Origin of the sequence: Streptomyces sp. NPDC096323, from assembly GCF_040302845.1 — a bacterium.
Taxonomy (GTDB): Bacteria; Actinomycetota; Actinomycetes; order Streptomycetales; family Streptomycetaceae; genus Streptomyces.
In genome coordinates this window covers 1-458,094 of the sequence record NZ_JBEOSI010000003.1, presented here as the reverse complement: position 1 = coordinate 458,094, position 458,094 = coordinate 1, and the positions used below count along the sequence as shown (strand labels likewise).

The window sequence follows — 458,094 nt, the reverse complement described above, 5'->3', positions numbered from 1 at the left end:
CGAGTGGCAGGCCATCGAGAACGGCGTCGGCAACACCGAGTACAGCGGCCAGGTCACGCTCGGCACCTCGGGGTCGTACAACCTGACCGACACCGCCCGCGGCAACCACAAGACGTACAACCTGAACCACGGCACGTCCGGTACGGGCACCCTCTTCTCCGGGTCCGACGACGTCTGGGGCAACGGCCTGGCCTCGAACGCGGAGACCGCTGCGGCGGACGCCCACTACGGTGCGGCCGAGACCTGGGACTACTACAAGAACGTCCACGGCCGGACCGGCATCAAGGGCGACGGCGTCGGCGCGTACTCCCGCGTCCACTACGGCAACAGCTACGTCAACGCCTTCTGGGACGACAGCTGCTTCTGCATGACCTACGGCGACGGCAGCGGCAACGCCTCACCGCTGACCTCGCTGGACGTCGCCGCGCACGAGATGACGCACGGCGTCACCTCCAACACGGCCGACCTGAACTACAGCGGTGAGTCCGGTGGCCTCAACGAGGCGACCAGCGACATCTTCGCCACGGCCGTCGAGTTCTACGCGAACAACACCACCGACAAGGGCGACTACCTCATCGGTGAGAAGATCGACATCAACGGCGACGGCACCCCGCTGCGCTACCAGGACAAGCCGAGCAAGGACGGCGGCTCGAAGGACTCCTGGTACTCGGGCATCGGGAACATCGACGTGCACTACTCGTCGGGCCCGGCCAACCACTTCTTCTACCTTCTCTCCGAAGGCAGCGGCGCCAAGGTGATCAACGGCGTCTCGTACAACTCCCCCACCTCCGACGGTCTGCCGGTGACCGGCATCGGCCGCGACAAGGCCGCGCTGATCTGGTTCAAGGCGCTCACCACCAAGTTCACCTCCACGACCAACTACGCGTCGGCCCGCACCGGGACGCTCGCGGCGGCCGGTGAGCTGTACGGCACGACCAGCGCCGAGTACAAGTCCGTCGCCGACGCCTGGGCCGGCATCAACGTCGGTTCGCGCCCCGGCGGCGGCACCGACCCCGGCGGCACGGTCTTCCAGAACAACACCGTGGTGGCCATCCCGGACGCCGGTGCGGCCGTCACCACCTCCGTCAACGTCACCGGCCGCACCGGCAACGCCCCCAGCACCCTCAAGGTCGGCGTGGACATCACCCACACCTACCGCGGTGACCTGGTCATCGACCTCGTGGCCCCGGACGGCACCGCCTACCGGCTGAAGAACTCCTCGTCGAGCGACTCGGCGGACAACGTGCAGACGACGTACACCGTCAACGCCTCCTCGGAGGTGGCGAACGGCACCTGGAAGCTGAAGGTCCAGGACGTCTACTCGAGCGACACCGGGAAGATCAACAGCTTCAAGCTGACCTTCTGATCCGGCACCGCCGCCCGACGCACGACTGATACGGCAGCCGCCCGGGAGGAGATGACTCCTCCCGGGCGGCTGCGTGCGATTCGGCGCCGTTCAGCGCCGGTTCAGCGCATCAGCACGCCCGCGCCCTCGCCCGTCGCCTCCGTCGGCTGGGCGACCAGGCCGAGTTCGGCGCCGGTGGCCAGCAGCCGGTGGGACGGCAGCACCCGCACGGTGTAGCCGTACGGTCCGGTGCGGTCCAGGGCGAGCGGACCGTCGTACAGCCAGCGGCCCTCCAGATCCTGGCCACCCGCCGGCTTCATCGGGAACACCTGGGCGTCCGAGATAGCGTCGGCGGAGTCGACGCGCCCGGCCACCGCCTGCACCTCCACGTCGTCCGGGTCCAGCGCCCCGAGGGTGATCCGGACCCGCAGCGCCAGGGTGGAGCCGAGTTCGGCCGAGCCGCCGGCCGCGGTGGGCGCCACCGCCTCGACGTGGTCGACGGCCACCCGCGGCCAGGCCGCCCGCACCCTGGCCTTCCAGCCGGCGAGCTCCCGTGCCGCGGCGGGCTCCAGCGTGCGCCCGGCCTGCGCGGCGGGGGCGTACAGCCGCTCCACGTACTCACGGACCATCCGGTCGGCGAGGACCTTGGGGCCCAGGGTGCCCAGGGTGCGGCGGACCATCTCGATCCAGCGCCCGGGGAGCCCCTCCTCCCCCTCGTCGTAGAAGCGCGGGGCGACCCGGTCCTCGATCAGCTCGTAGAGGGCGCCCGCCTCCAGGTCGTCGCGCCGGTCCTCGTCCAGCGCGGAACCCTCGGCCGTGGGGATGGCCCAGCCGAAGTCCGGCTCGAACCACTCGTCCCACCAGCCGTCCAGGACGGACAGGTTGAGGCAGCCGTTGAGCGCCGCCTTCATTCCGCTCGTACCGCAGGCCTCCAGCGGGCGCAGCGGGTTGTTCAGCCAGACGTCGCAGCCCGGGTAGAGCTTCTGGGCCATCGCCATCCCGTAGTCGGGCAGGAAGACGATGCGGTGGCGCACCCTGGGGTCGTCGGCGAACCGGACCAGCTCCTGGACCAGCCGCTTCCCCCCGTCGTCGGCCGGGTGTGCCTTCCCCGCGACGACGATCTGGATCGGCCGCTCCGGGTGCAGGAGCAGCCGCCGCAGCCGGTCCCGGTCGCGCAGCATGAGGGTCAGGCGCTTGTACGAGGGCACCCTGCGGGCGAAGCCGATGGTGAGCACGCCGGGGTCGAGCACCCCGTCGATCCAGCCGAGTTCGGCGGGGTCGGCGCCGCGGGTGCGCCAGGAGTCGTGCAGCCGCCGGCGCACCTCGGTGACCAGCTGTTCGCGCAGGGTGCGGCGCAGGTCCCACAGCTGCCGGTCGGGGATCTGCGTGACGGAGTCCCACCGGCCCGGCGCGGCGCCGGACTCGGCGCGCAGCCGGAAGACCTCGGGGGCGACCCAGGTGGGTGCGTGGACCCCGTTGGTCACGGAGGTGATCGGCACCTCGGGGGCGTCGAAGCCCGGCCAGAGGCCCGCGAACATCTCCCGGCTGACGGCGCCGTGCAGGGTGGAGACCCCGTTGGCGCGCTGGGCGAGCCGGAGGCCCATGACCGCCATGTTGAAGACGCCGGGGTCGCCGCCCGCGTAGGTCTCCATGCCCAGGTGCAGGATGCGGTCGGCCGGTACGCCGGGCAGTTCGCCTTCGTCGCCGAAGTGGCGGGCGACCAGGTCGCGGTCGAAGCGGTCGATGCCGGCGGGGACGGGTGTGTGGGTGGTGAAGACGGTGCCGGCGCGGACGGACTCCACCGCGGAGTCGAAGTCGAGGCCCTTTCCGGAGAGCTCGCGGATGCGTTCGAGTCCGAGGAAGCCGGCGTGGCCCTCGTTGGTGTGGAACACCTCGGGGGCCGGATGGCCGGTGAGCCGGCAGTAGGTCCGCACCGCCCGTACCCCGCCGATGCCCAGCAGCATCTCCTGGAGCAGGCGGTGTTCGCTGCCGCCGCCGTAGAGCCGGTCGGTGACCTCGCGTTCGAGGGGGGCGTTGTCCTCGACGTCGGAGTCGAGCATCAGCAGCGGGACCCGGCCGACCTGCGCCTGCCAGATCTGGGCGTGCAGCGAGCGTCCGCCGGGGAGGGCCAGGACCACCTGGCTGGGTGTTCCGTCGGCCTCGCACAGGAGCGTGAGCGGGAGTTCGTTCGGGTCGAGGATGGGGTAGCGCTCCTGCTGCCAGCCGTCGCGCGAGAGGCTCTGGCGGAAGTAGCCGTGGCGGTAGAGCAGGCCGACGCCGACGAGGGGGACGCCCAGGTCGCTGGCGGCCTTCAGATGGTCTCCGGCAAGGATGCCGAGCCCGCCGGAATACTGCGGCAGGGCCGCCGTCACTCCGAACTCGGGCGAGAAGTAGGCGATGGCGGCGGGGAGCCCGTCGCCCTGGGCGCGCTGCTCCTGGTACCACCGGGGGCCCTCCAGATACTCCCGGAGGTCGGCGGACACCTCGGTGAGCCGGCGCAGGAACTGCTCGTCCCCGGCCAGTTCGGCGAGGCGTCCGGCGGACACGGCGCCGAGCATGCGCACGGGGTCGCACTCCGCCGTCCGGCCGGCCACCGGGTCGACGGCCTGGAAGAGCTCTCGGGTCTCGGTGTGCCAGGACCAGCGCAGGTTGCGCGCGAGGTCGCTGAGCGGTTGAAGGGGATCGGGGAGGACGGGACGCACGGTGAACCGACGAATGGCCTTCACGTATTCCACCTTTACAGGGGACGTACGAATCCGGGCGGACGCACCGCTGTGTGCGCCGCCGCATCACCCTCGACGGTAGTGGTACGCGGCCCGCCGGAACCACGGCGCACGACCGGCCGGGGTGTGCGACCCCTGAGGGCCGGCCGCTCCCGGCGCCGCCATCGCTCGCGTCCGTCCCGCACCACCCGCAGATCCAGACACATCCGTCACAGGCGTTATGGCCGATTCCCTCCCCTCATGCGGCCTTGTGGGGCTTCGCGTCACAAGGAAAGCTGCCGTGTGGCGCCCGTACCGCCCCGCGTGCGCCGGCTCCGCGCAATCCCGCGCACGCGCGGCGGAGCCCGGCGCATTCGGAACGTCACAGATACGCCCGAGTAGTTAACACACCACCGGATTGGCCCACCGAGATCCGTGGGAAGGCTTCTCCGGTACCGGAACGAATGCATTCGGATGAGAGCTGAAGGCGATCCGTAACCGCCCCGCGCACGATTCATCCCCTGTCCACCGGCGATCCGCTCCCGGTTCGTATGCAATCGCTGCGGACGATGTACGCATTCGGTCCACACCCGTGCACCCGACCGTCCACCTCCTCCATTCGAGTGCCATTCGAGTGAACGCGGACAGGAGCGGCCATGCCCACACCCCATCAGTCACCGACCGAGCAGCTAGAAAGGACCGAACCCCACCATCGCGGCGCGCGCGTTCCGCCCTCCCCGCCCCCTTCGCGCCCTGCCGAGTCCGAGCTCCAGTCCCCAGGTGATTTCATGATCGGTCGCATTCCCGTCCTCGACGTCCGTCCGCTCGTCGACTGCGGCAGAAGGCCCGCCAAGGCCGTCGCCGGTGAAACCTTCCAGGTCTCCGCGACCGTCTTCCGCGAGGGCCATGACGCGGTCGCGGCCAACGTCGTCCTGCGCGGCCCGAGCGGCCGCCCCGGCCCCTGGACGCCGATGCGCGAACTCGCCCCGGGCACCGACCGCTGGGGCGCCGACGTGACTCCGGACGCCGAGGGCCGCTGGACGTACAAGGTCGAGGCCTGGAGCGACCCGGTCGCCACCTGGCTCCACGCGGCGCAGATCAAGATCCCGGCGGGGATCGACACCGCCCTCGTCCTGGCGGAGGGTGCCGAGCTGTACGAGCGGGCCGCCGGGGGCGTGCCCAAGCGCGACGGGCGCGAGGCGGTGCTGGCCGCGGTCGACGCCCTGCGCGACGAGTCCCGGCCGGCCGCCGCCCGGCTGGCCGGGGCGCTCACCCCGGAGGCGGACGCCGCGCTGGCCCGTCACCCCTTGCGTGAACTGGTCACCGCGTCCCGCCCGCAACCGCTCGTCGTCGAGCGCCGGCGCGCGCTCTTCGGCTCCTGGTACGAGCTGTTCCCCCGCTCCGAGGGGGCCAGGACCGAACCGGCGAAGGCACCCCGCAAGGGCCGTACGGCCAAGGCCGCCGAGGCCCCGCAGCCGCCCCGGATCATCAGCGGCACGTTCCGCACGGCGGCCGAACGGCTGCCCGCGGTCGCCGCCATGGGGTTCGACGTGGTCTACCTCCCGCCCATCCACCCCATCGGCACCACCCACCGCAAGGGCCGCAACAACTCGCTCTCCCCCTCCCCGCACGACGTGGGCGTGCCGTGGGCGATCGGTTCCCCCGAGGGCGGTCATGACGCGGTCCATCCGGATCTCGGCACGCTGGAGGACTTCGGCCATTTCGTCGAGACGGCCCGCAACCTGCGCATGGAGATCGCGCTGGACTTCGCCCTCCAGTGCTCGCCCGACCATCCCTGGGTGGAGAAGCACCCCGAGTGGTTCCACCACCGGGTGGACGGCACCATCGCCTATGCGGAGAATCCTCCGAAGAAATACCAGGACATCTACCCGATCGCCTTCGACAAGGATCTCCGGGGCCTGGTCACGGAGACCGTACGCATCCTGCGTTTCTGGATGGACCGCGGTGTACGCATCTTCCGGGTCGACAATCCGCACACCAAGCCGGTGATCTTCTGGGAAAAGGTGATCGCCGACATCAACGGCACCGACCCCGACGTGATCTTCCTGGCCGAGGCATTCACCCGCCCCGCGATGATGCGCGCCCTCGCGACGGTCGGATTCCAGCAGTCGTACACCTACTTCACCTGGCGCAACACCCGGCAGGAAATCACGGAGTACGTGACCGAGCTGGCCGGTGAATCGGCCTCCGTCATGAGGCCCAATTTCTTCGTGAACACCCCCGACATCCTTCCGGGTTATCTCCAGGAGGGCGGCAGGCCGGCCTTCGAGGCACGGGCGGTGCTCGCGGCGACCCTCTCCCCGTCCTGGGGGGTGTACGCGGGGTTCGAGCTGTGCGAGAACACCCCGGTCAGCAACGGCAGTGAGGAGTACCTCGACTCGGAGAAGTACGAGATCCGGCCCAGGGACTGGGAAGCCGCCGAGCGCGAGGGCCGGTCGCTGGCCCCGCTCATCACCACGCTCAACCGGATCAGGCGCCGTCACCCGGCGCTGCAGCAGCTGCGTGACGTGCACTTCCACTCGTCCGACAACGACGCCCTGATCGTGTACAGCAAGCGCTCCGGTTCGAACATCGTTCTGACGGTCGTCAACCTCGACCCGCACCACACCCAGGAGGCGACCGTCTCGTTGGACATGCCGCAACTCGGCCTCGACCGGCACGAGAGCGTGCCGGTGCGCGACGAGCTCACCGGCCATTCCTATCACTGGGGCAGGACCTTCTATGTGCGTCTTGAGCCGGGCGTCACGCCCGCGCACATCGCGGTCCTGCGACCGTCCCCGCCGACCGGAGGGTCACCCACACCATGATCGTCAATGAGCCCGTCCACGACACGTTCGAGGACACCCCGGCAAAGGACCGCGATCCCGACTGGTTCAAGCGTGCCGTCTTCTACGAGGTCCTCGTCCGGTCCTTCCAGGACTCCAACGGCGACGGCATCGGAGATCTGAAGGGGATCACCGCCAAGCTGGACTACCTGCAGTGGCTGGGCGTCGACTGCCTCTGGCTGCCGCCGTTCTTCAAGTCGCCGCTGCGCGACGGCGGCTACGACGTGTCCGACTACACCGCCGTGCTGCCCGAATTCGGGGACCTCGCCGACTTCGTCGAGTTCGTCGACGCCGCGCACCAGCGCGGCATGCGCGTGATCATCGACTTCGTCATGAATCACACCAGCGACCAGCACGACTGGTTCCAGCAGTCCCGTACCGACCCCGACGGGCCCTACGGCGACTACTACGTCTGGGCCGACGACGACAAGCAGTTCCAGGACGCCCGGATCATCTTCGTCGACACGGAGACGTCCAACTGGACCTTCGACCCGGTGCGCAAGCAGTACTACTGGCACCGGTTCTTCTCGCACCAGCCCGATCTCAACTACGAGAACCCGGCGGTGCAGGAGGAGATCATCTCCGCGCTGCGCTTCTGGCTGGACCTCGGCATCGACGGCTTCCGCGTCGACGCCGTGCCCTACCTCTACCAGCGCGAGGGCACCAACTGCGAGAACCTCCCGGAGACCCACGGCTTCCTCAAGCGGGTCCGCAAGGAGATCGACGCCAACTACCCCGACACCGTGTTGCTCGCCGAGGCCAACCAGTGGCCCGAGGACGTCGTCGACTACTTCGGCGACTACCAGTCCGGCGGCGACGAGTGCCACATGGCGTTCCACTTCCCGGTGATGCCACGGATCTTCATGGCCGTACGGCGCGAGAGCCGCTACCCGGTCTCGGAAATCCTGGCCAAGACACCGGCGATCCCGTCGGGCTGCCAGTGGGGCATCTTCCTGCGCAACCACGACGAGCTGACGCTCGAGATGGTCACGGACGAAGAACGCGACTACATGTACGCGGAGTACGCCAAGGACCCGCGGATGCGGGCCAACATCGGCATCCGCCGCCGGCTGGCGCCGCTGCTGGACAACGACCGCAACCAGATCGAGCTGTTCACCGCCCTGCTGCTGTCGCTGCCCGGCTCTCCGATCCTCTACTACGGGGACGAGATCGGGATGGGCGACAACATCTGGCTGGGCGACCGGGACGCCGTACGCACCCCCATGCAGTGGACGCCCGACCGCAACGCCGGCTTCTCCTCCAGCGATCCGGGACGGCTGTACCTCCCCACGATCATGGATCCGGTCTACGGCTACCAGGTCACCAACGTCGAGGCGTCGATGGCCTCGCCGTCGTCGCTGCTGCACTGGACGCGGCGGATGATCGAGATCCGCAAACAGAACCCGGCGTTCGGCCTCGGCTCGTACAACGAGCTGCCGTCCTCCAACCCCGCCGTGCTCGCCTTCACCCGTGAGCACGGGGACGATCTCGTGCTGTGCGTGCACAACTTCTCGCGGTTCGCACAGCCGACGGAACTCGATCTGAGGTCCTTCAACGGGCGTCATCCCGTGGAACTGATCGGCGGGGTGCGCTTCCCCGCCATCGGTCAGTGGCCCTACCTGCTGACTCTCGCGGGACACGGCTTCTACTGGTTCCGGCTGCGCAAGGACGCGCCCCCGAGCTGATGCGGGGACGGCTAAGGGCTGTCCCGCAATTCCTGGTGGATCAGCGCGCGGCGTCAGATGCGGTGCATCGCAAGGCGGAGAGGCGCCCGCATACTGGATGTATTCGGGCGTTTCGACAACGCGGCGAGGTGCCGTAGCTGTCGTCGCGCGCCCGCCAGGAATTGCGGGACAGCCCTTAGGGCCTTTCGTTTGTATCAGGCCGGATCAGGGAGCGGGGTCCGGTGCGTGCAGCTGCAAGGCGGAGGAGGGAGTCATGGCGATCGGCGCCTCCCCTGCTCGAGCGCAGCCGAGAGCTCGGGGAACCTGGCGACCGACGACAACGCGGGAGGGGGTCCCCCCGGGTCGAGCGAAGCCGAGACCTCGGGGGAGTGCGTGCCGGACCTCCCGAGCCCGGCATGATCCGGACGAGAGGCCCTGGCGGCACTGCCGGCGGGGCGGTTTCCACCGCCCCGCACGGGGCACCCTTCCCCTCATATCGAGTGCTTCCGTGCCCTTCTTGGATCTTCCTGGCGTTTCGATCACCCGAGTCGAGTCCGTACGGACCATCCTGACCCGACACGTCCCGCACAGCCGGACAGCTAAAGCCGCAATCCGGGACACTCTTCGCATCCTGTGGTGTGCCCGGGGAAAGGACGCGATGCCATGTCGGAGACTGCATCCGCTCAGGTCACCCTGGCGAACAGCACAGCCCTGCTCCCGTCTCTCGGACCGCTGCTACATGAATGGCTGCCCCGGCAGCGGTGGTTCGCGGGCAAGGGGAGGCCCATCGCCGCCTTCTCGCTCGTGTCGGCGACCGAGATACTGCCCGTGGACTCCGGCGCGGCCGATACCGGCCCGGGGCTCCTGCACCTCCTGGTGAGGGCCCATCAGCCCACGATGGCGGACCAGCCGCCGCCGGACTGCTACCAGCTGCTGCTCGGCGTACGCCCCACCCTGCCCCCGCACCTGGCGCCCGCCCTCATCGGTCATGTGGCGGACGGGCCGCTGGCCGGCCGCACCGTCTACGACGGCCTGCACGACCCCCGCCTCGCCGCGCTGCTGCTGGAGCGGCTGCGCACGCCGGGCCGTCTCGGCGGTCTGCGCTTCGGCCGGGGTTCGGAGCCGGTCGCCGCCCACCTCACCCCCCGGGTGCTGGACACCGAGCAGTCCAACTCCTCGCTCGTGTACGGCGACTCCTACATCCTGAAGATCTTCCGCCGGGTGTTCCCGGGGACCAACCCCGATCTGGAGCTGCCGCTCGCGCTCTCCCGCGAGGGGTGCGGGCGCGTGCCCGCGCCGGTCGCGTGGTTCGAGGCCGCCTCGCCGGAACACCTCACGCTCGGCGTTCTCCAGCCGTTCCTGCGCGGCGCCCAGGACGGCTGGCAGCTCGCCCTGCGCGCGCTGGCGGCCGGGCACGACTTCACCCAGGAGGCCCATGCGCTGGGCCGGGCCACCGCCGAGGTGCACACCGCGCTCGCCGCCGCACTGCCCACGCCGCCCCTGCACCGCTCGCAGACCGAGGAGCTGGCCGCCGCCATGGTGCGGCGGCTGGAGGCGGCCGCTCACGCGGTGCCAGAGCTGGTGCCGTACGTCCCCGGACTGCGCGCGGCCTTCGACGCCGTGACGGTCATGGGCCGGCGGGGTCTCGGCTGGGCCGCCCAGCGCGTGCACGGCGACCTCCACCTCGGCCAGACGCTGCGCGACACCGACGGTTTCTGGTCACTGATCGACTTCGAGGGCGAACCGGCCCGCCCGCTCCCGGAGCGCCGCAGCCCGCAGTCACCGGTTCGCGACATCGCCGGAATGCTCCGCTCCTTCGACTACGCGGCCCGCTCGCACCGGCCCTGGAACGCCGCATGGGCGGCGCGCTGCCGGACCGCCTACTGCGACGGCTACGCGCAGGCCGCGGGCATCGACCCCCGCGGCGAGCCGGAACTGCTCCGCGCCCACGAGACCGACAAGGCGGTCTACGAGGTGCTGTACGAGGCCCGGCACCGGCCCGACTGGCTGCCGGTCCCCATGGCCGCGATCCACCGTCTGGCGGCCGACGCCGACCGATCCGGCCCGGCCCTCCCGTAGCCGCGGCCCGCGCCCCACCCGCCCCGCTCCGGCCCGTCCCACCCGGCCCCACCCACCCACACCCTCCGAGGAGGCTGTCCCTGTGACCGCCCGCAAGCCGTCCCGCAACAGGTCCGAGCCCGCTCCGACCACCACCGACGCCACCCTCTCCGCGTCCCCCGCCGACCATACGGAAGCCGCCGGCCCGGCCACCGGAACCCTCGCACCGGCCGCGGCGGACGCACCACCCGCAGCCGTGGCTCCCCCGGCCAAGCGGGCCAGGAAAGCGGCGGCCCCGCCACGTCCGCGCAGCGCCGGCGGGCAGGGGGTCCGCCCCGCCGCCCCGCTCGACGACGCGGACCGGGGGCGCCTCCTGGCGGGCGAGCACCACGCCCCGCACGACCTGCTCGGCGCGCACCAGGTCCGCGGCGGGGTCGTCTTCCGGACACTGCGTCCGTTCGCCCGCTCGGTCACGGTGCTCGCCAAGGGGCTGCGGGCCCAGCTGCTCGACGACGGCGACGGGTTCTTCTCCGGGCTCCTGCCGATGCCCGCGGTCCCCGAGTACCGGCTCCTGGTGGCCTACGACGACAACGAGACCGAGATCCACGATCCGTACCGCTTCCTGCCCGCCCTCGGCGAACTCGATCTGCATCTGATCAGCGAGGGCCGGCACGAGGAACTGTGGACTGCGCTCGGCGCCCGGACGATGGAGCACCAGGGCGTCACCGGCACCCGGTTCACCGTGTGGGCGCCCAACGCGCGCGGCGTGCGGGTCAGCGGGGACTTCAACTACTGGGACGGCACCGGGTTCCCGATGCGTTCGCTCGGCTCCTCCGGCGTGTGGGAGCTGTTCCTGCCGGCGATCGGGGAGGGCGCGCTGTACAAGTTCGACATCTGCCGCCCCGACGGCTCGCACACGATGCGCGCCGACCCGATGGCCCGCCATGCCGAGGTCCCGCCGTCCACCGCATCGGTCGTGACGGCCTCGCACCACGTCTGGCAGGACGAGGAGTGGATGACGCGCCGCGGGGACGTCCCCGTGCACGAGGCACCCTTCTCCGTCTACGAGGTGCACCTGCCGTCCTGGCGGCCGGGGCTGACCTATCGCCAGCTCGCCGAGCAGCTCCCCGCGTACGTGAGCGACCTGGGGTTCACCCATGTGGAGATGATGCCGGTCTCCGAGCACCCCTTCGGCGGCTCCTGGGGCTACCAGGTCACGGGTTTCTACGCTCCGACGTCCCGCCTGGGCTCCCCCGACGACTTCCGCTTCCTCGTCGACGCGCTGCACCGCGCGGGGATCGGCGTCATCGTCGACTGGGTGCCGGCGCACTTCCCGCGGGACGACTGGGCACTCGCCGAGTTCGACGGCCGCCCGCTGTACGAGCACGCGGACCCGCGGCGGGCCGCGCACCCGGACTGGGGCACCCTCGAATTCGACTACGGCCGGACCGAGGTGCGCAACTTCCTGGTCGCCAACGCGACTTATTGGTGCGAGGAGTTCCACATCGACGGGCTGCGGGTCGACGCGGTCGCCTCGATGCTCTACCTCGACTACTCGCGCGAGGACGGTCAGTGGTCGCCGAACGAATTCGGCGGCCGGGACAATCCGGACGCCGTGGCCTTCCTCCAGGAGATGAACGCCACCGTCTACCGGCGAAACCGCGGTGTCGTCACCATCGCGGAGGAGTCCACGGCCTGGGACGGCGTCACCCGTGCCACGCATCATGTGGGCCCCGGCGGCTTCGGCGGTCTCGGCTTCGGGCTGAAGTGGAACATGGGCTGGATGCACGACTCGCTGGAGTACGTGTCGAAGGAGCCGGTGCACCGCAAGTACCACCACAACGAGATGACCTTCTCGATGGTGTACGCGTACAGCGAGAACTACGTCCTGCCGATCTCGCACGACGAGGTCGTGCACGGCAAGCAGGCGCTGGTCAGCAAGATGCCCGGCGACTGGTGGCAGCAGCGCGCCAACCACCGCGCCTATCTCGGCTTCATGTGGGCCCACCCCGGCAAGCAACTGCTCTTCATGGGGCAGGAGTTCGCCCAGGGCGCCGAGTGGTCGGAGGGGCACGGCCCGGACTGGTGGCTGCTCGACCCGTCGTACTCGGCGGAGAGCGACCACCGGGGCGTGCGGGACCTGGTGAGCGATCTGAACGCGGTGTACGGGGCGACGCCCGCGCTCTGGCAGCGGGACACGGTCCCGGAGGGCTTCAGCTGGATCGACGGCGGCGCCGCGGAGGACAACGCCTTCTCGTTCGTACGGTACGACGCGCAGGGCTCACCGCTGATCGCCGTCTCCCACTTCTCCCCGGTGGTGCGGCACGACTACCGCATCGGGGTGCCGGATGGGCCCGAGGCATGGGTGGAGGTCCTGAACACGGACGAGCTGCGCTACGGCGGCAGCGACGTACGCAACGAGGAACCGCTGAAGCCCGAGGCGGTGGCGGCGCACGGCAGGGACACCAGCATCACGCTGACCCTCCCGCCGCTGGCGACGGTCTGGCTGCGGCCGGCCTGAGCGGACGGCGTCGGACCGGGACCGGCGGGGGCGGGGTTCGCCCCGCCGGTCCCGGCGGTGAAACGGCTTTGCGCTCCGGGCGACCGGCGTAGATGCTGGCTCGCCGGAGGTGGGGAAGATGACCGATGTCGTGCTGAGGCTGTCGGCCCGCGATCTGGTGCACGCGGACCTGGCGTCGTGCGGATGGTCGGGGTCCGCGCACCATCTGGCCAACGTCGCCCGGCAGTTGGAACGGGCGCGGACCGGTGACGTCGACTACCTCGCGGTCTGCCCGCCGACGGACATCCCCGTGGCGAAGGGTGGCGTCGACTACCGGGCCAGGGAGGGCACCGGCATCCTGTGGCAGCTGGCGGTCCACCCCGCGCTGCAGTCGTGCGGGATCGGCGCGTTCCTGGTCCGGGCCGCGGAGCAGCGGATCAGGGACCGCGGGCTGCGCCACGCCGGACTGGCCGTGGAGGAGAGCAACCCGCGGGCACGTGCGCTGTACGAACGGCTGGGTTACACCGCGTACGACCGGCAGCCGGACGCGTGGGACGAACAGGGCCCCGACGGGTCGTTGCGCCGGTACGAGACGGTGTGCGTGCTGATGCGGAAGGAACTCTCCTAGACCGCGGACGCTCTCAGACCGCCGCCGGGAGCACGTCCTCCAGCTCCTGGAGCAGCCGGCGCTTGGGGCGGGCGCCCACCATCGACTTCACGGGTTCGCCGTCCTGGAAGACCATCAGGGTGGGCATCGACAGCACCGTGTAGCGGCCGGTGATCTCCGGGTTGTGGTCCACGTCGATCTGCACCACCTTGAGCCGGCCGGCCTCCTCCTGGGCGATCGCGCTGAGCACCGGGGCCAGCTGGCGGCAGGGGCCGCACCAATCGGCGGTGAATTCGACCAGGACCGGCACTCCGGCTGCCAGGACCTCCGCGTCGAACGTCGTGTCGGTGACTTCGGCGACACCTTCTGCGTGGATCATTCGTCGTCCTCCCAGTTCAGTTCACAACGTGGTTCGGGACCGCCGGGCACACCGGCGGAGGCCTCGAGTTCGGCGCGGGCCAGCTGGGCGCCCACCTCCGTGCGCACGGCCTGCAGCTGGCCGATGAGGGCGTCCAGCTCGCCGAGCTTGCGCCGGTAGACGGCCAGCGAGGCCGGGCAGGAGTCGCCCGCCGGATGGCCGGCGCGCAGGCAGTCGACGAAGGGGCGGGTCTCCTCCAGGTCGAACCCGAAGTCCTGAAGGGTCCGGATCTGCTGGATCAGCCGCAGGTCGCCCTCGTCGTACGTGCGGTAGCCGTTCTCCGCGCGGCGTGCCGGCAGCAGGCCCCGTGATTCGTAGTACCGCAGCGTCCGTGTCGTCGTCCCGGCGCGTTCGGCCAGCTCCCCGATTCGCATGCCCTGACGGTAATCCTTGACGTCGGCGTCAAGGCAAGCAGAACCGAGGCAAGGCAGGGACCATTCGAGACGCAAACCGTCCGAAATCATTGACGGCCGCCTGAGAGGGTAACTACTGGAACTGACCGGGCATGGGCATCGGCGAATTCGACATCGTGACTCCTCCCCGCCCCGAGGGGCGGAGCTTCTCGCTGCGCCGTGGTGGCGTCGCGACGGACCAGCCCGGCCCGTAGAACGTTGAGTGCCCCGACCTCGTCGGCATGGGCCTGGTGGCCGCAGTCGACGCAGTGGAACTTCTCCTGCGTGAGCCGGTTCTCCTTCGAAGTGTGCCCGCATGCGGGACACGTGCGGGAGGTGTTGCGGGGGTCCACGGCCATCACTTCCCGCCCGGCACTCTCAGCCTTCGCGTTCAGGATCGTCAGGAACACCCCCCAACCGGCATCAGCGATCGAACGGTTCAGCCCGGCCTTGGCCGCAGCCCCGTTGGACAGGAACACGCCCGGCCTATCGGGATCGGGCTTCGGTGCGGGGGCCTTGCTCATGTTGCGGATCTTGAGGTCTTCGTGCGCGATGAAGTCATGCTCACGGACCAGCGTGAGCGCGGTCTTGTGCGCGTGGTCAAGTCGCCGACGCCGCACCTTGCCATGCAGGGCGCCCACCTTCTCCACCGCCCGCTGATGGTTGCGGGTGCGGTTCTTGGCCCTGCAGCGGGGGAACCGGGACAGTGCCCGCTGCGCGGCCTCCAGCTTGCAGGCGGCCTTGCGGGCGTGGCGGGGGTTGGGGATGTGGGTGCCGTTGGAGTCGGTGAGAAACGAGGCGATGCCGAGGTCGATGCCGATGTCGGAGCCGGTTGGGGGAAGTGGTTCGGGCAGGGACTGTTCCGTGGTGAGTACGACGAACCATTTGCGGCCCTCGCGCTTCACACTGACGGTCCTGACCGTGCCGACCACTGGGCGGTGTTGGTTGACCTTGATGTGCCCGACGCCCTGGAAGCGGACTCGGGTGACCTGGTCGTGCGGGGTGGAGTCCCAGCGGCAGCCGTCCCCGTCCCGGGGGAAGTCCACCGTGTCGAACCAGGTCACCCCGCGAAAGCGGGGGTAGCCGGGCTTGTCCCCTGCCTTGACCCGGCGGAAGAACGCCGCAAACGCCTTGTCCAGCCTTCGCAACGTTGCCTGCTGGGAGCTGAACGACCAGCGACCCTGCCCCTCGGGGTCGAAAGCTCGGATGTCCTTGAGCTGCCCGGGCTGCATCCCGTACTTGATACTCACCCTCGACGGGTGCCGGTAGGCGTCACGGCGTTCCTGCAACGCACCGTTGTAGAGCGAGCAATGATCACGCAGCATCTCACCGAGCGCAATTGCCTGGCCCACGGTAGGCCGCAAGAGAAACTTGTATGCACGGATCACGAGCCCACCCCCTTCACCTGGCCCTACGAACGAACGTACCGTCGGCAAACATCAACGCGACTGGGAACCGCGCCTCTTCACTCTCAGGAGTGAGTGCGTCACGCAGTACATCGAGAGGCAGAAACGTCCACTCCGACCATCACCAGTCCGTCGTCCACATCCCGTACGGCTGAGGCGCGGGCCCGCCCGGGCAGACGGATGCGGCCGGTACGGGAGCCCCGTACCGGCCGCATCGGCGCATCGGCGCATCGGCGCCGCGTTACACCTTCGTGAGCGAGGGCTGCTCCTCGCCGCCGTCCCTGGCGCCGGGGACGTACGGCTCGGCGGGGCCCTCGTCCGCGAGCATCGACTCGTCGAACGGGAGGGATCCGGACAGGACCTGCTCCACCCGCTCCTTGTCGATCTCCTTGGTCCAGGTGCCGACGAGCACCGTGGCCACCGCGTTGCCCGCGAAGTTCGTCAGGGCGCGGGCCTCGCTCATGAAGCGGTCGATGCCGACGATCAGGCCGACGCCGTCCACCAGCTCGGGGCGGTGCGACTGGAGGCCGCCGGCGAGGGTGGCGAGGCCCGCGCCGGTGACGCCCGCCGCGCCCTTGGAGGCGATCACCATGAAGACCAGCAGCGAGATCTGCTCGCCGATGCTCAGCGGGTCACCCGTCGCGTTGGCGATGAAGAGCGAGGCCATCGTGAGGTAGATGGCCGTGCCGTCGAGGTTGAAGGAGTAGCCGGTCGGCACGGTGATGCCGACGACGGGCTTGCTGACGCCCATATGCTCCATCTTCGCGATCAGCCGCGGCAGGGCCGACTCGGACGAGGAGGTCGAGAGGATGAGCAGGAACTCGCGGCCCAGGTACTTCAGCAGCGCGAAGATGTTGACCCCGGCCACCAGGCGCAGGATCGTGCCCAGGATCAGGAACACGAAGAGCGCGCAGGTGATGTAGAAGCCGATCATGATGACCGCGAGGGACTTCAGGGCGTCCACACCGGTCTCGCCGACCACGGCCGCCATCGCGCCGAACGCGCCGACCGGGGCCATCCACATGATCATGGCGAGGATGCGGAAGACGAGCCGCTGGATGTGGCCGATGCCGCGCAGCACCGGCTCGCCGGCCGAGCCCAGCGCCTGGAGCGCGAAGCCCGCGAGCAGGGCGATGAGCAGGGTCTGCAGGACCTCGCCCTCGGTGAAGGCCGACACCATGGTGGTGGGGATGATGCCGAGCAGGAAGTCCGCGGTGGACTCGCTGGCACCCGAAGCCTGCTTCTCGCCCGCGGCGCGGGCCGCCTCGGTGAGGTGGAGGCTGGACCCGGGCTCCAGGATGTTCCCGACGACCAGGCCGATGGCCAGGGCGACGGTCGACATCACCAGGAAGTAGCCGAGGGCCAGACCGCCGACGGCGCCGACCTTGGCGGCCTTGCGTACGGAGCCGACGCCCAGCACGATCGTGCAGAAGATGATCGGCGAGATCATCATCTTGATGAGGTTGACGAAGCCGGTTCCGATCGGCTTGAGCTCGACGGCGGCATCCGGGGCGACGAGGCCGACCAGGATGCCGAGGCCCACCGCCGCGATCACGGCGAGATACAGATATTTCGTACGGTCCCGCTTGGCGGCGGCCACTGGCACGGGGGTCTCCTCGGCTCTGTCCTTGTCCCTCCCCCGTCCCTGGGGGCCCCGGCGACTATTCCGCTCCCTGTGACGGCGGTCACCCTTACGTGCATTTCGTTCATACGATTTCGGCCAGGCATGCTGTGAGGATGCGTTTCCCCCGTACCCGCCCGCGCAGCCTCGCGGGCCAGCTCTTCGCCATGCAGGTGGTGCTGGTCGCGGCCGTGGTGGCGGGGTGTGCCTTCTTCGCGTACGTCTCCGGCAGCGGCCAGGCCGAGGAGACCGCGACGCGGCAGGTGCGGACGGCCGCGCTGGCGATCGCGGGTTCGCCTTCGGTAGGGGAGGCGATCCGCACCCCGGACCCGTCGGCGGTGCTCCAGCCGTACGCGGAGCGGGTCCGCAAGAAGACCGGGATCGCCTTCGTCACCATCATGGATCCGCAGGGGGTCCGCTGGACGCACCCGCACACCGAGCAGATCGGCGAGAGCTTCCTGGGGCACACCGCCCGCGCCCTGCAGGGTGAGACCTTCTCGGAGACGTACACCGGCACGCTCGGCCCCTCGATCCGGGTCGTGACCCCGGTCCGGGACGGCGGCCGGATCGTGGGCCTCGTCAGTGCGGGCATCACGGTCGAACGCGTCTCCTCGCAGGTGCGGGCGCAGCTGGGCGCCCTGGGGCTCGCGGCGGGCGCGGCGCTGGCGCTGGGCGGCCTCGGCACGTACGTGATCAACGCCCGGCTGCGGCGGCACACCCATGGGATGAACGCCGCCGAGCTGAGCCGGCTGCACGACTACCACGAGGCCACGCTGCACGCGGTGCACGAGGGGCTGCTGATGCTCGACGGGCAGCGCAGGATCGCGCTGATCAACGACGCGGGCCGCGAGCTGCTGGGGCTGGCGCCCGGCACGGTCGGCCGACGGGTCACCGAACTCGATCTGCCCGCGCCGCTGACGGGGGCCCTGCTCGCGTCCGAGGAGCGGGTCGACGAGGTGCACCTGACGGCGGACCGGGTGATCGTGGTCAACACCCGCCCCGTGGTGGGCGGGGAGCGGCGCGGCACCGTCATCACCCTGCGCGACCACACGGAACTCCAGGCGCTGTCCGGCGAGCTGGACTCGGAGCGCGGGTTCACCCAGGCCCTGCGCTCGCAGGCGCACGAGGCGGCGAACCGGCTGCACACGGTGGTCTCGCTGATCGAGCTGGGCCGGCAGGACGAGGCGGTCGGCTTCGCGACGGCGGAGCTGGAGCTGGCCCAGGCACTGACCGACCGGGTCGTCGGCGCCGTCGGCGAACCGGTGCTGGCGGCCCTGCTGCTCGGCAAGGCCGCGCAGGCGAACGAGCGCGGGGTGGAGCTGGTGCTGGCGGACGACAGCCTGATCGACGACGGGGCCCTGCCGGCGACGTTGCCGCAGCGCGACCTGGTGACCATTGTCGGCAACCTGATCGACAACGCGGTGGAGGCGGCGTCCGAGGCGGTGACCGGCGCCCCCGACGGCGTCCCCGTCCAGCGCACGGGCCCGCGGCCGCCCCGCGCCCGGGTCACGGTCACCGCGCTCGCCGGCGACGGAGAACTCCTGCTGCGCGTCGCCGACAACGGGGCGGGCGTCGGACCGGCCGACGCCGACGAGGTCTTCCGCCGCGGCTGGTCGACGCACGGCACGGGCCGCGGGCTCGGCCTGGCGCTCGTCCGGCAGGCCGCGCACCGCAACGGCGGGTCCGTGGTGCTGGAGGACGGCCCGGAGGGCGGCGCGGAGTTCACCGTACGGCTGCCCCTGGCGCAAAGCAGCGGCAGCGACGCGCGGAAGGAGGCGGCCCTGTGACCCCCCTGATCCGGGTGCTGGTCGTCGAGGACGACCCCGTGGCCGCCGACGCCCATCAGCTGTACGTGAACCGCGTCCCGGGATTCTCCGTGGCGGCCGTCGCGCACACCCGGGCCGAGGCGGTCCGGGCGCTGGACCGCGTCCCGGTCGATCTGCTGCTCCTGGATCTGTATCTGCCCGACGGGCACGGGCTGCAGCTCCTGCGTGCGCTGCGCGCGGCCGGGCACGGGGCCGATGTGATCGCGGTGACCTCGGCCCGCGATCTGGCCGTGGTCCGCGAGGGGGTCTCGCTCGGCGTCGTGCAGTACGTGCTGAAGCCCTTCACCTTCGCCACGTTGCGCGACCGGCTCGTGCGCTACGCCGAGTTCCGTGCCACGGCCGGTGAGGCGAGCGGCCAGGACGAGGTGGACCGGGCGCTGGCCACCCTGCGCACCCCGCAGCCCGCCCGCCTGCCCAAGGGCCTCAGCCGCCCGACCCTGGACGCGGTGACCCGGGTGCTGCGCGCGGCCCCGGACGGCGTGACGGCGGCGGCGGCCGGCCTGGAGCTCGGAATCTCCCGCATCACGGCGCGCCGCTACCTGGAACACCTGGTGACGGCCGGGCGGGCGGTGCGCAGTCCACAGTACGGACAGATCGGGCGCCCCGAGCTGCACTACCGATGGCTGGCCGAGGGGCGCTGACCGGGAAGCAGCGCCCAAAGGAGCCGTCTGGACGTTCCTACGAGGCGTGACCACGGTATGAACACACCGTAGTCATACCGCCTCCGACCTCCTACGGTGGGCCCGTGCACCCCACTCCGCCTTTCAACGCCCCCGCCGCGCGAAGACTTCGCGAGGCCCTGGGCATGGCTCCCGGTCATGTCGCCTATGGCCTCGGCGCCCAGTACGGCCTCCGGATCACCGCCGAGACGGTCGCGGCCTGGGAGCGCGGACTCGCCTCACCGACCGATTACGAACTCACCGCGCTGGCAGGGGTGTTGTGGTGCGCCCCCGGCGAACTCCTCACCGCCGCCCGTACGCTGCGCGAGCACCGGATCGCCCGGGAGGTGAGCCCGGAGGAGCTGGCGGGCGTGCTCGGGATGTCCGCCTCCGCGTATCTGCGGATGGAGGAGTCGGGCAAGTGGCGCGGCAACGAACGCCAGTCCGCCGCGCTCAGCGAGGCACTCGGGCTCAGCGCCGCCGCGTTCGTGACGGTCTGCGGGCGGGACGAGGAGCTGGCGGAACTGCTGCGCAGCGCGGTGACGACCCGCTGGCAGGGGTACGTCAAGCCGGTGTCGAAGCTCGCACCAGTGGACCGGCCGCTGGTCCACGGGATGCTCGACCGGCTGCACGCCGACTACCAGGCGCTCATGGTGTCCACGCTCAGCTGGAGCAGCACGGGAACGGAGCGGTCGGGCACGAGCGGGGACGCCGGCCGGGCATTCCTCGCGGGGATCGTGGAGCGGTTCTGGGACACGGCGGACGCGTAGGACGCACCGGTCTCGCCGGGCGTCGGCTCAGAAGACCGACTCCGCCTCGTGCATCCGGTCCAGGGGCACGGTCTTGAGCTGGGTGACCGCCTGGGCCAGCGGCACCATCCGGATGTCGTTGCCGCGCAGGGCCGTCATGTTCCCGAAGTCGCCCCGGTGCGCCGCCTCCACCGCGTGCCAGCCGAAGCGGGTGGCGAGCACCCTGTCGTACGCGGTCGGCGTGCCGCCGCGCTGGACGTGACCGAGGATGACCGGACGGGCCTCCTTGCCCAGCCGGGTCTCCAGCTCGACGGCGAGGCGGTTGCCGATCCCCTGGAAGCGCTCGTGGCCGAACTGGTCGATCGCGCCCTTGGCGTACGGCATGGAGCCCTCGGCCGGGTGCGCGCCCTCGGCGACGCAGATGACCGCGAACTTCTTACCGCGCGCGAAGCGTTCCTCGACCATCTTGACGAGGTCTTCGACCTGGAACTTGCGCTCGGGCAGGCAGATGCCGTGCGCGCCGCCGGCCATGCCCGACTCCAGCGCGATCCAGCCGGCGTGGCGTCCCATCACCTCGACGACCATGACGCGCTGGTGGGACTCGGCGGTGGTCTTCAGCCGATCTATGGCCTCGGTGGCGACGCCCACGGCGGTGTCGAAGCCGAAGGTGCGGTCGGTGCCGGAGATGTCGTTGTCGATGGTCTTCGGGACGCCGACGACGGGCATGCCCGCGTCGGACAGCATCCGGGCCGCCGTGAGGGTGCCCTCACCGCCGATGGGGATCAGCGCGTCCATGCCGTAACGGCGGCTCAGCTCGGCGCAGTGCTCCGCGGCTTCGCGCAGCCGGGCGCGCTCCAGGCGGGTGGAGCCGAGGATGGTGCCGCCGCGGGCGAGGATGCCGCTCACCGCGTTCAGGTCCAGGGGGCGGAAGTGGCCGTCGAGGAGGCCCTTGAACCCGTCCTCGAAGCCGATGACCTCGTCGCCGTGGCCCACCACGGCACGGTGCACGACCGAGCGGATCACTGCGTTCAGGCCTGGGCAGTCGCCGCCTGCGGTGAGAACTCCGATGCGCATCGTGCTGTATCTCCTGCTCGCTGGGGCCCGTCGTGTGCCGTGCGGGCCGGGGGCAACGGCATCATCCCCCGTACCGTGAGTCACGACGATTGTCCCACGCCGGGTCCGCACCTCGCGCTTCCGGCTGCTCCGGGGGCGCCCGGAACGGCCGCCGGAGCGTTGCGGCGGCCGCGCCCGGGGGCTTTCGTCCGGGGGCTTTCGTCCGGCGGGCGGCCCTTTGGTCCCCGCAGGTATCGTCAAACAGGCGATATCACCTGAACCGGACAATGTACCGGACATGAGACGACGGGAGAGCACGCGTGACGCGCAGCGTGTACGTGACCGGGATCGACCGGGGGGACGGCCGCCAGGTCGTCGATCTGGGAGTCATGGAACTCCTGACGCGCCAGGTGGACCGGGTCGGGGTCTTCCGGCCCCTGGTCCACGACGACCCCGACCGGCTCTTCGAACTGCTGCGGGCGCGCTACCGCCTGTCCCAGGACCCGGGGACCGTCTACGGCCTCGACTACCACGAGGCCTCCGCCATCCAGGCCGAACGGGGTACGGACGAACTGGTCTCGCGGCTCGTCGAGCGCTTCCACCGGGTGGCCGCCGCCTACGAGGTGGTGCTGGTCCTCGGCACGGACTTCGCCGCCACGCAGCTCCCGGACGAGCTGGCCCTGAACGCCCGCCTCGCCAACGAGTTCGGCGCCTCGGTGATCGCGGTGGTCGGCGGCCAGAAGCAGGACGCGGAGTCCGTGCGGGCCGAGACCCGCAACGCGTACCGCGCGTACGCGGGCCTCGGCTGCGACGTGCTGGCGATGATCGTGAACCGGGTGGCGTCCGCCGACCGCGAGGGCATCGCGGAGCGGCTCTCGGCCACGCTGCCGGTGCCCTGCTCGGTGCTGCCCGACGACCCGGCCCTGTCGGCGCCGACGGTCGCGCAGATCACCGCGGCACTGGACGGCACGGTGCTCCTCGGCGACGACTCGGGCCTGGCCAGGGACGCGCTGGACTTCGTGTTCGGCGGGGCGATGCTGCCGAACCTGCTGAAGGCGCTGACGCCGGGGTGCCTCGTGGTGACCCCCGGGGACCGGTCCGATCTGGTGGTCGGCTCGCTGGCCGCGCACAGCGCCGGGACGCCGCCCATCGCGGGCGTGCTGCTGACGCTGAACGAGCGGCCGGGCGAGGAGATACTCAAGCTGGCCGCGCGCCTCGCGCCCGGCACCCCGGTCGTCTCGGTGGCCGGCGGCTCCTTCCCGACGGCCGGGGAGCTGTTCGCGCTGGAGGGCAAGCTGAACGCGGCGACCCCGCGCAAGGCGGAGACCGCGCTCGGGCTCTTCGAGCGACATGTCGACACGGCCGCGCTCCTGGACCGGATCTCGGTGGCCCGCAGCGGCCGGGTCACGCCGATGATGTTCGAGCACGAGCTGCTGGAGCAGGCCCGCGCGGACCGGCGCCGGGTGGTGCTGCCGGAGGGCGGCGAGGAACGGGTGCTCCGCGCCGCCGACGTACTGCTGCGGCGCGACGTCTGCGAGCTCACGCTGCTCGGCGACCCCGACGTCATCCGCAAGAAGGCCGCCGACCTCGGGATCGACCTGGCCGGCACCCAGCTCATCGACCCACAGACCTCCGAACTGCGCCAGGCCTTCGCGGAGCGGTACGCACAGCTGCGCGCCCACCGCGGGGTGACGGTCGAGCTCGCGTACGACGTCGTCTCCGACGTCAACTACTTCGGCACCCTGATGGTCCAGGAGGGGCTCGCCGACGGCATGGTCTCGGGAGCCGTGCACTCGACGGCGGCGACGATCCGGCCCGCGTTCGAGATCATTAGAACGAAGGGGGCCGAGCGCAGCTCGTCAGGCAGGGTGGCGGCGGGCGCTGGGCGGACGAAGCCGGACGCCTCGATCGTCTCGTCCGTCTTCTTCATGTGCCTCGCCGACAAGGTCCTGGTGTACGGCGACTGCGCGGTCAACCCGGACCCGGACGCGGAGCAGCTCGCGGACATCGCCGTGCAGTCCGCGGTGACCGCCGCCCGCTTCGGCGTGGAGCCCCGGATCGCGATGCTCTCGTACTCGACCGGGACCTCCGGCACGGGCGCCGACGTCGACAAGGTCCGCGAGGCGACGGACCGGGTTCGCGCGAGCCGCCCGGACCTGATGATCGAGGGCCCGATCCAGTACGACGCCGCCGTGGAGCCGAGCGTCGCCGCGACGAAGCTGCCCGGCTCCGAGGTGGCGGGCCAGGCGACGGTCCTGATCTTCCCGGACCTGAACACCGGCAACAACACCTACAAGGCCGTGCAGCGCTCGGCGGGGGCCGTGGCCGTCGGCCCGGTCCTCCAGGGGCTGCGCAAGCCCGTCAACGACCTGTCCAGGGGCGCACTCGTCCAGGACATCGTCAATACCGTGGCCATCACGGCGATCCAGGCACAGGGCGAGGAGCGACCCGCATGACCACCCCGAAGACCGAAGACACCGCCACCACCCCCGGAGCGACCCGGGTGCTCGTCCTCAACTCCGGCTCCTCCTCGGTGAAGTACCAGCTCCTCGACATGCGCGACCGCAGCCGCCTCGCGTCGGGCCTGGTCGAGCGCATCGGCGAGGAGACCTCCCGGCTCGTCCACACCCCGCTGGCCGGCGGCGGCGAGAGCCGGGAGCGCCACGGCCGGATCCCCGACCACGACGCGGCGCTCAAGGCGGCCGCCGAGGAGCTCGCGGCCGACGGGCTCGGGCTGGACTCCCCCGAGCTTGCCGCGATCGGCCACCGGGTGGTGCACGGCGGGCTGCGGTTCACCGAGCCGACCGTGATCACCGACGAGGTGCTGAAGGAGATCGAGCGCCTGGTGCCGGTCGCGCCGCTGCACAACCCGGCGAACATCACCGGCATCCGCACCGCCCGGGCGCTGCGCCCCGACCTGCCGCAGGTGGCGGTCTTCGACACGGCGTTCCACACGACGATGCCGGAGTACGCGGCGCGGTACGCGATCGACGTGGAGACGGCCGACGCCCACCGGATCCGCCGCTACGGATTCCACGGCACCTCGCACGCGTACGTCTCCCGCAAGGCGGCCGAGCTGCTGGAGAAGGCCCCCGAGGACGTCAACGTCGTCGTGCTGCACCTGGGCAACGGCGCGTCGGCCTCGGCGGTGGCGGGCGGCCGGTGCGTGGAGACCTCGATGGGGCTGACCCCCTTGGAGGGGCTGGTCATGGGTACGCGTTCGGGAGACATCGATCCGGCGGTCACGTTCCACCTCAAGCGGGTGGCGGGAATGTCGGCCGACGAGATCGATGAACTTCTCAACAAGAAGAGCGGTCTGGTCGGCCTCTGCGGCGACAACGACATGCGGGAGATCAGGCGCCGGGTCGACGAGGGCGACGAGCGGGCCGCGCTCGCCTTCGACATCTACATCCACCGGCTGAAGAAGTACATCGGCGCCTATTCGGCCGTCCTCGGCCGGGTGGACGCCGTGGTCTTCACGGCGGGGGTCGGCGAGAACTCGGCTCCCGTACGCCAGGCTGCCATCGCGGGTCTGGAGGAACTCGGCCTCGTGGTGGACGCGGATCTCAACGCCGTACGATCCGGCGAAGCCCGTCTGATCTCGCCGAATTACGCCCGCGTCGCCGTCGCCGTGGTGCCGACCGACGAAGAGCTGGAGATCGCCGGCCAGACCTTCGCACTGGTCGACAACTGAGCGCCCCCGCGCCCCTTTGTATCTTCCACCAGACGGAATATTCCGCAGCGAAACAAACCGATAGGATCCGCCTCATGCGCCGTTCCAAAATCGTCTGCACCCTCGGTCCCGCCGTCGACTCCCATGAGCAGCTCGTCGCTCTGATCGAGGCCGGCATGAGCGTGGCCCGATTCAACTTCAGTCACGGTTCCCACGCGGAGCACCAGGGTCGTTACGACCGGGTCCGCAAGGCCGCCGCCGAGACCGGGCGGGCGGTCGGCGTGCTCGCCGACCTCCAGGGCCCGAAGATCCGCCTCGCGAAGTTCGCCGAGGGCCCGGTCGAGCTGGTCCGAGGGGACGAGTTCGTCATCACCTCCGAGGACGTCCGCGGCGACAAGTCGATCTGCGGTACGACCTACAAGGGCCTGCCCGGCGACGTCGTCAAGGGCGACCCGATCCTGATCAACGACGGCAACGTCGAGCTGAAGGTCGTCTCCGTGGACGGCCCCCGCGTCCACACCATCGTCATCGAGGGCGGGGTGATCTCCGACCACAAGGGGATCAACCTGCCGGGTGCGGCGGTCAATGTCCCGGCCCTGTCCGAGAAGGACATCGACGACCTGCGCTTCGCCCTGAAGATGGGCTGCGACCTGGTCGCGCTCTCCTTCGTGCGGGACGCGAGCGACGTCAAGGACGTCCACAAGATCATGGACGAGGAGGGCCGCCGGGTCCCCGTCATCGCCAAGGTCGAGAAGCCGCAGGCCGTCGAGAACATGGAGGGCGTCGTCGCGGCGTTCGACGGTGTGATGGTCGCCCGTGGCGACCTCGCGGTCGAATACCCGCTGGAGAAGGTCCCGATGGTGCAGAAGCGCCTGGTGGAGCTCTGCCGGCGGAACGCGAAGCCGGTGATCGTGGCGACCCAGATGATGGAGTCGATGATCACCAACTCGCGGCCGACCCGCGCCGAGGCATCCGACGTCGCCAACGCGATCCTGGACGGTGCGGACGCGGTCATGCTCTCCGCGGAGTCCTCGGTGGGCGCGTACCCGATCGAGACGGTCAAGACGATGTCGAAGATCGTCGTCGCCGCCGAGGAGGAGCTCCTCTCCAAGGGCCTCCAGCCCCTGGTCCCGGGCAAGAAGCCCCGCACCCAGGGCGGTTCGGTCGCCCGCGCCGCCGCCGAGATCGCGGACTTCCTGAACGGCAAGGCCCTGGTCGCCTTCACCAAGTCCGGCGACACCGCCCGCCGCCTCTCCCGCTACCGCGCCGCCCAGCCCATCCTGGCCTTCACCACGGACGAGTCGACCCGCAACCAGCTGGCCCTCAGCTGGGGCGTCGAGGCCTATGTGGTCCCGCACGTGGACACCACGGACGCGATGGTGGACCTGGTCGACGGCGAACTGCGGAAGCTGAACCGCTACAGCAACGGCGACACGATGGTCATCACGGCCGGCTCGCCCCCCGGCATCCCCGGCACCACCAACATGGTCCGCGTCCACCAGGTGGGCGGCCAGACCCGCGACTGACGGATTCCGCCGCAGACATGACTGTGGGCCGCACCCCTTGGGGGGTGCGGCCCACAGCCGTTGTGCGGCTCCCGAACAGGGCCGGGCCGTGTCAGCCGGTGTCCTCGGCGGTGAAGTAGTTCTGCAGACCGGGCACCTTCAGCGTCCCGCCGAACTGGCCCGCCTGCTTCAGCTTCACATTGGTGAAGAACGCGAACGGCACGTTCAGCGGCGGCGGGGTCGCCGGGCTGAAGGTGATCGGGATGAGGCCGAAGAGGTTGCCCTTCAGCTCGTCCGTGTACATCGTCACCTCGCCGTCGCGGATGGTCGACGTGGAGCCCTTGCGCGCCTTCACATGGCCCGTCACGCCCGGCATCGGGCCGACGGTCAGCTGGTGGAGGTCCTTGATGTCGATGGAGGAGGCGGTGAACTTCAGCACCTTCTTCGTGCTGCCGTCACCCTTCTCCACCTCGACGATGCCCTTGTAGTCGAGCCCGACGAGGGTGAGCAGCGAGCTCTCCAGGATCCACGGGTCGTTCGGGAGGCGGGGGATGCCCGGCTCCAGCTTGGCGTTGGCCAGGGCCTCCGGGTCGGCGGTCGGGCACGGGAAGGGCTGCTTGGCCCCGTCCGGTATGTCCTCGTCCGCCTTCGGGTCGAGTCCCTTGACGTCCTCGGCGAGCTCCTCGACCGGCTTGCCGGCCTTGTCCGCCGCGTCGCGGATGGCGTCGGCGGTCTTGTCGACCGTGTCCTTCGCCGCGTCCGTGACCTTCTCGACGGGCTTGTCGGCCGCCTTCTCCGTGGGCTCCACGGTGGCGGACTCCGAGGGCTTCGAGGGCTCCGGCGCCGCCGTGGTGGCGCTGGGGGACGGGCTCGCCGTCTCCTCGTCCGGTCCGTCGAACAGGTCCTTGAGCGCGTCGCCGACTCCCAGCGGGTCGAGCGGGTTCGTCGACGTCGTGGCGGTGGGACTCGGACTGGCCGTCGCGGCAGGGGCGTCGGCGCTCTTCTTGGCCGTCTCGGAGGTGCCGGCCGTCGCTTCGTCCGTCGCGCTCGCCGATGCCGACGGGGTGGCCGTGGGCTCCGGACTCGCCGTCTCGCTCGTCTCCGGCGTCGGCTTGCTGCTCGCGGAGGCCGACGGGGACGGCGTCTTCGACGCCGAGGGCGACGGGTCCGCCGACTCGCTCGGCTCGTCGGACCGGGTCACGCAGGGGCCGGGCGCGAAGGGGATGTCGGTGGAGTCGTCGGCCATCGCGAGCTTGGGCGTGAGCCCCATCCCGACGAAGACGGCCGTCGGCATCGCCGCGAGCGCGAACGCCTTCTTGCCGGAGGGCATGTGCAGCTTCGTCAGCAGCGACTTCTTGGGGGCTGCGTGGCGCGGCCCCCGCTGCTCCTGGAGGCCGCCCTCGCCGAGGGCGTTCAGCTGCCTGTCGTCACCCCGCACGATGCCTCCTGCCGTCGGCCTCGACTGTCGTGTCGTACCGCGCCGGCTGCTGCTCCGGAACACCCATCCCGTGGAGCGCACCCTCGGAGTGGACCGGGGCCTGCGTGTCCTTCATGATCGAGAAGCCGTCCGACGCCTCGGCACCGAGGAGTTCCGGCTCCTCCTCCTCACCGAGAAGGCGCTGCTCGGGACCGGCTTCGTCCGCGTTCGGGTCGCCCGGGACCCAGGACACGGAGAGCGCGCCACCGATGAGGGCGAGAAGGAAGCCGATGAGGAAGCCGCCGATGTTGGCGACGGGTATGGAGATCAGCGCCAGCAGAATCGACGCGACACCGGCGAAGACCCGGACAATGCTGTGGAACCACATCGTCAGGCCCAGCGTGATCAGCAGGACCCCGATGATGAGCGATCCGGCGCCCGCGGTGGTGGACATGGCCAGCGTCATGTTGCCGAGGTGCATGTTCGCGTACGGGAAGTACGCGATGGGTACACCACCCAGCATGGTGAACAGGCCCGCCCAGAACGGCCGGTTACCCCGCCAGGTGCGGAACGCCCGCCGCGAGACGCTGAGTTGGTGCTCGTTCTGCCCTTGGGATTCGGGGCTCATGGAAAACAGCTCCCTGGAACCGGTACTGCTGTGAGAAAGAGAAGGGTGGGTGGCCGGAGGTCCGCTGCGAGGCGCACCCCGGCCACCCGGGCGAGTGCTTAGTAGCACTCCTTGACGCCCTTGTGCAGCTTCAGCGACAGGTCGGGAAGCTTGAACGTTCCTGCCGTGGTGGCCCATGCCTGCTGGCGCACGTTCGACAGCTTGGCGACCTCGGCGCGCTGCGAGAACCCGTACGGGTTGGCCTGCGTGCCGGGCTGGATGCCCGGGTTCTTCAGCGAACCGGCGGCGACGCCGATGTCGATGTTCGTGAACTCGGCGTCCGCGTTGAGCTGCGAGACATCGAGGTACAGGTCCTTGGCGTAGACCTTGTCCTTGCCGGTGCCGGCGTTCAGCTGCAGCGTGATGCTGCCAAGACCGAACGGCAGGTCGGGCGTGACGACCGACTGGCACATGTTGGTGATGGTGGCCTCGCTGAACCCGGACACGGCGACCGGAGCGGCCATGTCCTTGCCCTTGAGGTCCTTGCCCGTCGCCACACTGCCGTACTGGACGAAGTCCTGGCCGACCAGCTCATCCGCGCTGACCTTGAACTCCTGGCCGGACACGCTGAACGACGCGGCGAGCGCGCCCTGTGCCAGACCGACACCCACCGCGGCGGTGGCTATGACGCTCGGCACCATGACGACAGCGAAACGCTTCCATCTCGTGCCACCGCGAACCTGGGAACTCATACTTTTCCTCCTTCTCGGACGTACATCTCCGGCCTGGCATCCTGCCCGGCCTGGGAGGGGAGAAGTGCTACGTCCTCGGAAAGGAGAGCGCCTGCGGACGGGGCGTGAACCGTGCCCGAATCACCGGCGATCACCCCCGAGCGACAACCACTGGCCACGCGTTCGCGCAACCTGTTTCGGACAGGCCCTGCGGTCAGCAGGAACCCCCCTGTCCGGAATCGGCGCCACTGCCGCCGATCCACTCGGTGGGGACCCAACAGAGCCGCCGCACCGGCTGGCAGCCGGACTGGCGTTATTGGACCGAGCGTGGCCGATCGTGGTCCATTCGCGGCCGTGACACAAGGGGGTTCGTTACTCGCTAGTAACGGCCCGATAACCGACCCACGACCCCGCGGCATCGAGCGGCCACAGAGGGTTGCCCCCACCCGGCAGACGAAAGCCAACATTGAGGAGCGAAGCCGGACAGATCCCGAAGATCGATTTACTGCGAGTAACAGGCCGTCGTTTTATCAAGATTTGGTAAAGCGGAGGGCTCTCTTATCGCCGGAACGCGAAAACGGCCGTGACCCCCACCCGGGGCCACGGCCGTGTTGTCAGATCAGAACAAGACGCGCGCGAGCGCGGTGCGCGCGGCCCCGACGCGCGGGTCGTCGGGGCCGATCACCTCGAAGAGCTCCAGCAGACGGACCCGCACCCGGTCCCGGTCGTCGCCGAACGTCCGGCGGACCGTCTCGACGAGACGCCCGAACGCGTCCTCGACATGACCGCCGACCAGATCGAGGTCGGCCGCGGCGATCTGCGCCTGCGCGTCGCCCGGGTTCTCGGCGGCGTCCTTGCGGACCTGCTGCGGGTCCATCTTCTGGACGCGGGCCAGGAGTTCCGCCTGGGCCAGGCCGAGCTTGGCCTCGCTGTTGGCCGGGTCGTCCGAGAGGACGTTCCGGTACGCCTGGGCGGCGCCGGCGAAGTCATTGGCGTCCAGCGCCTGCGCGGCCGCCTCCAGCAGCGAGTCGTACGGTCCCGCGGGAGCCTCGGGGGCCTGCGCGGCCGCGTCCGGGCCCGCCGCGTCCTGGTCGACCGCGATGCCTGTGAGGCCGAACCGCTCCTCGCCGACCTGGATCAGCTGGTCCAGCGTCTCCCGGATCTGGGCCTCGGGGGCCGCGCCCTGGAAGAGGGGGAGCGCCTGTCCGGCGACGACGGCGAAGACGGCCGGGATGCCCTGGATCCCGAACTGCTGCATCAGCATCTGATTGGCGTCGACATCGACCTTGGCCAGCACGAAGCGGCCGTTGTACTCACGGGCCAGGCGCTCCAGGAGCGGGCCCAGCTGCTTGCACGGCTCGCACCACTCGGCCCAGAAGTCGATGACGACCGGGACTTCGGCGGAGCGCTGGAGGACGTCGCTCTCGAAGCCCGCCTCATCGACGTCGATCACGAGGGAGGACGGGGGCACGGCTGCGGGGCCGCCCTGCCGGGCGGACTCGGCGCGTGCCTGCTCCGCCTTCACCTTGGCCTCACCGGCCGCCTTCACCGCGGCGAGGTCGACGACGCCGCTCATGGACATGTTCCTAGGCTGCATACGTACATCCTCCCCCCTCGGCGCACTGTTCCGGAAAGCGATAACGGGAACCGCACCCGTCCGCGGTCCCCGCCGGCGTGCGGGGTGCGCGTACGGACACGGCCCGAGGGCCCCTGAAAGACCCGGTTCGGCGCCCGGTCCCCACCCGGCGCCTGTGGCTGCAGCTCGTTCGCAGCGCCTCGACGGCAGGGCCATCGTTCTTACGCTACGACCCGTAGCGTAACTGGCCACCGCCCCCGGTGCACAAGAGTGTTCGGTGATCTGTCTCACGGCAGACCGGGTCGGCCGAAACTAGCTACCGGCGGGTATGGTCGCGGGATGCTGAGCCGCAGCCACCCCAAACCCTCACGAACGGGACGTCCCCGCAGTGCCGCCGCCGATGAGGCGATCCTCGAGGCCACCAGAGCCTCGCTGGTCGACCTTGGCTGGTCGAAGCTGACGATGGGCGATGTGGCGACGCGCGCGGGGGTCGCCAAGACGACTCTGTACCGGCGATGGGCGGGCAAGAACGAGCTGGTCGTGGACGCCGTGGCGGTGCTCTTCGACGAGCTGGAACTTCCGGACCTGGGCAGCCTGTCCGCCGATGTACAGGCGATGGTGCTGCAGTTCGCCGCGCTGCTGGAGCGGCCGGAGACCCAGACCGCGCTCATGGCGGTGGTCGCGGAGTCGACGCGCGACGAGGCGTTGCGCACCCGGATCCGCGACTCGATCGTGAACCGGCAGAAGCGCCTCGTCCTCCAGGGGCGGCGACGGGCGCAGGAGCGCGGGGAGTTGCCCGTGGAAGCGGACGAGGCCACGGCGGCGCTGACCGCCGACCTCGTCTTCGATGTGATCGCCGGCGCGGTGGTGCACCGGGCACTGGTCAGCGCCGAGCCCGTCGACGCGGAATGGGCCCGCCGCTTCACGCTGTTGCTGCTGGCAGGGCTGGGCGCCGCCGCCGCGGCCTGACACGGCCCGGCAGCGGCTTCCGCGGCCCGCAGGAGGTCAGAAGCCGGGCGGCTCCGTGTAGGTGCCCCACTCCTCGCGCAGCACCCCGCAGATCTCGCCCAGCGTCGCCTCCGCGCGGACCGCGTCGAGCATCGGCGCGATCATGTTGGAGCCGTCGCGTGCGGCGGCCAGCATCGCGTCCAGCGCCGCGGTCACCCGGGCGTCGTCGCGGCCCTCCTTGCGGCCGGCCAGTTCTCGGACCTGCTCGCGCTCGACCTCGTGACTGACCCGCAGGATCTCCAGGTCGCCGGTGACCGAGCCGTGCGCCACGTTGACGCCGACGACCCGCTTGTCGCCCTTTTCCAGCGACTGCTGGTACCGGAAGGCCGACTCGGCGATCTCGCCGGTGAACCAGCCGTCCTCGATACCGCGCAGGATGCCGGACGTCATCGGGCCGATCGGGTGCTTGCCGTCCGGGTGGGCGCGGGTACCGCGCTCCCTGATCTGGTCGAAGATCTTCTCGGCCTCGGCCTCGATCCGGTCGGTGAGCTGTTCCACGTACCACGAACCGCCCAGAGGGTCGGCCACGTTGGCGACGCCGGTCTCCTCCATCAGCACCTGCTGGGTGCGCAGCGCGATCTCGGCAGCCTGTTCGGAGGGGAGCGCGAGGGTCTCGTCGAGGGCGTTGGTGTGCAGGGAGTTGGTGCCGCCGAGGACCGCGGAGAGCGCCTCGACCGCGGTCCGTACGACGTTGTTGTACGGCTGCTGCGCGGTGAGTGAGACCCCGGCGGTCTGGGTGTGGAAGCGCAGCCACTGCGCCTTGTCGGTCTTCGCGCCGTACGTCTCCTTCATCCAGCGGGCCCAGATCCGGCGGGCCGCGCGGAACTTGGCGATCTCCTCGAAGAAGTCGAGGTGCGCGTCGAAGAAGAAGGAGAGGCCGGGGGCGAAGGTGTCGACGTCGAGGCCGCGGGACAGGCCCAGCTCCACGTAGCCGAAGCCGTCGGCGAGGGTGTACGCGAGCTCCTGCGCGGCCGTGGCTCCGGCCTCGCGGATGTGGTAGCCGGAGACGGAGAGCGGCTTGTAGGCGGGGATGTCGCGGGCGCAGTGCTCCATCAGGTCGCCGATGAGGCGCAGATGGGGCTCGGGCTGGAAGAGCCACTCCTTCTGCGCGATGTACTCCTTGAAGATGTCCGTCTGCAGCGTGCCGTTGAGCACGGCCGGGTCGACGCCCTGGCGCTCGGCGGCGACCAGGTACATGCAGAAGACGGGGACGGCGGGGCCGCTGATCGTCATCGAGGTGGTGACGTCGCCGAGGGGGATGTCCCTGAAGAGGACCTCCATGTCGGCGGCGGAGTCGATGGCGACACCGCAGTGGCCGACCTCGCCGAGCGCGCGGGCATCGTCGGAGTCCCGGCCCATCAGCGTCGGCATGTCGAAGGCGACGCTCAGCCCGCCGCCGCCCGCGGCGAGGATCATCTTGTAGCGCTCGTTGGTCTGCTCGGCGTTGCCGAAGCCGGCGAACTGGCGGATGGTCCACGTGCGGCCCCGGTAGCCGGTCGGGTGCAGGCCCCGGGTGAAGGGGTACTCACCGGGCCAGCCGATCCGTTCGAAGCCCTCGTACGCGTCCCCGGGGCGGGGGCCGTACACGGGGTCCACCGGGTCCCCGGAGAGCGTGGTGAAGTCCGCGTCACGCTTGCGGGCCTTGTCGTAACGGGCCTGCCAGCGTTGGCGGCCTTCCTCGATCGCGTCAGCGTCCATGCCACCAATTTACTAGGACGTCCTAGTAAATGTCGATGACAAACCGCCCGGCGCTTCGCGCGGGGCGGTTCGGGTCAGGCTTTCGCGGTCGCGGCCGGGGTGGCGTCCGCGATCAGCGGCTCCACCTCGCGGACGACCTTGCGCTCGACGAAGAACGCGGCCGTCGGGATCGTGCCGGAGAGCAGCACCCAGGCCAGCTTGCCCATAGGCCACTTCGCCTTGGAACCCAGGTCGAAGGCGAAGATCAGGTAGATGATGTACAGCACGCCGTGGATCTGGGAGACGACGAGGGTCAGGCCCTCGCCCTTCTCGAAGCCGTATTTGAAGATCATGCAGACGCAGAGGATCAGCAACATGACGGCGGTGACGTAAGCCATCACCCGATAGCGGGTCAGCACACTGCGTTTCATGCCATCGAGACTAACCGGCCGCCCGGGGCGATCTTGCAGCGGGCCGGGGCCCCTCCTACATCTCCTCGAAGTCCTGCGCCGCGATGCGCAGCGGACGCAGCAGCGCGAAGATCTCCGCGCACTCCTCGGCGTCGTACACCCCGAGTCCGAACTCCATCGCGACCAGGTCCCGGGTCGCGGACTCCACGACCTCGCGGCCCTTGTCGGTGATGGAGGCGAGCGTTCCGCGGCCGTCGTTGGGGTTGGGACGCTTGGCGACGAGGCCGGAGCGCACCAGCCGGTCCACGGTGTTCGTCACGGAGGTGGGGTGGACCATCAGCCGCTCGCCGATCTTGGACATCGGCAGCTCGCCGGCCTTGGAGAAGGTGAGCAGCACCAGCGCCTCGTACCGCGCGAAGGTCAGTCCGTACGGTTTGACGACCGCGTCCACCTCGGCCAGCAGGATCTGCTGCGCCCGCATAATCGAGGTGATCGCCCCCATCGAGGGCACCGGGCCCCATCGCTGCTGCCAGAGTTCGTCGGCGCGGGCGATGGGATCGAAGGGGAGACTGAGGGGCTTCGGCACGGCCACGACCTTACCCATGAGGAACTTTCCGCTCCTCCCCGTCTCGAACTTCGGTCCGAATCCGGTGCACGGGTACGGAAGCAGGCGCCGTCCTGCGGACCTCGGCAAGGAGCAGCGCAGGCACAGGGTGCCCAGGACCCCGGCTCCGGCAACCACCCGGTTCACGGGGAAGAACTCCGCGGCCAGGCCGGCCAAGGCCATGCCGACGCCCTGGAGCGTCATCAGTCCGGCCGTGAGCAGGGTCATGGCCCGGCCGCGCAGCTCGTGGGGACGGCCTCGACGAACCACTGGTCGAGGCCGATGACGTACGCCGATCCCGCACCCGCCAGCACCAGCGCGACGGCTGCCAGTGCGACGCGGCATCGGCGGACTGAGGACGGAGCCGGGCGACAACACCCCGGACGTGCTCGCCCGGCTGCTCGGCCGGGCCAGAGCCGACGTCCTGTGTGCGCTGGACGAGTCGGCGGGCACCACGGCACTCGTCCACCGGCTCGGCCTCGCACCGTCCTCCGTGTCGGAGCATCTGTCGATGCTGCGGGCGGCCGGGCTGCTGACGTCACGCCGCTACGGCCACCAGGTGCTGTACGAACGGACGCCGCTCGGCATCGCGCTGGTCGTGCCGCCGTGGCCGAAGCCCCCGGCCGGGGATCGACAGGGGGCTTCGTACGCACGGGGGCGGACGGCGTCAGTCCGCGAGGTAGCGCTCCACCGTCTCGACCTTGGAGGTCAGGCCGTCGGTGACGCCCGGGCGGATATCGGCCTTCAGTACGAGGGAGACCCGTCCGGCGCGCGCCTCGACGGCCGCGACGGCGCGCTTGACGACGTCCATGACCTCGTCCCACTCACCTTCCACGGAGGTGAACATGGCATCCGTGCGATTGGGCAGCCCCGACTCGCGGACGACCCGGACGGCGTCGGCCACGTACTCGCCGACGTCCTCGCCGACACCCAGCGGGCTGACGGAGAAGGCGACGATCATGCGCTGACCGTGCCTTCCCGGCGGGCCCGGGCGGCGATGACGCCGTCGGCCTCGTAGCGCTTGAGCACCTTGTCGCCGTACAGGCCGCCGAACGGCAGCACGCAGAGCAGGAAGAAGAACGCGACCCGCTTGAGCGGCCACTTGGTCTTGTTCCAGACGTCCAGCAGCAGGACGACGTAGATCACGAACAGCACGCCGTGCAGCATGCCGAGCGGCATCATCAGGAAGTCGATGTCGGAGACCCGGCTCAGGACCGAGCCGAAGATGATCAGCGCGGGGAAGGACAGCGCCTCGGGAATCGAGATGAGGCGCAGCCGGTGCAGTGCGGTAGCGGTCTTGATGTCCACGGGGGCACCTTCGGTGGGAGGACGGTGACAGCTTGTGAACGCAGGCACAAGCGGCCCCCATTGTGGCATCGCCGCGGGCCGTGCCCGGCGGCGGGGGCGGCCCCGCACTGCTCCCTTCGCACGGCGTACGTCCCGATTGCGTCCGCATCGGGTACCGGATGCGTATCAGGGGCGGTTCGGGGGACCTGATCGCGCCCCGTGCCCTGTTCCGGCGGTGGTCCTTACCGTTACCTTCGCGGGGTGGCAATGTTCCGACTCCAAGGCAGCAAGACGCTCGCCGTCGACCTGGCCGGCGACGCCGTGAAGGCGAAGAACGGCTCGATGGTCGCGTACGACGGCCGGATGACCTTCAAGAAGATGACCGGCGGCGGTGAGGGGCTGCGCGGCATGGTGACCCGCCGGCTGACCGGTGAGCAGATGTCCGTGATGGAGGTGTCCGGGCAGGGCACGTGCTATTTCGCCGACCGCGCGACGGAGATCAACCTGGTCTCGCTGCGCGGCGAGAAGCTGTACGTCGAGGCGAGCAACCTGCTCTGCACCGACGCCGGTCTGCGCACCGGCACCACCTTCACCGGGCTGCGCGGCGGCGGGTCGGGCAACGGCCTGTTCACCACCACGGTCGAGGGCACCGGCCAGGCGGCGATCATGTCGGACGGCTCGGCGGTGGCCCTGCGGGTCTCCGCCCAGTACCCGCTCTCCGTCGACCCGGGCGCCTACATCGCCCACCAGGGCAACCTCCAGCAGCACTTCCAGTCCGGGGTGAACTTCCGGACGCTGATGGGCGAGGGATCGGGCGAGTCCTTCCAGATCCGGTTCGAGGGCGAGGGGCTCGTCTACGTCCAGCCCAGCGAGCGGAACACGATCGGGGGCGACGTCTGATGCCGTTCCGCGAGATCAACTCGAAGATGGTCGAGGCGACGGTGATCCCCGGCCAGAAGATGTTCAGCCAGCGCGGCGCGATGCTCGCCTACCGCGGCGAGGTGTCCTTCACACCGAACATCCAGGGCGGCCAGGGCGGTGTGATGTCGATGATCGGCCGCCGGATGGCCAACGAGGCGACCCCCTTGATGACGGTCGAGGGGAGCGGCACGGTGATGTTCGGCCACGGCGGCCATCACATCCAGGTCATCAATCTGACCGGGGACACGCTGTACGTGGAGGCCGACCGGCTGCTCGCCTTCGACGGAACGCTCCAGCAGGGCACCATGTTCATGGGCTCGCAGGGCGGGGTGATGGGCATGGTGCGCGGCCAGGTGACCGGGCAGGGCCTGTTCACCACCACGCTCAAGGGCCACGGCGCGGTCGCGGTGATGGCGCACGGCGGGGTCATCGAGCTGCCGATCGCCCCGGGCCGCGCGGTGCATGTGGATCCGCAGGCGTACGTCGCGCACCACGGCGACGTGACCAACAAGCTGTCCACCGCGCTCGGCTGGCGGGAGATGGTGGGACGCGGTTCCGGCGAGGGGTTCCAGCTGGAGCTCAGCGGCAGTGGTGCGGTGTACGTCCAGGCATCGGAGGAGAAGCTGTGAGCGGGCCCGTGGTCTTCGACCCGATGACGCTGCCGTCGGACGACAACGTCAACGCGTACACCTTCTGTGTGGAGCTCAAGGGGAGCCAGTGGTTCCTGCAGAAGGGCAAGATGATCGCCTACTACGGGCGGATCGACTTCAACGGCATCGGTCACGGCCGCTTCCAGGGCCTGGTCCGTACGAGCTTCCACTCGCCGCTGCACGCGAGCGACTGGGTGGTGGCCGAGGGCAGCGGCAAGATGCTGCTCGCGGACCGGGCCTTCGATGTGAACTCGTACGACCTGGACGACGGGAATCTGACGATCCGGTCCGGCAACCTGCTCGCCTACCAGCCGACGCTGGCGCTGAAGCAGTCGATCGTGCCGGGGTTCCTGACGCTGATCGGCACCGGGAAGTTCGTCGCCGCGTCGAACGGTCCTGTGGTCTTCATGGAGCCGCCGCTACGGGTCGACCCTCAGGCGCTGGTCGGCTGGGCGGACTGCCCCTCGCCGTGCCACCACTACGACCACGGTTACATGGCGGGCGTGCTGGGCGGGCTGCGGGCGTTCACGGGGATCGGGGGCGCCTCGGGCGAGGAGCACCAGTTCGAGTTCGTGGGCGCCGGTACGGTTCTGCTCCAGTCCACCGAGGTGCTGATGGCTCAGCGGGCCGTGGGTGTCGTTGCGCAGCACTAGGGCCTTGGAGTGGGGCCGGGTCAACCTGGGTCCACGCCCGGATGCCGGGTCGGCCGGGGGACCTTTGGCATCGCTTCACTCGGTGAGCGGTAGTCTGCGGAGTGTGATGTCGAACGTGTGCGCCCAGCGTGCGAGCGCGTGCCGGGTGTCACACTCTCCCACTTCGTCCGGCTTTCAACTTCTTAGGTAGAATCCATATATGGAGACCGAGACGGCCACCCGCTGGCTGAGCGACGCGGAGCAGTGCGCCTGGCGCACCCACCTGGACGTCAGCAGGCTGCTGATGCACCAACTGGAGAAGGACCTCCAGCCGTTCGGCCTGACCATGAACGACTACGAGATTCTCGTCAACCTCTCGGAGTCGGACGACCAGCGCATGCGGATGAGCGACCTCGCCGGTGCCACGCTGCAGTCCAAGAGCAGGCTCTCGCACCAGATCACCCGCATGGAGAGCGCGGGCCTGGTCCGCCGGGAGAACTGCGAGTCCGACCGCCGGGGGCTGTACGCGGTCCTCACCGAGGCCGGTGCCGAGACGATGCGCAAGGTCGCGCCGCACCACGTGGCGTCGGTCCGCAAGCACTTCATGGACCTGCTGACCCCGGAGGCCCTGGAGCAGCTGCACACGGCCCTGACCCCGATCGCCGACCACCTGCGCGGGCGACGCGGCAAGCTCTGACCGTACGGGCCGTGCCGGCTCGCGGGGCGCCCTCGGCGCCCCGGTCCCCGGCGCGGCCGCACGCCGCACCGGGGACACGGAACAGTCCGGTCAGGCCTCGCCGGTGAGTCCCGCCACCAGTTCGTCCGCCGCCGCGTACGGATCGAGGCGGCCGGCCACGATGCGTGCGGCGAGGGCGTCCAGGCGGCGGTCGCCGTGCAGGTCGCCGATGCGTTCGCGCAGGCGGGTGACGGCGATCGTCTCGACCTCGCGGGCGGCGCGGGCGGCGCGCCGCTCGGCGAGGACGCCGTGCTCCTCCATCCACGCCCGGTGCTTCTCCAGGGCCTCGACGACCTCGTCGATGCCCTCGCCCCGGGCGGCGACCGTCTTCACGATCGGCGGGCGCCAGTCGCCGGGTCCCCGGGACTCCCCGAGGCCCAGCATGTGGTTGAGCTCGCGGGCGGTGGCGTCGGCGCCGTCCCGGTCGGCCTTGTTCACGACGTACACATCGCCGATCTCCAGGATTCCGGCCTTCGCCGCCTGGATGCCGTCGCCCATGCCCGGGGCGAGGAGGACGACGGAGGTGTCGGCCTGGGAGGCGATCTCCACCTCCGACTGGCCGACGCCGACCGTCTCCACCAGGATCACGTCGAATCCCGCCGCGTCCAGCACCCGGATCGCCTGCGGAGCCGACCAGGCGAGACCGCCCAGATGGCCGCGGGTGGCCATCGAGCGGATGTAGACGCCCGGGTCGGAGGCGTGGTCCGACATCCGGACCCGGTCACCGAGGAGCGCGCCGCCGGAGAACGGCGACGACGGGTCGACGGCGAGCACGGCGACCCGCTTGCCCTGTCGGCGGTAGGCGGAGACGAGCGCCGACGTCGATGTCGACTTGCCGACACCCGGGGATCCGGTCAGGCCGACGACGCAGGCGTTGCCCGCCAGGGGCGCCAGCGCCGCCATCACCTCGCGCAGCTGCGGCGACGCCCCCTCCACCAGGGAGATGAGCCGGGCCACGGCCCGCGGCCTGCCCTCCCGTGCCTGCTCGACCAGGGTGGGGACGTCCAGCTTCACGTTCGGCCTCCTCGCTCGCCCGTACCGACTACTTGCCCGGTACGCGGATGATCAACGCATCGCCCTGACCGCCGCCGCCGCAGAGCGCCGCCGCACCGGTGCCGCCGCCGCGCCGCTTGAGCTCCAGCGCCAGGTGCAGCACCACGCGGGCGCCGGACATGCCGATCGGGTGGCCGAGCGCGATGGCGCCGCCGTTGACGTTGACCTTGTCCGGGGTGACGCCGAGGTCCTTCATGGACTGGACGGCGACGGCCGCGAACGCCTCGTTGATCTCGATCAGGTCGAGGTCCTCGACGCCGATGCCCTCCTTCTTGAGCGCGTGGCGGATGGCGCCCGACGGCTGCGACTGGAGCGAGTTGTCCGGGCCGGCCACGTTGCCGTGGGCGCCGATCTCGGCGATCCAGTCCAGGCCCAGCGCCTCGGCCTTGGCCTTGCTCATGACGACGACGGCGGCCGCACCGTCGGAGATCTGCGAGGAGGTGCCGGCCGTGATCGTGCCGTCCTTGGCGAAGGCCGGGCGCAGCTTGCCGAGGGACTCGGTGGTCGTCTCGGGGCGGATGCCCTCGTCCTTGGAGAAGAGGACCGGGTCGCCCTTGCGCTGCGGAATCTCGACGGGGGTGATCTCGGCCTCGAAGAGGCCGTTCTTCTGCGCCGCGGCCGCCCGCTGGTGGGACAGGGCGCCGATCTCGTCCTGGGCCGCACGCGCCAGGCCGAGACGGGTGTTGTGCTTCTCGGTGGACTCACCCATCGGGATGTTCTCGTAGGCGTCGGTCAGGCCGTCGTACGCCATCGAGTCGAGCATCTCGATCGCGCCGTACTTGTAGCCCTCGCGGGACTTCGGGAGCAGGTGCGGGGCGTTCGTCATCGACTCCTGGCCGCCGGCCACGACCACGTCGAACTCACCGGCGCGGATCAGCTGGTCCGCCAGGGCGATGGCGTCGAGCCCGGAGAGGCACACCTTGTTGACGGTGAGCGCCGGGACGTTCATGGGGATGCCGGCCTTGACGGCTGCCTGGCGTGCCGGGATCTGCCCTGCCCCGGCCTGCAGCACCTGGCCCATGATCACGTACTCGACCTGGTCGCCGCCGATTCCGGCCCGGTCCAGCGCCGCCTTGATGGCGAAGCCGCCGAGGTCGGCTCCGGAGAAGCTCTTCAGGGAGCCGAGGAGCCGGCCCATGGGCGTACGGGCGCCCGCGACGATCACTGAGGTGGTTCCGGTCGTTCCTGACATGAGGCGCAGCCCCTTGGGATCGATTGTGAACGAGGGTTTACATGAATGTACTGAGCAGTACCGCGCCCGTCATCCGGCGGCGGGTGTGATCGCGCGCACGTTGCGTAACCATCCGCCGGGCGCTGCACTGGTTCCATGCTGACGCGAATCGACCACATCGGGATCGCCTGTTTCGACCTCGACAAGACCGTCGAGTTCTACCGCTCGACCTACGGGTTCGAGGTGTTCCACTCCGAGATCAACGAGGAGCAGGGCGTACGGGAGGCCATGCTCAAGATCAATGAGACGTCCGACGGCGGCGCCTCGTACCTCCAGCTGCTGGAACCGACCCGCGAGGACTCCGCCGTGGGCAAATGGCTGGCCAAGAATGGCGAGGGCGTGCACCACATCGCCTTCGGCACGGCGGACGTGGACGCGGACGCCGCGGACATCCGGGAGAAGGGCGTCCGGGTGCTCTACGACGAGCCCAGGACGGGTTCGATGGGGTCCCGGATCACCTTCCTCCACCCCAAGGACTGCCACGGTGTGCTGACCGAACTGGTCACCTCCCGGACGGAGCACTGACCGCCCGGGGCGGTGGGAGCCGGACAACCGCTTCTCAGGGATACCCGGCCCGGTAGAGTGGGCGGTTCCGGGCCGGGGCCGGGTCGGGGCCGCGCCGCGTCCTCAGCCGTTGATCTGTCACCATTCCCCGGAGGACCGTTCGCCGGCGGACGGTTCTCGTTTGGAGTTCGCGATCAGGGTTGGGGTCTCCCCTGCTCGAACGACGTTGAGAGCTCGGGGAAGGATGGGACCGCGCAGTGCGGGGCTACGAACGCCAGGAGAGCCACCGAGCTGAAGACGACCATCTCTCGCGGTTCGAAGCCGAGATGGACCGGCTGAAGACCGACCGGGAGAAGGCCGTCCAGCACGCCGAGGACCTCGGTTACCAGGTCGAGGTCTTGCGTGCCAAGCTGCACGAGGCCCGGCGCAGTCTGGCGACCCGTCCCGCCTACGACAGCGCGGACATCGGTTACCAGGCGGAGCAGTTGCTCCGTAATGCCCAGATCCAGGCCGACCAGCTGCGCAACGACGCCGAGCGCGAACTGCGCGACGCCCGTGCGCAGACGCAGCGGATCCTCCAGGAGCACGCCGAGCACCAGGCGCGGCTCCAGGCCGAACTGCACAACGAGGCCGTGCAGCGCCGCCAGCAGCTCGACCAGGAGCTGGCCGAGCGCCGCCAGACCGTCGAGTCCCACGTCAACGAGAACGTGGCGTGGGCCGAGCAGTTGCGCGCCCGGACCGAGGCCCAGGCCCGCCGGCTGCTGGACGAGTCCCGGGCCGAGGCCGAGCAGGCGCTGAGCGCCGCCCGCGCCGAGGCCGCCCGGCTGGCCGACGAGACGCGCCAACGCCTGGGCTCCGAGGCCGAGTCCGCCCGCTCGGAGGCCGAGTCGATCCTGCTGCGCGCCCGCAAGGACGCGGAGCGGCTGCTGAACGCCGCCTCGAGTCAGGCGCAGGAGGCCACCGCCCACGCCGAGCAGCTGCGCACCTCGACGACGGCCGAGACCGAGCAGACCCGCCAGCAGACCACCGAGCTGAACCGGGCCGCCGAGCAGCGCATGCAGGAGGCCGAGACGCAGCTGCGCGAGGCCCGCGTCGAGGCCGAGAAGGTCCTGTCCGAGGCGAAGGAGGCCGCCGTCAAGCGGCTGGCCGGCGCCGAGTCGCAGAACGAGCAGCGCACCCGTACCGCCAAGTCGGAGATCGCCCGGCTGGTCGGCGAGGCCACCAAGGACGCCGAGGCCCTCAAGGCGGAGGCCGAGCAGGCGCTCGCCGACGCCCGTGCCGAGGCGGACCGGCTCCGCTCGGAGGCGGCCGACAGCGCGCGCACCGCCGCGGCGGAGGACGCCGCGGCCCAGCTCGCCAAGGCGGCCCGTGCCGCCGAGGAGGTGCTGACCAAGGCATCCGAGGACGCGAAGTCGACCACCCGGGCGGCGAGCGAGGAGGCCGACCGGATCCGCCGTGAGGCGGAGGCCGAGGCGGACCGGCTGCGCGGCGAGGCCGCCGAGCAGGCCGACCAGCTCAAGGGCGCGGCCAAGGACGACACCAAGGAGTACCGGGCCAAGACGGTCGAGCTCCAGGAGGAGGCGCGCCGGCTGCGCGGCGAGGCCGAGCAGCTGCGCTCCGAAGCGGTCGCCGAGGGCGAGCGGATCCGTGGCGAGGCCCGCCGCGAGGCCCTCCAGCAGATCGAGGAGGGTGCGAAGACCGCCGAGGAGCTGCTGGCCAAGGCCAAGGCGGACGCGGAGGAGCTGCGGGGCGCCGCGGGGACCGAGAGCGAGCGGGTCCGCAGCGAGGCGACCGAGCGGGCGGCGGCGCTGCGCAAGCAGGCGGAGGAGGCCCTGGAGCGGGCCCGCGCCGAGGCCGAGCAGCTGCGGACCGAGTCCGAGGAGCAGGCCGAGTCGGTGACGGCCGCGGCCGAGCAGGCCGCGGCCGCGCTGCGCGAGGAGACCGAGCGCGCGATCGCGGCCCGGCAGGCGGAGGCGGCCGATGAACTGACCCGGCTGCACAGCGAGGCCGAGACGCGGGTCACCACCGCCGAGCAGACGCTCGGCGAGGCGCGTGCCGACGCGGAGCGCATCCGGCGCGAGACGAACGAGGAGTCCGAGCGGCTGCGCGCGGAGGCAGCCGAGCGGCTGCGCACCCTGCGGGAGCAGTCCGAGGCCGAGGCCCAGCGGCTGCGCGACGAGGCGGCGGCCGATGCCGCGCAGTCGCGTGCGGAGGGCGAGTCCGTCGCCGTACGGCTGCGCAGCGAGGCGGCCGCCGAGGCCGAGCGGCTGAAGACCGAGGCGCAGGAGAGTGCCGACCGGGTGCGGTCGGAGGCCGCGGCCGCCGCCGAGCGGGTGGGCGCGGAGGCCGCCGAGGCGCTCGCCGCCGCGCAGGAGGAGGCCAACCGGCGCCGCCGCGAGGCCGAGGAGACCCTCGACGCGGCGCGTACCGAGGCCAACCAGGAACGTGAGCGGGCCCGCGAGCAGAGCGAGGAGCTGCTGGCCTCCGCCCGCAAGCGGGTCGAGGAGGCGCAGGCCGAGGCCCAGCGCCTGGTCGAGGAGGCGGACGCGCGGGCGACCGAGATGGTCTCCGCCGCCGAGCAGACCGCCCAGCAGGTCCGGGATTCGGTCAACGGGCTCCAGGAGCAGGCCGAGGCGGAGATCGCCGGGCTGCGCTCCGCCGCCGAGCATGTCGCGGAGCGGACGAGGTCCGAGGCGCAGGAGGAGGCGGACCGGGTCCGCTCGGATGCCTACGCGGAGCGGGAGCGGGCCGGGGAGGACGCGGCCCGGGTCCGCCGGGTGGCGCAGGAGGAGACGGACGCCGCGAAGGCGATGGCCGAGCGGACGGTCTCCGAGGCGATCGCGGAGTCGGAGCGGCTGCGCGCCGACACCGCGGAGTACAGCCAGCGGATGCGTACGGAGGCGTCCGACGCCCTGGCCTCGGCCGAGCAGGACGCGGCACGCAGCCGGGCGGAGGCCCGCGAGGACGCCAACCGGATGCGGTCCCAGGCGGCGGAGCAGGCCGACAGCCTGATGTCCAAGGCCACAACGGAGGCCGAGCGGCTGACGTCCGAGACCACGGGCGAGGCCGAGCGGCTGTTGTCGCAGGCCACGGCGGAGGCCGAGCGGCTCCGTACCGAGGCGGCGCAGCAGGCGGCCCGGCTCGGTGACGAGGCGGCGACCGAGGCGGAGCGGCTGCGGGCGGAGGCGGCGGCGACCGTCGGTTCCGCGCAGGAGCACGCGGCCCGCACCCGCGAGGAGTCGGAGCGGCTGCGGAGCGACGCCGAGGCGGCGGCCGAGCAGATGCGTGCCGAGGCGCGCCAGGAGGCGGACCGGCTGCTGGACGAGGCGCGCGAATCGGCCTCGAAGCGGCGTGCCGACGCCGCCGAGCAGGCGGACCAGCTGATCAACAAGGCCCAGGAGGAGGCGCTGCGCGCCGCCACCGAGGCCGAGGAGCAGGCCGACACGATGGTCGGGGTGGCCCGCAAGGAGGCCCAGCGGATCACTTCCGAGGCGACCGTCGAGGGCAACACCCTGGTGGAGCGGGCCCGGGCGGACGCGGACGAGCTGCTGGTCGGTGCCCGCCGGGACGCCACGCAGATCCGGGAGCGGGCCGAGGAGCTCAGGGCACGCCTGGAGAGCGAGATCCAGGAGCTGCACGACCGCGCCCGGCGGGAGACGTCCGAGCAGATGAAGACGGCCGGCGAGCGCGTCGACAAGCTGATGAAGGCGGCGACCGAGCAGCGCGAGGAAGCCGCCGCGAAGGCCAAGGAGCTCCTGTCCGACGCCAACTCCGAGGCGAGCAAGGTCCGGATCGCCGCGGTGAAGCGGGCCGAGTCGCTCCTCAAGGAGGCGGAGCAGAAGAAGGCCAGCCTGGTGCGCGAGGCCGAGAAGCTGCGGGCCGACGCCGAGGCCGAGGCCGAGCGGATCGTGGACGAGGGCCGGCACGAGCTCGATGTCCTGGTACGCCGGCGCGCGGACATCAACACGGAGATCTCCCGTGTCCAGGACGTCCTGGAGGCGTTGGAGTCTTTCGAGACCCCGGGCGCGGGCGGTAAGGGCGCGGGCGCCGGTCCGCCCGGCGGCGTCAAGGCCACGGCGGCGGCGGGCACGCGTACGGGTGGCAAGCAGTCGGACGGGTAGCCGCCCGGTGCTCTCCCGTAGTCCGGCAGGTTTGTCGGGCAGCCACCAGGTGCTCCCCCGCGGTCCGGCGGGTGGCCACCCGGTGCTCTGTCGTGGTCCGGCAACGACGTTCAGCCCTCCGAGTGGCAAGGGTTACGGGGGTTAGCCACTCAAAAGGGGTGTCATTCTCCAGATCAAACGGGCATCTGCTCGATGACACGCCGTTCTGGCCCCTAGGATTCCCTCTATCACCTCACCGGTCTCACTTCGACAGGAACCCCATGAGTGACCCTTCCTCCCCCTTCGGCTTCGAGCTCGTGCGGCGTGGTTACGACCGCGGTCAGGTGGATGACCGCATTACCAAGCTCGTCGCCGACCGTGATAGTGCTCTCGCCCGCATCACGTCTCTGGAAAAGCGCATCGAGGAACTCCACCTCGAAACGCAGAACGCCCAGGCCCAGGTGAACGACGCGGAGCCGTCGTACGCGGGTCTCGGCGCGCGTGTGGAGAAGATTCTCCGCCTTGCCGAGGAGGAGGCGAAGGACCTGCGTGAGGAGGCCCGTCGCGCCGCCGAGCAGCACCGCGAGCTCGCCGAGTCCGCCGCCCAGCAGGTGCGCAACGACGCCGAGACCTTCGCCGCCGAGCGCAAGGCCAAGGCCGAGGACGACGGCGTCCGCATCGTCGAGAAGGCCAAGGGTGAGGCCACCACGCTGCGCACGGACGCGCAGAAGGACGCGGCCCAGAAGCGTGAGGAGGCCGACGCCCTCTTCGAGGAGACCCGCGCCAAGGCCGCCCAGGCCGCCGCGGACTTCGAGACCAACCTGGCCAAGCGCCGCGACCAGTCGGAGCGCGACCTCGCGTCCCGTCAGGCCAAGGCCGAGAAGCGTCTGGCCGAGATCGAGCACCGCGCCGAGCAGCTCCGTCTGGAGGCCGAGAAGCTCCGTACGGACGCCGAGCGCCGCGCCCGCCAGACGGTGGAGACCGCTCAGCGCCAGGCCGAGGACATCGTGGCCGACGCCAACGCGAAGGCCGACCGGATCCGCAGCGAATCGGAGCGCGAGCTGGCGGCGCTCACCAACCGCCGCGACTCGATCAACGCCCAGCTGACCAACGTCCGCGAGATGCTGGCGACGCTGACGGGTGCCGCGGTCGCCGCCGCGAGCTCCCCCGCCGACGAGGAGCCCGCCACCCGCGGCGTTCCGGCCCAGCAGACCCGCTGACCCCTGGGTTCACCGCAGTACCCCTTGCGCGCCCGGTTCCGCCTTTGTGGTGGCGCCGGGCGCGCGGCCGTTCTAGCGTGTGCGCATGATCGAGCTCGAGGGCCTCACCAAACGCTTCGGTTCCAAGGTCGCCGTCGACGGATTGTCGTGCCGGATCAGACCGGGGATGGTGACGGGTTTTCTGGGACCCAACGGGGCGGGCAAGTCCACCACGATGCGGATGATGCTCGATCTCGACAACCCCACCAGCGGATCGGTGCGCATCGACGGCAAGCACTACCGCGACCTGTCGGAGCCCCTCAAGCACATCGGCGCGCTCCTGGACGCCAAGTCGATGCACGGGGGCCGCAGCGCGTACAACAACCTGCTCTGCCTCGCCCAGAGCAATCGCATCCCGGAGAGCCGGGTGGCGGAGGTTCTCGACACCGTGGGCCTGACCGCGGTGGCGAAGAAGAAATCCAAGGGATTCTCCCTCGGTATGGGTCAGCGCCTGGGAATCGCGTCGGCACTGCTCGGTGATCCCGAGATCCTGATGTTCGACGAACCCGTCAATGGTCTGGACCCCGAGGGAATTCACTGGATCCGCAATCTGATGAAGGCACTCGCCGCGGAAGGCCGGACGATCTTCGTCTCCTCCCATCTGATGAGCGAAATGGCCCTGACGGCGGATCATTTGATCGTGATCGGGCAGGGCCGGCTGCTCGCCGACACCACGATGGCCGACTTCATCCATCAGAACTCCCGCAGTTATGTGCGGCTGCGCTCCCCGCAGCAGGAGCGGCTGCGGGACGTCCTGCACGCGGAGGGCATCGTGGCGGTCGAGTCGGGCAACGGCACGTTGGAGATCGACGGCGCCACCACCGAGGACCTGGGCGAGCTCGCCGCCCGGCACGCGATCGTGCTGCACGAGCTGAGCTCGCAGCGGGCCTCTCTGGAGGAGGCGTTCATGCAGATGACGGCGGACTCGGTGGAGTACCACGCGCATTCGGAGAGCGGGGCCGCGCCGCCCCCGGTGGGACCGCACTGGGGCGACCAGCCCGGCGGCGCCGGCACCGGAACGGGGGTGTGACGACGATGGCATCGGTACCCGCGGTCCTGACCTCCGAATGGACCAAGATCCGTACGGTCTCCTCGACGACCTGGACGCTGATCTCCGCGTTCCTGGTCACCGTCGCGATGAGCGCCGCGCTCTGCGCGGTGATGAACTCCCAGTTCGACGACCTCTCCGATGCGGAGCGGGCCACGTTCGACCCCACGTTCATCAGCTTCTCCGGGATGATTCTCGGCCAGCTGGCGATGGTCGTCTTCGGTGTCCTGGTGGTCGGTACGGAGTACAGCTCCGGCATGATCCGCACCTCCCTGGCGGCCGTGCCGCAACGCGCCACCTTCCTCTTCAGCAAGATGGTGGTCGCCGGCGTGCTGGCCCTGGTGGTCGGGATGGTCACCAGTTTCGTGTCGTTCTTCCTCGGCCAGGCCCTGCTCGGTGACCACAGCATCGGCATCGGCGAGGACAACGTGCTGCGGGCGGTGTTCGGAGCCGGTCTCTACATGGGGCTCATCGCGCTCTTCTCCATGGGCGTGGCGGCGATGCTGCGCAGCTCCATGCTGTCGCTCGGCATCCTGATGCCGTTCTTCTTCCTGGTCTCGCAGATCCTGTCGGCGGTCCCGGGGGCCAAGAGCGTCGCCCAGTACTTCCCCGACCAGGCAGGTTCCAAGATCATGCAGGTGGTGCCCGACGCGATGGACAGCGATCCGGCTCCGTACGGGCCGTGGGCCGGGCTGCTGATCATGGTGGCGTGGGTGGCGGCCGCGGTGATCGGCGGTTTCCTCGTACTCAAGAAGCGCGACGCCTGAGGGGTGACCCGAAGGGGGCCGGGGAAGGGACTCGCCCCGTGACGACTTGGCCGGAACCGTCAAGGCCTGGATATCCTCCTCACTCATACGGGGGGCGTGCGGCCGACGGCCTGGGCCCCGACGACAGATAAGTCGATGGGGCTGGAGCATGATCGAGGCAGTCGGCCTGACCAAGCGCTATGGCGCGAAGACGGCCGTGTACAACCTTTCCTTCCAGGTGCGGCCCGGTGCCGTCACCGGGTTCCTCGGTCCCAACGGGTCGGGGAAGTCGACCACGATGCGGATGATTCTCGGCCTGGACCGGCCGACGGCCGGCCGGGTGACCATCGGCGGCCACGAATTCCGCAATCTGCCGAACGCACCCCGCCAGGTGGGCGCCCTGCTCGACGCCAAGGCCGTGCACGGCGGGCGCAGTGCCCGCAACCATCTGCTCTCGCTCGCCCAGCTGGCCGGCATCCCGGCCGCCCGGGTCGACGAGGTGCTGGGCGTCGTCGGCCTCCAGCAGGTGGCCTCGAAGCGGTCCAAGGGCTACTCGCTGGGCATGGGGCAGCGCCTGGGCATCGCGGCCGCGCTGCTGGGCGACCCGCAGGTGCTGCTCTTCGACGAGCCGGTCAACGGTCTCGACCCGGAGGGCATCCTCTGGGTCCGTAACCTGATGAAGATGCTGGCGTCCGAGGGCCGTACGGTCTTCGTCTCCAGCCATCTGATGAGTGAGATGGCCCTCACCGCCGACCATCTGATCGTGATCGGCCGCGGTCAGCTGATGGCCGATATGAGCATCACGGACTTCATCTCGGCCAACTCGGCCGATTTCGCCCGGGTCCGGGTGCCGGACGACGGACCCGAGCAGCGCGAGAAGCTCACCGCCACCCTCACCGAGGCCGGCGGCCAGGTCATGTCGGAGCCGGACGGAGCCCTGCGGATCACCGGGCTCCGGCTGCCGCGGATCAGCGATCTGGCCCATGAGGCCGACGTCCGGCTGTGGGAGCTCTCGCCGCACCAGGCCTCGCTGGAGGAGGCGTACATGCGGATGACTCAGGGTGCCGTGGACTATCGCTCGACGGCCGACCAGGTGGCCCATCTGCAGGCGCCGACGCCCGGCGGATACGGACCGCAGCAGGGGTACGCCCCGCCGCAGAGTGCCCCCGAGGTGCCGCAGCAGGGCTGGTACGCCCCGCCGCCGCCCGGACAGAACCCGTACGCGCCCGCGCAGGCGCCCGTAGCGGTACCTGCCGCTCCCCCGGTGTCCCCGGTGGCCCCCGCCGCCGCTCCCGCCCCGGCAGTGCCCGCCGGGCCCCCCGCAGACCTGACCAAGCGCGAGACCAGCGAGGACTCCCGATGACAACGCCGTCCACGCCGCCGGTGCCGCAGGCGCCGTACCAGCAGCAGGCGTATCAGCAGCCCCATGCCCCCCAGCAGTACGGGCAGGGCCAGCAGGCCGGCTTCTACACCTCGCCGATCCCGGTGCGTCCCGCGACGCTCGGCGACGCGATCGCCTCGGAGTGGACCAAGATCCGTTCCGTACGCTCCACGATGTGGACGCTCGGCGTCATGATCGTGCTGCTGCTCGGCATCGGCCTGCTCGCGGCGGTGGCGGTCAGCACCTCCGACGCCGACCTCGACGGCACCCCGGTGCTCAGCCTCGGCTTCTTCGGCGTGCTTCTGGGGACGATCTGCGTGATCACGCTGGGCGTGATGACCATCGCGTCGGAGTACGGCACCGGCATGATCCGTACGACGCTGACGGCATGCCCGAGCCGGGCCCGGGTGCTCAGCGCGAAGGCGATCGTCTTCTTCCTGCTCACGTTCGTCCTGACGACCGTGATGACCACGATCGTCGCGCTGCTCCAGACCTCGATCCTGGACGCCGAGGCGCCCAGCGGCGACGAGTGGCTGCGCGGCACGGTCGGGGTGGGGCTCTACATCGCGTCGCTGGGGCTGCTCTCGCTGGCGGTCGGCGCGCTCATCCGGCACTCGGCCGGGGCCATCACCATCATGATCGGGGTGGTGCTGCTGCCGCTCGTGCTGGCCATCTTCATGTTCGCCGAGTCCCTGTCGTCCCTCCAGGAGTGGCTCCTGGAGTACTCGATCCCCAACCAGCTCAGCATCTTCTACGACAACTCGGTGTCCTCGTCCGGCGGGCCGTCCGGCTGGGATCCGCTGTGGATCATGCTCGGCGTGACCGCCGTGGCCCTGGGCGGCGCCTACCTGTCGATGAACAACCGGGACGTCTGACGCCGGCGGCCTCCCGCACGGCCGCTCAGTACCGAGGCGCGTTCCTGGACCGCTGCACCCGCGTGGTGCGGCGGTCCTTCGCGTTCCAGCAGGCCTTGTGCCAGTGTCTGCGGTCGTCGATCCCGCCGTACTGGGACCAGGCCACCAGGTGCGGGACGCCCGAGGGGATCTCCTGGTCGCAGCCGGGGCACCGGTAGCGCTTGCCCTGTGCGCTCGCCCCGTTCACCGGGCGGACCGACCACTCCTCGCCCTGCCACTCCTCCGAGCGCCCTCCGCCGCCGTACCGGTCCCCCGCCGCGCTCGCGCGGTCGGTGGGACTCTCTCCGCCTCGGGGGCGGTTGCGGCGCGGGGACACGTGACACCTCACAGGCGGGCCGGGCAGTTCCCGTCAAGCCTAGGGCCATTCGGAGGGGGCGGACGTCCCGCACCGCCCGGGGCGGGACGGGTTACCGGAAAATCGCAACAACTTCCCCGTGGACCGTGCCTTTGGCACGTGTCAGACGTTGTTGCCAGTAGGGGAGAGCCGCGTCGGCCGCAAGGAGGTATCTGGCGATGCGTGTGGGAACGTTCGTACTGGCAGCCCAGTTTCCGGGCCAGGGACCCGGGGAGGCGCTGCATCGCGCGATCCGGTCCGCCGAGGTCGCGGAGGAGTCGGGCCTCGACTCGGTCTGGCTGGCCGAACATCATTTCGTGCCGTACGGGGTCTGCCCGTCGGCCGTGACGCTGGCCGCGCTGCTGCTCGGCCGCACGCGCAGAATCCGCGTCGGCACGGCGGTGAGCGTGCTGCCGACCCAGCATCCGGTCGCGCTCGGCGAGCAGGCCGCGCTGCTGCACCTCACGAGCGGCGGCCGGTTCACCCTCGGCGTGGGCCGGGGCGGGCCGTGGATCGACCTGGAGGTGTTCGGCGGCGGCCTGGAGGCGTACGAGAACGGCTTCCCGGAGTCCCTGGGGCTGCTGCTCGACTGGCTGCGCGAGGCGCGGGTGGCGGGCCGCGGGGAGCGTTACGGCTTTCGCGAGGTGGCGGTGGTCCCCAGGGCCGACGAGCTGTTCTACGAGGAGAGCGGGGAGAGCCCCGGCGGCCCCGAGGTGATCGTCGCGTGCACGTCTCCGAAGAGCGTGAGGCTCGCCGCCGAGAACGGCCTGCCGATGCTGCTGGGCATGCACTGCGGTGACGAGGAGAAGGCCGAGATGGTCGCCCTCTGGCGCTCCTGCGCACTCGCCGCCGGCCGTTCGCCGCAGAGCGTACGGGAGGCGGGGCACGTGTCCGCGGGGGTGGCCCAGATCGCGGACCGGGCCGACGACGCCCGGGAGACCCTCGTGAAGACGATGCCCGGCTGGCTGCGCCAGGGGCTCGACGCCCATGTGACGGTGGACGGCCGGCACCGCGTGATGCGCGACCCGGTCGGATACACGGAGCTGTTGTGCGGGCTTCATCCGGTGGGCCCGCCCCGGCTCGCGGCGGACCGCCTCGCGGCCACGGCGGAGCGCACGGGCATCACCCGCTTCGCGCTCCTGGTGGAGGGTTCCGGAGATCTCGTGGCCACGGAGGAGAACGTAGCGCGGCTGGGCACCGAGGTGCTGCCGCTCCTCGAATGACCCACACGGACGGGTCTCACGGTGTACGTGCGGGAGCTGCCGCCCCGGACCAGTTGCACCTCCCGCGGCCCGGGGCGGCAGCGGAAGCGTTCAGCAGTCCCGTAGTTCGGGCGACTGGTTGAGCAACTGGCCCCTCACCGAGGTGAATCGGGCCAGCCGGTCGTCGACCGAGGCGTCCAGCGGGAATACCGCGACGCGGTGGCAGTTCTGGAATGCCAGCCGCACCCCGAAGTGCCGCTGCAGCGCGCCGCGTATCGCATCACTCGCGAGCGCACGCAGCAGCTGACCACGTGCCTGCTCGTTGGGCGGCGGCGTCTGGTTGTCGGCGAACTCCCCGCCGTCGACCTTCAGCTGAGCGACCAGCGAGCTGATCATCTCCCATGCGTAGGGCAGGGAGGTCCGGACGCAGTCGACGAAGTCGGCTTCGTCGACCTCGCCTCGCTCGGCCTGTTCCAACAGCGCCGGTGAGACGTCGAGCGACATGGGTTCTCCTCTCGCGACCCCGACGGAGGGCCGGGGCCTTACGGGCAGGGAAGAAGGACGGCGACGCAGCGTGCACGCACGGCGACCTCCTGCTTCCACGGTAAGGGCGCAGTCCGGGCCGCACCAGGAGATTGGGAACACAACCGGCCAATAACGAAGGGGTTCAAAGAGGGGCAAGACAGAATGCGTCACTCCGCGGCGGGCAGGGAGTGACGGGTGGGTGAATCGCGTCGAGTGCCCGTCGTCGAGTAGCGTTGCCGACCATGCGTCTCGTCATCGCCCGCTGCTCCGTGGACTACGCGGGCCGGCTCACGGCCCACCTGCCCTCCGCTCCCCGTCTCATCCTGGTGAAGGCGGACGGGAGCGTGTCGATTCACGCCGACGACCGGGCTTACAAACCGCTCAACTGGATGTCGCCGCCCTGCACCCTGAAAGAGGGCGCCGACGACACCGCGGGCGTCTGGACCGTGGTGAACAAGGCGGGCGAAAAACTGATCATCACGATGGAGGAAATCCTCCACGACTCGTCCCACGAGCTGGGTGTCGACCCCGGCCTGATCAAGGACGGCGTGGAAGCGCACCTCCAGGAACTGCTCGCCGACCGGATCGAGACGCTCGGCGAGGGCTACACGCTCATCCGCCGCGAGTACTTCACCGCCATCGGCCCCGTCGACATCCTGTGCCGCGACGCCGACGGGCAGACGGTGGCGGTCGAACTGAAGCGCCGCGGCGACATCGACGGCGTGGAGCAGCTGACCCGCTACCTGGAGCTCCTCAACCGCGATCCCCACCTGGCACCGGTGAAGGGCATCTTCGCCGCCCAGGAGATCAAGCCCCAGGCCCGCGTCCTGGCGACGGACCGGGGCATCGGCTGCGTGGTCCTCGACTACGACGCGATGCGCGGCATCGAGGACGACAAGCTCAGGCTCTTCTGACCTCGGCGGCTTTCCGGCCCGTCCGGCCCTCTCCAGCCCGCCCGGCGCTTGAAGGCGGAACCCTCGGGCCGGAGGCCGGCCACCTCACCGGACCGGGCGCACACACCAAGCCCGTCCGGCGCTTGGGGACGGAACCCTCGGGCCGGAGCCCGGCAAACCCACCGGACGGGGCCCACGTATCAAGCCCGTCCGGCGCTTGAGGACGGAACCCTCGGGCCGGAGCCCGGCAAACCCACCGGACGGGGCCCACGTATCAAGCCCGTCCGGCGCCTGAGGACGGAACCCTCGGGCCGGAGCCCGGCGACATCACCGGACGGGGCCACTCACCGGACCCCCGCCGGGACACCCCCGCTCAGGTCACCGACGGACTCGCATCCGTGACCCGCGAGGACCCACTCGCCGAGTCGGACGTATCCGGCACGGACGGCGCCGGTGCCGTGGACGTCGACCCACTGGGATCCGGCGACGGCGACGGCGGCGGACTGACCGACGACGGGCCGGTCCTCGTCGGCGTCGGCTTCGTCGTCGGCTTCGTCGACTCCGACGCCGTCCCCGTCGGCGACGGCCTGTCCGGAGTCTCCTCACCCGTCGGCGACGGGGCCGAGGAGGAAGAAGCCGTCGCCCCCGCGGACGACGCCCCGCCCCCGCCCGCCGGCACAGCGGACCCGCTCCCCGACGGCCCAGGCGTCACCGACGCCGACGCCGACGCGGAACCGGACGCCTTGGCGGACGGGCTCGCGCCGGACGCCGGCTCCTCCGCCGGCAGCTCGTCCTCCGTACCCCCGCCCTCGGTCACCGACTGCTCGGTCGAGGCCCCGGGGTCACCCTGCGGGTCGGCGTTCGAGGTGAGCCCGAGGGTCACCACCGTGCCGAGCACTCCCGCCAGCAGGACCCCCGCACCGGCCGCGACCAGATTGCGCCGGGCCCCGCCCAGCATCGCGAAGCGGCCGCCGTCCTCGCCGGCGCTCTTCGGCGCGCTCTGCCGGGACACGACGGCGGTCTCGTCGGAGTAGGGCCGAGGCACCGAGACGGGGATGACGGCCGGCAGACCGCGGGGCGGCGACGCCTCGAAGCGGTAGGCCGGTATCACGTCGGTCCCCGGCACACCGCTCGCCGGAACACCGCTCAGGGCCGGTCCGCCGGAGCGGTCCTCGACCAGGGCGAGAGCCCGGCGCCCGGCCACCGCGCCGGACTTGTCGGCGAGCGCCCCGCGCATGCTGATGGATGTCTCGAGCTCGGCCCTCGCCCGGTCGAGGTTGTCGGTGCAGAGGGCGAGCACGCCCAACTCATGGTGGAAGTAGGCCTCTTCGGCGACCTCACCGGCGATCCGGCCGGCCTCCTGGCCGATCCGCAGGGCCCTCTCCCAGGCGCTCCAGTGCAGCCCGGCGGCGAAGGCGGGCGAGGCGCTGCGGGCCAGCAGCACGGCGACGCTGGTCTGCCCGGCCCCGTCCCCCGGCACCAGCTGCGCCATCGCCGCGACGATCGCGTCGGCCTCGGCCACCACCCGTGCGGGCGTGACGGAGGGGTGCCCGGCCCACCAGGCGTAGTGCTGGGCCACCGTCCGGGCCCGGTCCGTGGCGTCCTCGCCGTATCCGGCGGCCTCGAGCTGGGCGAGGACACCGGCGGCCAGGCGGTAGCGGGAGCCGGCCGGGGACAGGAGTCCGCAGCCGGCCAGCTCGCCGAGGGCCGCGTCGGCGTGGGTGTCGCCCACGAGCGCCGGCAGATGCGCCTGGTGCGGCACCTCGCCGCCGAGCGCGACCGCGAAGCGCAGGGTGTCCCGCGCTGCCCCGCTGAGCCGTGAGGCGAGCAGCGCGGCGGGGGCGGCGCCTTCCCCCAGACTGGGCAGCGCCACCTCGGCCGCCTCCGCCTCGACAGCCCCGACGGCCTCATCGGCCACCGGTGGCTCCTGGGCCGGCTGGAGGGGCGCAACAGGAGCGACGGGCGCGACAGGCCGGTTCTCCAGGTACCCGTACTCGTCGTACGCGGTCGGGTCCGTGGTCAGCATGTCGCGCTGGCGCAGCAACGCGCCCGCCTGGACGAAGCGCAGCGGAAGGCCCTCGGACTCGAACCAGAGGTCCCCCGCCCAGTTGGCCTCCTCCTCGGTGAGCGTGCGCTCCACCACCCGTTCCATCAGGCCGACCGAGGCGCCGCGGTCGAGACCTGCGAGGAAGACCTCTTCGAGGTGGGACTCGGGACCGGGCGCGGCGACGTCGGGCGTCGCGGCCAGCAGGAAGGCGCATTCGGGCGTCGCGCCCAGCAGTTCGTCGAGCGCGGCGCCCCCGAACTCCAGGTCGTCGAGGACGACGACGGCGCCGGTCGTCCGCAGCTTCTCCCGCAGCAGTTCCCGGTCCGGGCGGTGCAGCGGCGCGTCGTGCACGGCCTCGAAGAGCCCGTGGAGGAGGTCGCTGACGGTGCGCTTGTGGCCGTTGAGCCGGACGACTCCGTCCGGGGCAAGTTCCGCGCAGTCGGCGGCCACCGCGTCCAGCAGCGCGGTACGGCCGGAACCGGCCGGTCCCGTGAGCCGTACGGAGCGGCCGCGGGCCAGCAGGCGCGTCAGCCGTTCGTGCACGTCCTCGCGCTGCAGCAGGGGAAGCTGGGGCACGGGCGGGCCGGGCGGGACCGGGGGCGCGGCGGCCCGCTCACGGTCGGCCCGCTCCGCGGGGATGCGCCGGACGGGTGCGGCGGGCTGCTCCCCGGGCGGGCACGGTTCGACCTCGCTGCCGTCGACGGGGTTGACGGTGAGCAGGAGGTCGCCGGATATGAGGGGGACGATGCGTGCCTGTTGCGGTGTTTGCTGACTGAAATCGGGCGTCAGCGGATCGCGGGAAGGACGGCGCCGGCCGGCTTCCTCGGTGAAGCCGTCGCTGTCGTGGCCGTACTCTTCCGGCCCCCGGTGTGTCGGGTCCATCGCCAAAGCCCCCAAGACGCGTCGAGCGCGGTAGTCCCTCCCGGCCTCGCACGCCCAGCTGTCGCTTCCGGTCCGGTGTCCGCCAGGTGGGTCCGTCAATCGGCAGACGGCCGAACCCTAAACCTTCGCACAGTATCTACGAACATCCGGGGTGGCGCGCCGCCCCGCAGATCACGGTCTCGTGAGGATTATGTGGCTTCGGCCGGCGCCCGGGACGCCGCGGCCGGGCCCCGGGAGGGAGCCCGCGGCAGGCCGCCGGGACGGGTCCGCAGCCGGACACCCTCAGACGCGCGGGAGCGATTCCGCGGCGATTCCGCCTTCGATGGCCAGGATGCGGTGCAGCCGGGTAGCCACCAGCAGGCGTTGCATCTGCGGCGGTACGCCGCGGAGCACCAGCCGCCGCCCGGCGCGCCCGGCCCGGCGGTGCGCCCCCATGATGACGCCCAGCCCGGTGGCGTCCCACGAATCCAGCTCGGTCAGGTCGAGCACCAGATCGCCGGCTCCGTCGTCGAGAGCCGAGTGCAGGACCGTACGGGCGTCCGCCGCGCTTCGGACATCGAGGCGGCCCCCGACGACCAGCTCGGCGTGGTCGCCCCTGATGTGCATATGCGCTCCCCTGGAAGGCTCCGTGGCGTGGTTCGGTCTGTCTGAAACTGTCTCTGCCCCAACTGACTGCGGCAACGACAGGGAAGTTGCCGTCTGTAAGCGAACCGATACCGAATTCACTCCGTGGAGTGACCGAGGCCCGCCATGGATCCCCTGCGGACCCTTTGGTTCCGGAAGACGGCCCCCGGAACCCCGGCCCTGATCGACGGCAGATCAGGCGGCCCGGGGACCAAAACGATCAGTAGGTGTAGAAGCCCTGCCCGCTCTTGCGGCCGATGTCACCTGCATCGACCATCCGGCGCATCAGCTCCGGGGCGGCGAACTTCTCGTCCTGGGACTCGGTGTAGATGTTGCCGGTGGCGTGCAGCAGGATGTCGACGCCGGTCAGGTCGGCGGTGGCGAGGGGGCCCATGGCGTGGCCGAAGCCGAGCTTGCAGGCGATGTCGATGTCCTCGGCCGAGGCGACGCCCGACTCGTAGAGCTTCGCGGCCTCGACGACGAGCGCCGAGATCAGCCGGGTGGTGACGAAGCCGGCCACGTCACGGTTGACCACGATGCAGGTCTTGCCGACCGACTCCGCGAACTCCCGTGCGGCGGCCAGCGTTTCGTCGCTGGTCTTGTAGCCGCGTACGAGTTCGCAGAGCTGCATCATCGGAACCGGCGAGAAGAAGTGCACGCCGACGACGCGCTCGGGGCGCTCCGTCACGGCCGCGATCTTGGTGATCGGGATGGCGGAGGTGTTGGAGGCGAGCACGGCGTCGTCCCGGACGATCTTGTCGAGGGCCCGGAAGATCTCGTGCTTCACCTCCAGCTTCTCGAAGACGGCCTCGACGACGACGTCCGCGTCGGCGACCGCGTCGAGATCGGTGGTCGTGGTGATGCGGGCGAGCGCCGCCTCGGCGTCGGACTCGGCGAGCTTGCCCTTGGCGACGAACCTCTCGTAGGAGGCCTTGATGCCGTCACGGCCACGGGTCAGCGCCGCGTCGGTGACATCACGCAGCACGACGTCCCAGCCCGCCTGGGCGGAGACCTGCGCGATACCGGACCCCATGAGTCCGGCGCCGATGACGGCGAGCTTCCTGGCCACGTTGGCACCCCTATGCATTCTCGGCGGTTCTTGTTCCGTGCTCTCCGGCGGAGGTTAGTACCCGTGAGGGGCGCTGGGGCAGCGAAGAGATGCGCGTCACGTCTCAAATGACGGACATCACACCGAGATGCGTCATTCGGCGGGGAGCCGGGCGTAGTTGAGTACCTTTTCGCCCAGCAGGTCCTCGATGTCGTCGAGCAGGATCAGGGCGTCGCGGGACACCTCGGCGGCTCCGCGGCCCGCCACCATCTCGCCGCCGATGTACGCCATCAGCGTCGCGTGCACCCAGGAGAGCTGACCGGCCACCAGGTTGGCGGTCCGGTCCCCGGGCCCGTTCCCGCACTCCTCCTGGAGCGTCCCCTCCAGATGCTGGAGGGCCTCCTGCTGGATGTGCCAGAGGCGGGCCTTGAGGCTGTCGGCGCCCTCGATGACCCGCATGAACTGCTCGTACCCCTCCATCAGGCCGACGGTGGGGGACACGCCCTCGACCTGGATGCGCAGTTCGCGCAGGACGGCGTCGGCCGCGGACTCCCCCTTGTCCCGGCCCCGGACGTACCTCGAGAGGCGGTCGACGATGCCCCGGCTGCGGTCGAGGAAGAGGTCCTCCTTGGTCGGGAAGTAGTTGTAGACGGTGTTCACCGAGACGTCGGCGGCCCGGGCGATCTCGGCGATCGTGACCGCGTCGAATCCCCGCTCCAGGAAGAGACCGGTGGCCACGTCCGAGAGGTACTGCCTGGTCTGGCGCTTCTTGCGCTCCCTGAGTCCCTCAGCCATGGCCCCATCGTAGGACGCTCTGGGGTTCCTGAATATTTGGCGTCATTGCAATTTTTCACCGACTCTGTTTTTGTAGTCGTTATGCCAATCATCAGCACCGCGGGCCTCGCCCGGACGTTCGACACCAAGGCCGGCCCGGTGGAGGCCGTCCGTTCGATCGATCTGACCGTCGCGACCGGCGAGATCGTCGCCCTCCTCGGCCCCAACGGCGCGGGCAAGACCACCACCCTGCGCATGCTCACCACCCTGCTCGCCCCCACGGGCGGCGTCGCCACCGTCGCGGGCTGCGACCTGATCGCGGATCCGGCGGGCGTACGGAGGAAGTGCGGGTACGTCGCCCAGTCCGGCGGCGTTGACCCCCACATCACCGTGCGGGAAGAGCTCGTCACCCAGGGCCGGATGTACCGGCTCAGCAAGGCCGAAGCGGTCACCCGGGCCGTGGAGCTGGCCGGGGACCTGGGCCTGTCGGACCTGCTGGACCGCAAGACGCTCACGCTCTCCGGAGGACAGCGGCGGCGGCTCGACATCGCGATGGGGCTCACCCACCGCCCGGCCGTGCTCTTCCTCGACGAGCCGACCACGGGGCTCGACCCGGGCAGCCGCACCGATCTGTGGCGACTGGTGCGCCGGCTGCGCGACACGTACGGCACGACCGTCGTGCTCACCACCCACTACCTCGACGAGGCCGACGCGCTCGCCGACCGGCTCGTCGTGGTCGACGGCGGCCTGGTCGTGGCCGAGGGCACGCCGGCCGCGCTGAAGACCCGCTACGCGGGCTCGCCCGCCGCCCCTCTCCAGGACGCCTTCCTGGCGATCACCGGGCGTTCCCCCGCCTCCGCCGATGCGAATCCCGTCGCCGTCTAGGAACGAGTCCCATGCTTCTCCACGACACCAAAATCATCTTCGGGCGGTACGTCCGGCAGACCCTGCGCTCGAAGTTCCAGATCCTCTTCGGCGTCCTCATGCCGCTGCTCTACCTGCTCTTCTTCGGCCCGCTGCTCACCGGGCTCCCGCTCGGCCCGTCCGGTGATTCCTGGCAGATCCTGGTCCCCGGACTGCTGCTCCAGCTCGGCCTGTTCGGCGCCTCGTTCGCCGGTTTCGCCCTCATCATCGACAAGTCGACCGGTGTCGTGGAACGGATGCGGGTGACGCCGGTCAGCCGTCTGGCGCTGCTCCTGGGCCGGGTGCTGCGCGATGCGTTGCTGTTCATGTTCCAGGCGGTGCTGCTGGTGCTGGCCGCCCTCCTCATGGGGTTGCGCGCCCCGCTGCCCGGTGTCCTGATCGGCTTCGCGTTCGTGGGTCTGCTGACCCTCTCGCTGGCCTCGCTGTCGTACGCCCTGGCCATGAAGGTCAGTACGCCGCAGGGATTCGGCCCTCTGATCAACGCGGTCACCATGCCGGCCATGCTGCTCTCCGGGCTGATGCTGCCGATGAGTCTGGGCCCGGGATGGCTGGACGTGCTGTCGCACCTCACGCCGTTCCGCTACCTCGTGGACGCGGTCCGGGACGCGTACGTGGGCTCGTACGCCACCGCGCACATGCTGTACGGCGTGCTGGTCGCCCTCGGATTCGCGGCACTCGCCGTGACAGTGGGCACACGCGTCTTCAAGAAGGCGGGCGCCTAACTAGGCTGACCGCATGGTCAATCTGACACGTATCTACACCCGTACCGGCGACAAGGGCACCACCGCCCTCGGCGACATGAGCCGGACCGCCAAGACCGATCTGCGGATCTCCGCGTACGCCGACGCCAACGAGGCCAACGCGGTCATCGGCACGGCGATCGCGCTCGGGCAGCTGAGCGAGGACGTCGTCAAGGTCCTCGTCCGGGTGCAGAACGACCTGTTCGACGTGGGAGCCGACCTGTCGACGCCGGTCGTCGAGGCGCCGAAGTACCCGCCGCTGCGGGTCGAGCAGAGTTACGTCGACAAGCTGGAGGCGGACTGCGACCACTTCCTGGAGCAGACCGAGAAGCTCCGCAGCTTCATCCTGCCGGGCGGCACCCCTGGCGCGGCGCTGCTGCACCAGGCGTGCACGGTGGTCCGGCGCGCGGAGCGGTCCACCTGGGCGGCGCTCGAGGTCCACGGCGACGTGATGAACGCGCTGACGGCGACCTATCTCAACCGGCTCTCGGACCTTCTCTTCATCCTCGCCCGAGTGGCGAACAAGGAGGTCGGCGACGTGCTGTGGGTGCCGGGCGGCGAACGCTGACCGGGCACGCACAGGGCCGCCCGCGCGCACTCATCGCGCGGGCGGGCCGGGCACGTGCTTCGTATCGCTCCCCGGGTCCCGCTTGGGGAACAGCGTGTAGCTCCCCGCGATCACCAGGTTGATCCCGATCAGGAACAGCATCTTCTCCTGCCACGCCCGCAGCGACGCCGTGTCCCCGTCTCCCCCCACGTACCAGACCGCCGCCTGCAGCAGGGCCAGCGCCGTCACCGAGGCCACCGTCCACCGCCCGGCCACCCGCCACTCGTGCGCGGCCCGCGCCATCCCGTACTTCGGCGGCTTCACCGGCGGCGGACCGCCCGCGAAGCGGTGCGCGACCCGGGCGTCGATCCACTTGGTGGTGGAGTGACCGAGGCCCAGCGTGAAGCCGATGTAGACGGCGGCCAGCCCGTGCTTCCAGTCCGGGTCGGCGCCGTTCTTCAGGTCGACGGCCCCCGCCACCAGCAGGACGAACTCCAGCAGCGGCTCGCACAGCAGCACGGCGGCGCCGAGGCGCGGCTTCTTCGCCGCGTAGCGCAGCGCGAGCCCGGCGGCCAGCAGCACCCAGAAGCCGATCTCGCAGAGAACGATCAGTGTGACGATCACGGTCCGTTTCCTTTCCCTCCCTGCCAGCGTCGCGGCCCGGCCGTCCCGGATCATCGGCCCCGGTGACGAAAGACCACTGCATCCTTCGATGTAGTGGCGGCTCGCTCCCTGTACGGACGTGGGCCGTGGGCCGGACGTGTTGGATGGGAGGGTGTTCTCCCCGGCCACCCGCCTTCGCCGCCCCGCCCCTCCGCACCGCGGCGACGTCCTCATCGCGGTCGTCGGGCTGCTCGGCGGAGCGGTCCTGGCGCTCCTCGGCCTGCACATGCAGAACGGCCGGCTCCTCGGCTCACCCTGGGTCGCGCTCATCCCCCTCGCCGTGATCTCGGGGGCCGGGCTGCTGCGCCGGAGCGCCCCGCAGACGGCGCTGGTCATCGGCACCTTCGCCCTGGTCGCGGACCAGTTCACCCCCGGGAACCTGGCGACCGTGCTGATGTACACGGACCTCATGTACGCGGCCGTGCTGTACGGGACCCCGGCGGCCGCCCGCCGCATCCCGGTGACCACGTTCCTGATCACGGTCGGCGTCACGATCGGCTTCCTGGCCTGGCTCCGCGATCCCCAGGCCCTGCTCATCGGCATCGTCACCGGTCTGGTCTCGTTCGCGCCCGCGCTCACCGGCGTCAGCGTGCGCAACCACCGCGACGCCGCGGAGACCGCCCGACTGCGCGCGGATCAGACCGCGCTGCTGGCCGAGATGGACCGCGTGCAGGCGGTGACCGCCGAACGCGCCCGGATGGCACGCGAACTGCACGACATGGTCGCCAACCACCTCTCGGCGATCGCCATCCACTCCACCGCCGCGCTCTCGCTCGACGACCCGGCGACCTCCCGCGACGCCCTCGGCGTCATCCGCGAGAACAGCGTCGACGGTCTGGCCGAAATGCGCCGTCTGATCGGGCTGTTGCGCACCGGCGCGGCCGATCCGGAGCCGAGCAGCTCGCCGACTCTCGCGTCGCTGGACGCCCTCGTCGAGCAGCATCGGACGAACGCCACCTCCAGCGGACTGACCTGCACCCTGGTCGATGCCCGCACCGATCACGGCCGGCTGCCCGCCCCCGTCGAGCTGGCCGCGTACCGCATCGTCCAGGAGTCGCTCACCAACGCGCTCAAGCACGCCGCGCCCGGTCCGGTCACGGTACGGCTGGGACAGACGGGAGAGCGGCTGACGGTGGAGGTGGTCAGCGTCCTCGGGGACCGGCCCGGGCCGCGCGCCCCGGGGTCGGGGGCCGGGCTGATCGGGATGCGGGAGCGCGTCGCGCTGCTCGGCGGGGAGTTCGAGGCGGGCCCGGCGTCCACCGGCGACGGGCCGAGGATCTGGCGGGTACGGGCGCGCCTGCCCGTGACGGAAGGAAGCGTGAGGGAATGACGATCCGGGTTCTGGTGGCCGAGGACCAGTCGGCCGTACGGGCGGGGCTGGTGCTCATCCTGGGCAGCGCACCGGACATCGAGGTCGTCGCGGAGGCCGGCGACGGCGAGGAGGCCGTCCGCCTGGCCCGCGAACTGCGCCCCGACCTGGTGCTGATGGACATCCAGATGCCCCGCCTCGACGGGGTGTCGGCGACGAAGCAGGTGGTCGCGGAGGGGCTGGCGGATGTGCTGGTGCTGACGACCTTCGACCTGGACGCGTACGTGTTCGGCGCGCTGCGGGCCGGGGCGTCGGGCTTTCTGCTGAAGGACACCGAGGCGCGCGGGCTGATCGACGCGGTCCGTACGGTGGCGCGCGGCGAGGGCCTGATCGCCCCGTCGGTGACGCGCCGGCTGATCGCGGAGTTCGCCGGAACCGCGCCGGGACCGCAGTCGGGCGGACCCGACCGGGCGGTGCTGGACGCGCTGACCCGGCGTGAGCGCGAGGTGCTCGGCTGTCTCGGGGACGGACTGTCGAACGCGGAGATCGCGGTGCGGTTGTCGATGGCCGAGGCGACGGTGAAGACGCACGTCAGCCGGTTGCTGGGGAAGCTGGAGCTGCGGAGCCGGGTCCAGGCGGCCGTGCTCGCACAGGAGTTGGGCGTCTGAGGTTTATCCACACGCCCATCCGAACTTTGGTCTGGACCTCTTGACGATTGGTCCAGACCTTCCTAATCTCACCGAGCACACTGCGGTGAGCCCGCCATGACAAGTCGGGCTCAGGGCGGCGCAGGGTTTGCAGTCCACGGACCACCCCCCATATCTGGCCGGACCTCACCCGAGGAGCACCGTTGAGCACTGAGACCCCCCGCCGTACCCGATTCAGAATCGGGGCCGGACGAGCCACCCGATCCCGAGCAGTCGCGGGCCTCACCGCACTGCTCCTTCCGCTCGCCGCGCTGGTCGGCCTGGCCTCCCCCGCCGAGGCAGCCACCTCCGCCACCGCCACGTACGTCAAGAAGTCCGACTGGGGCAGCGGCTTCGAGGGCCAGTGGACGGTGAAGAACACCGGCACCACCTCCCTGTCCTCCTGGACCATCGAGTGGGACTTCCCCTCCGGCACCGCGGTCGGCTCCGCCTGGGACGCCACCGTCACCAGCTCCGGAACCCACTGGACGGCCAAGAACGTCGGCTGGAACGGCACCGTCGCCCCCGGAGCCAGCGTCAGCTTCGGCTTCAACGGCACCGGCTCCGGCTCCCCCACCGGCTGCAAGCTGAACGGCGCCTCCTGCGACGGCGGCAGCGTCCCCGGTGACAACGCCCCCTCGGCGCCGGGCACCCCCACCGCGAGCGGCATCACCGACACCTCCGCGAAGCTCACCTGGAGCGCCGCCACCGACGACCACGGCATCAAGAACTACGACGTCCTGCGGGACGGCGCCGTCGTCGCCACGGTCACCGGCACCACGTACACCAACACCGGCCTCACCGCGGGCACCGACTACTCGTACACGGTCAAAGCCCGGGACACCGCCGACCAGACCGGGCCGGCCAGCGGCGCGGTCAAGGTGCACACCACCGGCGGCGGCACCGACCCCGGCACCGGCAGCAAGGTCAACCTCGGCTACTTCGCCGAGTGGGGCGTCTACGGCCGGAACTACCACGTCAAGAACCTGGACACCTCCGGTTCCGCCGCGAAGATCACGCACATCAACTACGCCTTCGGCAACGTCCAGAACGGCAAGTGCACCATCGGCGACTCCTACGCCGACTACGACAAGGCGTACACCGCCGACCAGTCCGTCGACGGCGTCGCCGACACCTGGGACCAGCCGCTGCGCGGAAGCTTCAACCAGCTGCGCAAGCTGAAGGCGAAGTACCCGCACATCAAGGTCCTGTGGTCCTTCGGCGGCTGGACCTGGTCCGGCGGCTTCGGCCAGGCCGCGCAGAACCCGGCCGCCTTCGCCCAGTCCTGCTACGACCTGGTCGAGGACCCCCGTTGGGCCGATGTCTTCGACGGCATCGACATCGACTGGGAGTACCCCAACGCCTGCGGTCTGACCTGTGACACCAGCGGCCCGGCCTCGCTGAAGGCCCTCACCTCCGCACTGCGTACCAAGTTCGGCAGCAGCAACCTGGTGACCGCGGCCATCACGGCCGACGGCTCGGCGGGCGGCAAGATCGACCTCGCGGACTACGCGGGCGCCGCGCAGTCGCTGAACTGGTACAACGTGATGACGTACGACTTCTTCGGCGCCTGGGACGCGAAGGGCCCGACCGCCCCGCACTCCCCGCTCACCTCGTACAGCGGCATCCCGAAGGCCGGCTTCACCGCGGCCGAGGCCATCGCCAAGCTGAAGGCCCAGGGCGTCCCCGCCTCGAAGCTGCTGCTCGGCATCGGCTTCTACGGCCGCGGCTGGACCGGCGTCACCCAGGACGCACCCGGCGGCACCGCCACCGGCGCGGCCCCGGGCACGTACGAGGCCGGGATCGAGGACTACAAGGTCCTCAAGAACAGCTGCCCCTCCACCGGCACGATCGCGGGCACGGCATACGCGCACTGCGGCACCAACTGGTGGAGCTACGACACCCCGGCCACCATCACGTCCAAGATGACGTGGGCGAAGAACCAGGGCCTGGGAGGCGCGTTCTTCTGGGAGTTCAGCGGGGACACGAGCAATGGTGAGCTCGTGAGCGCGATGAACAGCGGTCTCAAGTAGTCCCCACCGCAGCACCGCACATCGCATAACCCCCGAAAAAGCGCCGGGGAGACGGGTCCGCCCCCTGTCTCCCCGGTTTTCGTCTGTCCTGTGGCCTCAGGCCACGTTCACTCTCTGGCCGGGCGGTGCCGCCTCCAGCCAGGCGAGGAAGCCGGTGAGAGCGTCCTCGGTCATCGCCAGTTCCAGGCGGGTATCCCGGTGGAGACAGCCGAGGATCACTGCGTCGGAGAGCAACGCGAGCTCCTCCTCGCCCTCGGGCAGCCGGCGGGCGACCACCTCGATCGAGGCGCGCTCCAGCACCCGGCGCGGACGCGGGGAGTAGCTGAAGACCCGGAACCAGTTCAGCTTGTCGCCGCTGTACCGGGCGACTCCGTACACCCAGCCCTTGCCCGAGAGATCGGGCTCCGCGGGCACGTCCCATCGCAGACTGCAGTCGAAGGTCCCGCCGGAGCGCTGAATCAGCCGCCGGCGCAGACCGAAGACGAAGAGCCCCAACAGCACCAGTGCGACGACGAGCCCGCCCACCCACAGCGCGAGGACCATCTCCACCGACCTCCTCGCGTCATCGAGTAAACGGATACCGCCCGAACTTCACCTGCACCTGCATCGCCTCAGCCGCGACACGGTCTGGAGAGGTCTCCAGCTCGGGCCGCGGCTGAGGGTAAAGCCGTTTCGCGGGTGGCTAGTGAACCGCCACCGCACGCAGTCGCACATCGGCGCGGCGCTCGGCGGCGCTGTCCGTGTCCGACTTCGCACGCTCGAACGCACGCTCCGCGCGCTCGACGTCGATCTCGTCCGCCAGTTCGGCGATCTCCGCCAGCAGCGACAGCTTGTCGTCGGCGAAGGAGATGAAACCGCCGTGCACCGCGGCGACGACAGTGGAACCGTCGCTCGTACGGATCGTCACCGGGCCCGATTCCAGCACACCCAGGAGCGGCTGGTGACCGGGCATGACGCCGATGTCGCCGGACGTGGTACGTGCGACAACGAGGGTGGCCTCGCCGGACCAGACACTGCGGTCCGCGGCGACCAGCTCGACATGCAGCTCAGCAGCCAAGGGTGGCTCCTCGGGTCACCACCCGGCGGTCGTGCCGGGTGTTGGGTCAATTCTACGGGGCGTGGTGAGGGGGGCGGGACACACCCACCCCCCTCGGTGAGCCGGAGGCTCAGGAGACGCCGAGCTCCTTGGCGTTGGCCTTGAGGTCCTCGATGCCACCGCACATGAAGAACGCCTGCTCGGGGAAGTGGTCGTACTCCCCGTCGCAGATCGCGTTGAACGCGGCGATCGACTCGTCGAGCGGAACGTCCGAACCGTCCAGGCCGGTGAACTGCTTGGCGGCGTGGGTGTTCTGCGACAGGAAGCGCTCGACGCGACGGGCACGGTGGACAACGAGCTTGTCCTCCTCGCCCAGCTCGTCGATACCGAGGATCGCGATGATGTCCTGGAGGTCCTTGTACTTCTGCAGAATCCCCTTGACACGGCTGGCCGTGTCGTAGTGGTCCTGCGCGATGTAGCGCGGGTCCAGGATGCGGGACGTGGAGTCCAGCGGGTCCACGGCCGGGTAGATGCCCTTCTCGGAGATCGGACGGGACAGAACCGTCGTCGCGTCGAGGTGGGCGAACGTGGTGGCCGGGGCCGGGTCGGTCAGGTCGTCCGCGGGGACGTAGATCGCCTGCATCGAGGTGATCGAGTGACCACGCGTCGAGGTGATGCGCTCCTGGAGCACACCCATCTCGTCGGCCAGGGTCGGCTGGTAACCCACCGCGGACGGCATGCGGCCGAGCAGCGTGGAGACCTCGGAACCGGCCTGCGTGAAGCGGAAGATGTTGTCGATGAAGAGAAGCACGTCCTGCTTCTGCACATCGCGGAAGTACTCCGCCATGGTCAGGGCGGACAGGGCCACGCGAAGACGCGTGCCCGGCGGCTCGTCCATCTGGCCGAAGACCAGCGCGGTCTTCTCCAGGACGCCCGAGTCCGTCATCTCGTCGATGAGGTCGTTGCCCTCACGGGTGCGCTCACCGACGCCGGCGAACACCGACACACCGTCGTGCAGCTTCGCCACACGCATGATCATTTCCTGGATGAGGACCGTCTTGCCGACGCCCGCACCACCGAACAGACCGATCTTGCCGCCCTTGACGTACGGGGTCAGCAGGTCGACGACCTTCAGGCCGGTCTCGAACATCTCGGTCTTCGACTCGAGCTGGTCGAAGGCCGGGGCCTTGCGGTGGATCGGCCAGCGCTCGGTGATCTGCGCCTCGGCCTCCGGCTCGTTCAGGATCTGACCGAGGGTGTTGAACACCTTGCCCTTGGTGATGTCACCGACGGGGACGGTGATGCCCGCGCCCGTGTCGGTCACCGGGGCCTGGCGGACCAGGCCGTCGGTGGGCTGCATCGAGATCGCGCGGACCACGCCGTCACCCAGGTGCTGGGCGACTTCGAGGGTCAGCAGCTTACGAGCGCCGGCCTCGGCCGGGTCGTCGACCTCGACGTGCAGGGCGTTGTAGATCTCCGGCATCGCGTCGACGGGGAACTCCACGTCGACGACCGGGCCGATGACCCGGGCGACGCGGCCCGTGGCAGCGGCCGTCTCAACTGTCGTCGTCATTACTTGTCACTCCCCGCGGACGCGTCGGCCAGCGCACCTGCACCGCCGACGATCTCGCTGATTTCCTGGGTGATTTCGGCCTGGCGGGCCGCGTTGGCAAGCCGGGAGAGGCTCTTGATCAGATCCCCGGCGTTGTCGGTCGCCGACTTCATCGCGCGGCGGCGGGCGGCGTGCTCGGAAGCGGCCGCCTGCAGCAGTGCGTTGTAGATACGGCTCTCGACGTAGCGCGGCAGGAGGGCGTCGAGGACGTCCTCCGCCGACGGCTCGAAGTCGAACAGCGGAAGGATCTCGTCCTTCGCGTCGTTCTCCTTCGCTACCTCGTCGAGCGAGAGCGGCAGCATCCGGCCGTCGACCGCGTTCTGCGTCATCATCGACACGAACTCCGTGAAGACGATGTGCAGCTCGTCGACGCCGCCCTCGGCCGTGTCCTTGGTGATGGACTCGATCAGGGGCGCCGCGATCTTCTTGGCGTGCGCGTACTCCGGGCTGTCGGTGAAGCCGGTCCACGACTCCGCGACCTTGCGCTCACGGAAGCCGTAGTAGGCGACACCCTTGCGGCCGACGATGTACGTGTCGACCTCCTTGCCCTCGGCCGCCAGCCGCTCCCGCAGCCGCTCCGCCGCCTTGATGGCGTTGGAGGAGTAGCCGCCGGCCAGACCGCGGTCGCTCGTGAGGAGCAGGACCGCGGCCCGCACCGGGGCGTCGGCCTCGGTGGTGAGCGGGTGCTTGGTGTTCGAGCCGGTCGCCACCGCGGTCACCGCACGGGTGAGCTCGGTCGCGTACGGCATCGACGCCGTCACCTTGCGCTGCGCCTTGACGATGCGCGACGCGGCGATCATTTCCATCGCCTTGGTGATCTTCTTGGTCGCGGTGACGGCTTGGATGCGGCGCTTGTAAACGCGAAGCTGAGCGCCCATCGATCAGCCCTCGCCCAGGAGCTTGCCGTCCGAGGTCTCGAACTGCTGCTTGAAGGCGGCGATCGCGTCGGCGATCGACTGCAGCGTGTCGTCGGACATCTTGCCGCCCTCGGCGATGCTGGTCAGGAGGTCCTTGCGCTCACGGCGCAGGTACTCCAGCAGCTCGCTCTCGAAGCGGCGGATGTCCTCGACCGGGACGTCGTCCATCTTGCCCGTGGTGCCGGCCCAGACGGAGACGACCTGCTCCTCCATCGGGAACGGGGCGTACTGCGGCTGCTTCAGCAGCTCGACCATGCGCTTACCGCGCTCCAGCGACGCCTTGGAGGCCGCGTCCAGGTCGGAACCGAAGGCGGCGAACGCCTCCAGCTCACGGAACTGGGCGAGGTCCACGCGCAGACGGCCGGAGACCTGCTTCATGGCCTTGTGCTGGGCGGAGCCACCGACTCGGGAGACCGAGATACCGACGTTGAGCGCCGGACGCTGACCCGCGTTGAACAGGTCGGACTCCAGGAAGCACTGGCCGTCGGTGATGGAGATGACGTTGGTCGGGATGAACGCCGACACGTCGTTCGCCTTGGTCTCGACGATCGGGAGGCCCGTCATCGAACCGGCGCCCATCTCGTCGGAGAGCTTGGCGCAGCGCTCCAGCAGACGCGAGTGCAGGTAGAAGACGTCGCCCGGGTAGGCCTCGCGGCCCGGCGGACGGCGCAGCAGAAGCGACACGGCGCGGTAGGCGTCGGCCTGCTTCGAGAGGTCGTCGAAGATGATGAGGACGTGCTTGCCGTCGTACATCCAGTGCTGGCCGATGGCCGAGCCGGTGTACGGCGCCAGGTACTTGAAGCCGGCCGGGTCGGACGCCGGGGCGGCGACGATGGTCGTGTACTCGAGCGCGCCGGCCTCTTCCAGGGCACCTCGCACGGAGGCGATGGTGGAACCCTTCTGACCGATGGCGACGTAGATGCAGCGGACCTGCTTGTTCACGTCGCCCGAGCGCCAGTTGTCGCGCTGGTTGATGATCGTGTCGACGGCCAGCGCGGTCTTACCCGTCTGACGGTCGCCGATGATCAGCTGACGCTGGCCGCGGCCGATCGGCACCATGGCGTCGACGGCCTTGTAGCCGGTCTGCATCGGCTCGTGCACCGACTTGCGGACCATGACGCCAGGGGCCTGCAGTTCGAGGGCGCGACGGCCTTCGGTCGCGATCTCGCCGAGGCCGTCGATCGGGTTGCCGAGCGGGTCGACGACGCGGCCGAGGTAGCCCTCGCCGACGCCGACGGAGAGCACCTCACCGGTGCGCTGCACCGGCTGGCCCTCCTCGATTCCGCTGAACTCGCCGAGGACGATCGCACCGATCTCGCGCTCTTCGAGGTTGAGGGCGAGACCGAGGGTCCCGTCCTCGAACTTCAGCAGTTCGTTCGCCATGGCGGAGGGCAGGCCCTCCACCTTTGCGATGCCGTCGCCGGCAACGCTGACCGTTCCGACCTCCTCGCGCGAGGCCGCGTCCGGCTGGTACGACTGGACAAAGTTCTCCAGTGCGTCCCGGATCTCCTCCGGCCGGATCGTGAGCTCCGCCATCTGGGTTCCCTGCTCTCCTTGTTGGGCCCGAAGTTTCTTAAGGGGGTCTGGGGGCCGACCCCCAGGAATCTTCTGCAATTTCTGCACGGCCCAACCGGGCCGCTGGTCTTGCTTCTGTTCTGTTGGGTACGTCGCGCCGCGTCAGCCGGCCATGCGACGGGTCGCCTCGTCGAGGCGCTCCGCGATGGTGCCGTTGATGACCTCGTCGCCGACCCGCACCGCGATCCCGCCGAGGACCTCGGGGTCCACGTCCAGGCTCAGGTGCATCTGCCGGCCGTAGATCTTCGCCAGGGCGGCGCCGAGACGCTGCTTCTGCCGGTCACTGAGCGGCACGGCCGAGGTGACGACCGCGACCACGCGGTCCCGGCGGTCCGCGGCGAGCTTGGAGAGGGACTCGAGTCCCGCTTCCAGGCTACGTCCCCGGGGCTGGGTGACGAGCCGCACGACGAGGCGCTCGGTGGTGGGCCGCGCCTTTCCGCCGAGCAGGCTGCGGAGCAGCTCGCCCTTGGCGGCGGAGGTCGCGGTCCGGCTGGTCAGCGCGGAGCGCAGCTCGGTGTCCGAGGCCACGATCCGGCCGAACCGGAACAGCTCGTCCTCGACGTCGTCGAGGTCTCCGCTGCGCTGGGCGGCGGTGAGGTCGGCGATGTTCGCCAGCTCCTCGACCGAGTCGACCAGGTCACGCGACTGCGACCAGCGCGAGCGGACCATGCCGGAGACCAGGTCGACGGCTTCGCCGCCCACCTGACCGCGCAGCAGCCGCCCGGCCAGCTCGGCCCTGGCCTCGCCGGCCTGCGCCGGGTCGGTCAGGACCCGGCGCAGCGACACCTCGCGGTGCAGCAGCGCCGTGACGCCGGCCAGATCCTCGGCGAGCTTCGCCGCGTCGACCGACGTGTGGTCGGTCAGTGCGTCGAGGCGCTCGCGTGCGGCAGCCAGTGCCTCGCGGCTCGCGCTGTTCATCGGACTGCCTCGGCCTTCGCCTCGAGCTCGTCGAGGAACCGGTCGACGGTGCCGCTCTGCCGGGCGTGGTCCTCGAGGGACTCGCCGACGAGCTTGCCGGCCAGGGCGGTGGCGAGCTTGCCCACGTCCTGGCGCAGCGCGGACGCCGCGGCCTTGCGGTCGGCCTCGATCTGGGCGTGGCCGGCAGCGACGATCTCCTCGCGCTGCCGCTGGCCTTCGGCCCTCATCTCCTGCAGGATCACGGCGCCCTGCTCCTGCGCCTCCTGGCGCAGACGAGCGGCTTCGTGGCGGGCCTCGGCGAGCTGAGCCTTGTACTGCTCAAGAACGCTCTGGGCCTCGGTCTGGGCCGCATCGGCCTTTTCGATACCGCCTTCGATGGCCTCGCGGCGCTCTTCCAGAACCTTGTTGATGTTCGGGAGGAGCTTCTTGGCGAGGAAGCCGAAGACGATGACGAAAGCGATGAGGCCAATGACGAGCTCAGGGATCGGCGGGATGAGCGGGTTTTCCGCTTCCTCCGCCGCGAGCTGAACCAGGGGGTTCACGTCAGTGCCTTCCGTCGAATGGGCTGTTCGCGACCGGTCAGGAGGTCGGGTAGACGAACGGCATGACCAGACCGATCAGGGCGAGCGCCTCACAGAAGGCGAAGCCGAGAATCTGGTTGGCGCGGATGAGACCGGCAGCCTCGGGCTGACGGGCGAGCGCCTGGGTGCCGTTACCGAAGATGATGCCGATGCCGACGCCGGGGCCGATCGCGGCGAGGCCGTAACCGATCGAGCCGAGGTTGCCCTTGATTTCGACGCCGGCGGCGAGGGTCTGGAGAGCGGACATGCCGGTTCTTCCTTCTCTTTCAATGTCCGGTGGGGGTTGGCCACCGGGTGCTTCAGGAGGTGGGTGCTCAGTGGCCCTTGGCGAGAGCGCCCTGGACGTAGCTGCAGGCCAGCAGCACGAACACGTAGGCCTGGACAGCCTGGATGAAGAGCTCGAAGGCGGTCATCACGATGACCATCACGAACGACACGCCTGCGTAGGCGAAGCCGATGCCGTTGAGCAGGTACCAGCTGGCGATCGTGAAGAGCAGCAGGAGCGTGTGCCCCGCGAACATGTTCGCGAACAGTCGGACCGCGTGCGTGAACGGCCGGACCAGCAGGTTCGAGAAGAACTCGATGGTCATCGAGAGCGGCAGGACCCCGCCGAGGCTCTTGTCGTAGCCCGTGAAGTTCTTGAACGCTCCGACGAAACCGTGCTTCTTGAAGGTCAGGACGACCCACAGGATGTAGACGATCCCGGCGAGAGCCGCCGGATACGAAATGATCGCCGTCACGGGGAACTGGGCAACCGGAATGATGGACCAGAGGTTCATCATCCAGATGACGAAGAACAGCGTGACCATCAGCGGGACGTACTTCTCGCCGTCCTTCTTGCCGATCGTCTCGTAGACGATGCCGCGGCGGACGAAGTCGTAGCCGGCCTCGGCCACCATCTGGAGCTTGCCCGGCACCAACTTCGGCTTACGGAAGGCGGCCCAGAAGAAGCCGACGATGATGACCGAGCCGAGCAGGGCCAGCAGCATCGTCTTGTTGAAGTACACGTTGCTGTCCGCATCGCCCCAGAGGGGCTCGAACAGGAACGAGTGCAGGCCGGGTGCCGGGAAACCACAACCGTCGAAGATGTGGCAATCGGTCTCGAAGGCGAGCACCTGTGTCGGGTCAGCACTCACCGCGGGCTCCTTCAGCGTGGCGCATAGGTACGGCAACCTCGTTGTGTCGGCGCGGCGCGCAGCCGCGGTTCGGCACTGGACTGGTGTTTCGGATGTGTGGGCGGCAGTCAGGCATGTGAGCCTCGCGATCGAGCAGGCGTCAGCTCACATGCCCGCGCCCGCAGTGCCGCAGTTGGAACCGGACGATAGCAGGGTCTCGAACCTGCACTTATCCCGCCCCTACCCTTCACGCTGCGGACCCCGGCTTCTTGGGCTTTTCGTCCTTGTCGGACTCGGGTTCCACGTAAAGGATCTTGGCCTTCATGTGCGCACGCGCCTGTGCGCCGATCCACACGAGGGTCGTCGCGACCAGGGTGATCGCGAAGGCCTTCGGGTTGAACAGCGAGGTGTTCTTGAATACGGCGACGAAGATGAACAGCAGCAGGAGTTGCGCCGTGTACAGCGCGAGTCCCATCGCCTGGAAAAGGTGGGGCATGGACCGGGCGGTCCGTTGCAGGACCATCAGTCCGATCCCCATGAAGAGGATGACCACGATCGTCGCAACGATCGCGCCCAGGGCTCCCTTGCCTCCGGCGACGCCGCCACTGATCGCGGCGGCGACAGCGCCGGCGACAGCGGTGGGTACGGCGGCCTGGAGGAGAGTCCGGACGTCGTTGGACGGCATGGCGGCAGCTCCGCTTGCTGGGGGGTGGGCAGTGTGTCGTCATGGACGAGCGTAGGCCCGGTCCGAGTCGATGCCTCGGGGCCAAGGGACCGCGCTACTCAGGTCCTTCGGCTCTGTCACCGGGTTCGTGAACGGTATCACAAACTATTTGATGAGGTCTTTACCTAGAAAGTGTGGTCGCTGTCACACGTGAGAGCTAATCAGCGCGTGTGAGCAAGACAACTCAACGACTTGTCTGGTATTGCCCCGCGATGACCGAATCACCGACGCGTCGAATCGGCCTTGCGCCGGTCCGCGAAGCGCGAACGGTGGCCGATCGCGGTCGCTCCGTTGACGCCGGACACTCCCGCGGCGATCGGGGCCTGCGGCGCGGGGTCGTGACCATTGTGCCCCATCTGATCATCCAGGGGCCCCTGTTGGCTCTCCAGCGCCTGCGACGGCTCCATCCGGGGCTCGGCCCCCCGGCGCCGCCGGCGGCGATAGCGCGGCGGCACGAAGCGCTCCGCCCAGCGCGGGGCGCGCGGGGTGAACCGGGGCATCAGCAACAGGATCAGGCCGAGTGCGCTCAGCCCCACGATCAGGAGCACGATCCACATCGACGTCGAGTGCACCGAGTAGCCGACGGCTCCGAAGGCGATCAGGGCCGACCAGAAGTACATGATCAGCACCGACCGGCTGTGCGAATGGCCGATCTCCAGCAGTCGGTGGTGCAGATGGCCGCGGTCCGCGGCGAACGGCGACTGGCCGTTCCAGGTGCGCCGCACGATCGCCAGCACCAGGTCGGCTGCCGGGATGGCGATGATCGTCAGGGGCAGGAGCAGCGGGATGAAGACCGGCAGCATCGCGTGCGTCGCCTGCCGTTCGCTTCCCGCGAAGAGCTTCATCGCGTCCGGGTCGACCTGTCCGGTGACGGAGATCGCGCCGGCCGCGAGGACCAGACCGATCAGCATCGACCCGGAGTCCCCCATGAAGATCCGCGCGGGATGCATGTTGTGCGGGAGGAAGCCGAGGCACATGCCCATCAGGATCGCCGTGAAGAGCGTCGCGGGTGCCGCCGCCTCGATCCCGTACCCGTACCAGAGCCGGTAGGTGTAGAGGAACAGCGCGGCCGCGGCGATGCACACCATGCCCGCCGCCAGGCCGTCCAGACCGTCGACGAAGTTCACCGCGTTGATGGTGATGACGACGAGCGCGACCGTCAGCAGCGTGCCCTGCCACTGGGTGAGCGGGACCGTGCCGACCCCCGGGATCGGCAGCCACAGGATCGTGAGGCCCTGGAGCACCATGACGGCGGCGGCGATCATCTGCCCGCCGAGCTTGATCAGGGCGTCGATCTCGAACTTGTCGTCCAGGACGCCGATCAGCCAGATCAGGGCCGCTCCGGAAAGCAGCGCCCGCGGTTCGCTGGACAGCTCGAAGACGCCGTCGAGGTTCGCCAGGTGATCGGCGACGATCAGCCCGGCGCACAGCCCGCCGAACATGGCGATGCCACCGAGCCTCGGTGTCGGTTCCCGGTGGACGTCGCGTGCACGGATCGCGGGCATCGCCCCGACCGCGATGGCGAACTTACGCACCGGGCCGGTGAGCAGATACGTCACCGCAGCCGTGACACAGAGCGTCAGCAAGTAATCACGCACGGGCTGCCCCACAAATGTCGCCGGCCATCTCAGCCCACACCTTAGCCCGACCGGCACATGGGGGGTGGAAGCAGGAGCGGGGCTGGGTGCGTGCAGCTGCAAGGCGGAGGATTGAGCCATGGCGGAGCCATGGTGATTGACGACAACGCCGCAGATGCGCGTGCCCAGCCCCGCGACGCCGCCCCCCATGTGCCGGTCGGGCTCAACTACGTCGGCCTCGTGGTTGAGGACACGCAGGTCTGCGCGATGGTTGCACAGGTGGCCGCGATTACGGACATAGCGACCATGTCACCCCGGGTACGGGGGGTGCTTCGCCGCCATCTCCCGCACCTCCGCGAGCACGTCGCCCTCGCCCTCCTCACGTACCGCCGCCCCGAACAGCGCCGCCAGGCGGGCCATGTCGGACTCGTCCAGGCCCTGGGTGGTGACGGCCGCGGTGCCGAGCCTGATGCCGCGGGCATCTCCGTACGGAAGCGCACAGGTGTCCAGGACCAGACCGGCGGCGGCCAGCCGGGCCCGGGCGGTGCGGCCGTCGACGCCGAGCGGGGCCGGGTCCGCGACGATCAGGTGGGTGTCCGTGCCCCCGGTGGTGACGTCGAAGCCCTCGTCCTCCAGACCGGCCGCCAGCGCCCGGGCGTGGGCCACCACCTGGTGGGCGTACGCGGCGAAGGCGGGCGCGGCGGCCTCGCCGAACGCGACGGCCTTCGCCGCCACGGTGTGCATCTGGGCGCCGCCCTGCGTGAAGGGGAAGACCGCCCGGTCGATGCGCTCCGCCAGCTCGGCGCCGCACAGGATCATGCCGCCGCGCGGCCCGCGCAGCACCTTGTGCGTGGTGGCGCAGACCACGTCCGCGTACGGCACCGGGCTGGGCGCCGCTCCCCCGGCGATCAGGCCCATCGGGTGGGCGGCGTCGGCGATGAGGTAGGCGCCGACCTCGTCGCAGATCTCCCGGAACAGCTCGTGGTCGGGGTGGCGCGGGTAGGAGATCGAGCCGCTGACGATGGCCTTGGGCCGGTGCGTGCGGGCCAGGGTGCGGACCTGGTGGTAGTCGATCAGTCCGCTCTCGGAGTCCACCCCGTAGCCGATGAACTCGAACCAGCGGCCGGAGAAGTTGGCGGGCGAGCCGTGCGTGAGGTGGCCGCCGTACGGGAGTCCCATCGCGAGCACCGTGTCACCGGGCCGCAGCAGCGCCGCGTACGCCGCGAGGACGGCCGAGGACCCGGAGTGGGGCTGCACGTTGGCGTGCTCGGCGCCGAAGAGCGAGGTGGCGCGGGCGATCGCGATGCGTTCGGCAGCGTCCGCCTGTTCACAGCCGCCGTGGTGGCGGGCGCCGGGATAGCCCTCGGCGTACTTGTTGGCGAGCGGGGAGCCGAGTGCGGCCAGGACGGCCGGCGAGGTGAAGTTCTCCGCCGCGGTCAGCTGCAGGGTGCCGGACTGCCGGCGGAGCTCCTCCACCAGCACACCGGCGATCTCCGGATCCTCCCGGAGCAGGGCGCCGAAGTCCTGGGGCAGGGTGGTGACGGCGGAGGGTGCGGCTGTTGTCGTGACCGGCATCGGGGGCTCCGGGCCTGGGGAGGGGCGACGCCTGGGGGTGACGTCAGCTCCAATGTAGGCCCGTGGCGGGTCCGCTGCGCGCTCTCGTGAGCCGTGGCGCACCCGACCGGCCCAGGGCCTGTCCGGCCCCGGCCGAACGGCCGTCAGCGCGGCGCGGAGACGCCGGTCAGTGCGGTGACCACCGGGTCCAGGGCCTGGTTGATCTCGTCGCCGATGGACCGGAAGAAGGTGATGGGGGCGCCGTACGGGTCGTAGACCTCGTCGGCCTCGGCGGTCGGGGCCAGCAGCCAGCCGCGCAGCGCGGCGGCCGCGCGGACCAGGGCGCGGGCGCGCTCGACCACGCCCTCGTCGAGCGCGTCGGGCAGCGTGGCGGGGTCTATCGCCCGGACCAGCCGGGTGAACTCCTTGAGCGTGAAGGTGCGCAGTCCGGCCGAGTGACCCATCGAGATCACCTGGGCCCGGTGGTCGCGGGTTGCGGTGAGCACCAGATCGGCGCGGATCACGTGCTCGTCGAGCAGTTCCCGGCCGGTGAACCCGGTGGCGTCGGCGCCGAAGTCGGCGAGGACCACCTCCGCGTTGGCCTCCATCGGGGCACCCTCGTGCCCCCAGGTCCCGGCGCTCTCCACGATCAGCCCGCCCAGGAGCGGGTCGCCCAGGCGGTCCACGAGGGCATGCCGGGTCAGCCGCTCGGTGATCGGTGAGCGGCAGACGTTGCCGGTGCTGACGTGGAGGATGCGGAAGGTGTCGGGCCGCCCCGCTATGCCACGCCCCTCAGGGGCGGTCAATTGGCCACCTCGAGGTCGGGTACCACCTTGCGCAGCTCCTCCGCGGAGAGCGCGCCGGCGCGCAGCAGGACCGGCACCTTGCCGGTGACGTCGACGATCGAGGACGGGACGATGCCCGGGGTCGGGCCGCCGTCGAGGTACACGGACACGGAGTCGCCCAGCATCTCCTGGGCGGCGTCGCAGTCCTCCGGCGACGGGTGTCCGGTGAGGTTGGCACTGGAGACGGCCATCGGGCCGACCTCCGTGAGCAGTTCGATGGCGACCGGGTGCAGCGGCATCCGGACGGCGACGGTGCCTCGGGTGTCACCGAGGTCCCACTGGAGCGAGGGCTGGTGCTTGGCGACGAGCGTGAGCGCGCCCGGCCAGAACGCGTCCACCAGCTCCCAGGCCTGCTCCGAGAAGTCGGTGACCAGGCCGTGGAGGGTGTTGGGCGAGCCGATGAGGACGGGCGTCGGCATGTTGCGGCCGCGGCCCTTGGCGGCCAGGAGGTCGACGACGCCCTCGGAACTGAAGGCGTCCGCACCGATCCCGTACACGGTGTCGGTGGGCAGCACGACCAGTTCGCCGCGGCGGACGGCGGACGCGGCCTCGCGCAGACCCGTCGTACGGTCCGTGGCGTCGTTGCAGTCGTATCGCCGTGCCATCAGCCGGCCTCCTCAAGCGTGTACGGGTAGGGCTGGTACGGGTCGTCGTTGCCGGTCACGGCATGGCCTTGCGGGCCGTGGCGAACCGGGGGCGCCGGTTCAGGTCGGGGTGGTCGGCCGCGTCGGCCCAGCCCCGCTCCTCGGTGAAGATCCACGGCACCTGGCCGCCCTGGGTGTCGGCGTGCTCGATCACGACGAGGCCGCCGGGGCGCAGCAGACGGTGGGCGGTGCGCTCGATGCCGCGGATGGTGTCGAGGCCGTCCTCACCGGAGAAGAGGGCCATCTCGGGGTCGTGGTCGCGGGCCTCCGGCGCCACGTACTCCCATTCGGTGAGTGGGATGTACGGCGGGTTGGAGATGACCAGGTCGACCTGGCCGTCGAGCTCCGGAAGGGCCGTCAGGGCGTCTCCGCGGTGCACGGTGACCCGAGACCCCTCGGCGTTCTTCCTGGTCCATTTGAGGGCGTCCTCGGACAGCTCCACGGCGTGCACGCGTGAGCGCGGCACCTCCTGGGCCATGGCGAGGGCGATGGCGCCCGATCCGGTGCACAGGTCGACGATCAGCGGCTCGACGACGTCCATCGCTCGGACGGCGTCTATCGCCCAGCCGACGACCGACTCGGTCTCCGGCCGGGGCACGAAGACGCCGGGGCCCACCTGGAGCTCCAGGTAGCGGAAGAAGGCGCGGCCGGTGATGTGCTGGAGCGGTTCGCGGGCCTCGCGCCGGGCGATGGTCTCCCAGTAGCGGGCGTCGAAGTCGGTGTCCGGCACGTTGTGCAGCTCGCCCCGCTTGACGCCGTGCACGAACGCGGCGAGTTCCTCGGCGTCGAATCGCGGTGAAGGGACACCGGCGTCGGCCAGCCGCTGGGTGGCCTGGGCCACCTCGGCGAGCAGCAGGTTCATCGCGGTTCTCCGTACGGGTTCACGAGCGGGGCGGGGCGGTGGCTCTTATGCGGCGGCGAGCTTGGCCGCCGAGTCGGCGTCGACACAGGCCTGGATCACAGCGTCCAGTTCCCCGTCGAGCACCTGGTCCAAGTTGTACGCCTTGAAGCCGACGCGGTGGTCCGAGATCCGGTTTTCCGGGAAGTTGTACGTACGGATCTTCTCGGACCGGTCGACCGTCCGCACCTGGCTGCGGCGTACGTCCGACGCTTCCTGCTCGGCGGCCTCCTGCGCCGCGGCGAGAAGCCTCGACCGCAGGATACGCATGGCCTGCTCCTTGTTCTGGAGCTGGCTCTTCTCGTTCTGGCAGGAGGCGACGACACCGGTGGGCAGGTGCGTGATGCGGACCGCGGAGTCGGTGGTGTTGACGGACTGGCCGCCGGGGCCGGAGGAGCGGTACACGTCGATACGGAGATCGTTGGCGTGGATCTCGACCTCGACCTCCTCGGCCTCGGGCGTGACGAGCACACCGGCGGCGGAGGTGTGGATGCGGCCCTGGGACTCGGTGGAGGGCACGCGCTGCACACGGTGCACGCCGCCCTCGTACTTCATCCGGGCCCAGACACCCTGGCCGGGTTCGGTGGCCCCGTTGCCGCCCTTGGTCTTCACGGCGACCTGGACGTCCTTGTAGCCGCCGAGCTCGGACTCGGTGGAGTCGATGATCTCGGTCTTCCAGCCGACGCGCTCGGCGTAGCGCAGGTACATGCGCAGCAGATCACCGGCGAACAGGGCGGACTCGTCGCCGCCCGCGCCCGCCTTGATCTCCAGGAGCACGTCCTTGTCGTCACTGGGGTCACGGGGTACGAGCAGGAGGCGAAGCTTCTCGGTGAGCTCCTCGCGCTCCTTCTCCAGCTCCTTGACCTCGGCGGCGAAGTCGGGGTCGTCGGCGGCGAACTCGCGGGCGGTCTCGATGTCGTCGCCGGTCTGCTTCCAGGAGCGGTACGTCGCGACGATCGGAGTCAGCTCGGCGTAGCGCTTGTTGAGCTTGCGCGCGTTCGCCTGGTCGGCGTGGACCGACGGGTCCGCGAGCTTCTTCTCGAGATCGGACTGTTCGCCGATCAGTTCCTCGACCGCCTCGAACATCTACGGGCTCCTGGTTTCTTCGCTCATCGTGCCTGCCGGCCGGCGGGTGCCTGCCGGGCGGGAGTACGGGGGTCGCCGTCGTCCCGGCCGGAAAAAAACGCCGGTCCCGGCGCCCCCGGGAAGAGGGCGCCAAGGACCGGCGCAGTGGCTCGCTACTTGGCGGAGCCGGCGGCCTTGCCGAAGCGGGCCTCGAAGCGGGCCACGCGGCCACCGGTGTCGAGGATCTTCTGCTTGCCCGTGTAGAACGGGTGGCACTCGGAGCAGACGTCGGCACGGATGGCGCCGCTGTCCAGGGTGGACCGAGTGGTGAACGACGCGCCACAGGTGCAGCTGACCTGCGTCTCGACGTACTGGGGGTGAATGTCGCGCTTCAAGGGTTTCTCCTAGGTTCGGGAGGGCGCCGGGTCGTACGCGCGGATTGCGCGTCCGTGAACCGGGGCCGACGTACCAGTCTGCCAGGACTGGCCGTATCTCCCAAAACGAGGGCCGGGCGCCGGCTATTCCCGGGAGCCCGGACGACTGCCGCGGGGGCGGTCGTCACTGCACGATCTGCCCGGCGTCGCCCTTGTCGCCCGCCGACTTCTCGGTGGCGGAGGCGGGGATCGGCCGGTCGCCGAGGAGCGCCTGCCAGACCTGCCGGCCGGCCTTCTCCTGCGGGATGACGCGGTTCGGGTCGGCCGGGTCGTACTCGACGGGCAGGGTCACCATCTGGACGTCGTCGGAGCCGAGCCCCTTGAGGCCGCTCGCGAATCCCGCGAGCTTCTTGACCGAGCCGAGGTCGGAGTCGGTGGTGATGGCCTTGGTGGCGGTGTCCGCGATGCCGTACAGCTTGGTGCCATTGAGCACGCCCACGCTCTTGGCCTGCTTCATCAGCGCCTTGATGAAAGCCTGCTGGAGCTGGATGCGACCGAGGTCGCTGCCGTCGCCGACGCTCTTGCGGGTGCGGACGAGGCCGAGCGACTGCTCACCGTCGAGGGTGTGGGTGCCGGGTTCGAGGTTCAGATGGCTCTTGGAGTCGTTGATCGCCTGCCTGGTGGTGATCTCGACCCCGCCGAGCTTGTCGATCAGATGCTTGAAGCCGGTGAAGTCGACCTCGATGTAGTGGTCCATGCGGATCCCGGACATCGACTCGACGGTCTTGACCGCGCAGGCCGGTCCGCCGACCTCGTACGCCGTGTTGAACATCGCGCGCTGCTCCCCGGCGACCGGCTGTCCGCTCTCGTCGCCGGTGCACCCGGGCCGGCTGACGAGGGTGTCGCGGGGGATGGAGACGACACTGGCCGTCCTGTGGCCCTTGTTGACGTGCACGACCATGGCGGTGTCCGAGCGGGCGCCGCCCTGGTCCTCGCCGTACTCGCCGTTCGCGCCTGAGCGGGAGTCCGAGCCGAGCACGAGGATGTCCTCGGAGCCGTTGTCGACGTTGTCGGGGCGGTCCTTGCCCAGCGCGTTGTTGATGTCGACGGCCTTGAGATTGCCGTTGAGGTGGACGTACGCGTAACCGAGTCCGGCCCCGCCCACGACGATCACACCGGCGAGGCTCCACGCGGCCACTGCGGTTGCCCTGCGGCGGCGGGACGGCTTCCTCCGGCGTTTGCCGGTGGCCCGTATTCGGCTGGTGCTCCCGCTCTGCTCGCTCATCCGTCTCCCTCGTTCCTCGGCTGCTCCCGGCTACCCCCTGCAGTGGTGTGCGGGCCTGTGTGCCGCTTTGTCGCTCCTGGGTGGTGACGCAGCGGCGACAAGAAGGGTTGCACAGAGGGCTGGGGCCTCCGGGTAAGCCAGGGGGCCGTTCCGGGCGATGCGGAGACGGCCGGTGACCCGGCGCTCACCTGCGGTTTCGTGCCCATTGCAGACAAGGTGACGGGACCGGGGGACCGGCCGGCCGTGTGGCGAAGGTCTCGGGTCCGGGGGCGTACGACACAGGGCCGCCCCCGGCACCGAAGTGGCGGGGGCGGCCCTGTGTGCGGCCGGAGCGACTGCGACTAGTCGTTGTTGCCCGGGGCCGGCGTCGTCTTCTGGATCTGGAGCAGGAACTCCGCGTTGGACTGGGTCTTCTTCATCCGGTCCAGGAGGAGCTCGATCGCCTGCTGCTGGTCCAGCGCGTGAAGCACCCGGCGCAGCTTCCAGACAATCGCCAACTCGTCGCTGCCGAGCAGGATTTCTTCCTTACGGGTGCTGGACGCGTCGACGTCCACCGCCGGGAAGATGCGCTTGTCGGAGAGCTTGCGGTCGAGCTTGAGCTCCATGTTGCCGGTGCCCTTGAACTCCTCGAAGATCACCTCGTCCATGCGCGAGCCGGTCTCGACGAGCGCGGTGGCCAGGATGGTCAGCGAACCGCCGTCCTCGATGTTGCGCGCCGCACCGAAGAAGCGCTTCGGCGGGTAGAGCGCGGTCGAGTCGACACCACCGGACAGGATGCGTCCGGAGGCCGGGGCGGCGAGGTTGTACGCGCGTCCCAGACGGGTGATCGAGTCCAGCAGGACGACGACGTCGTGACCCAGCTCCACGAGACGCTTGGCGCGCTCGATGGCCAGTTCGGCGACGGTCGTGTGGTCCTCGGCGGGACGGTCGAAGGTCGAGGAGATGACCTCGCCCTTCACCGACCGCTGCATGTCGGTGACCTCTTCCGGACGCTCGTCGACCAGGACGACCATCAGGTGGCACTCGGGGCTGTTGACCGTGATGGCGTTGGCGATCGCCTGCAGGATCATGGTCTTGCCGGTCTTCGGCGGGGCCACGATCAGGCCTCGCTGGCCCTTGCCGATGGGCGCGACCATGTCGATGATCCGCGTCGTCAGGACGTTGGAGTCGGTCTCCAGACGGAGCCTGTCCTGCGGGTACAGCGGGGTCAGCTTCTGGAACTCGGGCCGTCCCCGGCCGGACTCCATGCCGTTGACCGAGTCGAGGCGGACCAGCGCGTTGAACTTCTCGCGGCGCTCACCGTCCTTGGGCTGGCGGACGGCGCCCGTGACGTGGTCACCCTTGCGCAGACCGCTCTTGCGGACCTGGGCGAGGGAGACGTACACGTCGTTCGGGCCCGGCAGGTAGCCGGAGGTCCGGATGAACGCGTAGTTGTCGAGGATGTCCAGGATGCCCGCGACGGGGATCAGGACGTCGTCGTCGGTGACCGGCGGTGCGTCGCTCGCGAAGTCGTCGCGGCCGCGACGGCCTCGGCGGTCGCGGTAGCGGCCCCTGCGGCCACGACGGCCGCCCTCGTCGTCGAAGTCGTCCTGCGGTCCGCCGCCGCCCTGCTGGCCCTGGTTCTGCCCCTGGCCACCCTGGCCGCCGCCCTGGCCGCCCTGACGCCGGCTCTGGCCGCCGCCCTGACCACCCTGGCCGCCCTGGCCGCCGCCCTGACCACCCTGGCCGCCCTGGCCGCCGCCCTGCTCGTCGCCCTTGCCGCGACGGTCGCGCTGGCGCTCACGGCGCTCGCCGCGTTCACCCCGCTGGCCGCGGTCCTGACGGTCGCCACGACGCCCCTCGGCGTTGTCGGCGGCGGCTTCGGCCCTGGACTCGGAACGGTCCTCGGCAGGAGCCTCTTGCTTCGGCTCGTCCTGCACGCGCTCCTTGACCTGCACCTTGGTGTCGGCCTTGGTGTCCGGGCTGCCCGCCTGCGCGGTAGCGCGGCGCCGACGACGCTCGCCCGCGGGCTGGTCGTCGCTGGCCGGCTGGCCGGGGATGTCGATCTGCTGCTGGGCCGTGGCCTTCTCGGCGGGTGCGGCGGCCGGGGTCTCGTCCCCGGCGCCGGTGCGCGCCTTGGAGGTGGCCCGGCGCTTCGGCTTGGTCTCCGCCTCTTCGGCGGGGGCCGCGGCGGCCTTGGCCTTGGGGGCGGCGGAGCCGCCGGCCTGGGTCTCCTTGATGACCTCGATCAGCTGGCTCTTACGCATCCGCGCAGTGCCCTTGATACCGAGGCCGGACGCGACCTGCTGCAGCTCGGCCAGGACCATGCCGTCAAGGCCGGTGCCGGAGCGGCGGCGCCGTGCGGTGGTGCCAGTGGCAGCACCTTCGGCGGGCGCGGCGCTGTCGACGGTCTTGTCGGCAGTCACGCCCATCAGATCGGTGGTGTCGCTCACGAAGGGTCCTTCCCTGGAGCGGACGTCGGCCTTCTGGCTCGGCGACCGGTTGTGCTGTCCGACTGCGGTCTTCGGTGCGGACCGTGCCGGGGCGGTGGTCCGCCGGATAGGTACGGCGGAGAGATGAAGGTGTGCTGGGGCCCGGCGCGAGCATCCCCCTGCTCGGCCCACTCCTGGACGAGCGAGGGGTGTCGTGCCGGTTCCGGAGCGTGCTCGAAACTGCTCAGGCAGGCTGCTCAGGCAGTTGGGGAGGCTCCCGGAAGAAATGGTGGTCCCGGAAAGGGACACGAAGCAACGCGCCACATAGACGTCGATTGCAGACTTGAGGTTAACACTACCGGCTCCAACAAACATTCCCCCTCTCACTCACCGGCAATCACTTCGCGCCTGGCGCGAAGCCGATCACTTCGCGCTAGGGCGCGAGCGGCAGCACGCTCGCACCCTGGGCGTCGAGAGCGAGCCGGTTGGCCGCCCATCCCTCGCCCGCCAGCCGTGCGACCTTGTCGGCCGCACCGTCCTCGGCCAGCGCCAGCACGGTCGGCCCGGCACCGGAGATGACCGCGGGGACGCCGTCCGCGCGCAGCCTGTTCACGAGTTCCACGCTCTCCGGCATCGCCGGAGCGCGGTACTCCTGGTGGAGCCGGTCCTCGGTGGCCGTGAGCAGCAGCTCGGGGCGCCTGGTCAGAGCCTCGACGAGGAGCGCGGCGCGGCCGGCGTTGAAGGCGGCGTCGACGTGCGGGACGGTACGCGGCAGGAGTCCGCGGGCGGTCTCGGTGAGCACCGGCTTGCCGGGAACGAAAACCACCGGAACGATGGAATCAGCGGGATCCATCCTGAGCGCCCGGGCCGATCCGCCGTCCATCCACGCCAGCGTGAATCCGCCGAGCAGGCAGGCCGCGACGTTGTCCGGGTGGCCCTCGATCTCGGTCGCGAGTTCCAGCAGTGCCGCGTCGTCGAGCCGGGCGTCACCGCCGGTCGTCACCGCGCGGGCGGCGACGATGCCGGCGCAGATGGCGGCGGATGAGGAGCCGAGGCCGCGGCCGTGCGGGATGCGGTTGGCGCAGACGATCTCGAGCCCGCGGGGCTGTCCGCCGAGCAGGTCGAAGGCCGTGCGCAGGGACCGCACGAGCAGGTGCTTCTCGTCGCGGGGCAGCGTGTCCGCGCCCTCACCGGCGATGTCGATGTGCAGGCCGGAGTCGGCGACCCGGACGACGACGTCGTCGTACAGGCCCAGCGACAGGCCGAGGGCGTCGAAACCGGGGCCCAGGTTGGCGCTGGTTGCGGGGACGCGCACCCGGACGGCGGCGGCTCGGAAGGCGGGACCGGCCATCGCTCTGACGACTCTCCTTGTGAGGCGGCGGGGAATGCGAGGAGCTGCGGGGATATTTCGGGGCTCTCGCGGCTCTTCGGTTTCTGCTTCTTCTGTGCGGCTCTGCGGGTGTCTGGGAATTCTTCGGGGCGGTGCGGCGGCGGGTGCTGCCCGACCCAGGAAGGAAGCGACGGCCGCAACGACCCGAGCACCCCGGCATATACGGCGGGGGCGGGTTGGGTACAGCTTATCGAAGGAAGGTTCTCCTCCGACATAGGGCGCACAGGAGGCGCACGATGCGTGTCGCACCCCTCGGGTGCGCTCTCCGCCCCAAAAGGGGCGTTTGAGCTGTCTCTCTGACGAACCCGTTGCCGCGGCCGCACCCGGGGCCCGTCGTCCGGACCGGGGGTGCGGCCGCCCTGCGGCGGGGTGGGGCTACGCGAGGCCCAGCTTCTCGGCGGCGGCGGCCGCGTCGACCGGGACGGTGACCGGCTGGGGTGCACCGGCGACGGCCCAGTCCGGGTCCTTGAGCCCGTTGCCGGTGACCGTGCAGACGATCTTCTGGCCGGGGTCGACCTTGCCCTCTTCGGCGGCCTTGAGCAGACCGGCGACGGACGCGGCCGACGCGGGCTCCACAAAGACGCCCTCCTGGGAGGCCAACAGGCGGTAGGCCGCCAGGATCTGCCGGTCCGTCACCTCGTCGATGAAGCCGCCCGACTCGTCCCGGGCCGCCAGCGCGTACTGCCAGGAGGCCGGGTTGCCGATCCGGATCGCGGTGGCGATGGTCGACGGGTCCTTGACGATCTCGCCGCGCACGATGGGCGCGGAACCGGAGGCCTGGAAGCCCCACATCCGCGGGTTGTGCGTGGAGAGGCCGTCCCGGGCGTACTCCGTGTACCCCTTCCAGTACGCGGTGATGTTGCCCGCGTTGCCGACCGGGAGGACGTGGATGTCCGGGGCGTCACCGAGCGCGTCGACGATCTCGAACGCCGCGGTCTTCTGGCCCTCGATGCGCACCGGGTTGACCGAATTGACCAGCGCCACGGGGTAGTTGTCCGAGAGCGAGCGGGCCAGCGTCAGACAGTCGTCGAAGTTGCCGTCGACCTGGAGGATCCTGGCGCCGTGGATGAGCGCCTGGCCCATCTTGCCGAGTGCGATCTTGCCCTGCGGTACGAGGACGGCGCAGACCATTCCGGCCCGTACCGCGTACGCGGCGGCGGAGGCGGAGGTGTTGCCGGTGGAGGCGCAGATGACGGCCTGCGCGCCTTCCTCCTTGGCCCGGGTGATGGCCATGGTCATGCCGCGGTCCTTGAAGGAACCGGTGGGGTTGGCGCCCTCGACCTTGAGGTGCACCTCGCAGCCCGTGCGCTCGGAGAGGACCTGAGCGGGAACGAGCGGCGTACCGCCCTCACGGAGCGTGACGACAGGCGTCGCGCTCGTCACCGGCAGACGGTCCCGGTACTCCTCGATGATGCCGCGCCACTGGTGGGTGCCCTTGGTGGTCATGGGTCCTTACTCCCCTTCAACACGCATGATGCTGGCGACACCGCGCACGGTGTCGAGCTTGCGCAGCGCCTCGACGGTCCCGGAAAGGGCGGCGTCGGGCGCGCGGTGGGTGACGACGACGAGCGAAGCCTCGCCGTCTCCGTCCTGTCGGCTCTGCTGGCGGACCGTATCGATGGATACGCCCTGTTCGGCGAAGACCGTCGCGACCTGGGCGAGTACGCCAGGCTTGTCGGCCACGTCGAGACTGATGTGGTACCGCGTGACGACGTCGCCCATGGGGCTGACGGGCAGACGCGTGTACGCGGACTCACCGGGACCGGTGGTCTCTCCGATGATGTTGCGGCAGACCGCGACCAGGTCGCCCAGGACCGCGGAGGCGGTCGGTGCGCCACCGGCGCCGGGGCCGTAGAACATCAGCTGCCCGGCGGCCTCGGCCTCGATGAACACCGCGTTGTACGCCTCGCGGACGGAGGCCAGCGGGTGGCTGAGCGGGATCATCGCGGGGTGCACGCGCGCGGTGACGGACTGCCCGTCGGCGGCGCGCTCGCAGATGGCGAGGAGCTTGACGGTGCAGCCCATGCGGCGGGCCGAGGCGATGTCGGCGGCGGTGACCTCGGTGATGCCCTCGCGGTGCACGTCGCCGATCCTCACCCGGGTGTGGAAGGCGATTCCGGCGAGGATCGCGGCCTTGGCCGCGGCGTCGAAGCCCTCGACGTCGGCGGTCGGGTCGGCCTCTGCGTAGCCGAGGGCGGTGGCCTCGTCGAGCGCCTCGGAGTAGCCGGCGCCGCTCGTGTCCATCTTGTCGAGGATGAAGTTCGTGGTGCCGTTGACGATGCCGAGGACCCGGTTGACCTTGTCGCCGGCGAGGGACTCGCGCAGCGGCCGTACGAGCGGGATGGCGCCGGCCACGGCGGCCTCGTAGTAGAGGTCCCGGCCGTACTGCTCGGCGGCTGCGTGCAGCGCGGCGCCGTCCTCGGCGAGCAGTGCCTTGTTGGCGGAGACGACGCTCGCGCCGTGCTCGAAGGCGGTGGTGATAAGGGTACGGGCGGGCTCGATGCCCCCGATGACCTCGATGATCACATCGAGGTCGCCCCGTTTGACCAGGGCGGTCGCGTCGGTGGTGATCAGCGCGGGGTCGATGCCCTCCCGGACCTTGGAGGGCCGGCGCACGGCGACACCGGCGAGCTCCACCGGTGCGCCGATGCGCGCGGCGAGGTCGTCGGCGTGCGTCGTCATGATGCGGGCCACCTCTGAGCCGACGACTCCACAGCCCAGCAGCGCCACCTTCAGCGGACGCGTACGCATCATCCGACCTCGTTTCCTTTACATCTGATGTGTGAACCAGTCTCACTCACCGGACGGGGGTTTCCGCCACCCGTCCGGATCCTGAGATGTTTACCGGGGTCCTGGGGTGTCCCCCGGGAAATAAAGCGTCAGCCGACGTCGAGACGCAGGAGATCTTCCTCCGTTTCGCGCCGGACGATGACCCGGGCCTGTCCGTCGCGCACGGCGACGACGGGCGGGCGCAGGGCGTGGTTGTAGTTGCTCGCCATGGAGCGGCAGTAAGCGCCGGTGGCGGGTACGGCGATCAGGTCGCCCGGCGCCAGGTCGGACGGCAGGAACGCGTCCTTGACCACGATGTCACCGCTCTCGCAGTGCTTGCCGACGACCCGGACGAGCATCGGCTCGGCGTCCGAGGTCCGCGAGACGAGCGCGACGCTGTACTCGGCGTCGTACAGCGCGGTGCGGATGTTGTCCGACATGCCGCCGTCGACGCTGACGTACGTGCGCAGCCCCTCCAGGGGCTTGATGGTGCCGACCTCGTACAGCGTGAAGGCCGTGGGGCCGACGATGGCGCGGCCGGGCTCGACGGAGATCCGGGGGGTGGCGAGACCGGCGGCCTCGCACTCGCGGGTCACGATGTCGCCGAGCGCCTTGGCGATCTCGTGCGGCTCGCGCGGGTCGTCCTCGGAGGTGTACGCGATGCCGAGCCCGCCGCCGAGGTCGATCTCGGGGAGTTCGACGCCGTGCTCGTCGCGCACCTCGGCCAGCAGCTGCACCACGCGCCGGGCGGAGACCTCGAAACCGGCCATGTCGAAGATCTGCGAGCCGATGTGGGAGTGGATGCCGATGAGTTCGAGACCGTCGAGGGTGAGGGCGCGCCGAACGGCTTCGGCGGCCTGCCCGCCGGCCAGCGCGATGCCGAACTTCTGGTCCTCGTGCGCGGTGGCGATGAACTCGTGGGTGTGCGCCTCGACGCCGACGGTCACCCGGATCTGTACGCGCTGGCGCTTGCCGAGCCGCTGCGCGATGTGGGCGACGCGGACGATCTCCTGGAAGGAGTCGAGCACGATCCGGCCGACGCCCACCGCGACGGCCCGCTCGATCTCGTCGACCGACTTGTTGTTCCCGTGGAAGGCGATGCGCTCGGCGGGCATTCCGGCATCCAGCGCGGTGGTCAGTTCGCCGCCGGAGCAGACGTCGAGGTTGAGGCCCTCCTCCGTGAGCCAGCGCACGATCGCGCGGGAGAGGAAGGCCTTGCCTGCGTAGAAGACGTCGGCGCCGGGTCCGAACGCGTCGGACCAGGCGCGGCAGCGGGCCCGGAAGTCGGACTCGTCGAGGAAGTAGGCCGGGGTGCCGAACTCCTCGGCCAGCCGGGCGACTTCGACCCCTCCGACGGTCAGGGCGCCGTGCTCGTCGCGGGTGACGGTGCGGGCCCACACCTTCTCGTCGAGGACGTTGAGGTCTTCGGCGGGGGCGGTGTAGTGGCCCTCCGTCATGACGTCGGCGTGACGGGGCCCGGCGGGGTGTGCGGATCGGCTCATCGGAGTGCTCTGCTCTCTCGGGTCTCTCAGAGGTGAAGGGGTGCGCTGATACCGAGCAGGGACAGGCCGCCGGCCAGCACCGTCCCGGCGGCCTCGGCGAGGGCGAGCCGGGAGCGGTGGGCGGCCGAGGGTTTCTCGTCCCCGACGGGAAGCGGTGAGGCGGCGTCGTGGAAGTCGAAGAACGCATGCGCCACCGCTTCGAGGTGCCGGGCGAGCCGGTCGGGGGCGCGGTGGCGTGCGGCGGCGAGGAGCACGGCGGGGTGGTCGGCGAGGAGCGCGAGGAGGGCGGACGCGTCGGGGCCGGGGGCGTCACCGGGGCCGCTCGTGATGCCGAGGAGGGTCGCACCGCGGGTCAGCGCATGGGTGCGGGCGTGTGCGTAGCGGACCAGGAACAGCGGGTTGCCCTCGCCCTGGACGAGCAGCTCGCCGCCGAGTGACGCGCGGTCGTGACCGGCGGGCCGCAGCAGACCCCAGCGGGCCGCGTCGGGCCCGAGCCGGTCGAGCAGCTCACCGGCGGTGGCGCCTGCGGGCACCGGCCGTATCCCGGTCATGGGTGCGGGGGGCTGTCCGGGGGCGTCGGCGGTGATGCCCAGCCGCGGCCAGTCCGGGTCGGCCGCCCCGTCGCACCGGACGCCCACGTGCGCGCCCTGCGCCCGGGCGAGCGCGCCGACCGCGTGAGCGGTGACCGCGGCCCGGACCTCGGCGGCATGGCGGAGCACCAGCACTTCCCCGTCGAGGGCGTCCCCGTGCCCGTACCGCAGGCCCTGGTCGCGCACCCGGTCCAGGAGCGTGCGGTGTACGTCGGCCGAGGCGTCGAGCGTGAAGTTCAGGAACCCGGGCCCGGTGATGTCGACCCGCCCGATGCCGGGCGCCCCGGCCACCCGCTCCCGCAGGATCTCGGCGACCTCCCGCGCGGTCAGTGCGGCGGGCCCGGCCAGCTGGAGGGCGACGGCGCTGGCGTAGTCGCCGCGTCCGCCGGGCCGCGTCCTCTCCACTCGCACGCGCGCGGGCACGGGCGCGCGCAAGGCGTTCTCGTCGACCGCGCGGCGCACGGCGCGCAGCACGGTCATGGAGAGATCGGCGGGGGTCACGGGACAAGCGTAGGGGAGGAAGGGGGGCCTTTCGCGAACGCGTTTCGCCATCCGGTCAGCCGGCGGCACTCTCCGCCCGGCCGACTCCGTGTCCGCCCTCGAGCACCGGCGGCCGCCCACGCTCCGTCAACTCCCGTACGACCCGCACCAGCTCGCTCGGTTCGAAGGGCTTGGCGAGGAACGCGTCGACCCCTGCGGCGACGCCGTTGTCCACCTCGTACGGCGTGCAGGCGCTGATGATCGCCACGGGCAGATGCCGGGTGCGTGGGTCGGCGCGCAGTCTGGTGGCCGTCTGCAGACCGTCCAGTCGGGGCATCACGACATCGAGGGTGATCACGTCGGGGCTGACGCGATGGACCAGATCCAGACACTCGACACCATCGGCCGCGGTCACGACCTCGAAGCCCTCCAGCTCGAGATTGACCCTGATCAACTGCCGGATGACCTTGTTGTCGTCGACAACAAGCACGCGGCCGCACGCCCCTGACACCCTTCGAGAGTAGGCGCGGCTCAGTGGCTGCGTCCGGGTTTTGCCCACTTCCGGCCTCCGGACGAGTGGCCGGAAGCGCGTGCGAGCACCGGGGCAGGCCGGTGACGCCCTGCGGGACGCGGAAATACCTGTTCACGGGCACCCGGCGGATGCTGGTAGTGTTTCACCCGTCGCAGAGCAACGCAGCGATACGCCCCCGTAGCTCAGGGGATAGAGCATCGGCCTCCGGAGCCGGGTGCGCAGGTTCGAATCCTGCCGGGGGCACCTTGCACAAGGTGCCGAATTGGCCCTCTGATCAGGCATAAAGCCGGTCGGAGGGCCTTTTTCATGTCCTCGGTGACGCGCGCCTCCACACACGAAGAGGGACGAGCAAGTTACTATCATCGATGTTAGTAACTTGAATGTGCGTACGCGGCCCGCTGGAGGCGGCGATGGGCGATTTCGTAGGCCGGCAGGCCGAGCTGGCCACGCTCGAGCGCGAACTGGGCAAGGTCGCGGCCGGAGCGGGCGGGGAGCGCCCCGGCAGATGCGTGATGCTGCGGGGCCGCCGTCGCGTGGGCAAGTCCAGGCTGGTGGAGCGCTTCGCCGAGCGCTCCGGCGCACCGTTCCTCTTCTACGCCGCCACGGGGGCGTCACCGGAGGCGGACCTCCAACGGCTGGCCCGGGACGCCGACAATTCGACCCTGCCGCTGGCCGGGCTGCTGGCCGGAGCCCGGCCGGCGAGCTGGGACGCCGCGTTCGACGTACTGGCAGCCGCCCTTCCGCACGACCGGGCGAGCGTGGTCGTCCTGGACGAGCTGCCGTATCTGATGGACGCGGGCGGCGCCTTCGAGGGAGTGCTGCAACGCGCCTGGGACCGGATACTGGAGACCAAACCGGTCCTTCTCGTCCTCATCGGATCCGATCTGTCGATGATGGAGGCGCTGAACAGCTACGGCCGCCCGTTCCACCAGCGCGGCCGCGAAATGGTCCTCGGCCCGCTGAACCCGGCGGAAGTGGGCCGGATGCTCGGCCTGGACGCCGCGTCGGCGTTCGACGCCGCGCTGGTCACGGGCGGGCTGCCCCTCATCTGCACGGAGTGGACGCACGGAGCAGGCCTGTGGGACTTCCTCACACAGGCCCTCAGCGATCCGGTGTCCGCCCTGCTCGTCTCGGCTGAACGATCACTGGCCGCGGAGTTCCCCAAGGAAGTGCAGGCCCGTGCGGTGCTGTCCGCGATCGGCAGCGGAGAGCGCACGTTCTCCAACATCGCGCGGGCGGCAGGCGGGCTGTCCGGCGCCTCCCTGCAACGGTCCCTCACCACTCTTACCGAGAAGCGGATGGTCGCCGCCGAACTGCCCCTGTCCGTCCGGCCGTCCAAGGACCGCCGTTACCGGGTCGCCGACCCGTACATGCGTTTCTGGCTGAAACTGCTCGGCCCCGCTCTTCCGGAGATCGAGCGAGGCCGAGGCGATCTGACGCTGGCCCGCATCAGGGAGAGCTGGACGAGCTGGCGCGGCCGCGCCGTCGAGCCCTTGGTACGGGAGGCCCTGGCACGTCTCCTGCCCGACGGGAACCTTCCGGCCGCACCGGCGATCGGAGGCTACTGGACGCGGACGAATGACGTGGAGATCGACATCGTGGGGGCGGACAGGGCTCCGATCGCGAAGGAATTGCTGTTCGTCGGCTCGGTCAAGTGGCTGGAGAACTCCCCCTTCGACCGACACGACCTGGCCGCGCTGCACCGCCACCGGGCCGCGCTGACGCCCGAGCCGGTCCCCGTGGTCGCGGTTTCACGCAGTGGGACAGACTGCGGGGCGGTGGAGGCGGCATACGGGCCCGCGGAGTTGCTGCAGGCGTGGGGCGGAGGGCCGGGGGGCGGCTGAGGGCAGCTGCCTGCGCGGCGGTGTGGCCTCGCGGGGCCACACCGCCCCCCGCCAGGGTCAGGCCACCGGCAGCCCCGGTGCCGGATACCCGTCCATCAGGGCCTTCACGTCGGCGCGGACCGCCGTGACGGTGGACTCGTCGCCGGTGCGGGCGGCGTCGACCACGCGCGCGATCCAGCCCGCGACGGTGGCCATCTCCGAGGCGGGTACGCCGCGTGAGGTCAGGGCGGGGGTGCCGATGCGGATGCCCGAGGGGTCGAAGGGCTTGCGGGGGTCGTACGGAACGGTGTTGTAGTTGACGACGATGCCGGCGCGGTCCAGGGCCTTGGCCGCGGTCTTGCCGGGGACGTCCTTGTTCGTCAGGTCGATCAGGAGGAGGTGGTTGTCCGTGCCTCCCGAGACGAGGTCGAAGCCGCGGGCCGCCAGTTCCTCGCCCAGGGTGCGGGCGTTGGTGACCACATCGCGGGCGTAGGCGCGGAAGTCCGGCGTGGCGGCTTCGCGCAGGGCCACGCCGATGGCCGCCGTGGTCTGGTTGTGCGGGCCGCCCTGAAGGCCGGGGAAGACGGCTCGGTCGAGGGCGCGGGCATGCTCGGCGCGGCTCAGGAGCATCGCGCCGCGTGGGCCGCGCAGGGTCTTGTGGGTGGTGGTGGAGACGACGTCCACGTGCGGGGCCGGTGAGGGGTGGGCGCCGCCGGCGATCAGGCCGGCGATGTGGGCGACGTCCGCGACGAGGACCGCGCCGACCTCGCGGGCGATCTCGGCGAACCCGGCGAAGTCGATCTCGCGGGGGACGGCCGTGCCGCCACAGAAGATCAGCTCGGGGCGCTCGCTGAGCGCCAGGTCGCGGACTTCGTCCAGGTCGACGCGGCCGGTGTCGCGCCGGACCCCGTACTGGACGCCGTTGAACCAGGTGCCGGTGGCCGAGACGCCCCAGCCGTGGGTGAGGTGACCGCCCATGGGGAGCGACATGCCGAGCACGGTGGCGCCGGGCTTGAGGAAGGCCAGGTAGACGGCGAGGTTGGCAGGAGAGCCGGAGTAGGGCTGGACGTTGGCGTGGTCCATGCCGAAGAGCGCCTTGGCCCGTTCGATGGTGAGCGTCTCGACCTGGTCGATGATCTGCTGGCCCTCGTAGTACCGCTTGCCGGGGTAGCCCTCGGAGTACTTGTTCTGGAGCACGGTGCCGGATGCCTCGAGCACGGCCGCGGAGACGTAGTTCTCGCTCGGGATCAGGCGGAGGGTGTCGGCCTGGAGCTGCTCCTCGGCGGCCACCAGCGCGGCGAGCTCCGGATCGGCTGCCGCCAGGGCGGGGTGGCGGGGGTGCGAGGGTACGGATGCGGTCACGGGATCCTCCCGGGTCGGTCGCATTGCTGCGGCGTGGACCCGGATGCCCAGGCGGACGGCTCTCCGGCGATGACGCCCCCGGGCAGGCCCGGGGGTGTGCTGCTTCCTCGTGGTCGATTCCACTGAGCACCCCTGAGGGGGGCGCGCGCCAGTCACAGCGATGCGTACCTTACCGGGCGCGGCCGGTCTCCCGCCCGGCGTTGCCGCGAGTGTCAACTTCCGTCCGTGTTTCCGCCCCTTCGCGGGTGCATGGGCGGTGATGAACAGGGGCAGATTCACCGAGGAAGACGTGGGCTCGACGGTTGGGGGACCGATGGAGTCGGGGGATCAGGGGACGGGCGGGGACTCGGCGGCATGGCCTGGTGCGGTGCCACCGGCGCCGGGGTATGCGCCGGGGCCGGCGCCGGACCGGGTGCCGGCGGGGCCGCCGTCCGGGCCGGTGCCGCCGGGCGCGGTCGTGCGGGCGTTGGCTGTCGCGTTGCTCAACCTCACCGGCCTCGGGGCCGGTTATGTGCTGGTGGGGCGGTGGTTGCGGGCCTTCCTGTGCTGGGTGGCGACGGGCTGGCTGCTGCTCGCGGCGCTGCCCGCCGAACCTGACGGGGTGTCCGGGGGCCTGGTCGCCGGGTATCTGCTCGTGCTGGCCGTCGCCGCCCTGGACGGGGCGTGGACGGCACGGCGGGCGGCGGTGGGCGGATCCTGGCGGCCCGTGGTCGCTGCGTGCGTGGGTCTCGTCCTGCTGGCCGTCCCGGCGGGTGGCGCGATGTATTACGGCTCCGCACGGGACGAGGCGGTCGAGCAGATGCTGCTCGACCGGCTGGACGAGGGGGACCGGGCGGTGGAGACCGCGTCGGCGAAGCCCTTTGAGGCGGGGAAGGCGGACTACGGCTCGGCGCTCGCCGTCTACCGCGGGCTCGGTGAGGACCATCCGGGATCGCGGGCCGGGAAGCTCGTCCCCGGACGGCTGGACGCGTTCTACAAGGCCATAGCGGCGCCGTACCGGCAGAAGAAGCACTGCGAAGCCATCGAGCCGCTGACCTATCTGCGCTCCGTGCCCGATTCGATCGACGCCGGGCTGCTGGGCGAGCTGGCCCGCTATGCCGACGAGCCGCTGGCCGATTCGATGTACGCGTGCGGTGTCTCGCAGTTGCGGGACGGGACGGCCGAGGTGAGCGGCGGGGCTCTGGGTGAACTGCTGCGCGTCTTCCCGGGATCCCCGCAGGCCGGAAAGGTCGGACCCGCCGTCTCGAAGGAGATCACGGCGCGGACGGACGCGGTGCGCGGAGGCGATCCCTGCGCGGCGACGGAGGACCTTCGCCAACTGCGGGCCTCGGTCGCCGCGTTGCAGGACAGGGACATCTCGGCGCTGGCGCGGGCGGCGGACGGGGGCATCAGGAACGGTGTGTACGCCTGTGGTCTGGACGAGTTCAGGAGCAAGCAGTTCGAAGAGGCCCGCAAGACGCTGACCGGCTTCGCCGACACCTACAGGAAGGACGAGCGCAGGGTACGGGCCAAGGACATCGCAATTGCCGCAGAGATAGCCGACACCCGCGCGGCAGCCGGAACGCGGCTGCCTCCCGCGCACGCGCCGGGCGGTTCCCGGATGGAGCTCGTCATCTCCAACGACGCCCCGGACGGGGTCGAGGTGCTGTACACCGGACCGGTCACCGGCCGGGTGGACATCAAGGGGTGCGGCAGCTGCACGGCGTACTCCTGGTCGGTGGGCGCCCTGCGGGCCTGCAAGGCAGCGGGGAAGAGCTACCCGCGGGTGACGCTGCGGCTGCCCGCCGGCGAGTACCACTTCCTGTACAAGCACCGGGTCGATTCCGAGGATTCCGGGATCACCGGGGCCGATGTCAGCAGTTACGCGGACGGTTCCACGATCCAGCCCGGCTACCGGTACACCGGCTGCACCTACGTGACCAACTCGACGTCGTTCGGGGGTGGATTGACGGACACCGCCTCCACCGGCTGACACGACCGCAGCCTCCCGCAGGCACTGCGGAGCCGTCGTGAGGTTCCGCCGGGATGCCGCCGGGGCGAACGAGGCCGCTGGGGCCTTCCGGGTACCCACGGCCGCTGGTGCAGGCTCTCCGCAGCCGCCGGGGCCTTCGCGGCTCCCGGGCAGGGCGTCCGGGGTACCCGCGGCCTCCGGGCAAGGCCTCCCTCCGCCTCCGGCGATTCCCCACGAACCGACCGTCGCCTGCGCCCCTTGGCCGAGTCTTGGTGAACGCATGCCCCCTACATGAGGCGTTCCTCGCCAGAGTGGCGCATTACATGTGCACATCATCCGGCACATGCTCCACACGCGAGACCCACATCGCAGGGGGTTGTTTTGATTATCAGCCGCGCCCGACGACGCACCGCGCTGAGCATGGTGGCGACACTGCCGCTGCTCGCCGGTGCGCTCGCCCTCGGGATACCCGACGCCGGCGCGGATTCCGCGCCCGGCGGCCGGGACGCGCTGCAGGGCACCAAGCCGGCCTGGGCCACCGCCTCGGCCGACCAGGGGGCCACGGCCGACGGCGCGAAGGTCACCGTCCGGGTCCACCTGGCCGGACGGGACGCGAAGGGCCTGGCCGCCTACGCGGCCGCCGTCTCCGACCCGCACTCGCCCTCGTACGGGAAGTACCTGAGCGCCGCGCAGGCACAGGCCCGGTTCGGGGCCACACAGAGTCAGATCGACCAGGTCAGCAGATGGCTGGAGACCAGCGGGCTGACCGTCACCGGAGCCGGCCGGCACTACGTCTCGGCCACCGGTGAGGCGGCCCGGGCCGAGAAGGCGTTCAGCACCCAGCTGCGCAACTACCGCAAGGGCGGCCACACCTACCGCGCCCCGTCCACCAACGCCTCGGTGCCGGCCGCGCTGAGCGAGGCCGTACTGGCCGTCTCCGGCCTGGACAACGCACCGCACCAATCGAGCCATGACGAGGTGCTGCCGCCGCCGGACGCGGTGTTCCGCAACTCGGGGCCGTTCTCGACCTACTTCGGGTCGAGGACCGCCTCCGCCCTGCCGAGCGCGTACGGGGCCAAGGTTCCGTACGCGATCAAGGGTTACACCGGCAAGCAGTTGCGGGCCGCGTACGGCGCCGGCGACTTCACCGGCAAGGGGGTGACCGTCGCGATCACCGACGCGTACGCCTCCCCCACCATCGCCAAGGACGCCGCCGAGTACGCGAAGCGCAACGGCGACGCGCCCTACCGGCGCGGGCAGTTCAGCCAGGTGCTGCCGGACGACTACACGAAGACCGAGGAGTGCGGAGCCTCCGGCTGGTACGGCGAGGAGACCCTCGACGTCGAGGCGGTGCACGCGGTAGCGCCGGACGCCGGCATCGTCTACGTGGGCGGCGCGTCCTGTTACGACGACGACCTGCTGGACTCGCTGAACAAGGTCGTCGACTCCCGGCTCGCGGACATCGTCTCCAACTCGTGGGGCGACATCGAGGCCAACCAGACCCCCGACCTGGCGCTCGCCTACGACCAGGTGTTCAAGATGGGCGCCGTCGAGGGCATCGGCTTCTACTTCTCCTCGGGCGACGACGGCGACAACGTGGCGTCCACCGGCACCAAGCAGATCGACGTTCCCTCCAACTCGGCCTGGGTGACCTCGGTCGGCGGTACGTCACTGGCCGTCGGCAGGAACAACGCGTACCAGTGGGAGACCGGCTGGGGCACCCTGAACGCTCCGCTGTCGGCGGACGGCACGAGCTGGACGGGCTTCCCCGGGCCGTACACCTCGGGCGCGGGTGGCGGCACCAGCTCCACCGTGAAGCAGCCGTTCTACCAGCGCGGGGTCGTGCCGGACTCGCTGGCGAAGGCGAACGGGAGGACCCCGATGCGTACGGCCCCGGACATCGCGGCCGTCGCCGACCCGAACACCGGCTTCCTGGTGGGCCAGACCCAGACGCTGCCGGACGGATCGCTGGGCTACGACGAGTACCGCATCGGCGGTACGTCGCTGGCCGCGCCGGTCATCGCCGGTGTCCAGGCCCTGGCGCAGCAGGCGCAGCACGGGCGGCCGATCGGTTTCGCCAACCCGGCGGTCTACGCCCGCTACCACACCAAGGCGTACCACGACGTGACGGACCACCCGCTGGGTGTCGACCGTGATCTCGCGGTAGCCCGGGTGGACTTCGTCAACGGCTACGACGCGACGGACGGCCTGCGGACCTCGGTCCGCAGCCTGGGCAAGGACGCCTCGCTGTCGGCGGTGCGGGGGTACGACGACGTGACGGGTGTCGGTACGCCGGCCTCCGGCTATGTGAACTCCTACCGCGGGCGCTGAGCGTCGGGGACGGGACGGGGGACGACCGGACGGCCGTCACGGGGCTGAGGCTCTGCGGCGGCCGTCCGGTCTCATTACCCGCATGCGGTGCGGTCGCGTGTCAGCGGCCGGCCTGTGCGGTGAGGTAGCGGTCCAGGCCGCCGATCAGGATGGGGGCAGCGCATTCGATTGCGGCGGGAAGGCTGCCAACCCGCCTACGCGGAGGCGCGTTTGCGCGGGGCGGGCTTCTCCCCGCTCTGCTTCTTGGCCGTCTCCGACTTTTTGGCAGGCGCCGTCTTCTTGGACGCGGTCGTCTTCTTGGACGCGGGGCTCTTGGACGGGGCACTCTTGGACGCGCCCGCCGTCGACGCGGTCGCCTTCGCACCGGACCGGCTGCCGGACGCGGCCTTCTTCGCCGTCGTCCTGCTCGTGCCCGCCGTGGACTTCTTCGCCCCCGAGGACTTGGGTGACGAGGCGGACTTCCGGGCGCCGCCGCCGGAGTCCGATCCGGAGGAGGAAGAGGAGGAGCGCGACACCGACTTGCCCGTGGGGGTCCTGCGAGTGGTGGAGCCCGACGGCTTGCGGTCCGCGATCGAGGTCACCTTCGCGACCGGTGCCCCCTGCTCGTCCCCCTCCTCCTCGCCGCGCGCCTCCTTCGCGGCCCGGACGCTGTTCTCCAGGGCCGCGAGCAGGTCGATGACCTTGCCGCCGGAGTCGCCGGGCTCCGGCGGGGGCAGCGTCTCCCCGGATGCCTTGGCGGCGATGAGTTCCTCGACCGCCTCGCGGTAGTCGTCGTGCAGCGAGTCCAGGTCGACCTCCCCGAGCGTGTTCATCAGGGCGTCCGCCAGGTCGAGTTCGGCGTCGCGGACCGAGACGTCGCCCTCCGGAGCGACCCCTTCGGGCGCCCGGATCTCGTCCGGCCAGAGCAGTCCGTGCATCGCGATCACTTCGTCGACGACCCGCAGCATCCCCAGGCGTTCCCGCCCTCGCAGCGCGTACTTGGCCAGGGCGACCTTCCGGCTCCGCTTGAGGGCCTCACGCAGCAGGGTGTACGGCTTGGCGGCCGGCACCCCGTTGGCGGAGAGGTAGTAGGCCGCGTCCATCTGGAGCGGGTCGATGGTGTCGGCCGGCACGAAGGCGACGATCTCGATCGTCTTCGCGGTGGGCAGCGGAAGCGAGCCGAGATCCTCGTCGGTGATCGGGATCATCGAGCCGTCCGCGTCCTCGTACGCCTTGCCGATCTCGCCGGAGGCCACCTCCTCGCCGTCCAGTTCGCACACCTTGCGATAGCGGATGCGGCCGCCGTCGGCGAGGTGGACCTGGCGGAAGGAGACCGAATGGTTCTCGGTGGCGTTGATCAGCTTGATCGGGATGCTGACCAGCCCGAAGGAGATGGCGCCGTTCCATATGGACCTCACCGGTCACCCCTTGCGTGTGCTTTGCCCGTATAGATCACGTTTTCATGTGATTCTTATCGTATGACGCCGATCACAGTGGTGGAGGGGCGGCGGCTGTCGCTCAGCAACCTGGACAAGGTGCTGTATCCGGCCACCGGAACCACCAAGGGCGAGGTCCTGCACTACTACGCGGCCACGGCCACCGAGGTGCTGCTGGCGCATCTGCGGGACCGGCCCCTGTCCTTCCTCCGCTATCCGGACGGGCCGGACGGGCAGCTGTTCTTCACGAAGAGCCCGCCGCCCGGTACGCCGTCCTGGGTACACACCGCCCCCGTGCCGCACCACGAGAAGGAAGAAGCCAGACAGATCGTCGTGCAGGACCTCCCCTCGCTGATGTGGGCGGCCAATCTGGTGGTGGAGTTCCACACGCCGCAGTGGCGGGCCGACGCTCCGGGGCTGGCCGACCGGATGGTGTTCGACCTGGACCCGGGGCCGCCCGCCACCGTCGTGGAGTGCTGCTCGGTCGCGCTCTGGCTGCGCGAGCGCCTGGCCGCGGACGGACTGGAGGCGTACGGGAAGACGTCCGGGTCCAAGGGGCTGCATCTGCTGGTGCCGGTGGAGCCCACCGCGTCCGCGCAGGTGTCGGCGTACGCCAAGCAACTCGCCGTCCGGGCGGAGAAGGAGCTTCCGGAGTTGGTGGTGCACCGGATGAAACGGGCGCTGCGGCCGGGCAAGGTGTTCGTCGATTTCAGCCAGAACGCGGCGGCGAAGACGACCGCCACGCCCTACACCCTGCGCGCACGGGCCGAGCCGGCCGTCTCGGCTCCGGTCACCTGGGCGGAGATCGAGGCCTGCCGCACGCCCGGGGACCTCGTCTTCCTGGCCGGTGACATGGCGGAGCGGCTGCATCGGTACGGCGATCTGCTCGCGCCCCTCACCGATCCGGGCCAGGGGCGGCCGATTCCCGGCACGCAGTAGGGCGACGCCGGTGGCGGCCGATTCCGGACACCCTGTACGGCTCCGGTGGCCGGGACATACCGCATCAGCGGTGATGTTGTCATGTCCAGAGGCAAAAGCGCGATGGGGCGGGTGGATTGTCCGAGCGGTGGTGCACACTCGGCGCAGACACTGCTTCGTGGGAAACCGTGGGGAGGCGATGCCGTGTTCGCGGGGATCGACGAGGTCGACTGGACCTCGATGGAGCACGCGTACGGGCCTGCCGACGACGTGCCGGACCTCCTGCGCGGGCTGGCGTCCGCCGATCCGTCGGAGCGCGAGTCCGCGCTGGACGGAATGTACGGGGCGGTCCACCACCAGGGTGATGTCTACGCCTGCACGCTCGCCTGTATCCCCTTCCTCTTCGAGCTGGTCGTCGATCCGGCGGTCCCGGACCGCGGGGGCATCGTCGAGCTGCTGACCAGCATCGGTGGCATCGACGTCGACGAGGACGACATCGGCGCCGCGGAGGACGAGGCCGAGGCCGAGGGCGCGGCCAACTACGCGATGGCGGCGGCGGCCGTCAGCGCGGGCGCCGGGGTCTTCTTCGCGCTGATGGCCGACGAGGACCCGGGGGTGCGGGTCTCCGCCCCGCTGGCCCTGGCCACGCTCCATGGCAGCCCGGCCCGGGTCCTGGCCCTGCTGCGTGAGCGGCTGCCGGTCGAACGGGACGACGAGGTGCGGCTCGCTCTGATCGAGGCGGCGGGACGGGTCGCGCTGCGCCACGGACCGCTGACGGGCCGGATCGCCGACTGGCTGAGCCGGCTGGCCGCCGAGGCGAATCCGCCCGGGCTGCGGCTGGCCGCCCTGGCCCAGCTGGCGCGGTGCGCGCCCGGGGCCCTGCCGGGCGATGTGGTCCGGATGGTGTCGGGTCTGCTGCGGCAGCTGCGCTCGGTCCCCGGGGCGCCGGAGGTTTCCCCGGCCGGGCCCCGGGCCCTCGGGGTACCCGCGGATCCCGCCGCCGAGGCCGCACCGGTGACCCTGGTCGGGCAGCTGCGGGCCCTGTCGGCCGAGGGCAGGACCGGGCGCACGGCGCCCTGGACGGCCGATCTGCTGCGCACGCTGCATGTCGGTCTCGACGACCGGGTCGCCGACCGGACGGCACTGCTGACCGACCAGCTGTGCAGCCCCGACCCGGGCCAGCGCATCGACGCCGTCCGGATGACCGGCGGACTGATCCGGGCCTGGCGCGGTTCGTACGGCGAGCTCGTCCGGCTCGTGGGCGAGCAGCTCGTCTCGGACGAGCCGAAGCTGGCCGAGGCCGCCTCGCACGTCCTGGAGGAGCTCTTCGGCCTGGCCGCCCCGGCGGGGGACGCGCTGGCGGCCCGGGTGGCGGCCGATCCGGGTGGCTGGGTGAAGGAGTGGGCGAGCGGGCCTCCGGGGCTCGGCAGTGCGGTGAAGGCGCTGTCCCGGCTGGGCGACGCACGGGCGGTGCCCGCCCTGGCGGCGGCGCTGGAGCGGCCCGAGGTGCCGCACGACGTGGGGTACGCCCTCGGCCATCTGGGGCCGGCCGCCGCACCGCTGGCCGGGGTGCTGCGCCGCCGGCTGAGCGAGGTCCGGCTGGACGAGGAGGCGTACGACCGGGCGAGCCCGCTGCTCGCCGGGCTGACCGCGCTGCGGGCGGGCGAGGCGGCGCCGGAGGTGCTGCGGATCCTGCGCGGGGCGCCCGAGTACCGGGGCGAGTGGCTGCGTACGGCGGCGCTGCGGGCGCTCGGCGCGTTCGGGCCGGCGGCGCACTGCGCCCTCCCGGAGCTGCGGGCGCTGGCGCGCCGCCCGGGGACGGCGGGGGCCGTGGAGGCGGCCGAGGCGCTGTGGGCCGTCGGCGGGGACGCCGGGGCGGTGCTGCCGGTCCTGATCGAGGGGCTTCAGGCGGAGCACGCGCGGGAGCGGCGGGCGGCGGCGAGTGCGCTCGGCCGGCTCGGCCCCCACGCGGCGGTGACCGCGCCGCGGCTGCGGGCGTTACTGCTCCATGAGGAGCTGTGGGTGCGGGTGGACGCGGCGATCGCTCTGTGGGAGGTTTCGGGACGGGCCGCGGAGTCCGTTCCGGTTCTCCTCGCGGCCTGGGAGAAGAACCGTCACGTCAGGGTTCGGGTGGCCGAGTGCCTGGCGCGGACGGGGGCTGCCGGCGCGGGGCCGGACGCGGCAAAGGTGCTGCGCGCCGAACTCGCGTCCGTACGCCGTCACCACGCGATGGACGGCGGATACGGCAGCCACGACACGTACGAGGACGAAAAGCTGCTGGCGCTCTGCCGCCGGGCGCTCCTGGGGAATACGGGGAAGGGACCCACGACATGATCATTTTTGGCACGCGAGGCTATCTCTACCAACTGGCCGTCCTGACGCTGGTCTGCGGCTGGTGCGGAAATCCGGCGGCGCACACCCTGCGCAAGCGGGTGACGAAGTTCACGCTCTTCTTCGTGCCGCTGTTCCCCTTCTCGACGAAGTACGCCACCCAGTGCACCTTCTGCGGCGGGGAGCAGCAGATCCCCAAGGAGCAGGCCGATCAGCTGCTGGCGCAGCACGTGGCCTCGCAGGGCGGGAACCCCTTCGGTCAGTCCCCGCAGCAGCCGGGCTACGCTCCGGGCACGCAGGGCCAGGGCCAGAACCCGTATCAGCGTTGAAGCAGCGGTACCGCACGGCGGTGTCGAAGTATCAGCACTAAATACGCATAAGAGACTTCCTTCCGAATAAGGTCTACGGAGCCGGGGCCGTGCACACGCGCGGTCCGGCCGGGCCGTCGGAACGGGAGGAAGACATGCGTCCGCAGCACCGGACGGCGCGCCGCGCCACTGCCGCCGTCATGGCTCTCACGGGCGCCGCGCTGCTGGCCGCCTGTGGAACCGGCGGTGAGCTGAAGAGCGCCGGGCACGCCCCGGACGCCATCGGCCCCGCCCGCCTCTGGCCGGAGCTGCCGCCCGCCTCCGCCGCCCCGTACGACTACGGCGAGGGCGAGACCGCGCATATCCCCGGGATCGCTGTCCCGGGCGGCGATGTGCGCCGGCTGGACCCGGTGGCGGTGGTGCAGGCGGGACTGAACGCCCGCCCCGACCGGGCCAGCGGCACGGCCGCGTTCCCCGCCGAGACGGTACGACGGATCAACGCCTGCCGGACCGCGCCCGCGTCCTGCCCGGTGCTGAAGCCCTACTACCGGGATCTGACCGGCGACGGCCGCGACGAGATGGTGCTCGGCGTCCAGCTGGCCGACCGCCAGCTCTCCGTGCGCGTCTACATGCCGGAGCCGAGCGGACTCACCCGGATCATGTCGACCTCCGACGCGGTGATCAGCGTGGAGCTGGCGGGGCGGGACCTGATCATGCGGGCGCCGTCGGCCATCACCGGGTACGAGTACCGCACGGCCTGGTCCTGGGACGGCCGGCAACGCGCCATGCTGCCCACGCAGGACGAGATCCTGCGGATGGCCCCGGGGGACGGGCCGGGCCTGCGCCGGGCCCCGAGCGCCCGGCCCTTCACCCGGCCCTCCGCCGACGCGAGCCCGACGCCCGGCACCGCCGCGCCCACCGCGGCCCCCTCGGCGCCCGTGACCGCGGAGCGCCGGTGAGGGGCCGGCGGGCGGGCGCGGCCCGGGCCCGCCGGCCCGGGCCGCGGCTGCGCCTGCCCGCCTGGACGGCGACGCTCACCTGGAAGTCCGCGGTCTTCATCACCGTGATGTGCTGCGTGCTCGCCGCGCTGCTCGGCGTACTGGTGCACACCGCGGTCACCCGGCAGACGGTCGGCCACGCCCGGGAGAAAGCGCTCGCCCGGCTGGAGGACGCCACCGCCGCCTACCGGGCGGGCGGGGCGCTGCCGCCGCGTTCCGGGCTCGATCCGCCGGGGCTCCCGGCATCGCTGCGGGCCCTGGCGGTGGGCGGCGAGCGCGGCACGATGGTCGCCGATCACCGCGGCCGCCCGACGATGTGGGCCGCCGCCCCCGCCGACGGGCACGCCCTGGCGACGCAGGTCGACTACAGCCAGAGCGCCCGCACCATCAACGGCCTGGACGGGGCGATCGTCGGCTCCTCGCTGCTGGCGATCGGCGCCACGCTGCTCGTCGGCGCGTTCTCCGTCACCCGGGTCACCCGGCGGCTGCACCAGACCGCGCGGGTGGCCCGCCGGATCGGTGCGGGCGATCTGGACGCCCGCGTCAACGACCCCCGCACGGCCGACCCCTCGCGCCGGCAGGACGAGGTCGCGATCGTCGCCGGAGCGCTGGACACCATGGCCTCGACGCTCCAGCGCAAGCTCGTGGCCGAACAGCGCTTCACCGCCGATGTCGCGCACGAGCTGCGCACCCCGCTGACCGGCCTGTCGGCCGCCGCCGAACTGCTGGCGCCGGGCCGCCCCTCCGAGCTGGTCCAGGACCGGGTCCGGGCGCTGCGCGCGCTGACGGAGGACCTGCTGGAGATCTCCCGCCTCGACGCCCGTACCGAGCAGGTCGATCTCGCCGTGCACGAACTGGCGCCGCTCGCCGAACGGGTGGCACGCACCACGGGCCCCGGCACCGAGGTCAGGCTCGCACCGGGCGGGCCGCCGGCGCGGGTCGAGACGGACAGGCGGCGCCTGGAGCGGGTGCTCGGCAATCTGATCGGCAACGCGCACCGGCACGGCCGCCCGCCGGTCGTGCTGACGGTCGACGGGCCGGTGGTGACCGTACGCGACCACGGCGAGGGCTTCCCCGGCTATCTGCTCGCCGGCGGGCCGCAGCGCTTCCGCACGGAGGGCGGCACGAAGGGGCACGGCCTCGGGCTGACCATCGCCGCGGGGCAGGCGGAGGTGATGGGGGCCGGGCTGACCTTCGAGAACGCCCCGGACGGCGGAGCGGTGGCCCGGCTGACGCTGCCGGAGTACGTACCGCTCGACGAGGGCGACGCGGAGCCACCGCGTTCCTCCGCGATCGCCTGACGGCACGCGGACCCCACGCACCTCTCCATCAGGACATAAGGGAAATACCACCCACCTCTTGCTACGTTGCGTGGCATGACCGCAACGACGGCGGACGCACCCCCGCCCGAGCTGCGCCTGCCCAAGCGGCGCGGCGTAGAACTCTCGCTCCTCATCGGGGCCGTCCTCATCTCCGTCTACGGCTACGCCGCCGTCGGTCTGGCCCACGACGACGCGGTCCCCCCGGACGTCGCCGGATACGGCGGCGGGCTCGGGCTGCTCGCCCTCCTCGCCCATCTCGCCGTCCGCTTCCGCGCCCCGTACGCGGATCCGCTGCTGCTGCCCATCGCCGTGCTGCTCAACGGCGTGGGGCTGGTGCTGATCTACCGGCTCGATCTGGAGACGCCGAGGGACGAGGCCGCGCCCACCCAGCTGATCTGGTCCACGCTCGGCGTGGCCTTCTTCATCGGGGTGGTGGTGTTCCTGCGCGACCACCGGGTCCTCCAGCGCTACGCCTACCTCTCGGTCGCCGCGGCCCTCGTCCTGATGATCGTGCCGATCTTCTTCCCGGCGGTGAACGGCGCGAAGATCTGGATCAGGATCGGAGGATTCTCTTTCCAGCCCGGTGAGTTCGCCAAGATCCTGCTCGCCGTGTTCTTCGCCGCCTACCTCGCGGCGAACCACAACGCCCTCGCTTACACCGGCCGGCGGATCTGGAAGCTCCAGCTCCCCGCCGGCCGGGTGCTCGGCCCGATCGTGGCGATCTGGCTGCTCAGCGTCGGCGTCCTGGTCCTGGAGCGCGATCTGGGCACCTCGCTGCTGTTCTTCGGCCTGTTCGTGATCCTGCTGTACGTGGCGACCGGCCGGACCGGCTGGATCGCGGTCGGGCTGCTGCTGGCCGCCGTCGGGGCGTTCGTCGTCGGCTCCTTCGAACCCCATGTGCACAGCCGGGTGCAGGACTGGCTCGACCCGTTCGCCTCCATCGACGCCGGCCGGGGCCCCGGGCAGCTCGCCCAGTCGCTGTTCGCCTTCGCCGCGGGCGGGATGCTCGGCGCCGGGCTGGGACTCGGCCACTCCATCCTCATCGGCTTCGCCGCCAAGTCCGACTTCATCCTGGCGACGGCAGGCGAGGAGCTCGGCCTGACCGGGCTGACCGCGCTCTTCCTCCTGTACGCGCTGCTGGTGGCGCGGGGCTACCGGGCCGGGCTCGCCCTGCGGGACGCGTTCGGGCGGCTGCTGGCGATCGGTCTCGCCTCGATCCTGGCGCTCCAGGTGTTCGTGATCGCGGGCGGGGTGACGGGGCTGATCCCGCTGACCGGCATGGCGATGCCGTTCCTCGCGCAGGGCGGTTCGTCCGTGGTCACCAACTGGATCATCGTGGCGCTGCTGATCCGGCTCAGCGACGTGGCCCGCAGGCCCCACCCCGAGAGGGCGGAGACCGGAGTCCTCGCACCGGCCCCGGAGGACGAGCTGTGATGCCGCACCCGTCGACCGCCCGGGGGGCCCTGACATGATCCGCCACATCCGCCACGCCGCCGCGTTCTGTCTGCTGCTGCTCGTGGCTCTCCTGGTGAACGCGGCCCGCGTCCAGGTCTTCGAGGCCGGTGAACTCGACGACAACCCCACCAACCGCCGGACCACCATCGCCCGTTACGACCAGCCGCGCGGCAACATCCTGGTCGGCGGCCGGCCCGTCACCGGCTCGAAGGACACCGGCGACCAGTTCGCGTACGAACGCACCTACCGCGACGGGCCGCTCTACGCACCGGTGACGGGATACGCCTCGCAGACGTACGGCACCACCCTGATCGAGCACGCCGAGGACGCGATCCTCTCCGGTACCGACTCGATGCTCGCCCCGCTCCCCTTCTGGAACGACATCACCCGCGGCCGGCAGCCGGGCGGTGATGTCGTGACCACGATCAAGGATTCCATGCAGCGCGCCGCGTACGAGGGGCTCGGCGGCCGGCGGGGTGCGGTCGCGGCCGTCGATCCGACGACGGGCGAGATCCTGGCCCTGGTCTCGACCCCCTCGTACGACCCCGGGCGGCTCTCGGGCACCGGTTCGTCCGTCACCGACGCCTGGCGCGAGCTCAACGCGTCCAAAAGCCAGCCGATGCTCAACCGGGCGATCCGGCAGACGTATCCGCCGGGCTCCACGTTCAAGATCGTGACGGCCGCGGCGGCGCTGGACGCCGAGGTCGTCACCGATCCGGACGCCGGGACCGACACCCCTTCCCCGTACGTCCTGCCGGGCACCTCGACCACGCTGCCCAACGAGGCCCGGGGCTGCGAGCAGGCGTCGCTGGCCGAGGCGATCCGCGTCTCGTGCAACACCGTGATGGCGCACCTCGGGGTGGAGGTCGGACTGGACGGCATGGTGGAGGCGGCCGGCAGGTTCGGCTTCAACGACACGGAGCTGAAGATCCCCTCCGGGGTGGCGAAGAGCAACTTCGACACGGACATGAGCGACGACCAGCTGGCGCTGTCCTCGATCGGCCAGTTCGACACGACGGCGACCCCGCTCCAGATGGCGTTGGTGGCCGCGGCCGTGGCCAACGGCGGCGACCTCATGCGCCCGCACCTGGTGGACCGTACGACCACGCACAGCGGCTCCACCGTCCGGACCACCGGCCCGCGTTCGTACCACCGGGCGATGAATCCGATGACGGCGATGCGACTGCGGCAGATGATGATCGACGTGGTGCGCAACGGCACGGGCACGAACGCGGCCATCGACGGGGTGACGGTCGGGGGCAAGACGGGCACCGCCCAGCACGGCATCGACAACTCCGGTACCCCGTATGCCTGGTTCATCTCCTGGGCGCAGGCGGCGGACACCGGGCGGCCCGCCGTCGCCGTCGCCGTGGTCGTCGAGGACGCCTCCGCCGACCGGGCCGACATCAGCGGCGGGGGAAGTGCCGCTCCGATCGCCCGTTCCGTGATGGAGGCGGCCCTGGAAGACTGAGTGGGTGACGGATTCCAGGGCCGCCTCCGAGACGCTGGCCGCGATCGAGCGGGAGGATCCGCGGCTTGGCGCCTTCACCGGGGTCTGGCGCGAGGAGGCCCTCGCCATGCTGCCGGCGGCGGCCCGGCTTCCCCTGCGCGGTCTGCCGTTCGCGGTGAAGGGCCCCACCGGGATCCGTTCGTACGCCGCCCGCCGGCTGATCGCGGCCGGCGGCGTCCCGGTCGGCTCGACCTCCGTACCGGGCCCCGGGACGTACTGGAAGACCTGGGGGCTGGGCACGCACGGACGCACCGTCAACCCGTGGCGGGCGGACCGTACGCCCGGCGGCTCGTCGGCGGGCTCGGCGGTGGCGGTGGCTGCGGATCTCGTGGACCTGGCCACGGGCAGCGACGGGGCGGGGTCGGTGCGCATCCCGGCCGCCTGGTGCGGGGTGTTCGGCCTGAAGACGACCAACGGACTGCTGCCCTCCCCCGACCGCTCGGGCCTCGCCTCCGCCGGCGTCCTGACCCGGACGGCCGCGCAGGCGCACACCTATCTGCGCTGCGTCCTGGACGACTACGAACCGGCCGCGGCGGAACTTCCCCTGGCCGCCGCCTACAGCCCGGACCTGGGGTTCGCCGACGTCGACCCGGAGGTGGAGGCGGTGGTGCGCGCTGCGGTACGGCGGCTGGTCGCGGCGGAAGTGGTACGGCCGGCGGACGGGGGCTGCGCGCTGCTGGACCCGGGGGCGGCCTGGCAGGCGGTACGGGACGGGGAGGCGCCGCAGCACCTCGGGGAGCTCCGGCGCGAGAACGACCGGAGACTGGATGCCTTCTTCGAGGGCACACCGCTGCTCCTCACACCCGTCACCCCCAACCGCCCGCACGGCCACGACGGTCCGGGCGCACTCTTGTCCACCTCGCTGACCTGGGCGTTCAACCTGAGCGGGCATCCGGCGGCGAGTGTGCCCGCCGGATTCACCCCGGACGGCTGCCCGGTCGGGCTCCAACTCGTGGCACGGCGCGGCGCGGACGCCTCGCTGCTCGCCATGGCCTGCGCGGTGGAGAAGGTGCTGGGGGCCCTGCGGCCGTGACGCGCGGCGCCCGGCGCGGGAGCCCGGTCAGCCTGCTCCCACGCCGGCTATCGGCTTGCGCGACTCGGCCCTGACCCTTGCGGTGTCCAGCGCGGCCTTTTCGAGGTCGACCTTCTCCGGGGCCTGGAGCGCGGTCTCGGCGGTGACCACGGCGACGAAGGACGCGGTGTTCGCGTCGCCCCAGGCGCACATCGGGAGGGTGCTCGTGACGGCTCCCTCCTTCGACCGGACGACCTGGCAGGACACCGTGATGTCGTATCCCTCGGGGGTGAACTCCCTCGCGGGTACGGCGATGGTCATGCCCTCGTTCTGCACCGCCCCCTTCAGGATGCTGTCCCGGGTGAAGGCGGGCCCCTTGATGCGGCCCCACATCCCGGAGATGACCAGGGTGCCGCCGCTCTTGGAGGTGTACTGCGTGACGACGGCCTTCGCGTCACGGATGGACGGGTCGTAGGTCCCCTCGATGTCCTTCCCGTCGGTCGCCGAGGAGTCCTTGAACAGCGTGTACTCGCCGTCCAGCAGCTTCTTCGGCACGGTCAGCCGGTATTCGGCCTCCGGGAAGTCCCCGGCCGACGGGATCCCGCCGGCCTTGTCCACCTCGTCCGCCAGCCGCGAGATCCCGAACGCGAGCGCTCCGGCCACCGCCACGGCGCCGGCGGTGATCCCGACGATCAGCCCGGTCCGCTTCCTCCTCGGCGGCGGCATCCCGGGGAACCCGGGCGCACCGGGCGCCGGAGCGCCCCACGGCTGGGGCGCCTGCGGATACCCGTAGGCCGGCTGCCCGGGCGCCGGCTGCTGTGCGTACGGATACTGCGGGGACTGCTGCTGGGGCGCGTACGGATACTGCTGGGGCTGAGGTTGGGGCTGTGGCGGACCGTACGGGCCCTGCGGCGCTCCGTACGGGCCCTGCGGAGGCGGGGGCGGGGGCGTGGTCATGGCGCCCAAGTTACGTCATGTACACGAACACGGTTTCGATCCCCGGGCTGCCGCGCCTCACGCGGCCGACGGGTCCGCGGCGCCCTCCGCTATCGCCTCCGCGACCTCCGCCACCCGCTCCTGCTCCTCCGCCTCGAAGCGTTCCCGGTCCAACTGCTCGGCTATCTCCTCGTCCTGGGCCATCAGGAGGTCCAGGTTCGAGTCGCCGAGGTCGAAGACGCCCATGTCGACGTACGCCTTCTGCAGGCGCTCGCCCCACAGGCCGATGTCCTTGACGCACGGGACGATGCGGCTGAACAGCAGCTTGCGGAAGAGCTGGAGGAACTCCGAGTGCTCGGAGAGGTCCTTCGCCTCCTGCTTGGCGATGCCGAAGTTCTCCAGCACCTCCACCCCGCTGAGCCGGTCGCGCATCAGGTAGCAGCCCTCGATGACGAACTCCTCGCGTTCGCGCAGTTCGGCGTCGCTCAACTGCTTGTAGTAGTCGCGCAGCGCCATCCGGCCGAAGGCGACGTGGCGGGCCTCGTCCTGCATGACGTACGCGAGGATCTGCTTGGGCAGTGGCTGGGTCGTGGTGTCGCGGATCATGCCGAACGCGGCCAGGGCCAGGCCCTCGATGAGGACCTGCATGCCGAGGTAGGGCATGTCCCAGCGCGAGTCGCGCAGGGTGTCGCCGAGCAGTCCCTGGAGGTTGTCGTTGATCGGGTACAGCATCCCGACCTTCTCGTGCAGGAACCGGCCGTAGATCTCCGCGTGCCGGGCCTCGTCCATGGTCTGGGTCGCGGAGTAGAACTTGGCGTCCAGGTCGGGGACGGACTCCACGATCCGGGCCGCGCAGACCATCGCGCCCTGCTCGCCGTGGAGGAACTGGCTGAACTGCCAGGAGGTGTAGTGCTTGCGCAGCTCCCCCCGGTCCTTCTCCGTCATCTTCGCCCAGTGCGGGGTGCCGTACAGGGTGAGGGCCTCGTCGGGCGTGCCGAGCGGGTCGGCGGGGTCGACCTCGATGCTCCAGTCGATGCGCTTGTTGCCGTCCCACTGCTTGTCCTTGCCCTTCTGGTACAGGGCGAGGAGCCGTTCACGGCCGTCGTCGTAGTCCCAGCTGAAGCGGGCGGCACCGGAAGCGGGCACCGTCCACAGCGGTTGCTCGGGGGCGGTGGTGTAGAGGTCGTGGGTCGACACGGACGGCTCCTTCGCCTCGCAGAGATCCGGTAAGTCACCTGACGCCCGGCTCAGTTGGCAGGTTCACACGTTGGTAGACGCTGGGTCAACAAGTCGTGCGCAAGGGATTGACGGCCTTGCTGACAAGTAGTCTCATAGGGGGTGACCGTCGGTAATACGTGTGGAGAGGTGCGCCCAGCCATGACGACCGTGACCGAACGCGACGTGCGGGTGCTCCGCGACGCACTCGGCCCGCTCCGCGACCGCGAGCAGATCGCCGAACGGCTCCTGGAGGCTTCCGCGAAGCACTCCTTCGACCCTGACAAGGAGCTCGACTGGGACGCGGCGGCCGAGGACGGCAAGTGGTTCTGGCCGCCCGAGCTGGTCTCCCTCTACGACACCCCGATGTGGCGGAGGATGTCCGAGGAGCAGCGGCAGGACCTGGCCCGGCACGAGGCCGCCTCTCTCGCCTCCCTGGGCATCTGGTTCGAGATCATCCTCATGCAGTTGCTGGTCCGCCACATCTACGACAAGCCTGTGGTCAGCAGCCACGTCCGCTACGCGCTCACCGAGATCGCCGACGAGTGCCGCCACTCGATGATGTTCGCCCGGATGATCACCTGGGGCGGGGCGCCCTGTTACCAGGTGCCGCGCAGGTACCACAATCTGGCCCGGGTCCTGAAGACCGTATCCACGACGCCCGGTTCCTTCGCGGCGACGCTGCTCGGCGAGGAGATCCTCGACTGGATGCAGCGGCTGACCTTCCCCGACGAGCGCGTCCAGACCCTGGTGCGCGGGGTGACCCGCATCCATGTGGTCGAGGAGGCGCGGCACGTCCGGTACGCCCGCGAGGAGTTGCGCCGCCAGATGGTGACCGCCCCGCGCTGGGAGCGCGAACTCACCCGGGTGAGCTGCGGGGAGGCGGCCCGCGTCTTCTCCGTCTGCTTCGTCAACCCGCAGGTGTACGAGAACGTCGGCCTGGACCGGCAGGAGGCCGTCGCCCAGGTGAAGGCCAGCGGCCACCGGGCCGAGGTCATGCAGTCGGGTGCCAGGCGGCTGACCGACTTCTTCGACGACATCGGGGTCCTGAACGGGGTGGGACGCAGGCTGTGGAAGAGCTCGGGCCTGCTCGCCTGACGGCGCCAGTCGTTACGCTTGCGGGTATGACCCCTGCCGCAGCCGCGCCGCCCAGCCGTGCGTACCGAAGGCTCAGCGTCGAGGAACGCCGCACCCAGCTCCTCGGCGCGGCGCTCACCCTGTTCGCGCACCGGGCCCCCGACGAGGTTTCGCTGGACGAGGTCGCGACGGTGGCCGGGGTGTCGCGTCCGCTGGTCTACCGCTACTTCCCGGGCGGGCGTCAGCAGTTGTACGAGGCGGCGCTCAGGTCCGCCGCGGAACAGCTGAAACTGTGCTTCACCGAACCGCCGGTGGGCCCGCCCACGGAACGGGTCGGGCGCGTCCTCGACCGCTATCTCGCCTTCGTCGACGAGCACGACGCCGGCTTCAGCGCCCTGCTGCGCGGGGGCAGCGTCGCAGAGACGTCCCGCACGAGCACGATCGTCGACGAGGTGCGGCGGTCCGCGGCCGACCAGATACTCGTGCATCTGGGCCGGGGCGCCGGCAGCGGACCCGCCCCAAGGCTGCGGATGATGGTGCGCACCTGGATCGCCGCGGTCGAGGCGGCCTCGCTGATCTGGCTGGACGAGGGCAAGCAGCCGGCCGCGTCCGAGCTGCGCGACTGGCTCGTCGACCAGTTCATCGGGCTGCTCGCGGTCACGGCGGCCACGGACCGGGAGACGGCGTCCGCGGTGGCGGCGCTGCTGCCGCTGGAGACCGCGGCCGGACCGGCCGGCCGGCTGGCGGACCGGCTGGCGCCACTGATCGGCGCGGCGGCGCATCTGCTGCCACCGGGCTGATCCTGTCCGCGCGGCATCTGCTGCCACCGGGCTGATCCTGTCCGCGCGGTCCCGCATCCGCCGGCCCGGGCCGATCCGGTCCGTCCGGCGCGCATCCGCTGCCGCCGGACCGACCTGCTCCGCGCGGCGGCGCATCCGCTGCCGCCGGACCGATCGGTCAGACTGGGGTGGTGAGAAGCGAGAACGTCCCCTTCACCGGCGGCCCGCTGGACGGGCGGGCCCTGCCCGTCCTCGTCGGCGCGACCGGCCACCCGCCCAAGTGGTACGAGGTCCCGGTCCCGGCCCCCGACGGCGGACCGGCCACCGTGCACGCGTACCGGAGGGTCCCGGCCGGATACACCAGGCGGCTGGGGATCCAGCGGGGCTGGGTGTACGAGTACGCCCCCGACGGCCGCGAACGCCATCGCCCCAAGTGGCCCTGGTCGAAGACGGGGTAGGACCTGATGGGCCCGACGTCCTGTGACGGCCCGTCTAAGATCGGCAGTCCGGTCCGAGGGACGGTCACAAGGGGGTGCGCCATGGAGGCGCTGCGTCAGGACGATCCACGCCGCTTCGGCCCGTACACCGTGCTGGCGCGGTTTCGTGAGACGGCCGCCGCGGTCCACTATCTCGCCCATGGCGCGGCTCCGGACGACCTCGTCGTGATCACCTCGGCCCGCCCGGGGCTGGCCGCGCTGCCCGCGTTCCGGCGGCGGTTCCACGCGGAGGCGCGTACCGCCGACCGGCTGGCCGGCGGCTGGGTGGAGGCGCGGCTGGACAGCCCCGCCGGGGCACCCGAGGACGACGACGCGCTGTGGACGGCCGCGGCCTACGTGCCGGCGCTGACCCTCGCCGAGGCGGTCGACCTCGCCGGACCGCTGCCCGAGCGCGCGGTCCGGATACTGGGCGCGGGCATCGCCGAAACGCTCTCCCGTGTCCACGCGACGGGGGCCGTGCTGCAGGGGCTCGCGCCCAGGACCGTGCTGCTGGCCGAGGACGGGCCGCGGCTCACCGCCTTCGGGCCCCTGGGTGCGGCGGCCGAAGCCGAGGCCCGGCCGGGCGGCCAGCTTTCCGTGAGGCTCGGCTATCTGACCCCGGAGCAGGTCGCGGGCAAGGAGGCCGGGCCCGCCTCCGACCTCTTCGTGCTGGGCCTGCTGCTTGCGTACGCGGCGACGGGCAGTACCCCGCTGGCGGACGGCCCGGCCGCCGAGGCCGCCGAACGGATCGCGCACACCGACCCCCGGCTGGACGCCGTGCCGGACGCGTTGCGGGACCTGATCGCCCGCTGCCTGGCGAAGGACCCGGCCGACCGTCCCGCCGCGGGGGCGGTGGCGGCGGAGCTGGCGCTGGAGGGTGCGGCCGGACTGGCCAGGGGCGGCTGGCTGCCCGAACCCCTGACGGCCGCGGTGGCCGAACAGAACGCCCGGGCCCGCGAGTCGGTGGCCGCGCCGCCCGCCGCTGCCGAGTACGCGGCGGCTGTGGCGGAGGCACCGGACGTACAGGACACCCCGCCCGCTCCCCACCGCGACACCCGCACCGCGCAGTTGGGGGTCATCGACCACCAGGCCCTGCGGCCCGACCGGGTGACGACCCAGCTCGCCATGGAGCCCGAACCGCAGGCGCAGCACGCGGAACCGGTGGGCATCGCCGCCGCGCTTCCGGCCCCGCAGCCCCGGGCGCTCCCCGCCTCCGGGCCCGCGGCGCCCCTCCCCGCTCCTGCTCCCCCGGCCCCCGCCGGGCGGGCCGCCGTCGACCGCCGGACGCTGCTCATCGGGGCCGCCGCCGGAGCCGTCGGCCTCCTGGCGGGCGGCGGCGGGGTGCTCGCGTTCGGCTCCGGAGACGACGCCGAGCCCACGGTCGACCCCAAGCCGGCGCCGAGCCCCAGCAAGCCGGCCGTCGCCGGGCTGCCTCCGCAGCCGCACTGGATCTACACCCACCCGGAGGCCGAACCGGCTCCCCTCACCGCCGCCCTGTGGAACGAACGGCTGCTGGTGCTGACCGGCGACACCCAGGCGTCCGCCGTCGATCTGAACACCGGGCGCCGGGTCTGGGAGAGCCCCGACGCCGCCAAGGGCCAGGCCGCCCTGCCCGCCGGAAGGGAACTCTGCTTCGTCGCCGGGCCCTCCGAGTTCCTGTGGCTGTCCGCGAAGGACGGCCGGGTCGCCCACCGGGTGGCCTACGCCGACGGGTTCGCGGGGGCACCCCACCTGTCGGTGAGCAGGCTCGTCGGGTCGTCGGGCCCGCAGCTCTGGTTCACCGGCGCTCACGAGGTCACTGTGAAGGCCCCCAAGCCCAAGAAGGGCAAGAAGCCCGGCAAGGACAGGAAGGCCGTCAAGTCCTATCTGTTCGGGTACGACATCGAGCAGCGCAAGGAGCTGTGGCGGACGCCCGTGCCCACCGGCCGCGGTCCGGCCGCGCCCGTGTACCGCCTCGTGGCGGTCCGGGAGGATGCCGTCGTCGTACGGCAGGACCGGCTGACGCTCACCCCCGCCGATGTGCGGGCGGCCAAGGGGAAGGCGCTGTTCCGCAGCTTCGACCGGACGACCGGGAAGCAGCAGTGGGCCAGGACCTTCGGCACGGCCCCGGACGCGGCGGTCTCGGGAGACGCGGACGGAATGCTGTACGTGGCGTTCGGCGACGGCCTGCGGGCTCTGGAGACCCCCGGCGGCCGGCCGAAGTGGACGCTGAACGGCACACCGGGCTCCTTCTTCGGGCCCTCCGTCGAGGCCGGTGCGCTGCTCCACACCACCAACAGCAACCAGGAGGTGGGCGTGGCCGACCGGGACACCGGAAAGCTGCGCTGGCGGCGCTCCACGGAGGCGGTGGCGGGCGGATCGGCCCCCGTGGTCACGGTCAGCGGCTCGGGCGCCACGCTGCTCGCGGCCGGTCCCGGGCAGGTCACCGCGTTCGCGGCGGCGGATGGGCGGCGGCTCTGGAAGTTCCAGGACATCGGGGCCCAGGACCCGAAGGGGGCGACGGTCACCGCGCCGTACCAGGTGCTCGCCTACGGGAAGCACGCGATCGTCCGGCGCGAGCGCGTGATCTACGCGTTCCCGGTCGCCTGACCGGACCGGCGGGGCGGTCGGTCGCCTTGGGCGGACCCGGCCGCCCCGCCGCCTTCCGGGGGAATCGGTCCGCCGCCACGCCCGGCGGTCCTTGCGTCACCTGTCGACGAGTGAGCGTATGTGAGGAATTGCGCTCACTCATGGGGTAGTCGCACGATTCGCCCCGTTCCGGAGGTGGTGTCGTGTCGGGCAAACTCTCGCGCTCCCTCGGCACGGCGGCGCTGGCCGCCGTCGTCCTGACCGCGCCGGCCGCAGCCGTCGCGGCCCCCTCGCCGGGCCCCGAGGACCCCGCCGCCCCGGCGGCCGGCCCCGAGGCGGCGCCCGGCGGTGTCCGGGGACTGCTGAAGGAACTCCAGCGGCTGTACCAGCAGACCGAGGAGGCCACCGAGACCTACAACGGGACGGCGGCCGAGCTGAAGAAGCGGACCGCCGAGGCGAGGAAGCTGGACTCCGCGCTCGCCACCGCCCGGCTCACGCTGTCCCGCAGCCGCGACGCGGCCGGGCGGCTGGCCCGTGAGCAGTACCAGGGCCGGTCCGACCTCTCCGCGTACCTGCGGCTGCTGCTGATGCGCGATCCCGAGTACGCCCTGGACCAGGGCCAGGTCGTCCAGCGGCTGGCCGCGGGCCGGGTGGCGACCATGAAGCGGCTGGGCACGGCCGAGAAGCGCGCGGCCGATCTGGCGAAGCAGTCCCGCACGGTGCTGGACAGACAACGGGTCCTGGCGGCACGGCAGAAGAAGGACCGCGACACCGTCCGGACCCGGCTGAAACGGGTCGAGGGGCTGCTCGCCACGCTCTCCACGGATCAGCTCGCCGAGCTCTCCGCTCTGGAACAGGAGGGTACGGACAAGGCGCAGGACGCGCTGGTCGCCTCGGGCGCCCTCTCCTCGTTCCGGCCGGCGACCGCGGAGGGCGCCGACGCGGTCCGGTACGCGATCGAGCAGATCGGCAAGCCGTACGTCTGGGGCGCGGAGGGGCCGGACTCGTTCGACTGCTCCGGACTCACCTCGCAGGCCTGGGCGAGCGCCGGCCGCGTCATTCCGCGCACCTCGCAGGAACAGTGGCGGCAGCTGCGGAAGGTACCGGTGAAGGCCCTGCGCCCGGGCGACCTGGTGATCTACTTCCCGAAGGCCACGCACGTGGCGCTGTACATCGGCAACGGCCTGGTCGTGCAGGCGCCGCGGCCCGGCTCGCGGGTCAAGGTCTCCCCGCTGGCGTCGAACCCGCTGCTGGGCGCTGTCCGTCCCGATCCGGAGAGCGCACCGCTGTCCACGTACAAGCCGCCGGAACTTCCCGAGGGGGCCTCGGATGGCTCCGACGAGGGGTACGGCGACACGTCGGCCCCCGGCGACGAGTAGAGGGCCGGCCCGCCTGCTCGTATCGGCACCGAACGCACCGGCCGGGCAGGAACCGGCCGGTGCGTTTGTGGGTGCGGGACGCTCAGGCGGCCGGACCCGCGACCGAGGCGAGGTACGCGTTCGTCTTCTCGGGCTCGTAGAAGAAGTTCTCGAAGTCCGCCGGATTGTTGAACCCGTTGGCGAAGCGGTCGGCGACCGGCTGGAGCCGGCCGGCGGCGCCGATCAGGTTCAGCACGTGCTCCGGCGGGACGCCGAGCATCGCGTTCGTCCACTTCGTGACGTGCTGGGCGGTCTCCCAGTAGCGGTCGAACGTGGACTGCATCCAGGCCGCGTCGAACTCCCCGTCGCCGTGCTCGATGATCGAGTCCAGGTAGGCGTTGGCGCACTTGGAGGCCGAGTTGGAGCCCTGCCCGGTGATCGGGTCGTTGGCCACGACGACGTCCGCCACGCCGAGCACCAGACCGCCTCCCGGGAGCCGGCCGACCGGCTTGCGCACGGTCGGGGCGTAACGGCCCGCCAGGGTGCCGTTGGCGTCCGTCAGTTCGACCTTGGTGGCGCGCGCGTACTCCCACGGGGTGAACCGCTCCATGAGCTCCAGCGTCGTGGCGAGGTGTTCCGAGGGGTCCTTGATGCCCTGGAACGCGTCGAGCGGTCCGCCCGGGACGCCCTCCCAGAACAGGATGTCGGCGCGGCCCGACGTGGTCAGGGTCGGCATCACGAAGAGCTCGCCGACGCCCGGGACCAGGTTGCAGCGGACCGCGTCGAACTCGGGGTGCTCCGGGCGCGGGCCCATGCCGTGGACGTACGCGACGGCCAGGGCGCGCTGCGGGGCGTCGAACGGCGAACGGGAGGCGTCCCGGCCGAACATGGAGACCAGCTCGCCCTTGCCGGCCGAGACCATCACCAGGTCGTAGGTGCGGGAGAAGTAGTCCAGGTCGGACACGGCCGCACCGTGGATGACGAGCTGCCCGCCGCGCTGGGCGAAGGTGTCCATCCAGCCGGCCATCTTCACGCGCTGGTCCACGGACTGGGCGAAGCCGTCCAGCTTGCCGACCCAGTCGATCGCGCGGGAGGAGTCGGGCGCGGCGACCGAAACGCCGAGCCCCTCGATGCGCGGTGCCTGGGACTCCCAGAAGTTGAGCTGGTAGTCCCGCTCGTGCTGGAGCGCGGTGTGGAACATGCACTGCGTCGACATGACCCGGCCGGAGCGGATCTCGTCGGCCGTGCGGTTGGACATGAGGGTGACTTCGTAGCCTCTGGACTGCAGGCCGAGGGCGAGCTGGAGCCCGGACTGACCGGCTCCGACTATCAGTATCTTCCGCATCGCGGTTTCTCCGTGGTGTGTGACGGCGAGCTATGCCGGGGTGGCGTCGAGAGCATGGCCCACGAGGGCCAGGAGCGACTCGACGACGGTGATCCTGTTACGCGCGTCCATGATCACCACAGGCACGTGCGGCGGGACGGTCAGGGCCTCCCGGACGTCCTCGGCTTCGAACCCGGGTGTTCCCTCGAAGTGGTTGACGGCCACGATGTACGGCAGCCCGCAGCTCTCGAAGTAGTCGAGGGCGGGGAAGCAGTCGGCGAGCCGCCGGGTGTCGGCCATGACGACCGCGCCGATCGCGCCGCGCACGAGGTCGTCCCACATGAACCAGAAGCGCTGCTGGCCCGGTGTGCCGAAGACGTACAGCACGAGGTCGTCGTCGAGCGTGAGGCGGCCGAAGTCCATGGCGACGGTCGTGGTGACCTTGTCGGGCGTGGAGCTGAGGTCGTCGGTCTCCTCGCTGGCCTGCGTCATCATCGCTTCGGTCTTCAGCGGGGTGATCTCGGAGACGGAGCCCACGAAGGTGGTCTTGCCCACGCCGAAGCCGCCCGCGACCACTATCTTCGTGGCGATCGGGGCCCTGGTGCGGTCGAGTTGCCACGCCTGCAGCGTTTCATCGGGCTGGTCCTCCGGCCCCGGCTGACGAGGGGCGAACAGCGGCGGCTCAGAGACGACGGAGTCCATTGAGCACCCTTTCCAGCAGTGCGCGGTCGGGCTGGCCGGTGCCGTGACCGGTTCCGTACACGCGGATCTTTCCCTGGTCGGCCAAGTCGCTGAGCAGCACCCTGACCACGCCCAGCGGCATCCTCAGCAGGGCGGAGATCTCCGCGACGGTACGCATCCGGCGGCAGATCTCGACGATGGCCTGGAGCTCCGGCATGACGCGCGAGGCCAGGTTGCCGTTGGTCAGTTCGCGGCGCTCGTCGGGGGCGTCGAGCGCGGCGACGAACGTCTCGACGAGCAGGACGTGGCCGAAGCGGGTCCGGCCGCCGGTGAGCGAGTACGGGCGCACCCGCGCGGGCCGTTTGTCGGCCCCGCGCACGGGGAGCCTCGGGGCGGGTTCGGCGGCAGCGTGGGTCACTGGGCGCTCTCCATCGATTTGCGCAGCTCACTGCGGAGTTCGGGGGTGAGTACGTGTCCGGCGCGGCCGACGAAGAGCGCCATGTGGTAGGCGATGACGCTCATGTCGCAGTCGGGTGTGGCGTGCACACCGAGCAGCGATCCGTCGCTGATCGACATGACGAAGACGCTGCCTTCCTCCATGGCGACCATGGTCTGCTTGACGCCGCCGCCGTCCATCAGTTTCGCGGCGCCGACGGTGAGGCTGCCGATGCCGGAGACGATGGTCGCCAGGTCCGCGCTGGAGCCGCGGGGGCCGTCCTGCCTGTCCGCGGCCGGGGCGCTCTGGTGGCCGGGATCGGAGGAGAGCAGCATGAGTCCGTCGGACGAGACGACGGTGACCGAGCGGACCCCTGGCACCTCCTCCACCAGATTGCTCAGCAACCAGTGAAGGTTCCGGGCTTCGGTGCTCAACCCGAACGTGCTGGGCGCAGTCAACTGCGTGCCTCCTCGACTGTGTCCCCCGTCTCTCCGGTTCGGCCATCGGTACGGCCGGCCGGCTCAGTGTGCTCGGTACGTGTGGTGCCGGTGGCCGGAGCGGTGGCCTCGGCGATCTCCGCCTCGACGTCCCTGCGGCCGTCCTTCGCGCCCTGGTGGAAGCCGCCGAGCCGGCGGCGCAGGGCCTCCTTGTCGACGCTGCCCGTGCGCTCGGCCGCGGGGGCCGACGCGGGCCGGACGACCTTGGGGGTGCGCTTGGGCAGGCCCTTGTCGGTGATCCGGCCGGGCTGGGTCTGCGGCTCCGGCTCCGGGCGGCGCGGCCCGGGCAGCGCGTCGGCCACGGGGGTCGTGGCGGGGGCGGACGGCGTCGGGGTTTGCTCTGGTTGCGGGCCCTCGTCGGGGGTGCGCTCGTGGCGGTCGGGGCCGATGGCGTACGGGCCGGCGGCGGTCGTGGGCTCCGGGCCGTCCCCGAAGACGGGGGCGTGGGTGAACTCGGGTACGTCCTCGAATTCGGGCACGCGCGGGAGCCGGACCTGCATCGTGGTCTCGGCCTCCGACTCCGCGGGCCGGGCGGGCTCGGGGGCCGGGGCGGCTGCTGAGGGCTGCGGCGCCTGAGCGGTCTCCGGCTCGGGGGCCGTCGGAGGCAGGTGGTCGGGGGCGGCCTGGTCCTCCACAGGGGCCTGCGCGTCCGGCCCGGGAGCGGGAGCGGCCGTCGTGCCGGTCCCCGCGATCGCCTTCTCGGCGGCCGCGATCAGTGGGTCGCCGGGCAGTGGGTCGCCGGGCAGCGCGTGCGTACGGCGGGGCAGAGCGTTGGAGTTGGCCTCGGCGACCGACCCGGGAAGATTCAGCGTGGGCGCGTCCCCGGGGGCCGTGACCGGCGGCGGGGTCGCGGCCGGCGGCGCCTTCGGCAGCAGGGCCTGGGGCAGCACGACGACCGCTGTCACCCCGCTGCCCTTCTGCTCGCGCAGCTGGACCCGTACGCCGTGGCGCGCGGCCAGCAGCGAGGTCACCTGGAGGCCGAGGCCGGCCCCGTCCGCGCTCTGCTCACCCGCCTCGAAGAGCGCCGGGTCGCCGAGGCGGGTGTTGAGCTCGCCCATCCGTACGGACGACATGCCGATGCCCTCGTCCTGCACGGAGAGCATCACCTCGCCGGTCTCCAGCAGCCAGCCCGAGAGCTGCACATGGGAGTCCGGCGGGGAGAACGAGGTGGCGTTCTCCAGGAGTTCGGCGACGAGGTGGCTGAGGTCGTCGGCGGCGAAACCGGCGATCTGGGCGTGCGGCGGCAGGGACTGGATGGTGACCCGCTCGTACCGCTCGATCTCGCTGACCGCGGCGCGCGCCACGTCGACCAGCGGGATCGGCCCCGGGTGCCCGTGTCCGTGATCGGAGCCCGCGAGGACCAGCATGTTCTCGCTGTGGCGGCGCATGACGGTGGCCATGTGGTCGAGCTTGAAGAGCGTCGCGAGCCGCTCCGGGTCCTGCTCGCGCTCCTCCAGGGACTCGATGACGCCGAGCTGGCGTTCGACGAGACCGAGGGTGCGCAGCGAGAGGTTGACGAAGGTGTGGTGGACGGTGTTCTTCACCTTCTCCAGCTGCGCCGTCAGGTCCGCGGTCTGTACCTGGAGTTCGGCGCGCTGAAGGGTGAGTGCCTCGCGGCCGGCGATCAGTTCGCCGCGTTCGCTCTCCAGCTGCTCGAACCGTCCGTTGAACTCGTGGAGCAGTCCGTGCAGCCGGCCGTGCAGGGCGTTGATGGACCGGACGACCTGGGCGAACTCGTCGTTGCGGCCCGTGTAGCGGACCGGTTCGGCCGTCTCGGGTTCCGCGGCGAGGCGGCCCGCGCCGATCCGCAGGACGGCGAGCGGCTGGGTGAGGGTGCGGGCCACCGCGGTGGAGACGCCGACGGCGACGAGCAGACAGCCGCCGAGGAGCGCGATGCTCAGTTCGAGCGCCGTGACGTCGTCGTCGCGCAACTGGCCCAGCCGCTGCACCTGGGCGGTGCCGAGGGCGGACTCGACGCCCCGCATCCGGTCGATCCGGGCGGAGAGCGCCGCCCCGAGCTTCTTCGGGGAGACCTTCTGGTCGGACGCGGACAGCTCGGGACGGTCGGTGAGTCCGGCGAGGTACTTCTCCGCGCTGTTGACCTCGGGGCCGGTGACGGTGGTGGCCAGCTTGTCGCGGGCGGTGGCGCCGGCGGCCTGGTCGAAGTCGGAGAGGGCGGAGAGCTCGCCGACCCGGGACTGCTGTGCGGCGGCGCTCAGCTGGTCGCGGGTGCGGTCCTCCTTGGTCTCGCCCTCGTCCTCGGCCTGGACGGGCAGGCCGGTGAACGGGTCGGTCTGCGGGGCTGCCGGCTCCTTGCGGGGGACGGCGAGCGCGGCGAGCAGCAGCCCGCGGGTGGCGGAGGCCTGTTCGGTGGCCCGGCCGAGCGCGAGCGGGGCACGGACGGCCTCGGCGGCGCGGGGCGGGGTCCTGTCGGCGAGCTCGTCGGAGAGGTCCTGGAGCTTGGAGATGACCTCGGTGTACGCCTGGTGGGCCTCCAGCGCCGTGCCCTTGCCGCCTATGGCGTCGCGGCGCAGCGAGGGGATGGTGGCCAGGTCGCGGCGCAGGACGGCGGAGGCCGCGTCCCGGATCTCGTCGACCTGCTGGTCGACCCGGGCGCTGCGGCTTCCCGCGGAACCGCTCGCCGCACCGGGCTTGCCCTCCCGGCCGGCGGCGATGAAGGCGGTGACCTCGTCGCGTTCGTCGGCCAGGGAGTGCGCGAGCGCGACGGCCTGCTGGTTCAGCTCCGCGAGGGTGACCAGCCGCTGCGACTCGGTCAGGTCGGAGGAGGCGCTCAGGGCCGCCGGCGCTCCCGCGGCGATGACGGTGATCCCGACGACGGCGACGCCCGCGACGAGCCGGCTGCGGACACGGACGGTGCGCCCGCGCTCAGCCGGCGCCGAAGGCGCCACCTCGGAACCACTGTTCATGCTGCCCTTGCTCCGAGGCCGCTTCTTCTGCACCGGTGCTCGCAATCTCGACTCGTCCGCCTTTGAAGCAGAGGTGACGCCCGGTCACGTGAACGAGCGCCCCGACCCCTGGTACGGCTTCCGACCATTCCAGTGCTTTTGAGAGGGGGGCGCGCATCACCCGCTCCGCCACCCGAACGAGTGAACAACACTCCTGAGTTGACGAACAAGTCACTCCCCGGACCGCCGACGGCGCATCTGGACACCCGGCTGGATCTTCGGGTCAGGCTTTGGCAGGATGCCCGCCCGCACACTTCCCGGAGTGATTCCTTCCGTTCCAACCGCCCGCCTGACCTGCTGGTACGGTCCAATCCCCGGCCCGTGCAGGCTCCGTGAAGGCGTCGTGCAGACTGGCCGCATGCGCATCGAACTCGCCACCGCCGCCGGTCTCCCCGGGCGCCCGAACGAGGACTGGGCGGCCACGGTCCTGCCTGCCTCCGGCCAGGGTGGAGGGCTCGTCCTGCTCGACGGCGTGACCCCGCCGCCCGGTGACGACGGTTGTGCGCATTCGGTCCCCTGGTTCACGGCACGGCTGGGCGGCGCGCTGGTGGAACTGTCGGGTTCGCGCCGGGATATGACCTTGCGGGAGATCCTGGCGGAGTCCATCCGGCGCACCGCCGACACACACCGTTCCCTGTGTGACCTTTCTCACGTACGCACGCCACAGGCAACCGTGGTCCTCGTGCGTTGGGACGACGCGGAGATCGAACACCTGGTGCTGTCCGACTCGGTGCTGCTGCTCGAGTCGCCGGACGGCGCCGTCGGCGCCGTGCTGGACGACCGGCTCGACCGGCTGCCGCCGGGCGCGCTGGCCTCCGAGGAGACCGCCGACGCGTACCGGAACGCGGAGGGCGGCTTCTTCACCGCCGCGGCCGACCCGGCCGTGGCGGACCGCGCGGTCACCGGGCGCACCCCACGCGCCGGGGTGCGGGCGGTCGCCGCGCTGACGGACGGGGCGAGCCGCTGGACGGACATGTTCGGCGAGGGCGACTGGGCGGCCTGCCTCGGGGTGCTCCACAAGGAGGGCCCCCAGGGGCTGATCGACCGGGTCCGGACCCTGGAGGACTCGGACACGGACCGTACGCACCTGCGACGGAGCAAGCGGCACGACGACGCGACGGCGGTCTACGCGCAGCTGTGAACAACCCGTGCCGCCACCGGATGCCGCCGGGCGCCCCGCCGCGGCCACCTCAGCCTTCGGCGCGGGCGTTCAGCTGGTGCAGCAGCCGGGCCAACTCCGCGACCTCCGCACGGTCCCAGTCGGCGAGCTTGCGCACATAGCGGTCCCGGCGCGCGTCCCGGACGCTGCGGAAGCGGGCGAGGCCCTCGTCGGTGAGATGGACCAGCGAGGCCCTGCCGTCGGCCGGGTCCGGCTCGCGCGCCACCAGTCCGAGGACCTCCAGGGCGCGCAGCTGACGGCTCATGGTGGCCTTGCCGACACCGAAGTACGAGGCGAGGTCGGTGGCCCGCTGACGTCCGGCCGACTCCAGCCGTACGAAGAGCCCGTAGGCCGCCGCCTCCAGTTCGGGGTGCACCTCGCGGGCCATCTCACCGGAGTTGGCGCGGGCGCGGCGCAGGAAGACCGCCAACTCCCGTTCCAGCGCGAGGAACTCGTGGTCCACACCACTTCCCCCGGCTGCGTCGGGTTCACTGCCGCCTTCGCTCCCGTGCACGTCAACACCCCTCATGAGCTTTCCCGCCGCTGAAAGTTTCTTTCGCCGCCGGTCATCACCGCAGCTCCACCAGTATTTCGCAGGAGTAGACCAACGGCACCGCCCAGGCCCTCTTCCGCCACCCGGGTCTACGTGCGTAGCGTCATGCATGGCATGTTCACACCATGGCATGCCACCAGGGGCGCGTCCGTCGCGCCCCGGGTCAGCAGGTCCCCCCACCGAGGCCTCGGAGGCACGCTCATGCCCGTGCACAGATCCGGCTCCACGACAGTCCGCCGCTCGCGCTTCGCCGCAGCGGGAACCCTGCTCGCAGCTCTCTCCCTCCTCATCGCCCTGCCCGGCGCCGCCGGCGCGTCCGCCGCCTCCGGCGATCCCACCGCGCCCGCCCGGGGCACGGCCACCATGGGCATGGGCGTCATCGCCCACGACGGTCAGGGCGGCCTCCCCACCACCCGCGCCGTCCAGACCGAAGGCGTGGACGTGAGCAGCCACCAGGGGAACGTCGCCTGGTCGACGCTCTGGAACAGCGGTGTGAAGTGGGCCTACACCAAGGCCACGGAGGGCACGTACTACACGAACCCGTACTTCGCCCAGCAGTACAACGGCTCGTACAACGTCGGAATGATCCGCGGGGCGTACCACTTCGCCACCCCGGACACGACGAGCGGCGCCACCCAGGCCAACTACTTCGTGGACCACGGCGGCGGCTGGTCCAGGGACGGCAGGACGCTGCCGGGCGTGCTCGACATCGAGTGGAATCCGTACGGCGCGCAGTGTTACGGCAAGACCGCGGCCGGAATGGTCTCCTGGATCCGTGACTTCGTGAACACCTACAAGGCCCGCACCGGGCGGGACGCGGTCATCTACACCGCGACCAGCTGGTGGCAGACCTGCACGGGCAACAGCGCGAGCTTCGGCACCACCAACCCGCTCTGGGTGGCCCGCTACAACACCACGGTCGGGACGCTCCCGGCCGGCTGGGGCTACTACACGATCTGGCAGTACACCTCGTCCGGTCCGACCGTGGGCGACCACAACCACTTCAACGGCGCCCTCGACCGCGTACAGGCGCTGGCCAACGGCTGAGGCCGCCGGCCGTTTTCCCCGCAGAGCCCGGTGACGTACCCCGTCTCCGGGCTCTGCCCCGTTCGGCGTCTTCGGCCAGGCACGGAATCCCTCGACGGGCCACAGCGGACCCCCCTCTATGCACGAGGTGTATACACCCTATGTATAGTCCTTCTCGTCCGCGGCCGAGCGCGGCATGAGCCCCTAGGGAGTGACCTGCCTTGCGCAGTAGGACGAAGTCGATCGGCACGGGGTTGGCCGTCGCTCTGGTGACGGCCCTCACACTGACACTGAGCGGCTGCTCGATGGAGACCACGGCCCCCGGATCCGCCCGCGGCGACGCCGGCTCGGACGCCAAGGGCTCGTTCGGCCCGGTGGACTGCCGTGAGGCCAAGTGCATAGCCCTCACCTTCGACGCGGGCCCGGGCGAGGACACCCCGCGCCTGCTGGACATCCTCAAGAAGGAGAAGGTCCACGCGACCTTCTTCCTGCTGGGCAAGAACCATGTGAAGAAGCACCCCGGCACCGTCCGCCGGATCGCGGCGGAGGGGCACGAGGTCGCCAACCACACCTGGTCACACGAGATCCTGACGGACAAGAAGCCCGCGGAGATACGCGCCGAGCTGGAGAAGACGCAGGACGCGATCGAGGCGGTCACCGGCAGGAAGCCGCGGCTGATGCGCCCGCCGCAGGGCCGCACCGACGACACCGTCTCCGGGATCAGCAAGGACCTGGGGCTCTCCCAGATCCTGTGGAACGCCACCGCCAAGGACTACTCGACGACGGACTCCGCCCTGATCCAGGAGCGGATACTCGACCAGGCGACCAAGGACGGCATCATCCTGCTGCACGACATCTACAAGGGCACGGTGCCCGCGGTGCCCGGCATCATCCACGAGCTGAAGAAGCGCGGCTACACCTTCGTCACCGTCCCTCAGCTGATGGCACCCGCCGAGCCGGTCCCGGGCACGATCTACCGCCCCTGATCCGGCTGCTGCTCCGTGTGCGCGCGAAACGGCCCGCCTCCCCGCGAGGGGGAGACGGGCCGCCCGTACCGGCCGCGCACGCAGTGCCACGCCCGTCACGCCGTGGCGCCTACGCCGCGGCCGGGATCCTCCGCTCCGCCGGGGCCGTGGCCGGGGCGAGGGCGATCTCCAGCACCTGACGGACGTCCGTGACCGGGTGGACCTCCAGGGTGTCCAGCACCTCGGCGGGAACGTCGTCCAGGTCGGCCTCGTTGCGCTGCGGGATCACCACGGTGGTGATGCCCGCCCGGTGCGCGGCGAGGAGCTTCTGCTTCAGGCCGCCGATCGGCAGGACGCGACCGGTCAGCGACACCTCACCGGTCATCGCCACATCCGTACGGACCAGCCGTCCGGAGAGCAGCGAGGCCAGCGCGGTCGTCAGGGTGATGCCGGCGCTCGGACCGTCCTTCGGCACCGCGCCCGCCGGGAAGTGGATGTGCACGCCCCGGTCCTTGAGGTCGGCGACCGGCAGTTCCAGCTCCGCGCCGTGCGAGCGCAGGAAGCTCAGCGCGATCTGCGCGGACTCCTTCATGACGTCACCGAGCTGACCGGTGAGGGTCAGTCCGGACGCCCCGGTCTCCGGGTCGGCGAGCGACGCCTCCACGAAGAGCACGTCACCGCCCGCCCCGGTCACCGCGAGTCCGGTGGCCACGCCCGGCACCGCGGTCCGGCGCTCGGCCGGGTCCTGGGCGGACTCCGGCACGTGGTGCGGCCGGCCGATGAGGCCGCGCAGGTCATCCTCGGTCACCGTGAACGGCAGCTCGCGGTCGCCCAGTTCGTGCTGGGCCGCGACCTTGCGGAGCAGCCGGGCGACGGACCGTTCCAGATTCCGGACCCCGGCCTCCCGGGTGTACTCGCCGGCCAGCTTGCGCAGCGCGGACTCGTCGAGGGTGACCTCGGCCGGCTCCAGACCGGCCCGCTCCAGCTGGCGCGGGAGCAGGTGGTCGCGGGCGATGACGACCTTCTCGTCCTCGGTGTAGCCGTCGAGCCTGACCAGTTCCATCCGGTCGAGCAGCGCCTCCGGGATGGACTCCAGGACGTTGGCGGTGGCCAGGAAGACGACGTCGCTGAGGTCGAGCTCGACCTCCAGGTAGTGGTCGCGGAAGGTGTGGTTCTGGGCCGGGTCCAGCACCTCGAGGAGGGCCGCGGCGGGGTCGCCGCGGAAGTCGGAGCCGACCTTGTCGATCTCGTCGAGGAGGACGACCGGGTTCATCGAACCGGCCTCCTTGATGGCGCGGACGATGCGTCCGGGCAGCGCGCCGACGTACGTACGCCGGTGGCCTCGGATCTCCGCCTCGTCCCGGACACCGCCGAGGGCGACGCGGACGAACTTGCGGCCCATGGCGTGCGCCACGGATTCGCCGAGCGAGGTCTTGCCCACGCCGGGCGGCCCGACCAGGGCCAGCACGGCGCCGCCGCGCCGGCCTCCGACCACGCCGAGCCCGCGGTCGGCGCGCCGCTTGCGCACCGCGAGGTACTCGGTGATGCGCTCCTTCACGTCCTGCAGGCCCGCGTGTTCGGCGTCCAGGATCTCCTGGGCGCCCTTGATGTCGTACGCGTCCTCGGTGCGCTCGGTCCACGGCAGTTCGAGGACGGTGTCGAGCCAGGTCCTGATCCAGGAGCCCTCGGGGCTCTGGTCGGAGGAGCGCTCCAGCTTGTCGACCTCCTTGAGCGCGGCCTCGCGGACGTGCTCGGGGAGGTCCGCGGCCTCGACGCGCGCCCGGTAGTCGTCGGACTCGTCCTCCGGGTCACCGTTGAGTTCGGAGAGCTCCTTGCGTACGGCGTCGAGCTGGCGCCGCAGCAGGAATTCGCGCTGCTGCTTGTCGACGCCCTCCTGGACGTCCTTGGCGATGGACTCGGCGACGTCCTGCTCGGCGAGGTGCTCACCGAGCCACTGGATGGCGAGCTTCAGCCGGGCGACCGCGTCGGCGGTCTCCAGCAGCTGCACCTTCTGGGCCGTGGTGAGGAAGGGTGAGTACCCGGAGTTGTCGGCGAGCGCGGAGACGTCCTCGATCTGCTGGACCCGGTCCACGACCTGCCAGGCGCCGCGCTTCTTCAGCCAGCTGGTGGCGAGCGCCTTGTACTCCTTGACCAGTTCGGCGACGGCTCCGGGGACGGGGTCGGGGACGGAGGCGTCGACCCGGCTCCCCTCGACCCAGAGCGCGGCGCCCGGCCCGCTGGTCCCGGCCCCGATCCGCACGCGTCCGCGCCCGCGGATGAGGGCGCCCGGGTCACCGTCCGAGAGCCGCCCGACCTGCTCGACGGTCCCGATGACACCGATCCCGGTGTAGGTCCCGTCGATACGCGGAACGAGCAGCACCTCGGGCTTGCCGCCACCCTCGCGGGCCGCGGCCTGCGCGGCCTCCACCGCTGCGCGTACCTCGCGGTCGGACAGGTCCAGAGGCACCACCATTCCGGGCAGTACGACCTCGTCGTCGAGCGGCAGCACAGGCAGGGTGAGCGGAGTGACCGCATTGGACTCAGTAGCCATGATCTCCCCTTCGGCATTCAAGTTGAGCTGTACTGACTCAATGCTTGTGAGCCGCTCTGTGTTCCCGGGGTGGTGTTCGCTGTGAGCGATCACGGTATGACTGCCGCTGTGCACTCTCGGTGCAACGCCCAGCGGGGCGCGCCTACTCCCTCCACCACGGCCGCGTGCCGGAAATGGTCCCGGGCGGTCGCCCGGCCGCAGGCGGAGTGTCCTCACGAACGACGACCGAGGGCTGAACCGTGACACAGCACGATCGCCCGGGAGGGCTCACTGAGCCGCGCGCGGGCGGAGTTCGCGCCCGTCGTCGCGGCGGCCCGTTCCCGGATCGCCGAGGTCTTCGGCCCCACCCGGCTCGACAGCGCCTACGTCTACGGCAGCATTCCGCGCCGCACGGCCACGCCCGGCGTCTCCGGCCTGGACCTGCTGCTCGCGCTGCGCGGCGAACCCACCGCGACGGACCGCGCCGACGCCGACGCCGTCGAGGCCGGACTGGACGCGTCGTACGAGCAGATCGACGGCGCCGGCATCCTGCTCTTCGGCGCGGACACGCAGCTCAGCCCGCTCGAGCGCCATGACATGGGCTTCTTCGTCGCCTGCCTGTGCACCCCGCTGCCCGGGGACGACCTCGCCGCGCGGCTGCCGCACTACCGGCCGGCCTCGCTGCTCGCCCGCGAGACCAACGGGGATCTGTGCCTGGCGCTCCCGCGCCGGCGCAGGCGGGCCGCCGAGGCCACCACCGACGCCGCTCGCCGCTCGCTGAGCCGGGATGTCGCCCGCCGCATCGTGCGCACCGGCTTCACCCTGGTCATGCCGCAGCGGGGCGGCTGGACCAGCGATCTGGCCGAGTCGGCCGAGCCCTTCGCCCGCTACCGCCCGGACCTTCCGGAGCGGGCAGCGCAGATGCGGCTGGCCGCACGGGCCGGCCGCACTCCGACCGCCGACCCGGCAATCCTGTCCATGCTCGTCGACGACCTCGCTCCGTGGCTCGCGGCCGAACACATCGCGCTGCACGGCGAGAAGGCACCATGCCCCTGAGCGCGTCCGGCCCCGCCCTGCGTGAACCGGCCGCAGCCCGGGGCGTGGGTGGTGGCCTCGATGGCGTACGCGGCGGGGGCCGCTCTGTCCGTCGTACGCGGGCCGCGGCGCGAACGCGGGTGAAGCCCGCTCCCGTTCGGGTAAACCGCTGGCCGGGCCGTGGCCGGACCGGCCAGGATGGCGGGAACACCGACCGCCATCACCGGAGATCAGCGCCATGTCCCTCGCCTTCGGCCCCGACGCCCTCGCCCCCGTCACCCTGGACCGCCGTGAGGGACCGTACGGAGAGGTCGTCCTGCGCAGGCGGGGCGACGACTTCGAGATCATCGCCAACGGGTGCTTCCTGATGGACACGTCGGACGGGCGCTCCGAGCGGCTGCTGATCGACGCCGCGCTCGACGCACTGCCCGCCGGCCGGCCCGCCCCGGCCGTACTCATCGGCGGGCTCGGCGTCGGGTTCTCGCTCGCCCGGGCCGCCGCCGAGCCGCGGTGGGGGCGGATCGCGGTCGCCGAGCGGGAGCAGGCCATCGTCGACTGGCACCGTAAGGGGCCGCTGGCCGGGATCTCGGGGGCGGCGCTCGCCGATCCGCGGACCGTGGTCCTCACGACGGACCTGGTCGACCACCTCCGTACGACTACGGACCGTTACGACGCACTGTGTCTGGACATCGACAACGGGCCCGACTGGACCGTCACCGAGGGCAACGGAAATCTGTACTCCCCCGCCGGGCTCGCCGACTGCCGGGCACGCCTCACGCCGGGCGGTGTGCTCGCGGTGTGGTCCGCACAACCGTCCGCGGAATTCGAGCAGGACCTGCGGAATGCCGGATTCCGTGGGGTACGGACCGAAGAAGTGGGCGTTGCCCGAGGTGTGCCCGACGTGGTCCATCTCGCAATTCGAGCAGCCTGAGATCCCCCCGCCGGGTATGTGAGCCCCCGGGACGCCCGGGGGCCAAGCGCCACAACTGCGACACTCCGCCCCCGTTGTTCCCCCGGCGCGCCGCCGCAGCCTTGCACCCTGCGTAGCCGGGAGCCGTCCACTGCCTTTACGCTGCTGACCGATAGCGGGATCACCCACGAAATTCACGAGCGAAAACCGTACGTCCGGGGGAATGGCCTCCGTGAGAACGGGCAGGGGCGGGGCGATGGAACAGACACACACCACCCACACAGGTGTCGCGGCCACCCCGGGCGCGCAGCGCCGCGTGCTGGTGGTCGAGGACGACGCCACGATCGTCGATGCCATTTCCGCCCGGCTGCGGGCCGAGGGCTTCCTGGTGCAGACCGCGCTCGACGGCCCGGCGGCCGTGGACGCGGCCGAGGCCTGGCAGCCGGACCTGATGGTGCTCGACATCATGCTTCCCGGCTTCGACGGCCTGGAGGTCTGCCGGCGCGTGCAGGCCCAGCGCCCGGTGCCGGTCCTTATGCTGACCGCCCGCGACGACGAGACGGACATGCTCGTCGGCCTCGGCGTCGGCGCCGACGACTACATGACCAAGCCGTTCTCCATGCGCGAGCTGGCGGCCCGGGTCCATGTCCTGCTGCGCCGGGTGGAGCGGGCCGCACTGGCCGCCGTGACGCCCCGCAGCGGCATACTGCGCCTCGGCGAGCTGGAGATCGACCACGCGCAGCGCCGGGTGCGGGTCCGCGCCGATGACGTACACCTGACGCCGACCGAGTTCGACCTGCTGGTCTGCCTGGCCAACACCCCGCGCGCGGTGCTCTCCCGGGAGCAGTTGCTGGCCGAGGTCTGGGACTGGGCGGACGCCTCGGGCACCCGGACCGTCGACAGCCACATCAAGGCGCTGCGCCGGAAGATCGGCGCGGAGCGGATCCGTACCGTGCACGGCGTCGGCTACGCGCTGGAGACCCCGGCGCCATGACAGCCCCCGGACCGGGGCTTCGGCCGTTCTCCATCAAGGCCAAGCTGGGCACACTGGTCGTCGTCTCGGTGTTCATCACCACCGGGCTGATCATGGTGGCCGTGCGCACGCGCACCGAGCTGCGGTTCATCACGGTGTTCTCGGTGATCGCGACCCTGCTGATCACCCAGTTCGTGGCGCACGGCCTGACCGCGCCGCTGGACGAGATGAGAGCCGTGGCCCGGTCGATCTCGCACGGCGACTACACCAGACGGGTGAGCGGCGCCGACCGGCGCGACGAGCTCGGCGACCTGGCGCAGACGATCAACCTGATGGCCGACGACCTGGCGGCCGTGGACCGGCACCGCAAGGAACTGGTGGCGAATGTCTCACACGAGCTGCGCACGCCCATCGCGGCACTGAGAGCCGTGCTGGAGAACGTCGTGGACGGGGTGTCCTCGGCCGATCCCGAGACGATGCGCACGGCGCTGAAACAGACGGAGCGGCTCGGCAGGCTGGTGGAGACGCTGCTGGACCTGTCCCGGCTGGACAACGGCGTGGTCACCCTGAAGGCCCGCCGCTTCGAGGTGTGGCCCTATCTGTCGGGGGTGCTGAAGGAGGCGAACCTCGCCGCGGCCCACCGCCGGCTCTCCTCGGGCTCCGGCAACCACTCCCGCAAGGACGTCCATCTGCACCTGGACGTGTCCCCGCCGGAGCTGACCGCGCACGCGGACGCCGAGCGGCTGCACCAGGTCGTGGCCAACCTGATCGACAACGCGGTGAAGCACAGCCCGCCCCACGGCCGGGTCACGGTGCGCGCCCGGCGCGGCAGCCTGCCCGAGTCGCTGCATCTGGAGGTGGTGGACGAGGGCCCCGGCATCCCGGAGGCCGAACGGCACCGGGTCTTCGAGCGTTTCAACCGGGGCGAGGTGCCCTCTCCGCACGGTCCGGGCAGCGACGGCGGTACGGGACTGGGCCTGGCGATCGCCCGCTGGGCAGTGGATCTGCACGGCGGCCGGATCGGTGTGGCCGAATCCGCTCGCGGATGCCGCATACGCGTCACTCTTCCGGGGATCCCTCAGCCGCGAGGTTGACATAGGGTTCGAACCGGAAGGGCGCGTTCTACGTGTTCTGTTCAAGGGGTACGGTCCAAGGGGCCGTAACTGCGGTCTCGCGTACCCGGACTGAAGCGGAACCAAGCTTGTTTCCCGCCATTTCCTGCCCCGAAACCCGACTTTCGATGTGACTTGCACGACGAAGACCGGCCCGGCCTGCATGGAACGGCCGGGGAGGCGTAGCCTTGATTTCCGCTGTCCATCACCTTGTGAAGCGGAAGAGGGCGGTTGCCGCCGTGTCGTCTCAGTCCCCCAGTAACTCGAGCATCTCCACCGACCAAGCCAGCCCGGGTACGAACCCGGCTGCCGCTTTTGGCCCCAATGAGTGGCTCGTCGACGAGATCTACCAGCAGTACCTCCAGGATCCCAATACGGTCGATCGCGCCTGGTGGGACTTCTTCGCCGACTACAAGCCGGGAACGTCCGGCACGGCGGACAAGCCCGTTCCCGGCGCCGCAGCCGCGGGGGCTGCGGTGCCCGCGGCACCGGCCGCCACCGCACCGGCCCCCACCGCCGCGCCTGCCGCACCCGCGGCTCAGGCTCAGGCCGCACCCGCGGCCCCGGCACCCGCTCCGGCCGCGCCCGCACCCGCCGCCCCGGCGGCTCCGGTGAAGGCCGCTCCGGCTCCGGCCGCGAAGGCCGCCCCGGCCGCCGAGGCCCCGGCCGGCCCGGAGTACGTGACGCTGCGCGGCCCCTCGGCCGCTGTCGCGAAGAACATGAACGCCTCGCTGGAACTGCCGACGGCCACGTCCGTCCGCGCCGTCCCGGTGAAGCTTCTCTTCGACAACCGCATCGTCATCAACAACCACCTCAAGCGCGCCCGCGGCGGGAAGATCTCCTTCACGCACCTCATCGGGTACGCGATGGTGCAGGCCCTCAAGGCCATGCCGGCGATGAACTACTCCTTCGCACAGAAGGACGGCAAGCCGACCCTGGTCAAGCCGGAGCACGTCAACCTCGGCCTCGCCATCGACCTGGTGAAGCCGAACGGCGACCGCCAGCTGGTCGTCGCGGCCATCAAGAAGGCCGAGACGCTCAACTTCTTCGAGTTCTGGCAGGCCTACGAGGACATCGTCCGCCGGGCCCGCAACGGCAAGCTCGGCATGGACGACTTCACCGGCGTCACCGCCTCGCTGACCAACCCCGGCGGCATCGGCACCGTTCACTCGGTGCCCCGCCTGATGCCCGGCCAGGGCCTCATCATGGGCGTCGGCGCGATGGACTACCCGGCGGAGTTCCAGGGCACGTCGCAGGACACCCTGAACAAGCTGGGCATCTCCAAGGTCATGACGCTGACCTCGACGTACGACCACCGGGTCATCCAGGGCGCCGCCTCCGGCGAGTTCCTGCGGATCCTCTCCCAGCTGCTGCTCGGCGAGAACGAGTTCTACGACGAGATCTTCAAGGCGCTGCGCATCCCCTACGAGCCGGTCCGCTGGCTCAAGGACATCGACGCCTCGCACGACGACGACGTCACCAAGGCCGCGCGGGTCTTCGAGCTGATCCACTCCTACCGGGTCCGCGGCCACGTCATGGCCGACACCGACCCGCTGGAGTACCACCAGCGCAAGCACCCCGACCTGGACATCACCGAGCACGGCCTCACCCTGTGGGACCTGGAGCGGGACTTCGCGGTCGGCGGTTTCGCCGGCAAGACGATGATGAAGCTCCGCGACATCCTCGGCGTGCTGCGTGAGTCGTACTGCCGCACCACCGGCATCGAGTTCATGCACATCCAGGACCCGAAGCAGCGCAAGTGGCTCCAGGACCGGGTGGAGCGTCCGCGCCCCAAGCCCGAGCGCGAGGAGCAGCTGCGCATCCTGCGCCGGCTGAACGCCGCCGAGGCGTTCGAGACCTTCCTGCAGACGAAGTACGTCGGCCAGAAGCGGTTCTCGCTGGAGGGCGGCGAGTCCGTCATCCCGCTGCTCGACGCGGTCATCGACTCCGCCGCCGAGGCCCGCCTCGACGAGGTCGTCATCGGCATGGCCCACCGCGGCCGGCTGAACGTGCTGGCGAACATCGTCGGCAAGTCGTACGCGCAGATCTTCCGGGAGTTCGAGGGCAACCTCGACCCGAAGTCGATGCACGGCTCCGGCGACGTCAAGTACCACCTGGGCGCCGAGGGCACCTTCACCGGTCTGGACGGCGAGCAGATCAAGGTCTCGCTGGCCGCCAACCCCTCGCACCTGGAGGCGGTCGACCCGGTCCTGGAGGGCATCGCCCGCGCCAAGCAGGACATCATCAACAAGGGCGGCACGGACTTCACGGTCCTGCCCGTCGCGCTCCACGGCGACGCGGCCTTCGCGGGCCAGGGCGTCGTCGCCGAGACACTCAACATGTCGCAGCTGCGCGGCTACCGCACCGGCGGCACCGTGCACGTGGTGATCAACAACCAGGTCGGCTTCACCGCCGCCCCGGAGTCCTCGCGCTCCTCGATGTACGCCACCGACGTGGCGCGCATGATCGAGGCGCCGATCATCCACGTCAACGGTGACGACCCCGAGGCCGTCGTCCGCGTCGCGCGGCTCGCCTTCGAGTTCCGTCAGGCGTTCAACAAGGACGTCGTGATCGACCTCATCTGCTACCGCCGCCGCGGTCACAACGAGGGCGACAACCCGCAGTTCACCAACCCGCAGATGTACACCCTGATCGACAAGAAGCGCTCGGTGCGCAAGCTGTACACCGAGTCCCTCATCGGTCGCGGCGACATCACGCTGGAAGAGGCGGAGCAGGCGCTCCAGGACTTCCAGGGCCAGCTGGAGAAGGTGTTCGCGGAGGTCCGCGAGGCCACCTCGCAGCCGACCCAGCCGCACATCTCGGACCCGCAGGCCGCGTTCCCGGTGGCCGTGACCACCGCGGTCTCGCAGGAGGTCGTGAAGCGGATCGCCGAGTCTCAGGTCAACATCCCGGACGACATCACCGTCCACCCGCGCCTGATGCCGCAGATGCAGCGCCGTGCCGCCTCCGTGGACGACGGCACGATCGACTGGGGCATGGGCGAGACCCTGGCCATCGGTTCGCTGCTGATGGAGGGCACCCCGGTCCGGCTCGCCGGCCAGGACACCCGCCGCGGCACGTTCGGCCAGCGCCACGCGGTGCTGGTCGACCAGGTGACCGGCGAGGACTACACCCCGCTGCTCTACCTGGCAGACGACCAGGCCCGGTACAACGTCTACGACTCGCTGCTCAGCGAGTACGCGGCGATGGGCTTCGAGTACGGCTACTCGCTGGCCCGCCCGGAGTCGCTGGTCATCTGGGAGGCCCAGTTCGGTGACTTCGTCAACGGCGCGCAGACCGTCGTGGACGAGTTCATCTCCTCGGCCGAGCAGAAGTGGGGCCAGACCTCCGGCGTCACGCTGCTGCTGCCGCACGGCTACGAGGGCCAGGGCCCGGACCACTCGTCCGCCCGCCCTGAGCGCTTCCTCCAGATGTGCGCGCAGGACAACATGACGGTCGCGATGCCGACCCTGCCGTCGAACTACTTCCACCTTCTGCGGTGGCAGGTGCACAACCCGCACCACAAGCCGCTGATCGTCTTCACCCCGAAGTCGATGCTCCGCCTCAAGGCGGCGGCGTCGAAGGCGGAGGAGTTCACCACCGGCGGCTTCCGCCCGGTGATCGGCGACGACTCGGTCGACCCGAACGCCGTCCGCAAGGTCGTCTTCTGCGCCGGCAAGGTCTACTACGACCTGGACGCCGAGCGTCAGAAGCGCGGCGACACGGAGACCGCGATCATCCGCGTGGAGCGCCTGTACCCGCTGCCGGGTGCGGAGCTCCAGGCCGAGATCGCCAAGTACCCGAACGCCGCGAAGTACCTGTGGGCCCAGGAGGAGCCGGCCAACCAGGGCGCCTGGCCGTTCATCGCCCTGAACCTGATCGACCACCTGGACCTGGCCGTCGGCGCCGACGTCCCGCACGGTGAGCGCCTGCGCCGCATCTCGCGGCCGCGCGGCTCCTCCCCGGCGGTCGGCTCGGCCAAGCGCCACCAGGCCGAGCAGGCACAGCTGGTCGCGGAGGTCTTCGAGGCCTGACCGGCAGCCGTACGCACGGAAGGGGCCCGGCCCGCGATTCTCTCGCGGGCCGGGCCCCTTCGGTTTCGGCGCGGTGTGCCGGGGCCGTGGTGCCCCGCGCGCTCTCAGATGACCAGGGGCTCGAAGTCCCAGTACGGACGGTTGCGGGAACGGGCCGAGACCGTGTGGACGTGCTGGGGGCCCAGCGTCGAGACGAGGTCTTCGAGCGCCTCGCCCTCGGTCTTCTCGGCCTTCCGCCGTTCCCGCAGGCCGCGCAGGTCGGCGGCGTGGGCGATCCGGGCCGAGAGTGTCAGCGGATGGGTGCGGCCGAGGATCTCGGTGGCCCGGGTGACGACCGAGTCCGTCAGCGCGGCGGCGGACTCCGTGTCCCCCACCAGGTTGCGCAGCGCCGAGGCGTTGATCGCGCAGCCCAGGGTCCAGGGGTGGTTCTCGCCCACGGCCCGGGTCATGGCGGCCAGTGCCTCCTCCACGAGCGCGTGGGCCTGCTCCCGCTCCCCCACGTTGCGCAGGATCAGGGCGTGGTTGCCCCGGGTCCCCGCCGCGAAGGGGTGCTCCTCGCCAAGCATGTCGGCGTAGGCGGCGACGGCCTTCTCGCTTATGGCCCTGGCCTGGTCGATGCTGGCGTGCTCGCGGGCGAAGCAGCTCTGGCCGGCCGCGAACATCATGGTCAGCGGGGCGGCTTCGCCGAGGACCCGTTCGGCCCGTTCCAGGACGCGGGTGAACAGGGTGGCGGCCTTGGTCCGCTCCCCCGAACGGTAGTGGCACAGCGCGAGGTTGAACTCGGCCCGCAGGGTCTGCGGGTTGTCCGGCCCCATGACGTTCCGGTGCACCTGGACGCTCTGGTTCTGGAGCGACATCGCCTCGTCGTAGCGGCCGAGCAGGCGCATGTCGGTGGAGTAGTGGATCTCGGAGTCCAGAGTCCAGGAGTGGCGCCGCGGCAGGAGCGTCCGCCGGGACTCCAGCGTCCGCCCGTCGAGGTCCAGGGCCTCCGGGTACCGGCCCAGCAGCCGCAGGGTGACGGCCAGGTTGTTCTGTGCGGCGAGGGTGCGCGCGTCCTGGTCCCCCAGCAGTTCACGGTAGCCGGAGAGCACCCAGCCGGACATCTCCCAGGCCTCGTCGTAGCGGCCGAGGCCCCGCAGGTCGGCGGCGAGACCGGCGGCGGCGCGCAGGTGCTCCAGGTCCTGGGCGCCGCGCTCCTCGCGCAGATGGTCCACGGCCGCGCGCTCGATGGCCTCCGTGCCGGCGTAGTCACCGACGGCCCTCAGCAGGTTGGCGTAGTGGTAGCTGACGTCCCAGATCCTGGGGTGGTTCTCGCCGAGGAGTTCCTGCCAGGCCTTCACGGCGCGTTCGCCCAGCTTGATGCCGGCCCGGTACTCCCCGGAGACGTACATGTAGCGCAGGCAGTTGAGCACCAGGTTCTGCACCGCCGGGTCGGTGCTCTTGAGCACGTCCGCCCATTTCAGGTGCGGGGTGATCTCGGCGTACGTGGGCCAGTGACTGGGTTCGGTGGGGCGCCCCGGGTCCGCGGCGGCGAGCGCCCGGCGGACGACGCCGATGAACTCCTGGCGGTCCCGTTCCGTCATGTCGTGGCCGACGATCTGGTGGACCATGCGGTGCATGTAGAGCGATTCGCCGGACGACGCCGCGTCGTCGGCCGCCTCGTGGGACTCCAGCCGGACGACGGAGTACTGGCGGAGCTGGCCGATCGCCTTGTTCCAGAGCAGCGGATCGTTCATCAGACCGGACACCTGCTCCGGCAGCTCTCCGGGCGGCATGTCCTTCAACAGCCGTACGGGGATGGATCCGGGCGCGAAGAAGCTGCACAGCCGCAGCAGGTCGACGGACTCGGGGACCGTGTCCTTGAGCTTGTTGAGCAGTATCGACCAGGCCGTCTGAAACGCGAGCGGGAAGTCCGCGGAGACCTTGACGACGTCCTGGTCGATCCCGCCCTCGAGGAGTTCGATGTACTCCTCGACCGACATGTCGGAGTCGTTCAGCCAGCCGGCGGTCTGGTCCAGCAGCAGCGGAAGGTCCTCGAGCGCGTCGGCCAGCTGGTCGGCCTCGGGAAGCGTCAGACGGGCGGCCCGGCGCCGGATGAAGGCCACCGACTCCTCGCGGGTGTAGACGGGCACCTCGACGAGGTGGCTGTTGTGCTCGCTCCACTCCGGGTTGCGGGAGGTGATGAGGACGTGTCCCGGGCCGGTCGGCACCAGGTCCCAGATCTGGTCCGGCTCGTCGGCCCCGTCCAGGATCAGCAGCCAGTGGGCGTGCGGGTCGCCCCGGCGCAGCGAGTCGCGCACCGCACGCAGCCGCTCGCCGTACTCGGCGCCGGTGGACAGGCCCAGTTCCGGGGCGAGTTCGGCGAGCTTCTGGCGGTAGAGCGCACGACGGTCGGCGGGCACCCACCAGACCACGTCGTACTCGGAGCCGAAGCGGTAGACGTACTCGGCGGCCAACTGGGTCTTGCCGACGCCGGACATGCCGTGCAGGGTCACGACGCCGGCGCCCCGGCCGGAGTCCTGGAGGGCGCTGTACGCCTGGCTGAGCAGTTCCTCACGCCCGGTGAACCGGATGTTGCGCCGCGGCACCCCTCCCCACACCTGCGGGGTGTCGGCCGGATAGCGCGGGCCTGGCCGGGCCTCGGCCGCGTCGGGCAGGGGGTCCGCGGGCAGTCCGAGGCGGGCCAGGAGCCGCCGCTCCGCCTCGTCGGCGCCGACATTGGTCAGATCCGCCGCGCCGAACACCGACGTGGCACCCGGCAACGCGGACGTGGTGACGCAGACCGCGGCGAACCGGTCGGGCTCCGGGGCCACCTCCGCGCGCAGCGCCCTGTTCCACTCGTCGTGGCTGCGGGGGCCGAGCTGGAAGTACCAGTCGCTGAGGATCACCATGACGGTGCCGTGCGAGAGCCTCAGATCGCGCAGGGACTCCTCCAGCGGGATCTCCACCGGCGGGTCCCAGCGCTGCTGGTAGACCGTCACACCGCGGCGCTCCAGACGGTCGGCGATCCACGCCGCCCAGGCGCGGTTGTAACCGGCGAAACTGATGGTGACGGTACGCGCCCCGGTTACCCCAACTTGCCTAGCCGTTCCGGGCATTCAACCGTCTCCCTGCCTCGATACGAGCCTTGTCAACATACACCGGAGCATGGTCGCCCCGGCCGGTATCGCAGTGGCCGCTCACTGCCTTCGCGAGCCGTTCCTCTGCTGCCATATCACCTTCACCGTGCTCACGTACGCCTGCGCACGGGCGAGATGACCCGGGGGAGGCGGACAATCGTCCATACGGTGGTAGAGCGTGATCATCTCGTTGACCAGCACTCGGCCTTCGCGGGTCAGCCGCGCCGAACCGGCCAGCGCGGGCAGCACCGCCCCCACCTGTTCGCGGCAGCGGGCGTGCTCCGCCCAGGCCGTGTCGCGCGAGGTGACTCGCTGCGCCCCGAGCGCGTACCGCTGCCAGTAGTCGGCCAGGGCGAGGTGCGAGTAGGCGCCCTGCAGCAGGCCGTCGAAGGGCCGGGGATCGGAGCGCCACGGGGCGAAGTACCGTGGCGCGGGGTCCTCGTGGTGCAGCGGCACGAGGGCGCCGAGCGCGGACAGTTTGGTGTGCTGGAGTTCGTGGACGAGGGTCGAGGCGAAGTACACGGGGGTGGCCGGCCTGCTGCTGAGGACCGCGCCGAACGCCTCCCGCCGGGTGCCGCTGCAGTGGGCCGCGCCACCGGCGTCGGCCCCGGAGCCGGGCGGGTGTCCGAGCGGCACGACACAGCGCAGCAGCACGGCCGCTTCGGTGAGGCGGTGCTTGCCGCCGGCCCGGAGCAGGGGCTCCACTCCCGACCAGCACTCGGCCCATGCCTTGCGTTCGTGGTCGTCCATGCGGACGACCGCGCTCAGCCCGTGGCGCGGGAGCCCACCCCCTTCGGCGCCGTAGGGGTCGAGGTCGTCCAGCGGCACGTTGCCCGTTCCGGGCAGCAGTGCGGGAAGGGTGAGCACGGGCAGCCAGCGGGGATCGGCCGAGGTCACGGTGGCGTCCGGCTGGGTCCGGGCCACCAGCCAGGGCCCGTTGGCCGGCCGGATCGCCGTCTCCCCGTCGATGTGGACGAGTTCGACGGGGCCCAAGTCCACGCGGACCGCCCCCAGCGTGGGCAGGGAGACGAGGCCGCCGCGGGGGTCGAGCCTCGCGGTGCAGCGCACCCCCGCCCGGATCGCGGCCGCCGCGGCGAGCGCGGTCAGGTGGGCGAGGTCCGCGGCGAGGCCGGGTCCGGCGGCTGTCGAGGAGAGGCCGCTCAGCAGCCGCTGCACCCACGGGCCCGCCATGGGGTGGAACAGCACGGTGCGCACGGCTGCCCGGTCGGCGCGTTCGGCCGCTTCGAGCAGCGCCCAGTCGGCGCGCAGCCGGTCGAGCAGACGGGGTGGGCAGATGGTCGTGGGGGCGGCGGCCGCCGCGTCGAGCACGGCCCGCAGGAGGACGAGACGGCGGGTGTCCTGATCACGTACGAGCAGGCCGAGGGCGTCGGTCCCGCCTTCGGTACGGCCGAGTTCGCGCAGGGCGCGGTCGGGGATGGCGGCACTCATGGGGGGTCTCCTGCGGTTGCTTCGGCGAGCCGGGCCGCCACATGGCGGACAAGCCGTTCGAGGTCGGCGCAGTAGACGGAGGGGTTGGTGAAGCCGCTCCCTGCGCGGTAGCGGTGGGCGTAGTGCCCGCCGCCGCAGACGTGCAGCAGCGGACAGGCACGGCAGACGGCGGCCAGCGCACCGACTCCCGCCTGCCGGGCGGCGACCCCGGGGTGGCGCAGGGCGTCGTCGAAGGTGTGACGGAAGATGTCGAGTCCGGTGGCGGCGGCCGTGTCGTAGGCGGACTTGAGGGAGTCGACCTGTTCGATCGATCCGTCGGTCTCGACCACGACCGCGTCCAGGGGGTCGAGACCGAGCAGCTCCGTGGCGCCGGGCAGGCCGAGGAGCAGGGCGACGCACTCCTCGAAGAGGCGGATCCGGGTTTCGCGGCGGGCGGCCGGCCACCACCGGTCGAAGACGGTGCACAGCCAGTCGCCGTACGGTGTGGGGCGGCCCGATCCCGGGCCCGGCGGCGTCCCCGTCAGGTCCGGAAGGCCGGGCGGTGGACGGGTCCAGTTGCCGTGGGGCAGCAGCAGGTCCAGGGCCGGCGGACGCAGGGCGAGCAGCGACTCGTACATCTCCAGGGGGTCGGTGCGCGGGTCCACGACCGTGAGGATGCCCGCGTACGCCCCGGGGTGGCGGTCGGCGAGGAGCCGGGCGCCGCGTGAGGCGGCGGGCCAGGAGGGGCGGCCGGCGTGGTCGACGCGCTGGGTGTTGTGGGCGGCGAGGCCGCCGTCCAGGCTGATCCCGACGCGTATGCCGTGGCGGGCCAGCGTGGCCACCGCGGCATCGGTGAGCAGGGTGGCGTTGGTCTGCACGGTGGTGTGGACGGTGCAGCCGTCGGGGACCTTGTCCCGGACCCGGTCGGCGAGTGCGCCCAGCCGGTCCGGGCCGACGAGCAGGGGTTCGCCGCCGTGGAGGACGAGAGCGACGTGCCGGAGCCGGTGGGCGGCGGCGTGCTCGGCGATGCGGTCGGCGGTGCGCTCCAGGACGGCCGGCGCGGCGGCCGCCGGTCTGCCGCGCCAGGTCCGGTCGGGCCCCTCGTACAGGTAGCAGTACGTGCAGGCCAGATTGCAGCGGCCGTGCACCTTCACGATGAACTGCCCGAACGGTACGGGCGACGACGTGCCGGCGTCATGGCCGGGGACCCCGCGCATTCCTCGCCCCGGCACGCCTTCCGTGTCGTACCGCTCCGTCGTCCGACGCACCACTCCGGCACCCCCGTGCTCTACGTATGCCGGAGCGCCTCCCGGCGCCGTCCGGGGGCGGGAGGCCCGGGCGCACGGCGAGGGAGGGTCCGCCCCGGTCGATGATGTCCTGACCGGTCGCGCCCCCGGCCAAAGCCGGGCGAGCGGTGCCGGATCCGATGCGACGTCGCGTTGCCGCGTCGTCGAGGGCACGGCCTTCAGAAGGCGCTCTGGAACCCCCAGAGCATTTCTCGCGGCTGCTCGGCCCGGCCGCGCAGATCCGTGACCACCTCGGCCAGCACCGGGTGGTCCAGCGTCCGCAGGGTCTCCAGATCGAGCCCCAGCAGGTCCGGCAGTGCGCCGGCACCGTCCTGCGGGCCGCCGGCGGCCTCATCCGGTCCGCCGAACCGGTCGTTCCGTGTCGCCTCGTTCATCACGCCTCCCCGTACCGCAGCACCGGGCCCGCCGTGCGGCGCTCGCCATTGAGCGCTGCCGTCGGTCCCGCGTTTGTGACCTGCCTCGTCCTGCTTGTGTCTCCGACCTGCCCGGTTCGGCCTGCTGTCCTGCGGTGCCGGAGACCGTCGTCCCCCGCGCCGGCTCCGGTCCGGCCCGCTGTCGTGCCGGGGTGCCGAACGCTCCTGGTCGAGCGCTCAGCGCTCCAGCCCGGCCAGCCGCGCGGCGGTCGACTCGCCCGCCGCGCCACCGCCGTCGGGCAGTTTGCGCCACTCCTGAAGGGCGGCCCGGTATGCCGCGCGCGCGGCCCGGGGACGCCCCGCCTCCTCATAGGTCATACCCCGCCAGTGGTTGGCTGTAGCACCCAACTCCACCGCAGACTGGCGCTGTTGTGGAGTATTCAGCTCCGTTTCCGCCTCTCCGGCGGCCTCGGCGGCCGAACGGAAGTCCTCCGCCGCCTCGTCGCGCCTGGCCGGTCTGCCCAGGGCCTCGGCAGCCTCCAGGTGCGCCCTGCCCAGCTCCAGCCAGCAGCGCGCCGCGGTCAGCGGGTCCGCCGCCTCCCGCGCGGCCAGCCCGAAGAGGTACTCGGCCTCCCGCAGGTCGACCCGGTCCGCGGTGGCACGGTGCCTGAGCATCAGGGCCCGGCCGAGCATCAGCAGCCGTTCGGACTGGTGCGCGGCGGCGTCCGGCGTCTCGGCCCGGCAGTCCCGGAGCACCCGCACGGCCGCACCGATGTGCGCGGACCCGTCGGGCAGTTCGGCGCGGCGCAGCAGCGTGGCGCCCCATTCGGCGAGCACGTCGGTGTGGGCCCGGGAGTCGCGGGGGGTGCCCCGTGCCGCCCGGGCGAACCACTCGGCCGCGGCGACGAGCTCGTCCGGGTCGCCGGTGTGCTCGTAGCGGGCCACCCGGACCCGCCCGGCCCGGGTCTGCAGCTGGGCGCGCTGCCGCTGCTCCCGTACGGTCTCCAGCGCCTGGCCGGTCAGGGCCGCGGCCTCGTCCGGCTCCGCGCCGGAGGCCAGCAGCGCGTCCACGAGGTCGAGCACGACGCGGATCCCGGTGGTCGTGGTGTGCGGGCCGCCCTGGGTGAAGGCCGTGCGCAACGAGCGGGCCGCCTGCGCCGCGTACGCCCTGGACTGCTCGTCGTCCTCGGTGGCACCGGCGAGCTTCAGCAGGGTGCGGCCGTGCTGGAGCGGCAGGGTGGCCGGCCGGTTCTCCTGATCCGGCCAGGCGTCCGCGAAGGCCTCCAGCATGCCGCAGGCACTCTGCAGCAAGGCGGTGTCACCGTCGAGCCGCCACTGCGCCTCCAGCGCCCGCACCCGCTCCAGGGTCAGCTGCAGTGCCTCGGCGGGTTCCAGGCCGGGTGCCGCGCAGGCCGCGGTGTACTCGCGGTCGGCGCGCCGCAGCAGCTCCAGGGCGCCCCGCCGGTCGCCGTGCCGCCGCCGGTCGTCGGCGGCCGCGTGCAGCACTTCGGCGAGCACGGCCCGTTCGCGTGCCCCGCCGGGATGTGCGGCGGCCTGTCCGGCGGCGTGCTCGGCCTCGCGCAGCAGCTCCGCGCCGCCCTGGACCTCCCACAGCCGCAGGACGCAGCGCGCGTACTGCGCCCAGAGTTCGGGGTCGGCTGCCGGGTGCGGACCGTTCTCGGCGGCTCCGCGCAGCAGCTGGACGGCGTCGATCAGGCGCTGCACCATCCGGTCCCCCTCGAAGTTCCGCACGAGCGCCCGGGCCCGCTCCACCGTCGGACGGGAATCGGGCGCCGAGGGTCCGGCGGGCGCCTCTTCGGACACGGGGGGCAGGGGCATGAACCGCTCCAGTACGCGGGCCGCGACTTCGGCGAAGGCGTGGGGGGCGCGCCTGGCGGCCCCTCCGTTCTCCTCGCCGTCCTCGGATTCCTCGGCGGCCTCGACGCCGGCCCCGGAAAGCGCCGTGCCGTGGCCGGCCCGGTACGGGGACCCGTGCCACGCCCCGTCGCCGAGCTGGGCGAAGGCGAGGGCGGGGAAGTTGGGTCCGCCCTTGCCGAACCGCTGCTCGATGTACTCCGAACAGTGCTTGAGTACGAGCAGGGCCTCGTCCCGGCTCAGGGGACCGAGCAGCGCCTCCTGGACGCCGGGTTCGAACGCGTACCACTGTCCGCGGCCTCCGCCGCCGTCGATGCGTGAGAGCAGCCCGCTCAGGAGCACCTCGGCGAGTTCCGACGGGCCCGAGTGCGGCAGCATCGTGCGCTGCACGAGCTGCATCACCGGCAGATAGAGCGGGGCCGCCGCGAGGTAGACGGCGAGCTGTCCGGCGGACGGGGAGGCCACCGAGCGGAAGCGGCTGACCAGTTGCAGTGAGGAGAGCGTGCTGCCGGAGCGCTGGGCGGCGGCCGCGGCGTGGTCGCCCCGCACCCACCCGACGGCTCCGGATATCTGTGCCGCGCCGGTGCCGGAGAGCAGCCTGGCCCAGGCGGCGAGCGCGTCCGGGACCGGCGGGAGGACCGGGACCGCCAAGGCCCCGGGGTGCACCGCGGGGCCCTCTCCGCCCTCCTCGGTGACTCTCAGCAGGGCGGCTCCTGCGGGGCCGTCGCCCCGTGAGAGCGAACCGAAGGTGACGGGCAGCCTGGTCCGGTTCCACATGCGCTGGGGCAGCGGCTGCAGCACGGCGACCGGGGCCTGGCGGGCCAGTTGGTGCAGCAGCCGGTGGGCCCGCCCGCTGTGCCAGAGCGGCCCGGCGCAGTCGCTGATCAGGACGGTGACCCGGCGTCCGGTCGGGTCGCTGAGCCGGTCCGTGGAGTGCAGCGGGGCCGCGACCGGGTCGGAACTGCGGCTGACCGTGCAGCCCCCGTCCGGGCCCCGGTGCAGATAGCGCACCTGGACGTCCCTGAAGGCTCCCAACTGGCCGAAGATCTGCTGGAGCTCACCGAACATCCGGTCCCACACGAGCATGGAGGAGGACGCGTCCATGACGCACTGCAGGATGGCGTCGGCCCGCCGGACTCCCCGGAAGACCGGCATGATCATGCCGCCGGCCCGGGCGCTGCGTTCCGCGGTGGCCGTCTCGTCCAGGACGCGGCGCAGCGGGGCGGCGGCCGGGTGGTAGCGCTGTAACGGACGCAGGGCGCGGGCGAGTTCGAGCGGGGCCGGGAGTACGGGGGCGGCCGGGACCCCGAGGGTGACCGCCGTGGCACGGGCGTTGCCGCCGGGTCTCCGGCCGGCCGGGGCCGCGCTCTCGCCCTCACCCCGCCCGCCGCCGTCCCGCCCGGAACGCGGCAAGGGGTAGAGGGAGATCTGGCGGTCGCCCGCCGGTTCCGGCGCCCCGGGCGTCCGGGCTCCCGCGCCGGTCTCCGGGACGCGGCCGTCGCGGGCCGCCGCCGGAGCGGCGGGGCCCTGGGCGGTGTCCTCCCGGGGGCCCGGGGCCTGCGAGGACGCGGGCCCGGCCTCGGCCGGACCGCCCTCGGGTTCGTCGTCGGTACGGGTCCAGCGGGCCAGCCAGAGCGCGTCGCGAAGCTGCCCGACGTCCGGATCGAGCCCGACCTCGCGCAGCCTGGCTATCAGCGTCGGCAGCAACCCGCCGTCGTACGCGTTCGTGCCGTCGGACGCGTTCGTGCCGTCGGACGCCGCCCGGGCGTCACGTGGCCCGGCCCCCGCGGGCCCGTCGGGCGGCCCGCCCGCTCCGGGCGCGCCCGGTGTCCCGTCCACCCCCGGCATCAGCCCCTCACCTCGGCCGGTCGAGTCGCTGGATGAGCAGTTCGGCCAGTCGGTCCCGTCCGGCCGGGGCCGCGGCGTGGGTGAGGTAGATGGCGTTCAGCAGCTGGTCGGTGGCCAGGAGTTCGCTGCGGGAGCGGTCCAGGAAGTAGGCGATGAGATCCTCACTGGAACGGGCCGCCTCCTCGCCCAGGTGGGCCTTCACGAACGCGGCAAGCCGCTGGTGGTCGGGGCGGTCGAGTTCCAGATGGATGCAGCGGCGCATCAGGGGGGCGGGGAAGTCCCGCTCACCGTTGCTGGTGAGCACCACGAACGGGAACGCCCGGCACTGCACCCGGCCGCCCCTGATCCGGACCTTGTTGCCGTCGTGGTCCAGCACGTCCGCCTCACCGTCGGGCAGCCGGTCGGCGATCCGCTCCAGTTCGGGGATCGCGAACTCACCCTCCTCCAGCACGTTGAGGAGGTCGTTGGGCAGATCGATGTCGCTCTTGTCGAGCTCGTCGATGAGCAGCACCCGCGGCCGGTCCGAGGGCAGCAGCGCGGTGCCCAGCGGGCCGAGCCGAATGTAACTCCCCACATTCTGCGCCGCGTCGGAACCGGCGGCGTCCGCCGACGCGGAGGCGTGCGAGGCGATCTGCACATCCTGCAGCCTGGCGATCGCGTCGTAGTGATAGAGCCCGTCCAGCAGGGTGGAGCGGCTGACGATGGGCCAGCGCAGGACCTTGCCCAGCTCCAGCTCACGGGCGACGGAGTGGGCCAGGGTGCTCTTTCCGGCACCGGGGTCCCCGGTGACCAGCAGCGGACGCCGCAGATACAGCGCGGCGTTGATCATTTCTAGCTCCTCGGCCCCCGGCCGGTGCTCCTCGGCTATGCGCCCGGGGATGCCGAGCCGGCGGTCGGCCGAATCGTCCCCGCCCACCGGCGCCGACCGGCCTCCCGCGAAGTCCCGCCAGGGCGGAGGAGGCGGCAACTGCGGTACGCCGTCGTGCGGTTCGCCGATCCCTCGGTAGATGAGCCACTCACTGGGTTCACTCATAGCGTTCCTCGTCGTCATTCATTCGCCAGGGAGCAGCCGTCGAACGTGCCACACCGTATCGACCCGGGGCAACCCTCGAAAGAGGCGGAGCGGCACGGCCCTCGGGGGCCTGGCCGAGGCATCCCGTCACGGCGCCTCCAAGTACCCGGAGCGAGGCAGGGGCCGGTGCGGGTTGTCGTAGTACAGGGCCATTCCGTCGGACCAGTACGTCTCCAGGGCAGACGTGCTCACCCCGCGCCTCAGCTCATGGACCCATCGCGGCAGCCCGTCCCGCACCCGGACGTCCGAGACGCCCTCGGTCACGCGCCGGTGGAAGTCCTTGCAGACGGTGTCGTCCTCCGTCGGCCTCCGCTGGAACAGCGCCACGCCGAAGCCGGCGTCGAGGACCCGTCCCACCCCGGCCCTGATCCCGGGGTCCGGCCGGCTGCCGTAGCGGCAGAGCACCGGAACCGTCTCGCGGGCGAGCCTGCGCAGCTTGGCGGTCTCCGCCACCCGCACCCGTAACTCGTTCTCGCAGTCGACGACTTCGGCGCGCAGCCCGGTGTCCGGCGTGGCGTCCCAGCGCGTCAGCCGCTCGGCGGTGGGGCCGTGTTCCGAACTGCGCAGGACCACGGGGCGTACGGCCCCGAGCGGACGGCCGTCGCAGGGGAGCTCCCAGCGGTCGACCTCCAGACCGAACAGCCGGGGGTCCACCACGACCTGGAGCATCGCGGGGCTGCCCGGCTCGTCGCACTCCCGGAAGGCCTCGGTCAGCGCGGCGGACAGCTGGTCGGGCAGGGACTCGAGCGGGGCCCCCTGGCCGTCCCGGATGCGCGACATCTCTCCGGTGTGCCGGGCGACGGCGATCCGCCAGTCGTACTGCCCAGGCGCCCAGAGCTGCCGTTCCACTTCCAGTACGACGCAGTCCCGTTCCTGCTCCACGGGTGCGGGGGGCTCGCTCAGTGGCGGACGAGCCGGCTGACGGCTCTCCTCCAGAGCCACGTGGACATCCGCCCACTCCACGTCGAACTGGCGGCGCAGGTCGCGGGGCAGTTCGGCCTTCGCCACCTGCCGCACCCACTCCCACAGCGACTCGGCGGTAGCGGCTAAGAGCCCGCCGCCGGTCCGGTCGGCCGCGAGCACCCCCATGCAGTAGCGCAGGACCAGCTCGAACTGGGCCGCCCGCTCACGGGCGCGCGTGTCGTAGAGCGCCGCCAGCCCGTCACGCCAGCCGCGCGGTGCGGGGCGGTGCTCCCGGGAGTGGACGCCGGGCAGGGCGTCCAGCAGGACGAGCAGACTGCGGGTGCTGGCCGGGGGCGGGAGTTCGGCGAGCTGGCCCAGCAGCTCGGCCCGTTGCTTGGGGCCGAGGATCCCGCCGGGCGGCGCCGGCAGTTCGCTCTGCACATCGGCCCAGGTCCGCTCCGTGCCGGCCGAGCTGTTGTGCTGGTCCGCGTGGTAGCGGTCGTGGGCGTGAAAGACGGACTGGTACAGGTCGTCGGCTTCGGTCACCACCGGTCCGGACGGCACGTTCAGGGTGCGCAGGCGCTCGGTCCCCACGGCCGTCCCGCCCTGATGGTGGTCGAGCCGCGACTTGATCACTCCGACCACCTCGCCCCGGACGAGATCCACCACGGGGCCGCCGGACATGCCCGGCTCCAGCCAGTCCCCGTCGAGCCGCACGACCTGTTCGGCGTCGTCCGACGCGCCGTAGGCCCCCTTCACCACGCAGACGCCGCTGCGCTTGAGCAGTCCGCCGCCCTGCGAGGGGGCCCAGCCCACGCAGTGGATCTCACGGCTGCGGAGCATGGCCTCCGAGCGCTCGGAAACGTACACGCAGGTGTGCTTGACGGGGCGCCGGAGCTTGATGAGTGCGAGGTCGGGGGCGGGCCAGCCGGTGGCGCCGGGCGGCCGCGCGCCGGGCATCGCGACGACGACCTCGCCCGGCGCCTCGCTCAGTTCCGTGCTGTAGCGGTCCCCCTTGAACCACACGCTCACCCTGCCCCCCTCCCCCCGCGTCGCGACGTGCGCGCACGTGAGGATCCAGCCGGGTGCGATGAAGAAGCCGCTCCCCAGGAAGTCTCCGCCCCGTCCGCCCTGTCCGTCAGGGGCATACCCGGACCCCGGCCCATGGATGCGCACCGTGGCATCCCGCACGAGGTCCATGAGAGCGGCCTGCGGCCCGCCCAGACCCCCTTCCGCGCCCCCGCCGCCCTCCGAGGTCACGCTCCGCCGCCGTCGGCGCCGTCCGCTGCGTCACGGTGCGCCGGTGCGCCGGGGTCTGCCCCGGCGGGCGTATCGGGGGGCGCGGGCGCCGGTGCGGCCGGGGGCACCCGCGGGGGCGCGAACGGAACCGGCGGCAACGGCACGGAAGGGCCGGGAGGCGCGGGCGCCTGTGCCGGCACGGGCGCGGGCTCCGGGGCGGGCGGGTCGACGGGCGGACCTCCCCCGTTCCAGGTGAGGGTGACCTTGATGGCTCCCTTGGCCTCACCGTCCGCGAGGAGTCCGACGACCTTGCCCGACTTGGCGGTGAGCTCGATCCCGAACTCGACGCTGACCTCGTCCGGTCGCACGGCGCGCAGCGGCACGGCGAGCGAGCGCGCCACGCTGGTCACCACGGAGTGCAGGCTCTCGACCCGCGCCTGCACCCGGTCGGCGATGTCCCCGAACCCGGTGTCCGTGAACGTCAGACCGCCGGGCTCGGGGCGGTCCAGCTCCTCCGCCCCGGAGATCCGTGCCCAGACCGGCGTACCGTCCGGCATCTCGATGCGCGTGATACGGGCCCCACCGTCACCCATGACACCCCCCGTTCCCCAACTCCCCGCAGGTTAACGGCCGTACGCCCCCGGCGCGAGGGACATGGACCATGACGCGGGGGGCCCGCCGCCCGGTTCTCGGCCGTCCGGCACGGCCGCCGCCGGGCCTTCTCCCGGCCGTCGCAGGGCTGTCACCAGGCAGTAAACTCGGGCTATGTACTTCACCGACCGCGGTATCGAGGAGCTGGAGAAGCGGCGTGGCGAGGAAGAGGTCACTTTCGAGTGGCTCGCCGAGCAGCTGCGCACCTTCGTCGATCTGAACCCCGACTTCGAGGTGCCGGTCGAGCGCCTCGCCACCTGGCTGGCCCGGCTGGACGACGACGAGGACGACGAGGACTGATCGGCCCGGGACGGTCGGCGAAGCTCCGGCCGCGACGGTCAGCGAAGCTCCGGCCCCTCGTCCCTGATCCGGTCGTACGCGAGGCCGAGCGCACCGTGCACCATCAGCAACGCCCCGGCGAAGACCCATCCGCCGCTGCGCCGGCCCGCTCCCCACAGGGCGAGCGGGAGACCCGCCGCCAGCTGGGCGCCGGCCAGCGCGCGGGCGCGGGGGCCGCGCATCCAGGGCCCCAGGCGGCTGCTTTCCACCGCGGCGAGTTCGGCCTTGACGGCCTCGCGCCAGCCGGTCCACGCGATCCGTTCGGCCTCCGGCCCCACGTCGGCCCGCGCGGTCAGCCGGGCGGACGGCTCGCCGGGGTCCAGGCCCGGCGGGAGCTCCAGCCCGATGCGGGTGAGGACGGCCAGCAGTCCGCGGAGCCGGGCCCGGGCGTCGGTCTCCGGATCGGGGCGGGTCAGGGCTTCGAGGGCCTGGACGTCCAGCACGGGGTCGAGACCGAGCCGCTCGGCGAACGTACGCATCGCCTCGTCCTCACCGGCCGGGGTTCCGTCGGCGAGCCAGACGTAGCCGACCGGGCGGCGGAACCCCGCGGCGAGCGTGTACCCGGCCCGGTCGCCGTCCCACCACAGCGCGAGGACCGGCCAGGTGGAGCCGACGGCGAGGGCGGCGGCCCAGCCCCCGAGCACCCGGTCGACGGGCTCGGCGGCCTCACCCCCCGCCGGCTGCCCGGCAGGCCCGCCGTGCCACGGCTTCCCCTCCGGTACGAGGACGCTCCAGCTCTCCCCGGCCGGTACGAGCAGCATCCGCTCACGCAGCAGAGGGGCGACCGGCCGGACCGTCTCCGGTTCGACCCGGCACAGCAGCAGTGCTCCCACGCGTGATGTCGCATCCATGCCCCACACCGTAGGACAGAATGCCCGGGTTTGAGGTGCTTTGTACGCCTGATCGCCCCACCACCTTCCCCGCCATCGCCTTGACTTCCCGTAACCGCGATATATCGTGTTGAGCAAGAGACGCGATATGTTGCGTCGCCGCGTTCCCCGGGAGGTCAGACCATGCCTGTGTCGACGTGGGCCATCGCCGAGCCTCGCAAACTCACCTTCGACGAACCCGTGAGCGCGCTGAGCGTGCGCATCGTCAACGGAACGGTCAACGTCGTCGGCACCGACGAGCCGACCGCGAGGCTCGAGGTCTCCGACATCGAGGGGCCGCCCCTCGTCGTCACGCTGCAGGACGGTGTCCTGACCGTCGCGTACGAGGACCTGGCCTGGCAGCACATGCTCAAGTGGCTCGACCGCAAGGGCTGGCACCGCCGCGCGGTGGTCTCCCTCGCGGTCCCGGCCGGGTCGGCGGTAGAGGTCGGCGTGGTCGGCGCGGGCGCCTTCGTCTCCGGGATCCGCGGCCGCACGGACGTACGCGGCGTCACCGGCGACACCACGCTCGTCGGGCTCGCCGGGCCGGTGGGCACGGAGACCGTGTCCGGCAATGTGGAGGCCCAGGCCGTCACCGGCGACCTGCGCTTCCACTCGGTCTCCGGCGACCTGACCGTCGTCGAGGGCGCCGGGGATTCGGTGAAGGCGGAGTCCGTCAGCGGCAACATGGTGCTCGACCTGGACGCGACCGGCCGTCCCACCGACGTCCGGCTGGCCACGGTCTCCGGCGAGCTCGCCATCCGGCTGCCGCACCCGGCCGACGCGAAGGTCGAGGCGAACACCGCGAGCGGCTCCGTCTCCAACGGCTTCGAGGACTTGCGGGTCAGCGGCCAGTGGGGTGCGAAGAAGATCACCGGCACGCTGGGCTCCGGAACCGGGACACTGAGGGCGACGACGGTCTCGGGATCGATCGCCCTGCTGCGCCGCCCACCGGCAAAGGACGATCCGCGCGATGCCGAGCCGACCGGAAAGGTGCTCTGACATGCCCCCCGTATTCGCCCACGGCCGCCTGCGCCTCTACCTGCTGAAGCTGCTCGACGAGGCTCCTCGTCACGGCTACGAGGTGATCAGGATCCTCGAGGAACGCTTCCAGGGCCTGTACGCCCCCTCCGCGGGCACCGTCTACCCGCGGCTCGCCAAGCTCGAGGCCGAGGGCCTGGTCACGCACGCCACCGAGGGCGGCCGCAAGGTCTACTCGATCACCGACGCCGGCCGCGCCGAACTGGCGGGCCGCACCGGTGAGCTCGCCGATCTGGAGCTGGAGATCAGGGACTCGGTCTCCGAGCTGGCCGCCGAGATCCGCGACGACGTCCGGGGCGCCGCGGGCAAGCTGCGCAGCGAGATGCGCGCCGCAGCCGACGAGTCGCGGCACACCGGTCCTTCCCGGCCGGGCGGCAAGGCATCCCCCTTCGGGGGCCTCGGCGACTTCGGCGACCTGGGCGATCTGGGCGACAAGGAAGCCTGGCGCACGGCGAAGGAGGAGCTGCGCAAGGCGAAGCAGGAGTGGAAGGAGCAGGCCCGCCGGGCGAAGGACGAGTCCCGCCGCGCCCGCGAGGAGGCCCAGCAGGCCCGCCGCCAGGCCAAGGAGGCCCAGGACCGGGCGCGCGAACAGATGCAGAACGCCGCCCGCCAGGTCCAGGAGCACTTCGCCCGGGGCGACTGGCCGGCCGGCGTCCGGGAGGGGCTCGCGGAGATCACCGGCCAGCTGGGCGGCTTCGCCCGTACGGGCAACTGGCCGCCGTACGTGAAGCCGGACGCGGCGGACGCCGACCCCGACTGGGGCAAGGACGCCGGCGGCACCGGTGACCCGGCCCGCGATCTGGACCGCCTGCTCGACCGGTTCCGCGACGACATCCGGGACGCCGCCAGGGACCGGGGGGTGACGGAGGGCCAGCTCGCGGAGGCCCGCCGGCACCTCTCGACGGCGGCCGCCCACATCGGGGCGCTGCTGCGGAAGAACGCCGGCGACGAGGCGAAGTAGCAGGACGACGACGGTGGCAGCGGGGCGGCCGGGGAAACAACTACCCGGCCGCCCGGCGGTCCTGGCCCGCGTCGCCGTCCCCGTACAGCGCACGGTTGACCGTCTCGTACGTCGCACCGTGCTCGGCGAGCACGTCGGCGACGATTCCGGGGGACGCGGTGAGAGCGAGCAACAGGTGCTCCTCACCGACGAAGCGGTCACCGCGGCCGACTGCGATCCGCAGCGACTTCCCCAGGATCTTCTTGGCCTCCTTGGTGAACGCACGGTCGCCCGACCAGCGGCGCCGGCCCGTGCGGTCGCCCCGCAGCGCCCCCTCGCCGTGCGCCTCCTCGATGCGGGAGACGATCGCGGTGAGATCGATGCCGATGTCCGCGAGGGCGTCGGCGTCGGCCTTCGTCATGCCGCCGCGCCTGCGCGCGTCGGCGAGCGCGGCCTCCACCGAGGGCCTGCGGGCCTTGAGGCCCAGCGCGGCGACGGCGAACGAGGCCCGGCTGCCCTCCTGGTCCAGCAGCGCGAGCAGCAGATGCTCTTCGGTGACGGAACCGGCGTCGCACCGTTCGGCGTGGGTCACCGCGCCGGTCACCGCGGCGCGGGCGCCCTGGGTGAATCGCTCGAACATCAATGCCTCCCGTACTTCTTGTGCACGGCCTGCCGGCTGACGCCCAGTTCGGCCGCGATCTCCTGCCACGACCAGCCCTGGACACGGGCGCTTCTGACTTGTACGGCTTCGAGCTGCTCCAGCAGCCGCCGCAGCGCGGCCACCGACCGCAGCCCCACCCGGGGGTCGCGGTCGCCGGCGCGCTCGGCGAGATCCGTTGCATCGGTCATGATGTCAACTATGGTTGACACCCGACCGCACGTCAACCCTGGTTGACAGTCAGCACGATTTTTCCGAACTGGCCGCCCGAGGCGAGCCGCTGGAACCCCTCGCGGGCGCGGTCCAGCGGCAGCACCTCGTCGATGACGGGGCGCACCCCCGTGGTCGCGCAGAAGGCGAGGAGGTCCTCGAGTTCGTCCTTGGACCCCATGGTCGAGCCGACGACCTTCAGTTCCAGGAAGAAGATGCGGGTCAGTTCGGCGTGCGAGGGACGGTCGCCGCTGGTGGCGCCGGAGATGACCAGCGTGCCGCCGGGGCGCAGGGACTTGACGGAGTGCGACCAGGTCGCGGCGCCGACCGTCTCGATGACGGCGTCGACCCGATGGGGCAGCCGTGCGCCCGGCTCGTACGCCTCGATCGCCCCGAGTTCGACGGCCCGCGCACGCTTGGCCTCGTCGCGACTGGTGGCGTAGATCCGCAGCCCGGCCGCCCGGCCGAGGACGATCGCGGCGGTCGCGACGCCACCCCCGGCGCCCTGGACCAGGACGGAGTCGCCGGGCCGCACCCCGGCGTTGGTGAAGAGCATGCGGTACGCGGTCAGCCAGGCGGTGGGCAGACAGGCGGCCTGCTCGAAGGTGAGCTCCTTCGGCTTGCGCAGCACGTTCCAGCTGGGGACGGTCACCTGCTCGGCGAAGGTGCCCTGGTAGCGCTCGGTGAGGATGGAGCGCGGCTCGTCGGGGCCGACTCCGTGCCCGGTCTGGCCGATGACGGAGTGCAGGACGACCTCGTTGCCGTCCTGGTCGGTGCCGGCGGCGTCGCAGCCGAGGATCATCGGCAGCTTGTCCTCGGCGAGGCCGACGCCGCGCAGGGACCAGAGGTCGTGGTGGTTGAGGGAGGCGGCCCGGACGTTGACGGTGGTCCACCCGGGACGGGCCTCGGGTGCCGGGCGTTCGCCCAGCTCAAGGCCGTTGAGGGGGTGGTCGCGGTCGAGGCGGGATGCGTAGGCGGCGAACATGGGCCCGACGATAGGCGGGGCCCCGGCCGGCCGTAACCGGCTGCGGGTGTGACACGCGCCGCGTGTGGCAGCGACCGGCCCCGGCCAGTTCCTTCGAGCGCCGGAGGGGCGAAATCAAGCCCCTGGGGGTCCCCGCGGACGAAGTCTTGGGGAGATTGAGGAGCGGGGGTCCGGGGGCAGCGCCCCCGAAAAGGCACCGCGCCCGAACCCCACCCTCACTCACTTCAGCGCCGGGCGACACCCTCCGCCCGAGCCGCGGCGGCCACCGCGGCCGTCACCGCCGGGGCGACCCGCTCGTCGAACGGTGACGGGATCACGTAGTCGGCGGCCAGCTCGTCGCCCACCACATCGGCCAGCGCGTTCGCCGCGGCGATCTTCATGCCCTCGGTGATCCGCGACGCCCGCACCTGGAGCGCGCCCGCGAAGATGCCGGGGAACGCCAGCACGTTGTTGATCTGGTTCGGGTAGTCCGAACGCCCGGTCGCCACGACGGCCGCGTACTTGTGCGCGATGTCGGGGTGCACCTCGGGGTTCGGGTTCGCCATGGCGAAGACGAAGGCGCCGGGCGCCATCGAGGCGACGGCCGGCTCCGGAACCGTACCGCCGGAGACACCGATGAAGAGGTCGGCGCCGGCGAGCGCGTCCGCGAGGGATCCGGAGATCCCGGCCTTGTTGGTGAGCTCGGCCAGCTCCCGCTTGACGTCGGTCAGGTCCTCGCGGTCCCGGCTGACGATGCCCTTGCGGTCGGCGACGGCGACATCGCCGAGCCCCGCCTCCAGCAGGAACTTGGCGATGGCCACGCCGGCCGCGCCCGCGCCCGAGATGACTCCGCGCAGTTCGCCCAGGTCCCGCCCGGACAGCTTCGCGGCGTTGCGCAGGGCCGCCAGGGTGACCACGGCCGTGCCGTGCTGGTCGTCGTGGAAGACGGGAATGTCGAGCCGCTCCTGGAGCTTGCGCTCGATCTCGAAGCAGCGCGGCGCCGAGATGTCCTCCAGATTCACGCCACCGAAGGACGGGGCGAGCCGGACGACGGTCTCGACGATCTCGTCCGCGTCGGTGGTCGCGAGGGCGATCGGAACCGCGTCGACGCCGCCGAACTGCTTGAACAGGATCGCCTTGCCCTCCATCACGGGGAGAGAGGCCTCGGGGCCGATGTCGCCGAGACCGAGCACGGCGGTGCCGTCCGTCACGACGGCCACGACCTGCGACTTCCAGGTGTAGTCGTGGACGAGTTCGGGATTCTCCGCGATCGCGCTGCACACCTTCGCCACACCGGGGGTGTAGGCGAGGGACAGGTCGTCCTTGTCCCGGATCGGGACGGTGGCCTGCACGGCCATCTTCCCGCCCCGGTGGAGCGCGAAGGCCGGATCGAACGGCTCGTCGGTCGCGCTGTCGCTCGTGCTGTCGGTATTGCTGTCGCTGCGAGGATTGACGATCTCCGCTGCCATGGTGTTGACCCCTTAAGTCTTCATCGTTCGAGGGTGGCCACTCCTGGTTGAGGAGGGGTGGGTGGGCACCGCGTACGTCCCCTGCGCCGGGCGACTGGTCCGTCCCGGCAGGGGGAGATTCATACGCGCGGGCGCGCCGCACACGCGCCCTGAGCCCCGGATGAGGGGTGTAAACGTCCTTCTTACCGGACACGCGGTGCCGCGGACGAGTCGGTATCCCCACGGTGACGCGTCTCATAGTGGGGCATACAGACAAGTCGGCCAGGCAACACGAAACCCGCCCAGAGCAGGGCCAAGGCAGGGGATCTTCCGGCAGGAAGACGCGATTCCAGGGAAAGGTCCGGCCTTGATGTGCCGGCCCACTGGGTTCGGGGGTGTCCCGTTACCCGATTTTGACATGCTGCGCCCCCTGTTTGGGCTAGTCCGAATGGCAAGATGCCGAAAACACACAAGGTCGCGAGACTCGAAGAAGAGTTCCGACCTAGCTGGCAATGCCCCTCACCTGCCGGAGGACCCCGATCATGACCGCACGCACCACCCGCCGTACGACCACCGCCAAGTCCCGGATCGCCGCGGTGGGCGCCCTCGCGGTCGCCGGCGCGCTGCTGCTCACCGCCTGCGGTGACCAGACGAGCTCGGGCTCGGGCACCAAGGAGAGCGACACCGCCACGTCGTCCGCGGCCCCGCTCTTCGCGAAGCTGCCGAAGAAGTACCAGGACTCCCGTGTCATCAAGGTCGGCACGGACGCCTCCTACGCTCCGATGGAGTACGAGGAGGGCGGCAAGATCGTGGGCATCGACCCCGACATCGCCGCCGCGCTGGGCAAGGAGCTCGGCGTGAAGTTCGAGTTCACCAGTGGGACCTTCGACGGCCTCATCTCGTCCCTGAACACCGGGCGCCAGGATGTCGTCATGTCCGCCATGAGCGACACCAAGGCCCGCCAGGAGGGTCTGGACGACAAGGGCAAGAAGGTCGGCAAGGGCGTCGACTTCGTCGACTACTTCACCTCCGGCGTCTCGCTCCTCGTGAAGAAGGGCAACCCCGAGAAGATCACCTCCCTGGACGACCTCTGCGGCAAGACGGTCGCCGTTCAGCGCGGCACGATCTACGAGGACACCTTCAAGGCCCAGGCCGAGAAGTGCGGCGACAAGAAGCTGTCCATCGAGCCGTTCGACACCGACGCCGAGGCCCAGAACCGCGTGAAGATCGGTGGCGCGGTCGCCGACCTCAACGACTACCCCGTCGCCGCGCACATCGCGAAGACGGCCGGAGGCGGCAACACCTTCGAGGTCGCGGGCAACCAGACCGACGCCGGCCCCTTCGGCATCGCCGTCAACAAGGACAACGCGCAGCTGCGTGACGCGCTGAAGGAAGCGCTCGCCACCATCATCAAGAACGGCGAGTACGCGAAGGTCCTGGAGAAGTGGGACGTCAAGAACAGCGCCGTCACCGAGGCAGCGATCAACGCCGGCAAGTAGGTCACGGCGTTCTCGCCTCAAGCGTTTCACTGAAGGGCAGTCACCGTGACTGACAAGTTCGACAAGACACCCGCCGACGAACCACCCATGCACTCGGCGGTCTCCAAGGGCGCTACCGTGCCCCCGCCCCAGATCAAGGCCATTCCGGTACGCCACTGGGGCCGCTGGCTCTCCGGTGTGGTCGTGGTGGCCGTGCTCGGCATGCTCGTCTACGCGTTCGCGCAGGGCGACATCAATTGGGACACGGTCGGGGACTTCGTCTTCGACGACCGGATCATCAAGGGCGCCGTCAACACGGTGATCATCAGCGTGCTCTCGATGATCATCGGGCTGGTGCTCGGTGTCGTCTTCGCGGTCATGCGGCTCTCGAAGAACCCGGTGACCGGAGCGGTCGCCTGGCTCTACATCTGGCTCTTCCGCGGCACCCCGGTCTACGTACAGCTGCTGCTGTGGTTCAACCTCGCCCTGATCTTCCCGATCCTGAACATCGGGTTCTACAAGGACGAGATGGTCGACGTCATGACGCCGTTCGCCGTCGCCCTCTTGGGCCTCGGTCTGAACGAGGGCGCCTACATGGCGGAGATCGTCCGGTCCGGGATCCAGTCGGTCGACGAGGGTCAGACCGAGGCCTCGCACGCGCTGGGCATGTCCACCGGCAAGACCATGCGGCGGATCGTTCTTCCGCAGGCGATGCGGGTCATCGTGCCGCCGACCGGGAACGAGTTCATCAACCTGCTGAAGACCTCGTCCCTGGTCTCCGCGGTGCAGTACACCGACCTGCTGCGGGCCGCCACGAACATCGGCGCCACCTCGTTCGCGGTCATGGAGATGCTGCTGGTCGCCTCCATCTGGTATCTGGCGCTGACCAGCGTCTTCAGCATCGGCCAGTACTACGTCGAGCGGTACTACGCCCGCGGGTCACTGCGGCAGCTGCCGCTGACTCCATGGCAGAAGGTCAAGATGAACATGCGCTCCCTCACCAGCCCCAGGGGGGTGTGACATGACCGCCATGGTGAAGGCCGAAGGCGTCCACAAGTCCTTCGGCGCCGCACACATCCTCAAGGGCATCGACCTGGAGGTCGCCCCCCGTGAGGTGTTCTGCCTGGTCGGCCCGTCCGGCTCCGGCAAGTCCACGTTCCTGCGGTGCATCAACCACCTGGAGCAGATCAACAGCGGCCGTCTCTCCGTCGACGGCAAGCTGGTGGGCTACCGCCAGAAGGGCGACAAGCTCTACGAACTGAAGGACAGCGAGGTCGCGGCGCAGCGCCGGGACATCGGCATGGTCTTCCAGCGCTTCAACCTGTTCCCCCACATGACGGCGCTGGCGAACGTCATGGAAGCCCCGATGCAGGTCAAGGGCGAGACGAAGGCCGTCGCCCGCGCGAAGGCCGAACGCCTCCTGGACCGCGTCGGCCTGTCCGACAAGGCGAAGAACTACCCCTCGCAGCTCTCCGGCGGACAGCAGCAGCGGGTGGCCATCGCGCGGGCGCTGGCCATGGAGCCGAAGCTGATGCTCTTCGACGAGCCCACCTCGGCGCTCGACCCGGAGCTGGTGGGCGACGTGCTCGACGTCATGCGCGGGCTCGCCGAGGACGGCATGACGATGATCGTCGTCACCCACGAGATGGGCTTCGCCCGTGAGGTCGGCGACGCGCTGGTCTTCATGGACGACGGCGTGGTGGTCGAGTCGGGCCACCCGCGCGACGTGCTGACCAACCCGCAGCACGACCGGACGAAGTCGTTCCTGTCGAAGGTGCTGTAGGCGCCGAACCCCTACGTGAGGGCGGTACGGACCGACACGGTCCGTACCGCCCTCACGTGCGTACGCGCACCGCCCTCGTGCACGTAGGCGCTTCTACTTCGCCAGCAGCTCCGACCTGAGCATCAGGTCCCGCAGCTGCGCCCGCGTCAGCGGCGGGGTCTTCAGCAGCGGCCCCTGCGCGGTGTCGGCCTCGAAGCCGGTGCTGTCCCGTACGGCGAGCTGCCCGCCGTCCTTGAGCGTGAGCCGGGCGGTCAGTTCCGGCCCCCATTGCGGGGTGCCGTCCCCGTAGTCCATCGCATCGCTCCAGATGGTCAGCACCCGCCCGTCCGGCAGTTCCTCGCGGACGCAGTCCGTACGCTGCGGCTCCCTCGTCGCGGGCTTGCACAGGTTCGTGTCCGCGGATCCACCCCCGAGCTTCTTGTCCAGCGTCTTCGCGTCCATGACGGAGACGGTGAGGTAGCCGACGCCGCCGTCCCTGCGGACCGCGTAGTGCCCGTCCAGCGGCCCGACCGGGTGTTCCTCGGCCTGCTCCGCCGTCGCGTGCTTGATGATCACGGCGAGTGAGACCTGTTCGACGGTTCCCACGTCCGCGGGCAGCAGCTTGACCAGCTGCTGGGCCCGGCCGCTGTTGCCGACCAGCTCGGTGGGGGCCGCCACCGAGGTCTTCTGGGGGGTCTGCGCCGAGAGCCCGGGGACGACGAACGCCCCCGCCGCCACCGCGCACACCGCCGCGGCCGACACCGCGGCCCGGCGGCGGCTGCGGAGCCGGGCCGCCTTCGCGTAGACCACCTCGGTGCTGATGACCGGCTGCCCCGCGTCCTCTGCGGCCCGCCCCAAAAGCTCACGCACGTCGCTCATACCAATTCCTCCGCCATCTCGGCGCGCAGCGCCGCCAAACCCCGAGCCGCATGGCTCTTGACCGTGTTCTCCCGCATCCCGAGCAGCTGGGCCGTGGCCTCGACGCTCAGGTCCTCCCAGTAGCGCAGCACCAGCACGGCCCGTTGCCTGGGCGTCAGCCGGGCGAGTGCCGCCCGTACCGCGAGGCCGGTGTCCGTGTCGGGTGCGTGGGCCGCCCGTTCGGGCAGTTCGCCGTACGACTGCTCGCGCCGCCAGAACCGGCGGCGGCCGGCGATGAAGGTGTTGACCAGCGTCTTGCGCGCGTACGCCTCGATGTTGTCGAGCCGTCCGTGCCGCCGGCCGCCGAGCACTACCTTGACCAGCGTGGCCTGGACCAGGTCCTCGGCCTCGTGCCGGTCGCCGCAGAGCAGATACGCGCTGCGGAACAGTGCGGTGCGTCTGCTCTCGACGAAGGCGTGCAGCGCGTCGCCGTCCTCGCTCCGCATCGTCAGCGCCCCTTCCCCGGTCCGCGGGCGCGGACCGTCTCACCCTTCCAGTGCGGTGGGACGCCAGGCGGGTTGCGGCAGTGGGCCACAAAAAATTGGCGGGGCGGCGCGGACCGTCGTCCGTACCGCCCCGCCCCGCATGGTGCCCCTACTTGACCGCGAGCACCAGACTGTCCGACGGCGAGCACCAGACGGGCCGCGCCTCGGCGAACCCGGCGGCGCGCAGGGTGTCCGCGTGCCAGGCCGCGGACGGCGTGTCGCCGTCGGCGTGATCGCCGTAGATCGCGAACCGCTCGGCGGTCGGCCCGGCGAGCACCGGGTCCGCCGCGGCCAGCGCCCACCACTGCGCCCAGTCCAGGACTCCGGCGCCCTTGGCCCGGTCCATGCCGGCGTGCCGGTGGGCGCGTTCGGCGGCGTTGATCCGGGGAGTCCCCGTCTCGATCATGCGGTCGGCGTTCATGAACACGCCGCCGTCCCGGACGAGGCCGCCGATCTGCCCGTACAGGGCGGTGAGCGGTTCGCTGTGCAGCCAGTGCAGGGCGGTGGCGGTGAGGACGGCGTCGTACGAGTCGTGAGGCAGCCGCTCCGTCCAGCGCGGGTCCTTGAGGTCCGCGGTCACGAAGCTGACGCGCTCGTCGCCGGCGAAGGTGCCGCGGGCGATGGCGAGCAGTGCGGGGTCGAGGTCGACGCCGGTACTGGTGGCGTTCGGGAACCGCCGCAGCAGCCGGTCCGTAATACTTCCCGTACCGCACGCGAGGTCGAGCACCCGCGGTTCCGGGCCCGTGAGGGCCTCGACCATGTCGAGCATGACCCGGAAGCGCTCCTCGCGGTCGGGCAGGTACCACTCCTGCTGCCGGTCCCAGCTCGCCTGCCAGGCCTGCCAGTCGGCGCCCGTCGCTGTCTCCGTCATTCGAAACCTCCCACGTAATAGCCTGGGCCATGTAATACCCTGGACCCACAGAAGCCCATTACTTCATCGCCGCATCGACCTTAGACCGACGCCGTAAGGACTACAAGTGGAACTGGCCTATTACTCGGACTACGCCGTGCGCCTGGTCAACACCGAGGAGCCGGCCCGCAACAAGGACGCCCTCACCTCGGTCGACGCGGTGCGCGAGCTCTTCGGCGCCAACGCACAGGCCGCCCGGCGGGCGACCGACGCGGACGTGACCCGCTTCCGGTCCGTACGGGCCCGGCTGCGCGCGGTCTTCGAGGCGGCCGACGGCGGCGACGAGACGCTTGCCGTCGACCTGCTCAACTCGCTGCTGCTGGAGTTCCCGGTCAGCCCGCAGATCTCGGGGCACGACATCCGGGACGCGGACGGCAAGCCGGACTGGCACATGCATCTGGCCGACCACCCGTCCAACGCCACCGCGGGCTACACCGCGATCGCGGCGATGGGCCTGGCCTTCCACCTCACCTCGTACGGTGTGGACCGGCTCGGCCTGTGCGAGGCGGCGCCGTGCCGCAACGCCTACCTCGACACCTCGACCAACCGCTCCCGCCGCTACTGCTCGGACCGCTGCGCGACCCGCGCCAATGTGGCGGCCTACCGGGCCCGGAAGCGCCTGGAGACGGAACGGGCCGCGGAGACGGGCCGCGGCGCCGAGACCGGCCGCAGCGCGGAGACCGCCCAGACCGCCACACCGCGCACCGAGCGCTGATCCTTCGCCAGGGGCCGGTACCGGGCCCGGACCCTGGCCAGCACGAGCTCCTCGGGCACGGTCCCGTAGTCCGTACTGTCGCCACCGGCGAAGCGGTTGTCACCCAGCACCCACCAGCCGCCGTCCCGCCGCTCCACGGCCCGCTTGACCACCAGCAGGTCCTGCTGGAACGGATGCCGCAGAATCACCACGTCACCGGGGCGCACCGGCGCCCCGTACTGCACGAGCAGCCAGTCCCCGTGGTGGAGCGTGGGCACCATCGACGGCCCCGTCACCTCCACCACCTGGAACGGAACTCTCCCCGCCGGCCCCCGTCCGGGCTGGTCATCGGTCCGTTCCGGCACCTCCGGCACCTCCCGCATCTCTCCGGCACCTCCCCGGTCCGTCCTCACACCATCCCTCACAGGGTTCCGTACATTCGGCCACTGGTCCCGTCCTCACCCTGGACTTTTGGCCTAAGCCCTAGGGGGCACCCGCAAAAACACGCTTCTCACGGAGTAATGTCCCACCTGAGAAGACGATCACGAGGAAGGACAGCTCAATGCTTTCCCGCCTGTTTGCCCCCAAGGTGAAGGTCAGCGCCCACTGCGACCTCCCCTGCGGCGTGTACGACCCGGCCCAGGCCCGCATCGAGGCGGAGTCCGTCAAGGCCGTCCAGGAGAAGTACCAGGCCAACGAGGACCCGCACTTCCGGGCCCGCGCGGTGGTCATCAAGGAGCAGCGCGCCGAGCTCGCCAAGCACCACGTCTCGGTGCTGTGGAGCGACTACTTCAAGCCCCCGCACTTCGAGAAGTACCCCCAGCTGCACCAGCTGGTCAACGACACCCTCAAGGCGCTGTCGGCCGCGAAGGGCTCCACGGACCCGGCCACGGGCCAGAAGGCGCTCGACCTGATCGCCGAGATCGACGCCATCTTCTGGGAGACCAAGAAGGCTTGATCGGCTCGCTGTTCAGCCTCGGGCTGGACTGCAGGTCAGAGCAGGAATGAGAGAGGCCCGACCGCTTTAAGCGGTCGGGCCTCTTCGTCGTTCGTAGATCGTTTGGGAGACGTCCGGCAGACGAGGTCAGGCAGAGCGGCGCTCTCGCCGCTCTGCCCTCTGGTCCACCTCGTCGATGCCCCAAGCCAGCAGACGGATTCTCGTCAAAGTGACATGCTGGACACTTCACTGAAGCAAGGGAGTTGAGCTCATGCAGTGGACCGTCCATGGCGAGCGGCAGATCTACAACAACCCATGGGTGAACCTCTGGCTTGTGGACGTCCAGCAGCCTGACGGCCGGCGGTGGGAACACCATGTGGTCCGGATGCGGCACCTGGCTGTAGCGGCCGTGGTCGACGACCAAAAGCGCGTGCTGATGATGTGGCGGCACCGGTTCATCACCGACACCTGGGGCTGGGAGCTTCCGATGGGCCTCATCGAGGCCGACGAAACCCCGGAGCAGGCTGCTGCCCGCGAGGTCGAGGAGGAGACCGGCTGGCGTGTGAAGGGCGTCAAGCCGCTGGTGTACGCGCAACCGGCGAACGGCATCACGGACTCCGAGCACTTCGTCTTCCGTGCCGAGACAGCCTCGTATGCGGGCCCACCGACCGAGTTGAACGAGTCCGACCGAATCGAGTGGATTCCGATCTCGGAGATCCGGGGCATGATCGACCGCCGCGAGGTCGTCAGCAGTGGCAGCCTGGTCGGTTTGCTGTATCTGCTGCTGGACGAGGCGACCGGCAGCTCGTAAGGGGTCAGCCGAGGGCTTCACGCATGCGTTGCTCGAAGGCGAGGACGGGGGCTTCGCGTGCGTAGGGCAGCATTCGGCGGTGAAGTTCCTGGACGTGGCTGCTCACTCGTGGCGAGTCAATGGCTGCGGCGAGGTCGAGGGCGAGGCTGGCGCTGGTGCATGCCTCGTCGAGTTTGCCCAGCTGGAGCTGGGCGCTGGCCAGCCAGTAAGCGTGGAAGGCCCGGCCTCGCTGTTGGTCGGCATTTTCTCGACGTAAGCCCTCAGTGATGAGGGGTTCGGCGCGGGCTGGTTCGCCGAGGCGCGCGTAGGCGATGCCGGTGTCGACGAGGAGTTTCGTCTCGTCGAAGTACTGGACCCAGTCAGGCGCCTCGAATTCGTGTCCGCGTGAGCGTTCGTACTGGTCACGGGAGCGATCCACGGCCTGGTGGCAAGCCTGGGCGTCTCGAAGGGCGGCATGGGCGAACGCTTCTCGCAAGTACAGCATCGACATGACGAGCGGCTGTTCGCCGGCGACGCGGGCCGCGTCCTGGGCACGGCAGGCAAGGGCCACGGCATCGTTCGGGTTGCCGTCGTAGGTGGCCAGAAGGCTCATGCAGGACAGCACATTGGCCATGAAGAGGCTGTCGCCTTGCGTGTGGGAGAGCTTGAGCGCCTGGGTGAAGTAGGTGCGAGCGGTGCTGTACTGACGGGCGTCGAAGTAGGCCCAGCCGGAAAGCCGTGCCAGCTCGGCCGCAACCCCTTGGAGGTCGTGCCGTAAGCCACCCTCGGCAGAGTCGAGGAGGCGGCCGACATAGCGCAGGTGTCCCACGACGGCCGGCCGCAGGGTCGCACCGCCGTGTGCGTTGTCTCGCCGCCAGTAGTCCTGGACCGAGGAGCGCAGGGCTGTGAGGGTGGAACGGGTGGCACGGCCGTCGACCAGAGCGAGAAGGTCGTCCAATTCCTCTGCCGGTTCGGTGCGCTGAGGTTCGCCCGGTACAGCAGGAGAGGGCTCGGGCGGCCTCTCCTCGGTGCGAGCTGGGGCAGGGATCTCCCAGGGTCGGTGGGCCAGGCCGAGCATCGCACCGGGGATGCGCAGGCCGTCGGCGACGCGCTCGATCACGTCGATGTGCGCCAAGCCGCGCCGCCCCGCCATGATCTCGCCGACTCTGCTCGGCGTCATGCCGCACAGCGCGGCGATTCGCGACGGGTAGATCCCGGCCTTGACTTTGACCAGCCGGAAGATGCGGGCGAAGTCCCTAGCGCGACAGGCTTCCTGCCAGGCCGCGCTAGCCAGCAGATCGGCCGGAAGGGCCCGGGGGGCCTGCGAGCGTGCCACTCATCCCCCTCACTCGCCCGTCCATCCGGACCGGCATGGGACCGGTTGCTGATGAGATTACCCACGTTGGGTAATCACTGTGACCTGATTCTGTGATCGCTGCAGCGGTGAACTTGCGTCTCACAGCCCGCCCGCGACGAGGGGACGCGATGCACGCGATGACAACGCACGACCGACAGACCACCCCGTTGCGGTGGCAGATGCAGTTCAGCCCGGTACGCAGATGCGTGCCCCTGGCCCGCGCCCTCGTCTCCAAGATGCTCGCGAGCTGGGGATACGGCCAGGAGGACATCGACCGGGTGGTCCTCGTCTGCGGAGAGCTCTCAGCCAATGCCGTCGAGCACGGCGGCAGACGAGGGCACCTCTTCGAAGTTCGGCTGACTATTGATGGCTCGCACTGCCTGATCGAAGTCTCCGATGCCAGCCGCACCCCTCCCCGCCCCACCCAAGCCGGGGAGGACGACGAAGGCGGCCGGGGCCTGCTTCTCGTCGCTGCGCTTTCTGAAGAGATCGGCCACCACGCCCGCCACCCGATCGGCAAGACCGTCTGGGCCCGCCTGGTCCTCAACAGCCCGAGCGAGGAGTCCGTATGCACGAGCTGATCGCTGCCCCGTACCTCGACCACCACCTCCTCGTACGGCCGGGCAGCCCGAAGGCAGCACGCCTTCCCGCTCACCGGTACGACAAACTGCACACCGCATCGGGTACCTCAGCAGTGCCCGCGTGGCTGGCCGACGTGGCCCGTCAGGCTTGGAAGATCGATCTCAACGACCGACGCCTCAGTGAATCTGTGCTGGTCCGTCCCCGCTCTCCGTATGCATACGGACGCGCCTCGTACGAGCTGAACCTCGGCTGCAACTACGACTGCGAACACTGCTACCTCGGCCTGAAGCAATTCGCCGGCCTGGAGTGGCCTGAGCGTGAGCGCCTGCTGCACGCCATCCGGGACTCCGGGGTGCTCTGGCTCCAGCTCACAGGCGGTGAGCCGATGATCGACAAGCTGTTCCCTGAGACGTACCGGCTGGCGTACGAGCTGGGCATGATGGTCGAGATCCTCACCAACGGCTCGCGCCTTGCCGCACCGAAGAACCTCACCCTGCTGACTCGGTTGAGGCCGAACCGGATCACACTCAGCCTGTACGGGGTCACCGCAGAGTCCTACGACGGGCTGACCCGGCGCCGGGGCGCGTACCGCATGTTCGTCAAAGGACTGGACGCAGCCCACGAAGCCGGACTACCCCTCGATCTTGCCTTGATCATCACGCGGCACAACGCCCATGAGGCCGACCTAATGCGCGCCTTCGCCGATCGCTACGGGCTGCCGTACCGCGAGTACACCCACATGTCGCCGACCATCTACGGCGGCGCGAAAACTCTCGCCACCCAGGCCCCGGACCACCTCGCAGATCGCGACCCCTTCAACGGCTGCAACGCCGGTCACACCTTTTTCCACGTCGACCCGCACGGCATGGCTTCCATCTGCAAGGTCGGCCGCGACGACGCGATCCCCCTCATGACTACGGGAGTCGAGGGCCTGAGCCGCCTCGGCGGCATCGCCGACTCCCTGATGCTTCGCACCGGTGGCTGCACCGGCTGCCAGCTCTCCGGCACCTGCCGGGTCTGCCGGCCGCTGGCCAAGGTCTATCAGGAGGCGAAGGCACCACTGGACAGGTACTGCCAACACGCGACTACAAGGAGCTGAACCATGACCGCCGTAGCAGTCGAGATCGCCCCCATCCGCCCGCCGTCCGAGCCTGATGCGGAGATCATCCTCATCGACGACGTGGACGCCTTCGCTGCGGCCACCACGCCCGGCTGCGGGGACGACAACCCGTACAACTGACCATCCCTTCAGGGGCTTTCGGCGGCACCTCGCGCCGGAGGCCCCTGTTGGCGCGTAGATCTGGAAACCTGACGGCCATGCCCGCACCCTCCATCACCTTCGCCGGTCTCCCCTCTGGCGCTCGTACCGCCATCGAAGCCGAGATCGGCTCGATTCTCAGAGTCGAAGACGTCAGCACCGGTCTCAACAGCTCCCTCTCCGCGCTCGCACACACCGCCGACGGAGCCGTCTTCCTCAAGGGCCTGCGCTCCGACCACCGCTGGGTCTGGACGCAGCAACGCGAGGCAGACATCAACCCGTACGTGACCCCGCTCGCCCCGCGCCTGCTCTTCCACGTCATCGCCGGCGGCTGGGATCTCCTCGGCTTTGAGGCCATCGACGGACACCATGCCGACTACTCCCCAGGCTCCCCTGACTTGCCCAAAGTGACCGGGGCCCTCAGAGAGCTCGCCACTCTTCCCTGCCCTGACATCGAACTCCGGCTCGCCGAACAACGTCTGGCCAGCTATGTGGCCGACCCCGCAGACGCGGAAGCTTTCGCAGGGAACGCGCTGCTCCACACCGACTGGAACAACCACAACGTTCTCATCACCCACGACCGCGCTCACCTCGTGGACTGGGGCTGGGCCACCCGCGGAGCCGCCTGGTTGGATCCCGCCCACTGGGTCATCTGGCTCATCGCGGCTGGCCATACTCCTTCTGCCGCAGAGGAATCGGTCGCGCTTCTTCCTGCCTGGGCATTGACACCACCCCGAGCGGTGGACGCCTTCGCCCACGCCAGCGCGAACCTTTGGAAAGAGATCGCGGGCGCAGCCCCAGACGACTGGACAGTGAACTTGCTTGACGCCGCACAGCACTGGCAACAGCACCGAATCGATCGCTTCTGAGGAGTTCCACGGTCACCACCGATCAGGTCACTGATACCCACCCTGCTGTCGCACAACGCATCCGGGCCATCGTCAACGAGTACGAGACCGGTGACTCTCTCGAAGTTCTCGTCGCCCACGACGCCGAGAACTGGAATGCATGGCCCAGAGGCAGTGACATTCAGCAGGGCCACTCTGCCGCCCAGGAGTGGGTCGACACTCGACCAGCGTCAAGTTCAAGTCGCCATCGGCGTTCCAGCTCACCGAGGCAGCGCAGACCAGGCCGCCTCGCGGAGTGTGGCAGCGTACCTAGCTCCGGTAGCACTCGCTACTAGACCAAGGAGTGCCTCAGTTCATTTAGCGTGGCGTTTGTAATCCCCCGCGTCGAAAATATTAACCTCATGACTGCCTCGCATACCCAGCCAAGCTGTCACCCTTGCCATGAATATTACAGGCATATCCCGACATCCCTCAAGGGCGACGCAAGATTACATACTGTTCGGCATATCAAAAAACAGACATTTCTCTAACACCTGCCGGACAGGGAGACACCGAAAGACAATCAGATGGCCCAGGGTAGGGATCGAACTACACCAACAGTAAGATGCCGGCAGCGAATTCTCTGGTCTAGCCAATCCGAGACGGTGGCCGAGTCCAGGACTTCCAGCAGTCGTTCACAATCAGCCTCGGTTTCACTCAATGGCGAGGCAGTAATGAGGTGATTGTCCACGGCAATGGGGTCAACACCTGTAATCAATACGCCCGCTGCCCTAGCCTCACCCCCCGCGCGGGCCCCGGGGCGCGAAGTTCGCCGGATGGCAACGAACGGAGGAGTGACGAGGCGTCCCGCAAATTCCCGCGTACGGCCTGGGAGCCCCCTGCCTCCAGACACTGGAAGATCTCGGGCAGTAAGAAAAGGAACATTCGGACCTACATGCGGGTCGCGGTTGTCCACCACCGGACCAACACGCACTTCGAATGCCTCTTCAATTTTCGCGCCCGCTATGGGCGCCGGCCACCAGGACGCAACTGTGGGGCCTGGTCGGCTTTTCCTCTTGCGAGTCCCAGCCAAGAAGAAGACATCGATATCAGTGTGAGAGTCAAACTGACCAAACAGTTCAGCTCGATGCACTTTCAGTACCGACTCTATCCGTGATCTCCACGGCTCATATCGACTTCCACTGCGCAATACATCTGGCAGCACCGCAAACAGCTGCTGTTCTACCTTTAGCGCGCGAGCACCTGCCAAGACGAACACAGCGGCCTGAGACACGGCACCACTCGACCAATCGCAATCAGCATCAACAGGCGTATTCCCGTAGGGCGGATTGAGCAGCAGATGGCCCCGATATCCGGCAGCGGAACGTAGCTCTGCTAGCCCGTCTCCGACCTCCACTCCGCGGAAGGCCCGAAGCCCTGCATCAAGGTTTAGGGTCTGCGGCTGAAGGTCACCCTGATGACGGGCAGCAGCAGCGAGGAACAAACGTAACCGGGCAGCATCCACGAACGGCCGATGAAGGTCGTGCCCACGGAGTTGACGGCCCCACAGGCGGACTGTATCGCTGATGGTCGCAGCAACGGGAAGGCGGTCGGAAGCGGCGATGAGAAGATCACCCGCTCCACATGTGGGGTCCCAGTAACGATCCAGCGTCTCAGACCCGCCCGTGCCGCTGAGCAGCTCAGCGAACCTGGCTCGTACAGGTCCACCTGTGAAGAAGGCCCCCTCGTCACGGCGCACCTGCAGCGGCACCAAGGAGCGCAGCTGTTGAGCTGCTTGACCGTTCAACGCATGGTGAACGTCCTGCTCAACGCGCCCCCACGAGCCACGCACAACGTCCGAGGCAAGCATCCTCAACCGGTCGGCGTACACATCATATTCGGCCGTTCGCACGCAGTCCCCTTCCCTAATGGTGTCAACTGCCCTATATGTAGCTCTCATTGACGACCAGCGTGTCGCCATTCTGCAGCAGGCTGGCCAGCACTCGGAACCCCGGGGCGGTGCCCGGCCCAGAGGGGGACTTTTGACTACTCACCTGCGCTTCGCTCCAGAGATCTTGGTTCGGCTCGGCGAGGAGCTCATCCCGCACCCAGACCTGGGAGTGATCGAACTCGTCCGTAATGCCTATGACGCTGACGCCGCAGTCTGCAACGTCACCCTCACCAACGCATCGCAGCCGGGCGGGACACTGGTTGTCGAGGACGATGGTGACGGCATGAGCGCCGCGGACATCCGAGATGGTTTTCTCCTGATCGGCCGCTCGGCGAAGCCTGGCTCGCCACTAACGCGCAAAGGCCGGCGCAAGGTAGGCGAGAAAGGACTCGGCCGGCTCGCGGCCTTGCGCCTAGGGCGCAGGATAGATTTGATCACTCGTCCACGCAAGGAGCCCGGAACCGAACATGTGCTCCACATCGACTGGGCTGACTACGAATCAGTCAATACCGTGGAGGATGTTCAGTTACACGTTGAGACACGGTCCACGACGAAGGACCCTGGAACAAGTCTGACGATTCACGGCCTCCGACAAGGCTTTGATGATAACGAAATGGAACGGCTCGCACGGGCCATGCGACTTCTCACGGGTTTCTTTGAGGATCAAAAAACTGGATTTCAGGCTACCCTCAGAGCACCACAATTTGAAAAGGTCGCAGCAGCCGTAAACCGTGGCTTTTTTGACGAATATGAATACAGGCTGGTAGCCCATCTGGACGAAGAAGGTCACGCAAGGGCCTCCCTCTTCAACTGGAAGAACGAAGAGGTCGCGCGTGGCGATCATTTTGATGTAGCCCAGGGCCGCGTGCGAGGCCAACTCCAAGCGCCACTTGACTATAAAGCGCCCGCAGCAACATTTGAGCTGTGGATGTTCCTCTTGGATGCTAAATCGTTTACACGCCGAGCTTCTCCGCAGAAACATTCCGATCTCAGGCCGTGGCTCAAGGTGATCGGCGGAGTGCACCTTTTTCACCGTGGATTGCGCGTTCACCCGTATGGCGACCCCGGGTTCGATTGGCTTGAGCTGAATCTTCTACGATCGCGCAGCCCAGAACTGCGTCCGTCCAGCAACACAAGTGTGGGTCGCGTCTCGGTAGATGATCCAAGCGACGCCCTAACACCTAAAACAGACCGTATGGGGTTTCAGGAGAATCTGTCTTTCATCGACTTGCGCGAGTTCGCTCGACGCGCGACTGACTGGGCTGCCCGCGAGCGGCTTCGAATTCGCGAAGAAGGAAGAGTGGGTGGTGCGGCAGCAGCTAAGAAGGAGAAAGAGAAAGCGAAACGATCGATCAACACAGTACTCAACGAGATCCGGCGCTTCAATCCGGCTCAAGCGGCAGAAGTATCCCAGCTAGTCGACACCCAGGAGCGGTACATCCAGGCACTTGAGCGTGACCGCCTCCTGTACAGGTCACTGGCGACAGTCGGCATCAGCACCGCAGTGTTTGCCCATGAGTCACTGACGACATCTGCGGGGCTCGGAGAGGATTTGGAGCTACTAGAGAGCCGAGTGGGAGATCTCATCGACGAAGTCTCATATAAAGCACGAGTAGAAAAGATCCTTAGTCGCGCCAAAGACTGCGCCGCGTCAATCCACTCCTTTGCGAAGGTTCCGCTGCGCATGCTGCGCCGCAGTAAGCGCCGGGCTGCGATAGTAGACGTGAATGATGCCTGCCGCGAATTCGCGGAGATGTTCGGCGGGTACCTTAACGATAGAAATATCTTGCTGGAGCTTGATCTATGCGACGAACCGGCGCAAGTCCTCACGCCCGTAGCGGACATTGAGTCGATCTACACCAATCTGGTAATCAATTCGGCCAACGCATTTTCACACTCAACGGAGCCGTCAGGTGAACAAGTGGTTCTGATTCGCACCCGAACGGATACTCGCCACGTGTTCATTGATGTGGCTGACTCTGGTCCGGGGTTGACTGATGTAGCCGTGGATAGCATGTGGCTGCCAGGCGAGGGAGGTCAGAGATCTGATGGGACGGGCCTCGGGCTGACAATTGTCCGGGATATCGTCGCCGACCTTCACGGGAAAAAGAACGTGCTGGACGACGGGGAACTATCGGCTGACGTCCACGGGGAGCTGGGTGGCGCCACATTCCACATTCTGCTTCCAAAGCAGGCTACACGGTAGAAATAGGGGTCACTTAATCAAATGCCCAGCACGGCTACATATAACTTTCCGCAACTCGACAACATTAAGGTTGCCCTCGTCGATGACCGTATGGATGCCCTGACCAGGACCTGCGATCTCTTGGAGGACCTTCCCCTTAGTGTGGAATCCATGCTACTGCGCGAGACCCAGACGCTCGATAGCGTCTTGGAAGAGATCTTAGACCGCGGCTGCAACGCCTTGATCTCGGATCACCGCCTGCGTCATCAATCGCATGTCGGGTTCGATGGCGCGGAGCTGGTCTATAGGGCTAACGAAAAGAAACTACCAGCAATTCTATACAGCGCATACGTCGAGGACGACGAGGCAACAACTATTCGAGAGTGGCGCTACTTAATTCCTCGCGTTGTAGAAAAGGGTCCCGGCTCCATCAAAGTGATCCCAGGAGCACTGCAAGCCGCAAAGGAAGAATCGGAGGGGACACGCCCGCTCGAGCGGCGTGGATTCCTTACCCCAATTCGGGTTGTCGATATTCATCGAGATTCAGGATATCCAACGGTAGAGGTGACGGTAACCGCATGGAAGCAGGATGCCAGAGTCACGATTCCCGCGACTCGACTGCCAGCCTCGCACCGAAATCTGCACTCGGGACTCATCGGGCAAATTTTCCTTGGCGAGGTCAACTTTTACGCTGAAGAAGAGTCCGAGTTGTTCTTTCATGAACTAAGACCCGCGCCGGAGATTCCCCTCGATTGGAAAATGGAATGACGACGGTTCAATCGGCGCTCCATCCGATGCCACGAACCGCAAATGGCACGACCGAGGCGGTGATTTTGGATGTAGGGCACGGAAATTGCACTGTCCTTCGCGATGGGTCTAGGTGCGTCATCGTAGACGCGAAATCCGATAGGTTACTTTATCAAGAACTCGTAGATGCGGGTGTGCGTCGAATCGAGCATCTGGTGCTTTCACACGCGGACAGTGACCATATTGCCGGCGCACTACGACTACTTCCAAACGAAGATTTTGAAGTCGGAACAGTTTGGGTGAATTCCGACAGTCAGAAGGATAGTCAGAAGTGGCATGAGCTCTTGGTGCTCCTAACATCCCTGGCTCAGGCTGGGCGTTTGAGGCCGAGACTTGCCATCTGCGACCTCGACAGTTCGGATCTCTCGCTCGATAACGTACTAATCGATGTGCTTCATCCAACGCTGACCGACATCGGGCACGGCCCCGGGAAACGAGGAAAAGTTCGCCCAGAGATCACGACCAACGGAATGTCCGTTGTACTCCGCGTCTCGCTCGAAGGGCACCCTGCGCTACTCCTCCCGGGAGATCTCGACTCTGCGGGATTGGAACAACTACTGAGTCGAGATAAGGACGTCTCGGCACACGTTCTCGTCTACCCACACCACGGGGGCCACAGCGGGGCAGGGTCAGAAGACGCATTCACGAAAACTCTGTGTGACGCTGTCTCTCCTGAAGTGGTCCTATTTTCCATGGGGCGCGGGGTATTCAAGAACCCTCTGCCCGAAGTTGTGGCGGAGATAACCCGTTCGTTTCCGGAGATGCGCGTCGCATGCACGCAGCTTTCTGAGAACTGCCATGCTGGCGCTCTCCCCAGTGGCGATCGAGGCTACTTACTGAATCGCCCTGTTGCTGTCAGCGCGGAATCCCGGTCTTGCGTCGGCACCGTTAGGGTCACCGTGGCTGACGATCACCTCCAGGTGGACCCAAGTCACTTGGCCCACAAGCGATGGATCACGCAGCAGGTAAGCGCTGCCATGTGTGAACCCGACAGACAACTCGCTCTGCCCAGGCCCCGGGTTCCCTGACATAGCTACCCCTCAGTCCGCACACAGTCCGCGAAAGACCTGTTCAAGACCGTCGCTGCCCATCGTCTGCCAACACTAAAAGGCCAGGTCAGCAGCCTACAACGGACATCGCTGCAGGCCACCGACCCGACCCATTACTTGGAGACCAAGAAGGCTTGATCTCCGGTCGGGCCGTCTGACTTGCGGTATCGCAGGTCGCGCCGCTCACACCAGACCGCACCCGGTCCACGGGGCGCCGATTACGGCGCTCTTGTCGGACCGGGTGCGGTTTTCTTTTTCGCGGCCACAGGTGTGCGCGGGTCCGCAGGGTGATCGCGGCGGACGCGGGGCCGAGGACCTCGCCGATCGCAGGCCGCGCCGCCCCTGAAGCCGGTGCCCGACACCTTCGGACCGAGCAACTGCCCTGTCGGCAAGCGTGACCCGGAGCCGGTACGACGATCGCCTCTCGGATGTACGGCGGCATGGCCTCGGGCACCGCCTCCACCTGAGCGGTGGCGGGCGGGGCGAGCCCGGCACGCGGGTACAAGCGGCACGCCGACAAGGGACCGTGGGCGTCGGCCGAACGCATCCCCCAGCTCACGCCGCATCCACCACACCGTCCCTGGACGGACCGCGCTTCGGGCGGTGACGAACCTTCCGAAGCCGTCCTGCCCATCACCAGGAGGACGGCGGCTGGTCGACTCGACCGCCTCTGTGGGCTGTGGAGATGTGGTCACGCGCACCGCCGGGGAGGGAGGCGACGCACTCCGACGAGCAGGCATTGACCAGCAGCGGCAGCACGTCTGTGGCCACGCGCAAGGAGATCCACACCTGCTGGAGGCTGCCTTGTGGAATCGGGCCGTCGCAGACGCTGCAGCCATGGCGGGCTGTGGGGCCCCAGCACCCGGGATCCAGACGTTCCGGATCGGGGCCAGTGAGGGAGTCCGGGGACGAGGTCAGCTTCGGGAAGGGCGGGCGGAGCTTGAAGTTGCCGAAGAGGGTTCGCGTGCTCACCGTACTGCGGGCCAGCCGTCGGCAACGGGTGATCTCGTAGGGGAACCAGTGCAACCGGTAGGAGGTGTACGGGGTGAACTCCTCCAGGCCGGCCATTGCCCCGATCTCGGGCGGGAGCCGAACCAGGTTGCTGCCGTAGAGCACGAGGTGCTTGACCGCCGTCAGTTTGGCAATGCTCGGCGGCAGGGTGATGACCTGCCGGCGTTCCTCCGGGCTCAACTCGATCAGCGGCTTGAACTCTTCCCGCCCGTCGGCGGCAGCTTCCTCAACCAGCTCCAGAAGACGCCGCCAGCCCGGTGCGGTGGGATCCTGCCGCTCCGCGTGAAACCCGACGCGGGCTAGCGGATGGGGCCCGGACTGCTCGATGCATGAGCAGAAGTCCCGGAAAACCACGCGCCCTCCCGGCACCGGATCCGAAACATCCGCCCATCGGTCCCCAACGACCGGCGGCTCTCCCCTGTCCGTCATGACGCCACAGTACCGAGGCGGTCGCAGGCCGGCGCGATGAGGCAGCAGACGGCGACAACCTCCTGGCATGTGCGGCCGCACCGCTCACTACGTCGGCAGGCGTGAACCCGCCGTCGCCCCCACGACTGACCCTGCAAGCCGCCCGTGCCCTGCAAGGGATGCTCCGAACCGACACCGGTCCGGGCCTCACCGAGCGTGAGCTCGACGCGGTCGAGGATGCCTTCAGCGCCCTTAGTGGTAGCGGACCTTGAGGGTCGTCACCATCTTGTCGTCGGGCTCGGTAGACCAGCTGATGCTCGTCGTCGATGCGCCGAGACCAGTAGCCGTCTCGTTCCAGCGCCTGAAGCAGCACGTTCATCGACTGCCGTGTCACGAACGCTCCCCGCGCGAGTTCGGAGTCCGACAAGCCCGGGCGTTGGGCCAGCAGTTCGAGGCAGGAGTAGTGCGTCACGCTCATTCCGAGTGGCCGCAGTACCTCCTCCATGGCTGCGCGCAGGGCGCTCGACGCCTCTTTCAGCAGGTAGCCCAGCGATTTGTCCAGGTCGATGCCGCCACCGTTTTGACTCTCAACTTCCATGCCGGCCACGGAGTCGTCCTGGTCCCGGTCACGCTCTCCCGGCGGAACGCCGGACCGTGCGCCACCGCGGAGCCCGGTCATCGGGGACGTCCGGGGAGGCGAAGTGGAACGGCACCCCGAGGCGGTGGGCCAGGGCCCGTCCAGCGTCGGCGGCTGCCGTGGCAGGCCGGGGACCGCCGCGGCGGTGGTAGACGGTCGCCAAGTGGCCCTCTCCCGGCGGGTCGTCCAGGTTCACAAGCAAGCGCACGAACCAGTCATGGACGGTGTCGCCGTCCCAGAGCGCCTCGACCGCGGCCACCCGGCCCGGGTGGCCGGCAGCACGGGCCGCGAGCGTGGGGACGTCCAGCGGATCGGGCGGAGTGCGCTGCACCCGGTCGCCGAGGGCCTCGTAGCGGGCGTGTACCACCCTCTCCGCATCGTGCAGGCTCACGTCCAGCGGGCGCAGAGCCTCCCTCACGACCAAGAGCGCGGCAAGGAAGCGGTCGCGGCGCACGTCCGCGTCGACCTCCTGGCGGGTCCGTTCCTCCAGGTAGGGCCACCAGCCGCTCACCGGTCCTTCCCCGATGCCATGAAGGGCGTCATGGGCCGAACGTACCGCAGCCGCGCCCCACCCGGCCTGCCCCGCCAGGAAGGCCGCCGGCGTCGGCAGGGTGTGGTGTTTCCGGGATCCGCGCAGTAGAACTGGGCCCATGTCCAACCAGCAGCCCGGCCCTCACCGGGCCCAGGTGCCCGGTCCGCGCCCCATGTACACGCCACCGCAGATCCGGGCGGTCGGCGCCGCCTACCGGCGATGGGCCCTGCTTTTCGTCTGGCTCGCCGTCATCATCGCTGTCCTTATGGTGGCCGCGTTCGTGATGAGCCTTGTCCTCCTCGCAGAGGCGGACGCGAACCCGGCGAAAGGCGCCCACGGCTACGGCGCCATCTTCCTGTGGTTCGGGATTGCCGCCGTGACCCCGGTCCTGCTCGCTGTCGCCGTTCCCGGTGTGTTCATGACGCGGCGGGTGCGACAGCAGCGGCGGGCGGGGATCACACCTCCGGCTCCCCTCCCATGGACACAGTGAACCCGGGCCCCGATCAAGGCCTGCGCCACCGCCCCGCCACGGACAACCGCAGACGCGGAGCCGCCGTGGCCCCGCGTCTCCGGTCGGTGGGCTGCGTACAGTGCGCCCTCCCCGCCGTCACCCCCGCGCCCGCCGCGGCCCCAGGAACGCTCCGGCCAGCAGGGCTCCCGCCAGGACCAGGGCGGAGTTGACCAGGATCGCCAGCGAGACTCCGGTCAGGACGCCCTCGGGGCCCGCGTCGCCGAGGGTGGACATGCGGGCCGTGGCGATCGCGCTCATGACCGGGATGCCCAGGGTGATGCCGACCTGCTGGGTCATCGTGGCGAGACCGGTGGCCAGGCCCTGTTCGTCGTCGGGGAGGCCGGAGGTCGCCGTGACCATGAAGCCGACGATCATCAGCATGTTGCCGACGCCCCCGATGAACGTGGCCGCCAGCAGGAGCCAGATCCAGGCCCCGGAAGTACCGAGCGCCACCAGGGAGAGCGTGGCGACGGCCTGGATGATGCCGCCGGTCACGATGGTCGTCCGGTTGCCGAAGCGGCCGACGGCCCGGCCGCCGAGCGTGCCGCCGATCACCGTTCCGATGCCCAGGACACCGAAGGCGAGGCCCGTCGCCAGCGGCGAGTAGCCGAGAACTTCCTGGAGGTAGAGCGTCAGCAGGAAGACCAGCGAGGTCTCGGTGACGAAGGCGATCAGACCGGTGGCGTTGCCCCAGATGACGCTGCGTCGCTTGAGGATGCGTACGGGAACGAGCGGTGCGGCAGCCCTCTTCTCGACGAACCAGAAGGCGATGAGCAGCGCGAGGCCCGCGAGCAGTGCGGCCAAGGTGGTGGGCGTGGTCCATCCGGTCGCGCCGGCCTGGGTCAGTCCGTAGACCAGGAGCAGCAGTCCGCCGGTGACCGTCGCGGCGCCCGGGATGTCGAGCCGGGGGCGGCCCGCGGGGCGCGAGTCGGTGATGACGGACGGGGCGAGGGCGACGACGAGAGCGGCTACGGGGACGTTGACGAAGAAGGCCCAGCGCCAGGAGAGCAGGTCGGTGAGGAGTCCGCCGAGGATGGCACCCGCGGTGAACCCGGCGGACATCAGGGCGCCGTTGAGACCGAGGGCCCGTTCGCGCAGGGGGCCCTCCTTGAACGCGGTGGTCAGCAGGGCGAGTCCGGCCGGGGTGACGGCCGCGGTGGCGAGGCCCTGGAGGACCCGGGCGGTGAGCAGGACCTCGGGTGAGGTCGCCAGTCCGCCGAGCGCCGAGGAGAGTCCGAGGACGATCATGCCGCCCACGAAGAGGCGTTTGCGGCCTACGAGGTCGGCGATGCGGCCGAACAGGAGGGTGAAGCCCGCGGCGGCCAGGGCGAAGGAGGTGGCGATCCACTGAAGGTTCGGGAGGGAGAGGCCGAGCCCCTCGCCGACGACGGGCAGCGCGACGTTCAGGATCGAGAAGTCCACGGCGATCATGAACTGGGCGCCGAGGAGGAGGGTGAGGACGAGCTTCTGCCGTCCGGTCATACGGGAGTCGGCTTGCGGAGCCTCGGCCTGGTGAGTGGTGGTTGTGGTGCGCGGGGAGGTCTGGCTGGGTGCGGACATGGTCGCCCTTCCTCGGACGGAGGCTTTAACGGGTCTTCGGTTCCGTTAAGATGGAGTGACCGTAGCAGAGGAACGCCCATTAATGGAACTGGAGACCCGTTATGACGTCGGAGGGCCCGGAGAACGTGGAGAACGTGGAACCCGGCACGGTCCGGCCCGGCGGGCGTACCGCCCGGGTCCGCGAAGCCGTCCTGCGCGCGGCGGGTGACACTCTGGCCGAGCAGGGCTTCGACCAGCTCGACCTCGCCGATGTCGCACGCCGCGCGGAGGTGGGCAAGACGACCGTCTACCGGCGCTGGTCCACCACCACCGGCCTGATCGCCGACCTCCTCGACGACATGGCCGAGCAGTCCTCGCCGCGCGCCAGGACCGGCTCACTGGCCGAGGACCTCAGAGCCAACGCCCGGCTCGTGCTGTCGACGCTCACCGACCCGCGCCAGGGCGCCCTGTTCCGTTCCGTGATCGCCGCGGCCACCTGTGACGCGCGCACGGCACAGGCGTTGCACCGGTTCTACGCGGTCCGCATCCGCGAGTGGGCGGGCTGCGTCACCGAGGCGGTGGAGCGCGGCGAACTGCCGGCCGGCACCGACGCGCACGAGGTGATTCGCGCCGTCTCCGCCCCCCTCTACTACCGCCTGCTGGCGAGCGGCGACCCGCTCGACGAGGCGGCCGCCGACCGCGCCGCCGAGGCCGCGTTCGTGGCGGCGCAGGCCGGTACGTACGTGAGCTGAGTTCAGCCGGCCCGCAGCCGGGCCGCCCATGGATGGCCCGCGCCCTCGGCCAGGGTGATCGTCTCCGTCAGCCAGGCGCGCCCGTCCTCGCCGAGAACGGGGAGGGCGGCCTCGAAGTCCTGCTCGTCCTTGGACCGCCGGGACCTGGCCTTGTAGAGGAGCTGGACCTGGGGCGCGAGATAGGGGACGCCGTCTCCGGAGACCCTGCCGAGCCGTTCCAGCGGGAGACGGATCCTCGGGTCGCGGCGGAACACCCAGTCACCGTCCTCCGCGTCGTCGAGCATGAACTGCACCCGCCATGGCTCGCCCGCGCCCGGCCGGCACCAGATGTCGTGCACCTGTGGCGGCAGGGTCTCGCCGGGGAGCCACGGCCGCAGGGTGCCGGGCGGATCGGCGGCCCACCACTGGCCGTCCGGCAGGAGCCGCTGGACGGCGAGCTGGTCGCCGCGCAGCAGGAGCACGTCGATGTCACCGTGGTCCCGGTAGGCGCGGCCCACGGCCAGTTCGACCGCGTACCCGCCCGCGATCCACCATGGCGTGCGCAGCGGGGAGAGCATGCGTACGGCTTCGGGGAGCGACATCGGCTCCCAGGGGCCCCAGGGGGTTTCCGTGCGCATGGTTCCCGTCGGATCTCGGGTCGTCGGGCCGGCCGGTCAGCCGCCGGTGAGGAGGTGGCGGTAGCTGTCCGGGTGTTCGTGGAGGTACGTGGCCAGGCTCATCGGCGGCCTGCCCGTCAGGGTGGCCACGGCATCCGAGACGGTGGCCATCTCCCCGGCCGCGATGGCCTCGTACGAGGTCACCCAGCCGGCCACCTCCCAGTCCTGCGCGCCGTAACCGGACCGCGAGGCGTAGGCCTCCTCCCGGGTCTCGGGCACATAGGTGATGGTCCGTCCGGTGACCCGGCTCAGCTCCTCGGCGGCCTCGGCGAGGGTGAACGCCTCGGGCCCGGTCAGGTCGTACGTCTCCCCGTCGTGCGTCGGGCCGGTGGGGTCGGTACCGGCCAGCAGGACGGCGGTCGCCGCGTCGGCGATGTCCTCGTGGGCCACCGCCGCGACCCTGCCGTCACCGGCCGGGCCGCGCAGGACACCGTCGGCGCCGGTCATCGCCGGCAGGCCGGCCAGATACCAGCTGTCGCGCAGGAAGGTGTGCCGGACGCCGGAGACCCGGATGTGGGCCTCGGTGTCCCAGTGGTCCCGGGCGAAGGTGAACGTCGCGTCGGGGGCGGCGCCGAGGAAGGAGACGTACACGATCCGTTCGACGCCCGCCGCGACCGCCGCGTCCACGGCCGTCGTGTGCTCGTGCACCCGGTCCGGACTCTCGTGCGCCGAGACGAGGAAGAGGGTGTGCGCCCCGGCCAGGGCGCGGCGCATGGCCTCCCCGTCCCCGTACGGGGCGGCCGGTGCTGCGTCGGCGCCGGGCAGCTCGGGCAGCCGGGACGGGTCGCGGCCAAGAAGCCGTACGGGAACGCCCGCCCGGGTCAGCCGCTTCGCGACCCGGCCGCCGAGCGCCCCGCTCGCTCCGGTGACGGCGGTGAGGGGACCGTTCGAGACGCCGCCGGAATCCTGTGTGCGGTCGGTGGGGTTCATGCGGGGCTGCCTTCCTTGTTCGGCCAGGGGCGCACTTCCACGACCGCCTCGACCGGAACCGGTCCGTAGATGTGCGGGAACTCCTCGCCGCCGGGCGGGAGCGACTCGTACCGCACGGGTGCGGGAAGCCGTTCGGTGTCGATGACGAGCACCACCAGGTCCTGGTCACCGGCCCCGGCCCGGCTCCCGGCGCCGTACAGGACCTCGGCCACGCCGGCGAGCTGGTGCGGCAGTGAGCAGTGGATGAAGCCCTCCTCGTGCAGGGTGCGGCCACGGGTGGACATCTCGTATGTCCCGGTCCCGCGGGCCGCCTCCCACAACGGGCGTTCCGTCAGGTGCAGCAGTTCGGCCATGGGTCAAAACTAACGAGCTGGTGCCCGGTCAGCCGCGGCGGCGCGTCCTGCGGGCCACCAGCGTGGCGGCCGTTCCAGCGATCAGCAGGGCCGCGCCGATCCCGCCGATCACCCATTCACCGCCGCGCGAGCCCGTGTCCGGGAGCCGCCGGCCGGGGTGGGTCCGTGAGACGCCGTTCTGGTTCGCCGTGTCGGACTTCCCGAGGGTGGTCCTTCCCCCGGCCTCAGCGGCGGGCTCCCTGACCGGATGGCCGATGCCCACGCCGACGAGGGGCAGCGGATCGGCGGCCGCGGTGGGGGCCACCGCTCCCGCCATGGCTGCGGCGGCCGCCACCGTCACCGCCAAGCGGTGCCTTTTACCGCTTTTGCGCTCCTTTGATCCCATACAGCGCAATATGCAGCGTGAGCGGGTACCCGGCCGGCGTGCCACGCCGGGAGGCCGGACCGATCCGTCGACCGCCGCCGTCAGCCCGTGTCCGGCCGGTGGCCGGCCCGTGTTCGGCCGGTGGTCAGCCCGCCAGCAGCTTCGCCTCGGTCGCCGGGTCGATGCCCTTCAGTGGCCGGTCGGGGCGCTGCGGCGCGGTACCGCCGATCTCGCGGAGCCAGGCCCAGGTGTCGGCGACCGTCTCCTCGACCGGCCGGCAGCGCAGCCCCGCTCCGTACGCCCGGCGGACGTCGCCCTGGTGGAGGGAGTCGTACAGCTCCCCCGGCGGCAGCCAGACCGGCAGGTCCGTCCAGGGCTCGACACCTGCCGCGAGAATCCGGTCGACGTCGGTCCAGCGCAGCTCGGCATCGGAACCGGTGGCGCGCACACAGGCGTTCAGGAACTCGCCCATCGTGGTGTGACCGGGGCGGCTGACCAGGTTGTACGGGCCGTGGAGGCCCTTCTCCGACGCGTCGAGCAGCCATGCGGCGAGGTCGCGGACGTCGATGTACTGCAGGTCCACGTCCGGTGCGCCGGGTGCGAGCACCGGGCCGCCGCGGGCGATCCTGGTCAGCCACCACGGCAGCCTGCCGACGTTTTCCCAGGGGCCGATGATCAATCCAGCGCGGCCCAGCAGCGCCCGGTCCCCGAAGGCGTCCAGCGCGGCCAGTTCGCCGCCGCGTTTGGCCTGGGCGTACGGGACGTCGCCGTCGGCGTCCGGCGAGGCACCCTCCACCAGCGGGCCGTCCTCGGGCAGGCCGGCCGGTGTCGGGTAGTCGTACACCGACCGGCTGGAGACGTACGTGTACCGCGCGGCCCTGCCGGAGAGCAGCCGGGCCGCGTCCCGTACGGCCGAAGGCGCGCCGCTCCACGTGTCGACGACCAGGTCCCAGGTGTAAGAACCGTCGCCCGGCTCCGCGACCCCGGCGAGCGCGGCGAGGCCGCCCTCCTGCGTGCGGTCGCCGAGCAGTTCGGCCACTCCGGGCGGCGGTGCGTGACGGCCGCGATGGAACACCGTGGTCTCCCAGCCACGCGCGAGCGCGGCCTCGGTGACGGCCCTGCCGACGAATTCCGTACCACCCAGTATCAGAAGCCTCATGCCCCGACTTTGCCCGCTCGCGCCCCGGTCCGGGATGGTCCTCGCTCTCGGCTGAATCGACGCGACTGAATCGACGGGGCTGCATCAACGCGGCTGCATCAACGCGGCCGTCCGGCAGCAACGACGAACCGGCCCTCGGGACTGATCCATCCGCCGGGCGGCTGAGGGGGTGTCACGCGAGCGGGGGCCCGCCCGCGTGGTGCGATCAGGCCGTTTCGAGCGGGAACGCTCCCCGGTGGCCGGTGCCGGCGCCCGCCTCCGGGCGAGGCTCGAACTCGCGGCAGCTCCAGACCTCCTGGACGAATCCGCTGCGCCGGTCCCACAGGTCGAGGACGTCGTCCTCGCCGGCCGCCCCGCGGTAGGCCTCCTTGGCGCCCCGGAAGCAGGCGAGTCCGCCGGAAAGCCCGCGGCCGGGCGCCGGGAAGTAGTCCGAGAAGGCGCACGCGATGCACGTCCGGAGCCGGATCCCGGGCGGGAGCGATCGCTGGATGGTGGCCAGTGCGGCCCCGAAGTCGCTCTCGGCCCGGTGGGACCTGAAGGCCGCGCCGCCGTACTGCAGCTCCAGGTAGAGGTACGGGTCGGGCCGGCGCAGCGACAACAGGCAGCTCAGCGTGGCCTGATGGACCTCGCCGTCCGCCGTGACGGGGAACGGCAGGTCCCATTCCAGGACGCAGTCGTTGAGCATTCCGTCGGCGAGGGCGAACATCCCGCTCTCCGGCGGCATGCCCGCCACCGGGCACAGACCGTCAAAGCTCTCGCCCTCGAAATCGACGCCCCTGATGCGAAGGCGGAGTTGCTGTCCGTCGGTGGTGAGGATGACGGCATCGGAGCCCTGTCGGTCCCGGTACCACCCTGCCCACGACTCATCTGTCATGGGCAGGGACTGTAGCCCGTGGCTCGGACACTCCCCGTGCCGCCCTCCGCTTAGCCGCCCGACCCCTGTGACCTCGGCCTATCCCCTCCCCTCCCTTCCGTCCCATTGCCTCCGCCCCGTTCCCTTCCGTCCCGTTGCCTTCCCTTCCCTCCGTGCCGGTCCGTTCAGTGCGTCCTGCGGGTGACGAACTCCGCAAGGGCAAGGAGATCGCCCGCCGCCGACAGATCGGGCACTGCCCGCGACAGGTGGTGCACGGCGCGCGCCATCCGGTCCGCGGCACAGACCTGCGCCCAGTCGCGGCCGCCCGCCCGGTCCACGGCGTCGGACGCACGGCTCACCTCGCCGGCGGTGTTCATCGGGCCCCGATAGAGCGCGGCGAGCTCCGCCGCCGCCGGGGTGCCCGAGGTCAGCGCGGCGACCACGGGCAGCGACTTCTTGTGTGCGGCGAGGTCGGCGCCGACCGGCTTGCCGGTCTGGGCCGGGTCACCCCAGATGCCGATCAGGTCGTCGATGAGCTGGAAAGCGAGCCCGGCCTCCCGGCCGAAGCCGTCCATCGCTCCGACGGAACGCTCGTCCACGCCCGCGTAGAGCGCGCCCAGCGCGCAGGCGCAGCCGAGCAGCGCTCCTGTCTTCGCCGTCGCCATGGTGAGGCACTCGTCCAACGAGACCTCGTCCGGCCCTCGTTCCTCGAAGGCGCAGTCCGCCTGCTGGCCCGCGCACAGCTCGATGACGCAGGTGGAGAGGCGGGCCGAGGCACGGGCCGACACCGCGCGTGCGTCCTCGGCGAGGAGCCGCTGGGCGAGCGCGAGCATGGCGTCGCCCGCGATGACGGCGTCGGGGATGCCGAAGACCGTCCAGGCCGTGGCCCGGTGGCGGCGGGTGCGGTCCTCGTCGATGACGTCGTCGTGCAACAGCGTGAAGTTGTGGGCCAGTTCAACGGCGACGGCCGCCCGGACAGCCTCCCTCGGGTCGCCGCCGAGTGCCCGGGTGGCGGCCAGGACGAGCGCGGGTCTGATCGCCTTGCCGGCGCCGCCCGCGGCGGGGCTGCCGTCGGCGTGCTCCCATCCGAAGTGGTACATCGCGACGCGCCGGATCGATCCCGGCAGTGAGGCGACCGCGGCCCGCAGATGCGGATCGACGAGGGTCCGGGTGTACTCCAGGAGCGCCGCGGCCTCGTTGCCCTCGGTGGCGGCGGCGTCGGTACGGGTCATGGTCAATCGGTCACCCCGGTCATTGCCGTCCCGGCCCCTGATGGCTGTCGCCCCGGGGCCGGGACGTGGGTGGTTGCTGTGGTGCGCCGGCTGCGGCCGACGGGGTCCCGGACCCGGCGGGCCCGGGACCCCGTGGTCTCACCGCCAGCGGCTGACCTCGACGTTCTCCAGGACCCCGAGGGCGTCCGGGACCAGTACGGCCGCGGAGTAGTAGGCCGTCACGAGGTAGGAGATGATCGCCTGTTCGTCGATCCCCATGAAACGGACCGACAGGCTGGGTTCGATCTCGTCCGGGATGCCCGTCTGCTGGAGGCCGATGACGCCCTGCTCGGCTTCGCCGGTCCTCATACAGATGATCGACGTGGTCCGGGCGTCCGTGACCGGGATCTTGTTGGACGGGAAGATGGGGACCCCCCGCCAGGCAGGCACATGGTGTCCGCCGATGTCGACGCTCTCCGGCACCAGACCCCGCTTGTTGCACTCACGGCCGAAGGCGGCGATGGCCCGGGGGTGGGCGAGGAAGAGCTTCGATCCGCGACGACGCGACAGCAGTTCGTCCATGTCGTCGGGGCTGGGCGACCCGTCGTGCGGCTGGAGCCGCTGTCCGTAGTCGCAGTTGTTGAGCAGGCCGAACTCCCGGTTGTTGATCAGCTCGTACTCCTGGCGCTCACGCAGCGCCTCGACCGTGAGCCGCAACTGCTGCTCGGTCTGGTTCATCGGCTGGTTGTAGAGATCGGCGACCCTGCTGTGGACCTTCAGGACGGTCTGGGCGACGCTCAGTTCGTACTCGCGGGGCGCGGCGTCGTAGTCCACGAACGTGTGCGGGACGACGGCCTCGCCGACATGGCCGGCGGACAGATCGATCTCCGCCTCGCCGTACCTGTTGGTGCGCTGGTGCGGGATGGCGAGCAGCCCTGCGAGATGGGTGCGCAGAGATTCCGCGCGCTCGGCGAGGTTGAGCACATCGGCCCGCCTCAGCGTCAGGACCGTGCACGCCGTGACCGCGCGGGCCGAGTACTCCCAGAGGGCGTCTCCCTCGATCAGGGAGTGGTCTCCGAAGTAGGCACCGTCCGCGTGGACCCCGAGCACCGTCTCGTCCCCGTAGGGCCCGGTGCCGATCTTCTCGACCTTTCCGTGCGCCAGCAGGAAGACCCGGTCCGCCGCCTCTCCCGCGGTGGCCAGGAGCTGTCCTGCGGGGATGTCGCGCTGCTCGCACCGCCTGGCCAGTTCGGCCAGCACCTCTTCGTCCCCGAAGTCCCTGAGGGCCGGGAGTTCACCGAGCTCGGCGGGGATGACCGAAACCCGGTCCCCGGTCTGTACGAACGTGACCCGGCCGTCCCCGACCGAGTAGCTCAGCCGGCGGTTCACCCGGTACGTGCCGCCCTGCACCTGGACCCACGGCAGCATCTTCAGCAGCCACCGTGAGGTGATCTCCTGCATCTGCGGAGCGGACTTGGTGGTCGTCGCGAGGTTCCGCGCGGCTGCCGTGCCCAGACTCTGCTGCGGCGGCACCTGCGCGTTCTGAACCTCTTCGCCAACGGACATCTGTGGGTCCTCTCGATTCATCGGCTGACCTGCGAGAACAACCTTTCAGCATGGGGACTCGGCGCGCCATTACACAAAAGAGTGTGACTAATCGGGCTTTGGGCTGGGCACAACGCTGCGCGATGCCCGCCCGCCCGGTTAATTTGCATGCGGGATGCGCATTCACCTACCGTGACGGCCATGCGGCTGACGAGGTTCACGGACGTGGCACTGCGCGTGCTGATGCGCCTGGCCGTCGTGGAGCACGAGGATCCGCCGACCACCCGCGAGGTGGCGGCGACCATGCAGGTGCCGTACTCCCACGCCGCGAAGGTCGTGGCCCGCCTCCAGCACCTCGGCCTGGTCGAGGCCCGGCGGGGACGCGGCGGCGGGCTCGCCCTCACCGCGGCCGGCCGTACCGCCTCCGTCGGCGGACTTGTCCGCGAGCTGGAAGGCACGGACGACGTCGTCGAGTGCGAGGGCGCCGCCCCGTGCCCGCTGCGGTCGGACTGCCGGCTGCGCAGCGCCCTGCGTGCGGCGGCTGAGGCCTTCTACGCCTCGCTCGACCCGCTCACCGTCACCGAACTGGTCTCCTCACCGACCGGTCCCCTGCTGCTCAGCATCAGCAACAGGCCGTCGACGCAAGGCTGAACGACCCCCCGCCGCACCGGGTCCACGACCCGGTTCCTACACTGACTTTAAATACTCATCTCAGATGCCAATTCTGAATCAGAGGAGTTACCGATGCTCTCCGAGCCGTCGACCGCCACCGTCCGTGCCACTCTCCCCGCCGTCGGCGCGGCGATCGGAGACATCGCCGATCTCTTCTACCGCAAGCTGTTCGACGCCCATCCCGAGCTGCTGAGCGACCTGTTCAACCGGGGCAACCAGGCCTCGGGAGTCCAGCGTCAGGCGCTCGCCGGCTCCATCGCCGCGTTCGCGACCCAGCTGGTCGAGCACCCCGGCACCCGCCCCGACGTGATGCTCGACCGCATCGCGCACAAGCACGCCTCGCTCGGCGTCACGGCCGCCCAGTACGAGGTCGTGCACACCCATCTGTTCGCGGCCATCGCCGAAGCGCTCGGCGACGCGGTGACCCCCGAGGTCGCAGCCGCCTGGGACGAGGTCTACTGGCTGATGGCCAACGCCCTGATCGCCATCGAAGAGCGGCTGTACGCACAGCACGGCGTCGTCGCCGGCGACGTCTGGCGTGACTGGGAAGTGGTCTCGCGCGTCGAGGAGACCGCGGACGTCGCCACCTTCCAGCTCCGCCCGGCCGACGGCGCCCCGGCCCCCGCCTTCCGCCCCGGCCAGTACGTGTCCGTGCAGGTCGAACTCCCCGACGGCGCCCGCCAGATACGCCAGTACAGCCTCTCCAGCTCCCCCGGTTCGGCGCTGCGCTCGTTCACCGTCAAGCGGGTGCACGGCGGCGGCGCCCCCGACGGCGAGGTCTCGCGGCAGCTGCACGCGCAGGTCCGCGCCGGTGACCGGCTCCGGGTGTCGGCCCCGTACGGTGACCTCGTACTGAAGTCCACCGACGCCCCGCTGCTGCTCGCCTCCGCGGGCATCGGCTGCACCCCGATGCTGTCGATGCTGGAGCACCTCGCGGACTCCGGCCACCGCGCGCCGGTGACCGTGGTGCACGGCGACCGCTCCCCCGCCGATCACCCCCTGCGCGCCGACCACGCCCTGTTCACCGCCAAACTCCCCGAAGCCGCGGCGCACTTCTGGTACGAGATCCCCGAGGAAGGCCACCCGGCGGACCGCACCGGCCTGGTCGACCTGACCGGCGTGGTGATTCCCTCCGGTACGCACGCCTACCTCTGCGGTCCGCTGCCCTTCATGCGGGCCGTGCGCACCCAGCTGCTCGCCAAGGGCGTCCCGGCGGCCGACATCCACTACGAGGTGTTCGGCCCCGACCTGTGGCTCGCCCAGGGCTGAAAGGGCTGAAACGGGGCCCTGCTCGCGGAATTGACCGGATCGGCTCGCACACCGTCCGAACAGGGCCCCGGAATCCGCCGGTAAGTGGTCCGGGACCCGGTGCGTCGGGTACAAGCGCTGTACGGACACACTCCCCCCACGCACGAAGGAGTCGGCCATGTCCTCACCCATGTCCGCGAGCACCTTTCTCGACGCCTTGAAGGACGAGGGGCTCACCGTCGTCCAGGTCGGCGACTGGCGCAGCCACAACCGCAACCACAAGGGCCCCTGGGGGCCCGTCAACGGCGTGATGATCCATCACACCGTCACCCGCGGCACCGCAGCGACGGTCCGCACCTGCCGCGACGGCTACCCGTCACTGCCGGGGCCGCTGTGCCACGGCGTCATCGCCAAGGACGGCCGGGTCCACCTGGTCGGCTACGGACGGACCAACCACGCCGGGCTCGGCGACGACGACGTACTGCGCGCCGTCGTCGCCGAGAAGCGCCTGCCGTCGGACAACGAGGCCAACACCGACGGGAACCGGCACTTCTACGGCTTCGAGTGCGAGAACCTCGGCGACGGCGAGGACCCCTGGCCCGCCGTCCAGCTCGAAGCCATCGAGAAGGCCGCGGCCGCGATCTGCCGCCACCACCACTGGACCTCCCGGTCGGTCATCGGTCACCGCGAGTGGCAGCCCGGCAAGGTCGACCCTCGCGGCTTCTCGATGACCGCGATGCGGGCGCGGATCCACGAGCGCCTGAAGTAGTCCGGGGCCCGCTCCGCCGTGGGCGGCCACAATGGAGGCATGCCCTCCTCGCCCCCCGGCGCGCCCGGCCTCTCCCGGCTGCAACCGGTGCTCCCGTCGCCGCTGCAGCCGGCCGAGGACGAGCGCTTCGCGCGTCACGGCGTGACGCTGCTCCTCAAACGCGACGACCTGATCCATCCCGACCTGCCGGGCAACAAGTGGCGCAAGCTCGCCCCCAACCTCCGTGCCGCGGCCGGCCGGCCCGTGCTGACCTTCGGCGGGGCGTACTCAAACCATCTGCGGGCCACGGCCGCCGCGGGCCGTCTGCTGGGCTTCCCCACCATCGGCGTCGTCCGGGGCGACGAACTCGCGCACCGCCCGCTCAACCCCTCGCTCGCCCGCTGCGCTGCCGACGGCATGCAGCTGCACTTCGTGGACCGCCGGACGTACCGCGACAAGGCCGATCCTCAGGCCCTGGCAGCCCTGCTGAGCGCCCACGGGGAGTGCGAGGTCATCCCGGAGGGCGGCAGCAACGCCCTGGCCGCACAGGGCTGCGCAGAGCTCGGCCGCGAGCTGCGGGGAACGGTGGCCGTCGCGGCGGTGGCCTGCGGCACCGGTGGCACCCTCGCAGGTCTCGCCGCGGGCCTGGCACCGGAACAACGCGCCCTGGGCATCCCGGTCCTGCGCGGCGGCTTCCTGGGGGACGCGGTACGGGGCCTGCAGCGGCAGGCGTTCGGCGGCCCGGCCGGAACGTGGTCCCTGGACGAACGCTTCCACTTCGGCGGGCACGCCCGCACCACGCCCGGGCTGCACGCCTTCGCCGACGACTTCGAGGACCGCCACGGGCTGCCGGTCGAGCGGCTCTATGTGGCCAAACTCCTGTACGCGCTCACCGTGCTGGCAGAAGAGGGCGCGTTCCCCGCCGGAACCGCCGTCGCGGCCGTCATCACGGGGCGCCCGGACGCGCCTGAGGAGGATCAGCCGTCCGACTCCTCCCGGTAGGCCGCGGCCTCTTCCAGGTCGAGGCGCCTGAGCAGGGTCCGCATCATCTCGTCGTCGATCCGGCGCTCGTCCCGCAGCCGTACGAAGACCTCGCGCTCGGCCTCGATCATCTCGCCGGCCAGCCGCCGGTAGGTGTCGTCCGCCGACTCCCCCGTCACCGGATTGGCCGCGCCGAGCCGTTCCCAGACGGCGTTGCGGCGGCGCTCCAGGACGGTCCGGAGGCGGTCGGTGAGCGGCTGGGGCAGGCAGTTGCGCCGGTCGGTGAGCAGTTCCTCCAGACGCGCCTCGGCGGCCGTGGACGCCTCGCTCTGGGCCTGCGCCTCCGCGAGCGTCTCGGCCTGCAGGTCGCGCCCGGGGAGCTTCAGCACCCGTACCAGGACGGGCAGCGTGAGCCCTTGGACGACGAGTGTGCCGATGACCGTGGTGAACGTCAGGAACAGCACCAGGTTGCGCGCCGGAAACGCCTCGCCGTCACTCGCGGCCAGCGGGATGGAGAAGGCGATGGCGAGCGAGACGACGCCGCGCATGCCGGCCCAGCCGACGATCAGCGGCGAGGTCCAGTTGGTCTCGGGTTCCCTCTCCCGGATGCGTTTCGACAGCAGGCGCGGCACATAGGTCGCCGGATAGACCCAGAGGAACCGGACCACGACGACCGCGAGGAACACCGCCACCGCGTACCAGAGGGCCTCGGCGACGGCGTACGTACCGAGCCCCTTCAGTACGAAGGGCAACTGGAGGCCGATCAGGGCGAAAACGGTGGACTCCAGGATGAAGGCGACCATCTTCCAGACGGCGGCCTCCTGGAGCCTGGTGGCGAAGTCGACCTGCCAGGAGCGGTGCCCCAGGTAGAGCGCGACGACGACCACGGCGAGCACCCCGGAGGCGTGCACACGTTCGGCGGCGGCGTACGCCACGAACGGGATCAGGAGCGACAGGGTGTTCTGGAGCAGGGGCTCCTTGAGGTGCGTACGGAGCCAGTGCAGCGGGACCATGAGCACGAGCCCGACGCCGACACCGCCGACCGAGGCCAGCAGGAACTCGCCGATCCCGCCGCCCCAGCTCATGCCCTCGCCCACGGCCGCGGCGAGCGCCACCTTGTAGGCGGTGATCGCGGTGGCGTCGTTCACCAGGGACTCGCCCTGCAGGATCGTCGTGACCCGGGCGGGCAGGCCCACCCGGCGCGCGATCGCCGCGGCGGTGACGGCATCCGGCGGGGCGATGACGGCGCCCAGCACCAGCGCCGCGGTGAGCGGCAGGTCGGGCACCAGCCGGTAGGCCAGCCAGCCCACCGCGACGGTGGCGAACAGCACGTAGCCGACGGAGAGCAGGGCGACGGGGCGGATATTGGCCCGCAGGTCCAGGTACGAGCTGTCCACGGCCGCCGTGTACAGCAGCGGCGGCAGCAGGAGCGGCAGCACGATGTGCGCGTCCAGCGTGTACGCCGGTACTCCCGGCAGGTACGAACCGGCGAGCCCGAGAACCACGAGAAGGAGAGGGGGCGGGACCGGGGTGCGGCGGGCGAGACCCGCCACTGCCGCACTGGCCGCGACCAGTGCCACCAGGGGCAATGCGTCCATCCCATGATCCTCTCATCCGTCGTAACCTGGCCATCATGAGCGAGTGCCCGCATGTACCGGACCTGCCGCGCCCCGAGCCCGCGCCCCTCTCCGAGACGTGTCTCGAATGCCGGGCGGCGGGCACCCACCCCGTGCAGCTGCGGCTGTGCCTGGTCTGTGGCCATGTCGGCTGCTGCGATTCGTCACCCCGGCAGGACGCCACGGCGCACTTCAAGGAGACCGGCCACGCGGTGATGCGGAGCTTCGAGGCCGGCGAAAGCTGGCGCTGGTGCTTCGAGGACGGTTCGATCGTCTGACGTCTGGGTACGTCAAACCGGCGCTTGTTGTTCGTAATTGAGCAGCGCAGACCCCTAGCCACTGTGTGTACTCATGGGCTTACCATGAGTGACAGTCATGGGATGGGGGTCTCGGCGACACGGCATCATGGATCGCGATAGCGTCGCCGGACCAGAACCGAAGACGTACCGCATGGCTCCGGGCGACCCTTCCCGGATCCTCGAAGAGTTTGTGCCACCTTGGAGGTGAGGGTGTCCCAGATCGCAGGCGAGCCCGGGAATCAGGACTTCGTAGAGGTCCGGCTGCCCGCTGCGGGTGCCTACCTGTCGGTGCTGCGTACGGCCACGGCCGGTCTCGCAGCGCGTTTGGACTTCACTCTCGACGAGATCGAGGATCTTCGCATCGCGGTCGACGAGGCCTGCGCGATCCTGCTCCAGCAGGCCGTGCCCGGTTCCGTCCTCAGCTGCGTGTTCCGGCTCGTCGACGATTCTCTCGAGGTGACCGTCTCGGCCCCGACGACCGACGGCCGGGCCCCGGAGCGCGACACGTTCGCATGGACGGTGCTCTCCGCACTGGCCGGAAAGGTCGACTCCTCGGTCGCCGTCGACCGTACGGTCAGCATCAGCCTGTACAAACAGCGCGGCGCGGGACCCGGGCCGGCGTGAGCAACGGGAACGGGGACGGTCCTGTGCGGGACGAGACGATCCGACCAGGGGTGGTGCGCGCAGCAGGCATCCCGGAACAGCAGGCCCTGCCTCATCCGGTGGACGGGGCGGATCTGCCCCGTGCGGTGGACGGGGCCGAGGGGCTCGCCGGCATTACGGTCGCGGTGGAGCAGTCGCAGGCGGAGCGGGCAGGCCAGATGAGCGAGCACGGGCACCACGATCCACACGACCGCAGCGGGGCGCGGGCGTTGTTCATCGAGCTGGGCAAGCTGCCGGACGGATCACCCGAGAAGGCGGAGCTGCGCAACCGGCTGGTGCGGATGCACCTGCCGCTGGTGGAGCACCTGGCGCGGCGCTTCCGTAACCGCGGCGAGCCGCTGGACGATCTGACCCAGGTCGCCACGATCGGTCTGATCAAGTCGGTGGACCGGTTCGATCCGGAGCGCGGTGTCGAGTTCTCGACGTATGCGACGCCCACGGTCGTCGGCGAGATCAAGCGGCACTTCCGTGACAAGGGCTGGGCGGTGCGCGTGCCGCGCCGGCTCCAGGAGCTGCGGCTCTCCCTGACCACGGCGACCGCGGAGCTCTCCCAGCAGCACGGCCGCTCGCCCACGGTGCACGAGCTGGCGGAGCGGCTCGGCATCTCCGAGGAAGAGGTCCTTGAGGGCCTGGAATCGGCCAATGCGTACAGCACGCTCTCGCTGGACGTGCCGGACACGGACGACGAGTCCCCCGCGGTCGCGGACACGCTGGGCTCCGAGGACGAGGCGCTGGAGGGTGTCGAGTACCGGGAGTCGCTCAAGCCGCTGCTGGAGGATCTGCCGCCGCGAGAGAAGCGGATCCTACTGCTCCGCTTCTTCGGGAACATGACCCAGTCGCAGATCGCCCAGGAGGTCGGCATCTCCCAGATGCACGTCTCCCGGCTCCTGGCCCGCACGCTGGCCCAGTTGCGCGAGCGACTGCTCGTCGAGGAGTAGGCGGGCCCTGGGGCGGCCGGACGGCGTCTGTCCGCCCCGAGTCCGCCAGGGCCGCCGGCGCCTCAGGCGTCGGCGCTGTCCGTGTCGGGCGTGCCCGGCCTGCGGATGCCGAGCGCCTCGATGGTCACCGGCCTCACCAGCTGGTACAGCGCGGTCAGCGCCACCACGGCAAGCACGATCCCGGCCGGGATCAGCGCCCCGTGGGAGCGCAGCAGCGTCCAGGCCACCGGGAGCGCGATGATCTGCGTGATGAGCGCCGGGCCGCGGCTCCAGCTGCGCCGCAGGAGCAGTCCGCGGGCGGCGAAGAGCGGGATCAGCCCCAGTGCGATCACCGTCAGGCCGCCCATTTCGGCCTGCTGCGGGCTGTCGGGGCGGCCGAGCAGTCCCATGACCAGCATGGAGACACCGCCGATGACGAGGGCCGCACCTTCGAGGGCGCTGAGCCCGGCCACGAGCGTGAGCCTGGCCGGCTTCGGCGGCTGGGCCGAGGGCATCGACGAGGGCGCGTTCTGCTGAGTACTCACTCATGCAGGTTGGCATCCCGGGCACCCGAAAGCGAAGCCGGGGTCGGAACGCCGCCGGGCGCCCGGAGAAAAGCCCCGCACGGACCGGCGGACCGCGCCCTTCTCGTCACTCAGCGTGAAGGCTTCCGGGCAGGACTTCAGGCCGATACCTCGCGGTAGGTAGTCTGGCGGACATGCGCGCACTTCTTGTGGTCAACCCAGCTGCTACCACCACCAGTGCGCGGACCCGTGACGTGCTGATTCACGCGCTGGCCAGCGAGATGAAGCTGGAGGCCGTCACCACGGAGTACCGCGGCCATGCCCGTGACCTGGGACGACGGGCCGCCGACAGCGACGACATCGATCTCGTGGTGGCGCTCGGCGGTGACGGCACGGTCAACGAGGTCGTGAACGGCCTGCTCCACAAGGGCCCCGACATCGACAACCTGCCGAAACTCGCCGTGGTCCCCGGCGGCTCGACCAATGTCTTCGCGCGCGCCCTCGGCCTCCCGAACGACGCGGTGGAGGCGACCGGCGCGATCCTGGACGCGCTGGCCAACCGCACCGAGCGGACCGTGGGCCTCGGTCTCGCGGCCGGCACCGCCGGGACGGAGGACGAATCGGTCCCGGAGCGCTGGTTCACCTTCTGCGCCGGCCTGGGCTTCGATGCCGGAGTCATCGGCCGCGTCGAACAGCAGCGCGAGCGCGGCAAGCGTTCGACCCATGCCCTGTACGTACGCCAGGTGATGCGCCAGTTCCTGGAGGAGCCGCACCGGCGACAGGGGCTGATCACGCTGCAGGTGCCGGGTCAGGACCCGGTCACGGACCTCGCGCTCTCCATAATCTGCAACACCGCCCCCTGGACCTACCTGGGGAACCGGCCGATGTACGCCTCCCCGAAGGCCTCGTTCGACACCGCCCTGGACGTCCTGGGCCTGCAGCGTCTGTCCACCGCAGCGGTCACCCGGTACGCCACCCAGCTGCTCACCTCGAGTCCGGAAAAGGGTCCACGCGGCAAGCACGCGGTTTCACTGCATGACCTCACGGACTTCACCTTGCATTCAAAGGCCCCACTGCCCTTCCAGATGGACGGTGACCACCTGGGGCTGCGTACCAGTGTGACGTTCACAGGCGTACGCCGTGCACTGCGTGTGATTGTGTGAGTGGAAGGGACCAAAGTCCTTTAACTCGAACGTTTGGACTGGCCTCCACCCTCTAGAAGTACGGCTGTGACCTAGTCGACACCGAGGAATCAAAAAAAACTTTCCAGAAGGGGTTGTATCCGCCGCCGAGGTTTGCGAATCTCTACATGGCGATCGGGACGGCCCGCAACAACGGCCTCCACTGAAAGCCAGAACCCCTCCTCACTGCACAGGACCACAACCAGTTCGTCTGGGCGTCGGCCCGACACTTGCGGGGGGATTCGTGAAAGCGTTCACATTCACAAGCCACCGTACGTAATACCAAGGAGAGGTAGCAGCCATGGACTGGCGTCACAACGCCGTTTGTCGTGAGGAAGACCCGGAGCTGTTCTTCCCCATCGGCAACACCGGTCCTGCGCTGCTGCAGATCGAGGAAGCCAAGGCCGTCTGCCGTCGCTGCCCCGTCATGGAGCAGTGCCTGCAGTGGGCGCTCGAGTCCGGCCAGGACTCCGGCGTCTGGGGTGGCCTCAGCGAGGACGAGCGCCGCGCAATGAAGCGTCGCGCCGCTCGCAACCGGGCGCGTAACGCCAGCGCCTGACCGACGCCACCGCTACGAGCCTCAGCCAGGCGGCGCGTACAGAGCGTACGCATCACCCCGCCCCCCGAGTCGCAGCGCGCAGTACCCCCGAAGCGCATGCTTGACCAGAGAGCCCGGACCGTTCACCCACGGTCCGGGCTCTCTGCCGTGCCCACGCTCCCTGCCGCGCGTACGTACGTGCTACTTGTCGGCGCTGACCGGGACGTCGAGGATCACCTGCGTGCCGCGCCCGGGCGCCGGCACCATGCCGAACGAGCCGCCCAGCTCGCCCTCCACCAGCGTCCGCACGATCTGGAGCCCCAGATTTCCGGCGCGCTGCGGGTCGAACCCCTCGGGCAGACCGCAGCCGTCGTCCTGAACGGTGATCAGCAACCGTCCCTCCGCGGGCGAACCGCCACGCACCGCGGAGACCTCGACCGTGCCGGACTCCGCCACGCCGAACGCGTGCTCCAGGGCGTTCTGCAACACCTCGGTGAGAACCATCGCCAGGGGCGTTGCCACTTCGGCGTCGAGGATGCCGAAGCGGCCCGTGCGGCGGCAGGTGACCTTGCCCGGTGAAATCTCGGAGACCATGGCGATGACCCGGTCGGCGATCTCGTCGAACTCGACCCGCTCGTCCAGATTCTGGGACAGCGTCTCATGCACGATGGCGATCGAACCGACGCGCCGTACCGCCTCGTTGAGCGCCTCGCGGCCCTGCGGGGAGTCCATCCGGCGGGACTGCAGGCGCAACAGGGCGGCAACCGTCTGGAGGTTGTTCTTCACCCGGTGGTGGATCTCCCGGATGGTGGCGTCCTTGGTGATCAACTCGCGCTCCCGACGGCGCAGTTCGGTGACGTCGCGCAGCAGGACCAGGGAGCCGATGCGGACGCCCTTGGGCTTCAGGGGGATCGCGCGGAGCTGGATCACGCCGCCCGCGCACTCGACCTCGAACTCCCGGGGGGCGTAACCGCTGGCCAGTTTGACCAGCGCCTCGTCCACCGGGCCGCGGGAGGGCGCGAGTTCGGCGGTGATTTTGCCGAGGTGCTGCCCGACCAGGTCGGATGCGAGGCCCAGGCGGTGGTAGGCGGAGAGGCCGTTGGGGCTGGCGTACTGGACGACGCCGTCGGCGTCGAGGCGGACCAGCCCGTCGCCCACCCGCGGTGAGGCGTCCATGTCGACCTGCTGGCCGGGGAAGGGGAAGGACCCGGCCGCGATCATCTGGGCGAGGTCGGAGGCCGACTGGAGGTAGGTGAGTTCCAGCCGGGACGGGGTGCGGACCGTGAGCAGGTTGGTGTTCCGGGCGATGACGCCGAGGACGCGGCCCTCCCTGCGTACGGGGATCGACTCGACCCGTACGGGAACCTCCTCGCGCCACTCCGGGTCGCCCTCGCGCACGATCCGGCCCTCGTCGAGCGCCGCGTCGAGCAGCGGACGGCGGCCGCGCGGGACCAGATGGCCGACCATGTCGTCCTGGTAGGAGGTGGGGCCGGTGTTGGGCCGCATCTGGGCGACGGACACGTAACGGGTACCGTCACGGGTGGGGACCCAGAGCACGAGGTCGGCGAAGGACAGGTCGGAGAGCAGTTGCCACTCCGAAACCAGCAGATGGAGCCACTCGAGGTCGGTGTCACTCAGGGCTGTGTGCTGGCGGACGAGGTCGTTCATGGAGGGCACGTGTGCGAGCGTACCTGTGGATGTGCACGGGTTCCGAACCGGACGGCCCGCGCGTACGTGCAAGCAGAAGGACCGGAAATCGTCACACCGCACGGATGGACACGAGTAATGGTCTAGTCCACAATGCTCAAGACACAGCCTCCGCTCTCCCCGCACAGGAGAGCGGAACGAGGTACCCGCGCTCTCTGCCCTGACTGCGCGGGCGCCTCCCCCGGCCGGGGGCACCGCACACCGCCGGCCGGTCCGATCGCCCGTCATGGGCGGTCCTGCTCCGGGCTGCGGTGCTGGTCGGGCTGAGGGTCCCGGCCCGGCGCCGCGGCCCGCGGGTGTTTCCGGGGCTCAGCGGGTTTCCGTCACCTTCGCGAGCGCGCGCGGCGCGTCCGGGTCCTGACCGCGGGCGATCGTCACCTCGTAGGCCAGCATCTGCAACGGCAGGATCTCCAGGATCGGCTGGATCTCCTCGGCGACCCCGGCCGTCGGCAGCACGAAGCCCGCGGAGGCCGCTTCGACCTGGGCCTTCGGGCCCACCACGAAGAGGTCCGCCCCGCGGCCGCGCAGCCGGTCGAGCACCGGCTGGAGAGCCTCGCCGCCCCGGCCGTCGGTGACCACGGCGATCACCGGGGAGATGTTGTCGACCATGGCGAGCGGACCGTGCAGAAGATCGGCGCCCGAGTAGGACAGGGCGGGGATGTAGCTCGTCTCCATCAGCTTCAGGGCGGCTTCCTTGGCCGTGGGGTAGCCGTAGCCGCGTGAGGTGATGACCATGCGCTCGGCGAAGCGGTAACGGGACGCCAGCGTCCTGACCTCGTCCTTGCGTCCCAGGATCGCCTCGGCGAGCTCCGGCAGGATCGCGGCCGCCGCGCCGTCGCCGCCGCGCAGGCCCTCCACGAAGAGGTACAGGGAGAGCAGCGAGGCGGTGTACGTCTTGGTGGCCGGCAGGGCCTTCTCCGGACCCGCCAGGATGTCGATGTGGTATTCGGAGACCGCGGCGAGCGGGGAGTCCGGGTTGTTGGTCACCGCCAGCGTGACCGCGCCGCCCTCGCGGGCCGCCTGCGTCGACGCCACCAGGTCGGGCGATCCGCCGGACTGGCTGACGGTGACGACCAGGACATCCCTGAGATCCGGCTTCGCGCCGTACGCGGTGGTCGTGGACATCGAGGCCAGGCCGCAGGGCAGACCGAGCGTGATCTCCAGCAGGTACTTGGCGTACAGCGCGGCGTTGTCCGACGTCCCGCGTGCGGTCAGCAGGACGAAGCGTGGCTTCCTGGCGGCGATCTCGGCGGCCACTGCCCGGATGGCGGGCGCCCCGCGGTCGAGGATGCGCCGGAACATCCCGGGCTGCTCGGCCATCTCGCCGGACATGATCCGGCCCGGCTGCTCGCCCTCGTCGGCCGGGTGTGTGGCGGACATGTCTGGTGCCTCCCGGGGGTGTCGCGTTGCGTCGGACAAGTCGAACACGGAGCGCCGCGGGGCCGCCAGCGGACGGCCCCGGCGCGGGTGGGGCCTTTCGTTGGAACCCGGCTGGGTTCGCGGGGCCGGGGCGGCTCGGAAACGTCTGCGCGGCGGGGGCCGGGAGCCGTGTCCGGGAGCGCGGGTTCTGCTAGATTGGGACTTAGATTGGTCTATACCACATGTCCTCTTCTTACTCCAGATCGGCAGGCCCCGCGTGGAAGTTGTCATCGTCCCGGACGCCAAGGCAGGCGGCGAACTGATCGCGGGGGCCATCGGCGCCCTGCTGAGCCGTAAGCCCGACGCCCTTCTCGGCGTTGCCACCGGATCGACCCCGCTGCCCATCTATCAGGCGCTGGCACAGAAGGTCCGCTCGGGCGCGGTGGACGCGTCGCGCGCCCGCATCTGCCAGCTCGACGAGTACGTGGGACTGCCGGCGGGCCACCCGGAGTCGTACCGCTCCGTGGTGCTGCGCGAGGTCGTCGAGCCGCTCGGGCTCTCCGAGGCGTCGTTCATGGGCCCGGACGGCTCCGCCGAGGACGTCCAGGCAGCCTGCGAGGCGTACGACAAGGCGCTCGCCGAGGCCGGCGGGGTGGATCTTCAGCTGCTCGGCATCGGTACGGACGGGCACATCGGCTTCAACGAACCGTGCTCCTCGCTCGCCTCGCGCACCCGGATCAAGACGCTGACCGAGCAGACCCGGGTGGACAACGCGCGCTTCTTCGACAACGACATCGAGCAGGTGCCGCACCACGTCATCACCCAGGGCATCGGGACGATCCTGGAGTCCCGCCACCCGATCCTGCTCGCGACGGGCGAGGGCAAGGCGGACGCCGTGGCGCAGACGGTCGAGGGGCCGGTCGCAGCGATCGTGCCCGCGTCGGCGCTGCAGCTGCATCCCCATGCGACGGTCGTGGTCGACGAGGCGGCGGCGTCGAAGCTGAAGCTGGGGGACTACTTCCGCGCCACGTATGCGGCGAAGCCGGTGTGGCAGGGGCTGTAGTTCTGCCGGTACGGTGTGAGGGCCGGGACACCGTGCGGGTGTCCCGGCCCTCACACCGTGCGGGTGCGCCCTCTGTGCGCTTTTGCCCTCAATCGCCGGGCGGGCTTGATTGTGCCGGTGCCGCCCGTCCCGCGGGAGGCTTTGTCCTCAATCGCCGGACGGGCTTGAAAGGGCGGCCTTGGATGCAGCGGCGCCGCCCACCCAGCATGGGCTCCGTCCTCAAGCGCCGGACGGCTGAAGTGGGCGGGCTTGGATGCGCCGGCGCCGCCCACCCAGCGCGGGCTCCGTCCTCTCAAGCGCCGGACGGGCTTGAGTGGACGGGCGGGCTGGGATGGGCGGGCCTGAATGGGCCGGCTCGGTTACACGATCGCTTCCGCCGCCGCTCGGCCGCAGACTCTGGCCGCGCCGTGGGTGGCGATGTGCGGGGCGCCTCTGGGGGGTGCCTGGGGGACGCCCATTTCGATGACGACCGTGTCCGGGCGCGCCGCGAGCACCGTGTCGAGGGCCTCGGTCATCCACGGGTGGCGGTGCTCGTCGCGGACGACCGCGACGATGCGCCGCTCCCCCGCGGCCCGCAGCACACCGGCCGCGGATTCCTCGGTCTCGCTGCTGTACGTGCCGGTCTCCGTACCCGGGAGAAGCCGGGCCAGTTCGGCCGCGACGCCCCACGGGGTCTCGTCACCGACGGCGATGTTCGCGAGCGGGGTGAACGCGGCGACGTACGCCGGTCCGGTGAGCGGCTCGCCCGTGCCGGTCACCTTCACCGCGCGGCGCGCCGCGACCAGGCCGACGTCGGAGCCGATGCCCGTGCTGGGTCCGGTGCCGGGCGCGGTCCCCTCCTGCACTGCCGCGCCCGGCTCCGGGGCAGCCCCCCTAACCCTTCGCGTCCAGGACGCGAGGGACCGTACCCGGGCGGCGGCGTCGGCCAGCCGCTCCTCGGGCAGTTCGCCGGCCCGGACCGCCGCGACCAGCGCGTCACGGAGCCGCAGGACCGTGCTGTCGTCGTCGAGACCGCCGCCGACACAGAGCGCGTCGGCGCCCGCCGCGATCGCGAGGACCGAGCCGCGCTCGATGCCGTACGTCGAGGCGATGGCCTGCATCTCCACGGCGTCGGTGACGATCAGGCCGTCGTAGCCCAGTTCCTCGCGCAGCAGACCGGTAAGGATCTGCGGGCTGAGCGTCGCCGGGCGGCGCGGGTCGAGCGCGGGGAGGAGGATGTGCGCGCTCATCACCGATTTGGAGCCCGCCGCGATGGCCGCACGGAAGGGCACCAGTTCGCGGGCGTGCAGGGTCTCCAGGTCCACGTCGATGCGCGGCAGCGCGTGGTGCGAGTCGACCGCGGTGTCGCCGTGCCCCGGGAAGTGCTTGGTGCAGGCGGCGACGCCGGCCGCCTGGAGGCCCTCGACGTACGCGGCGGTGTGCCGGGCGACGAGGTGGGGGTCGGCGCCGAAGGACCGCACCCCGATGACCGGGTTGCCGGGGTTGGAGTTGACGTCCGCGGAGGGCGCCCAGTTGAGGTTGACGCCGCAGTCGGCGAGCCGGCGGCCCAGCTCCTGGGCGACGGCGCGGGTCAGGGCGACGTCGTCGACGGAGCCGAGCGCCAGGTTGCCGGGGAAGGACGAGCCGTGGCGCACCTCCAGCCGGGTGACGTCGCCGCCCTCCTCGTCGATCGCGACGAGCACGTCGTCCCGCTCGGCGCGGAGCTGCGCGGTGAGCGCGGCGAGCTGCTCGGGTGTGACGATGTTGCGGCCGAACAGGCCGACGGAGGAGAGGCCTTCGCCGACGCGGCGCAGCAGCCAGTCCGGTGCGGTGGTGCCGGTGAAGCCCGGTTGCAGGACGGCGAGGGCGTCGCGGGTGACGGTGTCCGTGGTGGAGATCAGGGTGGTCATGGGAGGCGTTATCCCTTCACTGCGCCGTCGGTAAGACCGCTGACGGCCTTGCGCTGCAAGTAGATGAAGAGGATCAGGATCGGGATCGCGAAGAGCGAGGAGGCGGCCATGGTCGCTCCCCAGTCGTCACCGAACGCGGTCTGGAACTGCGAGAGCCAGAGCGGCAGGGTCTGGGACTCGATGTCCTTGTTGAGGATGAGGACCAGCGGGAACTCGTTCCAGGCGGTGATGAAGCCGAAGAGCGAGGTCGCCATCAGACCGGGCCCGAGCAGGGGCAGGATCACCTTCCTGAACGCCTGGGGGCGGGTGCAGCCGTCGACCATGGCGGACTCCTCCAGCTCCTTGGGCACGGCGGCGACGTAGCCGCGCAGCGTCAGAATGGTGAAGGGCAGGACCATCATCATGTAGAAGGCGGTCAGCGGGACCAGGCTGTTCAGCATGTCGGCGTCGCGGACGAGCATGTAGATCGCGATGACCATGACTTCCCAGGGCGCCATCTGCGCGATCATGAACGTCAGCAGGATGCCGCGCCGGCCCTTGAAGCGCATGCGCGCCATCGCGAAGGACGCCAGCAGCGCGATCACCAGCGAGGCGAGCACGGAGATGACGGTCACCGTGAACGAGTTGCCGACCAGGGTCCAGAAGTGGTCGGCCGCCATGGCCTTCTTGAAGTGCTCGAAGGTGATGTCGGTCGGGAACCACACGGGGGTGTCGGTGATGATGTCGCCGGTCGGCTTGAAGGCCGTGCTGAACATCCAGTAGACGGGGAAGGCGAAGCCTATGAAGAGGACGACAGCCGTCAGGTTGGGCCAGATCCGGCCGAACAGTGAGCGCTTCACAGCTCGTCCTCCTCTTGCTTGAGTACGGTGCGCAGGTAGTAGGCGGTCATCGCCAGCAGGACGATGATCGTCAGGAACGAGATGGCCGCACCCATGCCGAAGTGCTGGTTGCCGACGCCTTCGACGAACGCGTAGACGGGCAGGGTCTCGGTGAGCCGGTCCGGGCCGCCGCCGTTGATCGCGAAGAGCTGGGCGAAGGACTTGAAGACCCAGATGACTTCGAGGAACGTCGTGGCCAGCAGGAACGGCTTGAGGAAGGGGAGCGTCACGAGGGTGAAGCTCTTCCAGGAGTTGGCGCCGTCGAGCGAGGCGGCCTCGTACAGCTCCTTGGGGATCGTCGTCGACGCGGCGTAGAGGTTGATCGCCACGAACGGGATGGACTGCCAGACGATCACCAGGGTGACGAGCGAGAAGGTGGAGAGCTGGCTGCTGGTCCAGTTGAAGTCGGCCATCGAGTGCCAGCCGAGGCTGTCGAGTACGTAGTTGACGACTCCGAACCGCTGGGCGAACAGCCACTGGTAGACGGTCGTCGCCGCGATCATCGGCATGGCCCAGGCGAGCACCAGGCCCAGCATGAGCACCAGGCGCATCTTCTTGCCCAGGCGCGCGAGCAGGAGGCCGACCATCATCCCGAGCACCATGATCAGGACGACGTTGGCGACGGTGAAGACGACCGACCGCTCGACGACCCTCCAGAAGTCCGAGCTGCCGAGGACTTCCTTGTAGTTGTCGACGCCGTTCCACTCGGTGAGGTGGAGGATGAGCTGGCGCGGGTTGAGGTTCTGGAACGACAGCATGCCGTTCTTGACCAGGGGGTAACCCAGGAGCACCGCTGTGACGAGCAGTGCGGGCACGAGGAGGAGGTAGGGGGCGGAGCCGCCGGCCCGCTCCTTGCTCGATGCGGCGGGGCCACCGGAGGGGGCGTCATCCTTGCGGACGCCGGCTGCCGGGACCGAGTCCACTTTTTCGGTCTGCACTGACATGCTCGCCATCTCTGTCTTGGGCCGTACGGTCGAGTCACGCGAGTGCGCCGGGGGGCGGTCGCCCGCCCCCCGGCGCGTGTGATCAGCTCTTCTGCGAGAGACGCTTGTTGATCTCCGACTCGACCGCCTTGGCGGCTTCGGCCGGGGACTTTCCGTTCAGAACCGCGGTCATGTAGCTCTTGATCGGGTTCGGCGCGTTCTCGACAGCGGCCCACTCGGGGATGAGCGGGGTGGTGCCACCGGCGGCGGCGGCCGGGGCGGCGGCCTCGGCGGCGCCGTTTCCGGTCAGGTTGGAGTTGAGCGACTCCTTGTTCGGGATGACGCCGTTCTCCTTGGCCAACTGGCCCTCGAACTGGTCGGACAGCGAGAGCTTCAGGAACTCCTTGGCGAGGTCCTGCTTCTTGCTGCCCGCGGCGATCGCGAAGTTCGAGCCACCGAGGAAGACGCCCTCGGGCTTGTCGGCGGTCTCACCCGGGATGGTGAAGTAGCCGATGTCGCTCTCGATCTTCTTGTTGGCCGCGATGGCCGTGCCGGCCTCCCAGCCCATGCCGATGAAGGCGCCGACGTTGCCCTTGGCGAAGACCTCGGCCTGCTGCGGGGTGGCCTCGTCCTTGTCCTTGGGGGCCTTGGAGTAGGCCTGGTACTTCTTGTAGAGCTCCATGGCCGCGCCGACCTTGGGGTCCGAGAGGTTGGAGACGTACTTGTCGCCTTCCTTCTTCACGAGGTCCGCGCCCTGGCCGATGGTCAGGCCGTCGAAGAAGTACCAGTTCTGGCCGGGCAGGTAGATCGGCTCGGCCTTGCCCTTCTTCTTGATGGCGTCCAGGTCCTTGAAGAACTCGTCCCGCGTCTTCGGGGTGTCCTTGATGCCGGCGTCGGCCCAGACCTTCTTGTTGTAGATGACGACGCGGTTGGCGAAGTACCACGGGGCGGCGTACTGCTTGCCGTCGAAGACCGAGGACTCGTTGAGTGCCTCGACCCAGTCGCCGCCGATCTCCTTCTTGAGGTCGCTCAGGTCGGAGAGACCGCCCGTGGCCGCGTAGGCCGGGGTCTGGGTATTGCCGACCTCGATGACGTCCGGCGGGGTCGACTCGGAGAGCGCCGTCGTGATCTTCTGCTGAATGCCGTCCCACTTCTGGGTCTCGAACTTCAGCTTCGCGCCGGTCTTCTTCTCGAAGGCGGCGGTCAGGTCCTTGGTCCAGCCGGGAGGCGTCGAGCCGTCCATGGCCCAGACCGTCAGCGTCTGGCCCTTGTAGCTGTCGGGGCCGGTCTTCTTGCTGCTGCTGTCGGTCTTGTCGTCCGAGCCGCACGCAGTGGCACCGGCCAACAGAGCCACGACGCCAATGGCCGCGATGAGTCCGCGCTTCACGACACCCTCCTCAGGGATGCAAGAGATTCCCCCCACCACCCGAGAACGCCCACCGTCGCACAATGAGGCGACGGGTACTGCCCGTGGGGCTGGGACCTGGTCTTTAATGGTTTAGACCAGTACCGGGAGCTTGGCCTAGACCTTTAGGGGTGTCAAGGGTGTATAAGAAGTGCACTCGCGTCCGTTACAGGACCGACACCTGAGGGAGGGCGACGAGCCGTGACCGGACCGTGCCACCATGTGAGCCGCGACAGACGGAGGAGCCGGTGACGGCAGCAACGCAGCAGTCGGGAAGGCGGGCCATGGGTGCCGACGGGGGCAGTGCGGGGAACGAGACAGGAGCGGGCACGCGCACCGCACGCGTCCCGAAGTACTACCGGCTCAAGCGCCATCTCCTCGACATGACGGACACGATGCCGCCGGGCACCCCCGTACCCCCGGAGCGGACCCTGGCCGCCGAGTTCGACACCTCGCGCACCACCGTGCGCCAGGCGCTCCAGGAACTGGTCGTCGAGGGCCGGCTGGAGCGCATCCAGGGGAAGGGGACCTTCGTCGCCAAGCCGAAGGTCTCGCAGGCCCTGCAGCTCACCTCGTACACCGAGGACATGAGGGCCCAGGGGCTGGAACCGACGTCCCAGCTCCTGGACATCGGCTACGTGACGGCCGACGACACCCTCGCCGGGCTGCTCGACATCACCACCGGCGGGCGGGTGCTCAGGATCGAGCGGCTGCGCCTGGCGAGCGGTGAACCAATGGCGATCGAGACCACCCACCTCTCGGCCAAACGCTTTCCCGCGCTGCGGCGTTCACTGGTGAAGTACACGTCCCTCTACACGGCCCTGGCCGAGGTGTACGACGTACGGCTGGCCGAGGCGGAGGAGACCATCGAGACCTCCCTCGCCACCCCGCGCGAGGCCGGCCTGCTCGGCACGGACGTGGGGCTGCCGATGCTCATGCTGTCCCGGCACTCGGTGGACGGCCAGGGCGAGCCGGTCGAATGGGTGCGCTCGGTCTACCGGGGCGACCGCTACAAGTTCGTGGCCCGTCTGAAGCGGCCGCTGGACTGAAGTCGCCGGCATCCCGGACAGCCCCCGTGGAAGCGTTCCCACGGGGGCTGTTCACTGCCTGATTAGTCTGGACCAACACCCTGACTTTTACTGTGATTTCGGTCAGGAGTCCGGTCCCACAAGACCGTTGCCGGACCGCAATGCGGACAGGGGGTGACGGTGGCCGGAACCCTCGCCTAGATTTCGTGCCCATTACACGAGGTGATCAGCGAGGGGACGGAGTCGCCGCCATGCCGGAAGAACCAGAAGGAAAACCACCCACCGTCACACCGATGCGGGTGGTCATCGCCCTCTGTCTCGTCGCGCCGTTCGTGGCGATGCTCTGGGTGAGTTCGTACGCCAAGGTCGACCCGACCTTCATCGGGATTCCGTTCTTCTACTGGTACCAGATGCTCTGGGTGCCGATCTCCACCGCGCTCACCATGGTCGCGTACAAGCTGTGGCAGCGTGACCAGCGCTCCCGCAAGGGGGGTGCGTCCGCATGAAGGACGGCGTGAACGGCGTCGCGCTCGGCGTCTTCGTCTTCTTCTTCCTGGCCGTCACCGTCGTCGGCTTCATGGCCGCGCGGTGGCGCAAGGCCGAGAACGAGGCCAGCCTCGACGAATGGGGGCTGGGCGGCAGGTCGTTCGGCACCTGGGTGACCTGGTTCCTGCTCGGCGGCGACCTCTACACCGCGTACACCTTCGTCGCCGTTCCCGCGGCGATCTACGCGGCGGGCGCGGCCGGCTTCTTCGCGGTGCCCTACACCATCCTGGTGTACCCGCTGATCTTCACGTTCCTGCCGCGCCTGTGGTCGGTGTCGCACAAGCACGGCTATGTCACCACCTCGGACTTCGTCCGCGGACGCTTCGGCTCCAAGGGGCTCTCGCTGGCGGTCGCCGTCACCGGCATCCTCGCCACGATGCCGTACATCGCCCTGCAACTCGTCGGCATCCAGGCGGTGCTGGACGTGATGGGCGTCGGCGGCGGCGAGAACACCCACTGGTTCATCAAGGACCTGCCGCTGCTGATCGCGTTCGCGGTGCTCGCCGCGTACACGTACTCCTCCGGGCTGCGCGCGCCCGCGCTGATCGCCTTCGTCAAGGACGGGCTGATCTACCTGGTCATCGCCGTGGCGATCATCTACATCCCGATCAAGCTCGGCGGCTTCGACGACATCTTCGCCAAGGCGGGCGAGGCCTTCTCGGCGAAGAACGAGGCGGCCGGCAAACCGGTGGCCGGACTGGCACCCGGCGAGGCCGGACAGTGGGGATACGCGACGCTGGCCCTGGGTTCGGCGCTGGCGCTCTTCATGTATCCGCACTCGATCACGGCGACGCTTTCCAGCCGCAGCCGTGACGTGATCCGCCGCAACACGACGATCCTGCCGCTGTACTCGCTGATGCTCGGCCTGCTCGCACTGCTGGGATTCATGGCGATCGCCGCCGGAGTCAAGGTGGACAACGGCCAGTTGGCGATCCCGCAGCTGTTCGAGAACATGTTCCCCGACTGGTTCGCGGGGGTGGCCTTCGCCGCCATCGGCATCGGCGCGCTGGTGCCCGCCGCGATCATGTCGATCGCCGCGGCGAACCTGTTCACCCGCAACATCTACAAGGACTTCCTGAAGCCGGACGCCACACCCGCGCAGGAGACCAAGGTCTCCAAGCTGGTGTCGCTGCTGGTCAAGGTCGGCGCGCTCGCCTTCGTCCTCACCATGGACAAGACGGTCGCGATCAACTTCCAGCTGCTCGGCGGGATCTGGATCCTCCAGACGATGCCGGCCCTGGTCGGCGGGCTGTTCACCCGGTGGTTCCACCGCTGGGCGCTGCTCGCGGGCTGGGCGGTCGGCATGCTCTACGGGACGCTCGCCGCGTACGGGGTCGCCAGCCCCACCCAGAAGCACTTCGGCGGGTCCTCCAAGGAGATCCCGGGCATCGGCGAGATCGGCTACATCGGCCTCACGGCCTTCGTGCTGAACGTCGTCGTGGTCGTCGTCCTCACCTTCGTCCTGAACGCCGTGAAGGCGCCCGCCGGGATCGACGAGACCTCTCCGGGCGACTACACCGCTGACGCGGGTGACCCGGGCGTGGTGACGGAGCTCCCGCCGGCCACCGCCGGTGCGCCGGGGCGGCCACTGACCGACGCGTAGGTGAACCGAACGGGCCGCCGTACTCCTCCGCCAGGGGTGCGGCGGCCCGTTCGCGCGCGCGGCGGAAAAGTGCTTGCGGCCACGGCCCGCGCGTGCGGCACACTGCACGTATGGACATGACGATCCGGCCGGCCGAGCCCGCCGAGTACGCGCTCCTCGGCGAGATCACCGCCGAGGCCTATCTCGGCGACGGGCTCCTGGACTTCGGCGCCGACGATGCGTATCTGGTTCAGCTGCGCGACGTCTCCCGCCGCGCCGCCGAGGCCGAGGTGCTGGTGGCCGCCGACGCGCGGGGCCGCGTCCTGGGCGGGGTCACCTACGCCCCGCCGGGCAACGCCTGGGCCGACATAGCCGCGGCGGACGAGGCGGAGTTCCGGATGCTGGCGGTCTCCCGCGAGGCCCGGGGAGCAGGAGCCGGGGAGGCTCTCGTACGGGCCTGTATCGACCGCGCACGGGCCACCACGGGGGTCACGGGGATCGTCCTGTCGACGCAGCCGACGATGCACGGCGCCCATAGGATCTACCGGCGCCTCGGCTTCGTACGGACCCCCGAGAGGGACTGGAGCCCCCTCGACGACCTCAAGCTGCTCACCTACCGGCTGGAGCTGCCTCCCCTCGCCTGACAGCGCGCACGACACAACATGTGGGGGCTGCCGCATCCGGCAGCCCCCACATGTATGCTCATGCTCGCTGTCGCCGCAGGGAAATCCGGTGCGAATCCGGAACTGTCCCGCAACGGTGTGTTCGGTGCGCTTTTGTGCACCCCCGAGTCCGAGGTCCTGCCGACAGCGCATCCGGTTCCACCGATCCGGATGCCCAGACGTCCGGGCCTCGTGGATGGGCCGGTGGACGCCGCACGGAGCGCTGCCCTGCCGGGTCCCGCCCCGCCCGGCCGCCCTCCGCTCCCCGAAGGCCCCGAGCCGAGCGAGGGAGAGCACCGCGTGACCATCGCGCCAGCCGATCCGGTGTCCGTGGCCGAGTCAACGGGAAGCACGAGCGAGGGACCGGGGACCGCACTGCTGCGGACCCTGACCGGCCTCACCGCCGATCTGCCCGACACCGACCCCGGACGCGTCGCCGCCGCCGCGCTGCGCGGCCGCAACGCCCGGTCGGACGAGGCCGAGCTGCGCTCGCTGGCCACCGAGGCCGCCGCGGGCCTGATCTCCGAGGACCCCGCCTACTCCCGGCTCGCCGCCCGCCTCCTCACCCGCACCATCGCGGACGAGGCGGCCGGCCAGGGTGCGACATCCTTCTCCGCCTCGGTCGCCGTCGGGCACCGCGAGGGCCTGATCGCGGACCGCACCGCCGAGTTCGTGGCGCTGCACGCGGGGGCCCTGGACGCGCTGGTCGGGCAGTCGCTCGCCGACGGCGCCGACGACCGCTTCGGCTACTTCGGCCTGCGCACCCTGCACAGCCGGTACCTCCTGCGCCACCCGCACACCCGTCAGGTCATCGAGACCCCGCAGCACTTCATGCTGCGCGTCGCCTCCGGTCTCGCCGAGGACACCTCCGCGCGCGCCCTGGACGAGGTTGCCGCGCTGTACGGTCTGATGAGCCGGCTGGACTACCTGCCCTCCTCGCCCACGCTCTTCAACTCCGGCACCCGGCACCCGCAGATGTCCTCCTGCTACCTGCTGGACTCCCCGCTGGACGAGCTGGACTCGATCTACGACCGCTACCACCAGGTGGCGCGCCTGTCGAAGCACGCGGGCGGCATCGGCCTCTCGTACTCCCGTATCCGCGCCCGGGGTTCGCTGATCCGCGGCACCAACGGCCACTCCAACGGCATCGTGCCGTTCCTGAAGACGCTCGACGCCTCCGTCGCCGCGGTCAACCAGGGCGGCCGGCGCAAGGGCGCCGCGGCCGTCTACCTGGAGACGTGGCACGCGGACATCGAGGAGTTCCTGGAGCTGCGCGACAACACGGGCGAGGACCAGCGGCGCACGCACAACCTCAACCTGGCGCACTGGATCCCCGACGAGTTCATGCGCCGGGTGGACGCGGACGGCACGTGGTCGCTGTTCTCCCCGGCCGACGTGCCCGAGCTCGTCGACCTGTGGGGCGACGCGTTCGACGCCGCCTACCGGGCGGCCGAGGCCAAGGGCCTGGCCCGCAAGACCATGCCGGCCCGTGAGCTGTACGGTCGCATGATGCGGACCCTCGCCCAGACGGGCCAGGGCTGGATGACGTTCAAGGACGCCTCCAACCGCACCGCGAACCAGACCGCCGAGCCCGGCCGCGTCGTGCACTCCTCGAACCTGTGCACCGAGATCCTCGAGGTCACCGACGACGGCGAGACGGCCGTCTGCAACCTGGGTTCGGTCAACCTCGGCGCCTTCGTCGCCGACGGCACCATCGACTGGGAGCGCCTGGACGCCACCGTGCGTACCGCCGTGACCTTCCTCGACCGGGTCGTGGACATCAACTTCTACCCGACCGAGCAGGCCGGCCGGTCCAACGCCCGCTGGCGTCCGGTGGGCCTGGGCGCCATGGGTCTCCAGGACGTCTTCTTCCAGCTGCGGCTGCCGTTCGACTCCCCCGAGGCGCGCGCCCTGTCGACGAAGATCTCCGAGCGCATCATGCTCGCGGCGTACGAGGCGTCCTGCGACCTCGCGGAGCGCTCGGGTCCCCTCCCCGCCTGGTCCGAGACGCGTGCCGCCCGCGGTGTGCTGCACCCGGACCACTACGACACCGAGCTGAACTGGCCGGAGCGCTGGGACGCCCTGCGCGCCCGGGTCGCGAAGACCGGCATGCGCAACTCCCTGCTGCTGGCCATCGCTCCGACCGCGACGATCGCCTCGATCGCGGGCGTGTACGAGTGCATCGAGCCGCAGGTCTCCAACCTCTTCAAGCGCGAGACGCTCAGCGGTGAGTTCCTCCAGGTCAACGCGTATCTGGTGGACGAGCTGAAGAAGCTCGGCGTGTGGGACGCGCGGACCCGTGAGGCACTGCGCGAGGCGAGCGGCTCGGTGCAGGGCTTCGCGTGGATCCCCGAGGAGGTGCGGGCGCTGTACCGCACGGCCTGGGAGATCCCGCAGCGCGGTCTGATCGACATGGCGGCGGCCCGTACGCCGTTCCTCGACCAGAGCCAGTCGCTGAACCTGTTCCTGGAGACTCCGACGATCGGCAAGCTCTCCTCGATGTACGCGTACGCCTGGAAGCAGGGGTTGAAGACGACGTACTACCTGCGCTCGCGCCCGGCGACCCGGATCGCGCGTGCCGCGTCCGCCGCCCCGGTCCCCGCGCAGGCGTCCGCGCCCGACGCGGACGCGATCGCCTGCTCCCTGGAAAACCCCGAGTCCTGCGAGGCCTGTCAGTAATGAGCTCCGACGACAACAAGAACCTGCTGGACCCGGGCTTCGAACTGACCCTGCGGCCGATGCGCTACCCGGACTTCTACGAGCGCTACCGGGACGCGATCAAGAACACCTGGCACGTGGAGGAGGTCGACCTCCACTCCGACGTGGCGGACCTCGCCAAGATGACGCCCGCCGAGCAGCATCTCATCGGCCGGCTGGTCGCGTTCTTCGCGACCGGTGACTCGATCGTCTCGAACAACCTCGTGCTGACGCTGTACAAGCACATCAACTCCCCCGAGGCGCGGCTGTACCTGTCGCGGCAGCTCTTCGAGGAGGCCGTGCACGTCCAGTTCTATCTGACGCTGCTCGACACGTATCTGCCCGATCCCGACGACCGCGCGGCGGCCTTCGACGCGGTCGAGGAGATCCCGTCGATCCGCGAGAAGGCGCAGTTCTGCTTCCGCTGGATGGACTCGGTCGAGAAGATCGACCGGCTGGAGACGAAGGCCGACCGCCGCCGTTTCCTGCTGAACCTGATCTGCTTCGCGGCGTGCATCGAGGGACTTTTCTTCTACGGCGCCTTCGCGTACGTGTACTGGTTCCGCTCGCGCGGGCTGCTGCACGGCCTCGCCACGGGCACCAACTGGGTGTTCCGTGACGAGACGATGCACATGAACTTCGCGTTCGAGGTCGTGGACACCGTCCGCAAGGAGGAGCCGGACCTCTTCGACGACGCACTCCAGCAGCAGGTCACCGACATGCTGAAGGAGGCCGTCGAGGCGGAGCTGCAGTTCGGCCGCGATCTGTGCGGCGAGGGGCTGCCCGGTATGAACACCGAGTCGATGCGCCAGTATCTGGAGTGCGTCGCCGACCAGCGGCTCACCCGGCTGGGTTTCCCGGCGGTGTACGGATCGGAGAACCCGTTCTCGTTCATGGAGCTCCAGGGCGTCCAGGAACTGACGAACTTCTTCGAGCGCCGCCCGTCCGCCTACCAGGTGGCCGTCGAGGGCACGGTCGGCTTCGACGACGACTTCTAGTCTGCTGGGCCGGGGCCCGTCAGACCCTCGCCCAGCTCCTGACGTACGGACGCCGTGCGGCCCCCACCGGCCGCGCGGCGTCCGCCGTTTGCGGGGGTTCGCCGCTCCGGGCCCGTTCCGCCTCCCGCAGCTCGCGGTCGATGCGGCGTTCACGGGCGATGCCAACCAGCACCGGCGCCAGGAAGAGGGCGAAAACGGCTGTTACGACCAGGTAGTTCAGGAATGTGTTCATGCCTCTACTGTCGCCGGTTCCGGCCGATCGCGGCAGTGGCAGGACTGTCGCGGAGCATCGAATTACTGCCACACTGGGGTCATGCTGAAAAATGTCGCCGCTCTGCTGCTCGACGAGGTCCACCCCTTCGAACTCGGCGTCCTGTGCGAGGTGTTCGGCCTGGACCGCAGCGACGAGGGTCTGCCGGTGCACGACTTCGCCGTGGTCTCCGCCGAGGGCCCGACGCTGCGCACGCATGCCGGGTTCACCCTCACCACCCAGCACGGCCTCGACCGCCTGGAGGAGGCCGACCTCATCGCCATCCCGGCCGGCAGCCGCTTCGGTGACCGGGAGTTCCCCGAGGAGGCCCTGGACGCGCTGCGCCGGGCCGTGGACCGCGGGGCCAGGGTGCTGAGCGTCTGCTCGGGGGCGTACATGCTCGGCGCTGCCGGCCTGCTGGACGGCCGGCGCTGCACCACCCACTGGCGGCACGCCGACGAACTGGCCCGCCGTTTCCCGCGGGCGAACGTCGAGCCGGACGTGCTGTACGTGGACGCGGGCTCCGTCATCACCTCGGCGGGGACGGCCGCGGGGATCGACGCCTGTCTGCATCTGGTCCGCCAGGAGTACGGGCCCGCCGCCGCCAACACCATCGCCCGCCGCATGGTGGTACCACCGCACCGCGACGGCGGGCAGGCGCAGTACATCCAGCGCCCGCTGCCGCGGAACCGCTGCGACACGGTCGGCGACACACTGGCCTGGATGGAACGGCACCTCGACCAGGAGATGACGGTCGAGCAACTGGCGGCCCAGGCGCACATGTCACCGCGCACCTTCGCCCGCCGCTTCCAGCAGGAGACGGGCACCACGCCCTACCGCTGGCTGCTGCGCCAGCGGGTGCTGCTGGCGCAGCACCTCCTGGAGACCTCCGACGAGACGATGGACACGGTCGCCGGCCGGACCGGCTTCGGGAACGCGGCCGCGCTCCGGCATCAGTTCGTACGTTCCCTCGGCACCACGCCGAACGCGTACCGCCGGACCTTCCGCGGTCCGGCGGCCGCGCTGACCGAAGTGGCCTGACCGCCGGCCGCCGGGGCGTTTGCCGCCCCTGTCAGATGCCGCAGTTGGGTGCGGACCAGTAGTGGCTGGGGCCCTGGTTCACGTGGACGTGGTCGTTGTGGTCGGGGTAGCCCGGACCGAGGATGCCGTTGAAGCCGTGGTAGCGGGCCTGCTGGGCGAGGGTGCAGAAGGCGATGCCGCCCAGGTCGGCCGCGTCGCCGTACAGATGGCGGCTGTTCGACGCGCCGCCGGCCGCGCTGTTGCAGGAGTAGGAGCGGAAGCCGCTGTTGACGGTGATCGGACGGTCACCGAGGGCGTGGCGCAGCGCCTCCAGCTTCCACATGGTGCTCAGCGCGTTGGCCTTGGCCGTACCGGCAGCGACGGCACCGCCCGCCCAGGTGCTGTTGCAGTGGTTGAGCTCGGCGTACGTGAAGTGGGCGGGCGTGCAGTCGTCGTCCTGGAGGGCGTAGAGCTTGGACTGGGTGGCGGGGCCCGCGATGCCGTCGGCGGCCAGTCCGTAGGCGGCCTGGAAGCGTTTGACGGCGGCGGTGGTGGCGGGCCCGTAGGAGCCGTCGACGGCGAGCACGGAGTTGTAGCCGGGGTATCCCGCCACCCGGAGCTGGAGCTGGACGACATCGCTGCCGGTGGCGCCCGGGGACAGGGTGCGGGTCCAGGTGTAGCAGCCGTCGGCGTGTGCGGTGCCTGCGGTGACCACCGCCCCGCCCAGCGCAAAAGCCATGGTCATGACAAGGCCGAGCAGGAGGCGTGCGAGACGTCCGATCATGGGGGCTCCCTACCGCGGTGAAGGTGTGGGGCTGAGCCTGGCGGACGAGTCGACGCGCGTCAACTACGCGTGGGGCGAACAGAGATCGACGGCGGGGCCCCGCCCCGGCGCACCGGTCCGAGGCCCCTGCCGAAAGCCGCGTCAGTCGTTCGGGACGACCTCGTAGCGCGGGGTGTTCTCCGCCATCTGCCGCAGCGCGTCCTTGCGGTCGCGCTTGGAGAGGCGGTCGATGTACAGGTAGCCGTACAGGTGGTCCGTCTCGTGCTGGAGGCAGCGGGCGAAGTAGCCGTTGCCGCGCACCTTGACCGGGTTGCCCTTGGCGTCCTGGCCGCGCACCACCGCGTAGTCCGGGCGGGCCAGCGAGGCGTACGCCGTGGGGACCGACAGGCAGCCCTCGTTGGAGTCGTCCAGGACGCGCTCCTCCGGCGCCAGCTCGTCGAGCACCGGGTTGCAGATGGCGCCGGTGTGCCGGACGCCGTCGTCGTCCGGGCAGTCGTAGACGAAGACCTTGAGGTCGACCCCGATCTGGTTGGCGGCCAGGCCGACGCCCTCCGCAGTCCGCTGGCTGGCGAACATGTCGTCGATCAGCTGCGCCAGCTCGTCGTCGAACGCGGTGACGTCCTTGCACTCCTTGTGCAGGACCGGGTTGCCCACGACCGTGATCGGGCGGGAGGTGCCGCGCTCGCGGTGGGCCGCCTCACGTGCCTCACAGTCCTCGGTGTCGACGAGGAAACCGTCCTCGTCGACGCTGATCTGCTCGTCCGTCTCCTGCTGCGCCATGTCCGCCGTACGCCTTCCTCACAACGTGAAACCCGGGATCCGCCGCTCACGAGAACCGGGGCGCCCGAGCACCGGAATCGGTGCGCGTACAGCCTACGGGCACCGATCGGCACCGCTCAGCAGACCTCTTCCAGATCCCGCCACTCGCGGCTGTCCGGACTGTCCGCCACCCAGCCGTCGAGCAGCCCCCGCACCAGCCCCGAGGGCGCCGCGAGGCCGCACTCGCGCTCCGGCACCCACAGCTCGCCGGCCGTGCGGTGGCCCAGCGGCCCGGGATGGCCCGGCTCGCTGTGATCGTGCGGGTCCAGGTGCTCTCCGTCGCCCTCGTCGCTCTCCATCCGGCTCTCCGAACAGGCCCGGCACAGCAGCCGGACGGACGAAGACCAGTCCTCGGCGGCGAAGCCTGCGTCGGACGCCAGCTGCTCCAGCGCGTCCCGGTCCGCCTCGGTGGCCGCCTCCAGGAGCACCACCCAGGTGGGGACGGGGGACGGAGCCCACAGCTCGATCTCGTCGAACACCGGGTAGGAGGGCCCGGCCGCGGTGATCCGCTCACCGTGCGGAACCCCGTCGTGCAGGACGACCTCGCCCCAGCGCCGCCCGGAAGACGGCAGGGGGATCGACAGCACTTCGATCCGTGCCGGATCCAGCCTGCGGCCCCAGACGACCTCGGCCTCGCCCTCGGGCGACAGCCGCACGGCCGCGCTGCCCAGCTCCATGCCGACCGGCTCGCTGCCGGACGCCGGGGTCTGCTGGCCGCCGCCGGGCACCTTCAGCCCGTACGCCTGCCAGGCCCGGCGGGCCAGCGGCCAGTCCTGGAGCGCGGTGGCGGCGATCCCGACGTTCCACCAGTCGGGGGCGCCGGACTCCTTGTCGAGCAGCGCGACGGCCCGCAGGCCCGCGGCTCTCGCCTGTTCCCAGTCGTGCCGGAACTTGTGCAGCAGCGCCAGGTTGAACCACGACTCGGAGAGCCAGGGCTCCAGGTCCGCCGCACGCGTCAGCAGTGCGCCCGCGTCCTCGTACCGGCCGTCGCCGATCAGCGTGAACGCGCGGTCCGTGGCCTGCCGCCAAGAGGCGGAGGGCCGATGCCGTACCTTCCCGAAGATCCTCACGATTCCCGCCTGTCCCGACTGGACACCCTCGTATTTCCGCTCTCTTCGCATCCAACCATGCCCGGCCGGACGCCCGCTCATTACCCATGGGTTACCCAGGTGGGACGGGGGTCAGACCGCCCCTGGCCAGAACCCGGGCGAGCGATTCCACGACCTGGGGCTGGTAGTCGCGGCCGGTCCCGAGCCTGAGCTGTTCCAGTGCGCCGAGCGGCCCGCTGAGACCTTCCCCGCACAGGTCGTCGTATGCGTTGACCGCCCGGACGATCCTGGCGGACAGCGGCTGCTCGCGGTAGGGGTCGGCCTGCCGCTCCACGACGACGGCGACCTTCGTGTCCACCCCGGTCTGGCGGACCACCGCGCCGCCCAGCAGGGCGATCCGGCGCTGCTCGGCGGCCGGCAGCAGGGCGGTCGCCCCGTCGGGCACCGGGTCGACGAGCGAGAGCTGGCCGATGTCGTGCATCAGTGCCGCGTACTCCAGGACGGTCAGCTCGGGCCCGGAGAGGCCCATCTCACGCCCGACGGCCGTGCAGAGCGCCGCCACCCGGCGGGCGTGGCCGGGCGGGGTGTACCCGGCGATCTCGGTGGACCGGGCGAGCGAGGCGATGGTCTGCCGGTAGGTGGTGCGTACGGCGGCGAACCGGCGGAAGGACACGTGCGTGAGCAGCAGCGGCACGCACAGCACGGGCAGCGCCCACAGCCCGGCGACGGCGACCCCGAGCGCCATCACGGCACCGGTCGCGCAGACCGCCGACCCGATGCCCCGCAGCGCCCGCAGTTCGTCGCGGAGCAGTGGTCCGTACGGTACGGGGGCGGCGCCGGCCGCACGGAGGCCGCGGGGCAGCGTGCGGGCCCGCAGCAGCAGGGCGCCCAGCACCGCGTCGCACAGGGCGGTGAGGCCGAGCAGGACGAGCAGGAAGGCCGCGTAGTACGGACCGTCGCCGAACCAGCTCTCGGACCGGCCGGAGTTGTACAGCGGCTGGAAGCAGACGGCGGCGAAGGCGACGGTCAGGACGCGCCGGGCCACCTGGTCGGGGCCGGGCCCGCTCCCGCGCGCGACGTGGGGCACGGAGGCGACGAGCTGCGCCGCGACGAGCACGGCGATCACCTGGAGCGCCCCGTGGCTGGTCGGCTCCCCGCCGCTGCGGCCGAGCAGGGCGTACGCGAGCGCCCCGGCGGCACCGAGCGGCGCGGGTTCCCGCTCCCCCGGCCGGGCGCCCCAGCGGGCCAGCTCACCGACGGTGATGAGCACCCCGAAGGCGAGGGCGTGACCCGGTTCGCGGACGCCGTGCCAGAAGGTGTGCCCGAGCGCGAAGGCGGTGAGCGCGAGGGCGGCGCCGCGAACGGCGAGGACGACGGGGGACAGCCGTGCCCACGGGGGGCTCACCGGGGACGGTCCGGCATCCTGGACGGCGAGGACTGCGACGGCGCGGACCGCGGCGGCGACGAGGTGCCGGAATCAAGCCCGTCCGGCGATTGAGGACGCACCAGCCCCCGGACGGACCCGGCGCCCCCGTCCTCGCGCCCGGCCGCCCCGCCCCGCGGCGGCGGCACCCCCGCCTCGTCCGCCGTCACGGCCGTCGCCGCCCCCGACCACCCGTGCCGTTCCAGGCCCCGCGCCAGCGCCCGTACCATCTGCGGATCGAACTGGGTGCCCGCGCACCGTTCGAGCTCCTCCACGGCGACCGGCACCGGGCGTCCCGGCCGGTACGAGCGGGTCGACGTCATCGCGTCGAACGCGTCGGCGACGGCGACGACGCGGGCGAACTCGGGGATCCGGCGGCCGGCCAGCCCGTACGGATACCCGCTGCCGTCGAGCCGTTCGTGGTGGTGGAGGATCGCGGCGCGGGCCTCGCCGAGGAAGCCGATGCCACGGACGATCTCGTGCCCGTACTCCGGGTGCAGCTCGATCACCCGGCGTTCCTCGGGCGTCAGCGGCCCGTCCTTGCGCAGCACCCGCGTCGGCACCCCGAGCTTCCCGACGTCGTGCAGGATCCCGGCGAACCGGAGCACCTCGACGCGCTCCTGTGCCATGCCCAGCTCCTGGGCGATGAGCACGCAGGCGCGCCCCACCCGCTCGCTGTGGCCCCGGGTGTAGGTGTCCTTGATGTCGACGGCCTGCACCAGGGCCCTGATCGTGGCGCGGTGCACGGCGTGCTCGCGGTGGTACTGGGCGAACACCCAGCAGGAGATGTACATCGGCAGCAGGACGAAGAGCGCCGCCAGCGGCCCGTACGAGCTGGTCCACAGGATGGCCATCATCAGCCCGGCGAGACCGTGCACCAGGTGCGGCCCGAGCGCGCGGGGCAGCAGCCCGCTCCAGGCGCGTCGCAGGGGCAGCTGTTCCGCCGCCGCGAGAATGGATCCGTCCAGGGCGGTCAGGACGAGGCTGAAGGCCAGCGCGGCGGCGCAGGCGGGCAGCAACGCGTAGGGGAGGTCGGGCTGCCCGTCCGGTCCGGGGCCGCCGAGCGCGGCGGGACCGCCGAGCAGGGCGTACACGGAGGAGGCCGCCCAGACGGTGACGGGCAGCTGGCCGGCCCGCCAGATCCGCCGGGCGGCGGCGGGCGGCTTCCCGGCACGGCCGACGAGCGAGCCCGGGACCGCGACCAGCGCGGCGGCCGGTGGCGGCAGCAGGAAGGCCGCGGCGAGCAGGAGGGGAAAGAACGATCCGGCACCGATCGGCACGTAGCTGCCGAAGAAGGGGCAGCGGCCGGGCAGTTCACAGACGAGGTAGAGCCCGGCGAGCAGTCCGAGGGTGGTCCACGGGGTCTGCGCGCCCGGACGCAGCGCGGGCAGCACACACAGGGCGGCACCGAGCGCGACGACCAGGATGTGTGCCCGCGCCGCGCCACGTGTCGCTCTCACCCGTTCCGCCCGCCCCCCAGCATCGCCAATGGAGGCGCCAGGCTAGCGAGTTGGGCGTCCCGGCTGAGTGCCGACGACTGCGATTAGCACGTTCGGGTGATGCGTCATTCGTTGGCGGCGGCCGGCAGCTCGGCGTCGGAGACCGTGACGTCCTGTTCCGGCACCGCCTGCCCCGACCGGATCAGGTCGATCCGGCCCATCACCTTCGAGCGCAGGTCGGCCGGGACGTCGTCCTGACCGCAGCAGCGCTTGACCAGCTTCTTCACGGCCTGCTCCAGGCCGTACTTCTCCAGGCAGGGGGAGCACTCACCGAAGTGGACCTCGAACTTGGTGCAGTCGCTGTCCGGCATCTCCCGGTCGAGGAACTCGTAGAGGTGATCGAGTACCTCGGCGCACTCCGTCTCGTGCGGCTCTCCGCAGCTCATGAGCCCGAGCCTTTCCGATCGTCCGACTCACCGGCGCCGGCCGGGACGAGCCCGCGGTCACGGGCGTAGTCCTCGAGCATGCCGCGCAGTTGACGGCGGCCCCGGTGCAGTCGGGACATCACCGTACCGATGGGAGTCCCCATGATGTCCGCGATCTCCTTGTAGGCAAAGCCCTCTACATCGGCGAGATACACCGCGATGCGGAACTCTTCGGGGATCGCCTGCAGCGCAGACTTCACATCGGAGTCGGGCAGGTGGTCGAGGGCCTGTGACTCGGCGGAGCGCAGACCGGTGGACATGTGCGACTCGGCGCGGGCCAGCTGCCAGTCCTCGATCTCCTCGGCCGCGCTGCGCTGGGGTTCGCGCTGCTTCTTGCGGTACGAGTTGATGAAGGTGTTGGTGAGGATGCGGTACATCCACGCCTTGAGGTTGGTTCCCTCACGGAACTGATGGAAGGAGCCGTACGCCTTGGCATACGTCTCCTGGACCAGATCCTCGGCGTCCGCGGGGTTGCGCGTCATGCGCAGCGCGGCCGAGTACATCTGGTCGAGGAAACCGAGGGCGTCGCGCTCGAAGCGCGCGTTGCGCTCGGCCGTCGTCTCCTGCGGGCGGCCGTCGTCGGTCCCTGTGTCGGTCCCAGTGACCGGACCCACCTCCTCCAACGCTGTGGCGGAGCCGAAACCGGACCCGCTCGAATCGGAGAATAGTCGACCTTGGTCCGACGCGGGCTGTCGATCCGATCCGCTCAGCGCCCGCTCGGGAGTGGTCCTGGCCGCATGCAGCACCGTCCACTCCAGGTCAGCGGCGTTCGAGCGACGCGGGCAGATGGTCGAACCCATGCGACGGACTCCCTCTCCACATACGACGTTGGTGTACCGACGTCTGGCACAACAGCGACCCCCCGTCGCGCATTCCCGGGGTGTGCGTCACATGATTCCGGCCAGCCAGCCGGTCACGGATGTGGTGAGGATCTCCATGGCCTGATCCTCGGTCAGCCCGGAACGCTTGGGTACGGCGAAGCCGTGGTCCCCGTGCGGCACCTCGGCGATCCGGTACTCCCCCGGCGGGAATTCCGCCGGCCTGCCGAACGGGTCGTTGCCGCCCTGGACGACGAGCGTGGGGAGGCCGGAGGCCAGCAGCTCGTCGGCCCGGGACTTCTCCGGGCGGCCCGGCGGGTGCAGCGGGAAGCTGAGCGCGAGGACCGCGCGGGCCCCGAGCCCGGCCGCCGTGCGGCAGGCCACCCGGGCCCCTGCGCTGCGCCCGCCGGCGACGACGGGGAGCCCGGGGGCCGCCAGCGCCGGCCACAGGCCGCGCCAGCCCGTGTCCAGGGTCTTGGGGGCGGGGGCCAGCTTCTTGCCGGCGACACGCCAGGGCTGCTCGACCAGGGCGACGCTCAAGCCGTGCGCGGGCAGGGCACCGGCCAGGGCCCGCAGGTCCCGGGCCTCGATGCCGCCGCCCGCGCCGTGTCCGAGCGCGAGCAGGAGGCGCGGTTCCGGTGCCGGGAACCAGGTGATCCGGGCGGTTCCGGTGTCGGTGTCGACCGTCTCGGTGCGCGGCGCTGTCCCGGGGGTTGTCACGTTTGGCTTCTCGGGGGGTTTCGCAGTCGGCTTCTCGGTGGGTTTCACGGCCCCCATCCAACCAATGCGCGGCGGACCGTCCCGGGTCCGGCGCGTGGCTCAGAAGAGCGTGCTCACCTCGGGGGCGGCCAGCTCGTCGAGCAGCTCGGGGCCGTTGTTGCGCACGTTGCTGACGGTGGTGGCCACCGGGTAGGCCCGCATCAGCCCGCCGGGCGGGGGCGCGAGCAGCCCGCGCAGCTCCTCGACGTCGGTGCGGGAGGGGTCCAGCCAGTCGTCCCAGCGGTCCGGGGTCAGCATCAGCGGCATCCGGGGGTGGATGTCGGCGAGGGCGCCCGGGCCCTCGGCGGGGGCGACGGCGAGCGGGCTCGTCTCCGCCTCGGTCGTGATCACCGAGCAGGTCACCCACCAGGCCTGGGGGTGGTCGTCCGGCAGGGTCCGGTCGCGCCAGAACTCGTACAGACCGGCCATGGCGAAGACCGATCCGTCGGCGGGCGTGACGAAGTACGGCTGCTTACGGGGCCGCTTCTTGCGGCCCTTCTCCTCCAGCTGCCGCTCCTCGGCGCCGGTCACCCACTCGTAATAGCCGTCGGCCGGCAGGATGCAGCGCCGGGAGACGAAGGGGCGGCGGAAGGACGGCTTCTCGTGGATCGTCTCGGCGCGGGCGTTGATCATCCGGGCGCCGCCCTCGGGTGACTTGGCCCACGAGGGAACGAGTCCCCACTTCAGGGCGCGCAACTGGCGAACCGGACGCTGGTCGTCGGCGTCCTTCACAGGACGTTCCAGTACGGCGTAGACCTCCTTGGTCGGCGCCACGTTGTAATCGGGTTCCAGCGTCTCGACCGGTTCCCACTTCTCCACCTGGAAGAGTCCGGTCAGATCCTCGGGCCGCCGACTCGCTGCATACCGTCCGCACATAGGTGCCAGACTGCCACGATCGTCAACCCGGCCGGACGCCCCTACCGCAAGGAGCCGCCCACACCATGGACAGCACCGATCTCGGCAATCTGTGGGACCGCGTCTTCGGCACCCAGCCCGCCCCGGAGCAGTGGCTGGTCGTGGTGACGGCCACGGCCGCGCTCATCGCCGTCGTACCGAACTTCATATGGCGGCTGTCGCGCAACACGATCACCATCGCCCACGAGGGCGGGCACGGGCTGGTCGCCCTGCTCACCGGGCGGCAGCTCTCGGGCATCCGGCTGCACTCGGACACCAGCGGGCTGACGGTGAGCCGGGGCAAGCCGACCGGCATCGGTATGGTCCTGACCGCGGCGGCGGGCTACACCGCGCCCTCCCTGCTGGGACTGGGCGGCGCCTGGCTGCTGGTGAACGGCCGGATCACGCTGCTGCTGTGGGTGGCCACGGCGCTGCTCGCGGTGATGCTGGTGATGATCCGCAATGTGTACGGGGCGCTCACGGTCATCCTCACCGGTTCGCTCTTCCTGCTGATGTCATGGCTGGCCTCGCCCGCCTGGCAGTCGCTGTTCGCGTACAGCGCGGTCTGGTTCCTGCTGCTGGGCGGCGTGCGTCCGCCGTTCGAGCTGCAGTCCAAGCGGCGGCACGGCGGGGCGCCCGATTCGGACGCGGACCAGTTGTCCCGGCTGACGGACGTGCCGGCCGCGCTGTGGCTGTTCCTGTTCCACGCGGTGTCGCTCTGCTCGCTCATCGGCGGTGGGCGCTGGCTGCTGGGGCTGTGACCCGACTACCTTCCCCCTCTTGCGTTACATCCCGGTTTCATCCCGTTTGGTCAAAATCCGGACGCGTGAGGAGCCACTAAAGTAGCCCCATGACCGAAAGCTCCGTGCAGCCCGCCCTCTGGCCCGCCCCCACCGCGAGCGGAGCCGTCGACGCGACCGTCACCGTGCCCGGATCGAAGTCGGTCACCAACCGTGCGCTGGTGCTCGCCGCGCTGTCGTCGGAACCCGGCTGGCTGCGCCGGCCGCTACGCTCCCGCGACACCCTGCTGATGGCCGAGGCGCTGCGCGCGATGGGCGTCGGCATCGAGGAGACGGTGTCCTCCAGCTCGTCCGTCGCCGGCGGCCCCGACGGGTCCGGCGAGGCCTGGCGGATCATCCCGGCCGGCCTGCACGGACCCGTGACCATCGACGTGGGCAACGCCGGCACGGTCATGCGCTTCCTGCCCCCGGTGGCGACCCTGGCGAGCGGCCCGGTCCACTTCGACGGCGACCCCCGCTCCTACGAGCGCCCGCTGACCGGGGTGATCGACGCCCTGCGCGTGCTCGGTGCCCGGATCGACGACGACGGCCGCGGCTCCCTGCCGATGACCGTGCACGGCGGCGGCGCGCTGGACGGCGGACCGGTGGCCATCGACGCCTCCTCGTCCTCCCAGTTCGTCTCGGCGCTGCTGCTGTCGGCGCCGCGTTTCAACCAGGGTGTGGAGGTACGTCACACCGGCGCCGTACTCCCCTCGATGCCCCACATCCGGATGACCGTCGACATGCTGCGGGCCGTCGGCGCCCAGGTGGACGAGCCGGAGACGGGCGGCGAGCCCAACGTCTGGCGGGTCTCTCCCTCGGCACTGCTGGGCCGCGACCTGACCGTGGAGCCCGACCTGTCCAACGCCCAGCCGTTCCTGGCCGCGGCGCTGGTCACCGGCGGCCGCGTCACCATCCCGGACTGGCCGCTGCGCACCACGCAGCCCGGTGACGCGCTGCGCGAGATCTTCACCGCGATGGGCGGCAGCTGCGAGCTGACCGAGCAGGGGCTCACCTTCACCGGCTCGGGCCGGATCCACGGCATCGACGTCGACCTCGGCGAGGTCGGCGAGCTGACCCCCGGCATCGCGGCCGTCGCGGCCCTGGCCGACTCCCCCTCGACCCTGATCGGCGTCGCCCACCTGCGGCTGCACGAGACGGACCGGCTGGCCGCGCTCACCAAGGAGATCAACGAGCTGGGCGGTGACGTCACGGAGACCGCCGACGGCCTCCACATCCGGCCGAGGCCGCTGCACGGCGGTACCTTCCATACGTACGACGACCACCGCATGGCCACCGCGGGGTCGATCATCGGCCTTGCCGTCCCCGGAGTGGAGATCGAGAACGTGGCGACGACCGCCAAGACCCTGCCCGACTTCCCGCAGATGTGGACCGGAATGCTCGGGGCCTGAGACATGCGCCGCTACGGCAAGAACCCCGACGAGGACGACATCCGGGTCCGCCCCAACCCCAAGGGCAACCGGCCTCGTACGCATACCCGCCCCAAGCACGAGGACGCCGAGGAGGGCATGGTCCTCACCGTGGACCGCGGCCGCCTCACCTGCCTCGTCGAGGGCCGCACGGTCACCGCGATGAAGGCGCGTGAGCTGGGCCGCAAGGCCGCGGTGGTGGGCGACACCGTCTCCATCGTCGGCGATCTGTCCGGCGAGAAGGACACCCTCGCCCGGATCGTCCGGATCGGTGAGCGCCGTTCGGTGCTGCGCCGGACGGCGGACGACGACGACCCGTTCGAGCGGGTGGTCGTGGCCAACGCCGACCAGCTGGCGATCGTCACCGCGCTGGCCGATCCGGAACCCCGTCCGCGCATGATCGACCGCTGTCTGGTCGCCGCGTACGACGGCGGGCTCTCCCCGCTCCTGGTGCTGACCAAGTCCGATCTGGCCTCCCCGGACAAGCTGCTGGAGGCGTACACCCCGCTGGGCGTGCCGTTCATCGTCACCAGCCGCGATGAGCTGGAGAACGGGGACGCGGCGGAGCGGGTCCGCGAGCAGCTGCACGACCGGGTCACCGCGTTCGTCGGGCACTCCGGCGTCGGCAAGACCACCCTGGTCAACGCCCTCGTCCCCAAGGACAGGCGGCGCACCACCGGGGTCGTCAACGCGGTCACCGGCCGCGGCCGGCACACCACCACCTCGGCGCTGGCGCTCCCGCTGCCGGACTACCGGGGCTGGGTGATCGACACCCCCGGGGTGCGGTCCTTCGGCCTGAACCACATCGACCCGTCACGGGTCATCAACGCCTTCCCGGACCTCCAGCCCGGCACCGAGGACTGCCCGCGCGGCTGCACCCACGACAGCCAGCAGCCGGAATGCGCGCTGGACGCCTGGGTGGCGGCGGGGCACGCCGATCCGGCACGGCTGGATTCGCTTCGGCGGCTGCTGTCGACGCGGGAGCGACGCGAGGGCGACTGACCGCGTGGCCGCCGGGCGTCCGGGCCGGCCGTCCGAGGACCGGCGTCGGGCCCCCGGCGCCCTGGGCCCGACGCGAAGTCGGCTGCCCCGCCACGTTTGCGATCACCCGTCACTGGTAAGTGCATAATCGCACCCAGCGGTACAAGGCGGTCACCTACGCGGGAGGGGCACGGACGATGGCGTGGCTGCTGGTCGTGGTCGCGGGACTTCTGGAGACCGGCTTCGCGGTCTGCCTCAAGCTCTCTCACGGTTTCACCCGGCTCTGGCCGACCATCGCCTTCTGCATCTTCGCCCTCGGCAGTTTCGGACTGCTGACCCTGTCGCTGAAGAAGCTCGACGTCGGCCCCGCCTACGCGGTGTGGACCGGCATCGGCGCGGCGGGCACGGCGATCTACGGCATGGTCTTCCTGGACGACGTGGTCTCCACGCTCAAGCTGGTCTCGATCTCGCTGGTGATCCTCGGCGTGATCGGGCTCCAGCTCTCGGGCTCGTCCCACTGAGCCTCAGGCGGCCATGTCCGGCAGCCGGTCCATGACAGCCCGCACCAGCGGCACCCCGTCCCCCACTCCATCTGCGGGCGACGGCACCAGCGCGTAGGACAGGGCCAGCCGCAGCACCAGCTCGCAGGTCGCGGCCAGGGCCGCCCGGTCGTGCGGCGGCCGCCCCTCGTCGAGAGCGGCCACCGCGCGGTCCCTGACCTGGCCGAGGAGTTCGGCGGGGGAAGGCGCTCCGGCGTCGGCCCGGCGCTGGGCGGGCACGGCGGAGGCGCGGCGTCCTGCCGGGACGAGGGCGCCGGGGTGGGGTAACCGCTCGCTCCAGCAGTCCGTGAGCAACCCCCTGACCAGGGCGTTCGCCCGGGTGGCGCGAACCGTCCAGGCGGCGGTGGCGGCCAGCCGGTCACCTGTACCGCCGGCGGATCCCAGAGCCCGTTCGACACCGGCCAGATAGCTGTCGGCTGCGCGCCGGACCAGGGCCCGGGCCAGCCCGTCCTTGCTGCCGAACTCGTTGTACAGCGTCTGGCGGGACAGCCCGGCGGCCGCCGCCACGTCGACCATCCGCACGACGGGCCAGGGCCGGTCGGCCAGCGCCGTGTGTGCCGCGTCGAGCAGTGCTTCCCGCGCTGTCGGCATCGTCGCCTCCCGCACCGAGGGCTCTGCGTTTCAGAGTTGAGGCGCTCCCCCGCACTGTCAAGGGTTCACGCGGGCTCCGGGGCCCTGTGGCTCCGTTCACCCGCGGTGGATACTGTGACGGCATGCCCGATTACCACGATGATCTGCGCCTCGCCCACGTGCTGGCGGACGCCGCCGACGCGACGACGATGGACCGGTTCAAGGCTCTGGACCTCAAGGTCGAGACGAAGCCGGACATGACGCCGGTGAGCGAGGCCGACAAGGCCGCCGAGGAGCTGATCCGCGGCCACCTCCATCGGGCGCGGCCGCGCGACGCGATCCTGGGCGAGGAGTACGGGATCGAGGGCACGGGTCCGCGCCGCTGGGTGATCGACCCGATCGACGGCACCAAGAACTATGTGCGCGGCGTGCCGGTCTGGGCGACGCTGATCTCGCTGATGGAGGCGGGCGAGGACGGCTTCCAGCCGGTAGTCGGTGTGGTGTCCGCGCCGGCGCTGCAGCGGCGCTGGTGGGCGGCGAAGGGCGCGGGCGCGTTCTCCGGCCGCAGCCTGACCTCCGCGACCCGGCTGAACGTCTCGAAGGTGGAGCGCATCGCCGACGCCTCGTTCGCGTACTCCTCGCTGACGGGCTGGGAGGAGCAGGGCCGGCTGGACGGCCTCATGGATCTGACCCGGGCCTGCTGGCGCACCCGTGGGTACGGGGACTTCTGGCCGTACATGATGGTCGCCGAGGGTGCGGTCGACATCTGCGCCGAGCCGGAGCTCTCGCTCTGGGACATGGCCGCGAACGCGATCATCGTGCAGGAGGCGGGTGGCCGGTTCACCAGCCTGGACGGGGTCAGCGGACCGGGGGGCGGAAACGCGGCGGCCTCGAACGGGATCCTCCACCACGAACTGCTGGGCTATCTGAACCAGCGCTACTGACCGCGCCGCACCGGGGCCCACGGTCCTGAGCAGGCGCAGGGAACCCACGAGGGGCGTGCCGCACCACCGCACGCCCCTCGAACGATCTTCGCTCCCCCTTGTTGCCGCCCCACATCGGTGCAACTCTGAGAGTCCCCCCACTTGTGAACTTGTGAATCGGCTCACGCAGTCGCTTCACCGAGGAGGTGGCTCCTTTCATGCTCGTCCGTGACGCCATGAGCACGGTGGTCCTCACCATCGGCCCGAACCACACGCTCCGCCAGGCGGCCCGGCTGATGTCGGCGCGCCGTATCGGAGCAGCCGTCGTCCACGACCCGGACACCTGCGGGTTCGGCATCATCACTGAGCGCGACATCCTCAACGCGGTCGGATCGGGGCAGGACCCCGACGTGGAGACCGCCTCCACCCACACGACGACCGATGTGGTCTTCGCCGCGCCCGTCTGGACCCTGGAGGAGGCTGCCGAGGCCATGACGCACGGCGGCTTCCGGCATCTGATCGTGCTGGACGGCGACGGGCCGGTCGGCATCGTCTCGGTGCGCGACATCATCCGCTGCTGGACACGGGCCAGGCGTCATCCGGTGGAGCTGGTCGTCTGAGGGGGCCGGACAGCGGACCGGCCGGCCCCCGGACAGGGAACCGGCCGTCTCCGGACTTCAAGCCTGGGCGCTATGACGCGCGCAGCGCCTGGACCGCGGCGTCCAGGCGCTTGCCGAAGTCGCCGTCGGCCTGGCGGAAGTTGTTGATCGCGCGCTCGATGATGTCGTCACGCGAGACCTTCGCGATGAACCCGGCGAGGTTGTCGATCAGCCGGCCCTTCTCGTCCTCGGAGTAGAGGCGGTAGAGGTTCCCCGCCTGTACGAAGTCGTTGTCCTCGGCGTGACTCGGCGCCTCGTGGGTTCCGGTGCCGCCCGTGACCTGGGTGGCCTCCCACAGCGGACGGTCGGTCTGGGCCGGCCCGCCGAAGCTGTTCGGCTCGTAGTTCTTCGCGCCCTTGTGGCGGCCGTCGTACAGATATCCGTCACGGCTGTTGGTGCGCGCCTCGGTGGCGTGCGGGCGGTTGACCGGCAGGTGGTCGGCGTTGATGCCGACGCGGTAGCGGTGCGCGTCGCCGTACGCGAAGAGACGGCCCTGGAGCATCTTGTCCGGGGACGGGCCGATGCCGGGCACGAAGTGCGCGGGGCTGAAGATCGACTGCTCGGTCTCGGCGAAGATGTTCTCCGGGTTCCGGTTGAGCTCCAGCTTGCCGATCTCGATCAGCGGGTAGTCCCCGTGCGGCCACACCTTGGTGAGGTCGAACGGATTGAAGCGGTACGTCGCCGCCTCGGCCGCCGGCATGATCTGGACCTGCACCGTCCAGGACGGGAAGTCGCCGCGCTCGATGGACTCGCGAAGGTCGCGCTGGTGGCTGTCCGGGTCCTCACCGGCGAGCTTGTTGGCCTCCGCCTGCGTGAGGTTCTTGATGCCCTGGTCGGTCTTGAAGTGGTACTTGACCCAGAAGACCTCGCCGGCCTCGTTGTTCCACTGGTAGGTGTGCGAGCCGAACCCGTTCATGTGGCGCAGCGTGGCGGGGATTCCCCGGTCACCGAAGAGCCAGGTCACCTGGTGGGTGGACTCGGGCGACAGCCCCCAGAAGTCCCAGACGTTGTCCGCCTCCTGCGAGCCGGTGTACGGGTCGCGCTTCTGGGTGTGGATGAAGTCGGGGAACTTGATGGCGTCCTTGATGAAGAACACCGGGGTGTTGTTGCCGACGAGGTCGTAGTTGCCGTCCTCGGTGTAGAACTTCAGCGCGAAGCCGCGCGGGTCACGTACCGCGTCGGCGGAGCCGAGGTTGCCCGCGACCGTGGAGAAACGCAGGAAGGTCTCGGTCTGCTTGCCGACCTCGGAGAGGAACTTCGCCCGCGTCCACTTCGATACGTCACGGGTCAGCGTGAAGGTGCCGTAGGCGCCGGCGCCGCGAGCGTGCACGATGCGCTCCGGAATGCGCTCGCGGTTGAAGTGCGCGAGCTTCTCCAGAAGCGACTGGTCCTGCACCAGGACGGGACCGCCGACGCCCGCGGTCTGGCTGTTCTGGTTGTCGGCGACCGGTGCGCCGGCCTCCGTGGTGAGCGGTCCCTGTGTCACGTGCGCCTCCTGCGTCGTTCCTGCATCTACGCCACGTCCGTCGTGCCGTGGCGAGCGCAGCCTGTCCTTGGCCTATGTTGTGATCTGATCCTACAATGGACTAAGTCCAAGTCAAGGTGCCATCCAAAGCCACACCTGTTCAGGACCTGGCCCCTGCCACTGCTAGGCTTGAGCCATGAGTGACCTGCTGGAACGACTCCGAGGACGCGGCTGGCGCATGACTGCGCAGCGGCGCGTCGTGGCCGAGGTCCTCGACGGAGATCACGTCCACCTGACGGCCGACGAGGTCCACGCCCGGGCCGTGGCGAAGCTGCCCGAGATCTCCCGGGCCACCGTCTACAACACGCTGGGCGAGATGGTGACCCTCGGTGAGGTCATCGAGGTCTCCACCGACCGCCGGGCCAAGCGCTACGACCCGAACGCGCACCGCCCCCACCACCACTTGGTCTGTGCGAAGTGCGGCGCCATCCGTGACGTGCACCCGGCGGGCGACCCGCTGGCGGACCTGCCGGCCGGCGAGCGCTTCGGCTTCACGATCTCCGGCGTCGAGATGACGTACCGCGGCATCTGTCCGAACTGCGCCGCGAGCGCCTGACCGGCGCCGTTCGACGCCTGCGCCCCTCGCCCTCACTGGATGTTCCGGTGGGGGCGTTCTGTTGGGGCGTTCATGGGTCCACGGCCCCGGAGGCGGGCTGGGCGGAGGGGCCGACATGCACAGAGGGCCGGATCCTTGAAAGGATCCGGCCCTCTGTCTTCAGTAGCGGGGACAGGATTTGAACCTGCGACCTCTGGGTTATGAGCCCAGCGAGCTACCGAGCTGCTCCACCCCGCGTCGTTGTGATTGCAACTCTACGTCACGCCCTGGACCAGCGCAAATCCATTCCCACGGGCCACCTGGGCCGGGCTCCGGCGGCCCCGGAGCCCGCCGGAGCGGCGCCCGCCGGGGCCCCAGCGGGCCCGCCTTAGCTACGCGGTCAGCTCCTGGTGCAGCGCCTCGCGCAGCCGCCCCGCCCGCTCCGCGACCTCCGCCGGCCCCAGCTCGACAGCCCGCGCACACCACCGCTGCCCCTCGGTGAGCTCACCTCGGCGCGCGGCCAGCAGGGCCAGGCGCAGTGCGGCCCGCCCGTGACCGTCGTTCGCGGCGCGGCTCCACCAGAGCGCGGCCTCACGCTCGCTGCCCTCACGGGCGAGCAGCAGTCCGAGGTTGAACGCGCCGTTGCGGCTGCCCGCCTCGGCGGCCTGCCGGTACCAGTGGCCGGCGCTCTCCACGTCGCCGCGGGCCGCGGCGAGCATGCCGACGCGGACCTGGGCGCGGCGGTGCCCCTGCTCGGCGGCGCGCTCGTACCACTCCTCGCACTCGGTCTTGTCCGGCATGGGCTCGCCGAGCGCGGGAGGTCCGGGCGGCGGCTGCCGGGCGTCCAGCAGCCCTGCCAGCCGGAAGGCCGCCTCCGCGCTGCCGCCGCCCGCCGCGCAGCGCAGATGCCGCTCGGCCTCGCGCTCCTCGCCGTGGTGCAGCAGCGCCATGCCGACCTGGAGCGCGGCCTCGGTGTGGCCGGCCGCCGCCGCACGCTCGTACCAGAGCAGGGCCGTACGGTCCTCGTCCCGGCCGGCGTGCAGGATGCCGAGGTTGAAGGCGGCGTCGACGCTGCCGGCCTCGGCCGCCTTGGAGAACCAGGGCTCCGCGCCGGTCGCGTCGCCCGCCTGGAGCAGGAGAACGGCCAGCGCGTTGGCGGCCTCGCGGTGGCCCGCGTAGGCGGCGCGCCGGTACCACTGCTCGGCCTGGGGCGTGCGGTCCTGGGCGGCGCAGAGCAGCCCGAGGTTGTACGCGCCGTTGACGTCGCCCGCGTCCATCGCCGCGCGGTACCAGCGCTCCGCGGTCTGCTGCTCGCCGCGAGCGGCATGCAGCGCGCCGAGGGCGTTGGCGGCGTTGCCGTCGCCGTCCTGGGCGGCCCGCAGCCACCACACGGCGGCGCTCTCCTGATCGCCCGCGTCGCGCAGCAGGAAGCCGAGCGCGCAGGCGGCCCGCGCCTCGCCCGCCTTGGCGGAGATGAGGTACCAGCGGCCGGCCTCCTTGAGCTCGCCGCGCTGTTCGAGGATGGCGCCGAGGTGCAGGGCGGCACGCCGGTGTCCGCGGGCGGCAGACTGCCGGTACCACTGCTCGGCCTCACCCATGCGTCCCGCGTCCGGGCCCGCGACCGGGCCGTCGTCCTTGCGCAGGACGTCCCCGTGCGGCCCGGCGGCCGCCTCGGACTCGGGTCCCGTGTGCGGACCCAGGCCGGGGCGGCCGAACGCGTCGTGCGCGTCGTCCGTCGCGTTGCGCTCCAGCAGGCGTGCCAGCCGGTACGCCGCCTCGCGGTGTCCCTGCTCGGCCGCGGCGCGCAGCCAGCGCTCGGCGCCCACGTCGCTGCGGTGTTCCAGCAGATCCGCCAGTGCGTACGCGCCCAGCGCGTGGCCCTGTTCGGCGGACTGGCGCAGCCAGTACTCGGCCCCGGGCTCGTCGCCGCGCTCGCGGTAGTGGCGTCCGAGGGCGTGCGCGGCCGCGGCGGAGCCGGCGACGGCGGCGATCCGCCACCAGCCGGCCGCCTCGTCCGCGTAGCCGCGCTGGTGCAGGAGGACGCCCAGGTTGTTGGCCGCCGCCCGGTCGCCGTCGGCGGTGGCCGCGCGCAGATAGCGCTCGGCGCCACTCAGGTCGCCCCGGCGCAGCAGGAGCGCGCCGAGCACACTCATCGACACCGTGTCTCCGGCGTCGGCGGCACGGCGGTGGCGTGCCTCGCTCTCGGCGTTGTCCGCGCTCGCAGCGGTCTCCGCGCTCTCGGCGTTCTCCACGCCGTCGGCGGTCTCTGCGCTCTCTGCACTCTCTACGGTCGCGGCACACCCCGCAGTCTCGGCGGTCTCGATGTGGTCGTTGTACTGCGCGGCCGCAGCAGCAAATGCCACATCCGCTACTTTTTCCGCCGGATGGACGCGCTGCTGCACAAACCGCCCTGTCTCCAACAGAGTTGCCCTGTCCCCCATAAATACCATCGTCGCACCACCCGCAACCCGCGTACACCTGGTATATCGCGGCCAGTGAGGTCACTTCAGCGTTTTGTCGACATGCCCAGGGAGACAAGTCAAACACGCTCGTGCCCAACTCGCGTCCCACAAACCGCACTTCACGCAGACTGCACAAAAACGTCACCATGACATGGCGAAGGCCCGGATCCTCTGGAGGATCCGGGCCTTCGCCTTTCAGTAGCGGGGACAGGATTTGAACCTGCGACCTCTGGGTTATGAGCCCAGCGAGCTACCGAGCTGCTCCACCCCGCGTCGTTGTGTTCAAACCGTACCACGACGCGGGGGTGAAGCTTTACCGGGTTACTCAGCCGCCGCTGTCGGCACTCGCCGACGCCGCCGGCTTCTTCGCCTCACCCGTCGCGCTCGGACTGCCGGGCTTGGACTGGGCGGCCGCTGCCCGCTCCAGCGCGTCCTGCAGCTCGTCCTGGGCCTTGCCGTAGGCGGTCCAGTCCTGTTCCTTCAGGGCCGTCTCACCTGCCGTGTAGGCCTTCTGCGCGTCGGCGATCGCCCTCTTGAGCGCGGCATCACCGGTGGCCGGCGGTTCCGTGGTGTCGCCCGGTGGCCGTGTCGTGTCGGCCGGTGGCTCGGTCGTATCGGAGCCGTCCACCCCGAAGACCGCGTTGAGCGCCTCCCCGAGGCTGTTCTCGAAGACGATCTTCGATCCGTACGAAGCGGCGACCTTGCGCAGCAGCGGATAGTTCTGCGTGCCACCGCGCGTGTACACCGGCTCGATGTACAGGAAGCCCCCTTCGAGCGGCACCGTGAGCAGGTTGCCGTACTCGATGTCGGAGTCGGTGCCCTTGAGGTTCCTCACGAACTCGGCGACGTCGTCGTTGCCGTTGAGCTCGCTCTGGACCTGGCCCGGGCCCTTCACCGTGGTGGTGACTCTCAGAAGTCTTATCGTGCCGTAGTCCTTGCTGGCCGCATCGGCGTCCACCGCCATGAACGCCCCGAGGTCGGGCCGTCCCTTGGGGGTGAAGGTCGTCGTCAGCGAGAACTTCTGAGCCGTCTGGTCCGGCATCTTTATGCTCAGGTAGTACGGCGGAACGGCGCCGGACTCCTTGTTGGTCGGATCGTCCGGGACCTGCCACGCGTCACTGCCGCTGTAGAACTGCGCGGGGCTGGTGACGTGGTAGCGGGTGAGCAGCTCGCGCTGCACCTTGAACAGGTCCTGCGGGTAGCGCAGGTGGTCCATGAGGTCCTGCGGGATGTCCGCCTTGGACTTCACGGTCCCGGGGAACGCCTTGCGCCAGGTCTTGAGGACGGGGTCCTCGGTGTCCCACTCGTACAGCGTGACCTTGCCGTCGTACGCGTCGACGGTCGCCTTCACCGAGTTGCGGATGTAGTTGACCTGGTTCTGCTGGGCGACGACCGCGCGCTGGTTGGTGGTCAGCGAGTCGGCTGTGGTGTCACCGAGCGTCGTGCGCGAGGCGTACGGGTAGCCGTTGGTCGTGGTGTACGCGTCGATGACCCACTGGATGCGGTGGTTCACCACTGCCGGGTAGGCGTCGCCGTCGATGGTCAGCCACGGGGCGACCGCCTCGACGCGTTCCTTGGGCGTGCGGTTGTAGAGGATCCGCGAGCCGTCGCCGATGGCGCCGGAGTACAGGATCTGCGGCTCGCTGAACGCCACCGCGTAGGCGGCGCGGTTGAAGGCGTTGGAGAGACTGACCCCGCTCTTGCCCTGGTAGCTGGTGGTCTTCTCGCCGTCCTCCTCGTAGTCGAGCTCCTTCTGGGGCCCGCCGACGATGGAGTACTGCTCGGTCTTCTCGCCGTAGTAGATCTCCTGCTTGTACTGGCCCAGCTCGCCGGTGGTCGGCAGGCCGGACTCGGTGAAGTCGGGAGATCCCTTCGGGTTCTTGCCGGTGGTGGTGCCCCGGGCGGCGATCGCACCGTAGCCGTGGGTGTAGGTGAAGTGGTCGTTGATCCAGTTGCGCTTCGGGATGCCCTGGAGATTGAGCTCGCGCAGACCGATGACCGTGTCCTGCTCCTTGCCGGCCGCGTCCTCGTAGCGGTCGACGTCCAGCGTCTTGGGGAACTGGTAGTAGTTCCTCTTCTGCTGGAGCTGCTGGAAGGCCGGGGAGACGACGTTGGGGTCCATCACCCGGTAGCTGGCCGCGGCGTCCGCGCTCGCGCGGAGCTTCGCTTCGTCGTCCGTGGTGGACTTGCCCGCGTAGTCGGTGACCTGTGCGTCATCGATGTCGTAGGCGTCCCGCGTGGCCTTGATGTTCTTCTGGATGAACGGGGCTTCCTTGGCCTGCTCGTTCGGCTGGACCTGGAACTTCTGCACGATCGCCGGGTAGAGCCCGCCGATCAGGATCGCGGACAGGACCATCAGCCCGAACCCGATCACCGGAAGCTGCCAGGTGCGGCGCCAGAGCGTCGCGAAGAACAGCACGGCGCAGATCGCGGCGATGCAGAACAGGATGGTCTTCGCCGGCAGGTAGGCGTTGGCGTCGACGTACCGCAGGCCCGTCCAGTTGTCCGTGGCCTTGAAGTCGCTCGACTTCACGGCCAGCCCGTAGCGGTCGAGCCAGTACGCCACGGCCTTCAGCGCGACGAAGATGCCGAGCAGCACGGAGAGATGGCCGGTGGCCGCCCCCGTCGCCCGCGCGCCGGGGCTGGTGATGCGCAGCCCGCCGTACAGGTAATGGGTCAGCGCGGCGGCGATCAGCGAGAGCACCGTCGCCGCGAAGCCGAAGCCCAGCAGGAAGCGGTACCACGGCAGGTCGAAGGCGTAGAAGGACACGTCCAGGTGGAACTGGGGGTCCTTCTGACCGAACGACACCCCGTTCACATACATCAGCCAGGTACGCCACTGGCCGGAAGCGGATGCTCCGGCGATCAGCCCGACGAGCGCGGTGATCGCGAGCAGGACCCACCTCTTGTACGGGGCGAGACTCATCCGGTAGCGGTCCAGGCTCTGCTGCTCCAGCGACATCGCGCTCAGCGGCGGCCGGAGCCGGTGCGCGAGCCAGATGTTCACACCGATGGCGATGGCCATCAGCAGTCCGAAGACGAGGAACAGTCCGATCTTGGTCCACAGGGTGGTGGTGAAGACGGATGAATACGCGACCGACCTGTACCAGAGCCAGTCCGTCCAGAACCCCGCGAACATGACGAACGCCATGGCGAGGATCGCCAGGACGCCCAGTGTCATGAGCAGGGTTCGGGCGCGCCGGGACGGGCGGCCGACTCTGATCCGTGGCCCTGTCGGGCCTCCGCCGCGGTCCGGCATCTGGAAAGCCAACGTGCGCACCTCGAAGTTCGCGGTCGTGTGGAGCGGGCCCAGCGATCGTAGAGCCCACCTATGCAACTTACTGAGGCTTTACCTAGTTCCCGTTCCCGGGGTGGAAGGAGGCAGGATGTCGTCCATGCCCAACGTTTCCCCCTCAGGCCCCCCGATGGCCGCGAGCCCGCTCACCGTCGCCGTGCTCGAAATCGACCAGTACGTCTCCGGCCTCGGCTGGGACCAGCCCGCGCGGCTCTTCGCCCTGGTCGACACCGCGCGGCTGCGGGTCCAGGAGCCCGGACTCGCCGCTCAGCTCGGCCTCGACGACGACGGCTCGAAGGCCGCCGCACTCACCCCTATCGAGCAGGAGGAACTTCCCGCAGGTACCGCACTGGACGAGTTCCTCGCCACGATCGCCTGGCCCGACGCGGTCGTCGGGTGCGCCATGACGGTCGAGCGGCTGATGCTGCCGCCGTCCGCCGAGGCCTCCGTCCCGGAAGGTCTCGATGACGCCCAGCTGACCAAGTGGGTCGCCGGACATCCCGACAGGCAGGAGGTGCGGATGACCGTGGCGGTCCTGCGGGACGGCGCCCGCGAGTCGGCCGTACGCCTGCGGGAGAAGGACTCGCCGAACGAGGTGCTGACGGGCGCCGGCCTGGTGCCGGGGCTGGCCGAGGCACTGGCCGCGACCTTCGAGTCCTGACCCCTCCTCCCGCCCGCCCTGGGGGATGCGGTCAGCCTGCCGAGCAGCTCGGCAGCGCGGCCGCGTCCCCGGTGCGGATCCTGTCCAGCGACTTCTTGGCGTCGTCGATCGTCTTGACCCGCACCAGCGTGAGCCCGTCCGGGGTGTCGGAGGCGGCCGCCTTGCAGTTCTCGTCGGGGGTCAGGAAGTAGCGTGCGCCGGCGTTGCGCGCGCCGACCAGCTTCATGTTGATCCCGCCGATCGGTCCGACCTTGCCCTTGTCGTCGATCGTCCCGGTGCCGGCGATGAACTTGCCGCCCGTCAGCTGCCCCGGTGTCAGTTTGTCGACGATGCCGAGGGAGAACATCAGGCCGGCGCTCGGGCCGCCCACGTCGGCGAGCTTGATGTCGATCTCGAACGGGAAGGTGTGGTCCGTCCCCGCCTGGATGCCGACGATCGCCCGGTTCTCCTTGGGCGCCTTCTCGGTGGCGATGGTGATCTTCTCGGCGCCCTCGGGCTCCTTGCCGGCCTTCTCGGCCGCTGCCGCGGTCTTGGCGGGGATGACCGTGAACGTGACGTCCTCGCCCGGCTCGTGCTTGGTGACGAGCTTCGCCACGTCCTCGGGCTGCTTGACCGCGGTACCGTCGACGGCCTTGATCACGTCGCCCGCGTGCAGCTTGCCCTGGGAGGGGCTGTCCTTGAGGACCGTGGAGACCACGACCCGCGAGGAGACCGGGATGCCCAGCTCCGTAAGGGCCGCGACCTTGGCGCTCTCCTGGGACTGGCTGAATTCCTCGGCGTTCTCCTGCGTCGACTGTTCCTCGGTCTTGCCGTCCGGGTACAGCGTGTCGTGCGGAACGACGACGCTGTCGTGGCCGAGCCAGCCGTAGACGGCCTCGACGAGGTTCATGTTGTAGTCGGCGCCCGTGACCCTGACCGTCGTCATATTGAGATTGCCGGTGGTCTCGTACGTCTTGTGCCCGGTGATCTGCAGGACGGGCGCGCCGTCGACCTTGCCGAGCGTGTTCACGGTCGGCCCGGGGGACATCTCCGAGTACGGCACTTTGATCAGCACGCCTGCGCAGAGCAGCGCGATCAGGATCAGGGTGGAGGCGAGCATCGTCGCGGTGCGGCGTGGCATGGAACGACAGTACGGGAAGGGCCTGTCCGTGCACTGTCGGGGCCGGTCGGTACGAGAGCCGTGGCCTGGCGTGGCGAGGACGCCGGGCGGCGGTTCCGCAGAGGACCGGGCAGCGGATTGGCGAGTGCGTACGACCGAGGCGGCGTCAGACGTTCGATATCTGCTCGACCGGCTCGGAAACGGAGTGCGAGCGCTCCATCGCTTCCCGGAACCGGGCATAGCCGGCGAGTTCCGTGACATCGCCGGTCGTACGATTACGGGCAGCCCAGCTCCCCCATATCGCAGCACCGAGCGCAGCGAAAAGCGGAATCAACAACCAGGCGAGTGCTGCCATGACGACCTCCCTGCCCCATGAGCGTCCGCAACTGAATGATCAGCAGATTAACCATCTGCTGAACCAACGCTCATGGCAGGGGTGGGGTTACGCAAATCGGGGTGGATGTCCGCTCGTACGGTTTGCGCTCAGCAGGCGCCGACCCATTCCTCCGTGCCGTCGGAGAAGCGCTGGTGCTTCCAGATGGGGACCTCGTGCTTGAGGTCGTCGATGAGCTTGCGGCAGGCCTCGAAGGCCTCTGCGCGGTGCGGGCAGGAGACCGCCACGACCACCGCGAGATCGCCGACCTCCAGTTCACCCACCCGGTGGACGGCGGCCAGGGCCCGGACCGGGAACCCTGCGACGACCTTCTCCGCCACCCGGCGCATCTCGTCCTGCGCCGAGGGGTGGCACGAATAGCCCAGCGCCCCGACGTCCTGACCGCTGTCGTGGTTGCGCACGGTGCCGACGAAGAGCGCGGTGCCGCCCGCCGCCGCGTCGCCGACGGCGCGGAAGACCTCGTCCACGGACAGCGGTGTGTCGCGGATCTCCAGCAGCCGGATGGGGTCCTGTGCCGCCTGCTCGCCGGGGTGGTCATACGTGGGTGCCATGCCCACCATCGTGCCGTACCGCTCCGGCATCGCGGAATGCGGCTTTCACCCGGCGGGCCGCGCGCCGCCTTGGAGCCTCCTACAGCCGCCGCCTCGACGGCGAAGGCAGCCCTGTGGCGCCTGTCCCGGCCGGGCGCCCCCTAGAAGCGGCGGCGGGCCTTGCGTGCGCGGCGTACCAGGGCCGCGGTGCCGAGCAGTGCCACGGTCGCGCCGGCGGCCCCCGCCGCGGTCGCGTCCTTGCGGCCGAGCCGGCGCCCGGCGACGGTGTGCCGTCCCTCGACCTCTTCGAGCAGTGCCGCGAGCACCTTCTCGTTCGTCCAGCTCGGGCGCCAGCCCGCGTCGTGCAGGCGGCTCACGCTGACCACCCAGGGATGCATCGTGTACGCCAGGTCGCCGGCCGGGGACGGGGTCAGACCGATCCGGTGCAGCCGGGCGGCGGCGCCGAGCGCGACCGCCGAGGGAAGCTCCATGCGGCGGACGCCGCTCAGCTCCTCGACCTCCGCCTGTTCCAGCCAGCCGTCGCAGCCGACCGCGAACTCTCCGTCGATCTTCTCCAGGGCCGCGTACTCCAGCGCCGTGACCAGGTCCTCGACGTGGCAGAACTGCCAGGTGGGACGCGACCCGGCGACGACCAGGAGGCGCGGCGACTCGAAGTAGCGGGTCAGCGCGGTGTCCGTCCCACCCACGAGCACGGCGGGACGGACCACGGTGACGTGGAGTCCTGGGTGGGCGCGGGGCGCGCGGCGGCCGAGGCGTTCGATCTCGAGCAGGTCGCCGACGCCGGTCGCCTCGGCCGTGGCGCGCAGCTCGGCGTCCTCGGCGAGCGGGACGTCGTTGTCGGGCAGCGCGCCGTAGACCATCGCCGAGGTGCACAGCACGACACGGTGGACACCGACGGCGGCGGCCGCGGTCAGCACGGTCTGGGTGCCGCGCACGTTGTACGCGGAGCGGGCGGCGGGATCGGTCTCCAGGTCGAGATCGAGCGCCAGGTGCACCACCACGTCGGCGCCGCGCAGCTTCTCCGCGATGGCGGGGTCACGCACGTCGAGGATGTGCCACGTCGCGTCGGAGACCTCTCCACGGCGCTCGTCGATGGCGATGACCTGCTTGATCTCCTCGGAGGCCGCCAGACGTGCGGTGAGCAGCTCACCGACACCCGTCGCGGCTCCGGTGACGGCCACGACGGGGCCGCGGTTTCTGGAGCGGCTGCGGGCGGACTTGTTCTCGGTCTCGTTCTCGGGCTCGTGCTCGGAGGAAGAGGCGGCCAGGTTTCGCGCTGCGCGAACCTGAGGATCTGGGGAACTCACCGGGCGTCTCCAGCGGTTGTCTTCAGTACGTACCCGAATGACGCGTACGTACCAGGTGGCGTCCATCCTGCCGCAGGCCGGGAGCAGGCGGAGCACTGAGGCCGTGAGCGGACTTGGTGTCTACGCTGGATGGTGATGTCGGGCAGTCGCCGTCGGTTCGAGCCGGCGGCCCTACGAGCCGAGGAAACCCGTGAGTGACACCCCATTCGGATTCGGCCTTCCGCCGGAGGAGCCGGACGACGGCGACAAGGGCAAGAAGAACGACCCCACCGGAGGTGGGCAGGGTTCGGGCGGTCCGGCGAACCCGTTCGGCTTCGGCCCGGGCGCGGGCGGTGACAACCCCTTCGCCGCCATGTTCGGTTCGATGAATCCGAACGACCTGGGCGCCGCCTTCCAGCAGCTCGGCCAGATGCTGAGCTACGAGGGCGGTCCCGTGAACTGGGACATGGCCAAGCAGATCGCCCGCCAGACGGTCTCCCAGGGCACCCCGGACGGCACGAAGGACGCGAGCGTCGGCCCGTCCGAGCGTGCCGCGGTCGACGAGGCGCTGCGTCTGGCGGACCTCTGGCTGGACGGCGCGACGTCGCTGCCCTCGGGTTCCGTCTCGACCGTGGCGTGGAGCCGGGCCGAGTGGGTCGAGGCCTCCCTCCCCGCCTGGCAGAAGCTGGTCGACCCGGTGGCGGAGCGTGTCGGCCTCGCCATGGGTGAGGTGCTGCCCGAGGAGATGCAGGCGATGGCGGGCCCGCTGATCGGCATGATGCGGTCGATGGGCGGCGCGATGTTCGGTCAGCAGATCGGGCAGGCCGTCGGCGTGCTCGCCGGCGAGGTGGTCGGTTCCACCGACATCGGACTGCCGCTCGGACCGGCCGGCAAGGCCGCTCTGCTTCCGCTGAACGTCGAGCGGTTCGGCAAGGACCTGAGCGTGCCGCAGGACGAGGTGCGGCTGTACCTGGCCCTGCGCGAGTCCGCCCACCAGCGGCTCTTCGCCCATGTCCCGTGGCTGCGCTCGCACCTGTTCGGTGCGGTCGAGGGCTATGCGCGCGGCATCAAGGTCGACACCAGCAAGCTGGAGGACGTGGTCGGCCAGTTCGACCCCTCGCAGCCCGAGCAGCTGCAGGACGCCCTTCAGCAGGGCATGTTCCAGCCGGAGGAGACCCCCGAGCAGAAGGCCGCTCTGGCCCGCCTGGAGACGGCGCTCGCGCTCGTCGAGGGCTGGGTGGACGCCGTGGTTCACGAGGCCGCGAAGTCCCGGCTGACCTCCGCCGACGCGCTGCGCGAGACGATGCGCAGGCGCCGCGCCTCCGGCGGTCCCGCCGAGCAGACCTTCGCCACGCTCATCGGCCTCCAGCTGCGACCGCGGCGGCTGCGTGACGCCTCGCGGCTGTGGGCCTCGCTCACGGACGCGCGGGGCCTCGACGGGCGCGACGCGCTGTGGGAGCACCCCGACATGCTTCCCACCGCCCACGACCTGGACGACCCGGACGGGTTCGTCCACCACGAGCAGCTGGACTTCTCCGAGCTGGACAAAATGCTCGGCGAGGCGGCGAACGGGCCGCAGAAGCCCGCGGCCGGGTCCGCGGACGACGCCGCCGACTCCGGTGACGCAGACGGCAAGGACGACACCGACAAGTGAGCCTGCACGACGACGCCGTCCTCGTACTGAAGGGCTACGCAACCGGGGCGGACGCCGCCCAGGAGGAGCTGCGCCAGGCCTACCTGGACCATCTGGCGCGGCATCCCGACGGCCTGTGGAAGGCCTGCGGCGCCGGGCACCTGACAGCCAGCGCGCTGGTCGTCGACCCGGAGCGCGAAAGGGTTCTGCTCACCCTGCACCGGAAGCTGCGGATGTGGCTGCAGATGGGCGGGCACTGCGAGCCCGGGGACGCCACTCTGGCCGCCGCCGCGCTGCGTGAGGCGACGGAGGAGTCCGGCATCGCCGGCCTGACCCTGCCGGCGGGCGGCCCCGTGCTCCTGGACCGCCATCCGATCCCCGCACCGTGCCACTGGCACCTGGACGTCCAGTACGCGGCGGTGGCGCCGCCGGGGGCGGCGGAGCGGATCAGCGAGGAGTCGCTGGATCTGCGCTGGTTCGCCTACGACGAGGTCGCCGGGGTCGCCGACGCCTCTGTGGTCCGTCTGCTGGAGCGTACGCGCGACGTGCTGGACGGCGGCCGGTAGCACTCCCGCACGGGTAAGGGGCGCTCTCCATGGAGAGCGCCCCTTACCCGTCAACCGCATCGCACCCTTCTCAGCCCTCGTGCACCAGGGCGAGGGTGGCCGCTCTCAGTTCCAGGCGTTGTTCTGGTTCTGCGTGTGGGCACCCTGCTGACCCACGCCGAACTGGGCCCCCAGGCCCTGGCCGATCTGGGCGTTCTGCGGCGGCAGCACCTCGCTCGGCTGCACCAGGGCGAAGCCCTGGCCGAGGAAGCTGAGCTCCCAGCCCTCGCCCGTGTTGCCACGCCGGCGGAAGACACCCGAGGAGTGCGTCTGGGCCTGCATCTGCACCCGCAGGGAGCTGGACCAGGCGACGATCGCGTCGGCGTCGGCGTTGACATACTTGTCGGGCGTGACCTGCATCATCAGCGGCTGCCCGGAGGTCATCAGCGCGACCTTGCCGGTACCGGAGATGTTCAGCTGGTACTTGCCGGTGCCCGAGATGCCGTACTGGCTGTCCACCGCGATGACCTCGGTGTGGAGGGACGAGTCGAGCGCCAGGACGTAGGAGCTGTCGACCGTCAGACCGTCGCGGTCGACATCCACCACGTGAACGTACTGCGCGAGGTTGGCAAGGAAGACCGTGCCCTGCCCGGAGCAGCGCATCAGGTCGAGGCCCTCGCCGGTGGTGGCGCGGGCGCGGCGCTGTCCGTGCGACTGGTACTCGCCGTCGAACTCCATCAGGCCCTGGTACGCGACCATGGCCCCCTTACGGGCGAGGACGTCGTCGTGGCCGGTCAGCGAGACCCTCAGCATCTGCGGGTTCTGGACCGTGTACCGCTCCTGGGACTGCTGTTCCGTGTGACTGAAAAGCGGACTCTGCATGGTGTGTTCTCCCTCCCCGTCAGTTCCGGACCCGCAGGCGGTCGGTACTGTCCTCGCTCGGCTGGACGACGACGATCCCCTGGCCGGAGAAGGCCATCTGGAACGCCTCACCGCTGCCCCGCCCGATGAGCGAGGAGGCCTTGAAGCTGCGCTTGCCCTTCACCTTGAGGTTCGGGGACCACGCGACCAGGGCGTCCGGATCGACGTACGTCTCGTCCTCGCCGCGTCCGCAGTCGACGACGATGGGCGTGCCGCGCGAGGTGATCGCGACCCAGCCGGTGCCGGAGATACAGACGTTCCACAGGCCCTGGCCGGCGAACTTGGCCAGCCCCTTGACCCTTTCGACGCCCCAGGTGAGGTGGCCGTCGAAGGCGAGGACGTTGGTGCCGTTGACCGAGAGGGAGTCGTTGTTGAGATTGATGACGACCACATCGGCGCCGTAGTCGGCGAGGTAGAGCAGTCCGTCGCCGGCGCACTTCATCAGGGGCGCGCCCTCGCCGGTGATCCACTGCGAGGCGATCTGGCGGACGGCCGGCGGGTTGGGCTCGTACTGGATGAAGCCCTCGTACGCCACCATCGAGCCGGTGCGTGCGTACAGGTCCTGGCCGGTCGCCATGGCGACCTTCAGCATCGAATGGCCGTGGTTCTCCATCCGGGCCGTGACGGGGGTCGGGGCGTAGCCCGCGAGTTGCTGGTTCATGACGGGCTCCCTCAGACCTCGTAGGGCTGGACGACGATGAAGTTGCCGGGGGCGCCCCGGAACTGGAGGTTCACGGTCTCGCCACTGTGTCCGGGATAGGCGTTGCGGCGCAGCCGGACCTGGCTGGAGATGATCACCTGGGACGCGGACGACCACGCCACGACGGCGTTGCAGTCGGCGAAGGTGGTGGGGGTGACCGGCAGGACGACAGGGACACCGTGGGTCTTGACGACGATGGTGCCGGTGCCCTGGAACTGCATGGTGAACAGGGCGCCGCCGGGAATGCCGTGGCCCTCGATCCTGCGGACCTCGTACTGCAGTGACTCGTCGAAGGCGAGGACGCTCTCCGCCGAGACGCAGATGCCGTCGCCCTGGAGCTCGATGGCGTGCAGATGGGAGCCGTCCTCGGCGAGGAAGACCTGCCCCCGGCCGGTACAGCGCATCAGCTGCATTTCCTGACCGGTGGCGTTGCCGACCATCCGGCCGGCGAAGCCCGCGCCCTTGTAGCCGAAGTCGACCTTGCCCTGATACATCACCATGCTGCCCTGCCGGGCCAGCACTCCGGTTCCGCCCATGGTGAGGTCGACGCGCATGAGCTGCCGGTTCTGCGGGGTCCAGCGCTGCCCGGTGGCGGTCTCCTTGTACGGCTGGAGTGCGGCCTGCAGCCCGGGACCGGCCTGCGGCACGCCTTGGGGCACACCCTGCGGGACACCCGGCGGCTGCTGTCCGTACGGGGCCGGAGCGGGCTGTCCGTACGGCGCGGGGGCCGGCTGGCCGAAGGAGCCGGGCGCCTGGGCCGGGACCTGTCCGAACTGCGGCTGCTGGGGCGGCTGCCCGTACGGCGCGGGTGCGGGCGGGGGCGGAACGCTGCCGCCCTGCGGAGCCAGCGGCGCCGCTATGGTCGGCGCGGCGTGCATCTGCTGTTGCGGCGTGGGCGCCTGGGCCGCCGGAGCGCCGAAGGACGGCGCGGGCTGCGGGGCCTGCGGTGCGGCCGGGGCGCCGAAGGACGGCGCGGGGGCGGACGCCTGGGCGGGCGGCGCGAACGACGGGGCCGGGGACTGCGGCTGGGGGGCGGCGGGGGCCTCCTCGGCGACCTCGCCGCCGAAGTTCTTCAGCAGCGCGTCGAGCCCGCCGTCGAAGCCCTGGCCGACGGCGGCGAACCGCCAGACGTCCTTGAGGTAGAAGTCACCCAGCATCACGGCGCGCTCGGTGGTGAACTCCGAACCCGTGAAGGCGTACCTGACGACTTCCTCGCCGCCCGCGACGATCCGGATGTACCCGGGGCCGACCTGCGACATCTGCCCGGCGCCGTCCAGCGTCGCGGTGAAGGAGAGCTTGTGGATGCCGGCCGGAATGCGGTCCAGTGTGACGCGGAACGACTCCGTGTCACCGGCCTGTGTGCCGAGGAGCTGAATGGACTCCTCGGGCGATTTCGGCTGATTGAAGAAGATGAAATAACGGTCGTCGGAGAGCTGCTCATTGGCATCGAGGCCGAAGCAACTGATGTCAAAAGTCAGTCCCGGGCCGGCGATCTGCACACCTACGTACAGGTCCGTCCCCGGCGTGAGATCGCTGATCTTGGCCTTGTGGCCGCGTTGGAATTCCCTGGCCATGCGTAACGACCGTCCCCCATCCGGAAGCTGAATGCGTCGCGCCAGGCTAACCGCAAACTCCGGCATTGGGCCAAGCCGGTACAGACCCGGTACAAAATCGCGAACGTCACTCGCCGCGCGCGGCGGGCAGGTGCGGCAGCCGGTCGGCCGCCACCACCCCTTCGAGATAGCCCCGGGCCCTCTCCGTACGGGGGTAGGCGTCGAGCAGCCTCCAGAAGCGCGGTCCGTGCCCGGGCACCAGGAGATGGGCCAGCTCGTGGACGAGCACGTAGTCGACGACGTACTCCGGCATGCCCTGGAGGCGGTGCGAGAGCCGGATACTGCCCTCGGCCGGGGTGCACGACCCCCAGCGGGTGTTCTGGTTGGTCACCCACCGGACCGAGAGGGGCCGGGCCCTGCCCTCGAAATACTGGGCGGACAGCCGCTCCGCCCGCTCCGCGAGTTCGCTGTCGCCGAGGATCCGCTTGCTCTCCTGGGCGGCGAGCTTGTCGAGCATCACACTCACCCAGCGCTGCTCCTCGGCCTCGGACATCCGGGCGGGAATCAGCACGATCGTGCGGTCGCCCTCCCGGTACGCGGAGACCGTTCTGCTGCGGCGGGAGCTCCTGCGGACCTCGACCGCACTCGTCGCCGAGGCACGGGGCGGATGGTCGGCCGCACTGCGCCGGTGGGTTCCGGCGCCGCGCGCGGAAGTCTCCCCGGCGAAGCCGGGTGACGGGTCGGCGGGCACGCCACGACGTTACCCGCTGGCAGTGGGGGAAGTCCCGCCTCCGGGACGGTTCACACATGATCCGCCCCATGGCTTGCACCATTTGAACGACTAATACCCCCCGCCTGTGGATAACTTTTCGCACGGTTCCGCGCCGCACCTCATTCTGGCAATGGATCTCACGCAGCCACACAGACCGGGGGAAGCCGTGCATCCGATGTTGAAGCCCGCACTGCGCCGCGCATGGCGCGGCAGCGGCACCGTGCAATTCGGCGTGACGCCCGCACATGCGGTCAAGGTCGGCCCGATGGATATCGCGACGGGCTGTTTCCTCGAACTGCTCGACGGGACACGCGGGATGTCCCTCCTGCGCGAAGAAGCCAGGGCACTGGACCTGAATGAACATCAAGTGGACACGCTCGTGGCGCGGTTGATGGACGCGGGGCTCATCGACGACGTGCGGGCCGGCGGACCGGAGGCCGACGCGCTGCGGACCCGAGTGGAGACGCTGGAGCGTCACCGGCCCGATCTGGCGTCACTCTCCGTCGTGCATCCCGAACCGGGAGGCGGAATGCGACGGCTGGCGGCCCGCCGCTCCATGCGTGTCCAGGTGCGGGGAGCCGGCCGGGTCGGCGCGGCGATCGCGGCGGTGCTCTCCGGGTCCGGGGTGGGCAGGGTCGAGGTGCTGGACGGCGGATGCGCCGAGCCGTGCGACGTCGCGCCCGGGGGCCTGCCGGCTTCGGCGATGGGTGAACGCCGGGACTCGGCGGCGCGCCAGCTGGTGCGCCGCTCCTCCCCCGGTCCCGCGCCTCGGACCGTGCACCCGGCGGCAGGCTGTGCGAACGGTGAGCCCGGCCTGTCCCTGATCGTCGTCGCCCCTCGCGACGGCTTGTCCGTGTACGTGCCGGATCCGCGCACCGCCGAACCCTGGATCACCTCGGGCACACCCCATCTGTACGCCGGGGTCATCGAGGCCACCGGGGTCGTCGGCCCACTGGTGCTGCCGGGCGGCACTGCGTGTGCGGGCTGCCTCGATCTCAACCGGCGGGACCGGGACCCGCAGTGGCCGCGGATGCTGGCTCAGTGGCAGTCCGGACGGCGCACCGCCGTGCAGGCGTGCGATCTGGGACTCGCGACAGCGGTGGCGGGGCTTGCGGCGTCCCATGCGCTGGCCTTCCTCGACGGCGAGCTGCCGGCCAGTACCGGGGCCCGGTGGGAGGCGGCACTGCCGCTGTTGGACTGGCGATCGGAGCAGATCCGGGCGCACGTCGACTGTTCCTGTGGAGCGGGTGGGCACACTGAGGGGGTGCGCACCTCCGGGGCCGGCACGGCGCACGACACAATGGCCGGGTAACCGCCGCACGCAGCGCGGCAGTCTGGGATTTGGAGGGGCAAATGTCTGATCTTCCCCGGAAGGCGGTCACCCGAACCGCCAAGCTGGCCGCGCTGCCTTTGGGGTTCGCGGGCCGTGCCACGTGGGGGCTGGGAAAGCGCCTCGGCGGGAAGTCCGCGGAGCTGGTGGCCCGTGAGGTCCAGCAGCGCACCGCCGATCAGCTCTTCAAGGTGCTGGGCGAGTTGAAGGGCGGGGCCATGAAGCTCGGACAGGCCCTGTCCGTCTTCGAGTCCGCCCTGCCGGAAGAGGTCGCGGGTCCGTATCGTGCGGCCCTGACGAAACTGCAGGAGGCCGCCCCTCCCCTGCCGAGCGCCACGGTCCACGCGGTGCTGGCGGAGCGGCTCGGCGAGGACTGGCGGGAGCTGTTCCTCGCATTCGATGACAAGCCGTCGGCCGCCGCGTCGATCGGGCAGGTGCACCGGGCGGTGTGGCACGACGGCCGGGAGGTCGCCGTGAAGGTGCAGTACCCGGGCGCGGGTGAGGCACTGCTCTCGGATCTCACACAGCTCAGCCGTTTCGCCCGGCTGCTCGGCCCGCTGATCCCCGGCATGGACATCAAGCCGCTCATCACGGAGCTGCGCGACCGTGTCTCGGAGGAGCTGGACTACGCACAGGAGGCGCGGTCGCAGCGGGAGCACGCCGAGGAGTTCGCGGACGATCCCGATGTCGTGGTCCCCGGGGTGGTCCACCAGGCCGATCAGGTGCTGGTCACCGAATGGATCGACGGAGTGCCGCTGGCCGATGTGATCGCCGACGGGACCCCTGAGCAGCGGGACCGGGCCGGGCAGTTGCTGGCCAGGTTCCTGTTCTCCGGCCCGGCGCGCACCGGACTGCTGCACGCGGACCCGCACCCGGGCAACTTCCGGCTGCTGCCCGCGGACCCCTCCTCCGCGACGGACGGCGACGCCGGTCAGGGCGACGCCGTGCATGCCGGTGCGGCTCAGTGGCGCCTGGGGGTACTGGACTTCGGGACGGTGGACCGGCTGCCGGGAGGGCTGCCTCAGCCCATCGGGGACTCCCTGCGGCTGACCCTCCAGGGCGACGCGGACTCGGTGTACGAACTGCTGCGTGAGGAGGGGTTCGTCAAGGAATCGATCGACCTCGCACCGGACGCGGTCCTGGACTACCTCCTTCCGATCATCGAACCGGCCGAGGTGGAGGAGTTCACCTTCAGCCGGGCCTGGATGCGTCATCAGGCCGCCCGCATAGCGGACCCGCGTTCCCCCGCCCATCAGCTGGGCAAGCAGCTGAATCTGCCGCCCTCCTACCTGCTGATACACCGGGTGACGCTGAGCACGATCGGGGTGCTGTGCCAGCTCGGTGCCACGGTCCGGCTGCGTGAGGAACTGGAGTCCTGGCTCCCGGGGTTCCTGCCGTCGGAGGTGTGCGAGATGGCGTCGGAGGAGGACGTGACGGACGACGCCGCGGCCCCTGCGGTCATCAAGTAGCCGCTGTCCGGCCCGGGCGCTCCGCCGGCGCGTTCCGCCAGGGCGGGGCGGGGCGAGGGCAGAGTCCGACCGCGTGGGCACAGCACGACCGCGGGGCCGGTCCAGTGGACCGGCCCCGCGGTAGGGGTGCTGCTATGGGTGCTGCGGTGGGTACTGCTTGCCGGGAGCAGAGAGCGGCTGCCCCTCGGCGGTTACTGCCGGCATGCGGTCCTGCTGGGGTCAGTGCATGACCGCCATGGCCAGCGCGCGGCGGGCGCGCATCGAGGCGCGCTCGGCCCTGCGCTGCATCCGCCGCGCGGTGATCAGGCGCACGGCCTGACGTTCCGCGTCGGCTTCCCGCAGGCGGTCGTGCATATGCGCACGGGCCATGGCTTCTGGGATGAGTTGCATCTCACGGTTCCTGTTCTGACGCGAGTCGTTCGCGCCGCTGATGGTGACGTCCGGTGTCGCGGAGCCGACGGGCTCCCTCGTGGGGATGGACATGGGTGCCTGGTTTCGTGGGTCGTGGGTCAGGGGACGGTCGATGGTTCCGATGCGATTCATGGGCTTGGGGGCTGTGACTCCCAGGTCGGCGATCACGCGGCGACCGGGTTCTTGCGCGGACGGCCACGCGGCCGCTTGCGAGCGACGACGACGCCCTGGATGAAGAGCTCTCCACCCCAGACGCCCCACGGCTCGCGACGCTCCTTGGCACCGGCGAGGCAGGCCTCGACGAGCGGACAGGTGCGGCAGAGGGACTTGGCGTACTCGACGTCGGCCGGCGACTCGGCGAAGAAGACCTCGGGGTCGTAGGAACGGCAGGGGACGGGCACGCCGAGGTTCTCGATGGCGTCGTCGAGCGCGGTGAGCGCAGTGAGGGGGATCAAGGTGGAGTCCTCCGTGAGGCCGGGCGGGGAGATCGTGTCGGAAGGCGGTACGGACGGGGCGTGCGCTTCGAGTTGCACGGTGGTGGTGTCCTCGTCTGGTCGTTTCCGGCCTGTTGGCCGGGGGGCGGCTGGTACCAGGTCTTGCTGTCCCGAGGCTCCTTCACGCTGTCTCGTCCGTTCGGACAAAACAAAAGGGCCGCGGATCCCGAGTGGGGTTCCGCGGCCCTGAAGGCGCCGGCCTGATCGTCGATCAGGCTGGATCACTCCAGGGTTCAGGCCCACGGAAGGCCCACATCGTGTGGTGGTGCGTCGTCTGCTTCTTGGCTCCGGCTTCCGCTCCCGCACCGACGGCCGCAAAGGCATAGGCCTGAGCCTGTCCCTTCGCTACTGCTGCTGCCGGTGCCTGGGTCGGTCGCTCATTGCGCTCCCGCACGGGCAGGCTGGCCAGGGACAGCGGGCTGACGGCGGAAATGCCGGACATACCGGTGCCACGAAGCGAGGAAGCCGAAGAGCAGGCGAGGCCGAGCGAGCAGGCGGAGACGACCGAAAGATCGGTCATTTTGTCGGTCTTGATGATGCTGATCACTTCAATCGCCTCCTCTCGGCGTCTCTGGGGACCGGCGGGCCGGTCCTGCGTATTCGGATAAGTACAGCACAGGGTCAGGGCTTCAGAGAAGTCGCTGTTCCCGTGGTTAAGAACCTATGGTGATGACTGGGGCGGGCGCAAACTATTTTTTCGACGAGTTTTTCTCACATCTCCTCGTCGGCCGCTGCGGCTCCCTCAGACCCGTCCCCACCTGCACAGATGTCCAGCACGGAAGCGCCGAACCGGCCCAGCTTCCGCGCGCCGACCCCGGAGATCACGGCCAGTTCGCCCTCGGTGGCAGGCACCGCCTCGGCGATGGCCATCAGCGTCTTGTCGGTGAACACGCAGTACGCGGGCTGGCCGATGTCCTGCGCGCGGGCCGCGCGCCAGTCGCGCAGCCGCTCGTACAGCGCCTCGTCCATGTCGGACGGGCAGTCGTCGCAGCGCATCAGCTTCATCTCGCCGGCGTCGGTCAGGGTCTTGCCGCAGACCCGGCAAAGCGCGGGCCCCCGCCGCTTGCGCCGGGCCGCGGCCGGGCGCTCGATCCCGCCGCTTCCGCCTGCCGTCGCCCGCCCGCCGAGCGCCGCCGAGCCGGGGCGCAGCCCGTTCAGGAACCGGCTCGGCCTGCGGCTCGCCCGGCCACCGGGCGAGCGCGCCAGCGACCACGACAGCGAGAGGTGGAAGCGGGCCCGGGTGACACCGACGTAGAGCAGCCGGCGCTCCTCCTCGATCTGCTCATCCGTCTTGGCGTAGGTGATCGGCATCATGCCCTCGGTCAGCCCGACCAGGAACACGGCGTCCCACTCCAGGCCCTTCGCCGAGTGCAGCGAGGCCAGCGTGACCCCTTGGACCGTGGGGGCGTGCTGGGCGGCCGCCCGCTCGTCCAGTTCGGCGACAAGGTCGGAGAGGGTCGCACCCGGCCTGGCGCGTTCGAAGTCCTCGGCCAGCCGGACGATGGCGGCCAGGGACTCCCAGCGGTCGCGCACCGCCCCCGATCCGGCGGGCGGCTCGCTGCTCCAGCCCTTGGTGGAGAGGACGGCCCGCACCTCGGAGGGCAGGCCCTCCGCGTCGTCCAGCAGGGAGTCGTTGCCCCCCGCCCGGGCCGCCCCGCGCAGGGCGACACCCGCCTCCCGCACCTCCGGGCGGTCGAAGAACCGCTCCGCACCCCTGAGCTGGTAGGGCACGCCCGCGTCCGCGAGGGCCTGCTCGTAGACCTCGGACTGGGAGTTGACCCGGTAGAGCACGGCGATCTCACCGGCCGGGACGCCCGCGGCGATCAGATCCCGGATCCGCCGGGCGGTGCCCTCGGCCTCCGCGGGCTCGTCCGCGTACTCCAGGTAGGCGGGCTCGGGGCCGGGCTCGCGCTGCGAGACCAGTTCCAGCCGGTGCTCGGCGGCCCGGCCACGGGCCTGCGAGAGCAGCCCGTTGGCCAGATGGACGACCTGGGGCGTGGAGCGGTAGTCCCGGACGAGCTTGACCACGGTGGCCCGGGGGTGACGGGTGCGGAAGTTCAGCAGATGGTCGGGGGTGGCTCCGGTGAAGGAGTAGATCGTCTGACTGGCGTCGCCGACGACGCAGAGGTTGTCCCGGTCACCGAGCCAGAGGTCGAGGAGCCGCTGCTGGAGCGGGCTGACGTCCTGGTACTCGTCGACGACGAAGTGCTGGTACTGACGGCGGACGTGGTCGGCGATGTCATGGCGGTCCTGCAGGATGCCGACGGTGAGGAGCAGGACGTCCTCGAAGTCGATCACCGTGCGGTCGCGCTTCAGCTGCTCGTACATCGCGTAGACCTGGGAGATCTCGGCCGGGTCGCGCGGGGCGTCCCGCTGGGATTTGGCGACCACGGCCGGATAGTCGGCGGGCACGGTCTGGGTGACCTTGGCCCACTCGATCTCGCTCGTGACATCGCGCAGCTCGTTGCGGTCCAGCCGGAGGTGGCAGCGGGCAGCCGCCTCGGCGACCAGTTGGACCTTGCGCTCCACCAGCCGGGGCAGATCTCCACCGACTGCTTTCGGCCAGAAGTACTGGAGCTGACGCAGCGCCGCGGAGTGGAAGGTCCGCGCCTGCACCCCGCCCGCGCCGAGCTGGCGCAGGCGCCCGCGCATCTCGCCGGCGGCCCGGTTGGTGAACGTGACGGCAAGCACACTCGACGGCTGGAGTATCCCCGCGCGCACCCCGTAAGCGATGCGGTGCGTGATGGCCCGCGTCTTGCCCGTACCGGCTCCGGCCAGCACACAAACCGGGCCCTGCAGGGCCATGGCGACCTCGCGCTGCTCGGGGTCGAGCCCGTCGAGGACGGCGTCGGCGGAGTCGGGGACCTGCGGGAAGAGAGTGGAATGCGTTGCTGATGTCACCCCGCCATGCTGCCAGGTCGAAAGGGGCGGCCGCGGAAGTTGTCCACAGGGGAGGTGCGTCTGTCGTACTAATACGAGGGTGGCCGGTCCGAAGCAGTACGGAGGCGGCCCGGCCGAAACGGGAGCGGTCCGGGAATGGTGGCCAGGTCACGTACGTTCCCCTTCCGTGCGGCGACGCACGTCCCGGCTTCTCGCAGGATCTCGGTCCGGCGCAGAAGTGTGACGGATGAGACCGCGACGGGGCGTGACGGGACTGCCGTGACCGATGAGACAGAGGAGCGCGAAGACATGCCGGGCACTGTGACGATGTACAGCACCACGTGGTGCGGCTACTGCCGTCGGCTCAAGGGCCAGATGGACCGCGAGGGCATCGCGTACACCGAGATCAACATCGAGCAGGACCCGGAGTCGGCGGCGTTCGTCGAGAAGGCGAATGGCGGGAACCAGACGGTCCCGACCGTTCTGGTGGCCCCCTCCGGCGGTGGCGAGAACGTCGTCATGACGAACCCGAGCCTGGCTCAGGTGAAGCAGGCCCTCACCGCCTGACAGCCCGGCGCCCAACCGCCCCCTCCGGTCGAGACCACCGGAGGGGGCGGTGCTGCGTCGAGGCCGACGGGGTGGTGGTGCTGCGTCGAGACCACCGGAGGGGGCGGTGCTGCGCCGAGGCCGACGGGGGGTGGTGGTGCGTGAGAAGCCCGCCCGCTCAGCCCGCCCGCACCGGCTTGGGGAGCGGCTTGCCGTACCAGATCTCGATAAGGCGGGCCGCGATCGAGATGCCGAACGGCGGCAGGATCTCGCCCGACTCGAAGGCCGCCGTCAGCTCCTCGCGGGAGAACCAGCGGGCCTCCTCGATCTCCTCGCCGTCGACGTTGATGTCGAACGTCGTGGCGCGTGCCATGAAGCCGAGCATCAGGCTGGAGGGGAACGGCCAGGGCTGGCTGGCGATGTATTCGACCTCGCCGACCGCGATGCCCGCCTCCTCGAAGACCTCGCGGGCCACGGACTGCTCGATCGACTCGCCCGGCTCGACGAAACCGGCCAGTGTCGAGAACCGGCCCTCCGGCCAGTGGACCTGGCGGCCCAGCAGGGCGCGGTCCTGGTCGTCGGTGACGAGCATGATGACCGCCGGGTCGGTACGCGGGTAGTGCTCGGCGCCGCAGGCCTGGCAGCGGCGGATGTGGCCGGCCGCCGCGATGACCGTACGTTCGCCGCAGCGCGAGCAGAAGCGGTGCAGCCGCTGCCAGTTCTCCAGCGCCACCGCGTGCACCATCAGGCCCGCGTCACGGGCGCCGAGGAGCAGGCCCGCCTCGCGCAGGCCCGCCGGCCGGGCCGACTGGTCCATGCGGCCGGGCAGCGAGTCCTTCTGGAGCGCGAAGTAGCTGACCCCGTCCTCGTCGGTACCGAGGAAGTAGCGGTGGGTCTCGGTGACCGGCGCCTCGAAGGCGGGGGTCATCACGAGTTCGGTGCCGTCGGCCGTGTCGTCGATCAGCACCTGCCCGCCGGAGACGACGAAGACCCGGGTCGTCGGGTGGCTCCACGCGGCGGCCAGCCAGGCCTCGTCGAGGCGGTGGTGCGCCGCGCGGTCGATGCCGCTCGGCGCGGTCAGGCCGATGGGCCGGTCCGTGGTGGCATTGTCGAAGGTGCTCACAGGTGCTTCCTACTCCCCCGGGATGGATCGGGTGTTCAGAGGATTCAGCGGAGTGCGGCTGCCAGTTCGCCCCAGAGATGGGCGGTGGTCTCGACGCCCTTGAGCAGCAGGTCGATTTCGACCTTCTCGTTGGGGGCGTGCCAGCCGTCGGACGGTACGGAGATGCCCAGGAAGAGGACGGGTGCGCCGAGCACGTCCTGCAGGTCGGCGGCGGGTCCCGAGCCTCCTTCGCGGGTGAAGAGGACCTTCTTGCCGAAGGCCCGCCCCATGGCGCGGGCCACGGCCTGCAGCGCGGGATGGTCCAGAGGCGTCAGGCAGGGGCGGGTGGCCGGGAGGAAGGTGATCCGGTGGCGGATCCCCGCCGGGATACGGTCCTCGGCCCAAGCCTGCACGGCCTTCTGGACGTGGTCCGGGTCCTGGCCCGCGACCAGCCGGAAGCTGATCTTGACCAGCGCCGAGGACGGGATGACCGTCTTACTTCCGGCGCCCTGGTAGCCGCCGCCGATGCCGTTGACCTCGGCGGTGGGACGCGCCCAGATCCGCTCAAGCGTGGAGTACCCGGCCTCGCCCGAGGCGGCGCCGGACCTGGCGGTGCGCAGCCAGGTTGCCTCGTCGAAGGGAAGCTCGGCGAAGAGGGCGCGTTCGGTCTCGGTGAGTTCGGCCACGCCGTCGTAGAAGCCGGGGACGGCGACCCGGCCGTCGGTGTCGTGGAGAGCCGCGACGAGGCGGGCGATCTCCGTCGCCGGGTTGGGGACGGCGCCGCCGAACGATCCGGAGTGGATGTCCTGCTCCGGCCCGTGCAGCTCGATCTCGCACTCGGCCAGGCCGCGCATGCCGGTGCACACGGTCGGGGTCGTCTCGTCCCACATGCCGGTGTCGGAGACGATCACGGCGTCCGCGGTGAGGCGGTCGGCCCGCTGCTCGACCAGGGCGCGGAAGTGCGGGGAGCCGGACTCCTCCTCGCCCTCGACGAGGAGTTTGAGGTGGACGGCGGGGGCGGTGCGGCCGGTGGTGGCGAGGTGCGCCCGGACGCCGAGGGTGTGGAAGAACACCTGTCCCTTGTCGTCGGCGGCGCCGCGCCCGTACATGCGGCCGTCGCGGACCACCGGTTCGAAGGGCTCGGTGTCCCAGCCGTCCTCGCGGGCGGCCGGCTGCACGTCGTGGTGCCCGTACACGAGAACCGTGGGGGCGTCCGGGTCGTCGGAGGGCCACTCGGCGAAGACGGCGGGCGCACCGTCCGTCTCCCAGATCTCGGTGACCGGGAAGCCGGTCTCCTTCAGCTTGGCGGACAGCCACGCGGCGCTGCGCCGTACGTCCTCGTCGTGCTCCGGCTGTGCGGATACGGACGGGATGCGCAGCCACTCGGCGAGGTCGTCGAGGAAGGCCGCGCGGTGCTGCTCGGTGTACGTACGGACGGCACTGTCCGGGGTGTCGCTCATGACCTTCAGCTTATCCGCCCACGGGAGGTGGCTCGTCCAGGAGGATGCGCTCCAGTTCCGGGCGGCCGGGGAGGCGGGTGGGGCGGACGCTCTCGCCGCTGCGTACGAAGAGGAAGGTGGCTGTGACGTCGGTGAGCGGCAGCCCGTGCAGTTCGGCCCAGGCGAGGCGGTAGACGGCGAGCTGGAGGGGGTCGGCGGTGTTGGTGCGGCTGGTCTTCCAGTCGACGATCTCGTACGTGTTGCCCGTGCGGTACACCGCGTCGATACGGCCCCGGATCACCCGGCCGGCCAGGGTGATCTGGAAGGGCGTCTCGACGCGGTACGGGGTCCGGCGGGCGTACGGGGTGCGCTCGAAGGCCTCCTTGAGCTCGGCGAGATCGCGCTCGTCGGCGATGTCGGCGTCGCTCTCGTCGCCGCCGGGCAGCTCGTCGGGGCCGAGCATGGGGAGCGGCAGCTCCTCGAAGCGTGACTCGACCCAGGCGTGGAAGCGGGTGCCCCGGCGGGCTGCGGGCTGCGGGGGGCGGGGCATGGGGCGGGCCAGTTCCTGCGCGAAGCCGTCGGGGTCGTCGGCGAGGCGCAGCAGCTGGGTGGCGGAGAGCGAGGCGGGCACGAGGACCTCACGCACGGTGGCGCGGGCGCGGCGCAGCTCCCCGGCGAGGGCGTCGAGGTCGCGGTCCCAGGACGCGAGGGTCCGGGACTCCTCGGGGGTGAGCCGTGCGGGGAGCCGCTCGGGGGCGCGGGCGGCGGGGACGTGCGGGGCGGCGGGGGCCCGGGGCACGCCGTCGTCATCGTCGTCATCGTCGTCGTCGTCGTCGTCGTCGTCGTCGTCGTCGTCGTCGTCGGGGAAGGGTGCGTCGTCGGGGAAGGGTCCGTCGTCCAGGAAGGGGTCGTCCTCGGGGAACGGCGCCTCGTCGGGAAACAGCTCCTCGTCCGGGAAGACCTCGTTGGACTCGTCCGGAAGGGGCGACGGTGCCAGGGCCAGCGCCTCCAGACGGGCCATCACCGTGTCCGCGGCGGCCCGGCGGCGGGCCAGTGCGGTGGCGTCCAGGGGCAGCGGCCAGGCGTGGTCGGCCGTGGCCTCGCCGAGGGCCGGGTTCTCCTCGTCCTCGGCCGGCTCGTCCGCCCACGCCTCGATCTCACCGTGTCCGGCCGCGCAGTGCTCGTACAACGCCTCCAGGAAGGCGGACGGGCCGCGCGGCTTCTTCTGGCTCGGTCCCCACCAGTGGCCGGAGCCGAGCAGCAGGGTGCGGGGCCGGGTGAAGGTGACGTAGCCGAGGCGGAGCTCCTCGGTGTGCTGGTGCTCGCTCAGCTCCTCCTTGAAGCCCTTGAGGCCCTTGGCGTCGAAGGAGTGGAGGACGGGCAGCGTGGCCGCGTCGCCGCGCAGGGCGTGCGGGAGGACCTGGGACTGCGAGGTCCAGGCCTCACGGGACCGGCCGCTGGGGAACTGGCCGGTGACCAGGCCGGGCACGGCGACGACGTCCCACTCCAGGCCCTTGGACTTGTGGGCGGTGAGGACCTTTACGGTGTTCTCGCCGCCGGGCAGCGCGTTGTCCAGGCCCTTCTCGTACTGCGCGGCGGTGCGCAGGAAGCCGAGGAAGGCGAGCAGCGTCGCCTCCGGGTCGACGGCGGCGAACCGGGCGGCGACGTCGAGGAAGTTGGCGAGGGTCTCACGGCGGCGGGCCGCCAGGGCCTGGGGGGAGGCGGACAGCTCGACCTCGAGGCCGGTGGTGGCGAGGACCCGGTGCAGGACGTCCATCAACGGGTCGGAGAGCGAGCGGCGCAGGTCGCGCAGTTCGGTGGCGAGGCGGGCGAAACGGACGCGGGCCTCGGCGGAGAACGGCAGGCGGTCGTCCTGCTCGCCGCCGGAGTCGAGGAACGTGTCCAGGGCGTCCGCGAGGGAGATCACCTCGGCCGGGTCGACACCCTCGACGGCCTCGGCGAGGCGGCGGTCGGGGTCGAAGTCGTCCTCGTCCCCGTGGGCGGCGCGGTGGACGAGGAGGCGGGCGCGGCGGCCGAGCAGCGCCAGGTCGCGGGGGCCGATCCGCCAGCGGGGGCCGGTGAGCAGCCGGACCAGGGCGGCGTTGGCTCCCGGGTCCTGGAGGACCTCGCAGACGGCCACGAGGTCGGCGACCTCGGGGAGGTGGAGCAGCCCGGACAGGCCGACGACCTCGACCGGGATGTCGCGCGCGACGAGCGCGGCCTGGATTCCGGGGAAGTCGCCCGCGGTGCGGCACAGGACGGCGATCTCGCCGGGGGCCTTGCCGGTGCGCACGAGGTGGGCGATCGAGTCGGCGAGCCAGTCGAGCTCCTCGGCGTGGGTGCGCAGCAGGGCGCAGCGGACGAGGCCGTCGCGCTCGGCACCCGGAGCGGGGCGCAGGGCCTCGACACCCTCGTGCATGGCGCGCAGGGGGGCGGCGAGCCCGTTGGCGAGGCGGAGGAGGCGGCCGCCGCTGCGGCGGTTCTCGCTGAGGGAGTAGCGGGCGGCCGGGGTGCCGTCGGCGTGCGGGAAGTGGCTGGGGAAGTCGTCGAGGTTGGCCACGGACGCGCCGCGCCAGCCGTAGATGGCCTGGCAGGGGTCGCCGACCGCGGTGACGGCGTGTCCGGACGCGATGCCGTCGGGGCCGCTGCCGAAGAGGGCGGAGAGCAGGAGGCGCTGGGCGACGGAGGTGTCCTGGTACTCGTCGAGCAGGACGACGCGGTACTCGTCGCGCAGGATGGCGCCGACCTCGGGGCGGGTGAGGGCGAGCCGGGCGGAGAGGGCGATCTGGTCCCCGAAGTCCAGGAGGTCGCGGCTGCGCTTGGCCTCCCGGTAGCGCCGGGTCAGTGAGAGCAGTTCGCGGCGGGCCTCGGCGGCCTCGGGGATCTTGCGCAGTTCCGCGTTGCTGAGCTTGGCGGTCTCCAGGGTGCGGAGCAGCTCGGTGTCGTACTCCGCGAGCTGTTCGGGCTCTACGAGGTGTTCGGCGAGCTCCGCGTCCAGCGCCAGAAGATCGCTGACCAGGGTGGGGAACGACCTCGTCAGGGCCGGGTACGGGCCGGGCGCCTCGCGCAGCACGCGGGCGGCGAGCTGGTAGCGCGTGGCGTCGGCGAGGAGGCGGGTGGTGGGTTCGAGTCCGATCCGCAGCCCGTGATCGGCCAGGAGCCGGCCGGCGAAGGCGTGGTACGTGGAGATGCCGGGCTCGCCCGGGGGGTTGTCCGGGTCGATGACGTCCGGGTCGGTGACCCCGGCGGCGATCAGGGCCTTGCGGACGCGCTCGGCGAGCTCCCCGGCCGCCTTGTTGGTGAAGGTGAGCCCGAGGACCTGCTCGGGGGCGACCTGGCCGGTCCCGACCAGCCACACCACGCGCGCGGCCATCACCGTGGTCTTCCCCGACCCGGCCCCGGCGACGATCACCTGCGGGGCGGGCGGCGCGATGATGCACGCCGTCTGCTCCGGGGTGAAGGGGATCCCGAGGAGCTCCTTGAGCTGCTCGGGATCGGTGAGGCGTGAGGACACTCCACAGAGGCTAACCGGAGAGACTGACAACCCACGAAGCCGTCGGAAGGGGCCGTCCGGGATGTGACGGGCTCCACGCCGGACACCGGCTGCCCGTCCGCCCGTCTGCCTCCTCGCGCCTACGAGTCCCTGCCGCCCCTACGCCGTCGAAGAGTCCGGGAAGTGCCTCCCCAGCCCCCGTGTCCGGTCTAGGTTGAAGGCGATCACTTCGGACCACAGCCCGATCATCATCGAGCGACTCTGAACGCATCAACATACTGACAAGGACGGAGCCATGAGCGCCGACGCCCCCGCCCCTGACGCCGAAGAGCTCAGGAAGCGCATCGACACGACGAAGGCGCACCCCGCACGGGTCTACGACGTCTTCCTCGGCGGCAAGGACAACTACCCGGCCGACCGCGAGGCCGCGGCCATGGCCCTGGCCGCCAACCCCCGCGGGTACCTCACCGTGCGGCACAACCGCGACTTCATGCGGCGGGCGGTCACGCTCGCTGCGAAGGACGGCATCCGGCAGTTCCTCGACATCGGCACCGGCCTGCCGACCCAGCAGAACGTGCACCAGATCGCCCAGGCCATCGCGCCCGACGCCCGCGTGGTGTACGTCGACAATGATCCGGTCGTCCTCGTCCACGCCCGGGCCCTGCTCACCAGCGGACCCGAGGGCCGCACCGACTACATCGAGGCGGACCTCCGCGACCCCGCCAAGATCCTCGAAGCCGCCCGTCACACCCTCGACCTCGACCAGCCGGTCGCCCTCGTCCTCGCCGCCGTCCTCCACTTCATCGAGGACGACGAGGCCTACCCGATCGTCAAGCAGCTCATCGACGCACTGGCACCCGGCAGTTACCTCGTACTGAGCAACGTCAGCTCGGACCTCAACCCCGAGCAGGTCGGCCGGATCACGAAGTCGTTCAAGGAGCGCGGCTTCGCCATGGTCCGCCGCTCGCACGCGCAGGTCGAGCGTTTCGTGACGGACAACGGTCTGGAGATGCTCGACCCGGGCGTCGTTCCCGTGCACCGCTGGCGGCCCGAGCACGTCGTCGATCTGCCCGAGGCGGCGGACCCGGATCCGGAGTTCGTGGCGGGGCTGGACGAGCTGGACCGTACGCGTTACCAGCCGATCGACGACGTCACCGACGCGGACGTCAGCGTGTACGGAGTGATGGCCCGCAAGCGCTGAGCGACCCGGCGGCGGTCCCCGCTCACTCCAGCACGTGGCGCCCCTCCGGCTGCGCGCTGCACGACGCCCTGAAGGAGCAGTGGGTGCAGTGCTGGCCGGTCGACGGGGTGAACCGTTCGTCCAGGACCCGTCCGGCGGCGGTCGCCAGCAGATCGGAGACCCACTCGGTCTCCGGCGGCTGCTGGGCCTGCACCTTGGGCACGGCGTCGCCGCCCTCCTTCTTGAGGGCGGGCTGGCGCAGCTGTACGAGTTCGGCGCCCCCGGATTCCGGGCGCGTGCCGTCGAAGACCTCGTCGACCGCGCCTTCCCTGACCGCCAGCTGGTACACGGCGAGCTGGGGGTGGCGGGCGACCTCGTCCTTCGTCGGGGACTGCTTGCCGGTCTTGAAGTCGACGACGTAGGCCCGGCCGTCGGCGTCGCGTTCGACGCGGTCCATCGAGCCGCGGATGCGCACCTCGTACTCCCCCGCCTCCAGCGTCACGTCGAAATCGTGCTCGCTGGCGACCGGGGTGCGGCCGGTGCGGTCCATGACGTGCCAGCGCAGGAAGCGTTCGAGGGCGATGCGGGCCTGCTCCTTCTCCTGCTGCGACTTCCACGGCGCGTCGAAGACCAGCCCGTCCCAGACCGAGTCGAGCCGCTCCATGAGGACGGCGAGATCGGCGGGCGTCCGGCCGGAAGCCACCTCGTCGGCCAGGACGTGGACGACGTTGCCGAAGCCCTGGGCCGCCGTCGCCGGGGCGTCGGCCTTCACCTCGCGGCCCAGGAACCACTGCAGCGCGCAGGTGTTGGCGAGCTGGTCGAGCGCGCTGCCGGACAGGGCGACGGGCTGGTCCCGGTCGCGCAGCGGGACCGCGGAGCGGGTCGGTTCGTACAGGCCCCACCAGCGGTAGGGGTGGGCCGCCGGTACGAGCGGCCGGCCCTCGTCGTCGCTGAGCGCCGCGAGGCGGGCGAGGCGGTGGGCGGCCTCCTCGCGCAGCGCGTCGGAGGCGGCGGGGTCGACGGTGGTGGCCCGCAGCTCGGCGACGAGGGCGGCGACGGAGAGGGGCCGGCGCGGCCGTCCGGTGACGTCGCGGGGCTCGACGCCGAGCTCCGTGAGGAAGCGGGACGGCTGGTCGCCGTCGTCGGCGGGGGCCTTGACCGCGGTGACGATCAGGCGCTCGCGGGCGCGGGTCGCCGCCACGTAGAAGAGCCTGCGCTCCTCGGCGAGGAGGGCTCCTGGAGTGAGGGGTTCGGCGAGGCCGTCGCGGCCGATCCGGTCCGCCTCGAGCAGCGAGCCGCGGCGGCGCAGGTCGGGCCAGAGGCCCTCCTGCACTCCGGCGACGACGACCAGGCGCCACTCCAGGCCCTTGGAGCGGTGCGCGGTCATCAGCCGTACGGCGTCGGGCCGCGCGGAGCGCCGGGAGAGCGTGTCCGCCGCGATGTCCTGGGCGTCGACCTCCTCCAGGAAGTTGAGCGCGCCCCGGCCACCCGTGCGCTCCTCCGCCCGGGCCGCGGTGTCGAACAGGGCGCAGACGGCATCGAGGTCGCGATCGGCGTTACGGCCGCCCGCGCCCCCGCGCAGCGCGGCGCGCTCCAGCCTGGCCGGCCAGGGTGTGCCGGACCACAGCGCCCACAGGGCCTCCTCGGCGGTGCCGCCGGCTTCGAGGAGCTCGCGCGCCGTGCGCAGCAGCGCGCCCAGGCGCTGGGCGCCGCGGGCGTACGCCGGGTCGTGCGTCACGAGCCGTTCCGGTTCGGCGAGCGCGCGGGCGAGCAGTTCGCCGGAGGGCGCGGGCACGCGGTTGCCGGCGGCGCGCTCCTCGTCGCGCAGGGCCCGGCCGAGCCTGCGCAGGTCGGCGGAGTCCATGGAGCCGAGGGGGGAGGCGAGGAGGGTGAGCGCCGTCTCGGTGTCGAGCCAGGAGACGGACGCGGCGGTCTCCCCCGCGTCCGCCCCCCTGCGGAGCGCCGCCGTGGCCACCGTGCGCAGGGCCGTCAGCAGCGGGGCCACCGCGGGTTCGTGCCGCAGCGGCAGGTCGTCGCCGTCGACCTCCAGCGGAACGCCCGCCGAGGTCAGGGCCCGGCGCACGGCGGGGATGGTGCGCCCACCCGCCCGGACCAGGACCGCCATCTCGTGCCACGGCACCCCGTCCTCCAGATGCGCGCGGCGCAGCAGGTCGGCGATGTTGTCGAGCTCGGTGGAGGCGGTCGGGTAGGTGTACGTCTCGACGCTGCCGCCCTCGCGGACCGCGCCGAGCTCCCGGTGGGCCCGCACCTTCGCCGACGGCAGCCGGGTGAGCGGCATCCGGCGGGTCAGGAGCCGGGTCGCCGCGAGCAGGCCCTCGCCCGAGCGGCGTGAGGTGGTGAGGACGCCGACCGGGGCCGGGTCGCCGTCCGCGCGCCGGAACAGTTCCGGGAAGTCGAGGATGCCGTTCACATCGGCGCCGCGGAAGGCGTAGATCGACTGGTCCGGGTCGCCGAACGCGATCAGGTTCCGGCCACCGCCGCCGCCGCCCGGGGTGCTCCCCCGGTTACCGGCCAGCGCGTGCAGCAGCCGTACCTGCGCCGGGTCGGTGTCCTGGTACTCGTCGACGAACACGGTGTCGTAGCCGCCGGCCAGCAGCGCCGACACCTCGGGCCGCTCCGCGAGCAGCACGGCGCGGTGGACGAGCTCCGCGTAGTCCAGCACCCCCTGGGCGTCCAGCACGTCCAGGTACTCGGCGAGGAACGCGGCGGCCGCACCCCAGTCGGGCCGGCCGGTGCGCCGGGCGAAGTCGGCGAGGGCGTCCGGGCCGAGGCCCAGCTCACGGCTGCGGGCGAGGACGGCGCGCACCTCGTCGGCGAAGCCGCGCGTGGTCAGACAGGCCCGCAGCTCGTCGGGCCACCGGATGTGGGCGTGGCCCTCCTTCTCCAGGTCGAGCTGGCCCGCCAGCAGGTCGCGGACGGTGACGTCCTGCTCGGGTCCGGAAAGCAGGCGCAGCGGGTCCGCGAAGAGGTCGGCGTCCTGATGGGCGCGCACCAGGGCGTAACAGAAGGAGTGGAACGTGGTGGCCTGCGGTCCGCGGGCTGCTCCGAGCCGGGCGGCCATCCGGTCGCGCAGCTCGACGGCGGCCTTGCGGCTGAAGGTGAGGATCAGCATCCGGGCCGGGTCCGCGCCCCGGGCGACCCGGGCGGCGACCGCTTCGACGAGGGTGGTGGTCTTGCCGGTCCCGGGCCCCGCGAGGACCAGCAGCGGGCCGCCGGGGTGGTCAACCACCGCCCGCTGTGCCGCGTCCAGGAGAGGGGGGTCCACGGAGCCCGGCAGGGTACGCACCAGCCGGTACGCGCCCGTGGTCCCCCGCCGTGCCTGACGGTGCGGACTGTTCCGGGTGGTGGAGGAGGAGCTCACGTTGGGGTCGCCGGTCCTGGTGGGTGTGCTGGGAGTACGGGAGGTGGGACCGCGGCGCGTGCCGCGAACCGACGACGGTACTCCGGTGCGCCGGGTGCGCGGGGGTGTACTGCGAACCGACGACGGTACTCCGGTGCGCCGCGGGTGCGGGAGCGTACCGCGAACCGATGACGGTACTCCGGTGCGCCGCGGGTGCGGGAGCGTACCGCGAACCGATGACGGTACTCCGGTGAGGCCGCCGACCGGAGCAGGACGGCTGCGTCGATCGTCACGTCCGGCCGTTCCACGCGGCGGATACGGCCGGGCACGGCCCCCACTCCTCCGCGCTGCCCGTACGTCGTACGGGCCCGGCTCCGCCCGTTGTGCTGCCGGATGGCCGAAGCTGTCAGTTGTGAGCTCCCCCGCCGTCGTCGCCCTCCGGGCCCGGCCCGCCCGTCGGCCCGACGGCCCGGCCGTCCCACCGCGCCCGCCGCATGTCCAGACGCGGCACATGGCCCTCCGCGGACCGCGAGGCCTCGCGCAGCGGCGTGCTCTCCGCCCGGTAGTGATCCAGCGCACGCAGTTCGTGGCCGGGCAGCAGCGCGCCGTCGGCCCGCACCACGCGCCACCACGGCACCGCTCCCCCGTACAACGCCATGACCCGGCCGACCTGGCGCGGGCCGCCCTCCCCCAGCCACTCCGCGATGTCGCCGTAGGTCATGACGCGGCCGGGCGGGATCAGTTCGGCGACGTCGAGCACGCGCTCCGCGTACTCCGGCAACGCGTCGCTCGTCGGGTGTTCGCTCATCCGGCCCATCCTGCCGTACGCCACCGACAGTCAGGCCCCTTGTGTGTCCGGCCGCACACGGACTGTGTGCATGAGGGGAATGGGGCGTATCTTGCCCATCGCGCGCCCCCGCATCGCACCCTGATGCCCCCCTCCGCGCGCCGGCCGTGCCACCATCATCCGGGCGGTGACCGGTGATACGAGAACACGAAGACCAATCAGAGGCGACGAAGGAGCAGGGCGTGCAGCCACGGAAGGCGGCCGACGCCTCTGATGACGAGCCGCGCCCCGAGGGGGGCGCACAGGAGCCCGGCGCCGGCCCGCACACGCCCCCGGACCACCTGGCCGGATCGACCCTCTCGACCTCCGAGGCGGCGCTGTCGGACCGCGTCTCGGGCGACGAGCCCCTGCTCCCCGCCCGGGTGCACCGCCCCTCCGATCTGATGCGGCTCCTCATCGGCGTCCTGGCCGTCGTCGTGCTGTTCGCCGTCGCCGCCTTCGCCCACGGCACGACGGCCGGCCTCGAACAGGACATCAACAAGGGCACCGGACAGGCGCCCGATCTACTCATCAAGATCGCCGGACTGGTCTCCAGCATCGCCGTGCTGCTCGTCCCGGTGGCCTTCGCCATCGAGCGGCTGATCAAACGCGACGGACTGCGGATCGCGGACGGTGTACTGGCCGCCGTGCTCGCGCACGGGGTGACGCTCGCCACGGATCTGTGGGTCGCCCATTCCGCGCCCGGCACCATTCAGGACGCCCTGACCCAGCCGCAGCCCGGTGACGCCCTCACCGACCCCGTACACGGTTATCTCGCCCCCGTGATCGCCTATATGACGGCGGTCGGCATGGCGAGACGGCCGCGGTGGCGGGTCGTGCTGTGGGTAGTGCTGCTGCTCGACGCCTTCGCCATGCTCGTGGGCGGCTACACGACCCCGTTCTCGATCGTCCTCACGGTGCTCATCGGCTGGACGGTCGCGTACGGCACGCTGTACGCGGTCGGTTCGCCGAACGTCCGGCCGACCGGCCAGCACCTGATGGCCGGTCTGCGTCACGTCGGCTTCCGGCCGGTCACCGCGATGCGGGCCGAGGACGCGCCCGACTCGGGCGACCAGAACGACCGCGGGCGCCGCTACATGGTCTCGCTGGAGGACGGGCCACCGCTCGACGTGACGGTCGTGGACCGCGAGCAGCAGGCCCAGGGCTTCTTCTACCGCGTGTGGCGCAGGCTCACCCTGCGCGGCATCACCCAGCGGCGTTCCATCCAGTCGCTGCGCCAGGCACTGGAGCAGGAGGCGCTGCTCGCGTACGCGGCCATCGCCGCGGGCGCCAACGCCCCCAAGCTGATCGCCACGTCCGAGCTCGGCCCGGACGCCGTGATGCTGGTGTACGAGCACATCGGCGGGCGCTCCCTGGACGCGCTGGAGGACTCCGAGATCACCGACGACCTGGTGCGCGGCGCCTGGCGTCAGGTGCGGGCCCTCCAGTCGCGGCGGATCGCGCACCGCAGGCTCACCGGTGACGCCATCCTGGTGGATCGTTCCGGCAAGGTGTTCGTCACGGATCTCCGAGGCGGCGAGATCGCGGCCGGGGACCTGGTCCTGCGCATGGACATCGCCCAGCTGCTCACCACCACGGGTCTGCGGGTGGGCCCCGAGCGGGCCGTCGCAGCCGCGCTGGCGGTGCTGGGGCCGGACGCCGTCGCGGACTGCCTGCCACTGCTCCAGCCGATCGCACTCAGCCGCTCCACCCGGGCCCAGCTGCGCAGGCTCGCCCGGGAACGGTCGCAGCGCGAACGCGAGGCCGTGCTGGACGCCTCCGACGCGGCGAAGCGCGCCCGGACCCAGGAGGCGGAGCACCCCGACGACGCCGGGCGCAAGACCGCCCGCAAGTCGCAGCGCACCGAGAAGCAGGCCGAGAAGCGCGCCATCGACGATGCCCTGGACGGGGCCCGCGAGGAGGACCTGCTCTCCCGGATCCGCCAGGAGGTGCTGCTCATCCGGCCGCAGGCCCCGGTCGAGCCGGTCCGTCTGGAGCGCATCAAGCCGCGCACCCTGTTCAGCTTCATCGCCGGCGCCATCGCCGCCTACTTCCTGATCTCGCAGGTCACCGAGGCCGACTTCGGTGCCGTCGTCGAGGAGGCGGAGTGGGGCTGGGTCGCCGCCGCGCTCGGCTTCTCGGCGCTCAGCTACATCGCCGCGGCCATGAGCCTGCTGGGCTTCGTGCCCGAACGGGTGCCGTTCGGCCGGACGGTGCTGGCCCAGGTCGCCGGCTCGTTCGTGAAGATCGTGGCCCCGGCCGCGGTGGGCGGGGTGGCGCTGAACACCCGGTTCCTCCAGCGGGCCGGCGTGCGTCCAGGGCTCGCGGTCGCGAGTGTCGGCGCCTCGCAGCTGTTCGGGCTCGGCTGCCACATCCTGCTGCTGGCGGCGTTCGGTTATCTGACCGGTACGGAGAAGACGCCGTCCTCGCTCACCCCGTCCAGGACCGTGATCGCCGGGCTGCTGACGGTCGCCGTGCTGGTGCTGGTGGTGACGGCCATCCCGTTCCTGCGCAAGTTCGTCGTGACCCGGGTCCGATCGCTGTTCGCCGGGGTCGTACCCCGCATGCTCGATGTCGTACAGCGGCCGCAGAAGCTGCTCACCGGCATCGGCGGGATGCTGCTGCTGACCGGCCTGTTCGTGATGTGCCTGGACGCGTCGGTCAGGGCGTTCAGCGGTCCGGACACGCCTCACCTCAGCTACGCGAGCATCGCGGTGGTCTTCCTCGCGGGCAACGCGCTGGGCTCGGCGGCGCCGACGCCCGGCGGCATGGGCGCCGTCGAGGGCGCGCTGACCCTCGGCCTGATCGCGGTCGGCCTGCCCAAGGAGGTCGCGGCGCCCGCGGTGCTCCTGTACCGGCTGCTGACGCTGTGGCTGCCGGTGCTTCCCGGCTGGCTCTGCTTCAACCATCTGACGCGCAAGGGCGAGCTGTAGAACGTCGTGTCCACCCGCTTGGACCGGCGCCCCGTGCAGCCCCCGGCACGCCCCCGCACGATGGAGCGATGAGGACCTCCCCCGCCCCGACCTCCCCTGCCCTGCGCGCCGCCGCTCTCGCCGCCACCGCGGCCGTGCTGTTTCCGCTCGCCGGCTGCTCGGACGGGGGTGACGCGGACACGGCCGGCCGCTCGCAGAGCACTCGGCGGGCGGCCGAGGCCGCCGCGGCCACCACCCCCTCCGGCCTCACCTCCCAGCGGCTGAAGTGGTCGCGGTGCCCGGCCCCCTCCCAGGCGCAGGGCGGCGGGGCGTCGCCGACCCCGTTGCCCGGCGGGGCCGTCTGGGAGTGCTCGTTCATGGATGTCCCGCGCGACTACGCGGACCCCGACGGCGACACCATCGAGCTGGCGCTCATCCGCGCGAAGGCCATGGACCAAAAGAAGCGGATCGGTTCGCTCATCTTCAACTTCGGCGGCCCCGGCGCCTCCGGTGTCGCCACCCTGCCCGCGTTCGGCACGGACTACGACAAGCTCCGCACCCGCTACGACCTGGTGAGCTTCGACCCGCGCGGAGTCGGCCGCAGCGCCGGCGTGGAGTGCGAGGACGACGAGCAGCTGGACGCGCGGTACGAGGAGGACGGCACGCCCGACACCGCGGCGGAGGAGAAGCAGTTCACCGAGGACTCCCAGACATACGTGGATGCCTGCGAGAAGAACTCCGGCAAGGACCTCCCCTTCGTGGGGACGACGAACGCGGCCCGGGACATGGACCTCATGCGCCAGGTCCTCGGCGACGACAAGCTGCACTACTTCGGCATCTCGTACGGCACCGAACTGGGAGGCGTCTACGCGCACTTGTTCCCCGGGCACGTCGGCAGGGCGGTCCTGGACGCGGTGGTCGACCCGACGGAGGACGCGGAGCAGTCCTCGCTCGGCCAGGCCAAGGGCTTCCAGCTCGCGCTGGACAACTTCGCCAAGGACTGCGTGAAGCGGGGCGACGCCTGCAAGCTGCCCGGTTCCACCGCCGAGGAGGTCGAGCAGGGGGTGTCCGGGCTCCTGGACCGGCTGGAGAAGAAGCCCGTGCCGGGCATCGGTTCCCGCAAGCTCACCCAGACGCAGGCCACCACCGGCATCGCGGCGGCGCTCTACTCCAAGGAGACCTGGCCCCTGCTGGAGCAGGGCGTGGACGAGGCGGACGGTGGCAACGGCGGACTGCTCCTGGCCCTCGCGGACTCCCTCAACGGGCGCTCCGAGGACGGACATTACGACAACTCCGCCGCCGCCAACACCGCGATCAACTGCGCCGACTCCAAGGAGCGGTTCACCCTCGAGGAGACCAAGGAGAGGCTCCCCGCCTTCCGCGACGCCTCACCGGTCTTCGGCGACTACCTCGGCTGGGGCCTGATGGCGTGCACCGACTGGCCGGTGGCGGGCGCCTGGGACACCCCGGACGTCAGCGCGAAGGGCGCGGCCCCCGTCCTGGTCATCGGCAACACGGGCGACCCGGCGACTCCGTACGCGGGCGCGAAGGCGATGGCCGGGGAGCTGGGCGAGGGCGTCGGCGTGGAGATGACGTACAGGGGCCAGGGTCATGGCGCGTACAACAGCGGCAACGCCTGTGTGCAGAAGGCGGTGGGCGGCTACCTGCTGGACGGCAAGGTCCCGGCCGACGGCACGGTCTGCGGTTAGCCGCCACCGGTGCCCGCCTACCATGGGCGCACTGCCGGACCGGCAGGTACGACGGGGAGGGACGTACACGTGGTCGCATACGTACGGGCCGGGGCGCTGGCCGCTGCCGCGCTGCTGCTGACGGGGGTGCTCGCGGGCTGCGAGGACGGCGCGGACGACAAGCCGGGGAAGGCGGGCAAGTCGCCGGCCGGCACGCCGGCTTCGTCCACCGCGCCGTCGTCCGCCGAGCCGTCGGCCGACGCCGGCGCCAAGCCCCTGCCCGCCGCCCTCACCTCGCAGCGGCTGGACTGGAGGCGCTGCAAGGCCGCCGAGGGCGAAACCGCTCCGGGTTCGGCCTGGCGGTGCGCGACGGTCGAGGTGCCGCTGGACTACGCGAAGCCGGAAGGCGACACGATCGGGATCGCGCTGATCCGCAAGGAGGCCCGCGACAAGAGCCGGCGGCTCGGCTCGATGCTGTTCAACTTCGGCGGGCCGGGCGGGTCGGGCGTCTCCATACTGCCTCGCGCCGCCGCCTCGTACGGGACGCTCAACTCCCGCTACGACCTGGTGGGTTTCGATCCGCGCGGGGTGGCGCAGAGCGCCGGGGTGCGGTGCCGCACGGACGAGGAGCAGGACACCACCAACCGGGACGTCGACATGACGCCGGACACGGCGGCGGAGGAGACGGCGTTCATGAAGGACGGCGCCGGCTTCGGCGCCGGCTGCGAACGCCGCTCGGGCAAGGTCCTGCCTCACGTCGGCACGACGAACGCCGCCCGGGACATGGATCTGATCCGCGAGGTCCTCGGGGACCGGAAGCTGACGTACTTCGGCATGTCGTACGGCACCGAGCTGGGCGGCACCTACGCGCACCTCTTCCCGGCCAAGGTCGGCCGCACCGTCTTCGACGCCGTCGTCGACCCGACCGCGGATTCCACCGGTCACGCGCGCAACCAGACGACCGGCTTCCAGCGGGCACTGGAGAACTACCTCAAGGACCGCGGCCAGGACCCCGAGAAGGGCACCCGGCGCATCGCCGCCCTGCTGAAGCGGATCGACGCCGAGCCACTGCCGACCGGTACGGGACGCAAGCTCAACGAGTCGCTGGCGATCACCGGAATCGTGCTGCCGCTCTACTCCAAGGACAACTGGCCGACGCTCACGCAGGCCCTGGACGAGGCGGAGAGCGGCAACGGCTCCACGCTGCTGCAGCTCGCCGACTCGTACAACGGGCGTGACGAGAACGGCCATTACGACACCCAGAGCCACTCGCAGCGGGCGATCTCCTGCGCGGACAGCAAGGCCAGGCCGACGGCGGCCCAAGCGCGGGCGTTGCTGCCCGAGTTCACCGAGCTCTCCCCGGTCTTCGGCCCGTTCCTGGCCTGGGACACCGCGGGCTGGTGCTCCGACTGGCCGGTGGCCGGCGAGCACGACACCCCGGAGGCCAGCGCGCCCGGCGCCGGTCCCGTCCTGGTCGTGGGGACGACGGGCGACCCGGCGACGCCGTACGAGGGTGCGCGGAAGATGGCGGACGAGCTGGGCAAGGGCGTCGGCGTGCTGCTCACCAACAAGGGCGAGGGGCACGGCGCCTACGGCGGCAGCGGCTGTGTGACGTCGACCGTGAACGCGTACTTCCTGGACGGGAAGGTGCCGGCGGACGGCAAGACCTGCTCGTAACGCGCAGCCTCACACACGCCGAGGGGCCGGCCCGCATGATGCGGACCGGCCCCTTCGAAGCGTTCAGGCTCTAGTACACCGGCTTCTCGGGCTCGATCGTGTTGACCCAGCCGATCACGCCGCCGCCCACGTGCACCGCGTCGGCGAAGCCCGCCGACTTGAGGACCGCGAGGACCTCGGCGCTGCGGACACCGGTCTTGCAGTGCAGCACGATGCGCTTGTCCTGCGGGAGGTCCTGGAGGGCGTTGCCCATCAGGAACTCGTTCTTCGGGATCAGCTTCGCGCCGGGGATCGACACGATCTCGTACTCGTTCGGCTCACGGACGTCGATGATCTCGATCTTCTCGTCCGCGTCGATCCACTCCTTGAGCTGCTTGGGAGTGATCGTGGAGCCGAGCGCCGCCTCCTGGGCCTCCTCGGACACGACGCCGCAGAAGGCCTCGTAGTCGATGAGCTCGGTGACGGTCGGGTTCTCGCCGCAGACCGCGCAGTCGGGGTCCTTGCGGACCTTGACCTGGCGGTACTGCATCTCCAGCGCGTCGTAGATCATCAGACGGCCGACGAGCGGGTCGCCGATGCCGGCGAGCAGCTTGATGGCCTCGTTGACCTGGATGGAGCCGATGGACGCGCAGAGCACGCCCAGGACACCGCCCTCGGCGCAGGAGGGAACCATGCCGGGGGGCGGCGGCTCCGGGTAGAGGCAGCGGTAGCAGGGACCGTGCTCGGACCAGAAGACGGACGCCTGGCCGTCGAACCGGTAGATCGAACCCCAGACGTACGGCTTGTTCAGGAGCACCGCGGCGTCGTTGACGAGATAGCGGGTGGCGAAGTTGTCCGTGCCGTCCACGATCAGGTCGTACTGGGCGAAGATCTCCATCACGTTCTCGGCTTCGAGCCGTTCCTCGTGAAGGATCACGTTGACCAGGGGGTTGATGCCCAGCACCGAGTCCCTGGCGGACTGGGCCTTGGACCGGCCGATGTCGGCCTGGCTGTGGATGATCTGGCGCTGCAGGTTCGACTCGTCGACCTCGTCGAACTCCACGATGCCGAGCGTTCCGACACCGGCGGCGGCCAGGTACATCAGAGCCGGGGAGCCGAGACCGCCGGCGCCCACACAGAGCACCTTCGCGTTCTTCAGCCGCTTCTGCCCGTCCATCCCGACATCCGGGATGATCAGGTGGCGGGAGTACCTGCGGACCTCGTCGACGGTGAGCTCAGCAGCTGGCTCGACCAGGGGTGGCAGCGACACAGGAACCTCAACAATGCAGGTGGTCGGTTTCTACGTACTTCGGCTACGTACGGTTGTTCTTGCCGTAACACTGCCACGCCCCCTCTCATTCCGAGATAGCAGGTCCGATCCGCGAGACGATTTCGTCCCAGTACCTGGGCAGTGTCGCAAATGGATCGCTTTGCCCACGCCCGTTGAAGTGATCGGCCTCGGCGGTGCGGTCCGTGAAGAAGATCGTCCCCGCGCCCTGCCAGCGGGCGATACGCATCGCCTCCTCCAGGTGCGTGCGCGGGACGCCGTGGACGAAGTGGGCGAAACGGCCGGGCGGGTAGGCGGCGGTCCACTCCGCCACCTGCGACCAGCGGTAGTCGGCCCACGTCCCGCGGAAGGTGACGAGCTGGTCGGCTGCCTCCGCGTAGCCGGGATACGGGTGGGTGTCGTGGCCGAGCACGAGATAGCCGCCGTCCTGCTCGCTGTCGCTCCCCGCCAGGAGGGTGCTCAGGGTGCCGGTGAGACGGCGGACGGCCGGGAGATCGGGGCGTCCGGACGGGCAGCGGTCGAGGTAGAAGCCGTCGACGCGGTACCAGTCCTGGTAGGACCGCGCGTCGGCGATCAGCTCGCCGAAGGGCCGCTCCCCGTGGGCCAGATCGAGCCGGCCGAGCAGCCGTCCGGCCGAGGCCCGCACGGAGTCGAGCGGCTCCTCGCCGTGCACGGCCCGTTCGCGGGCGTTGCGGAGCCGGCCCGCGGCTTCCAGGCAGTGCGGGTCGGGACGGGTGCCGGGGCCGTTGTCGATGTCCAGGACGGCCCAGTGCAGCGGGGTGCCGGGGCGGGTGAGTTCGGCCCATTCGACGGGGGCGAGCAGCGGATGCGCGCAGCCGGGGACGCCGAAACCGAGCTGCTCGGCGCCGCTGGTCCGGCGGGCCGTGCCGGTGCTGGTCAGATGCGGCACGCCGCCTCCATCCAGATGTCGGCGAGGGACTCCTCCAGATTGATCCGGGGGCGCCAGCCGAGCCGGTCCCTGGCGGTGCGGACGTCGGCCTGCTGCCAGGCTCCGCAGCCGTCCGGGTAGGGCGACGGGGTGACCGAGAGGTGTTCCATGACCGATTCGGCGGAGGTGCGCGGAGCGCCGATGGGCAGCCGGGCGGGGGGCGTGTCCAGCTCGTGGAGTGCGCCCGCGTAGCCGGCGACCTTGGCGAGGACGGCCGCGGCGTCGCGCAGGCGCACGGCGCGGCCGGTGCCGATGTTGACGACGCCCTGGGCCGCGGAGAGCGAGGCCGCGTGCACGGCGCGCGCGACGTCGCGCACATCGACGAAGTCCCGCTGGACGCCGAGACCGCTGAGCTTCAGCTCGCCGTCACCGGACTGCATGGCGCGGCGCATCGCCTCGGCGAGCCGGCCCAGGGGTGAGCCCGCCGGGGTGCCCGGGCCGACCGGCGAGAAGACCCGCAGCACGACCGCGTCGAGGCCGGAGCCGAGGACGAGTTCGGTCGCGGCGAGCTTGCTGACCCCGTACGGGCCGCCGGGACGCGGGATGGCGTCCTCGGCCGTGGAGGAGCCGGGCTGCGAGGGCCCGTACTCCGAGGAGCAGCCGACCTGGACCAGCCGGGCGGTGCAGCCGCTGCGCCGCATCGCCTCGCAGACGGTGGCGACGGCGACGGTGTTGTGACGGGTCAGGTCGCGGGCCCCGCCCCGGGTGGCGCCGGCGCAGTTGACGACGACTCCGGGGTGCACGGCGTCCAGGAAGCGGGTGAGCGCTCCCGGGCTGCCGCCGGCGAGGTCGAACCGCACGTCGGCGTCGTCGCCGCGGCCGAGCGCCGTGAGGTGGACGGCCGGGTCGGCGAGCAGCCGGTCGGCCACGAACCGGCCGAGGAATCCGTTGGCTCCGAGCAGCAGCACCCTCATCGCGCGCCCCCTCGGTGCCGACGGCGGGTTGCCGGTGCGGGGGATCGGTGGGTCATGTCCGGTGTCTCCTTGGGGCGGTTGGGTTCGGTACGGGAAGGGGCCCGCGGCGTCGGCTCCGCGGGGGTGTGGGGCGTGGGCGCCGGTCAGGCGGCGGTGTGGGCGGATGCCCGGGAGAGGGCAACGGTGGCGGTGGTCAGCAGCCCGAGCGCGGCCGCGCCGCAGGCGAGGGCGGGTACGGCCCCGGTGCCGCCCGCGGCCACGAGCGCCTCGACGGGCCGGGCGAGGGGGTCGAGGCCGGGCAGCCGGCCGGCCAGGACGAGGGCGGGGGCGATGGCCTCGACGGCGCAGGCGGCGGCGAGGCCGGTGGCGGCCGGTTCGGGGAAGCCGTGGACGGTGAGGAGCCGGGCCAGCAGGAGGAGCACGCCGAGCGCCGCCGCCCCGGCGGGGGCGCCGCCCGTGCCGATCCCGAGGCGGGCCAGGTACAGCAGCCCTCCGAGGACGCAGAGGAAGAAGGCGACGGCGGCGAACAGCAGGGGGCGCACGCCAGCGGCGAACTCCTCCAGTGCGTGGCTGCCGTTGAGTTTGCGGTGCGCGTGTACGGCGAAGACGTGGGCGCACCAGGCCGCGGGGGCGACCGCGACGGCGAGCCCGAGGAGCGGCGCCGGGGTGATGTCCCAGGGCCCTTCGGGGCCGCCGCTGAGGACCTGGTGGAGCAGGGCGTCGCCGTACAGGACGTAGCCGAGCAGCCAGCAGGCGGACAGGCCGGCGGCGCCCGACGACCGCCCGTCGGCGCGGAGCGGCCCGGCACGAAGGGCCAGGGCGAGCCCGATGAGCGCGAGGAGACCGCCGCCGGTGCCTAGGGCGAGCCGCGACCCGCTGTCGAGCACGCCCTCGGTGAGCCGCAGCGCGATGAGGGTCGCGAGGCAGGCGGCGCCGGGCAGCAGGGCCCGGAGCGACCACGCGGCGCGTGTCTCGATGTCGCGCGCCGGGGTGCACGCCGCCCTCACGGGCTCCCCCGCGATACCCGGTACCCGTGCGAACAGTTCCTCGGCGAGCGAGAACACGTCGCGGTGCCGGTAGCGGGCGGCGGTGCGGTCGGTGACCCCGTGGGCCTCCAGGCCGGCGGCGATCTCCAGGGGGTCGACGGCACGCTCGCACAGCTCGCGGTGCCGGTGCATGAGGGACTTGACCGGGTCGGCGGGCCCGCGCCGCCCGGTGGCGAGCTTGCGCGCCGGTGCGGTGTGGGCGACCTCGGGGGCCCGTGGAGCGGGGTCCTGCGCGGGGCCGCGCTGGGTCGCCGGGGCCTCGGCGGCGGTCAGCGCCGGGGCCTCGGTGGTGGTCAGCGCCGGGGCCTCGGTGGTGGTCAGCGCGGGGCCCTTGGCCAGGACCGGCGCGAGGCTGCCGGTAGGCGCCGCGTCGTCGGCCGTGATCAGCGCCGAGCCGCCGGAAAGCGCGCCCTCGGCCACGACCGGCGCCGAGCCGCCGGGAGGCGCCGGGGCCTGGGCGGCGGCCGGCGCGGGGTCGTCCCCGGCGGCGGTCGGCGCGGGGCCCTCGGCCACGACCGGCGCGGGGCTGCCGGAAAGCGTTGCGTCCTGCCCCGTCACCAGCGCCGGGCCGCCAGGAGGCGCCGGGCGCTCCGCCGTGACCAGCGTCCGGCCGCCGGGAGGCACCGCGTCGTCCGCCGTGATCAACACCGGGCGGCCGGCGGCCCCCGCGGCCTCGGCCGCGATCGGCGCGTCGTCGGTTTCGGGGCTCATCGTCGTTCCTCCGTGCTCTTCGCCGCATGCGCCGAAGGCGCCGATCGCACCGGGTGGCCCCGGCCGGTCGGGACGGCGCGGCGCGGCCGCCATCCGGTCAGACATCGCCGTCCCCCGCGCCCCGCGCTCCCGCGCCGGCGTGCACGGCCCAGCTGGGCGTCCGCCGCCCGGCCGGCCCCGGCCGGGGATCGCCCTCCGGCTCCGGCCACAGGCCGAGGACGTGGGCCTCCGGCGGAGTGGCGAAGGGGCGGGGCCCCTCGTCGGCGTCCGGCACCGGCTGCCTGCGCACCGGCGCCTGCGCGATCAGCTCCAGGTAAATGCCGCGAAATGCCGCGAGGTTCTGTTCGACGGTGAAGAGTTCGAGTGCGCGGGCGCGCGCCGCGGCTCCCAGGCGCGCACGGCGCTCCGGGTCGCGCAGCAGCGCCAGGCAGGCATCCGCGAGCGCCCGTGGGTTGCGCGGCGGCACCACGAGTCCCGTGCCGCCGATGACCTCGACGACCGCCCCGACGTCCGTGGACACCGTCGCCCGGCCGCAGAACATCGCCTCGACCAGGCTGATCGGGAAGCCCTCGACCACGCTGGAGAGCACCACGACCCCGCCCGCCGCGTACGCCTGGGCGAGATCGGGGACCTCGGCCCCACCGATGTCCTCGAAGGAGACGGGGCTGTCGCCGACGGCGTGGGCGTCCACGGCCTCGTCGGGGAACAGCTGATCGGCGAGCGCCCGGCAGTGGGCGAGATAAGCGGCGCCCTCCGGGCCCTGGGCCGCCGCACCGATGATCCGCAGCCGTGCGTCCGGCTCGGCCCGGCGCACTTCGGCGAAGGCGTGCAGCAGGGCGATCAGGTCCTTGGCGGGCTCGATCCGGCCGACCCAGACCAGCGTGTCCGGGCCGCCGCCGTCCTCGCTCTCACCGAGCGCCGTGAAGCGGCCGGACTCCATGCCGGGGTAGACCGTGCGCACCTTGGCGGGTTCGGCGCCGCAGCGCTCCTGCCAGCGGCGGGCGTGGGTGTTGCCGGGGGTGATGAGCGCGGCCTGCCGGTACACCTCGGTGGCGAGCCGCCCGTGGAAGTTCGCGAGCAGCGCGCGTACCGGCGCACTCACCGGCGTACCGCCGCCCGCGAGGTAGTGGGCGCGCAGTTGCACGGCGTGCTCGGTGACGAGCAGCGGCACCCCGAAGAAGCGCTTGGCCAGCAGTCCCGGGAGCGCGGCGGCGCCGCCGGACGCGGCGTGGCAGAGGTCGACGGCGCCGAGGCCCTCCTCGTCGTACCAGTCGAGGGAGAGCGGACGCAGCACCCGGTCGAGCTCGGCGGCGAAGGCGAGGAGATCGGGGACGGTGGCGGTCTGCACGGTGCGTCCGGTGCCGGGCGCACGGCAGGCGGCCTCCAGGATCCGCACCGCCGTCTCGGAGCGCAGGGCGGCGGGAAGCCCCCCGTGCTCGCAGGCCAGTTCGGCGAGGCCGTAGAGGCCCTCGGTGAACCGTGCGTCCAGGAGCCGCCCGTCCGCGGTGTGCGGCCCGGCGAACTCCTCGTCCGCGCCGCCCCGCTCGCCGCGCGCCGCTCCCGCGACGCACACGGAGGTCGCGAGCGCCGTGAAATGGGTGGTGAAGCGCCGCCGCTCACGCCGCCCGTACGTCCGCGCGCCCCCGCCGGTCAGCAGCCGCGAGAGCAGGCCCCTCGGGGCATGCAGGCCGAGGGTTGCCTCGTCGGCGGTCCACAGGGGCGCGGTCCGCACCCGGCTGACCTGGGGCGGGAGCTGGACCCAGCCCTGGGCCTCCTGCTCGGCGCTGCGGCTGAGCGCGAAGAGATCGAACTCGTGCTGCGCGAGCCCGCGCACCAGACGGTCGCACCAGAGTCTGGACTCACCGGACGCATACGGATAACCACCGTCGGTGAGCAGTCCGATCCGCACGAGCACACCCCCGATCTCCCTTGTGAGCGGCCGCCGTTGAATCGGCGACTCGCAGCGGGACGACCGTAAGCGGATTCGCCGGTGGCGCGACGGACGGTTGTCCGTCGCACCACCGAAAGGGGTGAACCACCGTAACTTTCGCGCTCCGGTAGCGTTCAGTCGCGCTATAGAGGCACTCGGTTACGGACGGTCAGGCTGTGGCCAGCTCCTTGCGGGCCGCGCGGCGCACCGCCGCGAGCGCGGGATCGAGCGCCGGCACGGCCGCAAGCAGCTGCTTCGTGTAGGGATCGCGGGGTTCGGCGTACACCTGCTCCACCGGGCCCTCCTCGACGATGCGGCCCCGCCGCATGACGGCGACCCGGTCGCTGACCTGCCGCACGACGGCGAGGTCATGGGCGATGAAGACCAGGGCGAGTCCCAGTTCCCGCTGCAGCTCCGCCAGCAGGGCGGTCACCTGGGCCTGGGTCGTCACGTCGAGGGCAGAGACGGCCTCGTCGCAGACGATGAGTTCGGGTTCGGCGGCCAGCGCCCGTGCGATGCCGACGCGCTGGCGCTGGCCCCCGCTGAACTCGTGCGGATAGCGGTCGTACTGCTCGGGGTCGAGCCCGACGCGCTCCAGCAGATCCCGTACGCGCGCCCTGATCACACCCTCGTCGCGCTCCCCGCGCGCCCGCAGCGGGTCGGCGACGGACTCGCCGACGGAGCGGCGCGGGTTGAGCGAGGAAACGGGGTCCTGGAAGACCATCTGCACCCGGGCCGACCGGTGGATCCGGCCGGACGTGGGCTCCAGCAGGCCGACGAGCATCCGTCCGAGGGTGGTCTTGCCGCTGCCGCTCTCGCCGACGACACCGAGCGTCTCGCCGCGGCGCACCGTGAGGGAGACGCCGTCGACCGCGGCTCGGGCGGATCCGCCCCGGCCGAAGACCTGCCGCACGTCCTCGGCCTCGATCAGCACCTCACCCTCCGCTGCGCCCCGCTCGGGCGCCGGCGGGTCCACCTGGGGCGCGACCCGCGGCACCGCCGCCGACGCTGCGATCCGCGGGACCGCCGCCAGCAGTGCCTTCGTGTACGGCTCGCGGGGCGCGCCGAGCACCTCGGCCACCGGTCCACGTTCCACGGCGAGGCCCGCGCGCATGACGAGCACCTCGTCCACCGACTCGGCCGCGACGCCCACGTCATGGGTGACCAGGAGCAGTCCCATGCCCGTCTCGCGGCGCAGATCGTGCAGGAGATCGAGGATCTGGGCCTGGACGGTGACGTCGAGCGCGGTCGTCGGCTCGTCGGCGATCAGCAGTTGCGGCTCACAGGCCAGCGCCATCGCGATCAGCGCCCGCTGGCGCATCCCGCCGGAGAACTCGTGCGGCCGGGACCGGGAGCGGCGTACCGCGTCCGGAATCCCGACCCGGTCCAGCACCTCCACGGCCCGGGCCCGCGCCGCCCGGCGGGAGACCCGGTGGTGGACGCGGTACACCTGGGCGATCTGGTCGCCGACCGCGTAGTAGGGGTCGAGCGAGGAGAGTGGGTCCTGGAAGACCATGGCGGCCTTCGCCCCGCGCAGCCCTCGCAGTTCGGCGTCACCGGCGGCCTGGACGTCCACGCCCGCGACCCGGACCGAGCCGCCGACCTTCGCACCGGTCCCCCGGTGCAGGCCGAGCAGGGCGTACGCCGACGCGCTCTTGCCGGAGCCTGACTCGCCGACGACGCCGAGCGCGCCGCCCGCCTCCAGCGAGAACGACAGCCCGCGCACCGCGTGCACGTCGCCGAACGAGATCGAGAGATCGGTAACCTCGACGAGACTCATGACAGCACCACCCGTCGGTCGGCCATCGCCTGAAGGATGTCCGCGACGGCATTGGCGAGGACGACGAAGAACCCGGTCACGAGCACCAGGCCGACGACGACCGGAAGGTCCACCTGCTTGACTGCCTCGACGAGTTCGCGGCCGACGCCGGGGATCCCGAAGAGCGATTCGGTGAGCACGGCGCCGCCGAACATGGACCCGATGTCGAGTGCGCCGAGCGCGATGACCGGGGCGAGGGCGCCCCGCAGCGCGTGCCGCCCGACGATCACGCGCTCACTCACTCCGTACGCCCTGAAGGTGCGGACATGATCCTCGGCCAGTGTCTCCAGCATCGAGGCCCGGGTCATCCGGGCGTACGGGGCGGCGGAGACGAGGGCGAGCGAGATCCAGGGCAGCAGCAGGTTCCAGGCCCACTGCTCGGGGTTCTCGGTGAACGGGACGTAGTCGGGGAACGGCAGGATCTGGAGCGCCGTGACGCAGATGATGATCAGCAGCAGGCCGATCACGAAAACGGGCGTGGCCATGCCGGCGAGAGTGATGCCGGTGAGGATGCGCTCGGTGGCGCGGCCGCGCCGCCACACGGAGAGCAGTCCGGTGCCGACGCCGAGCAGCATCCACAGCACGAACGCGCCGGCGGCGAGCGAGGCGGTGGCGGGCAGCTTGGTGAGGATCAGCTGGGTGACCTGCTGGCCACTCTGGTACGAGAGGCCCAGGCACGGGGCCTGGCAGTGCGTCACACCCGTTCCGGTGGAGTAGTCGCGGCCGGTGACCAGCGCCTGGAGGAAGTGCCCGTACTGCACGTACACCGGGTCGCCGAGGTGCAGTTGGTCGCTGACCTGGGCGACCTGCGCGGGCGAGCAGCGCGGGCCGCACGCGATCTGGGCGACGTCGCCCGGGGCGACGTAGAAGGCGGCGTAGACGACGACGCTGAGGGCGAGGAGGACGAGGAGCGCCCCGCCGAGGCGGCGCAGCAGGAACAGGCTCATGCTCCGGCCTCCTTCTTGCGCCCGGTGCCGATCCGCAGCCGCGAGGCGGCGCGCGGGTCGAGCGCGGTGCGCACGCCCTCGCCGAGGACGGTGAGCGCCAGCACGGTGACGAAGAGCAGCACCGCCGGGATCAGCAGGTAGGTGGGCGCGGCCTGGTACCAGGTGTCGGCGTCGCTGAGCATCTGTCCCCAGGAGGGGGTGGGCGGCTTGATGCCGACGCCGAGGAAGGACAGCGCCGCCTCGACGACGATGTTGCCGGGGAAGAGCAGGACGGCGTAGGTGATGACGGGTGCGGCAAGCGAGGGCAACATCTCGCGACGGGCGATCTGCCAGGATCCCCAGCCGCTCAGCCGGGCGGCCGCGACGTGGTCGCGCGACTTCAGGGAGAGGGTCTGGGCGCGCACGATCTTCGAGATGCCGGACCAGCCGACGAGTCCGACGATCACGGCGATCAGCACCGGGCGGGGGAAGCCGGCCGGGACGACGGCGAGCGCGCCGAGGGCGATCACCATGACGGGCAGGGCGACCACGACATCGGTGACCCGGCTGAGCGCCTGGTCGACGAAGCGGTTACCGAGACCGGCGGAGAGGCCGACGAGGACCCCGATGGCCACTTGGAGCAGGGTGGCGCCGAGGGCCACGCCGAGCGAGACCCTGGCGCCGTAGGCGACGCGGGCGAACAGGTCGCGTCCGGTGAGCGGTTCGACGCCGAGCCAGTGTTCGGCGCTGATGCCGCCGAAGGAGCCGAGCGGGACCCCGCCGGTGGCGGAGTCGACGAGACCGGGGTGGTACGTGGTGGGGTCCTGGCCCTCGATGCCCGTGAGCAGGGGCGCGGCGAGCGCGAGGAGGACCAGCAGGGCGACGACGGCGCCCGCCACGAGGGCGGCGCGGCGGCCGCGCAGCCGCCGCCAGAACGGATGGGCCCCGGGGGCGGGGGCCCGGACGGCCCCCGCCTCCTTGACCAGCAGTGCTTCGGCCATGGTTACTTGACCGCGGCCTGCGAGATGTCGAGCACGCCGGTCCAGTCGCTGATCACGGTGTTCTTGACGGACTCGCCGTACAGGCGCTTGTAGACCGGGTGGAACAGCGGCACGGTCAGCGCCTGCTCACCGACCTTCTTGTCGAGCGCGCCCCAGCGCTCGGCGGCGGCGCTCAGGTCGGTCAGCTTGTTGATCTCGTCGATCTCCTTGTTGACCGCGGGGTCGTTCAGCTGGGCGGTGTTGAAGTTGTACCCGCCCTTGACGATCTGGCGTCCGTCGAAGATCGGCGCGAAGAACGGACCGCCGGAGGGCCAGTCGGCGCCCCAGCCGGTGAGGAAGAAGCCGGGCTCGCTCTTCAGGTTGTGGACGGTGTCCGAGTAGGCGTTGTCCTCCAGTCCCTGGAGCTTGACGGTGATGCCGGCCTTCTTCAGCGCCTCCTGGAGCGCGGTGGCGATCTCCGGGCTGGTCTCGAAGTTCTTGTCGTTGTTGTGCGTGAGGGTGACCGTGAGCCCGTTCGCGTAACCGGCCTCCTTGAGCAGCTCCTTGGCCTTGGCCGCGTTGCCGTTCTTGCCGGCCGGGAAGGCGTCGTACGGCGTGTAGCCGAAGGAGGACTGGTTCGGCAGGAAGGTGGTGGCGGCCTCGGCGAGCGAGGAACCGCCGGCGGCGTTGATCACGGAGGTGCGGTCGACGGCGTACGAGATGGCCTCGCGCACCTTCGGGTTGTCGAACGGCTTCACCTTCGGGTTGAAGGCGATGTAGTTCGTGTAGCCGAAGTGGCCGGTGCCGACGCGGGCGGCGAGCTTCTTGTCGCCGCTGACCTTGGCGAGTTCGGCCGGGCCGAGGTTGGTGTCGGTGGTGACGGCCGCGGCGTCGGCACCCTGGGAGGCGGACAGCCGCTGGTTGATGACGGCGGAGTCGAGGCCGGAGCGGACGTCGATCCGGTCGGGGTAGGCCTTGCGCTCCTCGTCGGTGGCCGCCGACCAGTGCGGGTTGCGCTCCAGGACCAGCCGCTCGCCGTCGCCCTCGTTCCTGACGACCTTGTACGGACCCGAGGAGAGCGGGTGCTCCTCGTACTTGGTGCCGGTGTCCTTGGCCTTCGGCACCGGCGTGGTCTGCGTCTGGGTGGCCAGGTAGGGGAACTCGCCCTCGGGCTTGTTGAGGTGGAAGACGATGGTCTTCGCGTCGGGCGTCTCGATCGAGTCGAGGCCCTTCTCGTCCTTGTACGGGCCCTGGTACGCGGCCCCGCCGATCAGCCAGTCGCGCAGGTAGGGGGCGCCGCCGGAGAGTTCGGCGGCGAAGGAGCGCTCGATGCCGTACTTGATGTCGGCGCTCGTGATCGCGGTGCCGTCCTCGAACTTGAGGCCGTCCTTGAGGGTGTACGTCCAGACGGTGGCGTTCTTGCTGGGCGTGCCCAGGTCGGTCGCCAGGTCGGGGACGACCTTCGCACCCGCCGCGCCGTCCTCCCGGTTGCGCGTCGTGAGCGTACGGAAGACGAGGGAGGGGACGTTGCCGCCGCCGGAGGTGTAGAGCCGCGCGGGGTCGAAGTCCTCCTGCGGGCGGCTGTTGAGGACGGTGAGCGTGCCGCCCTTCTTGGGGGCGCCCGCCGCGCCGGAGGCGCCGTCGCCGCCCTTGCTGCTGCCCTCGGGCCCGCAGGCCGCGGCTCCTGCGGCCACGGCGAGCACTGCGGCGGCCGCTGCTACGCGGCGCGATATGACGGAGGGATGACGCATCGGAAGATGACCTCTCGGAGAACTGCCTGAATGAGGGAAACAGCAAGTGATTCCGCGCAGGCGGCGACGAGAGACATGTGCGTACGACCGGTCAGGACAGGTGAAGGTGACCGGAACACGGGAACTGCCGCGCCTGCGGACGGAGTACGCCCGGGCGCGGCAGTCGGAAGGAGGCGGTCCGGCCCCTCAGGGCTCGAACGGAAAGCCGACGCGCACGCGGGCGGGCGTCAGCAACAGTCGACGTCGGCGACGCAGTGCCCGGTCACGCCGATGAGCGCCAGCTCGATGGCTGCGCGATCGGTGGTGAGAGGGCTGCGTGACATGCCGAGAAATATCGATCACGGCCCGCCCGATGTCAACGCGACATGAGACGGTCGTCTCACCATGCGGACAGCCTGCGGAAGGCGGGTGTCCTGCGGACCAGCCCCGGTTCGGCCGCCGGGACTGCCAAGACGTCCGCCCGGCAGTCCCGCTTCGGGCTCAACCCTTGGGATACACCCACGGGTTGGGGCGGCACTTGATGCCGTCGATGTCGAGCGACTTGGTCTGCTGCTGCATCACCGGGGCGAGGGCGCCCTTCGTGCCGCAGCTCACATGGTTGTGACCCAGCCGGTGGCCGACCTCGTGGTTGATGAGCATCTGCCGATAGGCGAAGAGCTTGTCCGGCCCGAAGGTGGACGAGCCCTGGGCCCAGCGGTAGGCATTGATCATCACGCGCTCGGTGGCGGCGGAGTCGCAGGAGACGTTGTCCTCCAGCGTGTCCAGCCCCGACTTCTTGCACCACTCGCCCGTGGTTCCCGGACTGGCCAGCGTGACCACGAAATCGGGCTTCCCGGTGGAAATCCGTTCGAAGGTCATATCGCCGTCGTGGGCCCAACTCCGTTCATCATTCAGGGTTTCCTGGACCGCCCGGGCGAAGAGTGCCGAGTCGAGCCCGAGCCCGTGCTCGACATCGATCCGGTAGCGGTACTTGTGCCCCTTGCCCGGAGCCTTCGCCGTCCCGGCGACCGTCTCGAATTTCCCCGACGCGGTGAGTTTCGGCGCGAGCGGATAGCCCTTGGCCATTCGCTGCTCGTACGAAAGGGACTTGACGGCCGCGGCCTCGGGGGCGGGCGACGTGCGGACGTCGGAGCGGGAGGCGTCGCTCCCACCGTTCCGGTCGACGCCCGCGGGCTGCGCGGCACTGGACCCGCTGCCGCTGTCATGGGCGACCTGGCCGGCCACGATCACCGCGAGCACGGTGGTCACCGCGGCCGCGGCGATGCCGGTGAAGGTGCGGCCCTTGCCGCCCTTGGCCGCGTCGGCGGCTTCGTCGGAAGGAGCCGCCGCGGGGTCCTTCGCGTCCGGCGGGCCCTCGTCCCACTCGGTGACGGAGCGATACGGATCGGCCGGCCCGGAAGGAGCCGGAGCGGGCGGGCTGTCGAAGGCCGCCACGAACTCGCGCCGCGGGCCCGGTATCAGCGGCCTGGCGGCGGTCGCCTGCGCGTTGCGCGGTGCCTGCGGACTCCGCCGGCCCTGGGGGTTCGGCGGTTCCTGCGTACTCCGCTGCCCCTGCGGGTTCTGCGTTCCCTGCGGACTCTGCAGCCGTCCGCGGGGCCCGGTTCCCCAGCCGCCGCCGGGTTCGCGCTGTTCGGGGTGGCCGCCGCGCACCTGGGGCGTGCCCTGGAACGGGGTGTGCCCGTCCGTGCCCGGAGCCGCGTCGCCCGGCCGTCTGCGCCGGCCGCTGCCGGTTGCGGGCCGGGCGCCCTCGCGCCCCGCTTCCGCGTTCGCCTCGGAGGGCCCGCTCTCGGGCGCCCTGGGCGCAGGGCCCTTTCGGCTGTGTCGTCCCACGCCCCGGATCAGCTCCCGCCGCACTCGTCCAGCAGTTCCCGGAACGCCTGGGCGACCGCCTCCGGGTACTCCATCATCGCCACGTGCCCGGCGTCGGGCAGTGTCAGCAGTCGCGCATCGCGGAAGGCCGCGGACGCCCTGCGTGCCATCCGGAACGAGACCAGCCGGTCCCGTCCGCCGTACACGAGCTGGGTCGGTGCGAGCACCCGCTCGGCCTGACGCCACAGCCCGTGCTGCCCTCCCAGTGTGTACGCGTCGACGATGCCACGTGCCGAGCGCGCCATCGCGTCCCAGAAGTACGGCAGCGCCAGCCGCCGCTCCATCTCGGCCACCGCGTCACGGAGGCCGTCCGCGGAGACACGTGCCGGATCGCCGTAACAGAGTGCCATGACTCCGCGGGTGCGTTGTTCCGCGCTCCAGTCCCGGGTCATCCGGGCGAACAGGGACACGATGCCCGGAACGGCGAGCAGTGCGGTCGGCGCGGCCGACAACTGGACCCGGATCTCGGGAAGCGCGGGCGAGATCAGGGTGAGGGTGCGCACCAGGTCGGGACGGACCGCCGCGACCCGGGTCGCCACCGCACCGCCCAGCGAGTTGCCGATCAGGTGGACGGGACCGCGGCCCCCGGCGTCCAGGAAACGGATCACCGCGCGGGCGTGGCCGGTGACCGAGTAGTTGCCGTCGTCCGGCGGCGGGGAGTCTCCGAAGCCGGGGAGGTCGACCGCCTCGCAGTTCACCAGGTCCTGGAGCAGCGGCATCAGCGCCGTCCAGTTCTGCGAGGAGCCGCCGAGCCCGTGGACGAAGAGCGCGGGCGGCAACCCGGTGCGCTCCGGCGGCCTCGAACGGACGGTCAGCGTCAGCCCGGGCAGCGTGACGGAGCGAAGCTTCTCCCCCTCCGCCACTCTGACGGCGCTCACCGTGGGGGCCACCGCTGCGGCGGCGACGCGGACTCCCGGCAGCTCGGTCGAAGACATGCGGCAATGTTACGAGACGATCACACGGTGGTTCATGTGTTCGCCGTCACAGATCACATGGCGGCTTCGGGGGGTACCTCCTAGGCTCGGAGGCAAGGAAGGGAGTCCCCATGACGGTCGACCCCAGTGACCCGCAGACCTTCGCCGACGTCCAGCCGGACGAGCCCGGCCCCGAGGCGCCCGACGCCGACGCCGCCGAGCAGCAGGCCGATCTGCGTCCGGAGGACGACGAACCGCTGACGGACGTCCCACGGGACCGCGCGAACGAGGCGGACGCGGCGGAGCAGGCCCGCGTTGTCCCTCAGGATGAGGACGATTACCGCTGATACGCCCCGCTATGCACCAGGGGTGCGGAAACTGTGGCTACCGCGGGCGTCCGGTCCGTGAAATTCTGCGTCCGCGCCGCGCATACCCGGGTTACCCAAAAGTACGATGTCGGTATGGCGCAGCGTGCACGAAAACTGCTGGGTCCGATCACGATTTTGGGAGGCGGCGTGACAGCCATCGAGCAGACCGAGGCGGCGCGCCCGCGGGGCACTCGTCTGCCTCGCCGCGCCCGACGCAATCAGCTTCTGGGGGCCGCGCAGGAGGTCTTCGTCGCCCAGGGGTACCACTCAGCGGCGATGGACGACATCGCGGAGCGGGCCGGAGTCAGCAAGCCGGTGCTCTACCAGCACTTCCCGGGCAAGCTGGAGCTTTATCTGGCCCTGCTCGACCAGCACTGCGAGTCGCTGCTCCTCGCGGTGCGCACGGCGCTGGCGTCGACCACCGACAACAAGCTCCGCGTGGCCGCGACGATGGACGCCTACTTCGCGTACGTCGAGGACGAGGGCGGCGCGTTCCGCCTGGTCTTCGAGTCGGACCTGACCAACGAGCCCGCCGTGCGTGAGCGCGTCGACCGGGTGTCGCTCCAGTGCGCCGAGGCGATCTCCGACGTGATCGCGGGTGACACGGGGCTGTCCAAGGACGAGTCCATGCTGCTCGCGGTCGGGCTGGGCGGGGTGTCCCAGGTGGTCGCCCGCTACTGGCTCTCCAGCCGGTCCGCCATCCCGCGCGACACGGCGGTGCAGCTCCTCACCTCGCTGGCCTGGCGGGGCATCGCGGGCTTCCCGCTGCACGGCCCCGATCAGCACTGAGCGGGGCGGCCGGAGCCGGTGTTCGCTGCGGGCGTTGCCCGCGGCGGCCTGCCCGGTCCCCTCAGCGGGCTAATGTGTGCTGCGTACGGCGCGGTTCACCGCGCAGGGACTGACCGTCGGAGGGACATAGCCGTGGAGGTCAAGATCGGGGTGCAGCACACGCCCCGGGAGATCGTTCTGGAGAGCGGGCTTTCCGCCGAAGAGGTCGAGAGCGCGGTTTCCGAGGCTCTCGCCGGCAAGGCGCAGCTGCTCAGCCTCACGGACGAGAAGGGCCGCAAGGTCCTGGTGCCGGCCGACCGGATCGCCTACGTGGAGATCGGCGAGCCCAGCACGCGACGGGTGGGGTTCGGCGCGCTGTAGGCCCGGACACAGAGACCGTGGAAGCGGCCCGGCGGGGATTTTCCCCGCCGGGCCGCTTTCCGTTGCGCGTCGGCATTTCTGTGCGTCGGCTGAGCGAAGCCTGTCCGCGGGAGGGTTGTCCTCCGCTGCCCGGGGGTAGTACGGCCTACGACCGATTTGCCCGCTCCCCGACCTGCGAGGTGATCGTCTGTGATCTTGGAAACCCTGGGCTCCGTCGTGCTGGGACTCGTCCTCGCCTGGGCGGCCCTGCGCACCCTGTCGCCCCGGCTCCCGTCCCGGCGCGCCGTGCTCGGCACCGGTGCGCTGGGGGCCCTGTTCGGCGCCTGGCTCACGCACTCGGTGCTGGGGCCGGGTCATGCGGCGGCCACGCTGGTGGGCTCGGCGCTGATCGCCGCGGTGACGCTGTCCCTGCTGCTGAGGCCGCGCAGCCGCCGGCTCGGCCGGTCGGCGGCGGCCTGACGCCCCGGGAGTGCTAAGCCGCCAGCCCCAGGGCGGCCATCCGCTTGGTGTGCGCCTCGGTGATCCGGGAGAACATCCGGCCGACCTCGGCCAGGTCGAACCCGTCGGCCACTCCGCCCACCAGCATGGTCGACAGCGCGTCGCGGTCGGCCACCACCCGCTGCGCCTGCGAGAGCGCCTCGCCCATCAGCCGGCGCGCCCACAGCGCGAGCCGGCCGCCGAGCCTCGGCTCCGCCTCGATCGCCGCCCGCACCTTCTCGACGGCGAAGTTGCCGTGCCCCGTGTCGTCGAGCACGGCAAGGACGAGGGAGCGGGTGTCGGAGTCGAGCCGGGCCGCGACCTCACGGTAGAAGTCACTGGCGATCGAGTCGCCGACGTAGGCCTTGACCAGGCCCTCCAGCCAGTCCGACGGCGCGGTCTGGCGGTGGAAGTCGTCGAGGGCCTTGGCGAACGGCTCCATGGCGCCCGTCGGCTCCACCTCGATCGCGGTCAGCCGGTCCGTCAGCCGCTCGAAGTGATGGAATTCCGCGGCCGCCATCTTGGCCAGTTCCGCCTTGTCGGCCAGGGTCGGCGCCAGTTTCGCGTCCTCGGCGAGCCGCTCGAAGGCCGCCAGTTCCCCGTAGGCGAGCGCTCCCAGCAGATCGACGACGGCGGCCCGGTACTGCGGCTCGGCGGACGCGGTGGCCCAGTCCTGGTCGGCGATTTTGGTGGATGCGGGGGCTTCAGTGGCGTTGTCAGGCGTCTCCATGAACCGCAGAATAGCCCGCCCGTCGCAGGGTGGCGGGGTCCGGCCGCCGACTGACGTCACACCGTTCCGATGAATTCGCCCAACACAGATGCGCGAATCCGGGGTACAGTGGTATTGCGCTTACTGAGCATTTTGCAACTGCTCGTTGCGCGAAATTGAATGAGGATGCCCGGTCGGAGGCCCGATCGGCTCCGACCCGACAGCCCTCCACGCGGTGCGTACGACACGTACGACCGCAGCTGAGGGGCCCCCTCAGCGGTACGAGCGCTCGAGCGACGGCAGTGGTCCCGCGCCACCCGGCCCATCCACGGCCGGATGACCAACCCCGGCACGGTACGACCCCCTTCGTTCGCCTCGGACCGCGTTTCACAGAAGAGGCAGCACCCTGACTACGTTCCGAGACCTCGGGATCCTTTCCGAGACGGCCGAAGCCCTTGAGGCGGTCGGCATCATGTCCCCCTTCCCCATCCAGGAGATGACGCTCCCCGTAGCGCTCTCCGGCTCCGATGTCATCGGACAGGCCAAGACCGGCACCGGCAAGACGCTCGGTTTCGGCCTGCCGCTGCTGGAGCGCGTCACCGTCCTCGCGGACGTCGAGGCGGGCCGGGCCAAGCCCGAGAAGCTGACCGACGCCCCGCAGGCGCTGATCGTCGTCCCCACCCGCGAGCTCTGCCAGCAGGTCACCAACGACCTGCAGACCGCCGGCAAGGTGCGTAACGTCCGCGTTCTCGCCATCTACGGCGGCCGGGCGTACGAGCCCCAGGTCGAGGCGCTCAAGAAGGGCGTCGACGTGATCGTCGGCACCCCGGGCCGACTGCTCGACCTGGCCGGCCAGCGCAAGCTCGACCTGTCGCACGTCCGCGCCCTCGTCCTCGACGAGGCCGACGAGATGCTCGACCTGGGCTTCCTGCCCGACGTCGAGCGCATCATCACAATGCTGCCCGCGAAGCGGCAGACGATGCTGTTCTCGGCGACCATGCCGGGCGCGGTCATCAGCCTCGCGCGCCGCTACATGTCGCAGCCGACCCACATCAACGCCACGTCGCCCGACGACGAGGGCACGACGGTCAAGAACACCGCGCAGTACGTCTACCGCGCGCACAACATGGACAAGCCCGAGATGGTCTCGCGCATCCTGCAGGCCAACGGCCGCGGGCTCGCGATGATCTTCTGCCGCACCAAGCGCACCGCGGCCGACATCGCCGAGCAGTTGGAGAAGCGCGGTTTCGCCTCCGGCGCCGTGCACGGCGACCTCGGCCAGGGCGCCCGCGAGCAGGCGCTGCGCGCCTTCCGCAACGGCAAGGTCGACGTTCTGGTCTGTACCGACGTCGCGGCCCGCGGTATCGATGTCGAGGGTGTCACCCACGTCATCAACTACCAGTCGCCCGAGGACGAGAAGACCTATCTGCACCGGATCGGCCGCACCGGCCGCGCGGGTGCCAAGGGCATCGCGATCACACTGGTCGACTGGGACGACATCCCGCGCTGGCAGCTGATCAACAAGGCCCTGGACCTGAAGTTCCCGGACCCGCCGGAGACGTACTCCACGTCCCCGCACCTGTACGAGGAGCTGGACATCCCGGCCGGCACCAAGGGTGTCCTGCCGCGCACCGAGCGGACCCGTGCGGGTCTGCGGGCCGAGGAGATCGAGGACCTGGGCGAGACGGGCGGCCGCGGCCGCAAGTCCCCCGCCGCCGCGGCTCCCGCGGTCCGCGAGGAGCGCGCCCCGCGTACGCCGCGCCAGCGTCGTCGCACCCGGGGCGGTTCGGCCGCGGAGGAGGGCGCCGTGACGGTGCCCGCACCGTCCACGGAGATCGTGGAGGCCCCCGAGGCCACCGACGGCCCGTCCGAGCCGCGCACCCCGCGCCGCCGCCGGCGCAGCCGGGTGGGCGCCGCGGAGATCGCCGCCGCTGACGTCGCCGCCGAGGCAGCGGTGGCCGTGGTGGACGCTCCGGCTCCGGTCGTGGTCAGCGAGCCCGAGGCCGAGCCGAAGAAGCGGACGAGGACCAGGGCGACGAAGGCCGTGGCCGAGGTCGTGGCCGATGCCGTGCCCGAGGCCGAGCCGGTGAGCGAGGCCAAGCCGCGCCGTCGCCGTGCCCGGGTCGCCAATCCGGTGACGGAGGAGGCCGGCTTCCAGACCGCTCCCGTGGCCGAGCCCGTGGCCGAGGCGCCGGCGGTCACCAAGCCGCGCCGCCGCACCCGGGTGATCAAGCCCGTCGAGGACGAGGTCGACTTCCAGATCGCGCCGATCGCCGAGCCCGAGTCGGACTCCCGGACGCGCCGTCGCCCGCGTACGGCCGCGAAGCCGAAGACGGAGGCCGCGGTTCAGACCCCGGCCGCCGAGGGCGAGGCCAAGCCGCGCCGTCGTCGGGCCCCGCGCGCCGCCGCCGCGAAGTCCGAGGGCTGAGCGCGGCCCGTGCTGTGACGACTGCCGGACGGGCCCGAGGGATTTCTCCCTCGGGCCCGTCCGGCGTTCCCGGGCGCCCGCCCGGCGTTCCCGGTCCGCCCGGCCAATGGACTCGGTTCGTGTGACGGCCTCGTTCCGTCGCCGGAGTCGTAACCTCGTGCCATGAGCAGGCCACCCACCTTCATCCCGCCCCCCTGCGCCCTCCCCCGCGCGCTGCACACCGAGCGCGGGGACTTCGCCGTGCTGGACGCGGTCCCGCGCACGCCCCCGCGCGGCACCGTCCTCCTGCTGCCCGGGTACACCGGCAGCAAGGAGGACTTCATCGCGCTGCTGCAGCCGCTCGCCGACGCCGGCTACCGGGCCGTCACGGTCGACGGGCGCGGGCAGTACGAGACCGACGGGACGGACCGTCAAGAGGCGTACGCACAGGTCGAGTTGGCCCGGGACGTACTCGCGCAGGCCGCCGCGCTCGGTCTCGGCGACGGCGCGGTCGACCTGCTCGGCCACTCGCTCGGCGGGCAGATCGCGCGCGCCGCCGTGCTCCTGGACCCCGCACCGTTCCGTTCGCTCACCCTGATGTCCTCCGGGCCCGCCGAGGTCGTCGAGGCCCAGCAGGTGAAGCTGAAGATCCTCGGTGACGCCCTCGCGACGATGAGCATGGACGATGTCTGGGCCGCGATGCGCGCCTTCGACCCGCCGGCCGAGGCGGAGACGGACGGCGAGGACCTCCGGCGGCGCTGGCTGCGCCACCGGCCCGCGCAGCTGATCGCCACCGGCCGGCAACTGGCCACCGAACCGGACCGGGTGGCCGAGCTCGCCGCCACGGGACTGCCCGTCCATGTGATCTCCGGCGAGCGCGACGACGTCTGGCCCGTGCCCCTGCTCGACGAGACGGCGGTACGCCTCGGCGCGCGCCGGACCCGGGTCGAGGGTGCCGAGCACTCCCCCAATACGGACCGGCCGGAGCCGACGGCCGCCGCGCTCGTCTCCTTCTGGGACAGCCTGTAGGCGGCTCGGAGAGACGGGCGGCGCCCACGGGGCCGGGCAGCGTCAGTACTGCGCCTGAAGGTGCTGCCAGAAGCCGTCACGGAGCGCCCGGCGCAGGGGGGCGTGGCCGCGCAGCGAGTGCTGGAGCAGCCGCTCGGCCTCGACCAGCAGGTCCTGGTCCACGGAGCCCGGCAGATACGGGTGTCCCGGCAGCAGGTCGGCCAGGGACTCGCGGCCGCGTGCGGAGAGCCAGGTGGCGGCGATCTGCGCACCGACGAAGCGGACGTCCTCTCGCGAGGGCGCGGGGGTGTCGTCCTCGTAGGTGGTGACGGGGCGTCTGGTCACGTACGGGCGGCAGAAGTCGAGATCGAAGGTGCGCTGGCTGTCGACCTCCCAGAGCAGTGGTTCGGCCTGGTTGCGGCCCTCCGCGGCCTCGATGCCCCACAGATGCACCCGGGCCCCGTAGCCCTGCGCGGCCTCGACGGCCGACACCAGGTCCTCGTCGCCGCCGACCAGCGCGGCGTCGCTGATGGCGCGGTGACGGGCGAGGGACTCGAGGTCGGTGCGGATGAGTGAGTCGACGCCCTTCTGCTGGTTGTTGGCGTTGAGGTTGCCCAGTCTGACCTTCACGTCGGGGAGTTCGGCGATGGTCTGCTGCTCGACGGTGTGGATCCGGCGCCTGGCCCCGTCGTACCAGTACACGCGCAGCAGCCGGCTGTCCGCGAAGATGGTGCGGGCCTTGTCGATGAAGGCCTCGATCAGCCCTTCGGCGTCCAGATCGAAGGAGCGCCGGTCCTCGGTACCGGTGACGAGCAGCCCGGCAGCGGCGTACACGTAACCCGCGTCCACGAAGATCGCGTGGGTCGACGGGGTCTTCGACACCTCGGCGAGCATCCGCTGGAGCAGAGCGTTGGTGCGGTCCAGACGATCGACGATATCTGCCTCGCTCATGCGGGCCTCGTCGCGGAAACCGTGGTCCGCGCATGCTCGGTGACCTGCTGATACTTAGACATCCAAAAAATTTCCTTAGCGTAGGGAATGATTGCCGAGGGCAAGCCGTTGTACCCCCTGTGGGGCGCGAGGCAGGGATGCCTGCGTCCTCCATCCTTGCGGACGGGCCACCCGTCCTCCCAGTAGTTCTCCAGCAGGAGGATCAGACGAAGGGAAGCCATATGCGCTTCGAGATCATGCGACTCGACGATGTCGACGGTACCGCCGTGGACAGCACCGTCGTGGACGCCGCCTCCGTCAACCGGATCGTGCAGCAGGCCGCCGCAATCGGCCAGCGCATCTATATCCGCCCGGCCGAGAACTCGGCTTCGTAACGCATTACGGACGTGGACGACGCCGGCGGACGAAGACGCCGGCGTCACAAAGACGAGGCGCCCCCGCACGGAAGATCCGTGCGGGGGCGCTGTGGTGTCCGGGGCCGGTCAGGCGTTCTGGATGACCTGGGTGACGCCGTTGATGATCTGCTGGACGGCGATGGCGGACAGCATCATGCCCGCGAGCCGGGTCACCAGCACGACGCCGCCGTCCTTGATGACCCTGATGATCAGCAGCGAGTAGCGCATGGTCAGCCAGAGCACGACGTGCATGACGATGATGGCCGTCCAGACCGAGACCTGGCTGCCGAAGGTGTCGGCGTGCTGGACCGCGAGGATCACCGAGACGATCGCTCCGGGGCCGGCGAGCAGCGGCATGCCGAGGGGGACGAGCGCGACGTTGACGTCCTTGGTCTGCGTCGGCTCGTCGGTCTTGCCGGTCAGCAGATCGAGCGCGATCAGCAGCAGGAGCAGTCCGCCCGCGATCATCAGCGCGGGGACGGAGACATGCAGGTAGTCCAGGATCTGCTGGCCGAGCAGCCCGAAGACGGCGATCACGCCGAAGGCGACGGCGACCGCCTGCAGGGCCATCCTGCGCTGCATCCTGGCGGGGCGGCCCGCGGTGAGGGCGAGGAAGATCGGGGTGATCCCGGGTGGGTCCATAATCACAAAAAGGGTGAGAAAAAGGGATCCGAAGACAGCGACGTCGAACACAGTGAGCCTTGCGAGGAGAGAGCGGAAATGCGGCGGGGAGGAACGCACCGCGGCCGGGCCGGGCAGGCAGCCGTCGGACGGTCCGACAGCGGCCGCGGGTGACCGGTGCGTGGGGTGGGAAGGGGCCGCCCGAGTGGGGGCGCGCGGCGTTACGGGATGACGGGTCCGCCGGCTCCCGGCACCGGGAAGGCTCCCGTGGCGCGCCGGGTGATCTCGCCGTAGATCTCCGGGTCGGTGGTGTTCGCGCCGAGCTCCACGGCCTTGCGGCTGCCGTGGTAGTCACTGGACCCGGTCGCGAGGAGGCCGAGTTCGCGGGCGAGTCCGCGCAGCCGGGCCCGGGTCGGCTCGTCGTGGTCCATGTGGTCGACCTCGATGCCGTCGAGTCCGGCGGCGGCGAGCTTCGCGATCGACGACTCGGGGACCACCTCGCCGCGTTTGACGGCGGCCGGATGGGCGAAGACGGTGACGCCGCCGGCGGCCTTGACCAGCCGGATCGCGTCGAAGGGATCGAGTTCGTGCTTCCCGGCGTACGCACGCCCGCCGTCGGCGAGCCATTCCGGCGTGAAGGCGTCGGAGACGGTCGCGACGACGCCGAGCTCGACCAGCGCGGTGGCGACGTGCGGCCGCCCGACCGAGCCGTCCCCGGCGATCCGCGCGACCTGTTCCCACGTGACGGGGACGCCCAGCTCCTGGAGCTTGCGCACCATGGCCTGCGCGCGCGGCACCCGGTCGTCGCGCACCAGCTCGCGCTCGCGCGCCAGCTCGGGCTCGTCCGGGTCGAAGAGGTACGCCAGCATGTGCAGCCCCACGCCGTCGATGCGGCAGGAGAGCTCGGCTCCGGTGACGAGGGTGAGGCCCTCGGGGAGCGCGGCCCGCGCCGCGGCGTGACCGCGGACCGTGTCGTGGTCGGTGAGGGCGACGACGTCGAGGCCGGCGGCGGCCGCGTTGCGTACCAGCTCGGCGGGGGTGTCCGTACCGTCCGACGCGGTGGAGTGGGTGTGCAGGTCGATGCGCACGACACGTACTCCAGTGCTCGCAGCCGGGTGGGGGACGCTCAAGGATAACCGGCGCCCGGGCCCGCCCCGGCCGCTCAGGGTCCCGTCAGCAGCCGGGGCGTGAGCGCGCCGCAGGGCACCAGGTCGACCTCTCCCCCGGCGTCGCGGAGATCGGTGAGCACCAGCTCGTCGTACATCAGGAGTCCCGACTGCTCGGGCCAGACGATCGCCCAGAGCCAGAGCCCGCGCGCCTCACCGGCGAAGACCGCACGGTCGGCGGGGGCGTCCTTCACGTGCCAGAGCGGGGTCGGGCGCCCGGCGGCGAGCACCTTGACGTCCGGCGGCCCGTCGACCCGCAGCAGCGGGCCCGGGTCCGGGCCGTCGATTCCGGCGAACCGCGCCCCGAGCCCGACACCGAGCTCCTCGGCGACCAGCAGCAGCTCACCGAGTCCGCCGAGCGGCCCCGGCCCGGAGCAGGCGACGGCGGTGGCCCGGCCCCCGCTGCGGTCGTCCCCGGCGGCGGCGACCCCGGTGAACAGCCAGCCGACCGGCAGCGGCCAGGGCATCCAGACGGGCACCTGGGCCCGGTGCACCACCACCCCGAGCGCCTCGACGCTGGGCGGGATCACCGGCTGCAGCGGGTGCACACTGCCGTGCGCGGCGCACTGCCACGTATCGGCAAAGAGACCGGGCGCTGCGACCCGGCCTCCGCACTTCGGGCAACTGAGTTCGCCCCTCATAAGGACCAACGGTCCTCCCCGGCCGTCGCCGCGTCAAGGACGATCACCCTTCCGCAGCGTGGCTCCCACCAGGAGATTTAGATGTAGTTTGCATTTATTAGACGCTCTAACTTATTCTGTGCACAACACATCGAACTAGTGGAGAGCGAGAAGTCCCATGCAGGGAGAGGATCCGTTCGAACAGGGAACGGCGAGCATCCTGCGCCAGCCGAAGGCCGTCTGGGCCACAGCGGGCGCTTCCGTGGTCGCGTTCATGGGGATCGGCCTGGTGGACCCGATTCTCCCGTCCATCGCCAAGGGGCTGGAGGCGACGCCGAGCCAGGTGTCCCTGCTGTTCACCTCGTACTTCCTGATCACGGCCGTGGCGATGCTCGTCACCGGCTTCGTCTCCAGCCGCATCGGGGGACGCAGGACGCTGCTGGCCGGTCTCGCGCTCGTCGTGGTCTTCGCCGCGCTCTCCGGCACCTCCTCCTCCGTCGCGGAACTCGTCGGCTTCCGGGCCGGCTGGGGCCTGGGCAACGCACTCTTCGTCTCGACGGCACTCGCCGTGATCGTGGGAGCCGCGGCGGGAGGCAGCTCGGCGGCGATCCTGCTGTACGAATCGGCGCTCGGCCTCGGCATGGCCTGCGGGCCGCTGCTCGGGGCGCTGCTCGGTGACGCCAGCTGGCGGTACCCGTTCTTCGGCACCGCCGCACTGATGGCGATCGGCTTCGTCTGCATCACGGCGTTCCTGGGGGAACAGCCGAGGCCGGCCCGGAAGACCTCCCTACTCGACCCGCTCAAGGCACTCGGCCACCGCGGGCTCGCCTCCGTCGCGGCCTCGGCGTTCTTCTACAACTACGCGTTCTTCACGATCCTGGCGTTCACGCCGTTCGTCCTGAACATGACCCCGTACAAGTCCGGTGCCGTCTTCTTCGCCTGGGGTCTGCTGCTGGCGGTCTTCTCGGTGCTCGTGGCGCCGCGGCTGCAGAAGCGCTTCGGCTCGCTCAAGGTCGTCGGCGCCTCACTGGTGCTGCTCGCCGCGGACCTGGTGATCCTCGGGTACGGCAACCACACGACGGCGATCGTCTGCACCATCGTCTCCGGCGCCTTCATCGGCATGAACAACACCGTCTACACGGAACTGGCGCTCGGCGTCTCGGACGCGCCGCGCCCGGTGGCCAGCGCGGGCTACAACTTCGTCCGCTGGTTCGCGGCCGCCGCCGCTCCGTACCTGGCCCCGAAGATCGAGGAGTGGAGCAACATCCACATCCCCTTCGTGGTCGCCGCCGCCGCCGCGCTGATCGGTGCGGTCGTCGTCTGGGGCAGGCGCTCGGCGCTGACGCACGACGCGGAGGAGCTGGAACCGAAGCACGCCACCGAGGACGGCGTCACGGTCTTCGCCAACTGACGGGCCGCCACCCCGCCCCGTACCGCCCCGCCCACGGCTCACCCTCCTGGCCGCGCGGCGGGGCTCTCGCATCCCGTCCGGCTCAGTCCAGGGCGACCGACGACCGCAGCGGGTCCCGCAGATCCGTCCCCTGCGACAGCCACCGCTCCTGGAGTTCCTGCGCACCGCGGACCCGCTTCCAGGCCGCCTCGTTGGGCGTCATCGGCAGCAACGGCAGGAACCGTACGGGCTCCAGGGGCTCGTCCAGCTCCAGATCCTCGACCAGCCCCCCGGACTCGGCCACCAGCACCGAGCTGAACGGCGCGCCGGGCCACAGCGGTTCACCCACGTCCAGCGACGCACCCGGCGCCACGATCACCCCCTCCACCTGCGGCGAGGCCGCCAGCACGGCGAGTTTGCGCAGCACCTGGTCGGTGTCGGCGAGGCCGACGCGTACGGACAGGACCAGTTCGGCGCGCGGGCCCTTGACCGGGTCGGCGAGCGTGGCGGTCGGATCGGCCATCGGCTGGGCGGACATGCCGAGGGTGGCGTACCTCACCACGTCGCCGTCGATGAACCGCAGCACCTCGATCCGGTCCGTCCCGAGAAACGTCACTGCCGCGCGTGCGTCCGGTTCACCCAGGGCCGTCCGCAGACGTGCCTCGACCAGAGCAAGAATTTCTGCCATGCCGCGAGCATAGGACGCGTATGGAACGGGCAAAGTAAGGGATTGGCCCTGCACCGGCTGCTAGCCTGGGGTGCCGGTCGGGACAGCACGCAGAAGCGTCGCTCTCAAGTCCCGACGAAACGTCATCCCCTACGGGGGACCGACCGGAGGAGGTGGGGCTGCAGTGGATCCAAGTCGACCGTGCAGTACAACCGCTCTTCCGCTCGACACCTTTCTTCTGTGATCTGACGCCTTCTCGGTCAAGGCGCATGGCATTTCGCACGACGGAAGAGCACTCCTTTTTTGCCTGTCTGTAGCGAACGCCGTCGTCGTGCCTCCGCGGTGCCGCCCGCTTTGCGGACGTGAGCCCACGTCCCCATTCCGGGCTGTTCCACGCCTGCGCAGACGGCCCTCCGTGAAGGAGCCAGCCATGTCGATGATCCGTGACCTGCGCGCCGTCGTGCGCCCGTCCCTGCGCAAGAGCAACACCCTGCACAGCGGTTACGACACCACCCGCGACCCGTCCGCCTCCAGCGCGGTCGTCGACTGCGCGGTCTACCGCGACGGCCGCCGTATCGCCGAGCAGGACGGCACCTGCCGTACTCCGCACGAGGCGATGCTGCGCGTACGGGAGAAGGGCGGCTTCGCCTGGATCGGCCTCCACGAGCCGACCGAGGAGGAGTTCGCGGGGATCGCCCGCGAGTTCGGGCTGCACCCGCTCGCCGTGGAGGACGCCGTCCACGCCCACCAGCGGCCGAAGCTGGAGCGGTACGACGACACGCTGTTCACCGTCTTCAAGACGATCCACTACGTCGAGCACGCCGAGCTGACCGCGACCAGCGAGGTCGTCGAGACCGGCGAGGTGATGTGCTTCACCGGCCGGGACTTCGTCATCACCGTCCGGCACGGCGGTCACGGCTCGCTGCGTGCGCTGCGCCACAGGCTGCAGGACGACCCCGAGCTGCTCGCCAAGGGCCCGTCCGCGGTCCTGCACTCCATCGCCGACCATGTCGTCGACGGGTACATCGCGGTGGCGGGCGCCGTCCAGGACGACATCGACGAGGTGGAGATCGAGGTCTTCTCCACCCCGGACAAGGGCAGCCCGCGCGGTTCGGACGCCGGCCGGATCTACCAGCTCAAGCGCGAGGTGCTGGAGTTCAAGCGGGCCGTGTCCCCGCTGCTGCGCCCGATGCAGCTGCTCAGCGAGCGGCCGATGCGGCTGATCGACCCGGACATCCAGAAGTACTTCCGGGACGTCGCCGACCACCTGGTCCGGGTCCAGGAAGAGGTCATCGGCTTTGACGAACTGCTGAACTCCATCCTCCAGGCCAACCTGGCCCAGGCGACCGTCGCGCAGAACGAGGACATGCGCAAGATCACGTCCTGGGCGGCCATCATCGCCGTACCGACGATGATCTGCGGCGTCTACGGCATGAACTTCAAGCACATGCCGGAGCTGCGCTGGACGTACGGCTACCCGATGGTGCTGGGCTTCATCGGCGTGGTCTGTTTCTCCATCCACCGCATGCTGAAGCGCAACGGCTGGCTCTGAACCCGCCGGGACAGGGCCCGTCTAAGCTCTGCCCCATGACTGCTGCTGACACGCTGCTCGGGCCGGCCCTCGTCGAGGAGGCCACCAAGAAGTCGGGCCTCATCTGGGTGCGCGGCACCGGCCCCGCGCGGGCGCTGTGGCACGTGTGGCACGAGGGTGCGGCGCATCTCGTCGGGGACGGCCCCGGCGAGCAGCCGCTCCCGGCCGGGCTCGCCGACGGCGCCACCGCGGAGGTGACCGTCCGCAGCAAGGACAACGGCGGCCGGCTCGTCGCCTGGCCGGCCTCGGTGGCGGAGCTCGCCCCGCGCTCCGAGGAGTGGGAGGCCGCGGTCGCCGAGCTCAAGGGCAAGCGGCTCAACGCACCGGATGCCGAGCAGATGCCCGAGCGGTGGGCGCGCGAGTGCCGGATCGTCCGGCTGACGCCGCTCGACTCGCGTACGGATCTGCCCGACACCTCGGGGGCGGCCGCTCCGCTGCCCACCACCGCGACGACACGGCTCCCGGTGCCGGCGGGGCTGCCGCGGCTGCTGAAGCGGTCCCTGCGCCGGTCGTCATGACGACGCCGTCCTGACCGTCAGGACAACGCCGCCCTGACCGTCAGGACGACGTCAGGACGACTTCGGCAGCTGCTGTCCGTAGTCGACCGTCTCGTCCTCGGCCGGGGCCGCCAGCGCGAAGTCCTCGCCCCAGTCGGCGAGCGTGATGACGCCGCCGCCACCGCCGCGGGCGAAGCTCAGCGGATACGGAGTGCCCTCCAGGGACACGTCGAGGGCGCCGCCCTCGCCCTGGCCGCCCAGGATCCGGATGGTGCGCGTCCCGCCGACCTTGTCCCGGTCGCCCTTGCCGACCTTGCCGTGCAGCGTGAGCAACCCGTCGAGCAGCACCTTCTTGTCCGTGAAGCCGCGCAGCTGCTTGTACGTGGGGTCGTCCTCGGGCACCTTCACGTACTTGTCGTCCAGCTTGTCGGCGGCGGTGCCGCCCGCGCCCGACTCCTTGTCGTCGTCGTGGTTCCAGAAGCCGGCGTCGGCCTTGAGGTAGAGCTCGTCGCCGATCCTCAGCAGCTCGAAGGTGCTGTTCCTCGAGGTGACGGAGCCCGCACCGCCCTTGTTCTTGAGCTTCATGTCGATCTTGTACGTGCCGCCCTTGCTGACCAGCGTGCCGGCCAGCCGGACCGCGTCGGCGGAGTCCGCCGCCACCTGGGCCTTCTTCTCGATCTCCGGCCCGGTCAGCTTGCCGACGCCGTTGGTCCCCTGATCCGGATCCTCACCCGCGCACGCGGTCAGGCCCGCGGTCACCCCGGCACAGAGCACGAGAGCGAGGGCTGCGGTCCGGCGGCGGGTTCGGACGGGCGGGACAAAAGAGGTCACAGGCGCACTGCCTCTCATCTGCATGGCGGGGATGGCAGACGGCAGCGTACCCGTGCGGCCTACGTCTTCCGGCAGAGAGCCGTACGGACGGTTCGCCGGGGCGGCACGGAGCGGTACGGGCTAGCCTGATCACGTCATAAGGGTGCAAGAACTGTCGGAAGCGACCGCACGCGTCAACAGACAGCAGCGTCAGCAGACCGCAGCGTCAGCAGGCCGGACGTCAGCCGGCAGCGAACGAGGAGGCGCAGGCATGGCCCCAGGCACGCCCCGTGTCTTTGTCTCGCACCTGTCCGGCGTACCCGTGTTCGATCCCAACGGCGACCAGGTGGGCCGGCTCCGGGACCTGGTCGCCATGCTCCGGGTCGGCGGCCGGCCGCCCCGGCTGCTCGGCATCGTCGTCGAGGTGGTGAGCCGGCGGCGGATCTTCCTTCCGATGACCCGGGTGACGGGCATCGAGTCGGGACAGGTCATCACCACCGGCGTGATCAACATGCGGCGCTTCGAACAGCGGCCCACCGAACGTCTGGTGCTCGGCGAGTTCCTCGACCGGCGGGTCAGCCTGGTCGAGACCGGTGAGGAGGTCACCATCCTGGACGTGGCCATCCAGCAGCTGCCGGCCCGCCGGGACTGGGAGATCGACAAGTACTTCGTCCGCAAGGGCCGGGGCGGGGCCCTGCGCCGCAAGGGCGAGACCCTGACCGTCGAGTGGTCGGCGGTGAAGGGTTTCTCGCTGGAGGAGCACGGCCAGGGCGCGGAGTCGCTCGTGGCCACCTTCGAGAAGCTGCGCCCCACCGATGTGGCCAACGCCCTGCACCACCTCTCCCCGAAGCGCCGCGCGGAGGTCGCCGCCGCTCTGGACGACGACCGGCTCGCCGACGTCCTGGAGGAGCTACCCGAGGACGACCAGGTGGAGATCATCGGCAAGCTCAAGGAGGAGCGCGCGGCCGACGTCCTGGAGGCGATGGACCCGGACGACGCGGCCGACCTGCTCTCCGAGCTGCCCGAGGCGGACAAGGAGCGGCTGCTGACGCTGATGCGCCCCGACGACGCGGCCGACGTGCGGCGCCTGATGTCGTACGAGGAGCGCACCGCGGGCGGTCTGATGACCACCGAGCCGATCATCCTGCGTCCGGACGCGACGGTGGCCGACGCGCTGGCCCGGGTGCGCCAGTCGGACCTGTCCCCGGCGCTCGCCGCGCAGGTGTACGTGTGCCGGTCGCCGGACGAGACGCCCACGGGCAAGTACCTCGGGACGGTGCACTTCCAGCGGCTGCTGCGGGACCCGCCGTTCACCCTGGTCAGCTCTCTGGTCGACAGCGACCTGGTGTCGCTGACGCCCCAGACGCCGCTGTCGGTGGTGACCAGTTATCTGGCGGCGTACAACCTGGTCTCGGTGCCGGTGGTGGACGAGAGCGGCTCGCTGCTGGGCGCGGTGACGGTCGACGACGTCCTGGACCACCTGCTGCCCGAGGACTGGCGGGAGACCGACTTCCAGGGGCGGGAGGGGGTGCTCCGTGACCGGTGAGGACCGCTCCAGGGCGTCGAACGGCTCGACGGCGCTGACGCGCACCGCCCGGTCCCGGCTCGATCTGCCGAAGGCCCCGCGGCGGCGGCTGCTGCCGGAGTACGACCCCGAGGCGTTCGGCCGGTTCTCGGAGCGGATCGCCCGCTTCCTGGGCACCGGGCGGTTCATCGTCTGGATGACCCTGATCATCATCCTGTGGGTGGTGTGGAACATCTTCGCGCCCGAGCCGCTGCGGTTCGACGAGTACCCGTTCATCTTCCTGACCCTGATGCTCTCGCTCCAGGCCTCGTACGCGGCCCCGCTGATCCTTCTCGCGCAGAACCGGCAGGACGACCGCGACCGGGTCACCCACGAACAGGACCGCAAGCAGAACGAGCGCTCCATCGCCGACACCGAGTACCTGTCCAGGGAGATCGCCGCGTTGCGGATGGGCCTCGGAGAGGTCGCCACCCGCGACTGGATCCGCTCCGAACTGGAGGTTCTGGTGAAGGACCTGGACGAGCGGCGGGCGCTGCAGCCCGCCGAGAGTGACGAAGACCGCTGACAGGGCTACCCACGCGTAGCACCGGGCGCCGTACCATCGTCCGTATGGCTACGGAAGACGCGGTGCTTGAGGCACTGGCGACAGTGAACGACCCGGAGATCCACCGCCCGATCACCGAACTCGGCATGGTGAAATCGGTCGAGATCGATCCTGACGGTGTGGTCGCTGTCACGGTGTATCTCACCGTCTCCGGCTGTCCGATGCGCGAGACGATCACCAAGAACGTGACGGACGCGGTCGCCCTCGTCGAGGGGGTGTCACGGGTCGAGGTCACGCTCGACGTGATGAGCGACGAGCAGCGCAAGGACCTCGCGGCCTCCTTGCGCGGCGGCACCGCGGAGCGCGAGGTGCCGTTCGCCCAGCCCGGGTCACTGACCCGGGTGTACGCGGTCGCCTCCGGCAAGGGCGGCGTCGGCAAGTCCTCGGTGACGGTGAACCTCGCGGCGGCGATGGCGGCCGACGGTCTCAAGGTCGGCGTCGTGGACGCGGACATCTACGGTCACAGCGTGCCCCGGATGCTCGGCGCGGACGGCAAGCCGACCCAGGTCGAGAACATGATCATGCCGCCGTCGGCGCACGGCGTGAAGGTCATCTCCATCGGCATGTTCACCCCGGGCAACGCCCCGGTGGTGTGGCGCGGACCGATGCTGCACCGCGCGCTCCAGCAGTTCCTCGCCGATGTGTACTGGGGCGACCTGGACGTCCTGCTCCTCGACCTGCCGCCGGGCACGGGCGACATCGCGATCTCCGTGGCCCAGCTGGTGCCGAACGCGGAGATCCTGGTCGTCACGACCCCGCAGCAGGCCGCGGCCGAGGTGGCCGAGCGCGCCGGTTCGATCGCCGTGCAGACCCACCAGAAGATCGTCGGCGTCGTCGAGAACATGTCGGGCATGCCGTGCCCGCACTGCGACGAGATGGTCGACGTGTTCGGTTCGGGCGGTGGCGCACGGGTGGCCGAGGGGCTGACGAAGACGGTCGGCGCGGAGGTGCCGGTGCTCGGCTCCATCCCGATCGACGTACGGCTGCGCGAGGGCGGCGACGAGGGCAGGCCCGTCGTGCTGTCCGACCCCGACTCCCCGGCCGGCAAGGCCCTGCGCACCATCGCGGACAAGCTGGGCGGCCGTCAGCGCGGCCTGTCCGGCATGTCGCTGGGCATCACCCCGCGCAACAAGTTCTGAGGAATCGGCCTCGCCGGCGTTCGAGGCGCGGGGTCCGGGCAGAGCCCGGTTTCGGGGCTCCGCCCCGTCCCCCCGCGCCTCGGACGCCGGTGAGGCACTAGACCTACGCGTCGTACGAGGTGATGTCCTCGACGACCGAGAAGCCCAGCCCGTACGCGCTCATCCCGCGCCCGTAGGCGCCGATGTGCACGCCGTGCGCCGACCCCGCCAGCACCCAGCCGAATTCGGACTCGCGGTAGTGGAAGGGCACCGGCACCCCGTCGACCGGCAGCGAAAGCGCCGACCAGGCGGGGCCGTCCAGGTCGTCGGCGAGTTCGAACGCCGTCTCCGTCTGCTGGTCCAGCCAGTCGTCGCGCAGGGTGTGGTCCAGCTGCGGCGGCCAGGTGCAGGCGAGCAGGCCCGAGCCCGCCAGCCAGGCCGCGGAGGAGACAGTCGTCGCGTCCAGCACCCCCGTGCCGTCGCCGCTGCGCCGTACCGGGCTGCTGGCCACGGTCACGACCACCGCGAAGCGCAGCTTGTCCGCACCCGAGTCGCCGCCTCCGCGTACCGAAGGCTCGTCACCGTGACCGGTGGAGCCGTGCTGCACCGTGCCGTCCGCCGCGGTGCCCACCTGCATCAGCCAGCGGCGCCCGGTGAAGGCCTCGTCCAGTCCGTACCAGGGGAAAGGGGCCCGCAGATAGCCGTCGACCGTGAGCCGGGCCGCCGGCACCCCCTCCGCCGTGGCTGTGTCCGGCGCACCATCCGCGCCCACCCGACTCGTCGTCTCCATCTGCCCGGCCGCCTCCTCGATCATCAAGGTCCGGGCGGCCAGCCCCCGCGGGCGTACACATCACCGGACAGATGGAGAATAGCCATACCGTCCTGACACGCCGGGATTGACCGGTGTCAGGTGGCGTCTGCGTCGAACGGCGGGTGGTCGGTCTTCGTGGGCTGCTCACTCTTCTTGAGCAGGTCGGGAGCGCCCGCGGAGCCATTGGCCGCGGTGACCGCCGAACCGCCCGACACGCCGCTCTTCGCCTCGACGGCGGAACTCCCGCGCCCGTTCACCACGTCGGTGACCTCGGCGACCTCCTTGCGGAGATCGAAGCTCTCCCGGATCTCCTTCAGCCCCAGATCGTCATTGCCGTCCATGAGCTGCTTGCGGACGAACGTCTTGGGGTTGAGGTCCTCGAAGTCGAAGTCCTTGAACTCCGGTCCGAGCTCCGTGCGGATGTCCGCCTTGGCGCTCTCCGAGAACTCACGGATCTTCCGGATGAAGCGCGAGGCGTCCTGGATGACCTTGGGAAGCTTCTCCGGACCGAAGACGAGTACGCCGATGATGGCCAGCGCCACCAGCTCCAGTGGGCCTATGTCATTGAACACCTTGCGGCTCCTCGTGTTCTCCGCGACCAGGTCGGATGGGGCCCGGGCACGGACCACGGTACCCGCCGGAACTGTCCGGGCGGTAGCTTCTCGTGGCCGTCACGTGCCGGTTGCCGAGCCGAGCGTCAAAGTCATGGACAGGTCTTTACCGCCTCGGGTCAGCGTGAGCTCCAGCTGGTCGCCCGGCCGGTGCGAGCGGATCTTCACTATCAGCTCCTCCCCGCTGTGCACCCGCCTGCCGTCCACTTCGGTGATGATGTCGCCCGGACGGATGCCCGCCCGAGCGCCGGGACCGCCCTCGGTGACGGAGGACTTGCCGTCGGCGCCCTTGGGCCCGACCTTGGCGCCGTCCCCCGTGTACTTCATGTCGAGGCTCACACCGATCACCGGGTGGGTGGCCTTCCCGGTGTTGATGAGCTCCTCGGCGACGCGCTTGCCCTGGTTGATCGGGATGGCGAAGCCGAGACCGATGGAACCGGCCTGGCCGCCCTCCGTCGTCGAGCCCGTGTCGGCGGCGCGGATGGCGCTGTTGATCCCGATGACATGCGCGTCGGTGTCCACCAGCGGGCCGCCGGAGTTGCCCGGGTTGATCGGGGCGTCGGTCTGGAGCGCGTCGACGTAGCTGATGTCGCTGCCGTCGCCCTTCTCACCGCCCGCCGTGATCGGCCGGTCCTTGGCGCTGATGATGCCGGACGTCACGGTGTTGGACAGGTCGAAGGGTGCGCCGATGGCCACCACAGGGTCCCCGACCCGCACGTTGTCGGAGTTGCCCAGGGGCAGGGGCTTCAGCCCGGAGACGCCGCTGACCTTGACGACGGCCAGGTCGTAGCCGCTGTCCTTGCCGACGACCTCGGCGCTCGCGGTCTCACCGCCGCTGAACGTCACGGTGATCTCGCCCGAGGAACCGGCCGGGGCGACCACGTGATTGTTGGTCAGGATGTGGCCCCGGTCGTCCAGGACGAAGCCGGTGCCGGTGCCCGATTCGGCGGTGCCGCTGACGTGCAGGGTGACCACGCTGGGCAGGGCGCTCGCCGCTATGCCGGCGACGCTGTCGGGGGCGCGCCCACCGCCGTTGCGCTCGTCCTGGGGCAGCTCGATGGCGGTGAGGCCCCCGTTGCGCTCCACGTAGGCGCCGATGCCGCCACCGATGCCGCCCGCCACCAGGGCGAGGAGCAGCGCGCCGACGAGGACCGGGCCGCGCCGCTTCTTCCGGCGGCCGTCGGGGCCGAGCGGCGGTCCTGGCTGGGTGATGAGCGGCTGCCGGGGCGCGCTCCAGGGGTCGTACTGGAGCCACTGGGGCGACGGGGGCTGCGGTGAGTGCGGCTGGGGGTGCGGCTGCGGGTGCGCGGCCTGGGCGTGAGGGGCGTGCGCCTGGGCCTGCGGGTGGGCCTGCGGGTGCGGCGGCATCGGGGGCGCGGCCTGGAAGGCGGGCGCGGGGGTATGCGGCACGGTGAGGCCGGCGCCGTTCGTCCCCGCGTGGGGCGGGGGCACGGGGGTGCCGTGTGCCGGGGTCGGCCGCTGCACGGGAGGTGCGGGCGCCCAGGGGCCGGGGCCGCCGTAGGGCGGGGTGCCGTACGGGTCGGGTTCGTGGAGCGGCTGCCCGGGCGTCCGGGGCGCGGGCGCGGCGTCCTCGGGGGCCGGGGTCACGTCGGCCGGCCCCGAGGTCTCGGGCGTCACGGTCACGGCTGTGTGTTCGGCTTCGGCGGCCGGGGGCATCGCGTCCTCGACGGGCAACGGCTCCTCGGGCGCCGTGCGCGTGGCGCGCCCCGGCGCGGGCCGGCTCCACCACTTCGCCTTCGGCTCGGTGGTCTTCCCGTCGTCCATGCTCTCCCCGCAACTGCCGTAAGCCGGCCTCTGCACGCCCCCGACGGGGCGGCCCTCCGGAAATCCTGCCGGAATTCAACCAGGTTTACGGATGCCCTGCGCAGCCCCGTACACCGACCTTCGTCAGCGGCCCTTCATCAGCCGCCGCCCTTCATCAGCGGCGGGGCGAAAGCGGCAGCCCGTGATCGGCGGGGGCCGGCACTCCGGCAGCCGTGGTGGGCGTCCGGGACGGCGCCGGGGTGGACGGGGCGAGTCCGCTGCCGAGTGCCCGGGCGAACAGTGGGTTGCTCGCGTCGGGGCGTATCAGCGAGGGCGCGGACACGGTGTGCTGGACGGGAAGCGCGAACGGGTTGCCGTTGAACCCCCCGGTGCCGAGCAGGGAGGGCGCGGAGGAGAACGCCAACGGCGCGGCGTTCACCGCGTTCACCGCGAGCGAGAACCGGTGGTCGGCGCCGGCCGCGGCGAGCGTGCCGTGGCTGCCGCCTCCTCGGCGGCTGACGGTGCCGCTCTCCGCACGGGCGTCGCCGTCGAGCGGAGCCACGGCACTGCCCGGGCCGCCGGCGCGCGTGGGCGTCTCGGTGCCCGAGTCCGTCGGCAGGGAGCCGCCGAGCGCGATGGCGGCCAGCGAGACGGCGCTGGCCGCAGCGAAGGCGAACCGGCGTCCCCGCCACGGCGAGCGGTCGCCCTCGCGGCCGGCCTCGTGGATCCGGAAGACGGATCCGGCCGGAGCCGCGGGCATCACCGCGGCCGGACCGTGGAGCGTCGGAAGGTAACCGAAGGCGGTCGGCGGGGAGCCGTCCGAGGGCGATTCCGCACGGCTGCCGGAGGGGTGCATCACGGGGAAGACGCCGTCACCGAACAGCCCTGAGCCGCCCATGGGTCTTCCCCGGCCGGCGTCGTCACCACCCGGTCCGCCGGGAAGGCCCTGGAGCCGGGCAAGGAACCCCTCGGAGGGCGAGGGCGGGGCCGACTGTGCGAAGACACTCTTCAGGCGCCGCTGGGCGGCGGCCTCGGCCTTGCACTTGGCGCAGGTCGCGAGGTGGGCGAGGCACCGGTCCCGGGCGTCGTGCTTCAGCTCGCCGTCGACGAGCGCGGCGAGACGGTCCCCCAGGTGCTGTTCCGCGGAGGTCGGACCTGTGCCGCTCACGCCGTTCCGCCCTCCCCCGAGACGAGGGCGCCCGCCAGCGAGCGCTGCCCGGCACGGGCCTCCGGCGAGCGGTGCTGCAGCGCCTTGCGCAGGTGCGAGCGCCCGCGGTGGATACGGCTGCGCACGGTGCCGAGCTTCACGCCGAGTGTCGCGGCGATCTCCTCGTACGAAAGTCCCTCGATGTCGCACAGCACGACCGCGGCCCGGAATTCGGGCGCGAGGGTGTCCAGCGCCTGCTGGACGTCCGCGTCGAAGTGGGTGTCGTTGAAGACCTGCTGGGGCGACGGCTCCCGGCTCGGCAGCCGCTCCGCGGCGTCGTCCCCGAGGGAGTCGAAGCGGATGCGCTGCTTGCGGCGGACCATGTCCAGGAACAGATTGGTCGTGATGCGGTGCAGCCAGCCCTCGAAGGTGCCGGGCGTGTACGTCGACAGCGAACGGAACACCCGGACGAAGACCTCCTGGGTGAGGTCCTCGGCGTCGTGCTGGTTACCCGTCAGCCGGTAGGCAAGGCGGTAGACACGACCGCTGTGCGTGCTGACGATCTCTTCCCATGAGGGCGGCGTCCACGCCTGGGAGTCCGCATCAGAGGCGAAGGTCGCGGTCGGTGCGGAGTCGTTGGAAGAACGGTCAGCAATGTTGGTCACGGATTTCGGCTCACCCGCCGACCTGAGGAAGCGCCACAGCACTCCTCCCCGATCCACAGGCGCAGCCGCACCTCCCCTATCGGCTCTGGTGGTGTCCAGTGGAGCCCCTACCATAGCCACCTCGCCCGTTAGCTCCGGATAAGCCTTTTTCCTGCTGGGGCCGGGGATGTCCCCGGGAACCGGCCGCCCGCCGGTTCCGGGCCCGGTCCGCGGGCCCGATCGGCGTGCTTTCCCCTGCTCTTCCCTAACGCCCGGTCCCATCTGCGGGTTCCCGGGTGCAGCGGATACAGTCACCGTTGCGCCAACTACGGGGACAGGAGAGGGTCATCACCGCCAACCGGCAGACGAGCTGGGCGTTCGCCGACGCCTTTGTCGCCGAGGACGAAGCACTGCGCTGGGCCCGGGACCGGGCACGCGACGCGGGGCTCCGCTCGGTGTCACCAGGCACCGGCGCAGCGCTGCGTCTGCTCGCTGCCACGACGGACGCCAAGGCGGTGGCCGAGATCGGCACGGGAACGGGCGTGTCCGGCCTCTATCTGCTGCACGGCATGCGCCCCGACGGGGTGCTGACCACGGTCGACCCGGAGCCCGAACGCCAGCAGTTCGCCCGTGAGGCGTTCCGCGCGGCCGGCTTCGCCGCCAATCGGGCCCGCTTCATCCCCGGCCGCGCCCTCGACGTACTCCCCCGGCTGGCGGACGGCGGATACGACCTCGTGTTCTGCGACGGCGACCGGCTGGAGAGCCTGGACATCCTCGCTGAATCGTTGCGCCTGCTGCGGCCCGGTGGTCTGGTCTGCTTCGAGGGCGTCTTCGCGGACGGCCGTACGGTCGACTCCGCCGCCCAGCCCGCGGAGGTGCTGCGCCTGCGCGAGCTGCTGCGCGCGGTCCGCGAGAGCCAGGAGCTGATGGCGACACTGCTGCCGGTGGGCGACGGCCTTCTCTGCGCGGTACGACGGGGCTGAGCCCGTCCTGCCCGGACAGCACCCCGTCCGCACACCACCCCGAACGCACCACTGCCCCGGCACGGAGACCGTGCCGGGACAGTGGTGAAGTGTGGGCGTCTCTAGCTCAGCCGACGACCTTCTTGAGGGCATCGCCGAGGGCATCGGCCTCGTCCGGAGTCAGCTCCACGACAAGCCGACCGCCACCTTCGAGCGGAACGCGCATGACGATGCCCCGCCCCTCCTTTGTCACCTCGAGCGGGCCGTCGCCCGTCCGCGGCTTCATGGCCGCCATGCTCGTTCCCCTTCCTGAAACCAGCTCAATCGCAACCGGCGGCCCCATGACAGGCGCTGCCTCACCGGCATCGAACACGTTGCTTCCACGTCATTATCCCGCATCACAGACCCCGATGACCAACATCGCTCTGCATCGCTTGCGCAACGCGCTCTCTCAAAACCACCCAATTCGGCGATCCGACTGCGATACTCCGTCCCTTCGCACCCCCCATCGCGGCGGAATTGTTAGACGCAGGTCACATGTTCGCGTCCGCCGGCGTCGGTCATGCTGGCCTGGACAGGGCATTTCGAAGACGCGTCGAAGACGCACAGAGGGGACCGCACATGGCCGATCACGAGGACGCCGTGCTCTATGAAGTGAGCGACGGGCTCGCGACGATCACGATCAACCGTCCCGACGCGATGAACGCCATGAACACCGCGGCCAAGGTGACCCTGCGTGACGCCCTGCAGGCGGCCGGTGCCGACACCGCCGTGCGGGCGGTCCTGCTGACCGCGGCCGGCGGGCGCGCCTTCTGTGTCGGCCAGGACCTCAAGGAACACCTCTCCAAGCTGTCCGAGGTCCGTGCGTCGGGGGGCGGCAACGCGCTCAGCACGGTCCAGGAGCACTACAACCCCATCGTGCGGGCGCTCACGGAGATGCCGAAGCCGGTCGTCGCCGGGGTCAACGGCGCCGCCGCCGGTGCGGGCTTCGGCTTCGCCCTCGCCTGCGACTACCGGGTCGCCGCCGACACCGCCTCGTTCAACACCTCGTTCGCCGGTGTGGCCCTCACCGCCGACTCGGGCGTCTCCTGGACGCTGCCCCGGCTGATCGGCCACAGCCGTGCCGCCGATCTGCTGCTCTTCCCGCGCTCCATCTCCGCCAAGGACGCCCACGACCTGGGCATCGTGAACAAGCTGGTGCCCGCCGCCGACCTCGCCGCCGAGGCCGCCGCGGTGGCCCGCGCCCTGGCCGACGGCCCGACGGTGGCGTATGCCGCGCTCAAGGAGTCCCTCGCCTACGGCGCAGGTCACACCCTTGCCGAGGCGCTGGAGAAGGAGGACGAACTCCAGACGAGGGCGGGCGCGTCGCAGGACCACGCGATCGCGGTGCAGGCGTTCCTCGACAAGGAGAAGCCGAAGTACCTCGGGCGGTAGTCGGGCTCCGCGCTACGCGGCGCCGCCGCCGCGGGCCACGCAGTCGGCGAGGTGGTCGTCGACGAGGCCGCACGCCTGCATCAGGGCGTAGGCCGTGGTCGGGCCGATGAACCGCAGCCCGCGCTTCTTCAGGTCCTTCGACAGCGCCGTTGACTCAGCGGTGACGGCCGCCACGTCCCCGAGGACGCGGGGGGCGGGGCGGCTCGCCGGATCGGGGGCGTACGACCAGATCAGCTCGTCCAGCTCGCCGTCCTGCCAGCCGGCCAGCACCTGGGCGTTGGCGAGGGTGGCGTCGATCTTCGCCCGGTTGCGGATGATGCCCGCGTCGGCGAGGAGCCGCTCCCGGTCCGCCTCGGTGAACGCCGCGACCTTCGGGATGCTGAACCCGGCGAACGCGCTGCGGAAGCCTTCGCGACGGCGCAGGATCGTCAGCCAGGACAGCCCGGACTGGAACGCCTCCAGGCTCAGCCGTTCGAACAGGGCGTCGTCGCCGCGGACCGGGCGACCCCATTCGGTGTCGTGGTAGATGCGGTAGTCCTCGGTGGCGAGGCCCCAGGGGCAGCGCAGCCCGCCGTCCGCCGCCGGCTGGGCGCCGCCGCTCATCGTCCGGTCTCCTCGTCGGGGCGCGGGGCATTGGGCTGGGGGGCCGCGTCCTGCGGCTCCGGTGACTCCCAGGGCGCGTGTGGCCGTTCCTCGGGCCGCTTCAGCAGATCGGGACGGCCGGCCCGCGTGGCCTGGGCGCCGGCGAGCGCCGACTCCAGCTCCGCGATGCGGGCGTCCCGCTCGGCGAGCTCGGCGCCGAGACGGCCCAGCGCGTCGTCCACATCGGCCATCCGGTAGCCGCGCGCGGTGACGGGCAGCCGGAGCGCCTCGACGTCCGCGCGGCCCACCGGGCGCGTCGCGGGCAGCGGATCCGTCAGCTGCTCGGGCGCCACGTCCTGCAGGATGGCACTCTTCCCTCCGCCGACCACCGCAAGGGTGACCGCGGCTACCACCACCACCATCGCGAGCAGCAAGAACCAGAACACGCGTATCTCCCCGGGAGCGGAATTCGTCCGGGTCCGATCGTGCCATGAGGGACTGACAGTTAGGGTCGGCAGTCGGTCCTGGTGGGGTTTCCGCCGGGGGATTCACAGGGAGAGATGCGGGATGCGAAGCGGTGCGCTCAGGCTGGGGCGGCGCGAATTCGGTGCGCACGAGCCGGTGATCATGGCGATCGTGAACCGCACCCCGGACTCCTTCTACGACCAGGGCGCCACCTTCCACGACGAGCCCGCGCTCACCCGGGTCGAGCAGGCCGTGGCCGACGGCGCGGCGATCATCGACATCGGCGGGGTCAAGGCCGGCCCCGGCGAGGAGGTCACCGCCGAGGAGGAGGCCCGTCGCACCGTCGGGTTCGTCGCCGAGGTCCGCCGCCGCCACCCGGACGTGGTGATCAGCGTCGACACGTGGCGCCACGACGTCGGGGAGGCCGTCTGCGAGGCGGGCGCCGACCTGCTGAACGACGCGTGGGGCGGGGTCGACCCGAAGCTGGCGGAGGTCGCCGCGCGGTACGGGGCGGGGCTGGTCTGCACCCACGCGGGCGGCGCCGAGCCGCGGACCCGGCCGCACCGGGCCGGGTACGAGGACGTGATGGCCGACATCCTGCGGGTGACCGTGGGGCTGGCCGAGCGGGCCGTGGCACTGGGGGTCCGGCCGGACGGGATCATGATCGACCCCGGACATGACTTCGGGAAGAACACCCGGCACTCGCTGGAGGCGACGCGCCGGCTCGGCGAGATGGCGGAGACGGGGTGGCCCGTACTGGTCTCGCTCTCCAACAAGGACTTCGTCGGCGAGACGCTGGACCGGCCGGTGAAGGAGCGGCTGCTCGGGACGCTGGCGACGACCGCGGTGTCCGCGTGGCTGGGGGCGCGGGTGTACCGGGTCCACGAGGTCGCGGAGACGCGGGATGTCCTGGACATGGTGGCGTCCATCGCGGGGCGGCGGGCGCCGGCGGTGGCGCGGCGGGGGCTCGCGTAGCGAGTTTGGGCGGGCGCGTGCGCCTGCGGTGGGCGCGCCTCGGGGGCGGGGCGCTGCTCGGCTCCGCGCCGCCGGGCCCGGCTCGGCGCCTGCCGTGGGCGGGGGGCGTGCGGTGAGCCGGGGCGCCTGCGGCGGGCCTTCTCCCCGCCCCTTCCCGTAACCGGGACTCCGCCCCGGACCCCGCTCCTCAATCGCCGGAGGGGCTGGGCGATACGCGGGCGGTCCCGGTCTCGCGGGAGCGTGTCGCGCTAGCGGCCGACCTCCTTCGTCACCAGGCCCACCGCCTCCTCCACATCGTCCGTGACGTGGAACAGCAGCAGGTCCTTCGACGACGCCTTGCCCTGGGCCACCACCGTGTCGCGGAGCCAGTCCACCAGGCCGCCCCAGTACTCCGTACCGAACAGCACGATCGGGAAGCGGGTGACCTTGCCCGTCTGGACCAGGGTGAGCGCCTCGAAGAGTTCGTCGAGGGTGCCGAGGCCGCCGGGCAGGACGACGAAGCCCTGGGCGTACTTCACGAACATCGTCTTGCGGACGAAGAAGTAGCGGAAGTTGACGCCGATGTCGACGTGCGGGTTGAGGCCCGACTCGAAGGGCAGCTCGATGCCGAGGCCGACCGAGACGCCCTTCGCCTCCCGTGCGCCCCTGTTCGCCGCCTCCATCGCTCCGGGGCCGCCCCCGGTGATCACCGCGAAGCCCGCCTCGACGAGCGCCCGGCCGATGCGCACGCCCGCCTCGTACTCCGGCGTACCGGCCGGTGTGCGGGCGGATCCGAAGACGCTGATCGCGCTCGGCAGTTCGGCGAGTGCGCCGAAGCCCTCGACGAACTCCGACTGGATGCGCATGACCCGCCATGGGTCGGTGTGCACCCACTCGGAGTCGCCCTCGGAGTCCAGCAGCCGCTGATCGGTCGTGCCGGGCTGCACCTGGTCCCTGCGGCGCAGCACCGGGCCGAGCCGCTGTTCCTCGGGCTTGACCGCTCCCTCGGGGACCTCCGCGCCCTCAGGGATCCTTGCGTCCTCCGGGTTGCCCATGACTGCTCCCTACGCCGACGTCAGAGCCGCCCTTCGGCGCTCTGTCTCACGCCAGCGTAGATCCCCGGAGGTTACGGACAGGGGAACACCCGAGGTCAGGTCGTGAGCCAGGAGCGGAGCCGGTCCTCGCAGTGGGTGATCCGGTCGGTCCGCACGTGCTCGTTGCGCTTGTGCGCGAGGATCGGGTCGCCGGGGCCGTAGTTGACGGCGGGGACCCCGAGCGAGCCGAAGCGGGACACGTCGGTCCAGCCGAACTTGGGCCGGGCGGTGCCGCCGACCGCCGCCATGAAGGCCTTGGCCGCCGGGTGCGAGAGGCCGGGCATGGCCGCGCCGGAGTGGTCGTCGACGGTGAATTCGACGACGCCGCAGTCGGCGAAGACCTCGTGCACGTGGGCCAGGGCCTCCTCGGGGCCGAGGTCCGGGGCGTAGCGGTAGTTGACGACGACCGTGCAGGCGTCGGGGATGACGTTGTTGGCGACGCCGCCCTCGATCCGTACGGCGTTGAGGCCCTCGTGGTACTGCAGCCCGTCGATGACCGGCTTGCGCGGTTCGTAGGCGGCGAGACGGGCGAGGATCGGGGCGGCGCCGTGGATGGCGTTGGACCCCATCCAGCTGCGGGCGGAGTGGGCCCGCTCCCCTTCCGTACGGAGGAACACGCGCAGCGTGCCCTGGCAGCCGCCCTCGACCTCGGCGTCGGAGCCCTCCAGGAGGACGGCGAAGTCCGCCTTCAGCCAGTCGGGGTGGGCGGCGGCGATGTGTCCGAGGCCGTTGAGGTGGGCGGCGACCTCCTCGTTGTCGTAGAAGACGAAGGTGAGGTCGCGGTTGGGCTCGGGGACGGTCGCGGCGATCCTCAGCTGGACGGCGACGCCGGACTTCATGTCGGAGCTGCCGCAGCCCCACAGCAGGCCGTCCTCGTCGAGGCGCGAAGGCACGTTGTCGGCGATCGGCACGGTGTCGATGTGACCGGCCAGTACGACGCGCTCGCCGCGGCCGAGGTTCGTCCGGGCCACCACGTTGTTGCCGTGCCGGTCGACGGTCAGGTGCGGAAGGGTCCGCAGCGCCGACTCGATGGCATCGGCGAGGTCCTTCTCCTCCCCGCTGACCGAGGGGAAGTCGACGAGCCACGCGGTGAGCGCGGGCCCGTCCAGAGTGAGGTCAAGCGTGCTTTCGGCCATGGCTACGACCCTAGTGCCTGTCCGGTAGCCCCCCGCCTGCGTCCCGACGCCCGCGCTCCGCGCGAACGACGGGGGACTCCGGACAGGCACCGTGCCTCGCGTACGGTGGCCCCGTGCCCCGGACCGTTGCCCCAGCCCGCCGACACACCGCCCGAAACCGCCGCCTGCGCGTCACGGCGGCCTTTGCCGTGCTCGTGGCGGTGGCCGGGTATCTGACCGTGCAGTACGTGACGGGCGGCAAGGGTTCCGACCAGTGCACCGTTGAGTCGGCCGACGGTTCGGCGGGCGAGGGGCGCACCTACCGGCTGAGCTCGGAGCAGGCGGCGAACGCCGCGGTGATCTCCGCGGTCGGCACCACGCGCGGCATGCCGGAGCGGGCGGTGACGATCGCGCTGGCGACGGCGCTGCAGGAGTCGGGGCTGCGCAACATCGAGCACGGCGACCGGGACTCGCTGGGGCTGTTCCAGCAGCGTCCCTCGCAGGGCTGGGGCACCGAGAAGCAGATCCTGGACCCCGTCTACTCGTCCGGGAAGTTCTACCAGCACCTGGCCGAGGTGCCGGGCTACTCGCGGCTGCCGCTCACCGTGGCCGCGCAGCGGGTCCAGCGCAGCGGCTTCCCCCAGGCTTACGCGAAGCACGAGCCGGATGCCGCGCTGCTGGCCGCCGCGCTGACCGGGCGGACGCCGGCCGCGCTGAACTGCGACCCGCCGCGGACGACGGCCGGGACGGGCGAGATGGCGAAGGTCCGGGCCGAGCTGCTGCGTTCCTTCGGCAAGGACGTCCTGCCTTCCGGGAAGGGGGCGGACGCGCAGGCCCCGGCCGCCGGTGCGGCCGCGGGCACCGGGACGCTGTCGGTACCGGTGCGGGCGGCCCTCAGGGCCGGCCAGGACGGTGCTCCGCAGCGTGGCTGGGAACTCGCGCACTGGGCGGTCGCCCAGTCCGAGGCACTCGGCCTCGACGAGGTCGCGTACGCCGGCCGGACGTGGGACGCCGGGTCGGGCTGGCGGACGGAGCGCAAGGAATCGGGCACCGGCGCGGTCCGTATGCGCCTCGCGCAGTAGTACGAACTGTCACCCGCACAGGGGGCCCGCGTCCTGCCCGTACGGGCTCCCGTACGTGGTCTCCCGCAGGCGTCCATTCCCTTGCGGCGAGGGAGAAGTGACGGTTCGCCGAGTGGGGGCGTCCTGCAGTGTTTGCCCGGGTTCCTCCGTTGCGGATTATGTGACGCATTACCTGATCTTTACGTCGGCACACCGCAACCTCTCCCTCCCCCACGACGGTTGTCATGGCGTCCGGCCCACGGACACCAGCAATTCCCACCCCGTCGAAGGAGCATCATGTCCCTCCCCCTGACCCGTCGGATCGCCCGTACCGCGCTGCTGATCGCGGCGGGCGCGGCCCCCGTGGTCGGTGCGGCCGGTGCCGCCGGTGCCGCGGTGCTCCCGCACGCCCCGGAGCTCGGCGGTCTCACCACAGTCGAGGGCGCCGGACTCGGCAAGGCGGTCGAAGGCGCGGCGCAGCCGGCCACCGACACCGCCGGAAAGGCCGGTGGCAAGGTCGTCGGGACCACGCTGCCGGTGGCGGCCAAGACCCTCAGTGAGACGGGCGGCAAGACCGCGAAGGGCGGCGCGAGCGACGCCCTCGGCGACGCGACCGGCGCCGTGACCAAGGGGCTGCCCACCCAGGGCCTGCCGATCGGCTGATCCGCACCACACGCTGCACGGACGCGCGAGGGCCTCGGGAGTGCGCACTCCCGAGGCCCTCGCGCGTGCCTGTCGTCTCTGCTCAGCCCAGTCGCTTGACCGCGGCCGCCACGCGTTCGTCGGTCGCCGTCAACGCCACGCGCACGAAGCGGTCGCCCGCCGGCCCGTAGAAGTCCCCGGGCGCCACCAGGATGCCCAGCTCCGCCAGGTACGCCACGGTGTCCCAGCAGGGCTCGTCGCGCGTTGCCCAGAGGTAGAGGCTCGCCTCGCTGTGCTCGATCCGGAAGCCGTGGGCCTCAAGCGCCGCACGCAGGGCCGCGCGCCGGTCCGCGTACCGGGTGCGCTGCTCGGCCACGTGGCGGTCGTCGCCGAGCGCCGCGACGGTCGCCGCCTGGACCGGGGCGGGCGTCATCATCCCGCCGTGCTTGCGGATCAGCAGCAGCTCGCTCAGCACGGCCGCGTCGCCCGCGATGAACGCGGCGCGGTATCCGGCGAGGTTGGAGCGCTTGGAGAGCGAGTGGACGGCGACGACGCCCTCGTACGTACCGCCGCAGACGTCCGGGTGGAGCACGGAGACCGGTTCGGCCTCCCAGCCCAGCTCCAGGTAGCACTCGTCGCTGAAGACCAGCACGTCGTGCGCGCGCGCCCAGGCGACGATCCGGGTCAGCTCGTCCTTGGGGAGCACCTTGCCGGTCGGGTTCGACGGCGAGTTGAGCCAGAGCAGCTTCAGTCCGGCCGGGTCCAGCTCCGTCGGGTCGTCGTAGACGACGGGCTCGGCGCCGCAGAGCCGGGCGCCGACCTCGTACGTCGGGTAGGCGAGCCGCGGGTAGGCGACCTTGTCGCCGGGGCCGAGACCCAGCTGGGTCGGCAGCCAGGCCACCAGCTCCTTGGAGCCGACGACGGGCAGCACGTTCCCGTGCGTCACCGACACCGCGCCCAGGCGGCGCTCCACCCAGCCGGTGAGGGCGTCCCGCAGGGCGGCCGTCCCCCACACCGTGGGATAGCCGGGGCTGTCCGCGGCGGCGACGAGCGCCTGCTGGATCAGCTCGGGCACCGGGTCGACGGGCGTGCCGACGGACAGGTCCACGATGCCGTCCGGGTGGCTCTCGGCCGTCGACTTGTAGGGCGCGAGCCTGTCCCAGGGAAAGACCGGGAGGCGGGAGGAGACTGCGGACACGGATCTCTGCTTTCTCGTACGGGATTCACGCGGGCGGCCCGGAAGGGGCGCGGGAAACACCTCGGTCCCGCACGGTGACGAGCCGTACGGGACCGGGGCGACGCACGTGCCGGGACGCTGCTACTGGTTCTGCGGCGGCAGCGCGGCGATGAACGCGTGGTCGCGCTCGATCAGACCCAGCTTGGAGGCACCACCCGGCGACCCGAGGTCGTCGAAGAACTCGACGTTCGCCTTGTAGTAGTCCTTCCACTCCTCCGGGGTGTCGTCCTCGTAGAAGATCGCTTCGACCGGGCAGACCGGCTCGCAGGCTCCACAGTCGACGCACTCGTCCGGGTGGATGTACAAGGACCGCTGGCCCTCATAGATACAGTCGACGGGGCACTCTTCGATGCAGGCCTTGTCCTTTACGTCGACACAAGGCTGCGCGATGACGTAGGTCACGCTGTCGTTCCTCCTCGGTAGGGCGTTGGCTCTCGCGCGGGAGCGCGGCGTCGTCGATGCCCGCACCTAGTATCTCCGTTCCCGGGCACGATCCGAACAGGAGGGGCGGACAGAGCTGTGGAATTCACCATGGGCGGACGGCTGGAGGTCCGAATTGCACCGGCTGACGTGGGTAAACGGGTATCGGTCCGGCGCCTGACCGAGGACGGTCCCCAGGGTCCGAAATTCACCGACACGGTCGGTGTTCTCACATCTTGGAACGAGGGTGTGCTGTCAGTCACACCGAAGAGCGGCGAGTCCGTCCGGATCGTGGAATCGGCGCTGGTGGCGGGCAAGGTCGTCCCCGCCGCACCGGCCCGCCGGCGCGGACCCGCGGCCTCCTTCGCGGAGCTCGCCCCCGTCTGCGCGCGCGCCTGGCAGCCGGTGGAGAGCGAACCCCTGGGCGATTGGCTCCTGCGCGCCGCCGGCGGCTTCACCCGGCGTGCCAACTCCGTACTTCCGCTCGGCGATCCGGGCGTGCCGCTCGACGCCGCGCTCGGGCGGGTCAGGCAGTGGTACGCGGACCGGGGGCTGCCCGCGTACATCCAGACCGCGACCGGCGCCGAAGGCGCGCAGGAGGAGTTGTGCGCGGCGCTGGAGGGTCACGGGTGGCGGCGTGAGGTGACCGCGGAGGTGCGGATCGCGGCGCTTGCCCCGATCGGCGATCTGGCGGCCGAGGTGTCCCGGGTGCGGCTGAGCCGCACGGTGGACGAGGCGTGGTTCGCCCGCTACCAGCGCGTCGGGACGCCGGGCCCGGAGGTGGCGGCGGTGCTGGGCGGCGGCCCCTCGGTATGGTTCGCGACCGTGCCGGGCAAGGCCGGGGACGAGGCGCCCGCCGCGATCGGGCGGTGTGTGGTGGACGGCCGGTGGGCGGGCTTCATGGCCGTCGAGGTGGCTCCCGAGCACCGCAGGCAGGGGCTCGCGACCACCGTGATGACCGCGCTGGCCCGGCAGGCGATGGACGAGGGCGCGTCGGCGGCGTGGCTCCAGGTGGAGGCCGCCAACGACGGCGCCCGGGGGCTGTACGACGGGATGGGCTTCGCGACGCATCACCTGTACCACCACTTCCGGGCGGCGTAGCGCGATGGCCCCCGGGAGGCAGGACAGGGACGAGCTGCGCCGCCGGTTCGCCGAGGAGGCGCGGGCGGAGCGGCCGGATCTGGCGCTGCTGTGCCTGCTGCTGGGCGCGGAGGCCGATCCCGCGCTGGACGCGCACGGCATGGACGCGGCCCAGATCGAACTGGACCGGCTCGCGGGCCTGCTGCCGTACGGAGCGCGCGGCGGCCGCGCCTGGGCCTCGGCGCTGGCCGAACTGCTCGGTGAGCGGTGCGGGTTCGAGGGCACGTCGGCGGACTACCAGCGGCTGGAGTCGTCGCTGCTGCATGAGGTGCTGCGGCGGCGGCGCGGGCTGCCGATCCTGTTGTCGGTGGTGTGGATCGAGGTGGCGCGGCGGGCGGGCGCCCCGGTGTACGGGGTGGCGCTGCCGGGGCATTTCGTGGTCGGTTTCGGGGATCCGGCGGAGCGGGTGCTGGCCGATCCGTTCGCCGGTGGGCTGCCGCTGACGGACCGGGACGCGGAGCTGCTGGTGGTGGGCGCGACCGGGGGGCCGCTGGAGGCGTCGATGCTGGTGCCGGCGCGGCCGCTGGAGATCGTGCTGCGGATCCTGAACAACATCCGGGCGTGGGCGGCGGCCCGCCCGGAGCGCAACGACGTGGCGCTGTGGGCGGTCGAGCTGTCCCTGCTCCTGCCTGCGCACCCGGCCCGGCTGCGCTACGAGCGCGCCCAGCTGCTGGTCCGGAGCGGGGAGTTCCTGCACGGGGCCGCGGAGATGGAGGAGTACGCCCAGGTCATCGCGGACGTCGACCCGGCCGCCGCGGAGGCGGTACGCGGCAGCGCTCGGGCGGCCCGGGCGATGCTGAACTGACGGGGGCGAGGGCGGGGGCAAAGGGCGCAGGGCGGCGGGGCGGCTTCCGCGCGTCCGGCCTGCGCCCTTCGCCCGTCCGGCCTGTGCCCCTCACCCGTCCGGCCTGCGCCCCTCACCCGTCCGGCCTGCGCCCCTCACCCGTCCGGCCTGTGCCCCTCGACCCCTGCCCGCGCGATGAGAAACCGTCAGCGAACGGGTGGTCATCCGCGCCCAAACCTCACCCCCGCGCGCCATGCCGTCCAATGGGTGATTTTCCGCTCTTCGCCACTCGATGAGCCCATGCCGTAGCTCCAATGCGAGGCTCCCCGATGGCGCGCTCCCCGCTCTCGGCTGACGGTGGTTCACGTAGCCACTGCGCCACTCCGGGTCGACAGCCCGTCACCCTTCGCAGTCGCGACGAAAGGAAACGTGTTCAGATGCGCTCTGCCCGCACACTGTTCGCTGCGGCCGCCGTCACGGCGGTCCTCACGATCACCACTCCCTCCGCCTACGCCCTGGCCTCCGGCGACTGGGAGCACGACAACGGTTCGTCCTCCAGCAGCGAGGACGGTGGCTGGACGAAGGACAAGCCCAGCGGCGGCGTCCACACCGGCGGCGGCGCGCTCGCCAAGACGGTCTCCGGCGACGACGAGCACGGCGCGTCGGACGACGAGGGCTGGAAGAAGGACAAGCCTCACGGCGGCGTCCACACCGGCGGCGGCGCGCTGTCGATGACCGTCGCCAAGGAGTGGCAGCCCGGCAACGACGACGAGGGCGGCTCGTCCGACTGGAAGAAGGACAAGCCCAGCGGCGGCGTCCACACGGGTGGCGGCGCGCTGTCGAGCACGGTCACCAAGGAATGGCAGCCCGGCAGCGACGACGAGGGCGGCAAGTACGAGGACGCGGGCAAGCCCAGCGGTGGCATGCACGCCGGTGGCGGTGCCATGTCGATGACGGTCACCAAGGAATGGCAGCCGGGCAGCGACGAGGCCGGCAAGACCGACAAGTCCGAGACGGGCGAGAAGAGCGACAAGACCGAGAAGAGCGACGAGGGCTGGAAGAAGGACAAGCCCAGCGGTGGCGTCCACACCGGGGGTGGCGCGATGGCCATGACGGGCGGCGGCCTGGCGGCCGGTTCGCTGCTGCTCCTCGGCGGTGTCGGCGTCGGCGCGTACAAGGTGCGCCGTCGCCAGGCGACGGGTGGCGCGATGGCCTGACCCGGCCGTACCCGGCCGGTCGCTTCACTGTCGCGGCCGCCGTCCCTCCGGACGGCGGCCGCGGCGCCTTCGTTTTCCCCTCGGGCGGCGCCCGGGCCAGGACCTTCGCTTCCTGCTCGGGCGCCCCCGGGTCAAGCCGTCCGGGCCCTCACCCCCCACCGCACCGCCCGTATCGACCCCGTACGGAAGAAAGGCACGTTCCCATGGCCGCCCCGCAGTCTCCCGGTTCCCCCTCCTCCCGGACTGCCTCCGACACCGTCACGCTCGGCCGCGCCCTGCTCTGGCCCACCGCAGTGGCCGGGCTCGGCATGCTGCTCATCTACAACTCCATCGGGCCCGCGGCCGACGACAAACCACCCGCCGCGGCGGCGCCCGCGGCTCCCTCCTCCTCGCCGGCCGGCGCCGTCCCCCGACAGGCATCCCCGAGCGCCGACCCCGCGCCGCCCCTGTCCCGTGCCATGCCGATCCGGCTCAAGATCCCGGCCATCGCGGTGGACGCGCCCTTCACCCCCTTGTCGATCGGGGCCGACGGACGTCTGAACGCCCCTCCCCTCAACGACAAGAACCTGGTCGGGTGGTTCCAGGGCGGCGCGACACCCGGCGAGCGCGGCGCGTCGATCGTGGCGGGTCACGTCGACACGATGACCGGCCCGGCCGTCTTCCTCCAGCTGCAGTTCCTGCGGCCCGGAGCGACGGTCGACATCACGCGCGCGGACGGCAGGGTGGCCACGTTCAAGGTCGACACCGTGGAGACGTTCAGCAAGGCGAAGTTCCCCGACAAGCGGGTCTACGCCGACACTCCGGACGCCCAGCTGCGCCTGATCACCTGCGGCGGCAACTACGACAGGAAGGTCAAGGACTACGAGGACAACGTGGTCGTGTTCGCGCACCTCGACTCGACGGGGAAGGCATGAGTGCCGTGCTCCCCCGGCGGAAATCCCCGTGCACCGGGCCCCGGGCCGCTGCTAGCGTCGCCGTCATGAAGCGCGCTGCGATGACGACGACGCCGGAGAGTGTCCCGGCGCGCTGACTGCTGACCAGTCCGAAGCCCCGGGGCGAGTGCCCCGGGGCTTCTGCTTGCGGTCACTCGCCCTTCCGTACCTTCCGTACGCGAGGAGACCGCCATGCACGACCACCGCAGACTCGGCCGCGAGCTGGAGCTGTTCGACACCGACCCGCTGATCGGCGCGGGACTCCCGTACTGGCTGCCGGACGGCGCGGCCCTGCGGCACGCCCTGGAGGAGTACATCCGTACCGTTGAGTGGTTGGCGGGCTACCGGCACGTGTGCTCGCCGGTGCTGGGCAAGCGGGAGCTGTACGAGATCTCGGGCCACTGGTCGCACTACAGAGACGACATGTTCCCGCCGATGGACCTGGGCTCCGAGCAGGTCGTCCTGCGGCCGAGCCTGTGCCCGCACCACGCGGTCATCTATCGCTCCCGCTCGCACAGTTACCGTGAGCTGCCGCTGCGGATGGCGGAGCTGGGCGGCATGTACCGCTCCGAGCTCTCCGGGGTGCTCGGCGGACTGACCCGGGTACGGGCCATCCAGCTGAACGATGCCCACATCTTCTGCACCCCGGAGCAGGTCGCCGGAGAGGCGCGGGCCGCGCTGGAGATGATCCGCCGGGCGTACGAGGCACTCGGCATCCGTCCTGCCCGCTTCCGGCTCTCGCTGCCGGGCCCGGGCGGGAAGTACGTCTCCGCTCCCGGGATGTGGCAGCGCTCCACCGCGCTGCTGACCGAGGTCCTCGACGACTCCGGGCTGCCGTACGAGGCGGTCGAGGGCGAGGCGGCGTTCTACGGGCCGAAGATCGACGTCCAGGTGGCCGACGCGGCGGGCCGCGAGTCGACCCTGTCGACCGTCCAGGTCGACTTCCACCAGCCGGAACGGTTCGATCTGCACTACATCGGCGCGGACGGGGCGAAGCACCGGCCGGTCATGGTGCACCGCAGCATCATCGGCAGCGTGGAGCGGGCCGTCGCCCACCTCATCGAGCAGCACGGCGGCGCGTTCCCCGCCTGGCTCTCCCCGGTCCAAGTGGTGGTCCTGCCCGTCTCGGACGCCGAGCTGCCGAACGCCGAGGCGCTCGCCGGGCGTTGCGCGGCACTCGGGCTGCGCGCGGAGGTGAGCGGCCGGGAACGCGGAAGTCTGGGCGCCCGGATCCGGGAAGCCCGACTGGTGCCGTACCAGGCGGTCATCGGCGCCGCGGAGGCCGCGGACGACCGGGTGGCGCTGCGCCTGCGGGACGGCCGCCGTCTCGATCCGCTGCCGGGCGGCGAGGTGCTGGCGCGGATCGGTGCGCTGGTCGCGGCGCAAGGCACCGGGTTGTGGGAGGGGGCTTAAGTCGTTACGGGCTCCGCCTCCGCGTCGGCGTCCCGTCCGGTGCCGAGTGCTCCGGCCAGCGTGGACGCGACGATCAGCAGGGCGAGTACGACGGTCATCGTGAGCCGGAGCCCGACGTGGTCGGCCAGGAAGCCGAGGGCGGGCGGGCCGACGAGGAAGGCGACATAGCCCGCGGTGGAGACCGCGGCGACCCGTGCCGCCGCGTCGCGCGGGTGGTCGCCCGCCGCGGACACGGTGACCGGGAATCCGAGCGAGGCGCCCAGTCCCCACAGCACCGTGGCTGTGCCTGCCATCACCGGGCTCGGCGACACGATCACCACCGCAAGGCCCAGCGCGGCGAGGACCGCGCTGATCCGGACGACCTTGACGGGTCCGAAGCGTTCCAGGAAAGGGCCGCCGGTGAAGCGGCCGAACGTCATCGAGGCGGCGAAGACCAGGAAGGTCAGCGAGCCGGCGGTGGCGCTCACCTCGTAGCCGTCCACCATGAGCAGCGGCAGCCAGTCGTTGGCGGCCCCTTCCGCGAAGGCCATGGCCAGCACGATGACGCCGATGAGGACGAGCCGCCGGTCCCGCCACACCGCGAACTGGCCGCTTCGCCCGCCCGGGCCGGCGGCACCGGCCGCTTCCTTGCCCGTGCCGTGCGGGATCGCGCGCACGGCCACGAGCGCGGCGGTCCCGACGAGCACCGAGACGGCCCCCAGATGCCATCCGACGGGAAACGCGACGGCGGTCAGCGCCATGCCCAGCAGCGCGCCGGCCACGGTGCCCATGCTGAAGCAGCCGTGCAGCACCGGAAGGACGGGCCGGCCGATGACCCGCTCCACGTCCGCGCCCTCGATGTTGAACGCGACTTCGGCCAGTCCCATCCCGCCGCCGAACAGAGCCAGTCCGCAGAAGACCCCGCCCGCCAGCGCGAAGGCCGTGCCCGCCGCGACGACCAGCAGCCCGGCGACGATCAGGGCCGCACCGAAGGCGATGGCGGCCCGGGCCCCGTAACGGCGTACGAGCGGGCCGGAGGCGGTCACACCGGCCATCGAACCGGTGGACAACCCGAAGAGCACCAGCCCCATCGCGCCGGTGGAGACGTCGAGTCCGTCCCTGACGGCCGGGGTGCGCGCCACCCATGAGGCCATGCCGGTTCCGGCGGCGAGCATGAAGAGGAACAGTGCGGCACGCCGACGGCGTGTTGCGGCATCCATGAGAGAGCCTCGGCAGTCCGGAAGAGAATTTCAGCAGGAGCGTACGATCGTACGCCTCGAAGTGTACGATCGTACCCATGACGGATCACTTCGCGGGAGACCCGCGCACGAACCATGAGCGGATGCTCGCCGGGGACCTCTACATCGCCGACGACCCCGCGATCGTGGAGGCCCAGCGGCGCGCCGTGCGCCTCGCCGCCCGGTATCTGGCGGCGTACACCGAGGACCCCGACGCCGCGCAGCCCGTCGTCGCGGAGCTCCTGGGCGGTCTCGGCGCCGGTGCGCACATCCGGCCGCCGCTGTACGTGGACTACGGCTCGTACCTCACGGTCGGCGAGGACACGTTCATCAACTACAACCTCACCGCCCTGGACGTCGCCCCGATCACCATCGGCCGCGACTGCCAGATCGGGCCGAACGTCCAACTGCTCACGCCCACCCACCCGGTGGAGCCGGAGCCGCGCCGGGACAAGCTGGAGGCGGCGAGGCCCATCACGATCGGGGACAATGTCTGGCTGGGCGGCGGCGCGATCGTGCTGGCCGGGGTGACCATCGGGGACAACAGCGTCATCGGCGCGGGAGCCGTCGTCACCAAGGACGTCCCCGCCAATGTGGTGGCCGTCGGCAACCCGGCCCGGGTGATCCGCTCGATCTAGAACATGTCGGCAGAAAGAAGCACCGTGGCGACCGGACAGAACGACCCCGAGCGGCGGGAGCGCATCATCGCCGCCGCGCTCGACCTGATCGCGGAGGAAGGGGTCGCCGGGACCTCGCACCGCAAGGTCGCCGCCCGTGCCGGTGTGCCGCTCGGCTCGATGACGTACCACTTCGGCGGCATGGACGAGCTGCTGCGGGAGGCCTTCATCCGCTTCTCCAGCAGCATCGTCGCCGTCTTCGAGGAGCGTCTCGGCGCCGCGACCACGCGGGACGAGGCCCGGGAAGCGGTCGCCGATCTGGTCCACCACCTGTCCGGCGGCAACCAGCGCGAACTCGTCCTCACCCACGAGCTGTACACCCTGGCCGCCCGCAAGCCCGCCTACCGCGAGCTGACCCGGGAGTGGATGCGGCGCAGCCGCGTCGCCCTCGAGTGGCACTTCGCCCCGGCGACGGCCCGTCAGCTCGACGCGCTGATCGAGGGCCTGTCCATCCACCGCGCCCTGGAGACGGAGCCCCACGACCGGGCGCTGACGGTCGAGGCGATCGCCCGCATCACCCGGGCCGACGACGCGCGACCCTGACGCGCAGCCCCACGACCCTGACGCGCAGCCCCAGGACCCTGGCCGGCACCCCACCTGACCAAGGTGCCGGCCAGGTCACGCTGCGACGCGCCCGTTCACGCGGGGGCCCGGCCCGCCGTCACGCCTCGCCCGCCGCCGTCACGGACTTGAGTTCGTCGAGGGACTCCTGGATGTACGCGCCCATGGCCCGGTCATCCGCCCCGCCGATCCAGCGTTCGAACGCGACCTTGAAGACGGCGACCCCCGCCTCACCAGCCAGGCTCGCGGACGGTTCGGGGACACCGCGGGCGCGCAGGGCTTCGCCGAGTGCCGCGGCCAGCGAGGCGAGTTTGACGAGCTCGCGTTCACGCAGTTCAGCGTTGGCCGAGACGACCTTCTGACGTTGCCGGGACTGCTCGCGCCGCGCGTCGAACACGGCTGCCGCGGCGTGGAGCGCCCCGGCCACGGCGTCTATCGGCGCGGCGGACGCGGGCGCCTCGGCGAGGGTCTTGACGAGGAGATCCTGGAGCAGGACCGAGCCACCGAACAGGACCTCGCGCTTGTCGGCGTAGTGCCGGAAGAAGGTGCGCTCCGTGAGACCGGCGCGCCGGGCTATCTCGGTCACGGTCGTCTGCTCGTAACCGCGCTCGCCGTACAGCTCCATCGCGGCCTGCTCCAGCCGGCCGCGCGCGTTCGGCTCCCATCGACTCATGCCGCTGATTCTATGTGATGACAGCGCCTGCCATCAGTAGTAGGGTGATGACAGTCGCTGACATCGACTGTCCGGCTGCCGACGCCTCTGACGGGCGCAGCAGGACGGCCGACCCCTTCTGGAGGTTTCTCATGCGTGTATTCATGACCGGCGCGTCCGGCTGGATCGGTTCCGCGGTCGTTCCCGAGCTCATCGACGCCGGCCACCAGGTCGTCGGGCTCGCCCGCTCGGACTCCTCGGCCCAGGCGCTCACCGCCGCGGGCGCCGAGGTGGTGCGCGGGGATCTGGACGACCTCGGCGTCCTGCGCGAGGCGGCTTCCGCCGCCGACGGCGTGATCCACCTCGCGTTCAAGCACGACATCGCCTTCTCGGGCGGCTTCGCGGAGGCCGCCGGCGCGGACCGCCGCGCGGTCGAGACGTTCGGCGAGGCACTCGCGGGTTCCGGCAAGCCGTTCGTGCTCGCCTCCGGGACGATCGGCCTCGCACCGGGCCGGGTCGCCACCGAGGAGGACGGGCGGAACGCCGGGCAGCCGGCAGCGTCCGAGGCCGCGCGGGCCCGTCTGGCCACGGCCCAGCTGACCCTCTCCTTCGCCTCGCGCAAGGTCCGCTCGTCCGTTGTGCGCTTCCCGCCGACGGTGCACGGCGAGGGAGATCACGGCTTCATGGCGGCCCTGGTCGGCGTCGCCCGCGCCAAGGGCGTCTCCGGCTACATCGGCGACGGCGCCAACCGCTGGCCGGCCGTCCACCGTGCCGACGCCGCCCACCTCGTCCGCCTGGCGCTGGAGGCCGCACCCGCGGGCTCGATCCTGCACGCGGTCGACGAGGAGGGCGTCCCGATCCGCGAGGTCGCCGACGCCATCGGGCGTAACCTCGGCCTACCCGTCACCTCCGTCCCCCCGGAGGACGCGGACGCGCACTTCGGCTGGCTGGGCCCCCTCCTGGGTATGGACGCCCCGACCTCCAGCGCCGTGACCCGCGCGTCGTACGGGTGGCAGCCGACGCACCCGGGACTGATCGAGGACCTCGACAAGGGTCACTACTTCGTCACCCCGTCCGCGTAGCGGCCTCAGCGGCCGGCCCCGTGAGCGCCCGACCCCTAGGTCGTGTCCGCAAGGTCTCGCCCGGCCTGCGGGCGGACGACGATGCGTTGCGGACACTCCCCAGCAACTCCAGGTGAATCGGGGAAGGGCTCACTGGTCCCGGCGGTGCACCGCGAGCACCGCCACCGCCCCCGCCAGCAGCGCCCAGAAAGCGTAGACGGTCCAGGCTCCGGAGGCCGTCCACGGGTAGAGGACCGTCGCGTGGAGATCCGAGACCGACAGCCGCTCCCACGCGCTGAAGGGCAGCGTGTGCTGGAGCACCGCCGTCAGGTGGCGGCGGTCGCTGAGGACCATCGGCAGCAGGAGCAGCACCACCACGCATCCGACAACGGACCCTCCGGTGTGGCGGATCACCGCGCCTATTGCCAGACCCGCGAGCGCGGCCACCGGCGCCAGCAGTGCGGAGGCCACGACGAGGCGCACTGCGCCGGGGTGGGAGAGGGTGACCGAGGCGTCCCGGCCGGAGAGGATCGCCTGCGTCGAGGCGAATGATGCCAGGGCGACGAGCGTGCCGAAGACCGTGGTGACGGCGGTGAGGACGAGGGCCTTGGCGGCTGTCACCGAGCGGCGGGCCGGGACTGCCGTGAAGGTGGTGCGGATCAGGCCGGTGCCATACTCGCCGGTGATCGATACGGCACCGATCGCGGCGACGGCCAGCACCAGCACCATGGCGGCGTTCCCCGTGAAGGCGTCCATGAGCGGTGAGCCGTTGGCGATGAAGGACGCGCGGCCGCGATCGTCGTACTGGTTCCAGTACTTGTAGTGGTCGTAGGCCGTGCCGGCGTTGAACGCGATGACGGCCAGCGCGGTGATCGCGTACATCCAGGACGTGGAGCGCAGCGACCATGTCTTGAGCCACTCGGCGGCCAGCAGGTCACTGAAGCGGGCTCGGGGCTCGTCGTTCGCCACGCGGGCGGGGGGTGCGGTCGTGGCCGGTGCCGTGGTCATCGGGGGTCTCCTGCGGGGTATTCGACGCTGTCGGCGGTGAGTTCCATGAACGCCTCCTCCAGCGAGGCGCCGAGCGTGGTGAGCTCGTGGAGCAGGACGCGGTGGCGCAGGGCGAGTTCACCGATGCGGGCGGCGGTGAGCCCGGTGACCGTGAGCCGGTCGCCGTCCGGGACCACCTCGGCGCCCTCGTCGGTGAGCAGCGCGGCCAGAGCGGCAGGATCGGGGGTCCCCACGGTCACGCTGAGGCGGGTACTCCGGGCTGCGAACGCGGTCAGGCTCTCGGCGGCGATGAGCTCCCCGCGGCCGATGACGACGAGCCGGTCGGCGGTGTGCTCCATCTCCGTCATCAGGTGGCTGGAGACGAACACCGTCCGGCCTTCGGCGGCGAGCCGTCGGAACAGCCCGCGCACCCACAGCACGCCTTCCGGGTCGAGCCCGTTGAGCGGTTCGTCGAAGAGCAGCACCGGTGGGTCGCCGAGCAGCGCGGTGGCTATGCCGAGGCGCTGGCGCATCCCGAGAGAGAAGCCGCCGATGCGACGGCGGGCCGCTCCCGCGAGGCCCACGTCCTGGAGCAGCTCGTCGACCCGGGCGCGCGGGATGCCGTTGCTGCGGGCCAGCATCGCGAGATGGGCGCGGGCGGTGCGGCCACCGTGGACATCGCCCGCGTCGAGGAGTGCACCGACGTGCCGCAGTCCGCGTGCGTGGTCGCGGAACGGCCGGCCTTGCAGGGTGGCCGTTCCGGCGGTGGGCTCGACCAAGCCCAGCAGCATGCGCAAAGTGGTGGTCTTGCCGGCCCCGTTGGGCCCCAGGAAGCCGGTGACCTCGCCCGGCCGTACGGTGAAGGTGAGGTCCTTGACGGCGGTCGCGGCGCCGTATCGCTTGGTCAGTCCGTTGACTTCGATCACGCCGTCAACTGTCCCGCCCGAGCCCTCGGGCGTCTTCGGACCAGCGGTGACATCTGCCGGGGCGGGTGTCGACCCAGGGTGTACAACCGTGGTCCGATGCCTGTCCGCGAGGCGCTGGCTACGATCGGCGCATGTCTCCGACGCCCTCGCTGCCGCGACTCAAACTCATCCCATCGGGCTGGTGGGTGGGTGCGGGCTGGTACGCGGGCGTGCTGCTCACGTTCCTCGTGCGGGTGCGGCTGCCCGGCCAGTACGAGCCGTCCGTCCGCCCCGGGGCCCTCTTCTACCGGTGGGACGGTCTGCTGACCCAACTGCTCGCCACGGCCCTGGCGGCGGCCGGCTGCCTGGTGCTGGAACGGCGTCCGCTGAGAGGCCTGGCGCTGGTGCTCGGTGCCGCCGCGCTCGCCACCATGTCGCTGAGTGTGGCGGAGATTCCGCTCGCCCAGTACCTCGCCGCCGATGTGGCGCTGTACTTCATCTCGGCGACACGGTCGCGCCGGACGGGGTTCATAGCCCTCCTGATGGCGCTCGGCGTCCTCGCCGGCTTTCTGGCCATGCGGCTGCTGGCCGGGTGGGTCGTCGGCACGTCGGCGGAACTGGTCGTCGCCCTGACCGCGGTCGTCGCCTGGCTGGTGGGCGGCTCGGCGTACGAGGCGCGCCGGCACGGCGAGAGCCTGGCCGCGCGAACAGCCGAACAGGCCGTGGTCCAGGAGCGGTTGCGGATCGCCCGCGAGATGCACGACATGGTCGCGCACAGCGTCGGCATCATCGCCCTCCAGGCCGGTGCCGCGGCCCGTGTGGTGCACACTCAGCCCGATGCCGCCCGCGAGGCGATGAGCGCGGTGGAGACCGCGGGCCGGGAGACCTTGTCGGGGCTGCGCCGGATGCTCGGCGCCCTGAGGGAGACCGACCCCGGATACGAGGGCGCCGGGCGGGACGCTGCCCCGTTGCGTCCGGCGGAGGGCCTCGGCGACGTGGAGCGGCTGGCGCGGGCGACGACTGCGGCTGGGGTCGGAGTCGAGGTGCACTGGGAGGGCGAACGGCGGCCGCTGCCGCCGGACATCGATCTGTCGGCGTTCCGCATCATCCAGGAGTCGGTAACCAATGTGGTCCGTCATGCGGAGACCGGCGCCTGCCGGGTGTCCATCGTGTACGGCGCCGAGGAGCTCGTCATCGAGGTCTGCGACCGCGGCCGGGGGACGGGTCTCGCGAGGGAGCCGGGCTTCGGGCTCGTCGGGATGCGGGAGCGGGTCGCCCTGCTGCACGGCGAGTTCACCGCCGCCCCGCACCCTGAGGGCGGGTTCCGGGTGACGGCCCGGCTGCCGGTGCCCGCACCGGCGGCGCCCGCGGGGAGCACGGCATGAGCGACGGGACGCACCGAACCGCGGAGCCGGTCCGTGTTCTGCTCGCCGACGACCAGCCGCTGGTGCGCACCGCGTTGCGCATGGTCATGGCGGAGACCAGCGACATGGACGTCGTCGGCGAGGCGGGGACGGGCGACGAGGCCGTCCGGCTGACCGCCGAACTCGCCCCCGATGTCGTCGTGATGGACATCCGGATGCCGGGACTGAACGGCATCGAGGCCACCGAGCGGATCGCGGCGGGCCCGACCGCCGCCCATGTGGTGGTCCTGACCACGTTCGATGACGACGACTACGTGTACGGCGCCCTGCGCGCCGGGGCGGCCGGCTTCCTGGTCAAGGACATGGCGTTGGAGGACATTCTGGGTGCGGTCCGGGTGGTGGCGGCCGGCGACGCGCTGCTCGCGCCGGGCGTCACCCGACGGCTGATCAAGGAGTTCGCGGGCAGGCCGAGCTCACCGGTCCCGCAGCGCCCGCTCACCACGATCACCGACCGGGAGCGCGAGGTCCTGGTGCTGGTCGGCAGCGGGCTGTCCAATGCGGAGATCGCGGAGCGGCTGTTCATCAGCGTCGCCACGGCCAAGACGTATCTGACCCGGCTGCTCGCCAAGCTCGACGCCCGGGACCGGGTGCAGCTCGTCATCATCGCGTACGAGGCGGGGCTGGTGACGGCGGCCCGGTGACGGGTGACCGGCGAGGGGGCGGCCTCGGGACGGCTCTACAGCCAGCCCTTCTCCCGGGCCATGCGGACCGCCTCCGCGCGGTTGCGGGCCGCCATCTTCTGGATCGCCATGGAGAGGTAGTTGCGGACCGTGCCCTGGGACAGGTGCAGCGCCGCGGCGATCTCCGCGTTGGTCGCACCGTCCGCGGCCGTGCGCAGCACCTCACGCTCGCGCGCGGTCAGCGGACTCGCGCCCTCGGCGAGGGCGGCGGCTGCGAGGGTGGGGTCGATGACGCGTTCACCGGCGAGCACCTTGCGTACGGCTGCGGCGAGTTGGGACGCGGGCGCGTCCTTCACCAGGAAGGCGTCCGCACCCGACTCCATCGCGCGGCGCAGATACCCGGGGCGGCCGAAGGTGGTGACGACGACGATCTTGATGTCGGGAAGGGCGCGGCGCAGTTCGGCGGCCGCCTCGATGCCCGTCATGCCGGGCATCTCGATGTCGAGGAGAGCCACGTCGATGCCGTGTTCCCTGGCCGCGGCCAGCACCTCGTCGCCGCGGGCGACCTGGGCGACCACCTCGATGTCGGGTTCCAGGCCGAGCAGCGCCGCGAGGGCCTCGCGCACCATGGACTGGTCCTCGGCCAGGAGGAGTCTGATCATGCTCATTCCCGGGATCCTAGGCCGGATTCGAGGGGAACGCTGAGGACGGTGGTGAAGCCCTTGCCCGAACGGGCGTCGGTGGCACGGGTGATGAGCGTGCCGTCGACGGTGGCGAGGCGCTCGGCCATGCCGGTCAGGCCGTTGCCCCGCGTCGTGCCGGGGGCGCCGCGGCCGTCGTCGGCGACGGTGAGTTCGAGGACGCGTCCGCCGAGGGTCTGGCGGGGGACGAGGGTGACCGTGCAGCGGCCGGCGCCACTGTGGCGTACGACGTTGGTGACGGCTTCCCGCAGCGCCCAGGCAAGCACCTCCTCCGCCTTCTCGGGGAGGTCCTCGGGGGCCTCGGCCGGGATGCCGGCGGTGATCCCGGCGGCGGCGAGGGCGGTCCTGGCTCCGGCCAGTTCGCCGGGGAGGGTCGGCCTGCGGTAGCCGGTGACGGCGCTGCGTACGTCCACGAGGGCCTGGCGGCTGACCCGTTCGATGTCGGCGACCTGCTCCGCCGCCTGTTCCGGGTTACCGGGGAGCATCCGTCCGGCCAGTTCGCTCTTGAGGGTGATCAGGGAGAGGGAGTGGCCGAGCAGATCGTGCAGATCCCGGGCGAGGCGGAGCCGTTCCTCGTTGGCGGCGAGCTGGGCGACGGTCGCGCGGGCCTCACGGAGCTGGATCGTGGTGCGGATCATCTGCCGTACGCCGGACATCGCGAAGCCGCCGAGGAGTGCGGGGAAGACCAGGGCCGTGATGATCTCGCGGGGATGGTCGCCGCTCAGGCCGATGGCCACCAGGACGGCGGTGACGGCGGGGATCAGCCAACGGGCGGTGCGCATCGGCAGGGTGGCGCCGACGGAGACCGAGACGTACACGAACAGGACCAGCCAGGGCGTGCCGAACGTCAGGGAGAGCAGGACGGCCAGCGCGCCGAGGAAGGCGAGGGCGGCGCGGACCCGGAAGGGGTCCAGGGCCTTCGAGGTGTGGCGAAAGACCAGGACGAGGTAGCTTCCGACGAAGACCAGCAGCCCGAGGACACCCAGAGCGGTGGCCCACGGGGTGTGGTTGCCGTCGGCGAGGTCCTTGACCGGCGCGCTCATGAAGGCGAGCCAGATACCGATCCACAGGAGCTTGGCCCGTGCCTGCTTCGCGTTGGTGGGCGGCCGACCTATGCTCACGTGCGTCTCGTCCTCGTTCACGCTTTCAGAGTGTCCTTCCGGTAGAGCCAGGCGGCACCGCCCGCGAAGAGCACGAAGTAGGCGCAGAGGATGGCGACGTCCTTGGCGTGGGGTGCGCCGCCCATTTCGACGGCCTGGCCGAGGGCAGCGTACGCGTGGGTGGGCAGCCACTCCGAGATGTTCTGGATCCACTGCGGGAAGGTGGCGCTCGGCATCCACAGTCCGCCGAGGATCGACAGGACGAAGTAGATGATCATGCTGATCGGGCGGACCGCGTCGCCGCTGGCGAGGTAGCCGATGGCGACGCCGAGCGCGGCGAAGACGAGCGAGCCGGCCCAGATGACGCCGGTGAGGGCGAGCCACTGCCAGGCGTCGAACCGTACGTGCTTGACCGAGGCCGCGACGAGGAAGACCACCACGATGCACGGCAGGGTGACCATGGCCGCGCTGGCGATCTTCGCGAGGACGTAGCCGCGGCTCGGCAGTGCGGTCAGCCTCAGCTGGCGGACCCAGCCCTTCTCGCGCTCCTTGGCGATGCGTTCGCTGTTGCCCATCAGGACGGCGGTCAGCGCGCCGAAGGAGGCCATGGAGACCATGAAGAAGGACTGCAGGGTCAGATCGGTGTGCGGCACCTTGTCGGTGGTGTTCTGGGTACCGGAGATCAGCAGATAGATCACCGACGGGTAGATGATCGAGAAGAACATGAACTTCTTGTTCCGCAGGGTGCGGGTGACTTCGAGCCTGATGAGGGCCCACGAGAAGAAATTCGTCATGCGGTCCTGGCCTCCTCGGCCTCGGTGATGGCGACGAAGGCCTGTTCCAGGCCGAGTCCGGCGACTTCCAGCTCGCGCGGGTAGAGGCCCAGCCCGTACACGGCGTGCATGGTCGCGTCGGCGTTGTGCGACTGGATACGGACGCGGTGGCCGGTGATGTCGAGCGTGGAGAGGAACGGCAGGGCGCGCAGGGCATCTTCGTCGATCGCGCCCTCCAGCTCGAAGGAGATCCGGCGGGCTCCGGCCCTCGCCTTGATCTCCGCGGCGGTGCCGTCGGCGAGGATCCGGCCCTTGTGCAGGACCAGGACGCGGTCGGCGATCGCGTCGGCCTCTTCGAGGTAGTGGGTGGCGAACAGCACCGTGCGGCCCTGGTCCGCCTGCTCGCGCATGGTGGCCCAGAAGGCCTGGCGTGCGGTGACGTCCATACCGGTGGTCGGCTCGTCGAGCACGATCAGGTCGTTGGCCCCGGCGGTGGCGAGCGCGAACCGTACGCGCTGTTCCTGACCGCCGGAGAGCTTGTTGACCATGCGGTCGGCGATGGAAGCGATGCCGGCCCGGGCCAGTACCTCGCTCACCGGGTAGGGCTTCGGGTGCAGACCGCTGACGAGCCCGACCAGTTCGCCGACCGTGACGTCCTCCATGAGGCCGCCGGACTGCAGCATGGCGCCGACGCGGCCCGCGGCGATGGCCGCCTGCGGGGTCGTACCGAAGAGGCGGACGGTACCGGAGTCGGCGGTACGCAGGCCGAGGAGGAGGTCGAGGGTGGAGGACTTGCCGGCGCCGTTGGGGCCGAGGAGCGCCACGGTCTCACCGGGGTGCAGGTGGAGGGTGAGCGCGTCGACGGCGCGTACGTCTCCGTAGGCCTTGCTGACCTGGTCGAAGCTGACCACGGCGGTCTTCACCGCGGCGGCTTCGGGGGCTGTCGTTGTCATGCGTCCAGCCTGGCTCAGCAGGGGGCGCGCCCGGCAGGGTCACGGGTCGTGAATCCGGGATGACAGATGTCATGCCGTACGTGTGAGAGCGGCCGCCCGTCCAAAAACCCCGCCCCCGGCCGGGGGTCCGGACGGGGGCGGGAGAGCGGGCGGACAACGGCGTCAGCCGTTGCCGCCGAGGTCGATCGTGACGGTCCGCTCGGCCTCGGTCTTGCCGAGCAGCGCGCCCCGCATGGCGAACGCCACGTCGTCCGGGCCGACCTGGTGCTTCGTACCGTCGCCCTTGGTGACCATGATCCCGTCGAAGACGCCTCCGCAGAGCTCTTCGATGGCCTTCTTGTCGTAGTGGTCGACGAGTTTGCCGTCGATCGGCACCATCGAAAGGATCTTCGGCAGCGACTTGGCCGGGCCGAACGGGATCTGCTTCGATCCCGCTTTGATGACGATCAGGCCGGACATCGCGGGCTCCGCGAACTCCTTCATGGCCCGGTCCAGTTCGGCCTGGCTGATGGTGGGTTCGCGGGTGGTGACCGGCAGTTGGACGGTGTTGACCCTGCCCGTCTCGACCTGGGCACGGTACGCGTCGCGGACCGACACCATCGACTGGTTGACGTCGAGCGCCTTGCCCGCCTTGCCGGGGACGGCGACGGCCTTGCCCGGCACGAACTTGATCTTCCCGTCGGCGGACGAGCCGGAGGCGCCGGCCAGGTCCTTCAGCGCGACACCGAGTTTCTCCTCGTCGACCGGGATCACCGGGTCGACGGTGCGCTCGTTGCCGAAGAGGGAGCCGATCACGGAGACGGGGTTGTAGTCGCTGCCCGCAGCAGCGCGCACGGTCGCCTGGCTGTCCAGGGAGAGCCCGGCCTTGTCGGGGGTGAGCTGCGTCTTCTTGCCGTCCACGGTCAGCTGGAGCGGCGCCTTGGACCGCTTGCCGAGCGCCGTGTCCAGCTTCTGGACGGCGTCGTCCCGGGTCCCGCCGCCGATGTCGACGCCGAGGACGGTGGTGCCCTTGGGTACGTCGGAGTGGTTCATCAGCAGCCCGGCGCCGTAGGCGACCCCGAGCAGGCAGACAGCGGCCACACCGAGCATGACCAGCTTCGAGCGGCCCTTCTTGGCCGGGGCGCTCGCCTTCGCGGACTGCGGGGCGGTACGGGCGGCGGGCTTGGGCGCCTGAGCGGCGAACCCGCCCGGGCCGGCCGGTCCGGTCCCCATCGGGCTGTCCGGCGTGCGCGGCCCGGAATCGGTGCCGGGGAACGGCGACGGTCCACCTGAGCGGTGCTCCGGGGGCACGACGGGGATGCCGCTGGTCAGCGTGTCTCCCGAGACGTTGCCCCCCGGACCGGAGGGGCCCGGTCCGAACTGCGGGGTGAGCACGGCGGTGTCGTCCGACATCCGCGGCGGGCCGCCGCCGGGGGCGCCGGGACCCGCCGGTCCGCCGGGGCCGGGTCCGAAGGGCGCCCGGCCGTCGAGGTCCGGGGTGAGGGCCGAGCTGCCGGTGGCCGGTCCCGTGGTGGGGCCGGAGGGCCCCGGCGTACGGACACCGAGGTTCGGCGTGGACCGAGGACCGCCGGGGCCGTCGTCACCGAAGCCGCCGAAGCCGTCGGACCCGGGCGCGCCCGGGTCGTCGGAGAAGCCCGAATCGTCGGCACGCTGCGGACCGTCGAAGAAGCCCTGGTCACCAGCGCGCGGAGGTCCGTCGAAGAAGCCCTGGTCACCGGGAGGCTGAGGTCCGTCGGGGAACCCCTGGTCACCGGCACGCTGCGAACCGTCGGAGAAGTAGGGCAGATCGGCGCGGGGGACGCCCGCGGGCGGGGTGGCCGGGCCTGATCCCGGTCCGTCCGGCCGGCCGCCGGGGCCACCGGCGGCCGCAAAGCCGGCACCGTTCGTCTCGGCGGGGCCCTCGCCCCTGAATCCGGCGCCATTCGTGCCGGCCGGACCGCCGGCCCGGAAGCCGGCCCCGTCCGTGCCGTCGCCCGACGGGGCGTCCGACGAAGCGCTCGTGCCCGCCGGGGCGGCGGTCGGGGGCTTGCGCGGCGCGAACCAGTCGCTGCCGCTCTTCTCCCTGGCCGGCTTCTCGGCAGCGGGCTCCGCCGCGACCGCGGTCTCCCGCGCCTCGGGCCCCGGCGCGGCCGGAGCCGCCTTGGCACCGTTGGCCGTGGAGGCCGTGGAGGCCGTGGAGGCCGTGGAGGCGCCCGGGCGCGGGATCGAGCCGGTGCGCTCGCCGGCGCCGCCGTCGACGTCGCTCATGGGCGTACGCATGACCACCGGTGGGATGGGGCGCGAGCCCGGAATGTTGATCCGGATACGCGTCGTCAGCGTCGTCTCGGTCCTCGGCTCGTCGGGCTGAGGCGGATCCGCAGGCTCCGGGGACTCCCCCGGGGCGTCCTGCGAAGGATGCAGCGACGGATACTGGCGGGATCCGTACGGCGGCGTGCCCGAGGGGTACGCGGCTCCCCCGCGGCCCTGGGGCCCGGAGGACGAACTGTCAGTTTCACGACTCAAAGCAAGTTCTCCCGATTGGCTCCGCCGCCCGTACTTCCCCCGCGCCGCAGGCCAGGGGACGGCTCGACACGCGGACCACTTTACTGGCCGCGACCGGCACACACCCCGCGACCGGGGGGAACGGCTGCACACCCCCCGGACGGACAGGGGGCATTACGGGATCGGACGTGGCACATTACTTGCCAGGTCGGCCGCTGTCGGCCCCCAGTTGGGCCGCCCGCGACATCGTGGCACAGATCACAGCGATGACCAGGCCGCCCAGCAGGAAGAGGGCGAGGCCCAGTTCGTCCCCGAAGACGTAGTCCCCCTCCGGTCTCCCACCGAGCAGAACAATGACCGAAATCAGCCACCCGGCTGCGGGCGCCAGCACCCCGGACTGCGCGCCCATGAGGATGCGGCCGCCGAGGAAGAGGCCTGCGGACGCGAGCAGGGCCAGCAGCAATCCGCCGGGGAACCAGGCGGATTGGACGAGTGTTCCGGCGATGCCGACGAGCGCGCCGAGGACCGCCAGGCCCAGCAGGGCGGCAATCCGGCGGGGGTTGAGGGGCGCGGCCAGGCCGGTGGCCGGAATGTCCCTCGGAGGGGCGTTGGTCCGCGCGGCCCGCGGCCTTCCGCCGCTCACCTGCCCGCCTCCTTGGCATCCGTGACGTCCGAATCGCCCGTGACGCCTGTGACGCCCGTATCCTCTGCGACTCCCGCGACTCCCGCGAAGAGATCATGTTCCCGGGTTCCCCCGGTGGCACCTGGTGCGCCGCTCACCAACTGGTAGTACTCGGTGGTGAGGACGGGCTGGCCCAGGTTGTTCGACAGGGTGAAGAAGGCGCCGTCCAGCGCGATCTGGGTGGCATGGGCCCGCATCGCCGCGGCCTTCGCCTCGCCGTGTCGGGTGCCATCGATCTCGGTGGTGATCAGAGAGTCGTCCACGACACCCGGTACGTCGTCGATCGCGGCGATGCCGGGGAACGCGCCGGGGGCGGTGGCCCGCAGCCGGGCGAAGCCCTCCTCGACGACCGGACGCGGCACCCGGTTCCAGTAGATCTTGGCGATCGTGTGCGCGGGACCCGAGCCGGGGCGGTACGCGGGGTCGGCGGCCAGCTCGGCGGCGCGGGTCGCGACCCGGTGCGCCTGGATGTGGTCGGGGTGCCCGTAGCCCCCGTCGGGGTCGTACGTCACCAGGACCTGGGGACGCACCTCACGGATCACCTCCACGAGGTGTCCGGCGGCCTCGTCGAGGTCGGCGGACCAGAAGGCGCCGGGGCGCAGGTTCTGCTCGGTGCCCATCATCCCGGAGTCGCGGTACCGGCCCGCGCCGCCGAGGAGGCGGTGGTCGGTGACCCCCAGCTCCTTCATGGCCGCCGCGAGTTCGCCCAGGCGCCAAGGGCCCAGGGAGTCGTCCCGGTCTGCGGCGAGATGGGCGAGTCCGGGCGGGATGATCTCGCCCTCCTCGCCGAGCGTGCAGGTCACCAGCGTGACCAGAGCGCCGTCGGCCGCGTACCTGGCCATGGTGGTGCCGTTGTTGATCGACTCGTCGTCGGGGTGCGCGTGCACCAGGAGCAGACGCCGGGCGGGGAAGTCCGTCATGGGGACCACCCTACGAGCCGACGACCCCCGCGCCCGACGGCGGCCACACCCCCGGACGCCTCCGGATCACCGGCCGCAGCCGTCAGAACTTGATGCCCCCGATCATGCCGGCCACGTTCGTGGTCAGCTCGGAGATGGTGGGCGCCATGGACGAGCTGGCGAGATAGAAACCGAGCAGCATGCAGACGACCGCGTGTCCGCCCTTCAGTCCGGATTTCCGGATCAGCAGGAAGACGACGATCGCCAGCAGCACCACCGCCGAAATCGAGAGCGCCACGGCGGTTCACCTCCATCTGTACGGTCGGGACGGGCAGCACGCATGGAGCCAGCAGGTTCATACCCACCGAGCGCTACGGATCATAACTATCCGTGGCAACGCATTGATCGGGGCACAGCAGCACGAGGGGCGCACGGGCGGTGGGGCCGGCCGATAGGTTCGGCATATGACTTCGTCAGAGATCACCTTTCCGCTGCAGTTGGCCCGGACCATGCGCTTCACCCTCGGTGCACCCCGCGCGTTCACGGTCTCACCCGACGGTGAACGGGTCGTCTTCGTGCGCTCCGGGTCGGGCACCGACCGCTCCGGCCGCCTCTGGGTACTGGACCTGAGCGACGCCGCGGCCCCGCGGGAACGGGTCGTGGCCGATCCGGCACTGCTGCTGGGCGGTTCGGCGGAGCGGCTCTCGGCCCAGGAGCGGGCGCGCCGCGAGCGGAGCCGCGAGGGGTCGTCGGGGATCGTGGGCTACGCGGTGGACGCGGCGGCCGAGTTGGCGGCGTTCGCCCTCTCCGGGAAGGTGTACGTCGCCGAGCTGCGGGCCGGAACGACGCGCGCCCTGCCGGTGCCGGGCCCGGTGATCGACCCGCGACCCTCCCCCGACGGGCGACACATCGCATATGTGTCCAAGGGCGCGTTGCGCGTCGTGGGCGCCGGCGGCGAGGAGGACAGGGCGCTCGCGGAGCCGGAGGACGCGGATGTCTCGTACGGCCTCGCGGAGTTCATCGCGGCCGAGGAGATGCAGCGCTCGCGCGGCTTCTGGTGGTCGCCGGACTCGGACCGGCTGCTCGTGGCCCGGGTCGACGACAGCCCTGTGCGGCGGTGGTGGATCGCCGATCCCGCGCATCCGGACCGCAAGCCCGCGGAGGTCGCGTACCCGGCGGCCGGCACGCCCAACGCCGAGGTGCGGCTGTTCGTCGTGGGGCTGGCCGGCGAACGTACCGAAGTGGTGTGGGACCGGGCCCGGTTCCCGTATCTGGCGCGGGTGCACTGGTCGTCGGACGGGGCGCCGCTGCTGCTGGTGCAGGCCCGTGACCAGCAGAGCCAGCTCTACCTGGCGCTGGACCCGGAGACCGGGGCGACCCGGACGGTGCACGCGGACGAGGACCCGGTGTGGCTGGAGCTGTTCCCCGGGGTGCCCGCGTGGGCGCCGGACGGGCGGCTGGTGCGGATCGCGGACGAGGGCGGGGCGCGGGTGCTCGCGGTCGGCGACCGGCCGCTGACCGGGGCGCAGTTGCAGATCGGGACCGTGCTGGACATCGGGGAGTCCGACCTGCTCGTCACGGCGACGGCGGGCGAGCGTGCCGCCGAGCCGGAGATCGGCGAGAGCCATGTGTACCGGGTCAACGAGCTGGGCGTCGAGCGGGTCTCGGAAGGTGCGGGCGTCCACACGGCGGTCCGCTCCGGCGGGGTGACCGTCATGGTCTCCACCTCACTGGACACGCCCGGATCGACGGTCCGGGTGTTCCGGGACGGGAAGCAGATCGCCACCGTCGCCAGTCACGCGGAGCAGCCGGTCCTGTCCGCCCGGCCGCAGCTCACCGAAGGGGGCGCACGGCGGATTCCGTGCGCCGTGATGCTCCCCACCGGATACAAGGAGTCGGATGGTCCGCTTCCGGTTCTCATGGATCCGTACGGCGGACCGCACGGCCGCCGGGTCCTCGCCGCCCACAATCCCCACCTCACCTCGCAGTGGTTCGCGGACCAGGGCTTCGCCGTGATCGTCGCGGACGGCCGCGGCACGCCCGGCCGCTCGCCCGGCTGGGAGAAAGCCGTCAAGCACCGTCTCGCCCTCACGCTCGACGACCAGGTCGAGGCGTTGCACGCGCTCGCGGAGCGGTTCCCGCTGGACCTGGGCCGGGTGGGCATCAGGGGCTGGTCGTTCGGCGGCTTCCTGGCCGGCATGGCGGTCCTGCGCCGGCCCGACGTCTTCCACGCGGCGGTCGTGGGTGCCCCCGTGACCGACCAGCGGCTGTACGACACCCACTACACGGAGCGCTATCTCGGCGACCCGGCCAAGCAGCCCGAGGTGTACGCGGACAACTCGCTGCTCACCGACGAGGGGCTCTCGCACGCCGCAGACCAGGTCCGGCCAATGATGATCATCCACGGGCTCGCGGACGACAACGTGGTGGTCGCGCACACCCTGCGGCTGTCATCGGCGCTGCTGGCGGCGGGCCGCCCGCACGAGGTGCTGCCGCTGAGCGGGGTGACGCACATGACACCGCAGGAGAAGGTGGCCGAGAACCTGCTGCTGCTCCAGGTGGACTTCCTGAAGCGGTCACTCGGCATGTAGGCCGCTACCAGCCCGGCGGCGGCTGGGAGGGCGGCGGGGGCGGCCCGAACCCGCCGCCGCCCTGCGGGTATCCGTACCCCGGGGCCGGCGGCTGCTGCTGCCCCGGGCCGTACGGGGACGGGTTGTACGGGTTGTCGCCCGGAGGCCCGAATCCCGGGGATCCGTACCCCGGCCCCTGCCCCGGTCCGTACCCCTGCCCCGGCCCGGGCCCGTACGGGTCGGGGACGTCGGCGAGCCCCCTCGGAGCCAGCGCGATCAGCACCGCCAGCGCGGCGAACACCTCGAAGAACCAGCTCAGCACCGTCAGTTGGGTGTCGGTCGGCAGCGAGCCGAAATGATCGAACAGGTCGTAGTGCACGGTCCTGACCACACCCAGCACCCCGCCCGGCAGCAGCAGCGCGGCGGCCGTCAGCCCGAACGGCCGCGCGTGCACGGCGTGGAAGAGGGCGCTCGCCCCCGCGACGAGACACAGCAGCGCGATCGCCGCGGTCGCCCAGCCGGGCGGCGGGTCGGTCACCCCGTGCGGGACCCGGTCGTCACCGCCCACGTACCACGCGGGATAGATCTCGGGGTATCGCACCATCTGGCGGATCTCCCAGGCGATCAGCACCGCCCCGGCCGCACCCAGCATCAGGAACGCGGCGACCGAGGCCCCCGGCCCCGGCCGGGAGGGCAGCGGCTCGTAGGAGCCGGCCGGCGGACGGCGGCCCGCCCCGGCGGTGATGAGCAGCGCGATACCCGCGGCGAGGGCGACGAAGGCGCAGATCAGCGCCCGTGAGCGCAGATCGTCGGAGAACAACGTCTCCATCCGGCGGCTGCCGATGTTCCAGAGCCCCGGCAGCCGTACGGCGAGGGTGATGACGCCAGTGGCGACGAGGGCGGTGGTGGCGACCGAGGAGCGCAGCGCGGCGACGGTGGCGACGGCGTACACCACGAGGAGGGCGACATCCAGGGGCGAGGTCGCGGGCACCGCCTCGGGACGCGCGTCCTGGAAACCGGCCCAGTAGCGCCACAGTTCGTCGGCGTCCACGGCCCTGATGTCCCGTACGAGCCAGCCGGCGACGATCAGGGCGAGCACCGCGCAGAGAGCGGCGCCGGTCACTCTTGCTCCACGGGTGAGTATCACCTCAGCGATACTCCACCGCGCCCGCCCTCCCGACAAGAGGGCCGTCGGCCTGGTCCCGTCGGGCGACCGGCCGGAGGGACGTGACGTCCTTCCGGCCGGTCCACGGCACCCGCACGGCCGTACGCGGTCCATGCTGACGGGTCCGTATATCGGACGTGAGACGCCCGAGTTGCCCTCGCGTTAACGACCCGGCCGCGCGACGCCGCCGGCCCTCGCGGGCGGTCGCGCGGACCGCCGGCTCAGCTGACCCGGGTGCTGCCGGAGGGCGGCGGCGGGCCGTCGTCGCCACCCTCACCCGGCGCGGCCTGCGGTGGCCTCCGCGCCTCCCGGTCCACCGTCTCCACGTCCGGCCCGGCCCCGGCGGCGCCCGTGCCACCCTCGCCGCCTTCTTCGCCCTCCCCCACCTGCTCCAGCGTCCCCTCCGGGGGCACCACCCGCTTCTCCTCCGCGAAGTGACAGGCCGAATCGTGCTTGGCCGGGGTGTCCGTCAGCCGGAAGGCGGCCGGGACCGCCAGCAGCGGCACCTCCAGCTCGCACCGCTCCTGCGCCTTCCAGCAGCGGGTGCGGAAGCGGCAGCCGGACGGCGGGTTGGCGGGCGAGGGCACGTCGCCGTGCAGGATGATCCGCTCGCGGTACTCGCGCGCCATCGGGTCCGGCACCGGCACCGCGGAGAGCAGCGCCTGGGTGTACGGGTGCGTGGGGTGGTCGTAGATCTCCTCGTCCGTGCCGATCTCGATGAACCGGCCGAGGTACATCACGCCGACCCGGTCGGAGATGTGCCGGACGATGGAGAGGTCGTGGGCGATGAACACATAGCTGAGGTTGAACTCCGCCTGGAGCCGGTCCAGCAGGTTGACCACCTGGGCCTGGACGGAGACGTCCAGGGCCGAGACGGGTTCGTCGGCGACGATGATCTCCGGGTTGAGCGCGAGGCCGCGGGCGATGCCGATGCGCTGGCGCTGGCCGCCGGAGAACTGGTGCGGGTAGCGGTTGATGTACTCCGGGTTGAGGCCGACGACGTCCAGCAGGTCCTGGACCTTGCGCCGCCGGTCGCCCTTCGGAGCCACCTCGGGGTGGATCTCGTACGGCTCCCCGATGATGTCGCCGACCGTCATCCGCGGGTTCAGCGAGGTGTACGGGTCCTGGAACACCATCTGGATGTTGCGGCGCACGGCCTTGAGCGCCCGGCCGGACAGCTTGGTGACGTCCTCGCCCTTGTACCGGATCGCACCGGCCGTCGGCCGCTCCAGATGCACCAGCATCCGGGCGACGGTCGACTTCCCGCAGCCGGACTCCCCCACGATGCCCAGGGTCTCGCCGGCCGCCAGGTCGAAGGAGACCCCGTCGACGGCCTTGACGGCACCGATCTGCTTCTTGATCAGGATGCCCTGGGTCAGGGGGTAGTGCTTGACGAGGTCGCGCACCTCCAGGATCGGCTCGCCGCCCGCGTACGCGCTGCCCTGCCGCGACTTGGACAGGAGCGCCCGTGCCACCTCGCCCTCTTCGCGCGCTTCCCTGCGCCCCGTGTGGTCAGCGCTCATCGAGCGTCTCCTTCCAGAAGTGGCAGGCGCTCTGCCGGTGCTCGGCCACGTCGTAGAGCGGCGGCACGTCGGTACGGCAGACGTCCTGCGCCTTCGGGCAGCGCGGGTTGAAGGCGCAGCCGGGCGGGATGTGCAGCAGGTTGGGCGGCAGGCCCTTGATCGCGTAGAGCTCCTGGCCCTTCTGGTCCAGGCGCGGGATGGAGCGGAGCAGGCCCTTGGTGTACGGGTGTGCGGGCGCCTTGTAGATGTCGTGGACGGGTGAGGTCTCGACGATCCGGCCCGCGTACATCACCGCGATCTTGTCGGCGACGTCGGCGACCACGCCCAGGTCGTGGGTGATCAGGATGAGGCCCATGTTCAGCTCGCGCTGGAGCTCGGCGAGGAGGTCCATCACCTGGGCCTGGACGGTGACGTCGAGGGCGGTGGTGGGTTCGTCCGCGATGATCAGCGAGGGTTCCAGGGCCAGCGCCATCGCGATCATGATGCGCTGGCGCATGCCGCCGGAGAACTGGTGCGGGTAGTTGCCGACCCGCTCCTTGGCGGCCGGGATGCGGACCCGGTCCATCAGCTCGACGGCCTTGGCCTTCGCGTCCTTGCGGGACAGCCCGCGGTGCACGACGAACATCTCGCCGAGCTGCTCCCCCACGGTGAGCACGGGGTTGAGGGAGGAGAGCGCGTCCTGGAAGATCATGGCCATCTCCTGGCCTCGGATCTTCCGGCGCTCCTCCTTCTTGAGCTTCAGCAGGTCGCGGTCCTTGAAGAAGATCTCGCCGCCGCTGATCTTTCCGGGCGGCATGTCGAGAATGCCCATGATCGCCTGCGCGGTGACCGATTTGCCGGAGCCGGACTCGCCGAGCACGGCGAGCGTCTCGCCCTCGGCCACCGAGTAGTTGACCCCGTTGACGGCCCTGGCGACCCCGTCCCGGGTGTGGAACTCCACGTGCAGATCGCGCACTTCGAGCAACATGGCAGCGGACTCCTCAGCGCAGCTTGGGATCGAGGGCGTCGCGCACCGCGTCGCCGAGCATGATGAACGCGAGCACGGTGACCGCCAGCGCGCCGGCCGGCCAGAGGAGCATGTGCGGGGCGTTGCGGATGTACTGGGACGCTGCCGAGATGTCGATGCCCCAGGAGACGGCCGGCGGCTTCAGGCCGACGCCGAGGAACGACAGGGTCGCCTCCAGGGAGATGTACGTGCCCAGCGCGATCGTCGCGACGACGATGACCGGTGCGACGGCGTTCGGTGCGATGTGGCGAAGCATCATCCGTCCGTTGGAGGCGCCGAGCGCCCGGGCCGCCTGCACGTAGTCGTTGTGTTTGGCGGTGATCACGGAGCCGCGGGCGATGCGGGCGATCTGCGGCCAGCCCAGCAGCACGATGAAGCCGATGACCGGCCAGACGGTGGAGCTGGTCACCACGGAGAGGAAGACCAGTCCGCCGAGGACGACGGGGATGCCGAAGAAGACGTCGGTGAGGCGGGAGAGGATCGCGTCCCACCAGCCGCCGAAGAAGCCGGCCAGACCGCCGAGGACGCTGCCGATCAGGGAGACGCCGATGGTGGAGCAGATGCCGACGGTCACGGAGTTCCGGGCGCCGTACACGACCCGGGTGTAGACGTCGCAGCCCTGTCCGTCGTACCCGAAGGGGTGGCCGGGCTGGGAGCCCTCCTGGGCCTTGTCCAGGTCGCAGTCGAGGGGGTCGCCGGAGGCGATGAGCTGCGGCCAGATCGAGATGATCACCAGGAACAGGATGATCAGCGCGGAGATGATGAAGACGGGGTTGCGGCGCAGGTCGCGCCAGGCGTCGGACCACAGGCTCTGGGGTTTGGTGTCGGGGCCCGTTCCCCGGGGGCCGCCGGGAGTCTTCTCGAGGGTGTCGCCCTCGTCGAGTGCGAGGTCCATCGTTCCGCCGGCTCCGGCGGACGAGATCGCCTCGTCCGGTGTCTGCTCAGGCATAGCGGATCCTCGGGTCGAGTACGGCGTACAGCAGGTCGACGATCAGGTTCGCCGCCAGGAAGACCAGCACCAGGACGGTGACGAACCCGACGACGGTCTGGGAGTTCTGGCGCAGAATGCCCTGGTAGAGCTGGTAGCCGACGCCGTGGATGTTGAAGATCCGCTCGGTGACGATCGCCCCGCCCATCAGGGCGCCCACGTCCGTACCGATGAAGGTGATGACGGGGATCAGCGAGTTGCGCAGCAGGTGGCGGATGATGACGCGGCGTCTGGGCAGGCCCTTGGCGACCGCGGTGCGCACGTAGTCGGCGCGGGCGTTCTCGGCGATCGAGGTGCGGGTGAGCCGGGTGACGTAGGCCAGCGAGACGGAGGCGACCACGAGGCCGGGGATGAGCAGCTCGTTGAGCGGTGCCTCGCTGGAGACGGAGGGTTTGATGACGCCCCACTCCACGCCGAGCAGGAGTTGCAGGAGCAGACCGGTGACGAAGGTCGGGATGGAGATGACGACCAGGGTCAGGATCAGCACGCCGGTGTCGATGGGGCGGCCGCGGCGCAGGCCGGTGAGGACGCCGAGGGTGATGCCGATGACGATCTCGAAGACGATCGCGATGAGGGTGAGGCGGATGGTGATGGGGAAGGCCGTGGCCATCAGCTCGGTGACCTTCTGCCCGTTGAACGCGGTGCCGAAGTCGCCGGTGAAGACATTGCCCATGTACGTGAGGTATTGCTGCCAGACCGGCTTGTCGAGGCCGAATTCCGAACGGAGTTGGGCGGCGGTCGCCGGGTCGCACTGGCGGTCGCCGCAGAGACCCGCGATGGGGTCACCCATCACGTTAACCATGAGGAAGATCAACAGCGTGGTGCCGAAGAAGACCGGGATCATCTGCAGCAGCCGCCGGATCACATAACGTCCCATGAAGGGCTCCGGGGGTCGCGGGTGGCTGAGGTGTCATCGGGGGCCGGGGACGGGGAAGCCGGGTGGCCGGTGCGTGAGCGCCCCGGCCACCCGGCTGCCTACCGGGTCACTTGACCTCGATCTGCTCGTACACCGGGACGCTGAACTGGTTCAGCGAGACGTTGGTGACGTTCTCCGAGTAGCCGGCACTGCCGTTCTGGTACCAGAGCGGGATGACGGGCATCTGCTGGACCATGACCTTCTCGGCGTCCTGGAAGGTGGAGACGGCCTCGGCCTTGTCCGACTCGGCGTTCGCCTTGTTGACGAGGCTGTCGAACTGCTTGTTGTTCCACTTGCCGTCGTTGGACGAGGCGTTGGTGTAGTAGACGGGCTGCAGGAAGTTCTGGATCAGCGGGTAGTCCATCTGCCAGCCCGCGCGCCAGGCGCCGTGCAGCTTCTGCTGGGAGACCTGGCTGCGGAAGTCGGCGAAGGTGCCGACCGGGGCGCCCACGCACGCCTTGTTGTTGCCCATGACCTTGTTGATGCTGTTGCAGACGGCGTCGACCCACTCCTTGTGGGATCCGGTGTCCGCGTTGTACGAGATCTTGAGCTGGCCGCCGGGGATGCCACCGCCGTCCTGGATCATCTTCTTGGCGTCGGCGGCGTTGTACGTGCACTCCTTGCCGCAGAGGCCCTTCTTGAAGCCGCCGTCGGCGCCGAGGACCGGGGAGGTCCAGTCGGAGGCGGGGGTGCGGGTCTTCTGGAAGATCTGGTTGGTGATCTGCTCCCGGTTGATCGCCATGGAGAGGCCCTGGCGAACCTTGATCGCGCCTGCGGTGTTCCACTGCTTGTCGTAGAACGGGAACGCGAGGGTCTGGATGATGCCGGCCGGGGTGTTGATGTAACGGTCGCCGAGGTCCGCCTTGACGTTCTTGAGCTGGGACGCAGGCACGTCGTCGACGAGGTCGAGGTTGCCGGCCGTCAGGTCGGTGTAGGCGGTGTTGTTGTCGGTGTAGACCTTGAGGTCGATCCCGCCGTTCTTCGCCTTGTCGTCACCGGGGTAGTCGTCCCACTTGCGCAGGCTCATGGACGAGCCCTTGGTGTACTTGTCGATCGTGTACGGGCCGTTGCCGACCGGCTTGGACACCCAGGCGTCGTGGTCGGTGAAGAAGGCCTTGGGCAGCGGCGCGAAGGCGGGATAACCGAGGGTGTCGGGCCACAGGGAGAACTTCTGCGTCAGCTTGACGGTGAAGGTCTTGTCGTTCACGAGCTTCAGCCCGGAGAGCGTGTTGGCGCTCGCCGAGCCGGTCTCGGGGTGGACCTTGTCGTATCCGTCGATATAGCCGAAGAAGTAGGCGTTCTTCTGGTTGTTCTTCAACAGGGCGCCGTAGTTCCAGGCGTCCACGAACGACTTGGCGGTGACCTTCTCGCCGTTGCTGAAGGTCCAGCCGTCCTTCACCGTGATGGTGAAGTTCTGGTTGTCCTTCGACTCGATCTTGTCGGCGAGCATGTTCATCGCCTCGCCGGTCTTCGGGTCGTACTTCTTCAGCCCCCGGAAGATCATGTCGAGCACCTTGCCGCCCTGCACCTCGTTGGTGTTGGCGGGCTCCAGCGGGTTCTGCGGGTCACCCCACGAGGAGCTCACGATCCCATCCGCGCCACCGCCACCACCGCCGCTGTCCCCTCCGCCGCAGGCCGTCGCCGCCAGGGCGACGGCCACCGCGCATGCGGCCCACTTGACCTGTGTGGCTCCGCGCATGGAGTGCCTCCTCGTAGTGCTCCGTCTTACGTGAGGTCAAATATCACCTCATAAGAGGATCACTGCACCCGCACTACGGCCGAATGTGTCACCCCGCCACCTGAAGGGCAGAACGCACGACCAGGAAATCCGGATAACGAAAAGGACACATGCGTGATCGGACGCAAGCGGCCGGGATGACCCGAAAGGTCGCGTCCGCGCGGCAGCCGTCCACCCCGATCTCGCCCCGTGCATGCCAAGTTCCTGTCAAGAAGCTAAAGACCCCGTATGGACTTTCACAGCTGATTGACCGCTGTCAACTCGGTTGATTGGGTCCATCCCAACCTCTTCTTCACACTCCTCCCACCCGGAGGACGCGTTCCGTACGGGGACAGGAGCACGATGACCACGCCATCCCCGGCCCCCAGTCTTTCGGTGGACATGACGCCCACCGAATTGACCGGGGAGTCCCGGCTGCCCGACAGCACCAACAAGGGCGCGGCCGCCAGGAGTCCGGGCCGTCTGGCCTGGATCCGCTTCAAGCGCGACAAGACCGGCGTGGTGTCCGCCTGCATCGTCGTGTTCTTCTTCGTGATCGCGCTGGCGGCGCCGCTGATCGCGAAGCTGTACGGCAAGGATCCGTACACGACCTACGGCCAGGACATACCCGGGCTGCTCAACGGCTTCGCGTATCCGATCAAACCCAACGGCGGCATCAGCAGCGAGTACTGGTTCGGCATCGAGCCACAACTGGGCCGAGACGTCTTCACGTTCCTGCTGTACGGCATCCGCACGTCGCTGCTCATCGCGGCGGCAACCACGATCCTCGTCACCGTCGTCGGCGTGATCGTCGGCATCACGGCCGGCTATCTGGGCGGCCGGACGGACTACTTCATCGGCCGGGTCATCGACATCCTGCTGTCGTTCCCGTCGACGCTGTTCTTCATCGCCTTCATGCCGGTCGTCTACAGCCTGTTCGTCGCACCGGACGACGAGATCCCGACGTCGCTGCGGGCCACCTCCCTGATCCTCGTCCTCACCGCCTTCGGCTGGGCCTCGATGGCCCGCCTGCTGCGCGGTCAGGTACTCGCCCTGCGCGAACGGGAGTTCATCGAGGCCGCCAAGGTGACCGGCGCCTCGCCCACCAGGATCATCTTCAAGGAACTGCTTCCGAATCTCTGGACGCCGATCCTGATCCAGGCGACCCTCGCCCTGCCGGCCTATGTGACGGCGGAGGCGGGCCTGGCCTTCCTCGGCGTCGGCATCATCGACCCGACCCCGGACTGGGGCGTGATGATCCAGCGCGGAGCGTCCTTCTACACGGACGACATCACCTTCATGCTCTTCCCCGGCATCTCCATGATCGTGTTCGTGCTCGCCTTCAATCTGCTCGGCGACTCGGTACGCGACGCCCTGGACCCGAAGTCCAAGGGCTGATCCGACGCCCTATCGGTCCGGCCGCCGTGGTCCGGCCCGTCGTACGTGCCCGTCCCTCGATTCCAAGGACACATAGACATGTCTTTCTCCCGCAGAAACTTCCTGATAGCCACCGGTGTGGCGGCCGCGAGCACCACGGTCCTGAGCGCATGCAGCAGCGGTGACGCGGGCGGCGGCGGCAAGACCGGCGAGAAGGACGCGCCCAAGGTCAGCGGCACCAAGAAGGAGGCGATCCTGGTCGGCACCAAGGCCGACTCCACGGGTCCCGCCCCCGAGGTCCCGAGCGCGGTCAAGGGCGGCACCATCTACACGATGGACCAGATCGACTGCGACCACCTGGACCCGGCGCAGATCTGGTCGTCGTACGAGGGCTACCTCACCCCCCTCTTCATGCGCGGGCTGGTCGGCTACAAGGTCGCCATGGACGGCGGGACCACGCTGGTGGGCGACCTCGCCACCGACGCCGGTACGACCAAGGACGGCGGCAAGACCTGGTCGTTCACGCTCAAGGAGGGCGTGAAGTGGCAGGACGGCTCCGACATCAGCATGGATGACGTCCGGCACACCTTCGAGCGCCTCTTCGCCAAGTTCGTTACCTTCGGGCCGCGTTACCCGCAGCAGTGGCTGGTCGGCGGCGACAAGTACAAGGGCCCTTACGAGGGCAAGCACCTCGACTCGATCGAGATCGAGGGCCGGACCGTCACCTTCCACCTCACCGAGGCCCGCGGTGACTTCAACTTCACCCTGAGCATGCGGGCGTTCTCCATGGTGCCGAAGAAGAAGGACACCAAGGAGGACTACGACAAGCAGCCGTTCTCCTGCGGACCGTACAAAATCGACAACCGCAAGATCGGCAAGTCGATGTCCCTGTCGCGCAACGAGCACTGGGACCCGGCCACCGACCCGATCCGCAACGCGTACCCGGACAAGTTCGAGCTGCAGTTCGGCTTCCAGTCCCTCGCGTCCACCGACCGCTACATCGCCGATCAGGGCAACGACCAGCACACCCTGTCGATGCTCAACGAGGTCGCCCCCGAGCGCATCCAGAAGGTCCTCGGCGACCCGGCCCTGAAGAAGCGCGTCCTGACCCACCTCGACGCCGCGACGTACTACTACGCGATCAACACGACCCGCATCAAGGACGTCAAGGTCCGCCAGGCGCTCAACTACGCCTGGCCGGCGCAGCAGACGCAGCTCATCCGCGGTGGCGCCTCGTCCTCGGAGATCGCGACCACCGTCATCAGCCCCCTCACCCCGGGCCACGCGGACTTCGACCTCTACGGCAAGAAGGCCAAGCCCGCGGGCGACCCGGTCAAGGCCAAGGCGCTCCTGAAGGAGGCCGGCGCGGAGGGCCAGAAGATCGTCATCGCCTTCCAGCAGTCCGACAACGCGGTCAAGCAGGCCGTCGCCATCAAGAGCGCGCTGACGAAGGCGGGCTTCGACGTGGTGACGAAGCAGGTCGACAAGACCTCCTTCTACAGCCAGATCGCCCAGATCGACAACAAGTTCGACATGTTCGCGGCCGGCTGGTCCGCCGACTGGCCGGGCGGCTACACGGCCCTCCAGCCGACCTTCGACGGCCGGGTCATCGCCAACGGCGCCTCCAACTGGCCGCAGCTGAACGACACGGGCGTCAACAAGGCCATCGATGCCGCGGCCAAGATCACCGACGTCGAGGAGGCCAACAAGGCCTGGGGCGCGATCGACCGCCAGATCATGGAACTGGCCGCCTGCGTGCCGGACTACTGGCCGATCCGCAACTGGTTCCACGGCTCCAAGGTCGGCGGCATGGTCTACGACTCGGGTAACACCGGCATCGCCATCACCAAGCTCTTCGCGATGGCGTAACCCGGCCGGGGAGGGCGGCCCGACCGGCCGCCCTCCCCCGTTCCCGGTTCCCTTCCCCGCTCCCCACACCCCGGCGACGGCGCCACACCCGGAAAGTCACGATCCATGCTTCGTTTCCTGCTCCGCCGCGTGACCGGCGCTCTCGTCATTCTGCTGATCATCAGCGCCATCACCTTCTACCTCTTCTACGCCATACCCCGTGACCCCGCGAGGCTCGCCTGCGGCAAGGTCTGCACCCCGGAACTGCTCACCCAGATCAAGCAGAACCTGGGGATCGCCGACCCGCTGCCCGTCCAGTACTGGCACTGGCTCGCCGGCATCTTCACCGGCCGGGACTACGGGAACTACGGCCACTGCCCGGCCCCCTGCCTCGGCTACTCCTTCACCAACCGCCAGCCCGTCTTCGGCACGATCATGGACCGGCTCCCGACGACCCTCTCGATCTCACTGGGCGCTTCCGTCTTCTTCGTGATCTTCGGTGTCGGTGCGGGCATGCTCGCCGCCGTCAAGCACGGCAAGCCCTTGGACAAGATCGCCAGCTCGGCCTCCCTGCTCGGGTCTTCGCTGCAGATCTACTTCGTCGGCTACATCGCCATGTTCCTGCTGGTCCAGCAGATGGGCCTGCTCAGCCAGCCCTCCTACACGCCCTTCACCGAGAACCCGGCGAAGTGGGCCTCGGGGCTGCTGCTCCCATGGCTGGTGCTGTCGATCATCTTCACCGCCAACTACACCCGCATGACCCGCTCCCAGCTGGTCGAACAGCTCAGCGAGGATTACGTCCGCACGGCGCGCGCCAAGGGGCTGTCCCGGAGCTCGGTCTTCTTCCGCTTCGCCTGGCGGGGCGCGATGGGCCCCATCGTCACCATCTTCGGCATCGACCTGGGCACTCTCGTCGGCGGCGCCATCATCACCGAGGCGACCTTCAGCCTCCAGGGCCTCGGCCAGCTCTCCGTCCACTCGGTCGACACGAGCGACCTGCCCATGCTGATGGGGGTCACCGTGGTCGCCGCCGGTGCCATCGTCTTCGCGAACATCATCGTGGACGCGGTCTACGGCCTCATCGACCCACGGATCCGGCTCGCCTGACCCCCGCTCGCCCGTTCCGGTCCCACCCTCTGCCTCCCGCACCGTCCTCCTGGAGCGTCCCCGTGACGAGCACCGATCAGCCTCCTCTTCTGTCCGTCAAGGATCTGCACGTCCACTTCTCGACCGAGGACGGCGTCGTCAAGGCCGTCGACGGCCTCTCCTTCGACGTGCAGAAGGGCAAGACCCTCGGCATCGTCGGCGAGTCCGGTTCGGGCAAGTCGGTCACCAACCTTTCGGTCCTGGGCCTGCACGATCCCGACCACACCGAGGTCGACGGCGAGATCCTGCTCGACGGGCAGGACCTGCTCGCCGCCTCCGAGCGTGAGCTGGAACGGCTCCGCGGCAACAAGATGGCGATGATCTTCCAGGACGCCCTGGCCTCGCTGTCGCCTTACCACACGATCGGCAGGCAGATCGGCGAGACCTTCCGCAAACACACTGGAGCCTCCAGGCACGAGGCTCGGGCGCGGTCCGTGGAGATGCTCACCAAGGTGGGCATCCCGCAGCCCGACCTGCGGGTGGACGACTACCCGCACCAGTTCTCCGGCGGTATGCGCCAGCGCGCGATGATCGCCATGTCGCTGGTCTGCAACCCCGCTCTCCTGATCGCGGACGAGCCCACCACCGCGCTGGACGTCACCGTGCAGGCCCAGATCATGGACTTGCTCAAGGATCTCCAGCAGGAGTTCGGCATGGGGATCGTCTTCATCACGCACGACCTGGGTGTCATCGCCGACATCGCGGACGACGTGCTGGTGATGTATGGCGGCCGGTGCGTGGAGCGTGGCACGAAGAAGGAGGTGCTGCGGGCGCCGCAGCACCCGTACACCTGGGGTCTGCTGGGGTCCATGCCGAGCCTCAAGGGGCCGGTCGATGTGCCGCTGTCGCCGATCCCGGGCACCCCCCCGAGCCTCCTCAACCCGCCGACGGGCTGCCGCTTCCATCCCCGGTGCACCTTCACCGAGCAGGTGGGCGGCGGGCGCTGCTCGGCCGAGCAGCCGCCGCTCGAACTGACCGCCGGGCGTGGAGCCGCCTGCCACCTCACCGCGGAACAGCGCACCGACTTCTTCGCCGACCTCGCCGCCATCCGGCCCAACTGACTTACGAGAGACGGGATTTCCCCACATGAGCAGCACCGATCCCCTCCTGGAAGTCTCCGGGCTCACCAAGCACTTCCCGATCAAGGGGGGATTCCCGATTCGGCGGACGATCGGCGCGGTCCAGGCCGTCGACGGCCTGGACTTCACGATCGGCGCCGGCGAGAGCCTCGGTCTGGTCGGCGAGTCCGGCTGCGGCAAGTCGACGACGGGCCGGCTGATCACCCGCCTCCTGGAACCGACCGAAGGCCGGATCTCGTACCGGGGGCAGGACATCAGTCATGCCTCGCGCAAGGCACTGGCGCCGGTCCGCTCCGAGATCCAGATGATCTTCCAGGACCCGTACGCCTCGCTCAACCCGCGGCAGACCGTCGGCAAGATCGTCGCCGCTCCCATGGAGATCAACGGCATCGACCCGACAGGTGGCCGGGAGGCTCGGGTACGGGAGTTGCTGGAGACCGTCGGCCTCAACCCGGAGCACTACAACCGCTTCCCGCACGAGTTCTCCGGTGGCCAACGCCAGCGCATCGGGGTGGCCCGCGCGCTGGCCCTGGAGCCGAAGCTCATCGTGGCCGACGAGCCGGTCTCGGCCCTGGACGTGTCGATCCAGGCACAGGTGGTGAACCTGCTGCAGAAGCTCCAGAAGGAGCTGGGCATCGCCTTCCTGTTCATCGCCCACGACCTGGCCATCGTGCGTCACTTCTCGCAGCGGGTGGCCGTCATGTACCTCGGCCGGATCGTGGAGATCGCCGACCGCGAGGACCTGTACGGCAGTCCCCGCCACCCCTACACACGAGCGCTGCTCTCGGCCGTGCCGGAGCCCACCGCCGACGACGAGCCGGTCGTCGAGCGCGTGCGGCTGGTCGGCGATGTGCCATCCCCGGTCAATCCGCCCTCCGGCTGCCGCTTCCGTACCCGCTGCTGGAAGGCGACGGAGAAGTGCGCGAGTGAGACTCCGCCGCTGACGCAGGTCCAGGACGGCCGTGACGGTCATCTGACGGCCTGCCACTACCCGGAGGAACCCACCGCCGTCGTGTCGTCCGTCCCGAAGGCGCGTACGGCGTCCGGCGGACCGCAGCTCGGCAAGGGCGACGGGGTGCGTCCCGGCAAGGCCGGCAAGAACCTGGAGGCAGGGGGCTGACACCCCTTCCCCCGCCCCGGGGACCTCCGCGCCAACGGGCCCACCGGCCCGGGACACGCGGAGCTCCCCGGCCCAAGGAACCGCGCACGCCGGCCCATTGACCCGAGCCACCTGCGAGCCCGGTTCCCGGGTACCCGGGCCCGGCGCCCGGAACCGATCGGTTCCGGGCGCCTTCGCGTTCCGCGCCGCCGGAACGGAATCGGCCGGAACTTCTGATTCCTCATAAAGAACCTCAGTAGTCGCTCAAGTCACTTATGGCACACCGACGTTGAGGCCTAACGTATGACGCGTTCAGCACAAGCAGGCCCCAATCAGGAGGACCTACGTGAAGCGTGTCATCAGCACCCTTGTCTCCGCCGCTCTGCTCGGAGCCGGCGTGGTGGCCGGAGCGGCGGCGCCCGCCTCGGCGGGTGCGAGGTGCGACGACAACCCGATCTACTCGATCGGGGACAAGAAGACCGTCTGGCGCGCCACGCAGGTGCACAGCGACTGGGCGCGGCCGGGCGTCACCATCACCTACGCCAAGAACAAGACGGGCTCCTGGACCGCGACCGGCACGGCGACCGTCGGCACCGAGGCGGGCGCGATCTTCGCGAAGGCCTCGGCCTCGTTCAGCGTCTCCGTGGGCAAGACCTGGTCCAAGTCCGACACCTGGACGTACTCGGCCACGGTCAAGAAGAAGAGCGGCAAGAGCCGCGGCCGTCTGATGATGTACCACGAGGCCAAGGGCTTCAGCGTGACGAAGTACCGCATGGTGCCCAAGAACACCGGCGGCTGCAAGAAGAGCAAGGTGTGGAAGAAGAGCAACAACGTGGCGCCGGTGAAGAAGAGCAGCAACCTGTGGGGCATCCAGTACGCGTAGCCGGACCGCGCGGCGCGGACCGTCATGAACAGCGGGGGACGACGGTCCGCCCACCGCCCGTGGGGACATGCGGAAGGCGCCCGGAACCGATCGGTTCCGGGCGCCTTCCGTTGTCGCGGGCGGGTGCGGCTACGAGACCGCGTGCACCACGTCCTTCTCCTCCGCGAAGTGGCACGCCGACTCGTGGGCGGCCGGCGTCGTCGAGGTCTTGAAGCGCTCGGGGATCGCCAGCAGCGGCATCTCCTCGGCGCACTTGGCCTCGGCCTTCCAGCAACGGGTGCGGAAGCGGCAGCCCGACGGCGGGTTGGCCGGGGACGGGACGTCGCCGGAGAGGATGATCCGCTCGCGGCCCTCACGGGCCTCCGGGTCCGGGACCGGGACCGCCGACAGCAGCGCCTGGGTGTAGGGGTGCGTCGGGTGGTCGTAGATCTGCTCGTCCGTACCGATCTCGGCCATCTTGCCGAGGTACATAACCCCGACACGGTCCGAGATGTGCCGGACGATGGACAGGTCGTGCGCGATGAAGAGGTAGGAGAGGTTGAACTCGTCCTGCAGCTTCCCCATCAGGTTGATGACCTGCGCCTGCACCGACACGTCGAGCGCGGAGACCGGCTCGTCGCAGATGATGATCTCCGGGTTGAGCGCGAGGCCGCGGGCGATGCCGATGCGCTGGCGCTGGCCGCCGGAGAACTGGTGCGGATAGCGGTTGATGTACTCCGGGTTGAGGCCGACGACGTCCAGGAGCTCCTGGACCTTGCGCCGCCGGTCGCCCTTCGGAGCCACCTCGGGGTGGATCTCGTACGGCTCCCCGATGATGTCGCCGACCGTCATCCGCGGGTTCAGCGAGGTGTACGGGTCCTGGAACACCATCTGGATGTTGCGGCGCACGGCCTTCAGCGCGCGGCCGGACAGCTTGGTGATGTCCTGGCCCTTGTAGAAGACCTCGCCGGCGGTGGCACGTTCCAGCGTCATCAGGAGCTTGGCGACGGTGGACTTGCCGCAGCCGGACTCGCCCACGATGCCGAGCGTCTCGCCCGCGTAGAGATCGAACGAGATCCCGTCCACGGCCTTGACCGCACCGACCTGCTTCTTGAACAGGACGCCCTGGGTCAGCGGGAAGTGCTTGACCAGGTTGCGGACCTGGAGGATCGGCTCGCCCTGGGACACGGGTGCCTCGATGGCGGCTACGGCGTCCGCCTCGGTGACCGCGTCGACCGTCTCCACCTCGGTGACGTTCGGGGTGGCGTCCACGGGCTCCTTCTTCATGTCAGCCATGGATCGTCTCCTTCCAGAAGTGGCAGGCGCTGCCGCGTCCGACCAGCTCGGCGCCGTCCTGCTCGGTCACCGGGCGCAGCGCCGGGATGTCCGTACGGCAGATGTCCTGCGCCATCGTGCAGCGCGGGTTGAAGGCACAGCCCGACGGCACGTGAAGCAGGTTGGGCGGCAGGCCCTTGATCGCGAAGAGCTCCTGGCCCTTTTGGTCCAGGCGCGGGATCGACTCGAGCAGCCCCTTGGTGTAGGGGTGCGCCGGGCGCTTGTAGATCTCGTGCACCGGAGCGGTCTCGACGATCCGGCCCGCGTACATGACCGCGATCTTGTCGGCGACGTCCGCGACGACGCCGAGGTCGTGCGTGATCAGGATCAGGCCCATGTTGTACTCGCGCTGGAGTTCCGCGAGCAGGTCCATGACCTGCGCCTGAACGGTCACGTCGAGCGCGGTGGTCGGCTCGTCCGCGATGATCAGGTCCGGCTCCAGGGCCAGCGCCATGGCGATCATGATGCGCTGGCGCATACCGCCGGAGAACTGGTGCGGATAGTCCGCGACCCGGGCCGCGGCGGCCGGGATCTTCACCTGGTCCATCAGCTCGATGGCCTTGGCGCGGGCTTCCTTCTTGGACAGGCCCTGGTGGACCCGGAACATCTCGCCGAGCTGGTAGCCGACGCTGAGTACCGGGTTCAGCGAGGAGAGCGCGTCCTGGAAGATCATCGCGATCTTCTGGCCGCGGATCTTCCGCCGCTCCTCGTAGGACATCTTGAGCATGTCCTGGCCGCGGAAGAGGATCTCGCCCTGCGGGATCTTGCCCGGCGGCATGTCGAGGATGCCCATGATGGCCTGCGCCGTCACGGACTTGCCGGAGCCGGACTCACCGAGAACGGCGAGGGTCTCCCCGGCGTCCACGCTGTAGTTGACACCGTTGACCGCCTTGGCCACACCGTCGCGGGTGTGGAACTCCACGTGCAGGTCACGGACTTCGAGCAGCGGGCCGACGTGGTCGTCACCCGAGCGCGGGGACGGGACTTCGGCCGTCTTGTCGATGGTGGTCACGTTCGCCCTCCTATCGCGACTTCGGATCGAGGGCGTTACGGACGGCTTCGCCGAGCATGATGAACGCCAGAACGGTGATGCTGAGCATGATCGACGGGTAGATCAGGATGTGCTGTGCGACGCGGATCTGAGCGGCGCCACCGGAGATGTCCATGCCCCAGGAGATGGTCGGCGAGGCCAGACCGAGACCCAGGTAGGACAGCGTCGCCTCGGCCGAGATGTAGACACCGAGCGAGATGGTGGCGACCACGATCACCGGGGCCATGGCGTTGGGCAGAATGTGCCGGAAAAGGATCCGGTTGGTCCCCGCGCCGAGCGCTCTGGCGGCCTGGACGTAGTCCGACTGCTTGATGACGATCACCGCGCCACGCATGACACGCGCGATCTGCGTCCAGCCGAGGAACGCCAGGGCGAAGATGACCACCCAGATCGTCCGGTCGGTGAAGGCCTGGAGGACCACCATGGCGCCCAGCAGGAAGGGGATGCCCAGGAAGACGTTGGTGAAGAACCCGGAGAGCAGGGAGTCGATCCAGCCGCCGAAGTAGCCGGCGAGCATGCCGATCAGTCCGCCGAACAGCGTCACCAGGAGGGTGACGCAGATGCCGACGGTGACCGAGGCCCGGGTGCCGTAGATGACACGGGCGTAGACGCTGTGACCCTGGCCGTCGTACCCGAGCCAGCCCTCGGAGCCGATCTTGCCGAGCTCCGGCTTGCCCAGGTAGTGGTGCACCAGGTCGGCGGAGGTCGGCGAGGCACTGGTGAACAGGCCCGGGAAGATCGCCATCACGATGAGGATGGCGATCAGTACCGAGGAGATGATGAAGTACCAGTTGGAACGCAGGTCCCGCCAGGCGTCACCCCACAGGCTACGGGCCTTCTCCGCCTTCACCACCGCCGACGGGTCCGCGACGGGCGCCTTGGCGTCCTCGGGCGTGGGGGCGGTCTTGGTCACGTCAGGCATAACGGATCCTCGGGTCCAGGACCGCGTACAGCAGGTCGACGATGAGGCTCATGAGGAGATAGACGAGCACCAGGATGGTGACGAGGCCGACGAGCGTCGTGCCTTCACGCTTGACGATCGACTCGTAGATCGTGCCGCCGACACCCTTGACGTTGAACAGGCCCTCGGTGACGACCGCGCCGCCCATCAGGGCGCCCAGGTCGGTGCCGAGGAAGGTGATGACGGGGATCAGCGAGTTGCGCATCAGGTGCACACCTATGATGCGCCGCTTGGGCAGCCCCTTGGCGATGGCGGTCCGCATGTAGTCCGAGCGCAGGTTCTCGGCCATCGTCGTACGCGTGAGTCTTGCCACGTAGGCGAGTGACAGCGATCCCAGCACGATGGCGGGCGCCAGCAGTTCACTCCACTTGGCGTCGCCGGAGACGTTCGGATCGATCCAGCCGAGCTGAAAGGCGAACACCGTCTTGACGATGAAGCCGAGGACGAACACGGGGATCGAGATGATCAGCAGGGTGAAGACCAGGACCACGTTGTCGGTGAGCCGGCCGGCCCGCAGACCGGCGACCATGCCCAGCCCGATGCCGACGATGATCTCGATGACGAACGCCATGCCGGCCAGCCGGAGGGTGACGGGGAACGCGTCGCCGAGGACGTCCGTGACGGGACGTTCGCTGGCTATCTGCTTACCGAAATCAAAGTGCAGGACGATGCCTGTCATGTAATTCCAGTACTGCTGCAGGATCGGCTGATCGAGTCCGTGCTCATGGCGAAGTCTGGCCAGTGTGGCCGGATCGACGCCCTTGTCCCCGAAGAGCCCGCGCACGGGGTCGCCGGGCAGCGTGTAGACCATCAGGAAGATCAGCAGGGTTGTCCCGAGGAAGACCGGGATCATCTGGAGCAGTCGTCGTGCGACATAGCGCCCCATCATGCCTCCATGTAATAGGCAGGCGGCAGCCGACGGGCCCTCCCCTGCACCTGACTCCCCCTGGGGTCGTCGGTTGCGTGGAAGGGCCCCCCGGCCACTGCCGTGCGGGCAGGGCGGGCCGCTTTTCAGTGCGGTCCCGCGCCTGCGCGCGGACTACGTCGGTGTGGTTACTTCTTGACTTCGACCTGAGTCAGGATCGGGTCGCCGTCCTGGGCGTACTGGACGTTCTGGACCTTCTCCGAGTAACCGGCGTTGACCTTGTAGTACCAGAGCGGAATGGTCGGCATGTACTTGACCAGCTCCTTCTCGACCTCCTGGTACCCCTTGACGGACTCGTCGAGCGTGGCGGCGGAGTCCGCGGCCTTGATCTTCGCGTCGAGGTCCTTGTTGGAGAAGAAGCCGTTGTTGCCGGCCGCACCCGTACGGAACAGGTCGCTGATGAAGTTCGCGTTCACCGGGTAGTCGAGCACCCAGGCGCCGCGGTAGAACGACTTGACCTGCTTGGCGTCACGGGCGTTCAGGTCGGCCTGGAAGTCGGCCTTCGAGTCACCGGCACACGCGACGCCGGTCGCCTGGGTGATGCTGTTGCAGACAGCCTCGACCCATTCCTTGTGGCCGCCGTCGGCGTTGAACTGGATGTAGATCTTGTTACCCGGAACACCGCCGCCCTCCTTGATGAGCGCCTTGGCCTTCGTCGGGTCGTACTTGGTGACGTCACCCGCGACGTTCGGCTGGTAGCCGAGAACGCCCTGGGCCACCCAGCCCGTGGCCGGCTCGCGGGTGCCCTGGAGCACCGTCTTGGTGATGGTGTCGCGGTCGATCGCCATCGAGAGGCCCTGCAGGACCTTCGGGTCGGTGTTCTTCCACTGCTTGGTGTACATGGCGACACCGAGCGTCTGGATCGCGGAGTACGGCTTGTCCACGGCGCGGTCACCGAGGTCGGACCGGTAGACCGGAAGGTCCTTCGGCGCGATCTGGCGCAGCACGTCGACGTTGCCGGACTTCAGGTCCTCGTAGGCGGTCTCGAGGGTGGTGTAGTTCTTGAAGAGCACACCACCGTTCTTCGCCTTGTCGGCACCCTTGTAGTCGTCGTTACGGACGACCTTGATCTGCTTCTTGTGGTCCCAGCTGACGAACTTGTACGCACCGTTGCCGACCGGCTTCTGGCCGGCGGCCTTCGGGTCCGCGTAGAAGGACTCGGGCAGCGGGGAGAAGACCGTGTAACCGAGCTTGTACGAGAAGTACGGCAGCGGGTTGTTGAGCTCCACGGTGAAGGTGGAGTCGTCGACGACCTTCAGACCCGACATGGCGTCGGCCTTGGGCTTCGCCTTCGCGTCCTCGGGGTGAACGTCCGCGAAGCCCTTGATGTCGGCGAACCAGGACGCGTTCGTCTGAGCGTTCTTGATGTTCGCGGCCCAGTTCCACGCCTTGACGTAGGACTCAGCGGTGACGGGCGTGCCGTCGTGGAACTTCCAGTCCTTCTTGAGCTTGATCGTCCAGAGCTTGCTGTCCTTGGTGTCGACAGACTCCGCGTTGATCATCTCGAGCTTGCCGGCCGGGTCGTAGTCCACCAGCTGCGAGAAGATCGCGTCGGTGACGATGCTGCCGTTCGACTCCATCGTGTTAGCCGGCTGCAGCGGGTTCTGCGGCTCACCGACCTCGATGGAGAAGATGCCATCAGGGTTGACAGCGCCCTTGGCGCTGTCCTTGCCCTTGTCGCCGTCGCTGTCGCCGCCGCCACAGGCGGTCGCCGCCAGGGCGATGATGGCCGCTCCCGCGACCCACTTGGCGCTCTTGGCACCACGCATGGGTTCCTCCTCATGAGTCCACTTTTGACTACAAGAAGGGCACTGGGTTGATACACCGACACCCCTGACGGTGATCGTTTCAGTGCCCTGAGTGTGCTCGTGAGTCGGCACCCCCCACAGTGCGTGACCCATTGACCCGAGCTCAATGGAGCCAACTATTAAGTACGACTGGGCTGTAAACCACACCTAAAGGGTCTCGTTTTGACAACATCAACCCTGCGCGTAGACCCGAAATACGGACAAAGCGATACCAGACAGACACCCCCGAAACGGACCGTTCACACACGTTCCGGAGAAGGCTGCCCGATAGTCGGACGCGCGGTCATCGAAAACGACTTTCCTTTTTCGCGGTCTCCTGCAGCACTCCCCGCTGCCGGCCGGCGGAGCCGGGAGCGCCCCGTCGCCCCATGCAAGCAGGTGGACGCCACGCTGAACAGACGGCCTGTCAGCTGATCAGACGGTCTTTGCCAACAGCCGGTCCGCGCTCGTCGCCTTCCGGGATTCGTGATATTTCCCTCAATCCCGCGTTCCGTGTCGCCGAGGGTCACGCAAGGCCGGCGGCACGGGGAAGGCCCGGTTCCGCGGCGAACCGCGGAACCGGGCCTTCTCCGTGCGAGGTGGGATCAGCGCTTGGCGCGCGACGCGGAGCGGCCGCGCTCCTTCTGGTCCAGGACGACCTTGCGGATACGCACGGTCTCCGGGGTGACCTCGATGCACTCGTCGTCGCGGCAGAACTCCAGCGACTGCTCCAGCGACAGCTTGCGGGCGGGCACCACGTTCTCCGTGGTGTCAGCGGAAGCCGCACGCATGTTGGTGAGCTTCTTCTCCTTGGTGATGTTCACGTCCATGTCGTCGGCGCGCGAGTTCTCGCCGATGATCATGCCTTCGTAGACCTCGGTGCCGGCCTCGGTGAAGATGACACCGCGCTCCTGGAGGTTGACCATCGCGAACGGCGTCACGACGCCCGAACGGTCCGCCACCAGCGAGCCGTTGTGACGGGTGCGCAGCTCGCCGAACCACGGCTCGTGGCCCTCGAACAGGGAGTGCGCGATGCCCGTGCCACGGGTCTGGGTCAGGAACTCCGTACGGAAGCCGATGAGGCCGCGGGACGGGACGATCCACTCCATGCGGACCCAGCCCGAACCGTGGTTCGTCATCGTCTCCATACGGCCCTTGCGGGTCGCCATGAGCTGCGTGATGGCGCCGAGGTGCTCCTCCGGCGAGTCGATCGTCATGCGCTCGATCGGCTCGTGGGTCTTGCCGTCGACCTGCTTGGTGACCACCTGCGGCTTGCCGACGGTGAGCTCGAAGCCTTCCCGGCGCATGGTCTCAATGAGGATCGCGAGCGCGAGCTCACCGCGGCCTTGGACCTCCCAGGCGTCGGGACGCTCGGTGTCCAGGACGCGGAGCGAGACGTTACCGACGAGCTCGCGGTCCAGACGGTCCTTGATCTGGCGGGCGGTGACCTTGTGGCCCTTGCCGCCCTTGCCGACGAGCGGCGAGGTGTTCGCACCGATGGTCATCGAGATGGCGGGCTCGTCGACCGTGATCAGCGGCAGCGCGATCGGGTTCTCGGTGTCGGCCAGGGTCTCGCCGATCATGATGTCCGGGATACCGGCGATCGCGCAGATGTCGCCCGGGCCCGCCTTCTCGGCGGGCTTGCGGGTGAGCGCCTCGGTCATCAGCAGCTCGGTGATGCGGACGTTGGACTGCGTGCCGTCACGCTTGATCCAGGTGACGGTCTGGCCCTTGCGCAGCTCGCCCTGCTCGACGCGGCACAGCGCGATACGGCCGAGGAAGTTGTCGGCGTCCAGGTTGGTGACGTGCGCCTGGAGCGGGGCGTCCTCGTCGTACTCCGGGGCCGGGACCGCGGAGAGGATGGTGCTGAAGAACGGCTCCAGGCTGTCGCTGTCCGGCGGGACGCTGCCGTCCTCCGGCTTGGTCAGCGAGGCGACGCCGTCACGGGCGCAGGCGTAGACGATCGGGAACTCGATCTGGTCCTCGTCGGCGTCCAGGTCCAGGAAGAGGTCGTACGTCTCGTCGATGACCTCGGCGATCCGGGAGTCCGGCCGGTCCGTCTTGTTGATGCAGAGGATGACCGGCAGCTTGGCCGTCAGCGCCTTGCGGAGCACGAACCGGGTCTGCGGCAGCGGGCCCTCGGACGCGTCGACCAGCAGCACCACCGCGTCCACCATCGACAGGCCTCGCTCGACCTCACCGCCGAAGTCGGCGTGGCCGGGGGTGTCGATGATGTTGATCGTGATGACGTCGCCGCCATCCTTGGGGTGGTACTTCACGGCCGTGTTCTTGGCCAGGATCGTGATGCCCTTCTCACGCTCCAGGTCGTTCGAGTCCATCATGCGATCGTCGAGGTGCTCGGCGGCGTGCGCGGCGAACGCGCCGGCCTGCTTGAGCATGGCGTCGACCAGCGTGGTCTTGCCGTGGTCGACGTGGGCGACGATGGCTACGTTACGGATGTCGTGGCGCGTGGGCATGGGTGGCTTGCGCTTCTCTCGGATCGGGGATTCAGGCGTCTTAGTCGGTCTTGAGTCCTCGTACGCCCGCCGGGCGGACGCGCCACGGCTACACCCCATGGTACGGGGCGGGCGCGCCTGCGGCTTCCCGGGCAAGTTTTACCGGCCACAGGACAGGCGCACGGCCTCGCGCGCGACCGGGCGCGAGGACGCCTCGGGCAGCGGCTCCTCGCAGTTGATGGCTCCCGACAGGTTCCGGCCCCAGGTCGATACGTGGCCGACGGTCGGCTCACGGTCCTTGCCGCCCTTGCAGGTGTAGCGGAAGTCGGCATCGACCTTCTCGAAGCCGCTGAAACTCACCAGGCGGACGGGGGCCGCGCTGCTGGTCCAGCCGCCGTCCTCGTCGAGAGGTGCGTACGAACCCGGCTCGCCCAGCGTCGACCAGTCATCCAGGTGCCCGGAATCCTCCCCCTCGTCCACGAGACCGAGACGCACGCTCAGCGCGTAGAACACCGCCTTCGAGTCCAGCCTCGGGCCGTCGGACTCCAGGGACGCCTGGTCCGTGCGCAGCCGCCGCATCGGCTTGGTCAGCTCGGCGCCCTTGGCGTTAAGGGTCTGCGCGTCGCTGACCCCGTTCAGCACGTAGTGGCGCTGCAGGTTGAACCAGGTGTACGTGCCGCCCTTGCACGCCCGTTCCTGCGGGGCGGCCACCTGCTCGGCGCCGGTCTGCCCGGTCGCAGGTGAACCGGCCGGCTTCGGCTTCGCCCCCGTGCCCGGGTCGTCCGGCGTCGGACTGCACGCGCTCGTGCCGGTGAGGAGTCCCGCTACGAGTACGCCGACCGCACGGCTGAAAGCCCGCGTCCGCTTCATGTTTCCGCCCCCGTGGTCAGTTCTTCCGGCGGAATTCACCGGTGGTCATGACCAGGGTCCACCGGGCGGAACGCGCGGACGCGGGACTTGAGCAACTTCAGAGGTGGGGGCTCCGAAGCTACGGCTCCGAGGTGGAGCTCGGAGCAGGACTCCGCGGCCGGGTCGTCGGGATTGGGGCCCCTTCGGTCGGGCGGCGGAGCGGTCACCCGGGTCAGCAGGTGGGCACAGCCTTGCCCGCCGGGGGTCCGGCGGGCAAGGGAATTGAGCCAGTTCTGAGCTTTCGATTCCGCTCTGACCTGCTACTTCTTCGGGTTGGCCGGGGCTCCGGCGGACTGCGGCTTCTTGAAACCGATGTCCTGGTAGTGCGGCGCCCCGAAGCCGAACGCGCCGGCGTTCGCGAGCTTCTTGTCCGTCGCGACCAGCTGCGGGCGCTGGTAGAGCGGAATCGATCCCGCGGCGGCCCAGATCCGGGCGTCCGCCTCCTTCATGAGGTCCCGGGCCGCCTTCTCGTCGAGCTCGGAGACCGCCTCGTCGAAGAGCTGGTCGATGTGGTCCGTGCCGACGCGGGTGTAGTTCTGCTCGACGAGCAGCGACCCGTCGGTGGCCGCCACCGGCTTGGCGAAGATCGGGCGGCTGTCCGTGGCCGGGTAGGCGGTGGCGGGCCACGAGTACAGCGCCAGGTCGTAGTCGCCGGAGGCGACGTGGTCACGGAAGTAGCTGTCGTCGGGGACCTTGGTGATCTCCGTACGGATCCCGATCGTGTCCAGCATCGCCGCGATCCTGTCGCCGACGCCACGCAGGGACGCGGAGCCGGGACCCGACGGCAGGACGAACCGCAGCGTCAGCGGCTTGCCGTTCTTGCCCAGGGGGCCGCGCGCGGAGTCGGCGGCCCCCTGGGCGGGGGCCGCGGTGCCGACCGGGGCGTAGGCGCCGGCCGCGCCGCCGGGCTGCCGGTCCTGGGCGGTGATCAGGGCGGGGGCGTCCTCGGAGATGCCCGTCCCGCCCAGGTGGCCGGCCTGGCGCAGGAGCGCGGCGCTCTGCACGGCGGCGGCGGGGGCGGGCGCGATGACGTGGGTGGCCGCGCCCCCGGCCGCGCCGGGCTTGTTGTCGTCGCCCACGATGTAGAGGCCGTCGTTCCTGGAGGGCTCGCGGCCGGCCGCGCCGCTGGTCTTGCCGTCGTCCGTAGCGCTACCGGCCTTCTTCTCCGAGGCCTTGTCCTCCTCCTTCTTCTTCGCGTCCTTCTGCTTCTCGCCCTCGCTGCCCGCCTTGGTCCCGTCGGTCTTCTTCAGGGCCCCCTCACGCGTCCATCCCGCGGCGGCCAGCAGCGCCTGCGCCTCCTTGGTGTCCTGGCGGCCGAGCGCGTCGCTGGAGTCCTTGTACGCGGGCTGTCCGGCGAGGGCCAGGTGGCTGCCCAGCGGCTCGGCGGGCAGGCCGAGCGGCCGCAGCACGGCATCGGCGAGCTGCTTGCGGTCCAGGGCGCGGGCCACCGCCCGGCGTACCCGGTCGTCGGCGAGCGGCCCGCTCTCCCCGTTCAGCGCGAGCTGGGTGTAGGCGGGCTCCAGGGACTTGCGGACTGCGTAACCGCGCAGCTCGCCCTGCTCGGCGGCGTACGCCTTCGCGGCCCTGGCCTTCTCGTCCCGGGCCTCCTGCGCCTCCGCGGCCACTTCGTCGTCGGAGCCGTGCGCCAGGGCCCAGGACCGCAGCGCCTGGGCCGGGGTGATCTCGGAGCCGGGGCCGTGGGCGGGCGGTGCGCCGTTGCCGCCGGTGTCCCTGGCGGCCTGGGCGATGCGGTGGGCGGCCGCCGCGTCGACATCGGCGATGTCGACCTCGCCCTCGGTCAGCGCCTCGGTGCGGTCCTGCGGCTCGACCGCCTTGAAGACCAGCGAGTCGAGCTTGGCGGTCCTCCCCCACCAGCGCGGGTTGCGGGCCAGCGTGACGGATCCCGCCTCCTTGTCGACCGTACGCAGCCGGAACGGTCCCGCGGTCGCCTTGAGCGTGGACCGCGCACCGTCGTTGAAGGCGTCCGGGGAGCCCGTCACCTGCTTCGGGTACAGCGGGGAGAAGAGGGAGCGCCAGTCCGCGTACGGCTTGGCGAACGTGACCTTGACCTCCAGGTCGTCGGCGCCGCGCTCGATGTTCTCGATGCGTTCGTACCCGGCGTTGCGGGCCGTCCAGAACGCGGAGTCCCTGCCGCTCAGCGCGCGCCACTGGGCGACGAAGTCGGGTGCCCCGATCTCCCGGCCGTCGCTCCACACCGCCTGCTGGTTCAGCCGGTAGAGCACGACCTGCTTGGGCTCGCGCTCGACGACCTTCGCGGATTCGAGGTAGTCCGGGTTCAGCCGCGGCCGGCCCTTGGCGTCCAGCGGGAAGAGGGTCGGCAGCAGGGCGCCGGTGATGCGGGCGGTGGCGCTGTCGGCGTCGGCCTGGAAGGCGTTGAGGGTGGCGGGCATCGCGTCGATCGCCCAGTTGACCGTGCCGCCGTCCGCCACCTGGGCCCGGGCCGCCGGAGCGATGTCCTGCGGGACGACGACACCGCTGTCGGCGGCCTTGTCGCTGCCCGAGCTGCAGCCGGCCAGTACGGGGAGGGTGAGCACCCCCGTGGTGAGAAGTGCGAGCGAGCGGCGCTTTCGGGATGTCCCGCGCGGGACGCCGACGTGGGACATGGCTGATACCTCCGGGGACGACCCGGCCCACCCAGATCCGAATGGGCCGAATGATGCGTTTTTGGTGGCATTTGCAGTTGATCACACTGATTCCGCCCGTCCACTGAAAGCGCCCACGCGCGCGGGAGAGCGCAGACACGGCGCGTCGCCTCCGAAACTCACCCGTGCGGCGGAGGGCCGGGACCGGCAGGAAGCGGGCCCCATCGGGGGCGTACGCCGACACACCCGGAGCCGTACACAAGACGGAGCCGCCCGCTCCCACTCCGGTACCGCCGCCGCCCTGGACGTGCCCGGTCTGCACGCGGCGGGCGAGGTCGCGGGCGGCATGCACGGCCCCAACCGGCTCGGCGGGAACTCCTTCTCCGACCTGCTGGTCTTCGGCCGACGGGCGGGGCTGCACGCCGCGCGGTACGCCGCGTCGGCCGACGCCCTGCCCGTCGTAGACGAGGCCCAGATCGACGCGGCCGCCACGGAGGCGCTGCGTCCGCTCAACGCCGAGGAGCGCGCCGACGGCGCACACCGGCGGAGAATCCGTACACCGTTGCTTTGAGTATCAGTAGATCTCAGCAATTCCGGCGTTTCTGCCGGAATGGTCCGTGACGGTGTCACCCGAGCGCGAGTTGCGCCTCGGTGTCCTGCTGACGGTCTCCCGTTTCTGTCCCGGCCCGGGGGCTGGGGATGACGCCACCTGCCCGCCCCGCCCACGCCGTACGGCGTGGGCGGGTGGTGCGGGTCCTACGGTCGGCTCCACGGGGCTTCGACCCCCACCACAGCGGTGGGGTCCAGGTCTCCGGCCACTCCGGTACCTGTACTGCGAATGGTGCTGGTGCAGATCCGGCGGCGGGACGCGACGGGAGGCCGGCGGTCAGCCCAGCAGCTTGATAATCGCGTCCGTGGTGTCCGTCTCGCCGAGGCGGGGGAAGATCCGCTCCACGCTGTTGGCATGGGCCTCGGCGCTCATGTCGGTCACCGCGTCCGTGGCGACCGTGACGTGGTAGCCGTGCTCGTGCGCCGAGCGGGCGGTGGACTCGACGCCGATGCTGGTCGCGATCCCGGCCACCACGACCTGGGTGATGCCGCGGCGGCGCAACTGGAGGTCGAGGTCGGTGCCGTAGTAGGCGCCCCACTGCTGCTTGGTGACGACGATGTCGCCCTCGCGCGGCCCGAGTTCGGGGACGATCTCGGCCCAGTCGGCGGCCGGCTGCCCGGACCGGGCGGGGCCTTCCGTGCGGCCGGGCGCGCCTCCCGTGACGCGGACGAGGAAGACCGGGAGGTCCTTGGCCCGGAAGGCGTCGGCGAGGGTCGCGGCGCGGGCGACGACCTCAGCGGCGGGGTGGGCGGTCGGGAGGCCGACGATGCCCTTCTGGAGGTCGACGACGATCAGGGCGGTCGCCGGGTCGAGGGTGGTGGCGCTCATGGTGGTGGTGCTCCTTGCCTGGTGGTGCTCGGGGAGAGAAATCAGGTACGGCTGCCGCCACGCGCGGCACGCCCGCGATCGGTCATGAACCGATCAGGCGCTCGATGAGGCCGGCGGCCTCGGCGACGGTGCGCCGCTGCGGCCCGTCCAGTTCGGCGGCGACGGCCTCGGCGAGCCAGTCGCGCTTGGCGGCCCGGACCCGGGCGAGGGCGGCGCTGCCGGCGTCCGTCACCGACATGACCGCCTTGCGGCCGTCGGCCGGATCCGGCGCCCGCTCGACGAGCCCCTGCTCCTCCAGGGCGTTCAGGGTCAGCCGCATGGACTGGGGGCGTACGAACTCGGCGCGGGCCAGATCGGCCGTGGTGGCCGGGCCCCCGTCCGCCAGCCGGGCGAGCACCGAACGCTGGGTCGGCGTCAGCAGGCTCTCCGCCGAGGAGGAGCGCAGGCGCCGCAACAGCCTGCCGACGACGGAGGCGAGCTGATGCGCCACCTCCTCCGCGGTCGGGTCGGCGGGCGTGGTTCCGGACGGTCGCGTCATGCGTCCACCGTAAAAGATGTACAGGCCATCTTGCAAGGTTACCTGTCTACCCCACTCTCGCGCCGATGCACCGCACCGCACCGCACCGCACCGCACCAGGTCAGTGCCAGCCCTCCCGGTACGCCGTCCAGTCGTCAGCCCCCTGTATGTCTCGGTGTCTCGATGTACTCCGGGTGTACGAACGGCGGGGCTTGCCCCCTGTCGCGCGACGCCCGTACGCACAGCAGGACGCGCCAGGTGCGGAGACCGTTCCCGGGCCGGTCGCGCCGAGTGCCGGCCGGGTCGCGGGCCGACAGATGCGGACATAGCCTCACGAACGTGATGCCGCCTGTGAGCCGAACCCGGATCCTCATACCGGGCCGGGCCCTGCTCGCCGTGCTGTTGACGGTGTGCTGGCTGGCCCTCTCCCCCGCACCGGCCGCCCGCGCCGACGGCCCGATCACGCTGTCGCGCGACGGGCAGATCACCGACAAGGTGGGAGCACTCGGCGACCGCAAGGGCCAGGTGACCGCCGCGCTCGACCGGCTCTACGACCAGCGCCGTGTCCAGCTCTTCGTGGCGTACGTACGTGACTTCTCCGGGCGGTCCGCGCAGGACTGGGCCGACGAGACGGCCGACCGCAACGGCCTCGGCCGCGAGGACGTGCTGCTGGCCGTCGCCACCCACGACCGGCAGTACGCGTACTCCGTCGACCAGGACTCGCGCCTCACCGACGCACAGCTCCAGGACGTGGCGACCACCGCCATCGAGCCTGCGCTCAAGGAGAACGACTGGGCGGGCGCCGCGATCGGGGCCGCCGACGGGTACTCCGCCGTCCTGGCCGGCTCGCCCGTCCCCACCCCGGCGATCACCCCGGGCGCCGCCGACCCCGGCGCGGGCAGCTCCGGCGGGACGAACACCGGGGACCTGGTCCTGCCGATCGTCCTCGTCGGCGGCGCCGCGGCGGTCGCCGCGTACGCGTTCACCCGGCGCAAGCGGCGCGCCGCCACCCGTACGACGCCCGGCGCGACGGGCTGGGGACCGGCCGGCGGCGGGCAGGGCGAGCGGCCGCAGCCCCCCACCGCGCTCCCCGAGCTCGACGCGCACGCCAAGGAGACGCTCGTCGCCACGGACGACGCGGTCCGCACGAGCGAGGAGGAACTCGGGTTCGCCACCGCCCAGTTCGGCGAGGAGGCCGCCGCTCCGTTCACCGAGGCGGTCGCCTACGCCAAGAGCGAGCTGACAACGGCGTTCCGGCTGCGGCAGCAGCTCGACGACGCCTTCCCCGAGGACGATGCCACGCGCCGGCGGATGCTGGACGAGATCATCAGCCGGTGCGCGGACGCCAACGCCCGGCTGGACGACGTCTCCGAGGACTTCGACCGGCTGCGGGAGCTGGAACGCGACGCCCCGCAGGCGCTGGCCGCGGCCGAGCGCGCGTTCCGTCTCCTCGCCGGCCGGGCCTCAGCGGCCGAGACGGCGCTCGCCGCCCTGCGCGGCCGTTACGCGGAGTCCGCGTCGGCCCCCGTGGCGGGCGACATCGAACAGGCCAAGGACCGCCTTGTCTTCGCGACGTCGTCGCTCAACCAGGCCCGGCAGGCGGTGGACGGCGGCGACCACGCGACGGCGGCGGTGTACGTACGGGCCGCCGAGGGTGCGGTCGGACAGGCGACCACCCTCGTCGACGCGGTCGACCGGCGCGCGCGCGAACTGGACGAGGCGGCGGCCGGGCTGCCGGCCGCGCTCACCGAGACGGAGACGGACCTGGCGGACGCGGGCGGGCTCCTGGAGGGCACGGCCGAGGGCGTGTCCACCGCGGACCTCCGCGGCCGGATCGCCCGCGCGCAGTCGGTGGTCCGCGATGTGCGGGAGGAAATGGGTGCCGGCGCGTACGACCCGATCGACGCCCTGCGCCGGGTGGAGGAGGCGGACGCGGTGCTGGACGAGGCGCTGGCCGGTGCGCGCGAGCAGGAGCAGGGCAACCGGCGGGCCCGCTCGATGCTCGACCAGACGATGCTCACCGCACGGTCGGCCATCGGCGCCGCCGCCGACTACATCAGCACCCACCGTGGTGCGGTCGGCAGCCAGGCCCGCACCCGGCTGGTGGAGTCCCAGCGGCGGCTGGAGCGGGCCGGCGAACTGGCCGGGGCGGACGACCCGCAGGCCGCGCTCGCCGAGGCGCAACGGGCGGACGCGCTGGCCGGTGAGGCGCGGAGCCTCGCGGAGCAGGACGTGCGCGCGTACGCGGGACCCGGCGGCATGGGCGGCGGGATGCCGGGAGGTGGCGGTGCGGGCGGGGCGGTGCTCGGCGGCATCCTTCTCGGCGGACTCCTGGGCGGCGGCGGCCGGGGCGGTGGCTTCGGGGGCGGCTTGGGGGGCGGCGGCTTCGGCGGAGGGTTCGGTGGCGGTGGCGGCTTCGGCGGGGGCGGGCCGGGCAGCTTCGGCGGCGGGGGCACCCGGGGCCGGCGGGGCGGCGGCGGCCGCTTCTGAACGACGCCCCCGGCCGTACCCGTGCCCATCCCCGTACGCGCACACGTCACTTCGGACCAGGACCGGACACACAGGAGAGGTGCCATGAGCAAGCAGACCATTCTCGGACGCGTCACCCAGCTGGCGAAGGCCAACATCAACGCCCTGCTCGACCAGGCCGAGGACCCGCAGAAGATGCTGGACCAGCTGATCCGCGACTACACGTCCAACATCTCGGAGGCCGAACAGGCCGTGGCCGCCACCATCGGCAATCTGCGCCTCATGGAGCAGGACCACCGCGAGGACGTCGCGGCGGCGCAGGAATGGGGCGGGAAGGCGCTCGCCGCCAGCCGCAAGGCCGACGAGCTGCGGGCGGGCGGGGCGGGTCCGGACGCCGACAAGTTCGACAACCTGGCCAAGGTCGCGCTCGGCCGCCAGCTCCAGTCGGAGAAGGAGGCGAAGACCGCGGAGCCCACCATCGCCGCCCAGACCGAGGTGGTGGACAAACTGAAGTCCGGCCTGGACCAGATGAAGGTGAAGCTGTCGGAGCTGAAGGCCAAGCGTGACGAGCTGGTCGCCCGCGCCAAGTCCGCGCAGGCGCAGAACCAGATGATGGACTCGGTCAAGAGCATCAACGTCCTCGACCCCACCAGTGAGCTCAGCCGGTTCGAGGACAAGGTGAGGCGCGAGGAGGCGAGGGCGCTGGGCAAGCAGGAGCTCGCCGCGTCGTCGCTGGACGCCCAGTTCGAGCAGTTGGACACGCTGGGAGACAGCGCCGAGGTGGAGGCCCGCCTCGCCGCGCTGAAGACCGCTTCCTGACGGCCTCTTGGGTGACGGCCGTGACGGCCGCCGGGTCCCCGGTCAGAACATGCTGAGCAGTTCCTCCACCGTCCGCTCGGCGGCCGGTCCGCCGTCGGGCAGCGGGAGTTCGAACCAGACCGTCTTGCCGCGCGGGGTCCGCCGTGACCCCCAGGCCGCGCTCAGCAGCCCGACCAGCTGCAGCCCGCGGCCGCCCTCGTCCGTGTCCCGGGCGCGTCGGCGCCGCGGCTGGACGAGACCCGCGTCCCACACCTCGCACACGAGGGTGCGGTCGCGCAGCAGCCTGAGCCGGATCTCGCCCTCGCCGTACCGCAGGGCGTTCGTGACCAGTTCGCTGACCAGCAGCTCGGTGGTGTCCACCAGGTCGTCGAGGTCCCAGGCGAGCAGCTGGCCGCGGGCCAGTTCGCGGGCACGGCCGACCGAGCGGGGCTCGGGGGGCAGCCGCCAGTCGCCGACGGCGTCGGTCGGCAGCCCCTGGATGCGGGCCATGAGCAGGGCGATGTCGTCCTCGCCGTGCCGGGTGTCGAGCGAGCTCAGCACGTGGTCGCAGACGTCCTCGAGGGGCCGGTCCGGCTCCACGAGGGCTCCGCGCAGGGCCTCCAGGCCCTCGTCCAGCGGATGGTCACGGGACTCGACGAGACCGTCGGTGTAGAGGGCGAGGAGCGCGCCCTCCTTGAGCTCCACCTCGACCTCCTCGAAGGGCTCGCCGCCGACACCGAGCGGCATCCCGGGCGGTACGTCGAGCAGCAGGGCGGCTTCGCCGGGCTCGACGACGACGGGGGGAAGGTGGCCCGCGTTGGCGAAGGTGCAGCGCCGCGTGACCGGGTCGTAGACGGCGTAGACGCAGGTCGCCAGGTAGACCTCGGAGAGGTCCGCGTCCCGTGACTTGTGGGCGGCCCGCGACGGCCACTGGGCGCCGCCGCCCGCATCGGACGAGGTGCCCGCGCCGGGGGTGCCGAGTCCCCGGGCGACCTCGTCGAGCGCGGAGAGCACCTCGGCGGGCTCCAGGTCGAGGAGGGCCAGGGTGCGTACGGCGGTGCGCAGTTCGCCCATGGCCACGGCGGCGCGGAGCCCGCGGCCCATCACGTCGCCGACGACGAGGGCGGTGCGGTGGCCGGGGAGTTCGATCACGTCGAACCAGTCGCCGCCCACCTCGGTGGCCGTGTTGCCGGGGAGGTAGCGGCAGGCGATGTCGAGTCCGGCGGCCTCGGGGTCGCCGGGCGGCAGGAGGCTGCGCTGGAGGATCAGCGCGCGTTCGTGCTCGCGGCGGTAGAGGCGGGCGTTGTCGATGCAGACGGCGGCGCGTGCGGCGAGCTCGGTGGCCAAGGCGCGGTCCCGTTCGCCGAAGGGCTCGCTGCCCTTCGTACGGGAGAACTGCACGAGGCCGACGACGGTGTCGTGGGCGAGCAGCGGCACGGCGAGGGTGGACCGGACGAAACCGCGGTCGTCGCCGGGCACGTCCGCCACGCGGCCGGTGCGCAGGGCCTTGGCGCAGGGGGAGCCGAAGGGGTAGCGGTGTACGGCGCCGAGCGCGGGCGTCCGTGGGCCGGCGGCCCCTGAGTCCGGGCCGGAGCCGGTGTCGGGCGCGGTGTCGGGGAGGGCGTCGGACACGGCGCTGGCGAAGGCGACGCGGCGCAGTTCGGCGGAGCCGCCGACCGCCTCCCGGTGCGGGGAGCCGCCGCTGCCCGGCGGTGTCTCCTCACCGGTGAGGAGGGCCTGGTAGAGGTCGACGGAGGCGAGGTCGCAGAAGCCGGGCACGGCGACGTCGAGGAGTTCGCGGGCGGTCGTCTCCAGGTCGAGGGAGTTGCCGATGCGGGCGCTCGCCTCGTTGAGCAGGGCGAGGTTGCGCCGGGCGCTTGCGGCCTCGCGGGCCGCGATGTGGCGCCGGGTCACATCGGTGGCCAGTCCGGCGATGCCGATGGGGCGGCCGGAGCCGCTGTGCACCCGGTAGAGGTTCATCGACCAGTGGCGGCGCTCGGTGTCGCCGGGGGCGGTGCCGACGAGCTGGAGGTCGGTGACGGAGTCGCCGGTGGCCAGGACGCGTTCCAGCGTGGCCGTCAGGCGGTCCGCCTCCGCACCGGCGAGGTAGTCCTCGACCGTGCGGCCCCGGTGGTCCTCGGCCTGTCCGCCGAAGACCGTGGCGAACCGCTGGTTGGCCCGTACGACAGTGAGGTCGGTGCCGAACAGGACGAAGCCGAAGGGAGATTGGCCGAAAATCGCCTGCGAGGCCGCGAGGTCCGTCTCGATGAGGCGCAGTGCGCGGACGTCCACCACGATGCAGACCGCGGCCCGTTCGCCCGCTGCCGTCTCACTCGGCATCACATAGATCTCGGCGAGCCCGTGCACGGCGTCCTCGCCCGGCATCCGGAAGGGGACGAGGCCCGTCCACTCCTTGCCGTCGAGCACCTCGCCGATCCGGCGGTAGCCGTCCCCGCGCAGTTCGGCGGGCATGAAGGCCTCGACCGGGTCCTTGCCCATGGCCTCGTGAGCGGCAACGCCGAAGAGACCGGCGGCCCGGCGGCTCCACTGCTCGATCAGGCCGTCGGGGCCGATCGAGAAGGAGGCGACCCTGATGTAGTCGTAGATCGAGCCAGGCGGACTGCTCTGCCACACGACGTCGCCCGCTGTCCCAGGTATCTCGCTCACGCGACCGTCCCCTCCAGCTCACACACCGGACCGGTCCTGCCCGCAGTATTCAGCACTACGGCCCCGACCGACACGGCGTTCACGATCACAGCACGGTCTCAGTCCGTTTCGGCCAGATGCGGACCGGCCCTCCGTGATCGCTTTCGTCCCACCTCACTCCTAACCAGGCAGGGCCAGCTCGAACCACACCGTTTTGCCGCTCTTTCCGCGCCGGGTCCCCCAGCGGCGGGCCGAGCAGGCCACGAGCTGCAGCCCTCTGCCGCCCTCGTCGTCCGGACCGGCCGTGCGTTCGGTGGGCGGATCCGGAAGCGGATCGGAGACTTCCACGAGGAGACCGGCGTGCGCCGCGGGCGCTTCCCCGTTCGGGTGGGGGCGCACCAGGCGCACCCCGATGGGGCCAGCCGTGTACTGCATCGAATTGGTCACCAGCTCGCTGACCAGCAGGACCGCCACATCGCCGACGGCCGCGTCCAGCCCCCAGCCGCGCAGCGCCTCGTGGACGGCATGCCGGGCCGTGCGCACGGCGCCGGGTACAGCCGGAAAGCTCCACTCGGCGCAGTCGCCTTCGGTATCGGTCACGCCGATCACTTCCCAAGACCAGCAACGCGAACACCCTGTACGCGGGGACTAAACATCACATACCCGGAATTCAGGATGAAATACCGCCGACGTCGACACGTGGGGCGTACGGGTGTAGGGCCGCGCACGAAACGGCTGCACGCGCGGGGAAGGGGCGCTCGGACCCGGGACCCGGCGCTCCGCTCAGCAGTGTGCGCCGCCGGGCTGCCGGCGTACGACTTCGGCCACCGCGGGCAGGTCCTGTTCCAGCCAGTCCACCGTGCCGGTCTCCCCCGGTCCGAGCCAGCGCAGCTCGTCGTGGTCCTGGAGGGGCGCGGGCACGCCGGACAGCAGCCGGGCCGTCCACACGTGAAGCACATAGCCGGGCTTGAGCGGCCACGCACCAGGAATGCGCTCCAGCGGCTCCGTCTCGATGCCCAGTTCCTCGCGGAGCTCGCGGACGAGCGCCTGCTCGCCGCTTTCTCCCGGTTCGACTTTCCCGCCGGGCAGCTCCCACCGTCCGGCCAGCTCGGGCGGGGCACTGCGGCGCGCGGCCAGCAGCCGCCCCCGGTCGTAGACGGCCCCTGCCACCACTACGCGATCAGTCATGGTGCGGAGCGTAACGCCCCGTCACGGACGCCCGGAGACGACCGCGGGGGGGCGCACTACGGGCGGGCGGTCTGCCCTATGCGCTCGACCCAGTAGAGCTGCTTGTGGCCGTGGCTCTCCAGCTTGTCGGCGGTCTTCTGCGCCTCGTCCTGCGTGGCGTACCGGCCCACGCGGTAGCGGTTGCCGTTGTCGTCCTGCCGTATCACCAGCCAAGGGAGCACGGCACCGCTGTCGCTCATCGTGCCCCTCCCGAGCATTGCGCCCCTCCCCTGTACGGCGTGCACGTCTCTAAGGATCCCCAGGAAACCGCAGTACGCATATGCCCGAGCGTACGCCTGACCTTTACTCAACGCATGCGTAATCACACAAAGAGATACCGATCCGGCCAGGAGCGGACTAACGCCCTGGGGGCGCATCCGGATGAATGCGCCCCCAGGGCGGTTCTGTTCGGTCACGGACCGATATCGGTCCTCAGACTCGTCCCGCTCCCTCGCGCAGCACCGGCTCCGGCATGAGGACCGGGCCGCCCGCGGGGGCCTTGCGGCAGACGTCTTGGCACTCCGCGTCCAGCGAACAGCAGAGCGAGCAGATCGGCCCGGCCTGCACGGGGCAGTCGGCGATGTCCGGGAGCTCGTAGGCCGTGGCACAGACCGAGCAGGTGTGGGTGGCGGTGATGTCGGCGACCTCGACGCCGGGGCCGTTCACGGGGTTGGGCCGCGCCAGGTAGTACTTCCCCTTCGTCACCCAGGCGATCAGCGGACACAGCGTCAGCGAGAGTCCGGCCGCGATGAAGGTCGAGAACGCCTCCGCGTAGGTGCCGAACAGCCCGAAGAAGGCGAGGATCGAGACGGTCGAGGCGATCACCATCGCCCCGAATCCCGCCGGGTTCACCGCGTACAGATAGGCACGCTTGAATTCGATGTACGGAGGGCTCAGGCCGATCCTCTTGTTGATGACCAGATCCGCGGCGACGGCGGCGATCCACGCGATGCCCACGTTGGAGTAGAAACCCAGCAGCTTGTTGAGGGCCGCGAACATGTTCATCTCCATCAGCGTCAGCGCGATGACGAGATTGAGGAAGATGTACCAGACCCGGCCCGGATGACGGTGGGTGATCCGGGAGAAGAAGTTCGACCAGGACAGCGAGCCGCTGTAGGCGTTGGTCACGTTGATCTTGATCTGCGACACGATCACGAACAGGGCGGCCGCAGGCAGCGCGAACGAGCCGAGCCAGGGTTTCAGCGCCTCGATCTGCGGGGCGATCGGCTCCAGCGCGTGCGTCTTGCCGACCGCCTCCAGCGCGACGAAGGCGAGCAGGGCACCGCCGAGTTGCTTGGCGGCGCCGATGATGACCCAGCCCGGCCCGGCAGCGAGGACCGCGAGGTTCCAGCGCCTCTTGTTCGCTTCCGTCCTGGCGGGCATGAAGCGCAGGTAGTCGGCCTGCTCACCGATCTGCGCGATGAGCGAGAGCGCGACACCGGTGCCGAGTCCGAAGCCGACCCAGGAGAAGCCGGACCCCGCCCCTTCCGTACCGCCGAAGGAGCCGAACGCGCCCCAGGCGTCCGGCGCCTCGAAGGCGAGGACGACGAACGGCAGCACCATGCCGATGATCCAGACAGGCTGGGTCCAGGCCTGCACCTTGGCGAGGGCGCCCATGCCGCGGAAGACGATCGGTATGACGATCAGAGTGGTGATCAGATAGCCCGCCTCGACCGGAAGTCCGACGGCCTGATGCATGGCCTGGGCCATGATCGAGCCCTCCAGGGCGAAGAAGATGAAGGTGAAGGACGCATAGATCAGCGAGGTCAGCGTCGAGCCGAAGTACCCGAATCCGGCGCCCCGGGTGACGAGATCCATGTCCAGTCCGTACTTGGCGCAGGCGCGGGCGATGGGAATGCCGGTGAGGAAGATGATCGTCGCCGCCGCCATGATCGAGGCGAATCCGCTGGTGAAGCCATAGGTGAAGACGATCGAGGCGCCGATCGCGAAGTCGGCGAGGTAGGCGATCCCGCCGAGCGCGGTGCCCGCGACCGTGCCGGGCGACCAGCGCCGGAAGGAGTGCGGCGCATAGCGGAGGGAGTAGTCCTCCCTGCTCTCGTCCGCCGCGAGTCCGGCGTAGCTGCGACTGGGGGGCGGGGCGCCGGAGCCGCCTTCGAGGTCTCCCTCGGAGGCGGTCTCCGTCTGCGGTACGGCGGTGTCCGTCATCGGTGACTTCCCGTTCGTCAGTCCGGAGTGCGGGTCCGAACGGGAAGGTACGAGCGGGACATGACAACCCACCACGGTGGACGATTGCCCGGCCGTTACGGGCTCGGGGCCGCCGTTAATTCATGGTGACGGGCGCCGGACGGGCCCCGCCGGATATCGGTCACCCGACAGGAACGCCACGCCGGGAGACCCGTCGTCCGGCGGGGACCGCACGCCCCTTGACCCGCCACCCGATCGCGACCGGGACCGCGGAACCGGAGACCCGCCGCGCGGCCGGGGCCGGGGCCGCAGGGCCGGAGACCCGCCGTCCGGCCGGCGCCAGGTGGCCGGACCGCCCTCACCGGACCGGGAGGTGGTAGGCGACCCGGTAACGGTCGGCCGGCACCACCACGTCGGCCGTCTCGACCGGGCGGCCCGACGCGTAGTACGTCCGCTCGATCACCATCACCACGTGGCCCGGCACCCCGCCGAGCGCCAGGAGCTCCTCCGCCAGCCCCGGGCGCGCGCCGACCTGTTCGGCCACGTTGTCCACGACGACATCGATCGCGGCCATCCGCTCGACCACCCCGCAGCCGCCCAGCGGGCCCTCCTCCGGCAGCATCACCGGCGTGCGCCCCGTGACCGCGAGGGTCTCCCAGGAGGTGGAGAGCATCATCGGCTCCCCGCCGTCCCGGAACACGTAGCGCGTACGCATCACGCGGTCGCCCGGCTCGATCCCGAGCCGCTCGGCGATCTCGGGGCTCGCGCCCTCCTGTTCGCTCCGGGACTCCCAGGTCCCCCGCGCGCCCTCCGCCGTCTGCTCCTGGCGGAACGGGCTGGCACCGGCCTCCGACCGGAAGCCGGAACGGGCGATCCGGCGCGGCACCGGGCGCTCGCGCACATACGTGCCGGAGCCCGAGCGGCCCTCGACGAGGCCCTCGGCCATCAGAACCTTGCGCGCCTCCAGCGCGACGGTGTCCGAGACCCCGTACTCCTCGCGGATACGCGCCTGCGACGGCAGGCGCGTATGCGGCGGCAGCGAACCGTTGACGATCTTCTCTCTCAGATCGCTCGCAACGCGCAGATAGGCGGGCTGCTCACCGAAAGTCACAGGCCACTCCCCAAGAGGTTGACAGACTGCAACAGCCTCGCAACCGTCGGTTCCGGACCGCAAGCACAGGCCAAAGTTTCACTCGAAGTGATGATTCGCCGTGGGCCTGCGCATATCCCGCTGCGGGGCGCCTCGACCCCCACGCCTCCCCGATACCCCACCCCTTGACCCGAGTTGGTCCAGACCAATAGCTTCCTCTCCACACGGCACGGCCAAACAGCACGGCCACACAACACGCCCACACAGCACCGCCACACAGCACGGTCACGCACCTCCCGCACATCACATGCCTCCCCCTCACGCACACGTACAGGAACGGGCCTCATGCGTCGAAGAACCCTGTCCGGACTGGCCATCGCCGCCTGCGCCTTCTCGCTGGCCGCCACCCTCGCGCCCGCCGCCAACGCCACCGGGGGCAACGGCGAGGAGCGCGGAAAGGGCGGCCACCACAGCTCCGCGCCCGCGTACAAGCGCGTCGGCTACTTCACCCAGTGGGGCGTCTACGGACGTGACTTCCAGGTCAAGGACCTGGAGACGAGCGGAACGGCGGCCAAACTCACCCACATCAACTACTCGTTCGGCAATGTCGGCGCCGACGGCAAGTGCTTCACCGGCAACGTGCCCGGCGAGGCCGACGCCTGGGCCGACTACGTCCGCCCGCTGGACGCCGCCGGATCGGTGGACGGCGTCGCCGACACCGACGGCCAGGCCCTCGCGGGCAACTTCAACCAGCTGCGCGAGCTCAAGGCCGAGCACCCCGGCCTCAAGGTGATGATCTCGCTCGGCGGCTGGAGCTGGTCCACGCACTTCTCGGACGCGGCCCGCACCGCCGCCTCTCGCAAGGCCTTCGTCTCCTCGTGCATCGACCTGTACATCAAGGGCAACCTGCCGGTGGACGGAACGCGCGGCGGCGCGGGCGCGGCGGCCGGTCTCTTCGACGGCGTGGACATCGACTGGGAATGGCCGGGATCCGCCGGTGACTCCGACACGGTGTACCGCCCCGAGGACAAGCGGAACTTCACGGCGCTGGTCCACGAGTTCCGTACCCAGCTCGACGCGTACGCGAAGAGCAGCGCGGCCACGCGCCCTGGTCACCACCACGCGAAGCCCAAGCACTACGACCTCTCGGCGTTCGTGCCCACGTCCCCCGAGAAGATCGACGCCGGCTTCGACGTCCCGCGCATCATGCGGGACTTCGACTTCGTGAACCTCCAGGGCTACGACTTCCACGTCTCCGGCGAGAAGACCACCGCGCAGCAGTCCGCGCTGTACGCGAAGGGCGACTTCAGCGTCGACCAGACCGTCCGCGCCTGGCTGCAGCGGGGCGCCCCGGCCCGCAAGCTGGTGATGGGGATGCCGTTCTACGGGCAGGGCTGGACCGGTGTGACCGGCGGCGGTGACGGCCTCGGCCAACCCGCCACGGCCCCCGCCCCCGCGACCTGGGCGGCCGGTTACGAGGACTACAAGGCCCTCAAGAAGCTGGCCGAATCCGGTACGTACAAGGTCCACCGCAACGTCCGCGACGGCAGCGCCTGGCTGTTCGACGGCACCACGCTGTGGACGTACGACGACCCGCAGGTGCTGCGCACCAAGACGGCGTACATCCGCGACCACCGGCTCGGCGGCGCGATGTTCTGGTCGCTGGACGGGGACACGGAGGACGGCGAGCTGATGACAGCCGTCGACCGCGGGCTCTCCCGGCGGTAGGAACGGCCCTTCCGGGGCGGCCGCGACACCGCGGCCGCCCCGGACTCCGCCCTGCCGCCCCGGCTGGCATGCTGGCCGTCATGGCCACCACCTACCGCTGCCCGCAGGACGGCACTCGTGCCGACGTCACCTCGCTCACCTGGTGCTGCCCGGTCTGCCGCGGCCCGTGGGACCTGGACTTCGAGAGCGCGGGCCCGCTGCGGCCCGGCGATCTGCCGGGACGGGTCAACTCCCTGTGGCGTTACGAGGAGGTCCTGCCGCTCTCCTCCCCCGCGACCACCCTCGGCGAAGGCCGCACCCCGCTCGTCCCGCTCACCGGCACGGTCTCGGCCAAGCTCGACTTCCTGATGCCGACGCTCTCCTTCAAGGACCGCGGCGCGGTGATGCTCGCCGAACTGGCCCGCGGCCTCGCCCCCGAGCGCGTCGTCGCGGACAGCAGCGGCAACGCGGGCACGGCCGTCGCCGCCTACTGCGCCCGCGCCGCGCTGCCCTGCACGGTGTACGTCCCCGAGGGCACGTCGCCGAAGAAGACCGAGCAGATCCGGGCCCACGGCGCCCGGCTGGAAATCGTCCCCGGGGACCGCGAGGCGACCGCGCGGGCGGCCCGCACAGCCGCCGACGCGCCGGGCACCTTCTATGCCTCGCACGTCTTCAACCCGTATTTCCTGCACGGCACGAAGACGTACGTGTACGAGCTCTGGGAGGACCTCGGCGGCCGGCTCCCGGACGCCCTCGCCGTCCCCGTCGGCAACGGCACCCTGCTCCTCGGCGCGGCCCTGGCCACCGCGGAACTCCTCGCCCAGGGGCTCATCGACACCCGCCCCGCGCTGATCGCCGTCCAGGCGGAGGCGGTCTCCCCGCTGGCGGCGGCCTTCCACGCGGGGGCCGAGGACCTCCTCGACGTCCCCGCCGCCTCCCCCACCCTCGCCGAAGGCATCGCCATCCCGCGCCCGCCGCGTGCGCGGGCGATCCTGGCGGCGGTACGGGAGTCGGGCGGCACGTTCCTGACGGTGACGGAGGACCAGATCCGCACGGCCCAGCTGGATCTGGCCGCACGCGGCTTCTTCGTGGAGACGACGGGCGTGGCCTGCTGGGCGGCGGTGGGCGGCTGGACGGACCGCAGCGTCGTCGTGCCGCTGTGCGGGGCAGGGCTCAAGACGGGGCTCGCGGCCTGAGCGTCCGCGCGGGGCGCATTCGAGGGCGCGGGGCACGTTCCAGGGCGCGTCAGCCGTTCACCCGCGCGCCGTGCCCCGCCCTGCCGTGCCCGTTTCCCTACGTTCGTACCGTGAGCCTTTCGCGTATCTCTCTCCTCACGTCCCTCGTCGCGTGCGCGCTGATCGCGCCGCTGCCGCCCGTCGTGTACGCCGCTGATCAGCGCCCGCCCGCCCCGGCGGCCGTGCCCTGCGGCCGGGACACCGACCCGGCGTGGGCCCTGACCTCGACCACGTACGACGAGGCCGCGGGTTACGACCCCTACGTCGGCAACGGATACCTCGGGCATCGGGTCCCGGCGGCCGGCGCCGGGTACGCCGCACGCGACGAGAAGACCGGCTGGCCGCTGTTCACCCCGCGCTACGACGGGGCGTTCGTCTCCGGGCTCTTCGGGCGCGAGGAGGACCTGGCGGCGGGCCGCGAGGTGGTCGCCGCGCTGCCGAGCTGGACGAACCTCGATGTGCGCGTGGGCGAGGAGACATACGGCTCCGCCACGCCGGCGGGGCGGATCTCCCGGTACCGCCAGACGGTGTTCCTGCGCTGCGGACTGGTGCGCACGTCGCTGCGCTGGACCACGGCCGACGGCCGCGCGACCGACCTGACGTACGAGGTGCTGGCCGACCGCTCCGACGTGCACACGGGAGCCGTACGGCTGCGGATGACCCCGCACTGGACCGGCACCGCGACGGTCACCGGGCGGCTCGACGCACGCGGCGCACGCCGGATCGACCTGGCGGACGACGGGACGTTCCGCACCCGGGGCACGGGGACGGCGGGCGCGATCGTCCAGACCGTGCGCCCGGCCGGTGCGAACGGGCTTGCCTCCCGGGTGAGTTCCGGGCGTACGTACACGTATCTGAAGTACGTCGGCGTGGACACCGCCCTGACCTCGCGCGCCCCGCGCACCACCGCACGCGAGGCGTCCCGGCGCGCGGCGGAGCGCGGCTGGTCCGCCGTCCTCGCCGGGAACGCGGCCGTATGGCGCCGCGACTGGTCGGCCGATGTGTCCGTGCCGGGCAGCCCGGACCTGCAGAAGTGGCTGCGCGCGGCCCAGTACGGGCTCCTGGCGTCCACCCGGGCCGGCTCCCGGGACAGCATCGCGCCTGCCGGGCTGACCAGCGACAACTACGCGGGCATGGTGTTCTGGGACGCGGAGACCTGGATGTACCCGGGGCTGCTCGCCACCCGTCCCGAACTGGCCCGCTCGGTGGTGGAGTACCGCTACCGCACGCGCGACGAGGCTCGTACGAACGCCGAGAAGCTGGGTTACGAGGGCCTGTTCTACCCGTGGACGAGCGCGAGCAAGGGCAACCTCTGGTCCGAGTGCCAGAGCTGGAACCCGCCGCACTGCGTGACCCAGAACCACCTCCAGGGCGATGTCTCCCTCGCGGTCTGGCAGTACTACCTGGCCACCGGCGACCGCGACTGGCTGGCCGGCCACGGCTGGCAGATGCTCCGGGGCATCGCCGAGTTCTGGGCCTCGCGCGCCACCGCGAACGACGACGGCAGCTACTCGGTGAAGGAGGTGGCGGGCCCCGACGAGTACAGCAACGGCGTCACGGACGGGGTGTTCACCAACGCCGTCGCGGCCACCGCCCTGCGCAACGCCACCCGCGCGGCGCAGCTCCTCGGACACGCGGCCCCGGAGCAGTGGACCAAGGTCGCGGACGGTCTGCGCATCCCGTACGACCCCGAGCGGAAGCTGTACCTCCAGTACGCCGGCTACGACGGTTCGACGATCAAGCAGGCCGACACGGTCCTGCTGATCTATCCGCTGGAGTGGCCGATGGAGCCGGGGGCGGCGGCCGCCACGCTCGACTACTACGCGGCACACACCGATCCGGACGGCCCGGCGATGACGGACTCCGTCCATGCGATCGACGCCGCCGCCATCGGTGAGCCGGGCTGCGCCACGTACACCTACCTCCAGCGTGCGGTGCGACCGTTCATGCGCGGTCCGTACGCCCTCTTCAGTGAGGCGCGCGGCGCGAAGGCGGGCGCGCAGGACCCGCTGTCCGGTTTCCCCGCCGAGGACTTCCTCACCGGCAAGGGCGGCTTCCTCCAGGTGTTCACACACGGGCTGACGGGTCTGCGCCTGCGGGAGGACGGGGTGCGCCTGGACCCGGTGCTGCCGCCGCAGCTGAGCGACGGCGTGCGGGTGACGGGCCTGCGCTACCGGGGGCGTACGTACGACATCGCGATCGGCCCCCGGACGACGGAGGTCCGCCTCACCTCCGGCGCCCCGTTCACCGTCCACACCCCGTCCGGCCCCCGCTCCCTGTCCTCGGCCCTCACCCTCCCCACGCGCCGCCCGGACCTGACCCCGACCACCGACGCGGCCCGCTGCCGCCCGGCGACGGCGACGTCCGAGACGCCCGGCCTGTACGCGGCCGGGGCGGTGGACGGCAGTACGGCGACGGCCTGGTCCCCGGACGGGCAGACGGGCACGCTGACGGTGGACCTCGGGCGGGCGGCCCCGGTGACGGGGATCGCGCCCGAGTGGACGGACGTGGCCCCGGCCTCGTACCGCCTGGAGATCTCGGCCGACGGCAGGCACTGGCGGCCTTACCGGGCGGGGGCGGTGGCCCGCGAGGTGCGGGTGACGGTCCGCTCGACGGACGCGGCCGAGCCGGCGGGCGTACGGGAACTGAGGGTCACGCGGTCGTAGCGCGCGTGCGGCGGACCCGGGCTCGTCCTCGTACTGGCCGGCCGAGCAGAATCCCGGCCAGTACGAGGACGAGCCCGCAGATCTGCCGGAGGGTGAGCGATTCCCCGGCGATCACGGTGCCGAGGAGCACACCGGTCACCGGGTTGAGCAGCCCGACCAGGCCGACGGTCGCGGCCGGCAGATGGCGCAGGCCCGCGAACCAGGCGGCGAAGGCGAGGGCGGTCGCCACGACGGTGACGTAACCGAATCCGAGGACGGCCGGTCCGTCGAGCGCGGGCGGCGCGCCCTCCACGGCCGCGGCGAGGGGCAGCAGGAGCAGGCCACCGGCGATCAGCTGCCAGGAAGCCGAGGCGAGGATGTCGGTCCCGGCTCCCCAGCGCTTGGTGAGGACGTAGCCGAGGGACGACATGAGCAGCGCCGCGACCGAGGCCAGCACCCCGCGGAGGTCGGCGGAGACGGTCCCGGTCATCAGCATGAGGCAGACCCCGCCGATCCCGGCGGCCGCCCCCAGCAGCGGGAACACTCCCGGCCGCTCCGCCACGAGCGCCCAGGCGATCAGCATCATGGCCACCGGCGAGGCGGCCATGATCGTCGAGGCGGTGCTGGTCGGGAGCAGTTGCGCGGCGACGTACACGAGCGCGAAGAACCCGCCCATGTTGAGGACGCCGAGGACGGCGGCCTTCCACCACCAGGAGCCGCGGGGCCGTTGGCGCCGGACGGCCAGGAGCAGCAGCCCGGCGGGCAGGGCCCTGAGGGCGGCGCCGTACAGCGGGGTCCCGGCGGGGAGGTAGGCGTGGGTGACGTAGTAGTTCGTGCCCCAGGCCACCGGGGCGATCGCGGTGATGAGCACCCATCGCAAGGTAGCTTCCATGGAAATTAATATACCTTCCTGGGAAGCTATAGTGGAGTCATGCCGGATTCCACCACCCCGCACCCCCCGCACTCCCTGGACCACGTGGCCCGCATCCAGGCCGAGTGGGCCCGCGAGCGCCCGGATATCGATGTGCGCCCGCAGGGCGTGATCGGCCGCTTGCACCGGCTGGCGGGGCTGCTCACGGAGGAACTCTGCGTGGTCTACCGCCGGTTCGGCCTGAGCGAGGGCGAGTTCGACGTACTGGCCGCGCTGCGCCGGGCCGCGGAGCCGTTCGAGCGTGCGCCCGGCGAACTGGCCACGCACACCATGGTCACCAGCGGCGCGATGACGAAGCGCATCGACCGCCTGGAACGCGCGGGCCTGGTCACCCGCCGCCGGGCCGCCGACGACGGCCGCGCCCGGGTGGTCGCCCTCACTGCCGCCGGCCGCGACCTGATCGACCGGGCCTTCGCCGAGCACATGCGTAACGAACGCCGCCTGCTCGACACCCTGGCCGGGGACGAGGCGGCCGCCCTGGAGTCACTGCTGACGGCGTGGCTGGGGCGGCTGGAACCGCCATGGGAAGGCTGAAACGTACGGGGAGAGCCCCCGGCCGCCACGTGGCGTCGCCCGCGGGGCAGGCATAGCCTCGAACGAGGGGAAACAACGGGGGCGGGGTACGGCACACGAGGTCACGCGTGCACCGATCGATTGCCGGGAGGTCGCGGCATGGCACGGGGTATCCGCAACACCATCGGGCTGATTCTGGCCGTTCTGGGCGCCGCCGCGGCGGTGTGGGCGCCCTTCCGTAACTGGTACAACGGCCGGCTCGGCCATGACTTCCGGTTCTGGGAGCTGTTCACCGGTGCCGGAGTGACCAACTCGGGCGCGGGACTGTTCGCGTCCATGTTCCTGCCCCTCCTCGTCGCCGCCGTGGTCGCCCTCCTCGGAGTGGTACTGCGGTCGCGGCTGCTGGTCCTCCTCGGCGGGATCATCGCCTTCGGCTTCGCTGTCCTCTGGATGGTCCGGCAGGGTCTGTCGCAAGGCAGCCTGACGGTCGCGGGGGACGGCAGGGGCCTGGGCAGCGGCGTGGGGCTCGCCCTCCTCGGCGGCCTCCTCATGCTGATCGCGTCGGCCGTCATGAGCGGGCGCGCGAGCCGCGCGGTGCGCGGTGAGCGCCGTGTGCGGGAGCAGGACGCCGCGTACGACGAGGACCGCGAGCGTCGTGGCGCGGCACCCGAGGCCCCGTACGGCATGGCGGCCCGCGACGACCGCGAACCGGACGCGGCCGGCCGTCAGGACACCGCGGAGCCCCGGCGTACGACCGCCGGCGCCGGTTCCACCGGTCGCGCGCCCGAAGACACCGCGCCGACGCGTTCCGTACGCCGACCGCAGCCGCAGCCCGCCCCGCGCGGGCGCCCGGTGCCGGCCAGGGAAGCCGGGTCCGACAACGCGGGGCGCGGCGATGGTGACCGTACGCAGTACGAGCAGGGCGAGCAGACCGGCGGCTCCCACTCGCCGGACGGCGGACAGGGTTCGGGCCGATGGCATCTGCACCGGGGCGACCGGTCCTGAGCCTTCCGTGACCCTTCACCACTGGGATCTCCCGCAGTCCCTGGAGGATGCCGGCGGCCGGCCGCGTACGAGAGACCGCCGAGCGTTTCGCCGAGTACACGCACCTGGCCGGCACCGCACTCGCCGACCGGGTGCCTCGGTCTGGCCCTCCAGGCGCTGCGCGCGGCAGGCGTCCGCGAGGTGGGCATCGGTGGGCATCACCCTCATCGCCGCACAGGGCGGATTGGTGCGAGGGTCCGAAGGAACCGGGTAACGTCTTTGTCATGTTCTTCCACCCGCCGATGTACGAGTGAACGCGTGAGCGGCCCCCGCCGACGCCGCCCGTCCTCACCGAGGAAGTCCGTAGATCACTCGATCACTTCGCATCAACACCGGGAGAACCCGTGACCGTGAGCAAGAACATCAACAACCCCGTGGGCATGGGCGGCGGCAAGCGCAAGAGGCTGTCCCGCACCGAACGCCAGAACAACGGCCCGCACCGCAACCTCGACCGCCGGGCCGCCGCCGACCAGAAGGCGGAGCTGGTACGCAAGATGCGCGAAAAGGCCGAGGCCTCCGAAGGCCCCGCGCAGACGGACGACGACACCGCCCAGAGCTGACGCACCGCCGCCGCAGGGTGGTCGGTCCTGATACGGCTCGCCCTGCGATCCCAGGCGGAACGAGGTCCGCGCGAGGTAGCCGGCCGCGCACTCACCCGTCGCGTTCTGCAAACACGGGACACATGGGACACCTGGCGCACTAGAGCGCCTGCCGCCCACCCCTTGCCCATAGAGTCCATTCGCGATGTTCGCGACGTACGCGCCCACCTGGCCGAGGTCGTGGAGCGGGCCGACCGGGACGGGAAGAGCGCGAGATCAACCGGATGATCGACGAGCGCATGGCGAATCCGGCGGCGGGCATCCCGATTGAGGAGTCCTCCTCGCCGGACACGCCCTCACTCCTGCGGTCGCGGCGGCTCTCGATCCGGCCGCCCGCGCCGACCCGATCACCGGTTGAACAGGCCCCCGACGGCCCCGCCGACGATGATCCGAGCAGTGCTGGGAAACAGTGCAGCACTCAGTAGTGGTAGCGAGCCGCCAAAACCACGATCTCCTTGTCCGTCACCAGGTAGACGAGACGATGCTCGTCGTCGATCCGCCTCGACCAAGCTCCGGGCAGGTGGTACTTGAGTGGTTCGGGCTTACCGATCCCCGTGAACGATGCGGGCCGCACAGAACCTCAGCGATGTAATAGATCCTGTACTAGTCTGGTGTCATGAAGTCGCCTCGCCCGGGCGGCACGGAGAACATCTCCGTCTCGATGCCCTCGGAACTCCTCGGTGCTCTGCGCGCGCGCACCGGCAAGCGTGGCGTGTCCGCCTACGTGACCGCGGCGGTCCGGCATCAGCTGGCGATGGACGGCCTCGCCGAGATCGTGGCCGCCTACGAAGCCGAGCACGAGCCGTTGAGCGAGGCCGAGATCCAGGCCGCGCAGCGCGAGTTGTTCGGTGACGCACCGGCGCCGTACGCATCCGGCGACAGCGCCGCATGAAGGAGCCCGCGGCCAGGACCCTGGTTCTGGACTCCCAGGCGCTGTCCCTGCTGCTGCGGAACGACCGCCAGATGGTCACCCGGATCGAGGCCGCTCGGCGCATAGGGGTGCCCGTCCTCGTATCGGCCCTGACGGTGGTGGAGGCCGTCTACGGGAAGACGGACACCGCCCGGCTGCACTGGCTGCTCTCCCGCCTCCAGGTCCAGGACATCACCCAGGCGGACAGCCTCACCGCCGTGCAGCTACTGAGCGATACCGGTGGCCTGCACGGCCACAAGTACGCCATCGACGCCCTCGTCGCCGCGATGGCACTCCGCTCCCCGGCGCCCGTCCTCGTACTGACCTCGGACCGCGACGACTGGGCCAGACTGTGCGGCGACCGCGTACAGATCAAGGACGTCTGACCTTGGGATTTACCCCTTCCACCGAAGACGACTCGCGACCCGAGAACGGCTGACGCCGATGTCAGTAACATCGGCGTTAGTCCCATGCGTGGGGAATCCACCTCGCCAACTGTCCCTCACGGTCGCGAGTCGTGGATCCGCACACCTCCGGACCGCGCGGCATCGAATGCGCGGATCGCACGACGACTCATCACCCTTCTGTCGTGTGCGGGCTCTGTCCGCTGCCCATACGTCCACGTCAGCCGCTGCGCCTACGAGCGCGCAAGCCGGTCCAGTGGCGCAGGCGCTCGGATATCTGGGACTCGTAGCCGTTGCGGGTGGGCTGGTAGTAGGTCTCGTGCTCCATGCCGTCGGGGAAGTAGTCGGCGCCGGAGAAGCCGTCGGTGGTGTCGGGGTCGTACTGGTAGTCCTTGCCGTAGCCGATGTCCTTCATCAGCCGGGTCGGGGCGTTGAGGATGTGGGCGGGCGGCATGAGTGAGCCGGTGCGGCGAGCGGATCGGTGGGCCGCATTGAAGCCGCGGTAGACGGCGATGGACTTGGGGGCCGTGGCGAGGTACACGACGGCCTGCGCGATCGCCAACTCGCCCTCGGGGGAGCCGAGTCGCTCGTACACGTCCCAGGCGGCGAGTGCCTGCTGGATGGCGTGCGGGTCGGCGATGCCGATGTCTTCGTTCGCGAAGCGGACCAGGCGGCGGGCCACGAACAGGGGGTCCTCCCCGCCGTCGAGCATGCGGGCGAGCCAGTACAAGGCCGCGTCCGGGTCGGAGCCACGCATCGACTTGTGGAGCGCGGAGATCAGGTTGTAGTGGCCCTCCTGTGCCTTGTCGTACAGCGGGGCGCGCTGCTGGATGTGGTGGGCGAGCGCGGCGGTGTCCAGGGGGGTGCCGAGGTGCGGGAGGGCATGGAGCTGTTCGGCCATGTTGAGCAGGTAGCGGCCGTCGCCGTCGGCCATGGCGATCAGGGCGCGGCGGGCGTCGTCATCCAGGGGCAGCCGGTGGCCGGTGAGGTCCTCGGCGCGGTCGAGGAGTGTGGACAGGGCGGCTTCGTCGAGGCGTTTGAGGACGAGGACCTGGGTGCGGGAGAGGAGGGCGCCGTTGAGTTCGAAGCTGGGGTTTTCCGTGGTGGCGCCGATCAGGGTGATCGTGCCGTCCTCGACGTAGGGCAGGAAACTGTCCTGCTGGGCGCGGTTGAAGCGGTGGATCTCGTCGACGAACAGCAGGGTGCCCCGGCCGATGGTGCGTCGGCTGCGGGCGGCGGCGAAGACCTTGCGCAGCTCCGCCACGCCGGAGAAGGTGGCCGACACCGGTTCGAAGGCCAGGTTGCTGCCGTCCGCGAGGAGGCGGGCGATGGTCGTTTTCCCCACGCCGGGCGGGCCCCACAGGATGGCGGAACCGAGGCGCCGCTGGGCGACCATGCGGCCCAGCGGGGCGTCCGGGGCCAGGAGGTGGTCCTGCCCGACGACGTCTTCCAGTCGGGTGGGACGCAGCCGGTCGGCCAGTGGCCGGGCGGGCTCCTCATCGAAGAGCGGCAGGGTCGCTTCGGTCGGTTCCATCGGTCTCTCAGATTGCGGGCGGAGCTGTGCGGGCGTGGCGAGCCTTGCACGGGGCACTGACAGGCGCGGGCTCAGCGGCTCGTGCGCGCGCTTGCAGTGCTCATCGGATACGGGGGCGGTCGCGTCGCGGCAGCCGCGCGACGGCCAGGTCGTAGGAATCCTCGACTGCGCCGGTGACCAGCCGCTTGGTGATGCCGGGGCCTGGTCCGAGCGAGATCCAGTGCCGTTTGTCGAGGTAGCGGCCCGGTGTGATCGAGGCGTGGGCGTGCATGTGCGCGCGGGCGTGTTCGGGTTCGCACTTGACCGTGATGATCTGCTCGTCCGGGTCGTCTGTGACGATCAGGAACACCTTGCCCGCGACCTTGTAGACGTCCAGGTGCTCGGTGAACGGGTGACCGTGGTCTGTCCCGGGCAGCGCGAGGGCCGTCTGGCGGGCAGTGTCCTGGAGCCGGCTGCCGGCCGCGCTCACCGCGCTGCCCGCGTGCGGCGGCCGTAGGTGTGGGGGTCGACGGGCCGCTCGGCCTGGGGCAGGTGGGCGACGACGAGCCGGTAGGAGTCGGTGACGAGTTCATCGACGAGTTCCCTGTCAACGCCACCCCCGCCCTCCAGGGTGATCCAGTGCCTTTTGTTCATGTGGTAGCCGGGAGTGATGTGGCTGTACTGCTCCCGCAGGGCGTGGGCTTCGCCGGGGTCTGCCTTGAGGATCACGACGGGTCGCCCCGGGACCTCGGTCATCAGCATGAACACCTTGCCGCGGACCTTGAAGACCTCCCAGTCGTCGCCGAAGGGATGCTCCAGCTGGGCTCCGGGAAGCCCCTCGGCGCGGTCGGCGGCGGTCTTGTGCAGGGTCGTTCCGTTCATGGGCGTTGCCTTCCTCACGGGGTGGTCGCGGCGGCACACCCCATTCTTCCTTCGAAGCCGACAAATAGGGCAGTAGGCTGCGGACACATGATGGTCGACAAGCGACACCCCAGCCCGAGCGGACAGGCCGGACCGGCCACGGTCCCGCTGTACGGTTTCCAGCCCCCGGTCGGCACCCCGTACGGCCTTGAGGTGAGCACCGTCGAGGAATTCTTCGCCCAGCACGACGACTGGCCGTGGAACCCGCCCCGCCCGGGCCGCGCCACCTTCCACTACCTCATCGCCGTCACCGAGGGCGAGTTGCGGCACGACGTCGACCACCTCACGCGGACCGTCAGCCCCGGCCAGTGGCTGTGGGTGCGTCCCGGGCACGCGCAGTGCTGGCATCCGCCCGGCGCCGCCCGCGGCCCGTTCATCCTGTTCGAACCGGATGTACTGCGGCCCGACATCGCCCGCCTGCTGGCCCCGCTCACCGCACACGCGGCTCCTGCCGTGCTGAGCCCGCACCCCGACGACACCGCCTGGCTCCAGCAGACGGCACTCCAGCTTCTGGACGAACACCGCGCACTCGGGCGCCGACCCCTCGACGTCCACCACGCCCTGCGGCGCAGCCTGCTCGAATCACTGCTGTTACGCCTCGCAGGCGCCCCCGGGATCACCCCCGCCGACACGAGTGCCGGCACGAGCCGTGGCGACACCTACGGACGGTTCGCGGACGCCCTGCAGCTGCACTTCCGCGAGCTGCATCGGGCCGCGGATTACGCAGAGCTGATCGGCTGCTCGGTCCGCACCCTCAGCCGCGCCGCCCGGGAAACTACCGGTAAGGGGGTACGTGAACTCATCGACGAACGGCGCCTGCTCGAAGCCCGGCGCCTGCTGGGAGGTGCCCGATGGGATGCCCGGTCCGTGGCCGACCACCTCGGCTTCACCGATCCTGCCAACTTCGGCCGCTTCTTCCGCGACCGCACCGGCCTCACCCCGGCCGCCTTCGCGGCCGACGAGACCACGACGCTCCCCCCGCCTCCCGCTGGTTGAGGTTCCCGAGCCCCCGCGTGCCGCCTTGGCCGACGGGCCCAGCCTCGTACGCGCGGGTGCCGGCACGGTCAGTCTGTGGTGAAGCTGGACAGCACCGCGGCCGGGAGGCGGCCGCCCGCCGAGCCGTGGGGGAGGATCTCCGTGATGCGGGCCAGATCGGTGGCGGAGAGCTGGACGTCGGTGGCGCCGGCGTTCTCCTCGATGCGCTTGGTGCTGCGGGTGCCGGGAATGGGCGCGATGTCCTCGCCCTGGGCGAGCAGCCATGCCAGCGCGAGCTGGGCGGTGGTGATGCCCTTGGTGTCGGCCAGATCCTTGAGCTGTTCGGTGGCGTGCAGGTTGTAGGTGTAGTTCTCGCCCTGCCAGCGCTCGTCCCAGCTGCGCATGTCGTCCGCGGGGTACTCGCTGGCGGGCTTGACCTGGCCGGTGAGGAAGCCACGGCCGAGCGGGGAGTAGGGCACCAGGCCGATGCCGAGTTCCCGCAGAACGGGAAGGATCTCCTCCTCGACCTCCCGCTCGAAGAGCGAGTACTCGTACTGGAGCACGGAGACCGGGGTGACGGCGTGGGCGCGGCGGATGTACTGGGGGCCGACGTTGCTCAGGCCGAAGTACTTCACCTTGCCTTCGGTGATCAGTTCGCCGACCACGCCGGCGACCTCCTCGACCGGAATGTCGGGGTCGGAGATGTGCTGGTAGAAGAGGTCGATATGGTCGCTCTGTAGGTAGCGCAGGCTGTTCTCGGCGACCTTGCGGATGTTTTCCGGGCGGCTGTCGAAGGCGGGGCTGATCGCCGGGGCGGTCATGTCGAAGCCGAACTTGGTGGCAAGGACCACCTCGTCGCGGAAGTCTTTGACTGCCTCACCCAGGAGCATCTCGTTGCTGCCGGTACCGGCGCCGTACAGCTCGGCGGTGTCGAAGAAGTCGATCCCGAGTTCGTGGGCGCGGCGGATGGTCGCGATGCCCTCGTCGTCGTTCGAGGCGCCGTAGGCCATGGACATGCCCATGGTCCCCAGGCCGAGCGCCGAGACGCGCAGACCCTGAGAGCCCAGATTGCGGTGCTGCATGAGTTCACTCCCTGAGTAGTTCGCCGGCTTCACCCGCACAGGTCAAACCGAACTGTTCCGTTTGACTCTACGCGCCGATCACCCAGATGCCAAACCAAACGGTTTGGTGCTCTATCCTGGGACCATGTCCCAGTCCCGCGACTCCGGCCAGACCGCAGCGCCCGCAGCCGCCGTCGGCGACACCACGCGCGAGCGCATTCTTACCGCCGCCATGGAGGAGTTCGCCCGCCACGGCATCGCCGGCGCCCGCGTGGACCGCATCGCCAAACTCGCCAAGACCAGCAAAGAACGCGTCTACGCCTACTTCCGCGGCAAAGACGCGCTCTATGCCGCCGTCGCCGCACGGGAGCACGTCGTCATCGCCGAGGCCACCCAGATAGACCCGTGCGACCTCCCCGGCTACGCGGGCCGCCTGTTCGACTACTTCGTCGCCCGTCCAGACCACCACCGCCTGATCACTTGGGGCCGCCTCGAACTGCCGGGCACCACAGCCGTTGCCGACGATCCCGCCCAGGCACTGCTCGCCCGCAAAATCGACCAGCTCCGCCAGGTGCAACAGGCCGGACAGCTCGACCCCGCCTGGGACCCGGCCGACGTCCTCGCCCTGGTCAACCAGATCGCCATGACCTGGGCATCACAACCCGAACTCAGCGAGGCCGCCGCCGCACACGCCGTGGACCCCACCACCGCCGCCCGCCGCGCCGCGGTGGTGACCGCTGTCGAGCGGCTTTTCCCTCGAGTGCGCTGAGGTCCACCCGACCTGGGGCAGCCCTGCCCGCACATCCCCCGAACGGCGCCGGCCGCCATCCGACAGGGCCGGAAAGCAGCGCCCCGCACCTCCTCGACGGGTGCGAGCTCCGGGTCCGACGGGGGCCGGATGGCCGTGGCACCAAAAAAGTCTGCTGCTGTCTGGTCCGCCATCTGTTCTCTCCTTCGGAAACAACGGCCCCCGCCGACGCTCGCCGCCGGCTTGAGGCACCCACTGCGCACGATGTGTGCGATGACCTTGTCGCGTCCCGCGATCAGTTCTCAGTCGTCCAGGACGACGACGTGCTTGCCCGGCGTGGCGCCGGATTCGAGGTCGGCCTGGGCGTCGCGGACCTGTTCCAGGCCGTGGTAGACCTTCGCGACCGGCACGTTGAGACGCCCGGCGGCGATGGCCTGCAGCTGGTGAGCGAAGACGTCGGCCGGGAGGTCGGCGGCCTCACCGCCGTAGGACGTCAGCCGCACCCCACCCGGGAGCATGAACGGGCTGAAGTCGGGGATCGTCCACTGGCCCGCCAGGGCTCCGGTGAAGCAGACCGTGCCGTGGCGGCGGACGGCGTTGAGGGTGTCGGGGAGGACCGAGCAGCCGACCAGTTCCAGGGCGGCGTCGACACCGTCCGGCATCAGCTCGCGCACCTGGTCGGCGAGGGTGCCGTTGTCGACGAGGGGGTGGTCGACGCCTGCGGCCCGCAGTTCCCCGGACCTCGCCGGGGTGCGGGTGGTGGACAACACGGTCGCTCCGAGGTCCTTCGCGATCGTGGCAGCGCTCAGCCCGACCGTGGAGGTGCCGCCGCGGATCAGCAGCGTCTGCCCGGCCTTGAGATCCAGGCCGCGGGTCAGTGATCCGTAGGCGGTCTGGAACATCTCCGGCAGCGCACCGACGACCTCCCACGGCAGGCCGGTCTCGAAGGGGATGACCTGCGCCGCGGGGACGGTCACGTACTGGGCGTAGGCACCGTCGTAACTGCGGCCCATGTCGCCCATCATCGTGGCCACCTGCTGTCCCGGCCGCAGACCGCTGCCCTCGTCGGCCTCGTCGACCACGCCGACGCCCTCGATGCCGGGAACACGCGGGTAGGTGACCACTGCGTCCGACTCTCCCTTGCGGGTGGTGACCTCGGATTCGTTGACGCCGAATGCCTTGACCTCGATCCGCACCCAGCCGGGCTTGCGGACGGGCACCGGGACGTCCTTGATCTCCAGTGCCTCCAGGCCGCCGGGCCGGGTGACAACGACGGCCCTCATCGTCGCCGGTGCGGCGTCGCCGGCTGCTGTCGGTTGGCTCATGTCGAGTTTTCCTTACTCTGTTTCGCCCCCCTTGGCGTGCAGTTCCGTATCGCCCGCCGGCCGTCAGGGGCGGTCGATGCCTTCCCACAGGTCGAGGACCTGCTGGTAGTGGGCGGTGCCGTCGAAGGGAGAGTTGCCGACGGTTTGCGAGGTGGGCTTGTCCGTGACCGCGGGCCACAGACGGGAGTGCTCACCGGTGGCGAAGTCGAGCACGATGTCGCGGATACGGGTGTCCCGCTCGGCCTGTTCGGCGCTGCGACCCGGCTTTTCCTGGCCGACCAGCGCGTACATCTCGGTGCCGTGCACGGCGGGCGCGCCCTCCGCGGGGCCGATCATCAGGAGGTAGGCGTTGCCGCCGACGGCGGCGTGGGCCAGGGCGCCGCGGGCTGCGGGGATCGCGAAGAGGTAGTCCGCCATGACCGCGGCGCGGACCTCGGCCGGGGTACGGCCGCCCTGGTCGTAGGCGTCGACGATCTTCTTGGCGCGGGAGCGGGGAATACGCCACCCCGAGACCTCGTCGACGATGCCGTCGATGGTGCCCGGGTCGAACCGGTCGAGGTCGTTCGCCACCCACCAGCCCATGTCGTCGCTGGCCATGCTCAGCAGGATGTCGACGTCACGGTGCGCGCCCGAGGCGAGCACGTCCATGGGGTGGGCGTGCACCACCGCACCGGGCTGTCCGGTGTCCAGGACGACGCCGGTGGCCTTGTTGTCCACCCCGCCCCGTTCTCCGAGGTCCGTCGGGGCGACCTTGCGCAGGGCGTCCCGCAGGGAGAGCGGGTCGAGGTCCAGCAGCTTCTCCGGGTTGTCCGCGACGCCGAGTTCGGCGACGAACAAGTGCGCGAGTTCCTCGGCCCACCAGGCCGGGATGGAGCGGGCGGGCCCGCCGGAGAACCCGGCCAGGCGCCGGTACAGGCCGTCGGCGGAAGAGGCGCCAAGCAGTCCGAGGGAGGAGTAGGCGCCGCCGCTGTGGCCGTAGACGGTGACGTTGTCCGCATCGCCGCCGAAGTGGGCGATGTTCCGCTGGACCCAGGTGAGCGCGGCGATGATGTCCTGGAGGAAGAGGTTGCTGGCCTCGGCAAGCTTCCCGCCGTACTGCGAGAGCGAGAGCGGGCCCAGCGCGCCGAGCCGGTAGTTGACCGACACGCCCACCACGCGCCCCGACGCGGCGAGACCGGCGGCGTTCGAGGTGATCTGTGTGTTCGCGCCGTACTCGAATCCGCCGCCATGGATGTACACGGCCACCGGCAGCGCCTTCCCGGCCGGCTGCTCGGGGGCCCACACGTTCAGGTTCAGGCAGTCCTCGCCCATCCCGCTGTCCGCTTCGAGCCAGTCGCCGCTGTCGGGCTGGACAGAGACGACGCCCTTGCGGTCATAGGAGCGATCCGGAGCGAAGCCGGCGACCACGGGCCGGCGGTACCGCTCGGCGGTGGCGTACGGAATTCCCCACCAGGACCGCACCCCTGGTGTAGTCGGAGCCTTGGGTGTGGTGGCGGTCATGGCATGTCCTTCCGGCGCGGTTCGGATGCTTCGCGCGGTGTATCGGCGGCTGGTCGCTCATGGTGACGCTCTCCCATCGTTCCCTGGGGTCCAGCAAATCGCCCGCCGGGCAGCGGTCACCTGATGGTCACCAGGTGACAGTCAGCCATTCCTCTTCCTCGTCGTCCGCGGACCCCAGCGCCCTTACGCCCCGGAGGCACCCCGCTGCCCCCTCCGCCGCTGCGGCCCTTCCGAGTAGCCGGACCACGCCTGCGCGCCTGCCTCGCCGGACCGTCGCCGTCCCGTGCGGGCTCGGTGGCGTCGCTGTCTACGACGGCCGTGACCTGCGTAGGGCCGACCTGTCGTCCGCGACCGAGCCGCAGCGTTCGACCGCTGCCGACCAGAGGGTGGCGCCCCGCCCTGTCATGCCGCGCGATAGCTGCCTCCGGGCTCGCTCCGGAGAAGGGGAGAGGCCGTAACCGGGAGAACACGCTTGCCCCGCCACACCTCGGCTTGGTCCCACTGCGACAGGGCATCTATTCCACAGCAGCAATGACTGCACCTTGGGGAAGGGCCGTGCAGCAAGATCTCAACGAACGCCAGCAAGCCGTGCTCGACTGGATCAGCAACGGATGCCCCGACGGAACCTGGAACGACACCACCTACAAGGTCAGCGCGCAAGCCCTGCAAAACCGAGGGCTCGTCAAGATCACCAAACGTCGGCGGTACTGGACCGCCGAACTCACCGACAAGGGGCGGCAGTACAGCGGCAACGACAACAACTCCCCCACAGAAACCAGCAGCCACGCCCCAGAAAACCCCCGTGCAGACGTAAGAAGGCCGCGTCCGAGAACCCCGCCGAAGACCCACGCGATCTACGCCGACCAGCTCCTCGAAGAACTGGCCGCCAACAACGGTTACCTCATCAAGCCCATCGACACCGGCCCTCACGCCGTGAATTGGGCATCACGTGTCAGCATCACCCGCAAGTCCGGCAAGATCCCCAACACTCAAGAGCCCTACGGAAATCACACCCACCGGGGCTACGAGATCAAGCTCGTCGACATTCCCGCCTGGCGTATCGCCGAACTCGCTCCACTCCCCGTACCCGCGCGGCTCAACCGCCCCCACGCCGTGGTGGCCGCACTTCAAAAGCAGCCCCAGCCCATGGGATTGACCAAGACCGTTCAAGGGCGAGCCCTGCGATCATCCACGCACTCATCACCACAGCTCAAGAACAAGGCCACGTCGCGGCACTCGGCCCCACGCAAGGCGCCCCCCACCGCACCGACGCCGTAAAGCCGAGCCGCACTTCACCATTACCGCCCAAGGCGAAACGGTCGGCTTCCTCGTTCTCCAGGAACAGGACCGCAGCCAACACATCCCCACCGCCAAGGAACTCGCCGACGCCAAGAAGCACAGCTGGATGCGCATCCCCCGCTTCGACTACACCCCCTCCGACCGGCTGCGCTTCATCCTCCGCGGCGGCAACCCACACCGCGCACGGAATGGGCCGACACCGCCAATCGGCCCCTCGAAGACCAACTCACCGAGATCGCGCAGGAGATCACGCTGCGCGGAGAGGCCGCCGAACGCCGGCTCCGCGCAGACCAGCGAGCCGCCGAAGACAGACGGCGCCGCTGGGAAGCCGCCATGCAAGAAGCCCGCACTGCCTACGCCCACGCCTACCGCGTCAAACAGCTCGACGAGCAGGCCGAAGCCTGGCATCGAGCCACGCGCCTCGCCGAGTACATGGCCGCCGTGCGCACTCACGCCGCAGCGCTCCCGCCCGCGAGGAGAAGGCGGGGACCGAGGAATGGCTCGCGTTCGCCACCACGCACCTCCAACGTCTCTCCGAGACCGCCTCAGCGCCAAAGCTCCCCACACCACCCAAACCCGACGCCGCCGAGCTTGCACCCTTCCTCCACGGCTGGAGTCCGTACGGGCCCCGCTCGTACTGAGCCAGCGCCGGCCAACGTCCCAGCACGGCGTTCCCATCCCATCCCAGCACGATCCCAGCACGGTAGGGATGAGCAGGGGTGATGACAGGTGACGAGGGGTCAGCTATCCCAGCACCATCCCAGCACGGGAAAAAACCAAGGGCCCGACTCCAAAGAGTCGGGCCCTCTCCAACCTGCATGTTTGCCAGATCGGCGACGTGGTGATAAGTCAGCCGCTACACGTTGAAGCGGAATGTCTGCGGTCTGATCCTGACCTGCGGCGGAGCCCCCTCCAGGGCTCTGACCTGGGACTTCCTGGTTGGCGTGCGTTGGCTCCAGACGGCTGTTTACGGGTGTCCTGCGGACTGTCTGCGGACTGACCGGGCGTACCGAGGCAGAGAAATCCATGGCGCACCGACCGGACCTGCAACGAGACTGCGCAGGTGAACGACCTCTACCCGTGTCCCTGCTGCGGGCACCGCTTGCTGGACACGATGCCCGGCTCGTACGAGGTCTGTCCCGTCTACTTCTGGGAGGACGGCGGGGTCCAGTTCCGCTGGCCGGCCATGAGCGGCGGCGCGAACAAGGTCTCCGTATGTCCGCCCGCCGACCGAGGACGAGCCGCTCGACCCCGCCTGGCGCCCCATCAAACCTGACGCGTGACTCCTTCGAGGACTGGACAGCCGAGGACCGCGCTCCGTGGCCCGCCGACCGCTCGGTGCTCTGCTGGTGGCTCCTCACTTTCTGGCGCCGCGATCACCCATGACCACTCACATCGAGAGACTCATCCATCAGCTCGACGACTCGACCGGACCGTCGTACGACGCCCGCGCGGAACTGATCGGCATCGGCTCCGACGCCATCCACGCCATGATCAACGGACTGCCCTCCCTCGGCGGCTTCGGGCAGCTCACCGCCATCGAGGTCTTCGAAGAGGTGGCGGACCCACGCTGCGGCCCTGCTCTGATCGCCCTCCTGCGCAGCGACGACTCCACCGTCCGGGAATGGGCGACGATGGCCCTGGCCAGCCTGAAGATCGACGGCGCGGTCGAACCCGTGCGCCGCGCCTATCGCGCCTGTCTGGAACGGCGACGCCACCGGACTGGAGCGAGCCGGAAGGCATCCGCTGAGCCCTGACCGAACTCGGCGCACACGCCCCCGTCGTTCCACCGCTCACCGCGCGCCTGCGAGCCACCACTGCGGACGACGGCCCCGGGCTGGCCCTCGTCCCACTTCACCGAGAGCTCTCCTCACCTACGAATACCAGCGAGGTAATGTGCCGAGCACTCGGCACGCTTGCGCCTGAAGCGCGCCTTGGAGTCAGTGCCGCTGTCCGGTCATCTCACCTGTACTGGACGACTATTGCGGCGCTTCCTGCGCCTCGGCCCGTTATCGCCTCGTGCATAGAGCAGGAGATCGCCCGTCGTCAACGCCATGGCATCACCCGGCCGTCAATCGTCAGACTGAGGTCGGGTGATGCCATCATGCATGGCTCTATCCCCGGGCGCCCGTGACCGTCAGCAGGATGCCCCAGCTGTTCGACTGGCTCAGGTGTGCCTCGGTGGCGAACAGGTACTTCCACATCCCGAACTGTCCGAGCTCGGTCACCTCCTTCGCCCACGCTTCGGCAGCGGCCTTCTTCGCAAGGACCGATTCGCTGGACGACTCCGCATCGGACTTACCCTCGACGAGCCAGTGCACGCCCTCCACATCGACGGCGATGAAGTCTGGGAAATACCGGGAACCGTTGTCGAGCTGGATGTAGGTGTCTCCGCGCGATTCGAGCCGAAGCCACCATTTGAGCTTGGGGCTCACATCCATCAGATTGGCGAGCTTGACCTCGGTCGACCGCGCGTCGAAGTACACGACCGGAAGAATCGAGCTATCCCAACCTGTGTATCCCATGCCCCGGATCACCTTCTCAGTGATCTGCATTTTCGGCATGGTCTGTCCAGGCCACGGCTGGATCGGGGGCGGGATGCTCACCGTCACGAACTCGTGCTCGGTCTTGGCGAGCTTCTGCCGGAAACTGGCGACCACCAGCCTCTCCAAGTGGCTCAGCGCAAGCTTTGCCCGCGCCTCCTCCCATGGAGTGTTGTCCTCGTCGTCCGTCTCGATCGCCGCTCCGAGGAACGCTCCCACGATGCGGCCGGCATGCACGACCTCGTCGTGCGTGAGCTTCAACTGCGGCAGGTTGAGAATCCGATCTTCCAGGTCTTCCTTGACCTTCACGATCGGCAAACTGCGCTGCGTCGCGGTGGCGGACTTCTGCTCCTGCGTGAACGTGGTGACGGCATCGTCGATGCCGCGTGTGGCGTCCACCGCCGTACGCCTCAGCTCGACCTCTATCGCATGCTTGAACTTCTTCCCCTCCGCCGCCACGGTTTCTGAGCTGACGAAAGACAGGCTGTACGTGTCAGGCTTCTCCAGCAGACGCCTGCTGGGAAACTTAATGACGGGCGCCCCTTCCTTGGGCTTCATGCTCTGCGGGATCTGCTTCTTCTCCGCCCCAGCTTCGGCGAGCCGGTGCTCCAAATCGGCCATGCCGAGGAAGACCGTCTCGGGCACATCTGCGCCATACCCTCCGTCCCTGACAGGGGCTTCGCCAGTGAAGACGATCATCCCTTGAGTCTCCGTCTCGGTGCGCAAGGGCGTGGGTGCAGCGCCACCAGCCCCCGCAGCCCCGCTTCCCGGCGTCGCCCGTTGCAGAAGAGTGTTCTCCAGAAGGGAGTCCTTCGAGGCCAGCAGCCGCCGGTACGACTCGTGAGCGATGATGTCGACGCTGTCGATCATCGAGAAGCCGACACGCTCCCCGTACGGCAGACGCAGACCGCGGCCGAGGATCTGTTCCGTGAGCGTCTCGGAGGCGAGTGTCCGCAGCGCCACGATGACGCTGATGTTCTTGACGTCCCAGCCTTCCTTGAGCATGTTCACCGAGACCACGGCCCGGACCGGAGAGTCAGGGTTCTCAATGTCGCCGAGAGCTTCGAGGGCGTCCTCCTTGCTACCCGACGTGATCTGCAGGACGGCTCCCGGCTCCTCAATGAATCCCGGACCCGCCAAAATATCGGCAGCCTCTGTCGCCTCTTCGATGCTCTGGCAGACCACGAAGAGAACAGGGTTGACCATTGGACGCCCGTGGATCTCAGCCCAATCCTGAGTGGTCTCCTCTTTCACTTTGCGCAGATGACAGGCGTCAGCGAGCTGAGTCCGAACATCAGTGTGCCCGTCTTCGCGATAGACGATGACCGGCACCTTGACGAGCTGGTCCGCAATGGCCTCAGCAAGGGAGTACTGGAAGACGACCCTGCCGGGGACCTTTCGGTCCGTCTCGTCAGGGGTGGCCGTCAGGCCCACAAGCGCACGGGGTTCGAGGTCCCGGACGGCTTCGTGGAACTTCTTCGCCTCGCTCCGGTAAACGTGATGCTCGTCGGCGATGACGACGAGATCATCAGCCGTGCGCAGGTGGTCGTACAGAGCTGTCCCGATAAACTCGTCGGTCACATGCGCAGTACGGGACGTCTTCGCTGTCGGCTTCGTGAGCAAGTGGACATTGAAGATGAATACCTTCAGCGCATCCGGATCATGCAGCGCATCACCAACACGACCACCCGCATAGTTCTCCGGGGTGATGACGATAGGCTCATAGTTGGCGCCTGGCACGAATTTCGGACTGCCGGGGTCGAAGTTGGCGACCGTCTTCCTCTGGATGGTCCGGCCCGGGGTAACGATCAGGATGTTGCGAACACCCTGCGAAGCGAGGTAATCAATCAGAGCCCGGCAAATGTACGTCTTGCCTACGCCTGTTGCCAGATCACAAACGACCTCTCGGCCGTCCCCCGACTGGATCTCCTCGACGACCTTGGCCATGGCGCGACGGTTGGGATCCCGCAACTCCATGCGGGTAGCCAGGTCCTCGATCGTCGCCTGGTCGTATGTGATCCAGCTCAACGCAGCACACGTCCCTTCATGTCCAACAGGTCCTGAGGAGCCTTCTTGATGCGCGAGCCCGGGCTGAGGTTCTCCAGAAGGGTTGCCGCCTCGCGCAGGTAACTCTTGGCCACGATGAGAACCCTCTCGTCCTCGCTGAGGGCTTCAACGACGGACCGAACTGTGCTCTCGGAGACAAGCCCGTCGACAACGGCAAGCCGCTGCCGCCCCTTCCCCCCGACGAACGGCGCCTGGGCACCCGGCTGCAGCTCGAACCCGGGGATCTGCGCGCAGGCGGCCGCAGCGAAGGCGTCTCCAGCCACCCACGGGGCGAGGAGCAGCCGATTACCCAAGCGCTCATACATGGATGGGGCAACTTCCAGATGACGGAACCCCCCACCCTTCTCCCATCCAACGGAAGCGGTTACTCCACCTGGCTCTTCGCCGTTTACGACCATCTCAAGACGAGGTCGCAAGAATGTTTCAACAGTTGCACGCTCTCGCTCGATAGCAACCCAACGCCTACCCATTTTATGCGCAACAGCAGCCGTGGTCCCCGATCCACCGAAGCAATCAAGAACGATGTCACCCGGATTGGATGCGATAGTAATCACACGCTCCATGAGACCTTCAGGCTTCGGTGTCGCGAATGCCGGAACGTCCGGAAACATCTTTCGGAAATGGTCACGCTTGGCGCCCATATTGCTACCAACCTCTGCGGCCGGCCACCAAGTCCGCGGAACTACACCCGACTGAACTTCCGACAGATACCTCTTGACGATGGGCATCCTGTTGCCATCTTTGCCGAAGTAAACGCGCCCCTCTTCAAGCGCACGCTCGAAGTTCTCCCTGGAGAAACGCCAGTAGACCCCACTCGGAGGGGTAACAATACGCCCCGAAGGGAGCGTGACTGGATAGCGCATAGCCTCTGACCCAGATTTCGCCGTACTGTCCGCTCCCTGAAGCCATGGCCCCCGGTGGTCGCCGTCTGGATTCTTGTACCGCTTTTCTTGATCGGCGGTTCGTGGGAGAAGGTTCCTAGTCGGACGCCACACGTTCCAATTCTTCGCAAAGACTAGAATGTAGTCCTGCACCGTACTGATGGCAGTGTCATTTCTCCTACCGGCGTCGGTCTCCCAGACAATCGTTGCAGCAAAATTCGACCGCCCGAAGATCTCATCCATGAGTACCTTGCAGTACGCCATTTCCGAGTCATCTAGATGCACCCACACGCTTCCGTCTTCTGCAAGGAGATCTCGGATAAGCAGAAGTCGCTCACGCATCATCGTGAGCCAGACGGAGTGCTCCACACCGTCGTCGTAGTGCTCGAAAGCCTGACCCGTGTTGAACGGCGGATCGATATATACGAGCTTTACCTTGCCGCGATACCTGTCCGCGAACTCGGGGAGCCTCGTGAGCGCCCTGAGCGCGTCTCCACTGTCCCCTGCGATGAGCAGATTGTCTTCAGCGCGCTTGAGGTCGCCATGCACCTCACCCACAGTTGCGACATCGCGAAGTAGGCGGGTCTCGGTCACCCGGTAGTCATCCCGGTCGAGCCACTCGTAGCCGCCATCCTGAGTACTGATGAGCGACCTGTCCTTGTTAACCCAAGACAGGCTGAGTCGCCCCGAGGTGCCCATGCCATTTCCTCCAACTGTCGTGACCTTGGGAAGCGTACCGGGGTGGACTGACAACGGAGGCTGCTTCACACGTCACCCCACATAACCGCCCCAACCACGCAGCCTCAACCGCTCTCACTGCCGGGGGCGCTGGAGGTGCCATCCTCCTGCGTTGCGGAAATGACGGCCTCGACCACCTCGCGGATCGCGACCCGTGGAACATCGCCCGTGGCATCCACGGTTTCCGTGTCCATGGGCACCATCACCTCGTCTGTCTGCGGGGCCCGTAACCGTCACGGCGGCCCGTGCAGGGCAGAGCGTCCGGCACTGGGGGGCCTGCGCAGCCCCGCTCGCAGCCGGCGTAGGCGAAAAATGCGGATCCTTGGGTGTGAGGTGGAGCAGCGTGATGCTCACGCTGCCGACCAGCCGTCAAGCGAGACCTCCGAACCGTCATTCAGGTAGTGATGGAGGGCGCTGGCCGTGCTATCTACAAACGCTTCGGGGATGGCGTTGGTGTCGGTCCAACGGACCTGCGAATGCTTGCGGGGTTCGCGGTTTTCGGGTTCGCCGGTCCATTCGTGGGCGGCGAAGACGACCGTGAGGAAACCGTTGGGGGCTTCGACGCCCCAGGCTCCGTGGATGATGTGGGCGACCTTGAGGGACTCGGGCTTCACCGAGAGGCCCGTCTCCTCGTAGAGCTCACGGACCGCGGTCTCGGTGATGGGCTCGCCCGGTTCGCTTTTGCCGACCGGCAGGTCCCACTTGCCCTGGGCGAACTTGGCGTTCTCGCTGCGTTGGAGAAGGACCACGCGGTTGGCGGCCTTGTCGTGGACGATGACAGCCGCGACCAGCAGGGTCATCGATTCGAGCGCAGGCTTGAGGGCCGGGGAGCGGTCGTCGGTCTGCTGAGCCACGGGGTTCCTTTCGTCGGGCGGTTGTTGGGCATGTTAGGCGAGGGCCTCGCGGGCTCGGCGGGCGAGATCTGCGGCTCCGGGGACGCGGCGCTGCTGGTAGATCGCGAGCGTCGAGCGGATCGAGGTGATCGCCTTGCGGGTGCGGTCTGAGGTCATGCCCTCCATGAGGACCAGGGCCTGGGTCCAGGCCGCGACGGCTTCGTCGGCTCGGGCCTGGGCGGCGAGACTGTCGCCGAGGTCGGCGTGGGTGAGTGCGTGGACGCGCTTGTACTTCTCCGGGTCCCAGCGGGTGAGCGCGTCGCGGTGCTGCTGTTCCGTACCGATGTGGTCGGCGAGGTCGGTCAGCGTGCGTGCGGTGTGGCTGGCGACTGTGCCGGCGGCGGGGCCGCTGACGCGGGAGAAGCTGGGCTGGGGGCCATCCTCGCGCAGGAGTGCGTCTTCGGCGGCTAGGAGAGCTCGGGCGGCCAATGGGTTCTCGCCTACGGCTGCGTAGGCGCGGGCGTGCGTGATGTGGAGGAGCGCTTCGGTCTGGCCGTCCACGTGTCCGAGGCCGCGGGTGAGCGCGCCTTTGACGAGGTCCACGCAGTGGTGGGGTTGCTTGAGGCTGAGGGACTGGTGGGCGAGGGCGCGCATCATCCATGCGGCGTGGCCGTGAGGGTTAGCTTCGCAGGCGAGCTGGTAGCCGACCTGGTAATAGCGCTGGGCAGCACCTTCGTGTCCAAGGTCGTGGTGCTTCCACCCTGCGAGGTAGGCGAGTTCGGCAACAGCGCCGAAGGCGGCCTGACGTAAGGCTTCCGAGGAGAACCGTCCGCGCAGCATGGGGGCCGCCGTGTCGGCAAGGTACGCGGTGACCGTGGTCAGGCCGTGCCCGCCGCCGAGCCTCTCGTCGGCGGCGCTGAAGGCTGCCGTGATCTGTCGTACAACGTCGATGTCGTCGCTGCCGACGAGGGAGCGTGCGGTGCGGGCACGGAGCATCCGCGAGGTGGCTTCGTGGTCGTGCAGGAGCGGCATGGCCACGCCGGCCGTGGTGAAGGCGGCGATGGCGAGGAAGCGGCGGCGCTCGACGTCCGCGCGGCCGAGGTCGGTGACCGCGGTGACGGGGTCGGTGTCCGGTGGCGGCTCCGTGTCGGGTGAGTGGAGGCCGAGCTCGGTTCGGGTGACGACGCGGCCCAGCCGCCGGGAGAGGGCTTCGGCGAGGTACTGGCCTGCCTGGCCGGTCGGTGTGCGGGCACCGCCCACCCAGTGGGAGATGGCCGACTTGTTGGTCTGGAGTAGTTCGCCGTTCTCGGCGGCGATGCGGCGTACGTCCTTGGCAAGTGTCTCGTACGTGCACCCGGCGGCGTTGATCGTGTCGCGCAGGCGGGAGTTGGCGCTGGTCGGTGCTGGCACGATCGCCTCCGCTCCGATTCCGTAAACCGTGTATACCGCTTGGCCTCGCCCACACCGTACCCACTCTGCGTAGCGGGCGGTTCACTTATCGACAGTCGCCCCACTCACGGGCATCACGGGCCGGGCGGCTCCCAAGTTCCGTACGCCCCAACGGGCTCGGGCATTCCTGTGCCCCTGCCCGGACGATCAGAGACGGAGACACGGTGACCACCATCGACACCGCGACCATCACGGTCGAGCTGCCCGACGCCTTCGACCCGCGCTGGAATCGCCTGCCCGGCATCCAGGTGGACGGCCGGCGCATCCTCATCGACCCGGCCGAGTACTTCTTCCGCTTCGAGTCCAGCACCTGGCTCGTCGCCGACTGGGACTTGGTGAAGGCCCAGCTCCTCGACGTGGACGAGACCACCGAGAGCGCCGTCGAGCAGCTCGCGCTCGACTTCCTCAAGAACCACGGCGAGTCCACCTCGGACGCGGCCCGCGTGCTGGTGACGGCGGACAGGGTGTACTCGTACCTCTTCCGCGAGGAGCACCTGGCCGGCCTCGGCCTGCCGCAGATCACTGCCGATCATCTGCGCATGCTGCGCGAGGCGGCCACGTTGATGGCGCTCAACAAGGTCGAGCTGGACGGGCACATCTCCAACGTCGGCCCGTGCTGGTTCTTCCCCGCCGCCACCTCCGTCGTCTTCGACCTGGACGACGAGACGGGCGGAATGCTGGACGAGGTCTACCACGGCGGCTGGTTCAACGAGCACCGACGGATCGAGTCCATCAAAGCCCACGCCGCGCTCGGTGGCCGACTCGTGCACGGCTGCCAGTCCGTGCCGGACCAGTCCGGCGGCGTCGTCGCGCCCTACGGTGCCTCGATGGCCAACTTCCGTGACGACCTGGCCGAGTTCAAGGCGGGCTGGATCGAGCAGGTCTACGCCCACCGCGTGACCGCAGCCGAGTAACCCCACCCCAGTACGGCTCCGGGGCGGGCCAGCTCGCGCCCGCCCGCCCCGGAGCCCACCAGCCCCTGGAGACCCCCATGGACCAGAACCTGTCCGCCACACTGCTTAACGACCTGTGCACCCTCGTCGGCAAGCCCCTCCCCGACCGTGCCGAGATTCGCGTCTGGGGCATGTCCGGCGTCGAACGCGTCACCTTCCCCGACGGCACCACAGCCGTTTTCAAGTACGCCAAGGAGCCCTTTGACCGCGAGGCCCAGGCCCTACGGGCGGCATACCAGCGCGGCCTCCCGGTCCCCGCCCTCCACGCCACTGCCACGCAGGACAAGTGGCTCGGGATGCTCATGGACGACCTCGGCACTCCCGTACGGAACGCGGACGACCTCGACGGTGTCGCCGCCGCCGTCATGCTCCATGCCGCCCGCCCTGCGGGCGGTCTGCCCTTCCTCGACGGGGCGGGCCTCGCAGCCCTGCCCGGCCGAGCCCTCGATCACCTCCAGCGGCTGCGGAAAGCCGACCGATGGACGGACTGCGACGACATCGAGACCGCGCTGAGGAAGATCTCCGGCGCAGCCGAGACCCGTGTCCAGAGGGCGACGCTCGACCCGTTCGGCTGGGTCCACTCCGAGTTCCACCCCACGAGCGTCCACATCGGGGAGAACGGCTGGCACCTCCTCGACTTCGCCCGCGCCTTCACCGGACCCGGCCTGATCGACCTCGCCTCGTACCACGGCACCACCGACGTGCCGAGCCCCTTCCGCATGCGGGTGTTCCTGGAGCAGTACGTCACCGCAGGCGGTCATGAGGACGCCCTTGCCGCGCGGGGCGGACTGGCCGCAGAGGCATGGGCCCTGGGCTGGCAACGCATGTGGGCCGTGGAGTGGTTCATGGAGCAGGCCATTCGCTGGATCGACGATCCGGCCAAGGACCCCGCGTACATCCCCGTTGTCCGCCGCCACCTGGGCGATGTGGTCCAACTCCTGGAGGTCTAGGTGCTCGCCCAGGTCTCCCCCTGGTACACCCATGCAGCCCAGCGCACAGCCGCTGCCCCCGCACACGCCCTCACCGCGCCTGCCCGGATGGAATGGAGCACCCACGCCGGCCTCGGTCCCGGCGCCGAGATTTTGGGACGGGACCTCTGCGGCAAACGCGTCCTGGAGCTGGGCTGCGGCCCCGGCCACAACGTGGCCCACCTCGCGAAGCACCACCAGGCCCGCGCCACCGGCGTGGACCTGGTCGGCCTCCAGGTGCGTCGGGCCCGCTCCCACTACGGCCACATCGACGGCGCCACCTTCGCCGCCGGCCACGCACTGCACCACCTGCAAGCCACCGGCCAGACCTTCGACGCGATCTACTCCGTCTTCGGCGCCGTCGGCCTCGTCGCCCCCGAACTCCTCCTCGCCGCCATTTCCCGACGCCTGAAGCCTGGCGGTGTCCTGGCCTTCTCCGTCCCGCACCCGGCACGGGCCGGAAGACATCCATCCACGGACGACCGTTCGCGCGAGGACTACGTCACCATGCCCGACCGCACCCGACTTCCCCTCGCACGATGGGAGTTCGACGCCCGCCGCTGGGGAGCCCACCTCTCCCGGACCGGCCTGCGCATCACCTCGACACAGGAGCTGTGGCACCCGCGCCGCGACCCGTGGCCCACCACCCTCCTGATCACCGCCCGCAAACGCTGACCGACGGAGGCAACGATGCCCCTGCCCTACCTGCTCCTGGACATCGACGGCGTCCTCATCCCGTTCCCAGCCGCCGACGGCAGCACCCCGCCCACCCACGTCCGCCACACCGTCCTGCCCACCGGCCGGCACCCCGACGACCCCGTGCCCATCTGGCTCGACCCGAGCCAGGGCCGCATTCTCGCCGACCTCCTGACCAGCGGACTCGTCACCCCCGTGTGGTGCACAAGCTGGCGCAGGGACGCCACCACGATCATCGGCCCTCTCCTGGGGCTGCCCGACTTCCCTTACATCGACCTGCCTCGCCCTCAGATCACCACCAGCCACCCCGACGGCTACCTCTGGAAACGCGACCACGTCGACGTCTGGCTGGCAGACGCCCCCGCCGTCTGGATCGACGACGACTTCACCAGCCTCGACCACGCCTGGGCACAAGAGCGCACCGCCCGCGGGCTACTCACCCTGCTCATACAGCCCGACCCCCAGGTCGGGCTCCTTGCGGACCATCTCACCGCGGTATGGGGAGTGGGCAGCTGAACAGGCGAACGCAACCAGAGCCGCAGACACCGTCCTGAGCGTTCGCTGTGCGATTGCCTGTGCCGCGGTTACCACCCCTGCTCCGTTCAAGAACCGAGCCCTTGGCGCAAGTGCAGTGCACAATGCGGCACATGGTCCCAACGTCAGAGCTGACACCAGCGACGCTGACAGATCGCGGCTTCAGAGGATTCGTCCCCTTCAGCAGATTGCGTGACAGCAAAGTTCCCGGAGAAGCAGGAATTTACGTGGTGCTGCACCCAAGTACGGTCACCCCGACCTTTTTGTCCCGCAGTCCTGCTGGGTACCTCAAAGGGCGAGATCCATCGGTGGCTGTTGACGTGCTGGAGGCTGCCTGGGTGGAGGGAGCCACGATCGTGTACGTCGGCAAGGCATCGGCGGGGAAGGATGGCCGACGGGGGCTCCGTAAGCGGCTCGACGAGTATCGCAGGCATGGAGCCGGCCAGGCTGTAGGCCACTGGGGTGGGCGCTACATCTGGCAGTTGGAGGACTCGGACAACCTTCTTGTCGCGTGGCGTGCGACACCCGAACAGGACCCGGGCAACGCTGAGGCCGGACTGATCGCTGAGTTCATCGAACGCCACAAAGCGCGGCCCTTCGCCAACCGGAACAAGGGCGTCACCGCAACCCAGCCTGGATCGGGCGAGGCGAACAGCCAACACGGCCTCCCTGCGTGAAAGCCGATTTACCGAAGGGCGCCGTACCCACGCCCTCGGGCATCAGTGCGCCAGCCTGCTGTCCAAGCACGGCGCATCCCATCCGTGAAGACGGTCTCCGCGCCACCTCAGCCGCACCAACGCGGCGGTGACGCTGAACGCCTGGGCGCACGTGTGGCTCGCTTTCGAGGAGCGAACAAAGGCCGTCCAACCCGCTCCACCGCAGGTCAGACGACCTTTCGCCGAACGTATTAGACGTTGAAGCGGAACTCCACCACGTCCCCGTCCTGCATGACGTAGTCCTTGCCCTCCATGCGGGCCTTGCCCTTGGCGCGGGCCTCGGCGACCGAGCCCGTTTCGACCAGGTCGTCGAAGGAGATGATCTCCGCCTTGATGAAGCCCTTCTGGAAGTCGGTGTGGATCACACCGGCCGCCTCGGGGGCCGTGGCGCCCTTCTTGATGGTCCAGGCGCGGGTCTCCTTCGGGCCTGCCGTGAGGTAGGTCTGCAGGCCGAGGGTGTCGAAGCCGACGCGGCCGAGGGTGGCGAGGCCGGGCTCCTCCTGGCCCATCGACTGGAGCAGCTCCAGGGCCTCGTCGTCGTCGAGCTCGATCAGCTCGGACTCGATCTTGGCATTCAGGAAGATGGCCTCGGCCGGGGCGACCAGGGCGCGCTGCTCGTTCTTGAAGTCCTCGTCGACCAGCTCGTCCTCGTCGACGTTGAAGACGTAGAGGAAGGGCTTGGTGGTGAGGAGGTGCAGCTCGTGGAGGAGGCGGCCCTTCTCGGTGCCCGCCGTGATGCCCGCGTGGAAGAGGGTGTCGCCGGCTTCCAGGATCTTCTGGGCCTCCTCGACCGCGGCCAGGACCGCGACCTTCTCCTTCTGGAGCCGGGCTTCCTTCGTGAGGCGGGGGACGGCCTTCTCGACGGACTGGAGGTCGGCGAGGATCAGCTCGGTGTTGATCGTCTCGATGTCGTCCTTGGGCGAGACCTTGCCGTCGACGTGGACGACGTTCTCGTCCTTGAAGGCGCGGATGACCTGGCAGATCGCGTCCGACTCGCGGATGTTCGCGAGGAACTTGTTGCCCAGGCCCTCGCCCTCGCTCGCGCCGCGCACGATGCCCGCGATGTCGACGAAGTCGACCGTCGCCGGGAGCAGCTTCTGGGAGCCGAAGATCTTCGCGAGGATGTTCAGCCGCGGGTCGGGGACGCCGACGACGCCGACGTTCGGCTCGATCGTGGCGAACGGGTAGTTGGCCGCCAGCACGTCGTTCTTGGTCAGGGCGTTGAAAAGGGTCGACTTGCCGACATTCGGCAGACCGACGATTCCGATCGTGAGCGACACGGTGGCGACTTCCCTAGGGGGTGGACGGGCTCGAATGGACGTCGGGCCCGGGTGGGCCGATTCTCCAGTTTACGGGCGGGGGCGAGCGGGCGGTCACGCGTCCTGTCGGGTGCCCGGCCGGGTGCCGGATGCGTGGGGATGCGTACGGAATCGGTTCCCGTTGGGCCGTGTGGCATCGAACTCATCGCCAAGGTCGACCAAAGCGCGTGTCCCGCACCCGCTTACGGCCGCTCGGCGACCTACCTTGTCCCGGTGGAGCAGCACAGGACACGTCCCCCGCAGCGCAGGCAGACCCGGCCGGCCCCGCTGTCCCCGCTGGGGACCAAGGAAGCCGGAGGGACCGTCGGCGAAGGCGCGACCGCCTACCGGGTGATGAGCACGCCCGCAGAGCGGGGCCGCCCGGTGGCGCCTGCCGTGCTCGCTCTGCGGCGGCTGCCCAATCCCCGGCTGACCGGTATCGGCGCCGGGCTCTTCGCCGCCGCCGTCATGTTCGTCGTCGGCTGTGCGGACTGGCTGCTGTTCGACGGTTCGTCCGCCGTGTTCGGTGTGCTGTTCCTGCCGGTCAGCGCGCTGACCGCGCTCTGGGTTCGGCCCGCCGACCTGGTGACCGCTCCGATCAGCGTGCCGATCGCGTTCGCCGTCGGCATCGTCCCGATCTCCGGCGGGACGGGCGGCTTCGGCGGACAGACCATGGCCGTCGTCACCGCGCTCGCCGTCCACGCCGGCTGGCTGTACGGCGGCACGCTCGTCGCGGGCCTCATCGCGACCGTACGCAAGATCCGTCTGATGCGGGCCCGGCAGCGGCGGATGCTGCTGGCCGCGCAGACCGCCCGGCCTGCCGGGAAACCGGCACCGGCGGCGCGGCCCGCCGGGCGCCGCGGCGGCCGGCCGGGCGGACGGACACCGCGGCGCCCGTCCCAGCGGTAGAGCCCGACGGCCGCCAGGGCCCCGCCGGCGCTCAGCGTCCCGCCGCCGCCATCGCCGCGCCCACGATGCCCGCGTTGTTCTGCAGCTCGGCGGGGACCATCTCGGCCCGTACGTGCTCGATGAGCGGCAGGAACTTCTCGGCCTTGCGGCTGACCCCGCCGCCGATGATGAACAGCTCGGGCGAGAACAGCATCTCCACATGGGCCAGGTACTTCTGGACCCGGTGCGCCCAGTGCTGCCAGCTCAGATCCTCGTCCTCCTTGGCCTTCGTGGAGGCGTGCTTCTCCGCGTCACGGCCGTTCAGCTCCAGATGGCCGAGCTCGGTGTTGGGCACGAGCCGGCCGTCGATGAAGAGCGCGCTGCCGATCCCCGTACCGAACGTCAGCACGATGACCGTGCCCTTGCGGTCCCGGCCCGCGCCGAACGTCATTTCGGCGATCCCGGCCGCGTCCGCGTCGTTCAGGATGGTGACCGGGAGGCCGAGCTTGTCGCCGAGCAGGGTCCGGGCGTCCAGGTCGATCCAGCCCTTGTCGACATTGGCCGCGGTACGGGTGAGGCCGTTGGTGACGACGCCCGGGAAGGTGATGCCCACCGGCCCCTGCCATGCGAAGTGGCCGACCACCTCGGCCACGCACCCGGCCACGTCCTCGGGGGTGGCCGGGTGCGGGGTGAGTACCTTGTGGCGCTCCTGCGCCAGGTCTCCGCGGTCCAGGTCCACGGGAGCACCCTTGATCCCGGATCCGCCGATGTCCACGCCGAAGATCTCCATGTGATCCACGGTACGGGCACGGGGCCCCGCCCACTTCCCGGAACGGGAAACCCGACGGAAGGCCCCCGGCCGGTCAGGGGCCGGCCGGCTACTCCGCCGACAGTGCCGCAGCCTCCGCGCGCAGGTCGCGGCGGAGCTCCTTGGGCAGCGAGAACACGATGGACTCCTCGGCCGCCTTCACGATCTCCACGTCCTCGAAGCCCCGCTCGGAGAGCCAGGCCAGGACGCCGTCGACCAGCACCTCGGGCACGGAGGCGCCGGAGGTGACCCCGACCGTGGAGACGCCCTCCAGCCAGGCCTCCTCGATCTCGTCGGCGGCGTCGACGAGGTAGGAGGCGCCCGCGCCCGCGCCGAGGGCGACCTCGACCAGACGGACCGAGTTCGAGGAGTTCTTCGAGCCGACGACGATGACCAGGTCGGCGTCGGCCCCCATCTGCTTCACCGCGATCTGACGGTTCTGCGTGGCGTAGCAGATGTCGTCGCTGGGCGGCGAGATCAGGAGCGGGAACTTCTCCTTGAGTGCGCCCACGGTCTCCATCGTCTCGTCGACGGAGAGCGTGGTCTGGGAGAGCCAGACGACCTTGGAGGGGTCGCGCACCTCGACGTTCGCGACGTCCTCGGGGCCGTCGACCAGGGTGATGTGGTCGGGGGCCTCGCCTGAGGTGCCGATGACCTCCTCGTGGCCCTCGTGGCCGATCAGGAGGATGTCGAAGTCGTCCTGCGCGAAGCGGACTGCCTCTTTGTGGACCTTGGTGACGAGGGGGCAGGTCGCGTCGATCGTGGCGAGCTTCCGCTCGGCCGCCTCCTCGTGCACGGTCGGCGCGACGCCGTGCGCGGAGAACATGACGATCGAGCCCTCGGGGACCTCGGCGGTCTCCTCGACGAAGATCGCGCCCTTCTTCTCCAGGGTCTGGACGACGTACTTGTTGTGGACGATCTCGTGGCGTACGTAGACCGGGGAGCCGTACTGCTCCAGGGCCTTCTCCACGGCGATCACGGCACGGTCCACGCCCGCGCAGTAGCCACGGGGAGCGGCGAGCAGGACGCGGCGGGGTGTCGTAGCAGTCATGGGTCCCATCGTAACGGCCTCCCCCGCGGCAGGGAGCGGACCAGCGAGCGGCGTTCTGCGGCTTCGATTGCAAGGCGGAGGAGGGAATCGAGGCGGAGCCTCGTTGACCGACGACAACGCCGCAAGCGGAGTCGCAGGGCGTCGGGCGCCCGCTCCCTGCCGCGGGGGAGGCCGTTAGGCCGTACCGAACAGGCGGGGGGACGGCCGGGTCGGGAAACTGATCACCACGCGATCTCTGACGTGACCGACGGAGGACTCATGGCCGGAAGCGGCACGGAAACCGGCACGGGCGACAGCGGCGGCTCCACGGAGCGGGTGGCGCTGCGGCGGACCCTCGGCTTCCGGGACCTGGTGGTCTACGGGCTGCTCTTCATCGCCCCGATGGCCCCGGTCGGGGTCTTCGGCACCCTCGACGCGAAATCCGACGGGGCCGTGGCGCTGGTGTACATCGCCGCGACCGTCGTCATGGCGTTCACCGCCTTCAGTTACGCCCAGATGGTGCGGGTCGCCCCGATGGCGGGTTCGGTCTTCGCGTATGCGCGCAAGGGGCTCGGCGAAGGGCCGGGGTTCATCGCCGGGTGGATGGCGATGCTGGACTACCTGCTGATCCCCGCGGTCGCCTATCTCTTCTCCGGGATCGCGATGAACTCGCTGGTGCCGGGGGTCTCGCGCTGGGTGTGGACGGCGCTGGCGGTGGTCCTGACGACGCTGCTCAACCTCTGGGGCGTGCGGGCGGCGGCCCGGGTCGGCTTCGCGGTGCTCGCGATGGAGATCGTGGTGCTGCTGGTGTTCGTGGTGTCCGCGGTGGTGGTGCTCGTACGGGACGGGGCGCAGCGCGGCTGGCTGACGCCGCTCACCGGGGATTCCGGATTCTCCGCGACGGCGGTGCTGGGCGCGGTGTCCGTGGCGGTGCTCTCGTATCTGGGCTTCGACGCCATCGCCTCGTTCGCGGAGGAGGTGACGGGCGGTTCGGCGAAGGTGGCGCGGGCGGTGCTGTTCTGTCTGGTGCTGGCGGGTGTGCTGTTCGTCGCGCAGTCGTATCTGGCCGGGCTCCTCGAGCCCATGACGTCGGCGGAACTGGCCGCCGATCCGGTGGCGCAGGGTTCGGCCTTCTACGACACGGTGGACTCCGCGGTCGGCACGTGGCTGCACGATCTGGTGGCGGTGAGCAAGGCGATCGGGGCCGCGTTCGCGGCGCTGGCCGGGCAGGCGGCGGCGGGGCGGCTGCTGTTCGCGATGGCCCGGGAGCGGCGGCTGCCCGCGCTGCTGTCCAGGATCGATCCGAGCTCGGGGGTGCCGCGGATCGCGATCATGATCGCGGCGGTCGTGACGCTGGTGGCGGCGGTGTGGGCGGCGCGGCGGGACGACGGTCTGGATCATCTGGTGTCGGTGGTGGACATCGGGGCGCTGACCGCGTTCGTGCTGCTCCACGCGTCGGTGGTCGGCTGGTTCGTGGTGCGCCGGAGGGAGGGGCAGCCGAGCTGGTGGCGGCACGTCCTGATCCCGGTGGTGGGGGCCGGGGTGCTGATCGCGGTGATCGTGGAGGCGACGTCGAGCGCTCAGGTGGTGGGCGCGTGCTGGCTGGTGGTGGGGCTGGTGGTGCTCCTGGCGCAGCGCGGGCGCCGGGCGGTGTGAGGGGCGGGGCGGTGTGGGTGGTGTGAGGGGCGGGCGGTCCGAGGGGCGAGCCCGGGTGGGTGCTCTGCTGCGGGCAGGCCGGGTTGTCGGTGCCGGCGGCTACGCTCGCTCGCATGGCTCTCCAAACTTCCCCGGAAGCTCCGCTGCCCGTCGGTGACGTGTCGCGGCTGATCGGCGGCTGGATCGACCGGCTCGGCGCGGTCTGGGTCGAGGGGCAGATCACCCAGTTGTCGCGCCGGCCGGGTGCCGGGGTGGTGTTCCTGACCCTCCGCGACCCGTCGCACGACATCTCGGTGAGTGTGACGTGCTTCCGGCAGGCCTTCGACCGGATCGCGGACGTGGTGACGGAGGGCGCACGGGTCGTCGTCCTCGCGAAGCCCGAGTGGTACGCGCCGCGTGGCCAGCTCTCGCTGCGGGCCACGGAGATCCGGCCGGTCGGCATCGGTGAGCTGCTGGTCCGGCTGGAACAGCTCAAGAAGTCCCTGGCCTCGGAGGGCCTCTTCGCTCTCGACCGCAAGAAGCCGCTGCCGTTCCTGCCCCAGCTGATCGGGCTGGTCTGCGGGCGCGCGTCGGCGGCCGAGCGCGATGTCCTGGAGAACGCGCGCCGCCGGTGGCCCGCCGTCCGCTTCGAGGTGCGCAACACGGCGGTGCAGGGTGTGCACGCGGTGAACCAGGTGGTCCGCGCGGTCAAGGAGCTCGACGCCGTCGACGAGGTGGACGTGATCGTCGTGGCGCGTGGCGGGGGCAGCGTCGAGGACCTGCTGCCGTTCTCGGACGAGGAGCTGATCCGTACGGTCGCCGCCTGCCGCACCCCGGTCGTCTCGGCGATCGGACACGAACCCGACTCGCCGCTGCTCGACCTGGTCGCCGATGTGCGGGCCTCCACGCCCACGGACGCGGCGAAGAAGGTCGTGCCCGATGTGGGCGAGGAGCTGGACCGGGTGCAGCAGCTGCGGGACCGTGCGCTGCGGACGGTACGGGGACTGCTCGACCGGGAGGAGCGGGGGCTGGCGCATGCGCTGGGACGTCCCTGCATGGAGCACCCGCAGCGGATGGTGGACGAGCGGGCCTCGGAGGTCGACGCGCTGATCGGGCGCGGCCGGCGGGTGCTGGGGCATCTGCTGGACCGCGCGGACTCCGAGCTCGCCCACACCCGCGCCCGGGTGCTCGCGCTGTCGCCCGCGGCGACGCTGGAGCGTGGGTACGCGGTGCTCCAGCGGGCGGACGGGCACGTGGTCCGGGACCCGGCCGACGCGGGCGCCGCCGGGGAGGCGCTGCGGGCGCGGGTGTCCGGCGGCGAGTTCGTGGTGCGGGTCGCCGAGTGAGCGCCCGGGGGCGGGGACGGCGAACGGGCCCCGGGACGGTTCCGGGGCAGCCCGGACGGGCCGGGATGGACGGGTATGGCCGACGCATAGGGTGGATCGCATGACGGACGACGGGACGACGACGGCTGCGGCGACGAGCACGCTCGGTTACGAGCAGGCGCGTGACGAGCTGATCGAGGTGGTGCGCCGGCTGGAGGCGGGCGGGACCTCGCTGGAGGACTCCCTCGCGCTCTGGGAGCGCGGCGAAGAGCTGGCGAAGGTCTGCCGCCGCTGGCTGGAGGGCGCGCGCGCCCGTCTCGACGCGGCACTGGCGGGACCCGCCGACCCCGAGGGCGCGGGGGATGCGGCCGCCGACGCGGGCTGACACGAGACCGCCGCCGCCGCGGGCTGACACCGGCACGAGGCCACCGACGCGGGCTGACACGAGACCGCGGCCGCCGACGGGGGCTGAGCGGGTCGGACAGGCCGGGGCGGAACGGCGCAAGGTGCCTGCGCTGTGGGCTCAGTCACTCCCTTCTCGTTTTAGTTGAAAGTTAACCTACCTCTCCCGTACCGTGATCGATGTCGCTTGATCCTCGTGACCGTCCGGAAGGTATTACGCAAGATGTCCCTCGTTCTTGACCCCGCCGCCCAGGACCTCCTCTTCCGTGAGGCCCGCACCGCCAACACCTTCACCGACGAGCCGGTGACCGACGAGCAGGTCCAGGCGATCTACGACCTGGTCAAGTACGGCCCGACCGCGTTCAACCAGTCGCCCCTGCGCGTCGTCCTGGTCCGTTCGGACGAGGCCCGCGCCCGTCTGGTCCCCCACATGGCCGAGGGCAACCAGCCGAAGACCTCGACCGCCCCGCTGGTCGCGATCCTCGCGACCGACAACGAGTTCCACGAGGAGCTCCCGGCCCTGCTGCCGCACTTCCCGCAGGCCAAGGACGCGTTCTTCTCCGAGCGCCCGGTCCGCGAGTCGGCCGCCGCGCTGAACGGCGCCCTGCAGGCCGCCTACTTCATCATCGGCGTCCGCGCCGCCGGCCTGGCCGCCGGCCCGATGACCGGCTACGACGCCGCGGGCATCGAGAAGGAGTTCCTCGACGGCGACCACAACGTGCTGATGGTCGTCAACATCGGCAAGCCGGGCGAGGACGCCTGGTTCCCGCGTCTGCCGCGCCTGGCGTTCGACGAGGTCGTCAAGACCGTCTGAGCCCCCCGCGGCCCCCGGGTGCCGCGCACGGCGCACAGAAAGGCCCTGGAGCACCTGCTCCAGGGCCTTCCTCATGCCTGCGCGCGCGAGCCCGGCCGTCAGGACGTCTTGAGCGACGCCGCCATCTCCGCCAGCCGCTCGGGCGAGGCGGACCCGGTCACGACCGTGGTCGCGCCCTTGTCGTGGAGCACCAGGGCGTCGTACTTCGGACCCTCCCAGTGCTGCCAGGCCTTCCCGGCCACCTGCTGCGTGCGCCCGGTGTCCTTCGCCTTCTGGCTGACCTCGGTGACGTACTTCTCCACGGGAGACGTGGACTGCTCCACCGCGACGTACTGGCCGTCCGGGTCGAGGAAACCCAGGTGCCAGCTGTTGCCCGCCTCGCGGTCGTAACCGACCGATGTGGGCTTCCAGCCCGTCAGTCCGCTCGGGGCGGCCACCGGGTACGGGGCGGCCCGCCGTGCGGTCAGGAGCTCGACCCGGTAGTCGACCGCCTTGACCGGATCGGCCTTGTCGTCGTGCGGGATGAAGATGTAGACGACCCCTGCCACGGCGGAGATCGCCGCCAACGACAGGATCATGTCCCGCACCGTCTGCTTGCCTCGCTTGCTTGCCACCCGTCCATCGTCGCATCAGCCCCGACGCGACCGGATCGCGGGACCGGGTCAAGGGGCGAGGCCCGCCCGAGGGCCCGACCTGCGAGGGGCAACCGGCGACCGGATGAAGGCCGGCCGCTCATTCGTGACCCGGTCTGCTCATTTTATCGGCCTGACGATAGAGTCACATCACCCTCATCCGGTCGTCGTCGTACAGAAAGGTGCGCTCCGATGTCCGAGCATCATCTGCCGTCCCAGCTGGAGGTCTCCCCGGAGGCCCCCGACCGCAACCTCGCGCTGGAGCTCGTCCGGGTCACCGAGGCCGCCGCCATGGCCGCCGGGCGCTGGGTCGGACGCGGGGACAAGATCGGCGCCGACGGCGCCGCCGTGAAGGCCATGCGGACCCTCGTCTCCACCGTGTCGATGAACGGCATCGTCGTCATCGGTGAGGGCGAGAAGGACGAAGCGCCCATGCTGTTCAACGGCGAGCGCGTCGGCGACGGCACCGGCCCCGAGGTCGACATCGCCGTCGACCCGATCGACGGCACCACCCTGAACGCCAAGGGCATGCCGAACGCGATCGCCGTCCTGGCCGCCGCGGACCGGGGCGCGATGTTCGACCCGTCCGCCGTCTTCTACATGGACAAGCTGGTCACCGGCCCCGAGGCCGCCGACTTCGTCGACATCAACGCACCCGTCTCGGTGAACATCCGCCGGGTCGCGAAGGCGAAGAACTCCACGCCCGAGGACGTCACCGTCGTCATCCTGGACCGCCCCCGCCACGAGGGCATCGTCAAGGAGATCCGGGAGACCGGCGCCCGGATCAAGTTCATCTCCGACGGCGACGTCGCGGGCTCGATCATGGCCGCCCGCGAGGGCACCGGCGTCGACCTGCTCATGGGGATCGGCGGCACACCCGAAGGAATCATCTCGGCCTGCGCCATAAAGTGCCTCGGCGGTGTGATCCAGGGCAAGCTCTGGCCGAAGGACGCCGCCGAACGGCAGCGCGCCCTGGACGCCGGACACGACCTGGACCGGGTGCTGTCCACGGACGACCTGGTCAGCGGGGACAACGTGTTCTTCGTGGCGACCGGCATCACGGACGGCGAGCTGATGCGCGGCGTCCGCTATCGCGCGGAGACGGCGACCACCGAGTCGATCGTCATGCGGTCCAAGTCGGGCACCATCCGGAAGATCGACTCCACGCACCGGCTGTCGAAGCTGCGCGCCTACAGCGCGATCGACTTCGACCGCGCGAAGTGACGTAGGCACGTCCGCCACGTCCACGCGAAGAGGCGCCCCCCTGTGCGGTGGGGGCGCCTCTTCGCGCAGGACGCGGGGTACGGCCCGGCCCGGAAGCGGGGCGGTTCCCGTCAGCCGGCCGCGGCGATGTGCCCGGTGGCGCCGGACGCCTTGAGCTCCGCCTCGCGCCGCCTGCGGCGGGCGAGCGCCACACGGCGTTCGGCAGCGGTGAGGCCGCCCCAGACTCCGTAGGGCTCCGGTTGCACGAGGGCGTGCTCCCGGCATTCGATCATCACTGGGCAGCGCGCGCAGACCCGCTTCGCGGACTCCTCGCGCGACAGCCGGGCAGCAGTCGGCTCCTTCGACGGGGCGAAGAACAGCCCGGCTTCGTCCCGGCGGCACACCGCCTCCGAATGCCAGGGGCCCGCCTGGTCCTCCCTGGCGGGGGTCCGCTGGGAAGGGATGGCGGCGACCTGCAGGGGCTGATGCGGCGGTTGCAGCACGGTCCACTCCTGACGACGACTTCGCGGGCAAGAGGCGATGCAGCACTCCCTACCCGCTGTGCGCGCGCCTATGCACTGAGTGGCACTCAGTTCCGGCGCACGGGCTTGCGGTCGAGCGCACGCGCGCCCGAATCCACGCCCCCGCACCCCGGTCCGCCCGCCGTCGCGGCCTCGTCAGTGTCCGAGGTGTTTACGCAGCCGGTCCTGCAGATCCGCGACGAACTTGCCGCGTTTGGGCTTCGCCTCGACACTGCCGAACACCGAATATCCGTTGACGGCCACCACCGGCGCCTCGGGATCCGCCGATTCCAGGGTGGCCACTTCGAAGCTGCCGAAGATTCCCGTCCCGCTGCCGCGCAGCGAGATGTTCTCGGGGACCCTGATGTCCACGCTGCCGAAGATGGAGGTCGCGTTGATCACGGTGAGCCGCTGGCCGAACAGGGCCTCGGTCAGATCGATTTCCACGCTGCCGAACAGTGAGAACGCGTTCGTGCGCCCGCCGACCCGCCAGCGCCCCTTGCGGGTGGCGCTGCTGAAGATCGCCACCAGGTTGTCGGCGGGGCCCGTCGGCACCTCGGGGGTACGGTCGTACGCGGCGCCGGCGGCGGCCCTGGGCGTGCCACCCGGTGCCGGCAGGTCCCGTACCAGCGGTTCGAGTTCCCCGACGGTCTTGGCGCGGTAGACGGCATCGACCCGCTCGGCATGCTCGTCGGCGGTCAGCCGCCCCTCGGCCATCGCCTCCCGCAGGATGTCCGCGATCCGGTCCCGGTCCGCGTCGGAAGCCCGGATGACATCGGGTTCGGCTTGCGCGGCGGGCTGCTGGGGGTGCTTTTCGAGGTCCACCGGCCCAGCGTACCCAAACGCGATAGATCGCGACTAGAGGCGGGCGGGGAACAGGCCGGACCTGGTGAGCCCTACCTCACAGACTCGCCGCCCCCGCGGGGTCCTACCCTGGTGGGTGCGCTGCCCAAGGGAGGTCAGCCGCCGTCTGCCGAGTGAGGAATGGCCGTAATGCCAGAGTTTGCGTACTCCGATCTGCTCCCCCTGGGAGAGGACACCACGCCTTACCGCCTGGTCACCGCCGAGGGTGTGTCCACCTTCGAGGCCGACGGACGTACGTTCCTCAAGGTCGAGCCGGAGGCGCTGCGCACCCTTGCCGCCGAGGCCATGCACGACATCTCCCACTATCTGCGGCCCGCGCACCTGGCGCAGCTGCGGCGGATCGTGGACGACCCCGAGGCGTCGTCCAACGACAAGTTCGTCGCGCTCGACCTGCTGAAGAACGCGAACATCGCCGCCGCGGGCGTGCTGCCCATGTGCCAGGACACCGGCACCGCGATCGTCATGGGCAAGCGCGGACAGAACGTGCTCACGGCGGGCGGTGACGAGGAGGCGCTGTCGCACGGCATCTTCGACGCGTACACCAAGCTGAACCTGCGCTACTCGCAGATGGCCCCGCTGAACATGTGGGACGAGAAGAACACCGGCTCGAACCTCCCGGCGCAGATCGAGCTGTACGCGACCGACGGCGGCGCCTACAAGTTCCTCTTCATGGCCAAGGGCGGTGGCTCGGCCAACAAGTCGTTCCTCTTCCAGGAGACGAAGGCGGTCCTCAACGAGGCCTCCATGATGAAGTTCCTGGAGGAGAAGATCCGTTCGCTGGGTACGGCGGCCTGCCCGCCGTACCACCTGGCGATCGTCGTCGGCGGTACGTCGGCCGAGTTCGCGCTGAAGACCGCGAAGTACGCCTCCGCGCACTACCTGGACGAGCTGCCCGCCGAGGGCTCCCAGACCGGTCACGGCTTCCGCGACAAGGAGCTGGAGGAGAAGGTCTTCGAGCTGACGCAGAAGATCGGTATCGGGGCGCAGTTCGGCGGCAAGTACTTCTGCCACGACGTGCGCGTGGTCCGTCTCCCCCGGCACGGCGCCTCGCTGCCCGTCGCCATCGCCGTGTCCTGCTCGGCCGACCGCCAGGCGACCGCGAAGATCACCGCCGAGGGCGTCTTCCTGGAGCAGCTGGAGAAGGACCCGGCGCGCTTCCTGCCGGACACGACGGACGAGCACCTCGAAGAGTCCGACGTGGTGAAGATCGACCTCAACCGGCCGATGGACGACATCCTCGCCGAGCTGACGAAGTACCCGGTCAAGACCCGGCTCTCGCTGACGGGCCCGCTGGTCGTGGCGCGCGACATCGCGCACGCCAAGATCAAGGAGCGGCTCGACGCGGGCGAGGACATGCCGCAGTACCTGAAGGACCACCCGGTGTACTACGCGGGACCGGCGAAGACGCCCGAGGGGTACGCCTCCGGTTCCTTCGGTCCGACGACGGCCGGCCGGATGGACAGTTACGTCGCGCAGTTCCAGGCGGCGGGCGGCTCCAAGGTGATGCTGGCGAAGGGCAACCGGTCCAAGCAGGTCACCGACGCGTGCGACGCGCACGGCGGCTTCTACCTCGGTTCGATCGGCGGCCCGGCGGCCCGCCTCGCGCAGGACTGCATCAAGAAGGTCGAGGTCGTCGAGTACGAGGAGCTCGGCATGGAGGCGGTCTGGAAGATCGAGGTGGAGGACTTCCCGGCGTTCGTCGTCGTCGACGACAAGGGCAACGACTTCTTCACCGAGCCCGCCCCCGCCCCGACGTTCACCAGCATCCCGGTGCGCGGCCCCGGCCTCGGCTGACGGACCGGCGTATCCAGGAGGGGCGTTCCGGCTGCGGCCGGGGCGCCCCTCAGGCGTATCCAGGAGGGCTTCCCTGCGGCCGAGGCGCCCCTCAGTCGTTGAGCGACCATGTCGGCGGTTGCCGTGACGGCCCGCCCGGAGCACTCCCGTACGACGAGATCCAGCCAATCTCGCGCGACGCAGGCCGGTGACTCCCACCCCGCCCTCGCGGCGGGATCGCGCCACGCACGCCGGGCCCGCACCCCAGGCCGCTCGCCCCCGGCTTGCGCTCGGGACCGCGCACCCCCGCCCGGGACTGCTTCGCACCGCCCACCCGGGCCGCGGCCGCACCGCCGCTTTCGCGCAGAGGGGAGTCCGCGCGGCTTGCGGGACACCGGGCCGATGCGGTGAGTTGTCCGGAATCCCCCGCGGACCACACCCCCACCCCACGCCCCGCGCCCCCTCCCCTGAGCACCCCGCCTCCCGGCCCGGATCCGGCACCACGAATCCCCGCCCCCGACCCCGGAACCCCACCGCACGGCCCACGACACCCCGCCGCCCGACCCGCACGCCCGATCCACCCTCACCGTCCCACTCCGGAAAGGCGGACACCGCATGACGCCGGTCCCTCACCGCAGCCACGCCGACGACCTGCTCTCCTTCATCAGGGCCAGCCCCTCCCCGTACCACGCCGTGGCGAGCGCGGCCCAGCGCCTGGAGAAGGCCGGCTTCCGCGAGCTGCGCGGCACCGACGACTGGACGGGCACCACGGGCGGCAGTTTCGTCGTCCGCGGCGGCGCCCTGATCGCCTGGTACGCCCCCGAGGGCGCGCCCTGCCACACACCGTTCCGGATCATCGGCACCCACACCGACTCGCCGAACCTGCGGATCAAGCCCACCCCCGACACCGGTGCCGCCGGCTGGCGGCAGATCGCGGTGGAGATCTATGGCGGGGTCCCGCTCAACACCTGGCTCGACCGCGATCTGGGCATCTCGGGCCGCCTCGCCCTGCGCGGCCCGGGCGGCCGGACCGACTCCCGGCTCGTCCAGATCGACGAACCGCTGCTGCGCGTGCCCCAGCTGGCGATCCACCTGGACCGTTCCGTCAACGACGGGCTGGCGCTGGACCGGCAGCGGCACATCGCCCCGGTCTGGTCGCTCGGCGATGCCGAGGAGGGCGCGCTGCTGCGCAGGGTCGCGGCGGCGGCGGAGGCCGAACCGGACGAGGTGCTCGGCTGGGACCTGATGCTCCACGACATCCAGCCCCCCGGATACCTGGGCGCGGAGCGGGAGTTCGTGGTCTCCTCCCGGCTGGACAACCTCGTGTCGGTGCACGCGGGCATCACGGCCCTGACCGGCGCGGCGACGGCGGCCGGGGAGCCCGCGTACATCCCCGTCCTGGCGGCCTTCGACCACGAGGAGGTCGGCAGCGGTTCCGAGACGGGTGCGCAGAGTCCGCTGCTGGAGCGGGTGCTGAGCCGGTCGGTGACCGCCCGCGGCGGATCCTCGGAGGACTGGTCGCGGGCGCTGGCCGGGGCCTTCTGCGTCTCGGCGGACATGGCGCACGCCGTCCACCCCAACTACACGGAGCGCCACGATCCCGACCACCGCCCGCTGCCGAACGGCGGTCCCACGGTCAAGGTCAACGTCAATCAGCGGTACGCCACCGACTCGACCGGGATCGCGGTGTTCGCGTCGGCCTGCGAGCGGGCGGGGGCGCCGTGGCAGCCGTTCGTCTCCAACAACGCGATGCCGTGCGGCACCTCGATCGGACCGCTCACCGCGGCCCGGCTGGGTGTGCAGACCGTCGATGTGGGCGTGCCGGGCCTTTCGATGCACTCGGCGCGCGAGCTGTGCGGGGCGGACGACCCGGGATACCTGGCGGCGATCCTGGGCGCGTTCGTCACCTCGGACTGACGGCGGCGGTACGGGGCGGGGCTGCCCGGCCCCGCCCCGTACCGGCTCGGCTCGGCTACGCGAAGCGCTGCTGTGCGCTTCCGTCGCAGGGCTGCAGCCTCAGCGGGTCATGGGCCCCCGCCAGGGTCGCGCACAGTCCGGTCGCGGCGGCCGGGCGCAGGGTGCCCGTCTGCCGGACGAACCGCTGGTTGGCCGCGCCCGAGCAGTTGTAGAGGATGAGGGCTGTGCCCGCCTTGTAGTTCGCGCCCGGTACGTCCAGGCAGCGGTCGTGGCTCAGTTCCGTACGCAGGGTCGTCGTGCCGGAGTCGTACCACCAGCCCTGGTTGCGTCCGCCGTGGCACTCCCAGCCGGTGACGCCGGTGTTGTTGCGGGTGACCGAGGCGGGGACGTCCAGGCAGTTGCCCGTCGCCTCGCCGCGCAGGGGCTGGTAGACGTCGTCCCAGGCGGCCGCCTGCAGGACGGGCTTTCCGGTGCTCGCCGGGTCGGCGCAGCTCGCCTCGCGCAGGCCGGAGTTGTAGATCTGGGTGAGGCAGGAGGCGAAGGCGCCGTGGCCGGCCGCGTTCGGGTGGAAGGACTGCCGGACGGAGTTGGCGTCCGGCGGGAAGTGCGAGAGGTCGATGAACAGGCCGCGGGCCCAGGCGGACTCGCTGCACACCTCGTGGCCGTGGAAGAGCCGGGAGTTGTCCAGGTAGACCGCTCCGGTGTCGGCCGCCACCTTGCGCATGCCGCGCTCGAAGGCGGGCACGGCGGCGTTACGGCCCCAGGCGGCGTCGGAGTCGTATCCGGCGCAGCCCCCGGGAAGCTTGCCGGGGAAGTTCGGGTTGTCGTAGAAGTCCGGGCCGATGGGGCTCGGGTAGCCCATGACGACGAGCTTGTAGTCGCCCTCCGCGTAACCGGCGCCGGTCATCACCGTACGCAGGTCGCGCACGGTCTTCTCGACCTTGGGCACGAGTCCGTCGACGCGGGCCTGCCAGCCGCCCTCGTACTTCGGACGGCACGGGCCCTGGAGGAGGATCCAGCGCTCGACGCAGTCCGTCATGACCGGACCGAACTGGAGGTCGTCATTCGCACCCGCCACGAGCACGATCATCTTGATGCGGGTGTTGCGCGCCTTGATGGCGAGGCTGTCGCTCTGCACGAGTTCGTCGGCGTACTGCTTCGAGCCGCCGATGACGATGTTTCCGGTGTACGCCCCCGAGCAGGAGACGTTGTACGTGACGTCCGCCGGGATGCCGGTGCGGTGGATGGCGGAGTCGGGCGAGCGGTGGCACCAGTTGTCGGGGCCGTTGGTGCCCGCCTCGTACGTACCGACGCCCTCGCCCGAGATCTCGCTGTCGCCGAGCGAGATGAGCCCCGTCTTTCGCTCGGCGAGCGGGCGCTCGGCCGGGTCGCCGTACAGCCGGGTGGCCTCGGCGGCGCGCAGGGCCTCCAGTTCGGGCGGCAGCGGGGTGGATGCGGTACTGGTGGTACCGGACCGGGCCGGGGTGGCCCCTGCCGGACCGGCGGCGACGGTCATGCCGCCGAGTGCCGCCGCCATGGCGGCGGCTGCCGCGACCGTACATCGGAGTCGGTATCCGGTACGCCTCATTGCGCCTCCCGAGATTGTGGTTACCCCCGGTATTTACTGGCCGGTAGGCAACTTGGGAATACATGAAACAAGACAAGTGCTCATCTTTTTCAGGAGGTTGAACGACCATGGGTGACGAAACAGGCGCGGACTACCGCATCGAGCACGACTCGATGGGGGAGATCCGGGTGCCCGCCGACGCGAAGTGGCGGGCCCAGACCCAGCGGGCCGTGGAGAACTTCCCGGTCTCCGGACAGCGTCTGGAGCGGGCCCACATCGCCGCCCTGGCCCGCATCAAGGCCGCGGCCGCCAAGGTGAACGCCCAGCTGAAGGTGGTCGACCCCGAGATCGCCGAGGCGATTCAGGAGGCCGCGGCGGAGGTCGCCGAAGGGCGCTGGGACGCGCACTTCCCGGTCGACGTCTTCCAGACGGGGTCCGGCACCTCGTCGAACATGAACACCAACGAGGTCCTGGCCACGCTCGCCACCGAGCGGCTCGGCCGCCCGGTCCACCCCAACGACCACGTCAACGCCTCGCAGTCCTCCAACGACGTCTTCCCCTCCTCCATCCACATCGCCGCGACCGGCTCGGTCACGGGCGAGCTGATCCCGGCCCTGGACCACCTGGCGGCGGCGCTGGAGCGCAAGTCCGCCGAGTTCGCGGACGTGGTGAAGTCGGGACGTACGCATCTGATGGACGCCACCCCCGTCACGCTGGGCCAGGAGTTCGGCGGGTACGCGGCACAGATCCGGTACGGCGTCGAGCGGCTGCGCGCCTCGCTCCCCCGCCTCGCCGAACTGCCGCTGGGCGGCACGGCCGTCGGCACCGGCATCAACACCCCGCCCGGCTTCTCCGCCGCCGTCATCGCCGAGGTCGCCCGCGTCACGGGGCTGCCGCTCACCGAGGCCCGCGACCACTTCGAGGCGCAGGGCGCGCGGGACGGCCTCGTCGAGACCTCCGGCCAGCTCCGCACGATCGCGGTCTCCCTCACCAAGATCTCCAACGATCTGCGCTGGATGGCCTCCGGCCCGCGCACCGGACTGGCCGAGATCAGCCTCCCCGACCTCCAGCCGGGCTCCTCGATCATGCCGGGCAAGGTGAACCCGGTCATTCCCGAGGCCGTCCTGATGGTCGCCGCGCAGGTGACGGGAAACGACACGACGGTGGCCGTCGCGGGCGCCGCGGGCAACTTCGAGCTGAACGTGATGCTCCCCGTCATCGCGAAGAACCTGCTGGAGTCGGTCCGGCTGCTCGCAAACGTCTCCCGGCTGCTCGCCGACCGCACGGTCGACGGGATCACCGCGAACGTCGAGCGGGCCAGGGAGTACGCGGAGTCCTCACCGTCCGTCGTCACCCCGCTGAACAAGTACATCGGCTACGAGGAGGCCGCGAAGGTCGCCAAGAAGTCCCTGGCCGAGCGTCGGACGATCCGTGAGGTGGTGCTGGAGTCCGGCTACGTCGAGCGCGGCGACCTCACCGTGGAGCAGCTCGACGAGGCGCTGGACGTGCTGCGTATGACCCGCCCGTGACGTGCGTCGCTGTGCCGGGACGGGTTCGTCACTAAGATCCCTCCATGACAGGTACCGGAGAGACCGAGCGCTGGGCGCCGGGTGATCAGATCCTGTGGCGCTACCGCGGCAACGGACCGCGCCGGCCCGGCGCCGGGCCCGGCCGGGCCCCGAACCCGGTGCACATCTGCCGTCCCGTCACCGTCGTCCAGGACACCGACGAGCTGCTCGCCGTCTGGGTCGCCCCCGGCACCGAGTGCGTGAAGCCGGTGCTGGCGGACGGCACCGAGGTCCACGCCGAGCCGCTCGCCACCCGGTACACGGCCCCGCGCACCACCGCCCGCTCGCCCTGGCTGGGCAACGGGGTGCTGAAGCTGGCCCGGCCCGGCGAACCGTGGTCCGTCTGGCTGTTCTGGGAGCACGGCTGGCAGTTCCGCAGCTGGTACGTGAACCTGGAGGAGCCCCGCACCCGCTGGGCCGGCGGCATCGACTCCGAGGACCACTTCCTCGACATCTCGGTCTACCCGGACCACAGCTGGCTCTGGCGCGACGAGGACGAATTCGCCCAGGCCCAGCGCGTCGGCCTGATGTCCCCGGCCACCGCCCGGCAGGTCCTCGCGGCGGGCCGGGCGGCCGTCCGGGTGATCCGCGAATGGGGCGCGCCGTTCCGGGACGGCTGGGAGGACTGGCGGCCCGATCCGCACTGGCGGGTGCCCGCGCTGCCCGCCGACTGGGACCGGTTGCCGGATGACTGGGACCGTACCCCCTCCCCCATGACGTCGTGAGACCCTTGATGCACCCCAGGGGGGCAAACATAGGATCGTCCCGAGGAGATCGGTTCCGCATCGGCCGACGCCCCAACCGAACGGCCCGGCACATGGCCTGACCGCACGTCATCGAGTCATCGCACACGCTGCCCACTTCATGAACCGCATCAGTCGTATGAGTCGCACGAGTTGCCTGAATCGCATGAGCCACGACGAGGGGGTGGAGACGTGCTCGCTGTCCGTCGCCCCGACGCCGGAAACGTTGTCATCGAAGCCCGGTACGGACGTCCGGTTTCGGCCCCGTCTTCCGGGGCACAAGAGGTCAGCCGTTGTGATTGCCGCTCTTGCCGGGGCACAGTAGCGCCCCACGAGGTGATTGCCTCATACAACCGGCCCGGACGGACGGAACCCCACGCGTGACGGAGCACCCCACCTCACACGAAGGCCGGCAGCCTCTCGCCGCCCGGTCGCAGGAACGCACCCGGCCGCGGCAGCGCGACGCCGCGTCGGCGGCGGCCCCTGCCACCGCGGCGATCCCGGCCCCGGCCAAGGGCCCCGCCCCGGCCACGGCCGGTACGGGCCCGCCGGCCGGCCCCGACCCGCAGGCCGTGGCCCGTCGCGAGGGCGACCGGCTGCGCTTCGTGGGGGCCGCGACCCGGCGGATCGCCCGCGGGATAGACCTGGACGAGATCGTGCTGGGGCTGTGCCGGGCCAGTGTGCCGACGTTCTCCGACGCCATACTCGTCTACCTCCGTGATCCGCTGCCGGTCGGTGACGAGCGGCCCGTCAACCCGTTCGTACTGCGGCTGCGCCGCTCGGACCGGCTGCGGCTGAGCGACGAGGACACCGACAACCTCTCGGAGAGCGAGCGGCTGCGGCTGCCCGCCGTCGACCCGCAGGCCGACCTGACGCCCGCCGCCGAACTCTGCGAGGTCCTGGCGGGCGGCGCGCTGGCCGAGGTGCTGCGCGGGGTGCGGCCGGTGTTCGGCGACTCCGCCGCGGCCCGGGTCGCGCTGCCCGAGCTGCTCGGCGCCGACCGCGTCGTGCCGTCCGGCCACCGGGCGATCCTGGCCCCGCTGCGCGGCCGGCGCCGGGTGATCGGCGCGGCGGTCTTCCTGCGCGGCACCGAGCGCCCGCCCTTCGAGGCGAACGACCTGCTGGTCGCGGCCCAGCTGGCGACGCACACCGCGCTCGGCATCGACAAGGCCGTGCTCTACGGCCGCGAGGCGTACATCGCCGACGAGCTCCAGCGCACCATGCTTCCCGACTCGCTCCCCCAGCCCACCGGGGTCCGGCTCGCCTCCCGCTACCTCCCCGCCGCCGAGACGGCCCGGGTCGGCGGCGACTGGTACGACGCGATCCCGCTGCCCGGCAGCCGGGTCGCCCTGGTCGTCGGCGACGTCATGGGCCACTCCATGACCTCCGCGGCGATCATGGGCCAGCTGCGCACCACCGCCCAGACCCTGGCCGGGCTCGACCTGCCCCCGCAGGAGGTCCTGCACCACCTCGACGAACAGGCCCAGCGGCTCGGCAGCGACCGCATGGCGACCTGCCTCTACGCGGTGTACGACCCCGTCGCGCACCGCATCACCATCGCCAACGCCGGCCACCCGCCGCCCGTCCTGCTCCACCTCGGCGGCCGGGCCGAGGTGCTGAAGGTGCCGCCGGGCGCCCCGATCGGCGTCGGCGGAGTGGACTTCGAGGCCGTCGAGCTGGACGCGCCCGCGGGCGCCACCCTGCTCCTCTACACCGACGGACTGGTCGAGTCGCGGCTGCGGGACGTCTGGACGGGCATCGAGCAGCTGCGTGAGCGGCTCGCCGCCACGGCCCGGCTGACCGGCCCGGACCATTCGCCGCCGCTGGAGGCCCTCTGCGACGACGTGCTGGACATGCTGGGCCCGGGGGACCGGGACGACGACATCGCGCTGCTCGCCGCCCGCTTCGACGGGATCGCGCCGAGCGATGTGGCGTACTGGTTCCTGGAACCGGAGGACTCCGCCCCGGGCCGGGCCCGCAGGCTGGCCCGCCGGGCGCTCAGCCGGTGGGGGCTCGACGACATCGCGGACTCGGTGGAGCTCCTGGTCAGCGAGGTGGTGACCAATGCGGTGCGGTATGCGGAGCGGCCGGTGACGCTGCGGCTGCTGCGGACGGACATCCTGCGCTGCGAGGTCGGCGACGACTCCCCGCAGCTGCCCCGGCAGCGCCGGGCGCGGGACATGGACGAGGGCGGCCGCGGGCTGTTCCTGGTGAACCGGCTGGCCCGGCGGTGGGGCGCGACACGTCTGTCGACCGGCAAGGTGGTCTGGTTCGAGATGCCGCCCCGGGGGCAGTGACGGAGGCGGTGACCGGTACCGGTCTCCGGAGGACGGGAACGGGCGGTGTGCGAGGGACTTTCCCCTCACACACCGCCCGTTCCCGCTTCGTGACGGTGACGCGTCAGCGCGTGAGCGCGTTCTCGTTGTCCGGCCGGTTGTCGCCGCCGGGATCGAGCGGGAGGTCGGCAGTGTCCGACGGGCCCGGCTCGGTCGACGGGCCGGTGGGCGGCTTGGTCGTCGGGTCCGTGGTGGGACTGGCGGGCGGCGAGCTCTCCGGCGGCTTGGACGTCGTGGGCGGCTCGGTCGTGGGCGCCGGGGTGGTCGGCTCGTGGGAGGGCGAGGCCTCTTCGGAGGGCGACGTGGTGGCGCTCGGCGAGCTGGTGTCCGGCGGCGGGGCGACCGCGGCGCCCATGTCGGTGTCGAGCACGAACTCGCTCGGTTCGCCCATGGCCTTCGCGGTGAAGTCCGCCCATATCTCGGCGGGGAAACCGCCGCCGTTGACCCGGCCGCCGCCACCGGCGCCCTTCAGGGTCACCTGCGCGCCCTTCTGGACCTTCTTGCCGTCGTCGTCGGTACGGGGGTAGGCGGCTTCGCCGAACAGGCCCACCGAGGTGACGAGATCGGGGGTGTAGCCGGTGAACCAGGCCGACTTGTTGTCGTCCGACGTACCGGTCTTGCCCGCGATCTCCTGGTCGGCCAGGCCCTCGGCGTTACGCACCGAGCCGTGGGCCGTACCGTCGTCGACCACACCCGTCAGCACGGAGGTCACGGAGTCCGCGGCCTGGCGGCTGATCACCTGGTCGCCGATCGCGTCGGGCATCCTCACCGGGTCCTCGCCCTGGTGCACGGCCGACTTGATGATCTGCGGGGTGACCTTCTTGCCGTGGTTGTCGAGCGTGGCGTAGATGCCGGCCATCGCCATCGGGCTCGCGCCCATGGAGCCGAGCGTCTGCGCGGGCACGGCCTCCAGGCCCTCCACGTTCATGCCGAGCTTGCCGGCGGTCTGCATCACCTTGTCCATGCCGACGTCCACGCCCATCTGCGCGAAGACGGAGTTGATGGACTTGTTCATCGCCGTCTGTACGGTGACCGAGCCGTAGTCCTGGTCGTCCTCGTTCTCCGGCGCGAAGGCGACGTCGCTGCCCTCGACGGGGCGCTTGCTGGTGCCGTCGTAGCGGGTGTTCGCGGTGATCTCCTGGCCGTCCTGCGTCACCGACTCCTGGTCGAGGGCGGCTGCGAGGATGACCGGCTTGAAGGTGGAGGCGGGCTGGTAGTCGGCGCGGGTGGCGTTCGACGTCCAGTGCTCGTTCTGGCCGCGTCCTCCGTACAGCGCGAGCACCGCGCCGGTCTTCGGGTCCACCGAGACGGCGCCGGCCTGGATGTCCTGGTCGAGCTTGCGCTTCTTGGTGTCCAGGTCGTCGATCAGCTTCGTCTCGACCGACTTCTCCAGCTGCTGCTGCTTCTTCTTGTCGATGTTGACGGTGATCGTCCAGCCGCCGAGGTCGAACTGGTCGGCGCTGAGGCCCGTCTCCTTCAGCACCGCCTTGCGGGCCGCTTCGACTATGTACCCCTTCTGTCCCGCGGCCCCGTTCAGCGGCTTGGGGTCCTGGGGTATCGGGAACTTCAGGCCCTGGCGCTTGCCGGCGTCCAGCCAGTTCTCCTCGACCATGTTGTTCAGCACGTAGTTCCAGCGCTCCTGGACGAGCGCCTTCCCCTTCGGGCCGGCGACGGCCCAGTCGTACTGGCTGGGCGCCTGGAGCAGGGCGGCGAGGTAGGCGCCCTGGGCGACGTTCAGCTCCTCGGCGTCCTTGCCGTAGTACGCCTGTGCCGCGGCCTGGATGCCGTAGGCGCCCCGGCCGTAGTAGCTGGTGTTGATGTACCCGGCGAGGATGGTCTCCTTGCTCCGCTTCTGGTCCACCTTCAGCGAGATGACCAGCTCTTTGAGCTTGCGGGTGACCGTCTGGTCCTGGTCGAGGTAGTAGTTCTTGACGTACTGCTGGGTGATGGTCGAGCCACCCTGCTTGCCCTTGCCGGAAACGGTGTTCAGCAGGCCGCGCGCGGTGCCCTTGAAGTCGACGCCCTTGTCCTGGTAGAAGGACTTGTTCTCGGCGGCGACGAAGGTCATCTGGACCTCCTTCGGCACCTGCGCGAGGTCCACGATCTCCCGGTTGACCTCACCGGTCCTCGCCAGCAGGGTCCCGTCGGAGTACTTGTAGATGTTGCTCTGCAGCTTGGCCTGGGCGTTGCCCTCGGGCACGTCCACGAGCATGTAGAGCACGGCGAAGCCGCCCATGCCCAGCAGGCAGACGGTGAAGGTCGCGCCCAGTAGTTTCCGCCAGGTGAAGAGTCTGCGTATGCCGCCGCTCTTCCCGGCCCGCCGCGACCCGCGCTGCTGAGCTCGTCGCGCATCCGCTCGACCCATTGCTGTGTTGCTCCCGTTTCTCTGCTCGACCGGATCAGCTCGGACCTGCCAGCTAACACCGTTGGCAAGGGCAAAAAGCGAGCGATCCCGCATTTTCCGGACGTGACAATCAGCACCCGTTCCCAAAGGAACCGACTCCCGAGAGGTGCGCAGGGTTGCGAGATCCGTTAATGTGTAATCACATTGCTAGCTAACAGCTAGCCGGTGAAAACAGGGGGATTCCATGACCGACCCACTCAACCCGCCCGCGTCCGCCGGATCACAGGCCGACCTCGCACCGGACGCGCCCGAGATGCCGGAACCGCAGGTCCGCGAGACGAAGGCGCACAGCATCCCCGGCGGCCTCGGCCTCCTGCTGACCGTGATCGGGGTGATCATCGGCATCGGCGCCGCCATCCTCGGCGGCGTCATCGGGTCGAACGGGAACAACGGCCTCGGCATCCCGGTCTGCGTCCTGGGCGTGCTGCTCACCCTCGCCTCGTTCTTCTGCATGGGCGGTGTGAAGATGGTCGCACCGGGCGAGGCGAGGGTGATCCAGCTCTTCGGCCGGTACGTGGGCACGATCCGCGACGACGGCCTGCGCTGGATCAACCCGCTGACCTCCAGCCGCAAGATCTCCACCCGGGTCCGCAACCACGAGACCGCTGTCCTCAAGGTCAACGACGCCTACGGCAACCCGATCGAGCTCGCCGCGATCGTCGTCTGGAAGGTGGAGGACACCGCACAGGCCCTCTTCGAGGTCGACGACTTCCTGGAGTTCGTCGCCACCCAGACCGAGTCGGCGGTCCGGCACATCGCGATCGAGTACCCGTACGACGCCCACGAGGAGGGCGGACTCTCGCTCCGGGGCAACGCCGAGGAGATCACCGAGAAGCTCGCCGTGGAGCTGACGGCACGGGTCCGGGCAGCGGGTGTGCGGATCATCGAGTCCCGCTTCAGCCACCTCGCGTACGCCCCCGAGATCGCCTCCGCGATGCTCCAGCGCCAGCAGGCGGGAGCCGTGGTCGCGGCCCGGCAGCAGATCGTCGAGGGCGCGGTCGGCATGGTCGAGATGGCCCTGACCCGGATCGCCGAACAGGACATCGTCGAGCTCGACTCGGAGCGCAAGGCCGCCATGGTCAGCAACCTGATGGTGGTGCTGTGCGGCGACCGGGCCGCACAGCCGGTCCTCAACACGGGCACGCTCTACCAGTGACGGACGAAACCCCGCGGCGCCGCGCGCCGCAGTCCGGGCCGCAGCAGCGCAAGCAGATGCTGCTGCGGCTGGACCCCGCCGTGTACGACGCGCTGGCGCGCTGGGCGTCGGACGAGTTGCGCAGCGCGAACGCGCAGATCGAGTTCCTGCTGCGAAGAGCGCTCTCCGAGGCGGGCCGGCTGCCCGGCGGCGCGGCACCGATCCCCCGCCGCGGGCGCCCGCCGAAGGCGCCGGACCCGGAGTGATCCGGCGGCCCGCAGCCCCTGCGGGCCGCCCCCGCCGACGGGTATACACAGTAGGTATACACACCGTGTAGAGTCACCGCCATGTCTATCGGCCACACCCTGCTCGGGCTCCTGGAGTCCGGTCCCCGCCACGGCTACGACCTCAAGCGGACCTTCGACGAGAAGTTCGGGCACGACCGCCCGCTGCACTACGGACAGGTCTACTCGACGATGTCCCGCCTCCTCAAGAACGGCCTCGTCGAGGTCGACGGCGTGGAGACCGACGGCGGCCCCGAGCGCAAGCGCTACGCCATCACCGACGCGGGCATCACCGACGTCGCCACCTGGCTCGCGCAGCCCGAGAAGCCGGAACCGTACCTCCAGTCGACCCTGTACACCAAGGTCGTCCTGGCCATACTCACCGGCCGCAACGCCGCCGACGTCCTCGACGCCCAGCGCTCCGAGCACCTGCGCATGATGCGCGTCCTCACCGACCGCAAGCGCCAGGGGGATCTCGCCGACCAGCTGATCTGCGACCACGCGCTCTTCCACCTCGAAGCCGATCTGCGTTGGCTGGAACTCACCGCCGCGCGACTCGGCCGGCTCGCCGAGGTGGTGGCCCCGTGATCCCCGCCGGCTCCCTGCTCAGCGCCCAGGACCTGCACAAGACATACGGATCGACCCCCGCGCTCGACGGCGCCTCGTTCTCCGTCCACCCCGGCGAGGTCGTCGCCGTGATGGGCCCCTCCGGCTCCGGCAAATCCACCCTGCTGCACTGCCTGGCCGGGATCATCACCCCGGACTCCGGCACCATCACCTACGCCGGCCGCGAGCTCTCCGCGATGTCCGACGCCGAACGCAGCGCCCTGCGCCGCAGCGACTTCGGCTTCGTGTTCCAGTTCGGCCAGCTCGTCCCCGAACTGACCTGCGTGGAGAACGTCGCCCTCCCCATGCGGCTCAACGGCACCCGCCGCAAGGCAGCCGAGCGCGCCGCCCTGGAGTGGATGGAACGCCTGGAGGTCGAGGACATCGGCGCCAAGCGCCCCGGCGAGGTGTCCGGAGGCCAGGGCCAGCGCGTCGCCGTGGCCCGCGCCCTCGCCGCGTCCCCGAAGGTGATCTTCGCCGACGAGCCGACCGGCGCCCTGGACTCCCTCAACGGCGAGCGCGTCATGCGGCTGCTCACCGAAGCGGCCCGCTCCGCCAACGTCGCCGTGGTGCTCGTGACCCACGAGGCCCGCGTCGCCGCCTACTCCGACCGCGACATCACCGTCCGCGACGGCCGGGCCCGCGACCTGGAGCACGCCGGATGACCCTGCTCGACGCCAAAAGGCCCCCGGCCGGCCCCGTACTCCCTCCCGAACCACCGTCCCGCGCCGCCTCCTGGCTCCGCGACCTCTCGCTCGGCATCCGGTTCGCCGCCGCCGGCGGCCGCGAGGGCTGGATCCGTACCCTGCTCACCGCCGTCGGCGTGGGCCTCGGCGTGGCCCTCCTGCTCACCGCGGCCTCCGTCCCGCACATGCTCGACGAGCGGTCCGCCCGCGACCAGGCCCGCTCCGAGACCAAGATCTCGGAATCCCCCGACGCCTCCGCGAAGAAGTCGGACAGCACGGTCCTGCGGATAGAGGCGAGCACCGAATACCACGAACGCTCCATCACCGGCTTCCTGATGCGCGCCGACGGCGCCCACCCGGCCGTCCCCCCGGGCCTCGACGCCCTCCCCGCCCCCGGCGAGATGGTGGTCTCCCCCGCACTCCGCACACTCCTCGACTCCCCCGACAACAAGCTGCTCAAGGAGCGGCTGCCGTACAAGGTGACCGGCACGATCGCGGACGAGGGGCTGCGCTCGCCCGGCGAGCTCTGGTTCTACGCCGGCAGCGACACCCTGACCAGCGCGTCGGGTGGTCACCGCATCGCCGGATACGGCGAGCCCGGGCCGAGCGATCCCCTGCCGCCGATCCTCATCGTGCTGACCATCATGGTCTGCGTCGTACTGCTGGCGCCCGTGGCCATCTTCATCGCCACCGCCGTACGCTTCGGCGGCGACCGGCGCGACCGCCGGCTCGCCGCACTGCGCCTGGTCGGCGCCGACATCCGGATGACCCGCCGGATCGCGGCCGGTGAGGCACTCTTCGGCTCGCTACTCGGCCTCGCCATCGGACTGGCCCTGTTCCTGCTGGGGCGTCAGTTCGTCGGGCACATCGAGGTGTGGGACGTCAGCGCCTTCCCCTCCGACCTGGCCCCCGACACCCTGCTGTCCGTACTGATCGCCTTCGCCGTCCCGCTCACCTCGGTCCTCGTCACCCTGGTGGCCATGCGGTCCGTGGTCATCGAACCGCTCGGAGTCGTACGCGACAGCCGCGCCCGCAAGCGGCGCCTCTGGTGGCGGCTCCTGCTGCCCGTCGCCGGGCTCGCGGTCTTCGGACTCACCGGCAGGATCGACGAGTACAGCGTCGTCAACCCGTACCCCGTCGCCGGAGGCGCGGTGCTGGTCCTCGGCGGACTGGCCCTGCTCCTGCCCTGGCTCGTCGAGGCCTGCGTCAAGCGGCTGCGCGGCGGCCCGGTCCCCTGGCAGCTGGCCACCCGCCGGCTCCAGCTGAGCAGCGGGGCCGCATCCCGCGCGGTCAGCGGCGTCACCGTCGCCGTGGCCGGAGCGGTGGCCCTGCAGATGCTGTTCGCCGCGATGAACGACGACTTCAACAGGATCACCGGCCAGGACCCCTCCCGGGCCCAGATCTACGCCGCATCCGAGATCGTCACCGGCGACGCCGCCCTGCGCACGATCGAGGAGTTCCGCGCCACCAAGGGCGTCACCCAGGTCATCGGCACCGTCGAGGCGTACGCCACCAAGCCGGGGACGTACACGGGCGACGAGATCCAGCCCACCACTTCGTTCACCATCGGCGACTGCGCGACCCTGCGCGAACTCGCCCGGATCACCTCCTGCCGCGACGGCGACACCTTCGTCGTCCACCCCAAGGACAAGGGGCAGGCCGGCTGGGTCGACCAGACCGCCCGCAAGGGCAAGGTGATCGAGTTCGACACCTACAACCGGCGCAAGCCCCCGCTGCGCTGGACGCTGCCGGCCGGCGCCCGGACCGTCGGGAGCCGGACCGACCCGCTCGGCGAGGACCGCTGGGGGATCATGGTCACGCCCGGAGCGATCGACGCGCGCACCCTGCCATCAGCCCAGACCATCGCACAGATCCGCTACGACGAACACGTCCCGGACGCCGCCGAACACGTACGCAACACAGCGGCACGGCTCGACCCGGGCATGCGCGTGGCCGAACTCAACTCGGTCGAACGCGACCGGCAGTACGCCAGCATCCAGACCGGCCTCCAGGTCGGCGCGACCGCCATCCTGCTGCTCATCGCCGCCTCCATGCTGGTCTCCCAGCTGGAGCAGCTGCGCGAACGCAAGCGGCTGCTGTCGGTCCTCGTCGCCTTCGGCACCCGCCGGGTCACCCTCGGCTGGTCGGTGCTCTGGCAGACCGCGATCCCCGTGGTCATCGGACTCGCGGTGGCGGTGGCCGGCGGTCTCGCCCTCGGAGCCACCCTGTGCTGGATGGTCGGCAAGGAGGTGTCCGGCTGGTTCCTGTTCCTGCCCCTGGCAGGCGCCGGTGCAGGCCTCATCCTGCTGGTCACCCTGCTCTCGCTGCCCGTGCTCTGGCGCCTGATGCGCCCCGACGGACTCCGCGCCGAATAGCACCCCGACGGCCGGCCGGACCCCTGACTCAGGACCGGCCGGCCGTCGCCACGCGCACCGGCAGGGCCCCCATCGCCCCGCGCAGCGCCGCCGCGAACTCCTCGAACTCCTCGTACCTGGCCGCCCCCGTCCGCATCCCCAGCGCCACCCGCCGCGCGGGGGCCGGGTCCGCGAAGTACCCGGTGGTCAGCGCCTCGTTGCGGGCGGTCTCCACCGTCACCGCGGTCCGCGGCAACAGCGTCACCCCGAGCCCTCCGGCCACCAGTTGCACCAGCGTGGAGAGCCCGGCCGCGGTCGTGGTCACCGGCGCGCCCTCCGTACGCCCCGCCTCACGGCAGATGTCGAGCGCCTGGTCGCGCAGGCAGTGCCCCTCGTCGAGCAGCAGCAACGGCAGCTCCCGCAGCGCCTCGCGCGGAATGTCCTGCCGCCCGCCGAGCCAGTGGTCGCGCTCCATGACCAGCACGAAGTCCTCGTCGAACAGCGGGAGTTCCGTCACCCCCGGCACCCCGAGCGGCACGGCGAGCAGCAGCAGATCCAGCCGCCCCGCGGCCAGCCCCTCCAGCAGCGAGGACGTCTGTTCCTCGTGCACCTGGAGATCGAGGTCCGGGTAGCGCTCATGGACCAGCCGCAGCACGGCCGGCAGCAGATACGGGGCGACGGTCGGGATCACCCCGAGCCGCAGCACCCCGGTGAACGGTGCCCGCACCGCCTCGGCCTCCTCCATCAGCTCGCCGACGGCCTGGAGGACGGCCCGCGCCCGCACGGCGAGCCGCTCCCCGGCGGGCGAGAGCAGCACCTTGCGCGTCGTACGCTCGATGAGCTGGACACCCAGTGCCTCCTCCAGTGCGGACACGGCCCCGGAGAGCGCGGGCTGACTCATCCCGATTGCGGCCGCGGCGTCCCGGAAGTGGAGATACTCCGCCACGGCGGCGAAGGCGCGCAGCTGCGAGAGGCTGGGCTGTTTGGGCCGGATGCCCTGATTACTCTGGGCCACTGATAGGCACCTCCGATCATCACGACCGAGTGTAGCTATTTCCGCGATCAATGCACTCTGTGCCAAGGTGGACATCGTCCAACCCCCAGGAACTCCCCCAAAAAGGGAATTCCTACGCTGCAAGGAGAGCGCGTGCTCACTGTCGGTGACAAGTTCCCCGAGTTCGACCTGACCGCTTGTGTTTCGCTGGAGAGCGGCAAGGAGTTCGAGCAGATCAACCACAAGACCTACGAGGGTCAGTGGAAAATCGTGTTCGCGTGGCCCAAGGACTTCACCTTCGTGTGCCCCACCGAGATCGCCGCGTTCGGCAAGCTGAACGACGAGTTCGCCGACCGCGACGCGCAGATCCTCGGCTTCTCCGGTGACTCCGAGTTCGTGCACCACGCCTGGCGCAAGGACCACCCGGACCTGACCGACCTGCCCTTCCCGATGCTCGCCGACTCCAAGCACGAGCTCATGCGTGACCTCGGCATCGAGGGCGAGGACGGCTTCGCGCAGCGTGCCGTCTTCATCGTCGACCAGAACAACGAGATCCAGTTCACGATGGTGACCGCCGGTTCCGTGGGCCGTAACCCCAAGGAGGTCCTGCGGGTCCTCGACGCCCTGCAGACCGACGAGCTGTGCCCGTGCAACTGGACCAAGGGCGAGAACACCCTGGACCCGGTCGCGCTCCTCTCGGGCGAGTGAGCTGACACCGACATGGCACTCGACGAACTGAAGGCCGCCGTTCCGGACTTCGCCAAGGACCTGAAGCTGAACCTCGGCTCGGTCATCGGCAACAGCGAGCTCCCGCAGCAGCAGCTGTGGGGCACCGTCCTCGCCTGCGCGATCGCCTCGCGCTCGCCGAAGGTGCTGCGCGAGCTGGAGCCGGAGGCGAAGGCCAACCTCTCCGCGGAGGCGTACACCGCCGCGAAGTCGGCCGCCGCCATCATGGCGATGAACAACGTGTTCTACCGGACCCGGCACCTGCTGTCGGACCCCGAGTACGGGAACCTGCGGGCCGGCCTGCGGATGAACGTGATCGGCAAGCCGGGCGTGGAGAAGGTCGACTTCGAGCTGTGGTCGCTCGCCGTCTCCGCGATCAACGGCTGCGGCCAGTGCCTGGACTCCCACGAGCAGGTGCTGCGCAAGGCCGGCGTGGACCGTGAGACCATTCAGGAAGCCGTCAAGATCGCCTCGGTGATCCAGGCGGTGGGTGTGACCCTCGAAGCCGAGGCAGTCCTCGCCGAGTCCGAGTAGCACCCGCAGTACCCCCTCATACGAGAAGGGCCCCCGGACGACCGACCGTCCGGGGGCCCTTCTTATCGCGTTCGCGTCCTACGTGTCCGCCGGGAGCGCCTTCGGGACGGCAGCGGCCGGTTCCTCGTCGCTGCCGTCGTCGATCTTCTCCGGCGGCGAGCCGGGCGCCGTCCTGGCCGCCGCGTCCAGTGAGGTCGAGCCGTGCGGGGGCGGCGAATGGCGGCGGGACTCCTCCTGCCCGTACGCCCGCAGATAGCCGACCACCGTATTGGTCACCGCGACCAGCGGCACGGCGACGACGGCGCCCCCGATGCCGGCGATCATGCCGCCCGCGGCGACCGAGAGCACCACGGCCAGCGGGTGCACGCGCACCGCCCGGCCCAGGATGAACGGCTGCAGGATGTGGCCCTCGATCTGCTGCACGGCGAGCACCACGGCCAGCACCATCAGGGCCGTGAACACGCCCTGGGTGACGAGGGCGACGACGACCGCCAGCGCTCCGGAGACCACCGCCCCGACGAGCGGGATGAACGCGAACAGGAAGATGAAGACGGCCAGTGGCACCGCCATCGGCACATCGAGGAAGAAGATCCCGAGGCCGATGAAGATGGCGTCGATCAGGGCGACTATCACCGTGCCGCGTACATAGGCGGTCAGCGTCCGCCACGCGCGCGGACCGGCACCGGCGACGCCCGGCCGGGCCTGGGCGGGGACGAGCCTGAGCACCCAGTGCCAGATGCGCTTGCCGTCGTACAGCAGGAAGAGCGTGGAGAACATCGCCAGCAGCATCCCGGTGAGGAGCTCCACCATCACGGTGACGCCCTGCAGTCCGGCGGAGGTGATCGCCTCGGTGTTGGTGCCGACGGTGTCGCTGAGGTTCTTCGCTATGTCGTTGATCTGTTTGTCGGTCACATGGAACGGGCTGTCGAGCAGCCAGTTCTTCAGGTCGTCGATCCCCGTCCGCACCTTGTCGGAGAGGGTGTCGATGTTGTCCATGACCTGCCAGACCACGAACCAGCCGACCAGGCCCATGATGACGAAGCCCAGGATGGCCGTGACCGCCGTGGCCAGTCCGCGCGGCAGCCCGTACCGCCTCAGCCGGGCCACGGTCGGCTGGAGCAGCGCGGTGACGAGCAGCGCGCCGACGAACGCCAGCACCACCAGCTGCACCGCGCTGATGACGCGCATGAGCACCCAGAGGGTACCGGCGAGCACGAGCAGCCGCCAGCCCGCCTCGGCGGCGACCCGCATCCCCCAGGGAATGGCGGCGACGGGATCGGGGCGTGCGGAGACGGCGGGGGCGTACGCGGGCGGCGCCGGCACATGGTCGGCCTCGGCCGCCCTGCCGTCGCCGCCGGTCCCCCGGACGGGTGTGACCGCAGCGACCGCGGGCTCCGTGTGCGGGGCCTCGTCCTCGGCCGCCGCTTCGGCCCGACGTTCGTCCAGGCGTTCACCCAGCCTGGTCAGTTCGCCACCCAGTTGTCCGAGCCACCCCGGCAGTTTCGACATGACGTTTCCTCTACCCCCGTCCGCTCTCCCCACCGCTCCCCCCGGGGAAACGGTTCCGCCCGACCGTACACGCGCGAAGCCCCTCACCGTAGGACGGTGAGGGGCTTCGCGAGGTTGAGACCTGAACCCCGAAAGGTTCCAGGGTCTAGTACCAGTGGTTCGCCTGCCAGAAGGACCAGGCACCGCACGGGCTGCCGTAACGGCTGTCCATGTAGTTGAGGCCCCACTTGATCTGGGTGGCCGGGTTGGTCTGCCAGTCGGCGCCGGCGGAGGCCATCTTGGAGCCGGGCAGCGCCTGGACGAGGCCGTAGGCGCCGGAGGACGGGTTGCTCGCCCGGTAGTTCCAGCTCGACTCGTGGTTCACGATGTTGCTGAAGCACTGGAACTGGTCGCCGGGGATCATCTGGCGGGCCATCGCCTGGACTTCGGCCACGCTGTACGAGCTCTGCGTCGCGAACGCCGTGGCGCTGCGGACCTCGGACCGGCTGGCGCGCTCGGCGCGGTCCGCCTTCTCCTGGCGCTCCCTCTCCAGCCTGTCCTCGGCCGCCGCCTTCTTGGACTTGGCGTCCTTGGCGGCCTGCACACGGGCTGATTCCTCGGCGGACTTCTTCGCCGCCGCGTCGGCCGCGGACGCCTGGGCGTCGGCCTGCTGCGTCAGCGATGCGGTCTGCACCTGGGCCTGCTGGCCCGCGGGGATGTCTGCGAGCAGCGTGGTGTCGGCTGCGGTCGCCTCGAAGTTGTTGTCGTCGGCAGCGGGAGTGCTGCCCGATGCAACGCCTACGACGGCGCCAACGGTGGTTACGGCTGTGGCTGATGCCACGGCGAACCCCCGGACCGAGATCCGGCTCACACGGTGTCCTTCCAGCATCGCCCGCTTAGGTGACCTCGCGGGCGCAATCGTGCCCCTGACACTGGCCTCCCTACTGCTTGGGTCACGGGAGGCACGGGCCCGGTGGGCACTCCCCGGAGGGAGCGCCGCGTGGTGCTCGCGGGCGGCATACGGGCGGCGGTTGTTGAGTTGTGTGGTGCGTGGCGCCTCTGGAGGTGCCGGTGTGCCGTATGCGGGGCCTGACGGAAGCAAGACTCTGCCGGAACGTGCCGCCGGGAAGCAATTCTCTGCTGAGTGTGAAAGCTCACACCTCGTTTGGAGCACTTGAATTGCGGAAATGGTGCCGCAACACGATGCCGCCCGGCTAAGCTCCTTCGCTCGCCGGGCGGCATCAACTGTCCCAAGCCGTATCAGATCTGACCTTCCTCCAACATTTCGGTCACCAGTGCGGCGATACGGGAACGCTCCGAACGCGTGAGCGTCACATGCGCGAAGAGGGGGTGACCCTTCAGCTTCTCGACCACGGCGACCACTCCGTCGTACCGGCCGACCCGGAGGTTGTCCCGCTGGGCCACGTCATGCGTGAGCACCACCCGGGAATTGGCCCCGATCCGGGACAACACGGTCAGCAGGACGTTCCGTTCCAGCGACTGGGCCTCGTCGACGATCACGAAGGCGTCGTGCAGGGACCGGCCCCTGATGTGGGTGAGCGGCAGGACTTCCAGCATGCCGCGCCCGAGCACCTCCTCGATCACCTCGCGGCCGGAGACGGCCGAGAGCGTGTCGAAGACGGCCTGGGCCCAGGGGCTCATCTTCTCGGCCTCGCTGCCGGGGAGATAGCCGAGCTCCTGCCCGCCCACCGCGTACAGCGGACGGAAGACCATCACCTTCTTGTGCTGTCCGCGCTCCAGCACCGCTTCGAGGCCCGCGCAGAGCGCCAGCGCCGACTTGCCGGTGCCGGCCCGGCCGCCCAGGGACACGATGCCGACGTCCTGGTCCAGAAGCAGATCGAGGGCGACGCGCTGTTCGGCGCTGCGGCCGTGGATGCCGAAGGCCTCCCGGTCGCCGCGGACGAGCCGGACGTTGCCCTCGGCTGTCACCCGGCCGAGCGCCTTGCCCCGATCGGACTGGAGGACCAGGCCGGTGTGCACGGGCATGTCGGCTGCCTCGGGGACGTACAGCGTCTCCTCGGTGAAGAGCAGGTCCACCTGCTCGGCGGAGAGGGACAGTTCTGACATCCCTGTCCAGCCGGAGTCGGTGGCGGCGAGTTCCGCCCGGTACTCCTCGGCGAGGAGGCCGACGGACGAGGCCTTGATGCGCAGCGGCAGGTCCTTAGAGACGACCGTGACGTCGTACCCCTCGGCCTGGAGATTGCGTGCGACCGCGAGAATCCGTGAGTCGTTGTCCCCCAACCGGTAGCCGGCGGGAAGGACGCCGGGATCGGAGTGGTTGAGTTCGACACGGAGCGTCCCGCCCAGATCCCCGAGGGGGATCGGGGCGTCCAGCCGGCCGTACCGGACCCGGAAGTCGTCCAGCAGGCGCAGGGCCTGGCGGGCGAAGTACCCGAGTTCGGGGTGGTGGCGTTTGGCCTCCAGTTCCGTGACCACGACGATCGGGAGCACGACCTCGTGCTCGTCGAAGCGGGCCATGGCGTTCGGATCGGCCAGCAGGACGCTGGTGTCGAGAACATAGGTGCGCCTGTCGGGCATGCGGCGCTTTGTGCTGGTCACCACGGAAGGACGTACCCCCTCGGAAGAGGTTGGGGTGCGACGGCGTCGCGGAGCATCCCAAAGGGAGAGGACGGGCCGGGCTCCGGCCACCTTGCGCGGGCCGTGCGCCGGCCCTTCGCGTCGGCCGCACTGTATGTACGGTCCTTCGTGTGCAAAGGGCCTCCCGGGCGAGCGGACTCCATGCCGCTCACTTGGACACGACGTCCGCCTGGTTGGTGACCGGACGTCGACCTGTCAGGGGTATGCCCTCGAACGCGCCAACCCATGCCGACCTGGCCGGTTCCGCCCTGGTCACTTCGTGACCCGGGCGCTTCCTGGTGAGGCCGTCCGCCGCCGTGGTGGCGGTGGCTCAGCCGCCGTAGCGGCGGTGGCGGGCCGCGTAGTCGCGCAGCGCCCGCAGGAAGTCGACGCGGCGGAACGCCGGCCAGAAGACCTCGCAGAAGTAGTACTCGGAATGGGCGCTCTGCCACAGCATGAAGCCCGACAGGCGCTGCTCGCCGCTGGTGCGGATCACGAGGTCGGGGTCCGGCTGTCCCCGGGTGTAGAGGTGCTCGGAGATCAGGTCGGTGGAGACGATCTCCGCCAGGTCCTCGAAGGAGGTGCCCTTCTCGGAGTGGTCGAGCAGCAGGGAGCGCACCGCGTCGGCGATCTCCTGGCGTCCGCCGTATCCGACGGCGACGTTCACGAGTATTCCGTCGACGCCCACCGTGGCCTGTTCGGCCTCCTTGAGAACCGTCTGGGTGTGCGCGGGCAGCAGGTCGAGCGTGCCGACGTGGTGGACGCGCCAGCGCCCGTCCGCGACCAGATCGCGCACGGTGTTCTCGATGATGCCGAGGAGCGGGATGAGCTCGGACTCGGGCCGGTCGAAGTTGTCGGTGGAGAGCATCCAGAGCGTGACGACTTCGACGTCCGTCTCGCTGCACCAGCCGAGCAGTTCCTTGATCTTGTCCGCACCGGCCTGGTGTCCCTGCGCGGCGGTGCCGCCGGACGCCTTCGCCCAGCGCCGGTTTCCGTCGAGGATGACACCGATGTGCTTGGGCACCTGGGCGTGATCGAGGCGGGCCTCCACCCGGCGCGCGTAGAGCCCGTACACCAGGTCGCGCAAGTTCACTGAGTCCACCTCTCGGTTCCGTGCGGGCACGCCCGCCCCTATGCCCGGGGTCCGGGGTCGTCCACCTGGGGATCGCCGCACCGGAAGGGGGCGATCGCCCCGCCGTGCCGTGCGGTCCCGAAGCCGCCACATTACTGCGCGGGCGGCGCACCGGCCCAACCCGGCCTGTCACAAGTCGGTGATAACCGGCTTGTCGTACCTACATGACAACCGGTCCGTCGTACGTAGATGAGGGGCCCGGGTGCCACGCGGGGCGAGTCCCTCCATCCGGGACTGCTCACGGACGGGGGCGGCGGGTGCCGGGGCACAAAAAAACGGGCCGGTCCGTGGGGGGGGGTTACGGACCGGCCCGAGGGGGGGTTTCCACCATAACCCTTCGTAAGTGATGCTGCGTGCCACGCCACGAAATAATTACTCTCCGAATGTGCGGGACTCCGGCCCGGACACGGAATCCGGCCCTCCGCAGGGCCTGGAGCTGCGCGGATGTCCGGTGGCGCCGTGTTGACGCCTCAGGCGCCCGCAGGACGTACACAGGATGTGCACATTCCGGTCGCGCGCCAGCGGGTGAGAGGGACGCTGCGGCGTGGCGCCCTGCTGTCAGGTCGCCGCCGCCGCGCCCCGGTGGCCGCGGGTGAACCGGATGCCCACGGTGTCGCCGCCGGTCACCACGAAGCGGCCGCCCTCGCAGCGGATGACGGCCTCGTCCACCTCGCCGCGCTCGTCCCGGCGCTCCTCGGTGCGCAGGACCGTCCAGCCGCCGTCGGGCGGCTGCGGCAGCCGCGCCATCGCGGCGTACTCCCACTGGGCGGCCGGCACGCACCAGTCGGGAAGGCGCGGCCACGTACCGGCACCGACGTGCAGGCTGCCGTCGGACGCGCAGGTCAAAAGCACGGACTGGCCGTCGGCCAGCAGGAAGGCAACGGCCTCCGGCTCTCCCATGCGGCCTTCGGGCCGGTAGAAGATGCCGAGGACGCCGACGATCCGGGCACCTGCGAGCCATTCGGCGTTCCCCTGCCGCGGGCCGCGCGCCGCTTCTTCGTCGTTGCCGACCCTCATGGCCTGCTCCCTCCCGTGCGCTGAGCACCCAGGGTGCCATCCTTCGGGCGTGGGAAGGGCGTTCGGGCTCAGCCGGGTTTGCGGGCCTCGACCAGGAAGCGGGTGGTGTGGGCGACGAACGGCCCCTCGGTCTCCATCCGGTGGTGCAGGGCGGCGAGTTGGTCCCGGTACGCCTCGACGGTGAAGCCGGGCACCATCCAGATCACCTTGCGCAGGAAGTAGACGACGGCGCCGATGTCGAGGAACTCGGTCCGCAGCCGCTCCATCCGCAGGTCGACGACGTCGAGACCGGCCGCCCGGGCCGCGGCGCGAGCCTGCTCCGGGTCGCGTCCGGCGCGCACCTCCGGCGGCTGGGGGCCGAGGAAGTACTCGACGAGTTCGAAGACGCTCGCGGGGCCGACCTGTTGCGAGAAGTACGTGCCGCCGGGGGCCAGGACCCGGGCGATCTCCTCCCACCACGTGGTCACGGGTTGACGGCTGACGACCAGGTCGAAGGCCGCGTCGCCGAAGGGGAGCGGCGGCTTGTCCTCGTCCGCGACGACCACGGCTCCCAGCGGGTGCAACAGGGCGGTGGCGCGGGCGATGTTCGGCGGCCAGCCCTCGGTGGCCACGGTCAGCGGCGGCAGCTTCGGCGCGGAGGCGAGGACCTCGCCGCCCCCGGTCTGGATGTCCAGCGCCGCCTTCGCCCTGCCGAGGCGCTCCCCCATGGCGCGGGCGTATCCCCAGGACGGGCGCTCCTCGGTGGCCCGGCCCTCCAGCCAGGAGAAGTCCCATCCGGCCACGGAGACGGCGTCGGCCTCGGCGACGAGGGCATCGAAGCGGGCACGTTCGGTGACAGCCGGGGTTGCGGCTCCGGTTGCTCCTCGCGCGTCATCGGGGGTTGCGGTCATACGGGGATGGTCGCAGCCGGTGCCGTCGGGCGCGAGCGCATTTCCGGCGCGCCCGGCGGGGTCAGGCAGCCAGGGCGCCGAACAGGATTCCCAGCAGCGCGCCGGCGAGCATGAACGGGCCGAAGGGAATGCCGGTCTTGCGCCCCGCCCGCCGCGTCAGCACCAGCCCGAGTCCGTACACCGCACCGAACAGGAACCCGGCGAACCCGCCCGCGAACACGACGGCCCAGCCGTACCAGCCGAGGGCCACGCCCAGCGAGAGGGCGAGCTTGACGTCGCCGAAGCCCATGCCGTTCGGGTTGATCAGGAAGAGCAGGAGGTAGAAGGCGCCGAGGACGGCTCCGCCGAGGAGGGCGGACAGCCAGGCGCCACCGTGCTCCGGCACCAGGGCGGCGAGGCCGAGGAGTACGACGGCCGCCGCAGCGGCCGGCAGGGTCAGCTGGTCGGGGAGCCGGTGGACCCTGCGGTCGATGGTCGCGAGGAGTACGCCGACGGGGGCGAGGAGCAGCCAGACGGCGAGCTCGGGCCGCGTACCGGTGGCCGCGGCGAGGGCGGCGCAGCCGAGGACGGTGACGACGGGGGCGGCGATGTGCGGGGCGTAGCGGGGGCCGTTCCCGCGCGGGGCGGCGGGGCTCTCGCCCTCGTCCGCGTCGCCCGCCGGCTCCCGTTCGGCGTCGTCGGCTGCCCCCCGCTCTGCGTCGCCCGACGGCTGCTGCTGTCCGGCGGCCGTCCGTACGGCGATGGCGGCGCCCACCTCGGCGCAGGTCGTGCAGCGCGTGGAGCCGAACCAGCCGCGGGCGGGCCCGGTGAGGGCGTGGCCGGCGGGGCAGGCGTCGCGCCACGCGTCGTCCGGTTCGACGGAGAACCGGTAGGCGGCGCGCGGGACCAGCAGTCCGGTCGCGGCTCCCCAGAGGGCGGCGACCCCGATCAGGATGGCGTACACGTCATCGACCCTAGGCGGCCCCCGCGCGCCGGTCATGGGTCCGGGGGCCCACTGCACGCCGTTACGGGCCCAGAGCTCGCCACCTGCCGCTACCGTCATGGCCATGGCTCGATGGCGCAATGGAACAGGAACGCTGACGATCACGGACCGGGACGGGGAGCGGGAGACCGAGGTGCCGCTGCGGATCGCGGCCTCGTACCGTCACCGGAGCCGTGGGCTGCTCGGTCAGGACGGGGTCGACGGGGCGCTGATGATCACCCCGTGCGGGAGTGTGCACTCCTTCCGGATGCGGTTCACGATCGATGTGGCGTATCTGGACCGGAAGTTCAACGTGGTGGCGGTGCACACGATGAAGCCGGGGCGGCTGGGACTGCCGCGGCTGCGGGCCCGGCACGTGATCGAGTCGGAGGCCGGCGCGATGGCGAAGTGGGGCCTGCGGCCCGGCATGCAGGTGCGGATCGCGCAGACCGGCTGAGGGCCGGTCTCGGTGACGTTTGTCGGCTGCGGGGGAGTTGGGGCCTGGGGCCCATGACGGTGGGCCCGAGGCGCCCGTAGGGTCGAAAGCATGTCATCCATGGGGGAGTTGCGTCGTCGGTGCCGTCGGTGGGCGCGGGGTTCCGTGCCGCGTACGGGTGTGCG

At 70.7% G+C, this 458,094-nt stretch carries 404 protein-coding genes, 3 tRNA genes, 8 pseudogenes and 1 riboswitch (1 of these 416 only partly in view); of the genes and pseudogenes, 187 read left to right on the top strand and 228 right to left on the bottom strand.

All coding sequences use genetic code 11. The annotated features are described in order from the left end of the window. Positions 1-1,366: the 3' portion of a M4 family metallopeptidase gene (locus ABTX18_RS09895; protein WP_352122222.1), read on the top strand. The gene continues 665 nt to the left of window position 1, outside the view; only the last 1,366 of its 2,031 coding nucleotides appear in the window; its start codon lies beyond the left edge, outside the window; the stop codon is at positions 1,364-1,366. A gap of 101 nt (positions 1,367-1,467) precedes the next feature. Here the strand turns inward: ABTX18_RS09895 and glgP are convergent, their stop codons facing one another. Further along, positions 1,468-4,071: an alpha-glucan family phosphorylase gene (glgP, locus tag ABTX18_RS09890; protein WP_352122221.1), complete on the bottom strand. Its 2,604-nt coding sequence runs from the start codon at positions 4,069-4,071 to the stop codon at positions 1,468-1,470. A gap of 764 nt (positions 4,072-4,835) precedes the next feature. On the opposite strand from glgP, the gene ABTX18_RS09885 reads away from it, so the two are divergent. The 5 genes from ABTX18_RS09885 to ABTX18_RS09865 all read left to right on the top strand — a co-directional run bounded on the left by ABTX18_RS09885 (position 4,836) and on the right by ABTX18_RS09865 (position 13,743). Beyond that, positions 4,836-6,875 carry an alpha-1,4-glucan--maltose-1-phosphate maltosyltransferase gene (locus tag ABTX18_RS09885; protein WP_352122220.1) on the top strand — a complete coding sequence of 680 codons (2,040 nt, stop codon included), beginning with the start codon at positions 4,836-4,838 and terminating at the stop codon, positions 6,873-6,875. After that, on the top strand, positions 6,872-8,578 hold the full coding sequence (treS, locus tag ABTX18_RS09880) for a maltose alpha-D-glucosyltransferase (protein WP_352122219.1): 1,707 nt from the start codon (positions 6,872-6,874) through the stop codon (positions 8,576-8,578). The genes ABTX18_RS09885 and treS overlap by 4 nt, the downstream gene beginning before the upstream one ends. Before the next feature lie 642 nt (positions 8,579-9,220). Then, complete coding sequence (locus ABTX18_RS09875) at positions 9,221-10,636, top strand: maltokinase N-terminal cap-like domain-containing protein (RefSeq protein ID WP_352122218.1); 1,416 nt, start codon at positions 9,221-9,223, stop codon at positions 10,634-10,636. An 82-nt stretch (positions 10,637-10,718) separates the two neighbouring features. Further along, a complete protein-coding gene (gene glgB, locus ABTX18_RS09870; protein ID WP_352122217.1) occupies positions 10,719-13,136 on the top strand; it encodes a 1,4-alpha-glucan branching enzyme in 2,418 nt (805 codons plus the stop codon). Positions 13,137-13,254: 118 nt separating this feature from the next. Next, complete coding sequence (locus ABTX18_RS09865; protein WP_352122216.1) at positions 13,255-13,743, top strand: GNAT family N-acetyltransferase; 489 nt, start codon at positions 13,255-13,257, stop codon at positions 13,741-13,743. Between the two features lie 13 nt (positions 13,744-13,756). Here ABTX18_RS09865 and trxA read toward each other — a convergent pair whose 3' ends face one another. The 4 genes from trxA to ABTX18_RS09845 form a co-directional block, all read right to left on the bottom strand. Beyond that, positions 13,757-14,101 (bottom strand): thioredoxin, encoded by a 345-nt coding sequence (trxA, locus tag ABTX18_RS09860; protein ID WP_352122215.1) that lies wholly within the window; start codon positions 14,099-14,101, stop codon positions 13,757-13,759. After that, positions 14,098-14,514, bottom strand: a complete 417-nt coding sequence (locus tag ABTX18_RS09855) for a MerR family transcriptional regulator (RefSeq protein ID WP_352122214.1) — start codon at positions 14,512-14,514, stop codon at positions 14,098-14,100. The genes trxA and ABTX18_RS09855 overlap by 4 nt, the downstream gene beginning before the upstream one ends. 86 nt (positions 14,515-14,600) lie before the next feature. Next, positions 14,601-15,920: an RNA-guided endonuclease InsQ/TnpB family protein gene (locus ABTX18_RS09850; protein ID WP_352122213.1), complete on the bottom strand. Its 1,320-nt coding sequence runs from the start codon at positions 15,918-15,920 to the stop codon at positions 14,601-14,603. A 259-nt stretch (positions 15,921-16,179) separates the two neighbouring features. Then, on the bottom strand, positions 16,180-17,544 hold the full coding sequence (locus tag ABTX18_RS09845) for a cation:dicarboxylate symporter family transporter (RefSeq protein ID WP_352122212.1): 1,365 nt from the start codon (positions 17,542-17,544) through the stop codon (positions 16,180-16,182). Between the two features lie 131 nt (positions 17,545-17,675). Here ABTX18_RS09845 and ABTX18_RS09840 point away from each other — a divergent pair, with 131 nt between their 5' ends. The 3 genes from ABTX18_RS09840 (at position 17,676) to ABTX18_RS09830 (ending at position 20,814) form a co-directional block, all read left to right on the top strand. Continuing rightward, positions 17,676-19,346, top strand: a complete 1,671-nt coding sequence (locus ABTX18_RS09840) for a sensor histidine kinase (protein ID WP_352122211.1) — start codon at positions 17,676-17,678, stop codon at positions 19,344-19,346. Between the two features lie 5 nt (positions 19,347-19,351). Continuing rightward, entirely contained in the window at positions 19,352-20,026 is a 675-nt protein-coding gene (locus ABTX18_RS09835) for a response regulator (RefSeq protein WP_352122477.1), read from the top strand. A 164-nt stretch (positions 20,027-20,190) separates the two neighbouring features. After that, entirely contained in the window at positions 20,191-20,814 is a 624-nt protein-coding gene (locus ABTX18_RS09830) for a helix-turn-helix domain-containing protein (RefSeq protein ID WP_352122476.1), read from the top strand. A gap of 27 nt (positions 20,815-20,841) precedes the next feature. On the opposite strand, the gene ABTX18_RS09825 is transcribed toward ABTX18_RS09830, so the two are convergent. Next, entirely contained in the window at positions 20,842-21,867 is a 1,026-nt protein-coding gene (locus ABTX18_RS09825; RefSeq protein WP_352122210.1) for an ATP-dependent 6-phosphofructokinase, read from the bottom strand. A 299-nt stretch (positions 21,868-22,166) separates the two neighbouring features. Between ABTX18_RS09825 and pta the strand changes: the two genes are divergently transcribed. The 3 genes from pta to pyk all read left to right on the top strand — a co-directional run bounded on the left by pta (position 22,167) and on the right by pyk (position 27,045). Beyond that, the gene (pta, locus tag ABTX18_RS09820) at positions 22,167-24,302 is read left to right on the top strand and encodes a phosphate acetyltransferase (protein ID WP_352122209.1); all 2,136 of its coding nucleotides are present in this window, start codon (positions 22,167-22,169) and stop codon (positions 24,300-24,302) included. Next, positions 24,299-25,540: an acetate kinase gene (locus tag ABTX18_RS09815; protein ID WP_352122208.1), complete on the top strand. Its 1,242-nt coding sequence runs from the start codon at positions 24,299-24,301 to the stop codon at positions 25,538-25,540. The genes pta and ABTX18_RS09815 overlap by 4 nt, the downstream gene beginning before the upstream one ends. Before the next feature lie 74 nt (positions 25,541-25,614). Next, complete coding sequence (pyk, locus tag ABTX18_RS09810; protein ID WP_352122207.1) at positions 25,615-27,045, top strand: pyruvate kinase; 1,431 nt, start codon at positions 25,615-25,617, stop codon at positions 27,043-27,045. A gap of 91 nt (positions 27,046-27,136) precedes the next feature. Here the strand turns inward: pyk and ABTX18_RS09805 are convergent, their stop codons facing one another. From ABTX18_RS09805 to ABTX18_RS09790, 4 genes are all read right to left on the bottom strand, one after another. Next, the gene (locus ABTX18_RS09805; RefSeq protein WP_352122206.1) at positions 27,137-28,462 is read right to left on the bottom strand and encodes a hypothetical protein; all 1,326 of its coding nucleotides are present in this window, start codon (positions 28,460-28,462) and stop codon (positions 27,137-27,139) included. Further along, on the bottom strand, positions 28,452-29,069 hold the full coding sequence (locus ABTX18_RS09800) for a DUF6114 domain-containing protein (protein WP_352122205.1): 618 nt from the start codon (positions 29,067-29,069) through the stop codon (positions 28,452-28,454). The genes ABTX18_RS09805 and ABTX18_RS09800 overlap by 11 nt, the downstream gene beginning before the upstream one ends. Positions 29,070-29,167: 98 nt before the next feature. Then, positions 29,168-29,800 (bottom strand): DUF6230 family protein, encoded by a 633-nt coding sequence (locus tag ABTX18_RS09795; protein ID WP_352122204.1) that lies wholly within the window; start codon positions 29,798-29,800, stop codon positions 29,168-29,170. Between the two features lie 598 nt (positions 29,801-30,398). Next, positions 30,399-31,376, bottom strand: a complete 978-nt coding sequence (locus ABTX18_RS09790; RefSeq protein WP_352122203.1) for a tetratricopeptide repeat protein — start codon at positions 31,374-31,376, stop codon at positions 30,399-30,401. A 318-nt stretch (positions 31,377-31,694) separates the two neighbouring features. On the opposite strand from ABTX18_RS09790, the gene ABTX18_RS09785 reads away from it, so the two are divergent. Beyond that, positions 31,695-32,324 carry a TetR/AcrR family transcriptional regulator gene (locus ABTX18_RS09785; RefSeq protein ID WP_352122202.1) on the top strand — a complete coding sequence of 210 codons (630 nt, stop codon included), beginning with the start codon at positions 31,695-31,697 and terminating at the stop codon, positions 32,322-32,324. Positions 32,325-32,360: 36 nt separating this feature from the next. Here the strand turns inward: ABTX18_RS09785 and icmA are convergent, their stop codons facing one another. The 4 genes and pseudogenes from icmA to ABTX18_RS09765 form a co-directional block, all read right to left on the bottom strand. Then, positions 32,361-34,061, bottom strand: a complete 1,701-nt coding sequence (gene icmA, locus ABTX18_RS09780) for a coenzyme B12-dependent isobutyryl-CoA mutase large subunit (RefSeq protein ID WP_352122201.1) — start codon at positions 34,059-34,061, stop codon at positions 32,361-32,363. 74 nt (positions 34,062-34,135) lie between these two features. Next, positions 34,136-34,471 (bottom strand): DUF3817 domain-containing protein, encoded by a 336-nt coding sequence (locus ABTX18_RS09775; protein WP_352122200.1) that lies wholly within the window; start codon positions 34,469-34,471, stop codon positions 34,136-34,138. 55 nt (positions 34,472-34,526) lie between these two features. Beyond that, positions 34,527-35,036: a MarR family winged helix-turn-helix transcriptional regulator gene (locus ABTX18_RS09770; RefSeq protein ID WP_352122199.1), complete on the bottom strand. Its 510-nt coding sequence runs from the start codon at positions 35,034-35,036 to the stop codon at positions 34,527-34,529. A 10-nt stretch (positions 35,037-35,046) separates the two neighbouring features. Continuing rightward, positions 35,047-35,386 (bottom strand): annotated as a pseudogene (locus tag ABTX18_RS09765) (MFS transporter); the annotation flags it as partial. 5 nt (positions 35,387-35,391) lie between these two features. Between ABTX18_RS09765 and ABTX18_RS09760 the strand changes: the two are divergent. Beyond that, positions 35,392-35,649: pseudogene (locus tag ABTX18_RS09760) on the top strand (ArsR/SmtB family transcription factor); the annotation flags it as partial. 72 nt (positions 35,650-35,721) lie between these two features. Here the strand turns inward: ABTX18_RS09760 and ABTX18_RS09755 are convergent. Both ABTX18_RS09755 and ABTX18_RS09750 read right to left on the bottom strand, forming a co-directional pair. Beyond that, entirely contained in the window at positions 35,722-36,015 is a 294-nt protein-coding gene (locus ABTX18_RS09755; protein WP_014048385.1) for an MTH1187 family thiamine-binding protein, read from the bottom strand. Then, positions 36,012-36,362: a DUF3817 domain-containing protein gene (locus ABTX18_RS09750; RefSeq protein WP_123523478.1), complete on the bottom strand. Its 351-nt coding sequence runs from the start codon at positions 36,360-36,362 to the stop codon at positions 36,012-36,014. Before ABTX18_RS09750 ends, ABTX18_RS09755 begins: the two co-directional genes overlap by 4 nt. A 246-nt stretch (positions 36,363-36,608) precedes the next feature. Between ABTX18_RS09750 and ABTX18_RS09745 the strand changes: the two genes are divergently transcribed. The 4 genes and pseudogenes from ABTX18_RS09745 (at position 36,609) to ABTX18_RS09730 (ending at position 39,241) form a co-directional block, all read left to right on the top strand. Then, positions 36,609-37,241 carry an AIM24 family protein gene (locus tag ABTX18_RS09745; RefSeq protein WP_352122475.1) on the top strand — a complete coding sequence of 211 codons (633 nt, stop codon included), beginning with the start codon at positions 36,609-36,611 and terminating at the stop codon, positions 37,239-37,241. Next, entirely contained in the window at positions 37,241-37,891 is a 651-nt protein-coding gene (locus ABTX18_RS09740; RefSeq protein ID WP_352122198.1) for an AIM24 family protein, read from the top strand. Before ABTX18_RS09745 ends, ABTX18_RS09740 begins: the two co-directional genes overlap by 1 nt. Continuing rightward, positions 37,888-38,651, top strand: a pseudogene (locus ABTX18_RS09735) (AIM24 family protein). Before ABTX18_RS09740 ends, ABTX18_RS09735 begins: the two are co-directional and overlap by 4 nt. A gap of 113 nt (positions 38,652-38,764) precedes the next feature. Continuing rightward, on the top strand, positions 38,765-39,241 hold the full coding sequence (locus ABTX18_RS09730) for a MarR family winged helix-turn-helix transcriptional regulator (protein ID WP_352122197.1): 477 nt from the start codon (positions 38,765-38,767) through the stop codon (positions 39,239-39,241). A 90-nt stretch (positions 39,242-39,331) separates the two neighbouring features. On the opposite strand, the gene meaB is transcribed toward ABTX18_RS09730, so the two are convergent. Together meaB and ABTX18_RS09720 are read right to left on the bottom strand one after the other, a co-directional pair. Further along, on the bottom strand, positions 39,332-40,294 hold the full coding sequence (gene meaB, locus ABTX18_RS09725) for a methylmalonyl Co-A mutase-associated GTPase MeaB (protein WP_352122196.1): 963 nt from the start codon (positions 40,292-40,294) through the stop codon (positions 39,332-39,334). A 28-nt stretch (positions 40,295-40,322) separates the two neighbouring features. After that, positions 40,323-41,525: an acetyl-CoA C-acetyltransferase gene (locus tag ABTX18_RS09720; protein WP_352122195.1), complete on the bottom strand. Its 1,203-nt coding sequence runs from the start codon at positions 41,523-41,525 to the stop codon at positions 40,323-40,325. Between the two features lie 135 nt (positions 41,526-41,660). Here ABTX18_RS09720 and mce point away from each other — a divergent pair, with 135 nt between their 5' ends. The 7 genes from mce to ABTX18_RS09685 all read left to right on the top strand — a co-directional run bounded on the left by mce (position 41,661) and on the right by ABTX18_RS09685 (position 51,477). After that, positions 41,661-42,089 carry a methylmalonyl-CoA epimerase gene (gene mce / locus ABTX18_RS09715; RefSeq protein ID WP_136328730.1) on the top strand — a complete coding sequence of 143 codons (429 nt, stop codon included), beginning with the start codon at positions 41,661-41,663 and terminating at the stop codon, positions 42,087-42,089. A gap of 236 nt (positions 42,090-42,325) precedes the next feature. Further along, on the top strand, positions 42,326-46,189 hold the full coding sequence (gene scy, locus ABTX18_RS09710; protein WP_352122194.1) for a polarized growth protein Scy: 3,864 nt from the start codon (positions 42,326-42,328) through the stop codon (positions 46,187-46,189). Positions 46,190-46,449: 260 nt separating this feature from the next. Next, positions 46,450-47,388 carry a coiled-coil domain-containing protein gene (locus ABTX18_RS09705; RefSeq protein ID WP_352122193.1) on the top strand — a complete coding sequence of 313 codons (939 nt, stop codon included), beginning with the start codon at positions 46,450-46,452 and terminating at the stop codon, positions 47,386-47,388. Positions 47,389-47,473: 85 nt separating this feature from the next. Beyond that, positions 47,474-48,457: an ABC transporter ATP-binding protein gene (locus ABTX18_RS09700; protein WP_352122192.1), complete on the top strand. Its 984-nt coding sequence runs from the start codon at positions 47,474-47,476 to the stop codon at positions 48,455-48,457. Between the two features lie 5 nt (positions 48,458-48,462). Continuing rightward, entirely contained in the window at positions 48,463-49,242 is a 780-nt protein-coding gene (locus ABTX18_RS09695) for an ABC transporter permease (protein ID WP_352122191.1), read from the top strand. Between the two features lie 148 nt (positions 49,243-49,390). Further along, complete coding sequence (locus ABTX18_RS09690; RefSeq protein WP_352122190.1) at positions 49,391-50,584, top strand: ABC transporter ATP-binding protein; 1,194 nt, start codon at positions 49,391-49,393, stop codon at positions 50,582-50,584. Next, on the top strand, positions 50,581-51,477 hold the full coding sequence (locus tag ABTX18_RS09685; RefSeq protein WP_352122189.1) for an ABC transporter permease: 897 nt from the start codon (positions 50,581-50,583) through the stop codon (positions 51,475-51,477). Before ABTX18_RS09690 ends, ABTX18_RS09685 begins: the two co-directional genes overlap by 4 nt. 25 nt (positions 51,478-51,502) lie before the next feature. On the opposite strand, the gene ABTX18_RS09680 is transcribed toward ABTX18_RS09685, so the two are convergent. Next, a complete protein-coding gene (locus ABTX18_RS09680; protein ID WP_352122188.1) occupies positions 51,503-51,832 on the bottom strand; it encodes an Rv1322 family protein in 330 nt (109 codons plus the stop codon). Positions 51,833-52,029: 197 nt separating this feature from the next. Between ABTX18_RS09680 and ABTX18_RS09675 the strand changes: the two genes are divergently transcribed. Further along, positions 52,030-53,073 (top strand): LLM class flavin-dependent oxidoreductase, encoded by a 1,044-nt coding sequence (locus tag ABTX18_RS09675; protein ID WP_352122187.1) that lies wholly within the window; start codon positions 52,030-52,032, stop codon positions 53,071-53,073. Between the two features lie 90 nt (positions 53,074-53,163). On the opposite strand, the gene ABTX18_RS09670 is transcribed toward ABTX18_RS09675, so the two are convergent. Further along, a complete protein-coding gene (locus ABTX18_RS09670) occupies positions 53,164-53,556 on the bottom strand; it encodes an SCO5389 family protein (protein ID WP_136328739.1) in 393 nt (130 codons plus the stop codon). A gap of 263 nt (positions 53,557-53,819) precedes the next feature. Between ABTX18_RS09670 and nucS the strand changes: the two genes are divergently transcribed. Then, positions 53,820-54,491 (top strand): endonuclease NucS, encoded by a 672-nt coding sequence (nucS, locus tag ABTX18_RS09665; RefSeq protein WP_326657926.1) that lies wholly within the window; start codon positions 53,820-53,822, stop codon positions 54,489-54,491. A gap of 352 nt (positions 54,492-54,843) precedes the next feature. On the opposite strand, the gene ABTX18_RS09660 is transcribed toward nucS, so the two are convergent. The 4 genes from ABTX18_RS09660 to ABTX18_RS09645 all read right to left on the bottom strand — a co-directional run bounded on the left by ABTX18_RS09660 (position 54,844) and on the right by ABTX18_RS09645 (position 59,866). Then, positions 54,844-57,399, bottom strand: coding sequence for an ATP-binding protein (locus tag ABTX18_RS09660; RefSeq protein ID WP_352122186.1), 2,556 nt, complete (start codon positions 57,397-57,399; stop codon positions 54,844-54,846). A 282-nt stretch (positions 57,400-57,681) separates the two neighbouring features. Further along, entirely contained in the window at positions 57,682-58,005 is a 324-nt protein-coding gene (locus ABTX18_RS09655; protein WP_136328742.1) for an STAS domain-containing protein, read from the bottom strand. Between the two features lie 238 nt (positions 58,006-58,243). Next, entirely contained in the window at positions 58,244-59,092 is an 849-nt protein-coding gene (locus ABTX18_RS09650) for a 3-hydroxyacyl-CoA dehydrogenase family protein (RefSeq protein ID WP_352122185.1), read from the bottom strand. 132 nt (positions 59,093-59,224) lie between these two features. After that, the gene (locus tag ABTX18_RS09645) at positions 59,225-59,866 is read right to left on the bottom strand and encodes a TetR/AcrR family transcriptional regulator (RefSeq protein ID WP_352122184.1); all 642 of its coding nucleotides are present in this window, start codon (positions 59,864-59,866) and stop codon (positions 59,225-59,227) included. 81 nt (positions 59,867-59,947) lie between these two features. Between ABTX18_RS09645 and ABTX18_RS09640 the strand changes: the two genes are divergently transcribed. From ABTX18_RS09640 to ABTX18_RS09630, 3 genes are read left to right on the top strand one after another with little or no spacing between them, the layout of a single operon-like run. After that, positions 59,948-60,730, top strand: coding sequence for an ABC transporter ATP-binding protein (locus ABTX18_RS09640; protein WP_352122183.1), 783 nt, complete (start codon positions 59,948-59,950; stop codon positions 60,728-60,730). 11 nt (positions 60,731-60,741) lie between these two features. Further along, positions 60,742-61,491, top strand: a complete 750-nt coding sequence (locus tag ABTX18_RS09635) for an ABC transporter permease (RefSeq protein ID WP_352122182.1) — start codon at positions 60,742-60,744, stop codon at positions 61,489-61,491. 13 nt (positions 61,492-61,504) lie between these two features. After that, complete coding sequence (locus tag ABTX18_RS09630) at positions 61,505-62,077, top strand: cob(I)yrinic acid a,c-diamide adenosyltransferase (RefSeq protein ID WP_352122181.1); 573 nt, start codon at positions 61,505-61,507, stop codon at positions 62,075-62,077. A 30-nt stretch (positions 62,078-62,107) separates the two neighbouring features. On the opposite strand, the gene ABTX18_RS09625 is transcribed toward ABTX18_RS09630, so the two are convergent. Further along, entirely contained in the window at positions 62,108-62,680 is a 573-nt protein-coding gene (locus tag ABTX18_RS09625; protein ID WP_352122180.1) for a hypothetical protein, read from the bottom strand. A 151-nt stretch (positions 62,681-62,831) separates the two neighbouring features. Here ABTX18_RS09625 and ABTX18_RS09620 point away from each other — a divergent pair, with 151 nt between their 5' ends. From ABTX18_RS09620 to ABTX18_RS09610, 3 genes are all read left to right on the top strand, one after another. Next, positions 62,832-64,049 carry a sensor histidine kinase gene (locus tag ABTX18_RS09620; protein WP_352122179.1) on the top strand — a complete coding sequence of 406 codons (1,218 nt, stop codon included), beginning with the start codon at positions 62,832-62,834 and terminating at the stop codon, positions 64,047-64,049. Next, entirely contained in the window at positions 64,046-64,696 is a 651-nt protein-coding gene (locus ABTX18_RS09615) for a response regulator (RefSeq protein WP_352122178.1), read from the top strand. Before ABTX18_RS09620 ends, ABTX18_RS09615 begins: the two co-directional genes overlap by 4 nt. A gap of 182 nt (positions 64,697-64,878) precedes the next feature. Beyond that, complete coding sequence (locus tag ABTX18_RS09610; protein ID WP_352122177.1) at positions 64,879-66,747, top strand: glycosyl hydrolase family 18 protein; 1,869 nt, start codon at positions 64,879-64,881, stop codon at positions 66,745-66,747. A 96-nt stretch (positions 66,748-66,843) separates the two neighbouring features. Here ABTX18_RS09610 and ABTX18_RS09605 read toward each other — a convergent pair whose 3' ends face one another. The 25 genes from ABTX18_RS09605 to ABTX18_RS09485 all read right to left on the bottom strand — a co-directional run bounded on the left by ABTX18_RS09605 (position 66,844) and on the right by ABTX18_RS09485 (position 93,099). Continuing rightward, entirely contained in the window at positions 66,844-67,290 is a 447-nt protein-coding gene (locus ABTX18_RS09605; protein ID WP_352122473.1) for a DUF2550 domain-containing protein, read from the bottom strand. A gap of 139 nt (positions 67,291-67,429) precedes the next feature. Continuing rightward, positions 67,430-67,804, bottom strand: a complete 375-nt coding sequence (locus ABTX18_RS09600; RefSeq protein ID WP_136328752.1) for a F0F1 ATP synthase subunit epsilon — start codon at positions 67,802-67,804, stop codon at positions 67,430-67,432. A 109-nt stretch (positions 67,805-67,913) separates the two neighbouring features. After that, positions 67,914-69,356 carry a F0F1 ATP synthase subunit beta gene (atpD, locus tag ABTX18_RS09595; protein WP_328896374.1) on the bottom strand — a complete coding sequence of 481 codons (1,443 nt, stop codon included), beginning with the start codon at positions 69,354-69,356 and terminating at the stop codon, positions 67,914-67,916. Next, positions 69,356-70,273: a F0F1 ATP synthase subunit gamma gene (locus ABTX18_RS09590; protein ID WP_352122176.1), complete on the bottom strand. Its 918-nt coding sequence runs from the start codon at positions 70,271-70,273 to the stop codon at positions 69,356-69,358. The genes atpD and ABTX18_RS09590 overlap by 1 nt, the downstream gene beginning before the upstream one ends. Before the next feature lie 3 nt (positions 70,274-70,276). Next, entirely contained in the window at positions 70,277-71,848 is a 1,572-nt protein-coding gene (gene atpA / locus ABTX18_RS09585) for a F0F1 ATP synthase subunit alpha (protein ID WP_352122175.1), read from the bottom strand. Between the two features lie 141 nt (positions 71,849-71,989). Next, entirely contained in the window at positions 71,990-72,805 is an 816-nt protein-coding gene (locus ABTX18_RS09580; protein WP_352122174.1) for a F0F1 ATP synthase subunit delta, read from the bottom strand. Further along, positions 72,802-73,347, bottom strand: coding sequence for a F0F1 ATP synthase subunit B (locus tag ABTX18_RS09575; RefSeq protein WP_352122173.1), 546 nt, complete (start codon positions 73,345-73,347; stop codon positions 72,802-72,804). The genes ABTX18_RS09580 and ABTX18_RS09575 overlap by 4 nt, the downstream gene beginning before the upstream one ends. 37 nt (positions 73,348-73,384) lie before the next feature. After that, positions 73,385-73,633 carry an ATP synthase F0 subunit C gene (gene atpE / locus ABTX18_RS09570; protein ID WP_018102636.1) on the bottom strand — a complete coding sequence of 83 codons (249 nt, stop codon included), beginning with the start codon at positions 73,631-73,633 and terminating at the stop codon, positions 73,385-73,387. Between the two features lie 67 nt (positions 73,634-73,700). Beyond that, the gene (atpB, locus tag ABTX18_RS09565; RefSeq protein ID WP_351395139.1) at positions 73,701-74,522 is read right to left on the bottom strand and encodes a F0F1 ATP synthase subunit A; all 822 of its coding nucleotides are present in this window, start codon (positions 74,520-74,522) and stop codon (positions 73,701-73,703) included. A gap of 226 nt (positions 74,523-74,748) precedes the next feature. After that, positions 74,749-75,186, bottom strand: a complete 438-nt coding sequence (locus ABTX18_RS09560) for a Cg1360 family ATP-synthase-associated protein (protein ID WP_352122172.1) — start codon at positions 75,184-75,186, stop codon at positions 74,749-74,751. Positions 75,187-75,446: 260 nt separating this feature from the next. After that, on the bottom strand, positions 75,447-76,835 hold the full coding sequence (locus tag ABTX18_RS09555; protein ID WP_352122171.1) for an MraY family glycosyltransferase: 1,389 nt from the start codon (positions 76,833-76,835) through the stop codon (positions 75,447-75,449). 276 nt (positions 76,836-77,111) lie between these two features. Beyond that, entirely contained in the window at positions 77,112-78,377 is a 1,266-nt protein-coding gene (glyA, locus tag ABTX18_RS09550) for a serine hydroxymethyltransferase (protein WP_352122170.1), read from the bottom strand. Between the two features lie 143 nt (positions 78,378-78,520). Beyond that, positions 78,521-79,162, bottom strand: a complete 642-nt coding sequence (locus tag ABTX18_RS09545) for an arsenate reductase/protein-tyrosine-phosphatase family protein (RefSeq protein WP_352122169.1) — start codon at positions 79,160-79,162, stop codon at positions 78,521-78,523. Beyond that, positions 79,159-79,806: an L-threonylcarbamoyladenylate synthase gene (locus ABTX18_RS09540; RefSeq protein WP_136328762.1), complete on the bottom strand. Its 648-nt coding sequence runs from the start codon at positions 79,804-79,806 to the stop codon at positions 79,159-79,161. Before ABTX18_RS09540 ends, ABTX18_RS09545 begins: the two co-directional genes overlap by 4 nt. 55 nt (positions 79,807-79,861) lie before the next feature. Further along, positions 79,862-80,707 carry a peptide chain release factor N(5)-glutamine methyltransferase gene (prmC, locus tag ABTX18_RS09535; RefSeq protein ID WP_352122168.1) on the bottom strand — a complete coding sequence of 282 codons (846 nt, stop codon included), beginning with the start codon at positions 80,705-80,707 and terminating at the stop codon, positions 79,862-79,864. Positions 80,708-80,752: 45 nt separating this feature from the next. Further along, positions 80,753-81,829: a peptide chain release factor 1 gene (prfA, locus tag ABTX18_RS09530; protein ID WP_352122167.1), complete on the bottom strand. Its 1,077-nt coding sequence runs from the start codon at positions 81,827-81,829 to the stop codon at positions 80,753-80,755. 152 nt (positions 81,830-81,981) lie between these two features. Further along, positions 81,982-82,203, bottom strand: a complete 222-nt coding sequence (gene rpmE, locus ABTX18_RS09525) for a 50S ribosomal protein L31 (RefSeq protein WP_352122166.1) — start codon at positions 82,201-82,203, stop codon at positions 81,982-81,984. 163 nt (positions 82,204-82,366) lie between these two features. After that, positions 82,367-83,467 carry an LCP family protein gene (locus ABTX18_RS09520; RefSeq protein WP_352122165.1) on the bottom strand — a complete coding sequence of 367 codons (1,101 nt, stop codon included), beginning with the start codon at positions 83,465-83,467 and terminating at the stop codon, positions 82,367-82,369. Positions 83,468-83,808: 341 nt separating this feature from the next. After that, positions 83,809-85,899 (bottom strand): transcription termination factor Rho, encoded by a 2,091-nt coding sequence (rho, locus tag ABTX18_RS09515; RefSeq protein WP_352122164.1) that lies wholly within the window; start codon positions 85,897-85,899, stop codon positions 83,809-83,811. Between the two features lie 412 nt (positions 85,900-86,311). Continuing rightward, positions 86,312-87,229, bottom strand: a complete 918-nt coding sequence (gene thrB / locus ABTX18_RS09510; RefSeq protein WP_352122163.1) for a homoserine kinase — start codon at positions 87,227-87,229, stop codon at positions 86,312-86,314. A gap of 414 nt (positions 87,230-87,643) precedes the next feature. Next, the gene (gene thrC, locus ABTX18_RS09505) at positions 87,644-88,714 is read right to left on the bottom strand and encodes a threonine synthase (RefSeq protein ID WP_352122162.1); all 1,071 of its coding nucleotides are present in this window, start codon (positions 88,712-88,714) and stop codon (positions 87,644-87,646) included. Between the two features lie 6 nt (positions 88,715-88,720). After that, entirely contained in the window at positions 88,721-90,022 is a 1,302-nt protein-coding gene (locus ABTX18_RS09500; RefSeq protein WP_352122161.1) for a homoserine dehydrogenase, read from the bottom strand. A gap of 125 nt (positions 90,023-90,147) precedes the next feature. After that, positions 90,148-91,539, bottom strand: a complete 1,392-nt coding sequence (gene lysA / locus ABTX18_RS09495; RefSeq protein WP_352122160.1) for a diaminopimelate decarboxylase — start codon at positions 91,537-91,539, stop codon at positions 90,148-90,150. Between the two features lie 26 nt (positions 91,540-91,565). Further along, positions 91,566-92,630: an ArgS-related anticodon-binding protein NrtL gene (gene nrtL / locus ABTX18_RS09490; protein ID WP_352122159.1), complete on the bottom strand. Its 1,065-nt coding sequence runs from the start codon at positions 92,628-92,630 to the stop codon at positions 91,566-91,568. Positions 92,631-92,685: 55 nt separating this feature from the next. Then, on the bottom strand, positions 92,686-93,099 hold the full coding sequence (locus ABTX18_RS09485) for a response regulator (protein WP_352122158.1): 414 nt from the start codon (positions 93,097-93,099) through the stop codon (positions 92,686-92,688). A gap of 213 nt (positions 93,100-93,312) precedes the next feature. Here ABTX18_RS09485 and ABTX18_RS09480 point away from each other — a divergent pair. Then, positions 93,313-93,384, top strand: a tRNA-Arg gene (locus ABTX18_RS09480). 167 nt (positions 93,385-93,551) lie between these two features. Continuing rightward, a complete protein-coding gene (locus ABTX18_RS09475) occupies positions 93,552-94,985 on the top strand; it encodes an ATP-binding protein (protein ID WP_352122157.1) in 1,434 nt (477 codons plus the stop codon). 57 nt (positions 94,986-95,042) lie between these two features. Here ABTX18_RS09475 and glyA (ABTX18_RS09470) read toward each other — a convergent pair whose 3' ends face one another. After that, the gene (glyA, locus tag ABTX18_RS09470; protein ID WP_352122156.1) at positions 95,043-96,350 is read right to left on the bottom strand and encodes a serine hydroxymethyltransferase; all 1,308 of its coding nucleotides are present in this window, start codon (positions 96,348-96,350) and stop codon (positions 95,043-95,045) included. 433 nt (positions 96,351-96,783) lie between these two features. Between glyA (ABTX18_RS09470) and ABTX18_RS09465 the strand changes: the two genes are divergently transcribed. Both ABTX18_RS09465 and ABTX18_RS09460 read left to right on the top strand, forming a co-directional pair. Beyond that, positions 96,784-98,298, top strand: a complete 1,515-nt coding sequence (locus tag ABTX18_RS09465) for a hypothetical protein (RefSeq protein ID WP_352122155.1) — start codon at positions 96,784-96,786, stop codon at positions 98,296-98,298. 399 nt (positions 98,299-98,697) lie between these two features. After that, positions 98,698-100,608 (top strand): S53 family peptidase, encoded by a 1,911-nt coding sequence (locus ABTX18_RS09460; RefSeq protein WP_352122154.1) that lies wholly within the window; start codon positions 98,698-98,700, stop codon positions 100,606-100,608. 194 nt (positions 100,609-100,802) lie between these two features. On the opposite strand, the gene ku is transcribed toward ABTX18_RS09460, so the two are convergent. Then, positions 100,803-102,005 (bottom strand): non-homologous end joining protein Ku, encoded by a 1,203-nt coding sequence (ku, locus tag ABTX18_RS09455; protein WP_352122153.1) that lies wholly within the window; start codon positions 102,003-102,005, stop codon positions 100,803-100,805. Between the two features lie 60 nt (positions 102,006-102,065). On the opposite strand from ku, the gene ligD reads away from it, so the two are divergent. The 8 genes from ligD (at position 102,066) to ABTX18_RS09415 (ending at position 111,898) form a co-directional block, all read left to right on the top strand. After that, complete coding sequence (gene ligD, locus ABTX18_RS09450) at positions 102,066-102,962, top strand: non-homologous end-joining DNA ligase (protein WP_352122152.1); 897 nt, start codon at positions 102,066-102,068, stop codon at positions 102,960-102,962. A 183-nt stretch (positions 102,963-103,145) separates the two neighbouring features. Continuing rightward, positions 103,146-105,275, top strand: coding sequence for a HEAT repeat domain-containing protein (locus tag ABTX18_RS09445; protein WP_352122151.1), 2,130 nt, complete (start codon positions 103,146-103,148; stop codon positions 105,273-105,275). Continuing rightward, positions 105,272-105,601 (top strand): zinc ribbon domain-containing protein, encoded by a 330-nt coding sequence (locus tag ABTX18_RS09440; protein ID WP_352122150.1) that lies wholly within the window; start codon positions 105,272-105,274, stop codon positions 105,599-105,601. The genes ABTX18_RS09445 and ABTX18_RS09440 overlap by 4 nt, the downstream gene beginning before the upstream one ends. Positions 105,602-105,735: 134 nt before the next feature. After that, the gene (locus ABTX18_RS09435; protein WP_503061115.1) at positions 105,736-106,539 is read left to right on the top strand and encodes a hypothetical protein; all 804 of its coding nucleotides are present in this window, start codon (positions 105,736-105,738) and stop codon (positions 106,537-106,539) included. Beyond that, the gene (locus ABTX18_RS09430; protein ID WP_352122149.1) at positions 106,536-107,879 is read left to right on the top strand and encodes an ATP-binding protein; all 1,344 of its coding nucleotides are present in this window, start codon (positions 106,536-106,538) and stop codon (positions 107,877-107,879) included. The genes ABTX18_RS09435 and ABTX18_RS09430 overlap by 4 nt, the downstream gene beginning before the upstream one ends. A gap of 75 nt (positions 107,880-107,954) precedes the next feature. Continuing rightward, positions 107,955-109,334 carry an FtsW/RodA/SpoVE family cell cycle protein gene (locus ABTX18_RS09425; RefSeq protein ID WP_352122148.1) on the top strand — a complete coding sequence of 460 codons (1,380 nt, stop codon included), beginning with the start codon at positions 107,955-107,957 and terminating at the stop codon, positions 109,332-109,334. Between the two features lie 34 nt (positions 109,335-109,368). Then, positions 109,369-110,826, top strand: coding sequence for a peptidoglycan D,D-transpeptidase FtsI family protein (locus ABTX18_RS09420; RefSeq protein WP_352122147.1), 1,458 nt, complete (start codon positions 109,369-109,371; stop codon positions 110,824-110,826). 106 nt (positions 110,827-110,932) lie between these two features. Further along, complete coding sequence (locus tag ABTX18_RS09415) at positions 110,933-111,898, top strand: amidase family protein (protein WP_503061123.1); 966 nt, start codon at positions 110,933-110,935, stop codon at positions 111,896-111,898. A 27-nt stretch (positions 111,899-111,925) separates the two neighbouring features. Here the strand turns inward: ABTX18_RS09415 and ABTX18_RS09410 are convergent, their stop codons facing one another. Continuing rightward, a complete protein-coding gene (locus ABTX18_RS09410; RefSeq protein WP_352122145.1) occupies positions 111,926-112,834 on the bottom strand; it encodes a hypothetical protein in 909 nt (302 codons plus the stop codon). Positions 112,835-112,891: 57 nt separating this feature from the next. Then, positions 112,892-114,010 (bottom strand): ferritin-like domain-containing protein, encoded by a 1,119-nt coding sequence (locus tag ABTX18_RS09405; protein ID WP_352122144.1) that lies wholly within the window; start codon positions 114,008-114,010, stop codon positions 112,892-112,894. 180 nt (positions 114,011-114,190) lie between these two features. On the opposite strand from ABTX18_RS09405, the gene ABTX18_RS09400 reads away from it, so the two are divergent. The 5 genes from ABTX18_RS09400 (at position 114,191) to ABTX18_RS09380 (ending at position 120,307) form a co-directional block, all read left to right on the top strand. Then, on the top strand, positions 114,191-115,126 hold the full coding sequence (locus tag ABTX18_RS09400) for an AurF N-oxygenase family protein (protein WP_352122143.1): 936 nt from the start codon (positions 114,191-114,193) through the stop codon (positions 115,124-115,126). A gap of 26 nt (positions 115,127-115,152) precedes the next feature. Further along, the gene (locus ABTX18_RS09395) at positions 115,153-115,905 is read left to right on the top strand and encodes a TetR/AcrR family transcriptional regulator (protein ID WP_352122142.1); all 753 of its coding nucleotides are present in this window, start codon (positions 115,153-115,155) and stop codon (positions 115,903-115,905) included. Positions 115,906-116,075: 170 nt separating this feature from the next. Continuing rightward, positions 116,076-116,342 (top strand): DUF8847 domain-containing protein, encoded by a 267-nt coding sequence (locus ABTX18_RS09390; RefSeq protein WP_352122141.1) that lies wholly within the window; start codon positions 116,076-116,078, stop codon positions 116,340-116,342. An 81-nt stretch (positions 116,343-116,423) separates the two neighbouring features. Further along, entirely contained in the window at positions 116,424-118,949 is a 2,526-nt protein-coding gene (locus tag ABTX18_RS09385) for an outer membrane protein assembly factor BamB family protein (RefSeq protein ID WP_352122140.1), read from the top strand. A gap of 182 nt (positions 118,950-119,131) precedes the next feature. Then, complete coding sequence (locus ABTX18_RS09380) at positions 119,132-120,307, top strand: C40 family peptidase (RefSeq protein ID WP_352122139.1); 1,176 nt, start codon at positions 119,132-119,134, stop codon at positions 120,305-120,307. An 82-nt stretch (positions 120,308-120,389) separates the two neighbouring features. Here ABTX18_RS09380 and ABTX18_RS09375 read toward each other — a convergent pair whose 3' ends face one another. The 5 genes from ABTX18_RS09375 to ABTX18_RS09355 are packed head-to-tail and all read right to left on the bottom strand — an operon-like array spanning position 120,390 to position 126,184. Then, positions 120,390-121,631, bottom strand: a complete 1,242-nt coding sequence (locus ABTX18_RS09375) for a styrene monooxygenase/indole monooxygenase family protein (protein WP_352122138.1) — start codon at positions 121,629-121,631, stop codon at positions 120,390-120,392. A gap of 30 nt (positions 121,632-121,661) precedes the next feature. Beyond that, complete coding sequence (locus ABTX18_RS09370) at positions 121,662-122,312, bottom strand: GTP-binding protein (protein ID WP_352122137.1); 651 nt, start codon at positions 122,310-122,312, stop codon at positions 121,662-121,664. Then, positions 122,293-122,709 (bottom strand): DUF742 domain-containing protein, encoded by a 417-nt coding sequence (locus tag ABTX18_RS09365; RefSeq protein ID WP_352122136.1) that lies wholly within the window; start codon positions 122,707-122,709, stop codon positions 122,293-122,295. The genes ABTX18_RS09370 and ABTX18_RS09365 overlap by 20 nt, the downstream gene beginning before the upstream one ends. Then, positions 122,706-123,185, bottom strand: a complete 480-nt coding sequence (locus ABTX18_RS09360; RefSeq protein WP_352122135.1) for a roadblock/LC7 domain-containing protein — start codon at positions 123,183-123,185, stop codon at positions 122,706-122,708. Before ABTX18_RS09360 ends, ABTX18_RS09365 begins: the two co-directional genes overlap by 4 nt. After that, complete coding sequence (locus ABTX18_RS09355) at positions 123,182-126,184, bottom strand: sensor histidine kinase (RefSeq protein WP_352122134.1); 3,003 nt, start codon at positions 126,182-126,184, stop codon at positions 123,182-123,184. The genes ABTX18_RS09360 and ABTX18_RS09355 overlap by 4 nt, the downstream gene beginning before the upstream one ends. A 364-nt stretch (positions 126,185-126,548) precedes the next feature. On the opposite strand from ABTX18_RS09355, the gene ABTX18_RS09350 reads away from it, so the two are divergent. Then, positions 126,549-127,331 carry a hypothetical protein gene (locus ABTX18_RS09350; RefSeq protein WP_352122133.1) on the top strand — a complete coding sequence of 261 codons (783 nt, stop codon included), beginning with the start codon at positions 126,549-126,551 and terminating at the stop codon, positions 127,329-127,331. A gap of 49 nt (positions 127,332-127,380) precedes the next feature. Here the strand turns inward: ABTX18_RS09350 and ABTX18_RS09345 are convergent, their stop codons facing one another. Further along, positions 127,381-127,878, bottom strand: coding sequence for a MarR family winged helix-turn-helix transcriptional regulator (locus ABTX18_RS09345; protein ID WP_352122132.1), 498 nt, complete (start codon positions 127,876-127,878; stop codon positions 127,381-127,383). Positions 127,879-128,103: 225 nt separating this feature from the next. Between ABTX18_RS09345 and ABTX18_RS09340 the strand changes: the two genes are divergently transcribed. Beyond that, on the top strand, positions 128,104-128,949 hold the full coding sequence (locus tag ABTX18_RS09340; protein WP_352122131.1) for a lysozyme: 846 nt from the start codon (positions 128,104-128,106) through the stop codon (positions 128,947-128,949). A gap of 284 nt (positions 128,950-129,233) precedes the next feature. After that, positions 129,234-129,914, top strand: a complete 681-nt coding sequence (locus tag ABTX18_RS09335; protein ID WP_352122471.1) for a polysaccharide deacetylase family protein — start codon at positions 129,234-129,236, stop codon at positions 129,912-129,914. Between the two features lie 109 nt (positions 129,915-130,023). Here ABTX18_RS09335 and lon read toward each other — a convergent pair whose 3' ends face one another. Both lon and ABTX18_RS09325 read right to left on the bottom strand, forming a co-directional pair. After that, positions 130,024-132,444, bottom strand: coding sequence for an endopeptidase La (gene lon, locus ABTX18_RS09330; protein WP_352122130.1), 2,421 nt, complete (start codon positions 132,442-132,444; stop codon positions 130,024-130,026). Between the two features lie 267 nt (positions 132,445-132,711). Beyond that, positions 132,712-133,017, bottom strand: a complete 306-nt coding sequence (locus ABTX18_RS09325) for a hypothetical protein (RefSeq protein WP_352122129.1) — start codon at positions 133,015-133,017, stop codon at positions 132,712-132,714. 3 nt (positions 133,018-133,020) lie between these two features. On the opposite strand from ABTX18_RS09325, the gene ABTX18_RS09320 reads away from it, so the two are divergent. The 5 genes from ABTX18_RS09320 to ABTX18_RS09300 all read left to right on the top strand — a co-directional run bounded on the left by ABTX18_RS09320 (position 133,021) and on the right by ABTX18_RS09300 (position 140,487). Continuing rightward, the gene (locus tag ABTX18_RS09320; RefSeq protein ID WP_352122128.1) at positions 133,021-133,479 is read left to right on the top strand and encodes a hypothetical protein; all 459 of its coding nucleotides are present in this window, start codon (positions 133,021-133,023) and stop codon (positions 133,477-133,479) included. Positions 133,480-133,696: 217 nt separating this feature from the next. Further along, the gene (locus ABTX18_RS09315) at positions 133,697-134,389 is read left to right on the top strand and encodes a spermidine synthase family protein (protein WP_352122127.1); all 693 of its coding nucleotides are present in this window, start codon (positions 133,697-133,699) and stop codon (positions 134,387-134,389) included. 235 nt (positions 134,390-134,624) lie between these two features. After that, entirely contained in the window at positions 134,625-135,362 is a 738-nt protein-coding gene (locus ABTX18_RS09310) for a response regulator transcription factor (RefSeq protein WP_024491908.1), read from the top strand. After that, positions 135,359-136,435 carry a HAMP domain-containing sensor histidine kinase gene (locus ABTX18_RS09305; protein WP_352122126.1) on the top strand — a complete coding sequence of 359 codons (1,077 nt, stop codon included), beginning with the start codon at positions 135,359-135,361 and terminating at the stop codon, positions 136,433-136,435. The genes ABTX18_RS09310 and ABTX18_RS09305 overlap by 4 nt, the downstream gene beginning before the upstream one ends. A 257-nt stretch (positions 136,436-136,692) precedes the next feature. Further along, positions 136,693-140,487 (top strand): multifunctional oxoglutarate decarboxylase/oxoglutarate dehydrogenase thiamine pyrophosphate-binding subunit/dihydrolipoyllysine-residue succinyltransferase subunit, encoded by a 3,795-nt coding sequence (locus ABTX18_RS09300; RefSeq protein ID WP_352122125.1) that lies wholly within the window; start codon positions 136,693-136,695, stop codon positions 140,485-140,487. 104 nt (positions 140,488-140,591) lie between these two features. On the opposite strand, the gene fxsT is transcribed toward ABTX18_RS09300, so the two are convergent. From fxsT to ABTX18_RS09260, 8 genes are all read right to left on the bottom strand, one after another. Further along, on the bottom strand, positions 140,592-143,585 hold the full coding sequence (fxsT, locus tag ABTX18_RS09295) for an FxSxx-COOH system tetratricopeptide repeat protein (protein ID WP_352122124.1): 2,994 nt from the start codon (positions 143,583-143,585) through the stop codon (positions 140,592-140,594). 81 nt (positions 143,586-143,666) lie between these two features. Continuing rightward, positions 143,667-145,055: an aKG-HExxH-type peptide beta-hydroxylase gene (locus ABTX18_RS09290; RefSeq protein ID WP_352122123.1), complete on the bottom strand. Its 1,389-nt coding sequence runs from the start codon at positions 145,053-145,055 to the stop codon at positions 143,667-143,669. Continuing rightward, positions 145,052-146,251: an FxsB family cyclophane-forming radical SAM/SPASM peptide maturase gene (locus tag ABTX18_RS09285; protein ID WP_352122470.1), complete on the bottom strand. Its 1,200-nt coding sequence runs from the start codon at positions 146,249-146,251 to the stop codon at positions 145,052-145,054. The genes ABTX18_RS09290 and ABTX18_RS09285 overlap by 4 nt, the downstream gene beginning before the upstream one ends. 248 nt (positions 146,252-146,499) lie before the next feature. Next, positions 146,500-146,715, bottom strand: coding sequence for an FxSxx-COOH cyclophane-containing RiPP peptide (gene fxsA, locus ABTX18_RS09280; RefSeq protein ID WP_352122122.1), 216 nt, complete (start codon positions 146,713-146,715; stop codon positions 146,500-146,502). A 216-nt stretch (positions 146,716-146,931) separates the two neighbouring features. Beyond that, positions 146,932-150,417 (bottom strand): SAV_2336 N-terminal domain-related protein, encoded by a 3,486-nt coding sequence (locus tag ABTX18_RS09275; protein WP_352122121.1) that lies wholly within the window; start codon positions 150,415-150,417, stop codon positions 146,932-146,934. 7 nt (positions 150,418-150,424) lie between these two features. Continuing rightward, on the bottom strand, positions 150,425-151,450 hold the full coding sequence (locus tag ABTX18_RS09270; RefSeq protein ID WP_352122120.1) for an AAA family ATPase: 1,026 nt from the start codon (positions 151,448-151,450) through the stop codon (positions 150,425-150,427). 126 nt (positions 151,451-151,576) lie between these two features. Then, positions 151,577-153,592: a VMAP-C domain-containing protein gene (locus ABTX18_RS09265; protein WP_352122119.1), complete on the bottom strand. Its 2,016-nt coding sequence runs from the start codon at positions 153,590-153,592 to the stop codon at positions 151,577-151,579. A 56-nt stretch (positions 153,593-153,648) separates the two neighbouring features. Then, the gene (locus ABTX18_RS09260) at positions 153,649-154,224 is read right to left on the bottom strand and encodes a CU044_2847 family protein (protein WP_352122118.1); all 576 of its coding nucleotides are present in this window, start codon (positions 154,222-154,224) and stop codon (positions 153,649-153,651) included. Between the two features lie 172 nt (positions 154,225-154,396). On the opposite strand from ABTX18_RS09260, the gene ABTX18_RS09255 reads away from it, so the two are divergent. Continuing rightward, on the top strand, positions 154,397-154,582 hold the full coding sequence (locus ABTX18_RS09255) for a DUF6104 family protein (protein ID WP_136328815.1): 186 nt from the start codon (positions 154,397-154,399) through the stop codon (positions 154,580-154,582). 38 nt (positions 154,583-154,620) lie between these two features. Here ABTX18_RS09255 and ABTX18_RS09250 read toward each other — a convergent pair whose 3' ends face one another. Then, positions 154,621-155,472 carry a hypothetical protein gene (locus tag ABTX18_RS09250; RefSeq protein WP_352122117.1) on the bottom strand — a complete coding sequence of 284 codons (852 nt, stop codon included), beginning with the start codon at positions 155,470-155,472 and terminating at the stop codon, positions 154,621-154,623. Between the two features lie 162 nt (positions 155,473-155,634). Here ABTX18_RS09250 and ABTX18_RS09245 point away from each other — a divergent pair, with 162 nt between their 5' ends. Continuing rightward, positions 155,635-156,492: a DUF4097 family beta strand repeat-containing protein gene (locus ABTX18_RS09245; protein ID WP_352122116.1), complete on the top strand. Its 858-nt coding sequence runs from the start codon at positions 155,635-155,637 to the stop codon at positions 156,490-156,492. 1 nt (position 156,493) lies between these two features. Further along, the gene (locus tag ABTX18_RS09240) at positions 156,494-157,492 is read left to right on the top strand and encodes a PadR family transcriptional regulator (RefSeq protein ID WP_352122115.1); all 999 of its coding nucleotides are present in this window, start codon (positions 156,494-156,496) and stop codon (positions 157,490-157,492) included. Between the two features lie 40 nt (positions 157,493-157,532). On the opposite strand, the gene ABTX18_RS09235 is transcribed toward ABTX18_RS09240, so the two are convergent. From ABTX18_RS09235 to ABTX18_RS09220, 4 genes are all read right to left on the bottom strand, one after another. Beyond that, positions 157,533-158,111 (bottom strand): Clp protease N-terminal domain-containing protein, encoded by a 579-nt coding sequence (locus ABTX18_RS09235; protein ID WP_352122114.1) that lies wholly within the window; start codon positions 158,109-158,111, stop codon positions 157,533-157,535. After that, positions 158,111-158,320 carry a sigma factor-like helix-turn-helix DNA-binding protein gene (locus ABTX18_RS09230; RefSeq protein WP_352122113.1) on the bottom strand — a complete coding sequence of 70 codons (210 nt, stop codon included), beginning with the start codon at positions 158,318-158,320 and terminating at the stop codon, positions 158,111-158,113. Before ABTX18_RS09230 ends, ABTX18_RS09235 begins: the two co-directional genes overlap by 1 nt. A 32-nt stretch (positions 158,321-158,352) precedes the next feature. Beyond that, positions 158,353-159,324, bottom strand: coding sequence for a zinc-binding dehydrogenase (locus ABTX18_RS09225; RefSeq protein ID WP_352122112.1), 972 nt, complete (start codon positions 159,322-159,324; stop codon positions 158,353-158,355). Positions 159,325-159,548: 224 nt separating this feature from the next. Next, positions 159,549-160,772: an NAD(P)-dependent malic enzyme gene (locus tag ABTX18_RS09220; RefSeq protein ID WP_352122111.1), complete on the bottom strand. Its 1,224-nt coding sequence runs from the start codon at positions 160,770-160,772 to the stop codon at positions 159,549-159,551. A gap of 521 nt (positions 160,773-161,293) precedes the next feature. On the opposite strand from ABTX18_RS09220, the gene ABTX18_RS09215 reads away from it, so the two are divergent. Genes ABTX18_RS09215 through ABTX18_RS09205 form a run of 3 tightly spaced genes read left to right on the top strand, consistent with a single transcriptional unit; the run spans position 161,294 to position 164,012 of the window. Continuing rightward, positions 161,294-162,250, top strand: coding sequence for an ABC transporter substrate-binding protein (locus tag ABTX18_RS09215; protein ID WP_352122110.1), 957 nt, complete (start codon positions 161,294-161,296; stop codon positions 162,248-162,250). 45 nt (positions 162,251-162,295) lie between these two features. Then, the gene (locus tag ABTX18_RS09210; protein ID WP_352122109.1) at positions 162,296-163,249 is read left to right on the top strand and encodes an amino acid ABC transporter permease; all 954 of its coding nucleotides are present in this window, start codon (positions 162,296-162,298) and stop codon (positions 163,247-163,249) included. 10 nt (positions 163,250-163,259) lie between these two features. Next, positions 163,260-164,012: an amino acid ABC transporter ATP-binding protein gene (locus ABTX18_RS09205; RefSeq protein WP_352122469.1), complete on the top strand. Its 753-nt coding sequence runs from the start codon at positions 163,260-163,262 to the stop codon at positions 164,010-164,012. Between the two features lie 93 nt (positions 164,013-164,105). Here ABTX18_RS09205 and ABTX18_RS09200 read toward each other — a convergent pair whose 3' ends face one another. The 3 genes from ABTX18_RS09200 to ABTX18_RS09190 all read right to left on the bottom strand — a co-directional run bounded on the left by ABTX18_RS09200 (position 164,106) and on the right by ABTX18_RS09190 (position 166,265). Beyond that, complete coding sequence (locus tag ABTX18_RS09200; RefSeq protein WP_352122108.1) at positions 164,106-164,870, bottom strand: hypothetical protein; 765 nt, start codon at positions 164,868-164,870, stop codon at positions 164,106-164,108. Beyond that, complete coding sequence (locus ABTX18_RS09195) at positions 164,867-165,355, bottom strand: SigE family RNA polymerase sigma factor (protein ID WP_352122107.1); 489 nt, start codon at positions 165,353-165,355, stop codon at positions 164,867-164,869. The genes ABTX18_RS09200 and ABTX18_RS09195 overlap by 4 nt, the downstream gene beginning before the upstream one ends. A gap of 148 nt (positions 165,356-165,503) precedes the next feature. After that, on the bottom strand, positions 165,504-166,265 hold the full coding sequence (locus tag ABTX18_RS09190; RefSeq protein ID WP_352122106.1) for a class I SAM-dependent methyltransferase: 762 nt from the start codon (positions 166,263-166,265) through the stop codon (positions 165,504-165,506). 106 nt (positions 166,266-166,371) lie between these two features. Here ABTX18_RS09190 and ABTX18_RS09185 point away from each other — a divergent pair, with 106 nt between their 5' ends. After that, a complete protein-coding gene (locus ABTX18_RS09185; protein ID WP_352122105.1) occupies positions 166,372-167,019 on the top strand; it encodes a CGNR zinc finger domain-containing protein in 648 nt (215 codons plus the stop codon). Here the strand turns inward: ABTX18_RS09185 and sodX are convergent. Continuing rightward, the gene (gene sodX, locus ABTX18_RS09180) at positions 166,905-167,381 is read right to left on the bottom strand and encodes a nickel-type superoxide dismutase maturation protease (RefSeq protein ID WP_352122104.1); all 477 of its coding nucleotides are present in this window, start codon (positions 167,379-167,381) and stop codon (positions 166,905-166,907) included. The two genes, ABTX18_RS09185 and sodX, sit on opposite strands and share 115 nt — an antisense overlap. A 179-nt stretch (positions 167,382-167,560) precedes the next feature. Here sodX and sodN point away from each other — a divergent pair, with 179 nt between their 5' ends. Together sodN and ABTX18_RS09170 are read left to right on the top strand one after the other, a co-directional pair. After that, a complete protein-coding gene (sodN, locus tag ABTX18_RS09175) occupies positions 167,561-167,956 on the top strand; it encodes a superoxide dismutase, Ni (protein ID WP_352122103.1) in 396 nt (131 codons plus the stop codon). Positions 167,957-168,206: 250 nt separating this feature from the next. Next, the gene (locus tag ABTX18_RS09170) at positions 168,207-168,746 is read left to right on the top strand and encodes an NUDIX hydrolase (RefSeq protein ID WP_307669806.1); all 540 of its coding nucleotides are present in this window, start codon (positions 168,207-168,209) and stop codon (positions 168,744-168,746) included. A gap of 4 nt (positions 168,747-168,750) precedes the next feature. Here ABTX18_RS09170 and ABTX18_RS09165 read toward each other — a convergent pair whose 3' ends face one another. After that, a complete protein-coding gene (locus ABTX18_RS09165) occupies positions 168,751-170,061 on the bottom strand; it encodes an NsdA family TPR-like regulatory protein (RefSeq protein ID WP_352122102.1) in 1,311 nt (436 codons plus the stop codon). Positions 170,062-170,219: 158 nt separating this feature from the next. Between ABTX18_RS09165 and ABTX18_RS09160 the strand changes: the two genes are divergently transcribed. From ABTX18_RS09160 to ABTX18_RS09130, 7 genes are all read left to right on the top strand, one after another. Then, complete coding sequence (locus tag ABTX18_RS09160; RefSeq protein ID WP_352122101.1) at positions 170,220-170,663, top strand: ATP-binding protein; 444 nt, start codon at positions 170,220-170,222, stop codon at positions 170,661-170,663. Continuing rightward, on the top strand, positions 170,651-171,763 hold the full coding sequence (locus tag ABTX18_RS09155) for a radical SAM protein (RefSeq protein WP_352122100.1): 1,113 nt from the start codon (positions 170,651-170,653) through the stop codon (positions 171,761-171,763). The genes ABTX18_RS09160 and ABTX18_RS09155 overlap by 13 nt, the downstream gene beginning before the upstream one ends. 3 nt (positions 171,764-171,766) lie before the next feature. After that, complete coding sequence (locus ABTX18_RS09150; RefSeq protein WP_266640844.1) at positions 171,767-171,904, top strand: hypothetical protein; 138 nt, start codon at positions 171,767-171,769, stop codon at positions 171,902-171,904. 77 nt (positions 171,905-171,981) lie between these two features. Further along, the gene (locus ABTX18_RS09145) at positions 171,982-172,791 is read left to right on the top strand and encodes an aminoglycoside phosphotransferase (protein WP_352122099.1); all 810 of its coding nucleotides are present in this window, start codon (positions 171,982-171,984) and stop codon (positions 172,789-172,791) included. Positions 172,792-174,791: 2,000 nt separating this feature from the next. After that, on the top strand, positions 174,792-176,906 hold the full coding sequence (locus ABTX18_RS09140; RefSeq protein ID WP_352122098.1) for a sensor histidine kinase: 2,115 nt from the start codon (positions 174,792-174,794) through the stop codon (positions 176,904-176,906). 21 nt (positions 176,907-176,927) lie between these two features. Next, positions 176,928-177,653 (top strand): response regulator, encoded by a 726-nt coding sequence (locus ABTX18_RS09135; RefSeq protein ID WP_352122097.1) that lies wholly within the window; start codon positions 176,928-176,930, stop codon positions 177,651-177,653. Continuing rightward, positions 177,650-178,720, top strand: coding sequence for a ComEC/Rec2 family competence protein (locus ABTX18_RS09130; RefSeq protein ID WP_352122096.1), 1,071 nt, complete (start codon positions 177,650-177,652; stop codon positions 178,718-178,720). Before ABTX18_RS09135 ends, ABTX18_RS09130 begins: the two co-directional genes overlap by 4 nt. A gap of 654 nt (positions 178,721-179,374) precedes the next feature. Here ABTX18_RS09130 and ABTX18_RS09125 read toward each other — a convergent pair. The 3 genes and pseudogenes from ABTX18_RS09125 to ABTX18_RS09115 all read right to left on the bottom strand — a co-directional run bounded on the left by ABTX18_RS09125 (position 179,375) and on the right by ABTX18_RS09115 (position 181,308). After that, complete coding sequence (locus tag ABTX18_RS09125) at positions 179,375-180,181, bottom strand: leucine-rich repeat domain-containing protein (RefSeq protein WP_352122095.1); 807 nt, start codon at positions 180,179-180,181, stop codon at positions 179,375-179,377. Between the two features lie 310 nt (positions 180,182-180,491). Then, positions 180,492-180,758: pseudogene (locus ABTX18_RS09120) on the bottom strand (MarR family winged helix-turn-helix transcriptional regulator); the annotation flags it as partial. A 28-nt stretch (positions 180,759-180,786) separates the two neighbouring features. Next, the gene (locus ABTX18_RS09115; RefSeq protein ID WP_352122094.1) at positions 180,787-181,308 is read right to left on the bottom strand and encodes a hypothetical protein; all 522 of its coding nucleotides are present in this window, start codon (positions 181,306-181,308) and stop codon (positions 180,787-180,789) included. A gap of 139 nt (positions 181,309-181,447) precedes the next feature. On the opposite strand from ABTX18_RS09115, the gene ABTX18_RS09110 reads away from it, so the two are divergent. Further along, entirely contained in the window at positions 181,448-181,819 is a 372-nt protein-coding gene (locus ABTX18_RS09110; protein WP_352122093.1) for a hypothetical protein, read from the top strand. 117 nt (positions 181,820-181,936) lie between these two features. On the opposite strand, the gene ABTX18_RS09105 is transcribed toward ABTX18_RS09110, so the two are convergent. After that, positions 181,937-183,400, bottom strand: a complete 1,464-nt coding sequence (locus ABTX18_RS09105) for an MFS transporter (RefSeq protein WP_352122092.1) — start codon at positions 183,398-183,400, stop codon at positions 181,937-181,939. 101 nt (positions 183,401-183,501) lie between these two features. Between ABTX18_RS09105 and ABTX18_RS09100 the strand changes: the two genes are divergently transcribed. Further along, a complete protein-coding gene (locus ABTX18_RS09100) occupies positions 183,502-184,131 on the top strand; it encodes a TetR/AcrR family transcriptional regulator (RefSeq protein ID WP_352122091.1) in 630 nt (209 codons plus the stop codon). Positions 184,132-184,133: 2 nt separating this feature from the next. Here the strand turns inward: ABTX18_RS09100 and ABTX18_RS09095 are convergent, their stop codons facing one another. The 8 genes from ABTX18_RS09095 to ABTX18_RS09060 all read right to left on the bottom strand — a co-directional run bounded on the left by ABTX18_RS09095 (position 184,134) and on the right by ABTX18_RS09060 (position 191,223). Next, positions 184,134-184,748, bottom strand: a complete 615-nt coding sequence (locus ABTX18_RS09095; RefSeq protein WP_352122090.1) for a nucleotidyltransferase domain-containing protein — start codon at positions 184,746-184,748, stop codon at positions 184,134-184,136. 36 nt (positions 184,749-184,784) lie between these two features. Continuing rightward, complete coding sequence (locus ABTX18_RS09090; RefSeq protein WP_352122089.1) at positions 184,785-185,717, bottom strand: SDR family oxidoreductase; 933 nt, start codon at positions 185,715-185,717, stop codon at positions 184,785-184,787. Continuing rightward, positions 185,714-186,070: a DUF952 domain-containing protein gene (locus ABTX18_RS09085; protein ID WP_352122088.1), complete on the bottom strand. Its 357-nt coding sequence runs from the start codon at positions 186,068-186,070 to the stop codon at positions 185,714-185,716. The genes ABTX18_RS09090 and ABTX18_RS09085 overlap by 4 nt, the downstream gene beginning before the upstream one ends. A 28-nt stretch (positions 186,071-186,098) precedes the next feature. Beyond that, positions 186,099-186,416 carry a hypothetical protein gene (locus ABTX18_RS09080; RefSeq protein ID WP_352122087.1) on the bottom strand — a complete coding sequence of 106 codons (318 nt, stop codon included), beginning with the start codon at positions 186,414-186,416 and terminating at the stop codon, positions 186,099-186,101. Between the two features lie 163 nt (positions 186,417-186,579). After that, positions 186,580-187,593: an NAD-dependent epimerase/dehydratase family protein gene (locus ABTX18_RS09075; protein WP_352122086.1), complete on the bottom strand. Its 1,014-nt coding sequence runs from the start codon at positions 187,591-187,593 to the stop codon at positions 186,580-186,582. 205 nt (positions 187,594-187,798) lie between these two features. After that, positions 187,799-188,467, bottom strand: coding sequence for a DUF6304 family protein (locus ABTX18_RS09070; protein ID WP_352122085.1), 669 nt, complete (start codon positions 188,465-188,467; stop codon positions 187,799-187,801). 164 nt (positions 188,468-188,631) lie between these two features. Then, positions 188,632-189,678 (bottom strand): family 2 encapsulin nanocompartment cargo protein polyprenyl transferase, encoded by a 1,047-nt coding sequence (locus ABTX18_RS09065; RefSeq protein ID WP_352122084.1) that lies wholly within the window; start codon positions 189,676-189,678, stop codon positions 188,632-188,634. A gap of 138 nt (positions 189,679-189,816) precedes the next feature. Further along, complete coding sequence (locus tag ABTX18_RS09060; protein ID WP_352122083.1) at positions 189,817-191,223, bottom strand: family 2B encapsulin nanocompartment shell protein; 1,407 nt, start codon at positions 191,221-191,223, stop codon at positions 189,817-189,819. 180 nt (positions 191,224-191,403) lie between these two features. Between ABTX18_RS09060 and ABTX18_RS09055 the strand changes: the two genes are divergently transcribed. The 4 genes from ABTX18_RS09055 to ABTX18_RS09040 all read left to right on the top strand — a co-directional run bounded on the left by ABTX18_RS09055 (position 191,404) and on the right by ABTX18_RS09040 (position 194,872). Then, complete coding sequence (locus ABTX18_RS09055; RefSeq protein WP_352122082.1) at positions 191,404-191,853, top strand: RrF2 family transcriptional regulator; 450 nt, start codon at positions 191,404-191,406, stop codon at positions 191,851-191,853. A 93-nt stretch (positions 191,854-191,946) separates the two neighbouring features. Next, the gene (locus tag ABTX18_RS09050) at positions 191,947-193,143 is read left to right on the top strand and encodes a globin domain-containing protein (RefSeq protein WP_352122081.1); all 1,197 of its coding nucleotides are present in this window, start codon (positions 191,947-191,949) and stop codon (positions 193,141-193,143) included. Positions 193,144-193,300: 157 nt separating this feature from the next. Continuing rightward, complete coding sequence (locus tag ABTX18_RS09045) at positions 193,301-193,891, top strand: N-acetylmuramoyl-L-alanine amidase (RefSeq protein ID WP_352122080.1); 591 nt, start codon at positions 193,301-193,303, stop codon at positions 193,889-193,891. Between the two features lie 39 nt (positions 193,892-193,930). Further along, positions 193,931-194,872, top strand: a complete 942-nt coding sequence (locus ABTX18_RS09040) for a 1-aminocyclopropane-1-carboxylate deaminase/D-cysteine desulfhydrase (RefSeq protein WP_352122079.1) — start codon at positions 193,931-193,933, stop codon at positions 194,870-194,872. Here ABTX18_RS09040 and ABTX18_RS09035 read toward each other — a convergent pair. Continuing rightward, positions 194,848-196,449: a Na+/H+ antiporter gene (locus tag ABTX18_RS09035; RefSeq protein ID WP_352122078.1), complete on the bottom strand. Its 1,602-nt coding sequence runs from the start codon at positions 196,447-196,449 to the stop codon at positions 194,848-194,850. The two genes, ABTX18_RS09040 and ABTX18_RS09035, sit on opposite strands and share 25 nt — an antisense overlap. Positions 196,450-196,484: 35 nt before the next feature. Between ABTX18_RS09035 and ABTX18_RS09030 the strand changes: the two genes are divergently transcribed. From ABTX18_RS09030 to ABTX18_RS09020, 3 genes are all read left to right on the top strand, one after another. Then, positions 196,485-196,745, top strand: coding sequence for a UBP-type zinc finger domain-containing protein (locus tag ABTX18_RS09030; RefSeq protein ID WP_352122077.1), 261 nt, complete (start codon positions 196,485-196,487; stop codon positions 196,743-196,745). Positions 196,746-196,976: 231 nt separating this feature from the next. Further along, positions 196,977-197,390 carry an ATP-binding protein gene (locus tag ABTX18_RS09025; protein WP_352122076.1) on the top strand — a complete coding sequence of 138 codons (414 nt, stop codon included), beginning with the start codon at positions 196,977-196,979 and terminating at the stop codon, positions 197,388-197,390. Further along, entirely contained in the window at positions 197,387-198,367 is a 981-nt protein-coding gene (locus ABTX18_RS09020; protein ID WP_503061114.1) for an RNA polymerase sigma factor SigF, read from the top strand. Before ABTX18_RS09025 ends, ABTX18_RS09020 begins: the two co-directional genes overlap by 4 nt. Positions 198,368-198,429: 62 nt before the next feature. Here the strand turns inward: ABTX18_RS09020 and ABTX18_RS09015 are convergent, their stop codons facing one another. Next, entirely contained in the window at positions 198,430-198,819 is a 390-nt protein-coding gene (locus ABTX18_RS09015) for a hypothetical protein (protein ID WP_352122467.1), read from the bottom strand. A 245-nt stretch (positions 198,820-199,064) separates the two neighbouring features. Here ABTX18_RS09015 and ABTX18_RS09010 point away from each other — a divergent pair, with 245 nt between their 5' ends. Together ABTX18_RS09010 and ABTX18_RS09005 are read left to right on the top strand one after the other, a co-directional pair. Next, positions 199,065-200,033, top strand: a complete 969-nt coding sequence (locus ABTX18_RS09010) for a diacylglycerol/lipid kinase family protein (RefSeq protein WP_352122075.1) — start codon at positions 199,065-199,067, stop codon at positions 200,031-200,033. A gap of 319 nt (positions 200,034-200,352) precedes the next feature. Beyond that, complete coding sequence (locus tag ABTX18_RS09005) at positions 200,353-200,610, top strand: WhiB family transcriptional regulator (protein ID WP_003953983.1); 258 nt, start codon at positions 200,353-200,355, stop codon at positions 200,608-200,610. A gap of 180 nt (positions 200,611-200,790) precedes the next feature. Here ABTX18_RS09005 and ABTX18_RS09000 read toward each other — a convergent pair whose 3' ends face one another. After that, entirely contained in the window at positions 200,791-202,257 is a 1,467-nt protein-coding gene (locus ABTX18_RS09000; RefSeq protein WP_352122466.1) for a sensor histidine kinase, read from the bottom strand. A 348-nt stretch (positions 202,258-202,605) separates the two neighbouring features. After that, on the bottom strand, positions 202,606-203,676 hold the full coding sequence (locus ABTX18_RS08995) for an SIS domain-containing protein (protein ID WP_352122074.1): 1,071 nt from the start codon (positions 203,674-203,676) through the stop codon (positions 202,606-202,608). 256 nt (positions 203,677-203,932) lie between these two features. Here ABTX18_RS08995 and nagB point away from each other — a divergent pair, with 256 nt between their 5' ends. Continuing rightward, positions 203,933-204,718, top strand: a complete 786-nt coding sequence (nagB, locus tag ABTX18_RS08990; RefSeq protein WP_352122073.1) for a glucosamine-6-phosphate deaminase — start codon at positions 203,933-203,935, stop codon at positions 204,716-204,718. Between the two features lie 359 nt (positions 204,719-205,077). Here nagB and ABTX18_RS08985 read toward each other — a convergent pair whose 3' ends face one another. The 4 genes from ABTX18_RS08985 to ABTX18_RS08970 all read right to left on the bottom strand — a co-directional run bounded on the left by ABTX18_RS08985 (position 205,078) and on the right by ABTX18_RS08970 (position 209,795). After that, complete coding sequence (locus ABTX18_RS08985) at positions 205,078-206,607, bottom strand: glycoside hydrolase family 3 protein (protein WP_352122072.1); 1,530 nt, start codon at positions 206,605-206,607, stop codon at positions 205,078-205,080. 8 nt (positions 206,608-206,615) lie between these two features. Then, positions 206,616-207,446, bottom strand: coding sequence for a carbohydrate ABC transporter permease (locus ABTX18_RS08980; protein WP_352122071.1), 831 nt, complete (start codon positions 207,444-207,446; stop codon positions 206,616-206,618). Beyond that, the gene (locus ABTX18_RS08975; protein WP_352122070.1) at positions 207,443-208,429 is read right to left on the bottom strand and encodes a carbohydrate ABC transporter permease; all 987 of its coding nucleotides are present in this window, start codon (positions 208,427-208,429) and stop codon (positions 207,443-207,445) included. Before ABTX18_RS08975 ends, ABTX18_RS08980 begins: the two co-directional genes overlap by 4 nt. An 82-nt stretch (positions 208,430-208,511) precedes the next feature. Continuing rightward, entirely contained in the window at positions 208,512-209,795 is a 1,284-nt protein-coding gene (locus ABTX18_RS08970) for an extracellular solute-binding protein (RefSeq protein ID WP_352122069.1), read from the bottom strand. Between the two features lie 302 nt (positions 209,796-210,097). Between ABTX18_RS08970 and ABTX18_RS08965 the strand changes: the two genes are divergently transcribed. From ABTX18_RS08965 to ABTX18_RS08940, 6 genes are all read left to right on the top strand, one after another. Further along, the gene (locus tag ABTX18_RS08965) at positions 210,098-210,862 is read left to right on the top strand and encodes a GntR family transcriptional regulator (RefSeq protein ID WP_136329517.1); all 765 of its coding nucleotides are present in this window, start codon (positions 210,098-210,100) and stop codon (positions 210,860-210,862) included. Positions 210,863-211,092: 230 nt separating this feature from the next. Beyond that, positions 211,093-211,347: a DUF3311 domain-containing protein gene (locus ABTX18_RS08960; protein WP_352122068.1), complete on the top strand. Its 255-nt coding sequence runs from the start codon at positions 211,093-211,095 to the stop codon at positions 211,345-211,347. Continuing rightward, positions 211,344-212,990 (top strand): monocarboxylate uptake permease MctP, encoded by a 1,647-nt coding sequence (mctP, locus tag ABTX18_RS08955; RefSeq protein ID WP_352122067.1) that lies wholly within the window; start codon positions 211,344-211,346, stop codon positions 212,988-212,990. The genes ABTX18_RS08960 and mctP overlap by 4 nt, the downstream gene beginning before the upstream one ends. A 110-nt stretch (positions 212,991-213,100) precedes the next feature. After that, on the top strand, positions 213,101-213,613 hold the full coding sequence (locus ABTX18_RS08950; protein WP_352122066.1) for a GNAT family N-acetyltransferase: 513 nt from the start codon (positions 213,101-213,103) through the stop codon (positions 213,611-213,613). Between the two features lie 67 nt (positions 213,614-213,680). Continuing rightward, positions 213,681-213,779, top strand: a riboswitch (adenosylcobalamin-variant (AdoCbl-variant) riboswitch). Positions 213,780-213,931: 152 nt separating this feature from the next. Next, positions 213,932-216,310, top strand: a complete 2,379-nt coding sequence (locus ABTX18_RS08945) for a ribonucleoside-diphosphate reductase subunit alpha (protein ID WP_352122065.1) — start codon at positions 213,932-213,934, stop codon at positions 216,308-216,310. After that, positions 216,310-217,326 (top strand): ribonucleotide-diphosphate reductase subunit beta, encoded by a 1,017-nt coding sequence (locus ABTX18_RS08940; RefSeq protein ID WP_352122064.1) that lies wholly within the window; start codon positions 216,310-216,312, stop codon positions 217,324-217,326. Before ABTX18_RS08945 ends, ABTX18_RS08940 begins: the two co-directional genes overlap by 1 nt. A 19-nt stretch (positions 217,327-217,345) precedes the next feature. On the opposite strand, the gene ABTX18_RS08935 is transcribed toward ABTX18_RS08940, so the two are convergent. Beyond that, entirely contained in the window at positions 217,346-217,558 is a 213-nt protein-coding gene (locus tag ABTX18_RS08935) for a hypothetical protein (RefSeq protein ID WP_352122063.1), read from the bottom strand. 81 nt (positions 217,559-217,639) lie between these two features. Between ABTX18_RS08935 and ABTX18_RS08930 the strand changes: the two genes are divergently transcribed. Continuing rightward, entirely contained in the window at positions 217,640-218,617 is a 978-nt protein-coding gene (locus ABTX18_RS08930; RefSeq protein WP_352122062.1) for a GlxA family transcriptional regulator, read from the top strand. Between the two features lie 31 nt (positions 218,618-218,648). On the opposite strand, the gene ABTX18_RS08925 is transcribed toward ABTX18_RS08930, so the two are convergent. The 9 genes from ABTX18_RS08925 to ABTX18_RS08885 form a co-directional block, all read right to left on the bottom strand. Next, the gene (locus ABTX18_RS08925) at positions 218,649-219,380 is read right to left on the bottom strand and encodes a D-Ala-D-Ala carboxypeptidase family metallohydrolase (protein ID WP_352122061.1); all 732 of its coding nucleotides are present in this window, start codon (positions 219,378-219,380) and stop codon (positions 218,649-218,651) included. Between the two features lie 141 nt (positions 219,381-219,521). Continuing rightward, positions 219,522-220,160, bottom strand: coding sequence for a peptide deformylase (gene def, locus ABTX18_RS08920; protein WP_352122060.1), 639 nt, complete (start codon positions 220,158-220,160; stop codon positions 219,522-219,524). Positions 220,161-220,276: 116 nt separating this feature from the next. Then, a complete protein-coding gene (locus tag ABTX18_RS08915) occupies positions 220,277-221,269 on the bottom strand; it encodes a tetratricopeptide repeat protein (protein ID WP_136329440.1) in 993 nt (330 codons plus the stop codon). A 91-nt stretch (positions 221,270-221,360) separates the two neighbouring features. Then, complete coding sequence (locus ABTX18_RS08910; protein ID WP_352122059.1) at positions 221,361-222,653, bottom strand: HD-GYP domain-containing protein; 1,293 nt, start codon at positions 222,651-222,653, stop codon at positions 221,361-221,363. Continuing rightward, positions 222,650-224,131, bottom strand: coding sequence for an HD-GYP domain-containing protein (locus tag ABTX18_RS08905; protein ID WP_352122058.1), 1,482 nt, complete (start codon positions 224,129-224,131; stop codon positions 222,650-222,652). The genes ABTX18_RS08910 and ABTX18_RS08905 overlap by 4 nt, the downstream gene beginning before the upstream one ends. Before the next feature lie 104 nt (positions 224,132-224,235). Continuing rightward, positions 224,236-224,556, bottom strand: coding sequence for a mycothiol system anti-sigma-R factor (rsrA, locus tag ABTX18_RS08900; protein WP_352122057.1), 321 nt, complete (start codon positions 224,554-224,556; stop codon positions 224,236-224,238). Then, the gene (locus ABTX18_RS08895) at positions 224,553-225,209 is read right to left on the bottom strand and encodes a sigma-70 family RNA polymerase sigma factor (protein WP_018105559.1); all 657 of its coding nucleotides are present in this window, start codon (positions 225,207-225,209) and stop codon (positions 224,553-224,555) included. Before ABTX18_RS08895 ends, rsrA begins: the two co-directional genes overlap by 4 nt. A gap of 273 nt (positions 225,210-225,482) precedes the next feature. Next, positions 225,483-226,133, bottom strand: a complete 651-nt coding sequence (locus ABTX18_RS08890; protein WP_352122056.1) for an alpha/beta hydrolase family protein — start codon at positions 226,131-226,133, stop codon at positions 225,483-225,485. A gap of 99 nt (positions 226,134-226,232) precedes the next feature. Continuing rightward, entirely contained in the window at positions 226,233-227,048 is an 816-nt protein-coding gene (locus ABTX18_RS08885) for an SOS response-associated peptidase (RefSeq protein ID WP_352122055.1), read from the bottom strand. Between the two features lie 65 nt (positions 227,049-227,113). Here ABTX18_RS08885 and ABTX18_RS08880 point away from each other — a divergent pair, with 65 nt between their 5' ends. The 4 genes from ABTX18_RS08880 (at position 227,114) to ABTX18_RS08865 (ending at position 230,777) form a co-directional block, all read left to right on the top strand. After that, positions 227,114-227,827, top strand: coding sequence for a M50 family metallopeptidase (locus ABTX18_RS08880; protein ID WP_352122054.1), 714 nt, complete (start codon positions 227,114-227,116; stop codon positions 227,825-227,827). A gap of 89 nt (positions 227,828-227,916) precedes the next feature. Beyond that, entirely contained in the window at positions 227,917-229,257 is a 1,341-nt protein-coding gene (aroA, locus tag ABTX18_RS08875; RefSeq protein WP_352122053.1) for a 3-phosphoshikimate 1-carboxyvinyltransferase, read from the top strand. A gap of 3 nt (positions 229,258-229,260) precedes the next feature. Continuing rightward, positions 229,261-230,277, top strand: a complete 1,017-nt coding sequence (rsgA, locus tag ABTX18_RS08870; protein WP_352122052.1) for a ribosome small subunit-dependent GTPase A — start codon at positions 229,261-229,263, stop codon at positions 230,275-230,277. A gap of 176 nt (positions 230,278-230,453) precedes the next feature. Next, entirely contained in the window at positions 230,454-230,777 is a 324-nt protein-coding gene (locus tag ABTX18_RS08865) for a DMT family transporter (RefSeq protein ID WP_030915586.1), read from the top strand. Between the two features lie 3 nt (positions 230,778-230,780). Here ABTX18_RS08865 and ABTX18_RS08860 read toward each other — a convergent pair whose 3' ends face one another. After that, positions 230,781-231,407 carry a TetR/AcrR family transcriptional regulator gene (locus tag ABTX18_RS08860; RefSeq protein ID WP_352122051.1) on the bottom strand — a complete coding sequence of 209 codons (627 nt, stop codon included), beginning with the start codon at positions 231,405-231,407 and terminating at the stop codon, positions 230,781-230,783. 122 nt (positions 231,408-231,529) lie between these two features. Here ABTX18_RS08860 and hisN point away from each other — a divergent pair, with 122 nt between their 5' ends. Together hisN and ABTX18_RS08850 are read left to right on the top strand one after the other, a co-directional pair. After that, the gene (gene hisN, locus ABTX18_RS08855; RefSeq protein ID WP_352122050.1) at positions 231,530-232,330 is read left to right on the top strand and encodes a histidinol-phosphatase; all 801 of its coding nucleotides are present in this window, start codon (positions 231,530-231,532) and stop codon (positions 232,328-232,330) included. Positions 232,331-232,527: 197 nt separating this feature from the next. After that, positions 232,528-232,929 carry a CBS domain-containing protein gene (locus ABTX18_RS08850; RefSeq protein ID WP_352122049.1) on the top strand — a complete coding sequence of 134 codons (402 nt, stop codon included), beginning with the start codon at positions 232,528-232,530 and terminating at the stop codon, positions 232,927-232,929. A gap of 70 nt (positions 232,930-232,999) precedes the next feature. Here ABTX18_RS08850 and ABTX18_RS08845 read toward each other — a convergent pair whose 3' ends face one another. Further along, on the bottom strand, positions 233,000-234,454 hold the full coding sequence (locus ABTX18_RS08845; RefSeq protein WP_352122048.1) for a catalase: 1,455 nt from the start codon (positions 234,452-234,454) through the stop codon (positions 233,000-233,002). Between the two features lie 175 nt (positions 234,455-234,629). Here ABTX18_RS08845 and ABTX18_RS08840 point away from each other — a divergent pair, with 175 nt between their 5' ends. Then, on the top strand, positions 234,630-235,049 hold the full coding sequence (locus tag ABTX18_RS08840) for a Fur family transcriptional regulator (protein WP_352122047.1): 420 nt from the start codon (positions 234,630-234,632) through the stop codon (positions 235,047-235,049). A 163-nt stretch (positions 235,050-235,212) separates the two neighbouring features. Here the strand turns inward: ABTX18_RS08840 and ABTX18_RS08835 are convergent. From ABTX18_RS08835 to ABTX18_RS08820, 4 genes are all read right to left on the bottom strand, one after another. Continuing rightward, a tRNA-Met gene (locus ABTX18_RS08835) sits at positions 235,213-235,286 on the bottom strand. A gap of 134 nt (positions 235,287-235,420) precedes the next feature. Beyond that, the gene (locus ABTX18_RS08830; RefSeq protein WP_352122046.1) at positions 235,421-237,478 is read right to left on the bottom strand and encodes a tetratricopeptide repeat protein; all 2,058 of its coding nucleotides are present in this window, start codon (positions 237,476-237,478) and stop codon (positions 235,421-235,423) included. 211 nt (positions 237,479-237,689) lie between these two features. Further along, positions 237,690-237,763 (bottom strand) — tRNA-Met (locus ABTX18_RS08825). Between the two features lie 52 nt (positions 237,764-237,815). Beyond that, on the bottom strand, positions 237,816-240,749 hold the full coding sequence (locus ABTX18_RS08820) for a UPF0182 family membrane protein (RefSeq protein WP_352122465.1): 2,934 nt from the start codon (positions 240,747-240,749) through the stop codon (positions 237,816-237,818). Positions 240,750-240,876: 127 nt separating this feature from the next. Here ABTX18_RS08820 and ABTX18_RS08815 point away from each other — a divergent pair, with 127 nt between their 5' ends. Further along, positions 240,877-241,446 (top strand): PPA1309 family protein, encoded by a 570-nt coding sequence (locus ABTX18_RS08815; protein WP_352122045.1) that lies wholly within the window; start codon positions 240,877-240,879, stop codon positions 241,444-241,446. 31 nt (positions 241,447-241,477) lie between these two features. On the opposite strand, the gene ABTX18_RS08810 is transcribed toward ABTX18_RS08815, so the two are convergent. The 4 genes from ABTX18_RS08810 to ABTX18_RS08795 form a co-directional block, all read right to left on the bottom strand. Then, on the bottom strand, positions 241,478-242,566 hold the full coding sequence (locus ABTX18_RS08810) for a YlbL family protein (protein ID WP_352122044.1): 1,089 nt from the start codon (positions 242,564-242,566) through the stop codon (positions 241,478-241,480). Between the two features lie 145 nt (positions 242,567-242,711). Further along, complete coding sequence (locus ABTX18_RS08805) at positions 242,712-242,900, bottom strand: hypothetical protein (protein WP_136329457.1); 189 nt, start codon at positions 242,898-242,900, stop codon at positions 242,712-242,714. 128 nt (positions 242,901-243,028) lie between these two features. Further along, positions 243,029-243,490 carry a molybdenum cofactor biosynthesis protein MoaE gene (locus ABTX18_RS08800; protein ID WP_136329458.1) on the bottom strand — a complete coding sequence of 154 codons (462 nt, stop codon included), beginning with the start codon at positions 243,488-243,490 and terminating at the stop codon, positions 243,029-243,031. Positions 243,491-243,630: 140 nt separating this feature from the next. Further along, a complete protein-coding gene (locus ABTX18_RS08795; protein WP_352122043.1) occupies positions 243,631-244,797 on the bottom strand; it encodes an SDR family oxidoreductase in 1,167 nt (388 codons plus the stop codon). A gap of 190 nt (positions 244,798-244,987) precedes the next feature. On the opposite strand from ABTX18_RS08795, the gene ABTX18_RS08790 reads away from it, so the two are divergent. Next, positions 244,988-246,430: a zinc-dependent metalloprotease gene (locus ABTX18_RS08790; protein ID WP_352122042.1), complete on the top strand. Its 1,443-nt coding sequence runs from the start codon at positions 244,988-244,990 to the stop codon at positions 246,428-246,430. After that, positions 246,427-246,975 (top strand): NUDIX hydrolase, encoded by a 549-nt coding sequence (locus tag ABTX18_RS08785; RefSeq protein ID WP_352122041.1) that lies wholly within the window; start codon positions 246,427-246,429, stop codon positions 246,973-246,975. The genes ABTX18_RS08790 and ABTX18_RS08785 overlap by 4 nt, the downstream gene beginning before the upstream one ends. 105 nt (positions 246,976-247,080) lie before the next feature. On the opposite strand, the gene ABTX18_RS08780 is transcribed toward ABTX18_RS08785, so the two are convergent. The 4 genes from ABTX18_RS08780 to ABTX18_RS08765 all read right to left on the bottom strand — a co-directional run bounded on the left by ABTX18_RS08780 (position 247,081) and on the right by ABTX18_RS08765 (position 250,879). After that, complete coding sequence (locus tag ABTX18_RS08780; RefSeq protein WP_352122040.1) at positions 247,081-247,836, bottom strand: AIM24 family protein; 756 nt, start codon at positions 247,834-247,836, stop codon at positions 247,081-247,083. A gap of 19 nt (positions 247,837-247,855) precedes the next feature. After that, positions 247,856-248,536: an AIM24 family protein gene (locus tag ABTX18_RS08775; RefSeq protein WP_148020615.1), complete on the bottom strand. Its 681-nt coding sequence runs from the start codon at positions 248,534-248,536 to the stop codon at positions 247,856-247,858. Positions 248,537-248,547: 11 nt separating this feature from the next. Then, a complete protein-coding gene (locus ABTX18_RS08770) occupies positions 248,548-250,149 on the bottom strand; it encodes a TerD family protein (protein WP_352122039.1) in 1,602 nt (533 codons plus the stop codon). A 106-nt stretch (positions 250,150-250,255) separates the two neighbouring features. Continuing rightward, positions 250,256-250,879 carry a M48 metallopeptidase family protein gene (locus ABTX18_RS08765; RefSeq protein ID WP_352122038.1) on the bottom strand — a complete coding sequence of 208 codons (624 nt, stop codon included), beginning with the start codon at positions 250,877-250,879 and terminating at the stop codon, positions 250,256-250,258. Between the two features lie 187 nt (positions 250,880-251,066). Between ABTX18_RS08765 and ABTX18_RS08760 the strand changes: the two genes are divergently transcribed. Beyond that, positions 251,067-252,212 (top strand): ThiF family adenylyltransferase, encoded by a 1,146-nt coding sequence (locus ABTX18_RS08760; protein WP_352122037.1) that lies wholly within the window; start codon positions 251,067-251,069, stop codon positions 252,210-252,212. A 41-nt stretch (positions 252,213-252,253) separates the two neighbouring features. Then, entirely contained in the window at positions 252,254-253,699 is a 1,446-nt protein-coding gene (locus ABTX18_RS08755; RefSeq protein ID WP_352122036.1) for an ABC1 kinase family protein, read from the top strand. Positions 253,700-253,918: 219 nt separating this feature from the next. Here the strand turns inward: ABTX18_RS08755 and ABTX18_RS08750 are convergent, their stop codons facing one another. The 4 genes from ABTX18_RS08750 to ABTX18_RS08735 all read right to left on the bottom strand — a co-directional run bounded on the left by ABTX18_RS08750 (position 253,919) and on the right by ABTX18_RS08735 (position 257,505). Further along, positions 253,919-254,242, bottom strand: coding sequence for a putative WhiB-interacting protein (locus ABTX18_RS08750; protein ID WP_352122464.1), 324 nt, complete (start codon positions 254,240-254,242; stop codon positions 253,919-253,921). Positions 254,243-254,274: 32 nt separating this feature from the next. Continuing rightward, positions 254,275-254,643, bottom strand: coding sequence for a WhiB family transcriptional regulator (locus ABTX18_RS08745; RefSeq protein ID WP_072483858.1), 369 nt, complete (start codon positions 254,641-254,643; stop codon positions 254,275-254,277). Between the two features lie 172 nt (positions 254,644-254,815). Then, positions 254,816-255,151, bottom strand: coding sequence for a hypothetical protein (locus tag ABTX18_RS08740; RefSeq protein WP_352122035.1), 336 nt, complete (start codon positions 255,149-255,151; stop codon positions 254,816-254,818). 164 nt (positions 255,152-255,315) lie between these two features. Next, complete coding sequence (locus ABTX18_RS08735; RefSeq protein ID WP_352122034.1) at positions 255,316-257,505, bottom strand: ATP-dependent DNA helicase UvrD2; 2,190 nt, start codon at positions 257,503-257,505, stop codon at positions 255,316-255,318. Between the two features lie 288 nt (positions 257,506-257,793). Here ABTX18_RS08735 and ABTX18_RS08730 point away from each other — a divergent pair, with 288 nt between their 5' ends. Further along, on the top strand, positions 257,794-258,051 hold the full coding sequence (locus ABTX18_RS08730) for a mycoredoxin (RefSeq protein WP_352122033.1): 258 nt from the start codon (positions 257,794-257,796) through the stop codon (positions 258,049-258,051). A gap of 157 nt (positions 258,052-258,208) precedes the next feature. Here the strand turns inward: ABTX18_RS08730 and nudC are convergent, their stop codons facing one another. From nudC to ABTX18_RS08715, 3 genes are read right to left on the bottom strand one after another with little or no spacing between them, the layout of a single operon-like run. Continuing rightward, positions 258,209-259,153, bottom strand: coding sequence for an NAD(+) diphosphatase (gene nudC, locus ABTX18_RS08725; RefSeq protein ID WP_352122032.1), 945 nt, complete (start codon positions 259,151-259,153; stop codon positions 258,209-258,211). 44 nt (positions 259,154-259,197) lie between these two features. Beyond that, on the bottom strand, positions 259,198-260,592 hold the full coding sequence (locus ABTX18_RS08720; protein WP_352122031.1) for a dipeptidase: 1,395 nt from the start codon (positions 260,590-260,592) through the stop codon (positions 259,198-259,200). 10 nt (positions 260,593-260,602) lie between these two features. Further along, positions 260,603-264,085: an ATP-dependent helicase gene (locus ABTX18_RS08715; protein WP_352122030.1), complete on the bottom strand. Its 3,483-nt coding sequence runs from the start codon at positions 264,083-264,085 to the stop codon at positions 260,603-260,605. A gap of 274 nt (positions 264,086-264,359) precedes the next feature. On the opposite strand from ABTX18_RS08715, the gene ABTX18_RS08710 reads away from it, so the two are divergent. After that, positions 264,360-265,265: an SAM-dependent methyltransferase gene (locus tag ABTX18_RS08710; RefSeq protein WP_352122029.1), complete on the top strand. Its 906-nt coding sequence runs from the start codon at positions 264,360-264,362 to the stop codon at positions 265,263-265,265. A gap of 22 nt (positions 265,266-265,287) precedes the next feature. On the opposite strand, the gene ABTX18_RS08705 is transcribed toward ABTX18_RS08710, so the two are convergent. Beyond that, positions 265,288-268,626, bottom strand: a complete 3,339-nt coding sequence (locus ABTX18_RS08705; protein ID WP_352122028.1) for an ATP-dependent helicase — start codon at positions 268,624-268,626, stop codon at positions 265,288-265,290. A 385-nt stretch (positions 268,627-269,011) separates the two neighbouring features. Beyond that, positions 269,012-269,413 (bottom strand): MGMT family protein, encoded by a 402-nt coding sequence (locus ABTX18_RS08700; protein ID WP_352122027.1) that lies wholly within the window; start codon positions 269,411-269,413, stop codon positions 269,012-269,014. A gap of 221 nt (positions 269,414-269,634) precedes the next feature. Between ABTX18_RS08700 and ABTX18_RS08695 the strand changes: the two genes are divergently transcribed. The 3 genes from ABTX18_RS08695 (at position 269,635) to ABTX18_RS08685 (ending at position 275,708) form a co-directional block, all read left to right on the top strand. Continuing rightward, positions 269,635-272,364: a lysylphosphatidylglycerol synthase domain-containing protein gene (locus ABTX18_RS08695; RefSeq protein ID WP_352122026.1), complete on the top strand. Its 2,730-nt coding sequence runs from the start codon at positions 269,635-269,637 to the stop codon at positions 272,362-272,364. 68 nt (positions 272,365-272,432) lie between these two features. Beyond that, on the top strand, positions 272,433-274,052 hold the full coding sequence (locus tag ABTX18_RS08690) for an alpha/beta hydrolase (RefSeq protein ID WP_352122025.1): 1,620 nt from the start codon (positions 272,433-272,435) through the stop codon (positions 274,050-274,052). A 69-nt stretch (positions 274,053-274,121) separates the two neighbouring features. Next, entirely contained in the window at positions 274,122-275,708 is a 1,587-nt protein-coding gene (locus ABTX18_RS08685) for an alpha/beta hydrolase (protein ID WP_352122024.1), read from the top strand. Positions 275,709-275,778: 70 nt separating this feature from the next. On the opposite strand, the gene moeZ is transcribed toward ABTX18_RS08685, so the two are convergent. The 12 genes from moeZ to ABTX18_RS08625 form a co-directional block, all read right to left on the bottom strand. After that, positions 275,779-276,957 carry an adenylyltransferase/sulfurtransferase MoeZ gene (gene moeZ / locus ABTX18_RS08680; protein WP_352122023.1) on the bottom strand — a complete coding sequence of 393 codons (1,179 nt, stop codon included), beginning with the start codon at positions 276,955-276,957 and terminating at the stop codon, positions 275,779-275,781. An 85-nt stretch (positions 276,958-277,042) separates the two neighbouring features. Continuing rightward, the gene (locus tag ABTX18_RS08675; protein ID WP_352122022.1) at positions 277,043-277,885 is read right to left on the bottom strand and encodes a spherulation-specific family 4 protein; all 843 of its coding nucleotides are present in this window, start codon (positions 277,883-277,885) and stop codon (positions 277,043-277,045) included. Next, complete coding sequence (locus ABTX18_RS08670) at positions 277,873-278,838, bottom strand: NAD-dependent epimerase/dehydratase family protein (RefSeq protein WP_136329483.1); 966 nt, start codon at positions 278,836-278,838, stop codon at positions 277,873-277,875. Before ABTX18_RS08670 ends, ABTX18_RS08675 begins: the two co-directional genes overlap by 13 nt. A gap of 143 nt (positions 278,839-278,981) precedes the next feature. Next, a complete protein-coding gene (locus ABTX18_RS08665; protein WP_352122463.1) occupies positions 278,982-280,157 on the bottom strand; it encodes a hypothetical protein in 1,176 nt (391 codons plus the stop codon). Positions 280,158-280,692: 535 nt separating this feature from the next. Beyond that, positions 280,693-282,504, bottom strand: a complete 1,812-nt coding sequence (locus ABTX18_RS08660; protein ID WP_352122462.1) for a glycosyltransferase — start codon at positions 282,502-282,504, stop codon at positions 280,693-280,695. Between the two features lie 190 nt (positions 282,505-282,694). Beyond that, the gene (locus tag ABTX18_RS08655) at positions 282,695-284,305 is read right to left on the bottom strand and encodes a dipeptide ABC transporter ATP-binding protein (protein ID WP_352122021.1); all 1,611 of its coding nucleotides are present in this window, start codon (positions 284,303-284,305) and stop codon (positions 282,695-282,697) included. Further along, a complete protein-coding gene (locus ABTX18_RS08650) occupies positions 284,302-285,291 on the bottom strand; it encodes an ABC transporter permease (RefSeq protein WP_352122020.1) in 990 nt (329 codons plus the stop codon). Before ABTX18_RS08650 ends, ABTX18_RS08655 begins: the two co-directional genes overlap by 4 nt. After that, positions 285,288-286,271 (bottom strand): ABC transporter permease, encoded by a 984-nt coding sequence (locus tag ABTX18_RS08645; protein ID WP_352122019.1) that lies wholly within the window; start codon positions 286,269-286,271, stop codon positions 285,288-285,290. The genes ABTX18_RS08650 and ABTX18_RS08645 overlap by 4 nt, the downstream gene beginning before the upstream one ends. 2 nt (positions 286,272-286,273) lie before the next feature. Next, complete coding sequence (locus ABTX18_RS08640; RefSeq protein WP_352122018.1) at positions 286,274-288,001, bottom strand: ABC transporter substrate-binding protein; 1,728 nt, start codon at positions 287,999-288,001, stop codon at positions 286,274-286,276. Between the two features lie 227 nt (positions 288,002-288,228). Then, complete coding sequence (locus tag ABTX18_RS08635) at positions 288,229-288,324, bottom strand: Ms4533A family Cys-rich leader peptide (protein ID WP_352122017.1); 96 nt, start codon at positions 288,322-288,324, stop codon at positions 288,229-288,231. Between the two features lie 157 nt (positions 288,325-288,481). Then, positions 288,482-289,831 carry a DUF3152 domain-containing protein gene (locus tag ABTX18_RS08630; RefSeq protein ID WP_352122016.1) on the bottom strand — a complete coding sequence of 450 codons (1,350 nt, stop codon included), beginning with the start codon at positions 289,829-289,831 and terminating at the stop codon, positions 288,482-288,484. 8 nt (positions 289,832-289,839) lie between these two features. After that, positions 289,840-290,805 carry an alpha/beta fold hydrolase gene (locus ABTX18_RS08625; RefSeq protein ID WP_352122015.1) on the bottom strand — a complete coding sequence of 322 codons (966 nt, stop codon included), beginning with the start codon at positions 290,803-290,805 and terminating at the stop codon, positions 289,840-289,842. Between the two features lie 110 nt (positions 290,806-290,915). On the opposite strand from ABTX18_RS08625, the gene ABTX18_RS08620 reads away from it, so the two are divergent. The 4 genes from ABTX18_RS08620 to ABTX18_RS08605 all read left to right on the top strand — a co-directional run bounded on the left by ABTX18_RS08620 (position 290,916) and on the right by ABTX18_RS08605 (position 292,760). Continuing rightward, on the top strand, positions 290,916-291,131 hold the full coding sequence (locus ABTX18_RS08620; protein ID WP_352122014.1) for an Rv3202a family protein: 216 nt from the start codon (positions 290,916-290,918) through the stop codon (positions 291,129-291,131). 168 nt (positions 291,132-291,299) lie between these two features. Then, on the top strand, positions 291,300-291,941 hold the full coding sequence (locus tag ABTX18_RS08615) for a TetR/AcrR family transcriptional regulator (protein WP_352122013.1): 642 nt from the start codon (positions 291,300-291,302) through the stop codon (positions 291,939-291,941). A 132-nt stretch (positions 291,942-292,073) separates the two neighbouring features. After that, positions 292,074-292,301: a DUF3107 domain-containing protein gene (locus ABTX18_RS08610; protein ID WP_024490505.1), complete on the top strand. Its 228-nt coding sequence runs from the start codon at positions 292,074-292,076 to the stop codon at positions 292,299-292,301. Between the two features lie 189 nt (positions 292,302-292,490). Next, a complete protein-coding gene (locus ABTX18_RS08605) occupies positions 292,491-292,760 on the top strand; it encodes a hypothetical protein (protein WP_352122012.1) in 270 nt (89 codons plus the stop codon). Between the two features lie 13 nt (positions 292,761-292,773). Here ABTX18_RS08605 and ABTX18_RS08600 read toward each other — a convergent pair whose 3' ends face one another. Next, complete coding sequence (locus ABTX18_RS08600) at positions 292,774-293,508, bottom strand: ferritin-like fold-containing protein (protein WP_352122011.1); 735 nt, start codon at positions 293,506-293,508, stop codon at positions 292,774-292,776. A 451-nt stretch (positions 293,509-293,959) separates the two neighbouring features. Here ABTX18_RS08600 and ABTX18_RS08595 point away from each other — a divergent pair, with 451 nt between their 5' ends. Together ABTX18_RS08595 and ABTX18_RS08590 are read left to right on the top strand one after the other, a co-directional pair. After that, positions 293,960-295,915, top strand: coding sequence for a DEAD/DEAH box helicase (locus ABTX18_RS08595; protein ID WP_352122010.1), 1,956 nt, complete (start codon positions 293,960-293,962; stop codon positions 295,913-295,915). Positions 295,916-296,077: 162 nt separating this feature from the next. After that, the gene (locus tag ABTX18_RS08590) at positions 296,078-296,923 is read left to right on the top strand and encodes an alpha/beta fold hydrolase (RefSeq protein WP_352122009.1); all 846 of its coding nucleotides are present in this window, start codon (positions 296,078-296,080) and stop codon (positions 296,921-296,923) included. Between the two features lie 42 nt (positions 296,924-296,965). On the opposite strand, the gene ABTX18_RS08585 is transcribed toward ABTX18_RS08590, so the two are convergent. After that, positions 296,966-297,853 (bottom strand): NYN domain-containing protein, encoded by an 888-nt coding sequence (locus ABTX18_RS08585; protein WP_352122008.1) that lies wholly within the window; start codon positions 297,851-297,853, stop codon positions 296,966-296,968. Between the two features lie 221 nt (positions 297,854-298,074). On the opposite strand from ABTX18_RS08585, the gene ABTX18_RS08580 reads away from it, so the two are divergent. After that, the gene (locus ABTX18_RS08580; protein WP_168713692.1) at positions 298,075-298,227 is read left to right on the top strand and encodes a DUF8834 family protein; all 153 of its coding nucleotides are present in this window, start codon (positions 298,075-298,077) and stop codon (positions 298,225-298,227) included. A gap of 108 nt (positions 298,228-298,335) precedes the next feature. Here the strand turns inward: ABTX18_RS08580 and ABTX18_RS08575 are convergent, their stop codons facing one another. From ABTX18_RS08575 to ABTX18_RS08565, 3 genes are all read right to left on the bottom strand, one after another. Further along, on the bottom strand, positions 298,336-298,941 hold the full coding sequence (locus ABTX18_RS08575) for a MarC family protein (RefSeq protein ID WP_352122007.1): 606 nt from the start codon (positions 298,939-298,941) through the stop codon (positions 298,336-298,338). 149 nt (positions 298,942-299,090) lie between these two features. Next, positions 299,091-299,957 (bottom strand): PHP domain-containing protein, encoded by an 867-nt coding sequence (locus ABTX18_RS08570; protein WP_352122006.1) that lies wholly within the window; start codon positions 299,955-299,957, stop codon positions 299,091-299,093. Positions 299,958-300,031: 74 nt separating this feature from the next. Next, on the bottom strand, positions 300,032-300,676 hold the full coding sequence (locus ABTX18_RS08565; RefSeq protein ID WP_352122005.1) for a DUF6758 family protein: 645 nt from the start codon (positions 300,674-300,676) through the stop codon (positions 300,032-300,034). 157 nt (positions 300,677-300,833) lie between these two features. Here ABTX18_RS08565 and ABTX18_RS08560 point away from each other — a divergent pair, with 157 nt between their 5' ends. Continuing rightward, positions 300,834-302,066: an MFS transporter gene (locus ABTX18_RS08560; RefSeq protein ID WP_352122004.1), complete on the top strand. Its 1,233-nt coding sequence runs from the start codon at positions 300,834-300,836 to the stop codon at positions 302,064-302,066. A gap of 82 nt (positions 302,067-302,148) precedes the next feature. On the opposite strand, the gene ABTX18_RS08555 is transcribed toward ABTX18_RS08560, so the two are convergent. Next, positions 302,149-302,733, bottom strand: a complete 585-nt coding sequence (locus tag ABTX18_RS08555; RefSeq protein WP_352122003.1) for a suppressor of fused domain protein — start codon at positions 302,731-302,733, stop codon at positions 302,149-302,151. 409 nt (positions 302,734-303,142) lie between these two features. On the opposite strand from ABTX18_RS08555, the gene ABTX18_RS08550 reads away from it, so the two are divergent. Both ABTX18_RS08550 and ABTX18_RS08545 read left to right on the top strand, forming a co-directional pair. Continuing rightward, positions 303,143-304,264, top strand: a complete 1,122-nt coding sequence (locus tag ABTX18_RS08550; RefSeq protein ID WP_352122002.1) for a magnesium and cobalt transport protein CorA — start codon at positions 303,143-303,145, stop codon at positions 304,262-304,264. 35 nt (positions 304,265-304,299) lie between these two features. After that, on the top strand, positions 304,300-304,821 hold the full coding sequence (locus ABTX18_RS08545) for a hypothetical protein (protein WP_352122001.1): 522 nt from the start codon (positions 304,300-304,302) through the stop codon (positions 304,819-304,821). A 51-nt stretch (positions 304,822-304,872) separates the two neighbouring features. Here the strand turns inward: ABTX18_RS08545 and ABTX18_RS08540 are convergent, their stop codons facing one another. Continuing rightward, a complete protein-coding gene (locus ABTX18_RS08540) occupies positions 304,873-305,631 on the bottom strand; it encodes a hypothetical protein (protein WP_352122000.1) in 759 nt (252 codons plus the stop codon). A gap of 250 nt (positions 305,632-305,881) precedes the next feature. Between ABTX18_RS08540 and ABTX18_RS08535 the strand changes: the two genes are divergently transcribed. Genes ABTX18_RS08535 through ABTX18_RS08525 form a run of 3 tightly spaced genes read left to right on the top strand, consistent with a single transcriptional unit; the run spans position 305,882 to position 308,878 of the window. Further along, positions 305,882-307,156, top strand: a complete 1,275-nt coding sequence (locus ABTX18_RS08535) for a magnesium transporter MgtE N-terminal domain-containing protein (RefSeq protein WP_352121999.1) — start codon at positions 305,882-305,884, stop codon at positions 307,154-307,156. Beyond that, positions 307,146-307,700 carry a DUF1003 domain-containing protein gene (locus ABTX18_RS08530; protein WP_352121998.1) on the top strand — a complete coding sequence of 185 codons (555 nt, stop codon included), beginning with the start codon at positions 307,146-307,148 and terminating at the stop codon, positions 307,698-307,700. Before ABTX18_RS08535 ends, ABTX18_RS08530 begins: the two co-directional genes overlap by 11 nt. Before the next feature lie 44 nt (positions 307,701-307,744). Further along, on the top strand, positions 307,745-308,878 hold the full coding sequence (locus ABTX18_RS08525) for an Mrp/NBP35 family ATP-binding protein (RefSeq protein ID WP_352121997.1): 1,134 nt from the start codon (positions 307,745-307,747) through the stop codon (positions 308,876-308,878). A gap of 103 nt (positions 308,879-308,981) precedes the next feature. Here ABTX18_RS08525 and ABTX18_RS08520 read toward each other — a convergent pair whose 3' ends face one another. The 5 genes from ABTX18_RS08520 to sigE all read right to left on the bottom strand — a co-directional run bounded on the left by ABTX18_RS08520 (position 308,982) and on the right by sigE (position 313,969). After that, positions 308,982-309,647 carry a hypothetical protein gene (locus tag ABTX18_RS08520; protein ID WP_352121996.1) on the bottom strand — a complete coding sequence of 222 codons (666 nt, stop codon included), beginning with the start codon at positions 309,645-309,647 and terminating at the stop codon, positions 308,982-308,984. A gap of 116 nt (positions 309,648-309,763) precedes the next feature. Next, a complete protein-coding gene (locus tag ABTX18_RS08515) occupies positions 309,764-310,240 on the bottom strand; it encodes a sec-independent translocase (protein WP_352121995.1) in 477 nt (158 codons plus the stop codon). Positions 310,241-310,339: 99 nt separating this feature from the next. After that, on the bottom strand, positions 310,340-312,064 hold the full coding sequence (locus ABTX18_RS08510; RefSeq protein ID WP_352121994.1) for a S1C family serine protease: 1,725 nt from the start codon (positions 312,062-312,064) through the stop codon (positions 310,340-310,342). 154 nt (positions 312,065-312,218) lie between these two features. Further along, complete coding sequence (locus ABTX18_RS08505) at positions 312,219-313,211, bottom strand: zf-HC2 domain-containing protein (RefSeq protein WP_352121993.1); 993 nt, start codon at positions 313,209-313,211, stop codon at positions 312,219-312,221. Next, positions 313,208-313,969: an RNA polymerase sigma factor SigE gene (gene sigE, locus ABTX18_RS08500; protein WP_352121992.1), complete on the bottom strand. Its 762-nt coding sequence runs from the start codon at positions 313,967-313,969 to the stop codon at positions 313,208-313,210. Before sigE ends, ABTX18_RS08505 begins: the two co-directional genes overlap by 4 nt. Before the next feature lie 182 nt (positions 313,970-314,151). Here sigE and ABTX18_RS08495 point away from each other — a divergent pair, with 182 nt between their 5' ends. Then, on the top strand, positions 314,152-314,817 hold the full coding sequence (locus tag ABTX18_RS08495) for an O-methyltransferase (RefSeq protein WP_352121991.1): 666 nt from the start codon (positions 314,152-314,154) through the stop codon (positions 314,815-314,817). A 106-nt stretch (positions 314,818-314,923) separates the two neighbouring features. On the opposite strand, the gene ABTX18_RS08490 is transcribed toward ABTX18_RS08495, so the two are convergent. Then, complete coding sequence (locus ABTX18_RS08490) at positions 314,924-315,091, bottom strand: DUF3117 domain-containing protein (RefSeq protein WP_003966491.1); 168 nt, start codon at positions 315,089-315,091, stop codon at positions 314,924-314,926. 326 nt (positions 315,092-315,417) lie between these two features. Between ABTX18_RS08490 and chcB the strand changes: the two genes are divergently transcribed. Next, positions 315,418-316,230, top strand: coding sequence for a 2-cyclohexenylcarbonyl CoA isomerase (gene chcB, locus ABTX18_RS08485; protein ID WP_352121990.1), 813 nt, complete (start codon positions 315,418-315,420; stop codon positions 316,228-316,230). Positions 316,231-316,242: 12 nt separating this feature from the next. On the opposite strand, the gene ABTX18_RS08480 is transcribed toward chcB, so the two are convergent. Both ABTX18_RS08480 and ABTX18_RS08475 read right to left on the bottom strand, forming a co-directional pair. Next, complete coding sequence (locus ABTX18_RS08480; protein WP_352121989.1) at positions 316,243-316,833, bottom strand: DNA-3-methyladenine glycosylase I; 591 nt, start codon at positions 316,831-316,833, stop codon at positions 316,243-316,245. Continuing rightward, positions 316,830-317,258, bottom strand: coding sequence for a hypothetical protein (locus ABTX18_RS08475; protein ID WP_352121988.1), 429 nt, complete (start codon positions 317,256-317,258; stop codon positions 316,830-316,832). The genes ABTX18_RS08480 and ABTX18_RS08475 overlap by 4 nt, the downstream gene beginning before the upstream one ends. A 121-nt stretch (positions 317,259-317,379) precedes the next feature. On the opposite strand from ABTX18_RS08475, the gene folP reads away from it, so the two are divergent. Beyond that, a complete protein-coding gene (gene folP / locus ABTX18_RS08470; protein ID WP_352121987.1) occupies positions 317,380-318,252 on the top strand; it encodes a dihydropteroate synthase in 873 nt (290 codons plus the stop codon). A 248-nt stretch (positions 318,253-318,500) separates the two neighbouring features. Here folP and ABTX18_RS08465 read toward each other — a convergent pair whose 3' ends face one another. Both ABTX18_RS08465 and dapE read right to left on the bottom strand, forming a co-directional pair. Continuing rightward, a complete protein-coding gene (locus ABTX18_RS08465; RefSeq protein WP_136330752.1) occupies positions 318,501-319,286 on the bottom strand; it encodes an LOG family protein in 786 nt (261 codons plus the stop codon). A 95-nt stretch (positions 319,287-319,381) separates the two neighbouring features. Further along, positions 319,382-320,461 (bottom strand): succinyl-diaminopimelate desuccinylase, encoded by a 1,080-nt coding sequence (gene dapE, locus ABTX18_RS08460; protein WP_352121986.1) that lies wholly within the window; start codon positions 320,459-320,461, stop codon positions 319,382-319,384. A gap of 113 nt (positions 320,462-320,574) precedes the next feature. On the opposite strand from dapE, the gene ABTX18_RS08455 reads away from it, so the two are divergent. Together ABTX18_RS08455 and ABTX18_RS08450 are read left to right on the top strand one after the other, a co-directional pair. Next, positions 320,575-321,522: a hypothetical protein gene (locus ABTX18_RS08455; RefSeq protein ID WP_352121985.1), complete on the top strand. Its 948-nt coding sequence runs from the start codon at positions 320,575-320,577 to the stop codon at positions 321,520-321,522. Positions 321,523-321,798: 276 nt separating this feature from the next. After that, positions 321,799-322,164, top strand: coding sequence for an ATP-binding protein (locus tag ABTX18_RS08450; RefSeq protein WP_352121984.1), 366 nt, complete (start codon positions 321,799-321,801; stop codon positions 322,162-322,164). Between the two features lie 82 nt (positions 322,165-322,246). Here ABTX18_RS08450 and dapC read toward each other — a convergent pair whose 3' ends face one another. Together dapC and fdxA are read right to left on the bottom strand one after the other, a co-directional pair. Then, positions 322,247-323,341: a succinyldiaminopimelate transaminase gene (dapC, locus tag ABTX18_RS08445; protein WP_352121983.1), complete on the bottom strand. Its 1,095-nt coding sequence runs from the start codon at positions 323,339-323,341 to the stop codon at positions 322,247-322,249. 120 nt (positions 323,342-323,461) lie between these two features. Beyond that, the gene (fdxA, locus tag ABTX18_RS08440; protein ID WP_018956287.1) at positions 323,462-323,782 is read right to left on the bottom strand and encodes a ferredoxin; all 321 of its coding nucleotides are present in this window, start codon (positions 323,780-323,782) and stop codon (positions 323,462-323,464) included. Positions 323,783-323,899: 117 nt separating this feature from the next. Between fdxA and ABTX18_RS08435 the strand changes: the two genes are divergently transcribed. The 5 genes from ABTX18_RS08435 (at position 323,900) to thrS (ending at position 329,286) form a co-directional block, all read left to right on the top strand. Next, on the top strand, positions 323,900-324,901 hold the full coding sequence (locus tag ABTX18_RS08435) for a GNAT family N-acetyltransferase (RefSeq protein WP_352121982.1): 1,002 nt from the start codon (positions 323,900-323,902) through the stop codon (positions 324,899-324,901). Positions 324,902-324,905: 4 nt separating this feature from the next. Beyond that, positions 324,906-325,745 (top strand): transglutaminase family protein, encoded by an 840-nt coding sequence (locus ABTX18_RS08430; RefSeq protein ID WP_352121981.1) that lies wholly within the window; start codon positions 324,906-324,908, stop codon positions 325,743-325,745. A 416-nt stretch (positions 325,746-326,161) separates the two neighbouring features. Continuing rightward, positions 326,162-326,941 carry a hypothetical protein gene (locus ABTX18_RS08425; RefSeq protein WP_352121980.1) on the top strand — a complete coding sequence of 260 codons (780 nt, stop codon included), beginning with the start codon at positions 326,162-326,164 and terminating at the stop codon, positions 326,939-326,941. A gap of 203 nt (positions 326,942-327,144) precedes the next feature. Next, the gene (locus ABTX18_RS08420; RefSeq protein ID WP_352121979.1) at positions 327,145-327,855 is read left to right on the top strand and encodes a class F sortase; all 711 of its coding nucleotides are present in this window, start codon (positions 327,145-327,147) and stop codon (positions 327,853-327,855) included. Positions 327,856-328,014: 159 nt separating this feature from the next. Next, positions 328,015-329,286, top strand: coding sequence for a threonine--tRNA ligase (thrS, locus tag ABTX18_RS08415; RefSeq protein ID WP_352122461.1), 1,272 nt, complete (start codon positions 328,015-328,017; stop codon positions 329,284-329,286). On the opposite strand, the gene ABTX18_RS08410 is transcribed toward thrS, so the two are convergent. Next, positions 329,283-330,485: an MFS transporter gene (locus tag ABTX18_RS08410; RefSeq protein ID WP_352121978.1), complete on the bottom strand. Its 1,203-nt coding sequence runs from the start codon at positions 330,483-330,485 to the stop codon at positions 329,283-329,285. The two genes, thrS and ABTX18_RS08410, sit on opposite strands and share 4 nt — an antisense overlap. A gap of 77 nt (positions 330,486-330,562) precedes the next feature. On the opposite strand from ABTX18_RS08410, the gene ABTX18_RS08405 reads away from it, so the two are divergent. Both ABTX18_RS08405 and ABTX18_RS08400 read left to right on the top strand, forming a co-directional pair. After that, positions 330,563-331,141 carry a sugar O-acetyltransferase gene (locus ABTX18_RS08405; RefSeq protein ID WP_285572281.1) on the top strand — a complete coding sequence of 193 codons (579 nt, stop codon included), beginning with the start codon at positions 330,563-330,565 and terminating at the stop codon, positions 331,139-331,141. Positions 331,142-331,165: 24 nt separating this feature from the next. Next, complete coding sequence (locus tag ABTX18_RS08400; protein WP_352122460.1) at positions 331,166-331,723, top strand: TetR/AcrR family transcriptional regulator; 558 nt, start codon at positions 331,166-331,168, stop codon at positions 331,721-331,723. A gap of 118 nt (positions 331,724-331,841) precedes the next feature. On the opposite strand, the gene ABTX18_RS08395 is transcribed toward ABTX18_RS08400, so the two are convergent. Continuing rightward, the gene (locus ABTX18_RS08395; RefSeq protein WP_352121977.1) at positions 331,842-332,414 is read right to left on the bottom strand and encodes a TetR/AcrR family transcriptional regulator; all 573 of its coding nucleotides are present in this window, start codon (positions 332,412-332,414) and stop codon (positions 331,842-331,844) included. 131 nt (positions 332,415-332,545) lie between these two features. Between ABTX18_RS08395 and ABTX18_RS08390 the strand changes: the two genes are divergently transcribed. After that, on the top strand, positions 332,546-333,475 hold the full coding sequence (locus tag ABTX18_RS08390) for an SDR family oxidoreductase (protein WP_352121976.1): 930 nt from the start codon (positions 332,546-332,548) through the stop codon (positions 333,473-333,475). A 129-nt stretch (positions 333,476-333,604) separates the two neighbouring features. Here the strand turns inward: ABTX18_RS08390 and ABTX18_RS08385 are convergent, their stop codons facing one another. Together ABTX18_RS08385 and ABTX18_RS08380 are read right to left on the bottom strand one after the other, a co-directional pair. Further along, entirely contained in the window at positions 333,605-334,462 is an 858-nt protein-coding gene (locus ABTX18_RS08385) for an ABC transporter permease (RefSeq protein WP_352121975.1), read from the bottom strand. Further along, entirely contained in the window at positions 334,459-335,367 is a 909-nt protein-coding gene (locus ABTX18_RS08380; RefSeq protein WP_352121974.1) for an ABC transporter ATP-binding protein, read from the bottom strand. The genes ABTX18_RS08385 and ABTX18_RS08380 overlap by 4 nt, the downstream gene beginning before the upstream one ends. Before the next feature lie 131 nt (positions 335,368-335,498). Here ABTX18_RS08380 and ABTX18_RS08375 point away from each other — a divergent pair, with 131 nt between their 5' ends. Next, positions 335,499-336,731 carry a sensor histidine kinase gene (locus ABTX18_RS08375; protein ID WP_352121973.1) on the top strand — a complete coding sequence of 411 codons (1,233 nt, stop codon included), beginning with the start codon at positions 335,499-335,501 and terminating at the stop codon, positions 336,729-336,731. Beyond that, on the top strand, positions 336,728-337,411 hold the full coding sequence (locus ABTX18_RS08370) for a response regulator (protein WP_352121972.1): 684 nt from the start codon (positions 336,728-336,730) through the stop codon (positions 337,409-337,411). The genes ABTX18_RS08375 and ABTX18_RS08370 overlap by 4 nt, the downstream gene beginning before the upstream one ends. A gap of 35 nt (positions 337,412-337,446) precedes the next feature. Here the strand turns inward: ABTX18_RS08370 and ABTX18_RS08365 are convergent, their stop codons facing one another. The 8 genes from ABTX18_RS08365 to ABTX18_RS08330 all read right to left on the bottom strand — a co-directional run bounded on the left by ABTX18_RS08365 (position 337,447) and on the right by ABTX18_RS08330 (position 345,277). Beyond that, the gene (locus tag ABTX18_RS08365) at positions 337,447-338,058 is read right to left on the bottom strand and encodes a response regulator transcription factor (protein ID WP_352121971.1); all 612 of its coding nucleotides are present in this window, start codon (positions 338,056-338,058) and stop codon (positions 337,447-337,449) included. Further along, the gene (locus ABTX18_RS08360) at positions 338,055-339,233 is read right to left on the bottom strand and encodes a sensor histidine kinase (RefSeq protein ID WP_352121970.1); all 1,179 of its coding nucleotides are present in this window, start codon (positions 339,231-339,233) and stop codon (positions 338,055-338,057) included. The genes ABTX18_RS08365 and ABTX18_RS08360 overlap by 4 nt, the downstream gene beginning before the upstream one ends. Next, positions 339,230-339,985, bottom strand: coding sequence for an ABC transporter permease (locus tag ABTX18_RS08355; protein ID WP_352121969.1), 756 nt, complete (start codon positions 339,983-339,985; stop codon positions 339,230-339,232). Before ABTX18_RS08355 ends, ABTX18_RS08360 begins: the two co-directional genes overlap by 4 nt. Further along, a complete protein-coding gene (locus ABTX18_RS08350) occupies positions 339,982-340,917 on the bottom strand; it encodes an ABC transporter ATP-binding protein (protein ID WP_352121968.1) in 936 nt (311 codons plus the stop codon). The genes ABTX18_RS08355 and ABTX18_RS08350 overlap by 4 nt, the downstream gene beginning before the upstream one ends. A gap of 162 nt (positions 340,918-341,079) precedes the next feature. Next, a complete protein-coding gene (locus ABTX18_RS08345; RefSeq protein WP_503061113.1) occupies positions 341,080-343,419 on the bottom strand; it encodes a peptidoglycan binding domain-containing protein in 2,340 nt (779 codons plus the stop codon). Positions 343,420-343,594: 175 nt separating this feature from the next. Then, positions 343,595-344,041 carry a DUF6113 family protein gene (locus tag ABTX18_RS08340; RefSeq protein ID WP_352121966.1) on the bottom strand — a complete coding sequence of 149 codons (447 nt, stop codon included), beginning with the start codon at positions 344,039-344,041 and terminating at the stop codon, positions 343,595-343,597. Then, the gene (gene mshB, locus ABTX18_RS08335; protein WP_352121965.1) at positions 344,038-345,000 is read right to left on the bottom strand and encodes an N-acetyl-1-D-myo-inositol-2-amino-2-deoxy-alpha-D-glucopyranoside deacetylase; all 963 of its coding nucleotides are present in this window, start codon (positions 344,998-345,000) and stop codon (positions 344,038-344,040) included. The genes ABTX18_RS08340 and mshB overlap by 4 nt, the downstream gene beginning before the upstream one ends. An 82-nt stretch (positions 345,001-345,082) precedes the next feature. Continuing rightward, entirely contained in the window at positions 345,083-345,277 is a 195-nt protein-coding gene (locus tag ABTX18_RS08330; RefSeq protein WP_136330729.1) for a hypothetical protein, read from the bottom strand. A gap of 211 nt (positions 345,278-345,488) precedes the next feature. Between ABTX18_RS08330 and ABTX18_RS08325 the strand changes: the two genes are divergently transcribed. After that, on the top strand, positions 345,489-347,570 hold the full coding sequence (locus ABTX18_RS08325; RefSeq protein WP_503061122.1) for a S9 family peptidase: 2,082 nt from the start codon (positions 345,489-345,491) through the stop codon (positions 347,568-347,570). 4 nt (positions 347,571-347,574) lie between these two features. Here the strand turns inward: ABTX18_RS08325 and ABTX18_RS08320 are convergent, their stop codons facing one another. From ABTX18_RS08320 to ABTX18_RS08295, 6 genes are all read right to left on the bottom strand, one after another. Further along, positions 347,575-348,672, bottom strand: a complete 1,098-nt coding sequence (locus tag ABTX18_RS08320; protein ID WP_352121963.1) for a hypothetical protein — start codon at positions 348,670-348,672, stop codon at positions 347,575-347,577. Positions 348,673-348,935: 263 nt separating this feature from the next. Then, positions 348,936-350,237 carry an ABC transporter ATP-binding protein gene (locus ABTX18_RS08315; RefSeq protein ID WP_352121962.1) on the bottom strand — a complete coding sequence of 434 codons (1,302 nt, stop codon included), beginning with the start codon at positions 350,235-350,237 and terminating at the stop codon, positions 348,936-348,938. After that, positions 350,227-351,204, bottom strand: coding sequence for an ABC transporter ATP-binding protein (locus tag ABTX18_RS08310; RefSeq protein ID WP_352121961.1), 978 nt, complete (start codon positions 351,202-351,204; stop codon positions 350,227-350,229). Before ABTX18_RS08310 ends, ABTX18_RS08315 begins: the two co-directional genes overlap by 11 nt. Before the next feature lie 13 nt (positions 351,205-351,217). After that, positions 351,218-352,192 (bottom strand): ABC transporter permease, encoded by a 975-nt coding sequence (locus ABTX18_RS08305; RefSeq protein ID WP_352121960.1) that lies wholly within the window; start codon positions 352,190-352,192, stop codon positions 351,218-351,220. Then, positions 352,185-353,108 carry an ABC transporter permease gene (locus ABTX18_RS08300; RefSeq protein ID WP_352121959.1) on the bottom strand — a complete coding sequence of 308 codons (924 nt, stop codon included), beginning with the start codon at positions 353,106-353,108 and terminating at the stop codon, positions 352,185-352,187. Before ABTX18_RS08300 ends, ABTX18_RS08305 begins: the two co-directional genes overlap by 8 nt. A gap of 106 nt (positions 353,109-353,214) precedes the next feature. Further along, the gene (locus ABTX18_RS08295; RefSeq protein WP_352121958.1) at positions 353,215-354,846 is read right to left on the bottom strand and encodes a peptide ABC transporter substrate-binding protein; all 1,632 of its coding nucleotides are present in this window, start codon (positions 354,844-354,846) and stop codon (positions 353,215-353,217) included. A gap of 420 nt (positions 354,847-355,266) precedes the next feature. Here ABTX18_RS08295 and ABTX18_RS08290 point away from each other — a divergent pair, with 420 nt between their 5' ends. From ABTX18_RS08290 to ABTX18_RS08265, 6 genes are all read left to right on the top strand, one after another. After that, positions 355,267-356,262: an ABC transporter permease gene (locus ABTX18_RS08290; protein WP_503061121.1), complete on the top strand. Its 996-nt coding sequence runs from the start codon at positions 355,267-355,269 to the stop codon at positions 356,260-356,262. 78 nt (positions 356,263-356,340) lie between these two features. Then, entirely contained in the window at positions 356,341-358,110 is a 1,770-nt protein-coding gene (locus ABTX18_RS08285) for an ABC transporter substrate-binding protein (RefSeq protein WP_352121956.1), read from the top strand. 105 nt (positions 358,111-358,215) lie between these two features. Continuing rightward, positions 358,216-359,196 carry an ABC transporter permease gene (locus tag ABTX18_RS08280; protein ID WP_352121955.1) on the top strand — a complete coding sequence of 327 codons (981 nt, stop codon included), beginning with the start codon at positions 358,216-358,218 and terminating at the stop codon, positions 359,194-359,196. A gap of 62 nt (positions 359,197-359,258) precedes the next feature. Next, positions 359,259-360,296 (top strand): ABC transporter ATP-binding protein, encoded by a 1,038-nt coding sequence (locus ABTX18_RS08275; RefSeq protein ID WP_352121954.1) that lies wholly within the window; start codon positions 359,259-359,261, stop codon positions 360,294-360,296. A gap of 25 nt (positions 360,297-360,321) precedes the next feature. Next, on the top strand, positions 360,322-361,434 hold the full coding sequence (locus tag ABTX18_RS08270) for an ABC transporter ATP-binding protein (RefSeq protein WP_352121953.1): 1,113 nt from the start codon (positions 360,322-360,324) through the stop codon (positions 361,432-361,434). Between the two features lie 325 nt (positions 361,435-361,759). After that, entirely contained in the window at positions 361,760-362,296 is a 537-nt protein-coding gene (locus ABTX18_RS08265) for a hypothetical protein (RefSeq protein WP_352121952.1), read from the top strand. 129 nt (positions 362,297-362,425) lie between these two features. On the opposite strand, the gene ABTX18_RS08260 is transcribed toward ABTX18_RS08265, so the two are convergent. From ABTX18_RS08260 to ABTX18_RS08225, 8 genes are all read right to left on the bottom strand, one after another. Further along, positions 362,426-363,571, bottom strand: a complete 1,146-nt coding sequence (locus ABTX18_RS08260; protein WP_352121951.1) for an ABC transporter ATP-binding protein — start codon at positions 363,569-363,571, stop codon at positions 362,426-362,428. Continuing rightward, positions 363,564-364,622, bottom strand: a complete 1,059-nt coding sequence (locus ABTX18_RS08255; RefSeq protein WP_352121950.1) for an ABC transporter ATP-binding protein — start codon at positions 364,620-364,622, stop codon at positions 363,564-363,566. Before ABTX18_RS08255 ends, ABTX18_RS08260 begins: the two co-directional genes overlap by 8 nt. A 10-nt stretch (positions 364,623-364,632) precedes the next feature. Continuing rightward, the gene (locus ABTX18_RS08250; protein WP_352121949.1) at positions 364,633-365,583 is read right to left on the bottom strand and encodes an ABC transporter permease; all 951 of its coding nucleotides are present in this window, start codon (positions 365,581-365,583) and stop codon (positions 364,633-364,635) included. After that, positions 365,576-366,508, bottom strand: coding sequence for an ABC transporter permease (locus ABTX18_RS08245; RefSeq protein ID WP_352122459.1), 933 nt, complete (start codon positions 366,506-366,508; stop codon positions 365,576-365,578). Before ABTX18_RS08245 ends, ABTX18_RS08250 begins: the two co-directional genes overlap by 8 nt. A gap of 167 nt (positions 366,509-366,675) precedes the next feature. Then, on the bottom strand, positions 366,676-368,316 hold the full coding sequence (locus tag ABTX18_RS08240; RefSeq protein ID WP_352121948.1) for a peptide ABC transporter substrate-binding protein: 1,641 nt from the start codon (positions 368,314-368,316) through the stop codon (positions 366,676-366,678). 623 nt (positions 368,317-368,939) lie between these two features. After that, positions 368,940-370,811, bottom strand: coding sequence for a translational GTPase TypA (typA, locus tag ABTX18_RS08235; protein ID WP_352121947.1), 1,872 nt, complete (start codon positions 370,809-370,811; stop codon positions 368,940-368,942). A 138-nt stretch (positions 370,812-370,949) separates the two neighbouring features. Then, entirely contained in the window at positions 370,950-371,660 is a 711-nt protein-coding gene (locus tag ABTX18_RS08230; RefSeq protein WP_352121946.1) for a hypothetical protein, read from the bottom strand. A gap of 299 nt (positions 371,661-371,959) precedes the next feature. Further along, positions 371,960-374,323: an ABC transporter family substrate-binding protein gene (locus tag ABTX18_RS08225; RefSeq protein ID WP_352121945.1), complete on the bottom strand. Its 2,364-nt coding sequence runs from the start codon at positions 374,321-374,323 to the stop codon at positions 371,960-371,962. A 262-nt stretch (positions 374,324-374,585) separates the two neighbouring features. On the opposite strand from ABTX18_RS08225, the pseudogene ABTX18_RS08220 reads away from it, so the two are divergent. Next, positions 374,586-374,866: pseudogene (locus ABTX18_RS08220) on the top strand (FAD-binding protein); the annotation flags it as partial. A 322-nt stretch (positions 374,867-375,188) separates the two neighbouring features. Here ABTX18_RS08220 and ABTX18_RS08215 read toward each other — a convergent pair. Together ABTX18_RS08215 and ABTX18_RS08210 are read right to left on the bottom strand one after the other, a co-directional pair. Then, positions 375,189-375,740, bottom strand: coding sequence for an isochorismatase family protein (locus ABTX18_RS08215; RefSeq protein WP_352121944.1), 552 nt, complete (start codon positions 375,738-375,740; stop codon positions 375,189-375,191). Positions 375,741-375,822: 82 nt separating this feature from the next. Further along, the gene (locus ABTX18_RS08210) at positions 375,823-376,278 is read right to left on the bottom strand and encodes a MarR family winged helix-turn-helix transcriptional regulator (protein WP_352121943.1); all 456 of its coding nucleotides are present in this window, start codon (positions 376,276-376,278) and stop codon (positions 375,823-375,825) included. 330 nt (positions 376,279-376,608) lie between these two features. Between ABTX18_RS08210 and ABTX18_RS08205 the strand changes: the two genes are divergently transcribed. Together ABTX18_RS08205 and ABTX18_RS08200 are read left to right on the top strand one after the other, a co-directional pair. Then, positions 376,609-378,747 carry a TPM domain-containing protein gene (locus tag ABTX18_RS08205; protein ID WP_352121942.1) on the top strand — a complete coding sequence of 713 codons (2,139 nt, stop codon included), beginning with the start codon at positions 376,609-376,611 and terminating at the stop codon, positions 378,745-378,747. Between the two features lie 84 nt (positions 378,748-378,831). After that, on the top strand, positions 378,832-379,545 hold the full coding sequence (locus tag ABTX18_RS08200) for a PspA/IM30 family protein (protein ID WP_352121941.1): 714 nt from the start codon (positions 378,832-378,834) through the stop codon (positions 379,543-379,545). A 42-nt stretch (positions 379,546-379,587) separates the two neighbouring features. Here the strand turns inward: ABTX18_RS08200 and ABTX18_RS08195 are convergent, their stop codons facing one another. The 6 genes from ABTX18_RS08195 to ABTX18_RS08170 form a co-directional block, all read right to left on the bottom strand. Then, the gene (locus ABTX18_RS08195; RefSeq protein WP_352122458.1) at positions 379,588-382,158 is read right to left on the bottom strand and encodes a SpoIIE family protein phosphatase; all 2,571 of its coding nucleotides are present in this window, start codon (positions 382,156-382,158) and stop codon (positions 379,588-379,590) included. A gap of 192 nt (positions 382,159-382,350) precedes the next feature. Next, positions 382,351-382,779 carry an ATP-binding protein gene (locus ABTX18_RS08190; RefSeq protein ID WP_352121940.1) on the bottom strand — a complete coding sequence of 143 codons (429 nt, stop codon included), beginning with the start codon at positions 382,777-382,779 and terminating at the stop codon, positions 382,351-382,353. Between the two features lie 174 nt (positions 382,780-382,953). Further along, positions 382,954-383,358, bottom strand: coding sequence for a (deoxy)nucleoside triphosphate pyrophosphohydrolase (locus ABTX18_RS08185; RefSeq protein ID WP_352121939.1), 405 nt, complete (start codon positions 383,356-383,358; stop codon positions 382,954-382,956). Positions 383,359-383,414: 56 nt separating this feature from the next. After that, positions 383,415-383,597 carry an SPOR domain-containing protein gene (locus tag ABTX18_RS08180; protein ID WP_503061112.1) on the bottom strand — a complete coding sequence of 61 codons (183 nt, stop codon included), beginning with the start codon at positions 383,595-383,597 and terminating at the stop codon, positions 383,415-383,417. A gap of 232 nt (positions 383,598-383,829) precedes the next feature. Continuing rightward, positions 383,830-385,563: a purine-cytosine permease family protein gene (locus ABTX18_RS08175; RefSeq protein WP_352121937.1), complete on the bottom strand. Its 1,734-nt coding sequence runs from the start codon at positions 385,561-385,563 to the stop codon at positions 383,830-383,832. Between the two features lie 337 nt (positions 385,564-385,900). Then, a complete protein-coding gene (locus ABTX18_RS08170; RefSeq protein WP_352121936.1) occupies positions 385,901-386,653 on the bottom strand; it encodes a GntR family transcriptional regulator in 753 nt (250 codons plus the stop codon). A 324-nt stretch (positions 386,654-386,977) separates the two neighbouring features. Here ABTX18_RS08170 and ABTX18_RS08165 point away from each other — a divergent pair, with 324 nt between their 5' ends. The 3 genes from ABTX18_RS08165 to ABTX18_RS08155 all read left to right on the top strand — a co-directional run bounded on the left by ABTX18_RS08165 (position 386,978) and on the right by ABTX18_RS08155 (position 392,240). After that, positions 386,978-388,360 carry a glycoside hydrolase family 18 protein gene (locus tag ABTX18_RS08165; RefSeq protein ID WP_352121935.1) on the top strand — a complete coding sequence of 461 codons (1,383 nt, stop codon included), beginning with the start codon at positions 386,978-386,980 and terminating at the stop codon, positions 388,358-388,360. 80 nt (positions 388,361-388,440) lie between these two features. Further along, on the top strand, positions 388,441-389,535 hold the full coding sequence (locus tag ABTX18_RS08160; RefSeq protein ID WP_352121934.1) for a pyridoxal-phosphate dependent enzyme: 1,095 nt from the start codon (positions 388,441-388,443) through the stop codon (positions 389,533-389,535). Between the two features lie 110 nt (positions 389,536-389,645). Continuing rightward, positions 389,646-392,240 (top strand): discoidin domain-containing protein, encoded by a 2,595-nt coding sequence (locus ABTX18_RS08155; protein ID WP_352121933.1) that lies wholly within the window; start codon positions 389,646-389,648, stop codon positions 392,238-392,240. Here ABTX18_RS08155 and ABTX18_RS08150 read toward each other — a convergent pair. Continuing rightward, positions 392,227-393,111, bottom strand: coding sequence for a DMT family transporter (locus ABTX18_RS08150; RefSeq protein WP_352121932.1), 885 nt, complete (start codon positions 393,109-393,111; stop codon positions 392,227-392,229). The genes ABTX18_RS08155 and ABTX18_RS08150 overlap by 14 nt on opposite strands. Positions 393,112-393,150: 39 nt before the next feature. On the opposite strand from ABTX18_RS08150, the gene ABTX18_RS08145 reads away from it, so the two are divergent. From ABTX18_RS08145 to ABTX18_RS08125, 5 genes and pseudogenes are all read left to right on the top strand, one after another. Beyond that, positions 393,151-393,684 carry a MarR family winged helix-turn-helix transcriptional regulator gene (locus tag ABTX18_RS08145; protein ID WP_352121931.1) on the top strand — a complete coding sequence of 178 codons (534 nt, stop codon included), beginning with the start codon at positions 393,151-393,153 and terminating at the stop codon, positions 393,682-393,684. A gap of 138 nt (positions 393,685-393,822) precedes the next feature. Then, positions 393,823-394,668, top strand: a complete 846-nt coding sequence (locus ABTX18_RS08140; RefSeq protein ID WP_352121930.1) for a hypothetical protein — start codon at positions 393,823-393,825, stop codon at positions 394,666-394,668. Next, positions 394,661-394,808, top strand: a pseudogene (locus ABTX18_RS08135) (family 1 glycosylhydrolase); the annotation flags it as partial. The gene ABTX18_RS08140 and the pseudogene ABTX18_RS08135, both read left to right, overlap by 8 nt. A 243-nt stretch (positions 394,809-395,051) precedes the next feature. Next, positions 395,052-395,267, top strand: coding sequence for a DUF6243 family protein (locus tag ABTX18_RS08130; RefSeq protein WP_352121929.1), 216 nt, complete (start codon positions 395,052-395,054; stop codon positions 395,265-395,267). 162 nt (positions 395,268-395,429) lie between these two features. Continuing rightward, positions 395,430-395,581: pseudogene (locus tag ABTX18_RS08125) on the top strand (type II toxin-antitoxin system Phd/YefM family antitoxin); the annotation flags it as partial. A 143-nt stretch (positions 395,582-395,724) separates the two neighbouring features. Here the strand turns inward: ABTX18_RS08125 and ABTX18_RS08120 are convergent. Next, positions 395,725-395,868: pseudogene (locus tag ABTX18_RS08120) on the bottom strand (Txe/YoeB family addiction module toxin); the annotation flags it as partial. Between the two features lie 54 nt (positions 395,869-395,922). Between ABTX18_RS08120 and ABTX18_RS08115 the strand changes: the two are divergent. Then, complete coding sequence (locus ABTX18_RS08115; protein ID WP_352121928.1) at positions 395,923-396,198, top strand: hypothetical protein; 276 nt, start codon at positions 395,923-395,925, stop codon at positions 396,196-396,198. After that, positions 396,195-396,602: a type II toxin-antitoxin system VapC family toxin gene (locus tag ABTX18_RS08110; RefSeq protein WP_352121927.1), complete on the top strand. Its 408-nt coding sequence runs from the start codon at positions 396,195-396,197 to the stop codon at positions 396,600-396,602. The genes ABTX18_RS08115 and ABTX18_RS08110 overlap by 4 nt, the downstream gene beginning before the upstream one ends. A 238-nt stretch (positions 396,603-396,840) precedes the next feature. Here the strand turns inward: ABTX18_RS08110 and ABTX18_RS08105 are convergent, their stop codons facing one another. From ABTX18_RS08105 to ABTX18_RS08095, 3 genes are all read right to left on the bottom strand, one after another. Then, on the bottom strand, positions 396,841-398,154 hold the full coding sequence (locus tag ABTX18_RS08105) for a replication-associated recombination protein A (protein WP_352121926.1): 1,314 nt from the start codon (positions 398,152-398,154) through the stop codon (positions 396,841-396,843). A 100-nt stretch (positions 398,155-398,254) separates the two neighbouring features. Beyond that, the gene (locus ABTX18_RS08100) at positions 398,255-398,623 is read right to left on the bottom strand and encodes an MmcQ/YjbR family DNA-binding protein (protein ID WP_352121925.1); all 369 of its coding nucleotides are present in this window, start codon (positions 398,621-398,623) and stop codon (positions 398,255-398,257) included. Further along, complete coding sequence (locus ABTX18_RS08095) at positions 398,620-399,015, bottom strand: MmcQ/YjbR family DNA-binding protein (protein ID WP_352121924.1); 396 nt, start codon at positions 399,013-399,015, stop codon at positions 398,620-398,622. The genes ABTX18_RS08100 and ABTX18_RS08095 overlap by 4 nt, the downstream gene beginning before the upstream one ends. Before the next feature lie 87 nt (positions 399,016-399,102). Between ABTX18_RS08095 and ABTX18_RS08090 the strand changes: the two genes are divergently transcribed. Then, entirely contained in the window at positions 399,103-400,050 is a 948-nt protein-coding gene (locus ABTX18_RS08090) for a helix-turn-helix domain-containing protein (RefSeq protein ID WP_352121923.1), read from the top strand. Positions 400,051-400,118: 68 nt separating this feature from the next. Here the strand turns inward: ABTX18_RS08090 and ABTX18_RS08085 are convergent, their stop codons facing one another. Further along, positions 400,119-401,111 (bottom strand): aldo/keto reductase, encoded by a 993-nt coding sequence (locus ABTX18_RS08085; RefSeq protein WP_352121922.1) that lies wholly within the window; start codon positions 401,109-401,111, stop codon positions 400,119-400,121. A gap of 124 nt (positions 401,112-401,235) precedes the next feature. On the opposite strand from ABTX18_RS08085, the gene ABTX18_RS08080 reads away from it, so the two are divergent. Then, positions 401,236-401,859: a TetR/AcrR family transcriptional regulator gene (locus ABTX18_RS08080; RefSeq protein ID WP_352121921.1), complete on the top strand. Its 624-nt coding sequence runs from the start codon at positions 401,236-401,238 to the stop codon at positions 401,857-401,859. Between the two features lie 281 nt (positions 401,860-402,140). On the opposite strand, the gene ABTX18_RS08075 is transcribed toward ABTX18_RS08080, so the two are convergent. Both ABTX18_RS08075 and ABTX18_RS08070 read right to left on the bottom strand, forming a co-directional pair. Then, on the bottom strand, positions 402,141-403,163 hold the full coding sequence (locus ABTX18_RS08075) for an alcohol dehydrogenase catalytic domain-containing protein (RefSeq protein WP_352121920.1): 1,023 nt from the start codon (positions 403,161-403,163) through the stop codon (positions 402,141-402,143). Between the two features lie 63 nt (positions 403,164-403,226). Then, entirely contained in the window at positions 403,227-404,663 is a 1,437-nt protein-coding gene (locus tag ABTX18_RS08070; protein ID WP_352121919.1) for a carboxylesterase family protein, read from the bottom strand. Positions 404,664-405,218: 555 nt separating this feature from the next. Between ABTX18_RS08070 and ABTX18_RS08065 the strand changes: the two genes are divergently transcribed. Further along, the gene (locus ABTX18_RS08065; RefSeq protein WP_352121918.1) at positions 405,219-405,941 is read left to right on the top strand and encodes a hypothetical protein; all 723 of its coding nucleotides are present in this window, start codon (positions 405,219-405,221) and stop codon (positions 405,939-405,941) included. Positions 405,942-406,088: 147 nt separating this feature from the next. Here ABTX18_RS08065 and ABTX18_RS08060 read toward each other — a convergent pair whose 3' ends face one another. Then, positions 406,089-406,415: a hypothetical protein gene (locus ABTX18_RS08060; RefSeq protein WP_352121917.1), complete on the bottom strand. Its 327-nt coding sequence runs from the start codon at positions 406,413-406,415 to the stop codon at positions 406,089-406,091. Between the two features lie 661 nt (positions 406,416-407,076). Here ABTX18_RS08060 and ABTX18_RS08055 point away from each other — a divergent pair. Further along, a complete protein-coding gene (locus ABTX18_RS08055) occupies positions 407,077-407,238 on the top strand; it encodes a CPCC family cysteine-rich protein (protein WP_352122457.1) in 162 nt (53 codons plus the stop codon). A gap of 106 nt (positions 407,239-407,344) precedes the next feature. After that, positions 407,345-407,719 (top strand): HEAT repeat domain-containing protein, encoded by a 375-nt coding sequence (locus ABTX18_RS08050; RefSeq protein WP_352121916.1) that lies wholly within the window; start codon positions 407,345-407,347, stop codon positions 407,717-407,719. 357 nt (positions 407,720-408,076) lie between these two features. Here ABTX18_RS08050 and ABTX18_RS08045 read toward each other — a convergent pair whose 3' ends face one another. The 5 genes from ABTX18_RS08045 to ABTX18_RS08025 form a co-directional block, all read right to left on the bottom strand. Next, positions 408,077-410,533: a DEAD/DEAH box helicase gene (locus ABTX18_RS08045; RefSeq protein ID WP_352121915.1), complete on the bottom strand. Its 2,457-nt coding sequence runs from the start codon at positions 410,531-410,533 to the stop codon at positions 408,077-408,079. Beyond that, a complete protein-coding gene (locus tag ABTX18_RS08040) occupies positions 410,530-412,152 on the bottom strand; it encodes a site-specific DNA-methyltransferase (protein ID WP_352121914.1) in 1,623 nt (540 codons plus the stop codon). The genes ABTX18_RS08045 and ABTX18_RS08040 overlap by 4 nt, the downstream gene beginning before the upstream one ends. 104 nt (positions 412,153-412,256) lie before the next feature. Beyond that, positions 412,257-412,385 carry a hypothetical protein gene (locus tag ABTX18_RS08035; RefSeq protein WP_352121913.1) on the bottom strand — a complete coding sequence of 43 codons (129 nt, stop codon included), beginning with the start codon at positions 412,383-412,385 and terminating at the stop codon, positions 412,257-412,259. Between the two features lie 156 nt (positions 412,386-412,541). Next, entirely contained in the window at positions 412,542-413,045 is a 504-nt protein-coding gene (locus tag ABTX18_RS08030; protein ID WP_352121912.1) for an NUDIX domain-containing protein, read from the bottom strand. Between the two features lie 33 nt (positions 413,046-413,078). After that, positions 413,079-414,434 carry an NsdA family TPR-like regulatory protein gene (locus ABTX18_RS08025; protein ID WP_352121911.1) on the bottom strand — a complete coding sequence of 452 codons (1,356 nt, stop codon included), beginning with the start codon at positions 414,432-414,434 and terminating at the stop codon, positions 413,079-413,081. Between the two features lie 203 nt (positions 414,435-414,637). Between ABTX18_RS08025 and ABTX18_RS08020 the strand changes: the two genes are divergently transcribed. From ABTX18_RS08020 to ABTX18_RS08000, 5 genes are all read left to right on the top strand, one after another. Continuing rightward, the gene (locus ABTX18_RS08020) at positions 414,638-415,387 is read left to right on the top strand and encodes a hypothetical protein (RefSeq protein WP_352121910.1); all 750 of its coding nucleotides are present in this window, start codon (positions 414,638-414,640) and stop codon (positions 415,385-415,387) included. Positions 415,388-415,464: 77 nt separating this feature from the next. Further along, positions 415,465-416,376, top strand: a complete 912-nt coding sequence (locus ABTX18_RS08015; protein WP_352121909.1) for a phosphotransferase family protein — start codon at positions 415,465-415,467, stop codon at positions 416,374-416,376. After that, on the top strand, positions 416,377-417,069 hold the full coding sequence (locus tag ABTX18_RS08010; protein ID WP_352121908.1) for an SAM-dependent methyltransferase: 693 nt from the start codon (positions 416,377-416,379) through the stop codon (positions 417,067-417,069). Positions 417,070-417,084: 15 nt separating this feature from the next. Beyond that, positions 417,085-417,606 carry an HAD domain-containing protein gene (locus tag ABTX18_RS08005; protein WP_352121907.1) on the top strand — a complete coding sequence of 174 codons (522 nt, stop codon included), beginning with the start codon at positions 417,085-417,087 and terminating at the stop codon, positions 417,604-417,606. Positions 417,607-417,737: 131 nt separating this feature from the next. After that, entirely contained in the window at positions 417,738-418,301 is a 564-nt protein-coding gene (locus ABTX18_RS08000) for a hypothetical protein (protein WP_352121906.1), read from the top strand. A 230-nt stretch (positions 418,302-418,531) separates the two neighbouring features. Here ABTX18_RS08000 and ychF read toward each other — a convergent pair whose 3' ends face one another. After that, positions 418,532-419,620, bottom strand: coding sequence for a redox-regulated ATPase YchF (gene ychF / locus ABTX18_RS07995; protein WP_352121905.1), 1,089 nt, complete (start codon positions 419,618-419,620; stop codon positions 418,532-418,534). A gap of 372 nt (positions 419,621-419,992) precedes the next feature. Between ychF and ABTX18_RS07990 the strand changes: the two genes are divergently transcribed. Next, entirely contained in the window at positions 419,993-420,547 is a 555-nt protein-coding gene (locus ABTX18_RS07990) for a DUF6542 domain-containing protein (RefSeq protein WP_352122456.1), read from the top strand. A gap of 31 nt (positions 420,548-420,578) precedes the next feature. On the opposite strand, the gene ppgK is transcribed toward ABTX18_RS07990, so the two are convergent. After that, positions 420,579-421,316, bottom strand: coding sequence for a polyphosphate--glucose phosphotransferase (gene ppgK / locus ABTX18_RS07985; protein ID WP_352121904.1), 738 nt, complete (start codon positions 421,314-421,316; stop codon positions 420,579-420,581). 88 nt (positions 421,317-421,404) lie between these two features. Continuing rightward, positions 421,405-422,394 (bottom strand): 4-hydroxy-3-methylbut-2-enyl diphosphate reductase, encoded by a 990-nt coding sequence (locus tag ABTX18_RS07980; protein ID WP_352121903.1) that lies wholly within the window; start codon positions 422,392-422,394, stop codon positions 421,405-421,407. A gap of 249 nt (positions 422,395-422,643) precedes the next feature. On the opposite strand from ABTX18_RS07980, the gene ABTX18_RS07975 reads away from it, so the two are divergent. The 4 genes from ABTX18_RS07975 to ABTX18_RS07960 all read left to right on the top strand — a co-directional run bounded on the left by ABTX18_RS07975 (position 422,644) and on the right by ABTX18_RS07960 (position 426,540). Then, positions 422,644-424,020, top strand: a complete 1,377-nt coding sequence (locus tag ABTX18_RS07975) for an APC family permease (RefSeq protein ID WP_352122455.1) — start codon at positions 422,644-422,646, stop codon at positions 424,018-424,020. A 113-nt stretch (positions 424,021-424,133) separates the two neighbouring features. Beyond that, positions 424,134-425,345 carry an exodeoxyribonuclease VII large subunit gene (gene xseA / locus ABTX18_RS07970; protein ID WP_352121902.1) on the top strand — a complete coding sequence of 404 codons (1,212 nt, stop codon included), beginning with the start codon at positions 424,134-424,136 and terminating at the stop codon, positions 425,343-425,345. Positions 425,346-425,445: 100 nt separating this feature from the next. Continuing rightward, the gene (locus ABTX18_RS07965) at positions 425,446-425,709 is read left to right on the top strand and encodes an exodeoxyribonuclease VII small subunit (protein WP_352121901.1); all 264 of its coding nucleotides are present in this window, start codon (positions 425,446-425,448) and stop codon (positions 425,707-425,709) included. 240 nt (positions 425,710-425,949) lie between these two features. Further along, positions 425,950-426,540, top strand: a complete 591-nt coding sequence (locus tag ABTX18_RS07960; RefSeq protein ID WP_352121900.1) for a malonic semialdehyde reductase — start codon at positions 425,950-425,952, stop codon at positions 426,538-426,540. Positions 426,541-426,638: 98 nt separating this feature from the next. Here the strand turns inward: ABTX18_RS07960 and ABTX18_RS07955 are convergent, their stop codons facing one another. Further along, positions 426,639-427,154, bottom strand: a complete 516-nt coding sequence (locus ABTX18_RS07955) for a DUF4245 domain-containing protein (protein WP_352121899.1) — start codon at positions 427,152-427,154, stop codon at positions 426,639-426,641. 210 nt (positions 427,155-427,364) lie between these two features. On the opposite strand from ABTX18_RS07955, the gene glpX reads away from it, so the two are divergent. Next, positions 427,365-428,396, top strand: a complete 1,032-nt coding sequence (glpX, locus tag ABTX18_RS07950; protein WP_136329070.1) for a class II fructose-bisphosphatase — start codon at positions 427,365-427,367, stop codon at positions 428,394-428,396. 110 nt (positions 428,397-428,506) lie between these two features. Here the strand turns inward: glpX and ABTX18_RS07945 are convergent, their stop codons facing one another. After that, positions 428,507-428,878, bottom strand: coding sequence for a WhiB family transcriptional regulator (locus tag ABTX18_RS07945; protein WP_352121898.1), 372 nt, complete (start codon positions 428,876-428,878; stop codon positions 428,507-428,509). 174 nt (positions 428,879-429,052) lie between these two features. Further along, complete coding sequence (locus ABTX18_RS07940; RefSeq protein ID WP_352121897.1) at positions 429,053-429,721, bottom strand: DUF1707 SHOCT-like domain-containing protein; 669 nt, start codon at positions 429,719-429,721, stop codon at positions 429,053-429,055. Positions 429,722-429,889: 168 nt separating this feature from the next. Between ABTX18_RS07940 and ABTX18_RS07935 the strand changes: the two genes are divergently transcribed. Both ABTX18_RS07935 and ABTX18_RS07930 read left to right on the top strand, forming a co-directional pair. Further along, positions 429,890-431,554 carry a fumarate hydratase gene (locus tag ABTX18_RS07935; protein WP_352121896.1) on the top strand — a complete coding sequence of 555 codons (1,665 nt, stop codon included), beginning with the start codon at positions 429,890-429,892 and terminating at the stop codon, positions 431,552-431,554. Positions 431,555-432,148: 594 nt separating this feature from the next. Then, positions 432,149-433,450 (top strand): M18 family aminopeptidase, encoded by a 1,302-nt coding sequence (locus ABTX18_RS07930; protein ID WP_352121895.1) that lies wholly within the window; start codon positions 432,149-432,151, stop codon positions 433,448-433,450. Between the two features lie 55 nt (positions 433,451-433,505). Here the strand turns inward: ABTX18_RS07930 and ABTX18_RS07925 are convergent, their stop codons facing one another. Further along, entirely contained in the window at positions 433,506-435,038 is a 1,533-nt protein-coding gene (locus ABTX18_RS07925; RefSeq protein WP_352121894.1) for a ricin-type beta-trefoil lectin domain protein, read from the bottom strand. A gap of 107 nt (positions 435,039-435,145) precedes the next feature. Here ABTX18_RS07925 and ABTX18_RS07920 point away from each other — a divergent pair, with 107 nt between their 5' ends. From ABTX18_RS07920 to ABTX18_RS07910, 3 genes are all read left to right on the top strand, one after another. Next, the gene (locus ABTX18_RS07920; RefSeq protein WP_352121893.1) at positions 435,146-436,546 is read left to right on the top strand and encodes a class II fumarate hydratase; all 1,401 of its coding nucleotides are present in this window, start codon (positions 435,146-435,148) and stop codon (positions 436,544-436,546) included. Positions 436,547-436,590: 44 nt separating this feature from the next. Further along, on the top strand, positions 436,591-437,310 hold the full coding sequence (gene fomD / locus ABTX18_RS07915; RefSeq protein ID WP_352121892.1) for a cytidylyl-2-hydroxypropylphosphonate hydrolase: 720 nt from the start codon (positions 436,591-436,593) through the stop codon (positions 437,308-437,310). Between the two features lie 398 nt (positions 437,311-437,708). Then, on the top strand, positions 437,709-439,625 hold the full coding sequence (locus tag ABTX18_RS07910; RefSeq protein ID WP_352121891.1) for a SpoIIE family protein phosphatase: 1,917 nt from the start codon (positions 437,709-437,711) through the stop codon (positions 439,623-439,625). 103 nt (positions 439,626-439,728) lie between these two features. Here ABTX18_RS07910 and ABTX18_RS07905 read toward each other — a convergent pair whose 3' ends face one another. Continuing rightward, positions 439,729-442,029, bottom strand: a complete 2,301-nt coding sequence (locus ABTX18_RS07905; protein ID WP_352121890.1) for a transglycosylase domain-containing protein — start codon at positions 442,027-442,029, stop codon at positions 439,729-439,731. Positions 442,030-442,252: 223 nt separating this feature from the next. On the opposite strand from ABTX18_RS07905, the gene ABTX18_RS07900 reads away from it, so the two are divergent. The 5 genes from ABTX18_RS07900 (at position 442,253) to ABTX18_RS07880 (ending at position 447,154) form a co-directional block, all read left to right on the top strand. Further along, on the top strand, positions 442,253-443,224 hold the full coding sequence (locus tag ABTX18_RS07900) for an SPFH domain-containing protein (RefSeq protein WP_352121889.1): 972 nt from the start codon (positions 442,253-442,255) through the stop codon (positions 443,222-443,224). 56 nt (positions 443,225-443,280) lie between these two features. Beyond that, positions 443,281-443,469, top strand: coding sequence for a type II toxin-antitoxin system antitoxin (locus tag ABTX18_RS07895; protein WP_503061120.1), 189 nt, complete (start codon positions 443,281-443,283; stop codon positions 443,467-443,469). Between the two features lie 81 nt (positions 443,470-443,550). Next, positions 443,551-444,075 carry a PadR family transcriptional regulator gene (locus ABTX18_RS07890; protein ID WP_352121887.1) on the top strand — a complete coding sequence of 175 codons (525 nt, stop codon included), beginning with the start codon at positions 443,551-443,553 and terminating at the stop codon, positions 444,073-444,075. Next, positions 444,072-444,758, top strand: a complete 687-nt coding sequence (locus ABTX18_RS07885) for an ABC transporter ATP-binding protein (protein ID WP_352121886.1) — start codon at positions 444,072-444,074, stop codon at positions 444,756-444,758. Before ABTX18_RS07890 ends, ABTX18_RS07885 begins: the two co-directional genes overlap by 4 nt. After that, positions 444,755-447,154 carry an ABC transporter permease gene (locus ABTX18_RS07880; RefSeq protein ID WP_352121885.1) on the top strand — a complete coding sequence of 800 codons (2,400 nt, stop codon included), beginning with the start codon at positions 444,755-444,757 and terminating at the stop codon, positions 447,152-447,154. The genes ABTX18_RS07885 and ABTX18_RS07880 overlap by 4 nt, the downstream gene beginning before the upstream one ends. A gap of 28 nt (positions 447,155-447,182) precedes the next feature. Here ABTX18_RS07880 and ABTX18_RS07875 read toward each other — a convergent pair whose 3' ends face one another. After that, positions 447,183-448,148, bottom strand: coding sequence for a hydrogen peroxide-inducible genes activator (locus ABTX18_RS07875; protein ID WP_352121884.1), 966 nt, complete (start codon positions 448,146-448,148; stop codon positions 447,183-447,185). A 132-nt stretch (positions 448,149-448,280) separates the two neighbouring features. Between ABTX18_RS07875 and ABTX18_RS07870 the strand changes: the two genes are divergently transcribed. Both ABTX18_RS07870 and ABTX18_RS07865 read left to right on the top strand, forming a co-directional pair. After that, on the top strand, positions 448,281-448,835 hold the full coding sequence (locus ABTX18_RS07870; RefSeq protein ID WP_018100933.1) for a peroxiredoxin: 555 nt from the start codon (positions 448,281-448,283) through the stop codon (positions 448,833-448,835). Positions 448,836-448,847: 12 nt separating this feature from the next. Beyond that, complete coding sequence (locus ABTX18_RS07865) at positions 448,848-449,387, top strand: alkyl hydroperoxide reductase (RefSeq protein ID WP_352121883.1); 540 nt, start codon at positions 448,848-448,850, stop codon at positions 449,385-449,387. A 78-nt stretch (positions 449,388-449,465) separates the two neighbouring features. Here the strand turns inward: ABTX18_RS07865 and ABTX18_RS07860 are convergent, their stop codons facing one another. The 7 genes from ABTX18_RS07860 to ABTX18_RS07830 all read right to left on the bottom strand — a co-directional run bounded on the left by ABTX18_RS07860 (position 449,466) and on the right by ABTX18_RS07830 (position 457,455). Then, a complete protein-coding gene (locus ABTX18_RS07860) occupies positions 449,466-450,896 on the bottom strand; it encodes an AI-2E family transporter (RefSeq protein ID WP_352121882.1) in 1,431 nt (476 codons plus the stop codon). A 145-nt stretch (positions 450,897-451,041) separates the two neighbouring features. Then, the gene (locus ABTX18_RS07855) at positions 451,042-451,746 is read right to left on the bottom strand and encodes an aggregation-promoting factor C-terminal-like domain-containing protein (protein ID WP_352121881.1); all 705 of its coding nucleotides are present in this window, start codon (positions 451,744-451,746) and stop codon (positions 451,042-451,044) included. Positions 451,747-452,135: 389 nt separating this feature from the next. After that, positions 452,136-453,458: an RNA 5'-3' helicase PhoH2 gene (gene phoH2 / locus ABTX18_RS07850; protein WP_352121880.1), complete on the bottom strand. Its 1,323-nt coding sequence runs from the start codon at positions 453,456-453,458 to the stop codon at positions 452,136-452,138. Positions 453,459-453,804: 346 nt separating this feature from the next. Then, entirely contained in the window at positions 453,805-454,566 is a 762-nt protein-coding gene (locus ABTX18_RS07845) for an isoprenyl transferase (protein ID WP_148020469.1), read from the bottom strand. Positions 454,567-455,163: 597 nt separating this feature from the next. Next, positions 455,164-455,622: a hypothetical protein gene (locus ABTX18_RS07840; protein ID WP_352121879.1), complete on the bottom strand. Its 459-nt coding sequence runs from the start codon at positions 455,620-455,622 to the stop codon at positions 455,164-455,166. Between the two features lie 68 nt (positions 455,623-455,690). After that, positions 455,691-456,512 (bottom strand): class I SAM-dependent methyltransferase, encoded by an 822-nt coding sequence (locus ABTX18_RS07835; RefSeq protein ID WP_352121878.1) that lies wholly within the window; start codon positions 456,510-456,512, stop codon positions 455,691-455,693. A 61-nt stretch (positions 456,513-456,573) separates the two neighbouring features. Further along, positions 456,574-457,455: a prepilin peptidase gene (locus ABTX18_RS07830; protein WP_352121877.1), complete on the bottom strand. Its 882-nt coding sequence runs from the start codon at positions 457,453-457,455 to the stop codon at positions 456,574-456,576. 103 nt (positions 457,456-457,558) lie between these two features. Between ABTX18_RS07830 and ABTX18_RS07825 the strand changes: the two genes are divergently transcribed. Beyond that, entirely contained in the window at positions 457,559-457,930 is a 372-nt protein-coding gene (locus tag ABTX18_RS07825) for a DUF192 domain-containing protein (RefSeq protein WP_352121876.1), read from the top strand. Positions 457,931-458,094 lie beyond the last annotated feature (164 nt).

Bases quoted from the DNA above. Each gene is read 5' to 3' on its own strand.
- ABTX18_RS09885 (WP_352122220.1), top strand. From the start codon at position 4,836: ATGATCGGTCGCATTCCCGTCCTCGACGTCCGTCCGCTCGTCGACTGC.
- treS (WP_352122219.1), top strand. From the start codon at position 6,872: ATGATCGTCAATGAGCCCGTCCACGACACGTTCGAGGACACCCCGGCA.
- ABTX18_RS09875 (WP_352122218.1), top strand. From the start codon at position 9,221: ATGTCGGAGACTGCATCCGCTCAGGTCACCCTGGCGAACAGCACAGCC.
- ABTX18_RS09865 (WP_352122216.1), top strand. From the start codon at position 13,255: ATGACCGATGTCGTGCTGAGGCTGTCGGCCCGCGATCTGGTGCACGCG.
- trxA (WP_352122215.1), bottom strand. From the start codon at position 14,101: ATGATCCACGCAGAAGGTGTCGCCGAAGTCACCGACACGACGTTCGAC.
- ABTX18_RS09855 (WP_352122214.1), bottom strand. From the start codon at position 14,514: ATGCGAATCGGGGAGCTGGCCGAACGCGCCGGGACGACGACACGGACG.
- ABTX18_RS09840 (WP_352122211.1), top strand. From the start codon at position 17,676: ATGCGTTTCCCCCGTACCCGCCCGCGCAGCCTCGCGGGCCAGCTCTTC.
- ABTX18_RS09830 (WP_352122476.1), top strand. From the start codon at position 20,191: ATGGCTCCCGGTCATGTCGCCTATGGCCTCGGCGCCCAGTACGGCCTC.
- ABTX18_RS09825 (WP_352122210.1), bottom strand. From the start codon at position 21,867: ATGCGCATCGGAGTTCTCACCGCAGGCGGCGACTGCCCAGGCCTGAAC.
- ABTX18_RS09815 (WP_352122208.1), top strand. From the start codon at position 24,299: ATGACCACCCCGAAGACCGAAGACACCGCCACCACCCCCGGAGCGACC.
- pyk (WP_352122207.1), top strand. From the start codon at position 25,615: ATGCGCCGTTCCAAAATCGTCTGCACCCTCGGTCCCGCCGTCGACTCC.
- ABTX18_RS09800 (WP_352122205.1), bottom strand. From the start codon at position 29,069: ATGAGCCCCGAATCCCAAGGGCAGAACGAGCACCAACTCAGCGTCTCG.
- ABTX18_RS09795 (WP_352122204.1), bottom strand. From the start codon at position 29,800: ATGAGTTCCCAGGTTCGCGGTGGCACGAGATGGAAGCGTTTCGCTGTC.
- ABTX18_RS09790 (WP_352122203.1), bottom strand. From the start codon at position 31,376: ATGCAGCCTAGGAACATGTCCATGAGCGGCGTCGTCGACCTCGCCGCG.
- ABTX18_RS09785 (WP_352122202.1), top strand. From the start codon at position 31,695: ATGCTGAGCCGCAGCCACCCCAAACCCTCACGAACGGGACGTCCCCGC.
- icmA (WP_352122201.1), bottom strand. From the start codon at position 34,061: ATGGACGCTGACGCGATCGAGGAAGGCCGCCAACGCTGGCAGGCCCGT.
- ABTX18_RS09775 (WP_352122200.1), bottom strand. From the start codon at position 34,471: ATGAAACGCAGTGTGCTGACCCGCTATCGGGTGATGGCTTACGTCACC.
- ABTX18_RS09755 (WP_014048385.1), bottom strand. From the start codon at position 36,015: ATGATCGTCGCCTTCTCCGTCAGCCCGCTGGGTGTCGGCGAGGACGTC.
- ABTX18_RS09745 (WP_352122475.1), top strand. From the start codon at position 36,609: ATGTTCCGACTCCAAGGCAGCAAGACGCTCGCCGTCGACCTGGCCGGC.
- ABTX18_RS09740 (WP_352122198.1), top strand. From the start codon at position 37,241: ATGCCGTTCCGCGAGATCAACTCGAAGATGGTCGAGGCGACGGTGATC.
- ABTX18_RS09730 (WP_352122197.1), top strand. From the start codon at position 38,765: ATGGAGACCGAGACGGCCACCCGCTGGCTGAGCGACGCGGAGCAGTGC.
- ABTX18_RS09720 (WP_352122195.1), bottom strand. From the start codon at position 41,525: ATGTCAGGAACGACCGGAACCACCTCAGTGATCGTCGCGGGCGCCCGT.
- mce (WP_136328730.1), top strand. From the start codon at position 41,661: ATGCTGACGCGAATCGACCACATCGGGATCGCCTGTTTCGACCTCGAC.
- ABTX18_RS09705 (WP_352122193.1), top strand. From the start codon at position 46,450: ATGAGTGACCCTTCCTCCCCCTTCGGCTTCGAGCTCGTGCGGCGTGGT.
- ABTX18_RS09700 (WP_352122192.1), top strand. From the start codon at position 47,474: ATGATCGAGCTCGAGGGCCTCACCAAACGCTTCGGTTCCAAGGTCGCC.
- ABTX18_RS09695 (WP_352122191.1), top strand. From the start codon at position 48,463: ATGGCATCGGTACCCGCGGTCCTGACCTCCGAATGGACCAAGATCCGT.
- ABTX18_RS09690 (WP_352122190.1), top strand. From the start codon at position 49,391: ATGATCGAGGCAGTCGGCCTGACCAAGCGCTATGGCGCGAAGACGGCC.
- ABTX18_RS09685 (WP_352122189.1), top strand. From the start codon at position 50,581: ATGACAACGCCGTCCACGCCGCCGGTGCCGCAGGCGCCGTACCAGCAG.
- ABTX18_RS09675 (WP_352122187.1), top strand. From the start codon at position 52,030: ATGCGTGTGGGAACGTTCGTACTGGCAGCCCAGTTTCCGGGCCAGGGA.
- ABTX18_RS09670 (WP_136328739.1), bottom strand. From the start codon at position 53,556: ATGTCGCTCGACGTCTCACCGGCGCTGTTGGAACAGGCCGAGCGAGGC.
- nucS (WP_326657926.1), top strand. From the start codon at position 53,820: ATGCGTCTCGTCATCGCCCGCTGCTCCGTGGACTACGCGGGCCGGCTC.
- ABTX18_RS09660 (WP_352122186.1), bottom strand. From the start codon at position 57,399: ATGGACCCGACACACCGGGGGCCGGAAGAGTACGGCCACGACAGCGAC.
- ABTX18_RS09655 (WP_136328742.1), bottom strand. From the start codon at position 58,005: ATGCACATCAGGGGCGACCACGCCGAGCTGGTCGTCGGGGGCCGCCTC.
- ABTX18_RS09645 (WP_352122184.1), bottom strand. From the start codon at position 59,866: ATGGCTGAGGGACTCAGGGAGCGCAAGAAGCGCCAGACCAGGCAGTAC.
- ABTX18_RS09640 (WP_352122183.1), top strand. From the start codon at position 59,948: ATGCCAATCATCAGCACCGCGGGCCTCGCCCGGACGTTCGACACCAAG.
- ABTX18_RS09635 (WP_352122182.1), top strand. From the start codon at position 60,742: ATGCTTCTCCACGACACCAAAATCATCTTCGGGCGGTACGTCCGGCAG.
- ABTX18_RS09630 (WP_352122181.1), top strand. From the start codon at position 61,505: ATGGTCAATCTGACACGTATCTACACCCGTACCGGCGACAAGGGCACC.
- ABTX18_RS09615 (WP_352122178.1), top strand. From the start codon at position 64,046: ATGACGATCCGGGTTCTGGTGGCCGAGGACCAGTCGGCCGTACGGGCG.
- ABTX18_RS09605 (WP_352122473.1), bottom strand. From the start codon at position 67,290: ATGGTCCTCGCGCTGTGGGTGGGCGGGCTCGTCGTCGCACTGGTGCTG.
- atpD (WP_328896374.1), bottom strand. From the start codon at position 69,356: ATGACGACGACAGTTGAGACGGCCGCTGCCACGGGCCGCGTCGCCCGG.
- ABTX18_RS09590 (WP_352122176.1), bottom strand. From the start codon at position 70,273: ATGGGCGCTCAGCTTCGCGTTTACAAGCGCCGCATCCAAGCCGTCACC.
- atpA (WP_352122175.1), bottom strand. From the start codon at position 71,848: ATGGCGGAGCTCACGATCCGGCCGGAGGAGATCCGGGACGCACTGGAG.
- ABTX18_RS09580 (WP_352122174.1), bottom strand. From the start codon at position 72,805: ATGAACAGCGCGAGCCGCGAGGCACTGGCTGCCGCACGCGAGCGCCTC.
- atpE (WP_018102636.1), bottom strand. From the start codon at position 73,633: ATGTCCGCTCTCCAGACCCTCGCCGCCGGCGTCGAAATCAAGGGCAAC.
- ABTX18_RS09560 (WP_352122172.1), bottom strand. From the start codon at position 75,186: ATGCCGTCCAACGACGTCCGGACTCTCCTCCAGGCCGCCGTACCCACC.
- glyA (WP_352122170.1), bottom strand. From the start codon at position 78,377: ATGCCGGTCACGACAACAGCCGCACCCTCCGCCGTCACCACCCTGCCC.
- ABTX18_RS09540 (WP_136328762.1), bottom strand. From the start codon at position 79,806: ATGGCACGGCGATACGACTGCAACGACGCCACGGACCGTACGACGGGT.
- prmC (WP_352122168.1), bottom strand. From the start codon at position 80,707: ATGAACCTGCTGCTCGCCGAGGTGGCCCAGGCCACCCAGCGGCTGGCC.
- prfA (WP_352122167.1), bottom strand. From the start codon at position 81,829: ATGTTCGAGGCGGTCGAGGAACTGATCGGCGAACAGTCCGATCTCGAG.
- ABTX18_RS09520 (WP_352122165.1), bottom strand. From the start codon at position 83,467: ATGAGCGAGCAGAGCGGGAGCACCAGCCGAATACGGGCCACCGGCAAA.
- thrB (WP_352122163.1), bottom strand. From the start codon at position 87,229: ATGGCCGGTCCCGCCTTCCGAGCCGCCGCCGTCCGGGTGCGCGTCCCC.
- thrC (WP_352122162.1), bottom strand. From the start codon at position 88,714: ATGACCACCAAGGGCACCCACCAGTGGCGCGGCATCATCGAGGAGTAC.
- ABTX18_RS09500 (WP_352122161.1), bottom strand. From the start codon at position 90,022: ATGATGCGTACGCGTCCGCTGAAGGTGGCGCTGCTGGGCTGTGGAGTC.
- lysA (WP_352122160.1), bottom strand. From the start codon at position 91,539: ATGAGCCGATCCGCACACCCCGCCGGGCCCCGTCACGCCGACGTCATG.
- ABTX18_RS09475 (WP_352122157.1), top strand. From the start codon at position 93,552: ATGGGCGATTTCGTAGGCCGGCAGGCCGAGCTGGCCACGCTCGAGCGC.
- glyA (WP_352122156.1), bottom strand. From the start codon at position 96,350: ATGCGACCGACCCGGGAGGATCCCGTGACCGCATCCGTACCCTCGCAC.
- ABTX18_RS09460 (WP_352122154.1), top strand. From the start codon at position 98,698: ATGGTGGCGACACTGCCGCTGCTCGCCGGTGCGCTCGCCCTCGGGATA.
- ligD (WP_352122152.1), top strand. From the start codon at position 102,066: ATGACGCCGATCACAGTGGTGGAGGGGCGGCGGCTGTCGCTCAGCAAC.
- ABTX18_RS09440 (WP_352122150.1), top strand. From the start codon at position 105,272: ATGATCATTTTTGGCACGCGAGGCTATCTCTACCAACTGGCCGTCCTG.
- ABTX18_RS09435 (WP_503061115.1), top strand. From the start codon at position 105,736: ATGCGTCCGCAGCACCGGACGGCGCGCCGCGCCACTGCCGCCGTCATG.
- ABTX18_RS09425 (WP_352122148.1), top strand. From the start codon at position 107,955: ATGACCGCAACGACGGCGGACGCACCCCCGCCCGAGCTGCGCCTGCCC.
- ABTX18_RS09420 (WP_352122147.1), top strand. From the start codon at position 109,369: ATGATCCGCCACATCCGCCACGCCGCCGCGTTCTGTCTGCTGCTGCTC.
- ABTX18_RS09415 (WP_503061123.1), top strand. From the start codon at position 110,933: ATGCTGCCGGCGGCGGCCCGGCTTCCCCTGCGCGGTCTGCCGTTCGCG.
- ABTX18_RS09410 (WP_352122145.1), bottom strand. From the start codon at position 112,834: ATGACCACGCCCCCGCCCCCGCCTCCGCAGGGCCCGTACGGAGCGCCG.
- ABTX18_RS09400 (WP_352122143.1), top strand. From the start codon at position 114,191: ATGACGACCGTGACCGAACGCGACGTGCGGGTGCTCCGCGACGCACTC.
- ABTX18_RS09395 (WP_352122142.1), top strand. From the start codon at position 115,153: ATGACCCCTGCCGCAGCCGCGCCGCCCAGCCGTGCGTACCGAAGGCTC.
- ABTX18_RS09385 (WP_352122140.1), top strand. From the start codon at position 116,424: ATGGAGGCGCTGCGTCAGGACGATCCACGCCGCTTCGGCCCGTACACC.
- ABTX18_RS09375 (WP_352122138.1), bottom strand. From the start codon at position 121,631: ATGCGGAAGATACTGATAGTCGGAGCCGGTCAGTCCGGGCTCCAGCTC.
- ABTX18_RS09370 (WP_352122137.1), bottom strand. From the start codon at position 122,312: ATGGACTCCGTCGTCTCTGAGCCGCCGCTGTTCGCCCCTCGTCAGCCG.
- ABTX18_RS09350 (WP_352122133.1), top strand. From the start codon at position 126,549: ATGCGCATCGAACTCGCCACCGCCGCCGGTCTCCCCGGGCGCCCGAAC.
- ABTX18_RS09345 (WP_352122132.1), bottom strand. From the start codon at position 127,878: ATGAGGGGTGTTGACGTGCACGGGAGCGAAGGCGGCAGTGAACCCGAC.
- ABTX18_RS09340 (WP_352122131.1), top strand. From the start codon at position 128,104: ATGCCCGTGCACAGATCCGGCTCCACGACAGTCCGCCGCTCGCGCTTC.
- ABTX18_RS09335 (WP_352122471.1), top strand. From the start codon at position 129,234: ATGGAGACCACGGCCCCCGGATCCGCCCGCGGCGACGCCGGCTCGGAC.
- lon (WP_352122130.1), bottom strand. From the start codon at position 132,444: ATGGCTACTGAGTCCAATGCGGTCACTCCGCTCACCCTGCCTGTGCTG.
- ABTX18_RS09325 (WP_352122129.1), bottom strand. From the start codon at position 133,017: ATGGCGCTCGAGCGGGCTGAGCTGCGTGTCCGCGCCGAAGAGCAGGAT.
- ABTX18_RS09320 (WP_352122128.1), top strand. From the start codon at position 133,021: ATGGGCTTCTTCGTCGCCTGCCTGTGCACCCCGCTGCCCGGGGACGAC.
- ABTX18_RS09315 (WP_352122127.1), top strand. From the start codon at position 133,697: ATGTCCCTCGCCTTCGGCCCCGACGCCCTCGCCCCCGTCACCCTGGAC.
- ABTX18_RS09310 (WP_024491908.1), top strand. From the start codon at position 134,625: ATGGAACAGACACACACCACCCACACAGGTGTCGCGGCCACCCCGGGC.
- ABTX18_RS09305 (WP_352122126.1), top strand. From the start codon at position 135,359: ATGACAGCCCCCGGACCGGGGCTTCGGCCGTTCTCCATCAAGGCCAAG.
- fxsT (WP_352122124.1), bottom strand. From the start codon at position 143,585: ATGCCCGGAACGGCTAGGCAAGTTGGGGTAACCGGGGCGCGTACCGTC.
- ABTX18_RS09290 (WP_352122123.1), bottom strand. From the start codon at position 145,055: ATGAGTGCCGCCATCCCCGACCGCGCCCTGCGCGAACTCGGCCGTACC.
- ABTX18_RS09285 (WP_352122470.1), bottom strand. From the start codon at position 146,251: ATGCGCGGGGTCCCCGGCCATGACGCCGGCACGTCGTCGCCCGTACCG.
- fxsA (WP_352122122.1), bottom strand. From the start codon at position 146,715: ATGAACGAGGCGACACGGAACGACCGGTTCGGCGGACCGGATGAGGCC.
- ABTX18_RS09275 (WP_352122121.1), bottom strand. From the start codon at position 150,417: ATGCCGGGGGTGGACGGGACACCGGGCGCGCCCGGAGCGGGCGGGCCG.
- ABTX18_RS09270 (WP_352122120.1), bottom strand. From the start codon at position 151,450: ATGAGTGAACCCAGTGAGTGGCTCATCTACCGAGGGATCGGCGAACCG.
- ABTX18_RS09265 (WP_352122119.1), bottom strand. From the start codon at position 153,592: ATGGACCTCGTGCGGGATGCCACGGTGCGCATCCATGGGCCGGGGTCC.
- ABTX18_RS09260 (WP_352122118.1), bottom strand. From the start codon at position 154,224: ATGGGTGACGGTGGGGCCCGTATCACGCGCATCGAGATGCCGGACGGT.
- ABTX18_RS09255 (WP_136328815.1), top strand. From the start codon at position 154,397: ATGTACTTCACCGACCGCGGTATCGAGGAGCTGGAGAAGCGGCGTGGC.
- ABTX18_RS09250 (WP_352122117.1), bottom strand. From the start codon at position 155,472: ATGGATGCGACATCACGCGTGGGAGCACTGCTGCTGTGCCGGGTCGAA.
- ABTX18_RS09245 (WP_352122116.1), top strand. From the start codon at position 155,635: ATGCCTGTGTCGACGTGGGCCATCGCCGAGCCTCGCAAACTCACCTTC.
- ABTX18_RS09240 (WP_352122115.1), top strand. From the start codon at position 156,494: ATGCCCCCCGTATTCGCCCACGGCCGCCTGCGCCTCTACCTGCTGAAG.
- ABTX18_RS09235 (WP_352122114.1), bottom strand. From the start codon at position 158,111: ATGTTCGAGCGATTCACCCAGGGCGCCCGCGCCGCGGTGACCGGCGCG.
- ABTX18_RS09230 (WP_352122113.1), bottom strand. From the start codon at position 158,320: ATGACCGATGCAACGGATCTCGCCGAGCGCGCCGGCGACCGCGACCCC.
- ABTX18_RS09225 (WP_352122112.1), bottom strand. From the start codon at position 159,324: ATGTTCGCCGCCTACGCATCCCGCCTCGACCGCGACCACCCCCTCAAC.
- ABTX18_RS09220 (WP_352122111.1), bottom strand. From the start codon at position 160,772: ATGGCAGCGGAGATCGTCAATCCTCGCAGCGACAGCAATACCGACAGC.
- ABTX18_RS09215 (WP_352122110.1), top strand. From the start codon at position 161,294: ATGACCGCACGCACCACCCGCCGTACGACCACCGCCAAGTCCCGGATC.
- ABTX18_RS09205 (WP_352122469.1), top strand. From the start codon at position 163,260: ATGGTGAAGGCCGAAGGCGTCCACAAGTCCTTCGGCGCCGCACACATC.
- ABTX18_RS09200 (WP_352122108.1), bottom strand. From the start codon at position 164,870: ATGAGCGACGTGCGTGAGCTTTTGGGGCGGGCCGCAGAGGACGCGGGG.
- ABTX18_RS09195 (WP_352122107.1), bottom strand. From the start codon at position 165,355: ATGCGGAGCGAGGACGGCGACGCGCTGCACGCCTTCGTCGAGAGCAGA.
- ABTX18_RS09190 (WP_352122106.1), bottom strand. From the start codon at position 166,265: ATGACGGAGACAGCGACGGGCGCCGACTGGCAGGCCTGGCAGGCGAGC.
- sodX (WP_352122104.1), bottom strand. From the start codon at position 167,381: ATGCGGGAGGTGCCGGAGGTGCCGGAACGGACCGATGACCAGCCCGGA.
- sodN (WP_352122103.1), top strand. From the start codon at position 167,561: ATGCTTTCCCGCCTGTTTGCCCCCAAGGTGAAGGTCAGCGCCCACTGC.
- ABTX18_RS09170 (WP_307669806.1), top strand. From the start codon at position 168,207: ATGCAGTGGACCGTCCATGGCGAGCGGCAGATCTACAACAACCCATGG.
- ABTX18_RS09160 (WP_352122101.1), top strand. From the start codon at position 170,220: ATGACAACGCACGACCGACAGACCACCCCGTTGCGGTGGCAGATGCAG.
- ABTX18_RS09155 (WP_352122100.1), top strand. From the start codon at position 170,651: ATGCACGAGCTGATCGCTGCCCCGTACCTCGACCACCACCTCCTCGTA.
- ABTX18_RS09150 (WP_266640844.1), top strand. From the start codon at position 171,767: ATGACCGCCGTAGCAGTCGAGATCGCCCCCATCCGCCCGCCGTCCGAG.
- ABTX18_RS09145 (WP_352122099.1), top strand. From the start codon at position 171,982: ATGCCCGCACCCTCCATCACCTTCGCCGGTCTCCCCTCTGGCGCTCGT.
- ABTX18_RS09135 (WP_352122097.1), top strand. From the start codon at position 176,928: ATGCCCAGCACGGCTACATATAACTTTCCGCAACTCGACAACATTAAG.
- ABTX18_RS09130 (WP_352122096.1), top strand. From the start codon at position 177,650: ATGACGACGGTTCAATCGGCGCTCCATCCGATGCCACGAACCGCAAAT.
- ABTX18_RS09125 (WP_352122095.1), bottom strand. From the start codon at position 180,181: ATGACGGACAGGGGAGAGCCGCCGGTCGTTGGGGACCGATGGGCGGAT.
- ABTX18_RS09110 (WP_352122093.1), top strand. From the start codon at position 181,448: ATGTCCAACCAGCAGCCCGGCCCTCACCGGGCCCAGGTGCCCGGTCCG.
- ABTX18_RS09105 (WP_352122092.1), bottom strand. From the start codon at position 183,400: ATGTCCGCACCCAGCCAGACCTCCCCGCGCACCACAACCACCACTCAC.
- ABTX18_RS09100 (WP_352122091.1), top strand. From the start codon at position 183,502: ATGACGTCGGAGGGCCCGGAGAACGTGGAGAACGTGGAACCCGGCACG.
- ABTX18_RS09095 (WP_352122090.1), bottom strand. From the start codon at position 184,748: ATGCGCACGGAAACCCCCTGGGGCCCCTGGGAGCCGATGTCGCTCCCC.
- ABTX18_RS09090 (WP_352122089.1), bottom strand. From the start codon at position 185,717: ATGAACCCCACCGACCGCACACAGGATTCCGGCGGCGTCTCGAACGGT.
- ABTX18_RS09085 (WP_352122088.1), bottom strand. From the start codon at position 186,070: ATGGCCGAACTGCTGCACCTGACGGAACGCCCGTTGTGGGAGGCGGCC.
- ABTX18_RS09075 (WP_352122086.1), bottom strand. From the start codon at position 187,593: ATGAGGCTTCTGATACTGGGTGGTACGGAATTCGTCGGCAGGGCCGTC.
- ABTX18_RS09070 (WP_352122085.1), bottom strand. From the start codon at position 188,467: ATGACAGATGAGTCGTGGGCAGGGTGGTACCGGGACCGACAGGGCTCC.
- ABTX18_RS09065 (WP_352122084.1), bottom strand. From the start codon at position 189,678: ATGACCCGTACCGACGCCGCCGCCACCGAGGGCAACGAGGCCGCGGCG.
- ABTX18_RS09060 (WP_352122083.1), bottom strand. From the start codon at position 191,223: ATGTCCGTTGGCGAAGAGGTTCAGAACGCGCAGGTGCCGCCGCAGCAG.
- ABTX18_RS09055 (WP_352122082.1), top strand. From the start codon at position 191,404: ATGCGGCTGACGAGGTTCACGGACGTGGCACTGCGCGTGCTGATGCGC.
- ABTX18_RS09050 (WP_352122081.1), top strand. From the start codon at position 191,947: ATGCTCTCCGAGCCGTCGACCGCCACCGTCCGTGCCACTCTCCCCGCC.
- ABTX18_RS09045 (WP_352122080.1), top strand. From the start codon at position 193,301: ATGTCCTCACCCATGTCCGCGAGCACCTTTCTCGACGCCTTGAAGGAC.
- ABTX18_RS09040 (WP_352122079.1), top strand. From the start codon at position 193,931: ATGCCCTCCTCGCCCCCCGGCGCGCCCGGCCTCTCCCGGCTGCAACCG.
- ABTX18_RS09035 (WP_352122078.1), bottom strand. From the start codon at position 196,449: ATGGACGCATTGCCCCTGGTGGCACTGGTCGCGGCCAGTGCGGCAGTG.
- ABTX18_RS09030 (WP_352122077.1), top strand. From the start codon at position 196,485: ATGAGCGAGTGCCCGCATGTACCGGACCTGCCGCGCCCCGAGCCCGCG.
- ABTX18_RS09010 (WP_352122075.1), top strand. From the start codon at position 199,065: ATGCGCGCACTTCTTGTGGTCAACCCAGCTGCTACCACCACCAGTGCG.
- ABTX18_RS09005 (WP_003953983.1), top strand. From the start codon at position 200,353: ATGGACTGGCGTCACAACGCCGTTTGTCGTGAGGAAGACCCGGAGCTG.
- ABTX18_RS09000 (WP_352122466.1), bottom strand. From the start codon at position 202,257: ATGAACGACCTCGTCCGCCAGCACACAGCCCTGAGTGACACCGACCTC.
- ABTX18_RS08995 (WP_352122074.1), bottom strand. From the start codon at position 203,676: ATGTCCGCCACACACCCGGCCGACGAGGGCGAGCAGCCGGGCCGGATC.
- ABTX18_RS08985 (WP_352122072.1), bottom strand. From the start codon at position 206,607: ATGACCACCCTGATCTCCACCACGGACACCGTCACCCGCGACGCCCTC.
- ABTX18_RS08975 (WP_352122070.1), bottom strand. From the start codon at position 208,429: ATGTCAGTGCAGACCGAAAAAGTGGACTCGGTCCCGGCAGCCGGCGTC.
- ABTX18_RS08965 (WP_136329517.1), top strand. From the start codon at position 210,098: ATGGGTGCCGACGGGGGCAGTGCGGGGAACGAGACAGGAGCGGGCACG.
- ABTX18_RS08960 (WP_352122068.1), top strand. From the start codon at position 211,093: ATGCCGGAAGAACCAGAAGGAAAACCACCCACCGTCACACCGATGCGG.
- mctP (WP_352122067.1), top strand. From the start codon at position 211,344: ATGAAGGACGGCGTGAACGGCGTCGCGCTCGGCGTCTTCGTCTTCTTC.
- ABTX18_RS08950 (WP_352122066.1), top strand. From the start codon at position 213,101: ATGGACATGACGATCCGGCCGGCCGAGCCCGCCGAGTACGCGCTCCTC.
- ABTX18_RS08940 (WP_352122064.1), top strand. From the start codon at position 216,310: ATGAGCTCCGACGACAACAAGAACCTGCTGGACCCGGGCTTCGAACTG.
- ABTX18_RS08935 (WP_352122063.1), bottom strand. From the start codon at position 217,558: ATGAACACATTCCTGAACTACCTGGTCGTAACAGCCGTTTTCGCCCTC.
- ABTX18_RS08930 (WP_352122062.1), top strand. From the start codon at position 217,640: ATGCTGAAAAATGTCGCCGCTCTGCTGCTCGACGAGGTCCACCCCTTC.
- ABTX18_RS08925 (WP_352122061.1), bottom strand. From the start codon at position 219,380: ATGATCGGACGTCTCGCACGCCTCCTGCTCGGCCTTGTCATGACCATG.
- def (WP_352122060.1), bottom strand. From the start codon at position 220,160: ATGGCGCAGCAGGAGACGGACGAGCAGATCAGCGTCGACGAGGACGGT.
- rsrA (WP_352122057.1), bottom strand. From the start codon at position 224,556: ATGAGCTGCGGAGAGCCGCACGAGACGGAGTGCGCCGAGGTACTCGAT.
- ABTX18_RS08885 (WP_352122055.1), bottom strand. From the start codon at position 227,048: ATGTGCGGACGGTATGCAGCGAGTCGGCGGCCCGAGGATCTGACCGGA.
- ABTX18_RS08880 (WP_352122054.1), top strand. From the start codon at position 227,114: ATGGACAGCACCGATCTCGGCAATCTGTGGGACCGCGTCTTCGGCACC.
- aroA (WP_352122053.1), top strand. From the start codon at position 227,917: ATGACCGAAAGCTCCGTGCAGCCCGCCCTCTGGCCCGCCCCCACCGCG.
- rsgA (WP_352122052.1), top strand. From the start codon at position 229,261: ATGCGCCGCTACGGCAAGAACCCCGACGAGGACGACATCCGGGTCCGC.
- ABTX18_RS08865 (WP_030915586.1), top strand. From the start codon at position 230,454: ATGGCGTGGCTGCTGGTCGTGGTCGCGGGACTTCTGGAGACCGGCTTC.
- ABTX18_RS08860 (WP_352122051.1), bottom strand. From the start codon at position 231,407: ATGCCGACAGCGCGGGAAGCACTGCTCGACGCGGCACACACGGCGCTG.
- hisN (WP_352122050.1), top strand. From the start codon at position 231,530: ATGCCCGATTACCACGATGATCTGCGCCTCGCCCACGTGCTGGCGGAC.
- ABTX18_RS08850 (WP_352122049.1), top strand. From the start codon at position 232,528: ATGCTCGTCCGTGACGCCATGAGCACGGTGGTCCTCACCATCGGCCCG.
- ABTX18_RS08840 (WP_352122047.1), top strand. From the start codon at position 234,630: ATGAGTGACCTGCTGGAACGACTCCGAGGACGCGGCTGGCGCATGACT.
- ABTX18_RS08830 (WP_352122046.1), bottom strand. From the start codon at position 237,478: ATGGTATTTATGGGGGACAGGGCAACTCTGTTGGAGACAGGGCGGTTT.
- ABTX18_RS08820 (WP_352122465.1), bottom strand. From the start codon at position 240,749: ATGCCGGACCGCGGCGGAGGCCCGACAGGGCCACGGATCAGAGTCGGC.
- ABTX18_RS08815 (WP_352122045.1), top strand. From the start codon at position 240,877: ATGTCGTCCATGCCCAACGTTTCCCCCTCAGGCCCCCCGATGGCCGCG.
- ABTX18_RS08810 (WP_352122044.1), bottom strand. From the start codon at position 242,566: ATGCCACGCCGCACCGCGACGATGCTCGCCTCCACCCTGATCCTGATC.
- ABTX18_RS08805 (WP_136329457.1), bottom strand. From the start codon at position 242,900: ATGGCAGCACTCGCCTGGTTGTTGATTCCGCTTTTCGCTGCGCTCGGT.
- ABTX18_RS08800 (WP_136329458.1), bottom strand. From the start codon at position 243,490: ATGGCACCCACGTATGACCACCCCGGCGAGCAGGCGGCACAGGACCCC.
- ABTX18_RS08780 (WP_352122040.1), bottom strand. From the start codon at position 247,836: ATGCAGAGTCCGCTTTTCAGTCACACGGAACAGCAGTCCCAGGAGCGG.
- ABTX18_RS08775 (WP_148020615.1), bottom strand. From the start codon at position 248,536: ATGAACCAGCAACTCGCGGGCTACGCCCCGACCCCCGTCACGGCCCGG.
- ABTX18_RS08770 (WP_352122039.1), bottom strand. From the start codon at position 250,149: ATGGCCAGGGAATTCCAACGCGGCCACAAGGCCAAGATCAGCGATCTC.
- ABTX18_RS08755 (WP_352122036.1), top strand. From the start codon at position 252,254: ATGTCTGATCTTCCCCGGAAGGCGGTCACCCGAACCGCCAAGCTGGCC.
- ABTX18_RS08750 (WP_352122464.1), bottom strand. From the start codon at position 254,242: ATGAATCGCATCGGAACCATCGACCGTCCCCTGACCCACGACCCACGA.
- ABTX18_RS08730 (WP_352122033.1), top strand. From the start codon at position 257,794: ATGCCGGGCACTGTGACGATGTACAGCACCACGTGGTGCGGCTACTGC.
- ABTX18_RS08720 (WP_352122031.1), bottom strand. From the start codon at position 260,592: ATGAGCGACACCCCGGACAGTGCCGTCCGTACGTACACCGAGCAGCAC.
- ABTX18_RS08710 (WP_352122029.1), top strand. From the start codon at position 264,360: ATGAGCGCCGACGCCCCCGCCCCTGACGCCGAAGAGCTCAGGAAGCGC.
- ABTX18_RS08700 (WP_352122027.1), bottom strand. From the start codon at position 269,413: ATGAGCGAACACCCGACGAGCGACGCGTTGCCGGAGTACGCGGAGCGC.
- ABTX18_RS08690 (WP_352122025.1), top strand. From the start codon at position 272,433: ATGAGGACCTCCCCCGCCCCGACCTCCCCTGCCCTGCGCGCCGCCGCT.
- ABTX18_RS08670 (WP_136329483.1), bottom strand. From the start codon at position 278,838: ATGAGGGTGCTGCTGCTCGGAGCCAACGGATTCCTCGGCCGGTTCGTG.
- ABTX18_RS08655 (WP_352122021.1), bottom strand. From the start codon at position 284,305: ATGAGTCTCGTCGAGGTTACCGATCTCTCGATCTCGTTCGGCGACGTG.
- ABTX18_RS08650 (WP_352122020.1), bottom strand. From the start codon at position 285,291: ATGAGCCTGTTCCTGCTGCGCCGCCTCGGCGGGGCGCTCCTCGTCCTC.
- ABTX18_RS08645 (WP_352122019.1), bottom strand. From the start codon at position 286,271: ATGGCCGAAGCACTGCTGGTCAAGGAGGCGGGGGCCGTCCGGGCCCCC.
- ABTX18_RS08640 (WP_352122018.1), bottom strand. From the start codon at position 288,001: ATGCGTCATCCCTCCGTCATATCGCGCCGCGTAGCAGCGGCCGCCGCA.
- ABTX18_RS08635 (WP_352122017.1), bottom strand. From the start codon at position 288,324: ATGTCACGCAGCCCTCTCACCACCGATCGCGCAGCCATCGAGCTGGCG.
- ABTX18_RS08625 (WP_352122015.1), bottom strand. From the start codon at position 290,805: ATGTCTTCGACCGAGCTGCCGGGAGTCCGCGTCGCCGCCGCAGCGGTG.
- ABTX18_RS08620 (WP_352122014.1), top strand. From the start codon at position 290,916: ATGACGGTCGACCCCAGTGACCCGCAGACCTTCGCCGACGTCCAGCCG.
- ABTX18_RS08600 (WP_352122011.1), bottom strand. From the start codon at position 293,508: ATGGAGACGCCTGACAACGCCACTGAAGCCCCCGCATCCACCAAAATC.
- ABTX18_RS08595 (WP_352122010.1), top strand. From the start codon at position 293,960: ATGTCCCCCTTCCCCATCCAGGAGATGACGCTCCCCGTAGCGCTCTCC.
- ABTX18_RS08590 (WP_352122009.1), top strand. From the start codon at position 296,078: ATGAGCAGGCCACCCACCTTCATCCCGCCCCCCTGCGCCCTCCCCCGC.
- ABTX18_RS08585 (WP_352122008.1), bottom strand. From the start codon at position 297,853: ATGAGCGAGGCAGATATCGTCGATCGTCTGGACCGCACCAACGCTCTG.
- ABTX18_RS08580 (WP_168713692.1), top strand. From the start codon at position 298,075: ATGCGCTTCGAGATCATGCGACTCGACGATGTCGACGGTACCGCCGTG.
- ABTX18_RS08565 (WP_352122005.1), bottom strand. From the start codon at position 300,676: ATGAGGGGCGAACTCAGTTGCCCGAAGTGCGGAGGCCGGGTCGCAGCG.
- ABTX18_RS08560 (WP_352122004.1), top strand. From the start codon at position 300,834: ATGCAGGGAGAGGATCCGTTCGAACAGGGAACGGCGAGCATCCTGCGC.
- ABTX18_RS08555 (WP_352122003.1), bottom strand. From the start codon at position 302,733: ATGGCAGAAATTCTTGCTCTGGTCGAGGCACGTCTGCGGACGGCCCTG.
- ABTX18_RS08550 (WP_352122002.1), top strand. From the start codon at position 303,143: ATGTCGATGATCCGTGACCTGCGCGCCGTCGTGCGCCCGTCCCTGCGC.
- ABTX18_RS08545 (WP_352122001.1), top strand. From the start codon at position 304,300: ATGACTGCTGCTGACACGCTGCTCGGGCCGGCCCTCGTCGAGGAGGCC.
- ABTX18_RS08535 (WP_352121999.1), top strand. From the start codon at position 305,882: ATGGCCCCAGGCACGCCCCGTGTCTTTGTCTCGCACCTGTCCGGCGTA.
- ABTX18_RS08525 (WP_352121997.1), top strand. From the start codon at position 307,745: ATGGCTACGGAAGACGCGGTGCTTGAGGCACTGGCGACAGTGAACGAC.
- ABTX18_RS08520 (WP_352121996.1), bottom strand. From the start codon at position 309,647: ATGGAGACGACGAGTCGGGTGGGCGCGGATGGTGCGCCGGACACAGCC.
- ABTX18_RS08510 (WP_352121994.1), bottom strand. From the start codon at position 312,064: ATGGACGACGGGAAGACCACCGAGCCGAAGGCGAAGTGGTGGAGCCGG.
- sigE (WP_352121992.1), bottom strand. From the start codon at position 313,969: ATGGTAGGGGCTCCACTGGACACCACCAGAGCCGATAGGGGAGGTGCG.
- ABTX18_RS08490 (WP_003966491.1), bottom strand. From the start codon at position 315,091: ATGGCGGCCATGAAGCCGCGGACGGGCGACGGCCCGCTCGAGGTGACA.
- chcB (WP_352121990.1), top strand. From the start codon at position 315,418: ATGGCCGATCACGAGGACGCCGTGCTCTATGAAGTGAGCGACGGGCTC.
- ABTX18_RS08480 (WP_352121989.1), bottom strand. From the start codon at position 316,833: ATGAGCGGCGGCGCCCAGCCGGCGGCGGACGGCGGGCTGCGCTGCCCC.
- folP (WP_352121987.1), top strand. From the start codon at position 317,380: ATGCGAAGCGGTGCGCTCAGGCTGGGGCGGCGCGAATTCGGTGCGCAC.
- ABTX18_RS08465 (WP_136330752.1), bottom strand. From the start codon at position 319,286: ATGGGCAACCCGGAGGACGCAAGGATCCCTGAGGGCGCGGAGGTCCCC.
- dapE (WP_352121986.1), bottom strand. From the start codon at position 320,461: ATGGCCGAAAGCACGCTTGACCTCACTCTGGACGGGCCCGCGCTCACC.
- ABTX18_RS08450 (WP_352121984.1), top strand. From the start codon at position 321,799: ATGTCCCTCCCCCTGACCCGTCGGATCGCCCGTACCGCGCTGCTGATC.
- ABTX18_RS08430 (WP_352121981.1), top strand. From the start codon at position 324,906: ATGGCCCCCGGGAGGCAGGACAGGGACGAGCTGCGCCGCCGGTTCGCC.
- ABTX18_RS08425 (WP_352121980.1), top strand. From the start codon at position 326,162: ATGCGCTCTGCCCGCACACTGTTCGCTGCGGCCGCCGTCACGGCGGTC.
- ABTX18_RS08420 (WP_352121979.1), top strand. From the start codon at position 327,145: ATGGCCGCCCCGCAGTCTCCCGGTTCCCCCTCCTCCCGGACTGCCTCC.
- ABTX18_RS08410 (WP_352121978.1), bottom strand. From the start codon at position 330,485: ATGGATGCCGCAACACGCCGTCGGCGTGCCGCACTGTTCCTCTTCATG.
- ABTX18_RS08405 (WP_285572281.1), top strand. From the start codon at position 330,563: ATGACGGATCACTTCGCGGGAGACCCGCGCACGAACCATGAGCGGATG.
- ABTX18_RS08395 (WP_352121977.1), bottom strand. From the start codon at position 332,414: ATGAGTCGATGGGAGCCGAACGCGCGCGGCCGGCTGGAGCAGGCCGCG.
- ABTX18_RS08390 (WP_352121976.1), top strand. From the start codon at position 332,546: ATGCGTGTATTCATGACCGGCGCGTCCGGCTGGATCGGTTCCGCGGTC.
- ABTX18_RS08385 (WP_352121975.1), bottom strand. From the start codon at position 334,462: ATGACCACGGCACCGGCCACGACCGCACCCCCCGCCCGCGTGGCGAAC.
- ABTX18_RS08375 (WP_352121973.1), top strand. From the start codon at position 335,499: ATGTCTCCGACGCCCTCGCTGCCGCGACTCAAACTCATCCCATCGGGC.
- ABTX18_RS08370 (WP_352121972.1), top strand. From the start codon at position 336,728: ATGAGCGACGGGACGCACCGAACCGCGGAGCCGGTCCGTGTTCTGCTC.
- ABTX18_RS08365 (WP_352121971.1), bottom strand. From the start codon at position 338,058: ATGAGCATGATCAGACTCCTCCTGGCCGAGGACCAGTCCATGGTGCGC.
- ABTX18_RS08355 (WP_352121969.1), bottom strand. From the start codon at position 339,985: ATGACGAATTTCTTCTCGTGGGCCCTCATCAGGCTCGAAGTCACCCGC.
- ABTX18_RS08350 (WP_352121968.1), bottom strand. From the start codon at position 340,917: ATGACAACGACAGCCCCCGAAGCCGCCGCGGTGAAGACCGCCGTGGTC.
- mshB (WP_352121965.1), bottom strand. From the start codon at position 345,000: ATGACGGACTTCCCCGCCCGGCGTCTGCTCCTGGTGCACGCGCACCCC.
- ABTX18_RS08325 (WP_503061122.1), top strand. From the start codon at position 345,489: ATGCGCTTCACCCTCGGTGCACCCCGCGCGTTCACGGTCTCACCCGAC.
- ABTX18_RS08315 (WP_352121962.1), bottom strand. From the start codon at position 350,237: ATGAGCGCTGACCACACGGGGCGCAGGGAAGCGCGCGAAGAGGGCGAG.
- ABTX18_RS08310 (WP_352121961.1), bottom strand. From the start codon at position 351,204: ATGTTGCTCGAAGTGCGCGATCTGCACGTGGAGTTCCACACCCGGGAC.
- ABTX18_RS08305 (WP_352121960.1), bottom strand. From the start codon at position 352,192: ATGCCTGAGCAGACACCGGACGAGGCGATCTCGTCCGCCGGAGCCGGC.
- ABTX18_RS08300 (WP_352121959.1), bottom strand. From the start codon at position 353,108: ATGGGACGTTATGTGATCCGGCGGCTGCTGCAGATGATCCCGGTCTTC.
- ABTX18_RS08295 (WP_352121958.1), bottom strand. From the start codon at position 354,846: ATGCGCGGAGCCACACAGGTCAAGTGGGCCGCATGCGCGGTGGCCGTC.
- ABTX18_RS08290 (WP_503061121.1), top strand. From the start codon at position 355,267: ATGACGCCCACCGAATTGACCGGGGAGTCCCGGCTGCCCGACAGCACC.
- ABTX18_RS08285 (WP_352121956.1), top strand. From the start codon at position 356,341: ATGTCTTTCTCCCGCAGAAACTTCCTGATAGCCACCGGTGTGGCGGCC.
- ABTX18_RS08280 (WP_352121955.1), top strand. From the start codon at position 358,216: ATGCTTCGTTTCCTGCTCCGCCGCGTGACCGGCGCTCTCGTCATTCTG.
- ABTX18_RS08270 (WP_352121953.1), top strand. From the start codon at position 360,322: ATGAGCAGCACCGATCCCCTCCTGGAAGTCTCCGGGCTCACCAAGCAC.
- ABTX18_RS08260 (WP_352121951.1), bottom strand. From the start codon at position 363,571: ATGGCTGACATGAAGAAGGAGCCCGTGGACGCCACCCCGAACGTCACC.
- ABTX18_RS08250 (WP_352121949.1), bottom strand. From the start codon at position 365,583: ATGCCTGACGTGACCAAGACCGCCCCCACGCCCGAGGACGCCAAGGCG.
- ABTX18_RS08245 (WP_352122459.1), bottom strand. From the start codon at position 366,508: ATGGGGCGCTATGTCGCACGACGACTGCTCCAGATGATCCCGGTCTTC.
- ABTX18_RS08240 (WP_352121948.1), bottom strand. From the start codon at position 368,316: ATGCGTGGTGCCAAGAGCGCCAAGTGGGTCGCGGGAGCGGCCATCATC.
- typA (WP_352121947.1), bottom strand. From the start codon at position 370,811: ATGCCCACGCGCCACGACATCCGTAACGTAGCCATCGTCGCCCACGTC.
- ABTX18_RS08230 (WP_352121946.1), bottom strand. From the start codon at position 371,660: ATGAAGCGGACGCGGGCTTTCAGCCGTGCGGTCGGCGTACTCGTAGCG.
- ABTX18_RS08225 (WP_352121945.1), bottom strand. From the start codon at position 374,323: ATGTCCCACGTCGGCGTCCCGCGCGGGACATCCCGAAAGCGCCGCTCG.
- ABTX18_RS08215 (WP_352121944.1), bottom strand. From the start codon at position 375,740: ATGAGCGCCACCACCCTCGACCCGGCGACCGCCCTGATCGTCGTCGAC.
- ABTX18_RS08210 (WP_352121943.1), bottom strand. From the start codon at position 376,278: ATGACGCGACCGTCCGGAACCACGCCCGCCGACCCGACCGCGGAGGAG.
- ABTX18_RS08200 (WP_352121941.1), top strand. From the start codon at position 378,832: ATGAGCAAGCAGACCATTCTCGGACGCGTCACCCAGCTGGCGAAGGCC.
- ABTX18_RS08185 (WP_352121939.1), bottom strand. From the start codon at position 383,358: ATGACTGATCGCGTAGTGGTGGCAGGGGCCGTCTACGACCGGGGGCGG.
- ABTX18_RS08180 (WP_503061112.1), bottom strand. From the start codon at position 383,597: ATGAGCGACAGCGGTGCCGTGCTCCCTTGGCTGGTGATACGGCAGGAC.
- ABTX18_RS08175 (WP_352121937.1), bottom strand. From the start codon at position 385,563: ATGACGGACACCGCCGTACCGCAGACGGAGACCGCCTCCGAGGGAGAC.
- ABTX18_RS08165 (WP_352121935.1), top strand. From the start codon at position 386,978: ATGCGTCGAAGAACCCTGTCCGGACTGGCCATCGCCGCCTGCGCCTTC.
- ABTX18_RS08160 (WP_352121934.1), top strand. From the start codon at position 388,441: ATGGCCACCACCTACCGCTGCCCGCAGGACGGCACTCGTGCCGACGTC.
- ABTX18_RS08150 (WP_352121932.1), bottom strand. From the start codon at position 393,111: ATGGAAGCTACCTTGCGATGGGTGCTCATCACCGCGATCGCCCCGGTG.
- ABTX18_RS08145 (WP_352121931.1), top strand. From the start codon at position 393,151: ATGCCGGATTCCACCACCCCGCACCCCCCGCACTCCCTGGACCACGTG.
- ABTX18_RS08140 (WP_352121930.1), top strand. From the start codon at position 393,823: ATGGCACGGGGTATCCGCAACACCATCGGGCTGATTCTGGCCGTTCTG.
- ABTX18_RS08115 (WP_352121928.1), top strand. From the start codon at position 395,923: ATGAAGTCGCCTCGCCCGGGCGGCACGGAGAACATCTCCGTCTCGATG.
- ABTX18_RS08110 (WP_352121927.1), top strand. From the start codon at position 396,195: ATGAAGGAGCCCGCGGCCAGGACCCTGGTTCTGGACTCCCAGGCGCTG.
- ABTX18_RS08105 (WP_352121926.1), bottom strand. From the start codon at position 398,154: ATGGAACCGACCGAAGCGACCCTGCCGCTCTTCGATGAGGAGCCCGCC.
- ABTX18_RS08095 (WP_352121924.1), bottom strand. From the start codon at position 399,015: ATGAACGGAACGACCCTGCACAAGACCGCCGCCGACCGCGCCGAGGGG.
- ABTX18_RS08090 (WP_352121923.1), top strand. From the start codon at position 399,103: ATGATGGTCGACAAGCGACACCCCAGCCCGAGCGGACAGGCCGGACCG.
- ABTX18_RS08085 (WP_352121922.1), bottom strand. From the start codon at position 401,111: ATGCAGCACCGCAATCTGGGCTCTCAGGGTCTGCGCGTCTCGGCGCTC.
- ABTX18_RS08080 (WP_352121921.1), top strand. From the start codon at position 401,236: ATGTCCCAGTCCCGCGACTCCGGCCAGACCGCAGCGCCCGCAGCCGCC.
- ABTX18_RS08075 (WP_352121920.1), bottom strand. From the start codon at position 403,163: ATGAGCCAACCGACAGCAGCCGGCGACGCCGCACCGGCGACGATGAGG.
- ABTX18_RS08070 (WP_352121919.1), bottom strand. From the start codon at position 404,663: ATGACCGCCACCACACCCAAGGCTCCGACTACACCAGGGGTGCGGTCC.
- ABTX18_RS08055 (WP_352122457.1), top strand. From the start codon at position 407,077: ATGCCCGGCTCGTACGAGGTCTGTCCCGTCTACTTCTGGGAGGACGGC.
- ABTX18_RS08050 (WP_352121916.1), top strand. From the start codon at position 407,345: ATGACCACTCACATCGAGAGACTCATCCATCAGCTCGACGACTCGACC.
- ABTX18_RS08040 (WP_352121914.1), bottom strand. From the start codon at position 412,152: ATGGGCACCTCGGGGCGACTCAGCCTGTCTTGGGTTAACAAGGACAGG.
- ABTX18_RS08035 (WP_352121913.1), bottom strand. From the start codon at position 412,385: ATGGACACGGAAACCGTGGATGCCACGGGCGATGTTCCACGGGTCGCG.
- ABTX18_RS08015 (WP_352121909.1), top strand. From the start codon at position 415,465: ATGGACCAGAACCTGTCCGCCACACTGCTTAACGACCTGTGCACCCTC.
- ABTX18_RS08005 (WP_352121907.1), top strand. From the start codon at position 417,085: ATGCCCCTGCCCTACCTGCTCCTGGACATCGACGGCGTCCTCATCCCG.
- ABTX18_RS08000 (WP_352121906.1), top strand. From the start codon at position 417,738: ATGGTCCCAACGTCAGAGCTGACACCAGCGACGCTGACAGATCGCGGC.
- ABTX18_RS07990 (WP_352122456.1), top strand. From the start codon at position 419,993: ATGAGCACGCCCGCAGAGCGGGGCCGCCCGGTGGCGCCTGCCGTGCTC.
- ppgK (WP_352121904.1), bottom strand. From the start codon at position 421,316: ATGGAGATCTTCGGCGTGGACATCGGCGGATCCGGGATCAAGGGTGCT.
- ABTX18_RS07980 (WP_352121903.1), bottom strand. From the start codon at position 422,394: ATGGGACCCATGACTGCTACGACACCCCGCCGCGTCCTGCTCGCCGCT.
- ABTX18_RS07975 (WP_352122455.1), top strand. From the start codon at position 422,644: ATGGCCGGAAGCGGCACGGAAACCGGCACGGGCGACAGCGGCGGCTCC.
- xseA (WP_352121902.1), top strand. From the start codon at position 424,134: ATGGCTCTCCAAACTTCCCCGGAAGCTCCGCTGCCCGTCGGTGACGTG.
- ABTX18_RS07965 (WP_352121901.1), top strand. From the start codon at position 425,446: ATGACGGACGACGGGACGACGACGGCTGCGGCGACGAGCACGCTCGGT.
- ABTX18_RS07960 (WP_352121900.1), top strand. From the start codon at position 425,950: ATGTCCCTCGTTCTTGACCCCGCCGCCCAGGACCTCCTCTTCCGTGAG.
- glpX (WP_136329070.1), top strand. From the start codon at position 427,365: ATGTCCGAGCATCATCTGCCGTCCCAGCTGGAGGTCTCCCCGGAGGCC.
- ABTX18_RS07935 (WP_352121896.1), top strand. From the start codon at position 429,890: ATGCCAGAGTTTGCGTACTCCGATCTGCTCCCCCTGGGAGAGGACACC.
- ABTX18_RS07930 (WP_352121895.1), top strand. From the start codon at position 432,149: ATGACGCCGGTCCCTCACCGCAGCCACGCCGACGACCTGCTCTCCTTC.
- ABTX18_RS07925 (WP_352121894.1), bottom strand. From the start codon at position 435,038: ATGAGGCGTACCGGATACCGACTCCGATGTACGGTCGCGGCAGCCGCC.
- ABTX18_RS07920 (WP_352121893.1), top strand. From the start codon at position 435,146: ATGGGTGACGAAACAGGCGCGGACTACCGCATCGAGCACGACTCGATG.
- fomD (WP_352121892.1), top strand. From the start codon at position 436,591: ATGACAGGTACCGGAGAGACCGAGCGCTGGGCGCCGGGTGATCAGATC.
- ABTX18_RS07905 (WP_352121890.1), bottom strand. From the start codon at position 442,029: ATGGGTCGAGCGGATGCGCGACGAGCTCAGCAGCGCGGGTCGCGGCGG.
- ABTX18_RS07900 (WP_352121889.1), top strand. From the start codon at position 442,253: ATGACCGACCCACTCAACCCGCCCGCGTCCGCCGGATCACAGGCCGAC.
- ABTX18_RS07895 (WP_503061120.1), top strand. From the start codon at position 443,281: ATGCTGCTGCGGCTGGACCCCGCCGTGTACGACGCGCTGGCGCGCTGG.
- ABTX18_RS07890 (WP_352121887.1), top strand. From the start codon at position 443,551: ATGTCTATCGGCCACACCCTGCTCGGGCTCCTGGAGTCCGGTCCCCGC.
- ABTX18_RS07880 (WP_352121885.1), top strand. From the start codon at position 444,755: ATGACCCTGCTCGACGCCAAAAGGCCCCCGGCCGGCCCCGTACTCCCT.
- ABTX18_RS07865 (WP_352121883.1), top strand. From the start codon at position 448,848: ATGGCACTCGACGAACTGAAGGCCGCCGTTCCGGACTTCGCCAAGGAC.
- ABTX18_RS07860 (WP_352121882.1), bottom strand. From the start codon at position 450,896: ATGTCGAAACTGCCGGGGTGGCTCGGACAACTGGGTGGCGAACTGACC.
- ABTX18_RS07840 (WP_352121879.1), bottom strand. From the start codon at position 455,622: ATGAGGGTCGGCAACGACGAAGAAGCGGCGCGCGGCCCGCGGCAGGGG.
- ABTX18_RS07835 (WP_352121878.1), bottom strand. From the start codon at position 456,512: ATGACCGCAACCCCCGATGACGCGCGAGGAGCAACCGGAGCCGCAACC.
- ABTX18_RS07825 (WP_352121876.1), top strand. From the start codon at position 457,559: ATGGCTCGATGGCGCAATGGAACAGGAACGCTGACGATCACGGACCGG.